The organism is Pseudomonas sp. TH08 (assembly GCF_016651275.1).
GTDB lineage: Bacteria > Pseudomonadota > Gammaproteobacteria > Pseudomonadales > Pseudomonadaceae > Aquipseudomonas.
Genome location: NZ_JAEKEE010000005.1, coordinates 1 through 461,373 on the forward strand (window position 1 = coordinate 1; position 461,373 = coordinate 461,373).

Consider the following 461,373-nt stretch of genomic DNA (forward strand, 5'->3'; position numbering starts at 1 on the left):
TGCCCGCAGGAAAGTTCTTACAGCACTCGTAGACGCCGTCCGGCTGTCACAACCTGCCGACAATGCTAAGGTTCTGCCCTGGCTTTCGTACTTTCCAAGGAATCCTTTATGCCGGACGCCCAGTCCCTCAACGCTGCATTTATGGTGGTCCAGAGCAATAGCCTGGACGAACTGCGCAGCCTTGTGATCAGCATAATGCGGCGCTATCCATTGGCTCCTCTGGAAAACGAAATTGCTCTGGTACAGAGCAACGGCATTGCTCAGTGGCTCAAATTGGCCCTGGCAGAAGACCCCGAGGAAGATGACCTCGGCGGTTGCGGCATTGCCGCAGCAATCGATGTGCAGTTGCCCGGCAGTTTCATGTGGCAGTTGTACCGAATGGTTTTGGGCCGAGATGAAATTCCGCCCAAATCCCTGCTCGATAAAGCGCCATTGACCTGGCGTTTGATGCGCCTGCTCCCGCAGGTCATCGATCGTCCTCACTTTGAGCCGCTGCAACGCTTCCTCACCCACGACACTGACTTGCGCAAGCGCTATCAGCTGTCCGAGCGTCTGGCGGATCTCTTCGACCAATATCAGGTGTATCGGGCAGACTGGCTTGAGGATTGGGCGGAAGGGCGGCATCAGTTACGAAACGTCAGGGGCGAAATAAAACCACTGCCTCCGACCAGTTGCTGGCAAGCCGAATTGTGGCGCGCGCTATTGGGCGACGTGGGCGAAAAAGGCATGGCACAAAGCCGTGCCGGCGTTCATCAGCGATTTATCGAACGCATCAATAACCTGACAGAAGCTCCGGCTGGACTACCCTCGCGAGTCATTGTCTTCGGGATATCTTCATTGCCAGCTCAGGTGCTCGAAGCACTAGCAGGGCTCGCTCGTTTCAGCCAGGTTCTGCTCTGCGTACACAACCCTTGCCGTCACCACTGGGCCGATATCGTCGCGGACAAGGATTTACTGCGTCACCAATACAAGCGGCAATCGCGCAAGAGTGGCATGCCTGTCGCACTTGACCCAGACACACTGCATCAACACGCCCATCCATTATTGGCTGCATGGGGTAAACAGGGTCGCGACTACATCAACCTGCTCGACAGCTATGACGATCCCAACAGCTATCGTGCGGCCTTTCGCGACGGGCGAATTGACCTGTTCAGCGACACTCAGCCGCACAATTTGCTCAATCAATTACAGGACGACATCCTCGAGTTGCGTCCACTCAGTGAAACTCGCGAGCATTGGCCTCCTGTTGATCTGGCAAAGGACGATTCGATCCGTTTCCACATTGCCCACAGTGCTCAACGCGAAGTCGAAATCCTCCATGACCAGCTGTTGGCACGCTTCAGTGCCAACCCGGATCTGCGCCCGCGCGATGTGATCGTCATGGTGCCGGACGTCGACAGTTATGCCCCACACATTCGTGCTGTTTTTGGTCAGATCGATCGACATGATCCGCGCTTCATCCCCTTCACATTGGCGGATCAGGGCCAGCGTGGTCGGGATCCATTGCTGATCGCGGTCGAGCACCTGCTCAAGTTGCCGGACAGTCGTTTCCCGGTCAGCGAGATTCTCGATTTGCTCGACGTACCGGCGCTGCGTGCCCGCTTCGGCGTGGAAGAGCGCGACCTGCCGACGTTGCACCGCTGGATCGAAGGCGCGGGTGTGCGCTGGGGAATGAATGCCGAACAACGCGCCGGGCTTGGACTGCCGCAGGAACTGGAGCAGAACAGTTGGCATTTCGGTATGCGCCGAATGCTGCTGGGCTACGCGGTCGGCAGCGCCGAAGCCTGTGCCGGTATCGAGCCCTATGATGAAATCGGTGGTCTGGATGCTGCACTGATCGGGCCTTTGGTGGCCTTGCTCGATGCCCTGGAACTCGCTCATCAGCAGCTCACACAACCGGCTCAACCCAAAGAGTGGGGGCAGCGCCTGCAAGCGTTGATGCAATTGTTCTTCAAAGCCAGTAATGAGCACGATGATTACTTGCTGACGCAGTTGGAGGAGCTTCGCGAAACCTGGCTGGAGACCTGCGAGGCGGTAGGTCTGGTGGATGAACTGCCGCTGACCGTCGTACGGGAAGCCTGGCTGGCCGGACTGGATCAGGGCCGCCTGTCTCAGCGCTTCCTGGCCGGTGCGGTGAACTTTTGTACGCTGATGCCCATGCGCGCCATTCCCTTCAAACTGGTCTGTTTGCTGGGAATGAACGATGGTGATTACCCTCGCGCGCAGCCACCGCTGGACTTCGATCTGATGGGCAGCGATTACCGCCCGGGTGACCGTTCGCGGCGTGAAGACGATCGTTATCTGTTGCTCGAAGCGCTTCTGTCCGCACGCCATCAGCTCTACATCAGTTGGGTCGGCCGCAGCATTCGGGACAACAGTGAACGGCCTGCTTCGGTGTTGATCGGCCAATTGCGTGATCACCTCGCCAGTGGCTGGCGACTGCTCGACGAAAGCCAGGATCTGTTGAGCGCCATTACCGAAGAGCATCCGCTGCAACCGTTCAGTGCGCGCTATTTCCATGATGGCGATCAGCTGTTCAGCTACGCCAGTGAATGGCAGGTTTTGCATCAGCAACATGAGCCACAAACCGACGCTCAGTTACTCACGCCTTATATCCAGGAGGAACCGTTGAGCCTGGCCTTGTTGCAAGACTTCTTGCGCAACCCGGTCCGGCACTTTTTCACTCAGCGACTCAAAGTCTATTTCGAGGCCGCCGAAGCCCCGCTGGCCGATGAAGAGCCTTTCGTGCTGGACGCGTTGCAGCGTTATACGCTCAGTGACAGCCTGCTCGAAGCCGCGCTGCGACAGCCCGAGAATGTCGAGCAGGCGCTCGAAGCTCAGGCGCGCCGCCTGCAAAACAGCGGATTGTTGCCAATGGCCGGTTTTGGCGAATGCCTGCAACGCGAGTTGATCGAGCCGCTACCGGACTTGCTGCTACGCTATCGGCAACTTCTGACGTTATGGCCAACCCCGCTGACCAGCGCGATGCCGATTCATCTCGAGTTGCAGAATTTACGCCTTGAAGGCTGGCTCTCGGGCCTGCATCAGCGCGCCGATGGCGGTGTCTTGTCGATCACAACCATTCCCAACAGCATCGGCTCGATCAAGAGCCGCAAATGGCATCGACTGACCAAACCGTGGGTCAATCACCTTGTCGCCTGCGCCAGCGGCGTTTCACTGACCACAGCATTGGTGGCCAGTGACGATACCTTGCTGCTTGAGCCTATGGAGCAGGAAAGATCCGTTCGGTTCCTCGGTGACCTTCTCCTCGCCTGGCAGGCAGGCATGCGCCAGCCATTGCCGATTGCAGTGAAAACCGCGTTTGCCTGGCTGTCCCAGACCGATCCGCTCAAGGCCGAAGCTGCTGCCCGTAAAGCCTATGACGGTGATGGGCAGAACAGTGAAGGCGAGCGCCGCGAAAGTCCTGCGCTGACCCGGCAATATGCCGACTTTGATGCGCTGCTCGCGGACGAGACCTTCACCGGTTGGTGCGACGCGTTATACCGTCCTCTGTTTGAAGCACCCTGGCGTTCATTGTCCAGCGAAGGGGCGCGTTCATGAGTACGAAAACACCGCTCGCTCTGGCATTCCCGCTGCGTGGCAGTCAGTTGATCGAGGCCAGTGCCGGTACCGGTAAAACCTTCACCATTTCTGCGCTCTATCTGCGCCTGATCCTGGGGCATGGTGGCGAGTCGAGCGGGTTCCCTCGCGAACTGTTGCCGCCGCAAATCCTTGTAGTGACGTTCACCGATGCGGCAACCAAAGAGCTGCGTGAGCGGATTCGCACACGCCTCGCCGAAGCTGCACGTTACTTCCGTGATGAAATCCCCGCCCCCGACGGTTTGATCGCCGAACTACGCGATCAATTCGATCCTCGGCAATGGTCTGGATGCGCCAACCGGCTCGATATCGCTGCGCAATGGATGGACGAGGCTGCCGTCTCGACCATTCACAGTTGGTGTCAGCGCATGCTGCGCGAGCATGCGTTCGACAGCGGCAGCCTGTTTACCCAATCCCTGGAAACCGATCACAGCGATTTGCTCGGCGAAGTGCTGCGCGATTACTGGCGACTGTTCTGTTATCCGATGCAAGGCGATGCGCTGAACTGGGTTCGCAACAATTGGGGTGGGCCTGCGGCATTGTTGCCTCGGGTGCGCGGGCTGTTCGCCAGTGAGCGCGACAGCGATAACAGCAAGGCTCCGGCAGAGCTGATCGAAGAGTGTCTGCTGGAACGCCGTGCAGCCTTGATCGAATTGAAAATGCCCTGGCGTCAGTGGGCCGACGAGTTGCTCGTCATCTGCCATGAGGGTGTCGCGAATAAAGCCGTCGACGGGCGCAAGATGCAAGCGCGTTACTTCGAACCGTGGTTTGAAAAGCTCAAAGCCTGGGCAGAGGATGAGTCCCTCGAACAACTCGACATCGGCACCGGTTTCAGCCGGTTGACCCCTGATGGAATGGCCGAAGCGTGGAAAGGCCAGGCTCCGAGCCATCCGGGTCTGGACGCCATGCAGGGCCTCAAGTCGAGCCTCGATGCATTGCCAACGCCCGACGCTGCCGTTTTGCAACACGCCGCCAAATGGGTCGGCGCGCGCTTCGAAGAAGAGAAGCGCCGCCGTGCCGAGATGGGTTTCGACGACATGCTCTTGCGCCTGGATGCAGCGCTGCAATCTGACGGTGGCGAACGTCTTGCGACGTTGATCCGGGAGCAGTTCCCGGTGGCGTTGATTGACGAATTCCAGGACACCGACCCGGTGCAGTACCGCATCTTCGAGAGTATCTATCGCATCGAAGACAACAATCCCGATACTGGGCTGTTTCTGATCGGCGACCCCAAGCAGGCGATCTACGCATTCCGCGGTGCAGACATCTACACCTATCTGCGGGCGCGCCAAGCCACCACTGGCCGATTGCATACGCTGGGCACCAACTTCCGTTCCAGCCATGGCATGGTGACGGCAGTCAATCATGTGTTCGAGCGCGCCGAGTCCCGAGAGCAGGGACGCGGCGCGTTTTTGTTCCGCGAGAAAAGCGGCGAGAATCCTGTGCCGTTTCAGCCGGTTGATTCGCAAGGTCGCAAGGAGAAACTGCAGATCGCCGGGCAAGACGTCGCGGCGCTGAATGTCTGGCATTTATCCAGTGATCAACCGCTGTCAGGCGTGGTTTACCGGCAACAAATGGCAGCTGCATGCGCCAGTGAAATCACCGCTCTGCTCAATGGCGGGCAAACCGCTAGCGCCGGATTCACTCGGGACGGTGAAGCGTTCAGAGGCCTGCGCCCTTCGGATATCGCGATTCTCGTCCGGGATGGCAAAGAGGCTCAGGCCGTGCGCGGTCAACTCGCCGCCCGAGGCGTGCGCAGCGTTTACCTCTCCGACAAGGATTCGGTGTTCGCGGCGCAAGAAGCCCACGACCTGCTGTCCTGGCTCAAGGCATGTGCCGAGCCGGACGTCGAGCGTTCATTGAAAGCCGCATTGGCCTGCATCACCCTGAACCTGCCATTGGTTGAGCTGGAGCGGTTGAACCAGGATGAGCTGGTCTGGGAATCCCGGGTCATGCAGTTCCGCGGCTACCGCGAGCTGTGGCGCAAGCAAGGCGTGCTGCCGATGCTGCGGCGCCTGTTGCACGATTTCCATTTGCCGCAGGCGTTGATCGCACGCACTGACGGCGAACGTGTTCTGACCAACCTGTTGCACCTGTCGGAGCTGATGCAACAAGCCGCTGCGGAACTGGACGGCGAGCAAGCGTTGATCCGTCATTTGGCCGAGCTTCTGGCGCTGTCCGGTCAGGCTGGCGAAGAGCAGATCCTGCGTCTGGAAAGTGATGAGCAACTGGTCAAGGTCGTGACCATCCACAAGTCGAAAGGCCTTGAGTACCCTCTGGTATTTCTGCCATTCATTTGCTCGGCGAAACCGGTAGACGGCAGCCGTTTGCCGCTGCATTACCACGATGCTTCAGGCAAGGCTCAAGTCAGTCTCAAGCCGACCGCCGAGTTGATCGCACAAGCTGACGACGAACGTCTGGCTGAAGATCTGCGCCTGCTGTATGTCGCTCTGACCCGCGCGCAGCACGCCTGTTGGCTGGGTGTGACGGATCTCAAGCGAGGCAATAACAATAGTTCGGTATTGCACCTTTCTGCACTTGGCTACTTGCTGGGCGGTGGTGCATCGCTGGGTGAATCCAGCGGACTGAACCGTTGGTTAGAAGATTTGCAACAAGACTGCCCGGCCATCAGCCTGGCAGAAATGCCGCCGCCCACCGAGGAGCATTACCAACCGCCACGCAATGACGCGATCCTCAGTGCCACGCTGTTACCCAAGCGCAAAGCCAGCGAAAACTGGTGGATCGCTTCCTACAGCGCATTGCGCATCAGTGATGTCTTGAGCATGGGCAGCGACGAAGCTCCGGACAGCCCGCAAGCACAGAAACTGTTCGATGACGAACGCCTCGACCCTGATGCGCCGCGAGAGATCATCGCTGGCGGCGCCGATATCCATCGGTTTCCCCGTGGCCCCAATCCGGGCACGTTTCTCCACGGTTTGCTGGAGTGGGCCGGTGACGACGGCTTTGCGGTTACTCGCGAAGCGCTGGAGGATTCGATTGCCCGCCGCTGCAACCTGCGTGGCTGGGAAGGCTGGATCACGACCCTGAGTGACTGGTTACAACACCTGCTCAAATCCCCGCTGTCGATTGGCGGCGGGCAGGCGCCGGTGGTTCTTGAGCAACTGAAGCAATATCGGGTTGAAATGGAATTCTGGTTCGCCAGCCATAAGGTCGACGTGCTCAAACTCGACGAACTCGTGCGTCAGTACACCCATAATGGTCTGGCCCGCGTCGCAGCAGAACCGGTACAACTCAATGGCATGTTCAAGGGCTTTATCGACCTGACCTTTGAGCACGATGGCCGTTATTACGTAGCCGATTACAAATCCAACTGGCTGGGCGTGGATGATCTGGCGTACACCGAGCAGGCGATGGAAAAGTCGATCCTCGACAACCGCTACGACCTGCAATACGTGTTGTACCTGTTGGCGTTGCATCGTCAGCTCAAGGCGCGGCTGCCTGACTACGATTACGACCGGCATGTCGGCGGAGCACTGTATCTGTTCCTGCGCGGCACGCGAGCCGACAGTCGCGGTGTGTACTTTGCGCGACCGCCGCGCGAGTTGATCGAACGACTGGACCGGATGTTCCAGGGTAAACCTGAACCCAAGGCCGAACCCGCATGGGAACAGGGAATCCTGCTATGAACCGTACCTTCGCTGATCTGCTACCAACGCCTTTGACCGCCGACAGCCTGTCAACGCTTTCACCGCTGAGCAAGGCCGATGATCTGTTGCTGTTGCTCAGCCGCTGGGTCGAGCGTGGCTGGCTGCGGGCGCTGGACAAGGCATTCGTCGCGTTTCTTTACGAGCTTGAACCTGATACCGATCCGCTGGTACTGCTCGCCGCGGCCCTGACCAGCCATCAACTCGGCCATGGGCACGTTTGCCTGGACCTGTTCGAAACCCTCAAAGCTCCTGATTTCGCACTGTCATTGCCGCCCGAAGGCGATGTGCAAGGTGGCGTGCTGCTGTTGCCTTCGCAGTTGCTTGAAGCACTCGATGGCGTGCATTGGTGCAAGGCGTTGGCAGGCAGTGATCTGGTCGCGCTGTCGGCCGATGTCCGGGAAACGGCGCAGCAGCGACCGCTGGTGCTCTGCGGAAAACGCCTGTATCTGCGCCGCTACTGGGCGTACGAGCGGCGCATCGACACGGCATTGCGCCAACGTCTCGCCCAAGGCGAAGCGACACCGGATGACCTGCCGCAACGCCTGAACGAACTGTTCGGAGCGGCCAGGGCCGGTGAGGTGATCGACTGGCAGAAGCTCGCCTGCGCACTCGCCACGCGTGGTGCTTTCAGCATCGTCACGGGCGGTCCCGGCACCGGTAAAACCACCACGGTGGTGCGTTTGCTGGCGCTCCTGCAAGCGCCGGCGGTAGAGGCTGGTCAGCCACTGCGGATTCGTTTGGCCGCACCGACCGGCAAGGCCGCTGCGCGATTGACCGAGTCCATCAGTCAGCAAGTGCAATCGTTGAAAGTTGCCGAAAACGTGCGGGCAAAAATCCCTTGCGACGTAACCACGGTGCACCGTTTGCTTGGCAGCCGTCCCGGCACCCGACACTTCCGTCACCATGCTGGCAACCGCTTACCGCTGGACGTGCTCGTGGTCGATGAAGCGTCGATGATCGACCTGGAGATGATGGCCAATCTGCTCGACGCCTTGCCGGCTCACGCCCGACTGGTGTTGTTGGGCGACAAGGATCAACTGGCTTCTGTAGAGGCCGGAGCGGTGCTGGGGGATTTGTGCCGTGATGCCGAGGGCGGTTGGTACAGCCCACAGACTCGCCAGTGGCTGGAGTCGGTCAGTGGCGAATCGCTGCAGGACAGCGGTTTGCATGAAGACGTCGACGGCGCGCACCCGCTGGCACAGCAAGTGGTGATGCTGCGTCATTCGCGGCGCTTCGGCGAGGGCAGCGGCATTGGTCAGCTGGCGCGGCGCGTCAACCAACAGTTGCCGGAAGAGGCACGTGAGTTGCTCTCGGCCGGGCACTATGACGATGTGTTTTCGCTAGCGCTGAAAGGCGAGCACGATCACCATCTGGAGCGATTGCTGCTCGAGGGCCATGGCGACGGCCCACAAGGCTATCGGCACTATTTGAGCGTGCTGCGCAATCAGCGCCCGACGCCGGGCAGACCGCTGGAACACCCTGACTGGATCAATTGGGCGCGGGAGGTTCTGCAGGCGTTCGATACCTTCCAGTTATTGTGTGCCGTGCGCAAAGGGCCATGGGGCGTTGAAGGCTTGAACCTGCGCATCACCGCAGCGCTGCTCAAGGCGCGGCTGATCGAAAACGACCAGCAATGGTACGAAGGTCGCCCAGTGCTGATGACACGCAACGACTACGGTCTGGGCTTGATGAACGGCGATATCGGTATCGCCCTCAAGTTGCCCGAACGCGAAGGGCCGGACGCCGGTAAACCGGTGCTGCGCGTGGCTTTCCCGCGCAACGATGGGCAGGGCGGCGTGCGCTTCGTGTTGCCGAGCCGGCTCAACGACGTCGAAACCGTCTACGCGATGACGGTGCACAAGTCCCAGGGTTCGGAGTTCGCCCACACCGCGCTGATTCTGCCGGACGCCCTGAATCCGGTGCTGACCAAAGAACTGATCTACACCGGCATCACCCGGGCCAAGCACTGGTTTACCTTGGTCGAACCCCGCGCCGGGGTGTTTGAGGAAGCGGTGTTGCGCAAGGTCAAACGCCTGAGCGGGCTGATGCTGGAACTTGAAGAAGGCTTCGAGCCTCAGGGATGAAAACCTGCGTGATCGGCGGCGATTACTGACTAACCGGTCAGTGCTCGCTGCCTCGCTGGCATTTCGCCGCTGTGCTATCGTTGCGGCATCATTTCGGTACGATCCAAGAGAATCCCTGCATGAAGGTGTCTGTCTGGTCGACAGCGCGCGTAGTTGGCTGCAAGCACGCGTGGCTGGTCGGTCTGCTCTGGCTGCTGACGGGCATGGCCGTCGCGCAGCCACAAGCGCCGACAGGCATGGCTGAGCAGCGCGCCCAATCTGTCACGCAAGTCGTACTTGGCATCCTCAGTTACGCCCGTTGGCCGGTCGAGCCCGCGCAATTGCGCCTGTGCATCGTCGGGCCCACCGAATACACCGACGACCTCGTCAAAGGCACCACTCAGGCGACTGGCCGGCCGGTTATCGTGCGTCGATTGCTGGCCGACAATCCGGCCATCGCCAATGAATGCGACGCGGTGTATATCGGCAAACTCACGTCGGAGGAGCGCAGTCGGCTCTTTGCGTCGCTGATCGGCCATCCGGTGTTGAGCATCAGCGAAGGCGGTGATCAGTGCACGGTGGGCAGTCTGTTCTGCCTGCGGGTTGGCGACGATCAGGTGTCTTTCGAAGTCAATCTCGACTCCGTCGCCCGCAGTGGCGTACGTATTCACCCAAGCGTCCTGCAGTTGTCGCGTCGCAAACTGGCGGCGCCATGAAACTGTTCAGCTCGAAAGTTCGCCCCACGCTGGGCTCGGTCATTGGTCGCGGCAACTTGACGGTGGCGCTGCTGGCGGTGGCCATGGCCAGTGTTTCGCTGACACTGCTTGGCGTGTTGGCGCTGCGGGTTTATGCCGATCACAACCTGCACCTGATTGCCCGCTCGATCAGCTATACGGTGGAAGCGGCAGTGGTGTTCAACGACAAGACCGCCGCTACGGAAGCGCTGGAGCTGATCGCGTCCACCGAAGAAGTAGCCGATGCGCAGGTGCTCGATGCGCGGGGCCAGTTGCTCGCGCGTTGGCAACGACCAGAGAACGGGCTGTTCTCCGGGCTGGAAACGCTCATCACCCGCGCCCTTCTGGAAAAGCCCATCAGCCTGCCGATCGTCCATCAGGATCGTGAAATCGGCCGCGTCTTGCTTATTGGGCACGGCGGCAGCCTGATGCGTTTTCTGCTCAGTGGTCTGGCCGGGATCATTCTCTGTACTGCCATCAGCGCTTGCCTGGCGATCTATCTGGCACGTCGGCAGCTGCGCGAAATCATCGGCCCGTTGCGCAGTCTGGCCACGGTGGCCCACGCCGCGCGCAGCGAACGCGCGTTGGACCGACGCGTACCGCCAGCGCAAATCGCCGAGCTGGACAATCTCGGCAACGACTTCAATGCCTTGCTTGATGAGCTCGAGTCCTGGCAGAGCCATCTGCAGAGCGAAAACGAGACACTTGCCCACCAGGCCAGTCACGACAGCCTCACTGGACTACCGAACCGCGCCTTTTTCGAGGGCCGCCTGATTCGCGCCTTGCGCAGTGGTGGCAAGCTCAACGAACGAGTCGCCGTGCTGTTTCTCGACAGTGACCGCTTTAAAGGCATCAACGACAACTTTGGCCATGCCGCCGGCGATGCCGTGTTGGTGGCTATTGCCAATCGCATCCGCGCGCAATTGCGTGAGGAAGACCTGGTGGCGCGACTGGGCGGTGACGAGTTCGCCGTGCTGCTGACGCCGCTGCACAAGATCGAAGATGCCGAGCGTATTGCCGACAAGATCCTCGCCAGCATGGATACGCCTATCGCGCTGCCGGGTGGGACCAGTGTCGTGACCTCGCTCAGTATCGGCATCGCGGTTTTCCCCGATCATGGCGCGACCCCCGGTGCGCTGCTCAACGCCGCCGATGCGGCGATGTATCAGGCCAAGCGTCTGTCGCGTGGCGCCCAATTCACGGCTGGGGCGGAGCACCCGGTCGATCCCGTTCAAACCAGGAGCTGATTCCCGTGTTCACACTGCCCATTCGTTTGTTTTCCGCGCTGCTATTGATGGCGGCACTGACCCTGACCGGTTGCCAGACCGCCCCGCCAAAAGGCCTGACTCCGGCGCAAATTGCCGTGCTCAAACAACAAGGCTTTGAGCTGACTGAAGAGGGCTGGGAGTTTGGCCTGTCGGGCAAAGTGCTGTTTGGCAGCGACGTGGAAAGCCTGAACGCGCAAAGCACCGAGATTGTCGAGCGCATCGGCAAGGCCCTGCTCGGTGTTGGTATCGAGCGCGTGCGAGTCGACGGCCATACCGATGCGTCGGGCAAAGAAACCTACAACCAGCAACTGTCGCTGCGCCGCGCCAAAAGCGTCGCCAACGTGCTCGGCACGGTCGGCATGAAGCCGGAAAATATCCAGTTGCAAGGTCTCGGCAGCAGCGAGCCGGTGGCCCCGAACACCACGGCGGCGGGCCGCACGGAAAACCGTCGGGTGGCGATTGTGGTCAGCGCCGGTTAATCGGCGAACTGCATCTCACGGCTTTCACCCATCAACAGCGGCTGATTGCGCTCGGTCACCTCGCGGATGTAATCCCACAACAGGGTAATCCGCTTGAGCTTCCTCAGGTCCTCGCGGCAGTACATCCAGAACTGCCGGGTGATGTTGATTTCTTCCGGCAGTACCGGCAGCAGGCGTGGGTCCTGCGCGGCGAGGAAACACGGCAGAATCGCCAGTGAACGTCCTTGCTGCGCGGCCACAAATTGCGCGATCACGCTGGTGCTGCGCAGGTTCGCGTGGGCGCCGGGCAGCACGTTCGCCAGGTACAGCAGCTCCGAACTGAACGCCAGATCGTCCACATAACTGATGAATTGATGCTTGCTCAAGTCGGCCGGGCGGCGGATCGGTGGGTGTTGGTCGAGGTAGTCCTGGGTCGCGTAGAGCTGCAAGCGGTAGTCGCAGAGTTTGCAGCAGACGTACGGCCCATGCTCAGGACGCTCCAAGGCGATGACAATATCGGCTTCGCGCTTGGACAGGCTGATGAAGTGCGGCAGCGGCAGGATGTCCACCGAAATCGCCGGGTAGGCATCAACGAAGTGGCTCAATTGCGGGGTGATGAAAAAACTGCCGAAACCTTCGGTGCAGCCCATGCGCACATGCCCGGACAGCGCCACGCCGGAGCCGGAAACCTGCTCGCAGGCCATGTGCAAGGTGCTTTCGATCGACTCGGCATAACCGAGCAAACGCTGGCCTTCGGTGGTCAGCACAAAACCGCTGGTGCGCGACTTCTCGAACAGCAACGTGCCTAACGCCGCTTCCAGCGAACTGATCCGGCGCGACACCGTGGTGTAGTCGACAGCCAGCCGTTTGGCGGCGGTGCTGGCCTTGCGGGTACGGGCGACTTCGAGGAAAAACTTGAGGTCGTCCCAGTTCAGCGAACCTAAAGAGGTGATGTTTTTTTGCATGATGGACGGGCTTATATGTGCGTTCTTATTAGAAGTTTGCACATCTATACTCCAAAAACAGTCCGACAACCAATTCGTGACACACGCCTCATCTCAAGGCGAACCCTTCGCCTTGGCTCCTACGATAAAAACAAGTTTTGGAGACCAGCATGAACGCATCGCTTACGCCCAACGAAACCACGGTTCAGAAGGTCAAACTGCTGATCAACGGTGAATGGGTCGAATCGCAGACCACCGAATGGCACGACATCGTCAATCCGGCGACCCAAGAAGTGCTGGCCAAGGTGCCGTTCGCCACTGCCACTGAAGTGGATGCCGCCATCAGTGCCGCTCACCGCGCCTTCCAGACCTGGAAACTGACCCCGATTGGCGCCCGCATGCGCATCATGCTCAAGCTGCAAGCGCTGATCCGCGAACACTCCAAACGCATCGCCGTGGTGCTTAGCGCCGAGCAGGGCAAAACCATTGCCGACGCCGAGGGGGATATTTTCCGTGGCCTGGAAGTGGTCGAACATGCCTGCTCCATCGGCACCCTGCAAATGGGTGAATTCGCCGAAAACGTTGCCGGCGGCGTCGACACTTACACCTTGCGCCAGCCAATCGGTGTGTGCGCCGGCATCACGCCGTTCAACTTCCCGGCCATGATTCCGCTGTGGATGTTCCCGATGGCTATCGCGTGCGGCAACACCTTCGTCTTGAAACCTTCGGAACAGGATCCGCTGTCGACCATGTTGTTGGTGGAGTTGGCCATCGAGGCCGGCGTTCCGGCTGGTGTGCTCAACGTGGTGCATGGTGGTAAAGATGTGGTCGATGGTCTGTGCACGCACAAGGACATCAAAGCGGTGTCCTTCGTCGGTTCGACGGCGGTCGGCACTCACGTTTATGACTTGGCCGGCAAGCACGGCAAACGCGTGCAATCGATGATGGGCGCGAAGAACCACGCCGTGGTGCTGGCGGACGCCAATCGCGAACAAGCGCTGAATGCGCTGGTCGGCGCCGGTTTCGGTGCGGCCGGGCAACGTTGCATGGCCACCTCGGTGGTAGTGCTGGTTGGCGCTGCGAAACAATGGTTGCCGGATCTGAAAGCGCTGGCGCAGAAACTTACGGTCAATGCCGGTAGCGAGCCGGGCACCGATGTCGGGCCGGTGATCTCGAAGAAAGCCAAGGCACGGATTCTCGAGCTGATCGAAAGCGGTATCAAGGAGGGCGCCAAGCTCGAACTGGATGGCCGCGACATCAAGGTGCCGGGCTACGAGCAAGGCAACTTTGTCGGCCCGACCCTGTTCTCGGGCGTGACCACCGACATGCAGATTTACACCCAGGAAATCTTCGGCCCGGTGCTGGTGGTGCTGGAAGTCGATACCCTTGATCAGGCGATTGCGCTGGTCAACGCCAACCCGTTCGGCAACGGCACGGGTCTGTTCACTCAGAGCGGCGCGGCGGCGCGTAAATTCCAGACTGAAATCGACGTCGGCCAGGTCGGCATCAATATTCCGATTCCAGTGCCGGTGCCATTCTTCAGCTTCACCGGTTCGCGTGGTTCGAAACTCGGCGACCTCGGCCCGTACGGCAAGCAAGTGGTGCAGTTCTACACACAGACCAAAACGGTCACGGCGCGCTGGTTCGATGACGACAGCGTCAACGACGGCGTGAACACCACCATCAACCTGCGCTGAGGAACGGGCCATGAAAATCGCATTTATCGGTCTGGGCAACATGGGCGCGCCAATGGCGCGCAACCTGATCAAGGCTGGCCATTCGCTGAATCTGGTCGACCTGAACAAAACCGTACTGGCGGAACTGGAGCAACTGGGCGGCACCATTCGTTCGTCGGCGCGCGAAGCTGCCGAGGACGCCGAACTGGTGATCACCATGCTCCCGGCAGCCGTGCATGTGCGCAGCGTATGGCTGGGTGAGGACGGCGTGCTCGCCGGCATCGGCAAAGGCGTGCCGGCAGTGGATTGCAGCACCATCGATCCACAGACGGCTCGCGATGTGGCTGCCGCGGCTGCGAAACAAGGTGTGACCGTGGCCGATGCGCCGGTTTCGGGCGGCACTGGCGGCGCGACCGCTGGAACCCTGACATTTATGGTCGGCGCGACCCCGGAACTGTTCGCCACCCTGCAACCGGTGCTGGCGCAGATGGGCCGCAACATCGTGCATTGCGGTGAAGTCGGCACCGGGCAGATTGCCAAGATCTGCAACAACTTGCTGCTGGCGATTTCCATGGTCGGCGTCAGTGAAGCGATGGCCCTGGGCGATGCGCTGGGCATCGACACGTCGGTGTTGGCCGGCATCATCAACAGCTCGACCGGGCGTTGCTGGAGTTCGGAAATGTACAACCCGTGGCCGGGCATCGTCGAAACGGCGCCGGCCTCGCGCGGTTATACCGGCGGGTTTGGGGCGGAGTTGATGCTCAAGGATCTCGGGCTGGCGACGGAAGCGGCGCGTCAGGCGCATCAACCGGTGGTGCTCGGCGCGGTGGCGCAGCAGTTGTATCAGGCGATGAGCCAGCGCGGTGAAGGCGGGAAAGATTTCTCGGCGATCATCAACAGCTATCGCAAGCCGCAGTAACTTTTCAAAGTCTCTGGTGAAAGAGCTTTTTGTGGCGAGGGGATTTATCCCCGCTCGGCTGCGCAGCAGTCGCAAAACCTGAGCCCGCGTTTTGACTGACAAAATGCAGGGGGCCGCTTCGCAGCCCATCGGGGATAAATCCCCTCGCCACAGGTTCTCTATTCCCACAGATATCTCTGGGGTGTGGATATCTCTGGGATGTACTGAAAAAAATTGCAGTAGGTGTTGCCGGGAAATCACGTCGGGTGATTTCCCGGCTTTTTTGCATCAGGCAAACACGAAATATTTGCGCACCGTCTCAACCACTTCCCACGTGCCTTTCATCCCCGGTTCAACCACGAAAATATCGCCGGCGCGCAGGTGAATCGGCGCCATGCCGTCCGGGGTGATCACGCAGTAGCCTTCCTGGAAATGGCAGTACTCCCACTTCACATATTCCACGCGCCACTTGCCCGGTGTGCAGATCCAGGTGCCCATGATCTTGCTGCCGTCTTCGCTGGTGTAGGCGTTGAGGTTGACGGTGTGCGGGTCGCCCTCGAGTTTTTCCCATTTGCAGGCATCGAGTACCGGCAGCGGGTGGGTGTCGCGCAGAACAGTGATAGGGGCGGTCGCGGTCATGGGGGACTCCGGGCAGTGGACTTGAGGAATGAAGTCGCACCCTATAGCGCCCGGGCGCTGCTCAGTTGTCTGTGCTCGACATCGAAGTGCTCAGAAGCGCGCGCACCGCTTAGAGGTTTTTCAGCGGGCAACTGACTCTGGCGTGCTCAAGGGTTGCCTCGAACCCTTCCAGTTGCGCGTATTGCCGGGTGAGCTCGGCCATGCTGTCGTTGATTTCGCGTTTCTTCGCTTCGATGGCCTGTCGTGCCAGCGCCCAAGGCATCGCCTCACCGTGGTGATCAGCGAAGATCGCCTGCAACTCCTTGAGCCGAAAACCCATGTCTTTGGCGCATTTGATGAAGATCAGCAGTTCGACACTTTGTTGATCGTAGAGGCGGTAGTTGCCATGGCGGCGAGGTTTGGGCAGCAGGCCGATCGTCTCGTAGTGACGGATACTTTTGATGGTGGTGCCGGAGCGTTGCGCAGCTTGAGCAGCACCCGATCAAAAAAACCTTTGAGCAGCGCCGGAATACCGCCCCACCAGATCGGGTAAACCAGCGTCAGATGTTCGGCCCAGAGGATGTCGGACTGAGCCCCGCTCAAGTCATCTTCCAGCGCCTGGACCTGTTGATAACCTGCACACAGCACCGGATCGAAATCCAGCGCTCCGAGTCGCAACTGCCGCACCTCATGCCCGGCCTCAAGCGCCGATTGGGCGTAACCCTCGGCAAGCGCGGCGCAGAAACTGCTCGCCGAAGGATGGCCGAGAATCAACAGAATGCGTTTGCCCATGTCACTGTCCCTGCTGGAAAAAGCCAAGGATGAAGTCTGCCCCTTAGGGGAGAGTCAAGGTGTGCAACAACGCTTTGGCGTAGCCCGGCAATGCGCTGAAATCTCTGGCACAGAGCATCAGGGTACGGCGGGCCCAGGGTTCATCAAGGGCAATGCTTTTGAAGGTGCGAGACGCCGCGCGTTCGACAGCGGCCAGTGGCACGATGGCAAGCCCCGCGCCACGGCCGACCATGCGTATCACGCCGTCGAAGCCATCCGCGCGGATGCGCACCTGCATTCGCGAGCCGCTGTGCAGGGCCTGTTCTTCGAGATAGATGGCCAAGGCACTGTCGGCGCTCAGTCCTACAAAGTCGTGGCGCAAGGCGTCGCTGAAACTGACCTCGGCGGCGTCAGACAATGGGTGGTCGAGCGGCAGAATCAGCACCAGTGGATCGTCGCGGAACGCTTGCGTCTGTAAGTCGCTGGTGTCGACCGCGTCAGACACAATCCCCAGATCCGCCGCACCCTGGCGCAACGCGTGAGTGATGCGTGCGCTGGGCAGCTCTTGCAGGTCGATGTCGAGATTGGGGTGGCTGCGCAAGAAGTCCGCGAGCACTTCCGGCAGGTATTCGGTGATCGCGGTGGTGTTGCACAGCAGACGCACCTGACCTTTGACGCCTTGGGCGTAGTCGGCCAGATCCTGCTGCATGCGTTCGGCCTGTTGCAAGAGGATGCGCGCGTGTTGCGCCAAGGCTTTGCCGGCGGGAGTCGGCGTGATGCCACGCCGGCCGCGCTGCAGAAACTCGGTGCCCAAAGATGCTTCCATCGCGCGGATTCTGGCGCTGGCGGCGGCAAGTGACAGATGGCTGCGGGCGGCGCCGGCGGTGATGTTGCCGGTGTCGAGAATGTGCAGGTAGAGGCGCAGGTCTGTGAGGTCGAAGTGCATGATGATGGCCTCTGATTTGGTAGTGACTGGACTGGCCCTTTCGCGAGCAGGCTCGCTCCCACAGGTTTGTGCTCGCCACAGATCCAATGTGGGAGCGAGCCTGCTCGCGAAGGGGCCTGAGGTCTCAAAGAAAATTTCAGCCTCTTGTTATGAAAGAGGCAGCCTCAGTATATGGCAGATTTTCAACCCGGCCCCTCAGGCGCACAGTAGCGTCATGAACACACTCGCTGATTTCTACCAAAACCTCGGGCTGGCCCTGTCACTGCTGGTCATCGCTACCTTCGTCATGGCCGGGCTGGTCAAAGGCGTGATTGGTCTCGGCCTGCCCACGGTCGCCATGGGCCTGCTCGGTCTGGCTATGGCGCCGTCGCAGGCTGCGGCGCTGTTGATTATCCCAGCAACGCTGACCAATCTCTGGCAACTGGCATTCGGCGGGCATTTGAAAGAGCTGATCCAGCGCCTGTGGCCCATGCTGTTGATGATCTTCCTCGGCACCGGTGTCGGCACTGTGTGGATCGGCATGGCGGGCGGGCATTGGGTAGTGCGTGGGCTAGGCGCGGCGCTGTTGCTGTATGCGTTGAGCGGGTTATGCCTGCCGATGCTGCACGTTAAACCTCGCCATGAATCCTGGCTCGGCCCGGTCTGTGGCGTGATCACCGGCCTCATCACTTCCGCCACCGGCGTCTTCGTTATTCCCGCCGTGCCGTACCTGCAAGCGCTGGGTTTGAGCCGTGATGAACTGGTGCAGGCGCTGGGCCTGTCCTTCACTGTTTCGACGCTGGCACTGGCCGGCGGCTTGCTCTGGCGTGGTGCGCTCGGTGGCGGCGAATTAAGCGCCTCGCTGCTGGCACTGATCCCGGCGGTGCTCGGGATGTTGCTCGGCCAATGGCTGCGCCAAAGGATCAGCGCCGTACTGTTCAAGCGGGTGTTCTTCATCGGAATGGGCGCGCTCGGCGCCCACCTGCTGATCAGCGGTTAGCCGACGACTCGCTGAGCATGTCGATCCGGCGGATATCAAAATCGCGCTCCAGATATTCCATGCGTTGCTCGAAGAATTGCTTCATGTGCGGCAGATTCGAATGCACGTCCAGATGCGCCTGGCTTTCCCAGATCTCGTAGAAGATGAACAGCGACGGATCTTCCAGGTCGCGCAGCATGTGGTATTCGATGCAACCCGGTTCGGCGCGGCTCGGTTCGACATAAGCGCGAAACAGCGCCTCGAACGCCTCGGCTTTTTCCGGGCGGGTCTTGGCGTGCAGGATGAAACCGTGGCGTTCACTCATCGATAAAGCTCCTCAAGTTCAGATGGCGGCCAATCCTACGGCAACAATCCGCACTCTATTCGTGCGTTTTACTCAAATGTATTTTGCGCAACCGAGGCTTATTCCGCGCGAGGCGGATGGTTAATCTGCCGCCATTCCATTTTCCCTTCTCCACCCAGCCCGATGGCTGCGCCGAGGCTTTCTCATGAAAAAAGTTTTGTTGCTCAACGGCGGTAAAAAATTCGCCCACTCCGACGGTCGCTACAACAGCACCCTGCACGAAGCCGCGCTGAGCGTGCTGGATCGCGGCGGTGTCGACGTGAAAACCACGTTCATCGACGAGGGCTACGACGTCGCCGAAGAAGTGGCGAAATTCCTCTGGGCTGACGTGATCATTTATCAAATGCCGGGCTGGTGGATGGGCGCGCCCTGGACCGTGAAAAAGTACCTCGACGAAGTCTTCACCGAAGGCCACGGCAGCCTCTACGCCAGCGATGGTCGTACCCGTTCCGACGCGTCGCAGAAGTACGGCAGCGGTGGGCTGATTCAGGGCAAGCAATACATGCTGTCGCTGACCTGGAACGCACCGCAGCAAGCGTTTGATGACCCGACTGATTTCTTCGAAGCCAAAGGCGTGGACGCGGTGTACTTCCCGTTCCACAAGGCCAACGAATTTTTGGGCATGACTGCTTTGCCGACGTTCCTCTGTGTGGATGTGATGAAGCGCCCGAACATCGAGAACGATGTGGCGCGTTACGAGCAGCATCTGAAAGAGGTGTTCGCCCTCAAGGCCTGAAATGATTACCTTTGGCGAGGGGATTTATCTGTGGCGAGGGGATTTATCCCCGATGGGTCGCGCAGCGGCCCCGCTCTTGATCCTGAAAAAAGGGGCCTGCTGCGCAGTCCATCGGGGATAAATCCCCTCGCCACAAAGGTGTTCTCTCTCCACAATGGATTTGTGCCGACGATCAATTAAGGGACACCCGTGAAAGCCAGATCCGATGAGTTGCAGATTTTCGTCTGCGTGATCGAATGCGGTTCAATCTCCGCCGCCGCCGAGCAGGTCGGGCAGACCCCTTCGGCCGTAAGTCGCACGCTGTCGAAGCTGGAAGCCAAGCTCGACACCACATTGATCAACCGCACCACGCGGCGCATGGACCTGACTGAAGAGGGCAAGTATTTCTTCGAGCAGGCCAAGCTGATTCTCGACCAGATGGATCAACTCGAAGAACGCCTGTCCTCCCGCCAGCAAACCCCGTCCGGACGCCTGCGGATCAACGCTGCCTCGCCGTTCATGCTCCACGCCGTCGTCCCTTACATCGACGAGTTCCGCCGTCTCTACCCGGACATCCAGCTCGAACTCAACAGCAATGACCTGATCATTGACCTGCTGGAACAAAGCACCGACATCGCCATCCGCATCGGCACCCTCGCCGATTCGACGCTGCACGCCCGTTCACTCGGTAGCAGTCCGCTGCTGATCGTCGCCAGCCCCGCGTATCTGCAGAAACACGGTGCGCCGTTGCAAGTGGCCGACTTGAGCGACCACACCTTGCTCGGCTTCACCCAGAACGAAGGCCTCAACCAGTGGCCGCTGCGTTACGTGCACGGTGATCGCTGGCCGATCAACCCGGCCATCAGCGCCTCCAGCGGCGAGACCGTGCGCCACCTGGCGCTGGAAGGTCAGGGCATCGCCTGCCTGTCGCACTTCATGACCATCGATGACATCCGCGCCGGACGTTTGAAGGTGCTGCTGGGCGAATTCAACAGCGGTTATCGCCAGCCGATCAACGCGGTGTACTACCGTAACTCGCAACTGGCGCTGCGCATTCAGTGCTTCCTCGACTTTATCCAGAGCAAACTCGCGGCCTACGCCAGCGCTGATTTCAAGGGCTGATTCGTGACCTCTGCGCAAGAGTGAATTGGGTCACGGCGGGTGTTTCCCCGAGCGGCATCGGCCGATACTCGTCCCATCACTTATTCACGCAGGGAGTTTCTCCATGAACGTATTCGTCACCGGCGCTGCCGGTTTTATCGGCGGCTCGATCGCTACCGGTCTGGTCCAGGCCGGCCATAACGTCAGCGGTCTGGTGCGCAGCGCCGAACAGGCTGATGAGCTGAAAGCACTGGGCATCACCCCGGTGATCGGCACCCTCGACAACCAAGCGCTGCTCGCCGAACAGGCGCGCGCCGCCGATGCCGTGATCAACGCTGCCAGCAGCGACCACCGCGGTGCGGTCGAGGCCTTGCTCGACGCCTTGCGCGGTTCCAACAAGGTATTCCTGCACACCAGCGGTTCGAGCATCGTCGGCGATGCGTCGGGCGGTAAATCCAGCGACGTCATCTACTACGAAGACAATCTGCCGGAACCGACCGTCGACAAGGCTGCGCGTGTGGCGATCGATAACCTGATCCTCGCGGCGGCGAAGGATGGCGTGAACTCCGCCGTCATCTGCAACACATTGATCTACGGCCACAGCCTGGGCGTCAATCGCGACAGCGTGCAGTTGCCACGTCTGCTCAAACAGGCGCGCAAAAGCGGCGTCGTGCGCCATGTCGGCACGGGTCAGAACATCTGGTCCAACGTGCACATCGAAGACGTCGTTGCCTTGTATCTGCTGGCGCTGACCAAGAACGTACCGGGTACTTTCTACTTCGTCGAAAGCGGCGAAGCGTCGTTCGTCGACATGACCACCGCCATGGCCCAAGCGCTGAACCTCGGCGAACCGCAAGACTGGCCACTGAAAGACGCCGAAGCCGAATGGGGCTACGAAATGGCCAACTATGGCCTCGGTTCCAACAGCCGCGTGCGCGGCAAACATGCGCGTGAACTGCTGGGCTGGGCGCCGAAACGCACGTCGGTGGTTGAATGGATTCGTAACGAAATGGTGTGATGGGTGTTTAAGCCCTGTAGGGCTTGGCGATCCCCCCTCAAAACGGCTGCCCTCGGGCGGCCGTTTGTATTTCAGGCTTTGCTCTCGTGTCAGACCGGTCTTATGGTGCTCGCAACTATGCCGGTTCAAAGGTGCAAGGATGACTAACCGATATGACGCAGAGGGCGCACAGAGCCGCTTTCAGCCCGGCTCGAATGAGCAAGTACTGAGCAACAAATTGGGCCTCTGCGATCCTGAGGAAATGGAAGACGCAGAACTGGTGCTTTTGGAAAAACTCTACCAGTCCGTGCTTATCGAGGATTTGCCGGATCGGTCAATCACTGTTGAGGATTTGCAGGACTGGCATCGGCAATGGCTGGGGAATATCTATCCATGGGCGGGTGATGTTCGTGCGGTGAACCTTGGCAAGGATGGATTCTTCTTTGCGGCGGCACCGCAGATTCCTCGACTGCTGGATGCGTTCGAAAAGAGCTGCCTGGCGAAATACACGCCATGCAGGCCTGATCTGGACGAAAACCTGATTCACGCCATCGCGGTTACGCACGTGGAGTTCATCCTGATTCATCCGTTCCGTGAAGGTAATGAACGGTTGTCGCGATTATTGGCGGATGTCATGGCCGTGCAAGCGGGCTACGTTGCGCTCGACTACAGCAGTTGGGAACGAAACAAAGAAGCTTATTTTTCTGCGATTCACCAAGGTCTGAATTGCAACTACGAACCGATGGAGTATTGGGTACGACAAGCCTTGTGGGCTTGAACGGCGACGTTACTTGGCCAGGGAGAGGTGCAGGAACTTGCTGTTTTTGACTTTGAGTTTGCGTTCAATTGCTTCAGGGATTCGGTGAACGAATACGATCAAAACTGTGGGAGCGAGCCTGCTCGCGAAAGCGGTGCTTCAGTCGATAGAAATGCTGAATGCGAGACCGTCTTCGCGAGCAGGCTCGCTCCCACATTGGTTTTTCACCTGCCAGGAAACTTATGTAAATCCCGCCCCTCGATTTTCATTAATCGCGACACGACATATCCATTTGCGACACGCCTTACCTCTCCACGAAAATTACTTTCATGCGGTTTGAAAACTCGATCTCGAAATGATTTATGAGTTTCACAACCCATTCGAACGTGACCCTTTCGAGGAGTACCGCATGACGCCTTCTTTCGGCTATTGGCTGCTGGTATATGCCGCCGTCGCCATCATCGCGCTGATCGTATTGATCGCCCGTTACCGGCTCAATCCGTTCATCGTCATCACCCTGATTTCCATTGGTCTGGCGCTGGTGGCCGGGATGCCGCCGTCGGGCGTGGTGGGCGCGTATGAGGCCGGCGTGGGCAAGACGCTGGGGCACATTGCGCTGGTGGTAGCGCTGGGGACGATGCTCGGCAAGATGATGGCCGAGTCCGGTGGCGCCGAGCAGATGGCGCGCACCTTGATCGATAAGTTTGGCGAGAAGAACGCGCACTGGGCGATGGTCTGCATTGCGTTTCTGGTCGGGCTGCCGTTGTTCTTCGAAGTCGGTTTTGTCTTGCTGGTGCCGATTGCCTTCACCGTGGCGCGGCGCGTCGGTGTGTCGATCCTGATGGTCGGTCTGCCGATGGTTGCCGGCCTCTCGGTGGTGCATGCGCTGGTGCCGCCGCACCCGGCGGCAATGCTCGCGGTGCAGGCGTATCAGGCGTCGGTCGGGCAGACCTTGTTGTATGCGATTGCGATCGGCATTCCGACGGCGATCATCGCCGGCCCGCTCTACGCCAAATTCATCGTGCCGCGCATTCAGTTGCCGGCAGATAACCCGCTGGAAAAACAATTTCTCGACCGCGAACCGCGCGACAAGCTGCCGGGTTTCGGCATCACCATGGCGACCATTCTGCTACCAGTGGTGCTGATGCTGATCGGCGGATGGGCCAACCTGATTTCCACGCCGGGCAGCGGTTTCAATCAGTTCCTGTTGTTCATCGGCAACTCGGTGATCGCCCTGTTGCTGGCAACGTTGCTGAGTTTCTGGACGCTGGGCATCGCCCAGGGTTTCAACCGCGAATCGATCCTCAAATTCACCAACGAATGTCTGGCACCGACCGCCAGCATCACCCTGCTGGTCGGGGCTGGCGGCGGTCTGAACCGGATTCTGGTGGATGCCGGCGTGACCGATCAGATCGTCGGCCTCGCGCACGAATTTCACCTGTCGCCGCTGATCATGGGCTGGTTGTTCGCGGCGTTGATGCGCATCGCCACAGGCTCCGCCACCGTGGCCATGACCACCGCGTCCGGGGTGGTCGCGCCGGTGGCCATTGGTCTGGGATATCCACACCCTGAGCTGTTGGTGCTGGCGACCGGTGCTGGCTCGGTTATCTTTTCCCACGTCAACGACGGCGGCTTCTGGTTGATCAAGGAATACTTCAACATGACGGTCGCGCAGACGTTCAAGACCTGGACCGTGCTTGAGACGTTGATCTCGCTGGTCGCTTTCGGTCTGACCGTCGGCCTTTCTTATCTGTTGTAACCGGAGCCCGCCGCCATGGACATCCTCTACCAGATCCGCGCCCGCCAGGATTCCTTCAGCGCCGGCGAGGGCCGCATCGCTCGGCTGATGCTCGACGACGTTGGTTTTGCTGCCTCCGCCAGCCTCGAAGATCTGGCGCAACGCGCCGAGGTCAGCACCGCCACGCTGTCGCGGTTTGCCCGCAGCGTCGGTTGCCGTGACCTGCGTGATCTACGCCTGCAACTGGCTCAGGCCAGCGGCGTCGGCAGCCGTTTTCTCGACCCGGCGGGCACGCCTGAACAGTCGGCGTTCTACGGGCAGATCGTCGGCGATATCGAAACCACGCTGCGCCAGCATCTCGCTGGATTCGACGAGTCGCGCTTCGCCGATGCGGTGAGATTACTTGGCCAGGCACGGATGATTCATGCGTTCGGCATGGGCGGTTGCTCGACGCTGTGCAGTGACGAATTGCAGGTACGGCTGGTGCGCCTCGGCTATCCGATCGCCGTGTGTCACGACGCCGTGATGATGCGCGTCACCGCCGCCAGCCTGAACGCCGAGCAAGTGCTCATCGTCTGTTCGCTGACCGGCATCACCCCGGAATTGCTGGAGACTGTCGAGCTGGCGCGCAATTACGGCGCGCGCATTCTGGCGATCACCCGCGCCGATTCGCCGCTGGCCGAACTGGCCGACATCGTCCTGCCGCTGCAAGGCGCGGAAACCTCGTTCATCTACAAACCGACGGCGGCGCGCTACGGCATGCTGCTTGCGATCGACGTGCTCGCCACCGAACTGGCGCTGGCCAATCCTGAAGACAACCAAGAACGTCTGCGGCGGATCAAACTCGCCCTCGACGAATACCGTGGCGGCGACGATCACCTGCCGCTGGGAGACTGACATGCAGTACGACACGCTGATTCGCAACGCCCTGATCATCGACGGCAGCAACACGCCCGGTTACCACGCCGACGTGGCAATTCGTGATGGTCGCATCGAGCGCATCGGTGACTTGCACGACGCCAGCGCTGCCGAGGAAATCGATGCCGCCGGCCGCGTGCTGGCGCCGGGTTTCATCGACGTGCACACCCACGACGACACGGTGGTCATCCGTCAGCCCGAAATGCTGCCCAAGCTCAGCCAAGGCGTGACCACGGTGATCGTCGGCAACTGCGGGATCAGTGCGTCTCCGGTCAGTCTGAAAGGCAATCCACCGGATCCGATGAATCTGCTCGGCACGGCGGCGGCATTCGTCTATCCACGCTTCAGCGATTACCGCGCAGCGGTCGAAGCGGCCAACACCACGTTGAATGTGGCGGCGCTGGTCGGCCACACAGCGCTGCGCAGCAATCACCTTGATGACTTGTTCCGCACGGCCACGCCTGAGGAAATCGCCGCAATGCGCGAGCAATTGCGTGAAAGCCTTGAGGCTGGCGCGCTCGGCTTATCCACAGGCTTGGCGTACGCCAGCGCCTATAACGCCTCCACCGATGAAGTCATGCAACTGACCGAAGAGCTCACGGCGTTTGGTGCGGTGTACACCACCCATTTGCGCAGTGAATTCGCCCCGGTGCTGGAGGCTATGGATGAGGCCTTTCAGATTGGTCGTCACGCCAAATCCCCGGTGATCATTTCCCACCTGAAATGTGCTGGCGTCGGTAATTGGGGGCGTAGTCCGCAGCTGCTCGCATCGCTGGAAGAAGCGGCAAAAACCCACCCGGTCGGTTGCGATTGCTATCCGTATGCGGCGAGTTCTTCGACGCTGGATCTGAAGCAAGTCACTGATGCGCATCGCATCACCATCACTTGGTCGACGCCGCATCCGGAAGTCAGTGGCCGCGATTTGATCGACATCGCCGCAGAATGGAACGTGCCGTTGATCGACGCGGCCAAACGCCTGCAACCGGCGGGTGCGGTGTACTACGGAATGGACGAGGCGGACGTACGAAGAATCCTCGCGCATCCGTTGTCGATGGTGGGCTCTGACGGACTGCCGGAAGACCCGTTCCCGCATCCACGCCTGTGGGGCGCTTTCCCACGGGTATTGGGCCATTTCAGTCGCGACGTCGGCCTGTTTCCGCTGCACACCGCCGTACACAAGATGACCGGGTTGTCGGCGGCGCGATTTGGTTTGAAGGAACGCGGCGAAATTCGAGAAGGGTATTGGGCGGACCTGGTGTTGTTCGATCCGCTGACCGTGCGCGATGTAGCGGATTTCAATGATCCGCAGCGAGCAGCGCAGGGCATTGATGGCGTGTGGATCAACGGTGTTTTGAGTTACCGCGACGGCCAGGCAAATGACAAACGGGAAGGACGCTTTCTGGCAAGGGAAGGTGATCTACGCAAAGGTTTCAATTGATCACGGAACCCCTGTAGGAGCTGCCGAAGGCTGCGATCTTTTGATCCATGTCTCATGGTGGCACATTGCAATTAAAGAAAGTCCGCAACAAGCCGAAGTGCTGACATCCAGCCCAGCTACACTGTCGGGCCAACCAGTCAGGGAGCACCCCATGAGCTTCGGCAAAACCACCCCGATCCTGCGGATTTTCGATGAAGCCAAAGCCGTAGAGTTCTATGTCGACTTCCTCGGCTTCAAGATCGACTGGCAGCACCGCTTTGAGGCGAACTTCCCGTTGTATCTGCAAGTGTCCCGTGGCGAGTGCGTGCTGCACCTGTCCGAGCACCATGGCGATGCGAGCCCGGGTTCGGCATTGCGCATCGAGACCGATGAACTGGAGGCTTTCCAGCAGCAACTGATCGCCAAGGACTACAAATTCTCGCACCCACAAATCCAGGCCATGCCGTGGGGCAGCCAAGACATGACGATTGCTGATCCGTTCGGCAATCGCCTGGTGTTCACCAACGCGATCAGTGTTTGAAACAGTTTCAAGCCGCATAGAAAAGCCCGCTGCCAAACCCTTACGGTCTGACAGTGGGCTTTTTCGTTACTCGGTCGGCACTAACCGATCAAGCACGCGATTGACCGCCAACTCCGCTAGCATCACCACCTGAGCAATGCCTTGCAGGGTTTTGCGGTGCGTGCCTTCGACCAGCGCTACGTGGTTATGCAGCATGACAATGGCCGAGCCGAGGGTTTCACTGGCATCCACCAGCAGCGACTCGGTATCGGCTTCGGGGTCGGTCATGTACAGCTTGTTGGGTTTGTAGGGCGCGGCCATGATCTCGGCGGTGGGCGGGCTGAGATAGTGGTCGAGGGCGTGTTCGGCGGCTTCGTGGAATTTCTTTGAGTTGGGTGATTCGTAGGGGGATGCCGGATCGGTTTCCGGCGGATTGGGCGTAACTTTGAACATTGGATTGAGACCTTTTAGTAAGGCCGCAACCGATCTCGCTACTAAACGGATGGGTGGCAGCTGTGCGCAAGTTAGTAGACCGGACCCCAATCCAAATCCGGCGCACCCGAGGGCGCCATGCGCACAGCCACCATTAGGTACAAGCATTCGCCTGACTGAGTGGTACTCATGCAGCTATTTAGATTGAGGATGCCGGGCTACTAAACCCGATCACTGGAAATCAGTGACGCGAACCAAGTTACCGACCGCCTCCCAAGCGCACAAGCCGGCGGATTCTGGCTTAGCGGTAGGCAACGGCGCAAGGATTTGTAGGCTCTTGCGCGTAACACTGAGTGTCTTTAAACAGCTGCGGTGTAAGAGGTTTATTGCGCTACAGAGTTTGAGGATTTGCCTGTCGGATTTAGGTGCGGCGACTGACGCCATCGCGAGCAGGCTCACTCCTACAGAGGATTGTGCCGGACACAGAATCTGCGTTCACTGAAGATCAATTGTAGGAGTGAGCCTGCTCGCGATGAGGCCAATCCAGTCACCCCCGATGCATCTGCCGAAACTCCCCGGACGGCATCCCCCGCCGGCTCTTGAACGTGCGATGAAACTGACGCCATCGCGAGCAGGCTCACTCCTACAGAGGATTGTGCCGGACACAGAATCTGCGTTCACTGAAGATCAATTGTAGGAGTGAGCCTGCTCGCGATGGGGCCAATCCAGTCACCCCCGATGCATCTGCCGAAACTCCCCGGACGGCATCCCCCGCCGGCTCTTGAACGTGCGATGAAACTGACGCCATCGCGAGCAGGCTCACTCCTACAGAGGATTGTGCCGGACACAGAATCTGCGTTCACTGAAGATCAACTGTAGGAGTGAGCCTGCTCGCGATGGGGCCAATCCAGTCACCCCCGATGCATCTGCCGAAACTCCCCCGGCGGCATCCCCCGCCGGCTCTTGAACGTGCGATGAAACTGACGCCATCGCGAGCAGGCTCACTCCTACAGGGAATTGTGCCGGACACAGAATCTGCGTTCACTGAAGATCAATTGTAGGAGTGAGCCTGCTCGCGATGAGGCCAATCCAGTCACCCCCGATGCATCTGCCGAAACTCCCCGGACGGCATCCCCCGCCGGCTCTTGAACGTGCGATGAAACTGACGCCATCGCGAGCAGGCTCACTCCTACAGAGGATTGTGCCGGACACAGAATCTGCGTTCACTGAAGATCAACTGTAGGAGTGAGCCTGCTCGCGATGAGGCCAATCCAGTCACCCCCGATGCATCTGCCGAAACTCCCCGGACGGCATCCCCCGCCGGCTCTTGAACGTGCGATGAAACTGACGCCATCGCGAGCAGGCTCACTCCTACAGGGAATTGTGCCGGACACAGAATCTGCGTTCACTGAAGATCAATTGTAGGAGTGAGCCTGCTCGCGATGAGGCCAATCCAGTCACCCCCGATGCATCTGCCGAAACTCCCCGGACGGCATCCCCCGCCGGCTCTTGAACGTGCGATGAAACTGACGCCATCGCGAGCAGGCTCACTCCTACAGGGGATTGTGCCGGACACAGAATCTGCGTTCACTGAAGATCAACTGTAGGAGTGAGCCTGCTCGCGATGGGGCCAATCCAGTCACCCCCGATGCATCTGCCGAAACTCCCCGGACGGCATCCCCCGCCGGCTCTTGAACGTGCGATGAAACTGACGCCATCGCGAGCAGGCTCACTCCTACAGGGAATTGTGCCGGACACAGAATCTGTGTTCACTGAAGATCAACTGTAGGAGTGAGCCTGCTCGCGATGGGGCCAATCCAGTCACCCCCGATGCATCTGCCGAAACTCCCCGGGCGGCATCCCCCGCCGGCTCTTGAACGTGCGATGAAACTGACGTCATCGCGAGCAGGCTCACTCCTACAGGGGATTGTGCCGGACACAGAATCTGCGTTCACTGAAGATCAACTGTAGGAGTGAGCCTGCTCGCGATGGGGCCAATCCAGTCACCCCCGATGCATCTGCCGAAACTCCCCGGACGGCATCCCCCGCCGGCTCTTGAACGTGCGATGAAACTGACGCCATCGCGAGCAGGCTCACTCCTACAGAGGATTGTGCCGGACACAGAATCTGCGTTCACTGAAGATCAATTGTAGGAGTGAGCCTGCTCGCGATGGGGCCAATCCAGTCACCCCCGATGCATCTGCCGAAACTCCCCGGACGGCATCCCCCGCCGGCTCTTGAACGTGCGATGAAACTGACGCCATCGCGAGCAGGCTCACTCCTACAGGGGATTGTGCCGGACACAGAATCTGCGTTCACTGAAGATCAACTGTAGGAGTGAGCCTGCTCGCGATGGGGCCAATCCAGTCACCCCCGATGCATCTGCCGAAACTCCCCGGACGGCATCCCCCGCCGGCTCTTGAACGTGCGATGAAACTGACGCCATCGCGAGCAGGCTCACTCCTACAGGGAATTGTGCCGGACACAGAATCTGCGTTCACTGAAGATCAATTGTAGGAGTGAGCCTGCTCGCGATGAGGCCAATCCAGTCACCCCCGATGCATCTGCCGAAACTCCCCCGGCGGCATCCCCCGCCGGCTCTTGAACGTGCGATGAAACGACCTCGGTTCGGTAAACCCCAGATACTGCGCAATGTCCTGAATCGGCAGCGTACTGTTCAACAGATAATGCTCAGCCAGCTCCTGACGCAAATCATCCAGAATCTGCTGATAAGACGTTCCCGCCTGATGCAACTGCCGCTGCAACGTGCGCACGGAAACAGCGAGATGCTCGGCCACCTGCTCCTTGCGCGGCAAGCCTTCCTTGAGCAACTGACGCAGGATATTTTTCACCTGCTGTGCAAGCGAGGCATCCTCCAGCGTCGCCATCAACCCCAACGCATGTTCTTCCAGGGTGCGCAGCAATTGCGCGTCGGCCTGGCGCAACGGCAACTGCAGATACGGCAGCGGCACAATCAGCGCCGAATACGCCTGATCGAACAACACCGGGCAATCGAAGAACGCCTCGTACTGTGCTGGCGTGGCTTCGGCCGGGCACGAATGCTCCAGCCAGACCGCGGCCGGCGACATCTGCGTATCGGCAATCCAGCGCGCATAGTGCAGCCACGAACCCAGCACGTTTTCCACCAGATGCCGACGGATCCGTGGGCGCTGATATCGGCAGGTCCAGATCAAATGCACGTGGCCATCCAGCACTTCGGCGCGACTCAAGCCCATGTCGCCGACCAGTTTCTCGAAGGGCATGATCCGGCTCATGGCATCGCCCAGCGTCGCGCAGTTCATGGTGATGTAACCGAGCACGCTCCACGAGTTGGGCAGGACAAAGTTCGCCGCGTTGAGCCCGAACAGCGGATCGCCCGAGTGTTCGCAGAAATAATCGAGGAGCTTTTCATGGGCCTCACCCGGCAAGCGCAGGGTGTTGTCGCTCAACTGCTGCGCCTGTAAACCAGCCGCCGCCAATGCCGGCTCAACGGCCATGCCCAATTGCTCGGCATGGCGCAGATATTTAAGCAGCGGCGGAACTGAGGTGAAGCCGAGCGATTGCATGATCGAATTCCCTTGATCAAAGCGTGCATGAGCGGATGAATGCCCTGAAAGGTAATTTGAAACCACGACTAAAGTAAATGGCTGACGCTTGCGCGACGTTTGACTCAATTGGCTACACGAACTGGCCGGATGCGACCGTGACACTTTTCGGCCGCTGGCTAGTATGGGGGCCTGAAATATCGCTGATAAGAACCGAAAAAGGACACACGCATGCGACGCTGGAACGGCTGGGGAGATGCAAACACGGTGGTCGAACTGCCGGCCCAAGGCGCGGAGTTTCTCCATGAGCGGCTGGGCGTGGGTCGAGCGCTGCCCGATGCCACGCTTGAAGCGGCATTGGCCCGCGTACCGGCCTCGCGATTGCAGGCTCATACGCTGTACAGCGTCGATGGCCATGACCGGTTACTGCATGCCCGGGGCCAGAGCCTGCCGGACTGGCTGGCGTTGCGCGAAGGTGCGCTGGGCAACTATCCCGATGCCGTGGCGTTTCCCGAGACTGGCGAGCAGATTCGCCTGCTGCTGGCGCTCGCCCATGAACAGGATTTGTGCCTGATCCCCTATGGCGGCGGCACGTCGGTGGCCGGCCACATCAACCCGACGAATTCCGTGCGGCCGGTGGTGACGGTGTCGCTGGCGCGGATGAACCGGTTGATCGACCTCGACGAGCAGAGCCTGCTGGCAACCTTCGGCCCTGGCGCCACCGGACCGCAGGTGGAAAGCCAACTGCGCGCCCGTGGCTACACCCTCGGGCATTTTCCGCAATCGTGGGAGCTGTCGACCTTGGGCGGTTGGGTCGCCAGTCGTTCCAGTGGCCAACAATCGTTGCGCTATGGGCGCATCGAACAATTGTTCGCTGGCGGGACGCTGGAAACCTTCGCCGGGCCTCTGCAAATTCCGACCTTTCCTGCCTCGGCGGCAGGCCCGGATTTGCGCGAAGTGGTACTGGGCTGCGAAGGTCGATTCGGGATCATTTCCGAAGTCAAAGTGCGAGTAAGCGCACTGCCCGCTGATGAACGCTTCTACGGGGTATTCCTGCCGAGCTGGACCAAAGCGCTGCAAGCGATCCGCCAACTCGCTCAGGCGCGCGTGCCGCTGTCGATGCTGCGCCTGTCCAACGCGGTGGAAACCGAAACACAACTGGCTCTGGCCGGTCATCCGCAGCAAATCGCCTGGCTGGAAAAGTACCTGAGCTTACGCGGGGCAGGCGCGGGCAAGTGCCTGCTGACTTTCGGCGTGACCGGCAATCGTCGGCAAAACGCGCTGTCGCTGAGCCAGGCCCGTCAGCATCTGAAAGCCTTCGGCGGCGTATTTACCGGGACCTTGCTCGGCAACAAATGGGCGCAGAACCGCTTTCGTTTTCCCTATCTGCGCGAAAACCTGTGGAACGCCGGTTACGTGGTCGACACGCTGGAAACAGCCACCGACTGGAGCAACGTCGACAATCTCCTCGGTCTCATCGAAAACAGTCTGCGTGACGCTTTGGCGGCGGAGGGCGAACGGGTGCATGTGTTCACCCACCTGTCCCACGTTTATGGCGAAGGATCGAGCATCTACACCACCTACGTGTTCCGTCCGGCGGCGGATTATCCGGCGACGCTGGCGCGCTGGAAAGCACTCAAGCACGCGGCCAGCCAGACCATCGTCGACAACCATGGCACCATCAGCCATCAGCACGGTGTCGGCAAGGATCACGCGCCGTATCTGCTACGCGAGAAAGGCGCATTGGCGATCGATGCCTTGCAAGCCTTGGGCAGACACTTCGATCCGGCCGGGCGCCTCAATCCCGGCACGCTGTTGCCGGAGTGACGGCCATGAGTCAGGACTGGAACGCCGCATGGCGCCAGCAGACTTTGCCGACGCTGGCGGAGGAAACCTGGGATCTGATCGTGATCGGCGGCGGCATCAGTGGCGCCGGAATCCTGCGTGAAGCCGCGCGTCGTGGCTGGCGCTGTCTGCTGCTGGAGCAGCGTGATTTTGCCTGGGGCACTTCCAGCCGATCATCGAAAATGGTTCATGGCGGCTTGCGCTATATCGCCAAAGGGCAATGGCGCCTGACCCGCGATTCAGTGCGCGAGCGTCAGCGCTTGCTCGACGAAGCGCCGGGGCTGGTCGAACCGATGAGTTTCATGATGCCGCACTATCGCGGCGGTTTTCCCGGGCCGCGGGTGTTGGGTGGTTTGTTAAGCGTTTACGACGCCTTGGCCGGACGGCGCAGTCATCGTTTTCATGATGCGCAGCAACTGCGTTATCTGGCGCCCGGCGTGAAAGAAAACGACTTGCTCGGCGGTACCTGTTTTGCCGATGCGCTGACCGATGATGCGCGGTTAGTGGTGCGTGTGTTGGGCGAGGCGCGCGCGGATGGCGCTGTCGTGGTCAACGGCGTTCGCGTCGAACATTTGCTGCGTGAAAGCGGGCGGGTGTGTGGCGTTCAGATCGAAGATTGCGAGGCCGGCGCGACTCTGCAGTTTCGCTGCGGGGTACTCGCTGTGGCCACTGGCGCCTGGGCTGAGCGTTTGCGGCCAACTGAGGCTCCAAGGCAATTGCGCCCGTTGCGTGGCAGTCATTTATTGCTGCCGGGTTGGCGTTTGCCAGTGGCGCAGGCCTTCACTTTTCTGCATGAGCGCGACCGGCGTCCGGTATTCGTTTTTCCGTGGGAAGGCGCGACCGTGGTCGGCACCACCGATCTCGATCATCGCGAGGATCTGGATCAGAGCGCGAGCATCAGCGGCGAAGAACTCGACTATCTGCTGGCGGCCTGCACACAACAATTCCCCGGCGCTGAAGTCACGGCCAATGACGTGCTGTCGACCTGGTCCGGCGTGCGCCCGGTGGTCGGCGGTGCGACGGGTGATCATCAAGACAAACCATCTAACGAAACCCGCGAGCACGTGCTGTGGCAGGAGCCCGGTTGCGTAACATTGGCCGGCGGCAAACTGACCACGTTTCGCCCGCAAGCCATCGAAGTGCTCAAGGCTTGCGCAGCGATGCTCGGGCGGCCCTTCGTCGATGACGCTGCGCCAGTGTTTGCCGCTGTGCCTGCGCTGCCGATTCCAGAATTGAGCAGTCAGCAGTGGCGACGACTGGCCGGAAGGCATGGCCGAAACCTGCCGAGGCTGGCGCAATTGATCAAAGACGTCGGTCACGAAACGGTCGGCGCTACGGACACGTTGTGGGCGGAATTGGCCTTCGCCTGCGACGCGGAAATGGTCTTGCACCTCGACGATCTGCTGCTGCGCCGCACGCGTCTGGGTCTGCTGTTGCCGCGTGGTGGCGAAGACTGTTTTGCCGCCATCCGCCAGCTCTGCCAGCCACGACTGGGCTGGAGCGACGAACACTGGCAGCAGGAAATACAGCGTTATCGGGCGTTGTGGCAACGCCATCACGGTTTGCCGGATGCCACGCCTTGATGCCCCCTGAAGAGAGCTCCATGGATAACCACCCGAACAAGCGTTACCTGCTGGCCATCGACAACGGCACCCAGAGCGTGCGCGCGCTGCTCTTCGATTTGCAGGGCAATCTGCTGGGCAAAGGCAAGGTCGAATTGCAGGCGTATTACTCGACGCAACCGGGTTGGGCCGAGCAGGATCCGGAGTATTACTGGTCGAAATTGGGCGAGGCGTGTCAGCAGGTGTGGTCGCAAACCGGCATTGATCGCACGCAGATTGCCGGTGTGTCGCTGACTACCCAGCGCGGCACGGTGATCAATGTCGATGCCGAGGGCAAACCGCTGCGCCCGGCCATCCTCTGGCTGGATCAACGTCAGAGCGAAGTCCAAGGCGGGATCAAGGGACCGTGGGGCTGGTTGTTCAAACTGGTCGGCGCGCAGGGCACGGTGGATTACTTTCGTGCCCAGGCTGAGGCCAACTGGATCGCGCAGCATCAGCCAGACGTGTGGGCGGCGACGGACAAGTTTTTGCTGCTCTCGGGGTTTCTCACGCATCGACTGTGCGGACGCTTTGTCGACTCGGTGGGTTGCTGCGTTGGCTACTTGCCGTTCGACTTCAAACGCCTGAAATGGGCCGCGCCGAGTGACTGGAAATGGCAGGCCCTGGCGGTGCGCCCCGAGCAGTTGCCGACGTTGTACAAGCCCGGTGAAACCCTTGGCTACATCACCGCTGAAGCCTGCCGCCACACCGGGATTCCGGAAGGGCTGCCGCTGATTGCGGCAGGCGCAGACAAGGCCTGCGAAGTGCTCGGTTCCGGCGTGGTCGACGCCGATACGGTGTGCCTGTCCTACGGCACCACAGCGACGATCACCAGCACCCGCTCGCGCTATCTGGAAATCGTCCCGCTGATTCCGCCGTACCCCTCGGCGGTGCCGGATCAGTACAACTGCGAGGTGATGATTTATCGCGGTTACTGGATGGTCAGCTGGTTCAAGAACGAGTTCGGCTTGCGCGAGATGCAGCAGGCGAAAGAGCAGGGCATCGAGCCCGAGCAGCTCTTTGATGCGCTGGTCAACGCGGTGCCACCGGGTTCGATGGGGCTGATGTTGCAACCCTATTGGTCGCCGGGGATTCGCGAGCCGGGTGTCGAAGCGAAAGGCGCCATGATCGGTTTCGGCGACGTGCACACCCGTGCGCACATCTACCGGGCGATTCTTGAAGGGTTGGCCTATGCGCTGCGTCAGGGCATGGAGAACATCGAGAAGCGCTCGAAGATCTCGATCAAGCGTTTGCGGGTGGCCGGAGGCGGGTCGCAGAGTGATGCGGCGATGCAGCTCACGGCAAATATTTTCGGCCTGCCGGCGGAGCGTCCGCATGTGTATGAAGCGTCCGGCCTGGGCGCAGCGATCTGCTGCGCAGTGGGGCTCGGATTGCACGCGGATTTCCCCACGGCAATCGCAGCCATGACCCGCGTCGGTGCGGTTTTCACCCCGCAACCTGAAGCGCAGAAAATCTACGAGCAACTGTACAAAGAGGTCTACCTGCGCATGTACCGCCAACTCAAACCGTTGTACCAAAGCATCCGCAAAATCACCGGCTACCCCGCTTAAGAAGACACCACGATCCCATTGTAGGAGTGAGCCTGCTCGCGATAGCGGAGTGTCAGCCAATATCCATTTGAATGACACACCGCTATCGCGAGCAGGCTCACTCCTACAGGGGGCGGCGGTGTTCTGGCAATCGGGTAAATGGCGCCATCGGAGAGCTTTTCTGGTGAGATCGGACAGTGTCAGCAGCGGGGTCGGTTGTTAGGCTCAACCCTCACAGCACATCCAATAAGAACCAAAAGCAATGAAGCTGACATTCCTCCTGCTGCTGCTTTGTGCAACAGCCCCGAGCGCCTGGGGCTGGTCGAACCATACGGTGGGCAGCTACCTGGCGTTGCAGGATCTGCCGGCGTTGCGCGATGCGCCGCCCATCGAAGTCGAGCCGCTGGAATCCTTTCTGGTGGAGCAGTACGAGGCGGTCAGCGCGTTGCTCGAGGAACAGGAAAGCTTCGCCCGCGAGCACTTTGCCCAATACCCGCCACGCCCCGACAGCCTGAAATTACCGGCCACGCCGAGTGACAATCTGCGCCACGATTTCCTCAGCGCATTGCGCATCAATCCCGAGATCCATCTGGCGATGGTCATTCAGCCATTGCCTGGCAAAGACCTGCCCGAACGCGCGCACCTGCAAGCCGATCAGGTCATGGTCGAACAGACCCTTTCACCGTGGAATCGCCAACGTTTCATCGTTGTCGCCGAGCACGAAAAAGTCGCACCACTGGCCGTGCTGGCCAGCGCCGCCGACGAACCCGATTACGGCCACGACATCAACCTGTTCAGCGACAACCCGGGTGAAGTCGGTGCGCGCTACGGCTTCGGCCCGCAACCCTTCGGTGATGCAAGGTTTCAGTACAGCTCACAGGCGCCGTTCCACATGGGTTTTTTCCATGAAAGCGCGGTGGTCTACGCCGCTGCCGGGTTTCTCGAACGCAGTTGGCCGGACTGGCGCGCGTATCAATACATGGGGTTGGCCCGACTGGCGTTTGCCAGTGGCCATCCGTACTGGGGCTACCGTTTTCTCGGCTGGGGCCTGCACCACATTCAGGACCTGACCCAGCCTTATCACGCCAAGCCATTGCCCGGCGTCGATCTTGCCAGTCTTTTGCTGCTGGAAGGCAAAGCCATCGCCGGTTTCGCTGAGGATAAGCAGGCCTCCATCGAACGCGTCGCCACCCGGCACATGGAGGTGGAGAAGTACCAATCGACCTGGTTGCGCCGTTTGCTGCGTGCCGGTCAGCCGCATCCGATGCTCGACGCTTACGCCGACGTTGCCCGAGACGAAACGTATCCACCGTACTCCGTCGACTACCTGCGCGAAGTGGTCAGCGCCGAGTCTGTCGATGCTTCCGCCGCCTTCGACGAGGCCATCGGTCAGTGGCTGGAAACGACTCCGGCGACCAGTGATTTCAGCGGCGGTAATCGACTGCACCGTGAAGATTTCGACCACCCGGTACTCAACCAACAGTTGTTCAGATTGCTCGGTCATTTCGGCTCGCACAGCCGGATTTATGTCAGTGCGGGATTGGTCCCTTAACGATCGCGACGCGACACGAAAAACAACAAAAACAAGGAGGATCAGATGATCAGTACTCGATTGCGCCGGTCTGGCGCGGCGCTTCCCGGTGTTGGTTTGGCAGGGTTGCTGCAACTGTGCGCAGTCGATAGCGCGCAGGCTGTGGAGTTCAGCCTGATGGACAAGCAGGTCACCGGTTCCCTCGACACGACCTTGTCGTACGGGCGCCTGTGGCGGGTGCAGGGTCGCGACAAGACTAACGATGACGTCAACACCAACGACGGCAATCGCAACTTCGACACCGGGCTGGTTTCCGAGGTGTACAAGATCACCTCCGAGCTTGAGGCTAACTATCAGAACTATGGTTTGTTCATGCGCGGCACTGCGTTTTACGACACGCAACTGATGGACAAGCGCAACGACTACTACGACAACAACAACCCGTCGCAACCCAGCCAGAGTTACCCGCAGGACAACCACTTCACCAGCCAGACCCGCGACATCGCCGGCGGCCGCATCGAGATGCTCGACGCCTACGTGCATGGCAGTTGGGACGTTGCGCAGATGCCGGTCACCGCGCGGGTCGGCCGCCAGGTGTTCAACTGGGGCGAAGGGATTTTCTATCGCGGCGGGATCAACACCACCAACCCGGTGGACGCTGCCAAGTACCGCTTGCCCGGCGCCGAGGTCAAGGAAGTGCTGGTGCCGGTGGAGGCGCTGAGCTTCAACATCGGCCTGACCGACAGCCTGACCATGGAGAGTTTCTACCAGACCAACTGGAAGGAAACCCGCATCGATCCGGTCGGCACCTTCTACTCGCAAACTGACCTGTTCGCCGACGGCGGCAACACCGGCTACAACAACTTCAGCGGCACCGCGCTCGATACGCCGGTGCCCGGTTTTGGCAATGTCATCGGCTTGTACAGCGCGTTGGGCAATAACCCGTTGCTGAGCCAGGCCCTGCAAACCACCGGCCTGTACGCCAACGGCGTGACCCCGGCGTATGGCAATACCCTCAAAGTGGCCTCGGTCGGCAAGGACTACAACGCGCGCAACGACGGCCAGTTCGGCTTTGCCTTTCGCTATATCGCCGAGCAACTCAACAGCACCGAGTTCGGCTTGTACATGGTCAATTACCACGCCAAGGAGCCGACCATTGCCGCTGACCTTGGCGGGTACAAAGGCATCGACATGGATGCCCTGACCAACCTGTTGTCCGGTGTCGCCGGCAGTCAGGCCGGGGCACTCGCCAACGGTCTGGCCACCGCTGATGTCATGGGAAACATCCAGGCGCATCGACGTTACGCCGAAGACATTCGCATGTACGGTTTCAGCTTCAACACCACGCTGGGTACGGCATCGGTGTTCGGCGAAATCGCTTATCGACCGAACCTGCCGATTGGCGTCGCGGCCACCAACGATTTGATCGGCGACCTGGCCAACGGTGCCGCCGTGGCGGTGACGGGCAAGTCGATCAATGTCGGCGGGCAGATGGTCAACCTCAACAGTGAGATCAACAACGCCGAGCGTGTGGAAGCCTTCAACACTTCGTTGGGCATTATCTACAACTTCGGTCCGACGGCCTCGTTCGATTCGCTGTTCGGCATCTTCGAACTGGCCTCCGAGCACCTGCGCGGCAGCAGCCTGCAATACACCGCTTATGACGGCAGCACCCGTTACTACGCCGGCACCGGTAATTATTCCTATGTGTCGGGCGGTGATCGTGACGATCAGGTCAACCGTGATTCCTACAGCTACACGGCAATGCTCAATGGCACGTGGAACGACGTGTACGCCGGGGTCAACGTCTCGCCTTATGTCGTCTACAAGGACGACTTCAAAGGCAACAGCTATCAGGCCGGCAACACCATCGAAGGTCGCAAGGCCTACACGCTGGGGATCAAGGCCAATTACCAGAACAAGCTTGAGGCCGAGCTGCAATACACCGAGTTCTACGGCGGCGGGCAAAACAACGGCATTCGCGACCGCGACAACATCGGGTTCAACCTCAAGTATTTCCTGTGAATTCCAGACCACAGGCGCACCCCTTGTAGGAGTGAGCCTGCTCGCGATAGCGAATTGTCAGTCGCTGTAGGTGTTGTCTGATACACCGCTATCGCGAGCAGGCTCACTCCTACAGGGGATCTACGGTGATTTGCAGACCTCACTCCCGTTTTGGAGAAGATCATGTTTCACACTTCACGACTGACAAGAATATCGTTGGCGCTCGTGCTGGGTCTGGCCGCAGGCACCGCCCTGGCCGCCATCACCCCACAGCAAGCCGAACAGCTGAAAACCACCCTGACCCCCATGGGCGCCGAGCGTGCCGGCAACGCGGCGGGCACCATTCCCGCGTGGACTGGCGGCATCACCCAGGCGCCGGCCGGCTACAAACCCGGCCAGCATCACCCCGATCCGTATGCGGCGGACAAACCGCTGTTCACCATCACCAAGGCTAACCTCGATCAGTACAAGGCCCATCTCAGCCCGGGCCAGATCGCGATGTTCAACAGCTACCCCGACACCTTTCAGATGCCGATCTATCCTTCCCGTCGATCAGGTTCGGCACCGCAATGGCTGTACGACAACACTCTGAAAAATGCCACCTCGGCCAAGCTGCTCGAGGGCGGCAGCGGTTTCTCCGATGCCTATGGCGGCGTGCCGTTCCCGGTACCGAAGGACGGCATTGAAGTGTTGTGGAACCACATCACCCGCTATCGCGGTATCTACGTGGTGCGCCGCGCTTCCGAAGCGCCGGTCCAGCGCAACGGCAGCTTTGCCCTGGTGACCTCGCAGCAGGAGGCACTCTTCAACTATTACCGTCCCGGCGGCCAGTTCGCCGACCTGAAAAACATCCTGTTCTACTACCTCGCCTTTGTGAAAAGTCCGGCGCGGCTGGCCGGCGGTGCAGCGTTGGTGCATGAGATGCTCGATCAGCTGAAAGACCCGCGCCAGGCCTGGATCTACGACGCCGGCCAACGCCGCGTGCGCCGCGCACCGAACCTCGCCTATGACACGCCGATTGCATCATCCGATGGCCTGCGCACGGCCGACGACACCGACCTGTTCAACGGCTCGCCGGATCGCTATGAGTGGAAGCTCAAGGGCAAACAGGAAATCTACATTCCGTACAACAACTACAAAGTTGGCAGCCCCGACGTGAAATACGCGCAACTGCTCACGCCGGGCCACCTCAATCCGCAATTCACGCGTTATGAACTGCACCGGGTGTGGGTGGTTGAAGGCAACCTGAAACCGGGCGCGCGACACATCTATTCCAAGCGCGTGCTGTTTCTCGATGAAGACAGCTGGGGCGCGGCGCTGGTCGATCAATACGACGGGCGAGGGGAGTTGTGGCGCGTGTCGATGGCCTACCTGAAAAACTTCTACGACCTGCCAACGACGTGGAGTGCGCTGGACGTTTTCCATGACTTGCAGGCCCGCCGTTACTACGTGCAGAACCTCGATAACGAAGAAGCGGAGACCGTGGATTTTGCGCAACCGGTGCCGGAAGATGCGTATTTTATGCCGTCGGCATTGCGTCAGCGTGGCACGCGGTGAGGTGGGGTGCCGTTCGGAAGATCGCCGGATTTCGGCACGGCAGGATGTGCTAGCCTGCAATCAATGATTTCATTGATTGCAGGGGGGCATCATGGCCAGCATCACAATTCGAAACCTTGATGAGAAGCTGAAAGAACAATTGCGTATTACCGCAGCGCATAACGGACACTCCATGGAGGAGGAGGCTCGCCTCATTTTGGGTAGAGCCTTGGCGACTGTTGATCGCGCCGGTGGACTTGGCAGCCGGATACGCAATCGGTTCAACGCTGTCGGCGGAGTTGACCTCGATTTGCCAGAGCGCTCAGAGACAGCCACTGCGGTGGATTTCTCTGAATGATAGTGCTCGATACCAATGTTCTTTCAGAGTTTATGCGCGTCGAGCCAGAAGCCCGGGTGCTTGTCTGGGTTGATGCGCAACCAGCGATGGATCTGGCAGTCAGTGCGGTGACAGTGGCAGAAATTCTCCACGGCATCGCACGCCTTTCTTCTGGCAAGCGCAAACAAAAACTTGAAGCTCATGCCATGGCCATGTTCGAAGAGGATTTTGCCGGACGCATTTTGCCGTTCGATGCGCACGCCGCCGTTGAGTACGCAACCCTTGTCGCAGATTGCGAAGCGAGGGGGCGCGCTGTATCGATGGCTGATGCGCAAATCGCCGCAATCTGCCGAGCTCATGGCGCAGCCATAGCCACTCGTAACGTGAAGGATTTTGAGTTTTCAGGAGTCGAGGTGATCAATCCCTGGCTGGACTGAAGCACACCCGGATTTTTGCTCGCACTCACGCCCAGCAGGCGTTGCCGAAGGAAGCGCCTGTATAGAGCCGCGGACCATGAGAGTCGCGGCAACGGATTCACCTCTATGGCGAACAGAGCGTTCAAGTTTATGGAAGATATCTGCTTTACAGATATCTGGATGTGCGATAAATTTTGGCGCATGTAGGGACGCCAGAACCGAAAATTTATGAGAGTGATCACAAAAGCGGCGGTTGCGCGGGCCATTGAAACCCATGGCCAGTGGAGAGATGCTCTCACCTTGTGGCTAACCATCTTCGACCGGGCACCGCTGCGCTTTGAGTCGTTTGAGAAGCTACGTCAAGACTGGGCCAGTGCCTCAGGATGGAACGTCGATCGCATCCCTCACTCGAAGCTGAGGCTGACCAGTAAAAAAGGCCCGCTGGATATTTACGTTTTTGATATCAAAAAAAATGAGTGCCGAATCATTACGTGGATCAACACTAAAACCGGCACTGTCTATATCAAGGAAATTCTTCCCCATGCTGGATACGACAAATGGTGGAAGGCTGAAGTTAAGTAGTTGGTCAGAGTGGCCCAAGCTATTTATGTTTAATGAAATCAAGGGTGGGAACATGAAGCGCAAAAAGGTCGAAGCCACCGGACTGGATTCCTTCATAGCCGATATTTCGCCCATGCTTGATGGCTTGGGCGAACAGATAGCTACGTTGTCCAAGCTATTGTCTGCCTGTCATGACCCGATCAAGAACGATGCTGACTTGCAGGTGCGGATGGCGCTGATCGATGAGCTTTACTCGCATGCTGACAATGAAGACCACGCAGCAGCGCGGTTTGCGGAGTTGGTGTCTGATCGAGTGTATGAGTACGAGGCTGAAACTGTTTTGATTCCTTACTCATCCCAATCAGAGGCGCTGGCGTTTCTGATTTCGGAAAGAGGGGTCAAGCAGAAGGATTTGTCTGATATCGCAACTCAGAGTGCTGTTTCAGAGATATTGAATAACAAGCGAAAAATGACGGTTGCTCAAATCAAAGGTTTTGCCGAATTCTTTAAAGTGCCGGTTGAGTTCTTCATGCATGGCGTGGTTTGACTTGATGCGGTGACAGGTCTAACGCAATCGCGGGCAAGCCCGCTCCCACAGGTATCGCGTCGGACACAAACTCTGTGAACGCCGCAAAACCTGTGGGAGCGGGCTTGCCCGCGATTGGATCTAGGCTATGACGCTGACTGAAGGTCAAACGCGGAAGTGGCTGACCATCTGCTGCAACTGACCACCCAAACGCGCCAGCTCAACGCTGGACGCTGCGGTCTCATCACTGGCCGCCGCTGTCTGCTCGGACACGTCGCGCACGTTGATGATGCTGCGGCTGATCTCTTCAGCCACTGCACTTTGCTGTTCAGCCGCCGCAGCGATCTGTTGGTTCATCGACTGAATATTCGACACCGTGCGGGTGATGTTTTCCAGCGACAGGCCAGCCTTGCGGGTCAGGGCGACGCTGCTGTCAGTCAGCGCGCGGCTGTTGCTCATCACTGCCGAGACTTGCTGGGTGCCATTCTGCAAACCGGCGACCAGACCTTCGATTTCTTCGGTGGACTTCTGCGTGCGCTGCGCCAGGCCACGGACTTCGTCGGCGACCACGGCAAAACCACGGCCGGCTTCACCGGCACGCGCCGCCTCGATTGCAGCGTTGAGCGCGAGCAGGTTGGTCTGTTCGGCGACGGCTTTGATCACGTCCATGACGCTGCCGATCTTGTCGCTTTCCTGTTGCAGCACGCTCATGGCTTCGGTGGAACGTACAACTTCGCTGGCCAGACGTTCGATCTGGGCGATGGCTTCGTTGACCACTTTGTCGCCTTCACGGGCTTCGCCGTCAGCAGCGGCAGCCGCTTGCGAGGCCTCTTCAGCGTTGCGCGCGACTTCCTGCACGGTGGCAGTCATCTCGTGCATCGCGGTGGCGACCTGATCGGTCTCGACTTTCTGGCTGTTCACACCGGCGCTGGTCTGCTCGGTGACGGCCGAGAGTTCTTCAGCGGCGCTGGCGATCTGGGTGACGCCGTCGCGGATGCCGCTGATCAAGTCGCGCAGGGTCACGCCCATGCGCGCGATGCCTTGTTGCAGCACACCCAGTTCGTCACGGCGGGTGACGGTGACGTTCTGGGTCAGGTCGCCGCTGGCGATACGCTCGACCACGGCCAGGGTGTCTTGCAGCGGACGGGTGATCTGACGGGTGATGATCACGGCGGCAATCACGCCAACCAGCAGGGCCAGTAGGGTGCTGATCAACTGGAAGGTGCGCGCCTGGGCGCTTTCGATGTCGCGACGGTCGAGCTGAATCTGATACAGCTGCTCGCTCAGGGCGACGATGGTGGTGCCTTGATCAGTCATTTCCTTGCGGGCCTGTACGGCTTCGCTGTTGGCATTTTTAAACGCCATCAAGGCGCTGCGGTAATTGACCAGCGCGGTTTCCAGCTGGCGCAAGGCGTCTTGCTGGCTGTCGGCAAAATGCACCTGCAATTGCTTGAGGCTCGCGATCGCCACGTCCAATTGGCCGACGGCTTTTTGTTCGGTTTCGGCGTTGCTGGAGGCGGTGTAGCCGCGTACTTCGTAGCGCGCGAGGATGAACGCTTCCTTGGCCGTGGTGATGGCCTGGAACTGTTCGAAACGCTGCTCGCTCATGGCCATTTGCTGGACGCGGTTGCTGATCGATTCGATCAGGTTGTAAGCGGTCTCGGCGTTGGTGCTCATGGTGTCGCGGGCGCTGCTACCGGTGCGGTAGGCATTGCGCATTTTGTTCAGCGACGTCTGGTATTCAGCGATGGTTGCTGCCTGTTCCTTGAGCAGTTTGACGTTTTCCGGGCTCTTGAAACTGTTGATCAGCTTCTGTTGTTGCGCGGCGAAACCTTCAAGGGTGGTCTGCACGTTCTGCGCGGCGGTTTCATCGCCATTGGTCAGCATGTATTGCAGGCGCACCACACGCAGTTTGGTCAAACCGGCGTTGAGCTGGGTGATGTCGCTCATCCAGTTGCTGCGGTCGATCAGACCGCCGAGGCTGGTCCAGCCAGTCAGGGCCAGCACGCAGGTAAGGGCCAGCACGAGGCCGAAGCCCAGGCCCAGTTTCATGTTCACACTGATGTTGCCGAACCAGCTATTCATCACAATTCCTCCAGAAACATAGGGTTTCTTGATCGTCAGTTAGGCTGGAAGATTGTTGTTTTTTTCGAGCCAGCAAGGGTGTTAGCAGGTGTTTATCGGCCGAAAATGCTAGAGCTGAAAGGTTTTTGTCGGACAGAATTTGTAACAGACGATCCCAAGACTTTTTTCACATGGGTTTCACCCGCTGCCCACGCGAGCCTCTGTAGTTTCGTCGCATCGAATGACAAGTGATGCTGGCTGGCGAGGCGGTTTTTGTGGAATTGAGACTGAGTCTGTTCGGCGTCAAACGCTCGATCGATCTGAGCGGTTTGGCGCGTTTTCGCAACACCTGGGTGGTGTTGGCCGCGTCCGTGTTGGTGATTCCGCTGACGTTGTGGCTGCTCGCCCCGGCAGCGGTGCCAGACCTGGCCCACGGCAACGTGGCTGGCGCGCAGGCGTTGGCGGCGGGTTGGGCCAAGGGCGACATGATCGTGCTGGTGCGCCACGTCGAGCGTTGTGACCACTCCAAAGCGGCGTGCCTGAGTGGCAATGACGGCATCACGGATCGCTCACGCAGTGTCGCGGTCGCCGTCGGCGCGCAGTTCGAGCAACTCGGGCTGAATAACGCCGACATCTATAACAGCCCGATGGTGCGCACCGTGCAGACCGCCGGTTACATGTTCAACCGCGCTGCCAGCGGCGAAGACTGGTTGATCAGTTGCAAGGGCCGCATGTTGCAGGACGCGCTCGCGCACAAGGTGCCGGGCCGCAATCTGATTCTGGTGACCCACAGCGAATGCATGGGGCAAATTGAAAAAGACCTGAAAGTGCCGGCGTCCGATCCCGGTTATGGGTCTTCGCTGTTTGTCTCCGCTGCCAGCCCGGCGGCCCCCAAAATGCTCGGCTTTATTGAAGCCTCCGACTGGCGCACGGTAACGACTCAATGAATTCACGTTTTTACGCTTACAACTTCGGCATCCCGCTGATCTGTGCGGCGCTGGTGTTTTTCATGTTCGACATGACTCACATCGACATCGCTTTCAGTAATCTGCTGTTTGACCCGCTGACCCACACGTTCCCGCTCGACAAGATTCATTTCTTCGAAAAGCTCACCCACAAATGGGCCCGGATCATTCCGAACTGGACGGCGGAAATCGCTCTGATCGGGGCGATGCTGTCGGTGGTCTGGCCGTTGGTCAATCCGCAGAAGCGTCCGCGGCTTGGGGCATTTCTACAGCGCTGCAAAGTCGCTCCGCTGCTGCGCTTTACCGCCGATCACCGTAGGGATTTTCTGTTTGTGGTGGTGGCTTTCGCGGTGTGCACCGGCGTGATCCACTTTCTCAAAGCGCACACCAGCGTTTATTGCCCGATCGAGACCACGTTATACGGCGGCAAAATGGCTCATATCGAGTGGTACAACAATTTCCAGTTGTTCCATGAGGCGGGTGAGGGGCGTTGCTGGCCGGGTGGGCATGCGTCGGGTGGCTTCACCATGCTCGCGTTGTACTTTGTTGCGCGGCGCTATCAGTGGCGGTTTTCCAGTGCCATTTTGTGGGGCTCGTTGTTGCTGGGTTTCGTTTACGGCACGACGCGGGTTCTGCAAGGGTGGCACTACATGTCCCACACATTCTGGGCAGGGATTTTTGTCTGGCTGGCGTGTTTGCTGACGGCGCTGGCGTTTTATGGCCGGGCGCGGCTGCAGAGACCGGTGTTGCAGACCAGGGACATTGCGCCCTCGGCAGAACTTGAAATGCAACGATAACCTGTGGCGAGGGAGCTTGCTCCCGCTGGACCGCGTAGCAGTCCCCGATTGAAGGGAGCCGCGCCGCGACCCGGCGGGAGCAAGCTCCCTCGCCACAATGTTCAGAGCGTTTCAGTCGCTGACGAAGTAGTACGCCTGCCGTCCGACCATCATGGTTTTCAGCACTTTGAGTGGCGCGGCGGGTTCAGTGTCCGCCGAGATCACCGCCACGTTCGTTGATGCAGCGCTGAGGAAGTCCTGCAACTGCGCCTCTGTATCCAGTCCCTTCAGCACACTCTGCGTATAGAACACGCTGGCGCCACCGACCCGCTCGTTTGCCTGAAACAGCGCGACTTGATGACCGTCGGCTTGCAGCGATTGGATGTGGTCAGTCAATGGCAGGAACGATAGATGCTTATCGGCGTTTGGCAGTGCCCACTGTGCGGCGCCCAGATAGCCAGCAATCACCACCGTCAGTACGGTTGCCGCCAGCGCCTGACGATGACGAGCGATTCTGCCTGGAAAAGAGTTGGCCGATTCGTACGTTTTCAACTTCTCGAGCAACACCCACGCATATTCAGCGGCGATCAGCGCTGCCGCTGGTGTCATCGACATCAGGTACACCGTGCGCTTGCTCGACGCCAGGGTCAGCATGATGAACTGCGCAATTATCCACAGGCTGAAAAACAGTAGATAACGATTGGCCTTCAGTTCTTTACGGAAATGCCACAGCCCCAGGTACACCAGAATGTTCCACGGCAGAAACGCTTCCGGCAGCTTGGCGAGGTAGTAATAGAACGGCTCATAGTGTCCGGCTTCGACGAACGATCCGCTGAAGCGTCCGACGCTGTTGGTCAGTAACACTTCTTCGACCGCTTGCGCGCCGCCATGCTGATAAAGCACGGCAAGCCAGATCAGCAACGGGATCAGCCCGACGGCCGTCAATAAACCAGGGCGCAGCCAGGCGCCGATCTTCAGGCGTTTATCCAGCAGGTTATCGGCCAGCAGGTAAGCAAAAATCACCACACCCGGCATCGCCAGCCCGAGCACGCCTTTACTCAAGGTTGCGATGGCGATCCCGATGACAAACAGCAGCGAATTGCCGAAGCTCGATGCTCTTTGCGCCTGAAAAAAAGCCAGCAATGCCGCTGTCACGCCGAGCGCCAGTAGCGCATCCTCGCCGACCCCGCGCACGTTGCTCCAGTAACTGGCCATGGTTGCCAGCAGCATCCCCGCCGTCCATGCGACGATTTTTGGCCGCCCGAAACGTCGCAACATGCCGTACAGCAGCATCACGCTCAGCAATCCTGCCACCGCCGAAGCCAATCGCACCGCCCACGGCGAAACACCGAACAGGCGCATGGCGCCGGCGTCGAGCCACAAACTCAGCGGTGGTTTTTCCAGAAACGGTTCGCCGAACAGGCGCGGCGTCACCCAATCATTGTCCAGGTGCATCTCCATGGCGATCCCGGCGACGCGGGCCTCGGTGGAGCCTTGTAATTGATGGTTACCCAGCGCAAAGAAAAACAGCAGGGCGGCAAGCAGAAACAGCGAAGTGGCGGCACGCGACATGGCTTTCAGGCAACCGAAAGGGGCGGGAGGCCTGAGCATACTGCGCCAATGCTTAACAAATTGTGAAACTCACGCCAACCGTCGCGACCAGCGCTTGTCCGGTGTTTCGAACGTTGAGTTGACCAATGCCGTCAGCACATGATCCTGCCAGCGCCCGGCGATGTTCAGATACGCCTTGGCGTAGCCTTCACGCTCGAAACCCAAGCGCTCCAGCAGTCGCGCACTGCGGTCGTTACCGGGAATGTAATTGGCCATGATTCGGTGCAGGTTCTGGCTGTCGAACATGTAATCGATGCCCGCTTTCAGGGCTTCTTGCATCAAGCCTTGGCCCTGATGGGCTTCGTCAATGTGATAACCCAGATAACACGCCTGAAATGCCCCGCGAATAATCCCGCTAAAATTACACGCGCCGATCATCTGCTGGCCGTCCGGTGTCAGCAGGGCGAAATGCATCGCCAGTCCGGCCTCGAAGGCGCTGGCCTGGATGTCCAGGCGTCGGCGGATTTGCTCAGTGGAAAAGTAGTCGGTGGTGCGGATTGGTGACCACGGTGCCAGGTGGCGCAGGTTACGCCGGTAGAAATCGCTTTCCAGTTCGGCCTGATCCGGGGCGAGTATGTCGAGCGTCAGGCGCTCGCAGGATAGGGTCAACAGCGACATCGGACGCTCCGGTCAGTGGTATCAAAGGACAGAATTGCCCGCTGCGGCAGAAAATACAAACCGGCTTGCTCAGACAGCTAGCCAGCGCTGGTACTGATCAGAATTCATCCACAGGCCCGCCATTCTTCACGCCACGGCGTGCAGGACACTTATGTGTATCGCTTCGACGGCAAACGGCAGGCAAAAAAAAGCCCGCAGGAGCGCGGGCGAACCGTAGTTTCTTGAATGAGCGAGTGGACTGTACAGGTTTGAATGTGAAGGGGCAGTGAAGAAAAATTCATCTCGATGGACTGCCCGGGCGACGGCGCGGTCTGTGCCGGTGTCGCCGGTTAGTGGCGCACTTCAGGGCCTGATGGGGCAGGCGACCCCTGTTGCACAACCTGGTCCCGTGCCCGACAGACGACAATTTCGGCCAACGCGCTCAGTTGCCTGATCGCCACCGCGATATGGCGTTGGGAACCTTCGCATTCATCGGCAAAGTTTGCGCTGATCTGCGTGAGGGAATCGAGAAGATCACTGGCGTGCGAGAGCAGAGTGATCGTGTCGACATCGTCGCGCACGCTGAACATCTGCTTGAGGGGGATGGTACGGCGGCGATTTCGACCGGTTGCGCTGGCGGGTGATTGCTGGCCGGGCGTTTGCGCGTCGGCGGATGCCGCTCCAACAAGGGAAAGTCGGGTGATCTTTTTCATGACGTAGCTCCGTGGAATGAACAATCTCTGCGGGGGCGGTCTGTCAAACCGTCCGCTGGATGGCAGCGAGTCATGGAGGGTAGCGCCGGAAAAAACTGTTCACCAGTTCATGAAAGTCGACGCGTGTTGAGGGAAATTTCCTAGGACGTGGAATGTAGGAAGCTAATGCTTCTCTCGTTGTTCATGATGTCGCCGGGTATGTCGCCTGTGGCATGGCCGTGTGCACGGTGCCATAGGTTCAAGCCCAGACGCAGCCGGGCCGATTACTCTTCTACTTTCTCTTCGCGCAAAATCCACCCAGCCTCTCCCGCCACCAGTTTGTACTGGATCTGCCGCATCTTCCCCGTCCGACCCGCACCCGCGTCGGCGCTGTCGTACACCGGAAAGCGCTGCACGAGCGTGTTCTCCACCACCGCAAACGAATCCTCGCCCTGATACCCCTCGGCCGCTTTTGGATTTTCGCTGATTGGCGGCAAATAGATTTCGCTCAGGGATTTTTTCCGGTTGGCGGAGTAGGCGATCAGTTCTCCCGGCATACCGCGACCGGGCGAGCGTGTAGCGATATAGACCTCGGGCGAGCCATCGTTATTGAGGTCGGCGACTTCGGCGCGGACGATGCTGCCGTTGAGCGGGTGGGTGATCGGCGAATTGTCGATTTCCAACCCCTTGGGCTCGATGCGCAAAGTGGGTTTGCCATCGACCCGATCCTCTTTCAGGTGAAAGTTGATGCCCTGCAACGCCAGGTTCTGCTCGAATGGCGAGTTGTTATCCGCTGCGTCGCCGTTGGAGAGGATCAGGGTGATCCCGTAGTTCGCGACTTCATTACGCCGTGCAGCATTGCGCATGAGATAAACCTGCACCGTGTACTCACCGTCGGCGGGCAACGAACCGATGAAGTGATTGCCCATGACCGAGCCGTTGAACAGCGCGGAGTCAGAATCCTTGGCGGCGATATTGAAATAGGCGGAGGTGTTGGAGGGCTTGAAGTCCACCGTCAGCACCTGCCCCGCCTTGGCGTTGAGTTTGTACTCCGCGGTTTTATAGCCCTTGATCGACTGTTTGAACTGCACGCTGCCATAACCGCTTTTGTAATTGACCTGCTGAATCCTCGGCGGAATGTCGGCGGTGGCTGCGTGGGCCGAAAGAGAAACGAGGGCAGCCAGTATGGCGCCGAGCCAGATGTTCATGAGCGTCCTTCGGGTAATGGCCTATGTGGTTCGAAGGATAGATCTGTAGCCGTGGGGCCGTCCAACCGTGGGGGTGACTGGAATCCGGCGGCGATCTTCGGAGCAGGATGCCAGCCGAGTTGGTGTTGCGGGACCTGCAGATGCGACAAAGCCCGCACTGGGCGGGCTTTGTCGTTGAGAGTTGGTGGGCCGGGGTAATCTGAATTGGTATTTTATGTGATTGATTATTATAATTAATATTGGTTTTTTATTTTGATTGGAATACCAATTGGAATACCTCACAAATAATGTTCAAGTGACCCCCACTCCTGCTTTAGTCGATCTGGCAACATTGCTTCACATCCATCGTAAGCGGTGGTCTTTTTATAACTGTCGGAACAACAGGTAGCAATCGCGCGTTGCGGCTTGGCTCTAAGTTGCCTTCGTAGAAACTCAACGGCAGAGCGGTGTAGTATCAATTTGCTTTCAAATTTCGTGCCCAACCTATCAACGTGACACGTTGCTTGCGAGGGCACGTGTCGACTAGCCAAGGATGACGGTAAATTTCCACGCTGCCTGCAATTGTTTTTGAGGAGCATTATTCGGTTGGGGTTGTTCAACAGCAGATCCTTCCAGCACAGCGGGTCTCACTGGTCGCCGAAAACTCAATCAATGTGTCGGCGCGAATCAAACAGCCGCTAGACGCTTCGATAACGAGGAGCGGGTGATTGTCACCTCTCGCAAGGATATGCAGCTTCCAGGCTGCGACGGGCTTCGTTGATCTAACGGGCGAGCAGATCCTCGGCATCGCACTCGCAAGTGCGGGCCTGCTTCAATCGTGAGGCTGGTCTGTTGGGGGCGGTAGGTGACGGTTCGATCACTACCCAGATGCTAGGAGAGATGGCCGGTATAGCTTGACTGACTAGGCGTTCAGCACTGTGTCTCGAGCCTCCCTCGCGCTATGATCAGAGCTATCAATTTAACGAGGTGGCAGTGGTATGTCTCGCAAAGCTATTGGCAAAACTGTTGCTCGGACGAGCCGATCTGATGCTAAAGGTGGTGGGCTGCTCACTGAAAAAAATTCCGGTTTCTTGAGTCAGTGCGATTCACAAATCTCACGACGATCATGCTACCTGGCGGGGACAAAGCCACTGACTTTGTAGAGTTCACATTCGCCGACTTTAAAAAATTGCTCAAGCTGCACGAAAAATACAGCGTGGTCAGCAGCGAGCTTTTAGAAGAGCAAAAGGCCTCGTCAAAATATGAGATGAGTAGTGCATTGGAGAAACTGGGTAAGCGCAATCGCGCCCTAAAGAAACATAAGCTGATAGCTGAGCAGCAGGTCGAGAAGGTCGAAGCTCTAGAGCTAGCGCTTGGAGTGAGAGAAAACCGGATCGCGGAACTAGAAGCGCAGGTAGCGGAGGAGATCGAAAACTTTTCTATCCTCAAGCGCAATTACGACGCCCTTCTAAGAAATATTGACGAGGAGGAGGACGGTTCTAGAAGCATGACGCCATCTGCAACTCGCGGATGGGACACAATAACAAGCCGCAGGGCACTGCCAGGTAGCTACGGTACGGGCAAGCGTCGTTGACCTGTGGTGCCTTTAAGCGAAATTTTGTAAGGTGGCGGCATACTGCCATTCACCGCTAGGATCAAGACTCAAGGGATGAGAACGTACCGGTATATTTGTTCTGCGGAGACGTAGGTCACAGAATCAGCGCTCTTAAGTAGGCCTGACAGGCCAGTAGTGCGATCGGCCTGTTAACCCCGTCCGGTGATTGCGACAATTCGTTGAGCATGCGCAGGGTCAAGTCAGGCGCAAATGCCGCATGAGCTAGGCCTATTACTGGTCCTTATCGGACAAAAACAGCCGTCCATCCTTTCGAAATGCTAAGGCTATAAGCTTCGTTGGACGACGATCAGCGATAGTCATAGTTTAGAGAGTCGGGATTCATAACCCTTTCAATGCCACTCTCAACCAATCCTTTCTTCAAGGCCTTTTGTATTAGTAAAAAACTAGGAATTTCGAGCAATGGATTTTTTGAGCAGGTATTTAAGAGTTGTATTCTAGATGCGTTAAAAGGAAAACGATTCGATCTATTATGTCCGTGGCTTATAAGTAGCGTTGAGCGCAACTTTAAAGTTCGATGAATAACTGAGAGGAGCCATCCATCAAGCATCGTTAGCTGAATGACGTCATCGACCAAGGGATAAAAGCTCATCACCCCCTTGAAATATATTCTTTTGGCCCTGCCAGACAAATAATCTTTAATTTGTTTATGGCTGAGGCCTCCATACATATATCTGCGCACCTCCAAAATGGCCGACATCAGATTGACGTCTTTATCATTCGCTGGTATGCGCTGGCCTGCCAGACTTTGCTGCTTGAGAGGCTGAACTAAATTACGATAGAGAATATATGAGATTTGCTTCTGAATTTTTTAAGTGATTTGTCTTTAATCGAGACCTTGTCAACTGAAAGAGCATATCCTAAGAAGTTTAGACGCGTTTTTGCAACTATTTCAGATGGTAAGCCATCTTTCGTTAGTAGTGATATTCCTTCGGACTTAGTGACGTTGATTTTAACGCCCGCTTGTTTGGAGAAATCATTGATATAACCAAATGCGTTACATATTTTTGAGTAGTCTGGAGACCATACAATTGTATCATCGGCATAGCGCGAAAACTTTACACCTTCCCGTTCCAAATCTTGGTCGAATTTCCAACAGGTCAGATTTGCCAAAAAAAGACTAATGGATGTGCCCTGAGGAACGCCAACCTTTCTCTCTCTCAAAAACGAATTAACTATGAATTTTTCTTCTGGACTGATAAAAAATCCATTCTCTAAGAACTGGTCTTTAAGGAATGAATGAGAAATAGATCCGAAAAAGTCCGAAAAATCAAACTCAGCTAAAAATGTTCTTTCGTTTCTTCGAAGGTCAACGGAGATATCTTGTATTGCAAAATGAACATTCCTGTCATTTCGGTAGGCATAAGAAAATGAGCTAAAGCGATGTCGATTTTTAGCCAGAAGTCTATTGAAGAACATCTTTGATATGGCCGCGTCGGGAATTTGGTAGATTGCTACCTTTCTTATACCGCCATCAGGCTTAGGAACAGATTTAATGTATGGACTGTTCGGGGTGTAGGTACGATCTTCTATTTTTTTCGCAATTGATCGAGCAATACTTTTGTGTTTGCTCCTGACATAGAATGGATTGTACTTTTTATTGATATCCCAATAGTCAGGTGTATATATTTTTTTGGTAGGCGCGGCATCCCCGAGACGTCTTGCATTCCTCTTGGCTTCAAGATGCACTCTATTATGGTATTCATGATAGCGAGTAATTAACTTCTCGGCCTCCTCAAGAATTATAACTTCAAGTTGTTTCTCTAACCTCATAATCTCCCTCCCATAAAAACAAAAAAGCCCGAGTTAGACTCAGGCTTTTCCACGGTATAAACCCAAGTAAAAGTAAGTTATCACATGGTTGGGAAGGCTTTGACGCCTCCCCCATCAGTGCGAGTCCTCGCAGCTGAAGACCGGCTATTGCTAACCGGTAGAAGGCAATACCGTTATCCCCATAGGGGAGTCAGAGCATAATAGCGCTTTGCTCGCACCTTTCAAGCTTTTAATTTTCTATACGCTTTTGGCGTTACTGTATAACAATGAGGCGTCGACGGCTTTTCTAACCTCATTTATCAATCGGGCGGTACGTCAGACTACTAAGGATATTTAATGATTAAAACAGGCCCGTTTTTGCCTATCATAGAGGTCGCCCTTGGCCGAAAGGTCAATCGCGATCGGTCAAAAGCTACCCTAAAACTGCAACATCTCGCTGACCGCTAATTTTCATTGGCGACTCACAGCCTCTATATTCTTAGCCAAGCGGGGAGGCGTGTCTTAATAGTTTCAATATGACCAAAGCGTATATAGACTTCTGATCCATCCTGTGAAGCTGTCGGCACGTCGCTTTGTAGAGGCTCAAAGTTGATTTTATGAGTATCTGCGTTTTCTAGGCTAACGGTATCACTCAGCTTCAAAACCCTCATTGCCAGTTCACGAACGTACTTCTGCTTGCTAAGGTCAACGTTGAAAGATGCCTTGTCATGCCGGGTGCCGTCCACGTTCCACGAAACTTGCATATTCTTGGCTGATTTATTCTTAGTCTTGGCTATATGCACATGGCGTAGCTGTGGGATTTTGGGATCAGCTGAATCGACCCGGTACATCCAACCTTTTCCCGCCTCCTTCCAATGACTCTCCAACGAAACCCCGACGCGACTTAGTGCAGTCTCAGTCAGAATTATAGAGATATCGGTAATTTCACCATACGGGCCATCTGGTTCAGAGTCCAGCGGCTTTCTCAAGCTGTCATTAACGCTCATGCTTTTCGATTCCTTTCTTGGGTGGCGACATGTCCGCCTAGTAATGATAATCGCTTTGAAATGTGCAGCCTACGAGATATATTGATTCAGAGTGCAAAACACTGGCGCTATCAGCGCGGGAGACGTATTTCGTCCGGAGTTGAGGCCTGCACAACTCATCTTTACTCACCGTAGGGGCTCCGGAGTGTTGCGGCCCGCCAATGCCCTGCTGGCGGTTCCGAGTGTTAATCGTTTTTAGTTTCATAGACATCTTTGATGTGTCCGCCCGTGGCCTGCTTCCGCCCGTCGCTACCGAGGGCTGCGGAGAGAGTTGGCGATCAGTGAGTCATTGAGATTTTGGATCGGCTGTTAGTTTAAAGCCGACTAACAGCTACCGTATTATAGGTTTGACACCTCAATCAACATCATCTGGTAGGTTAGGTACTTCTAGAATGGAATCCGGTTTAAAGGTGGTTCAGGGGCCGTTTACAGCGACTTGACCGAAATAACTTCCACAAACCTAAATTTTTTCTTGGCTATCCTCGTAGCGTCTTGCTCTGCAACTAGGGAGCTAAGCGTATCGGCCTCATGTACGATCTCTTGCATTTTGCCTTCGAATTCATTCCCAACCCTCAGGGTGACTCTCAATCTGGGAGTAAAGGTATTTGATAATTTCTTTTTCTTCACTACCTTCGTCGGCTCCTCAATCACTAGTTCCGGTGCAGTGTCTTGCGCGTGAGTGTCGATTACCAATGCAGTGGCCTGAGGCTCACCGAATAGCGCCCGGCGCATTTCTTCTTCCGTCAGCTCTGTAGACATAACATTTCTCGAGAGGGTGTCGTGTATAGCGTTACCGATTCTATCACTGTGGACGGCTTCGGAAATAAGAAGGCATTACATGGTACCTGGCTTGTCATAACCACTAAATTCGGATGTGCGTGAGTTTCTGCTTGGAGCGCTTGTTCGAACGCAGCCGTATTGATACTCATGCTTGTGTTGTCGCGGCTTCGCATTTACGCTTTGTTCCGTCGCGGTCAATCCCGTGGCCGGGTGTCAGAACCTGAATTGTTCGAGGCGCATAGCGCCATAGCCGGCGATTAGGTGCTTTCAGAGGCCTAGCTGCTGCTTTTCTATGGCGGTCCGTGCGGGGCAGGCTTCGGCCTGGCCGGTTCCCTCGGACGCCGGTTTCTGACCCCCGTACGGTCCGCCACCCATTTCGTGTCAGAACGGCTGGGTGGACGGCTCCTTAACTGTCCGAGGAGATAAGGAAAATGACCTGTCCCCCTTTTAAGCACGTGCGCCACCCCGGCCAAACGGTTCAAGCTGCAAACTATCTCGGAGGATTCCGCGATGTTTGATCTTTCGCTTCTCATCGGCCTCCCCAAACCTACCAGCATCGATACTTCATCGCTTACCCCTGAAGATGCAGCGATTAGACTGCGGCAGGCTGCCACTCTCCGACTTAACGGAGCCCAGAGTGTTCTGCTTCATTTTCCGCAAGACGTTGAGCTTGCAGTAGAGTTGTTGGATGACGCCGCCGTGTTGTACGACAAGGCATTCCGGAATTTAACTGGCATTCCGGCTCAAAGCGTCCATCAACAGATCCATGAGTATGTCTCTGTCCCGTCCGCTGAAGGGTCTCCCGCGATCCAAACACCGTGGGGTGATGAGTTCGCGCCGGTAATAAAGGAGGGCGTTCGTTGCGCGGAGACTTGGCTTGAAGGCTCATCACTTCCGTTATGGTGGGCGCTGTCTCAGAACCGAAAGCGTCATCGTCCAGGTGATCCACAAGAGGCATTTGAAGCCGGTTTTTTGCTACGGTTGCAGCAGACGCTGATCATGCGACGTGAGTCCGTCACTTCCCAATCAACCCGCTTTGATGCCTGAGTCTGTAATTGACGTTTGAGATTTGCTTTTCCCGCCAAACCCTCCGATCAAGCGATCTTTGATCGCGCCGATCGGAGGGTTCACTCGCTTTTTCTCTAGGCCGCCGCGTTCCACTCTCCAATTTTCATATTTGATTAACGCCACACTTGCTTTCACCCGTCATTAATTCCCCGCGATCCTGTCGTGCGCAACGCTATTCAGTGTATGTGCGAATCTTTTCGTTGGGCATGGATGTAGATGTGGCGACAGCGGCGACGCCGGCGACAACCCACGTGTAACGTGGCCTGGAGCATGGCGACAGAAGTGGCGACAGTCGCCACTTTCTCAGCGCATTGGCTGTGACGCTTGACCGCCTTTTCGAGTGGGTATAAAAATTGGCGCACAGATCGCTGTCATTGGCAGCACCTGCCCAGGTAGCCAGAACCTTTAAGGCTACGCCACTCGCGTGGTGGATCTTCCCCAAGTGCGATTAGCGTCCGGCGGCTCGCACGGTCACTCTCCAAGAGTGATGGATGCCTACTCGACCGATCTGTCCATTGCGGCAGACGACGGGCCTACCTCGCTGCGCTGCAGCAACCTCACCTTTTGGCACACTTCGCTGCGCCAGACCGCGCCCGTCTCTTTCTCCCGGAAAGAGACGGGCGCTCGTACTACTGCTGCAAGCCACGTCGTACAGGGCGTTGCCGCAACTCTCCTCGTGACAATCGGCGTGACAAATACCGAATGCTCACTCGCCACAGCGATGCCGATGACGATGCCGCAGCCCATGAAATGGACTGCCCCTGACTGACAGTCAGGCATGCCTCGATCATCACCTCGCTGCCTTCACCTGACTCAGGATCTCGCGGCACCGGTCTCGTCAGCCAGTGCAGCCTCCACCCGCCCACCGCTATCTGTGTTCAGGAGGCTAGATCATGAGATGCCCAAGCTCCCGGTCGTAAGGAGCCGCCAGTCCCGCGTTAGTGGACAACCCTCACAGGTCGCAGGGGCCTTGATCCCTGATAACACTCAACAACCGTGGCGGGATGAGTGAGGACAACCAGCAATGAACGAGGAAAGGGCCCATGCAGCAGCTAGATCCGAAGCTTGAACTACCGCGACCGCCTCGACCGCTGATTGAGTCGAATCCCGTGACCCAGCCTTATCCGGTGCAGGCACTGGGTGGGATTCTTGGGCCTGCGGTAGAGCGAATGGCCGGGGTCATAGGCGTGCCCCAGGCACTGGCCGCGCAATCAGTGTTGGCTGCCTCGGCGCTGGCCACTCAAGGTCATGCGGGCTTACAGCTCGACGGGAGAAATTATCCACTGTCGCTGTACCTGATCACGGTGGCCGCTTCAGGTGATCGCAAGACCGCCGCAGACCGATGTGCATTGCTGCCGGCACGGCAATGGGAGCGTGAACAGTGGCAGCGCTACCGCGAACAACTCGCCCTGTACCGTGCCGCACAGCGGCAGGCGCAACGTGCCAACCCTGTCGATCCCGCCCCCACAAACGGCGTGCTGCTCGAAGCGGAGCCCTCTGCACCTAGGTTGATCACCACGGACCCGACGATCGAAGCGCTGATCAAGGGGCTCTGCCATGACCTGCCCAGCATGGGACTGTTCTGCGATGAAGGGGGACAGTTCCTCGGCAGCAGCACCATGAGTCGGGATCACCGTTTGAAAGCGGTCACGACCTTGTCGTCACTCTGGGACGGTAGCCCGATTGATCGAGCGCGCTCCATGACAGGCGAAAGCCTACGGGCTTATGACCGGCGCTTGAGCCTGCACCTGATGTTGCAGCCGTATTTGGCCATGCAGTTACTCAGTGACCCGTTGCTACAGGGGCAAGGTATTCTCGGTCGCTGCCTGATGACCTGGCCTACCAGCCTGGCCGGACAGCGCAGTTACCAGGCCGTCGACTTGTCCAAAGACGCCGCCCTGAAGCGCTATCACCACCGTCTTTCGGCCCTGTTTCGTCAGCCGTGGTCACTTAGCCCTGACGGTGCTCTAAAGCTATCACTACTGAACCTCAGTCCATTGGCGCGTCGTCGCTGGATTGATTTACACGATGCCATCGAAGCCCAGCTGGGAGAGTTTGGCGAGCTGGCCAGCGTACGGCCCAGCGGATCAAAGGCAGCCGATAACCTGCTACGCATCGCCGGCGTTCTTGCAGTTGTGGAGGAGAGCAGCGTCGTGGAGGTCGACCATATCCAGCGGGCCTCCGCATTAGTCGGCTACTACCTCACCGAGATCCAGCGCCTGACTGAGCAGGAGCCAGTGTGTCGAGTTAAGGAAGAGGCGGACCGGCTGCTGCGCTGGTTGCAGGTCAAGGATTGGAAGCGCTTCAGTATTCGAGAGCTGAATCGCAACGGTCCCCGCTTTGCCCGCAAGAGCAGTCGTCATGCTTCCAGGCTGTTGGTTGAGTTGCTGAATCATCATTGGCTGATTACCGACGGCCACACCTTCGAGGTGCGCCATGTTCAATCTTGATGAGGCGCTGCGCAACCATCTGGCTCAGCGCCAAAGAAAGCCAAAAGCGCAGTTTGTCGCCGCGAGTGTCGCCACATTGTCGCCACGCTCAAAATCAGGCAGGACAAGGGTTGTCGCCGCTGTCGCCAGTGTCGCCACCACCCATAAAACTATCGCCTCTGCGACAGCCATTATTCAATGGTTGAAAGAGGAGGGTGCGCATCTTTACGTCACCGACAACACGCTGTGTTTTCGCCTGACTGATTGGGCTCAATTCGCGATTGTAAGTGCGCACTGGCGAGCTCTTTTGCATGATCTCGCGGCAGTCGATCAGGAACAGAAAAATGGCTCGGGTCGGTAAGCGAGCGGGGCGCAATTTCGGCTTCGGTCGCCAGCTTAGCTATGCTGGAGCGCAAGCACTGAAAGACCTGTTTGGCGGCGGTCATTTCGCTACCGTCAAAGCTCATAGCGATCGCTGGCAGGCTTTCGTGAATTGGTGTCGATCCGATGACGGACCGAGGGTCAACGACGCGCGTCAGATAGACCGCGAGATCCTCATGCGGTACGCCGTCCACGTGCGGGAGCAGGTTGATCAGGGAAGCGTCGGCATTGCCACCGCGCACAACCGACTGTCCAGCGTGAACCGAACGATGGCCGCGCTGCGCGGTGATCAGTACGTCAAAATCCCCAGTCCGAGTAAGGCGCTAGGCCTACAGCGTTCAATCGTGCGTAGTGAGGCCCCGCAAGGCCAAGACCGTATACAGGTCAGGCTGATTGCGCAAATGCTCTCAGAGCGACACCAAGCGAGGGTGAGTGCCATTGTTCTCTTAGCCCGGGAGACGGGCATGCGCCTGCGTGAAGCGATCTTGGCCGACCTGCCGCGGTTGCAACGAGAGGCTCAACGACTGGGCAAGATCAACATCCAGGATGGCACTAAAGGTGGTCGATCAGGAGCCTCGGCACCGCGCTGGATTACGGTGACGGATCAAGTTCGCGATGCCCTGGATTGGGCCAGCGCGGCCTCACCCAATGGCAGTCGGAATTTGTTGGCGCCCGACGAAAGCTACAAAGACTTTATGCAGGCAGTTGTGCGACCGGCACGGGACTTCCTGCATGAGCAGGGGTTGAAAGGTTTTCATGAGCTACGGGCGGCTTACGCCTGTGAGCGCTATGAGCAACTGACTGGCTTGAATACACCTGTCAATGGCGGTCGTGTTCATCGAGAGGATCGAGAGCTTGATCAGCGTGCACGACAGCAGATCAGCCACGAATTGGGGCACAACCGCATCGATGTGGTGAGTGCCTACATCGGAGGTCGGGGATGAAGTCCGAATTTGATATGGCGTTGTTTCTGAGTCCGGCGCTCAGAGGTGCCTACGCAACGCGCCAGCGGCACATCAGGCAAGCAGAAAGGATGCACGAGGTTATTCTTGAGCGCTGGGGTTGCATGACACCCTGGTCTTGGAGAGACAAACACGTGAGATGGTTTCTGGAGCACTACTTGCGATGTTCAGCTCCGGCTACCGTTTACTACTATGAATTAACAGCAGGGTTGATTCGTAGCCGGCGTGAAAGCCTTAAAGCCGAACATTTGCTCAATTTCAATAAGCGCTGCACCGTTAAGGCGAGACAACCTTGCTCGTAAAGTCCTTGGATGCAATGACGTTCGGTAGATAAGGTCTCCGTGGCTTTTAAGCAGACGCATACACTTGCTGTCTCGCAAGAGGCCTTCTCCTTTCAAGCACTAGAACCTCCAGGCCAATTTACTCGACATTGGAATCTCAGCCATATTGAACGTCCAAGCGCGTGCATCCAGCGAAGTCATTCAGTTCTAGGTTGCTAAGGTTATGCGTAACAGTTCTTATCACGGTGGATACAGTCGTTGGTCTGCGACACGCATCCTTGACGACAAAACCGTTGGGGCAGTCCAAAATCACAGGATACATTGGCTCGCACATAGTAAAATCCGGCCTCACTCACTACTGCTGATGCATCAATGAAATTACTGAATACCTACGACGACCGCGACGAGGCTGAGGCTGCTGCCGAAAAGATCACAGGCGAGAAGCGTCTGGCAAGTGAGCGCGACTCTACCGTGGTCATCTACAACCTTTTCGGCGAACCTTCCTGGGGCAATTTTCATCGCTTGGGTATGTACAACCTAGCTGAGCTAAAAGCTCTCCTGGGCCATCGAGCAAGCTGGCAACCAAATGATGAGCTCCGCCATGCAGAAATCCTTGCCACCCTCAACATTGTGGCGAAGAACTATCAGGTTGAGATTCCTAGTCACTGGCTCTGACAGGCTAAGTCTCGTATGACAAAAAAACGGGGTTAATGAATGCTACACAATCCATTTCGTTAAGGGATAATCACGGATTTGATCGACAATATCACCCGTTTGCTGGGTGACGATCCTAAACAAGCCATCCGGCCAAGGACGTAGCTGAAGATCGGGCCTCGAGCTTTGAGTCGCTCCGAAACAGCCTAAAATTTTAGGGACTAAAGAAGTGAGTGACCAATTTTTCAAGCAGCCTATTCTCAATTCTCCTTATGGCTATCCGTCGCTGCATTGGGAACTCGACGATAAAGGGCATCCCACGCAAGAAATCGTGGAGTCTCGCCGAACTTCCAGCTTCATAAGTCCTATCCCGAAACCACGCCGGTACCATGGCGAGCAAACCACTCTGGCGCTGGATGAGGTTGAGAACCTTGCTGACGATGGGCAGCGCTACCGTCATTCGGAATTGATTAATGCAGTGCGGCGAGAGGTGGATGCGTGGCGGCGGTTGCCACCATCGCAGTGGCGTGTCACGCCCGAGACAGCGCGTTTGCTGGAGCACTGGCGCAACTTTAAGTTCAGCGGTGTGCGCCCATTCTTCTGCCAGGTCGAAGCGGCCGAGACCGCTATCTGGCTGACTGAAGTAGCCCCGCAGCTCGGCAAGAATGGTGAGCGCTACCTCGATCACCTAAAAAAGGTCAGCCAAGATGCCAATCCCGGCCTAATGCGTCTGGCGCTGAAGCTGGCCACCGGTGCTGGCAAGACTACGGTCATGGCGATGCTTATCGCATGGCAGACAGTCAATGCCGTGCGGCATCCGCAGAGCAAGAAATTCACCCGTGGTTTCCTGCTGGTCGCACCCGGCCTGACTATCAAAGATCGTCTTCGCGTGCTGCTACCTAACGATGCGGACAGCTATTACGCCAATCGCGAGATCGTGCCGCGTGACATGCTGATGGATCTGGACAAGGCCAAGATCGTCATTACCAACTACCACTCTTTCAAACTGCGTGAGCGCATGGAGCTGTCCAAGGGGGCGTCGCTTGCTGCAAGGCCGCGTCGGCAGCGAGCTGGACACGCTTGAAACCGAGGGTCAGATGCTCCAACGAGTCATGCCTGAGTTGATGGGACTGAAAAACATCCTAGTTATCAACGATGAGGCGCATCATTGCTACAGAGAAAAGCCGCACGCTACGGAGGACGACGAAGATCTGGATAAAGATAGGAGGGCCGAGGCTGAGGAAAATAATAAAGCCGCACGACTCTGGATTTCTGGCCTGGAAGCAGTGAACAGAAAACTGGGCCTGCAGCGGGTAATGGACCTGTCAGCCACGCCGTTCTTCCTGGCCGGATCCGGGTACGTGGAAGGTACGTTGTTTCCTTGGACGATGAGCGACTTTTCGCTGATGGATGCTATCGAATGTGGCATCGTTAAATTACCGCGTGTGCCAGTGGCCGACAATATCCCTGGTGCGGAAATGCCCATCTACCGCGAACTTTGGAAGCACATTGGGAAAAAGATGCCTAAGAAGGGGCGCGGCAAGAACGCCTTGCTCGACCCATTGGCTATCCCGGTGGAATTGCAAACCGCGCTGGAGGCCTTGTACGGCCACTACCTCAAAACTTACGAAGCCTGGAATCAAGCAGGCATCAAAGTGCCGCCGTGCTTCATAGTGGTGTGCAACAACACCGCCACTTCCAAACTTGTGTTTGATTACATCTCTGGTTTCGAACGCACGAATGAAGATGGGTCCATCACTCCTGTGCCGGGGCGGCTGGAGCTGTTCCGAAATTTCGACGAGCATGGCGAGCCGCTCGCGCGTCCGAACACACTACTTATCGACAGCGAGCAGCTCGAATCTGGTGAGGCTCTGGACGATAACTTTCGGGCTATGGCCGCTGACGAGATCGAACGCTTCAAGCGCGAGATCATCGAACGCACTGGCGACCGCCGCCAGGCGGAGAACCTGAGTGACAGCGAACTGCTACGAGAGGTGATGAACACCGTTGGCAAGCAGGGCCGCTTGGGCGAACAAATCCGCTGCGTGGTGTCGGTGTCCATGCTCACCGAAGGTTGGGACGCCAATACAGTTACCCACATTCTTGGTGTGCGTGCGTTTGGTACGCAGTTACTGTGCGAACAGGTTATCGGTCGTGCCCTACGACGTCAAAACTACGAATTGAACGAAAACACGGGCCTGTTCGACGTGGAATATGCCGACGTATTCGGCATTCCCTTCGACTTCACGGCCAAGCCGGTTTTGGTCACTCCGTCCAAGCCGCGTGAAACCATCATGGTAAATGCTCTGCGACCGGAGCGCGACCATCTGGAAATCCGGTTCCCGCGCGTGCAAGGCTATCGCGTTGAATTACCGGAAGAGCAACTCGAAGCCGAATTCAATGAAGACCATCACCTCACTCTAACGCCGGAGGACGTCGGCGCGACCAAAACTCATAACGCTGGCATCATCGGCGAAACGGTGGAGCTGGATATTAAGCATCTGGAAGACGTGCGCCAGTCCACTCTACTGATGGAGCTGACCAAGCATTTGCTGTTCCAGCATTGGCGTGACCAGGGCCAAGATGCACCGATTGCCCTGTTTGGCCAACTCAAGCGCATTGTGCGCCAGTGGTTGGAAGAGTGCCTAGAATGCAAAGGAGGCACTTGCGCGGCTCAATTGATGTACCGTGAGCTGGCGGACAGAGCCTGCCAATACATCACAAAGGGCATTACGGCGAAAGAACTGAAAAAAGGGCGGCAGGTTAAGGCTATTCTCGATCCGTTCAACCCGACTGGTAGCACCGCGCACGTTCGCTTCAACACCTCGCGCCCCGGCATCGAACGCTGGGAAACCGTTGGGGTGGAAAACCAGCCAAAGAATCAAGTCAACTGGGTGATTTTGGATAGTGGCTGGGAAGCTGAGTTCTGCCGTATTGCTGAATCCCATCCCAAGGTGCTGGCCTATACCAAAAACCACAACCTCGGCCTAGAAGTCCCTTACCGCTTCGGCTCGTCCAATCGCATTTATATCCCGGACTTTATTGTGCAAGTGGATGACGGTCGCGGTAAGAGCGATCCACTGAATTTAATCGTTGAGATAAAGGGCTACCGGCGTGAGGACGCGAAGATAAAGAAATCCACGATGGATACCTATTGGGTCCCTGGCGTGAACCATCTCGGTAATCACGGCCGCTGGGCCTTTGTGGAATTCGGCGACGTGTACGAAATGCAGGAAGATTTTGCCAAGGAGGTCGAGGCGAAGTTTAACCAAATGATTGAAACGGCTGCGCCTGCGGCGGGAAACAAGGAACACTGAGATGGCGACCAAGAGAACGCAGCAGCCCGGCAAGAGCGTTGAACAGCTCACGCACACTGAAGCTAAGCGCAAGAACATCCCGACCGTGGAGCATCAGTCGGTGATGCAACACCACGAGCAGGCACCCATCAAGGTGAGATATACACGCGGTAACAACGGAATGGACGACGAAAAGGTCCAGCGCAACCGCGATCTCGACCCGCAACTAATTTGGCGCGGCAAGGATCAACAGGACTGGTCAGATCTGGTCGTCAATGCGCCGCCGCTTTACATCCAAGAAAAGGTCAAGCCAAAGGTGCTGATCGACGATCTACGTCGCCAGACGGAGGGACGTCGCGAGGCTGCCGAGCCACAAGCTGGCACGCTGGACTTGTTCGGCGACTTCAATGGTTTGCCCGAGGGCGCGGATCGCACGGAGTTCTACCAGCACGAGGGTCATTGGCAGAATCGGATGATCTTGGGAGACAGTCTGCAGGTGATGGCGAGTCTGGCCGAGCGCGAGGGGTTGCGCGGCAAGGTGCAGTGCATCTATTTCGATCCGCCCTACGGGATCAAATTTAATAGCAATTTCCAGTGGTCAACCACGAGCCGCGATGTGAAAGATGGCAACGCTGGACACATCACCCGTGAACCGGAGCAGGTAAAGGCGTTCCGAGATACCTGGCGCGACGGCATACATTCGTATCTGACGTACTTGCGTGACCGAATGATAGTGGCCCGGGATTTACTGACAGAATCCGGCTCTATTTTCTTGCAGATCGGTGATGAGAATGTGCATCGGGTGCGTGTCTTGCTTGACGAAATATTTGGTGAAGACAATTTCATCTCGATGATCCAAGTGCAGAAAACCGGCAGCCAGTCATCAAGTCTTCTAGCGAATACTGTGGACTTTGTACTCTGGTACGCCCGCTCGAAAGAAAAAGTCAAATATCGGCAGCTTTACACACAGCGAACCGCGGGCCATGTTTCTTCAGACCGCTACGATCAAATCGAACTTGAAGACGGCGAAGAGCGTCGGTTGAAGCGTGATGAACTGGAGCGCAAAGTCGAAATTCCTCCGGGAAGGATTTTTCAACAAACAAGTCTGATTTCATCTGGTCAGGCCTCAAGTGAGCAGATTTTTGAGTTTCGGGACAAGCCATATCGTTCAGGCGCGTCGAACCACTGGAAAACTACAATCGCTGGTCTTGGGGTTCTAGCGAAAGCCGGGCGTGTTGTTGCAGGCGCTTCAACCCTACGCTACAAGCGCTATCTCAATGATTTCTCGGTCTTGCCTATTGCGGATCGTTGGGAGTCGCTACAGATCGGCACCGGCTTGATTTACGTCGTGCAAACAGCAACGTCCGTGGTCGAACGATGTTTGTTGATGGCTTCCGATCCCGGTGATCTTGTGCTCGACCCGACCTGCGGCTCCGGCACAACGGCATATGTCGCTGAACAATGGGGACGCCGCTGGATCACCGTCGACACCTCGCGAGTAGCATTGGCATTGGCAAGAGCCCGCATCATGGGCGCGCGGTACCCGTTCTACCTGTTGGCTGATTCTCCGGAGGGCCAGCGGAAGGAAGCCGTAATTATACGAGGCATACCTAGTTCGTCCTCCACCTACGGCAACATTGTGCACGGCTTCGTGTATGAGCGAGTGTCGCGCATTACTTTGAAGTCGATTGCTAACAACGCCGAGATCGAGGTCATATGGGACAAATTCCAGCAAGTGCTGGAACCATTGCGCGTAGCCTTAAACAAGGCGCTCGGCAAACAATGGCGGGAATGGGAAATCCCGCGCGAGATCGGTGCAAAATGGAGCGACGCGGCGAAGAAGCTACACCGCGACTGGTGGCAGCAACGTATTGCCCGGCAAAAGGAAATCGACGCGTCAATCGACGCCAAAGCCGATTCCGAGTTTCTCTATGACAAACCGTACGCGGACAAAAAGCGTGTACGCGTGGCCGGCCCATTCACCGTTGAGTCGCTGTCGCCGCACCGCGTGTTAGGTGTGGACGAGGAAGACAACCTGATTGACCATGTGGCCGAAACGCAAGCCGAATACGGCCAGGACTTCGTCAGTCTGATCCTGTCTAACCTGCGTTCTGCCGGTGTGCAGCAGGCACACAAATCCGACAAGATCGAATTCACCTCATTGAAGCCGTGGCCGGGAGAACTGGTCTGCGCCGAAGGCCACTACCTGGAAAATGGACAAGTGAAGCGTGCAGGCATCTTGGTAGGCCCAGAATTCGGCACCATTAGTCGAGCTGATCTCGTGGATGCTGCACGCGAAGCGGGTGATGCCAACTTTGACGTACTCATCGCGTGTGCCTTCAACTACGACGCACCCGCTAGCGAATTCAGCAAACTGGGCCGCATCAACGTACTCAAAGCGCGCATGAACGCCGACCTTCACATGGCTGAAGACTTAAAGAACACCGGCAAAGGCAATCTGTTTGTGATCTTCGGCGAGCCGGATGTGGACGTGCTGGACACGCAAGGACGCAGCATCCGCTCATACGATGGCAAGCGTGACGTTATCGAGGTGCCTGCTGACGGGCAACTGGTGGTGCGCATCAACGGAGTGGACGTATTTCACCCCAGTACTGGTGAAGTAAGAAGCGACGGTGCGGACGGTATCGCCTGCTGGTTCCTGGACACCGACTACAACGAGGAGTCCTTCTTCGTCCGCCATGCCTACTTCCTCGGCGCGAACGACCCATACAAGGCCCTGAAAACTACTCTCAAGGCTGAAATCGATCCCGACGCTTGGGCGACACTCAACTCCGACACATCGCGCCCTTTCCCGAAACCGAGCAATGGCCGGTTTGCGGTGAAGGTCATCAATCACCTCGGCGATGAGGTGATGAAGGTATTTAAGGTGAACTGATGGAATTCCGCATCGCTGATACGTTTACCACCAGCCTCGCCCGCTTGACCGGCGATGAGCAGAAGGCAACCAAGACCACCGCGTTCGATTTGCAGGTTGATCCGAGTGGCAAAGGCATGAGCTTTCACAAGCTCGAAAGAGCTAAAGACCCGAATTTTTGGTCGGTGCGAGTCAGTCGCGACATACGTGTGATCGTCCATAAGACAACGGGCAGCCTGCTGCTGTGCTACGTCGACCACCACGACAGGGCCTATCAATGGGCCGAGCGACGCAAGCTTGAAGTACATCCGACTACCGGCGCAGCGCAGCTCGTCGAAATCCGTGAGCGTGTTGAAGAAATTCTCGTTCCTAAGTACGTAGAGAACAATACGCCGGCAAAGCCTCATAAGCCGAAGCTATTCGCAAAATATAGCGAGGCTAAATTACTAGCCTATGGAGTCCCGCAGGAATGGCTTGTCGACGTGATGGCTACCGACGAGGATTCGCTGCTGCAACTAGCCGACCATCTGCCCGTAGAAGCGGCCGAAGCGCTACTCGAATTGGCAACAGGTGGCACACCAGCATTGCCGGAAGTGGCGGATAAAGGGGCTGATCCATTCCAACATCCGGATGCACAGCGTCGCTTCCGCGTCATGTCCGATATGGACGAGCTAGCCCGTGCCTTAGAGTACCCGTGGGACAAGTGGACGGTGTTCCTGCACCCGGCACAGCGTCAACTGGTCGATCGAAGTTACAACGGTGCGGCGCGTGTGTCCGGCTCAGCCGGCACCGGCAAGACCGTAGTTGCCTTGCACCGCGCAGTTCATCTCGCCCGTAAGGATGAGGACGCCCGCGTGCTGCTTTCCACGTTCTCGGATACTCTGGCCAACGCGCTGCGAGGCAATTTATACCGGCTGATCTGGAATACTCCCAAGCTCGGCGAACGCATCGACGTGGCTGCGATGGACGCCATCGGAATTCGCTTATATGCGGCGGAGTTCGGTAAGCCTACATTCGCTAGCCGCGATGAAATTTCCTCACTGCTTAAAGCTGCTGCTGCGCAGTTCCCTGGTCTGAAAGCCAATGCTACGTTCTTGCTGTCCGAATGGGATGATGTAGTGGACAGCTTGCAGGCCCATGAATGGGAGGCTTACAGGGACGCCAAGCGGCTTGGCCGAAAGACCCGTTTGCCTGAAGCGCAGCGCGCCTTGTATTGGCAAGCGTTCGCTCAGGTGCAGAAGCAGTTGAAACAAGCCGGCAAGATCACTACCGCAGAAATGTTCGCCAAGCTTGCTGAAGTCATGCCAAACCGTAAGCATCCGGTGTTTGATTGCATCGTGGTAGATGAGGCTCAGGACATCAGCGTGCAGCAACTGCGCTTCCTCGCAGCGATTGCCGGCAACCGCGCCAACGCACTCTTTTTCGCGGGGGACCTAGGCCAACGCATTTTCCAAACCCCGTTCTCGTGGAAATCTGTGGGTGTGGATGTGCGCGGTCGCTCACGTACGCTCAATATCAATTACCGCACCTCACATCAAATTCGCTCGCAGGCTGACCGCCTGCTCGACCCCGAGGTATCCGACGTAGACGGCAATGTCGAAAGCCGTAAGGGTACGATTTCCGTGTTCAATGGGCCGGAGCCAACCATTCGCGGCTATATCGATGCAGATACAGAAAGCCAGGCCGTTGGCGTATGGTTGAGGCAATGCAACGGCTTTGGAGTACTGCCGCAGGAAATTGGCATCTTTGTCCGATCTGAAGACGAACTCTCACGCGCAAAGGCGGCGGTAAAGGCTGCTGGCCTAAAAGGACGTGTGCTTGGCAAGGATATGGCAACGGAAGAAGGATTTGTAAGCATCACCACCATGCATTTGGCCAAAGGTATGGAATTTCGGGTGGTCGCGGTGATGGCTTGCGATGATGAAATCATTCCTTCACAAATGCGCATCGACACTGCTGCCGACGAGGTCGAGCTGACCGAAATCTATAACACCGAACGCCAGTTGCTGTATGTGGCTTGCACCCGTGCCCGCGATCAACTGTATGTTTCGGCTGTCCAGCCGGAGTCGGAGTTTCTGCAGGATTTGATGCAAAAATAGATATTCGGGTATTGGGTTTTACCGGTTCTGCTAGGAGCGCCGCGTTAATTCGCCGCTGATCTCGCTAGACACACCGGAGAGCCTTCCCTAGCGCGCACTCAGGTCCATAATCACTGCCTTATTTTGGCGGTGAGCTTTGGGTGAACAGTGCTATTCACCTAAGTGCACCTTTTTGCGTTTTGGGCCCTCCCCATTCGATTCCAGATCAGCACGATGGTGAGTCGATAGTAAACTTGGCAACATTGGAGTGGTCTTTCAGATACTGAGTCAGAAACCGACGCACATGCTTGTGTTTCCACGTCCACGGATTTTCGCATTGCCATCGCTGCTGAATTGCCGCTTGCATGATTCGGGCTTGACGTAGGTGTCGTTGCTGCGTGACCTTCGAGACAGTCAATACGCCGCTCAGGAATAACGCCATGTTGAAGGGCTTGCTCACGCTCGACCTCCTATGTAGTCCGAAACCACATCGATCCGGTTATGCCCGAGCTCAAGGCTGATCTGTTGGCGCGCCTGCTGATCAAGGTTGCGGTCAATGCGATAGCAGTGGCCACCATTGACCGGTGCGGCGTGGCCAGTGAGCTGTTCGTAACGCTCGCAGGCGTAGGCCGCCTGCAGCTAATGAGGGCCTTCAGGCCCTCTAGATGAAGAGTTGTCGATCGGAACGCACGGTCTGTGGCAAGAACGCCGCATAGCTTTCATCACTGTTTGGCAAAATGCGGCTGCCAGGGGGCGAAGGGAGATTCGATTAACAATTCGTTTGTCTTTTAAATGCGAGCCCCTGCGCATGGGAATGCAGAGCCCTCCCATGCGCAGGGGCTTAGTCGGAGGAGCACAGGCATGCCGCGCGCCATGGCACTCCGGTGAGCCCTCAGCGTATAGGCACGACATTATTGTCTCTAATTTGATTGATCGCAGATGCCGACAGACTGCCCGTTGCCGCCTTCTGAATATGCTCACTCCACCAAGCCATCATCGGGCGTCGGCGTTCGATGTAATCTGTTCGGTTGTAGGCGCTACGAACTTCGTCCTTGTCGACATGCGCCAGCGCGGCTTCGATCAGCTCCGGATCCCACCCATGCTCGTTCAGGATGGTGCTGGTCATGGAGCGCATGCCGTGGCTGACCAAGCGGTCCTGAAAGCCCATGCGTTTCAACGCCATGTTGGCGGTCTGGCTACTAGCGTGGGTACGCGGGTTTCTATCTGCCGGAAACACGTATTCTCTGTGGCCGCTATGGGGCTTTAGTATCTCCAGTAATGCGAGTGCCTGTTCAGTCAGCGGGATGGTATGCGGGCGACGCTTTTTCATGCGCTCCGGTGGGATGGTTCAAATGCGTTTGTCGAAATCGATGTCTGCCCACCGAGTGGTGGCTGCCTCGACAGGGCGGGTCATCGTGTGCAACTGCCATTCGATCAGACAGCGCGTGACTCGCTTGATGATGGCATTCGCGATTTCCATCATGAGCTCCGGAAGCTCGTCAGGTCGTAGCGCGGCCATGTTCTCTTTTCTGGGTTTCTTGAACACCGCCCGAATGGCACTGAGGGGGTTCGCAAAGATAAGTCCTGAATTGACCCCGTAGGTCATGATCTCGTTGAGTCGTTGGCTCAGCCGCTTCACTGTTTCGAGGCTGCCTTTGGCCTCAATCGGGCGAAAGAGCTTGATCACCATAGGAGCACTGACTTCAGAAAGCGGCGTCGATTTCATGCTCGGAAAAACATGCAGCGTAAGTGAACGCCAAATATCCTCGGCATACGCTGGCGTCACTGAGTTTTTCTTCAGTTCGAACCAGGCGGTGGCTATCTTCTCGAAGGTGTGTTCGGTCTCAGCCGGTCTGGCTTGCCTTTGCTCATCGCGCTGGGCTTTGGGATCAATGCGTTGAGCAAGTAGCTCTCGCGCCTCGACTGCTTTCTTCCGAGCATTCGCTAATGAGAGGTCGGGGTATGGGCCGAGCGCCATATTAAGACGGCTTCTGGTCAACGGCTCGCGATAATTGAAATTCCACATCATCGAGCCGCTGGTGCGTACTCGAAGCTGCAAGCCATCGCCGTCGCTGAGGACGAAGTCTTTACCAGTTGCCTTGAGCTGGCGATCAGAGAGGAGGGTTGCGTTAGTAGGCATGGGCGCCACCTCCAGCACCGTTTTGGTATCCTGAAAATAGCATTTGGTAGTTCGGGATACCACTTGGGATACCAAGGCGGCTGGAACTCGCAAAATCCTCCAAGGCCCCCCCAAATCGCTGAACTCCCTGTATCCACTGGATTTCAGGCACAAAAAAAGACGTCCTTGGACGTCTTTTTTTGTTGAGTTGGTGGAGCCGGGGGGATTTGAACCCCCGTCCGCCAGTACTCCGCTGTCGGTACTACATGCGTAGCCGTTTCTATTAAGTTAACCCTCAGCGACCCGAAGGGCAGGGTGCTTTGGGCGAGTTGTGTAAGTTTTAGCCGATTCGTCCACAACGTACTGCACGGCGATTCTGTTCTATATGACAATCACTTTGGGTTTACAGACATCCCCTGGTGATTGCTGGACCCGAAGGTACCAGAAGCTCAGGGCTAAGGCTGCTTACGCAGCGAGAGCGAATTCCTGGCCGTAGTTTTCGTCATTGGCAACTATAAGTAGTTGCAACAGTGGATTTACGACTTCTGTTACCAAGTCGGCATGCACCTAAAGTTTCGCAACCGGCGTCGAATCCTAAACGGCCCCGAACTCATTGCTCAGTACATCTGTTTGAGCAACAAGCCTGCGCAGTGTACGTCAATCGGCCGACAAGGCCAACCCGAAGGTTGGCCAAGGCGCTGATCAATTGTTGGTGCCGGTAGATTTGCGAAGGTCCAGAATGGTTCGCTGGGTTTCTGCAACACAGTCCTCGGTCTTGCCCTGGTCCTTGAGCTCTTGAGCCTTGCTTACGCTGGCCTCCGCCATCTGACTCAATTCAGGCTTCGATGCCAACTGCCCTTTCATATTGTTGATGGTCTGCAAATTGAGATCGCATTGAGTGGCAGGCTCGCCTGCGGCGAACGAAGTGGAAGCCATCATCGAGGCAGTGACGAACAGGCCTAACAGTACAGAACGCTTCATGAGTATCTCCTTGCACTGAGGAATCCACACTTCGCTGACCATGAGGGCCGGTCACCGAAAGAAGGAACGGCCCCGAGTGTTCGGGGCCTGTTCTGTGGACTGCGGTCTCGCTCAAGGGTTCTACTTTTCTTCAGCAGGCCTTTGCCTGAGTCACCCGGTCGACCAGATAGACCAAGCCGTGATAGTCGATCCCGCCATGTTGCGTCAGACCGATTTCGCAAGTGCGGCTGGTGGAAATCCCCTCGCTGCAATGCTGTACCGCGTCCTTGAGTGTGCGCAGTGAATGGCTGTTCAGCTCCGGCGTGGTGAAACCTTTGTCACCGGCAAATCCACAGCAGTGAATACCTTCCGGAATCACAACGGTTTTGCTGCACTTGCGCGCCAGATCGATCAGCGCCTGAGCTTCGCCCAGATGCTGAGTGCTGCACGTCACATGCACGGCAATCGGTGCGTCCTGCGGGGTAAAGTCCAGTCGATCGAGAAGATGCGTACGAATGAATCGCACCGGATCGTACAGATCCAGGCGAACATCTCCGACATCCTGCACCAACCGCAACGTGCATGGGCTAGTGTCGCAATAGATCGGATCGAGCCCGCCGCGACTGGCGTGGAGCAGAGCGCTGATCAGTTCCTGACGCTTGTGTTCCGCTTGCTCTGCATACCCCTTGGACGCGAACGGCTGACCGCAGCAGAGGTTGTCCTGATTGTCCGGGAACACCACTTGGTAACCTGCCTTTTCCAGCAGCCCACGGGTTTTGTCGTACAGCGACATCTGCTCTTTGTCGCCCGCCGCCGGGCCCATAACCCGCGATACGCAAGCCGCCAGATACACCACGCGGGGGCGCTCGTCCGACACGCTCGGGCTGAAGCGAATGGCCTTCTCCGGTTGCGGCATTGCATTGGTCCACAGCGGCACCTGGCCTTTGGACAGGCGCGTCAGCGTTGCCGAAAGCTTCGCCAGACCCGGCGCGCCGAGCATCATCCGCGCACCGTTGGCCACGTGCAGAGTGAAGCGTGCACCTTGCAGCGTTTTGGCGAAGTTTCCTTCAATCCAGTCAGCGGTTTTCTGATGCGTGGCGTGTCGGCCTCGCAGCTTTTTCACCAGCTCGCCGGTGTTGATGCCTACAGGGCAACGTTGCGCGCACAAGCCTGTTGCGGCACAGGTCTCGATGCCTTGGTATTCGTAGGCTTTTTCCAGTTCAGTGGTGTCGACCCCAGCGCGTTTTTTCGCCTGAATATCCCGCCAGATCACGATGCGCTGACGCGGACTCAGGGTCAGCCCTTTCGACGGGCAAACCGGTTCGCAGAAGCCGCACTCGATGCACTTGTCGACAATCTCGTCGGCCGCTGGCAACGGTTTCAGGTGCTTGAGATGGATCTGTGGATCTTCGCTGAGCACTACGTCCGGATTGAGGATGCCGTTCGGGTCGAGCAGGCGTTTGAGCTGCCACATCAGTTGGTAGGCGTCGCTGCCCCATTCCAGCTCCACGAACGGCGCCATGTTACGCCCGGTGCCGTGTTCTGCTTTTAGTGAACCGCCGAACTCCACCGCTACCAATTGCGCGACGTCGTCCATGAACGCCTGATAGCGTGCGACTTCTTCCGGGCTGTTGAAGCCTTGGGTGAAGACGAAGTGCAGATTGCCTTCCAGCGCGTGTCCGAAAAGGATCGCTTCGTCGTAGGAGTGTTTGTCGAACAGTTCGATCAAGCGGTTCACCCCGATGGCCAACTGTTCGACCGGGAAGGTCACATCTTCGATGATCACCGTGGTGCCGGTTTTGCGCACCGCGCCGACGGCGGGGAAGGTGTCCTTGCGGATTGCCCAGAGCTTGGCGTTCTCGGTTGGGTCTTCGGTGAAATCGACCTGTTTTTCAACCGGGAATCCACTGAGCGACGCCATGATCTGCGCCAGTTGTTCCTGCAGCAAAGTGGAAGAAGCTGCGCGGGATTCGATCAGCAGCGCGCAGGAATTATCCGACAGCTGCTGTACGAAAGCGGGCATGCCCGGTTTGTCCTGTACCGAACGCAGGCTGCGTCGATCAAGCAGCTCCAGCGCTGATACCGGTTGGCTTTTCAGCACGGTCACCGCGTTGCAGCAGGTTTCTACATCCGGGAACACGATCAGCGCCGAGGCCTTGTTCGGGTGATCGATGACGGTGTCGTAAGTCACTGCACTGATGAAACCGAGAGTACCTTCTGAACCGACCAGCAAGTGGCTCAAGATATCCACAGGCTCATCAAAATCCACCAAGGCGTTGAGCGACAGGCCGGTGGTATTTTTCAGACGATATTTGTGGCGGATTCGAGCAGCGAGTTCGGCATTGGCGCGGGTCTCGCGACCCAATGTCACCAAGCGCTCGAGCAGTTCGCCGTGGCTTGCGTGGAATGCCGCAACACTGTCAGCGTCTTCAGTGTCCAGTCGCGTGCCGTCAGCCAGTACCAGGCGAATCCCGGCCAGTGTGTGATAGGTATTTTGCGCAGTACCGCAGCACATGCCACTCGCGTTATTGGCGACGATGCCGCCGATTTTGCAGGCGTTGATCGACGCCGGGTCCGGGCCGATCTTGCGCCCGAACGGCGCCAGCCATGCGTTGGCCTGTGCGCCGATCACGCCCGGTTGCAAACGGATTTGCATGCCTTGGCCGCGGATTTCGCGAGCGTTCCAGTTATCCCCAAGCACGATCAACACAGAATCGCTGATTGCCTGCCCGGAAAGACTGGTGCCGGCGGCGCGGAAGGTCACCGGAACGTGATCGCGCTGGGCCAGTTTCAGCAGCGCCACGACTTCATCTTCCGATTCAACGCGGATCACCAGTTTGGGGATCAGCCGATAAAAACTGGCGTCGGTGCCGAAGGCCAGAGTCGACAGCGCATCATCGAAGCGGCGATCCGCTGGAATAAGTTGCTGCGCGTCACGCAGGAAATTAACCGGAAGCGTCATTGGTCCTCCAGGATCAAGACCACGAGATCTTTCGGGCCGTGTGCGCCGTAAGCCAGCACTTGTTCAATGTCAGCAGTTTTCGACGGGCCGGACACCAGCAACGCGTTGGTCGGCATGCCCTGAGCCCAGTTGAATTCCTGTTGCACCTGATAAAAGTTGTCGCGTATTTCGCTGGCCTTGAGCAGGGCGAAATGCACCGGCGGCACCAGGCTCATCAAGCGCGGTTCTTCGCGTGTTGGCCAGAGAATCAGGCTGCCGGTGGCGGCGATGGCGCCAAGCGTGCCGGTGAGGCTGGCCGGGGTGTCGTCGAACAGCTCGGCTTTCCATTCTTCCATCGGGCGGTCGTAGGATTTCAGCGTCGGCAGATCGGGATTGTTGGCCCAGTGCTGAGTGATTTTTTCACCATGTGGCGTAGTGGGTGCGATCAGCAGGCTTGGCAACTGACGGTCATGCAGCAATTGGGCAAGCAGCGCCGGCCACTCAGTACCCGAGGTCATATGGATTTCGGTGTGCACCGCTTCCATCAGTTTGCGCAATTGCGGGATGCGTTGTTCGGCGCTGTAGGTGTAAGGCTGGGTCACCAGATCGACATCGAAGTTGTCAGCGATCGGTGTGGCGCCCGTCAGACTTTTGCGCAGTTTGCCGAGGATATTTTGCTTGGCACTCATCAGCGATCTCCCTGTTTGGCCAGATGCTCGCGGGCCATGTCGTGCAGTGAGCGGGCGGCGGGTTTCGGCGCGCTGTGGTTTTGCGTCCAAGGACCGATTTTGCTCGGGGTCAAGGCACGCAAGCGTGTAGCGAAGAAGCCGAACAATCGATACAGCGTCGGTGAGCTGTTGAGTGTCGCCCAGGCGTTCCAGATCAAACGTTCCTTGCGCGAATATTTGCTGCCCTGGCCGCGCATCACTTGATGGGGGCTGTCCGGTGCTTTGACGTTCTCTTCGCGCAGGCGTCGCAGGATGGCCGGTATAGGAATTTTTACCGGGCACACTTCACCGCAGGCGCCGCACAATGACGAGGCACTCGGGTGGTCGGGGACTTTCGCCAGGCCGACCATGTGCGGTGTGATGATTTTGCCGATCGGCCCCGGATACACCTCGCCATAGGTGTGGCCTCCGACGCGGGTATACACCGGGCAATGATTCATGCACGCGCCGCAGCGGATGCAGTTCAGGGTCTGGCGCAATTCACTGTCGGCAAACGCCTGGCTGCGGCCGTTGTCGAGCAGCACCAGATGCACTTCCTGCGGGCCGTCGAGCTCGTGTTCCTTGCGCGGGCCGGAGATCATGTTGACGTAGGTAGTGATCGGCTGACCGAGCGCCGAACGGGTCAGCAGCGACAATAACGGCACCACGTCGCGCAGGTTTTCCACAACCTTTTCGATACCGGTGACGGCAATGTGCACCGGCGGGACGGTGGTGGTCATGCGGCCGTTGCCTTCGTTTTCCACCAGCAGCAGCGTGCCGGTTTCGGCCACGGCGAAGTTGACGCCGGAGACGCCGATGTCCGCTTCGAAGAATTTCTGCCGCAAAACCTTGCGACCGATTTGAATGAGTTGGTCAACGTCCTTGGTGTATTCCACGCCAAGTTTGTCGTGGAACAAGGACGCGACCTGACCGGCATTCTTGTGGATCGCCGGCATAATGATGTGTGAAGGCTTCTCGTGGTCGAGCTGGACGATGTATTCCCCCATGTCGGACTCAAGACATTCAATGTCCCGAGCCTCGAGGAAATGGTTCATCTCCATCTCTTCGCTGACCATCGATTTGCCCTTGATCACTTGCCGCGCCTCGTGAGCGCGGATGATCGATAAGACGATGCCATTGGCCTCGTCCACCGTTTCCGCCCAGTGCACTGTCACACCGTTGCGGGTCAGGTTCTGTTCAAGTTGCTCAAGCAAGTCGGGCAACCTGGAAAGCGCACGGGCCCTGACCGAGTTGCCCAGGGCACGCAAATGTTCTCTTTCGTGGGCATCGCTGAACGACGCTGCCCGCTTGGTCATCAGTGAATCCATCGCCGTGCGGAAGTTGTTCCGTAGCTGCTGATCACCCAGAGCGTTGTGGGCCCGAGTGCGGAAATCTTCTTCTACGGCGACCGTAGGAATAATCGTCGAGGTGCTCATTTCGCACCTCCGGTTCGCTGCCACAAGAAGCTGGCGAGATGTTGCCCGCGTAGCGCTTCTTTTTGTTTCTCCAATGCGCCGTTGATGTTCATCAAACAGCCGCAGTCGGCACTCAGTACCTTGTGCGCGCCGGATTCCTTCAGCGCCCGGGTCTTGTCAGCCACCATCGCGCCGGAAATGTCTGGCATACGGACGCTGAATGTCCCACCAAAGCCACAGCATTCGCTTTCGTGGTCGTGATTGACCCGCTCAACGTTGCTCAACTGGGCCAACAACTCACGGCCGTGCAGGTGGGTATTCATTTCGCGGCGCGCTGAGCACGAAGTATGCAGCGCGACTTTGACCGGTTCGCCACTGTCCTTGAGCTGCACCTTGCAGACGAACAGCAGAAATTCGGCCAATTCGTAGGTACGGGCCGCGAGGGCCTGAACCTCTTTCAACGTCTGCGGCTCGTCCTTGAACAAGTCGGCGTAATGTTCGCGCAGCATGCCCGCGCAGGAACCCGACGGCACCACCACCGGATAATCCCCGGCAAACAGCGCCAGTTGCGAGCGCGCTACCGTCCGCGCCTGCTCGGTGTAACCCGAGGTGTAGGCCGGTTGCCCGCAGCAGCTTTGCCCTTGCGGGTATTCGACCTGAATCCCTTCGCGCTCCAGCAGGTGGATCGCGTCCATTCCGGCTTCGGGGTAGAACAGGTCGACCACACACGTCCCGAACAGGTAGACCCGCGACGGTTTTTCGCTGGGGTATTGCCGAGGTTCGGGCAGTGGCGGTGCAACGCGAGTCGCGTTCGGCACAGCGTTGTAAAAAAGCTCGCTCATCAGGCGTGTCTCCGGGTGGGCCCGGTTATCCGTCCGTTGAGGCTGCTGAATATAGAGAACGTTGCTTTCAGCAGCCTTACAGACCGGGTTGTGAATTGCTGACGCCGGAATCACGAACCAGCGTCGGTTTTATCCGTGTTGCGTGAAGGTTTAGTGCACCAGCATGCCGGTGAACCAGTAGGCCTGAGCCAAGGTGATCAGGCCGACAATCGTTGCAAAGAATAGGCTGTGCTTGAGGGTGAAGCGGAACAGATCGGATTCCTTGCCGACCAGACCGGTTGCTGCGCAGGCCACAGCGATCGATTGTGGCGAAATCATTTTGCCGGTCACGCCGCCACTGGTATTCGCCGCCACCAGCAGAGTGTCGTTGACGCCAATCTGGTGTGCGGTGGTCGCTTGCAGCGAACTGAACAGGGCGTTGGACGAGGTATCGGAACCGGTGAGGAACACGCCGAGCCAGCCGAGGAATGGCGAGAAGAACGGGAACGCTGCGCCGGTTCCTGCCAGCACCAGTGCCAGGGTTGATGACATGCCGGAATAGTTGGTGACGAAGGCGAAGGCCAATACCATGCCGATCGACAGAATAGGCCAGCGCAGTTCGTAGAAGGTTTCTTTCAAAGTGGTAAGACCAATTTTGAAATTGATCTTCAGCACCAGCATCGAGATCAGCGCGGAGAAGAAAATCGCTGTGCCGGTCGCGGAAATCGGGTCGAGCTTGAACACGGCTGGAATCGCAGTCGGAGCGGCGACGATCGGTGCCGTCTTGATGACCAATTGATCAAGGTGCGGGATCGCGAAGTTGAACACCCAGCTGTACATCGAGCCGCCAGCGGCGAACATTGCCTTGAATGGCTTCAGGGTCCAGAGGGTGACCAGCACGGTGAGGATCAGGAACGGCGACCAGGCTTTGAAAATTTCCCCGACGCTGTAAGGCGAAGCCACGGTGCTGCGCTTCTGGCCGAAACCACCGACGCTGGCGGTGATCGCTGCGCTCGACGTGGCACCTGCGATTTGCGCGCCTGCGGTGCGTTTCGGCTGCCAGATTTTCAGGAACAAGGTCAGCGAAATCAGGCTGGCCAGCGCCGAGGTGATGTCCGGCAGTTCCGGGCCGATGAAGTTCGAGGTGAAGTATTGAGTGATGGCGAAGCTCAGGCCTGCAACCAGTGCAGCCGGCCAGGTTTCACGAACGCCGCGCAGGCCGTCCATCATGAATATCAGCCAGAACGGCACGAACAGCGACAGCAGTGGCAGTTGGCGACCGGTCATGGCGCCGATCTTGAACGCGTCGATGCCGGTGACTTGGCCGGCGACGATGATTGGAATCCCCAAAGCGCCGAACGCCACCGGTGCGGTGTTGGCGATCAGGCACAGGCCGGCGGCGTATAGCGGGTTGAAGCCCAGTCCGACGAGGAGAGCAGCAGTAATTGCCACTGGCGCGCCGAACCCGGCAGCACCTTCCAGGAACGCACCGAAGCAGAAACCGATCAGCAGCACTTGCAGGCGCTGGTCGTCAGTAATCGATAACACCGAACTGCGGATGACCTCGAATTGACCACTTTTGACCGTCAGTTTGTAGAGGAATACCGCTGCGACAATGATCCATGCAATCGGCCACAGACCGTAGGCGAAGCCGTAACCGGCCGCGGCGAAGGCCATGTCTACCGGCATATGGAACGCGAAGATCGCCACGGCAATCGACAGGGCGAGGGTGATGCTGCCGGCCACATGGCCTTTGAGGCGGAACACCGCCAGCGCGAGAAAAAAGAACACGATGGGAATGACGGCCGCGAGTGCGGAGACGCCGAGACTGCCGAGCGGGCTGTAGAGCTGTTGCCAGGTTTGCATATGGGGTGGCCCCTAATTGTTGTTGGTCAGGCACTGTCAGCGTTCTTGGATAATTGGTAATACCAATTTACAATCGCTGTTGGCTAGGGTAAAAGCCTTGATGTCGGTGTGTCAATTTGTCGCTCTGAAACTTTTGTCGAATCAGCGGTGCAGAAGGCAACTGATCCGGTTTTGCGAAGTGGTGTCTGGTAGGTGTCGGCAAGGCGCCGATAGGCCAGAATAGAGAGCCCGGCGAGCGGTCGGGCTCGTGGAGAAATGAGTTATGGGGTTTGATCAGATACGTCAGCGCCGTTTGTCTGACGATATTGTCGAGCGACTCGAGGGGATGATCCTTGAGGGCACGCTGAAGTCCGGTGAGCGGCTTCCGGCGGAGCGCGCGCTGGCCGAGCAGTTCGGCGTATCACGCCCGTCGTTGCGCGAGGCAATTCAGAAACTGGCAGCCAAAGGCTTGCTGGTCAGTCGTCAGGGCGGTGGCAACTACGTGGTGGAAAGCCTGGGCTCGACGTTCAGCGATCCATTGCTGCAATTGCTTGAAAGCAACCCTGAGGCGCAACGGGACTTGCTGGAGTTTCGGCACACCTTGGAGGCATCGTGCGCCTATTACGCGGCATTACGCGCAACCGACGTAGATCGCGAGCGGCTCACCGCCGCGTTCGAAGAGCTGCAGGATTGCTATTCGCGGCATGATGAAGTGAGTCGAGTGGAGGAGGGCGCGGCGGACGCGAAATTCCATCTGGCGATTGCCGAGGCCAGTCATAACGCGGTGTTGCTGCACACCATTCGCGGGCTGTTCGATCTGCTCAAGCGCAATGTCGTGACCAACATCGGTGGCATGTACAAACAGCGCACGGAAACCCGCGACATGCTGATCACACAGCACCGGGAATTGTACCTGGCGATTATCGAGGGGCGCGCTGAGCAGGCAAGGGAAGTCTCCAGCAGACACATTCTGTATGTGCAGGAAGTGCTGGAAGAAGTGCGGCAGGAAGTTCAGCGCATGGCTCGGGCGGAGCGGCGCAAGGGGATGTGAGGTGGCAAATTAATTGTGGCGAGGGAGCTTGCTCCCGCAGAGGCGCGCAGCGGCTCTCGCTTTAATGTAAGCGAGAACCGATGGCGCCTGCTGCGCAGGCGCGCGGGAGCAAGCTCCCTCGCCACAGGCAGAAGAAATTAATCTTCCTTGCCCTTGTTGCGCACAGCGCGTTGCAGCTCACGTCCGGCATCGCGTTCACGCTCGGTGTCACGCTTGTCGTATTCCTTCTTGCCCTTGCCCAGAGCGATCTCGCACTTGACCATGTGCTTGCTCCAGTACCAGGACAAGCAGACGCAGGCGTAACCCTTTTGCTGCACCATCGCTGCAAGCTTTTCCAGCTCGCGGCGGTTGAGCAGCAATTTACGGGTACGCACCGGGTCGGCAATGACGTGGGTGCTTGCGGTCATCAGAGGCGTGATATGGCTACCCAGTAGCCATGCTTCGCCATCCTTGAGCAGTACGTAGCTGTCAACCAGCTGTAGCTTGCTTGCCCGCAGACTTTTTACTTCCCAGCCGGCCAGGACCAGACCAGCCTCGAACTTATGCTCGATGAAGTAATCGTGTCGCGCCTTTTTATTCTGCGCGATGGTCCCTGTTGGGTGTTTCTTCTGTTTAGCCATAGGGGCGGCATTATATGGAGTTGTTCCGCTGTCGGCTACGGTGATGCTGCGTGCTTGAGCAGGTTGAGTGAATCCCGGACAATGCGGCCTCTTTTTCTAACGCTTGGGCGTGATAAACGATGTCGACAGACAAGGTTTCTGTCCACGGCAGTTGGGCTAGCCGCTGGGTTTTCATATTCGCCGCGACCGGTTCGGCCGTGGGGCTGGGTAGTATCTGGAAGTTCCCCTACATGGTCGGGGTCTACGGCGGCGGTGCGTTTGTACTGATGTTTCTGGCGTGTATCGCACTGATCGGCATTCCGGTCATGCTGGCTGAAACCCTGATAGGCCGGCGCGCCCGGCAGAGTCCGGCCAACGCTTTGAAGGTGCTGGCGATCGAGGCGGGGCACTCGGCCAAGTGGTCGTGGGGTGCGTTTGCCGGGATGATCACGGCATTGCTGATTCTGTCTTTCTATAGTGTGGTCGGCGGTTGGTCGCTGGATTACATCATTGATATGGGGCGTGGTGATTTTCAGGGCGTCACGGCCGATCAGGTCGGTGCCTATTTCGGTAATGTCATCTCCAATCCGTGGCGTCTGACACTTTGGCACACGATTTTTATGCTGTTGTCGGCGTTTGTGATCGCCAAAGGCGTGGTTGCCGGCCTTGAACGCAGCCTGCGCATCATGATGCCGTTGCTGTTCGTGATGATTCTGGTGCTGCTGGGTTACAGCATGACCACCGGGCATTTCATGGAAGGCGTGCATTTCATGTTCGACTTCCATCCGGAAAAGGTGCTCGATGGTTTGCTGCCCGCCATGGGGCACGCGTTCTTCTCGCTCAGCGTGGGTGTGGGCTCGATCATGATCTACGGCGCTTACATGCCGAAGAACGCGTCGCTGTCCGGCACGGTTGTCGGTGTGGCGCTGCTGGATACGTTTGTTTCGCTGGTCGCCGGTCTGGCCTTGTTTCCGATTGTTTTCGCTGCCGGCCTGAACCCGAGCGAGGGCCCGGGCCTGATGTTCGTCAGCCTGCCATTTGCCTTTGGTAACGTGGCGTTTGGTCAATTGATGGGCGTTGTATTCTTCGTGCTGGTTGCCGTTGCGGCATGGAGTTCGGCAATTTCCCTGCTTGAGCCGATGGTTGCTTACCTGGTTGAGCGCACCAAAGTCAGTCGCGCCTGGGTGACGTTCTGGTTGGCGTTCACTTGCTGGTTCGTCGGTTTGGGGACCGTGTTTTCCTTCAATATCTGGAAGGAAGCCAAATTTTTCGTGAACGAAGGCGGGATGTTCCACCTCTACCAATGGGGAGCGAAGAGCGGTCTGGACTTCTTTGGCGTGATCGATTTCTTCACTTCGCGGATCATGTTGCCGCTCGGTGGCCTGTGTTTCGTGCTGTTTGCCGGATGGGTGATGGGGCGTGAAGCGGTGCGTGACGAGTTGTCGATTCGTAATCCGGCACTGTTTGCCTTGTCTTTGTTCTTGATGCGCTATGTGGCGCCCATCGGCATTCTTGTAGTGTTTGCCACCCAGCTCTGGAAGTGACGCTTACATGACGACACATATTCAACGATCAGCGCTGCTGCCATATCCGGCGCAATTCCTTTACGACCTGGTCAACGACGTGGCGCGGTACCCGGAGTTTTTGCCGTGGTGCTCCGCCGCTGAGGTTCTGGAGAGCTCACCAGAGCACATGCGCGCCAGTGTTGGCGTGGCCAAGGGCGGTCTGAGTCAGCATTTTGTCACGCGGAATACGCTGGTGCCGGGGCAGTCGATTGAAATGAACCTTGAAGAAGGTCCGTTCAATCAGTTGCACGGCGTATGGGTGTTCAAGGTGTTGAATGAGAAGGCCTGCAAAATCAGCCTGGATCTGTCGTTCGATTACGCCGGCCCGCTGGTGCGCGCCACGCTGGGGCCGTTGTTCAATCAGGCGGCGAATACGCTGGTGGATGCGTTCTGTCAGCGTGCCAAGCAGATGCATGGTTGAGTCGATGATCGAGATAGAGGTCGTGTACGCGGCCGTTGATCGTCAGGTCTTGCGTACTGCCAGTGTGGCGCAGGGAATGACGGTTCGAGCTGCAGTGCTCGCATCGGGTATCGGTGCCGAGTTTCCCGAACTGAATCTGTCTGAGTGCCCGCTGGGTATCTTCGGCAAAGTAGTTGCCGACCCGGACGCTCGAGTCATTCAGCCGGGGGATCGCATTGAGATTTACCGACCATTGCTTGCCGATCCGAAAGAGGTGCGACGCTTGCGTGCGGCCAAGGCTGCCGAGGCTAAAGCAAAAAATCTTTGAGAAGGCCAAACGGCAGGCAATAAAAAACCCGGTATCACCGGGTTTTTTATTGCGTCGCAAATTATTGCGGCGAGGTATCCAGCGGCTCTGGCGTTGGAACCGGAACGGTTTCCACACCATCGACATCCTTCTGGATCTGATCCAGCAAGGAACCTGGCTTGACCGGTTTTTCCGGTTTTGGCTTCTCGGCGTTTTCAGCAGGAGCGGTCACGCTAGTGCCACTGTCCTTACCGAGAATGGCTTCGTCACGGCTTACGCCCGGCATGAAGTCGCCGGACAGGCTGACAAGCTGGTCGTTTGAGTTGAAATTAACGCTTACGCGTTCCTGTTGGCGTTCACCGCCACCCGGTTGCAGGCTGTACAGATAATCCCAGCGATCGGCATGGAACGTGTCGACAAGCAGAGGGTTGCCCATGATAAACCGTACTTGCGGCCGGGTCATTCCCGGGCGTAACTGGTCTATCATGTCCTGCGTGACGACATTGCCCTGCTGGATGTCGATTTTGTAAACCCCGGGGAATGAACAACCGGCGAGTGCGAGCAGTCCCACAAAGGTGAAACTGGTTAGCAAGAGCTTGGTGTTTTGCATCGGTGGGCGACTTCCACTATCTTGGCTGGGACAACGTAAACGCCGATCATACCCGCATTAAGAGAAGCTGCGAAGCAGCATCGCGAGAAAGCTAACCATGGTTGAAAATAGCGAACTACGCAAAGCCGGCCTCAAAGTGACCCTGCCACGGGTCAAGATCCTGCAAATGCTCGACTCTACCGAGCAGCGTCACATGAGTGCCGAGGACGTCTACAAGGCGTTGATGGAAGCTGGTGAGGACGTCGGTCTGGCCACGGTCTACCGTGTTCTGACCCAGTTCGAAGCGGCTGGCCTGGTGGTCCGTCACAACTTCGACGGCGGCCACGCGGTATTCGAACTGGCCGACGGTGGCCACCACGACCATATGGTCAACGTGGAAACCGGTGAAGTCGTCGAATTCGTCAGCATCGAAATCGAAAAACTCCAGAAGGCAATTGCCGAGGAGCACGGTGTCGAGTTGGTAGATCACAACCTGGTGCTGTACGTACGCAAGAAAAAGTAAGCATGTCGCGCGAATTTCAGGTTCGCGAAACGAACGAAGGCGACCCAAGGGTCGCCTTCGTGCTTTCTGTCGCATGTGAATCTTAAACTTTGGCGGTAACGACCATCTTTTTCGCGTGAGCCAAGGATTCCTTGGTCAGATCGATGCCGCCGAGCATCCGCGCCACTTCTTCTATGCGATCGTTCTTGCTCAGTTTGGACACGGCGGTGTGCGTTGCTTGCTCGCCGCGTACCTTGTGTACGAACAAATGCTGGTGACCCTGTGCCGCCACTTGCGGCAAGTGAGTCACGGTCAGTACCTGGCCGCGTTCGCCGAGCCGGCGCAACAATTGGCCGACAATTTCGGCTGTCGGGCCACCAATGCCGACATCCACTTCGTCGAATACCAGAGTCGGTACGCGGGATGTTTGGGCGGTGATGACCTGAATCGCGAGGCTGATCCGTGACAGTTCACCACCCGATGCCACTTTCGCCAGCGCTTTGAGTGGTTGGCCGGGGTTGGCGCTGACCAGCAACTCGACCTGCTCAAGACCGTTGGGCAGCAGTTCGTCACTGCTGTTGGCGCGCAGCTCAATGGTGAAACGACCACCGGGCATGCCCAGGCGCTGGATCTCCTGTTCCACCGCGCTGGCAAGGCTGCCCGCCGCCTGATGGCGCAGATCACTCAGTTCCCGAGCCTTTTCCTGATAGTGACGGGCAAAGGATGCCAGCTCTTCACCCAGCCGCTCGATGGATTCATCGTTGGCATTGAGGGTTTCGATTTCATCCAGCAGTTTCTGCTGCATTTCCCCGACCTCGGTCGGTTGGATCCGGTGTTTGCGCGCCAGCGTGTATATGGCGTCGAGGCGCTCCTCCAGATATTGCAGGCGCGCCGGATCGGCATCGAAGTTGTCGAGGAAGCGATTGAGTTCACCGACGGCTTCCTCTACCTGAATCTGTGCGCTGGTCAGCAAGCTGCTGGCTTCGCCCAGGGCGCCGACGGAGTTGTTTACGCTCGACAGGCGATTAAGACTGGCGGTCAGGGCGTTCAGCACATTGCCTGAGTCGCTTTCGCTGCACTGCTCAACCACTTGCCGACAGATACCCAGCAAGGTTTCGGCGTTGGTCAGGTTTTTGTGTTCCTGCTCCAGTTGTTCGAGCTCGTTATCGCCGAGGCCGAGATTTTCCAGTTCTTCGAGTTGGTAGCTGAGCAACTGATGACGAGCACGTTGCTCATCGCCCGAATTGGAGAGGCGTTCCAGTTCCTGGCGAGTCTGGCGCCAGCGCTGGGCAGCCAGGTGAACCTGGCGGGCCAGATCCGTGGCGCCCGCGTATTCGTCCAGTAAGCGGCGATGGGTATCGGTTTTAAGTAGCGATTGGTGTTCGTGCTGGCTGTGGATATCGATCAGCAATTCGCCGAGGGACTTGAGATCGCCAAGCGGGCAGGGCGTGCCGTTGATATAGCCGCGCGAGCGTCCTTCCGAAGTGATGACCCGGCGCAGGATGCAGGGGCCGTCGATGTCCAGATCGCGCTCGGCTAGCCAGGCGTGGGCTTCGGGAATGTCGACCAGATCGAAGGTCGCCAGAATATCGGCCTTGTCGGCCCCAGGGCGAACCACGCCGCTGTCGGCGCGATCGCCGAGGGTCAGGCCCAGTGCGTCGAGCATGATCGACTTGCCGGCGCCGGTTTCCCCTGTGATCACGCTCATCCCGCGATCGAGTTCAAGATCGAGATGTTCAACGATGGCGTAGTTGTGTACGGACAGGTGCACCAGCATAAAGGCCGCTCCCAGGCTTTAGGTCTGGTTATTTATACAGTGTTTTGTTTCGAGCTGACAATGCCCTCGCTTAGCTCGATTTGCTTGATTGATCTGAATGCTTAGTGCATCGAGGAATGAAAAATCAGCACTTTTTTGTAGGGTTAAATGCGTGAAGGCCCTTGAAGCCTGATTTTGCGGCCCCATATATCGGGGCAGAAGCGTGAGTCGAACTCGCGGACGATATTGAAAGGAGAATTCTATGGCTGACGAACAGACAGTAGATAAGCAAAACCCAGAAGCCAATCAGGCGCCCGAGGGTTCGGGTGACGACCTGGCGACCCGTGTACAAGTGCTCGAAGAGCAATTGGCCGCAGCGCAGGATCAGTCTCTGCGTGTAGCTGCCGATCTGCAGAACGTCCGCCGCCGTGCCGAACAGGACGTCGAAAAGGCGCACAAATTTGCGCTTGAGAAATTCGCCAGCGATCTGTTGCCGATCGTCGACAGCCTGGAGCGCGGCCTCGAGCTGTCGAACCCGGACGACGAAAGCATCCGTCCGATGCGTGAAGGCATCGAGTTGACGCTGAAAATGTTCCACGACACCCTCAAGCGTTATCAGCTTGAAGCGATCGATCCGCATGGCGAACCGTTCAACGCCGTTCACCATCAGGCGATGGCCATGCAGGAAAGCGCCGACGTGGAACCGAACAGCGTTCTGAAGGTGTTTCAGAAGGGCTACCAGCTCAACGGTCGCCTGTTGCGCCCGGCCATGGTTGTGGTCAGCAAGGCGCCAGCGCCAATTTCGCCTTCGATTGACGAGAAGGCTTGAAATTAGTCGCAAGGCCCCCATTTAGAAGTCAAGCGTTTAAGTGCTACCGCAGTCAGCCACCACTGCTGCGGCATCCAAATCCAAAGTTTCGGGAGAGTTAACATGGGCAAAATTATCGGTATCGACCTGGGGACTACCAACTCCTGCGTCTCCGTGCTGGAAAACGGCAAAGCAAAAGTTATTGAAAACGCTGAAGGCGCGCGTACCACGCCGTCGATCATCGCTTACGCCAACGACGGCGAAATCCTGGTAGGTCAGTCGGCCAAGCGTCAGGCTGTAACCAACCCGCACAACACTCTGTACGCAGTAAAGCGTCTGATCGGTCGTCGTTTCGACGAAGAAGTTGTGCAAAAAGACATTCAGATGGTGCCTTACAAGATCGCCAAGGCCGACAACGGCGACGCTTGGGTTGAAGTGAACGGCCAGAAGATGGCACCGCCACAAATCTCGGCCGAAATTCTGAAGAAAATGAAGAAGACCGCCGAAGACTACCTCGGCGAGCCAGTGACCGAAGCGGTGATCACCGTTCCGGCCTACTTCAACGACAGCCAGCGTCAGGCGACCAAAGATGCCGGTCGCATCGCCGGTCTGGACGTAAAACGTATCATCAACGAACCAACCGCAGCCGCTCTGGCTTACGGTATGGACAAGGCCAAGGGCGATCACACCGTGATTGTTTATGACCTGGGTGGCGGTACTTTCGACGTCTCCGTGATCGAGATCGCTGAAGTTGACGGCGAGCACCAGTTCGAAGTGTTGGCCACCAACGGTGACACGTTCCTGGGCGGTGAAGACTTTGACATTCGTCTGATCGACTACCTCGTCGACGAATTCAAGAAAGAAAGCGGCATGAACCTCAAAGGTGACCCGCTGGCCATGCAGCGCCTGAAAGAAGCCGCTGAGAAAGCCAAGATCGAGCTGTCGTCCGCTCAGTCGACCGACGTCAACCTGCCGTACATCACTGCAGATGCGACCGGTCCTAAGCACCTGAACGTGAAGATTTCGCGTGCCAAGCTCGAAGCACTGGTTGAAGACCTGGTTCAGCGCACCATCGAACCTTGCCGCATCGCCATGAAAGACGCGGGTCTGGACGTTGGCGCGATCAACGACGTAATCCTGGTCGGTGGTCAGACGCGTATGCCGCTGGTGCAGAAGCTGGTGACCGATTTCTTCGGTAAAGAAGCGCGTAAGGACGTTAACCCGGACGAAGCTGTTGCCATGGGTGCTGCGATTCAGGGCGCTGTTCTGGCCGGTGACGTGAAAGACGTGCTGCTGCTCGACGTCAGCCCGCTGACCCTGGGTATCGAAACCATGGGTGGCGTGATGACCGCGCTGATCGAGAAAAACACCACGATTCCTACCAAGAAATCGCAAGTGTTCTCGACTGCCGATGACAATCAGGGCGCTGTGACCATTCACGTTCTGCAGGGCGAGCGTAAGCAAGCCACACAGAACAAGTCCCTGGGCAAGTTCGACCTGGCCGACATTCCACCTGCTCCACGTGGTGTGCCACAGATCGAAGTGACTTTCGACATCGACGCCAACGGCATCCTGCACGTTGGTGCGAAGGACAAGGCTACCGGCAAGACTCAGTCGATCGTGATCAAGGCCAACTCCGGCCTGTCCGACGAAGAAATTCAGCAAATGGTTCGTGATGCTGAAGTGAACGCTGAAGAAGACCGCAAGTTCGAAGAACTGGCCGGCGCTCGCAATCAGGGTGACGCACTGGTTCACTCGACTCGCAAGATGATCGCTGATGCTGGCGACAAAGTGACCGCTGAAGAGAAGGTTGCAATCGAAGCTGCCGTGGTTGCCCTGGAAGCCGCTGTCAAAGGCGACGACAAGGCTGCCATCGAAGCCAAGGTTGAAGAGCTGTCGAAAGTCTCTGCTCCGGTTGCTCAGAAGATGTACGCCGAACAGGCTCAGCCTGCTGAAGGCGCGGCACCGCACGACGAGAAAGCTGAAAAGGCTGACGATGTTGTCGATGCCGAGTTCGAAGAAGTTAAAGACCACAAGTAAGTTGTTGGTCGGCCGGTTGACTGCCTTTGGGCGGTGACTGGTAGGATGTCGCCGCGCGGGAGCTAGCTCCCGCGTTGGCGTATCTGGAATACGCGAATTTTTACAGCATGCGACAACGCTCGGATGCTGGTGGTATGGCCGAAAATGCTCCTGCTTTTCGCGCCGCAAGTACCGCATGAATCAAAGACCAGGATCGTTGAATTGACGTGAGTTGGGTCCGGGCCTGTATTGGGGCTCAGCGAGTTTGGCGATCCTCAGGAGGGGTTTGCCCGACGTCCTCAAGAGTGCAGAAGACTTATGGCAAAGCGTGACTATTACGAAGTGTTGGGTGTTGAGCGTGGCTCAAGCGATGCGGACCTGAAAAAGGCCTATCGCCGTCTGGCGATGAAGCACCACCCGGACCGTAATCCCGATGACAAGGCGTCGGAAGAGCTGTTCAAAGAGGCCAACGAGGCCTACGAAGTACTGTCCGATTCCAGCAAGCGTGCGGCCTACGATCAGTACGGTCATGCCGGTGTCGATCCAAGCATGGGTGGCGGCGGTGCCGGTTTCGGCGGTCAGAACTTCTCTGACATTTTTGGCGATGTCTTCAGTGATTTCTTCGGTGGTGGTCGCGGCGGTTCCCGTGGCGGCGCTCAGCGCGGCAGCGATTTGCGCTACACCCTGGAGCTGAACCTGGAAGAAGCGGTGCGCGGTACGTCGGTGAATATCCGCGTTCCGACGCTGGTCAATTGCAAGCCGTGCGATGGTTCTGGCGCGAAGAAAGGCTCGTCGCCATCGACCTGCCCGACTTGCGGCGGTATCGGTCAAGTGCGCATGCAGCAGGGCTTTTTCTCGGTGCAGCAGACCTGCCCGCGTTGCCATGGCCAGGGCAAGATCATTTCCGATCCGTGTGATTCCTGCCACGGTGACGGTCGTGTGGAAGAGTACAAAACCCTGTCGGTCAAAGTGCCGGCCGGCGTCGATACCGGCGACCGCATTCGTCTGTCCGGCGAAGGCGAAGCGGGCACGCAGGGCGGGCCAACGGGTGACCTGTACGTGGTCATCAACGTTCGTGAACACGATATTTTCCAGCGCGATGGCAAACACCTGTTCTGCGAAGTGCCGATCAGCTTCGTCGATGCGGCACTCGGCGGCGAGCTGGAAATTCCGACCCTCGACGGTCGCGTCAAACTGAAAATCCCCGAAGGCACTCAGACCGGTAAGCAATTCCGTGTCCGTGGCAAAGGCGTTGCGCCAGTACGTGGTGGCGGTGCGGGCGATTTGATGTGCCGCGTAGCGGTCGAGACGCCGGTCAATCTGAATCGTCGTCAGCGTGAATTGCTGGAAGAGTTCCGCGGCTCGCTGGCGGATGACAACAGCCACTCGCCGAAAACCACCGGTTGGTTCGACGGTGTGAAGCGTTTCTTCGGCGATCTGTAAGGAGTCGGCATGCGACGTATAGCTGTGATGGGCGCCGCCGGGCGCATGGGCAAAATTCTGGTCGAGGCCGTGCAGCAGCGCGCGCCACTGACCGGTCTGACTGCTGCGATCGTTCGTCCCGGCAGCACGCTGATTGGCGTCGATGCCGGTGAGCTGGCTTCGCTGGGGCGTATCGGCGTGCCGCTGTGCGGTCATGTTGAAGCGGTAGCGGAAGAGTTCGACGTACTGATCGATTTCACCCTTCCGGAAGTGATGCTGAAAAATCTGGCGTTCTGCCGCAAGGCGGGCAAGGCCATGGTCATCGGCACCACTGGGCTGGACGCGGCGCAAAAGCAGCTGCTGGTCGAGGCGGGCAAGGACATTCCTATCGTGTTCGCGGCCAACTTCAGTGTCGGCGTCAACCTTTCGCTGAAGCTGCTGGACATGGCCGCGCGGGTGCTGGGTGACGACGCGGACATTGAAATCATCGAAGCTCATCACCGCCACAAGATCGATGCACCGTCGGGTACGGCGTTGCGCATGGGTGAAGTGATCGCCAATGCGCTGGATCGTGATTTGCAGAAGGTCGCGGTCTACGGTCGTGAAGGTCACACCGGTGCCCGCGAACGTGAAACCATTGGTTTTGCCACCGTGCGTGGTGGTGATGTAGTGGGGGATCACACCGTGCTGTTTGCCTGCGAGGGCGAGCGCCTGGAGATCACTCACAAGGCTTCGAGTCGCATGACGTTCGCCAAGGGAGCGGTGCGTGCCGCGCTGTGGCTGGACGGTCGTGAGCCGGGCCTTTACGACATGCAGGACGTGCTCGACCTGCGTTAAACTGTCGCTTGATCCGGCGCAAACGCCCTGTTTGCGCTGGTTTCTCTCCGCTGAGCGACGTCCTGTCGCATTCTCCGGCCTTTTAGGCTCATTAGCGGTGGACCAAAAAAGCCTTTTTCTGTAAGCTACAGCTTTAGTGTGTCCACTAAAAGCGCGCAGAATAATTCAGTGAAGAAGCGGGGTGACGTGTCCATACGTCACTCCGCTTTTTTACAACCTGCGATCGCCCTTTCATGCGTTATTTACGGGAGGTCTTCTTGACTAAGCCAGCCATACTTGCCCTTGCTGATGGCAGCATTTTTCGCGGCGAAGCCATTGGTGCCGACGGTCAAACCGTTGGTGAGGTGGTGTTCAACACCGCAATGACCGGCTATCAGGAAATCCTTACCGATCCTTCCTACGCCCAACAGATCGTTACCCTGACTTACCCGCACATCGGCAACACCGGTACCACGCCGGAAGACGCCGAGTCCAACCGCGTATGGTCCGCTGGCCTGGTTATTCGTGACCTGCCGCTGGTAGCGAGCAACTGGCGTAACACGATGTCCCTGTCCGATTACCTGAAAGCCAACAACGTTGTGGCCATCGCCGGTATCGACACCCGTCGCCTGACCCGAATCCTGCGTGAAAAAGGCGCACAGAACGGCTGCATCATGGCCGGCGACAACATTTCCGAAGAAGCCGCGATTGCCGCTGCGCAAGGCTTCCCTGGCCTGAAGGGCATGGATCTGGCGAAAGTCGTCAGCACCAAGGCTCAATACGAATGGCGCTCGACTGTCTGGGATCTGAAGACTGACAGCCACGCGACCATCGATGCTTCCGAGCTGCCATACCACGTGGTTGCCTACGACTACGGCGTCAAGGTCAATATCCTGCGCATGCTGGTCGAGCGCGGCTGCCGCGTTACCGTGGTGCCGGCGCAAACCCCGGCTGCCGACGTACTGGCACTGAAGCCGGACGGTGTGTTCCTGTCCAACGGCCCTGGTGATCCGGAGCCATGCGACTACGCGATCAAGGCGATCAAGGAAGTTCTGGAAACCGACATCCCGGTATTCGGCATCTGCCTCGGTCACCAGCTGTTGGCACTGGCCTCCGGCGCCAAGACCCTGAAAATGGGCCACGGTCACCACGGTGCCAACCACCCGGTACAGGATCTGGACACTGGCGTCGTGATGATCACCAGCCAGAACCACGGTTTTGCGGTAGACGAAGAAACCCTGCCTGCCAACGTTCGCGCGATCCACAAATCGCTGTTCGATGGCACCCTGCAAGGCATCGAGCGCACCGACAAGAGCGCGTTCAGCTTCCAGGGTCACCCTGAAGCGAGCCCGGGCCCGAACGATGTTGCGCCACTGTTCGACCGCTTCATCAACGAGATGGCCAAGCAACGCTAAGCGTTCGCCTTGAGACTGTAGAGAGAAGCCCCTCGAGGGTGGCCCCGGCACCGGCGGCCCCTTCGAGGCTTCAGAAATCGATCAAGACGGCTTGCCGACTGACCTGCGGATTTGAGTGACAAACCCATGCCAAAACGTACAGACATTAAAAGCATCCTGATTCTCGGCGCTGGCCCGATCGTTATCGGCCAGGCCTGCGAATTCGACTACTCCGGCGCCCAGGCTTGTAAAGCCCTGCGCGAAGAGGGTTACCGCGTCATCCTGGTGAACTCCAACCCGGCCACCATCATGACCGACCCGTCCATGGCCGACGCAACTTACATCGAGCCGATCAAATGGCAGACCGTTGCCAAGATCATCGAGAAAGAGCGTCCAGATGCGCTGCTGCCAACCATGGGTGGCCAGACTGCTCTGAACTGCGCCCTGGACCTTGAGCGCGAAGGCGTTCTGGAGAAGTTCGGCGTAGAAATGATCGGCGCCAACGCCGACACCATCGACAAGGCTGAAGACCGTTCGCGTTTCGACAAGGCGATGAAATCCATCGGCCTGGCGTGCCCGCGTTCCGGTATCGCCCACAGCATGGAAGAAGCCAACGCCGTCCTCGAGACCCTTGGCTTCCCTTGCATCATCCGTCCGTCCTTCACCATGGGCGGCACCGGTGGCGGTATCGCCTACAACCGTGAAGAGTTCGAAGAAATCTGCGCCCGCGGTCTCGACCTGTCGCCGACCAAAGAGCTGCTGATCGACGAATCGCTGATTGGCTGGAAAGAATATGAAATGGAAGTTGTCCGCGACAAAAAGGACAACTGCATCATCGTCTGCTCGATCGAGAACTTCGATCCGATGGGCGTGCACACCGGTGACTCGATCACTGTTGCCCCGGCTCAGACCCTGACTGACAAGGAATACCAGATCCTGCGTAACGCCTCCCTGGCGGTACTGCGCGAGATCGGCGTGGAGACTGGCGGTTCCAACGTTCAGTTCGGTATCTGCCCGGACACTGGCCGTATGGTCGTGATCGAAATGAACCCGCGTGTATCGCGTTCCTCGGCGCTGGCTTCGAAAGCCACCGGTTTCCCGATCGCCAAAGTCGCCGCCAAACTGGCAGTGGGCTACACCCTCGACGAACTGTCGAACGACATCACCGGCGGCAAGACCCCGGCGTCCTTCGAGCCGTCCATCGACTACGTCGTGACCAAGCTGCCACGTTTCGCCTTCGAGAAATTCGCCAAGGCTGACGCGCGTCTGACCACGCAAATGAAATCCGTCGGTGAAGTCATGGCCATCGGCCGTACCTTCCAGGAATCCCTGCAGAAAGCTCTGCGCGGTCTGGAAGTAGGCGTTTGCGGTCTGGACGAGAAAGTAGACCTGAGCAACCCGGAAAGCATGAGCGTGCTCAAGCGCGAACTGACCGTGCCGGGCGCTGAGCGTATCTGGTACGTGGCGGACGCAATGCGCGCCGGCATGAGCGTTGACGACATCTTCAGCATGACCATGATCGATCGTTGGTTCCTGGTGCAGATGGAAGATCTGATCAAGGACGAAGAGAAGGTCAAGACCCTGGGTCTGACCAGCATCGACCGCGACCTGATGTTCAAGCTCAAGCGCAAAGGCTTCTCCGATCAGCGTCTGGCCAAGCTGCTGGGTGTGACCGAGAAGAGCCTGCGTACGCATCGTCACAAGCTGGAAATTTTCCCGGTCTACAAGCGCGTTGACACCTGCGCGGCCGAGTTCGCCACTGATACCGCTTATCTGTACTCGACGTACGAAGAAGAGTGCGAAGCGGCACCATCGGGTCGCGACAAGATCATGATCCTCGGCGGCGGTCCAAACCGTATCGGCCAGGGCATCGAGTTCGACTACTGCTGCGTACACGCGGCACTGGCGCTGCGCGAAGACGGTTACGAGACCATCATGGTCAACTGCAACCCGGAAACCGTTTCTACCGACTACGACACTTCCGATCGTCTGTACTTCGAACCAGTAACCCTGGAAGACGTGCTGGAAATCGTTCGCGTCGAGAAGCCGAAAGGCGTAATCGTCCAGTACGGCGGCCAAACCCCGCTGAAACTGGCTCGTGCTCTGGAAGCCGCTGGCGTGCCGATCATCGGCACCAGCCCTGACGCCATCGACCGTGCCGAAGACCGTGAGCGTTTCCAGCAAATGGTTCAACGCCTGAACCTGCGTCAGCCGCCAAACGCGACCGTGCGCAGCGAAGACGAAGCCATTCGTGCCGCTGCCAAGATCGGTTACCCGCTGGTGGTGCGTCCGTCCTACGTACTGGGCGGTCGTGCGATGGAAATCGTTTACGAAGAAGAAGAGCTCAAGCGCTACCTGCGTGAAGCGGTTCAAGTGTCCAACGACAGCCCGGTGCTGCTGGATCACTTCCTCAACTGCGCCATCGAAATGGACGTGGATGCGGTCTGCGACGGCAAAGACGTGGTGATCGGCGCGATCATGCAGCACATCGAACAGGCGGGCGTTCACTCCGGTGACTCCGCGTGCTCGCTGCCGCCGTACTCGCTGCCGGCTCACATCCAGGACGAAATGCGTGAGCAGGTCAAGAAAATGGCCCTTGAACTGGGTGTAATCGGCCTGATGAACGTGCAGTTGGCGCTGCAAGGTGACGATATCTACGTCATCGAAGTCAACCCGCGTGCTTCGCGCACCGTACCGTTCGTGTCGAAGTGCATCGGTGTTTCCCTGGCCATGATCGCGGCTCGCGTAATGGCGGGTAAAACCCTGAAAGAAATCGGCTTCACCAAAGAAATCATTCCGAACTTCTACAGCGTGAAAGAGGCGGTGTTCCCATTCGCCAAATTCCCTGGTGTTGACCCGATCCTCGGCCCAGAGATGAAGTCGACCGGTGAAGTGATGGGCGTCGGCGACACCTTCGGTGAAGCGTTCGCCAAAGCCCAGATGGGCGCGAGCGAAGTGCTGCCGACTGGCGGTACTGCGTTCATCAGCGTGCGTGACGACGACAAGCCACTGGTTGCGGGCGTGGCCCGTGATCTGATCAACTTGGGCTTCGAAGTGGTTGCCACTGCCGGTACTGCCAAGCTGATCGAAGCCGCAGGCCTGAAAGTGCGCCGTGTGAACAAGGTGACCGAGGGTCGTCCGCACGTGGTCGACATGATCAAGAATGACGAAGTCACGCTGATCATCAACACCACCGAAGGTCGTCAGTCGATCGCTGACTCTTACTCCATTCGTCGTAATGCCTTGCAGCACAAGATCTACTGCACCACCACCATTGCTGCTGGCGAAGCTATCTGTGAAGCGCTGAAGTTCGGTCCTGAAAAAACCGTGCGTCGCTTGCAGGATCTACACGCAGGATTGAAGGCATGATCAAATACCCAATGACCGTCCAGGGCGCTAAAGCCCTGGAAGAAGAACACACTCACCTGACCAAGGTCGTTCGTCCGAAGCTCAGCCAGGACATCGGTACGGCCCGCGAGTTGGGTGACTTGAAAGAAAACGCTGAATACCATGCCGCGCGCGAACAGCAAGGCATGGTTGAGGCGCGGATTCGTGACATTGAAGGCCGGATTCAGAATCAGGTCATTATCGACGTCACGACGATTCCTCATACCGGCAAGGTGATTTTCGGTACTACGGTCGAAATCGCCAACGTCGAGACTGATGAAAGCGTCACTTACCACATCGTGGGTGAGGATGAGGCTGACTTCAAACTCGGCAAGATTTCGGTCGGCTCGCCTCTGGCTCGCGCTTTGATCGGCAAGGAAGAGGGCGATGTGGTCGCCGTGAAAACGCCAAGCGGCGTTATCGAGTACGAGATTGTCGAAGTCCGTCACATCTGAAAGAAGGCGCCCGCTGCATGCGGGCGCCATGCTTTGGCAGCTGACCCAGATGCTATGGGTCGGCGGTCTCTGGCTGATTCATCTCGGTTTGCAGCCGGTGCTGGTTCAAATTGAACTGGCTCCACTGCTGATCGATGAAATTTCAAGCATGTTTGAAGTGCCGGTGGTGGGATTCGCCGCCGCGTGTGTGATTTTTCAGGCTTTGGTGCTGATTCAGACCGAGGGCCTTGCCAGTCTATGGCGGGATTTTCGCGGGCAAGTGCTGCTGATGGCGTTGTATGCGTGTGCGATGTTCGTCGCAGTGCGTGTCGGCTGGCCGGATGCGCAGCGCTGGCAGGTGTTCAGTTATCTGTTGCTGGGCTTTTCCGGGCTGGTGCTGGTGATGCAACCGGTGCCTGGATGGAGTGGCAGGGTGCGCGAAGCACACCCTTGACCCTTGTCATCACTTGAAGCGATGAACGTTCGACAGCTGCTTGTTGACGCTGAAGTTCTTGCGGTAAACCAGTGCCATCTTGCCGATGACCTGTACCAGGTCCGCTTTGCCGACCTTGCACAGTTCTGCAATGTGCGCCAGGCGCGATTCGCGATCGAGGATGTTGAGCTTGATTTTGATCAGCTCGTGATCCGCCAGTGCGCGTTCAAGTTCGGCTAACACACCTTCAGTCAAACCGTTGTCAGCCACAGTCAAAACTGGTTTCAGATGGTGGCCAATGGATTTGTACTGTTTCTTCTGCTCTTGAGTGAGCGGCATAATCTGACCCTTTCGTCTGGATTCTGTAAAATGGCGGCCATTTTACCCGAGGGTTCGTGGATCCGCCCAATTAATCACGACCCTTATCATCGAGGTGCCCAATGGCGCGTTCCAAGACAAGCCTTGGTTGGCTGAAAAGACATGTCAACGATCCCTATGTGAAGCAGGCGCAGAAGGATGGCTACCGCTCGCGTGCGAGTTACAAGCTTCTGGAAGTCCAGGAGAAATACAAGCTGATCCGTCCCGGCATGAGCGTTGTCGACCTGGGCGCGGCGCCCGGTGGCTGGTCGCAGGTCACCAGTCGTCTGATTGGCGGTCAGGGGCGTTTGATCGCTTCGGACATCCTGGAAATGGACAGCATCCCTGACGTGACCTTCATCCAGGGTGACTTCACCGAGGACGCAGTGCTCGCACAGATCCTTGAAGCCGTGGGTAATTCGCAGGTGGACCTTGTGATTTCCGATATGGCCCCCAATATGAGTGGTACGCCTGAAGTGGACATGCCAAAAGCCATGTTCCTTTGTGAGCTGGCTCTTGATCTGGCAGAGCGGATACTCAAGCCGGGTGGTAATTTTGTGATCAAGATTTTTCAGGGCGAAGGGTTTGATGTTTACCTGAAGGATGCTCGCAAGAAGTTCGACAAGATCCAGATGATCAAGCCGGACTCCTCACGTGGCACCTCCCGCGAGCAATACATGCTGGCTTGGGGCTACCGCGGTCGTAGTGAGTAAAACGAGTTTTTTTGGCGGGGTGATAGGTTTTTAGTATTTCGCCCGGCCAGCATTAACGAATATTGTGTAGAAAGTGTTTCACAAAGGGTTACAGACGGCGCCTGCCAGAGCTGTAGGTAATGTAGTAAGTTAGGCCGGTGAATATCATGCGAAGCGCGCGCCAGTAGCGGAGCTTGCTTCAGAGGGTAGTTAATTGAACGATATGGCAAAGAATCTTATCCTGTGGTTGATCATCGCGGCTGTCCTGGTGACAGTGATGAACAACTTCTCCAGCCCTAACGAGCCGCAGACCCTCAACTATTCCGACTTCATCCAGCAGGTCAAGGATGGCAAGGTCGAGCGCGTAGCCGTTGATGGCTATGTGATTACCGGCAAGCGCAACGACGGCGACAGCTTCAAGACCATTCGTCCGGCGATCCAGGACAATGGCCTGATCGGCGATCTGGTCGACAACCACGTTGTGGTTGAAGGCAAGCAGCCTGAGCAGCAAAGCATCTGGACCCAGCTTCTGGTGGCCAGCTTCCCGATCCTCGTGATCATCGCGGTGTTCATGTTCTTCATGCGCCAGATGCAGGGTGGTGCCGGCGGCAAGGGCGGGCCGATGAGCTTTGGCAAGAGCAAGGCACGCCTGCTGTCTGAAGATCAGGTGAAAACCACCCTGGCCGACGTTGCTGGTTGCGACGAAGCCAAGGAAGAAGTCGGTGAGCTGGTTGAGTTCCTTCGTGATCCGGGCAAGTTCCAGCGCCTGGGCGGTCGTATTCCTCGCGGCGTGCTGATGGTGGGTCCTCCGGGTACCGGTAAAACCTTGCTGGCCAAGGCGATTGCCGGCGAAGCCAAGGTGCCGTTCTTCACCATTTCCGGTTCTGACTTCGTCGAAATGTTCGTTGGTGTAGGCGCCAGCCGCGTTCGTGACATGTTCGAGCAGGCGAAAAAACATGCGCCGTGCATCATCTTCATCGACGAAATCGACGCCGTCGGTCGCCACCGTGGCGCCGGCATGGGTGGCGGTCACGACGAGCGTGAGCAGACCCTCAACCAGTTGCTGGTTGAGATGGACGGCTTCGAGATGAATGACGGCATCATCGTTATCGCTGCCACCAACCGTCCAGACGTACTTGACCCGGCGCTGCTGCGTCCAGGCCGTTTCGACCGTCAGGTGGTTGTTGGTCTGCCGGATATCCGTGGTCGCGAGCAGATTCTCAAGGTGCACATGCGTAAAGTGCCAATGGGTGACGACGTTGCTCCGGCCGTTATCGCTCGTGGTACCCCGGGTTTCTCTGGTGCCGACCTGGCTAACCTGGTCAACGAAGCCTCGCTGTTTGCGGCTCGCGCCGGCAAACGCATCGTCGAGATGAAAGAGTTCGAGCTGGCCAAAGACAAGATCATGATGGGCGCTGAGCGCAAATCGATGGTCATGTCCGAAAAAGAGAAGCAGAACACCGCTTATCACGAAGCAGGTCACGCGATTGTTGGTCGTGTCGTGCCTGAACATGACCCGGTCTACAAGGTGTCCATCATTCCGCGCGGTCGAGCGTTGGGTGTAACCATGTTCCTGCCGGAAGAAGATCGCTACAGCTTGTCCAAGCGTGCACTGATCAGTCAGATCTGCTCGCTGTACGGCGGCCGTATCGCTGAAGAAATGACTTTGGGCTTCGACGGTGTTACCACCGGTGCTTCCAACGACATCATGCGTGCCAGCCAGATCGCACGGAACATGGTGACCAAATGGGGTCTGTCGGAAAAACTGGGTCCGCTGATGTACGCCGAAGAGGAAGGTGAAGTATTCCTCGGTCGCGGCGGCGGTGGTCAAGCTGCCAGCTTCTCTGGTGAGACAGCCAAGCTGATCGACTCCGAAGTACGCAGCATCATTGATCAGTGCTACGGCACAGCCAAGCAGATCCTCACGGATAACCGTGACAAGCTTGATGCCATGGCTGACGCGCTGATGAAGTACGAAACGATTGATGCTGAACAAATCGACGACATCATGGCTGGCCGCACACCTCGTGAGCCGCGCGATTGGACAGGCGGCACTGGTACGCCTCCGCCTCCAGTGGCTCAGGATGAGCGTCCGCAAACACCGATTGGTGGTCCGGCTGCTGACGTTTAAGGCTTGAAATGACTTCTGTACAGTCCCTGACCCGGTTGCCTTGCGGCAACCGGGTTCTTGATTTGGCCCAGACGCATGTCATGGGTATTCTCAATGTCACTCCCGATTCTTTCTCTGATGGTGGCCGATATAGCCAGCTTGACGCGGCCTTGCGCCACGCCGAAGCCATGGTCGCGGCCGGTGCCACGCTGATTGATGTCGGCGGTGAATCGACTCGGCCTGGCGCGCGCGCTGTATCGCCGCTGGAAGAGCTTGAGCGCGTAGCGCCGATCGTCGAGCTGATCAATCGCGAGCTCGACGTCATTATTTCGGTCGACACCTCGACGCCTGCGGTGATGCGCGAGACCGCGCGGCTGGGTGCTGGCTTGATTAACGATGTACGCTCGCTGCGGCGTGATGGGGCACTGGATGCGGCTGCGGCAACGGGCTTGCCGGTTTGCCTCATGCACATGCTGGGTGAGCCGGGCGACATGCAGGATGATCCGCAATATCAGGACGTGACCCGGGAAGTGGGCGAGTTTCTGGCTGAGCGGATGTCGGCATGCGCATTGGCAGGTATCCCCGCCGAGCGGGTCATTCTTGACCCCGGCTTCGGTTTCGCCAAAACCCTGCAGCACAATCTAAGCTTGTTCAAGCATATGCAATCTCTGCATGCATTGGGTCGGCCGTTGCTGGTCGGCGTCTCGCGAAAAAGTATGATCGGCCATGCCTTGAACCGCCCTGTAGGCGAGCGTCTTTTCGGAGGGCTCGCGCTGGCGGCGCTGGCATCCGTCAAGGGTGCGCGTATATTGCGCGTCCATGATGTGGCAGAGACGGTAGATGTGGTGCGAATGATCGCGGCCGTGGAATCAGCCGAATAAGAATGATGGAGCACTTATGAGCAAAAAATACTTTGGTACCGACGGCATTCGTGGTCGTGTTGGTGTCTATCCGATCACTCCCGACTTCATGCTCAAGCTTGGCTGGGCTGCTGGTATGGCCTTTCGCAAGATGGGAGCCTGCAAAGTATTGGTTGGCAAGGACACGCGGATTTCCGGCTATATGTTTGAGTCGGCGCTTGAGGCCGGTCTGACATCGGCGGGTGCCGATGTGATGTTGCTTGGTCCGATGCCAACGCCGGCAATCGCCTATCTGTCGCGCACGTTCCAGGCTGAAGCCGGTATTGTGATCAGCGCATCGCACAACCCTCATGACGATAACGGTATCAAGTTCTTCTCTGGCAAAGGCACCAAGCTGCCGGATGAGCTGGAGTTGATGATTGAAGAGTTGCTTGATGCGCCGATGACGGTGGTCGAGTCGAGCAAAATCGGTAAGGTGTCGCGAATCAACGATGCGTCCGGTCGCTACATCGAGTTCTGTAAGAGCAGTGTGCCGACGGGCACGAGTTTTTCTGGTCTCAAGGTTGTCATCGATTGCGCCCATGGCGCGACCTACAAAGTCGCTCCGAGCGTGTTCCGTGAGTTGGGCGCAGACGTTGTCGTGCTGTCAGCGCAGCCAAATGGGCTGAACATCAATGATAATTGCGGTTCAACTCATATGGGGCAGCTGCAGGCGGCCGTGTTGGCTGAGCACGCGGATCTGGGTATCGCATTTGATGGTGATGGCGACCGGGTCTTGATGGTCGATCACACGGGCGCAATCGTTGATGGCGACGAGTTGTTGTACATCATCGCTCGCGATCTGCATGAGCGTGGAAAGCTGCAGGGTGGCGTGGTTGGTACCTTGATGAGCAATCTTGGTCTGGAGTTGGCCCTCGCAGAGCTTTCGATTCCGTTCATTCGTGCAAATGTCGGTGACCGTTATGTTATCGCCGAGTTGCTGGAGCGCAATTGGCTGGTCGGGGGTGAGAATTCGGGGCATATCGTTTGCTTCAACCACACCACGACCGGTGATGCGATCATTGCGGCGTTGCAAGTGCTGATGGCGCTGAAGGCTCGCAATGAGGGTTTGGCGCAAACGCGTCAGGCTCTGCGTAAATGTCCTCAAGTGTTGATCAACGTGCGTTTTGGTGGTGGCGAAAACCCGCTGGAGCATCCGGCTGTCAAGGAAGCCAGTGCGCGTGTTACCCAGGCAATGGCGGGTCGTGGTCGTGTGCTTTTGCGCAAGTCCGGGACAGAGCCTCTGGTGCGCGTAATGGTCGAAGGCGAGGACGAAGCTCAGGTTCGCAGCTATGCCGAAGAACTGGCAAAACTGGTAACTGAAGTTTCTGCCTGATACGGCTTGCAAGCCATGATTGTGTTGGGTAACATCTGCGCCCACTTTGACCGACGAGGTACAGCATGCGTCGCCCTATGGTAGCTGGTAACTGGAAGATGCACGGTACCCGCGCCAGCGTCGCTGAGCTGATCAACGGCCTTCGTCATCTGGCCTTGCCAAGCGGTGTTGATGTCGCGGTATTCCCGCCTTGCTTGCATATCAATCAAGTGATTGATGGTTTGAAAGGTAAATCGATTTCGGTCGGTGCGCAGAATTCTGCGGTGGAATCCATGCAAGGTGCATTGACCGGTGAAATTGCACCGAGTCAGTTGGTGGATGCAGGTTGTTCCCTGGTGCTTGTTGGGCACTCCGAACGCCGTCAGATTATGAGCGAGCGAGACGGAATGCTGAATCGCAAGTTCGCAGCGGCACAAGCATGTGGCTTGATTCCGGTGTTGTGTGTAGGGGAAACCCTGGAACAGCGCGAAGCCGGGAAAACTCTTGAGGTTGTCGGGCGTCAGCTGGGCAGCATCATCGAGGAGCTGGGTGTAGGTGCTTTTGCCAATGCAGTCATTGCTTACGAGCCTGTCTGGGCCATTGGTACCGGACTGACTGCAACGCCGCAACAGGCTCAGGATGTGCATAAAGCCATTCGCGAGCAGTTGGCGGCAGAGAATTCTGAAGTCGCACGAGGTGTGCGGCTTCTATACGGCGGCAGCGTGAAGGCGGCCAATGCGGTCGAACTGTTCGGCATGCCGGATATCGATGGGGGGCTCATTGGTGGAGCTTCCCTGAATGCAGATGAGTTCGGTGCGATCTGTCGCGCCGCGGGAAACTGAAAAAATGCTGGAAACAGTCGTAGTCGTTTTTCATCTGCTGGGTGCATTGGGCGTAGTTGCTCTGGTTTTGCTGCAGCAGGGTAAGGGTGCGGACGCTGGCGCGTCTTTCGGAGCAGGTGCTTCAAATACTGTGTTCGGAAGCCAAGGTTCCTCTACCTTTCTTAGTAAGTTTACTGCTATACTTGCCGCCGGTTTCTTCATAACCAGCTTAGGGTTAGGTTACTTTGCTAAAGAGAAGGCTCATCAGCTGACTCAAGTAGGTTTGCCAAACCCAGCAGTGTTGGAAGTACCTAAGCAACAACAACCGGCTTCTGATGATGTTCCGGTGCTTCAAGAGCAAAAGTCGGCTACTCCAGCGACTGACGTACCTCCAGCTCAAGAGCAGAAGTAAGAAGAGTTTCAAATGTAGTTTTGCCGAGGTGGTGGAATTGGTAGACACGCAACCTTGAGGTGGTTGTGCCCATAGGGTGTAGGGGTTCGAGTCCCCTTCTCGGTACCAATTAGTCAGGAGAGCCCGCTGTTGCGGGCTTTCTTGCAGGTGGAAGGTTACATTGACCCTATAAGGGATCGGTCGTATACTTCCGCCCCAGCTTTGTCGCGGGGTGGAGCAGTCTGGTAGCTCGTCGGGCTCATAACCCGAAGGTCGTCGGTTCAAATCCGGCCCCCGCAACCAGTTTAAGGAGCCCCTTTTAAGGGGCTTTTTGTTAGCTGGACACTTTCAACGCCGCTGTTCGACGGCGTTTCAAGGATGGGCGTTATGCCCATTTTTTTATTTTGCATAGCATGCACATATCATGCACTAGGGGGTTCAGGTGTCGAGCAAGCTAGAAGAGTTGCAGGCCTTGCTGGCCCCGGTGGTCGTGGCCCTAGGCTATGAATGCTGGGGTATCGAGTTTTCGGCTCAAGGTCGTCACTCGATGTTGCGCGTTTATATCGATAAAGAGGGTGGCGTGCTGGTGGACGATTGCGCCATTGTCAGCCGTCAGATCAGCGGTGTACTGGATGTTGAAGATCCAATCACTGTTGAGTACACCCTCGAAGTTTCCTCGCCTGGCATGGAGCGCCCACTGTTCACTCTTGAGCAGTTCGCCCAATTTGTCGGTGAACAAGTGAAGATCAAGCTGCGCTCGCCTTTTGAAGGTCGGCGCAACTTTCAGGGCCTTCTGCGCGGTGTAGAAGAACAGGATGTCGTGGTGCAGGTAGATGACCATGAGTTCCTGTTGCCGATCGATATGGTCGACAAGGCCAACATTATTCCCAGTTTTGACTGAGACGCGGATCCCGCGGATCCAATGGCTTGCGAAAGGCGAGGCGTACGATGAGCAAAGAAGTACTGCTGGTTGTTGAGTCGGTATCCAATGAAAAGGGCGTACCGGCAAGCGTAATTTTTGAAGCGCTGGAGCTGGCTTTGGCCACTGCTACCAAAAAGCGTTTTGAAGACGAAGTTGACCTGCGTGTGGAAATTAACCGCCACACCGGGGCATACGAAACTTTCCGTCGCTGGACGGTCGTCGAAGAGAATGATCTCGACGATCCGGCCATTGAAACCTGGCCGAGCAAGGTTGCTGAAACGCATCCTGGCGCCAAGGTCGGCGACGTCGTCGAAGAAAAAATCGAATCCATCGAGTTCGGCCGCATTGCTGCACAGACTGCCAAGCAAGTCATCGTGCAGAAAGTGCGTGAAGCCGAGCGTGCTCAAGTGGTCGATGCTTATCGCGAGCGCCTGGGAGAAATCATCTCCGGCACCGTGAAAAAAGTCACCCGCGACAACGTGATTGTCGATCTGGGTAACAACGCTGAAGCGTTGCTGGCCCGTGAAGACATCATCTCTCGCGAAACTTTCCGGGTTGGCGTGCGTTTGCGTGCGCTGCTCAAGGAAATCCGCACCGAGAACCGCGGCCCGCAGCTGATCCTGTCGCGTACCGCGCCGGAAATGCTGATCGAGCTGTTCCGCATCGAAGTGCCGGAAATTGCCGAAGGCCTGATCGAAGTAATGGCTGCGTCCCGCGATCCGGGTTCGCGCGCCAAGATCGCCGTCCGCTCCAAGGACAAACGCATCGACCCGCAGGGCGCTTGCATTGGTATGCGCGGTTCGCGCGTCCAGGCAGTGTCGGGCGAGTTGGGCGGTGAGCGTGTTGACATCGTTCTGTGGGACGACAACCCGGCTCAGTTCGTGATCAACGCCATGTCCCCGGCTGAGGTTGCGGCAATTATCGTTGACGAAGATGCCCACGCAATGGACATCGCCGTTGGCGCAGACAATCTGGCTCAGGCCATCGGTCGCGGTGGTCAGAACGTACGTTTGGCTAGCCAGTTGACTGGCTGGACCCTGAACGTGATGACCGAATCGGACATCCAGGCTAAGCAGCAAGCAGAAACCGGCGACATCCTGCGCAACTTCATCGACGAGCTTGAAGTCGACGAAGATCTGGCACAGGTGCTGGTAGATGAAGGCTTCACCAGCCTGGAAGAGATTGCCTACGTACCGTTGGAAGAAATGCTCAACATCGACGGCTTTGACGAAGATACCGTCAACGAGCTTCGCGCTCGTGCCAAGGATCGTTTGTTGACCAAAGCCATCGCTACTGAGGAAAAGCTGGCAGACGCCCATCCGGCCGAAGACCTGCTCTCGCTTGAGGGTATGGACAAGGATTTGGCGATGGAACTGGCGGTGCGCGGCGTAATTACCCGCGAAGACCTGGCCGAGCAGTCTATTGACGACCTGCTCGACATCGACGGCATTGACGATGATCGTGCCGGCAAGTTGATCATGGCCGCCCGAGCCCACTGGTTCGAGTAATTAGGCGCGGCCTGAGGAGAGAAGTGCATGACGCAAGTCACGGTGAAACAACTGGCCGATGAGGTCAAAACACCGGTAGAGCGCCTGTTGCAGCAGATGCGTGAGGCAGGTCTGCCGCACACCGCCGCCGAAGAAAATGTGACTGACAGTGAGAAGCAGTCTCTGCTGACTCACTTGAAAAGCAGCCACAAGGCGAAAGTGGAAGAACCACGCAAGATCACGCTGCAGCGTAAAACCACCAGCACCCTGCGTGTGGCTGGTAGCAAAAGCATCAGCGTAGAAGTTCGCAAGAAGAAAGTTTTCGTACAGCGTAGCCCGGAAGAAATCGAAGCCGAACGCAAGCGTGAACTGGATGAGCGTCGCGCAGTAGAAAATGCTGCTCGCCAGAAGGCTGAAGAAGAATCCAAGCAGCGCGCCGAAGAAGAAGCGCGTCGCCAGCCTGCTGCTGCGCAAACCGCTTCCAGCGACGCCGTTGCGGCGCCGGCTGCTGCCGAACCTGTTCGCGAAAGCGCGCCGGTGGTTGCCGCTGCGCCAGCACCGTCTGCTGACGTTCGCAACAAGCAGAACGAACAGCGCCGTCCGGACAAGCCACGTGCCGACGATAACAATCGTCGCAGCGGTGGCGGTGATGGCGAGCGCAAAAACGCTCCGCATCGCGCTTCGGTTAAAGAAAAAGCGCCGGCTCCACGTGTGGCGCCACGCACTACCGACGAAGAAAGCGATGGCTTCCGTCGTGGTGGTCGCGGCAAGGCCAAGCTGAAGAAACGCAACGCTCACGGTTTCCAGAGCCCAACCGGCCCTGTCGTGCGTGATGTGCAGATCGGCGAGACCATCACTGTTGGCGATCTCGCCAATCAGATGTCGGTCAAGGCTGCTGAAATCATCAAGTTCATGTTCAAACTGGGTACTCCAGCGACCATCAACCAGGTGCTTGATCAGGAAACTGCTCAGCTGGTAGCCGAAGAACTGGGCCACAAAGTGACCCTGGTCAGCGACACCGCCCTGGAAGATTCCCTGGCCGAGTCCCTGAAGTTTGAAGGTGAGTCGTTCTCCCGTGCTCCAGTCGTGACCGTAATGGGCCACGTTGACCACGGTAAAACTTCCCTGCTCGACTACATCCGTCGTGCCAAGGTTGCTGCTGGCGAAGCCGGTGGTATCACCCAGCACATCGGTGCATACCACGTTGAAACCGAACGCGGCATGGTCACCTTCCTCGACACCCCGGGTCACGCCGCGTTTACCGCAATGCGTGCTCGTGGTGCCAAGGCGACCGACATCGTTATTCTGGTAGTTGCAGCGGACGACGGCGTGATGCCGCAGACCATTGAAGCTGTTCAGCATGCGGTAGCGGCTGGCGTGCCACTGGTTGTTGCAGTGAACAAAATCGACAAGCCGGGCGCTGATCTCGATCGCATCCGTAGCGAACTGTCGGTTCACGGCGTGACTTCCGAAGAGTGGGGCGGTGATACGCCGTTCGTACCGGTGTCGGCGAAAGTCGGTACTGGCGTCGACGAGCTGCTTGAAGCCGTTCTGCTGCAGGCTGAAGTTCTCGAACTGAAAGCGACTCCATCGGCTCCTGGCCGTGGTGTTGTGGTTGAATCGCGTCTCGACAAAGGTCGTGGCCCGGTGGCAACCGTTCTGGTTCAAGACGGTACCCTGCGCCAAGGCGACATGGTCCTGGTCGGTTCGAACTATGGCCGCGTTCGCGCCATGCTCGACGAGAACGGCAAGCCAATCAAGGAAGCCGGTCCTTCCATCCCTGTCGAGATTCTCGGCCTGGACGGTACCCCGGACGCTGGCGACGAGATGAGCGTGGTTGCTGACGAGAAGAAAGCCCGTGAAGTGGCTCTGTTCCGTCAAGGCAAGTTCCGCGAAGTCAAACTGGCTCGTGCTCATGCTGGCAAGCTGGAAAACATCTTCGAAAACATGGGTCAGGCCGAGAAGAAGACGCTCAACATCGTCCTCAAATCCGACGTCCGTGGTTCGCTGGAAGCGTTGAACGGTGCCTTGAATGGCCTGGGCAACGACGAAGTTCAAGTGCGTGTAGTGGGTGGCGGTGTCGGTGGTATCACCGAGTCCGACGCTAACCTGGCACTGGCTTCCAACGCTGTACTGTTCGGCTTCAACGTGCGTGCCGATGCTGGCGCTCGCAAGATCGTCGAGCAGGAAGGTCTGGATATGCGTTACTACAACGTGATCTACGACATCATCGAAGACGTCAAGAAAGCCCTGACCGGCATGCTCGGCAGCGATGTTCGCGAGAACATCCTGGGTATCGCCGAAGTGCGTGACGTGTTCCGTTCGCCGAAGTTTGGCGCGATCGCAGGCTGTATGGTGATCGAAGGTGTTGTGCACCGTAACCGTCCGATCCGTGTACTGCGTGAAGACATCGTTATCTTCGAAGGCGAGCTGGAATCCCTGCGCCGCTTCAAGGATGACGCTTCCGAAGTACGTGCCGGCATGGAATGCGGTATCGGCGTGAAGAGCTACAACGACGTCAAAGTCGGCGACAAGATCGAAGTCTTCGAGAAGGTTCAGGTTGCTCGCAGCCTCTAACTCGCGCACTTCAGGAGCCGTGATGGTCGGCCGCACTCAAGGGTGTGGCGCATCACAAGGACTCTAAACGCAACGCCCGGTCTGGCTTTTGTCAGGCCGGGCGTTTGCCGCTTTCAGACCTTGCGGGTTTCACCGTGGGGCAGTAACAGGTAACAAAATCATGGCAAAAGAATACAGCCGTACCCAACGTATCGGCGATCAGATGCAGCGCGAGCTGGCCCAACTGATCCGTCGCGAAGTCAAAGATCCGCGCGTAGGCCTGGTCACCATTACCGCTGTGGAAGTCAGCCGTGACGTCGGTCACGCGAAGATTTTCATCACCGTGATGGGCCAGGACAACGCTGAAGACATCGCGCAAAGCATCAAGGTGCTGAATGCCGCCGCAGGTTTCCTGCGTATGCAATTGGCTCGCGAGATGAAGCTGCGCAGCGTGCCGCAATTGCACTTCCACTACGACGAATCCGTCGTGCGTGGTGCGCACCTGTCGGCCCTGATCGAGCGCGCCGTGGCTGAAGACAATCAGCACCCGGCGGCTGAACCTGAAGACACCAAGGAGTAATTCGGTGGCTCAGGTCAAACGTATCCGTCGTAACGTCAGTGGCATCATCCTGCTCGACAAGCCGTTGGGTTTCACCTCCAACGCCGCGTTGCAGAAGGTTCGCTGGCTGCTCAATGCCGAAAAAGCCGGGCACACCGGTAGCCTCGACCCATTGGCCACCGGCGTTCTGCCGTTGTGCTTCGGCGAAGCAACCAAGTTCTCGCAATACCTGCTCGATTCCGACAAAGGTTATGAAACCCTGGCGCAACTGGGCAAGACCACCACCACGGCAGACGCCGAAGGTGAGGTTTTGCAGGAGCGTCCGGTGACCGTTGGTCGCGCCGATGTCGAAGCCGCTCTGCCAGGTTTTCGTGGGCAAATCAGTCAGATACCGCCGATGTACTCGGCGCTCAAGCGTGATGGCCAGCCGCTGTACAAGCTGGCCCGTGCAGGCGAAGTAGTGGAGCGTGAACCGCGTTCTGTTACTATTGCGCGCTTGGAATTACTGGCCTTCGAAGGCGATACTGCGCGACTTGCGGTGGATTGCAGCAAGGGCACCTATATTCGCACCCTGGTGGAGGATATCGGTGAGCAGCTCGGTTGTGGTGCGTACGTCGCAGAATTGCGCCGTACCCAGGCCGGGCCTTTCACCTTGGCGCAGACGGTTACCCTCGAAGAGCTGGAAGCGGTACATGCCGAAGGCGGCAACGAAGCGGTCGACCGTTTCCTGATGCCATCGGACAGCGGCCTGCTGGATTGGCCGCTGCTGCACTTCTCCGAAGCAAGCGCGTTCTACTGGCTCAACGGCCAGCCGGTACGTGCTCCGGATGCTCCGAAGTTCGGCATGGTACGGGTACAGGATCACAATGGTCGCTTCATCGGTATCGGTGAAGTGAGCGAAGACGGGCGCATCGCGCCACGTCGCTTGATTCGGTCAGAATGACCGGAACCGGCCTGCATAACAGCAGGTCGGCGAGTGTGGCTGTTAACAGGCACGGTCACGACTCATTTATAGATACAGGGATTTGTCCCTGGCCTGTTGAAGCTGTTTCCCTGAAACAGTTTCCTGATAAAAGGATTGCCTCATGGCTCTCGACGTTCAAGAAAAAGCTCAAATCGTTGCTGACTACCAGCAAGCTGTTGGTGACACTGGTTCGCCAGAAGTGCAAGTTGCACTGCTGACCCACAACATCAACAAACTGCAAGGTCACTTCAAGGCCAACGGTAAAGATCACCACTCCCGTCGTGGTCTGATCCGCATGGTAAACCAGCGCCGCAAGCTGCTGGACTACCTGAAAGGCAAGGATCTGGGTCGTTATCAGACTCTGATCGGTCGCCTGGGTCTGCGTCGCTAATCAGCGATTGCGCTATGAGGTTGGTGGTCTGTCAGGCGTCAGCGGTTTACCGCTGGCGCCTTGCAGGCTCCCAGCCTCAAGTTTTATCTGGATACACGTTTTACCCTGGACAGGCGTTGGGCCGATTCCCGACATTGCCCAAGAATTCGCAAGAAACCAGTTCCCCCAAGAGCCACAAAGAAGGTAGGACACCGTGAACCCGGTAATCAAAAAATTCCAGTTCGGTCAATCGACCGTTACCCTCGAGACTGGCCGTATCGCCCGTCAGGCCTCCGGCGCAGTATTGGTCACCGTTGACGACGACGTCAGCGTATTGGTGACTGTAGTCGGTGCAAAACAAGCCGATCCAGGCAAGGGCTTCTTCCCTCTGTCCGTTCACTACCAGGAAAAGACTTACGCTGCCGGTAAGATCCCTGGCGGTTTCTTCAAGCGTGAAGGCCGTCCTTCCGAGAAAGAAACCCTGACTTCCCGACTGATCGACCGTCCGATCCGTCCGCTGTTCCCAGAAGGCTTCATGAACGAAGTGCAGGTTGTCTGCACCGTCGTTTCCACCAGCAAGAAGACCGATCCGGACATCGCTGCGATGATCGGTACCTCGGCTGCCCTGGCCATCTCGGGTATTCCTTTCGACGGCCCGATCGGCGCCGCTCGTGTAGCTTTCCACGAAAGCACCGGCTACCTGCTGAACCCGACTTACGAGCAGCAAGCTGCTTCGAGCCTGGACATGGTCGTTGCCGGTACTTCGGACGCTGTGCTGATGGTTGAATCGGAAGCCAAAGAGCTGACCGAAGACCAGATGCTGGGCGCGGTACTGTTTGCTCACGACGAATTCCAGGTTGTGATCAACGCGGTTAAAGAACTGGCCGCTGAAGCTGCCAAGCCAACCTGGAACTGGGCTCCGGCTCCAGAAGCCACCGAACTGCTGGGCGCTATCCGTGCCGAGTTCGGCGAAGCGATCTCCCAGGCTTACACCATCACCATCAAGGCCGACCGTTACGCTCGCCTGGGTGAGCTGAAGGATCAGGTTGTTGCCAAGCTGTCCGGTGAAGAAGGTCAGCCTTCGTCCAGCGAAGTCAAAGCTGCTTTCGGCGAAATCGAATACCGCACCGTTCGCGAAAACATCGTAAACGGCAAGCCACGTATCGACGGCCGCGACACCAAGACCGTACGTCCGCTGAACATCGAAGTCGGCGTTCTGCCGAAGACTCACGGTTCGGCGCTGTTCACCCGTGGTGAAACTCAGGCTCTGGTAGTCGCGACTCTGGGTACTGCCCGTGACGCACAACTGCTGGACACCCTGGAAGGCGAGAAAAAAGACCCGTTCATGCTGCACTACAACTTCCCTCCGTTCTCGGTGGGCGAGTGTGGTCGCATGGGTGGTGCTGGTCGTCGTGAAATCGGTCACGGCCGTCTGGCCCGTCGTTCGGTTTCGGCCATGCTGCCAGCCGCTGACGTGTTCCCGTACACCATCCGTGTGGTTTCGGAAATCACCGAATCCAACGGTTCGAGCTCGATGGCTTCCGTTTGCGGCGCTTCCCTGGCCCTGATGGACGCTGGTGTGCCGATGAAGGCACCGGTTGCCGGTATCGCCATGGGTCTGGTTAAGGAAGGCGAGAAATTCGCCGTTCTGACCGACATCCTCGGTGACGAAGACCACCTGGGCGACATGGACTTCAAAGTAGCCGGTACCGCCAAAGGTGTGACCGCGCTGCAGATGGACATCAAGATCAAGGGCATCACCGAAGAGATCATGGAAATCGCTCTGGGCCAAGCCCTGGAAGCGCGCCTGAACATCCTCGGTCAGATGAACCAGATCATCGGCCAGTCGCGTACCGAACTGTCGGCCAACGCTCCGACCATGATCGCGATGAAGATCGACACCGACAAGATCCGTGACGTTATCGGTAAAGGTGGCGCGACCATCCGTGCGATCTGCGAAGAAACCAAAGCTTCGATCGACATCGAAGACGACGGTTCGATCAAGATCTTCGGCGAAACCAAGGAAGCTGCTGAAGCTGCACGTCAGCGCGTTCTGGGTATCACCGCTGAAGCCGAGATCGGCAAGATCTACGTCGGCAAGGTTGAGCGCATCGTCGATTTCGGCGCATTCGTCAACATCCTGCCGGGCAAGGACGGTCTGGTGCACATCTCGATGCTGAGCGACGCTCGCGTAGAGAAAGTGACCGACATCCTGAAAGAAGGTCAGGAAGTGGAAGTGCTGGTACTGGACGTGGACAACCGCGGCCGTATCAAGCTGTCCATCAAAGACGTGGCAGCGGCCAAGGCTTCGGGCGTTTAATCACCCCATCGCTTTAGCGCAATAAAAATGCCCCGCCGTGTACACGGCGGGGCATTTTTTTGTCTGGTAAAAAGCAAAATGTGGTGAGGGGATTTATCCCCGTCCGGCTGCGCAGCAGTCGTAAAACCATACACTGCGGACTGCCTGAAACGCCGAGGTGCTGGATTCACGGCCGCTTCGCAACCGAACGGGGATAAATCCCCTCACCACAATTGGGAGTTTCAAGAGATAACCATCAGGCAACCCACAAATTTGCCGCAGCACACGACCAGTGCTAGGTTTAGCCCACCGCCCGTGTAGCTCAGCCGGTAGAGCAGCGCACTCGTAACGCGAAGGTCGCAGGTTCGATTCCTGTCTCGGGCACCATCCCCTTTATTTCACTTTGCGGCTCAGATCCTCGACAGTACGTTTGAGCTGATCCATCGCCCGATCCTGATCATTGATCTTCTGTTTCAGATTGGAAATCTCGCTGCTGCTCGAGCTTGAGCTCGAACCGCTGTTGCGCTTGAGGTCTTCGACCTGACGACCGAGGGTGTCCAGCTCGCGATCCTGTTCCTTGACCTTGTTCTTCAGGTCATCAATTTCCTTGCCACTGGAGTTTGAACTGGAACCGCTACTGCGTTTGAGGTCTTCGATCTGGCGCGTCTGCTCACTGATCGTGTCACGCATCTTTTTCAGCTCATCGATACTGATGTCGCTTCTGATCACCACCTCTTTGCCGTAATCGTTGTGAATCAGCGGAACCTTGTCGCCGTAGGACGGACTACTGGAACTCAGCTCCACAGCCATCGCGCTGGCAGGAAGCGCCAGAACCGTGATCAGAGCGGTGGCGGACACAACGGTGGAGATCTTCGAAAAGCTGCGCATCACTGGTTTTCCTTGTGAACAGCGGAGATGAGTGCCGAAGTGGCACATCGCTATGACTCGAAAAGCGTATTTATGTTCCGCAGGTCAACTTTTTGTGAGAGAGATGTAAAGAGCCGTGTAATTCGTCATGCAAACGTCCTATATTCGGAGCCTGCATGCGCATCGCCCAGCAGTTTTCAGATGATCCCGAATGGTTCCGAAGGCCGGAAAAATCCGCGTCAGAGAGATCCTTGATGATCCAGATCCATCCTCCATTCTTATGATCAGAGAGAACGCCATGACCGAATTAACTCAAGAGCAACGTCACGAAAAAGCGCTGGAAAAGTACATTCTGGACGTTCCGAAGCTGAAAGAAGAGATCAAGGACCTGAGTCCCGATGATCAGAAAGATCAGATCCAATGGGCCTTCGAAGACGAAGCCGAATCCCAGGGCCTGCAGCCGTGGGAGCTGACGCTCAAGTACACGAGCACGCCGGAAGAGTTCGAAGCGCAGCGCCTTGTGCTGCACAAGGAAGCGGCCGAAGTATTGGGCGTCGACTGGGACGAGTACTGCGAGATGAATAATCTCGTCGTTTGAAACAAAAACGCCAGCCTCAATCGGGCTGGCGTTTTTTATTGCGTGCAGTCTTCAGAGGCTGAGGCGCATCGACAGGTCGACCGCTTTGACATCCTTGGTCATCGCGCCGATCGAGATGTAATCCACGCCAGTCTCGGCGATCGGCAACAGCGTGCTTTCGTTGATCCCGCCGCTGGCCTCCAGTTTCGCTTTGCCACCGTTCAGGAGCACGGCTTCGCGCATGTCATCCAGGCTCAACTCATCAAGCATGATGATGTCTGCGCCGGCCGCTAATGCTTCCTTCAGCTCATTCAGACTTTCGACTTCGATTTCCACCGGTTTGCCCGGGGCGATCTTGTGCGCGGCGGCAATAGCCTGCGCGATGCCACCGCTGGCAGCGATGTGGTTTTCCTTGATCAGGAACGCGTCGTACAGGCCGATGCGGTGGTTATGGCAGCCGCCGCAGGTTACGGCGTATTTCTGCGCCAGGCGCAGGCCCGGCAGAGTCTTGCGGGTGTCGAGCAACTTCACCGGAGTTTCGCTGACGAAATCGGCCAGGTATTGCGCGCGCGTTGCCACGCCCGAGAGCAATTGCAGGAAGTTCAGCGCACTGCGTTCACCCGTCAGCAGCGAACGTGCCGGGCCTTCCAGATGAAACAGCGGCTGATTGGGTTTTACCCGCTCGCCATCGACGACTTGCCAATGCACTGCCACCCGCGGATCGAGCTGACGAAATACCGCATCGACCCAGGCCGTGCCGCAAACAACGGCTGCGTCGCGAGTAATGATGGTGGCTTTGGCCAGACGTTCGGCCGGGATCAGTTGCGCGGTGATGTCGCCGCTGCCGATGTCTTCGAGCAACGCACGGCGCACGTTGGCTTCGATTTCGGCGGTCAAATCGGCGAGACGTAGATTCGGCATAACGGGCTCCACAAACAAAGTGGTTCGATTATAGGGGCATGGCGCGAGCCAACCCAAGGCGAGAACTCGCGCGCTTGACTGCATCCGGTCGAATTTCTTTGAGCAAACCCCGTCCGGTGTTGGTCTGTGCAAGTGTGCGGATATAGGGGAAACCCTGACGGCTATAGCGCCGGGGACAACTTTTGCAAGATAATCCGCCTTGCATTTGACGTCATGGCTTTGACGATTTTGAAGATGCCGCTTTTAAAACTGTGGGAGCGCGCCTGCTCGCGAAGAGGGCATGTCAGCGGCATTTTCTTTTTCTGACCCACCGCTTTCGCGAACAGGCTCGCTCCCACAGGGGGCTTGCGCAGAAAGTGACTGACGAATCACCGTTCCAGGAGGCTTGGATGCACAACGACGGGAAAGTAGTGCCTTTGCACAAGGCCGCTACCGATCAGGCGAATCACTCGCCGCTCGCCCGCCTGCCTGTGATTCTGCTTCAGGTGCGCGACAAGGCTGCGCAGCAACTGCGCCTCGGTTTGCAGGAGCTGTTCGATAACGCCGACGACACGCTGTTTGAAATGGCCGATCGCGCGCGCAACGACGTCGAGCAGAACATCTTTTTTGAAGCCATGCGCGACCTGCGCCTCAAGCGTAAAAACATCGAGCGCGGCTTTCTCGAGCAATTTTTCGAGGCCTTCGTCGGCCTCACTCAATACCACGCCACGCACAACACCTTGCCCCACACGCTGGTGTACGAAGAGTCGGCGCCGCGCACCGATGACATGGAGCGCAGCGTGGCGGTCGAGACCATGGTCGGTCGCGTACTCAAGCGTGACGGCTTCGCCCTCGATCAATTGACCACGCGGCTCAACGCCTTGCTGGGCAATACCCTCGACGATCAACACAATCCGCTCGGCCCGGCGATGCTGTGCGAGTACTTCTTGCAGGCCGGACGCAATCTGGGCGTGGAGATCAAGGTCAAGCTGATCCTGCTCAAACTGTTCGAGCGTTATGTGCTGGCCGACACCGAGCAGCTTTACGCCGAAGCCAATCAACTGCTGCTCGCCACTGGTGTGCTGCCAGGGTTGCAACCAGCGCCGGCGCGTCGCGCAATTGATCGCGTCGCGTCCAGCGTCTACAGCGAAGAAAGTCATGACCCCGCACCGGCTGACGAAGGCGTGCAGGAGGTCTTCGCCGCGTTGCAGGAGTTGCTGTTGCATGTGCGCGGTAGCGTCGCACCGACGCTGGAGCCCAGCGGCACCAGTCAGCCGATTACCACCCGCGACCTGCTGCGCCTGCTCTCGCATTTGCAACAGTACGTGCCGGCGCTGGCGGCGCAGGACGACTTCGATCTGCGCAATCAGCTCGAACAACTGCTGACTCGGGTCAGCGTCAGAAGTGGCAAATCACGGATTGTCGGCGGCGCAGACGAAGACGTGATCAATCTGATTGCCATGGTCTTCGACTGCATCCTCGAAGACCGCAATGTGCCGGACTCGCTCAAAGCGTTGATCGCTCGCCTGCAGATTCCGATGCTTAAGGTCGCGGTGCTCGACAAGAGCTTCTTCAGCCGCAGCAGTCATCCGGCGCGGCGCCTGCTCAACGAAATTGCCGACGCCGCCATGGGCTGGGGTGATTGCGACGGTGAGGCGCGCGACAGTCTGTACTTGCGCATCGAACAAGTGGTGCAACGCCTGCTGAGCGACTTTGTCGATGACCCGGCGATTTTTTCCGAGCTGCTGGCTGACTTCCTCGCGTTTACCAGTGACGAGCGCCGTCGCAGCGAGCTGCTGGAACAGCGATTGCGCGATGCCGAAGAGGGGCGCGCTAAAACCGAAATGGCTCGGCGTCGGGTCGAGCAGGCGCTGAATCAAGCGGTTTTGGGCAAAGTCCTGCCGCCTTCCGTGGTGACCTTCGTACAGGACGCCTGGAGCAAAGTGCTGCTGCTGACGTGCCTCAAGCATGGCGATCAGTCCGCCGAGTGGCAGGCCGATGTGCAGACCATGGAGCAATTGATCTGGAGCGTGCAGCGCCATGACGACGCAGAATCCAGTCTGCGCTTGCTGGCACTGGTGCCAGGTTTGCTCAAGTCGTTGCGTGATGGCTTGACCAGTTCGGCGTTCGATCCGTTCGCGACCAGCGAATTTTTCAGTGAGCTTGAGGCTCTGCATGTGCGCGTGCTGGAGCGCTCCGTCGAGGCGGATCAAACCGCGACGATGATCGAGGTGTCGCAGCAGATCGTTTTGCCTGACGCCGACGACGGCACGCTGGAGCTAACCTCGGTGCGCTTGCCCCACGACGATGCCGGTTTGCGTCAGGTCGACCAGTTACGTCTGGGCAGTTGGGTTGCGTTTGAGGAAGACGAACACAGCTTGCGCTGCAAGCTGGCCGCCATCATCGAGGCCACGGGCAAATACGTATTTGTCGATCGTACCGGGATGAAAGTCCGCGAGCGCAGTCGCACCGGGCTCGCCCTGGAATTCCGTCGCGGCGCAGTGCGTGCGTTGGACGACACCTTGCTGTTTGACCGGGCGCTGGAGTCGGTGCTGGGTAATCTGCGGCGACTCAATCGCGGCAAGTGATCGCGCGCCGGGGGCCGATCACGGCATACTGGGCGCCAACACAGTCGGCGTTGAAGGAATCGGTATGCAGTTGGATCCCGCTAGCGGGTGGTGTCAGGGGGTGCAGGTGTGCCCATCGCCCAACTTCAATGAACGCCCTGCGGGCGAAATTTCCCTGTTGGTGATCCATAACATCAGCTTGCCACCCGCGCAGTTCGCCACCGGCAAGGTGCAGGAGTTTTTCCAGAATCGTCTGGATGTCACTGAGCATCCCTACTTTGCAGGGATTGCCGACTTGCGCGTCTCCGCGCACTTTCTTATTGAACGTGACGGCAAGGTCACCCAGTTTGTCTCCTGTCTTGAACGGGCATGGCACGCGGGGGTGTCGATTTTCGACGGACGCGAAACCTGTAACGATTTCTCCGTGGGCATCGAGCTCGAAGGTACGGATGATCTGCCGTTCACTGATGCGCAGTATCAGGCGTTGACGGCGCTGACCCGCCAGTTGCAAAAAGTATTTCCGGCCATCACCGGCGCCCGCATTTGCGGGCACAGCGACATAGCACCCGGGCGTAAGACCGATCCTGGCCCGGCATTCGACTGGGCGCGTTACCGCGCTGCCCTGGCACAAGAGGAAGGACAATGAGTTTTCTGGTGTTACTGCTGGCGGTCTGGATCGAGAAATTCTCGGCCCTGCGCCATCGGCTTCAACGCGATGGCGGATGGATCCGCGAACTGCACAAACTCGAAAGCAACGAGCGTTTGGCAAAACAGCCATGGCTGGTGCTGACCATTCTGGTATTGCTGCCGGTGGCGTTGCTCGCCTTGTTGTTGCTGGTGCTGGAGCCTGTGGCTTACGGCCTGCTGGCCTTGCCGGTGCATTTGCTGGTGGTGATTTACAGCCTGGGGCGCGGCGATTTGCTCGGCGGTCTCGGGCCGTTCCGCGATGCCTGGCGTCGTGAGGATCTGCAAGCCGCGGCCCACGTGGCCAAGCGTGATCTGGACATCTGCGCCGACAGTGGCGAGCAATTGCTCGATCAGGTGCAGGGGCACTTGTTGTGGCAGGCCTATCAAAGCTTCTTCGCAGTGATCTTCTGGTATTTCCTGCTCGGCCCTGTGGCAGCGCTGGCCTATCGTTTGTTGGCACTGGCCGAAGAAAACGGCAAGAACCCGGCGCTGGTCGAGCGTGCTGCGCAACTGCGTCATGCCTTCGATTGGGTGCCGGTGCGTTTGCTGGCGGCGAGTCTGGCGCTGGTTGGCAACTTTGTTGCGGTGAGCCGGGTGATGCTGCACGAGTTGCTCAACTGGAACATCAGCGCTGCGCAACTGATCAACAAAGTCGGGCTGGCAGCGGGCGAGATTCCGCCGCCTGCGGTCGGCCCGGAAGGCATCAACACCCTCGATTGCCTGTGGGACCTGCTGCTGCGCGCGGCGGTGCTGTGGTATGCCGGGTTTGCCTTGTGGACGGTTCTGGTTCACTGATCTTTTCAGTGAAACTCATTGTGGTGAGGGATTTATCCCCGATGGGCTGCATAGCGGCCCCAAGACCATAATCCACGATTCCACAGATACAACTCTGATTACGATATGGGGGCCGCTGCGCAGCCCATCGGGGATAAATCCCCTCACCACAGGGTTAGTGGTCAACTCAGGTAGTCGTTAACCTTAAGTTACAAAACCTCCCTTCGATTTGAGCTATACAGAGATGGCGCTCGATAGTGGCTATCTGCTGTCGCCTCGCGCCTGCCAATAAAAACAAGAAAAACCAAGGGAGACTTCCAGTGAAGAGCTTGCTCTATCCCGCCGTCTCGCTGATGAACCGTCTGAGCTTCGGCATGAAGTTCAGCCTGATCAGCGTGCTGTTCCTGGTGCCGATGCTGGTGACCAATTTCTATCTGGTGCGCGACTCTTATCGCGAGTTTCAGGGGACTCAGGTGGAGTTGCAAAGCCTCGACCTGCTGGGCAGCAGCCTGACCCTGCGCCGGGATCTGGAGACCCTGAACAATCTGGTGCAGATCAACGTCACCCTCGGTCAGTCCGGCAAGGCCGGTAACATCGAGTCGCAGATCACCACGCTCGAACAAAGTCTGCTTGCCCGGCTGCAAGGCCTGAAAGCGATGACTGATGATTCCGGGCAGATCAAGGTGTTTGAAGGCAAGCGCGATGAAATGATCACCGCGTTCAAGGCTCAGCAAGCGGAAAGCTCCCTGCAAAGTAAAAGCGCTTTGATCGGTAAACTGCTCGGCAATGCGCAGATTTTCAGCCAGATCATCGCCAGTCAGTCCGGTCTGAGCCGCGATAACCAAAGCGATATCCGCCAACTCAGCGAACTGGTCATCAACCTCACCCCGACGGTCAGCCAAACCCTTGGTGAAGGCCGGGCCATGGGTTCGTATTCGTTGGGACAGGGGTTTCTCAACAGTTCGTCGAGCACGCGTTTTGATGAGTTGCTGGCGCAGATCGAAAAGCTTCAGGCCGAGTACAGCTTGAAACTGCAGGATGCCCTCGGCTCAAGCCAGGCTGCGCGCGAAACCCTGACGCTGCAAGCCGACAGCAGCAAGGCCTCGTTGAAACAGGCCAGCGAGTTGTTCGAACAGCAAGTCGTGATGGCCGAAACCCTCGATGCACCGTGGCAGGCGTTCTACGACCAGGTCACCGGGTTGATGGACAAGACCTACCAGCTCAACGAAGCGACGTTGACGTTTCTTGATCGGCAATTGCAGCAGCGCCTGGCGCAAAACCGCACGCACATGGTCTTGCAGGCCGTGGCGTTGTCGGTGGTGTTTGTGCTGATTTTCTATCTCTACGGCGGTTTTTACGCCTCCACACGTACAACGCTGAAACGCCTGGGCGCGATGATGGACAAGGTTGCGGCCGGCGACATGACGGTCAACTTCGTGGCGCACAGCCGCGATGAGCTGGGCGAGTTGGGCGAAGTGTTCAACGGAACGGTGAAGAAAATTCATGACTTGATCGAGCGCGTCGGCCAAACCGTCGGCGAAGTCGAGCGGCAGGCCGGACAGGTGGAGAACGTCTCCGCGCAAAGCAATCAGGCCGTCGCCGGGCAGCGTACACAGATCGAGCAAGTGGCGACGGCAATGAACCAGATGTCGGCGACGTCTCTGGAAGTGGCGCGCAGTGCTGCTGCAGCGGTGAGCAGCGCCCACAGCGTGAATGACGAGACCATCAGTGGTCGTGGTCTGGTCGAGTCCCAGCAGGGCAGCATTGCTGCGCTGGCCAGCGAGATCGATCAATCGGTGCTGGTGATCAACCAACTGGCCAGTGACAGCCAATCGATCAGCCGCGTCCTGGAAGTGATCAAGAGCATCGCCGAACAGACCAACCTGCTGGCGCTCAACGCCGCGATCGAAGCCGCCCGCGCCGGGGAGCAGGGACGCGGTTTTGCGGTGGTCGCAGACGAGGTGCGCACGCTGGCCAAACGTACCCAGCAATCAACCGAAGAAATCGAAAAGATGATCGCCAAACTGCATGGCGGTGTCGGCGCGGCGGTGAAGGCCATGGGCGTCAGCCATCAAATGGCCAATGGCACGGTAGGGCAGTCGGAAAAGGTTCAGCAGGCGTTGGAAAACATCCTCGGCGCGGTGGGCATGATCGTCGACCAGAACCAGCAGATCGCCGCGGCGGTTGAGCAGCAAACAGCGGTAGCCCATGACATCGATCAGAATATCGTCGAGATCAACCGCGCCGGCGAGCGCACGGCACACGGCGCGCACCAGACCGAAGATGCCAGCCGCGCGCTGTCGGCGCAGGTCGTGGAACTCAAACAGCTGATCAGCGCCTTCCGCGTCTGAATTGCGCCCATTCTCCCTGTAAGAGTGAGCCTTTGTGGCGAGGGGATTTATCCCCGATGGGGCGCGAAGCGCCCCAATGCCTGAGTTAGAAATTTATCTAACGTGTCTTCGATTTTTTGGGGCCGCTGCGCAGCCCATCGGGGATAAATCCCCTCGCCACAAAGATTCCCTCCTCAAGGGGCAGGGTGTTATCAGAAACTTTTGTAATACTTTTACACTTTCAGTCGTAGGCCGAATCCTGTTTTTCTCCCGGCACTGGCTTTCCGTCATCAATGAGCCAGTATTCCGGTTCATCTGATCGCGTAGAGGAGACTGCACATGTCTGTTGCAACCCTGGGAGTCCAGGGCCGCTGTGCCCATTGCCAGACCACTCTGGCCCTCAAACCCTGGCAGCTCAATGCTATCTCGATCAACGAGGCGTTCAGTTGCGAGCATTGTCAAAAAGCTCTGGAGCTACGCTGCCCGCAACAGATCAAGCGCTTCAAATCGCTCGATTCACTGGCGTTGTTGCGCTTCACTGCCTCGGTGACAGTGTGTACCGCGCTGCTGGTGGCGTTGGTGATGGAGTGGGTGGGGCTGCTCAGCGTCACCGAACAACTGAATGCTTCACTGATCACGATCTTCGTGTACTTCGTGGTGGTGCGTTATGCGCGCCAACGTCAGCACCTGACTCTGCTTCTCGAAGCCGCCAAGGCTCACGCCGATTGACTACCAGCCAAATACTTCACAACTGTTGGCCGTGCTGGCGGCGGCAAGTTGTTGCGGGGAAAGACTCATCAGCTCGGCCAGCGCCGCGCAAATCGCCGGCAAGTGCGCCGGGCTGTTGCGTTGTCCGGGGAACATGACGGGCGCCATGTCCGGTGAGTCGGTTTCCAGCACAATCGATTCCAGTGGCAACTCCGCCAGCACGCGATGCATGCGCAAGGCTTGCGGCCAGGTCGGTGCGCCGCCAAGCCCCAGTTTGAAACCGAGTTTGATGTATTCACGCGCTTCTTCGCGGCTGCCGGCGAAAGCGTGGATGATCCCTGCGCGTTTGAGCTTGAAGCGTTTAAGCGTGGCAATAACCGCTGCGTGGCTGCGTCGCACATGGATCAGCGCTGGCAATTCAAAGTCCGCTGCCAGTTGCAGTTGTGCCTCGAACAGTGCTTGTTGCCGCTCGCGGTCGAGTGTTTCGATAAAGTAATCCAGACCGATTTCGCCCACTGCACACAACTGCCGATGACCGTGCAGCCGGGTCAGCCAATCACCCAGTGTCGGCAAATCTTCGGGACGATGCTGATCGAGATACACCGGGTGCAGACCGAACGCTGCGTACAGATCCGGGTCGCTCTGCACCAGATCCCACACCCGTTGCCAGTTGCCCTCATAGACCCCGAGCACCACCATCCGCCGCACTCCTAGAGCGCGGCTTTCGGCCAGCAACGCCGAGCGATCGGCGTCGAAGTCGGGGAAGTCGAGGTGGGTGTGGCTGTCGATCAGCTCCACGGCTCAGTCTCGGTGAATGCGCTGCTTGAAGGTACGCGCAATGGCCTGTACACCCGGTTTGTACTCCGACTGCTCAACGGCTGCGAGCGCCAGTTCCAGCGCCTTGTCGGCGATCAACTGGTGTTGCTGGGCCATGGCATTGACTGGCAGCGGCAGGAAGTCGAGCAGTTGCGTATCACCGAAGGTGCCAAGGCGCAGCGGTCGTGACTTGAGCGGGAAGTCATGCAGTGCATCAAACACACCCTGCAACAGCACGTAGGAAGTGGTGATCAGCGCGTCCGGCAAATGCCCCAGACGTTGCAGGAGTTCTTCCATCAGTTGCTGGCCGCATTCTCGGCTGAAGGATTCGGCGTGCTCGACCAGCACTTCGCCTTTGAAGTCGACCAGCGCTTGTTTGAAACCGGCGGCACGTTCCTGACTGATGCTCAACTCCGGGCGAGCACCCAGCAGCACGATTTGCTTGAGTTGTGCATCGAGCAGGCTCTGAGTCAGGTGCAGACTGGCCTCGCGGTCGTCGCTGATCACCGAGCAGAAATGCTCCGGTTCCATGACCCGGTCGATGGCGATGATCGGCAAGCCTTTGGCCTGCAACTGACGATAACTGTCGTCCCCGGCCGGCAGGCAACTGGCGACGATCAGGGCATCGCAGCGACGCGCGCGGAACAGTTGCAGCAATTGCCGTTCGCTTTCGGGTGCATCGTCGGAACTGGCGATCAGCAACTGATAGCCGCGCGCCCGCGCCCCTTGCTCCAGCAGTTTGGCGATCCGCGCGTAACTGGGGTTTTCCAGATCCGGCAGAATAAAACCCAACGTGCGGGTGTGGCGGCTGCGCAACCCGGCCGCTTGTGGGTTTGGCGTAAAGCCATGCAGGTCGACCACTGCGCGCACCCGCTCGACAGTGGCGGTGCTGATGCGTTGCTGTTCGGCCTTGCCGTTGATGACGTAGCTGGCGGTGGTCACGGACACTCCGGCCAACCGCGCGATATCACTGAGTTTCAACCCGGGATTTCCTTGTTTTTGCGAGCTTGCCGCAACATTTTCGCCAATCCTACCCGATAAGGGCAGGCGACTATTGTCGCAACGCATCCGACAAGTTGGACTTCAAGGATGGAACATTATCGAGTAACGTGCCGATCAATCTAGATTAAACGTTTCAGCAAGCGTATTTTCTACGTTTTAGACGCCTTTGGCCGGTTCTGCCGTGAAACCGCCAAAACTGCCGCTGAAAAGCGAAGCGTTAGAGCGCCTAAGCTGCAACCATTCAAAACAATACCTGGCGTCATCCGATGCCAAAAAGGAGATCGCATGCTCGAGCTCACTATAGAGCAGATATCCATGGGCCAATCGGCCGTGGATAAACCCGCCGCCCTGCAATTGCTGGCCAATCATCTGGTGGCCGATGGTCTGGTCGCCGACGGCTACCTTGCCGGATTGCAGGCCCGGGAAGCCCAGGGCTCGACCTTTCTCGGTCAAGGTATCGCCATTCCCCACGGCACCCCGGAAACCCGCGATCAAGTGTTCGCCACTGGCGTGCGCCTGATGCAGTTTCCCGAGGGCGTGGATTGGGGCGATGGCCAGATCGTTTATCTGGCCATCGGCATTGCCGCCAAATCCGACGAACACCTGCGTCTGCTGCAACTGCTGACCCGCGCCCTCGGCGAGACTGATCTGGGCCAGGCCCTGCGTCGCGCCAGTTCGCCCGAAGCGCTGCTGAAACTGCTGCAAGGTGCGCCGCAGGAACTGGCGCTGGACGCGCAGATGATCGGTCTCGGCGTGTCTGCCGACGATTTCGAAGAGCTGGTCTGGCGTGGTGCGCGTCTATTGCGTCAGGCCGATTGTGTGAGCAACGGTTTTTCTGCGGTGCTGCAACAAGTCGAGGCGCTGCCGTTGGGCGATGGCTTGTGGTGGCTGCACAGCGAGCAAACGGTGAAACGCCCCGGCCTGGCCTTCGTGACGCCGGACAAACCGATGCGCTACCTCGGTCAGCCGCTGAGCGGTCTGTTTTGCCTGGCCAGTCTCGGCGAAGCGCATCAGGCCTTGCTTGAGCGCTTGTGCGCGCTGCTCATTGAAGGTCGCGGCCACGAACTCGGTCGGGCCACCAGCAGCCGCAAAGTCCTCGAAGTGCTCGGCGGTGAACTGCCCGCTGACTGGCCGAGTGCACGCATTGCGCTGGCCAACGCCCACGGCTTGCACGCGCGCCCGGCGAAGATCCTCGCGCAATTGGCGAAGAGTTTTAATGGCGAAATCCGTGTGCGCATCGTCGATGGCCAGGACAGCGCCGTGTCGGTGAAGAGCCTGAGCAAACTGCTCAGCCTCGGCGCCCGTCGCGGTCAGGTGCTGGAGTTGATTGCCGAACCGAGCATCGCCGCCGATGCCTTGCCGGCACTGCTCGCCGCCATCGAAGAAGGCCTCGGTGAAGAAGTCGAGCCGCTGCCCGCCATCAGCCAACAGCGCGAAGTCATTGCCGACATCGCCGAAGTGCTGATCGCTCCGGCCTCCGGCAGCCTGCTGCAAGCGATCCCGGCAGCACCGGGCATCGCCATCGGCCCGGCGCACATTCAAGTGCAACAAAGCATCGATTACCCATTGCGTGGCGAGTCCGCCGCCATCGAGCGTGAGCGCCTCAAGCAAGCGCTGGCCGATGTGCGCAACGACATTCAAGGCTTGATCGAACGCAGCAAAGCCAAAGCGATCCGCGAGATTTTCATCACCCATCAGGAGATGCTCGACGACCCGGAACTCACCGACGAAGTCGACACGCGCCTCAAGCAGGGTGAAAGCGCCGAAGCGGCGTGGATGGCGGTGATCGAAGCGGCCGCCAAGCAGCAGGAATCGTTGCAGGATGCCTTGCTCGCCGAACGTGCGGCGGATCTGCGTGACATTGGCCGCCGCGTGCTGGCGCAACTGTGTGGCGTCGCAACCCCGAGCGAGCCTGAGCAACCGTACATTCTGGTGATGGACGAGGTCGGCCCATCCGATGTGGCGCGGCTCGATCCGGCACGAGTGGCGGGGATACTGACTGCTCGCGGCGGGGCCACGGCGCACAGTGCAATCGTCGCCCGTGCTCTCGGCATTCCGGCACTGGTCGGCGCTGGCGCAGCGGTGTTGTTGCTGGCGCCGGGCACGCCGTTGCTGCTCGATGGCCAACGCGGTCGCCTGCACGTCGACGCCGATGCGGCGACCCTGCAACGCGCCGCCGAAGAACGCGACACCCGCGAGCAACGCCTGAAGATTGCCGCCGAACAACGCCACCAACCGGCACACACTACCGACGGTCACGCCGTTGAAGTGTTCGCCAACATCGGTGAAAGCGCCGGTGTGATCAGCGCGGTGGAGCAGGGCGCCGAAGGCATCGGTCTGCTGCGCACCGAGCTGATTTTCATGGCCCATCCGCAAGCGCCGGACGAAGCCACCCAGGAAGCTGAATACCGCCGCGTCCTCGACGGCCTCGCCGGTCGGCCGCTGGTGGTGCGCACGCTGGATGTCGGCGGCGACAAACCGCTGGCGTATTGGCCGATCGCCAAGGAAGAGAATCCGTTCCTCGGTGTGCGCGGTATTCGCCTGACCTTGCAGCGTCCGCAGATCATGGAAGCGCAATTGCGTGCCTTGCTGCGTTCGGCGGACAACCGTCCGCTGCGGATCATGTTCCCGATGGTCGGCAGCGTTGAAGAGTGGCGCCAGGCCCGTGACATGACCGAGCGTCTGCGTCTGGAAATCCCGGTCGCTGACCTGCAACTGGGGATCATGATCGAAGTGCCGTCCGCCGCCTTGCTGGCGCCGGTGCTGGCCAGGGAAGTCGACTTCTTCAGCGTCGGCACCAACGACCTGACCCAGTACACCCTGGCCATCGACCGTGGCCATCCAACGCTGTCGGCGCAGGCGGACGGCTTGCACCCGGCGGTACTGCAATTGATCGACATCACCGTGCGCGCGGCCCATGCCCATGGCAAATGGGTCGGCGTGTGCGGCGAACTGGCCGCAGATCCGTTGGCGGTGCCGGTGCTGGTCGGCCTCGGTGTCGATGAGCTGAGCGTGTCCGGCCGCAGCATTGCCGAAGTGAAAGCGCGCATCCGCGAACTCAGCCTGACCCAGGCGCAAACCCTTGCTCAACACGCCCTGGCCGTGGGCAGCGCCAACGAAGTGCGCGCATTAGTGGAGGCCCTGTAATGGCCAAGATTCTTACCCTGACCCTCAACCCGGCGCTGGATCTGACGGTGGAGTTGCCGGTACTGGCGGCCGGTCAGGTCAATCGCAGTGAAGAGATGCACACCCATGCCGCCGGCAAAGGTGTGAACGTCGCACAGGTGCTGGCCGATCTTGGTCATCAACTGACGGTCAGCGGCTTTCTCGGTGAAGACAATCTGCAAGCGTTCGAAACCCTGTTTGCCAAACGTGGTTTTGTCGACGCGTTTATTCGCGTGCCCGGTGAGACGCGCAGCAACATCAAGGTGGCTGAACAGGATGGTCGCATCACCGACATCAACGGCCCGGGGCCGGTGGTCGATGCCGCCGCGCAACAAGCGTTGCTCGAGCGTCTGGTGCAGATGGCGCCGGGGCATGATGCGGTGGTGGTCGCCGGCAGTTTGCCGCGCGGCGTCACTGCGCAATGGTTGCGTGAACTGATCGAACGGCTCAACCAGCTCGGCCTGAAAGTCGCCCTCGACTCCAGCGGCGAAGCCCTGCGCGAGGCCCTGAAGGCTGGCCCGTGGCTGATCAAACCGAACACCGAAGAACTCGCTGATGCGTTGGGTTGCGAGGTGGTTTCCCATGCGGCCGAAGCCCAAGCAGCGGCGCGCTTGCATGCGCAAGGCATCGAGCACGTGGTGATTTCCCACGGCGCTGACGGCGTGAACTGGTTCAGCGTCGGCTCGGCGCTGCATGCCACGCCGCCGAAAGTCAGTGTCGCCAGCACGGTTGGCGCTGGTGATTCGCTGTTGGCCGGCATGCTTCACGGTCTGCTCAGCGCCGACACGCCGGAGCAAACCCTGCGCACTGCCACGGCGATTGCCGCGATGGCGGTGACGCAGATCGGTTTTGGCATTAACGACGCCGCGCAACTGGCGCAGCTCGAACAGGGCGTGCGCGTGCGCCCCCTGACAGAACAATAAGAGGGTTTGTCATGAAGTTAGCCATTGTTACGGCGTGCCCGAACGGCATGGTCACCAGTGTGCTGTGCGCGCGGTTGCTCGATGCGGCGGCGCAACGTCAGGGCTGGAGCACCAGTGTTGAAGTGGTCGATGCGGCGCACCCGGAACGCGAGTTGTCGGCGGCAACGATCGAGGCGGCGGAGTGGGTTTTGTTGGTCGCGACAGGCGCGGTCGACATGACGCGCTTCGTCGGCAAACGCGTGTTCCAGATTGCTCCGGCACAGGCGCTGCAAGATGTTGAAGTAGTGCTGCGTCGTGGGGCTGAAGAGGCTGAAGTCTACGTTGCCCGCGCGGCTGAACCGGTTGCCGATGCAGCGCGCGCGCCACGCATCGTCGCCATCACGGCGTGCCCGACCGGTGTTGCGCACACCTTCATGGCCGCCGAAGCCTTGCAGCAAACCGCCAAGCGTCTGGGCTATGAATTGCAAGTCGAAACCCAGGGCTCCGTGGGCGCAAAGACCCCGCTGAGCGCCGCGGCGATTGCCGAGGCTGACGTGGTGTTACTGGCGGCGGATATCGAAGTCGCCACCGAGCGTTTCGCCGGCAAGAAAATCTACCGCTGCGGCACCGGCATCGCATTGAAGCAGTCTGAAGCCACGCTGAAAAAGGCCTTGGCCGAAGGTGTTGTGGAAAGCGCGGCGAGTGACGGAAAAGCACCGGCCAGGCAAGAGAAAACCGGTGTGTACAAACACCTGCTGACCGGCGTGTCGTTCATGCTGCCGATGGTCGTTGCGGGCGGTTTGATGATCGCGCTGTCGTTCGTGTTCGGCATCACCGCGTTCAAGGAAGAGGGCACACTGGCGGCGGCGCTGATGCAGATCGGCGGCGAGACCGCGTTCAAATTGATGGTGCCGCTGCTAGCGGGTTACATCGCCTATTCGATTGCCGACCGGCCAGGCCTGGCGCCGGGGATGATCGGTGGATTGCTGGCGAGCACCTTGGGCGCCGGATTCATCGGCGGGATCCTTGCCGGTTTTATCGCCGGTTATGCGGCGAAAGCGATCAGTCGTTATGTCGCGTTACCGCAAAGTCTTGAAGCGCTGAAACCGATTCTGATCATCCCGTTGTTCGCCAGTCTGTTTACCGGATTGGTGATGATCTACGTGGTGGGCAAACCGGTCGCAGGCATGCTCGCGGCGCTCACGCATTTCCTCGACAGCATGGGCACCACCAACGCGATCCTGCTCGGTGTATTGCTCGGCGGCATGATGTGCGTCGACCTCGGCGGCCCGATCAATAAAGCGGCGTATGCGTTCTCGGTGGGGCTGCTGGCGTCGCAGAGTTATGCGCCGATGGCCGCGACCATGGCCGCCGGTATGGTGCCGCCGATTGGCTTGGGCATCGCAACGTTTATAGCGCGGCGCAAGTTCGCCCAGACCGAGCGCGAAGCGGGTAAAGCGGCGCTGGTGCTGGGGCTGTGCTTTATCTCCGAAGGCGCGATTCCGTTTGCCGCAAAAGATCCGCTGCGAGTGATTCCAGCGAGCATCGCTGGCGGCGCGCTGACCGGGGCGTTGTCGATGTACTTCGGCTGCAAACTGATGGCGCCGCACGGTGGCTTGTTTGTGCTGGCCATCCCCAATGCGATCAACCATGCGCTGCTGTATTTGCTGGCGATTGTCGCGGGAAGCCTGCTGACCGCCGTCGTCTATGCAACCGTCAAACGCCCGGAAGCCGTCGAGCTGGCGCTGGAACCCACCAAAGCCTGACTGACAACACAAAACCCTTGTAGGAGCCGAGCTTGCTCGCGAAAGCGGTCTGCCGTTCAACGATGATGTTGACTGACATGGCTCCTTCGCGAGCAAGCTCAGCTCCTACATTGGTTAGTGGTGTCATGGCGAGTTCATACAGGCGTGCTTAAGTTTTCCTTTTTTCAGGGAGAACACCATGAGCGATTTCAATGTGGGTCGTCGGCGTGTCGTACAAGGGATCGGCGCCGGGTTGTTGCTGCCAGGGTTGGCGCCGGCGGTGATTGCGTCGGTGAAGGATCGTCCGCAGCTCACCGACGGCGTGCAGTCCGGCGACCTGCAAGGCGATCGCGCGGTGATCTGGAGTCGCAGCGACCGCGCCGCGCATATGGTGGTCGAGTGGGACGCGCGCAGCCAGTTTCGCAATCCACGCCGGTTGGTCTCGGCGCTCGCCGATGCCCGCAGCGACTTCACCGCCCGTGTTGAACTGACCGGGCTGCCCGCCGATCAGGCAATCTTCTATCGGGTGTATTTCAAGGACGCCCGCACCGGCGTCGCCAGCGAGCCGTGGCTGGGGCACCTGCGCAGTGCTCCGACGGCACGGCGTAACATTCGTTTTGTCTGGAGCGGCGACACTGTCGGCCAAGGCTTCGGCATCAACCCGGACATCGGCGGCATGCGCATCTACGAGGCCATGCGTTTGCGTCTGCCGGACTTCTTTATCCACAGTGGTGACACCATCTACGCCGACGGCCCGGTTCCGGCGCAGCTCACCACTGAAGGCGGTCGCATCTGGCGCAACCTCACCAGCGAAGCCAAGAGCAAGGTCGCGCAGACCCTCGACGACTATCGCGGCAACTACCGCTACAACCTGATGGACGAAAACATCCGTCGTTTCAACGCCGAAGTACCGCAGATCTGGCAGTGGGATGACCATGAAGTGGTGAATAACTGGTCGCCGGGAAAGCAGCTCGACGAGCGTTATCAGGAGAAAGATATCCACAAGCTGGTCGGTCGCGCGCGAAAAGCCTGGCTGGAATATTCGCCGATGCGCTTGCAGGCCGCCGACGCGGGCGGACGGATTTATCGCAAGCTCAGTTACGGGCCGATGCTCGATGTGTTCGTGCTCGATATGCGCAGTTATCGCGGCGCCAATGACGACAACCTCGGCGCGGCGAAACCCTTTCTGGGGCGTGAGCAACTGGACTGGCTCAAGCGCGGACTGAAGAAATCGAAAGCCCAGTGGAAGGTCATTGCCGCCGACATGCCGATCGGCCTTGGCGTGCCGGATGGCGAGGTCAGTCCGGGTGTGGCGCGTTGGGAAGCAGTGGCCAATGGTGACCCCGGTCCGGCGCAAGGACGGGAGCTGGAAGTCGCCGAACTGCTTGGTTACCTGCGTGCGCAGCAGGTGCGCAATTTCGTCTTCCTCACAGCGGATGTGCATTACTGCGCGGCGCATCACTATCACCCGGATCGCGCGGCGTTTCAGGATTTCGAACCGTTCTGGGAGTTTGTTGCGGGGCCTTTGAATGCCGGGAGTTTCGGGCCTAATCCGCTGGATAAAACCTTTGGCCCGGAGGTGGTGTTCGAGAAGGCACCGCCGACGCAAAACGCGTCGCCGTTTGCCGGGTTTCAGTTTTTTGGCGAAGTGAATATTGAAGGGCAGAGCGGGGAGATGAGTGTGGTGTTGCGGGATTTGAATGGGGTGGCGGTATTCGAGAAAAAACTGCAGCCAGTGTGATCCAGATACCCCGTGTAGGAGCTGCCGCAGGCTGCGATCTTTTAGTTTTTTAACAGCAAGATCAAAAGATCGCAGCCTGCGGCAGCTCCTGCACGGGCATGTGTGGGGTCAGTAGACGTCGCGGCGGTAGCGGCCCTGTTCGATCAGGCGCTCGACTTCGGCGGCACCGAGGATGTCGTTGAGCACTTGATCAACGCCCGAAGCCATCCCTTGCAGGCTGCCGCAGATGTAGATCACGGCACCGTCAGCCAACCATTTTTTCAATTCGTCAGCCGATTCGCGCAAGCGATCCTGCACATAAATCTTTTCTGCCTGATCGCGCGAAAACGCCAGATCCAGCCGCGCCAGATCACCGTTGATCAACCACTCTTCCAGCTCTGCGCGGCAGAGGAAATCGTGTTGACGATTGCGCTCGCCAAACAATAACCACTGGCGCTGCTGGCCGTCGGCAATCCGCGCCTTGAGCAAACTGCGCAGCCCGGCCAGTCCGGTGCCGTTGCCCAAAAGAATCATCGGCAGCGGCTCGTTCGGCAAGTGGAAACCACTGTTGCGGCGCACGCGCAAACTGATGCTGCCACCGACTGGCGCATGCTCGGTCAGCCAGCCGGAGCCGATGCCAAGGCTGCCGTCGGCATGCTGCTCCTGACGCACGATGAGCTCCAACACACCGTCGCCGGCAATCGAGGCAATTGAATATTCGCGCATGTTCAGCGGCACCATCGCATCAACCAGCGCCTGCGCATGCAGGCCGACCAGGTGCGCGCGGTGCTCAGGCAATTGACGCGAGGCCAGCGCGACTTCCAGCGGCTCGTCGAGGCCGTTGATTTTCACCGAGGTCTCGCCACGAATGCCGAGGCCGTCGAGGAAGTGCTCGATGACCCACGGGCAGTTGCGCGGCAGCACTTCGACCAGGTCACCGGCCAGCCAGCTGCTGGTATTCGGTGCGCTCAGGCCCAACAGATAAACCGGGGAACCGCTGCTGTCCGGGTTCATCAGTTCGCGGCGCGTCAGTGTCCAGTTGTCGTAGCTCGGCGCTTGCCAGGTATCGACCGGAGCCTGGCCGGTGAGCAGGCCGAGTTGGGTTTGCCAGTGGCGCAGGGCGTAGGGATCGCCACTGTCGACTTCTACCGGCGCGAACAAGGTCTTGCCACCGTGATCGCTCAGCCATTGATGCAGGCGTTTGGCGAAGCCACAGAAGTGCTGATACTGACGATCGCCAAGACCGAGCACCGCGTAGTTCAGGTTGTCGAGTGCTGAAGCTTTGCTCAGCACCTTGCGCTCGAAACCACGCGCACTGTCCGGCGCTTCGCCGTCGCCAAACGTGCTTACCACGAATAGCGCGTTGTTTGATTCACGCAGATCCTGTTCGCTGACATTCGCCAGTGGCTGCACCTTTACCGGCAACCCGGCGGCCTGCAATTGGCCGGCGGTCTGCCACGCCAGTTGCTCGGCAAAACCGCTCTGGCTGGCAAAACCGATCAGCCACCCCGACGCATCGCCGGCCGGTTGGTCGAGACCTTTGCGGGCATCCTTGATCTGCTTTTTCTTGCGCCGACGATCCAGATACAACAGCCATCCAGTGATGAAGAACAGCGGCATGCACACCGCCGCGACGGTAACGATGATCCGCCCGACGAGGCCGAAATAGCTGCCGACGTGCAACGCGTAAATGCTCGTCAGCAATTGCGCCTTGAAGCTTTTGTCGGCGTAGCGGTCGACGCGTTTGACGATGCCGGTGGCCGGGTCGAGAGTGATCTGGTTCAGGGCGCGATCATGGGGTGAGCTGTCGAGCAGATAGAACACGGTCGCCGGTTGGCCGGCCACCGCTGGCATGCGGATGTTGTAGGCAGCAAGGCCCGGGCCGGCGGCGCTGTAGATGCTGCTCCACATCGCCGCGTAGTCGGCAGTTGGTGCCGGGCCTTCTGGAGCCGGGCCGCGACCGCCGCGCACGCGCTCGTTTTGCGGGGCGTCGGAAAGCAGTTTGGTCAGGCCCTTGTTGTACCACTCGTACGACCACGACAACCCGGTCAGCGCCAGCAACAGGTAGACCAACAGGCACCAGGTGCCGGCCACCGAGTGCAGATCCCAGTTGAAGGCGCGGCCCTTTTTCTTCCAGTCGAGGGTCAGCCACACACGCCAGTGGTTCCACTGACGCGGCCAGCGCAGGTAAAGACCAGACAGACAGAAGAACAGCAGGATCAGCGTGCAGGCGCCGGTGATGTTGCGCCCGGTATCGCCCATCGCGAGGAAGCGGTGCAGTTGCAGCATCAGGCCGAAGAAATCCTGGCCGACGGCATCGCCCATGAATTCGCCGGTGTACGGGTCGAAGTAACGCATCTCGCCGCGACGTTCGCCCTTGGGCGGGGTGAAGAACACTTTCGCGGCGTTCCCGCTGTCGGTTTCGACCCAGAGCATCGAGACGGTCTTGCCCGAAGTGGCTTCGATGCGCTCCACCAGTTCGACAGGCGGCAGCACGCCGGCGACTTGTTTTTCCACCTGCAACACGGAGGGGTTCAGCGCCCGCAGGATTTCATCCTGAAACGAATAGGTCGCACCGGTGATGCCCATCAGGGCCAGCACCAGGCCTGCAGTGATGCCAAAAAACCAGTGCAACTGGAACAGGGTTTTCTTCAACACGTCACTCGCCATCCGTTCGAAAATTGTCTTCACGGCGCGCATTATGCCGTGGGTTATCGAGAAGCGTTCTTTATTACGCAGAAAAGCCCCGCTCAATTGAATGAACGGGGCCGAGCCTTGCAGCGCATTCCCTGTAGGAGCGAGCCTGCTCGCGAAGGCGTCGTGTCAGTCAGCTTCTACTTAACTGACCCACCGCTTTCGCGAGCAGGCTCGCTCCCACAGGTTTCCACATCGGTTAGAAGTGGAAATTGGTGCTCAGCAGTGCCGTACGCCCCGCCGCCTGGTTGGCGAAGTGGGTCGAGAAGGCTTTGTCGTAGTAGGTTTCGTTGGTCAGGTTCTGCACGTTGAGTTGCAGGTCGACGTTCTTGGTCAGCTTGTAAGCTGCCATCGCGTCGTAACGTACATACGAATCGACCATGGTGGTGTTGGCCACGCTGCCGAAGACGTCATCAACGTAGAACGCACCGCCACCGATGGTCAGCTTCGGCGTGACCTGGTAAGTGGTCCACAGGCTGGCACTGTTTTTCGGTGTGTTCGGCAGTTCGTTACCGTCGGTGGCGCGGTTGAGCGGGCCGCCATCCACCTGCTCGCTGTCCATGTAGGCGTAACCGGCGAACACTTGCCACTTGTCAGTGATCTTGCCGCTGGCCGACAGTTCGACACCTTGCACGCGGGTCTTGCCGGCGTTTTCGTACGACGTGGTATCGACTTGCACACGAGCGTTTTCTTTCTCGGTGCGGAAGATGTCGGCGGTCAGCGACAGACGATCATTCAACAGATCCCACTTGGTACCGATTTCGTAGTTCTTGGTGGTTTCCGGCTCCATGTCGCTGCTCAGCAGATTGCCGCTGCGATCGGTGGCGCCGCCCAACGGGTTGCCGTCCATGCCTTCACCGAGGGTATTGCCCGGTGGCGTCGCCGAGGTGGCGTAGGAGGCATAGATGCTGCCGTTTTCTGCCGGCTTGTAGACGATGCCGAACTGACCGGTAACGAACTCGCTGGTGTCATCGCCCTTGGCCGTGGTCGCGCCGGCAGCGGTATACGACTTGTAGTCGGTGTCGAAATGGTCGTAGCGCAGACCCATGTTCACCAGCCACTGCTCGTTCAACTCCAGGGTGTCGAACACATACAGCGCGTAGGTGTTGGCCTTGGTGTCGGTGCCGGCGTAGTTACGCGAGATCGCGCCGTTCCACGGATCGTTCGGGTTCGGGTTCGACAGCGAGGTGCAGTTGTAGCCACTCGATGCGCCGATCATCGACGGGGTGCAGTTGGTGGTCGCGGCGCTGGTGCGTGGCGTGGTGTCGGTGTTGACGTTGTACGAGGACTTCTGGCTTTCCTCCCGGGTGTATTCAACGCCAGTGGAGAAGCTGTTCTTGAAGCCGGCGACGTAGAAGTTGCCGAACAGGTCGGTCTGGTTGGTGGTGGTCTCGGTGTTGCTCACCCGAGTATTCGCACGACGCCAGACGCTGCCATTGTTGACGTTGCCCTTGCTGTCGTCCGGCTGAGTGAGGATGTAATCCTGCATGCTGGTGCCGTGACGCAGGGTGTTCTTGATCGTCAGCGAGTCGCTCAGGTCATGCTCGATGGCGAAGGTCGCGGTGTCGGTGCGGCCCTTGCGGAAGTCGCGATCCAGACCGTAGAAGTTGCTGTGGTCGCCACCCGAGTACGGTTTGTCCGGGTTGGACTTGGTGCGCGCCGCCGAGCCACCGGTTGGAATGGTGTACGGGATGCCCGAATCCGGGGTGTCGTTGCTTTCGAGATGGTAGTAATCGAGGTTGACGCGGGTGTCGGTACCCAGGCCAAAGGCCAGGGACGGGGCGATACCCCAACGGTCGTAATCGACCTTGTCGCGACCGGCAACGTTGCTCTCGTGGCTCATCAGGTTGAGACGGCCGGCGGCGGTGTCGCTGAACTGGTAGTTGCCGTCGAGGGTGTAGCGCTGGGTCTGGTCGGAGCCCCAGGTGAACCCACCGTCGAACGAGTTGCCCAGATGGGCTTTCTTGCTGACCAGGTTGATGCTGCCGCCGGCTGCGCCACGACCGCCGATGGCTGAGTTCGGGCCCTTGCTGACTTCAATGTTTTCCACGGCGAAGATCTCGCGGCTCTGCGAACCGGTGTCGCGCACGCCGTCGAGGTAGGTGTCGCCCTGAGCGTCGAAACCACGGATGAACGGGCGGTCGCCCTGCGGGTTGCCGCCTTCACCGGCACCGAAGGTGATGCCTGGCACGGTACGCAGCGCGTCCTGCATGTTCAGGGCGCCGGTGTCTTTCAGAACCTGTTGCGGAATTACCGTTACCGAGCGCGGCGTGTCGACCAGCGGTGCGGTGTACTTGGGCGAGGAGGCTTTCTCGACCTGGTAGGACGTCGGGTCCTGCGTTTCGCCGGTGATGGCGGTAGCGTCCAGGGCGATGGCATTACCAGAGGCTTTGCTGTCGGTTTTTTCGGCAGCGAACACCATGTGGCCTGCAGAGCTGGCGGTAATCGCTACGCCAATTGCAGAGGCGAGCAAACGTGGTGAACTGACTGGTAATTGTGCGTGTTGACGTGCCATTGAAATTCCCCTCCCCAAGGATTTGAGGGGGCGGAATATAGGGTAAACAGGTATTCGTATCAATTGCGAAACATTGCTAACTGCACTGAATTTACATTCTTTACATTTTAACCTTACGGTTTTTGCCAGTTCATTCGTCTCTCGGGTTTTACACGGCCAATAAGAATCAATACCATTGCCGCCTCTTTGCCATCAGGTGACATCGCCATGCTGCTGCACATCCCCGGACTGTTCGCCAAAGACGAGGTGCAGCGCATCCGCGAGGCGCTGGAACAGGCCGATTGGGCCGATGGCAAGATCACTGCCGGCTTCCAGTCGGCCAAGGCCAAGCACAATTTGCAGTTGCCCGAAGGCCATCCGCTGGCCAAGGAAATCGGTGCAGCGATGCTTGAGCGGTTGTGGAAAAATCCACTGTTCATGTCCGCCGCGTTGCCGCACAAAGTATTCCCGCCGTTAGTGAACTGTTACACGGCCGGTGGCAGTTTCGACTTCCACATCGACAACGCGGTGCGCCAACCGAAAGGCAGTATCGAGCGCGTACGCACGGATATCTCGGCGACGCTGTTCTTCAGTGAGCCTGCGGATTACGACGGCGGCGAACTGGAGATCCAGGACACTTACGGCACACAACGGGTGAAGCTACCGGCCGGCGACATGGTCTTGTACCCCGGCACCAGCCTGCACAAGGTCAACGCGGTCACTCGCGGCGCACGCTATGCGTCGTTCTTCTGGACGCAAAGTCTGGTGCGCGAAGACAGCCAGCGTGCGTTGCTGTTCGAGATGGACGGCGCGATCCAGCAGCTCACTCAAGACATGCCTGATCACCCCTCGCTGATCCGCCTTACCGGCACTTATCACAATTTGCTGCGTCGCTGGGTCGAGGTCTGAGTGACAGACTTTCGCTTGCGCCGCGAGGAAGTCCTCGACGGCGCGCAATTCAACGCCATGCTCGCAGAGAGCCCGGCCCGTGCCGCGCAGGCGATTTTGCTGGCGGCGGGGGCCAATGTCCTCGAAGCGCAGGCGCTGCTCGGGCAGATCCTGCTGGATGGCCAAGGCATAGCGCAGGATCAGCCGTTGGCGCTGCGCTGGTTCGGCATCGCTGCCGGACGCGGCCATCTGATGGCGCGCAACATGCTCGGTCGATGCCATGAGCATGGTTGGGGCTGTGCGGCGGATGCTGCGATTGCTGCGCGGCATTACCGAATCGCCGCCGAGGCCGGGCTGGACTGGGCGATGTATAACCTTGCGAATCTGCTGGCGACCGGGCGTGGTGTCGCCGTGGATCATCTGCAGGCGCTGTCGTTGTATCGGCGCGCGGCTGAACTGGGCCATGCGAAATCGATGAATCTGCTGGGACGCTATCTGGAAGAAGGGCAGGTGTGCCCGGCGGATCCGGTCGCGGCTCGTGACTGGTATCGGCGCTCGGCTGAGGGTGGTGATTTTCGCGGGCAGTTCAGTTATGCGGCGGTGTTGGCGGATGAGGGTCGCATCGATGATGCAGTCATGTGGCTTGAGAAGGCATTGGCCGGCGGTAATCTGAATTTCCTGCGGGTGGCCAGTGAAGCTCTGGCCAGTGCGACCGATCCAAGGATTCAGGCGTTGGCAGCCGAGTACGCTCACCGCTACAAATCACTCCTGTAGGAGCTGCCGCAGGCTGCGATCTTTTGATCTTGATCTTCAAAAAGAAAAATCAAAAGATCGCAGCCTTCGGCAGGTCCTACAGTGGAATGTCAGGCACAAAAAAGCCCATGACAGGTCAAGGGCTTTCGTTGAGTTACAGGCTGATCACACGTAGAACGACTTCAGCGGCGGAAAGCCATTGAACTCTACTGCGCTGTAACTGGTGGTGTAAGCACCGGTCGACAACCAGTACAGGCGATCACCAATCGCCAGGTTCAGTGGCAAACCGTACTTGTAGTTCTCGTACATGATGTCGGCGCTGTCGCAGGTCGGACCGGCGATGACGACTTCTTCCATCTCGCCTTTCTTTTCGGTCCAGATCGGGAACTTGATCGCTTCGTCCATGGTTTCGATCAGGCCGGAAAACTTGCCCACATCCGTGTACACCCAGCGCTCGACGGCGGTGCGCGACTTACGCGCAACCAGCACCACTTCGCTGACCAGAATGCCGGCGTTGGCGATCAGCGAACGGCCCGGCTCGAGAATGATTTCCGGCAAGTCATCACCGAAGTCTTCTTTCAGGAAGCGGATGATTTCTTCGGCGTAGGTTTCCAGGCTGTTGGTGCGGGTGATGTAGTTGGCCGGAAAGCCGCCGCCCATGTTGATCAGCTTGAGGTGGATGCCATCTTCTTCTTTCAGGCGTTCAAAGATCACTTTGACCTTGGCGATCGCTGCGTCCCAAACACTGATGTCGCGCTGTTGCGAGCCAACGTGGAACGAGATGCCGTAAGGCACCAGGCCGAGGTCACGGGCGAGGATCAGCAGGTCCATGGCCATGTCGGTCTGGCAGCCGAATTTGCGCGACAGTGGCCAGTCAGCGGTGGTCGAGCCTTCAGTCAGAATACGTACATAGACTTTCGAACCCGGTGCAGCCTTGGCGATGTTGCGCAGGTCGGCCTCGGAGTCGGTGGAGAACAGACGCACGCCTTTCTCATAGAAGTAGCGGATGTCCTTGGATTTCTTGATGGTGTTGCCGTAGCTGATACGGTCGGCGCTGACGCCGCGATCCATCACTTTGTCCAGCTCATAGATCGAGGCGATGTCGAAGCTCGAACCTTTCTCTTTGAGCAGGTCGATGATCTCGACGGCCGGGTTGGCCTTGACTGCGTAATAGACCTTGGCGAATTCGAAACCGGCGCGCAGGTCATCGTAGGCCTGGCTGATCATCGCGGTGTCGATCACCACGAACGGGGTTTCTTGCTTGTCGGCGAACGCCTTCATTTTGTCAAAAGTGGCGCGCGCGAAATAATCTTCGACGTTGATCGACATGCTGGGAGCTCCTATGGGCAAACGTGTAAAAACAATGGGTGCAAATGAACGTCCTCCGTATCCCCACTTTGGTTCGCCTACTTCCCAAGGCATGTCGCCGAAAGCAAAAAGGCCATGGGGCTCTGCCCTTGGCCTTGCTGTCTCGTCGTCAGTACTTGAGCCGGATGGATCGTTTCCAGCATGGACGTTCGGCGCGAACTTTAGGGGGTGAGGGGCCTGAGATCAACTAAAAATGTCGCGTTTCTGCACGCTTCTGACGTGCGTCGCTTTCAGCACTCTTTGTAGCCGACCGAGATGACGGGCAGATGTTCCCCAGGAATTTTAGAGTGTTAAAAATACCTGCACGTTCGCCGCTTTTGTCAGCGAAGTCGTGGGTAAGTGTGATGGCGACAACATCGGCGACGTTGGCGGCGTGAGGACGGTGTGAGGGGGATTTTGGCTGTTTCGCAGACTGTTTAAGGTCGACTGTGCTGTTCTCAAGTGTTGAGATTCTTTTCCGCCTCATGAGTGAAGAAAAAATCACACGAATCCTGTGGGAGCGAGCCTGCTCGCGAAGGCATTTTCCCAGCCGACATCATCGCCGACTGACATTTTGCTTTCGCGAGCAGGCTCGCTCTCACAGGGTGTGTATTTTTTAGGCGACTACCGCTTCAGCCGGCGAGACGATGCTGGTCTTCATCCCGCGCGAACGACCCGAGCTCAGGTAAGCCGCAATCGACTCCTGCGTCACCTCGCCGAGGAACACCCGCTCGGCATCCATCACCGGCAACCAGGCGCGGTTGAACTCATACATGCGTGACAACAGGATGCGCAGATGCTCGTCGTAGGCCGCCGTCGCGTTGAATTCACGCAGGTACTGCGCACAAGTGCCAGTCTGGCGGTGCAGGTCGCGACGACGCACGTAACCCAGCGCCTTGTTCTCGGCACAGGTGACCACGACATAGCGGCGATCGTGCTCGTCCATCAATTCCAGCGCATCGGCCACCGGGGTTTCCGGGCTCACCGACGGCGCGTTGTCGGCCGCGTCTTCGGCCTTCACCAGTAACAGACGCTTCAACGTGCTGTCCTGACCGACGAAATTGCTCACGAAATCGTCCGCCGGATGCGCCAGCAGGGTGTCCGGGTGGTCGATCTGCAGCAGTTTGCCGGCGCGGAAGATCGCGATCTTGTCGCCGAGTTTGATCGCTTCGTCGATGTCGTGGCTGACCATGATCACAGTCTTGTTCAGCGCGCGTTGCATCTCGAAGAACTCGTTCTGGATCATCTCGCGGTTGATCGGGTCGACTGCGCCGAACGGCTCGTCCATCAGCAGCAGCGGCGCATCCGCCGCCAGTGCGCGGATCACGCCGATCCGTTGCTGCTGGCCACCGGACAACTCACGCGGGTAGCGATGCAGATACTGCTTGGGCTCAAGCTTGATCATGCTCATCAGTTCGCGCGCGCGGTCGTGGCATTTCTGTTTGTCCCAGCCGAGCAGCTTCGGCACGACGACGATGTTCTCCTCGATGGTCATGTTGGGGAACAGACCGATCTGCTGGATCACGTAGCCGATGTTGCGGCGCAGGGTTACTTCGTCGAGGTCGGTGGTGTCTTCGCCGTTGATCAGGATCTTGCCCGAGGTGGGTTTGATCAGGCGGTTGATCATCTTCAGCGTGGTGCTTTTGCCGCAACCCGATGGCCCGAGGAACACACAGATTTCGCCTTCATTGACGGTCAGGCTCACCGAGTCCACGGCTTTGACATCTTTGCCGTTGCTTTGGAAAGTTTTGCTGAGGTTTTGAAGTTCGATCATTTGAGGAGTCCTTTTGGAGTCAACGAGCGTTGCAGCCATTGGAGAATCAGGTCAGCGAAGATAGCCAGAAGACTAACCAGCAGCGCGCCGACGATAAGCATCGACATGTCACTGCGGCTGATTGAAGCGAGGATCAACACACCGAGGCCGCCAGCGCCGATGGTCGCGGCGATGGTCATCACGCCGATGTTCATCACCACGGCCGTGCGCACGCCGGCGAGGATGACGGGCACCGCAATAGGCAACTCAACCATGCGCAGGCGCTGGCCGAACGTCATGCCAATGCCACGTGCAGCTTCACGAATGCCCGGTTCAACGCCGGTCAGGGCGAGGTAGGTGTTGCGCATGATCGGCAGCAGCGAATAAAGAAACACGGCGGTAATCGCTGGCATCGGGCCGAGGCCCTGGCCGAACTTGGAATAGAACGGCAGCAGCAAACCGAACAGGGCAATCGACGGCACGGTCAGCAGCACCGTCGCGCTGGCCTGCAACGGGCCGGCAAGGCTCGGGAAACGCGTCATCAGAATGCCCAGCGGCACGCCAACGACAATCGCCAACGTCACGGCGATACCAACGAGGGTGATGTGCTGCCAGGTCAGGTGCATCACCTGCTGCCAGTCGAGATGGGAAAAGGCGTTCAGGAATTCCATGACTTCTCCTCTCTTAATTCAACGGATGTTGGCGCAGGAAATCGGCGGCAACTTTCGATGGGCTTTCGTGATCGACGTCGACCCGCGCGTTGAGCTGACGCATGGTTTCGTCGTCGAAGAGTTCGGCCAACGGTTTGAGTTGCTCGGCGAGTTTCGGGTGGGCGTCGAGGTAGGCCTGACGTACCACCGGCGCGGCGGTGTAGTCGGGGAAGTAATGCTTGTCGTCTTCCAACAGCTTGAGGCCGAAGGCGTTCAAGCGACCGTCGGTGGTGTAGACCAGCCCGGCAAAGACCTGGCCGTTGCGCAGCGCGGTATAGACCAGGCCCGCGTCCATCTGGCGGATGTTCTTGCGGGTCAGGTTCATGTCGTAGAGCTTGACCATGCCGTCGAGGCCGTCGGAACGGTTGGCGAATTCGGTATCGAGCGCCACCAGATGATTGGTCTTGGCTTCGGCGCGCAGCACTTCGTTCAACTGACTGATGTTGTTGATCTGCGGATATTCCTCGGCGACTTTTTTAGGCAGGGCGAGGGCGTAGGTGTTGCTGAATTTCGACGGCGTCAGCCAGATCAGGCCTTTTTTCGCATCGAGTTCTTTCACCCGTGCGTAGGACTCTGCGCTGTCGAGTTTTTCAGTGACATGGTTGTAGGCCACCAGCGACACGCCGGTGTATTCCCAGAGCATGTCGAGTTGCCCGCTTTCGTGGGCGCTGCGAGCGAGATTGCTGCCCAGACCACCCGTGACTTGGGTGTCGTAGCCTTTGCTGCGCAGGTATTGCGAGGTGATTTCGGCCAGCAGTGTCTGTTCCGTGAAGACTCGCGCACCGATGCGAATCACTGGTTTTTCTGCCGCTTGGGCAATGCCTGCGAACAGCAGGGCACTGCTCAGCATCAGGCCTAGAATCAAGCTGAATCGTTTCATAGGTATTCCTTCGCAAAAGCCTTAAGTCGGGCGCAAACCGCGTTCCAGCCAGAGACGGCTGGCGAGGGTGACCACGCCATCGAGCAGCAAGGCCAGCAGCGCGGTACACGCGGCGCCGAGCAGCAGTTGCGGCTGATTGTTCAGGGCGATGCCGGGGAAAATCAGGCTGCCGAGGCTGTTGGCGCCGATCAGGAACGCCAGCGGCGCGGTACCCACATTGATCGCCAGCGCGACACGCACACCACCGATGATGATCGGTACGGCGTTGGGCAGTTCGACTTGCCACAGCACCTGACGCGGGGTCATGCCGATGCCGACAGCGGCTTCTTTCAGCGAACCCTGGACGTTTTTCAGGCCTTCATAGGTGTTGCGCACAATCGGCAGCAACGAGGCGAGGAATAAAGCGAAGATCGCCGGACCACTGCCGATGCCGAGAATCCCCAGGGCAATCGCGAGTACGGCCAACGGCGGCACGGTGTTACCGATATTGAAGATCTGCATGAAGCGTTCAGCGCGGCCGACCATGGTCGGGCGACTGAGAAAGATACCGGCGGGGATGCCCACGACCAGGGCGGCCAGCATTGAAGCGAGGACGAGAATCAGATGAGCTTGCAGGTAAAACAACAAATCGTCGCGGTAGTGTTCGATCGTGTTGATGCCGATCCAGTGGACCAGCAGGGCCAAGAGCGCGATTACAACCGCACCTCCCATCAGCCCTTTGCCATAGCGGATAGCCACAGGCGGACTCCTTTTTTATAGTCGGCGAGCGCAATCCCGTGTGGCATGCCAAACCTTGGCTGCCGGGAAAAACGTTCGCGAGAAGCAGCTCCCTCAGCACCGGCAAAAAGCGGTCTGAAAGCGAGCCATGAGCGCAGCCTCGTCAGGCTAACTTGCTGATTTTTCAGCCCCTGACGAAATGTCGTAACAGGGGATGGACGTCTCCGAGCTTTAAAAGGTTCCCATCTGAGGCAGCATTTGGCCACCCTTAATGTGCTCAACGGTTCGGTTATTGCACTGACTTGGGCTATAATCGCGGCCCTTTTTTGAATCACCGCCAGGCGATTTCCCATGACCAACCAGGCCGCCGAAGTCGCGAAACGCCGCACTTTCGCCATTATTTCCCACCCCGATGCCGGTAAAACCACGATCACCGAAAAGCTCCTGTTGATGGGCAAGGCGATTGCTGTGGCCGGTACGGTGAAATCCCGTAAATCCGATCGCCATGCGACATCCGACTGGATGGAGATGGAGAAACAACGGGGTATTTCCATTACCACGTCGGTCATGCAGTTCCCGTATCGCGAGCACATGATCAACCTGCTCGACACCCCGGGCCACGAAGACTTCTCCGAAGATACCTATCGCACCCTGACGGCGGTGGACTCGGCATTGATGGTTCTCGACGGCGGTAAAGGTGTCGAGCCACGGACCATCGCGCTGATGGACGTCTGCCGTCTGCGTGACACGCCGATTGTCAGCTTCATCAACAAACTCGACCGTGACATCCGCGACCCGATCGAATTGCTCGACGAGATCGAAGCTGTTCTGAAGATCAAGGCTGCGCCGATCACCTGGCCGATCGGTTGCTACCGCGACTTCAAAGGCGTGTATCACCTGGCCGATGACTACATCATTGTCTACACCGCCGGTCATGGTCACGAACGCACCGAAACCAAGATCATCGAGAAACTCGACTCCGACGAAGCTCGTGCGCATCTGGGTGACGAGTACGAGCGTTTCATCGAGCAGCTTGAACTGGTGCAGGGCGCCTGCCACGAGTTCAACCAGCAGGAGTTCCTCGACGGTCAGCTGACGCCGGTGTTCTTCGGTACGGCATTGGGCAACTTCGGTGTCGATCACGTGCTTGATGCTGTGGTTGATTGGGCGCCGCGTCCGTTGGCCCGTGTGGCCAACGAGCGTACCGTCGAGCCGGTCGAAGAGAAGTTCTCGGGCTTCATCTTCAAGATCCAGGCGAACATGGACCCGAAACACCGCGACCGCATCGCCTTCATGCGTATCTGCTCCGGCAAGTACGAGAAAGGCATGAAGATGCGCCACGTGCGCACCGGCAAGGACGTGCGCATCGGCGACGCCCTGACGTTCTTCTCCTCTGAGCGCGAACAGCTGGAAGAAGCTTTTGCCGGTGACATTATCGGTTTGCACAACCACGGCACCATCCAGATCGGCGACACCTTCAGCGAAGGCGAAACCCTGGGCTTTACCGGCATTCCGCACTTCGCCCCGGAATTGTTCCGTCGTGTGCGTTTGCGTGATCCGCTGAAATCCAAGCAGCTGCGTCAGGGCTTGCAACAGCTGGCCGAGGAGGGCGCCACTCAGGTGTTTTTCCCGGAGCGTAGCAACGACATCATTCTTGGTGCTGTGGGTGTGCTGCAGTTCGATGTGGTCGCTAGCCGCTTGAAAGAGGAATACAAGGTTGAGTGCTCGTATGAGCCGATCACTGTGTATTCCGCGCGCTGGATCGAATGCAGCGACAAGAAGAAGCTTGAGGAGTTTTCCAACAAGGCTGTGGAGAACCTGGCTGTCGACGGTGGTGGTCATCTGACCTATCTTGCGCCGACGCGGGTTAATCTGGCGTTGATGGAAGAGCGTTGGCCGGATGTGAAATTCCGTGCGACGCGTGAGCATCACTAAGCTTTTAGCTGGTTTATCTGAAGCCCCCTAGGTGTAGGCCTTGGGGGCTTTTTTGTTGGTTTGGTTTTGTGTGTATATCCGTTTTTTCGGTGATGGCGGCTTAGGGTTTCGCCCTTACGGCGACTCACTTTTTTTACAAACGCCTAAAAAAAGTAAGCAAAAAAACGCTTGCTCCTACGTTCGGCCCGCTCGCTGAGGCTCGGGGTTCCTTCGCTCCGGGATCGATCCGGGGGGCATCGCCTACGGTTTGCTGCGCTGCACCTCCTCTCGATGTGTTTGGCTGCGCCAAACGGTCGCTGCGCTCCCACCCCCGGATCAATCCCTCCACTCAGCCTTCCGACGTCGCCCGTGAATCAAGATCAAGAGCTGCTGCCGAGCTAACGCTCATCCTGTTGAGTGGTGAGGAGCAGGGGTGATGGGTGTTTTGCTGTTGGTTTTTTGTGGGAGCGAGCCTGCTCGCGATGGCGACCCGCCAGCCGCCCCATGTCTTGCAGGCTGCACCCAATCCCTGTGGGAGCCTGGCTTGCCAGCGATGGCGTCCCGCCAGCCACCTCATTCCTTACAGGCTGCACACGATCCAATTGTAGGAGCGAGCCTGCTCGCGAAGGCGCCCGCCCAGCCGCCCCATTCCCTTCAGGCTGCACCCAATCCCTGTGGGAGCCTGGCTTGCCAGCGATAGCGTCCCGCCAGCCGCCCCATTCCCTTCAGGCTGCACCCAATCCCTGTGGGAGCCTGGCTTGCCAGCGAAAGCGACCTCCCAGCCGCCCCATATCTAGCAGATTGCATACGATCCAATTGTAGGAGCGAGCTTGCTCGCGAAGGCGGCCTGCCAGCCGCCCATATCTAGCAGATTGCATACGATCCAATTGTAGGAGCGAGCCTGCTCGCGAAGGCGGCCTGCCAGCCACCCCATGTCTTGCAGACTCCACCCAACCCCTGTGGGAGCCTGGCTTGCCAGCGATGGCGACCTCCCAGCCGCCTCATATCTAGTAGATTGCATACGATCCAATTGTAGGAGCGAGCCTGCTCGCGAAAGCGGCCTGCCAGCCACCCCATGTCTTGCAGACTGCCCAATCCCTGTTGGAGCCTGGCTTGCCAGCGAAAGCGACCTGCCAGCCGCTCATTTTCCAAATGAATGCACTCGATCCAACTCAGCCCGGCGAAGGCTGCGATCTTTTGGTCTTGAAAAGCAAAGTCAAAAGATCGCAGTCTTCAGCAGTTCCTACAGGGGTTGTAGGGTGGTTCCGATTTTGTGGTTTCAGGCGTTCAGAGGCGCGACAACTGGCGTGTTGATCGTTAGTGTTCCGGTTCACTCAGGCGGCTTCAAGAGGTCAATGGAATGACGAGTCGATTGGCTCATATGCTGCGGATCAACGGTTATTTCGGTGTGATGGCCTGGGTGCTCGCCGCGCTTCTGTTCATTAATCGGCTGAGCAGCATGGTCAAGCTGTTCATGGCGCTGTACCTGCGGCAGGAGTTGGGGCTGGCGATTGAAACGGTCGGCTGGCTGTTGTCCGGTTACGGCGCTGGGCTGCTGGTCGGTTCGATGGTTGGTGGTTTGCTCAGTGACCGTTTTCCGACGGCGCGGCTGACGGCGGCGCTGTTTTTTCTGTCGGCGTGGACTCTGCTGTCATTGGGCTTGACCACCGATATACCGTGGCTCGGCGCGTTGCTGCTGTTCAGCGGTGTACTCGACGGGGCGATTCGAACGCTGCATCAGCGCTTGATCATGGAGTATTGCGAGGTTGCGCAACGCGCTCGCGCACAAGCCCTGAGCCGGGTCGCGCGAAACCTTGGCATGGCCGCCGCTGGCGTTGCCGGCGGGGTGCTGGCGCAGGTTGATTTTCGTTGGGTGTTCTTTGCCAGTGCGGCGCTGACGGTGCTGGCCTTGCTCTGGTTTGTCCGTACGACCTGGCGGCGACCGCTGCTGAGCGTCGAGGCAAAAACCGAAGCCGGTTCAGGCTTGCCTTATCGCGACAAACCTTTCCTCTGGCTGCTGGCCGCGACGGTCGTGCTCGGCATGGCGTTCGACACGGTCTACAGCACGCTCGGCAACTATCTGCGTGATTACTATCGGCTGAGCACCGAAGCCATTGGTTGGCAGTTCGGCATCAATGCGCTGCTGGTGGTTACCCTGCAGATTCCGCTGGCCCATTGGGGCGAACGCTGGAGTGCGCGGGCGCAACTGATGGCCGGCAGTGTGTTGCTGGCCAGCGGGCTGGGCATGTTGCCGTTGGGCAGCTCGCTGCTTTACGTCTGTCTGTCGACGGTAATCTGGACATTGGGCGAGGCGCTGTTCATGCCGCCGTTGAATGTGCTGGTCATGCAGCATGCGCAGGGTGGTAAAAGCGGCCAGTATTTTGGCCTGTTTTTCATGAGCTGGAGCGCAAGTGCGCTGCTGTCGCCGGTAGTCAGTGGTCAGCTGTATGGGCACTTCGGCGGCCACAGCGTGTGGATTGCCAGTGCTGCGCTGGCGTTGTTGACCTTGCCGCTGATCTACTTCGCGACGCGCTCATCAAGCAAGGCCAAGGCACTGATCGCTAGAGACGGCACGAACTCGCTTAGTTGATTCGGTTATAGCGGTTATTCACAAGTGTTCTGGCGAACCCGGGCATTTCCGGGGAGACGTTAGCGTCCTATCTGGTGAACCTCGCTGATCGGAACTAGATTTCATTCAGCGCCGGATCGGCACCCCAGGCTACAACCACGAAAGGATGGAAATGGCTATGAGCATTTTTCAACGCATTGTGCTGTTGCTTAAGGTTTTGGTGATGTTGACGCTTGGCACCACGGCGGCCTGGGCGAGTACCGCCACGCCACCACAAGGATTTAATGCGGCCCACGGCCACGCCGGTGTGATCATGCTGGCCAAGTCGGAATCCGAACCGGGCGATCAGGACCAAGGTGGTAGCAAGGACGACGATGATTCGACCACGGACGAGCCGGACACCGACACCGACCCCGACACCGGCGATGACGACAGCCAGTCGTAAATCCCGCGCAATGGAAAACCCCCTCTTCCCCGGCTGATGCGCAATCGAGGGAGAAGGGGGTATTCAACAAAAAAATCACGGTGTAGGATTTTTCTGTACGGCTTTTCCCCTTCGTTTGTAGTTTCACTCTTCTTTTGCGTGACCACGCGTTTTGCTCTCGACGCTGAAGTCACTATCGATTAGTTTCTAATCCATTGACAAACATTGAAAAAGCAAAGAACCGCAGGCTAGAGCCTCTCGCGTTACTTTCATCGATTCTGGCTCCATTGCTTTATGAGCTTGCGCGAGACGACAATCACGCGTCGATAAGCGCAATAATAAATTACTGCTGCGAATTCAAAATTTAAATGTGTAATAACGTTTCTTGACGACGTGGATCAGCGCGTGATATTCAAGCCGGCGTTGAAACGATATGCGCAATGGATAGCTCATTTTCTTCAAGGTCTCGCACGCAATGGATTGTATTAGTGTAAAAAATTTGTCCAAGACTTACCTGATTAAAGAGCGCTCGGAAGGGCCGCTCGGTTGGCTGACAAGTCTGGTATCTCCCAAGAGCTCCGAAAAGACCGCTGTTGACGATATTTCATTTACTGTCAAACAGGGTGAGGTCGTAGGCTTTCTCGGTCCGAATGGCGCAGGTAAAACCACTACATTGAAAATGCTGTCGGGGCTGCTCTATCCGACTGCCGGACAAATATCGGTTCTCGGCTATAAGCCGCAACTGCGCAGCAAGGAATTTCTCAAATCCATCTCGCTGATCATGGGGCAACGTCAACAGTTGATCTGGGATTTGCCGGCCATGGAAACTTTCCGGCTCAATCAGAAGATATTCGAAATTCCCGATGAGCAGTTCAAACAGACCTATGGCTATCTGGATGAGTTGCTTCAAGTGTCGAAGTTGGCCAGAGCGCCGGTGCGAACCCTGTCACTTGGCGAGAAAATGAAGTGTGAGCTGGTAGCATCATTACTTCATGATCCCAAGGTGCTTTTTCTCGACGAGCCGACTATCGGGCTCGATGTCGGGGTGCAAAAAATAGTTCGTTCATTTATTCAAGACTACAGTCGCGAACGCAATGTAAGCGTGCTGCTTACTTCGCATTACATGCAGGATATTGAAGCCCTTTGTGAGCGAGTCGTTGTCGTTTCCGATGGCAAGATCTCCTTCGATGACACCCTGGAGTCGTTGCGTAAACGCATGTCGGATCACCGCATCATCACTGTGGAATTGTCTGAAAGTGTTATGGCTTCAGCGCTTGGTCGATACGGTCTGGTGCGCTCCGCAGACGGCTTTGTGCATGAGTTGCTGGTGCCGGCTGCCGAGGTTGTGGGAGTCTGTTCGCGGGTTCTGGCCGAGCAGCCGGTCATCGACATTTCGATCGGTGATCCACCGATCGAAGAGGCGCTGCTGAAGCTGTTCATGGCCTCGCAGGCCGACGCCGGGCAGAAGGTCAAGGGTGCGCCCGGGGAGTGTGTCGCGTGAGCCGGTTTGCCTTGAAAGTTGCAGGCGTTGCACGCACAGCCATTCGTCGCAAGGTTGCGCACCGCGCAGAGCTGTTTGTATTGGTACTCGCCTCTTTGGTGCCGTTGTTCATGATGGTCATCTGGATGGGCATTGCAAAGGATGCCGCACTGCAAGGGTTTACCCCGGCAAGGTTTGCCGCTTACTTTGCGCTGGTGTTTCTGGTGGGCGAAATCGTTTCCAGTACGGCTGCTGAAGAAGTAGAGAACGACATCCATTCGGGTGATATTGGCAGTTTTCTCTTAAAACCTTTCAATATTGCTCTCTATTACTTTCTAGGCGAAATGGCTTCGGCGATGGTCAGAGTCATCCCGATATTTTTCCTGGTGGCTGGGGTGTTCGTGTTTTCCGAAGCGGGTAAGTATTTGCACTTGAGCTATCTGCTCCCTGCACTGCTTGGCGTAATACTTGGTTTCGCCATCAACTATTTACTTTATTTTATCGGCGGGCTGGCGGCGTTCTGGTCCGATCAGGCAAGTGCCTTCGATTTGGTGTTGACTTACATGCTTACGCTGTTTGGTGGTGTCCTCGCACCGTTGACGCTTTATCCGGGCTGGATGCAGTCGGTACTTGAGTGGTCACCCTTTCCTTATATTATCAGCTTTCCAATCAGAATCATCATGGGCGAGCTGACAAGCGAACAGTTGGTTAGCGGATTGATCTTTCAGTTTGTGCTGGTTGTTGCACTTTCATTGTTGGCTAATTTTATCTGGGCCAAAGGTGTAAAACGTTATTCGGTGTTCGGATAATGAAGACGCTGAGCGCAGTCAAGGCGCTTCTAACAGCAAGGTTGCAGGCGAATATGAAAGATCGCGTTCCGGTCTTTGTCAGTCTGTTGAATACCGCTCTACTGGGGTTGTCTGTTTACGTTGTCATTGAGATTTTCTTTGGGAATGTCGAGACAATTGGTGGTTGGAATAAACAGCAGTCGATTGTCTTGTATGGTGCATTTATTCTTATTCGCTCTTTTGTACAAATGGTGGTGTTGCCCAACTGTGAGGCCGCCTCGAAGTTGATCATCAGCAAGTCAATTGACACTTACTTGTCCAAACCGATTGATGTTCAAACCATTCTGGCCTTTGGGCAGTTGCGCCTGTGGCATATCTTCGGGGTCCTGCTGGGGCTGGGCCTGATGCTGGGTGGCAGCCACGCGCAAGGGCAACTGACCTTGCAAACGCTCGGCGCTTTCGTGGTCTTCATGGTCTTGGCGTGTGCGCTGGTTTATTCGGTCTGGTTCAGCATTGCCAGCCTGGCGTTCTGGACCAAGAAAACCGGCAACATTTCCCACCTGTTGTTTATGTTTCTGACGACCGGACGGTTTCCATCCGGCGCGTACCCGGAGTGGATCCAGGTCGTGATCATGACTGTAGTCCCTGTCTTTTTCATCATGGAGGTGCCCGCGCAATCAGCAATGGGAATGACGACGGGACGGTCTTTGTCGGGCGCTGTACTGGCGACTCTGGCCTTCTTGCTGTTGTCTCGATTGCTTTGGCATTGGGGGGTCAAGAAATACCTTAGAGAAGGTGCCTGACACTCGGAAACACCGAAATTTAGACCATAAGACATGGATGATATGGACAATTTTCTGGATTTATTCGCCGACCAGGTTCGGCGGGCGCCTGGCGCCATTGCAGCTTCGGATGGCTGCGACAGCCTGAGCTATCACGATCTTGACGAGATATCCGACGGCTTCGCCCGGATGCTGAGTGCGGCATCTGTCAGGCCCGGCGACATTGTTGCCATCGGTCTGGAACGGGGTCTTGGATTTCTGGTTTCGATGATTGGCCTGTTCAAGGCCGGGGCCGCTTATCTGCCGCTGGATCGCACACTGCCGCTCGATCGGCGGGCCTACATGCTGGAGCAATGCAATTGCCGTTACCTGATAACGGAGAACAACAGCCAGTTGCTGTTCGACGGTATTGCTCTTCTGGCCATGCCGGACCGGCTCGAAGAACTCAAGGGTGGGGCGCCGTTCAAGCGCTGCGTATTGAAGGACGACAGCCTTGCTTATGTGATCTTCACCTCCGGCTCCACCGGGATGCCCAAGGGGGCAATGGTCCATCATGCGGGAATGCTCAATCACCTGCTGGCCAAGGTCGAAGACCTGGGGATGCACAAGGCCCCGAACGTGGCGCAAACAGCACCACAGAGTTTCGATATCTCCGTCTGGCAATTCCTCGCGCCGCTCATCTGCGCCGGACGTACGGCAATTCTGACCCGTTCGGAGTTTCTGGATCTGGATCGCCTGGGTGCGCGGATCGTGCACGACGAAATCGATATCCTGCAGGTGGTACCGAGCCATCTGCTGGCCATTCTGGATGCGATCAGTGTGGATGCGCAGAATGCGCGCTTCGATCGTCTTGGCTGCCTGGTCGCTACGGGCGAAGTGCTGCCCGTTTCGCTTGCCCGACGCTGGTTGGCGACCAAACCCAATGTGCCATTGGTCAATGCCTATGGGCCGACTGAGTGCAGTGACGATGTGACCCACCACGTCATCACCCGGATGCCTTCTGCCGATCACGCAATTCCTATCGGGCGGGCGGTACGCGGTGTTCGGCTGGTGGTGCGCGACGCTGACCAGGTGGCGCTGCCCGTGGGTGAGGTCGGGGAGCTCTACGTCGAAGGGATCGCGGTGGGGCTGGGCTACATCGGTCGCCCCGACCTGACCGCCAAGGCGTTTGTCATTGCCGACGGTCAGCGAGCCTACAAGACCGGCGACCTCGTCAGTTGTGATGAAGAGGGTGTCTTTCACTATCACGGTCGAACCGATGATCAGGTCAAGGTGCGAGGCCACCGGATCGAGCTGAGTGAGGTCGAATTCGGCATCCTGCGTTTGTCTTACATCAAACAGGCGGCAGTGGTGCTCAACACTTCGCACACTCGAGCCTTTCTGACAGCTTTCCTCGTCGAGCAAGAGGGCATCGCAACCGATCTCGACACGCTGCGTCTCGATTTGCGCGAGCTATTGCCGGAACACATGATTCCATCCGAGTTTCGCGTTCAGTCGTCTCTGCCCGAGACGCCCAATGGCAAGATCGACAAGAAAAAACTCACGGCCATCGCCAATCAGACACCGCCCCCCGACACCTTACAAAACGTTGCGGCAACGGCGTCTGGCGGCGGACAGGAACTGCTCGAGACCTGGCGTGATTTGCTGCGTAACCCGACGTTGCAGCCCACCGACGATGTTTTCAGACAGGGTGCCGATTCGATTCTCGCCTTGCAGTTCATTGCACGGGCAAAGGCCTTGGGACAAGCCTTCACGTTGGGCGATATCTTCCGGAACCCGTCCACGCTCGGGCTGCTCAAGGTGGCGAGGGCCCAGACCGGCAACCCAGTTGCCGGGGGCGTAAAACATCCGGACCCGCAACAGACGCAGGGTGATTCATCATCGTTCAAACCGGTTTCGCCGGCACAGAAGGGTATTTACGTTCAGTCGCTGCGAGCCCGTCATCGCACCACTTACGTTCTGCAGTTTTCGTTCCGTATGGTGCTGCCCGATGGCAGCGCCGCGCTGGAAGAGGGCTGGCGCAAGGCTCATCAACATCATGAACTGTTGCGTAGCGCGTTCGTTCTGGCGCCGTCAGGCCAGCCGGTGCGCGTCGTTGCCGAGGACGCTCCACTGAGATGGTCGCGGACCAGTCTTCTGCACCTCGATCAAGTGCAGCAGCGCCAGTACATGGCAGACTTCCTCATAGAGGACAAACAAAGCGGTTTCGAGCTGGATCAGCCCGCGCTGTATCGATTGCACCTGTTCCATCTGGGGGGCAACAACTATCAGTTTGTCCTCAGTGCGCATCATCTCGTGCTTGATGGTGCTTCGATCTTTTCGCTGATGAGCGAAGTCTTCTCGGATTCGCCGGCGGCGCCGGATGCATTTGCAACCTATATCGACGGTCATGAAAAATTCCACCTGCAACCGCAGGACCAACAGCTCTGGTCGGATCTCCTCAAGCCTTTCGAGGTGCCGGTCTGCGTAGCCGACAAGATTGCCGAGCCTTCCTTGAAACCGGTGGAACATCAACTCTTCGAAAGACGTCTGTCCACGACTCTTGAACAAGCCATCGTGCGTTTGTGTGGCCGGGCCGGGGTCACGATTGCTTCTGTTGCGGCAACGGCCTGGGCCATGGCGCTCAATGCAGTAAACGGCGGGCAGCACCAGTTGTTCGGAATGATCGTCTCGGGGCGCGCCGACACCGGGGTTGGCCTGGATGACATCGGGATGTACGCCAATACCTTGCCGATGCCCTTGGCACTGGCGGCGGCGCAGAGCCCCGAGGTCAGCCTGCAAGCCGTCAGTGGACGCATTGCCGAGTTGCTTCGCTTCGAATCGATTTCCATGAACGATACGTTGTTCAGTACGCGTTCGCGTTTTGCCAATGGCGCTTTTGATACGGTGCTCAACGTCGAGACGCTGGCAAACTGGGCTGCGCTGGAGGCCCCCGGCGTCACGGTCGAACTCGCGCAGGTGACGGACCTCACCGAGTTTGCCTTTGCCGTTGAAGTCCTCAGTACCGACGATGGCATCACTGTCGATTTCATTCGCGATCCCGAGCATGTCTCCAGAGAGCGGGCAGAGGCGCTGTGTGAACATTTCCTCAGTGCACTGACGTATATCTGTGAAGCACAGCGCCCCATGCAGGAGTGGCAGTACTGGCAAGGCGTTCCTGTGGTCGGAGATGACGCAGCGGCTGCGAAAGATCTGCCCCCGGCTTCCTCGCAACACACGCCTTTCGACACACGGGTGTTGGCTGCCACGCGTGCGATCATTGGCAGTGACACGATTACCCTGAAACAGAATTTCTTCTCTTCAGGCGGTGACTCGATCAGCGCGCTGCAACTCATTGCACGTCTGAGAAGCGAGGGGATGACGATTGATCTTGATCGCATCTTTGCCAGTCGATCACTATCTGAAATTGCACAGGCCGTGCGGCCGCTGCACAGTGCGGCCTGCGGGGAAAACCATCCGCCGACCGGCGCAACTGTGCTGGTGCCGGTACAGCGCTGGTTTGCCGAACAGCAACTGGTCAATGCTGCCCATTGGTGTCTCGGCACAGCGATCGAGATTCACCGTCCCGTTGCAGCCGACACCTTGCTAATGGCGACTCGCGAGATACTGGAGCGCTATCCGGTACTGAGTGCGCAGTTCAAAGTCGATCAAGGATACGCCCAGACCATTCCGGTCAGTCCGGGTGATGCGCAGTCGAGTTGCAGGACAGTGCAACTGACTGCACCGATCGATCAATCGCTGGGGCGTGTCCGGGCCGTGCTGGATGAGTCCCTGTCCGGTCTCGACCTCGAACAGGGTGATCTGTTTCGCGCGCTGCTGTTCCGCACCCCGGATCCCGATGCCAGTCTGCTGGTGCTGGTGGCGCATCACCTGGTGGTCGATGCGGTGTCCCTGCGCATTCTCGTCGAGGATTACCTGCACCTCTGTGCAGGCACTGCGGTGCCTGCACAGGTCACCTCGTTTCGTGGTTGGGCGCAGCAGCTGGCGAGTGACGGACAGGCCTTCAAGAGCGATGTTCTGGCGCAGACTGCCTACTGGTCACGGGTCATCGAAAGGATTCCGGCCGCGATACCTTTTGACTTGAACCGGCGAGCGTCAGGTCGCACCGCAATACTGTCCCGGGGCCTGAGCAGTGCAGCGACCAGCGCACTGATCCGGGAGGTGCCTGCTGCTTACAACACCCGCATCAATGACATCCTGATCTCGGCACTGGTCCGGGCGTTTTCCGCCTGGCGTGCGAGTCCGGACATTGCAATCAACCTCGAAGGACATGGTCGCGAAAGCATCCTGGAAGGCGTCGACGTATCTCGCACGGTCGGCTGGTTCACGTCGGTGTTCCCGGTGTGCCTACATGATCCTCAAGAGGGGCTTGGGAGCCTGATTCAGGCAACCAAGCGCACACTCGCGGACATCCCGCAACGAGGTGTGGGGTATGGGTTACTGCGTTATCTGTTTAATGAGTCCCGGGTGATTCCTGCTGCCGAACCCATGGTGCAGTTCAACTACCTCGGGCAGTGGGACAACGTGTCGTTTGACGATCCGGATGTGTCGATGCCATCTGCCCAGGTCTTGAGTCTGGTCGATCAGGTGTCGGTAGATGCGCGTAACGGACGCCAGCATGCACTGGAGATCGAGGCACGGATTGCCCAGGGGCGATTTGAAATCGACTGGTATTTCGACGACGGTATCCTGTCCCCGCAGGAGGCCGAAAATCTTGCGACACACTACGTCGATGCACTGACGGAAATCATTGAGCATTGCACAGCAGGCGCCGTGGTACGCGTGCCCGGCGACTATCCGGATGTCGATCTGACTGATGATGAGTTGCAGTCGCTGATTGCCAGCGCCGGAGCCATACCGGTGGATATCTACCCCTTGTCGCCGACGCAAGAGGGGATCCTGTTCCAGCACCTGATGAGCGATGACGACACCTATACCCTGCAGTACGTCATGGACATCAACGGCGAGGTCGACATAAGCGTGCTGGAAGCGGCTTGGCAATTGCTGGCCGAGCGGCATCCGATCCTGCGCACGGGGTTCTTCTGGGATGCGGTGGCGGGCCCGGTGCAATACGTGGTGCAAGAAGCAACTTGCAGCTGGCAGGTCATTGCACAGGGAGGCGGGGCGACGGAGCATGAGCGCCTGATGCACGACGATCGCTCGCGAATCTTTGATCTGGCGACACCCGCGCTGACCCGCTTCACGTTGCTGTCCCGGGATTCGCAGAACCACAAGTTGATCTGGACCTATCATCACATCCTTCTGGATGGCTGGTGTGTGGCCAAGGTCATCAAGGAGCTGTTTGCCCTCTACGATCAGATGATCTGCGGCGTTCAGCCCGAGCCGGTGTTCAGTCATGTCTATCGCGATTACATCGAGTGGCTGGCCAATCAGCACGAACGGCAGACGCGTCCGTTCTGGCGACGCTATCTGGCGGGCGTCAGCCCCACTCTGTTCTCCAGTCCGGTTGCCTATCAGCCGTCCTCGCCTGCGGATCATAACGTCTACCGCTTCAACCTCGGGCGCGACCTGTCGGGCGGCATCGAGCGTTTCTGCAGCGGGCTGGGTGTGACTGTAGCGGTGCTATTCCAGCGTATCTGGGCGCAGATCCTGGCAGAAAACACGCAAAGTCTCGCGCCGGTTTTCGGCTGGGCGATTTCGGGACGGCCTGCAGATCTTGAGGGCTCGCAAGACATCATCGGACTCATGACCTCAATCGTCCCGTGCAAGGTTGATGTACAGGCGCCGCTCTCTGCCGATGCTCTTCGGCAGTTGCAGCGCAGCAGTGCAGCGCTGCAGGACGAAGGCCATATATCGATGAGTCATTTCCAGAGTGCTGCCGGCCTTGGCCAGGAGGCATTGTTCAATACCGTTCTGGTGGTCGAGAACTTCGAGCTTCAGGACAACCTGCCGGTCGGTGATCGCTACCGGCTCAGCAATCTGCAGTGGGTCGAGAAGTCAGAGTTTCCTTTGGTGCTCGGTCTGGTTCCGGCAGATGATTTTCTGATCGAACTCAACTTCAACCCCGAAAAGTTCTGTGTTGCGCAAATGGCCGATCTTAAACAACGGATTGTTTTCCATGCGCGTCGAATGTCTTCTCTTGGAAATGGATACCTCGAGCATGATGCAAATTTACAGTGCGAATCAGTATCACAAGCTGGATAACTTTATTGGTGATGTACCGGTCTACCTGAAGATAGAAGGGTTGAATCCGGCCGGGTCGATAAAACTCAAGACTGCAATCTCGCTGATTGAGGAGAGTGAGCGCCTGGGGCTGCTTTCGCCCGGGCGAAAAGTTATCGAGTCCAGCTCGGGAAACCTCGGTGTCGCGTTATCGATGATCTGTGCGCAGCGCGGTTATCCGTTTACCTGCATAACCGATCCCAACGTCAATCAGGTCAGTGTCAACCTGATGAAGGCTTATGGGGCCGAAGTCATTGTTTGCGACACCCGCGATCGCAACGGCGGTTTTCTCGGTGCGCGCATTGCTCTGATTCAGGAAATGATCCGTCAGGATCCGAGGTATTTCTGGACCAATCAGTACGCCAACCCGGCCAATCCGCTGGCGCACTACAACAGGACTGCGCCGGAAATCCTGCGGCAGCATCCCAACTGCAAGTGGCTGTTTGTCGGTGCTGGCACCACCGGAACACTTGTCGGCTGCGCACAATATCTGCGTGAACATGCGCCGGACGTAAAGCTGATTGCTGTCGATACCGTAGGGTCGATCAACTTTCAGGAAGTGCCCAAGAAACGCCTGATTCCCGGTTTGGGAACGAGTCGGCGCCCGGAAATTCTCGATCGGGATCTGGTCGGGCATATCGAGTTCGTTGATGAAGTCGAGACGATCCGCATGTGCCGTAGTGTCGCGCTGGATTACGGCCTGCTGGTAGGTGGTTCCACGGGCACCGTTCTGGTCGCGCTCAAACGCCTGTGGAAACAGATTCCAGCGGGCGACGAAGTTGTCGTGATCAGTCCCGATATGGGCGAACGGTATCTCGAAACGATCTATTCGGATAAGTGGTGTGACGCCAACTTTGGCAGCCAGATGTATCAACACGCGATGGTGGGTTGAGTCTCGGCGGTGCGTTGGTTGATGTTTTTTCAGAGCGGAAGGAACCTAGCTTGTCACTACTACAATTTCCCCCAGGCAATATCGCGCAAACCCAGATCTTTCTCGATCAATGGATCCGCGTCAGCCACGATCTCAAGGATGCACCGGCTATAGAAGAGGGTGGTGTTTCTTATACCTACGGCGAAGTGGACGCAGACAGTCAGCGGATCGCTGCCTATCTGGCACACAACGCGATGGGTGCCGGCGCGATAGTTGCCATTGGTTGTCCGCGCGGCAAGGATCTGCTGGTGGCCTTGCTGGGCGTCATGAAGAGTGGCGCAGCCTTCGTCCTCTTGGACCTGGACGCCGCGCCAGCGCGCTTGTCCGTGCAGCTGGACGCTGCCACTGCGAAGCTGGTTCTGGTCCCTGACGGGTACAGGGTCGGCGATAATCGCGCTCTGGCTGCTGAAAAGGTTGTGACGCTCGGTCAGGTCCGCGATGCCGCGCAGTCCCTGCACTTCGAGCAACCGCGGATAACGCCACAAGACCTGGCGTACGTCATCTTCACTTCGGGCTCTACCGGGCAACCGAAAGGGGTACTGGTTTCACACCGGGGCATCCCGAACCTTGCGCGTCATGCTCTACCGTATGGCATCACGCAGGGCAGTCGGGTGTTGATGTTTTCTCCTGTCTGTTTCGACGCGATCATCGCCGAAATCGTCATGACTTTGTCTGCCGGCGGCTGTCTGGTCGCGGCGAGCGACCATGAGCTGCGAGACTTCGACTGCCTGCAAGACCTGCTGTGCAATCGTCGGATCGACGTCGCCACGTTGCCGCCATCATTGGTGTCGCTGCTGCCGGCCGAGCTGCCGATCAGCCTGAGTACATTGATCGTGGCCGGCGAGAGGTGCAGTAAGCAAGTGATTGCAAACTGGGCGGGCAGAATCCGTCTGATCAACGCCTACGGACCTTCCGAAGCAACAGTCGCGACAACGGTCAAGCTGTGCGAGCTCGAGACCTCACCAGCGAATATTGGCCAGGCAATTTCCAACGTCACCGTGCGCTTGCTTGACGAGACGCTGGAAGAAGTACCGGACGGCGAACTCGGCGAGATCTACATCAGCGGGGTGAGTGTTGCCTTGGGCTATCTGGACAATCCGGACTTGAGCGATGCACGGTTTGTCCGTGGCCTGGACGGTGATGACAGCCTGAGCTTTCGCACTGGCGATTTCGCCAGGCGCGATGTGAACGCAGACATCCTGTTCGAGGGCCGCAAGGACGATCTGGTCAAGATCAACGGAAATCGCGTCGAGCTTGCGGAAATCGAGGCCTGCACCATGGCGACGCGGCGAATTCGAAGTTGCCATGCCTGTTGCGTCGATGCTGACACCGTGGGTGTGAAAATCGCGCTTTTTGTGACCCCGGCGGACAAGGTTGACGGCACGCAGCTGGAAGCTGAGCTGAGGGCTAGAATCAGTGCCGAGTTGCCAATTTACTTCATGCCGGCGCGTATCCTCGTTCTGGATGAGCTACCGCGCAATCCGGCCGGCAAAGTCGATCGGGCAGCGTTGATCGCGCGGTTGGGCGAGTTGACCGAGGAAGGTGGAATTGTCGAGGCAATGAGCCCTCAGGAGGAATCCCTGGCGTTGATCTGGGCGCAGATTCTCGGTCGCCCGATCGATAACCGTGAGGCGAACTTCTTTGCATTGGGCGGCAACTCTCTTCTGGCGATGCGTCTCGTCGCTCTGATGAAACGCAGTGGTATTCAGATCAATCTCAAGCGCGTGTTTGGCGCTCCCACGCTGGCGCAAATGGCCTGTCTGATCAAGGAGTAGGAGATGACGGGTAAAGGATTGAATCCTTATCAGCGGTATTACTGGAGCGCATCCAGTGCTTACGATCTTGCGGAAACAGCCTGCGTAAGCATTGGTTTTGTGCTGGATGGGCCGTTGCACATTGCCCAGTTCAGCCGCGCGGTGGATGCGGTGGTCAATCGTCACGAACAGTTACGATCGCACTTCCACGAAACACCCGATGGCGCGCGACGGTTTCCCGGAGTGCAAGTGCGCGATGTACTGAGCGTCGACAGCGAGCCGTTCGAGTTGTCGCGGCTGGAGGACTGCATCGAGGACCTGTGCCGGCGACCGCTTGACCTGAAGGTGGACATACCGTTCAGGGCCTACCTGAAAAAGCTCGGACATGATCGTCATCTGTTTGCGCTGATCATTCATCACATCGTTGTCGACTCATGGTCGCTGGAAGTGATCCTCGACGATCTGGCGACCGCCTACAACGGCGCGATATCCGCCGCCCCGGAGCCGTTGCTGGAGCCACTCGGTTTCGATCATGAAACGCTGGCAATGCCTTTGGAACATGATGAGCATCAGCGCCAGGCGCAGTTCTGGCGTGAGTATCTCAAGGACGCGAACATTCCCTTGATACCGGACTTGCAGACCGGCGAGAGCGCGCAAGGCAAATCGACCTTCGATGTGATGACCCCCGGTGCGGAGGTCCATGGGGCCATCAACCGACTCTGTCATGCGCTGGATGTCACGCCCTTTGTGGTTTACACCGCAGCGGCGTCTATCGCGCTCGGACATTTTTGCGCCTCTGACGATTTGTTGATTCAGACCAATGTGACGCCGCGCTGGACGGAAGGCACGCAAACCGTTGTCGCCTATCTGTCTGCGCGTATTCCGTTACGGGTACGTGTCGATTCGAAACTGTCGTTGCAGGCTCACATTCTCAATGTCGCGGATTCACTCTATGAAACTTTCGACAGCGTCGGTCTTTCGATCGGCGAAATCATGGCTGAATCCGACATCAGCCAGAGCCTGCCAATTCACATCGGTGCCGAGAGCCCGTTCGAAGGTTGGAATCTGGAAGGTATCGCCGTCTCCCAGGTTCAGTTGCCCGACTATCAGCCTTGGCCACTGTTCATGTGGGTGCCAGTCACGGCTGACCATTGCTTTATCAAGCTGCAGTACCAGGCCGACCGAATTTCGCCTGAAAACATGTTGAAACTAAAACACCTGCTGAACGAAACGTTAGATCAATTCTGTCTCCTGGAGTCCGAAGTAAGCGCTCGTGACACAGCGATTCCAAAACACGAAGCCATTCAATGAGACCTCCCATGAAAGACTCCCAACACCTGTCATCCCATGCATTGACCGTCGTTTCCGGTTCGCAGATCGCCAACCTGATGCCGTCGTTGCGCCAGGACATTTTGCGTCTGGTCGAAGAGACTTACCTGCAGCACGACGCTGGCCTGACCAACAACCCCGACAGCTATTTCCTGAAGTTCGAGGAGCGTCAATCGGATCGGATCATTGCCTTGCCTGCTGCGATTGCCAATGACACGCCCATTTCGGGCATCAAATGGATTGCCAGTTACCCGAAGAACATCGAGCGAAATCTGCAGCGCGCCTCAGCCGTTCTGCTGCTCAACGATTATGAAACGGGTTACCCGGTAGCTTGCCTCGAAGCTTCGCAAATCAGTTCGGCCAGAACTGCGGCTTCAGCGGTGGTCGCCGCGAGGACGTTGGCGGCAGATCCGAAGAAAGCACTGAAAATTACATTCGTTGGCGCCGGGGTGATCTCCCGCGCGATCTTTGATTTTTTCATGGCCGATGGCTGGAAGTTCGATCAGGTCACCGTCTGCGATCTGGATGCAGCGTCCGCTACCGAGCTTCGTCACCACGTTGAGGCGGGGACGGGTCAGCCAGCGTTTTTCGTCGAGGACTTGAAGGCTGCGATCAGCGCTGCCGACATTGTTGTTTTCGCCACCAACGCCGGCACGCCTTACGTGTCGGGAGACGATGTCTTCGCCCCCGGTCAGATCATTCTGAATGTCTCACTGCGCGATATCAGCCCGGACATCATCTGGCAGGCGTTCAACGTGTTCGATGATGTGGAACATTGCATGAAGGCCAATACCTCGCCCCATCTGGCAGAACAGAAATACGGCGACCGCTCATTCGTGCATGGCACGCTCGCGCACATTCTCAACAACCCGAGCTTGATTGACCGCTCGCGCCCGCTGATTTTTTCACCATTCGGGCTGGGTGTTCTGGATCTTGTGGTGGGGCAACTGTTCGTCGACAAGTGCCTGGAGGCCGGCGCCTATACCAATATCGCGGACTTCATTCCTGATACGCGACGTTGGGCCGCGTCCCACGGCTGAACCACTCAAGGAGCATAGGCGCGAGCTTTCGCACGTTCCATTCCAGGGAGGAGTGACCCGATGCAAAACAAAAAATGCATGATCATCGGCTTCAATGATTTCTCGTTTGACGACTATTGTCAGATGCTCGATCAACTAGCACCTGAAGCGGCAGCGAAACGTGATTTACGCCTGGCGTTTGTCAATTACGAGGGCTCGCGGTTTCATGCATTGGGCGTGCTGAACAAGACACGTGAGCGGCAAGGGCTGGCAAACCTGAACCTGAACAATGCCGACTTTCTATGGCCGGTGGTGATGGTGCTGGGTACCTACCTCGAAAAGCATGGCATCGCCTTTGACTACGTCAATCTGTTTCAGAACGAGAAGGACGTCCTGGCGCATAAACTCGCGTCCGGCACGATTAACACGGTGGTCATCACCACGACCCTCTATGTGATGCCCCATCCGGTGCAGGAAATCGTGGACTTTGTGCGCTCCTGTGCCCCCGAGGTGCAGATCATCATCGGCGGCCCTTATATCAGTGGTTTGTTCAAGGCGCACGATCGCGAGATGCTCGGTGATTACCTGAATGTTCTTGGCGGTGATATCTATATCAACAGCAATGAAGGTGAAGACACGCTTCGCCAGGTGCTGGAGGCGCTCAACCAAAACCGTTCGGTTATCGGCTTGAGCCGCACGGCAGCGCTGGACGACGATACGTGGGTGTTCGGCGCGGATGAGCCGGAATACAACGAACTGAAGGAAAACTTCGTCAATTACAGGTTGTTCGAACCGCGCGGCATCGGACGTTTTCTGTCCACGCGTACCGCCAAATCCTGTCCGTACGCCTGTGCGTTCTGTGGGTTTCCCCAGCGAGCCGGCAAATACCGTTATTTGTCCACCAGCGATGTAGAACGCGAACTGGACGCGGTGAAGGCGATTGGCACCGTGGATACGCTGACGTTCCTGGATGACACATTCAATGTGCCCAAGCAGCGATTCCGGGAAATCATGCAGATGATGATCGACAACCAGTACAACTTTAAGTGGAACTCCTTCTACCGCTCTGATCAGGGTGATCCGGAAACCATTGCATTGATGGCGCGCGCAGGGTGTGAAGGGGTTTTTCTGGGTATCGAGTCGGCTTCCGACAAGATGCTTGCGCTGATGCGCAAGACGTCACGCCGCAAGAACTATGAACAGGCCATCAGCGCATTCCGCTCGGTTGGCATTGCGACTCACGCCTCGTTCATCATCGGCTTTCCAGGGGAAACTCTCGACACGGTGCAAGAGAGCCTGGATTTCATCGAGACCTTTCGGCCGGACACGTTCCGTGCGCAGGTCTGGTACTGCGATCCGCTGACGCCCATCTGGAATGACCGGGAAAAATACGGCATCACCGGGTCGGGCTTCGACTGGTCGCATGACACGATGAGCAGCGAACTGGCCGCCTCCATCACCGAGCGGTTCTTTCTCACTGCTCAAAACTCTACATGGCTGCCGCAATTCGGCTTTGAACAGTGGAGTCTGTTTTACCTGCATCGCCAGGGAATGGAGCAGGACAATATCCTCGGGTATCTGGACGGTTTCAATGCGGCAGTCAAGCATCAGCTGTTACACGGTGATGACGCTGAGTTGCCCGGCTCGATCATTGACCGCTTCAAGTTCAGTGCCCATCTGCCGGCGCAGAGCCCTGCGGTGCCACAGCCCGGGTTATCGATGGAGTCGGCAGCGCACTTCAAGGCGGCGGAGGGCCGCTTGCAGGCTTGCGCCGCGTGGCTGGACCCGCAGAATCTCGGACCCTTGCCGGTGCACACCGGTGAGCAGACGAAGACAGTGCTGAGCCGGCCCGAGGGCATGGTCAGTGGCTGCGATCAGACAGTCGCCTGGATCGTGGCCTTTTTGAAGCACGCTTGCAGCGTTCTGCAGGGCGAGCGATTTCTGCTGCACTACGTCGTTGAAGGAAGCGCCCGCTTGATGGCGGTCGACGATGTTGGCGGTTGCAGCGAGGCGGTTCTGTACGATCGTGTCGCGACAGCACTTGCCCAGACGCCAGTGCTCGACAGCCACGATAATTATCTGCTGTCGCGCAATTCACGGTTGAGTGCTTGCGGCATTGTTTTGCGTCAGCCGGTTCTGCGCGTGTTCGTTGACGATGTCGTCGCTCCTTCGTTCGACAGCGGACTTTATATGCACCTGCTGCTGCCGAGTACCGGACAGGTTCGGGTGCTGAGCAACTTTGTCCGATGGGCCCCCGAGCTTCACGCCGCGAATGCGCAGATCGCACTTGCCGAGCAGGCCATCTTCGTCAGAGTGCAATAGGCCAGATCAGGGAGGAGAACGCCAGGCGCGCTCCTCCCTGATCTCCTCAGCCTTGCAGCGCTGCTTTCTTGCGCTCCTCGCGGGCGCGGGCAGCCGTCAGCAGCTGTTCGGCGATGCGCATTTGCAGACGCTCCTCAATGAGACGGATGAATAGTGGGTGGCAGGCAATGGCTGCAGCGAGTTCATAACCGCGTCCGTCGGGTTCCCGCATCCAGTAATGGCCGTCAATCAGCGTACGCCGCAGCTCCACCACATCGCTGCGCAGCATGGGGGCGTACTGGGTTTTCCATTGATCCAGCCGCGCGGTCGCGTCCCTCTCGCTGTAGCGTTCGCCGGGGTTGAGCGCGGCACTGATATACAAGAGCATGACCCCCAGCTCTTGACGATTGAGCCGTCCAAGGGTCAATCCGTTTTTGCTGCTCAAGCGCGTCAGTGTCTCGACGAACTGTTCAAAATCCGTTGGAAGTTCCTTGTCCAATGTCTTGCTCCTTGGGTATGAAAGGTTACGGCCGTTTAGCGTGTCTGCCTGGCTTGATTGAGCCAGTATGGCGGCTGTCGTGCAATTTTGCGGGGGCTGCCCGCAAAGAAAACCCCTTCTGCCTCGACTGATGCGCAATCGAGGTGGAAGGGGTTTGGTTAACACTTTAAACCCGGGTAAAACACGATCCCCTGTAGGAGCTGCGGCACGCTGCGATCTTTTGATCCTGATTCTAAAAATCAAAAGATCGCAGCGTGCCGCAGCTCCTACAGGTTTTGTGTTTGTCCGCAGATCTTTTTACGCAGCGCCGTCGAGAAATTGCTCGGCGTAGTGGCAAGCCACCTGCCGATTGTCGAGCGCACGCAGGGCGGGCTCTTCAGTGCTGCAACGCTCGGTCGCATACGGGCAGCGCTTGTGGAACGCGCAGCCTGAAGGCGGGTTCAACGGGTTGGGCAGTTCGCCGACGATCTTGATTTTCGGCTTGTTCGGATCCGGGTGAATGGTTGGGGTCGCCGACAGCAGCGCCTGGGTATACGGGTGCAGTGGGCGCTCGTAGATGGCGTTTTTCGGACCCAGTTCCACCGGGCGACCGAGGTACATCACCATCACGTCGTCGGCCACGTGTTGCACCACCGCCAGGTTGTGCGAGATGAACACGTACGCGGTGTTGAACTCCTGCTGCAGATCCATGAACAGGTTGAGCACCTGCGCCTGAATCGACACGTCCAATGCCGAGGTCGGCTCATCCGCCACCAGCACTTTCGGTTGCAGCATCATCGCCCGAGCCAGAGCGATACGCTGACGCTGACCGCCGGAGAACATGTGCGGATAGCGCTGGTAATGCTCTGGGCGCAAGCCGACCTGCTTCATCATCGCCTGGACTTTCTCGCGACGTTCGGCAGCACTCAGGTTGGTGTTGATCAGCAGCGGTTCGCCGAGCTGGTCACCGACTTTCTGCCGTGGGTTCAACGATGCGTACGGGCTCTGAAAGACCATCTGCACGTCTTTGCGCAGTTGCTTGCGCTGGGCCTTGTCGGCGCCAGCGACTTCTTGCCCGGCGATTTTCAAAGAGCCTGAGGACGGATCTTCGATCAGCGTCAAGGCGCGGGCGAGGGTGGATTTGCCGCAGCCCGATTCGCCGACCACCGCGAGGGTCTTGCCGGCTTCCAGTTCGAACGACACGCCGTTGAGGGCGCGCACGGTCGCGTGGCCCTTGAACAGGCCACGGGAGACTTCGTAGTGACGGGTCAGGTCGCGGGCGGTAAGTACGACGGCCATTACGCCACCTCCTGGTTCAACGGGTAGAAGCAGCGGGCGAGGCTGTGGCTTTTCGGGTCTAGGCCGGGGCGTTGCGCGCGGCAGCTGTCCTGCACGTACGGGCAGCGCGGCGACAGCAGGCAACCCTGCGGACGGTCATAGCGGCCCGGGACGATGCCCGGCAGCGTCGACAGACGTGAGGCGCCGAGGCTGTGCTCGGGAATCGCCTTGAGCAGCGCTTCGCTGTACGGATGCGCGGGGATGTCGAACAGTTGCGGCACCTGACCGACTTCAACGGCTTGACCGGCGTACATCACGCACACGCGCTGGGCAGTTTCAGCGACGACCGCGAGGTCGTGGGTGATCAGCACCAGGCCCATGTTCTGTTCTTTCTGCAACGCCAGCAACAGATCCATGATCTGTGCCTGAATCGTTACGTCGAGCGCCGTGGTCGGTTCGTCAGCGATCAGCAGTTTCGGCTCACCGGCAATCGCCATGGCGATTGCGACGCGCTGGCTCATACCGCCGGACAGTTGGTGCGGGTAGGCGTCCATGCGGCTGGCTGCGCCGGGGATTTCAACTTTTTCCAGCAGTTCGATCGCACGTTTGCGCGCTTGCTTGCTGGACATTTTCAGGTGCAGACGCAGCACTTCTTCGATCTGAAAACCGACGGTGTAGCTCGGATTGAGCGCCGTCATCGGATCCTGGAAGACCATCGCCAGGTCTTTACCGACGATCTGCCGACGCTGGCGATTGCTCAGCTTGAGCATGTTTTTACCGTCGAAGTTGAGGGCGTCGGCAGTGACGATCCCCGGGTGCTCGATCAGTCCCATCAGCGCCATCATGGTCACGGACTTACCCGAACCGGACTCGCCAACGATGGCCAGTACTTCGCCTTTGTCGACTTTCAGGTCGAGACCATCGACCACCGGCACGGCGGTTTTGTCGCCGAAGCGAACATTGAGATTCTTGATTTCTAGCAGTGACATGGGAATCTCCTCAGGCGGCGTTCTTGAGTTTCGGGTCCAGCGCATCGCGCAAGCCGTCGCCCATCAAGTTGATTGCCAGCACGCTGAGCAAAATGGTCAAACCAGGCAGGCTGACGACCCACCAGGCGCGTTCGATATAGTCGCGGGCCGAGGCCAGCATGGTGCCCCACTCAGGGGTTGGCGGTTGAACGCCAAGGCCGAGGAAGCCCAGAGCCGCAGCATCGAGAATTGCCGAGGAGAAGCTCAGGGTTGCCTGAACGATCAGTGGTGCCATGCAGTTCGGCAGCACGGTGATGAACATCAGGCGTGGCAGACCGGCACCGGCCAGACGCGCGGCGGTGACGTAGTCGCGGTTCAGTTCACCCATGACGGCTGCACGGGTCAGACGCACGTAGGACGGCAGCGAAACCACAGCAATCGCGATCACGGTGTTTATCAGGCCAGGGCCGAGGATGGCGACAATCGCCACAGCCAGCAGCAGGGACGGCAGGGCCAGCATGATGTCCATCAGACGCATGATCGATGGGCCGAGGATTTTCGGGAAGAAACCGGCGAACAGACCCAGCAGGATCCCCGGAATCAGCGACATCACTACCGACGACAAGCCGATCAGCAGCGACAGGCGCGAACCCTGGATCAGGCGCGACAGCAGGTCGCGACCCAGTTCATCGGTGCCGAGCAAGAATTGCATCTGCCCGCCTTCAAGCCACGCCGGCGGCGTCAGCAGGAAGTCGCGGTATTGCTCGCTCGGGTTGTGCGGCGCGACCCAAGGGGCGAACAGCGCGCAGAAAATCACCAGCAGCATGAACAGCAGGCCGGCAACCGCGCCCTTGTTCTTCGAGAAGGCTTGCCAGAATTCTTTGTACGGCGATGGGTACAGCAGGCTTTGATCCGCGCTGGAAGCAGCGGTGGCTACTGAGGATGTTGGAGTGCTCATGGTATTGACCTCAGCGCTGATGACGGATGCGTGGGTTGGCAAAGCCGTAGAGGATGTCCACTACGAAGTTGACCAGAATCACCAGGCAGGCGATTAACAGGATGCCGTTTTGTACGACCGGATAGTCGCGGGCGCCGATGGCTTCGATCAGCCATTTACCGATGCCGGGCCACGAGAAGATGGTTTCGGTCAGTACCGCACCGGCCAGCAGCGTGCCGACTTGCAGGCCGACCACGGTGAGTACCGGGATCAGCGCGTTACGCAGACCGTGGACGAACACCACGCGCGACGGCGACAGGCCTTTGGCCTTGGCGGTGCGGATGTAGTCTTCGCGCAGTACTTCGAGCATCGACGAACGGGTCATCCGCGCGATAACTGCCAGCGGAATGGTACCGAGCACGATAGCCGGCAATATCAGGTGATGCAGGGCATCGAAGAACGCCCCGACGTCATCGGCCAGCAGCGTATCGATGAGCATGAAACCGGTGCGCGGCTCGATGTCGTAGAGCAGGTCGATGCGCCCGGAAACCGGTGTCCAGCCGAGGCTCACCGAGAAGAACATGATCAGGATCAGGCCCCACCAGAAGATCGGCATCGAATACCCCGCCAGGGAGATGCCCATCACCCCATGGTCGAACAGGGATCCTCGCTTGAGTGCCGCGATCACCCCGGCCAGAAGCCCGAGAATGCCGGCGAACAGCAGGGCGGCCATGGACAGTTCCAGGGTCGCCGGGAAGAGGGAGGTGAACTCGGTCCATACGCTCTCGCGAGTACGCAGGGATTCGCCGAGATCGCCGTGGGCCAGTTTGCCGATGTAGTCCAGATACTGGGCATACAGCGGCTTGTTCAGACCTAGGCGTTCCATTGCCTGAGCGTGCATTTCGGGGTCGACCCGACGTTCGCCCATCATCACTTCCACGGGGTCGCCAGGGATCATGCGAATCAACGCGAAAGTCAGCAAGGTGATGCCGAAAAACGTGGGGATCAACAACCCCAGTCGGCGGGCAATAAAACTAAACATCTTGTGTGGTACCTCATCAGCCGGTTAGGCGTGCCCGGTTTCCCTGCGGTCAGGGAAACCGGGAGTTTCTTATCTACTTCACCTGAGTGGTGGCGAAGTTATTAGTGGTGAGAGGGCTGATGTGGTAGCCCTCTACGTTGTTGCGCATTGCGGTAAACATCCTGGTATGGGCCATGCTGATCCATGGCTGATCCTGATTAAACAGCACTTGTGCCTGTTCGTAGAGCCTGGCGCGTTCCGCCGGATCTACTTTAGCCCGTGCCTCATCCAGCAGTGTCTGGAATTTCTCGTTGCACCAGCGTGCATAGTTCTCGCCATTCTTGGCCGCTTCACAACTGAGCATAGGCGTCAGGAAGTTATCCGGGTCGCCGTTGTCGCCCGCCCATCCGGCCGAAACCATGTCGTGCTCGCCGGCCTTGGCGCGTTTGAGCATCTCGCCCCATTCCATGACGCGGATGTCGATCTTGATCCCGACTTTCGCCAGGTCAGCCTGCATCATTTGTGCGCCGAGCATCGGGTTCGGGTTGGTCGGGCCGCCGCCGTTACGGGTAAACAGAGTAAACACAGTGCCTTCAGGTACCCCGGCTTCCTTGAGCAGCTTGCGGGCGGCGTCGAGGTCGCGTGGCGGGTTCTTCAGGTCGTGGTTGTAGCCCAGCAGCGTGGGTGGGTACGGGTTGACCGCGACCGTCGCGTTGCCTTTGCCAAACAGCGCGTTGACGTAGGCTTCCTTGTCGAAAGCGATGTCGATGGCTTTGCGCACTCGCACGTCGCTCATGTACTTGTGCTGGGTGTTCATGGCGATGTACGAGACGGTCATTGCGTCGAGTTCTTCGACTTTCAGGTTGCTGTCTTTCTTGATGCTCGGGATGTCATCCGGTTTCGGATACAGGGCGATCTGGCACTCATTGGCCTTGAGCTTCTGCAGGCGCACGTTGTTGTCGGTGGCGATCGCCAGAATCAGCGCATCGGCCGGCGGCTTGCCTCGGAAGTATTCCGGGTTGGCCTTGAAGCGTACCTGGGCATCTTTTGCATAACGCTGGAAGATGAACGGGCCGGTGCCGATCGGCTTGTTATTGAGGTCGCCGGTCTTGTTGGCCTTGAGCAACTGGTCGGCGTATTCAGCGGAGTAGATCGCGGTGAATGGCATGGCCACGTCAGCCAGGAACGGTGCTTCGCGACGGGTCAGGGTGAATTTGACGGTGTTGTCGTCAACCTTTTCCACGTTCTTCAGCAGTTCTTTGAAGCCCATGCTTTCAAAGTACGGGAAGCCCACGCTCGACAGTTTGTGCCACGGGTGATTCGGGTCCAGCTGACGCTGGAAGCTCCAGAGCACGTCGTCGGCGTTCATGTCGCGGGTCGGCTTGAAGTAGTCGGTGGTGTGAAACTTGACGCCTTTGCGCAGGTGGAACGTGTACGTCAGGCCGTCATCGCTGATTTCCCAGGAATCGGCCAGCGCCGGAACCACTTCGGTGGTGCCGGGCTTGAAGTCGACCAGGCGGTTGAAAATGGTTTCGGCCACCGCATCGGCAGTGACTGCAGTTGTGTACTGGACCATGTCGAAGCCTTCCGGACTGGCTTCGGTGCAGACCACCAAGGGTTTGGCCGAGACGCCGATGGCGGCGCTCAACAACGCGGCAGCGACGGCCGCACGTAGGGGAAGCATTTTCATCGATAACCCTCTGCAATCGGTTGAAGACAAAAAACCGAACGGCCGACTCTTCATGAGTCAGCCTTCGGTTGGCGTTTTTTACAGGATGTTGAACGGGATGGTGGTCACGAGACGGAACTCGTTGATGTTGCCGTCAGCCTGGTGCTCGCTGGCGCGGTGCGTGGTGTAAGTTGCACGAATCGCGGTGGCCTTGAGTGGGCCGCTCTGCACTGCGTAAGCCGCGCCGATGCCGTATTCATAGTGGCTTTCGCCGTCCATCAGGCTCAGGTCGCCGCGCTTGGCACCTGGATCGGTGTAAGCCGTGCCGGTGTAGTGAGTACCGTCGATACCCCAGCCACGTGCCTGGTAGATGTTGAACTTCAGGCCCGGTACGCCGTATTCGGCCATGTTGATGCCGTAGGCGATCTGGAAAGATTTTTCGTTCGGGCCGTTGAAGTCCGACAGCAGGGAGTTGGCCAGGTAGATGCCGTTGGTTTCGTGCAGGTAGTCGAAGTATTCGTTACCGTTCACTTGCTGGTACGAGAAGGTCAGGCTGTGGGCCTGGTGAGTCAGGCCGAAGGACAACGAGTAGGTATCGTTGTCGATGTCGCCCATCAGCTTTTTGCCTTCGTCCATGGTCTTGTAGTAGTTCAGACCGGTGGTCAGGCTCAGTACCTGGCTGTCGCCCAGTTCGTGGGTGGCGCCGAAGTAGTACTGGTTCCAGAAGTCTTCGACGTTGGCTACATAGAGGCTGGTTTTCAGACTTTTGAGCGGCTGGTAGTTCACACCGCCGGTGTAGACCTTGTCGGTTTCAACGCCAGTGGCCGAGTATTCGGAACGGAATTTCGACAGGCTCTGCTCGGTACGTGGCGAGACGCGGTCGAAGCCGGCCAGGTCGAACGACAGGTTGTTCAGTTCTTCGCTGTGCAGGCTGATACCTTCGAAGCTCGAAGGCAGCGGACGGTTGCCGATGACGTCAACGATCGGCGTGCTGAAGTTCTGGCGACCGGCAGTCAGAGTGGTGTTCGAGACGCGGAACTTGACGTTGGCCAGACCCAGCTTGCTCCACTGGTCTACTGCGTCACCATCGGAGTGAGCCAGCGTACGGTTGGAACCGCCGGCAATGTCCTTGCGGTCACGGTCCAGAACGATGGCGTTGTAAGCCGCCACTTCAGTGCTAACGCCAACGGTGCCTTGGGTGAAGCCCGAGGTGTAGTTGACGATAGTGCCTTGAACCCAGTTGATTCGACGCGGGGTGGCGGTTTTGACCACTGGCGAGGTGTTCTTGTCGCTGTTTTTCACGTAGCTGAAAGTGTCATCACGACGTTTCAGTTCGTTGGCGTACCAGTTACGCGTGGTGCCGCCCAGGCTTTGTCCATCGATAAAGCCTTTGGCCTCGCTTTGGGCGCTACTACCGGCCAATGTGGTTGGGACAAACTCCTGACTCACATTTTCAGCATAAGCCGTGGCGGTGATGCTGCTGATGGCCAGGGCCAGTATCGCGGTGCTGCTCAGTTTCATGGGTGAAGCTCCTTTACTTTCTTTTTATGCCGGCCTTTTTAGGTTGGCCGGTTATTGGTTTAGAACTCATTCACACATCGCAAACGTTTGCCAAAGGCCGGATTGGCGAATTTCGGCAAAGCGCTTGCGTGAGGGGCTAGACGGCGCCCCTCAGCGTTGCGGCTAATCGGTTGGGTTAATCGATACTGACACCCGAGAACACGTTGCGGCCGAAGGGGCTCACCTTGAACCCTTCAACCCGTGTGCTTAACGGCTGGTTGACCGTCGAGTGGGCTACAGGCGTGATCGGCACTTGCTGTTTAAGCAATTGCTGGGCCTGTTTGTAAAGCACGGTGCGTTGGTCGCGGTCGGTGACGACCTTGGCCTCTTTGATCAGCTTGTCGTAAGCCGGGTCGCACCACATGGAGTAGTTGTTGCCGCCAATGGCGTCGCAGCTGTACAGCGTACCCAGCCAGTTGTCCGGGTCACCGTTGTCACCGGTCCAGCCGATCAGGCTGATGTCGTGCTCACCATTCTTGGTGCGCTTGATGTACTCGCCCCATTCGTAGCTGACGATCTTCACTTTCAGACCAATCTTCGCCCAGTCAGCCTGGAGCATTTCGGCCATCAGTTTGGCGTTGGGGTTGTAGGGGCGCTGCACCGGCATCGCCCACAGGGTGATCTCGGTGCCTTCTTTGACGCCGGCAGCCTTGAGCAGCTCTTTGGCTTTTTCCGGGTTGTAGGCGGCGTCTTTGATCGTGTCGTCGTAGGACCACTGGGTCGGTGGCATGGCGTTGACGGCCAGTTGACCGGCGCCTTGATAAACAGCGTTGAGAATCCCCTGTTTATTCACCGCCATGTCCAGCGCCTGACGCACTTCAAGCTGGTCAAACGGTTTGTGCCGGACGTTGTAGGCGATGTAACCGAGGTTGAAACCCGGCTTGGAGATCAGTTGCAGTTTCGGGTCGGCCTTCAGCGCTTCAACATCGGCAGGGCGGGGATGCAGAGTGATCTGGCACTCGCCGGCCTTGAGTTTCTGCACGCGCACCGAAGCATCGGTGTTGATGGCGAAGATCAGGTTGTCGAGTTTGACCCGGCTCGGATCCCAGTACTGCTTGTTGCCGCTGAAGCGGATGTTCGAGTCTTTCTGATAACTCTTGAACACGAACGGGCCAGTGCCGATCGGCTTCTGATTGATGTCGCTTGGCTTGCCTTCGGCGAGCAGTTTGTCGGCGTATTCGGCGGACAGGATCGAGGCGAAGCTCATGGCGATGTTCTGGATGAACGCGGCGTCGACGCTGTTGAGCGTGAACTCCACGGTCAGCGGCCCGGTCTTTTCGACCTTGGCGATGTTCTTGTTCAGGCTCATCCCGTTGAAGTAAGGAAACTCCGTTGGATAGGCCTTACGGAATGGCTGCTGTGGATCGAGCATGCGATTAAACGTGAACAACACGTCGTCCGCGTTGAAGTCACGGGTCGGCTTGAAGTACGGCGTTGTATGAAATTTCACACCTTCGCGCAGGTGAAAGGTGTACTTGAGACCATCCTCGGAAATGTCCCAATTGGTCGCCAAGCCCGGTACGACATTGGTCGCGCCTTTTTCGAACTCGACCAGACGGTTGTAGATCGGTTCGGCCGCATCGTTATCGGTGGCTGCGGTGTACTGCGCGGTATCAAAACCTGCCGGGCTGCCTTCTGAGCAGAACACCAGACTTTTGCTGGCGGCGAAACTGGCGGACGAGACGGCCAACAGACCGGCGCCCAGCAATGCGGAAAAAACCAAGGTATGGCGCATGACGCTCCCTCTTTTTTAGTGTTATGCAATGCACCGCGTCTCGTCCTGAAACGTTGTGGTCGCATTGCGTTCAATCCAATACGTACAGCAAACCGTTGGCCCACGCAGACACTGGTCAGAACCCGACGGTAGAGGCCGTGGGCCTGGCAGTAAATACGTAAAAGCCTGAAAACCTCGTAGGAAAGGGCGACACATCCCCCACCATTGCAGTCGTCCGCAATGGAATTGGATGTAGGCAAATTCCTAACTTTCCGGCAGATAAAGCAACGGCGACGTCAAAAACGTCGCCGTTGCGTTAACTCAATTGCTGACGCTGACGCCGTAGAAGGAGTTCAAGCCGAATGGGCTGATCTTGAAGTCCTGCACGTTGGCGCGCATGGGTTGATACACCGTCGAGTGAGCGATAGGTGTCATTGGGACTGCATCTTTGAGGACGTGTTGCGCCTCTTTGTACAGTTCGGTGCGCTTACCTTGGTCGGTTGTGCGCTTGGCTTCCTTGACGAGGCCGTCGAACTTCTTGTCGCACCACTTGGAGAAGTTGTTGCCGCTGAGCGAGTCGCAGCCGAACAGCACGTTCAGCCAGTTGTCCGGATCACCATTGTCACCGCTCCAGCCAATGATCATGGCCTGGTTCTCGCCACCTTTGGAGCGCTTGATGTACTCGCCCCACTCGTAGCTGGTGATCTTCACTTTCAAGCCGATCTTGGCCCAGTCGGACTGGAGCATTTCAGCCATCAGCTTGGCGTTCGGGTTGTACGGACGCTGTACCGGCATCGCCCACAGAACGATCTCGGTACCTTCCTTGACGCCGGCTTCCTTGAGCAGCTGTTTGGCTTTCTCAGGGTCGTACTTGGCATCTTTGATAGTGGTGTCGTAAGACCACTGGGTCGGCGGCATGGCGTTAACGGCCAGTTGGCCTGCGCCCTGGTAAACCGAGTCGATGATCTGCGGCTTGTTCACGGCCATGTCCAGTGCCTGACGGACGCGCAGGTCAGCCAGCGGGTTCGGCTCGTTGCTGCCCTTGACCTTGTCCATCACGTTGTAGGCGATGTAGCCCAGGTTGAAGCCAGCCTGGTCAGGCATCTTCAGGGTTTTGTCTTCTTTGAGCGCTTTCAGGTCGGCTGGACGCGGGAACAGGGTGACTTGGCACTCGTTCTTTTTCAGCTTTTGAATACGCACCGACGGGTCGGTGGTGATGGCGAAGATCAGGTTGTCGATCTTCACGTCTTCAGGCTTCCAGTAGTCCTTGTTACCGGTGTAGCGGATGTTCGAGTCTTTCTGGTAGCTCTTGAATACGAACGGGCCGGTGCCGATCGGCTTCTGGTTGATGTCGGCAGGCTTGCCTTCCTTCAGCAGCTGGGCTGCGTACTCGGCGGACTGAACCGAAGCGAAGCTCATGGCCATGTTCTGGATGAACGCGGCATCCACTTCTTTCAAAGTGAACTTGACGGTGTGGTCATCGACTTTATCGATCTTGGTGATGTTGGTGTCCATCCCCATGTCGGTAAAGTACGGGAATTCGGTCGGGTACGCCTTACGGAACGGGTCATCCTTGTTAATCATGCGATTGAAGGTGAACAGCACGTCGTCGGCGTTGAACTCACGAGTCGGCTTGAAATACGGGGTGGTGTGGAACTTGACGCCTTCGCGCAGGTGGAAGGTGTAAGTCAGGCCATCTTCGGAAATGTCCCACTTGGTCGCCAGACCAGGAACCACGGCGGTGCCGCCACGTTCGAACTGGGTCAGACGGTTGAACATGGTTTCAGCTGAGGCGTCGAAGTCGGTTCCGGTGGTGTACTGGCCCGGATCAAAACCGGCCGGGCTGCCTTCGGAGCAGAACACCAGGTTAGTCGCAGCGGATGCGAAAGGTGCGGAGGCTAACAAGCCTGCGCCGACTAAAAACGGAATGACCGCGTGTTTAAGCATGTTGGCCTCATGATTTGTTGTCATTTTTTGATTTGAGGTACGACCTCGTGAGTCGTGCCTGCGGATACTTATGCAGGGGCCATACCCATTGCAAGATGCAGAGCGACTGCCAGCCTCAAACCGTGGCACGAACGTACCTTAATGTCGCATCTGTATAACTTCTGACGCATTTGACCGTTTGCGAGTGGTTTTTACGGTGCAAACGAAGCCCCAAAACGGTGCGACGGTCACGTTGTGCGCGCCGCCTTGGGGCTTGGTGTTACTTATTTATACCCACGCCGTAGAAGGGCGTCAGACCAAACGGACTGATGCGGAAGTCCGTGACCTCCTTGCGCAGCGGCTGGAACACCGTGGAATTGGCAATCGGGGTGATCGGCACCTGCTGTTTAAGGATCAGTTGCGCCTGTTGATACAGTTTTACCCGTTGCGTTTTATCGGTAGAGACCTTGGCCTGTTGCACCAGTTTGTCGTAGGCCGGGTCGCACCATTTGGCGTAGTTGCTGCCTTTCACTGCGGCGCAGCTGTAGAGCACACCGAGCCAGTTGTCGGGGTCACCGTTGTCACCTGTCCAACCATAGATCATCGCGTCGTGTTCGCCATTTTTCGCGCGCTTGATGTACTCGCCCCATTCGTAGCTGACGATGTTGGCCTTGATGCCGATTTTTTCCCAATCCTGCTGGATCATCTGCGCCGACATCCGTGCATTGGGGTTGGATGCGCGTTGCACCGTCATCGCCCAAAGGTTGATGGTAGTACCCGGTGCAACCCCTGCTTCTTTAAGTAGTACCTTGGCTTTCACCGGGTCGTAAGGAGCGTCCTTGATGTTCGGGTCATAAGACCACTGCGCGGGCGGCAAGGCGTTTTGCGCCAGTTGGCCGGCACTTTGGTAGACGGCTTTGATAATCGCCGGTTTGTCGATGGCCATGTCCAGCGCCTGACGTACCTTGAGCTGGTCGAGGGGCGCGTGGGTGGTGTTGTAGGCGAGGAAGCCGAGGTTGAACCCGGCCTGTTTGAGTACGCGCAGGTTCGGGTCTTTCTCCATGACTTCGATGTCGGCCGGGCGTGGGTAGCCGCTGACCTGGCATTCGCCGGCCTTGAGTTTTTGCAGGCGTACGGCGGCGTCGGGGGTGATCGAGAAAATCAGGTTGTCGATTTTGACGTCTTCGGGTTTCCAGTAGGCCTTGTTGGCGGCGTAGCGGATCTGCGAGTCCTTCTGGTAGCGCTTGAACACGAACGGGCCGGTGCCGATCGGCTTCTGGTTGAGGTCGGCGGCTTTGCCTTCCTTCAACAGTTGCGCGGCGTATTCGGCCGACTGCACGGAGGCGAAGCTCATGGCGAGGTTTTGCACGAAGGCCGCGTCGACGTTGTTGAGGTTGAAGCGCACGGTTTGCTCGTCGAGTTTTTCCACCGACTTGATCGTGGTGTTCAGGCCCATGTCGGTGAAGTAGGGGGATTCGGCGGGGTAGGCCTTGCGGAAGGCGTTGTCTGGGTCGAGCAGGCGCTGGAAGGTGAAGAGCACGTCGTCGGCGTTGAAGTCTCGGCTCGGGGTGAAATATTCCGTGGTGTGGAATTTCACGCCTTGGCGCAGGTGGAAGGTGTATTGCAGGCCGTCGCTGGAGACGTCCCATTTTGTCGCCAGGCCGGGTTCGATGTCGGTGCCGCCGCGCTGGAATTGGGTGAGGCGGTTGAAGACGGTTTCGGCTGAGGCGTCGAAGTCGGTGCCGCTGGTGTATTGGCTGGGGTCGAAGCCTGCGGGGCTGGCTTCGGAGCAGTAGACCAGGGTGGTGGCTGCGTGGGCGATCGGGGCGGTTGTGGCCAGGGCCAGGGAGATCAGGAGCGGTTTGAGGGTGGATCTTGGCATGGAGTCCCCGGGGATATTGGAGGTGGTGGTTTTTTGAGGGTAGCGGGGATTTGGGGGTGTCCGGAAATATCGTTTTTCCTGTGGGAGTGTCTATCTCGGTATATGTGGGGGTTTTTGTTGGGGGCATATCCGTTGCTGCGGTAACGGCTGCTTAGGGTTTCGCCCTGACGGCGACTCACTTTTTTGACAAACGCCTCAAAAAAGTAAGCAAAAAAAGGCTTGCTCCTACGTGCGGCCCGCTCGCTGGGGCTCGGGGTTCCTTCGCTCCGGGATCCATCCGGGGGCATCGCCTACGGTTTGCTGCGCTGCACCTCCTCTCGATGTGTTCGACTTCGTCGAACGGTCGCTGCGCTCCCACCCCCGGATGAATCCCTCCACTCAGCCTTCCGATGTCGCCCGTGAATCAAGATCAAGAGCTGCTGCCGAGCTAACGCTCATCCTGTTGAGTGGGGCGGCTGCGCCGCGTGGTGGGTGTACTTGTCTCCCCGGTAGGCGCTGCCGAGGGCTGCGATCTTTTGATCTTGCTGTTGCTTACCTGTGGGAGCTGGCTTGCCAGCGATGGCGGCCTGACAGCCGACCAATCTCTGGCAGATGTACTCGGTCCAAACTGTGGGAGCGAGCCTGCTCGCGAAGAGGCCCACTCGGTCACCCGATTACTTTGGGCTGTTTAAATGTGTATCGAATTGCCGGAACCTTCCCACAAGGTTTTCAGGTTGTCCGTCGGACGTGGGCTCTCTAGGCTTGGGATGTCGCTGAATGTTCAGCGATCGGGTGTGAGAACCCGGTAAAAATTAGTTATTCGGTCTACGTATCCGCATAATCGCCGCCAGCGTACTCGCTGCCTGCAAATGCGTTATGGCGGCTGTGTGCGGGCAGACTTCGGTCTGGCCGGTTTCCTATTTTTCCGGTTTCTCACCCCGCACATAGCTGCCACCCACTTCGCCGCGTGAGAAACGGCAGGTGCTGGCATCCATTTGCAAAATAGGGTTTTCCAATGACTAAGCCTGTACCCGATCCCCCCGAAGAAAAACCAACCCCTCTCGACGAAGCCATACGCGACGAAGACCTCGCCCGAAACCGCGAAGCCATGAAACGCGCCCTCGATTTCTATCTCTGCCCCCAACCCACGAAGTCGCGCCAACCGAGCACGATGTTCATGGTCTGTCCCAATGTCGACACCGAAAGCCTGCTCGCTCACGCCTGTGAATCACTGGCCTCCGCCAGTGCTGCGGCCAGCAACTTCGCCAATGAGCTGAGCGGTCTGCAGCGCAACACAGTGCTGGGGATTCAGCAGATCATCATGCTGGCTGAGTTGGCGGTGAATCGGGCGCTGGATCGGGTTGATCCGCAGACTTGAGACCGCGTTATCGTTCTTCGCGAGCAGGCTCGCTCCCACAGGAGTGCGCATTCCAAATGTGGGAGCGAGCCTGCTCGCGAAGGCGTCGGATCTTCCACCACAAATCCCAGGCATAAAAAAAACCGGCGATCATTGTCTGATCGCCGGTTTTTCATTCAGCCCAAATCAAATCACTGCATCAACACTTCAATCGAACCATCCGCCGTCATGCTGACCTGGCTGGTGCCGGCTTCAACTTCTGGCGTCACTGGCGCTGAATCCATGCCGGCGGCTTTCATCATCATCGGGGCGCGCAGGTACGGTTGTGGGTAGCCGTTGCTGTTGAGGTTCAGGTTGACGATTTTGTAGCCCTTGCCGCCGAGTGCATCGGTGGCCAGTTGGGCGCGGGCCTTGAAGGCGCTGACGGCTTCTTTGAGCAGCGCGTCTTCGCTGGCTTTGCGGGTCGGGTCGGCGATGGCGAAGTCCATGCCGCCCATTTTCAGGTCACCCAGCAGTTCGCCGGTGAGTTTGGAGAGGGCGGCGAAGTCGGAGCTTTCCAGGCGCAGTTCGGCGCGTTCACGCCAGCCGGTGATTTTCTGGCCCTTGGTGTCGTAGATTGGGTAGCTGTTGCGGCTGCCCTGGCGCAGGGTGATGTCTTTGACTTGCTTGGCCTGGGCCAGTGCCTTGTTCATGGTAGTGCTGACGTCGGCGGCGAGTTTGGCCGGGTCGGTGTTTTGCTCTTCGGTGTAGAGCGTCACGATCATCTGGTCGCGAGCGACTTCCTGGCTGACTTCGGCGCGCAGGGAAATCTGGTTGTAGTGCAGCTCATCGGCGGCCAGGGCCGGAAGGCTGGCGACGCTGCCGACGGTCAGGGCGAGAAGGGCGGCGCTGCGGCGAAATGTGTGCATGAAGGCTCCTTGATGAGGGCGCAGGTGATGGTTCGGGGGCCTGCGTGAAACCATCAGACTCTAGCTTCTATGCTCCGGTTCGCCCAGTTACAACTTCTATACACATGGCAAAGGCTGGACTGAGAGAGCCCTTGTGGCGAGGGGATTTAGCGAAACGTCGCACCGCCCCGTTCGGCTGCGCAGCAGTCGCAAATCAGGCTGACGCGGTATGTCTGGTTAAATGAGGTCGCATGATTTGGGGCGGCTCCGCCACCCATCGGGGATGAATCCCCTCGCCACAATTGGACTCAACTCATTGAGGAGTCGGGTTCGGCGTAGACGATTTTTCTGGCCACGCCATGTGGTCGTTTGCCGCACTTTCGCCTCTCGAGGCCGTGGCTTGGTTATACTCCGTGCGATCCGCCTGGAGCGCTCATCAGGAGAGCTCATGCTCGCCCCCGTACAACTGACTTCCGCCACTCGCCAGAACCTCTGGCGGCTGACTTTCATTCGCACTTTGGTGCTCGCCGCGCAAGCCGGTTCCGTGGGCCTGGCCTACTGGCTGCAACTGTTGCCGTTGCCGTGGGTGCAACTGGCGATGACCCTCGGCTGCTCGATTCTGCTGTGTGTGTTCACTGCCGTGCGGCTGCGCACGTCGTGGCCGGTGACCGAACTCGAATACGCACTGCAACTGGCCTGCGATCTGGTTATCCACAGCGCGCTGCTGTATTTCTCCGGCGGGTCGACCAACCCGTTCGTTTCGTATTATCTGGTGCCGCTGACCATTGCCGCCGTGACGCTGCCGTGGCGCTATTCGGTGATCCTGTCGGGCATCGCGCTGGCGCTGTATACGGTGATGCTCACGCGTTTCTATCCACTGGAGACCCTGCCGGTCGCTCGCGAAAACCTGCAGATCTACGGCATGTGGCTGAGCTTTGCGCTGGCCGCTGCGGTGATCACGTTCTTCGCCGCGCGCATGGCCGAAGAGCTGCGCCGTCAGGAAGAATTACGGGCGATCCGCCGTGAAGAAGGCCTGCGCGATCAGCAATTGCTCGCCGTCGCCACGCAAGCTGCCGGTGCCGCGCATGAACTGGGTACGCCGCTGGCGACCATGAGTGTGCTGCTCAAGGAGATGCAGCAGGATCATCCCGACCCGATGTTGCAGGACGATCTGAAGGTGCTGCAGGATCAGGTCAAACTCTGCAAAGAGACCTTGCAGCAACTGGTGCGCGCCGCCGAGGCCAATCGTCGTCTCGCGGTCGAAATGCAGGACGTCACCCAATGGCTCGACGAAGCGCTGAACCGCTGGCACCTGATGCGCCCGGAAGCCAGTTATCGCTTTCATCGCCTGGGCCAAGGCACGGTGCCACGCATGGCGCCGCCGCCGGATCTGACTCAGGCGCTGCTGAATCTGCTGAACAATGCCGCCGACGCCTGCCCGGAAAACCTCAAGGTGACGCTGGACTGGGACGCGGAAAACGTGACCATCAGCATTCGTGACCACGGCGCCGGTGTGCCGCTGGCCATCGCCGAGCAGATCGGCAAACCGTTTTTTACCACCAAGGGCAAAGGTTTCGGCCTGGGCCTGTTTTTGAGCAAGGCCAGCGTGACACGCGCCGGCGGCTCAGTGAAACTCTATAGTCATGAGGAAGGCGGCACGCTCACCGAGCTGCGCCTGCCCCACGGCGCCCGAGGAGACCAACATGAGTGACGAAATCCAAGTCGAAGGCGAAGAACTGCCGCATTTGCTGCTGGTCGACGACGACGCAACCTTTACCCGCGTCATGGCTCGTGCCATGGCCCGCCGTGGTTTTCGCGTCAGCACCGCCGGTTCCGCCGAGGAAGGCCTGACCATCGCCCAGGCTGATCTGCCGGACTACGCCGCGCTCGACCTGAAAATGGACGGCGACTCCGGCCTGGTGCTGCTGCCCAAGCTGCTGGAACTGGACCCGGAAATGCGCGTGGTGATCCTCACCGGTTATTCGAGCATTGCCACGGCGGTCGAAGCGATCAAGCGCGGTGCCTGCAACTATCTGTGCAAACCGGCCGACGCCGACGACGTATTGGCCGCGCTGCTTTCCGAGCACGCCGACCTCGACAGTCTGGTGCCGGAAAACCCGATGTCGGTCGACCGCTTGCAGTGGGAACACATCCAGCGCGTGCTCACCGAGCACGAAGGCAACATCTCCGCCACTGCCCGCGCCCTGGGCATGCATCGTCGCACTCTGCAGCGCAAACTGCAGAAGCGCCCGGTTCGTCGCTGAACCTGCGCTGAACGACTATCGCCAGCCCTCGCGATAAAACGCACCGATCTACTATGATCGGTGCGTGTCTGTTCTTTTCTATATCGAGCCTTATCCATGAATCAGAACGCTGAATATTCCGCGGTCAACGATGCTGTGCGCGGGCAGTTTTTTCGTAAGGTGTGGGCGATCATCACGCCTTATTGGCGCAGTGAAGAGAAGGGCAAGGCCTGGACGTTGCTGATTGCCGTAATCGCGCTCTCGCTGCTCAGCGTGGGCATCTCGGTGTGGTTCAACACCTGGTACAAGGATTTCTATAACGCTCTGCAGAAGAAGGATGAAGCGGCGTTCTGGCGCTTGATTCTGTATTTCTGCGGCATTGCGGCGGTGGCGATTGTCGGGGCGGTGTATCGGCTCTACCTGACCCAGATGCTGACGATTCGCTGGCGGGCCTGGCTCACCGAAAAGCATTTTTCCCGTTGGCTTGCCGACAAGAATTACTACCAGCTGGAGCAGGGCGGTTACACCGACAACCCGGATCAGCGGATTTCCGAAGACCTCAACAACTTCACTTCCAACACCCTTGAACTGGGCATTGGACTGCTACGCAATATCGTCAGTCTGGTGTCGTTCTCGATCATTCTCTGGGGCGTGTCGGGGAGCATTGAAGTCTATGGCATCACCATTCCCGGCTACATGTTCTGGTGCGTGCTGGTTTACGCCGTGGTAGGCAGTTGGCTGACGCATTTGATCGGTCGTCGTTTGATCGGTCTGAACAACCAACAACAACGCTTCGAAGCCGACCTGCGTTTTTCCATGGTGCGGATTCGCGAGAATGCCGAAAGCATCGCGTTGTACAACGGTGAACCGAACGAAAATCGTCGCTTGAGCGCCCGTTTCGGCAATGTCTGGCACAACTTCTGGGACATCATGAAAGTGTCCAAACGCCTGACGTTCTTCACCGCCGGTTATAGCCAGGCCGCTATCATCTTCCCGTTCATTGTGGCCTCGCCGCGTTACCTCGCCGGCAAAATCGAGCTGGGTGAACTGATGCAGATCAGTTCGGCATTCGGCAATGTTCAAGAGAGCTTCAGCTGGTTTATCAGTGCGTATCAGAGCCTCGCTTCCTGGCGCGCCACTTGTGATCGTCTGCTGAGTTTCCGCCAGGCCATGACCGATAATGAAGAGCGCCCACCGGCCATCGATGTGCAAAATCAGGGCAGCGAATTGCAGGTACACGACCTCGGGCTGGATCTGGCTGACGGTCGTCATCTGCTGACCAGTGCCGACATGACCGTTGAGCCCGGTGAGCGGTTGATGCTCAGCGGCCGCTCCGGCAGCGGCAAGTCGACGTTGCTACGGGCGATGGGACATTTGTGGCCGGCGGGGCATGGCAGTATTCGGCTGCCGGCGGCGCGTTATCTGTTCCTGCCGCAAAAGCCGTATTTGCCGATCGGCACGCTGCGCGAGGCGCTGAGTTATCCACAGCCGGGTGACACCTATGCGCCGGAGCGTTACGAACAGGTTCTGCAAACCTGTCGTCTGCCGCATCTGGTCAAGCGCCTGGATGAAGCCAATCACTGGCAACGCATGCTCTCGCCGGGTGAACAGCAACGACTGGCCTTCGCCCGTGCGCTGCTCTATGCACCGCATTGGTTGTATATGGACGAAGCCACGTCGGCGATGGATGAAGAAGACGAAGCGACGCTGTATCAGGCGCTGATCGATCAGTTGCCGGGCCTGAGCATCGTCAGTGTCGGCCACCGCAGCAGTTTGAAACGATTCCACCCACGGCATGTACGCATCGACAACGGCCACCTTGTCGAGCAAACCGTCACTGCCTGATCAGCCCATAACACTTGTAGGAGCAAAGCTTGCTCGCGAAGGCGACATACCAGCCAAATCATGGGCTGACTGACACGGCGCTTTCGCGAGCAAGCCCGGCTCCTGCAAAGGCAACGTGTGACGAGAAGTGATCGTACAACCCGCTTGAGCTATGATGCCTTCAAGCCGAACTTTCGAGACAAGATGCAGACCATGGAAAACCTGATCGACACCCCGCGCCTCCCACGCAAGCGCCGCAGCCTGGCACAGGAATTGGTTACGGTGCTCAGCGAGCAGATCCGCGACGGCTTGCTCAAGCGCGGCGACAAGTTGCCCACCGAGTCGGCGATCATGGAAGCCCATGGCGTCAGCCGTACCGTGGTGCGTGAAGCGATTTCCCGATTGCAAGCTGCCGGCCAGGTGGAAACCCGTCACGGCATCGGCACTTTTGTTCTCGACACGCCAAGCCCGAGTGGTTTCCGCATCGATCCGGCCACCGTCGTCACCCTGCGTGATGTGCTGGCGATTCTCGAACTACGCATCAGTCTTGAAGTGGAATCCGCCGGCCTCGCCGCGCAGCGCCGCAGTCCCGAGCAACTGGCAACCATGCGCGCCGCCCTCGATGCCTTGAACGACAGTGTCGCCCACGCCAGCGATGCTGTGGCCTCGGACTTCGCCTTCCACCTGGAAATTGCGCTGTCCACTGGCAACCGCTATTTCACCGACATCATGACTCACCTCGGCACCAGTATTATTCCGCGCACGCGGCTGAATTCGGCGCGTCTGGCGCATGATGATCAGCAGCACTACATGCACCGCCTGAGCCGTGAGCACGAAGAAATCTACGAAGCGATTGCCCGTCAGGACAGTGATGCCGCCCGCGCGGCCATGCGACTGCATTTGACCAACAGCCGCGAAAGACTGCGCCAGGCCCATGAAGAGGCACAGGCGCAGGGCTGATCATCAACTTTCGATGGTGAGTCTCAGAGGTTCAGAATATGGGTCCATGCTGGACTCATCGACGAATTTGTAGCGCAGTTCGATCTCCTGATGCAGGTACGTTTCGAGTGCGTCCCTGGGGATGCGCAACTCGATGCCATTGAGTTTCAAAGCGTCTTCACTGACGTCGTGCCAAATGCCGGTCGCTTGTTGCCGGCCCTCCCAGTCGGGCTCTTCGGGGTCAGCCCCAAGTATCGGATACACCTCCCAGTTCGCTGGAATGTCGGTTGAGTCCGGCACCTGAATGATCAGGTCGTCGCTCAGCAGGGACATGTTCACGGTGGCCGTTTCTGGCGAATGCGGCAGACATTGCGGGAGTGTTGGCGAGGCAAAAATCATGAGGGGGTCGCTCTCCGTGCGAAGTGGGCCGTGATCCATTCACGGCGGTGCTTCACAGTAAAAGCCTTTCGCAAAGCGTGTTTTAAACCGTTCATTTCCAGCCATTTCAAAGCCCCCTGTAGGAGTTGCCGCAGGCTGCGATCTTTTGACTTTGTTTTTAAAAGCAAGATCAACAGATCGCAGCCTGCGGCAGCTCCTACAGGAGGGGGTGTCAGTGTGGCGGCAGGATTGAGCGATCGACCCTTACGGCGAGGGGGCCGGCGGCGGGTTTGGCATCAAAGACTGCGTAGCCTTGGGCATCCACGGTTGCACGGGCAATCGACTGGCCTTTGAGCAACAGTTCCAGCGGCGCACCCTTCAGCGATTGGCCCGAGGCCAGTTCGAGTTTCAATTTGATCGTCATTGCATCTCTCCTTAATTGACGTTGCCGGTCGGGTGGTAGTCCTTGAGCAGCAGGTAAGTGCTCCAGCCCCACCAGTCGTCGACGGTGGCGCTGTCGTTGAGGTTGTTGACGTCCTTGCGGCGCAGCACCTTGCTGCCCTCGGTGCGGAACAGTGGTGAAAAGTTGTTCGCCGGATTCAACACCGCCGTCAGGTCCGGCAGGCGTTGCAGTGCGGTGAACGCCGAAGGCGCGGGCAGGTTGCCGCTGAGGTAGGCGGCGAATACCTCGTCGGCGGAGGTCTGTACCGCTTGATTGACTTGAGTGCGGTTGTCGGCGTCGGTCGCGTCGAAGTAGCGTTTGTCGCCATAGGCCCGCCATTGATCGCCATGCCCGTTGCGCACCTTGAGACCGAACTTGCTGTCCTCGTCGTGCATGAACCGGGTGATCAGCGAGCCCAGATCACTCGGGGTCACCACCGCAGCGAGTTCCTTGCGCGGCACCCGCAAGTGGCCGGAGGAAAACAGGTCGGTGAGGAAGTGGTCGGCAAACGCGTTCATGGCGTAGGCCCGTTCCAATTGTTGTTCATCGTGATTGGCGCGAGCAGCGATAGCCGTTTGCAGCGCTGCGGTGTGCCCGGCGATGTAGGCAAGCTTCGCCCATTCGCCAAAATGGTCGGCATTGTTGGCCGCCAGTTTCAGGTAACGCCCGAGCGGGAACAGCGCGGAGACGAAACTGCCGCCGCCGGTGATCTTGTTCCACTCTTCGGACAACGTATCTCCCAGCGCATCGTAGGCTTCGTGTGGTTGTTTGCCGTCCTTGATTGCCTGTTTAACCGCGTCGATCTCCTTTTGCATGACCGCGAGAATCTGTGTGGCTTCGGCACGCGCGGCAGGCAGTACCGCAAGGGAGTCGAAGGCTGCGTTGAAGCGTTGCAGGCGATCCACCGGGGTGGCGCCTTCGCTGACCGGGCGATCAGGAATGCCGTAGAAATCACCGCCCAGTGCCAGCACCTGGCCGTAAGTCAGCGACAGGCCATTGGGCAGATGCAATGGCACATTTTGCGCGAGCAGCGGTTGCGCATTTTCGACAAAGCGCAACAGCGTGTTATCGCCGATAGCCGTGTGCTCACCGCCCTCGAAGCGTGCTTGCGGCCTGCCTTTCAAGGCATTGCCGGGGAGGGCAGCGACCGGTTCGACATCGCTGTGAGCGTCGGCGATGTGCAGCACCAGATGCGCATTGTCGGCGCTGAATGCGATGCCGGTTTCAGTAAACAGAGCATCAAAACGGGCGATGACCGGTTTGGGTTTTTCCTGAGGTTTCGGGTGAAGTCCGGACATTTCTTTCTCCTTGATATGTCGTCGGTAGATTCTTATTTGGCTGTATGTATATACAGCTAAATCGAGCCTAGCCGAGAAATTTCCTACGTCAAGAAAGAATCCTGTCCGACAAAAAATCGCCCGCAACGATGAAATGCAGTTGACGGTTATTTTTTAAGTTGTACGATGACCTACAACTTCGGCGAAGGCTGAAACGGTCCAATCACAAAAAACGTTGCTACCAGGGTGTTCGAATAATGAATCCACAAGAACTGAAGTCCATCCTCTCTACCGGCCTGCTGTCTTTCCCGGTAACCGATTTCAACGCGCAGGGCGATTTCCATCGCGCCGGCTACATCAAACGTCTGGAATGGCTGGCGCCGTACGGTGCTTCGGCATTGTTCGCTGCGGGCGGCACCGGTGAGTTCTTCTCCCTCGCTGCCAGCGAATATTCGGAAATCATCAAGACGGCCGTCGACACCTGCGCGACCAGCGTGCCAATTCTCGCCGGCGTTGGCGGTTCGACTCGTCAAGCCATCGAATACGCTCAAGAAGCCGAGCGTCTGGGCGCCAAAGGTCTGTTGCTGCTGCCGCACTACCTGACCGAAGCCAGCCAGGATGGGGTTGCCGCCCACGTTGAAGCCGTGTGCAAATCGGTCAAGATCGGTGTGGTTGTCTACAACCGCAACGTTTGCCGCCTGACCGCGCCGCTGCTGGAACGTCTGGCCGAGCGCTGCCCGAACCTCATCGGTTACAAGGACGGCCTGGGTGATATCGAGTTGATGGTGTCGATCCGTCGCCGCCTCGGTGATCGCTTCACCTACCTCGGTGGTTTGCCGACCGCCGAAGTCTACGCCGCTGCTTACAAGGCACTGGGCGTGCCGGTTTATTCCTCGGCGGTGTTCAACTTCATTCCGAAAACCGCGATGGATTTCTACCACGCGATCGCTCGTGAAGATCACGCCACCGTCGGCAAGATCATCGATGACTTCTTCCTGCCGTACCTGGACATCCGCAACCGCAAGTCCGGTTACGCCGTGAGCATCGTCAAGGCAGGCGCCAAAATCGCCGGCTATGACGCTGGCCCGGTGCGGGCGCCGCTGACCGATCTGACTGGCGAAGAGTACGAAATGCTCGCCGCGCTGATCGACAAGCAAGGTGCGCAGTAACACCCGATAAAACCGAGGCCGCTGAGCAATCAGCGGCTTTTTGCGTAAAGGCTTTTAGTTTTGAGGGCTGCCCAGTGACAAATGCAAAGCGCTACGACAACTACATCAACGGTGAATGGGTTGCCGGTGCCGATTACTCGGCCAACATCAACCCGTCCGAGCTGAGCGATACCATCGGCGACTACGCCAAGGCTGACCTGACTCAGGTTCACGCTGCCATCGATGCTGCTCGCGCCGCATTCCCGGCCTGGTCGACTTCGGGTATTCAGGCCCGTCACGACTCGCTGGATAAAGTCGGTACGGAAATCCTCGCCCGTCGCGAAGAACTCGGCACCTTGCTGGCGCGGGAGGAGGGCAAGACTCTGCCTGAGGCCATCGGCGAAGTGACCCGCGCCGGTAACATCTTCAAGTTCTTCGCCGGTGAATGCCTGCGCCTCTCCGGCGATTACGTGCCGTCAGTGCGCCCGGGCGTCAACGTTGAAGTCACCCGCGAAGCGCTGGGTGTGGTCGGTCTGATCACCCCGTGGAACTTCCCGATTGCCATTCCTGCGTGGAAAATTGCCCCGGCTCTGGCCTACGGCAACTGCGTCGTGCTGAAACCGGCCGATCTGGTCCCGGGCTGCGCCTGGGCGCTGGCTGAAATCATCTCCCGCGCAGGCTTCCCGGCCGGCGTATTCAACCTGGTGATGGGCAGCGGTCGTGTGGTTGGCGACGCGCTTGTTCAGAGCCCGAAAGTCGATGGCATCAGCTTCACCGGCTCGGTCGGCGTTGGTCGGCAGATCGCCGTCAACTGCGTGTCGCGCCAGGCCAAAGTGCAGTTGGAAATGGGCGGCAAGAACCCGCAGATCATTCTCGACGACGCCGACCTCAAGCAAGCGGTCGAGCTGTCGGTACAGAGCGCGTTCTACTCCACTGGCCAGCGTTGCACCGCATCGAGCCGCTTGATCGTTACCGCCGGGATTCACGACAGGTTCGTTGAAGCCATGGCCGAGCGCATGAAGTCGATCAAGGTCGGCCACGCGCTGAAATCCGGCACCGACATCGGTCCGGTGGTCTCGCAAGCGCAGCTTGAGCAGGACATGAAGTACATCGACATCGGCCAGTCCGAAGGTGCGCGTCTGGTCAGCGGTGGCGGTCTGGTGACCTGCGACACCGAAGGTTACTTCCTCGCGCCGACGCTGTTTGCCGACAGCGAAGGGTCGATGCGCATCAGCCGTGAAGAGATCTTCGGCCCGGTCGCCAACATCGTTCGCGTGGCCGATTACGACGCGGCGCTGGCAATGGCCAACGACACCGAGTTCGGTCTGTCGGCGGGTATTGCGACGACTTCGCTGAAGTATGCCAACCACTTCAAGCGCCATTCCCAGGCCGGGATGGTGATGGTCAACCTGCCGACGGCTGGCGTGGATTACCACGTTCCGTTCGGTGGGCGTAAAGGTTCATCCTATGGATCCCGTGAGCAAGGCCGCTATGCGCAAGAGTTCTACACGGTCGTGAAGACCAGTTACATCGGTTCCTGATCCAGCAATACCTGTGGGAGCTGGCTTGCCAGCGATGCGGGCTACTCGGTATGTCAGTCGCACCGCATTGATGCTATCGCTGGCAAGCCAGCTCCCACAAAAGCCAGACCAAAGAAGATTCACCCGCGCATAAAAATAATCAGTGGGAGTACATCTACATGCAATCGTCCAAGCCTACTCACGTCCGCTATTTGATCTTGCTCATGCTGTTCCTGGTGACCACGATCAACTATGCCGACCGCGCGACCATCGCCATTGCCGGGTCCAGCCTGCAAAAAGACCTCGGTATCGACGCGGTCACCCTCGGTTATATCTTCTCCGCATTCGGTTGGGCCTACGTCGCCGGGCAAATTCCCGGTGGCTGGTTGCTCGATCGTTTCGGCTCGAAAAAAGTCTATGCGCTGAGCATTTTCACCTGGTCGCTGTTTACCGTGCTGCAAGGCTTTGTCGGTGAGTTCGGCATGTCCACGGCCATCGTTGCGCTGTTCATGCTGCGCTTTCTGGTGGGGCTGGCTGAAGCGCCATCCTTCCCCGGCAACGCCCGCATCGTCGCGGCCTGGTTTCCGACCGCTGAACGCGGCACCGCCTCGGCGATCTTCAACTCGGCGCAATACTTTGCCACCGTGTTGTTCGCACCGCTGATGGGCTGGATCGTCTACTCCTTCGGTTGGGAGCACGTGTTCATCGTCATGGGCGTGTTCGGCATCGTCTTTTCAGGCATCTGGCTGAAGGTTATCCACAGCCCGCGCCAACACCCGATGGCCAACGAAGCGGAAGTGCAGTTCATTGCCGACAACGGCGGCATGGTCGACATGGACGTCAAGCAAGGCAAAAAGGCTGACGGTCCGAAGTGGGATTACATCCGTCAATTGCTGACCAATCGCATGATGCTCGGCGTTTATCTGGGCCAGTACTGCATCAACGGCATCACTTACTTCTTCTTGACCTGGTTCCCGGTGTATCTGGTGCAAGAGCGTGGCATGACCATTCTCAAGGCCGGTTTCATCGCGTCCTTGCCGGCGATCTGCGGTTTCATCGGCGGCGTGCTGGGCGGAGTGATTTCCGATTACCTGCTGCGCAAGGGCCATTCACTGACCTTTGCCCGCAAAGCGCCGATCATCGCTGGTCTGCTGGTATCGAGCAGTATCGTTGCCTGCAACTATGTTGACGTAGAGTGGATGGTCGTCGGCTTCATGGCTTTGGCCTTCTTCGGCAAAGGCGTTGGCGCATTGGGCTGGGCGGTGGTCTCCGACACCTCGCCGAAACAGATCGCCGGTCTGAGCGGTGGCCTGTTCAACACCTTCGGCAACATCGCGTCGATCACTACGCCAATCGTGATCGGCTACATCATCAGTTCCACCGGTTCGTTCAAATGGGCACTGGTGTTTGTCGGTGCCAACGCACTGGTCGCTGTGTTCAGCTATCTGGTCATCGTTGGCCCGATCAAACGTGTGGTACTCAAAGAGCCGCCAACCAACGGCGGTACTGAAGCCACCGGTAAATTGTCTCAAGCGCATTCCTGAGGAGCGGCGTCATGCAGTTGATTGAACATTCCGACTCGCCGCGCTACATCCGCCTGCACGAGCGGGACAACGTAGTGGTTGTGGTCAATGACCAGGGTGTACCGGCCGGTACTGAATTCCCCGATGGCCTGGTCACGGTGGATTTCGTGCCGCAGAGCCACAAGGTCACTCTGGAAGACATTCCCGAGGGCGGCCAGGTAATTCGCTACGGGCAAATCATTGGCTACGCGTTGCAGCCGATCCCCCGTGGCAGTTGGGTCAAGGAAGATCAACTGCGCATGCCCACCGCGCCGCCGCTGGACAGCTTGCCGCTGTCCACCGAGGTGCCGGACGCGCAAGCACCGCTGGAAGGCTTCACCTTCGAGGGCTATCGCAACGCCGACGGCACCGTCGGCACGCGGAACATTCTCGGGATCACCACCACGGTGCAGTGCGTCACCGGCGTGCTCGATCACGCGGTAAAACGCATCAAGGAAGAGTTGCTGCCGAAGTACCCGCACGTCGATGACGTGGTGGCACTGACCCACAGTTACGGCTGCGGCGTGGCCATTACCGCCACCGACGCCTACATACCGATTCGCACCGTGCGCAATCTGGCGCGCAACCCGAACCTCGGTGGTGAGGCGCTGGTGATCAGTCTGGGCTGCGAGAAATTGCAGGCCGGGCAGGTGATGCATGAGGATGATGCGTCGGTTGATCTCAGCGATCCATGGCTGTATCGCTTGCAGGATTCCAGTCACGGTTTCACCGAGATGATCGAGCAGATCATGCAACTGGCCGAAGTCCGCCTGAAGAAACTCGACCAGCGCCGCCGCGAAACCGTGCCGGCGTCCGAGCTGATCCTCGGCATGCAGTGCGGCGGCAGCGATGCCTTCTCCGGCATCACCGCCAACCCGGCGCTGGGTTATGCCTCGGACCTGTTGTTGCGCGCCGGGGCGACGGTGATGTTTTCCGAAGTCACCGAAGTGCGCGATGCGATTTATCTGCTGACTTCCCGCGCCGAGACCAAGACCGTCGCAGAGGAGCTGGTGCGCGAGATGGACTGGTACGACCGTTACCTGGCCAAGGGAGAAGCGGATCGCAGCGCCAATACCACGCCGGGGAACAAGAAGGGCGGGCTGTCGAACATTGTCGAGAAATCGCTGGGCTCGATCGTCAAATCCGGTAGCAGCGCGATCAATGGTGTGCTTGGCCCGGGGGAGCGCTTCAAGCAGAAAGGTTTGATTTTCTGCGCAACGCCGGCGAGTGATTTTGTTTGCGGCACGTTGCAGTTGGCGGCGGGGATGAACCTGCACGTGTTCACCACCGGGCGTGGCACACCGTATGGGTTGGCGATGGCGCCAGTGGTGAAGGTCTCGACGCGTACGGAGCTGGCGCAGCGTTGGCCGGATCTGATCGATATCGACGCCGGACGGATTGCCACTGGGCGGGCGACCATCGAGGAATTGGGTTGGGAGTTGTTTCACTACTATCTGGATGTTGCCAGCGGCAAACAGCAGACGTGGGCGGAGAAGCACAAGTTGCATAACGACATTACGTTGTTCAACCCAGCGCCGATTACTTGAGACCGCGTTACCGTTCTTCGCGAGCAGGCTCGCTCCCACATTCGACCGCGTTCTGTCTGTGCGAATGCGATCAAATGTGGGAGCGAGCCTGCTCGCGAAGGCGATCCGACAGGCGCCGAAGGATCGAGTGGCTTATCATTGCCCCCTAACGACGCTCACCCAAGGCTCTCCGGCATGCTGGCAATTTTCCTCGAAACCCTGAACATCACCGCGCCGGTGTTTGCCATGCTGTTTCTCGGTGTGCTGCTCAAGCGCATCGACTGGATCAACGACAACTTCATCCACACCGCCTCGTCGCTGGTGTTCAACGTCACGATGCCGGCGCTGCTGTTCCTCGGCATTCTGCACGCCGACCTGCACGCAGCACTGCAACCGGCGCTGCTGATCTACTTTTCCCTCGCCACGCTGGTGAGTTTTGCCCTGGCCTGGGGCTGGGCGATTTTCAAATGCCCGCACGAAGACCGCGGCATCTATACCCAAGGCGCATTTCGCGGCAATAACGGCGTGATCGGTCTGGCACTGGCCGCGAGCATGTACGGCGATTACGGTATTTCCCTCGGGGCGATTCTCGCGGCGCTGGTGATCCTGTTTTACAACACGCTGTCGACCATCGTGCTGGCGGTGTACAGCCCGGTGATCAAGTCTGATCCGTGGAGCATCTGCAAAAGCGTGTTCAGCAACCCGTTGATCATCAGCGTGATTGCGGCGGCGCCGTTTGCTTATTTCAAGATCGGTTTGCCGGGATGGCTGGAAACCTCAGGTCAGTATCTGGCGCAGACCACGCTGCCGCTGGCGCTGATCTGCATCGGCGGCACTCTGTCACTGGCGGCGTTGCGCAAGAGCGGCAGCATGGCGCTGAGTTCGAGTCTGGTGAAGATGATCGGTTTGCCGCTGCTGGCGACGCTCGGCGCCTGGCTGTGGGGCTTTCGCGGGGCGGAGTTGGGGATTCTGTTTCTGTACTTCGGCAGTCCGACGGCGGCGGCAAGTTTCGTCATGGCCCGGGCGGCGCAGGGCAATCATGAGTTGGCGGCGGCGATTATTGTGCTGACCACGCTGATGGCGGCGATTACCACCAATATCGGCATCTTCGTTTTGCAGTGGGGTGGGTGGATCTAGCCTGAAGCTTGGTTGTTCTTTCGGGCCTCTTCGCGAGCAGGCTCGCTCCCACAGTTGAAACGCATTTCAATGTGGGAGCGAGCCTGCTCGCGAAAGCTATTTCAGCCTCTCTGAATTACTCGGGCTTCTGATAGGTGTCGATCACTTCCTGCGCCGCCCGAAACGCATCAATCGCTGCCGGCACACCGGCATACACCGCGCAATGCAGCAGCGCCTCGCGAATCTCGTCCACCGTGCAACCGTTGTTCAGTGCACCGCGCACGTGGCCTTTCAGCTCTTGCGGGCACTTCAACGCAGTGAGCGCCGCGAGGGTGATGAGGCTACGGGTTTTCAACGGCAGACCTTCGCGATTCCACACACCGCCCCAGGCGTGTTCATTGACGAAATCCTGCAGCGGTTGAGTGAACTCGGTGGCGTTGCCCAACGCCCGATCAACAAACGCATCGCCCATTACCTGGCGGCGGACTTCAACCCCGGACTGCTTCGATTCGGTCATGGTTTATCACTCTTGTGGTGTTGGCGGCGCCAGGCGCGGATCGACGTGAACAGCAGAAACGTCAGCAGCGTCGGCAGAACGTAAAACAGCATCAGGCGCTCAAGCTTGCCGGCCAGGGGCATGCCGGTGGTGAACGACACCACGTGCAGCCCGTAAGCCAGATACAAACCCAGCAGCAGCAAACCCTCGGCGCGGGTCACGCGGTAGCCGGAATAGAACACCGGCAGGCACAGCGCGGCGACGCCGAGCATCACCGGCAGGTCAAAATCCAGCGCATTTGGCGATACCGATAGCGGCGTCGGCGCGATCAGTGCGGTGACACCCAGCACGCCGAGCAAGTTGAACAGGTTGGCACCGATCACGTTGCCTACCGCAATGTCCCGTTGCCCGCGCAGTGCGGCGATCAGCGAGGTTGCCAGTTCCGGCAGTGACGTCCCGACGGCGACCACGGTCAGGCCGATCACCCGTTCAGAGAAGCCCAGATCCGTGGCCACCACCACGGCGGCGCCCAGCAGCAGATGCCCGGCGAAGACCAGCATCGCCAGCCCGGCAATGATCATCAGCGAGCTGCCGATCCAGGAGGTCGGCGCGGTTTCAGTCTGTTCCGCATGCGGTCGCGTCGAGTGCCGCGACTGGCGCAGCAGCAAACCGAGGTAGAGGGCCAGCGCGCAAAGCAAAATAACGCCGTCGAGACGGCCGATTTCTTCGTTCCACGCCAACACAAACACCAGCAGGCTGGCGCCGATCATCAACGGAATGTCGAGGCGCACCAGTTGCCGCGACACGCGTAGCGGAATGATCAGCGCCGACAGGCCGAGGGTCACGAGGATATTGAAGATGCTGCTGCCGAGTACGCTGCCGACGGCGATGTCGGGGTTGTGCGCCAGCGCCGCTTGCACGCTGACCGCCATCTGCGGGGCACTGCTGCCGAGGGCAACAATGGTCAGGCCGATGATCAGCGGGCGCACGTGCAAACGTTCAGCCAGACGCACCGCTGCGCGCACCATCAACTCGGCACCGAAGATCAGCAGGCACAGGCCGGCGAGCAGTTCGATCACGCTGATCAGCGGTAAATCGGTCAGTCCGAAAATGGTTGGCGCTCCATCAGTCGTCGAGGGCTTGCACGCGAACCCGCGCGGTACCGCTGCCGAGCATACCGAGTTGTTCGGCGGCTTCGCGTGAAACATCGATCAAGCGCCCACGGGTGTGCGGCCCACGGTCGTTGATGCGCACCACGCAGGACTTATCGTTTTTCAGGTTGGTGACCTTCACCCGCGTACCGAACGGCAGTTGGCGGTGGGCGGCAGTCAGGGAATTCTGGTTGAACGGCTCGCCACTGGCGGTGCGTTTACCGTGGTGTTTGGCTCCGTAGTAGGAGGCGACGCCGCTCTGGTCGTAACCGTGCGGGTCGATGATGTCGGTGCTGGCGCAACCGGCCAGCAAGGAGAGCAGGGCGCAGCTGATGAACAAACGCTTCATTCAAAGGTTTCCCGAAACTAGTGCAGGCGTGAGCTTTTGTGGCGAGGGAATTTATCCCCGTTGGGCAGCGAAGCGGCCCCAGATGCCGAGTACACAAGAATTGGGTCTGCTTCGCAGCCCATCGGGGATAAATCCCCTCACCACAAAACCCCATAAGCCACAGAAAATTGTCCCCACAGGGATCGGAGCCAGTCCTTGAGACTGGCCCCATTTTCATCAGCCTTCGAGCTTGCTTTTCAGCAGTTCGTTCACTTGCTGCGGGTTGGCTTTGCCTTTCGAAGCTTTCATCGCCTGGCCGACGAAGAAGCCGAACATCTTGCCGCGCTTGGCTTCGTCTGCCGCGCGGTATTGTTCAACTTGCTCGGCGTTGGCCGCGAGCATCTCGTCGAGCACCGCCGAGATCGCACCGCTGTCGGTAACCTGCTTCAGGCCGCGCTTTTCGATGATCTCGTCTGCGCTGCCTTCGCCGTTGGCCATCGCTTCGAACACCACTTTGGCAATCTTGCCGGAGATGGTGTTGTCCTTGATGCGCAGCAGCATGCCGCCCAGCAGTTCGGCGGAAACCGGCGACTCGTCGATGTCCAGGCCTTGCTTGTTGAGCAGGCTGCCCAACTCGACCATCACCCAGTTCGCCGCCAGTTTGGCGTCGCCACCGATGGCGGCGACTTTTTCGAAGTAGTCCGCTTGCTCACGGCTGGTGGCCAGCACGTTGGCGTCGTAGACCGACAGGCCGAATTGCTCCTGGAAGCGCTCGCGTTTCTGCGGTGGCAGTTCCGGCAGGGTGGCACGCACCTCACCGAGGAACGATTCTTCGATGACCACTGGCAGCAAGTCCGGATCGGGGAAGTAACGGTAGTCGTTGGCTTCCTCTTTCGAACGCATCGGACGGGTTTCGTCCTTGTTCGGATCGTACAGGCGGGTCTGCTGAATGACCTTGCCGCCGTCTTCGATCAGCTCGATCTGACGCTGGATTTCGGAGTTGATCGCCTTCTCGATGAAACGGAACGAGTTGACGTTCTTGATCTCGCAGCGCGTGCCGAACTCAACCTGGCCTTTCGGACGGATCGATACGTTGCAGTCGCAGCGCAGCGAGCCTTCGGCCATGTTGCCGTCGCAAATGCCCAGATAACGCACCAGCGCGTGGATCGCCTTGACGTAAGCCACGGCTTCCTTGGCGCTGCGCATGTCCGGCTCGGAAACGATTTCCAGCAGCGGCGTGCCGGCACGGTTCAGGTCGATGCCGGTGGCACCGTTGAATTCTTCGTGCAGGCTTTTGCCAGCGTCTTCTTCCAGGTGCGCGCGGGTAATGCCGACGCGTTTGACCGTGCCGTCTTCCAGAGCGATGTCCAGGTGGCCCTTGCCAACAATCGGCAATTCCATCTGGCTGATCTGGTAGCCCTTCGGCAGATCCGGGTAGAAGTAGTTTTTACGGGCGAATACGTTGTGCTGACCGATCTCGGCGTCAATCGCCAGACCGAACATCACCGCCATCCGCACGGCTTCCTGGTTCAGCACCGGCAGAACGCCAGGCATGCCCAGGTCGATCAGGCTGGCCTGGGTGTTCGGCTCGGAGCCGAACGTGGTGGAACTACCGGAAAAGATTTTCGACCGGGTAGTGAGCTGAGTGTGAATCTCCAGCCCGATCACGACTTCCCATTGCATGTGTGTCTCCTAGCCTTTTGCTGGGGATTTTGAAACGTCGCGAGCGAAGGTAAGGCAAGGCGAAAACTGGCGAGTAAGCGGAGTTGACGTTAGTCAATGAGCATTACGAGCCAGTTTTCAACGCAGCATTACCGAGCGCAGCAGTTTCAAAACCCCTGCGGGGTGCGGGTGTGCCAGTCAGTGTTCAACTGATACTGGTGCGCAACATTGAGCAAACGGCCTTCCTGGAAATACGGCGCGAGCAACTGCACGCCAACCGGCAGACCGTCGACAAAACCGGCCGGCATCGACAGGCCCGGCAGGCCCGCGAGGTTGGCGGTGATGGTGTAGACGTCTTCCAGATAGGCGGCGACCGGGTCGCTGTTCTTGGCGCCAAGCTTCCAGGCCGGGTTCGGCGTGGTTGGGCCGAGGATGATGTCGACCTCATTAAAGGCAGCCATGAAGTCGTTCTTCACCAGACGACGAATCTTCTGCGCTTTCAGGTAGTAGGCGTCGTAGTAACCGGCGGACAGCGCGTAGGCACCGACCATGATCCGGCGCTGGACTTCCGGGCCGAAGCCTTCGCCACGCGAGCGCTTGTACAGGTCGATCAGGTTTTGCGGGTTCTCGCAGCGGTGGCCGAAACGCACGCCGTCGAAACGCGACAGGTTGGAAGACGCTTCTGCCGGGGCGATCACGTAATACGCAGGAATCGCGTGCTGCATGTTCGGCAGGCTGATTTCCTTGATCACGGCACCGAGCTTCTGCAGCTCTTTAATGCTGTTCTGGATCAGCTCGGCGATGCGCGGGTCGAGACCGGCGCTGAAATATTCCTTCGGCACGCCGATGCGCAGGCCTTGCAGCGAATCGCCGAGGCTTGCGGAGTAATCCGGAACCGGCTCATCGATGCTGGTGGAGTCGTTCTGATCGAAGCCAGCCATACCCTGCAACATAATTGCGCAGTCTTCGGCAGTGCGCGCCAACGGGCCGCCCTGATCGAGGCTGGAGGCGTAAGCGATCATGCCCCAGCGCGAAACACGACCGTAGGTCGGTTTCAGGCCGGTGAGGTTGGTGAACGCCGCCGGTTGGCGGATCGAACCGCCCGTGTCGGTGGCAGTCGCCGCCGGCAACAGACGAGCGGCAACTGCCGCTGCCGAACCACCGGACGAACCGCCTGGTACGTGTTCCAGGTTCCACGGGTTTTTCACCGCGCCGTACCAGCTCGACTCGTTGGCCGAACCCATGGCGAATTCGTCCATGTTGGTCTTGCCCAGGGTCACGGCACCGGCCGCAGCCAGTTTCGCGACCACGGTGGCGTCGTACGGTGCCTTGAAGTTGTCGAGCATCTTCGAGCCGCAACTGGTGCGGATGCCCTGGGTGCAGAACAGGTCTTTGTGAGCGATCGGCGCACCGAGCAGCGCGCCGCTCTCACCGTTGGCGCGGCGTACGTCGGCAGCTTTCGCCTGCTCGATGGCCAGCTCTTCGGTGAGGCTGATGAAACTGTTGAGCTGTGGATCGAGCTGGGTGATACGCGCCAGCAGGACTTTGGTCAGCTCTTCGGAGGAAAACTTTTTATCGGCGAGACCGCGGGCGATCTCGGCCAGAGTCATTTGATGCATTGCAGGCTCTTTCCCTTTAGTCGATGACTTTCGGAACCAGATACAGGCCGTTTTCGACCGCTGGTGCGATGGACTGATAGGCCTCGCGATGATTGGTCTCGGTCACGATGTCGGCGCGCAGGCGCTGACTGGCTTCCAGCGGGTGGGCCAGAGGCTCGATTCCGTCGGTATTAACAGCCTGCATTTCGTCGACCAGACCGAGAATGCTGTTGAGAGCGGAAGTAATGTGTGGAAGATCGGCATCATTGAGGCCAAGGCAGGCCAGATGAGCGATTTTTTCCACGTCGGAGCGTTCTAGCGCCATCGGGATTCTCCTGTGGAAAACAGAACGGACGGCGTCCGTGTGTTAGATTGTCGGAACACTACCGCACTTCTACGGTCATAAGGCCGCGATTGTGGGGCTTGGTGCACAGAAAAGCGGCCAATTTAACATATTGGCGCCTTGCCCAAAATCCCTGTCGTTGTTAGAGTTTGCCGCACTTTTTTACCCACGCGTTGCCTAGGGTCCCTTTCCCATGTTCAAGAAACTGCGTGGCATGTTTTCCAGCGATCTTTCCATTGACCTGGGCACTGCCAACACCCTTATTTACGTGCGCGAGCGCGGTATCGTCCTGAATGAGCCATCGGTTGTGGCCATTCGGACACACGGTAACCAGAAAAGTGTCGTTGCTGTCGGCACCGAGGCCAAGCGCATGCTCGGCCGTACACCGGGCAACATTGCTGCCATTCGTCCGATGAAGGACGGCGTGATCGCCGACTTCAGCGTCTGCGAAAAGATGCTGCAATACTTTATTAACAAGGTTCACGAAAACAGTTTTCTGCAGCCTAGCCCTCGTGTGCTGATCTGCGTTCCGTGCAAATCCACTCAGGTTGAGCGTCGCGCCATCCGTGAATCGGCCCTTGGTGCCGGTGCGCGTGAAGTGTTCCTGATCGAAGAGCCAATGGCGGCTGCGATCGGTGCCGGCCTGCCGGTAGAAGAAGCGCGCGGCTCGATGGTCGTGGATATCGGTGGTGGTACTACCGAAATCGCGCTGATCTCCCTGAACGGTGTGGTCTATGCCGAATCCGTGCGTGTTGGCGGCGACCGCTTCGACGAAGCGATCATCACTTACGTGCGTCGTAACTACGGCAGCCTGATCGGTGAATCCACCGCTGAGCGCATCAAGCAGGAAATCGGCACGGCCTACCCGGGCGGCGAAGTTCGCGAAGTCGACGTCCGCGGTCGCAACCTGGCCGAAGGCGTTCCACGCGCATTCACCCTGAACTCCAACGAAGTGCTGGAAGCTCTGCAAGAGTCCCTGGCCACTATCGTTCAGGCCGTGAAAAGCGCGCTGGAGCAATCGCCGCCGGAACTGGCTTCCGACATCGCCGAGCGTGGCCTGGTGCTGACTGGTGGTGGCGCGCTGCTGCGTGACCTGGACAAGTTGCTGGCCCAGGAAACCGGTCTGCCGGTGATCGTTGCCGAAGATCCGCTGACCTGTGTTGCTCGCGGCGGTGGCCGTGCATTGGAAATGATGGATAAACACACCATGGACCTGCTCTCCAGCGAATAACTCGTTGGGTGCATAACGTGGGTGAGCGCGCAGGCAGCACTTTGCAGTGCTGCCTGTTGGCGTTTATCTTCTGTCAGTCTTCATCCAGGCCGGTTTGATGCCGTATGAATAAACAGAACATTTGCCTGGGAGGAGCGGCTTATTAAACCGCTTTTCGCCAAAGGCCCTTCGTTGGGTGTGCGCCTGTTGGTGCTGGCCGTGCTGTCGGTCGCGCTGATGGTGGTCGATGCCCGCTTCGACCTGCTCAAACCCGCGCGCAAACAAGCGTCGCTGGTGTTAATGGACGCCTACTGGATCACCGACCTGCCCGGACGGCTGTGGGAAGGGATCGCCAGTCAGTTCGGCAGCCGCACCGAGCTTGTCGCCGAAAACGAAAAACTCAAGACCGAAAACCTGCTGTTGCAGGGTCGCATGCAGAAGCTTGCCGCCCTCACCGAGCAGAACGTTCGGCTGCGCGAGTTGCTCAATTCCTCCGCGCTGGTTAACGAAAAGGTCGAAGTGGCCGAGTTGATCGGCATGGACCCCAACCCTTTCACCCATCGCATCATCATCAATAAAGGTGAGCGCGACGGCGTGGTGCTGGGTCAGCCGGTGCTCGATGCGCGCGGCTTGATGGGGCAGGTGGTCGAGTTGATGCCGTACACCTCGCGTGTATTGTTGCTGACCGACACCACACACAGCATTCCTGTACAGGTGAACCGTAATGGTCTGCGGGCCATTGCCAGCGGTACCGGCAATCCGGAGCGCCTGGAACTGCGTCATGTGGCGGATACCGCCGACATCAAGGAAGGCGATCTGCTCGTCAGCTCGGGCCTCGGTCAGCGTTTTCCGGCCGGTTATCCGGTGGCCACGGTCAAGGAAGTGATCCACGATTCCGGTCAGCCCTTCGCCATCGTCCGTGCCGTGCCGACCGCCGCATTGAACCGCAGCCGTTACCTGCTTCTGGTGTTCAGCGACAACCGCACCGCTGAAGAGCGCGTCAACGATGCCGCGCAAGCACAGGAAAATCTTGATGCCTTTGGCGGCGGCCCGGTGATTCCGGCGACCGTGCCGAAGACAGTGACCCCGCCTCCTGCAGCCGCTGCTGCGACGCCCGCTACTCCCGCGGCTCCTGCCGCTGCCGCCAGTGCCACGCCAGCCAAACCGCCAGCGAGCAAACCGCCCGCTGCGGCCAAGCCTCCAGCGGCCAGTAAACCTCCAGCGGCCCAGCCTGCAGCGCGGCCGGCGGCGAAACCGCCGGTCACTGCGCCTGCCACCACCGGGAGACAAGAATAATGGTTGGAGCGACTGCCTCGCGTAACGGCTGGATGGTCTGGCTGACATTCGCCATTGGCCTGCTGCTCAGCGTTTCGCCGTTGCCGCAATTCATGGAAATCCTGCGTCCGCTGTGGCTGGCGCTGCTCCTGACATTCTGGGCGCTGTACATGCCGCACACGGTTGGCATGGTCACGGCGTTTTGCCTGGGGCTGGCGGAGGACGTGCTGTACGGCACGCTGCTTGGCCAGAACGCCTTGATTCTGACGTTGATCACCTTCCTTGTGCTGTCGTTGCAACAACGTCTGCGGATGTTCCCGATGTGGCAACAGTGTCTGGTGATCCTGGTGATCTTCGGCCTCGCGCAACTTGTGCAATTGTGGCTCAGTGCCCTGACCGGCAACCGTCAGCCGACGCTGGCGCTGGTGCTTCCGGCACTGGTCAGTGCCTTGCTCTGGCCGTGGGTCAGCTTCGCTTTGCGTGGATTGCGCCGACGCTACAAAATCAATTGAGCCGGTGAAGCAAGGCACTGAACAGGGAGATGTTTTGATGAAGCCGCTTTACCTCGCCTCCGGATCGCCGCGTCGACGTGAATTGCTCACGCAGATCGGCGTTCCATTCGCCGCCATCAGCGCGGACATCGATGAAACCCCGTTATCCGCAGAATCGCCCTCGGCCTACGTTGAACGCCTCGCGCGTGGCAAGGCCGAGGCCGGACGGCGCACGGTCGTGTCCGATCAACCATTCTGTGTGCTGGGTGCCGATACCGCTGTGGTGCTCGACGGCAAAATTCTCGGCAAACCAGTGGACGAAGCCGATGCATGCGCCATGCTGATGATGTTGTCCGGCAAGGAACATGAAGTGCTGACCGCCATCGCCGTGCTTGAAGGCGACCGCTGCGAATCACGGGTGGTGCGCAGTCTGGTGCGATTCCGGCCGATCAGCCGTGAAGAAGCAGCAGCCTACTGGGCCAGCGGCGAACCCCGGGACAAGGCCGGCGGCTACGGCATTCAGGGCCTCGGCGCGGTGTTTGTCGCGGGGCTCAATGGCAGCTATTCGGCGGTCGTCGGGCTGCCTGTTTGCGAAACCGCAGAACTGTTGGGCCATTTCGGCATACCCTGTTGGCAAAACCTGAACGCGCAATGAGCGTCGTACGAATCAAGATGCGGCCATTATCGTGAACATGCCTGAACGAGATCCTGCCATGAGTGAAGAGATTCTGATCAACATCACGCCGATGGAATCGCGCGTGGCGGTGGTCGAAAACGGTGTGCTGCAAGAAGTGCACGTCGAGCGCACACAAAAACGCGGGATCGTCGGCAACATCTATAAAGGCAAGATCGTCCGTGTGCTGCCGGGTATGCAGGCGGCGTTCGTTGACATCGGCCTTGACCGCGCTGCGTTCATTCATGCCTCGGAAATCTCCCTGCGTGAAGGCCCGGCGGTGGAAAGCATCAGCGCGCTGGTGCACGAGGGCCAGAGTCTGGTGGTGCAAGTCACCAAAGACCCGATCGGCTCCAAGGGAGCGCGGCTGACCACGCAGTTGTCGATTCCGTCGCGCTATCTGGTGTACATGCCACGCACCGCCCACGTCGGCATTTCCCTGAAAATCGAAGACGAAGCCGAGCGTGAACGACTCAAGCAAGTGGTCAGCGATTGCGTGGCCAAAGAAGGCATCAAAGAGGCTGGCGGCTTTATTCTGCGTACCGCCGCCGAAGGGGCCGGCGCCGATGAAATCCTCATGGACATTCGCTACCTGCGACGTCTGTGGGACCAGATCAACGAACAGATCAAAACCATCGGTGCACCAAGTGTGATCTACGAAGATCTTGGCCTGGCGTTGCGCACATTGCGCGACCTGGTCAGCCCGAAAATTGAAAAAATCCGCATCGACTCGCGGGAAACCTTCCAGAAAACCACGCAGTTCGTCGCCGAACTGATGCCGGAAATTGCCGATCGTCTGGAACATTACCCGGGTGAACGGCCTATTTTCGACCTGTACGGCGTTGAAGACGAAATCCAGAAGGCCCTTGAGCGCAAAGTACCGCTGAAATCCGGTGGTTATCTGGTGGTCGATCCGGCGGAAGCCATGACCACCATCGACGTCAACACGGGCGCTTTCGTCGGTCATCGCAATCTCGAAGAAACCATCTTCAAGACCAATCTCGAAGCGGCCACGGCGATTGCCCGTCAACTGCGCCTGCGTAATCTCGGCGGCATCATCATCATCGACTTCATCGACATGGAAGATGAAGAGCATCAGCGCCAAGTGCTGCGGACCCTGGAAAAACAGCTGGAACGCGATCACGCCAAGACCAACATCATCGGGATCACCGAGTTGGGCCTGGTGCAGATGACCCGCAAACGCACCCGCGAAAGTCTTGAGCAGGTGCTGTGCGAGCCGTGCAGCAGTTGCCAGGGGCGCGGCAAACTGAAAACCCCGGAAACCATCTGTTACGAGATTTTCCGAGAGATTCTCCGCGAAGCCCGCGCCTATCAGGCCGAGGGTTATCGGGTGTTGGCGAACCAGAAAGTAGTCGATCGCTTGCTCGATGAAGAATCCGGTAACGTCGCCGAGCTTGAAGGCTTTATCGGCCGCACCATACGCTTCCAGGTGGAAACCATGTATTCCCAGGAACAATATGACGTGGTGTTGCTCTGATCCCCTGCGTCACACTTTTTCCACCGCGGCTGGCCTCAGCTTTTCGCAGTTTTTTTGCCATGGGAGCCAACTGACATGGAACGTCTGACACGCATTTTGGGCGCACTCACCCGTTGGGGACTGGGCCTGTGCGCGTTGGTTCTGGTGTTGATGGCGTTGTACGTCAGTCTCGGCCGCGAACTGACTCCGCTGGTCGCCGAATACCGCACCGAAATTGAAGACAAGGCCAGTGCTGCCCTCGGTATGCCGTTGCAGATCGGCGAACTGGAAGGCAATTGGAGCGGTTTCGCGCCGATCCTGCTGGCTCATGACGTGATGGTTGGCGACGGCGCGAATGCCTTGCGTCTGGATCACGTGCGGGCAGTGCCGGATCTATGGGCCAGTCTGTTGGCCCGTGAAGTGCGTATTGCCCACCTCGAGCTCAATGGTCTGAAGATCAGCCTCAAGGAAGGCGAAGACGGCAGTTGGTCGCTGGAAGGTCTGCCGGTGCAGAAGGATCAACCGTTCGATCCGGAGCAACTGTTCAATCGCTCGCAAATGATTCAACAGCTGTCGGTGCTCGACAGTCAGGTGACCTTGCAGCCACTGGATCACGCGCCTCTCACGCTGACTTATGTCGGCCTCAATCTGAAGACCGGTGCCAGCCGCCAGCGTCTTGATGCGCGTCTGACCCTGCCCGACGGCCAGCCGGTCGCCTTGACCCTGCGCACACGCATGCGTCCGAGCCAATGGCAGGACAGTGCAGTTGAAGGCTATGCCAGCTTGCCGCAAAGCGATTGGGCGAAATGGCTGCCCGAACGTCTGACCCGGCAGTGGAATTTCTCCGAGATCAAGGCCGGTGGCGAGCTCTGGGTCAACTGGGCCGAGGGCACTCTGCAAAGTGCTGCGGTTCGTGTGAACGCGCCGCAACTGACCGGTGCTTATGCGGATCGCAAGCCGATCCAGATCAACAATCTGGCGCTGAACGCCTACTACCAGAACCGTGCCGAAGGGGCGACCGTCACCCTCGATTCGCTGGCGATGAATTTTGGCGAAAACCGTTGGGAGTCGCATATCCAATTGCAACAGACTCGTGCCACCGACAAGGTTGACGAGCTCTGGCACATGCAGGCCGATCGCCTCGACCTGACCCCGATCACACCACTACTCAATGCGCTGGGGCCGTTGCCGCAAGGTTTCGCCACGGCGGTCGATCATCTGAAAGTCACCGGTGGGCTGCGCAATGTGCTGCTGGATTTCCGCCCCGGCGCCACTGACGGCAGCAAATTCGGCTTCGCTGCCAATCTGGATCAGGTCGGTTTCGACGCTTATCACGGCGCGCCGGCCGCACGAAATGTCAGTGGCAGCCTGAGCGGCAACCTCGACGGCGGCGAATTGCGCATGGACAGCAAGGATTTTGTCCTGCACCTCGACCCGATTTTCGCCAAGCCATGGCAATACCTTCAGGCCAACGCGCGCTTGACCTGGAAGCTCGATAAAGACGGTTTTACCCTGATTGCGCCGTACCTGAAAGTGCTGGGCGAAGAGGGCAAGATTGCCGGCGACTTCCTGATTCGCCTGCATTTCGACCACAGCCAGGAAGACTACATGGACTTGCGGGTCGGCCTGGTCGATGGCGATGGTCGCTACACCGCCAAGTACCTGCCGCAAGTACTGAGCCCGGCGCTCGACGAATGGCTGCGCACGGCGATCCTCAAAGGGGCCGTGGACCAGGGCTTTTTCCAGTATCAGGGTTCGCTGAGCAAGAATGCCGGGGAAGCCGACCGCAGCATCAGCCTGTTCTTCAAAGTGCATGATGCCGAACTGGCGTTCCAGCCAGGTTGGCCGCATGTCAGCAAAGTCAGCGGTGATGTCTTTATCGAAGACAGCGGCGTGCGGATTCTGGCCAGCAAGGGGCAGCTGCTCGACACTCAGGTCAGCGATGTTTTCGTCAATATTCCCCATGTGGCCGCCGGCCAACATACGCATATGTTCCTCGACGGTGCCTTTGCCGGTGGCTTGGGTGATGGGCTGAAGATCCTTCAGGATGCGCCGATTGGTACCGGTGAAACTTTCGCCGGTTGGGAAGGCGCGGGTGACCTGCAGGGCAAGCTGAAGCTCGACATCCCGCTGGACAAGGGCGGTGATCAGCCGAAAATCCTCGTCGATTTCAAAACCGCCAACGCGCGGCTGAAACTGGCTGAGCCGAAGCTCGAACTGACTCAACTGAAGGGTGATTTCCGCTTTGACAGCGCCAAGGGGCTCAGCGGCCAGAACATCACGGCGCGGGCGTTCGACAAGCCGGTCACGGCACAGATTTTTGCCGATGGTAGCCCCGGCAAACTGAAAACCCGGGTTGCTGCGTCGGGTCAGGTCGAGGTCAAGAAACTCTCCGATTGGCTCGGCGTGACTCAACCGTTGCCGGTGTCGGGGACGATTCCTTACCAGCTGCAATTGAATCTGGACGGTGCTGACAGTCAATTGATGGTCAGTTCCAGCTTGAAAGGAGTAGCGGTGGATCTGCCGGCTCCGTTCGGCATGGCAGCAGAGGTCGGTCGCGACACCGTATTCCGCATGACCCTGCAAGGGCAGGAGCGTCGTTACTGGGTCAACTACGACCAGTTGGCCAATTTCACCTTTGCGGCGCCGCCGAGCAACTTTGCCGACGGTCGCGGCGAATTGTTCCTCGGTGCCGGCGAAGCGGTGCTGCCGGGCGCCAAAGGCCTGCGCATTCGCGGTGTGCTGTCGGAGCTGGACGTGGCGCCGTGGCAGGATCTGGTCAACAAGTACGCCGGGCAGGATCCGGGCGGCAGCGCCAACAAATTGCTCAGCAGCGCCGACTTCAAGGTCGGCAAGCTGACCGCGTTCGGCACCACGCTGGATCAGGCTTCGGTTCAGGTCAACCGTAAGCCGGGGGCGTGGGCACTGGCCCTCGACAGTCAGCAGGCCAAAGGTACGGCCAGCCTGCCGGACGCCAAGGGTTTGCCGATTGCGGTCAATCTGCAGTATGTGAAACTGCCGGCGCCGGACCCGACGGTGCAGGCTGACGAGAACGCTCCGGACCCGTTGGCTTCGGTCGATCCGACGAAAATCCCGGCACTGGATATCACCATCAATCAATTGTTTCTCGGCGCGGATCTGGTCGGTGGCTGGTCGCTGAAAGTGCGTCCGACCGCCAAAGGCATCGCCCTGAACAATCTCGACATGGGCCTCAAAGGCATTCTGTTGCAGGGCAACGGCGGTTGGGAAGGTGCGCCGGGTGCCACCAATAGCTGGTTCAAGGGCCGCATCAGCGGCAAAAACCTTGCCGATGTGCTCAAGGGCTGGGGCTTTGCCCCAAGTGTGACCAGCGAAGAATTCCACATGGATGTTGACGGCCGCTGGCCGGGCTCGCCGGCATGGCTGGCGACCAAGCGTTTCTCCGGCACACTTGATGCGTCACTGAACAAGGGCCAGTTTGTCGAAGTGGAGGGCGGTGCACAGGCGTTGCGCGTGTTTGGTCTGCTCAACTTCAACTCGATTGGCCGTCGCCTGCGCCTGGATTTCTCCGACCTGTTCGGCAAGGGCTTGAGCTACGACCGGGTCAAAGGTCTGCTGGTGGCGACCAACGGTGTTTACGATACGAAAGAACCGATTCGCCTGACCGGGCCGTCGAGCAATATTGAACTCAACGGCAAGCTGGATCTGGTGGCTGAACAGGTCGACGCCAAGTTGTTGGTGACGCTGCCGGTGACCAATAACCTGCCGATTGCTGCGTTGCTCGTCGGGGCACCGGCGGTCGGCGGTGCCTTGTTCCTGATCGACAAGCTGATCGGTGATCGCGTGGCGCGCTTTGCCAGTGTCAAATACACCGTCAAAGGCCCATGGAAAGAACCGAAAATCACCTTCGACAAACCTTTTTGAGTAGCATGATCCTATCCCCTATGTAGGAACTGCCGCAGGCTGCGATCTTTTGATGTTGTTTTTAAAACCAGATCAAAAGATCGCAGCCTGCGGCCGCTCATACCGTTATCTGCAGATTCCGAGGAGCGGCCATGTCTTTGGCGGTGATTCAAATGGTCAGCCAGAGTGATGTGCTGGCCAATCTGGCTCAGGCCCGACGCCTGCTCGAACAAGCAGCGGCGGCGGGGGCAAAGCTCGCCGTGCTGCCAGAAAACTTCGCTGCCATGGGCCGCCGTGACATCGCCGACATCGGCCGCGCCGAGGCGCTTGGCGAAGGTCCGATCCTGCCATGGTTGAAACAGACCGCCCGCGACCTCAGGTTATGGATAGTCGGCGGCACATTGCCGCTGCCGCCGGTCGATCAACCCGACGCCAAGTCGCACGCCTGTTCACTGCTGGTCGATGAACACGGCGAATTCGTAGCACGCTATGACAAGTTGCATCTGTTCGATGTCGATGTAGCGGACAATCGCGGTCGTTATCGTGAATCCGATGACTATGCTTATGGCAGTGGCGTGGTGGTGGCGGACACACCGGTTGGCCGAGTCGGTCTGACGGTGTGTTACGACCTGCGCTTTCCGGAGCTGTACAGCGAGTTGCGCGCCGCGGGTGCCGAATTGATTACCGCACCGTCGGCGTTTACCGCGGTGACCGGCGCGGCGCACTGGGATGTGCTGATTCGCGCGCGGGCCATCGAGACTCAGTGTTACGTGTTGGCGGCAGCGCAGGGCGGAACCCACCCGGGCCCGCGGGAAACCTTCGGGCATGCGGCGATTGTCGACCCGTGGGGCCGCGTGCTGGCCAGTCAGGATCAAGGCGAAGCGGTGTTGTTGGCCGAGCGCGATAGTAATGAACAGGCGTCCATCAGGGCGCGGATGCCGGTGACGCGTCATCGGCGGTTTTTCTCGCAGGGCGCACAGCGACCTGCCTCAGAACACGAATTTAAGGCGTAAACCTATGAGCGAGTTGTTGTCCTCAGTCAGTGATCACCTGTTGGCCCCCGGCGGTGTGACGATCGAGAGCCTGCAAGGCGTGCTCGGCGATCTGGCCGGCCCGGGCATCGATGCGGCCGACCTGTATTTCCAGGGACAGATCTCCGAGTCCTGGGCACTGGAAGATGGCATCGTCAAGGAAGGCAGCTTCAACCTCGATCAGGGGGTTGGCGTGCGCGCGCAGTCCGGTGAGAAAACCGGCTTCGCTTACAGCAATGCGATCACCCTCGAAGCCCTCGGCGCTGCGGCCCGCGCCGCACGTTCGATCTCGCGTGCCGGGCAGAACGGCACCGTCCAGGCGTTCACCACACAAGATGTCGCACAACTTTATGGGCCGGACAATCCGCTGGAAGTGCTGAGCCGCGCCGAGAAAGTCGAGCTGCTCAAGCGCATCGACGTTGCCACTCGTGCTCTCGACCCACGTATCCAACAAGTCAGCGTGAGCATGGCCGGGGTCTGGGAACGGATTCTGGTGGCGTCCACCGACGGCGGTCTGGCAGCCGATGTGCGACCGCTGGTGCGTTTCAATGTCAGCGTGATCGTTGAACAGAATGGCCGTCGCGAGCGCGGTGGTCACGGCGGCGGCGGGCGTACCGACTACCGTTATTTCCTCGCTGAAGACCGTGCCATGGGTTATGCCCGTGAAGCGCTGCGTCAGGCGCTGGTGAACCTCGAAGCGATTCCTGCGCCGGCCGGCACTTTGCCGGTGGTGCTGGGTTCGGGCTGGTCTGGCGTGCTGTTGCACGAAGCGGTCGGTCACGGCCTGGAAGGCGACTTCAACCGCAAAGGCAGTTCGGCGTATAGCGGCCGCATGGGCGAGATGGTTGCGTCGAAACTGTGCACCATTGTCGATGACGGCACCTTGAGTGGTCGTCGTGGCTCGCTGAGCGTGGATGATGAAGGCACCCCGACCGAATGCACCACGCTGATCGAAAACGGTGTGCTCAAGGGTTACATGCAGGACAAGCTCAACGCGCGTCTGATGGGCGTGGCCCGCACTGGTAACGGTCGTCGCGAATCCTATGCGCATCTGCCGATGCCACGGATGACCAATACCTACATGCTCGGCGGCGAAAGCGATCCGGCAGAAATCATTGCCTCGGTGAAGAAGGGCATTTACTGCGCCAACCTTGGCGGTGGTCAGGTCGACATCACCAGCGGAAAATTCGTGTTCTCCACCAGCGAAGCGTATCTGATCGAAGACGGCAAGATCACCGCGCCGGTCAAAGGCGCGACGTTGATCGGCAACGGCCCCGAGGCGATGAGCCGGGTGTCGATGGTCGGTAACGATCTGGCGTTGGACAGCGGTGTGGGTACGTGCGGCAAGGATGGGCAATCGGTGCCAGTGGGTGTTGGCCAGCCGACGCTGAAAATCGATGCGATCACCGTGGGTGGCACGGGCGCATAAAGAGAGGTGGAACTGCGGGTGGCGCACAGGGCGACCACCCGGTGACGAATATCAACGCAGGCCGCGTTGAGTCTCGTCCAGCTCACGGATGTATTTGAAGATCTTGCGGCTGGAAGCAGGAGGTTTGTTTTGCGCAACCTCGTGCTGAGCCTGACGGATCAGGGAACGCAATTGTTGGCGATCGGCGTCCGGGTACTCGACGACGAATTTCTCCAGCACGGCATCATCGCCAGCGATCAGGCGGTCACGCCAGCGTTCCAGGTTATGGAAACGCTCGTTGTACTGACGAGTCGAGGCATCGAGTTGATCGAGCAAGGTCAGAATCGCGTCAGTGTCCTGATCGCGCATCAGTTTGCCGATGAACTGCAAGTGCCGTTTACGCGCGATATTCGCGGTGTGCTTGGGCGCATCGGCCAAGGCACGGCGCATCGCGTCGGTCAGTGGCAGTTTTGCCACCAAGTCAGGCTTGAGTGTTGTAAGGCGCTCGCCAAGGTCAACCAGAGCATGCAGCTCGCGTTTGACCTGAGATTTGCTTTTTTCTCCCGTATCGAGGGAGTCGTCGTAAGAATCAACCATGGTGGCAGTCCGCAAAGAAACGCCGCCATGATAACCAGTCGGGGGCCGCTTGTCCGGCCCGGTCGCTCGATGGCCCCAGCCGAAAGCAGAATTTGAGTGGAGATGAGCATGAGTGCAGTTCAAAGCGTCGGCCCGCAGGCATTGCCGGCACTGCAGGAACAGGTCGAGCAGATCATCGCCGAAGCCAAGCGTCAGGGCGCCAGTGCTTGCGAAGTGGCGGTGTCGCTGGAACAAGGGCTGTCGACGTCGGTGCGTCAGCGCGAGGTCGAGACGGTCGAGTTCAACCGCGATCAGGGCTTTGGCATCACGCTGTACGTCGGTCAGCGCAAGGGTTCGGCCAGTACGTCTGCGACTGGGCCGGATGCGATCCGCGAGACTGTCGCCGCCGCACTGGCCATCGCCAAGCATACCTCTGAGGACGAAGCGTCGGGCCTGGCCGATGCGGCGTTGATGGCCAAGGATCTGCAGGATTTTGATCTGTTCCACGAATGGGACATCACCCCGGAGCAGGCCATCGAGAAAGCGCTTATCTGTGAGGCGGCGGCATTTGATGCCGATGCGCGGATCAAGAACGCCGACGGCACCACGCTCAGCACCCATCAAGGCTGCCGCGTTTACGGCAACAGCCACGGTTTCGTCGGTGGTTATGCCTCGACCCGGCACAGCCTGAGCTGCGTGATGATTGCCGAGGCCGATGGCCAGATGCAGCGCGATTACTGGTACGACGTGAGCCGTCAGGGCACCTTGCTGGCGGATCCGGTGAGCATCGGCCAACGTGCGGCGCAACGGGCGGCAAGCCGTCTGGGCGCACGTCCGGTACCCACCTGCGAAGTGCCGGTGCTGTTTTCCGCAGAACTGGCCGGTGGTTTGTTCGGCAGTTTCCTCTCGGCGGTATCCGGCGGCAGTCTGTATCGTAAATCGTCATTCCTCGAAGGCACGTTGGGGCAGAAGCTGTTCCCTGAGTGGCTGACCATCGACGAGCGGCCGCACCTGATGCGCGCAATGGGCAGCGCTTCCTACGATGGCGATGGTTTGGCGACCTACGCTAAACCGTTCGTCGAAAAAGGCGAATTGGTGTCGTACATCCTCGGCACTTACTCCGGTCGCAAACTGGGCATGCCGAGCACGGCGAACGCGGGCGGCGTGCACAACCTGTTTGTCACCCATGGCGACGAAGATCAGGCAGCGCTGTTGAAGCGCATGGGTCGTGGGTTGTTGGTCACTGAGCTGATGGGCCATGGCTTGAACATGGTCACCGGCGATTATTCGCGCGGTGCGGCGGGTTTCTGGGTCGAGAACGGTGAAATTCAGTTCGCGGTGCAGGAAGTGACCATCGCCGGCAACATGCGCGACATGTTCAAACAGATCGTCGCGGTCGGTAACGACCTTGAGCTGCGCAGTAATATCCGCACAGGTTCGGTGTTGATCGAACGGATGACTGTCGCGGGCAGCTAAAACCCCAGCCGTCACACAAAAAGGCGCGCCATCCTCCCGGATGCCGCGCCTTTTTCATGCCTGCAGCCAAGCCCTTGTAGGAGCCGAGCTTGCTCGCGAAAACGTCGTGTCAGCCAATATTGAGGTCGACTGGCACGACGCCTTCGCGAGCAAGCTCGGCTCCTACAAAAACGCGCGCTCTTGTTTTGGTTCTCATTATCATCTAATAATAAATCTCATTATCGGATGAGCCTCGGATCATGAGTTCTGCCTTGCACGAGCAGCCGTACCTCGAAAGCTGGCGCTGGATGAGTCGCCAGATCCGTTGCGCGATGGATTCTGACGAACCGCGCCTGATCGAACATTACCTGGCCGAAGGCCGGTACCTGTCTTGTTGCACCGCGACCTCACCCTGGACGGTCGCCGAAACGTCCTTCCGCTTGCTGCTCGACACCGCCACCGACATCGCGTTGCCGTGGCACTGGCGCAGCCTCTGTCTCGATCAAGCGTGGCGTCCATTGCGTGAAATGGAGCGTCTGTCGCTGTGCAACTGCCGGCTCAAGCGCTGGCAACGCTACACCTGGCAGCTCGCTACCTGCGAGTTGCTTCCCTCGATTCCTCTCATTGAATTAGTCCAAGGATTTACCGATGACCAAGACACGTATTGAGCGCGACAGCATGGGCGAACTGCAGGTGCCAGTGGACGCTCTCTACGGCGCGCAGACCCAGCGCGCAGTGGATAACTTCCCGATCAGCGGCAAACCGATGCCGACGCAATTCATCCGCGCACTGATCCTCGCCAAAGCCGCTGCTGCCCGCGCCAACGTCGAACTCAACCAGATCAGCGCCGCCCAGGGCAAAGCCATCAGCGACGCCGCGCAAGGCTTGCTCGAAGGCGACTTCATGCAGCATTTCCCGGTGGATATCTTCCAGACCGGTTCCGGCACCAGCTCCAACATGAACGCCAACGAAGTGATCGCAACACTCGCAAGCCGCCTGCTCGACGAGCCAGTGAACGCCAACGATCACGTCAACTGCGGCCAGAGCAGCAACGACATCATCCCCACCACCATCCACGTCAGCGCCGCGCTGGCCCTGCACGAACAACTGCTGCCGGCGCTGTTGCACCTGGTGCAAGTGATCGAGCGCAAAGCCGAGCAGGTGCATCACCACGTCAAAACCGGCCGTACCCATTTGATGGACGCCATGCCGGTACGCATGAGTCAGGTGCTCAACGGTTGGGCGCAACAACTCAAGGCCAACATTGGCCATCTGCAGGATCTGCTGCCAAGTCTGCAATCGCTGGCGCAGGGCGGCACAGCGGTCGGCACCGGGATCAACGCACATCCTGAGTTTGCCGCACGTTTCAGCCGTCAACTAAGCCAACTGACCGACGTGCAATTCACCCCGGGCAAGGACCTGTTTGCGCTGATTGGCTCGCAGGACACTGCCGTCGCCGCCTCCGGGCAACTCAAAGCGATCGCCGTGTCGCTGATGAAAATCGCCAATGACCTGCGCTGGATGAACTCCGGGCCGCTCGCGGGCCTCGGCGAAATCGAACTGCAAGCTTTGCAACCGGGTTCGTCAATCATGCCGGGCAAAGTCAATCCGGTGATTCCGGAAGCCACCGCCATGGTCGCCGCGCAAGTGATCGGCAACGATTCGGTGATCACCATCGCCGGGCAGTCGGGCAATTTCGAGTTGAACGTAATGCTGCCGATCATTGCGCAGAACCTGCTGAGCAGCATCGAACTGCTGGCCAACTCCAGCCGCCTGCTCGGTGACAAAGCCATCGCCAGCTTCAAGGTCAACGAATCGCGCTTGAAAGAAGCGTTGTCGCGCAACCCGATTCTGGTCACCGCGCTCAACCCGATCATCGGCTACCAGAAAGCCGCGGAAATCGCCAAGCAGGCCTACAAGGAAGGTCGTGCAGTGATCGACGTTGCCCTGGAACACACCGATCTGTCGCGCAGCCAACTGGAAGAGTTGCTCAATCCCGAGAAACTCACCGCCGGCGGCGTGTAAGCACCGCAACCGCTTTGGAGGCTCACCATGGAGCACTGGAAACGCACGATCGAACGGGCCAATCGCTGCTTCATGCTGGGCGAACTGATCGACGCCCGCGAGGCTTACTTGCAAGCCCTGGCCCTGGCACAAGTGCTGTACGAACGCTGGGCGGATGCCGACGAAGCGGTGGCGGCCTGCGTCATCTCCCACCATAACCTGGCCGACTTGCACCTGCGCCTGAATCAGCCGGAGGAAAGCGCCGAGTACCTCTGTGCCATCCACCAACGGCTGTTGCAGACCATGCAGGACGAGCGCCTGCGCCCGGCACTGCGTGAAGCGGCGCTGCGCCAGAGCAGCAAAACTTACGTCGAACTGCTGAATTTCATCAGCGAGCACGGCGAATACCCGCGCACCCAGCGCCTGTTGCACCCGGATACCGGCAATGCGCGCCGCGCGCCTGCCCCACATCACCATGGAGTCCATTGAAATGGCTTTTACCCTGCCTGCCTTGCCTTACGCCTACGACGCCCTCGAACCGCACATCGATGCGCAGACCATGGAGATCCACTACACCAAGCATCACCAGACCTACATCAATAACCTCAACGCGGCGGTAGAAGGCACTGAGTACGCCGAGTGGCCGGTGGAAAAACTCGTCGCCAGCGTTCAGCAACTGCCGGAAAAACTTCGTGCAGCGGTGATCAATCAGGGCGGTGGTCACGCCAACCATTCGCTGTTCTGGGAAGTCATGGTGCCCAACGGCGGCGGTAAACCGGACGGCGCGCTGGCCAAGGCCATCGACGAACATCTGGGCGGTCTCGAGAGCTTCAAGGAAGCCTTCACCAAAGCCGCACTGACCCGTTTCGGCAGCGGTTGGGCGTGGCTCAGCGTGACCCCGGAGAAAAAACTGATCGTGGAAAGCAGCGGTAATCAGGACAGCCCATTGATGAATGGCAATACGCCGATTCTCGGCCTCGACGTCTGGGAGCACGCCTATTACCTGCGCTACCAGAACCGTCGCCCGGAATACATCAACGCTTTTTACAACGTGATCAATTGGCCTGAAGTGGCTGCGCGCTATCAGGCCGCACTGGTTTAAGTCTCCTATAAAAACAATCCAAGGCTGACTATGGGCACTGAAACACTGGCGATCGGAAGTGGGCGTATGTTTCGTTACGCAGTGGGATCGCTGCTGCTGTTGGCGGGTATGACCTTGCTGGTCGCTCACGGACTACAATGGCTGGATCTGGAGCCGAGACTGTCGCGGGCGTTGCAAGGCGGGGCGATCTGCGCCCTCGGCACGGCGCTCGGCGCTGTGCCGGTGCTGGTCATTCGGCGCATGCCGCAAGCACTCAGCGATACCTTGTTGGGCTTTGGTGCCGGGGTGATGCTGGCAGCGACCGCGTTTTCGCTGATCGTACCGGGTATCGCCGCCGCCGAAAGCCTGGGTCTGACGGCGTGGGGTTCCAGTGGCCTGATCTGCTTCGGCATCATGCTGGGGGCATTCGGTCTCTATCTGGTTGACCGCAAGCTGTCGGGCGCCTCGCCGGAAATGCTTGTCGGTACGCTCGAGCACCCGGTTATTCCGCCGCGGATCTGGTTATTTGTGTTCGCCATCATTGCCCATAACATCCCTGAAGGCATGGCTGTCGGCGTTTCTGCCGGCGGCGGCATGCCCGACGCGGACAGTCTGGCGATGGGCATTGCCCTGCAGGATGTGCCGGAAGGTCTGGTGATTGCGCTGGTGTTGGCCGGGGCGGGAATGTCGCGGGTCAAGGCGTTCCTGATCGGGGCGGCATCAGGCTTGGTCGAGCCGGTGTTTGCGCTGTTGTGTGCATGGCTGGTCAGCCTGGCGCAGGTGTTGTTGCCATTGGGTCTGGCGTTGGCGGCGGGGGCGATGTTGCTGGTGGTGACCCACGAAGTCATCCCGGAGTCGCGACGCAATGGTCATGACAAATTAGCCAGTCTTGGGCTGTTGATCGGGTTTTGTCTGATGATGGTGATGGATACCGCGTTGGGTTGAGTTGAATTGTGGCGAGGGAGCTTGCTCCCGCTGGGCTACGAAGCGGCCCCATTAGCCATCTGCCAGTTGCACCGCATTGACGACTGCTACGCAGCCGAGCGGGAGCAAGCTCCTCGCCACAGGCGATCAGCCGCCTTCGCCAAAATAGTCGTTGATCAGATTCACCAATGCCTGCAAGGCTTCGTCAGCCTGCTCACCTTCAGTGCTCAGATAAATTTTCGTGCCCTTGCCAGCGGCGAGCATCATCATCGCCATGATGCTTTTACCGTCGACCGTGGTCTCCGGCGTACGGCCCACTCTGATTGTGCAATCCGGAAACTGCCCGGCAACGCCAACAAACTTGGCCGACGCGCGGGCATGCAAACCCAGTTTATTGATGATTTCGATTTCCAGAGCAGGCATCGCGGTGTGAATCCTTTAAGTGAGGTCGCGGTGGCGAACCTGGACGTTCTTCAGGGTTTTCTGCAGGGCCTGACCCAAGCGTTCGGTCAGGTAGACGGAGCGGTGGTGCCCGCCGGTGCAGCCAATGGCGATGGTGACGTAAGCACGGTTGCTCGCCGCAAAGCGTGGTAGCCACTTGTGCAGGTAGGTGAAGATGTCCTGGAACATTTCTTCGACCTCCGGCTGCGCCGCCAGATAGTCGGCCACTGGCGCATCAAGCCCCGATTGCGCTCGCAGTTCCGGCTTCCAGTAAGGGTTGGGCAGGCAGCGCACGTCGAACACCAGATCCGCGTCCACCGGCATGCCGCGTTTGAAGCCGAATGACTCGACCAGAAACGCCGTGCCGGGCTCAGGCTGATTCAGCAGCCGCAGCTTGATGGTATCGCGCAACTGGTACAGGTTCAGACTGGTGGTGTTGATCTTCAGATCGGCGAGGTCGGCGATGGGGCCGAGCAGGGCTGTTTCATCTTGAATCGCTTCGGCCAGCGAGCGGTTGGCGTTGCTCAGCGGGTGGCGACGGCGAGTCTCGGAAAAACGCTTGAGCAGGGTTTCTTCATCAGCATCCAGATACAGGACATCGCACTGGATGTGTTTGCTGCGGACATCTTCAAGCAGCTCGGGAAACCGTGTCAGATGGCTTGGCAGGTTGCGCGCATCAATCGACACGGCCACCAGCGGTTGCGCCAGCTCAGTGTGGATCAGGGCACGTTCGGCCAATTCCGGCAGCAAGCCGGCGGGCAGGTTGTCGATGCAGTAATAGCCGTTGTCCTCAAGGACATCCAGGGCGGTACTTTTACCCGAGCCGGAACGGCCGCTGACAATGATCAAGCGCATGATTACTGCCCGTTTTGCTCGTCCAGTACGACCTGGTACAAGGCTTCGTTGCTCGCAGCGCTGCGCAGTTTATCGCGTACGTCCTTGCGATCGAGCATGCTGGCGATCTGACGCAGCAACTCCAGGTGCGCATCGGTGGCGGCTTCCGGGACCAGCAATACGAACAGCAGGTCAACCGGCGCGCCGTCGATGGCGTCGAAATCGATCGGCGCTTCAAGGTGCATCAAGGCGCTGATAGGCGACTGGCAACCCTTGAGGCGGCAGTGAGGAATGGCGATGCCGTTGCCAAAACCGGTGGAACCGAGTTTTTCACGGGCGATCAGGGCCTCGAAGACATCTTGCATCTCCAGATCCGGCACTTCGCGGGCGATCAGGTTGGCAATTTGTTCGAGGGCTTTCTTTTTACTGCCGCCCGGCACGTTCACGAGGGAACGGCCGGGGGTCAGGATACTTTCAAGTCGGATCATGGAGTGGGGGGTTATCGACCGGTGGCGCCCTGGAGCAGGCTCTGGGTCTTTTCCTTATGCTTTTTGAGTTGACGGTCCAGCTTGTCGGTCAGTGAGTCGATCGCCGCGTACATATCGGTATCTTCCGCATTGGCGACCACTTCGCTGCCGGGTATATGCAAGGTGGCTTCGATTTTCTGCTTCAGCTTTTCGACGCACATCGTGACTTGCACGTTGGTGATCTTGTCGAAATGTCGTTCCAGTCGTTGGAGTTTTTCCTCGATGTAGGAACGCAGAGGTTGGGTCACTTCCAGTTGGTGTCCACTGATGTTGACTTGCATACAGCTTCTCCTTCGTTGCCAGTGCATAAAGCGGCAGGCTGGATAGCCTGCCACTGGAACGCTGTAACGTGGCTTACATCAACCGCTTGCGTTCGCTCGAAGGCGCGATCCCTAAGGATTCGCGGTACTTGGCGACGGTGCGGCGAGCCACCTGAATGCCTTGTGCCTCCAGTAAACCAGCGATCTTGCTGTCACTCAACGGCTTTTTCTGATTTTCCGCCGCAACCAGTTTTTTGATGATCGCGCGGATCGCCGTGGACGAGCATTCACCGCCTTCGGAGGTGCTGACGTGGCTGGAGAAAAAGTATTTCAGTTCATAAATACCGCGCGGGGTATGCATGAATTTCTGCGTGGTCACCCGGGAGATCGTCGATTCATGCATGCCCACCGCTTCAGCGATGTCGTGCAGAACCAGCGGCTTCATGGCTTCGTCGCCGTACTCCAGAAAACCGCGCTGATGCTCGACGATCTGGGTGGCTACTTTCATCAGGGTTTCGTTGCGGCTTTGCAGGCTCTTGATGAACCAGCGAGCTTCCTGCAACTGATTGCGCATGAAGGTGTTGTCGGCGCTGGTGTCGGCGCGGCGGACAAAACCGGCGTACTGCGCGTTGACCCGCAGGCGTGGCACCGATTCCTGATTCAGCTCGACCAGCCAGCGCTCGTTGTCCTTGCGCACGATAACGTCAGGGACGACGTACTCGGCTTCGGTGGATTCGATCTGCGAGCCCGGACGCGGATTGAGACTTTGCACCAGTTCGATGACCTGGCGCAGTTCGTCTTCCTTGAGTTTCATGCGGCGCATCAACTGGCTGTAATCGCGGCTGCCCAGCAAGTCGATGTAATCGCTGACCAGGCGTTTGGCTTCCGCCAGCCAAGGAGTCTTGGCCGAGAGTTGGCGCAATTGCAACAACAGGCATTCGCTGAGATTGCGCGCGCCGATGCCGGCCGGTTCGAATTGCTGGATGCGGTGCAGCACGGCTTCGATTTCGTCCAGCTCGATGTCCAGTTCCGGATCGAACGCTTCGAGGATCTCTTCGAGAGTTTCGTCCAGATAGCCCTGATTGTTGATGCAATCGATCAGGGTCACGGCGATCAGGCGATCTGTGTCGGACATCGGTGCGAGGTTCAGTTGCCAGAGCAGATGGCTTTGCAGGCTTTCGCCGGCGGAGGTGCGGGTGGTGAAGTCCCACTCGTCATCGTCGCTGCTGGGCAGGCTGCTGGCGCTGGTCTGGTAGACGTCTTCCCAGGCGGTGTCGACCGGCAGTTCGTTGGGGATGCGCTCGCTCCAGTCGCCGTCCTCAAGGTTGTCCACCGTCGGTGCGGTTTCCTGATAGGAGGGTTCCTGGATCTCAGTGTTGGGCTTCTGTTCGGTGTTGTCGGCCAGAGGATCGGAGTTGTCGAAGTCTTCGCCTTCTTCCTGGCGTTCGAGCATCGGATTGGATTCCAGAGCCTCCTGGATTTCCTGTTGCAGATCCAGGGTCGACAATTGGAGCAGGCGGATGGCCTGTTGCAGCTGCGGTGTCATCGTCAGCTGCTGGCCCATTCTCAAGACTAGCGATGGTTTCATGGCAGGGGCTTAACACCTTATTCGCCGGCGCTATGCGCCATCCACTACAGGGCGCCGAAGCGCCAAACTTAAGCAAATTATATGCCTGAAACTGAAGTGTTTGCCTAGAGCGCTGTAACAATTAAAGCGTATTAAATTGCGCTTGAACCGATACAGCGCCCCGGCGGCGCACCGGGCACTGTCGCGCTTAGAGGCGGAACTCGTGACCCAGATACACTTCCTTGACCAGATCGTTGGCGAGGATGGTCTCGGCGTCACCTTCGGCGATCAGTTGGCCGTCGTTGACGATGTAAGCGGTTTCGCAGATATCCAGTGTCTCGCGCACGTTGTGGTCGGTGATCAGTACACCGATGCCCTTGGCCTTGAGATGGTGGATGATCTGCTTGATGTCGCCGACCGAGATCGGATCGACACCGGCGAACGGTTCGTCGAGCAGGATGAATTTCGGTGCAGTGGCCAGCGCGCGGGCGATTTCCACACGGCGGCGCTCACCACCGGACAGGCTCATGCCGAGGTTGTCGCGGATGTGTGTGATGTGGAATTCCTGCAGCAGGCTTTCCAGTTCCTTGCGACGGCCGGCCTTGTCGAGCTCCTGACGGGTTTCGAGGATGGCCATGATGTTGTCGGCTACCGACAGTTTGCGGAAGATCGACGCTTCTTGCGGCAGATAGCCGATGCCGGCCTTGGCGCGGCCGTGCATTGGCTGGTGGCTGACGTCCAGATCATCGATCAGTACGCGACCCTGATCAGCCTGGACCAGGCCAACGATCATGTAGAAGCAGGTGGTCTTGCCGGCGCCGTTAGGGCCCAGCAGACCGACGATCTGACCGCTGTCGATGGACAGGCTGACATCACGCACGACCTGACGACTTTTATACGCCTTGGCCAGATGCTGAGCTTTCAGAGTTGCCATTACGGGGCCTTTTTCTGGTCGTTTTTCGGCTTCGGCTGAATCACCATGTCAATGCGCGGACGCGCTTCGGTGACTTTGCTGCCGGTAGCGCGGCCAGCGCTGGCCAGTTTTTTCACCGTGTCGTAGACGATTTTCTCGCCTTGGGTCACGTTGTTGTCCTTGTCGACAACTTTGGCCTTGTCGATCAGCACGACGCGGTTTTGCGCGGCATGGTACTGGATGGTGACACCCCAGCCTTGAACCGGTTTGGTATCGCCAGCCGTTTGCAACTGCTCGAAGTAAGCCAGGTTGCCCACCGAGGTCACCACGTCGATATCACCTGCCGGGGTGCGGGTGATGGTCACGGTATTACCGGTCACCTTCATCGAACCCTGAGTGATGATCACGTCACCCTTATAGGTGGCAACGCCATTCTTGTCGTCCAGCTGGGCATCGTCGGCCTGAATGCGGATTGGCTGCTCTTGATCGTTCGGCAGAGCCCAGGCGCTCACGCTTCCCAGTGCTGCGCCCAGACTGAGCAAAATAGGGAGGGTTTTAACGAGCCTCATACTGTCCTCTTACGTTCGATAGCAGGTGTATCCTGCTGTCCTTCAGATACGCTTTCATTCCAACGCCAGTCGATACACCGCCAGCGCCGTCGATTCTAACGGGTTGCTCGGTCTGCGCATATTGCTCCTGTGGGAACACTGTCATGCGCGTAGAGGTCACCAACAGATCACGCTTCTTTTCATCGGTGCGTTTGATACGCACCGAATCGATCAATTCAACCTGAGTGCCGCCCGAGTTCACTTCGCCGCGTTCACTGGTCACGTGCCACGGAAAATCGGTGCCGCGGTACATGTTCAGGTCGGGTTTGGTGACCAGCGTAATGTCGGTCGCCTTGACGTGCTCGGCTTTGTCGGAGGTCATTTCATACTGCACCTTGCCGTCTGGCAGGTATTGCAGGGTGTGCGTGTTGGTTGCATACCAGTCGATCGGGCTTTCGGTCGAAGAGACCGGCGGCTTGTCGAGGAAGCGTTCCGGGCTGATGTTCCAATAGCCGACCGCTGCGAAAATCGCAGCGATGCAACCGAACAGCAGGAAATTGCGAAATTTTTTGCTAAACATGGTTTGGCTCACAAGTACGCGGCATTGGCTGCATCAAGGCAGCCCTGGGCGCGCAGGATCAATTCGCAGAATTCGCGGGCGGCACCTTCGCCACCACGGGCGCGGGTCACGCCGTGAGCGTGTTCGCGGACGAAATCGGCAGCGTTGGCGACCGCCATGCCCAGACCGACGCGGCGGATCACCGGCAGGTCAGGCAGGTCGTCACCGAGGTAGGCGACCTGTTCATAGCTTAGGCCCAGTTGTTCGAGTAGACCGTCGAGAACGACCAATTTGTCTTCGCGTCCCTGAAAAAGATGCGGGATGCCCAGGTTTTTCGCCCGACGCTCAACCACCGGCGTTTTCCGGCCGCTGATAATGGCGGTTTGCACGCCAGCATTCATCAGCATTTTGATGCCTTGGCCGTCGAGCGTGTTGAACGTCTTGAATTCGCTGCCGTCTTCAAGGAAATACAGGCGCCCGTCAGTGAGAACGCCGTCGACGTCGAAGACCGCCAGTTTGATCGCTTTGCCGCGTTGCAGCAGATCGTTGCTCATTACATCACTCCTGCGCGCAGCAGATCGGAAAGGTTGAATGCGCCGATCGGGCGATCCTCCTCGTCGACAACTACCAATGCGTTGATTCGGTGGTCTTCCATGATTTTCAGGGCCTCGGCAGCGAGCATTTCGGGCCGGGCGGTCTTGCCGTGAGCCGTCATCACCTGGTCGATGGTGGCGCTGCGGATATCGATGCTGCGATCCAGGGTGCGACGCAAGTCGCCGTCAGTGAAGATCCCGGCCAGTTTGCCATCGGCTTCAAGGATGGCGGTCATGCCCAGACCCTTGCGGGTCATTTCCATCAGCGCATCCTTGAGCAGGGTGCCGCGTTGTACCTGCGGCAGTTCCTGCCCGGCATGCATGACGTTCTCGACTTTCAGCAACAGGCGACGGCCGAGGGCTCCACCGGGATGGGAAAAGGCGAAGTCTTCTGCGGTAAAGCCGCGTGCTTCGAGCAGCGCGACGGCCAGGGCATCGCCCATGACCAGCGCGGCGGTGGTCGATGAAGTCGGTGCGAGGTTCAGCGGGCAGGCTTCATGTTCGACGTGAACATTGAGATTGACCTCGGCAGCCTTGGCCAGCGGCGACTGCGGGTTGCCAGTGACGCTGATCAACTGGATGCCCAGGCGTTTGATCAGCGGCAGCAGGGTGACGATTTCGTTGGTCGAGCCCGAGTTGGACAGGGCGAGAATCACGTCATCGCGGGTGATCATGCCCATGTCGCCATGACTGGCTTCGGCCGGGTGTACGAAAAATGCCGGGGTGCCGGTGCTGGCCAGGGTGGCGGCAATCTTGTTGCCGACGTGCCCGGACTTGCCCATGCCGACCACGACTACACGGCCTTTGCTGGCCAGAATCATCTCGCAAGCGCGTACGAAATCGGCGTCGATATGGGGCAACAAGCCTTGTACGGCCTCCACTTCGAGTTGGATGGTGCGTTGTGCCGATTGAATCAGGTCGCTGGATTGGCTCATGTCAGAAATCGTATAGCCCGATGAAAAGGCGGCGATTATAGCGGTTATGTTGCAAAGCCTCACGCAAGTTCGTCGTGCTTTGTCATTCCTCGTTACCAAATGCTTCGAAAAGATGTCCAGAGCCTGTCAAATCACTGAATACGGTCCGGCACAAGCCTTGGGCGCGTGGCTGTTGCAGTGATATAGTTCGCCGCCAGTTCGGCCTGCCGTGGATGTATGTGCTTTCCCAGGAAAGCCCGGCGTCCGAGTGAGAGGCTGCATCGCAAGGAGTTTAGATGAGTGCCGATAACGCCTACGCGGTCGAGCTGAAGGGAGTCTCCTTCAAGCGCGGTGCGCGCAGCATTTTCAATAACGTCGATATCCGCATCCCGCGCGGCAAGGTCACCGGCATCATGGGGCCTTCCGGTTGTGGCAAGACCACGCTGCTGCGGTTGATGGGCGCACAGTTGCGCCCAACCAGCGGTGAAGTCTGGGTCAACGGCCAGAACCTGCCGAAGCTCTCGCGCAGCGATCTGTTCGATGCGCGCAAGCACATGGGCGTGCTGTTTCAGAGCGGCGCGCTGTTCACCGATCTCGATGTCTTCGAGAACGTGGCTTTCCCCCTGCGCGTTCATACCGAGCTGCCGGAAGAGATGATCCGCGACATCGTCCTGCTCAAATTGCAGGCAGTCGGTTTGCGAGGCGCCATCGAACTGATGCCCGACGAGCTGTCCGGCGGTATGAAGCGTCGTGTTGCGCTGGCCCGGGCAATTGCCCTCGATCCGCAGATTCTCATGTACGACGAACCGTTCGTCGGCCAGGACCCGATCGCCATGGGCGTACTCGTGCGCCTGATCCGTCTGCTTAATGATGCCTTGGGGATCACCAGTATCGTGGTGTCCCACGACCTGGCCGAAACCGCGAGCATTGCCGACTACATCTATGTAGTGGGTGATGGTCAGGTGCTGGGGCAGGGCACACCGGATGAACTGATGAACTCGGACGAACCGCGTATTCGTCAGTTCATGACCGGCAACCCCGATGGCCCGGTGCCGTATCACTTTCCAGCGACGGATTACCGCGCAGATCTTCTGGGGAAGCGTTGATGCGCAGAATTTCATTATTAGAACGCGTACGCCAGTTCGGCGAGGCCGCGATCGACGCCGTTGCGGTGTTCGGTCGGGCGACGTTGTTCCTGTTTCACGCCTTGCTCGGGCGCGGCGGTATAAGCGGCGGTTTTGGCCTGCTGGTCAAACAGCTGCATTCGGTTGGCGTGATGTCGCTGGTGATCATCGTCGTCTCCGGGATTTTCATCGGCATGGTGCTGGCGCTGCAGGGTTTCAGCATTCTGTCGAGCTATGGTTCGGAGCAGGCGGTGGGGCAGATGGTGGCCCTGACCTTGCTGCGTGAACTGGGGCCGGTGGTGACAGCGCTGCTGTTTGCCGGGCGTGCCGGTTCGGCGCTGACCGCAGAAATCGGCAACATGAAATCCACCGAACAGCTTTCCAGTCTGGAAATGATCGGTGTCGACCCGCTCAAATACATCATTGCCCCACGCCTGTGGGCCGGCTTCATTTCCCTGCCGGTGCTGGCGATGATTTTCAGCGTGGTGGGCATTTGGGGTGGTTCGTGGGTAGCTGTCGACTGGTTGGGCGTGTATGAAGGTTCCTACTGGGCGAACATGCAGAACAGCGTGAACTTCACCAGTGATGTGCTCAACGGTGTCATCAAAAGTATCGTTTTCGCCTTCGTAGTGACCTGGATCGCCGTATTCCAAGGCTATGACTGTGAGCCCACTTCCGAGGGGATCAGTCGTGCCACCACCAAGACCGTGGTGTTTGCCTCGCTGGCAGTGCTCGGCCTGGACTTTATTCTGACCGCTTTGATGTTTGGAGATTTCTGATGCAAAACCGCACCCTGGAAATCGGTGTCGGCCTGTTCCTGCTGGCAGGGATCCTGGCTTTGTTGCTGCTTGCGTTGCGGGTCAGTGGCCTGTCTCCGACGTCGACCACCGACACGTATAAACTTTATGCCTACTTCGACAATATCGCCGGTTTGACGGTCAGAGCCAAAGTGACCATGGCCGGTGTGACCATCGGCAAGGTCACGGCGATCGATCTGGATCGTGACAGCTTCACCGGTCGGGTCACGCTGCAAGTGGATAAAAAGGTCGACAACCTGCCGACCGACTCCACAGCGTCTATCCTGACCGCTGGTCTGCTGGGCGAGAAGTACATCGGTATCAGCGTAGGCGGGGAAGACAAACCGCTGAAGGATGGTGGAACCATTCACGACACGCAGTCGTCACTGGTACTGGAAGACCTGATCGGTAAATTCCTGCTCAATACCGTTAGCAAAGACGCCAAATGAGGAGCTTTTGAATGATCTCTATCTTGCGACGCAGCCTGTTGGTGTTACTGGCGGCTCTGCCGTTGATGGGTAACGCCGTGGCGGCACATTCGGCACATGATCTGGTGCAGGACACGACCAGCCGGTTGCTGGCCGACCTGGCTGCCAACAAAGAGAAATACAAGCAGGATCCGACTGATTTCTACGCGGCGCTCAACAGCATTGTCGGGCCGGTGGTGGATGCCGAAGGCATTTCCAAAAGCATCATGACGGTCAAGTATTCGCGCAAGGCTACGCCGGTGCAGATGCAGACCTTCCAGGAAAACTTCAAGAAAGGCCTGTTCCAGTTCTACGGCAACGCCTTGCTCGAGTACAACAACCAGGGCATCACCGTTGATCCTGCCAAGGATGAGTCGGGCGATCGCACCAGCGTCAACATGACCGTCAAGGGCAGCAACGGCGCGATTTATCCAGTGCAGTACACGCTGGAGAAGATCAACGGCGAGTGGAAGCTGCGCAACGTGATCATCAACGGTATCAACATTGGCAAGCTGTTCCGTGATCAGTTCGCCGACGCGATGCAGCGCAATGGCAACGATCTGGACAAGACCATCAATGGTTGGGCCGGTGAAGTGGCCAAGGCCAAGGAATCCACCGAAAAGAACCCAGCACAATGAGTGAGGCCGCAGTTCGTATGAGTGATGTCGACGAGCTTCTGCTCAGCGGCGTGCTGGATTACCGCACCGGCCCTGGCTTGCGCAAGGAAGGCCAGGCGTTGATCAAGTCCAGCAAAGCGTCTTCGCTGGTGATCGACTGCTCGGCGGTGAAGAAGTCCAGCAGCGTCGGTTTGTCGTTGCTGCTGTGCTTCATGCGCGATGCCGAGGCAGCCGGCAAGGCCGTCAGCATCCGCGCAATGCCTGAAGACATGCGCGAAATCGCTCAGGTCAGTGAACTGACCGAACTGTTGGCGCACCCCTGAACCCACATCTATAAAGAAGCCCCCCGTCAGAGTCCTGCCATGCGGGGTTCGCAGGCGCGGGGCTTTTTTGTATGATGTCCGACCCGTGCGCACAGGGCGCCGATTGAGGTTGAGCATGCAGGCCGTAGAAGTGAAGAGCTTCCTTGAAGGAAAGCTGCCCGGAACGTTGGTAGAAGTTGAGGGCGAAGGCTGCAATTTCCAGCTGAACGTGATTAGCGATGAACTGGCGGCGTTGAGCCCGGTGAAGCGTCAGCAGCAGATCTATGCCCATTTGAACCCATGGATCACCGATGGCAGCATCCATGCGGTCACTATGAAATTTTTCAGCAGCGCGGCCTGGGCCGAGCGCACCTGAGCCTAAGGGCGTCGAGATTCTTATGGATAAATTGATTATTACCGGTGGCGCTCGTCTTGATGGCGAGATCCGCATTTCCGGGGCAAAGAACTCTGCCCTGCCGATCCTGGCTGCCACCCTGCTGTGCGATGGCCCGGTGACCGTTGGCAACCTGCCGCACCTGCACGACATCACCACCATGATCGAGTTGTTCGGTCGCATGGGCATTGAGCCGGTGATCGACGAGAAACTCAGCGTCGAAATCGACCCGCGCACCATCAAGACCCTGATCGCGCCGTACGAACTGGTGAAAACCATGCGTGCGTCGATCCTGGTGCTGGGCCCGATGGTTGCCCGTTTCGGTGAAGCCGAAGTCGCACTGCCTGGCGGTTGCGCCATCGGTTCGCGTCCGGTCGACCTGCACATTCGTGGTCTTGAAGCCATGGGCGCAGTGATCGACGTCGAAGGCGGCTACATCAAGGCCAAGGCGCCTGAAGGTGGCCTGCGCGGTGCAAGCTTCTTCTTCGATACCGTCAGTGTGACCGGTACCGAGAACATCATGATGGCCGCTGCTCTGGCCAAGGGCCGCAGTGTGCTGCAGAACGCTGCCCGTGAGCCTGAAGTGGTTGACCTGGCGAACTTCCTCAACGCCATGGGCGCCAAGGTTTCCGGCGCAGGCACCGACACCATCACCATCGATGGCGTGGAGCGTCTGGGTTCGTGCTTCTACAAAGTCATGCCTGACCGTATCGAAACCGGCACCTACCTGGTGGCCGCTGCGGTCACCGGCGGCCGCGTCAAGGTCAAGGACACCGATCCGACCATCCTTGAAGCGGTACTGGAAAAGCTCCGTGAAGCCGGCGCAGAAATCACCAGCGGTGAAGACTGGATCGAGCTGAACATGCACGGCAAGCGTCCGAAAGCGGTCAACGTGCGCACCGCGCCGTACCCGGCTTTCCCGACGGACATGCAGGCGCAGTTCATCTCGCTCAACGCGATTGCCGAAGGCACTGGCGCAGTGATCGAGACGATCTTCGAAAACCGCTTCATGCACGTGTACGAATTGCACCGCATGGGCGCCAAGATCCAGGTCGAAGGCAACACCGCGATCGTCACCGGCACTGAAGTACTGAAGGGCGCGCCAGTCATGGCCACCGACCTGCGTGCTTCGGCGAGCCTGGTGATCTCGGCACTGGTTGCCGAAGGCGATACCCTGATCGACCGCATCTACCACATCGACCGTGGTTATGAGTGCATCGAAGAAAAACTGCAGATGCTGGGCGCCAAGATCCGTCGCGTTCCGGGCTAATCGCTGCATTGGGACACACGGACGTGTCCACTGAGATTATGAGTCGAGCCGGTTTCCGGCTCGATGTGTGTCCGGCGCCGATTGCGACCGGACATGAGTACCTTGATAAGGACTGACGTTTCCCATGTTGACCATCGCACTGTCCAAGGGCCGCATCCTTGACGACACCCTGCCGCTTCTCGCCGAAGCGGGCATCGTGCCGACCGAGAATCCGGACAAGAGCCGCAAGCTGATCATCCCCACGACCCAGGACGACGTTCGTCTGCTGATCGTGCGCGCCACCGACGTGCCGACGTATGTCGAGCATGGCGCGGCCGACCTCGGCGTGGCCGGTAAAGACGTGCTGATGGAATACACCGGCCAGGGCCTGTACGAGCCACTGGACCTGCAAATCGCTCAGTGCAAACTGATGACCGCCGGCAAGATCGGCGCGCCGGAGCCCAAGGGTCGTCTGCGCGTGGCGACCAAGTTCGTCAACGTTGCCAAGCGTTACTATGCCGAGCAGGGCCGTCAGGTCGACATCATCAAGCTGTACGGCTCGATGGAGCTGGCACCGTTGATCGGTCTGGCTGACAAGATCATCGACGTGGTCGACACCGGCAACACCCTGCGCGCCAACGGCCTGGAACCTCAGGAACTGATCGCCACGATCAGCTCGCGCCTGGTGGTCAACAAGGCTTCGATGAAAATGCAACACGCCCGAATCCAGGCGTTGATCGACACCCTGCGCAATGCAGTGGAGTCTCGACACCGCGGCTGATTTACCTGCGCGACGTTAAGTTGCGCCCGTCTATCCGCCTCATAGCCAGAATCTCAGGTGCCCAAGCGGAAACGACTGCTAAGTTAGGGCGCCTGAGTTTTTGCCATTCCTATGAGGCTCTCGCTATGACCGCAACGACTGCAATTCGCCGACTCAACGCTGCTGACCCGGATTTCGCGCATCATCTGGATCATCTGCTGAGCTGGGAAAGTGTGTCTGACGACTCGGTCAATCAGCGCGTGCTGGACATCATCAAGGCTGTGCGCGAGCGTGGTGACGCGGCGCTGGTCGAGTTCACGCAAAAATTCGATGGCCTTGAAGTCGCTTCGATGGCCGACCTGATTCTGCCGCGCGAGCGCCTGGAACTGGCTCTGACTCGCATCACCGTGGCGCAGCGCGAAGCGCTGGAAAAAGCCGCGTCCCGTGTGCGCAGCTATCACGAAAAACAGAAACAGGATTCCTGGAGCTACACCGAAGCTGACGGCACCGTGCTTGGCCAGAAGGTCACGCCGCTGGATCGCGCCGGCCTGTACGTGCCGGGCGGCAAGGCGTCGTATCCGTCGTCGGTATTAATGAACGCGATTCCGGCCAAGGTGGCCGGCGTGACCGAAGTGGTCATGGTCGTACCGACGCCGCGCGGTGAAATCAACGAACTGGTGCTGGCGGCGGCGTGCATCGCCGGCGTCGATCGTGTGTTCACCATCGGTGGCGCGCAGGCAGTTGCTGCGCTGGCCTACGGGACCGAGAGCGTGCCGAAAGTGGACAAGGTTGTTGGACCGGGCAACATCTATGTCGCCACCGCCAAGCGTCACGTATTCGGTCAGGTCGGTATCGACATGATCGCCGGCCCTTCGGAAATTCTTGTGGTGTGCGACGGCCAGACCGATCCGGACTGGATCGCCATGGACCTGTTCTCCCAGGCCGAGCACGACGAAGACGCCCAGGCGATTCTGGTCAGTCCGGACGCCGAGTTCCTCGACAAAGTCGCCGCGAGCATCGACAAACTGCTGCCGACCATGGACCGCGCGACCATCATCGAAACCTCGATCAATGGCCGTGGTGCACTGATTCACGTGAAGGACATGGCCCAAGCCATCGAAGTCGCCAACCGCATCGCCCCGGAACACTTGGAGTTGTCGGTCGCTGACCCGCAAGCCTGGTTGCCGCAGATCCGCCACGCTGGCGCGATCTTCATGGGCCGTCACACCTCCGAAGCGCTGGGCGATTACTGCGCAGGCCCGAACCACGTGCTGCCGACCTCCGGCACTGCGCGTTTCTCGTCGCCGCTGGGTGTGTACGATTTCCAGAAACGTTCGTCGATCATCTTCTGCTCCGAGGCCGGTGCTTCCGAGCTGGGTAAAACCGCTTCCGTGCTGGCCCGTGGCGAGTCGCTGAGCGCCCACGCGCGCAGCGCCGAATACCGCATCAAAGACGAAGACTTTCTTCAAGGGCAGGGGGAATGAGCATGAGTAAATTCTGGAGCCCGTTCGTCAAGGATCTGGTGCCCTATGTGCCAGGCGAACAGCCAAAGCTGACCAAATTGGTCAAGCTCAACACCAATGAAAACCCGTACGGCCCATCGCCAAAAGCCTTGGCGGCGATGCAGACCGAGCTCAACGACAACCTGCGTCTGTACCCGGATCCGAACAGTGACCTGCTGAAAAACGCGGTCGCCCGGTATTACGGTGTGCAGAGCAATCAGGTGTTCCTCGGCAACGGTTCGGACGAAGTGCTCGCGCATATTTTCCACGGTTTGCTGCAACACGATCAGCCGCTGCTGTTCCCGGACATCAGCTACAGCTTTTATCCGGTTTACTGCGGGTTGTACGGCATCACGTTCGACGCAGTGCCGCTGGATGCGCAATTCCGGATCAACCCGGCGGACTATGCCAAGCCGAACGGCGGAATCATTTTCCCTAACCCGAACGCGCCGACCGGTTGCCTGCTGGCGCTGGATGCGGTTGAGCAAATCCTCAAAGCCAACCCGGATTCGGTGGTGGTTGTGGATGAGGCGTACATCGACTTCGGCGGCGAGACCGCGATCAGTCTGGTGGATCATTATCCGAACTTGCTGGTGACGCAGACCTTGTCCAAGTCGCGCTCGCTGGCGGGCCTGCGGGTGGGTCTGGCGGTGGGGCATGCGGATCTGATCGAAGCGCTGGAGCGGATCAAGAACAGCTTCAACTCTTATCCACTGGATCGTCTGGCGAATGTCGGTGCTGCTGCGGCGTTTGAAGATCGCGAGTATTTCGACAAGACGTGCCGTCTAGTCATCGAGAGCCGTGAGTGGGTGATCGCGCAGTTGCAGGCCAAGGGTTTTGAAGTGCTGCCGTCGGCGGCCAACTTCATCTTCGCCCGGCATCCGCAGCATGATGCGGCGGGGCTGGCGGCTAAATTGCGCGAGCAGGGCGTGATTGTGCGGCACTTCAAGCAGGAGCGGATTGCGCAGTTCCTGCGGATTTCGGTGGGTACGCCTGAGCAGAATCAGGCGCTGATCGACGGCCTCGGCGAGCTCTAAAGCCTCGCTTTCCTTTGTAGGAGTGAGCCTGCTCGCGATAGCGGATGGACATTCAACATTTATGCTGACTGACCCGGCGCCATCGCGAGCAGGCTCACTCCTACAGGGATTTGTGGTGGTTATTCGTGATGCGGCTCGCCGAGGAATGTCAGTGAGGTGAACAGGCCGCGACTGTTGACATCAGGGCTGTCCTTCACCGGCACTTCAACCTGCGCGGCAATTACATTCAAGCCTTCGTTCCTCACCAGCACCTGCGCACGGCCATCCTTATCCGTCTCGGTGCTCAGGGTGTGCGGTGCGCTGCGGTAGTCACCAATCAACTTCACACCCGCCACCGGTTTGCCATCGAGCAACACCCGCACCGGCAATGAATTGCCCGGCCCCACGGTCAGTGGATCAACCTCCGGCACAATCAGCAGTTTGATCTGATCGAGCTTCGGCAACTTCGCCCCCGGCTGGTAAATCGCCAGGCTGTATTTGAACGTCTGCGTCGCCTCGATGGCGCCAGGCACTTTGCTGCGCCCTTCATTGATCCACTTCTTGTCCGCTGTTTGCGACCACATGCCGTTGTTCAGGGCCACGGCCATCACCGCCGGTGTTTTCAGTGGTTTCAGGCGAGCGTGATCTGCCAAGCGTTCAACCGTGACCGGGATCATCTTGCCGCTGGCGTCATAAGCCCAGGCGCCGCTGATCTTCCGGGCCTTGAAGGCATTGTCTTCGGCGCCGTGGCCGTAGATCACTTCGATATTGCCGCGACGTTGTTCAGTCCACAGACCGTGGGCCGAGACCTGGCCGGCGAACAGTGCGGCGATGAGTACAAGGGTTTTGCCGTGTCGCATGGTGACGTCCTTTTACAGGTTGAGGGTCAGGCTGACAGTGAAGTTGCGCGGCTCGCCGGGGTTGACCCAGTAGTTGCTGTAGGAGCGCTCGTAATACTTTTCGTCGAAAAGGTTGTTCAGGTTCAGGCCGACGGTGACGTTGCCGCTGGCCTTGTAATGGGCCAGCAGGTCAACGGTGTGGTAGGCCGGCAATTCAAAATCGCTGCCGGATTCGCCAGAGCGGTCGCCGACATAAGTGAACGCTGCGCCGACGTCCGAGCCCCGCAAAGGGCCATCCTGAAATTCATAAACACCGAGCAGGCTGCCGCTGCGTTTGGCCACGCCAAGAATGCGGCTGCCTTTTGGGATGACCGCGTCGCCCTCGGTCACTTCCGCGTCGATGTACGCGAATGCACCGATCACCCGCACCGCGTCAGTGACTTGTCCGGTCACTTGCAGATCGAAGCCCTGGCTACGCGCTTTGCCCATCGCGCGGCTGGTATCGGTACCGGGGTCGAGGGCGAGGACGTTTTCCTTGTCGATGTGGAAGAAGGCGAGGGTGCTGCTCAGGCGCTCGTCGAACAACTCGTTCTTGATCCCGACTTCATAGCCGACGCCTTCTTCCGGATCGAAGGATTTGCCCGCGGCGTCGAGACCGTTGTTCGGTTTGAACGAGGTCGAGGCGTTGGCGAACAGCCCGGTATTGGGCGTCAGCTGATAGAGCAGACCGACGCGCTGGGTCAGGGCATCGTGGCTCTGGCGACTGTTGGCGTTACGGCTGTGGTCGTCGATACGCTGGTCGAAATGCTCGAAGCGCGCGCCGAACATCCCGCGCAGTTTGTCGCTGAAGACGATTTGATCCTGCAGGTTCAGCGCATGGCTTTCGACGTGTTCGAAAGTATCCGTGCCCGAGCGTGCACCGTTGGGTTTCGGCTGGCCGTAGATCGGGTTGTAGATGTCGATCGCGTAGGGGCCGCCAGCAATCGTGGTGACGCGTTCGTTCTTGCGGAAGTTTTCGTACTCGGTGCCGATCAGCAGTTCGTGTTGCCACGGGCCAAGGTCGAACAGACCCCGCAGTTCCAGCTGCGTGATGCTGTCGTGCCAGTTTGTGTCACGTTCGCGATAGCGGCGATTGACGGTGTGGCCGTCAGCGTTCAACGGGCGAGACTCGGAGGCATCACCCCAGAGTTTGCCTTCCTTGTAATGGCTGGCCAGACGCAGTTTCCAGCTGTCATTGAGGTGATGTTCGAGGGTCGCCTGCAACAGGTTGTTGTGGTTGTCGATGTTGCCGTCGTTGGGTTCGCCGAGGAAGGTCGAGCGTGAGACGCCGCTCCATTTATTGTTCGGCGCAACGATGCCACGGTCGAAAGTGGAGTTGTGGCGGACGATTTCACTTTCAACCAACAGCGACGTGTCCGGATTCAATTGCCAGCTGATTGAAGGTGCGACAAACACATGCTGGCTATCGACGTGATCGCGAAAGCTGTGGTTATCCTCGACCGCAAGGTTGATCCGCGAGAGCACATCGCCCTGATCATCCAGCGGCGTGTTGACGTCCAGTGCAGTGCGATAGCGATCCCAACTGCCGGCGCTGGTTTGCAGGGTGGTGAAGGCGTCGGGCTCTGGTTTCTTGGTGACGATGTTCACCGTACCACCCGGATCGCCTCGACCATACAGGCTGGCCGCCGGGCCTTTGAGCACTTCGATGCGCTCGATGTTGGCGGCGTCGGGCGTGCTTGGATAACCACGATTGGCGCTGAAGCCGTCCTTATAGAACTCCGACGTGGTGAAGCCGCGCACGCTGTACTCGTAGAGGGTCAGGCCGCCAAAATTGTTTTGCTTCGACACACCGCCGGCAAAATCCAGCGCGCGTTCGACGCTGGTGCTGCCCAGATCCTTGAGTACGCTGGCCGGTACAACGCTGATCGCTTGCGGGATATCGCGGATCGCGGTGTCGGTTTTGGTCGCGCTGGAGGAGCGCGTGGCGCGGTAGCCTTTGACCGGTCCGGTCGGCGATTCGTAGTCGGAAGTGACGCTGATGGCGTCGAGTTCGAGGGGCTGCGGTTCTTCGGCGAAGACTGGATCGACCAGTAAACCAAGGCTCAGGCTCAGCAGGGAAGCCTTTGTTCGAGACGACATGTTATGTTGTTCCAATTCCTAGAATTGAAACAATATAACATGCCTTTTGAGAATGTCTTTTATTCGCGCGAACCGCGCGAAAAAAGTTTTACTCTTCTTTTTCCTGCACCGGTGCCGGCGGTGGACGCAGGCCGATTTCAGCGGTGAGCTTCAGTTCTTTGCCATTACGCATCACCTGAATAGTCACTTTGTCGGTCGGTTTGATCCGCGCCACCTGGTTCATCGAACGGCGACCATCACCCGCAGGTTCGCCATCGATGCTCAGAATCACGTCGCCCAATTGCAGGCCAGCCTTCTGCGCCGGGCCATCGCGGAAGATCCCCGCGACGACAATCCCCGGACGCCCGGACAAACCGAACGATTCGGCCAGCTCCTGGGTCAGCGGCTGTACTTCAATGCCCAGCCAGCCACGAATCACCTGACCATGCTCGATGATCGACTTCATCACCTCCATCGCCAGTTTCACCGGGATGGCGAAGCCAATACCCTGCGAACCGCCGGACTTGGAGAAGATCGCCGTGTTGATGCCGGTGAGGTTGCCGTTGGCGTCGACCAGCGCACCGCCGGAGTTGCCCGGATTGATCGCTGCGTCGGTCTGGATGAAATCTTCGTAGTTGTTCAGGCCCAACTGATTACGCCCGGTGGCACTGATAATGCCCATGGTCACGGTCTGACCGACACCGAACGGGTTGCCGATGGCCAGTGCGACATCACCGATGCGGATGTTGTCGGAGCGACCGACGGTAATCGCTGGCAGGGTTTTCAGGTCGATCTTCAGTACCGCGAGGTCGGTTTCCGGGTCGCTGCCAATCACCCGGGCGAGGGTTTCGCGACCGTCCTTCAAGGCCACGACGATCTGATCCGCACCACTGGTAACGTGGTTGTTGGTCAGGATGTAGCCTTCCGGGCTCATGATCACACCCGAACCAAGGCTCGATTCCATGCGTTTCTGCTTCGGCGAGTTATCACCGAAGAAACGCCGGAACTGCGGGTCTTCAAACAGCGGGTGCGCTGGCTTGTTGATGACTTTGGTGGTGTACAGGTTGACCACCGAAGGCGCCGCGATGGTCACCGCATCCGCATAGGACACCGGCCCCTGCTGCACGCTGGTGGTTTGCGGAGCCTGTTGCAGGTTGACGTCGAGGCTCGGCAGCCCGACCCACTGCGGGTAACGCTGAATAATCAACAGAGCGATAAGCACACCGGCCAACAGCGGCCAGCCCATAAAACGCAGCGCCTTGAACATTAAGCACGTCCTGGAAAAGTTGCAGGCGGGGTCAGACCGCCCATAATGTCGCGCATTATACGAGGCCGCGCGTGCCTCTGAACGGGATATTTAGGAGTCTTTCATGGCCGTCGCCCTCAGCACCCTCGTCGAAGAAGCCGACCGTTACCTGGGCAGTGCAAAAATTGCCGATTATTGTCCCAATGGCTTGCAGGTCGAGGGCCGGCCGCAGGTGATGCGCATCGTCAGTGGTGTCACTGCCAGTCAGGCGTTGCTGGACGCTGCCGTCGCAGCCGAGGCCGATCTGGTGCTGGTGCACCACGGTTATTTCTGGAAAGGCGAAAACCCGTGCATCACCGGCATGAAGCAGCGTCGCCTGAAGACCTTGCTCAAGCACGACATCAGTCTGCTCGCCTATCACTTGCCGCTGGATCTGCACCCGGACGTCGGCAATAACGTGCAACTGGCGCGTCAGTTGGACATCACCGTCGAAGGCCCGCTGGATCCCGATAACCTGAAAATCGTCGGCTTGGTCGGCTCGTTGAAGGAGCCGATGACCGCGCGCGACTTTGCCCGCAAGGTGCAGGAAGTCATGGGCCGTGAGCCGCTGTTGATCGAAGGCAGCCCGATGATCCGCCGGGTTGGCTGGTGCACCGGTGGCGGCCAGGGGTATATCGACCATGGCGTTTCGGCGGGTGTCGACCTGTTCCTCAGCGGCGAGGCCTCCGAGCAGACCTTTCACAGCGCCCGCGAAAACGACATCAGCTTCATCGCCGCCGGCCACCACGCCACCGAGCGCTATGGCGTGCAGGCACTGGGCGACTACCTGGCGAAGCGCTTCGCCGTTGAACACATCTTCATCGACTGCCCGAACCCGATCTGAATCCACCACAAATCCCTGTGGGAGCGAGCCTGCTCGCGAAGGCATCAAACCTTCAATACAAAGGTGTCCGGCACACCGCTTTCGCGAGCAGGCTCGCTCCCACAAGGGCACTGCTCGGCAGAACTGGCAGGCATATTCATATGCCCTTTCGTTCTAGCTTGCGTCCTGATTAGAAGAAGGCCGCTGTGCTAGGATTCCCCGCTCGAACACGGCCCGCTGGCCGTTCATAAGAAAGTTTTCGTGAGTAGCCATGGTCGACAAACTGACGCATCTGAAACAGCTGGAGGCGGAAAGCATCCACATCATCCGCGAGGTGGCCGCCGAGTTCGATAACCCGGTGATGCTGTACTCCATCGGTAAAGACTCCGCCGTGATGCTGCATCTGGCACGCAAGGCGTTCTTCCCGGGCAAGCTGCCGTTTCCGGTGATGCACGTCGACACCCGCTGGAAGTTCCAGGAAATGTACAAGTTCCGCGACAAGATGGTCGAAGAACTGGGCCTGGACTTGATCACCCACATCAACCCCGATGGCGTGGCGCAGAACATCAACCCGTTCACCCACGGCAGCGCCAAGCACACCGACATCATGAAAACCGAGGGCCTCAAGCAGGCACTCGATAAGCATGGTTTCGACGCAGCATTCGGCGGTGCCCGTCGCGATGAAGAGAAATCCCGCGCCAAAGAGCGTGTGTACTCGTTCCGCGACAGCAAGCACCGCTGGGATCCGAAACACCAGCGTCCAGAGCTGTGGAACGTCTACAACGGCAAGGTCAACAAGGGCGAATCCATCCGAGTGTTCCCGTTGTCGAACTGGACCGAACTGGACATCTGGCAGTACATCTACCTCGAAGGCATCCCGATTGTGCCGCTGTACTTCGCCGCCGAACGCGAAGTGATCGAGAAGAACGGCACGCTGATCATGATCGACGACGAGCGCATCCTCGAACACCTGTCCGACGAAGACAAAGCGCGCATCGTCAAAAAGAAAGTGCGTTTCCGTACCCTTGGCTGCTACCCGTTGACGGGCGCCGTGGAGTCCGAGGCCGAAAGCCTCACGGACATCATTCAAGAAATGCTCCTGACGCGAACTTCCGAGCGCCAGGGCCGTGTCATCGACCACGATGGCGCCGGCTCGATGGAAGATAAAAAACGTCAAGGCTATTTCTAAGGGGCTGTCATGTCGCATGTATCTGATTTGATCAGCGAGGACATCCTCGCCTACCTGGGCCAGCACGAACGTAAAGAGCTGCTGCGCTTTTTGACCTGCGGTAACGTCGATGACGGCAAGAGCACCCTGATCGGGCGCCTGCTGCACGACTCGAAAATGATCTACGAAGATCACCTCGAAGCGATCACCCGCGATTCGAAGAAAGTCGGCACCACCGGTGACGACATCGACCTGGCATTGCTGGTCGACGGCTTGCAGGCCGAGCGTGAGCAGGGCATCACCATCGATGTCGCTTACCGCTATTTCTCCACCGCCAAACGCAAATTCATCATCGCCGACACCCCCGGCCATGAGCAGTACACCCGCAACATGGCCACCGGTGCATCCACCTGTGACCTGGCGATCATTCTGGTCGATGCGCGTTACGGCGTGCAGACCCAGACCCGTCGCCACAGCTTCATTGCGTCCCTGCTGGGGATCAAACACATCGTCGTCGCCATCAACAAGATGGACTTGAAGGACTTCGATGAAGGTGTGTTCGAGTCGATCAAGGCCGACTACCTGAAGTTTGCCGAAGGCTTGAAGATGAAGCCGACCAGCATGCACTTCGTGCCGATGTCTGCCCTTAAGGGCGACAACGTGGTGAACAAGTCCGAGCGTTCGCCTTGGTACAAAGGCCAGTCGCTGATGGAAATTCTCGAGACCGTGGAAGTCGCGGGCGACCGCAACTTCACCGATCTGCGTTTCCCGGTGCAGTACGTCAACCGTCCGAACCTGAACTTCCGCGGTTTCGCCGGCACGCTGGCCAGCGGCATCGTCAAGAAAGGCGACGAGGTGGTTGTGCTGCCATCGGGCAAGAGCAGCCGCGTGAAATCCATCGTCACCTTCGAAGGTGAACTGGAGCATGCAGGCCCAGGTCAGGCCGTGACGCTGACCATGGAAGATGAAATCGACATCTCCCGTGGCGACCTGTTGGTGCATGCCGACAACGTGCCGCCGGTCACCGACAGCTTCGAAGCGATGCTGGTGTGGATGGCTGAAGAGCCGATGCTGCCGGGCAAGAAATACGACATCAAACGCGCGACCAGTTACGTGCCAGGCTCGATTGCCAGCATCGTCAACAAGGTCGACGTGAATACGTTGGAAGAAGGCCCGGCGAGCGCGTTGCAGCTCAACGAAATCGGCAAGGTGAAAATCGCGCTGGACGCGCCGATCGCCCTCGACGGTTACGAGAGCAACCGCACTACTGGCGCGTTCATCATCATCGACCGTTTGACCAACGGCACAGTTGGCGCCGGCATGATCGTCGCGCAGCCAGTGACGCATGGCACCGCCACGCATCACGGCAAACTGGCGCATGTTGCCACTGAAGAGCGTGCTCAGCGCTTCGGCCAGCAACCGGCCACCGTGCTGTTCAGCGGCCTCTCGGGCGCGGGCAAGAGCACGCTGGCTTATGCGGTCGAGCGTAAGCTGTTCGACATGGGCCGTGCGGTGTTTGTCCTGGATGGCCAGAATCTGCGTCACGACCTCAACAAAGGTCTGCCGCAGGATCGCACTGGTCGCACCGAGAACTGGCGCCGTGCCGCGCACGTGGCGCGTCAGTTCAACGAAGCCGGTCTGCTGACCCTGGCCGCATTCGTGGCACCTAGCGCCGAAGGGCGTGAACAGGCCAAGGAACTGATCGGCAAGGATCGTCTGTTGACGGTCTACGTTCAGGCCTCCCCAGCCGTGTGCGCCGAGCGTGATCCGCAAGGTCTGTATGCCGCCGGTGGCGACAACATCCCGGGTGAATCCTTCCCGTACGACGTGCCGCTGAACGCCGATCTGGTGATCGACACGCAGGCATTGAGTCTGGAAGAAAGCGTCAAGCAAGTGCTGGATCTGCTGCGTAAACGCGGCGCGATCTAAGCAATAAAGCAGCGACAAGCTTCTAGTTTCAAGCTGCAAGAAAAAGCCCGCCGATGAGCAATCATCGGCGGGCTTTTTATTTCGGGCCAACGCGGTCAAAACTGTAGGAGTGAGCCTGCTCGCGATAGCGGTGTGTCATTCAATATTTATGATCTGATTCACCGCCATCGCGAGCAGGCTCACTCCTACAGGGGACTAGCGCTTGTTCGGGTATTCGCGGTGCATCTGCTCCAGCAGCGCATCCTTGTCCAGCCACAGCTGATTGATCCAGCCCTGGAACTGCAGGCGATATTCGCCGTCCTGGTCGTAGTTCTTGCCAATGAATTGCTGCGGGATCTTCAGCTCTTCAAAGTGCACCACCACATCCCGCACATTGCCGCACAACAAGTCCCAGAAGCCTGGGCGGCCGCCCGGATAATGAATCGTCACATTAACGATCGACTCCAACTGCTCGCCCATCGCATCCAGCACAAACGCAATGCCGCCAGCCTTGGGCTTGAGCAAGTATTTGAACGGTGATTGCTGCTGCGCGTGCTTGCCTTCGGTGAAGCGCGTGCCTTCGACGAAGTTGAATATGCCCACCGGGTTGTTGCGAAACTTCGCGCAGGTCTTGCGCGTGGTTTCCAGGTCTTTGCCTTTCTTCTCCGGGTGTTTGGCCAGGTAAGCCTTGGAGTAGCGCTTCATGAACGGAAAGCCCAGTGCCCACCACGCCAGGCCGATCACCGGCACCCAGATCAGCTCTTGCTTGAGGAAGAACTTCAGCGGCTGAATGCGACGGTTGAGCACGTATTGCAGCACCAGAATATCGACCCAGCTCTGATGGTTGCTGGTGATCAGGTACGAGTGCTGGTAGTCGAGCCCTTGCAGGCCGCTGAGGTGCCAGCGCGTGCGGCGCACCAGGTTCATCCAGCCCTTGTTGTTGCTGATCCACGCTTCATGAGTGTGGTACATCAGCCAGCCGGCGATGCGCTGGGTGAAGGCGAACGGCAAGGCCTTGACCAGTGCGACGCAGAACAGAAACGAGCAGAGCAGAATCGTATTGAGCGCCAACAACAGTGAGGCGATCACGCCGCGCAGTGGTGCAGGTAGAAAATCCAGCATTTACACATCCATAGGTCGGTTGGCGGCTTGAATCGCAGTGAGGGCGATGGTGTAGACGATGTCATCGACTTGCGCGCCGCGCGGCAAATCATTCACCGGTTTGCGCAGGCCTTGCAGCATCGGGCCGAGGCTGACGCAATCGGCGCTGCGCTGTACGGCTTTGTGGGTGGTGTTGCCGGTGTTCAGGTCGGGGAACACGAACACGGTGGCGCGACCGGCCACCTGGCTGTTCGGCGCCAGTTGCCGGGCAACGTCCGCGTTGGCGGCAGCGTCGTATTGCAGCGGGCCGTCGATCAGCAGCGAGTGCTGTTGTTCGTGGGCGAGCAGGGTGGCTTCGCGGACTTTCTCGACTTCTTCGCCCGTGGCCGATTCGCCGCTGGAATAGCTGATCATTGCCACGCGCGGAGTGATGCCGAACGCTGCGGCCGAGTCGGCGCTTTGCAGGGCAATCTCTGCCAGTTCGGCGGCGCTTGGGTGTGGGTTCATCACGCAGTCACCGTAAACCAGCACCTCCTCGGGGAACAGCATGAAGAATACGGATGACACCAGCGTGCAGCCCGGCGCCGTTTTAATCAGTTGCAAGGCCGGGCGGATGGTATTGGCGGTGGTGTTGATGACGCCGGAAACCAGGCCGTCGACTTCATCCAGTGCGAGCATCATGGTGCCGATCACCACGGTGTCTTCCAGTTGCTGCTCGGCCATCGGTGCGTTGAGGCTTTTAGTCTTGCGCAGCGCAACCATCGGCTCGACGTAGCGTTCGCGGATCAAGTCCGGATCGAGAATCTCCAGGCCCGGCGGCAGCACGATGCCTTGCGCGCGAGCCACGGCTTCGACGTCTTCCGGTTTGGCCAGCAATACGCAACGGGCAATCCCGCGCTCCTGGCAGATCGCCGCTGCTTGCACGGTGAACGGCTCGCTGCCTTCTGGCAGGACAATGCGCTTGTTCGCCGCTTGCGCGCGTTGGATCAACTGATAGCGGAACACGGCGGGCGACAGGCGCATTTCTCGCGGTGTGCCGCAACGCTGGTGCAGCCAGTTGGCGTCGAGATGGCTGGCGACGAAATCGGTGATGATCTCCGCGCGCTCGCGGTCATCGATCGGGATTTCCTTGTTCAAACCGTTGAGCAGGTTGGCAGTGTCGTAAGAACCGGTGCTCACCGACAACACCGGCAAACCGGCCTGCAAGGCGCCACGGCACAGATCCATGATGCGCGGGTCGGGCAGGGTATCGCTGGTCAATAACAGGCCGGCCAGCGGCACGCCATTGATCGCTGCGAGGCTGACCGCGAGGATGATGTCGTCGCGATCGCCGGGCGTCACCACCAACACGCCGGGCTTGAGCAACTCGACGGTGTTGCGCATGGTGCGCGCGCAAATGATGATTTTGGTCATCCGGCGAGTTTCGTAGTCGCCGGCGTTGAGCACTTGCGCGCCCATCAGGTCGGCAACGTCGCGGGTGCGCGGCGCATTGAGTTCCGGCTGGAACGGGATGCAGCCGAGCAGGCGGAAATCACCGCTGCGCAGGAGCGGTGAATGTTCTTTAAGGCGCGCGGCGAAGGCTTCCATGCTTTCGTCGGTCTTGACCTTGTTGAGGATCACGCCGAGGACTTTCGGGTCTTTCGGGCCGCCAAACAACTGCGCCTGCAATTCGACGCGGCCGGACAATTCGGCGAGCACTTCGTTTTCCGGGGCCGAGACCAGAATGACTTCCGCATCCAGACTTTTGGCCAAATGCAGATTGACCCGCGCGGCATAGCTGGCGCTACGGGTCGGCACCATGCCTTCGACGACCAGCACGTCTTTGCCGACGGCCGCTTGCTGATACAGGGCGATGATTTCTTCGAGCAACTCGTCGAGCTGACCGTCGCCGAGCATCCGCTCAACGTGGGCCAGACCCAGCGGCTGCGGCGGTTTCAGACCGTGAGTACGCGCCACCAGTTCGGTCGAGCGCTCAGGGCCGGTGTCGCCCGGATGCGGCTGGGCAATCGGCTTGAAGAAACCGACTTTCAGCCCGGCGCGCTCCAGCGTGCGTACCAGCCCGAGGCTGATGGAGGTCAGACCCACGCCAAAATCGGTGGGTGCGATAAAAAAAGTTTGCATGCGAATTCTCTAAGGGTGCATGGCAATGGCTGCCGTCTATAGCTGACGATCTGCCGAAATTCAGTCGCCAAGGTTAGCGCTAACCGAGCCTTGTGCGCACCAACCGCAGGCAAAGGGTTGGCCTATTTTTTCAATACGTTGCGCCGGGTCAAGGACCCAGGCGCGCGATTGCCAGGGCGGCTGGTGACGCAGGTGTTGGGTGTGGCCACAGGAAAGCTCGGCCACCCAATGGCCGTCTGCATCCTGATGGAAACCGCTAATCGTCGAAACCCGTTTGTCCGGGTTGTGTTCGCTTTCGAGCGATTGCTTCGCTAAACTTGGCCTTTCTATATTCTTATGCAAAAGGTCTCGCCCCATGCTGATCGCCGCCAATAAGGCTGTCTCCATCGACTATACCCTGACCAACGACGCTGGTGAGGTCATCGACAGCTCCGCCGGCGGCGCTCCGCTGGTCTACCTGCAAGGCGCAGGCAACATCATCCCGGGCCTGGAAAAAGCTCTGGATGGCAAAGCTGTTGGTGACGAGCTGGAAGTCTCCGTTGAACCGGAAGACGCTTACGGCGAATACGCCGCTGAACTGGTCAGCACCCTGAGCCGCAGCATGTTCGAAGGTGTTGACGAGCTGGAAGTCGGCATGCAGTTCCACGCTTCGGCGCCGGACGGCCAGATGCAGATCGTCACCATTCGTGACCTCGACGGCGACGACGTAACTGTCGACGGCAACCACCCACTGGCCGGTCAGCGTCTGAACTTCAAAGTGAAGATCGTTGACATCCGTGACGCCAGCCAGGAAGAAATCGCTCATGGCCACGTCCATGGCGAAGGTGGCCATCACCACTGATTTCTGCGCTAAGCTTTCGAGAACTGGAGAGGCGCCCGCGGGCGCCTTTTTAGTCCGCGGCTGTCCTTGGTGGCCTCGCCAAGTGGCTGTTTCGAGAAGAACATCGGAATCCTGGAGTTCGTCATGAGTGCTTTTCACGACCTTAAGTTGACAGCCCTGGATGGTCAGGAGCTACCGCTGGCGCCTTTCAAGGGCCAAGTCGTGCTGGTGGTCAACGTCGCCTCCAAATGCGGCTTGACGCCTCAGTACGCGGCGCTGGAAAACCTCTATCAGCAGTTCAAAGGCAAAGGTTTCAGTGTGCTGGGCCTGCCGTGCAACCAGTTCGCTGGTCAGGAACCTGGAAGCGAAAAGGAAATTCAGGATTTCTGCAGCCTCAACTATGGCGTGACGTTTCCGTTGTCGAGCAAGCTCGAAGTCAACGGTCACGAACGGCATCAGCTTTACCGTCTGCTGGCGGGCGAGGGCGCGGAGTTTCCCGGTGACATCACCTGGAATTTCGAGAAATTCCTGCTCGGCAAGGACGGCCGCGTGTTGGCGCGGTTTTCGCCGCGTACGGCGCCGGATGATCCGACCATTGTTCATGCGATTGAAAAAGCGCTGAGCTGATAAAGCAAGATCAAAAGATCGCAGCCTTCGGCAGCTCCTACAGGTGACCTCAAAACCCCATGTAGGAGCTGCCGAAGGCTGCGATCTTTTGCTTTGCGTCTTCTAATCCTTAATCACCCAAATCAATAGTGCTGTTCAAGGGATTCTCGAGTCAATATTATCGCCGTCATAAAGTCATTCCCTGTGGAGCCTTCCAATGCCGGTTCAAGCCTTGTTCAAACCGTTCCACCTCGGCGCCCTCGAACTGCCGACCCGTGTGGTCATGGCGCCGATGACTCGCTCTTTCTCCCCGGGTGGCGTGCCTGATTCGAAAGTCATCGAGTACTACCGTCGTCGTGCGGCGGCGGGTGTCGGCCTGATCATCACCGAAGGCACCACCGTCGGCCACATTGCCTCCAATGGCTACCCGAACGTGCCGCAATTCTTTGGTGACGCGCCCTTGGCCGGCTGGAAAAAAGTCGTCGACGCCGTTCATGCTGAAGGCGGCAAGATCGTTCCGCAGCTGTGGCACGTCGGCAGCGTGCGCCGCATCGGCACCGAACCGGACGCCAGCGTGCCGGCTTACGGCCCGACGGAAAAACTCAAGGATGGTCAGGTCGTGGTGCACGGCATGACCAAACAAGACATTCAGGAAGTCATCGCCGCGTTCGCTCAGGCCGCTAAAGATGCGCAAAGCATGGGTATGGATGGCGTGGAAATCCACGGCGCCCACGGTTACCTGGTCGACCAGTTCTTCTGGGAAGGCAGCAACCAGCGCACCGACGAATACGGTGGCAGCCTGGCCAACCGTTCGCGTTTCGCCATCGAACTGATCCAGGCGGTGCGTGCAGCGGTCGGCGAAGGTTTCCCGATCATCTTCCGTTTCTCGCAGTGGAAACAGCAGGATTACACCGCACGCCTGGTGCAAACCCCCGAAGCGCTGGGTGAGTTTCTCAAGCCGTTGTCTGACGCCGGCGTGGATATTTTCCACTGCTCGACGCGCCGCTTCTGGGAGCCTGAGTTCGACGGCTCCGAGCTGAACCTGGCCGGCTGGACGCGCAAGCTCACCGGAAAACCGACCATCACCGTCGGCAGTGTGGGTCTGGACGGCGAGTTTCTGCAGTTCATGGTCAATACCGACAAAGTCGCGCAACCGGCCAGTCTGGAAAACCTGCTGGAGCGTTTGAACAAAGAGGAATTCGATCTGGTGGCGGTGGGGCGTGCGCTGCTGGTCGATCCGGACTGGGCGCTGAAAGTCCGTGAAGGGCGTGAGCAGGACATTTTGCCGTTCAGCCGTGAGGCGTTGATGACGCTGGTTTAACCAGCGCCTTCACTGGCCCCTTCGCGATCAGGCTCGCTCCCACAGGTTTCTCTGGTGTTCACAAAATTTTGTGTTCACTGAAGATCCCCTGTGGGAGCGAGCCTGCTCGCGAAGGCGGTTGTCAGGTCGGCAAAGATTCAGGGCAGTGTCTGGGCCCCTGGCACCACCAACTCCCCCAAACATGCCCCACGCAAATGGCTTTCAAACTGCTCGATAATCGCCGCCCACCCCTGGCGACTCGCATGCTGCCGCGCATTCAGGCGCACACAGCGCAACGTTTCTTCCTCCTCCAACAACCACGCCGCCGCCTCGCAAAACGCCTGTTCATCCCCGGGCATCGCCAGCACACCGTTGTAGCCATGGCGAATATGCTGCGCCGCCGCCGCTTGATCGTAAGCGACCACGCCCAGCCCCGACGCCAACGCTTCCAGCACGACATTGCCAAAGGTTTCGGTCAGGCTTGGAAACACAAAGACATCCCCCGACGCATAGTGCGCGGCCAATGCCTCGCCGCGCTGCGCCCCGCAAAAGATCGCCTCAGGCAATTCCTTTTCCAGCGCAACACGTTGCGGCCCGTCGCCGACCACGATCAGTTTCAGATTGCGCTGTGGATAAGTGCTGCGCAGAGTTTCGAAACTGCGTTTGAGCAGCCCGAGGTTTTTCTCCGGGGCGAGTCGTCCTACGTGGATCACGGCGGTATCGCGTTCGCCGAGCCCCCACTGTTCACGCAAGGCGTTCATTCGTTTGCTTGGATGAAACAACTGGCTGTCGACCCCTCGCGACAACAAAGCCAACCGCTCGAAATGGCGCCGCTCCAGTTCCAGCCGCTGGCTGACACTGGGCACCAAGGTCAGCGCCGAACGATTGTGAAACCAGCGCAGATAATGCGTGAGCATCCGGGTCAGCAAACCCAGGCCGTATTGACTGGTGTATTGCTGAAAATTGGTGTGAAAGCCGCTGACCACCGATATTCCCAACCGTCGCGCCGCTCGCAATGCCGACAACCCCAGCGGACCTTCGGTCGCGATATACAGCACATCCGGGCGCTGGCGTTTCCAGCGCCGCAGCAGTTTGTGCATCGACGACTGCCCCCACTGCAACCCCGGATACCCCGGCAGCGGCCAACCTCGGCACAGCAGCAGCGCATCATCTTCACTGCGCTGCGGATCCCCGGCCTGACGCGGCCGCACCAGTTCCACCTGATGCCCGCGCGCGCGCAGGCCATCGCACAAGCGGCCAAGGGTATTGGCCACGCCGTTGATTTCCGGTGGGAAGGTTTCGCTGATGAGGGTGATATGTAGAGCTGTCGTCATGACCTCAGTGTCGGCTGAGGCCATGTCGTGCTTGTGACGTTCGGATGATGGATTTGTGACGTGCGGTCTGTTGCCGGTTCAGCGCTGAGTCACGAGGTTCTCGGCACCGCGCTCACGCACCCAGAACAGCGTCGCGCCCGCTACAGCGGCGGGCATCATCAGGATGTTGACCACCGGAATCAGCAGCGCCAGATAAACGATGCCGCCAAAACTCATGCTCTGCCAGCGCTTCTGGCGCAGCCAGGCGAGCATTTCGTTCCAGCCCAGTTTGTGGTTGTCCGCCGGGTAGTCGATGTACTGGATCGCCATCATCCACACACCGAACAACAGCCACAGTGGCGCGGCGACGATGTTGACCACCGGAATGAACGAGAGGATGAACAGGCCAAGGGCGCGGGGCAGGAAGTAGCCGAGCTTGCGCATTTCCCGAGCGAACGTACGGGGAACCATCTCGACCAGTTCGCCCCAGCTGAAGGCCGGGAAGTCGTCGGTACCACGCACCACCACTTCGACTTTTTCCGCGAGGAAACCGTTGAAAGGCGCGGCTATCACGTTAGCGAGCATGGTGAAGGTGAAAAACACCATCAGCCCCACCAGCACGACAAACAGCGGCCAAAGGACATAACTGAGGAAGCTCAGCCAGTCGGGCAGCGACGGCATCAGCGTATCGACCCAGAGGCTGAACTGGTGGCCGGCCAGATAAATCAATCCGACGAACAGCACCAGGTTGATCGCCAGCGGCAACAACACGAACAGGCGCAGGCCGGGGCTGAGGACCAGTTTTAGGCCTTCGCGCAGGTATTGCGGGCCGGACAGAACAGGGGCGGGCATAAGGTGCTCCGAGCAAAGGAAAACGCGCCGACCTTACCGACTTTGCAAAGGCTGCGAAAGCGCGCTAAAGCGATCGACATTCACTGTAACAAAGACGTCCATCTCGTCAGTCTGTCGGCATAGAGACGACCTATGAGCTGGATTGTTAAACCGTATTTCCTTAATCTTGCGCCCCTCGATACGCTGCACCCAACTTTTTACAGGACTGTCGAGCTCAAACCTTCCCCAAGGTTTTCCACGGTCCTTTTTTATTCCCGCCGGCAGTCCGGCGATCCGTGCCCGTTTTTCGGCCCGGTCAACAGGAGCAGGTCATGTCTGAAGTCCGTCATTCGCGAGTGATTATTCTCGGTTCCGGCCCTGCCGGTTACAGCGCTGCGGTTTATGCGGCCCGTGCCAACCTCAAGCCACTGCTGATCACCGGCATGCAGGCTGGCGGTCAGCTGACCACCACTACCGAAGTCGACAACTGGCCAGGCGACGTCCATGGCCTGACCGGTCCAGTCCTGATGGAGCGCATGCGCGAGCACGCCGAGCGTTTTGAAACCGAGATCGTTTTCGATCACATCAACGCCGTCGACTTTGCTGCCAAGCCTTACACCCTGACCGGTGACAGCGCGACTTACACCTGCGACGCCCTGATCATCGCCACCGGCGCCAGCGCTCGCTACCTGGGCCTGCCGTCGGAAGAAGCGTTCATGGGCAAAGGCGTTTCGGCCTGCGCAACCTGCGACGGTTTCTTCTACCGCAACAAGCCAGTGGCTGTAGTGGGCGGCGGCAACACCGCGGTTGAAGAGGCGCTGTACCTGGCCAACATCGCCAGCACCGTGACCCTGATCCACCGTCGCGAAACCTTCCGCGCCGAGAAGATCCTGATCGACAAGCTCAACGCTCGCGTGGCTGAAGGCAAGATCATCCTCAAGTTGAACGCCACCCTCGACGAGGTGCTGGGCGACAACATGGGCGTGACCGGTGCGCGCTTGAAGAACAACGACGGCAGCTTCGACGAAATCACTGTCGACGGCGTGTTCATCGCCATCGGCCACACCCCGAACACTTCGTTGTTCGAAGGTCAGTTGACCTTGAAAGACGGTTATCTGGTGGTGCAGGGCGGCCGTGACGGCAACGCTACCGCGACCAGCGTCGAAGGCATCTTCGCTGCCGGCGACGTGGCTGATCACGTTTACCGTCAGGCCATCACCTCGGCTGGCGCCGGCTGCATGGCGGCACTGGACACCGAGCGTTACCTGGACGGTCTGCAGAACGCTTCGTTCTAAGATCGCAGGCATAAAAAAACCGGCCAATTGGCCGGTTTTTTTGTGTCCGTTATTCACAGCCCACACATCGAATGTGGGAGCGAGCCTGCTCGCGAAAGCGGTCTCACATTCAGCACATGAGTCAACGGATAGACCGCATTCGCGAGCAGGCTCGCTCCCACTGGGGATTGTGGTTGGTTCTGTGATCAGCGGCGGGTCAGGGGCTGTGCGGTGAATTTCACACCGGCCAGGCCATGAGCGATCAACGCTCGAATGTTGCCGTGATCACTGCCCTCAGGCGTCGCCACCACCGAGCGGTAATGCTCGCCAAACGCCAGCAGCGCTTCTTCATCGCTCAGACCTTCCAGCAGCGCCAGACCGAGGGTCTTGCACGAGCCTTCGTTCTGCCCAGCCGCGTTATCCACTCCACCGTTGTTGAACGCCTGCGGCTGGTAGTCATACCCGGCGGCGATAAACGCCAGAGTGTCGGCGAAAGCGTGTTCACCGCTCTTGAGGCTGGCGCGCAGGGTGTTCAGGTCACTCATGGGTTTTTCCTTTGGCGAACGCCGCTTGTTGTTCGGCGCTGGCTTCTTGCTGAAATTGGGCTTTCCACTCGGCGTACGGCATGCCGTAAACCACTTCGCGGGCGTCATCGAGGCTGACGTCTATCTGGCGCTCGTCGGCTTCGGCCTTGTACCACTTCGACAGGCAGTTGCGGCAGAACCCGGCGAGGTTCATCAGGTCGATGTTCTGCACGTCCTTGCGGCTGTCCAGGTGGGCGACCAGCCGGCGGAAGGCGGCGGCTTCGAGTTCGAGGCGTTGTTGCTCGGTCATGGAGGTCTCTTCGAGACAGCTTCAAGCGGCGAGCTTCAAGCTGCAAGTTTGGATTGTGGGTGGCTGTAGCTTAACGCTTGCGGCTCGAAGCTTGAAGCTCAGCGGCTCGCCGCGAGCGTTATTGACACCGACTCGGCAAAACGCAGTGCGTGCGGCTTGTCGACTTCGACTTCGGCGTACAGCACCGAACCATTGCTCATTACCAGATCCAGCAATTCCTGAGTCAGGCGTTCGAGCAGCGCAAAGCGGTTGCCCTCGACGTGGGCGATGATCGCCTTGGTGATCGTGCGGTAATTCAGTGCGTGGTCGATGTCGTTATCGCGCACCGCTTCCTGCGCGGCATACAGGATGGTCAGATTGATCAGCACATCCTGCTTGTTGAGGATCTCGTCCTCGTTGATCCCGATAAAGGTGCGCAAGCGCAGATCCTTGACCCGGATGCGCGCCATTCCCGGCTGAAGTTGTGGCATTTACTTGCTCCGTCCAATCAATTGCAGGAACTCCTGGCGGGTGTTGCTCGACTCGCGGAAGGCGCCGAGCATGACCGAGGTGTTCATCGTCGAATTCTGTTTTTCCACGCCGCGCATCATCATGCACATGTGCTGGGCCTCGATGACCACGGCGACGCCGGCGGCATCGGTGACCTGTTGCACCGCATCGGCAATTTGCCGGGTGAGGTTTTCCTGAATCTGCAGGCGCCGCGCGAACATGTCCACCAGCCGCGCGATTTTCGACAGGCCCAACACCTTGCCTGTCGGAATATAAGCCACATGGGCCTTGCCGATGAAGGGCAGCAGGTGATGTTCGCACAACGAGTACAACTCGATGTCAGCGACGATGATCATCTCGTCGCTGTCAGAGGCAAACAACGCGCCATTGACGATCTCGTCAACGCTCTGTTCGTAGCCGTGACACAGGTATTGCATGGCCTTGGCCGCGCGTACCGGGGTGTCGAGCAGACCTTCGCGGTCGGGGTCTTCACCGAGGCCGATAAGGATTTCGCGGTAGTTTTCGGGCAGGGACAGTGGCATGCAAGATCCTCTCGGGGCGGCGTTATTTGACGTGCCGTCCGCCGTTGACGGTCAGGGTCGTACCGGTGACATACGGGTTGTCGAGCAGGTAGCGCAGGCTCTGATAGATCACTTCGCTGCCCGGTTCGATGCCCAGCGCGGATTTGGCCAGGGCTTTGGCGCGGTACGCCGCGTTGTCGTCGGGGTTAAACAATAGCAGGGCCGGCGCGACGGTGTTGACCTTGATGGCCGGCGCATAACGGGCGGCGAAGGACAGGGTCAGGCTGTCGAGCCCGGCTTTGCTGGCGCAATAGCCGATGTGCTTGCTGCTGCCCTTGCGCGTGACGTCGTCGCTGATATGGATGATGTCGGCAGGCGTCGAGCGTTGCAGCAGCTCCGCGCAGTGCAGGTTGATCAGGTACGGCGCAAGCATGTGCAGATTGAACATGCGCGTGAACGCTTCGGCCTCGCTGTCCGGGGTTTCGGCCAGCCATTCTGAGGCGTTGTGGACGATGGCGCGCAGGCTGTCGGTGTGGGTGTTGAGTTCGCCGATGAAGGCAAGGATGCCGGCTTCGCTGGAGAAGTCGGCGAACAGGCCGATGGCACCCAGATCACGCAGTGTTTGTACGCCGGGGCGTTCAGTGCGGTAGGTGAAGATGACGCTGTAGCCATCTTCGAGCAGACGCTGCGCACAATGCAGACCGACACGTTGGCCGGCACCGGTGATGAGGATCGGGGCGGAAGTGGTGGTCATGAACAGCTCGCGTCGCGGGTAGAGCAAAAACTATAACAGCGGCGGGCCATAAAAGATCGCAGCCTTCGGCAGCTTCTACATAGGGAGCGTCCACCCAGCCTGTAGGAGCTGTCGAGTGCAACGAGGCTGCGATCTTTTAGTGGTTTTGCGTTGAAGGCGAGGCAGGCAAAGGCCTTGTTGGAACACTGTTCAACCAATTGGCCAGCAACCGCGTCGACAACGGTATAAAGAAGTAAACCATCAGTGGCGTCAGGCACAAAGTGCTGATAAAAACCCGCGGCAGCAGGCTCATATCGCCGAGCAGCGGGCCGAGCACGAAGTTGAACAGCAGCGAAACCGGAAAGAATGCCAACCAGATGGCCACGGCCTGTTTCCAGCGTGGTGGCCGCTGACCGGCTGCACCGAACCAGCCCTCGATGCCGCTGACCCGATGTTCCTTGGGGTGCAGAAACAGATCGCTGCCGCGATCGAGCCACGCAGTGCGGGAAGCCGAATGCTCCCAGGCATGCAAAGTCTGTTCGTCGACGAAGCGGAAAATGATTTGAAACTCGTTATCGCCAGGCGGCGGAGCCAGCACGCCAGAGCCGAGATAGCCGGGGAAGTCGGTGGCCAGTTGTTCGCCTTCGCGCAGCCAGGCGATCAGATCCTGATAGCGGCCATCGGCGACGCGACGCGCAACCATCAGCGTGACGGGGGAAGTAGACATTGTGTATCTCCGTATTACGAACGCGTTGCTCCGGGTAGGAGTTTCGCCAGACGCAGGCCGGGGTAGTGGCCTGCGTTTTATTACAAGCAAGGATTATTCCTGATTTTCGCGATTTAACCAGCGACTTTCGTCGTAGTTCGTCGCATGAACCTTTATGGAGCATTGCAACTACAATGGGATCCAATTTACTCACATGGACGTCGATAGCCACATGCCTGTCATGACGGACTCAAGCCTTATTTCGCAGGCATCTGTAGCGCTCGAGCGCGAAGACCTGTTCCCGATACGCGAAGTCTCGCGGCTGACCGGTGTCAATCCGGTCACCCTGCGTGCCTGGGAGAGGCGCTATGGTTTGATTGAACCGACGCGCACCGAAAGTGGGCATCGGTTGTATTCGATGACCGATATCGAGCGCGTGCGCAGCATCGTCGAATGGATCGACCGTGGCGTGGCCGTCAGCAAGATCGGCAAGATCCTCGCCAAGACCGAGCCGCTGAAAGTGCTGGCCAACTACATTGCCGAAGATCGGGTGCAGGCCGATTACCTGCAATGGCAGCATCAAGTGCAGCGTGCCGTCAGTGCGTTCGATGATCTTGAGCTGGATCGGGTCTACGGGCAGATCTTTTCTTCGTATTCGTTGCCAGTGGTGTTCCAGGACATTCTGCTGCCACTGTGGCGGCAATTGCTGCAGCGCCAGGACAGTTTCGGGCAAACCAGTGAATGGTTGTTTCTCGATGGCTACCTGCGCACGCGGGTGCTGCAGCGAGTCATTGCGTTACGCACAGCACAGCCGCGCAAGATTATCGTCAGTGCGTTGGCCGGGCAGTGCCGGGAGCTGGAGTTGCTGGTGGCTGCGCTGTTTTTGAGTGGCAGCGACTCGGGAGTGCGGGTGTTGACGGCCGGCCAGCCGTTCGACGAATTGATGTTGGTCTGCGAAAAGATCAAACCCCAGGCGCTGGTGCTGTTTTCCAATCATGCACCGGCTGCGGAGTTATCACGGCGCCTGAATCGATTGGCGCTGAGCCTGGATTGTCAGGTGTTGTTGGCCGGCGATGCCGCCGACCTGGCGCAGGACACTTTGGCCGGGTCTTCGATCGGTTGCCTGGGCAATGAGGGGGCGACGATGCGTCAGCGGCTGACGCAGTTTCTCGCAGGAAAACTCGATACCTGAAACTCAGGTGTGCAGGGCGGGGTGGGTCAGGCGGTGTTGTTGCAGGATGAACTGGCGCAGGCGCTCGGTTTCATCAGCATCGGTCTGGCTCAGTTCGTAGGCATGGAAACCGTGCTCGGTTTCGCGCTCGAAATTGCCACGCAGTGAAATTCGCTCATAACCGGAAGGGCTGAACCACAGCGCAAAGTGCTTGGGTGGCTTGGTCTTGTTGCGCATTTCGAGCAGCACGCCTTTGTGCGAAACCTCATGCACCCACATCGTGCCGGGTTGGCCTTTGGCATTTTCCAACGCCACCGGTTCTTCGAGGGCCAGTCGCCAAGGGCGGACCATCGGGCCATCTTCGTAGATGCTCGGCACACCCAAGCGTAAATGCAGGGCGTGAAACTCGTCTTCCACCAGGTGCAGGGGGAAGGTCATCTGCTGATTTTCGAAGTTGGCCTGAATGGTCACTTGCTCATGAGCGGCCAGGCGCGTGAGCAGATCACGAATTTGCGAACCGCCATTAACCAGCAGACTCGACGTCGCATCCCGCACGTTTAGCTGCGGGTTGTGCTGCATGGTCTGGATAAAATCCAGCTCATCCTGAGTGAGGAGGGCGTCGCGTTGCATGGCTCGCTCGAAAGAAATAGTTACAAAGTCATTGGTGATTGTAGTTAATGACAATTAGTTCGCTGTTTTGTTTGAACCGTTCGTCGATTTCAGTGCGGCCAGCTCTGCCTGCAGGGCTGCAACCTCGGCTTCCAGTTGCGCGACGCGCTGCTGAGCCTTGACCTGAACCGTCACATCCTTTTGCACACCGACGAAGTACGTCATGCCGTCGTCAGCATTTTTTACTGTCGAAAGCGACAGCTCATTCCAGAATGGCGTGCCGTCCTTGCGATAGTTACGCAGGATCTGCCGGCACGATCCATTGTTGCGCAGCACCTCGCGAATCAGCTCAAGCCCTTGCTGGTCGCGGTCTCCGGCCTGCAGAAAGCGGCAGTCCTGATAGAGGATTTCTTCGCTGTTGTAACCCGTCATGCGCTCGAAGGCCGGGTTGACGTAAATCAGGATGTTGTCCTGTTCGCCTTCCTTTTCTGCCACCACGATTCCATCGTTCGAAGCATTGATCACCATTTGCAGCAGATTGGCATTGATCATCTGTGAGTCCATTCAGAATTGCCGAAGGCTCGCATTCTAGAAGAACCGCCGGCGCTGTCTACTGGCCATTAGGGCCAGTTGAGATCCAATCGCAGCTTTGCGGCCCGGGCTGTTACTATCGCCGCTCATTTTTTTCAGTTTCAGGATCAGATTGATGAAAGTCGCCATCCTCTCCGGTTCGGTCTACGGCACCGCCGAAGAAGTCGCCCGCCACGCCCAGAACCTGCTGAAAGCCGCTGGCTTTGAAACCTTCTACAACGCGCGCGCCAGCCTGGCGGACATACAAGCGTTCGCTCCCGAGGCATTCCTCGCGGTGACCTCGACCACCGGCATGGGCGAGTTACCGGACAACCTGCAACCGTTGTACTCGGCTATCCGCGATCAATTGCCCGCCGCCTGGCGCGGTCTGCCGGGCGCGGTCATTGCACTCGGCGACGCCAGTTATGGCGACACCTTCTGCGGTGGTGGCGAGCAGATGCGCGAACTCTTCGCAGAGTTGGGCGTGCGCGAAGTGCAGGACATGCTGCGCATCGACGCCAGCGAAAGCGTGACCCCGGAAACCGACGCCGAGCCTTGGCTGGCGCAGTTGATCGACGTACTCAAGGGCTGATCGGGCGCTCGCGCAAGAGGGCCAGCCACGCCTGCGCGGCATTCGACAGATAGGCGCCCTTACGCCAGATGAACGCGATGTCCCAGCGCAGGTAATCCGGCGCGCGCAAGGTCAGGCGCACCACGCCTGGCCGCACCAGCCCGCGCGCGACGACACTGGGCAGCAGCACCACGCCTTGCCCGGCGGCGACCAGCGCCGCAAGAAAATCCGCCTGACCGCTTCGCCCGCCTTCCTTCGGCGTAAAGCCCATTTGCTGGCACGCTTGCAGCAATCGATCATTGAGCACGAAGCTGCGCTGATAGAGCAGGAATGGCGTATCGGCCAATTCTTCCAGGCCGATTTCACCTCGATCTGCCAGCGGATGATCGATCGGCAGTAGCGCGTCGAGTTTCTCGTCGCAAAACGGCTGACAGTCGAACTGCGGATCTTTCGGCAGCAGACTACCGCCCAATTCCAGTTCACCGTTGAGCACAGCTTGTTCGATGTTGCGGCTGCCGCCCTCCAGCAACTGCACGCTGATGTTCGGGTAGCGCCGGCGATATTCGGCAAACAGCCCGGCGAACAGTGCGTCGCTGCCCAGCAATGGCAAACCGAGGCGTAATTCACCGCGCGCCAGATGACTGAGATCGTCGAGTTCCACCAGCAATTCATTGCGCAAACGCAGCATGCCTTCGGCGCGTTGCAGCACCACGCTGCCGGCGGCGGTCAGGCGCAATTGTGAGCCCAGCCGTTCAAGCAGTGGCGTGCCGAGGCTTTGTTCCAGCTGCGCCACCTGTTTGCTCACCGCCGACTGGCTGATGTGCAGGGTCTTCGCCGCTTGGGTAAACCCGCCCTGATGCATGACTTCGACAAAACTGCGCAGTTGTTTGAATTCCATCGTCCTGATTCCGTTTTGGAATGGCTTTGAGTCTAACAATTCGCTTCAGGGATGGCAGGTCGCTTCGTAAAATAAGCCCCTGTCAGGAGCAAAAACCATGAACGCCGTAACCCTCAAGCATCTTTCCCGTTTAGTCGCTGAACTCGCCGTACTGCTCGGTCTGTACCTGCTCGGCTGCCAACTCGCCGCGTGGCTGGCGTGGCCGATTCCCGGTGGTGTGATCGGCATGGCGCTGCTGTTGCTGGCCTTCGCTCTCGGCTGGGTCAAACCGGCGGCGCTGCAATTGGGCGCGGGACTGTTGATGGCCGAAATGCTGCTGTTCTTTATTCCGGCGCTGATGAGCCTGCTCGACTACGGCACGCTGTTGCGCAATGACGGCTGGCGAATCCTCCTGGTGATTGCCGCCAGCACATTGATGGTGATGCTGGTTACAGCATTCACCGTGGAACTGGCCGTGCGTATGAGGCGTTCCCATGAAGCTTGAATGGATGCCGATGTTCTGGCTCGCCTTCACCTTGCTGGCGTACCTGTTCAGCCGCTGGATTTATCGGCGCACCGGGCGTTATCTGTTGTCGCCGCTGATTCTGGTGCCGGCGCTGCTGCTCGCGCTGGCCGTGCCACTGCATACCGCTTACGCCGAATACTCGAGCAACACCCATTGGCTGATGTTGGTCCTCGGGCCGGTGACCGTGGCCTTCGCCGTACCGATCTGGCAACAGCGCCGTCTGTTGGTGCGGCATTGGTCGGCGTTGATGTTGGGCATGGTGGCCGGCAGCACGGCATCGATCGCGACGTCGTTCGGTCTGGCCAAAGCGCTGGCGCTCGACAGCTCGGTAACAATGTCGCTGGTACCGCGTTCGATCACCACGCCGTTTGCCATGCCGCTCGCGCAGAATCTGGGTGGCGTACCGGAACTGACTGCCGTGTTCGTGATGTTCACCGGGGTGATCGGGGCGATGCTCGGTGGCGTGCTGCTCAAGTGGCTGCCGCTGCGCAGTGCCTTGGCGCGGGGGCGCTGTTCGGGGTCGGCGCGCATGGTGCCGGCGTCAGTCGCGCCCATGAAGTGGGCGGTGAAGAGGGGTCGGTCGCGGGGCTGGTGATGGTACTCACCGGGTTGTTGAATCTGTTCGCTGCACCTTTGTTGGCGTCGTTGCTTTGACATGGATCCAAGGAGTTTGCATGGCTGACTCGGTCAGTCATCAAGCTGGCTGCCAATGCAACTACGCGATTGCCTGCGCCTGACTAGACTGCTCACACGTGCAGAACAATAAGAACGCAGAGGTGCATACAGTGAGCGTAGCCCCCGTCCAATCGTCCCTTAATGTCAAAGACCAGGTCAGTGCTGCGGAATGGCAGACCCGTGTCGATCTCGCCGCTTGTTATCGTCTGGTCGCGCTGCATGGCTGGGACGATCTGATCTTCACGCACATTTCCGCGAAAGTGCCGGGCACCGAAGATTTCCTGATCAACCCGTTCGGTCTGATGTTCCATGAAATCACCGCGTCGAGCCTGGTGAAAGTCGACCAGGCGGGCAACAAACTCATGGACAGCCCGTACGAGATCAATCCCGCCGGTTACACCATCCACAGCGCCGTACACGAAGTGCGGCACGATGTGGTTTGCGTGCTGCATACGCACACCGCCTCCGGTGTCGCGGTGTCGGCGCAAAAGCAGGGCGTACTGCCGATCAGCCAGCAGTCGCTGTTCGTGCTGTCGAGCCTGGCCTATCACGCCTATGAAGGCGTGGCGCTGAACCACGAAGAAAAGGCGCGCTTGCAGGCCGACCTCGGTGAGAACAATTTCCTGATGCTGCACAACCACGGTCTGCTGACTTGTGGCGGCACCATCGCCGACACCTTTCTGATGATGTTCACCTTCCAGCGTGCCTGCGACATTCAGGTCATGGCACAGACCGGTGGTGCTGAACTCATCGCCATCGAACCGCAAATTCTGGCGGGTGCCAAAGCGATGATCGCTGGCGTCACCAAAAGTGCTCAAGGCATGGGTGGCGCGCTGGCCTGGCCAGCGCTGCTGCGCAAACTCGATAAACAAGACCCCGGATATAAACTCTAATGCCTCTTGCCGAGATTCCTCTGTGTGTCTGGCGTAAACGCAGCCAGACGTTTGTCTTTCGTGGCCAGCCCATTCGTTACTGGACGACAGGGCAGGGTGAGCCGTTGTTGCTGATCCATGGCTTCCCGACCGCCAGTTGGGATTGGCATTACCTGTGGCAGCCATTGGCCCAGCGTTATCGGGTGATTGCCTGCGACATGCTCGGTTTCGGCGATTCGGCCAAGCCGCTCAATCACACCTACAGCTTGCTGGAGCAGGCCGATCTGCAGCAGGCGCTGCTCGCGCATCTGCAAATCGAGCAACCGCTGCATATTTTGGCTCATGACTATGGCGACAGCGTCGCGCAGGAATTGCTCGCCCGGCATTACGAAGATCGCATTGATATCGCCAGTTGCGTATTTCTCAACGGCGGGCTGTTCCCCGAAACCCATCGTCCGGTGCTGATGCAAAAACTGCTGTTGAGCCCACTGGGCTGGATGATCGGGCGCGCGTTCACTCGCGATGGTCTGGTGAAAAGCTTTCGACATATCTTCGGCCCACAGACCGCGCCGACCGAAAGCGAACTGGACGATTTCTGGAGCTTGGTCGACAGCAATCACGGCCCGCGAATCATGCACAAGTTGATCGGCTACATTCCGGAACGCCGGGTGCAGCGAGATCGCTGGGTCGCGGCGATGCAGCGTGGCGAAATCCCCTTGCGGGTGATCGACGGCGAAGTCGACCCGATCTCCGGTGCGCACATGGTCGAACGCTATCGCGAACTGATTCCGGACGCGGACACCGTGCTGTTGCCGGGTATCGGTCACTATCCGCAAACCGAAGCGCCGGTGCAGGTGCTCAAGCACTACCTGGCATTTCGTGAGCGTCTGGTGCTGCCGCCACGCAAAGTCGCCTGCTCCTGAAGATCAAATGTTCCCCGTTCCGACATTTGGCCGGGTTAACCGTTGTGGCGAGGGAGCTTGCTCCCGCTGGGGCGCGAAGCGGCCCTTGAATCTGTGATCGAATTTTCAGAGGAAACCTGCAAGTAACGTTTTGCGACTGCTGCGCAGCCGAGCGGGAGCAAGTTCCCTCGCCACAAAAACTCTCATGTGGCCTTCACTATCCCCCAACCTTATCGCACACCATTCAGCCCCAGCCGTGTTCGTTGTGACACCACGCCCCGTGCCTGACACTCGGGGTCAATGTCCCATTGGCCTGCTGGAGTTGCCTCGATGAATGAGTCTGTGCGTTTCGAAGATAAAGTCGTGATCGTCACCGGAGCCGGTGGTGGCCTTGGCCGCGCCCACGCACTGCTGTTCGCCAAACAGGGCGCCAGAGTGCTGGTCAACGACCTCGGCGGCTCGACGCAGGGCGAAGGTGCCAATGCCTCGGCCGCCGACCGCGTGGTCGCAGAAATTCGCGAAGCCGGCGGCATTGCCGAGGCCAACCACGACTCGGTCACCGACGGCGACAAGCTGGTGCAGAACGCTCTCGATGTCTTTGGCCGCGTCGACGTGGTGGTCAACAACGCCGGCATCCTGCGCGACAAGACCTTCCACAAAATGGACGACGCCGACTGGGACCTGGTCTACCGCGTCCACGTCGAAGGCGCCTACAAAGTCACCCGCGCCGCGTGGCCGCATCTGCGCGAGCAAAACTACGGCCGGGTGATCTTCACCGCCTCGACCTCGGGCATCTACGGCAACTTCGGCCAATCCAACTACGGCATGGCCAAGCTCGGCCTTTACGGCCTGACCCGCACCCTGGCCATCGAAGGTCGCAAGAACAACATTCTGGTCAACGCCATCGCGCCTACCGGCGGCACGCGCATGACCGAAGGCCTGATCCCGCCGCAAGTGTTCGAGCAACTGAAGCCGGAACTGGTCAGCCCGTTAGTGGTGTATCTGGCGAGCGAGCAATGCCAGGAGACTTCCGGGTTGTTCGAAGTCGGTGGTGGCTGGATGGGCAAGGTGCGCTGGGAACGTAGTTTGGGTGCCGGGTTTGATCCGCGAGTGGGTTTCTCGCCGGAGGATGTAGCGGCGCACTGGCAGCAGATCTGTGATTTCGAAGGGGCGGCGCACCCGAAGGACAATATTGAAGCGCTGAAGGAAATGATGGCGAATTTGCAGAAGTATTCGCTCTAAGAGTCGTTTGAGCCTCGCCGCGTACTGGATGCAGCGAGGCTTCTTCTATTACTCCTCGTACCTTTTATCAATCATGAATTCCGGAACTCTCCAGTTTGGGCCCGGAATGGCGACAGCCTCATTGCCCTCAGCCAACACGCCTTCATGAAATAACTGCTCGTACGTTTTACACAGTTCTCCTCGCGCGATGACTTCAAATCGATAACGTCCGAACAATGTATCGATGGAGGGAAATGCCAAACCGATGGCCAAAACTGATAGCAAGTCTCTGAGGTTTTCTTGCCTGACAGCTTGTTCCAGTTTTGCAATCGAACTCTTCGATCCGCTGACGCATTCAAATGCTTTCAGTTCCTGCTTTTTCGCAGCGTCAATTGCCTCGGCGGTATAGCGCAATACCTCGTCGTTGCTCAGTTTGAATTCCTCAAGTGTGGCTGCATGGATGTTATTCCAAAGGGACGGATTATTTTTAGGAATGTAGTCGTCAGCGATCCCCAACGCTCTGAACCGCTCCATCATTCGAAGTGCATGCGAGTAGAACCGGCGATCGGTATCAGTCGTCTTAAGCTTGCCTTTCCAGAATGGCGTGAAGGCGTTGAATCATGACGAGGTCGGCAGCAGCGCCTTTTCTTTCGATTTTTGTTACCGCGCCTTCAACAAGATTTTGTTCCAATATTGTTTTACTCACTGCAAGTTATTCGGATTTTACGGAGCGATTAACCTGCATCAGCTTTCGAGCGGACGTATCTGCATCGTTCGTCAGTAATGACCTGCTTGGTTGTATGAATAATCGTGAACGCGATTTTATTGCTTGGGATTAGAAGGTTAAAAAGAGATTTCCTACAGTAACAGGGGGAGTTTTCCGACGATTGCAGGCGAGGAGGGTAAAACGGCGGGCATAAAAAAGGCCGCTGCAAACGCAGCGGCCAAGGTAAGACGTTGGATCAAGGAGCTACAAATCAACGTCAGTGAACACCGGGGCGATAAATCGAACACTTCGATTCATCTGAAATCTGTTGCCAATCGCTTCAGTGACTCAGCGTAGCTGGCATCACGCTTTACGGCGTGTCCCGTGAAAGCCCGCTCAGAATAAGCACTTCGGCCTGTAGGAAAAATAGCGATTCCGGACATGCACTGTTACGGGGCATGCAACAGTCAAGATGGCTCGCTGAGCACCATGCGCTGCACTGATGATCCGCCATCCAGCTGACGCATGGCCCGCGCAAAGCCCCGTCCAGTGCGGGCATTCATCCTTTCGAGCGACAACGCGAATACCTCCTTGGTGCGCTTATCGTCCTGTGTCGGCGGCAGTAGGGTGAGGCCTTCTGTCACTCACCGGGGAAGACGCATGACAACAAAAACAATGCGCGCCATCTTCACACCGCAGGCGCTGACTGCCGCGGTGGCTCTGGGTTGCTGTGCCCAGGCGCACGCGGTTTCGTTCAACATCGGCGAAATCGAAGGCACGTTCGACTCCTCGCTGTCGGTCGGTGCGAGTTGGGGGATGCGCGATGCCGACAAGTCGCTGGTCGGCACGGTCAACGGTGGTACCGGGCAATCCTCGACCGGTGATGACGGGCGCTTGAATTTCAAGAAGGGCGAGACCTTCTCGAAAATCTTCAAAGGCATTCACGACCTTGAGCTGAAGTACGGCGACACCGGGGTGTTCGTGCGTGGCAAGTATTGGTACGACTTCGAACTCAAGGACGAAGACCGCGAGTTCAAGCAGATCAGCGACAGCGGCCGCAAGGAGGGCGCCAAGTCTTCCGGCGCGCAGATTCTCGACGCATTCGTCTATCACAATTACTCCATCGCCGACCTGCCGGGCACCGTGCGTGCCGGTAAACAAGTGGTGAGCTGGGGCGAAAGTACCTTCATCGGCAACTCGATCAACAGCATCAATCCGATCGACGTCTCGGCGTTTCGCCGGCCCGGCGCGGAGATCAAGGAAGGCCTGATTCCGGTGAACATGTTGTTCGGTTCCCAGAGCCTCACCGACAAGCTGTCGGTCGAAGGTTTCTACCAGCTGGAATGGGATCAGACCGTTCTCGACAACTGCGGCACCTTCTTCGGTGTCGACGTGGCGGCAGACGGTTGCAACAACGGCTACACCGTCGGCAACCCGGCGATCGCGCCGTTTGTGCCGCTGACCCAGGCTTTCGGCCAAGGCATTCAGGTGACCCGTGAAGGCGTCGTGGTACCTCGCGGTGGTGACCGCGATGCGCGCGACTCCGGGCAGTGGGGCACGGCGCTGCGCTGGCTCGGCGACGACACCGAATACGGCCTCTATTTCATGAACTACCACAGTCGCACGCCAACCGTGGGCACCACCACTGCCGGGCTTTCGACGCTGGCGGCATTGCCGGGGATGGTCGGCATTGCCAACGGTCTGGCGCCAGGCAGCGGCGCGGGGCTGGCGCAGAGCGTGATGCTCGGGCGCGGCCAGTATTACCTCGAATACCCGGAAGACATTCGCCTGTACGGCGCGAGTTTCTCCACCACGCTGCCCACCGGCACCGCGTGGACTGGCGAGATCAGCTACCGGCCCAATGCTCCGGTGCAGGTCAACACCAACGACCTGACGCTGGCGCTGCTCAACCCGATTGCCGGCGGCGCAGCGTCGCCACTGTCGACCGCGCCGGGTGCGGACAACAAAGGCTATCGCCGTAAAGAAGTGACGCAAGTGCAGAGCACGCTGACGCACTTCTTCGATCAAGTCCTGGGCGCCGAGCGACTGACCGTGGTCGGTGAAGCCGCGGTGGTTCACGTCGGCGGTCTGGAGCCGCGCAGTCAGCTGCGTTATGGCCGTGACTCGGTATACGGCCAGTACGGTTTTGGGGGCGACACCGATGGTTTTGTCACCTCGACGTCCTGGGGCTACCGCGCCCGGGCGATCCTCGATTACGCCAACGTGATTGGCGGGGTCAACTTCAAACCCAACCTGTCGTGGTCGCATGACGTCGCCGGTTACGGGCCCAACGGCCTGTTCAACGAAGGCGCGAAAGCGATCAGCGTTGGCGTCGATGCCGATTACCGCAACACCTATACCGCGAGCCTCAGTTACACCGACTTTTTCGGTGGCGACTACAACGTCCTCGAAGACCGTGACTTCGTCGCTCTGAGCTTCGGCGTGAACTTCTGATCTGCCCGAGAAGGATGAATGCAATGCGCAAAATGATTCTGCAATGCGGTGTGCTGGCCCTGAGTCTGCTGGCGGCCAACGTAATGGCCGCGGTGTCGCCGGATGAGGCAAACAAACTCGGCACCAGCCTTACGCCGCTCGGCGCCGAGAAGGCCGGCAACGCCGATGGCTCGATTCCAGCGTGGACCGGCGGCATCCCGAAAAACGCCGGGGCGGTCGACAGCAAAGGCTTCCTCGCCGATCCGTTCGCCAATGAAAAGCCGCTGTTCACCATCACCGCGGCCAACGTCGACAAGTACAAGGACAAGCTCTCGGAGGGCCAGGTGGCGATGTTCAAGCGCTACCCGGAAACCTACAAGATTCCGGTCTACCCGACTCATCGAACCGTCGCCGTGCCAGCGGAAATCTACGAGTCGGCCAAGCGCAGCGCCCTCAACGTGACCACGATCAACGATGGTAACGGCCTGGCCAATTTCACCGGCAATCGCTACTACGCGTTCCCGATCCCCAAGAATGGCGTTGAAGTGTTGTGGAACCACATCACCCGTTATCACGGCGGTAACGTCAAACGGATCATCACTCAGGTCACACCGCAGACCAACGGCAGCTACACGCCGATCCGCTTCGAAGAAGAGATCGCCGTGCCGCAACTGATGAAGGATCTTGACCCGCAACAGGCTGCCAACGTGCTGACCTTCTTCAAGCAGTCGGTGACCGCGCCAGCACGACTGGCCGGTAACGTGCTGCTGGTTCACGAAACCCTCGACCAGGTGAAGGAACCACGTCTGGCGTGGATCTACAACGCCGGTCAGCGCCGCGTACGTCGGGCACCGCAAGTGGCCTATGACGGCCCGGGCACGGCGGCCGATGGCCTGCGCACCTCGGACAACTTCGACATGTTCTCCGGGGCTCCGGATCGCTACGACTGGAAACTGGTCGGCAAGAAGGAAATGTACATTCCCTACAACAGCTACAAACTCGACTCGCCGAAGCTCAAGTACGACGACATCATCAAGGCCGGGCACATCAATCAGGATCTGACGCGCTACGAACTGCATCGCGTCTGGGAAGTGATCGGCACGGTCAAACCGAGCGAGCGGCACATCTACGCCAAGCGCCACATGTACATCGACGAAGACAGCTGGCAGGTGGCACTGGTCGACCATTACGACGGTCGCGGGCAACTGTGGCGCGTCGCCGAAGGTCACGCGCAGTATTACTACGATCATCAGGCACAGGCCTACACCCTCGAAGCGCTCTACGACATCATTGCCGGTCGCTACATTGCGTTGGGGATGAAGAACGAAGAGAAGCACAGCTTCGAGTTCGGCTTTGAAGCCAAGGCGGCCGACTACACCCCATCGGCCTTGCGCGCCGAGGGCGTGCGGTAACGGTCTGGATTCATTGGCGAAACACAAGGCGACCACCCGGTCGCCTTTTTTATGGGCGTTAATCAGCGTGCTGAATACTCGTCAACAAGGTGCCTGCAGAGGGCTAGGGTGAGTGCACAACGATAAAAAGGCTCACTCGATGACCGCCATGACGCCGTGCCTGGATCGCCGCGGATTTCTCCCCAGGCTTTCTTCCCATCATCAGCCGCGTGCGCGTTTAAGCGAGCCGTTGCTTGAGTCGATGGCGCGGGTCAGGCTGATCTGCGCACCGGCGGGCAGTGGCAAGAGTGCGCTGCTTGCCGAGTGCTTGCTGCAAGCGCCACCACACTGCGAAGTCTGCTGGTTGCCGCTGGCGGGGGCGGCATTGAGTACCAGCGAATTTTGTCTGCGTCTGGCGCAGGCGTTGGGGCTGGCCGAAACAACGGAACCCGCTCTGATCGCGGCGCTGAGTCGCTGGTCTGAGCCGACCTGGTTGTTTATCGACGATTACTGCCGCTTGCCGGATGCGGCGCTGGACGCTCTGCTCGACCGTCTGCTTGCCATCAGCAGTCCGGCACTCACCTGGTGGATCGGTACTCGCCGACGTCCACAATGCAACTGGCCGCGTCTGCTGCTCGATGATGAATTGTATGAATGCGAGAGTGCGACGCTGGCCCTCACCCAAGACGAGATCGCCTGCTCCTTGCAGCATTTGTCGCCGGAGCAGGCTGCCAGTGTCGCTGCGCGCATTGTCCAGCGCACGGGTGGCTGGTGCGCCGGTGTGCGTATGGCGCTTCTGCAAAAGTGCGATTGGTCGCAAGGTCTTCAGCCGCAGCAACGGGTCGACAAGTTGCTGGATTATCTGCAACACGAACTCTTCAGCAGTCTGACGCCGGAGCTGGCCGAGGTCTGGCGGGTGCTCGCACATTTGCCGCGTTTCAACGACGAATTATGTGAGCACTTGTTTGGTGCCGGGGAGGGCGCGCAGCACCTGCGCACGCTGCAAATGCTTGGCTGCTTCATCGAACCGTGGCATGAATCGGCTGAATGGCAGCAGGTGTTTGCGCCACTCTCGCAAGTCATGCGCGACGCGCAGTGGCCGGCGGGGCGCTCCTGGCATCGTCGCGCCTGTCAATTCTTTACGGTCGGCAAAGATTGGCGCTCGGCGTTTGAACAGGCCCTGCTTGCCGAGGAATTCGAAGTGGCGGTCAGTCTGTTGCAACACTTCAGCTTCGAGCAGCTCTTCGAAGACCAGACCGTGGTTCTGTTGCTGCACTTGCATGAGCATCAAGGGGAAGAGTTGACCCTCAGCTCGCCGCAACTGGTCGGGTTGTTTACCGCAGCACTGTTGTTTGCCGGGCGGTTTGCACAGGCGGCGCAGTGCATCGCGCATCTGGCGCGTTTCATGCCACAACCGTCGGCGTCACTTGAGCGGCAACTGATTGCGCGCTGGCAAACGTTGCAGGGTTGGTTATTCCATTTGACGGGGCAGATGGAATGCGCTCACGGACATTTTTCGCAGGCACTGGAGGCACTCGATCCCGATTACTGGACTGCGCGGGTGATGTGTTTGTCCGGAATGACTCAACAAGCGCTGTTACGCGGTGAGCTGGACGCAGCGCGTGGGCATAACCGCCAGGCGCTGTGTCTGGCACGGGCGCAAGGCTCGCTGGCATTCGAAGCGCTGCTTGAACTCGATCACGGGCAATTGCTTGAGCAGCGCGGTGCGGCGCCTCGGGCAGAAAGCCTTTTGGCCGGTGTGCATGATTTACTCGACAGGCAACCGAACAGGCTGACGCCGCTGCTGGGAAGGATCGCTCTGCGGCGCGGGCGCCTTGCGCTGAGTCAGGGGCTTGATGCCTCGGCGGCCGAGTTTTTTCAGGCAGGGCTGGAGGATTGCAAACGCAATCAAGACAAGCGGGTTTTGTATGGCTATCTGGGAATGGCGCAACTCGCTGCCAACAGGGCGGATTATCAAAAGGCGTTCTTATGGCTGCGCGACGCGGAGCGTTTGATGCAGCAGCGGCAAATTCCGGAAACGGTTTATCGGGGTGTGCTGTTACAGGTCAGCAGCCAGTTCTGGTTACAGCAAGGACGTCCCGAACTGGCATGTGAGGCGATGACACGGCTGCTGCGACATTATCAAGGATCCAACGCTTTGCAGGCGCCACCCGCAACACTTGAGTTGATCCCACGGATTGAATACTTGCTGATCCTTGCGCAAGTTGGCTTGCGTACAGCGCACAACCCGCTCGGCCTCCTCCAGCGTTTGCTGGAGGCGGCGCATCAACGCAAGATGCTTTCGCTGGAAGCCGACCTTCAACTGGCGTTGGCCGAGGTTGCCTTTATGCAAGGCGATCAGCCTATGGCGCGGCGTCATTTGCAGCAGGGGCTGGAACTGACCAGTCATCACTGTTTGCATCAAGCGTTGCGTGAACTGAATCTGCGCCAGCCTGGGCTGTTGAAAGCCCTGGATAACGAGCCACTGAAATCGCCCGGTGCCAATATCCTGAGTGGTAGCGGACTGCTCAGTCTCCGTGAGCTGGAAGTTTTAGGCCTGATCGCCAAGGGATATTCCAATCAACAAATTGCCGATCAGCTGTTTATTTCTCTGCATACGGTAAAAACCCACGCCAGACGCATACATGGGAAGTTGGGGGTGGCACGACGAACCCAAGCGGTCGCGAGCGCCAAGTCATTGGGTATGGTGTTCTAGTATTTTTGCATGGAGCGTCTTTCGAAGTGGTTCGTTGGCAGCGTCTTAAATGAACCGCTAACGCGTCGGTTTCAATAACTTCCTGGACTGTTCGTCAAGGCCAATTTTTTGGGATAACTGCTTTGTATAAAGAAAAAAGCCAGTGCTGAATAATTTTTGAACTCGTGTATGAAATATTTAAAGATGACTGGATGTAAGCGTCGGACGCAGGTGGTCATCAGTTTAAGTTGATGGTGGTGTCGGTATGTAAAATAATTGATTCAGACTGTTTGCTTTAATGGTTCAGTCTGGGTGGTGTACAAGATTGGAAAAGTATTCCGAGTATCTTTTCGAGAAGTTCCCGGTTTAGTTTGAGTTAGCGAAACAAATGTCATTCGGATGTTTGTAGGTCAAACTGAAAAGGGATTTTTAAATGGAAGTTCGTAGTCTAGATAACGCTGGATTCGGTAAAGTGGGTGAGGCGCTGGGCGCACTGACGGGTCACTTGAAAGACATGCCTGCATTTGATGTTATTTTACGGGCCTGTTTACGACGTGCACTTGGCGAATTTGTGCCTGGGTTCGATCAACTCGTCATCAATATCAATGTTCGTGGCAATGTCAAACCAAAGCAAATGGAGCCGGTAGGAAGCCTGTTTCAAGTGTTGAGTGACTGTCTTCAGCGTGGCCGGGCGCCGGTGTACGATGCCCAGTATTACGCGATTTACGGCACTCCGTTAACAACCGATCCTCGACATTTACTTACTGCAGTCCCTCTGGTATCAGTTGAAAAGTTACTTACGCACCTGTTCCTAAAATTGTCAGACTACTATGTTGCGGAGCTGCAAGAGTACTGGGCGAAAAAAGCCGAAAGCAAAGGGCGGTTTTCCAATTCGAGAAAAACGACCCTTGGCGGACTTCAATCCAACCTTTTCATGAATGAAATCGAAGTTCTTGCTGATGAGGGTGGTATCAGTCGGGATGAACTTCAACGTATCCGCTATACGCTTCAGCCAGGCTCGCGCGGTACTTGGTATGGCGTATTTATCGGTAGCCGGGGAGACGCTTATAATGTGCAGAACTCAATGTTCGCCATCCCACTCCAAGCGGCTATCCGGGATGAGCTTGTTCCTCGGGCCGATACGGCCATCGTGCTGTACTCCCCGACTCATGGAGTCGAAAGATTTTCCTCCTCTGCTGAGCTGCATCGGACGCTTGAGCAACGCCTGATGTCCGGTGACAGTCGTGAGGTTTTCTTGCAGTCGCTCGCAACCAAAGAGCGAGAAAATTTTCCAGCCGCACCCGAATTCCGATATTTGAAAGTTGAAGCCGATCTGTTTGCACGCATCAGCGATAACGACATTGAAAAATCCTGCAGTGATGTTGTGACGCAGCTGGCTCAATTTACTGATCCTGACTCGAATTATGATGCGGTTGTCGCGTCAGTGACGTCTGCACAGGCGCTACCGGAGATGCTTGGCCAGGCGAAGGCTCGCCAGGCAGCTCTTGTTCGACGGGCGCAAAAAAACAGGTGGCCGATCTGGCTACAGAATGCCGGTTCGACGAATCAGGAGGTTTATGAGGCATTGCAAAAGCGCCTGCTTGAGAGCGAGGTCAAATACCATGAAGTAACAAAGGGATTCGCCTCGCTCAAAGACTTTGCAAAAAAAGAAGTAGAGGAATTCATTTCGCCGGGTAAGGACATTCGGATTGATCCCGATAGCGTCTTCGTCAATGTCCGACATGTAATGAATGTTACGAATGGTCAGAAGATTGAGACCAAGGAGCGCAAAACGCTCACCCAGGCGTTCATGTACGGCGTGCATGATCAACAAGGGCAATTTGAAATGGCTGTGGAAAATCAGCCTTATAATCCTAAGTGGACAGCCTCTGAACTGCCTAAGTCGATCAAAGCGTTGAACGTGCGCGTGCGATATAACGACGAAAGGCAAGCCGTTTACTCGAAACCTGAAGTCTCGCAAGCGCTTCGACAAGTCCAAGGTAACACGATCGCATTGTCGTTGTTTGGCGAGGTTCTGCAAAAGCGCGTGAGCCAGCGTGCCAATGAAATGGTTAATCGCTATAACTTTGGTGATCTTTCTTTTGGGTCCGGATATATCCAGCTCGGTGAGAAATATCAACCGTTCAAAGACTTGAAGTATTTTTCAAAATTGGGTACAGATCCTTTTACCGTGCTTTTTGCGCCGGGTTTTCCAACAGGGCAGGAATGGTTTGAATTTCCCGATACCACAATCATGAGGTATGCGTTATTAAAATGGGTCGAAGACGATGAAATTTGGGAGTATTTGAAGTCTCAGGCAGTGCTGTCTGATGTAAATAAAATGGTGGCTGAAGTTACGGGGGACAGTTGGGCTCCACGCTGGATTGACCCGTATAGCTTTAAATTTCCGATCCGCCGTGAAGATTATCCATTGGAAAATACGGTGGAAAATACCCTTGATTGGGAAGCGAAGCAAATAGAGGCCTATACACCTCAATGGTTCAGGAAAGCCTCGGCGGAGGACCAAGGGTTATCCGTTCGATTGCATACAGAGTTCAAGGCTATTCAAAACGTCGCAAAAGACGATCTGAAAATCGTGCCATTCAAGGAGTTTGCCCGTGAACTGGTGATGAACACATTCGCCCAGTACTGGAGTAACAAAAAACTTAAGGTTCCAGTCTTCGATCCGAATAATGTCATGGTCAAGATTCATAATGTTCCAGAAATGACGCTCACCAATCTGTTCATCCAGTGGCAGATTTGGCACAGTGATATCACGATTTTTGAAAAAATAGTGAGCGTCGTCGTTCCAGGGATATCCATAGCAATACATGAGATAAGAAATTACCTTCGAACTGCCCGGTTCTCCGGTAGTGGTGCAGTGAGCGCATTAAATGCACAGGTCATCAATGATCTTATTGATCTGAAACCCGGTGAACGTTACGACGAGTATCTTAAAAATCAATTCCTCTCGACACCACGTCGTGCTCTGAAGGAGCTGTGTTACCGAGAGCTGAAGCAGAACGAAATGCTCACTGCAGCGCTTGCCCAGAAAATCAGGCGCACGATATCCAATGAAGATTTCAGTTGGCTTAAAACACTTATCGATGGTCTTGACAGCAATATTCGCGGCACCCATCAGTACACAGCAGGCGCTGTAGACGTACCGGACGAGGGCGTTTTTCATTTCACCTTGAGCTACAGGAAAGTTCACGGCGCATATGTCTTCAGTCGCAAATTTAACGGGCGCCTGCAGTCTGTTGTCTATGTGCCGGGTACCCCTGACGGGAATGATTTCTTTCCTGTCGAACAGTTATCGACGCGGCTTAAAGACTACACCTTTAAAAGTCATGTTTTACGAATGGTCAGTCTCCAGGATCAAAAGGCTGTTAAAAAACTCACAGATAATTACAAAGACGGGGGGCACACGCACAGCCCCCCAAATTGCACGGCTCCTATAAGGTAGGCGACGAGTTCAAAAACGAGTACGAGGCCATGATCACGCGTTTCAGGGCTGACGTGGCTTATCAAACCACCAGCACCTGGGAGGCGGTATGGGTCGATGCCAAGATTTTGATTGGCATCGCTCTGGATGTTGTCTCGTTGTTCGTGCCTCCAGTGGGCGCGGTGGTGAGTGTGCTGCGCATCGCGTATACGATCGTTGAGGGTATTTCGGCCTCACTGGACGGTGATAAAGAAGTAGCCAATGCTTATTTTGCCAGCGCCTGGAGGGCGGCCATCCTGTTTTATATCGGCAACATCGCCGGCGTCGGCAGCTCTGCCAGCGCGATCGGGCTGCTGTCTCGGATCAACGATTACGCGAGCCTGCTCTCGTCGGTAACCGGTGTTCCCGTTGGCATCAGCTATGTCACCGCAGTCGCCGTTCCGCCTCACCGAGTGGAAAGCACCACGCGACTGATCGGTTGAGCCAGTAATCGAGGCGCCTGCCTGCACTTTCAGGACGCAGGCGTCTCGAATCCCATCCGCCAGCTCACGGCCCGCGTCGCCGCCAACAAGCGCTGCGCCGCCGGGCCGTTTTCGTCAGCGTGAAACAGTGACGTCGGGCCGACGATGGTGAGTACCGCCGCGACTTGCCCGACCGCATTGAATACCGGCGCCGACAACGCATCGACGCCCGGCATCAGCAAGCCGTGGACATGATGCAGACCGCGCTCGCGGATCTGTTCGCATAGCGTCGCGTAGGCCTTCTCGTCCTTCAGCGGATGATCGCCAACGGTGATTTCCCGCTCGCGCAGATCATCGGTTTCCCGATGCGGCAAATAAGCGCTGAAAACCAGTCCCGTCGATGAGCTGAGCAATGGCAACACCGAGCCCAATTGCGTCACCACCGTCACCGCACGCACCGCAGGCTCAATGTGCACCACGGTCGCGCCTTGATTGCCCCACACCGCGAGGAAACAGGTTTCGTTGAGTTCGTCGCGCAGTTCGGCCAATGGCAGGGCGGCAATTTTCAGCACGTCCATACTGTTGAGTGCGGCCAGGCCTACGCGCAGGGCTTCACGGCCGAGACCGTAATGGTTGGTTGCGGCGTTCTGCTCGGCGAATCCCGAGGCGATCAGCGCCTGCAAGTAGCGATGCACTTTACTGGCTGGCATCTGCACATGTTCGGCCAGGCGCGACAGCGAAGTCGAGGGTGACAACTCGGCCAGGGCCTTGAGGATGTCGGTGCCGACTTCGGCGGAGCGGACTTTCTGTTTGCCGTTACTGTCGCTGGTTTTTTCCATGGTGCGGCCGTGTTCCAAAACGAATGGGCGTCTTTATAGCTTGACGCTGGATAGCGAGCAAATTACGTTATGCGTAATCGAATTACGATAATAACAACCCCGGCGTGCCGAAACCTCTGAGCCAGAGCGATGGGCCACTGCCGACTCCCTGTTCAGGAGGCTCCATGAACCTCGATTCAACCGCTCAGACGCTGGCGTATCAGTCCGGTTTCGGCAACGAATTCAGTACTGAAGCGTTGCCCGGCGCGCTGCCCGTCGGCCAGAACTCCCCGCAAAAGGCCCCCTACGGTCTTTACACCGAATTGTTTTCCGGCACCGCGTTCACCATGACCCGCAGTGAAGCGCGGCGCACCTGGATGTACCGCATTCAGCCGTCGGCCAATCACCCGGCGTTCGTCAAACTCGAGCGACAACTGGCCGGCGGTCCGCTGGGTGAAGTGACGCCCAATCGCCTGCGCTGGAACCCGTTGGACATGCCCGCCGAACCGACCGACTTCGTCGACGGCCTGGTGAGCATGGCGGCCAATTCTGGCGCCGAGAAGCCGGCAGGCATCAGCATCTATAACTACGCCGCCAACCGCTCGATGGAACGCGTGTTCTTCAACGCCGACGGCGAAATGCTGCTGGTGCCGCAACTCGGACGTCTGCGTATCGCCACCGAATTGGGTGTGTTGGAAGTCGCGCCGCTGGAAATCGCCGTGCTGCCACGCGGGCTGAAATTTCGTGTTGAACTGCTCGACCCACAGGCGCGCGGCTATATCGCCGAGAACCATGGCGCGCCACTGCGCCTGCCGGATCTGGGGCCGATCGGCAGCAACGGCCTGGCCAATCCGCGCGACTTCCTGAGCCCGGTCGCCGCTTACGAAAACCTGCAACAACCGACCACTCTGGTACAGAAATTCCTTGGCCAGTTGTGGGCTACCGAGCTCAACCACTCGCCGCTCAACGTGGTCGCGTGGCACGGCAATAACGTCCCGTACAAATACGATCTGCGCCGCTTCAACACCATTGGCACGGTCAGTTTCGATCACCCGGATCCGTCGATCTTCACCGTGCTGACCTCGCCGACCAGCGTGCACGGTCTGGCCAACCTCGACTTCGTGATCTTCCCGCCACGCTGGATGGTCGCCGAAAACACCTTCCGTCCGCCGTGGTTCCACCGCAACCTGATGAACGAGTTCATGGGCTTGATCCAGGGCGAGTACGACGCCAAGGCCGAAGGCTTCGTGCCCGGCGGTGCGTCGCTGCACAGTTGCATGAGCGCCCACGGCCCGGATGGCGAAACCTGCACCAAAGCGATCAACGCCGACCTCAAACCGGCGAAGATCGACAACACCATGGCCTTCATGTTCGAGACCAGCCAAGTGTTGCGCCCAAGCCGCTTCGCCCTCGACTGCCCACAACTGCAACCCCATTACGACGCCTGCTGGGCCACGCTGCCCGCCACGTTCGACCCGACCCGGAGATAACCCATGACGCAGAATTCCATCACCCGCAGTTGGGTCGCTTCGGCCAACGGCCACACCGATTTTCCGCTGCAGAACTTGCCGCTGGGCGTATTCAGCCTCAACGGTTCAGCGCCGCGCGCGGGCGTGGCGATTGGCGAGCACATCTTCGACCTGCAAGTGGCACTTGAAGCTGGTCTGTTTGACGGCGTTGCTCGCAGTGCAGTTGAAGCCATGCACGGCGGCCAATTGAACGCGTTCTTTGACCTCGGTCGCGATGCGCGTGTCGCGCTACGTCAACGTCTGCTCGAATTGTTCAGCGAAGGCAGCACCCAACGCGGCAACATCGAAGCCCAAGGCGCGAAACTGCTGCCGCTGGCCGCCGATTGCCAAATGCATCTGCCAGCTCGCATCAGCGATTACACCGACTTCTACGTCGGCATCGAGCACGCGCAGAACGTCGGCAAATTGTTCCGCCCGGATAACCCGCTGTTGCCGAACTACAAGCATGTGCCGATCGGTTATCACGGTCGCGCTTCCACTGTGCGCGCCTCCGGTACCGACGTGCGTCGGCCGAAAGGTCAGACCTTGCCGGCCGGGCAGACTGAGCCGACCTTCGGCCCCTGCGCGCGTCTGGACTATGAACTGGAACTGGGCATCTGGATCGGTCAAGGCAACGAGATGGGCGACTCGATTGCCATTGCGGACGCCGCCGAGCACATTGCCGGTTTTTGCCTGCTCAACGATTGGTCGGCGCGCGACATCCAGGCCTGGGAATATCAGCCACTGGGTCCGTTCCTGTCCAAGAGCTTCATCACCAGCGTCTCGCCGTGGGTGGTGACTGCCGAAGCGCTTGAGCCGTTCCGCACCGCGCAACCGGCGCGTCCTGAAGGTGATCCGCAACCATTGCCGTATCTGTTCGATAAACGCGATCAGGACGGCGGTGCGTTCGACATCGAACTGGAGGTGTTACTGCTCACCGAGCGTATGCGCGAACAGAATCTGCCGGCCCATCGCCTGACCTTGAGCAACACCCGCTACATGTACTGGACCGTCGCGCAAATGGTCGCGCACCACAGCGTCAACGGTTGCCAATTGCAGCCCGGTGACCTGTTCGGTTCGGGCACCTTGTCCGGCCCTGAAAACGGTCAGTTCGGCAGCCTGCTGGAAATCACCGAAGGCGGTAAAAAGCCGATCGAACTGGCTTCTGGCGAAGTGCGCAAGTTCCTTGAAGACGGCGACGAAATCATCCTGCGCGCCCGTTGCGCCAGCGACGGTTTTGCCTCCATCGGCTTCGGTGAATGCCGCGGCAAAGTGCTGGCGGCGCGCTGACAGGAGCGGATCATGGATCTCTACACGTATTACCGCTCGACCTCGTCGTACCGGGTGCGCATCGCGCTGGCACTCAAGGGCCTCGATTATCAGGCGCTGCCGATCAACCTGATCGCGCCGCCGGGTGGCGAGCATCGGCAAGCGGCGTATCTGGCGATCAATCCACAGGGCCGCGTGCCGGCGCTGCGTACCGATGACGGTGAGCTGCTGATTCAATCGCCGGCCATCATCGAGTACCTGGAGGAACGTTATCCACAGGTGCCGCTGTTACCTGAAGACCTTGCGGCTCGCGCACAGGTGCGTGGCGTGGCGGCAGTGATCGGTTGCGATGTGCATCCGCTGCACAACGTCAGCGTGCTCAATCGACTGCGCCAGTTGGGGCACGACGAACCGCAGGTGGTGGAGTGGATCAACCACTGGATCAGCCAAGGGCTGGCGGCGGTGGAGCAGTTGATCGGTGATAGCGGTTTCTGCTTTGGCGAGAGGCCCTGTGTGGCGGACGTGTATTTGATTCCGCAGTTGTATGCGGCTGAGCGGTTCAACGTCAGTCTTGAGGCTTATCCAAAGATTCGCCGTGTGTCAGCGTTGGCAGCGGAGCACCCGGCGTTTATCAGGGCGCACCCGGCCAATCAGCCAGACACCCCGTAAACCTGTAGGAGTGAGCCTGCTCGCGATGAGGGTGTGTCAGACACTAATCAGACTGACCCATCGCTATCGCGAGCAGGCTCACTCCTACAAAGGATCACCGTCGTAAACATAATCATAAAAACAAAACAGGTACCTTGCGATGCACAACCAGATTGCCAGCTTCCGGGCGGCACTCGACGCCCGTCCTGTGTCCCGTTATCAGTGGTTACTGTTGATCCTGCTCGCCTTACTACTGGTCACCGACGGCTATGACGCTCAGGTACTCGGCTACGTGGTGCCCGCACTGGCGCAGGACTGGGGGCTGGAAAAGTCGGCATTCGGGCCTGTTTTCAGCGCCAACCTGCTCGGTCTCACCATCGGATCTCTGGCGGTCACACCACTGGCCGACCGCTTCGGTGTGCGGCGTATTCTGCTCGCCTGCGTGCTGATCTACGCCAGCCTCACCGTGCTGATGGTGTTCGCCGATTCTCTCAACACGTTGATGATTGCGCGCTTCATCTGCGGCATCGGCATGGGCGGAGCGATGCCCAGTGCAATGGCGTTGATGTCGGAATACTCACCGCCGCGCCTGCGTACATTGATGGTCACGCTGGCCGCGTGCGGCTTCTCGTTCGGTGGTGCGGCCGGTGGATTTGTCGCGGCGGGTTTTATCGACCAGTTTGGCTGGCAAGCGGTGTTTCTCGCCGGCGGCGTCACGCCGTTGCTGTTGTTTCCGTTCCTCTGGTGGATGCTGCCGGAATCACTGCCACGTTTGCTGCGTGATGCGCCACCGTATGCGCGACTGCGCAAGGTGACCGCACGCATGCTACCGGACTGGCAGCCACCTGCTGCAACAGTCGAGCAGAACGAAAGCGAGCAGGGCAGCAAACTGACCGTGGTCGAGTTGTTCCGCAACGGCTATGCACGGCCGACGCTGCTGATATGGGCGACGTTTTTTGTCAGTCTGATTCTGCTGTATTTCATGATCAGCTGGCTGCCGACGCTGTTGCTCGAAAGCGGTTTAACACTCAACGAGGCGAACCTGGTGACCTCGATGTTCCTGTTCGCCGGCACCGTGGGCGCGATCTGCATGGCCTGGTTCGCCGACCGTTTGAAACGCAAGGTGCGGTTGTTGTCCGGGGTATTGGCGGGTGCGGCGCTGTGCACGATTCTGCTTGGACTCAATCACGACAATCCACGTTATCTGGTGGCCTGCGTCTTCGCCGCCGGGTTCTGCATCATCGGCGGACAACTGACGTTGAACGCGTTTGCGAGTAATTTCTACCCGGCGCACGTACGCGCCACAGGCACAGGTTGGGCGTTGGGAGTAGGGCGCTTCGGTTCGATTCTCGGACCGTTGTTTGGCAGCCTGCTGCTGGCGATGCACATTCCGGTTGAGCAGATTTTCTTCTTCTGCGCGATTCCCGCCGTCATCGCCGCGCTGCTGATTATCCAGGTGCGCTCGCCTCTGGATGTCACTGCGGTTACACCGGTTGGGGAATCTATAAAATCCTGAAGATCAAAAGATCGCAGCCTGCGGCAGCTCCTACATTGGGATTCGCGTGAAACCTGTAGGAGCTGCCGCAGGCTGCGATCTTTGCTGTTAATGGACGACAGAGTTAGGCGGCAGGTGACTGAGCCGGTCGGTCAGGCGCAGGCGCTGGATCGGATCATCGCTGAGCAGCAGCGCATGTTCCAGGTCAAAGCGTTCGGCATTCGGGCAATCAAGCCGTTGATACAGACTGGCTCGCGCCATGTAATCGGCGGCAGCGGCGTTGCCCAGTTCGAGTACGCGTTCAGCGTCGATCAGTGCGGCAATGAAGTCATCATGCGTCAGATGCAACTGGCGCAAGTTGCGCGACAGACGCTGCAGCATCTGCACTGGCGAGGCGGTCAGCAGATGCTCGGCGTTGAGCTTCATGTTCGGCCCGTACTGACGCTGCAGCAACTCGCGACAGTCATTGGGATACAGGCGTCGGCCGCCGCAAGGGTCGAGCAAGTGATCGGCGCCGGGCACCCGCAACAGGAAGTGTCCGGGGAAGTTGACGCCGACCAGTGGAATTTCCAGGCCGCGTGCCAGCTCAAGAGCAATCAACGCCAGGGTCAGGGGCTGACCGCGTCGCGTCTGCAAGACTTTGTGCAGCAACGCTGCCTGTGGGCGCAACGGCAGGAAGTCATCCTGGGCAAAACCCAGATCAATCATGCGCCGCAACAACGGTTGTGCCAGTTCACTGACCGGCAGCATCGGCAGGCCATAACTCACGCGCTGTTGCAGCTCTTTGAAATCGTGCAGCAGCGCCATTGGATCGACGTCTTTTTCGTGTTCGGCAGCGATCCACAGCGCGGCTTCAAACAGCGCGGGCGGTGAGCGGTGCAGACACTCGAAAAATCGTTGACGCGGACTCATTGAAATCTCCGGAGAATGCCTCGTTTTAGCCCTGTCCGCGCCATCCGTCCAGTGTCAGGCTTTGCCCTTGAGGGTTTATGCCACAAAGCACTTGTACTCTCGGGCGCTTATTCCGGTGCGCTCCAGCAATTTTCGGGCGCAAGCCTATACTGGCGTTCTACAAGAAGTGATTCGGGAGCCCAACGATGTTTGCTCTCATGCAAAGCACTCGCCTGGAATCGCTGCACCTTAGCGTTGACCCGGTTTCCGGGTTGAAGGCGGTCATTGCCATTCATAACAGTCGCCTCGGGCCAGCCCTGGGCGGGTGCCGTTACCTTGCCTATCCCAACGATGAATCCGCCGTTGAAGATGCCATTCGCCTCGCTCAGGGCATGAGCTACAAAGCCGCGCTGGCGGGCCTGCCTCAGGGCGGTGGTGTTGCGGTGATCGTGCGCCCGATACATGTCGAGAACCGGGGTGCGCTGTTCGAAGCCTTCGGCCGTTGCATCGATCAGCTCGACGGCCGTTACATCACCGCTATCGACAGCGGCACCTCGGTCGCGGACATGGATTGCATTGCCCAGCAGACTCAGCATGTCACCAGCACCACGTCGGCGGGCGACCCGGCGCCACACGCGGCAATGGGCGTGTTCACCGGGATTCGCGCGACCGCCATGGCTCGCTTGGGCAGCGATAACCTCGAAGGCTTGCGCATCGCTATTCAGGGCTTGGGCAATGTCGGTTTTGCACTGGCCGAGCAACTGCACGCGGCGGGCGCCGAGCTGTTGGTCAGTGACATCGACCATGGCAAGGTGCAACTGGCGATGGAGCAGCTCAATGCGCATCCGATTGCCAATGATGCATTGCTCAGTACGCCTTGCGACATTCTCGCGCCCTGCGGCCTGGGCGGTGTACTCAACAGTCACACCGTCACACAACTGCGCTGCTCGGCGGTGGCGGGCTCGGCTAACAATCAACTGACGCATCTGGACGTGGCCGATCAACTGGAGCGGCGCGGGATTCTGTATGCGCCGGATTATGTGATCAATGCCGGTGGGCTGATTTACGTCTCGTTGAAACATCGGGGCGAGGAGCTACAGACCATTACCGCGCATCTGTCGAAAATCAGCTCTCGGCTGACCGAGGTGTTTGCCCATGCGCAGGCGGAGAAGCGTTCACCGGCGCGGGTAGCCGATGAATTGGCGGAAAAAGTGTTGTATCGCTGAAAATCAAAAGATCGCAGCCTTCGGCAGCTCCTGCAGGGCTGCGATCTTTCCGATTTGAACGGTGTTACTTGGCTGCTTTCGCCGCTTTTGCAGGTTTGACTGGCGCTTCAGCCGGTTCTGCCGCATCAGCAACGTCAGCCACAGCCACTACCTCTGCCGGTGCGTTGAGCAGTTCCGACAGGGCGTCAGGCTGGCTCTTGAACGCACGGGCAAACACATCGCGATTCTTCGCCATGTAGATCCCGGCTTCTTCCACTTGCTGTTCAGTCAGCGACGGAACGGCTTTTTGCAACACATCGGCCAGATATTCGGCCAGCTCGAGCATTTTGTCATGACGGTCAGCTTCGGCTTTATCCATGAACAAGCGCTCCAGATCTCGGCTGCTGCGGTATACCACTTCGACGGCCATTCACCACCTCACATGCCTTCACATTAAGTTGTCTTGACGACTACTGTATCCATATACAGCGAAAAGGATAAGCGAATCCCTGCGCCATGGGTAGTGGCTTTTCAATGTAGACCGGATTTGGGGTTTGTCAGGGAGGCAGTGTTGGGCCATCGCGAGCAGGCTCACTCCTGCAGGCGCGGGGCGCGGTGCGACTAAACGCCACGGCGCGGGTTTGGTGGCGGCTCGCCATGATGGCGTGGCCTCTTTTCTGCATGAAACTGCAAACGTGCAGAAAACCGTCACGTCCAACACGCATCATCCGCTCGAATCGGGCTAAGGAACATCATCGTGAAAATAAACTGGGCCGAGAAACTGCGGCAAAACGTGCATCAACTGGCCGAGTCCCTGGGCAACCTGTTCGTCGAAACCTTCCACTACCTGGCGTTGTTCGCCATCGGTGCGGTGACGGCGTGGGCGGCGGTGATGGAGTTTCTCGGGATGCTCGAGGAAGGCCACATCAAGATCGATGACATTCTGTTGCTGTTCATCTATCTGGAACTCGGGGCGATGGTCGGGATTTATTTCAAGACCAACCACATGCCGGTGCGCTTCCTGATCTACGTGGCGATCACTGCGCTGACGCGCCTGCTGATCTCCAACGTTTCGCACCACAACCCGCCGGACATGGGCATCATCTACCTGTGCGGCGGGATTCTGCTGCTGGCGTTCTCGATTCTGGTGGTGCGTTACGCTTCGTCACAATTTCCCTCGGTGAAGATCGAGAAACCGCAGCGCAAGTTAGGTGCGGGTTCTGGTGAACATCCCGAGGTCGAGAAGGGTGAACTCTAAAGCCCGGCGACTTGCCGAGGCTGGTCGAGCGATTGTGGCGGTGGCGGGGTGAGTCCGTCGCCGCTGGTCATCGCTTCGAGGATCGCCATGGCGCTGTGACCCTGTTCGATGGCGATGCCGAATTGAATGCTTTGCACCAGACGCTTGAGGCGTTTGGGGTCGTTGCGCTGTTCGGCGCTAATCATCCGTTTGGCCACGATGCGGCCACTGTTGGACAGGGTCAGCATGATGCTGCCGTCCAGGCCCTGAATGCTCAGGTTGATCTGATAGTCCGGCGCGAAAGCATCGGTAATGATCTGAAAAGGATTGTCCATGATGCGTCACCGCCTGATTGAACGTGCAGTTGTTGACCGGCCGTGATCGGGTTGGTTCGCCATACCAGACCATCGGCCATTCCGTGTCCTGTACTGGTTACTCATGCAGGAGCTGCCGCAGGCTGCGATCTTTTGCTCTTCAATGTTTTGATTTCGGTCATGAAGGTCAAAAGATCGCAGCCTCGTTTCACTCGACAGCTCCTACAGGGGGAGTTTGCAAGGGACATGCCGGGAAATTTGTCGAACAATGAACACGGCGAAAAAAAAGGCGAGCCGCTTGGCTCGCCTTTTTTTATGGCGCGTTTTCAGGGCAGGAATGAATAGATGATCGCTGACAGTGCAATCAGGCCGATCAGCACCACAAACACGTTGGAAGCCTGACCCGAATACTGGCGCAAGGCCGGCACGCGGCGGATCGCGTACATCGGCATCAGGAACAGCAGGCAGGCAATCACCGGCCCGCCGAGGGTTTCGATCATGCCGAGAATGCTCGGGTTGAACGTCGCTACAGCCCAGCAACTGAGGATCATGAACAGCGCAGTCGCGCGGTTCAGCCAGCTCGCCGACATTACCTTGCCACGGCCGCGCAGGCTTTTCACGATCATGCCCTGAAAGCCTTCGCTGGCGCCGATGTAGTGGCCGAGGAAGGATTTGGTGATCGCCACCAGCGCAATCAGCGGCGCTGCATAAGCGATGACCGGGGTCTGGAAGTGGTTGGCCAGGTACGACAGGATCGAAATGTTCTGCGCCTTCGCCGCTGCCAGATCCGCCGGCGACAATGCCAGCACGCAACTGAAGCAGAAGAACATCACCGTCACCACCATCATGCCGTGCGCCATGGCGAGGATGCCGCTGCTCTTGCGTTCGGCCTGATCGCCGTAGCGTTGTTTTTGATCAACCGCGAAGGCCGAGATGATCGGCGAGTGGTTGAACGAGAACACCATCACCGGGATCGCCAGCCACATTGTCTTGAAGAACACCGACATCGGCATTGCTTCTTGCGCACTGGCGAAGAACGCGCCGTTCCAGTTCGGTATCAGGCTGAGCGCGAGTAGCAGCAACGCCGCGACGAACGGATAAACCAGCACGCTCATGGCTTTGACAATCACGTTCTGGCCGCAACGGACGATGGCCATCAGGCCGAGAATCAACGCCAGCGAGAGGATCGCCCGTGGCGGTGGGGCAATGTGCAGTTGGTGTTCGAGGAAGCTGCTCAGGGTGTTGGTCAGCGCCACGCTGTAAACCAGCAGGATCGGAAGATCGCGAAGAAATACAGCAGCGTGATCAGCTTGCCGGCACCGATGCCGAAATGTTCTTCGACCACTTCGGTGATGTCCCCGGAGCGCCCGGACAGGACGAAACGGGTCAGGCCACGGTGGGCGAAGAAGGTCATCGGGAACGCCAGCACGGCGAGAATCAGCAGCGGCCAGAAACCGCCGACACCGGCGTTGATCGGCAGGAACAAAGTGCCGGCACCGATGGCGGTACCGTACAGGCCAAGCATCCAGGTGGTGTCGGATTTGCTCCAGCCCTTGTGGGCCGTTGCGGATTTGCCTGTCAGGTCTACAGCGGGATTTTCGGCAGCAGGTGTACGTACATCGGTCATCGTTATCGCCTCGTTATTATTCTTGCTCGGGCTCACGGTTGGCAGGCCGTCGGGTGTGGCCTGCCGGGGCGATCAGGGAATGCGCCTCAGCACTCCACCCAGTTCACAGCCAGGCCGCCCCGTGAAGTCTCTTTGTATTTGTCATGCATGTCGGCGCCGGTATCGCGCATGGTGCGGATCACCCGGTCGAGGGAAATGAAGTGGTTGCCGTCGCCGCGCAGGGCCATTTGCGTGGCGTTGATCGCCTTCACCGCAGCGATCGCATTGCGCTCGATGCACGGCACTTGCACCAAGCCACCGACGGGGTCGCAGGTCAGGCCAAGGTTGTGCTCAAGGCCGATTTCGGCGGCGTTTTCCAGTTGCTCTGGCGTGGCGCCGAGCACGTCGGCGAGACCGGCAGCGGCCATGGCGCAGGCCGAACCGACTTCGCCCTGACAGCCAACTTCGGCGCCGGAAATCGAGGCATTTTTCTTACACAGAATGCCGACGGCGGCCGCGCCCAAAAAGAACGCGACGACGTCATCGTCAGACGCCTCAGGGTTGAATTTCATGTAGTAGTGCAGAACGGCCGGAATGATCCCGGCTGCGCCGTTGGTCGGCGCGGTGACCATGCGCCCGCCGGCAGCGTTCTCTTCGTTGACCGCGAGGGCGAACAGGTTGACCCACTCCATCGCCGACAGAGTCGAACTGATCACATTCGGCTTGCCGATTTCCAACAGGCTGCGGTGCAGTTTCGCCGCGCGGCGCGGCACATTCAGGCCGCCGGGCAGAATGCCTTCGTGGCGCAGGCCTTGTTCGACGCACTCGCGCATCACCGACCAGATGTGCAGCAGCCCTTGGCGGATTTCGGCGTCAGTGCGCCACGCGCGCTCATTGGCCATCATCAGTTCGGACACGCGCAGGTTGTGCTTCTTGCACAGTGACAGCAGCTCGGCGGCGCTGGAAAAATCATACGGCAACACCACGTCGCCGGCCGGCGCGACACCGGATTCGGCTTCCGCTGCCTCGATAATGAAACCGCCACCCACCGAATAGTACGTCTGCGTGAACAGCTCGGCGCTTTCGCCAAAGGCTGTCAGCGACATGGCGTTGGGGTGGTAGGGCAGGCTCTCGTCGAGCAGCAGGAGATCGCTTTGCCAGTTGAAGGCAATGTCTCTTTGACCCGCGAGAGACAGTGATCCGGTTTCGCGCAGTTGCTGGATGCGTGGATCGATGGTCGACGGATCAATGCTGTCCGGCCATTCGCCCATCAGCCCCATGACTGTGGCACGGTCGGTCGCGTGGCCGACGCCGGTGGCCGACAGCGAACCGTACAGACGGATTTCGACACGGCGCACATCGTTGAGCAAATGCTGGTCGATCAGCGCCTGGGCGAAGGTTGCAGCGGCGCGCATCGGGCCGACGGTGTGGGAGCTGGACGGACCGATGCCGACTTTGAAGAGATCGAAAACACTGATAGCCATGCTAAAGCCTTACAAGGAATGGTAGAGGAATCGCCGCCATTTTTTGTAGGACAAGCGCAATGTCGGCGATACTGCCTACCTCGGTCCGACGTGACTAACGAAACTTCCTAAGTAAGCCTTTAGCAGGACTAAACGATGAGTCGTCAATTGCATGCCCAGACCTACGTCTGGCTGCAGGTGTTTTCCTGTGCCGCGCGGCACCTGTCATTTACCCGTTGCGCAGAAGAACTGCACATCACGCCGGGGGCGGTCAGCCAGCAAATTCGTCAGTTGGAAGAGCGTCTCGGGTTTCGCTTGTTCCACCGGCGCGCGCGCGGCGTGGAGCTGAGTGCGGAAGGGCAACGCCTGGCCATTACCGTCAACGAGGCGTACGGCAGCATTGATGCGGAGCTGCGCCGACTCGACGCCGGGATGATCAGCGGGATTTTACGTCTGCGATCGATTCCGTCGTTCCTCAGCAAATGGCTGACGCCGCGTCTGCCACGCTTGCAACAGCGCTATCCGGACATCCAGTTGCGGCTGGTCGCCGAGGACAGCAGCGTGCCGTTGCATGAGGGCGACTTTGATCTGGCGATTGATCTGAACGACGGCAGTTATCCAGGGTTGTTATCCACAGCCTTGCTCGACGAGCAGATTTTCCCGGTGTGTGCGCCGAGTCTGTTGCGCGGACGTCCGCCGCTGCATGGCCCGGCGGACCTGCTGCATTTCCCGTTACTGCACGACATCACTGCCTGGCGCGGCAGTTACGAATATGCGGAGTGGGAGTTTTATCTGAATGCGATCGGTTTTGAAGGGGCCGACGTACGGCGCGGGCATACCTTCAATCGGAATCATCTGACCATCGAAGCGGCGATTGCCGGTATGGGCGTGGCGATTGCCCGGCGCACGCTGCTCAATGATGAGCTGGAACGAGGGACGTTGATCGTGCCGTTCGGGCTGTCAGTGCCTAACCACAAACGTTACGTATTGCTCTATGCACCGGGGGCGTTGAGCCATCCGGGCGTGCGTGCGGTGCATGATTGGCTGGTCGAAGAGGCGGGGATTTTTCGCAGTTTGCACCCGTTGAATGACGGGCAATTGTGAGCAAATTTTGCAGGGTTGCGAGGCGACCCAACTCCCGACCTTACCAGCGCTTTGCTTGGTTGTCCGGCTTTTTTTGCGAATGAATATTTTTCTTTTTTCAGGGGTTGAAATGTTTGGCAGTCGGGCCGATTGTTGTAACCAAGGGGTCAGGAAATTCAATTCAAGGCCCCTCGCGAGCTAGCTGAAATAAGGGATGAACTATGCAAATCCAAGTCAACAGCGATAACCATATTCAAAGTAGTCAACGACTGGAGGAGTGGGTACGTACAACCATTGAGAGCACGCTCGAACGTTATGAAGAAGACCTGACCCGTGTCGAAGTCCACCTGAGCGACGAGAACGGTGACAAACCTGGTCCCCATGACATGCGCTGCCAACTGGAAGCACGGCCAAAAGGCCATCAACCGATTTCCGTGACCCACAAAGCCGATTCGCTGGAACAGGCGATCGACGGCGCCGCCGAAAAACTCGAGCACGCCCTGGAGCACCTTTTCGGCAAACTGCGAGGTAAACCACGCGCCGCTGTGGTGCCATTCACCGGCAAGGCCAACGACAAGCTGTTGGCGGAAGAGTTTGATGAGAACGAACAGGCAGCGATCAACAGCTGATACGCTGATTTTATAAGCCAACCCAATGAGAACGGGCCTGCGAATGCAGGCCCGTTTTTGTTTGCGGTTTTTAATGTTAGTTAAAGTCAGCTTATAGGCTGGAGCCGAGAGTGAATCGTGTCTTTGTATTGAAACGCATACAGTGTTGTCTTTGATTTATCCTGCGGCGAGACGTTTTAAACAAGAGGGCTGAATATCTGAATTAATAAGTTGTACGGATCAAGGAAGGCTGTAATGGAATATGCTACTGGGAGCTCGCGCAGGCTTTTACTTGCGATGTTTGCCACATCGGTTCTTGGGATGTGCGCAAGTTATGCTCACGGCAACGAAGTCGATGTCAGGGAACTGACTATTTCTGAAATTAATAAAGACTTTGCACAAGGACGTTATACATCCGAGCAACTGACACGAGCCTTTCTGTCTCGTATTGATCAATACAATCCTTACTACAACGCCTTTACCGCGATGAACTCGAAAGCACTGGATGAAGCTCGCGATATTGATCGCAGGCGCCGTGCAGGAGAACAGCTAGAGCCAATGGCGGGCATTCCGGTAGTCGTGAAGGACACCATAGACATGGCCGGGTTTGCCTCTACGGCGGGCTACGCTCCTCTTTCATCAAAGGCTGGAGGTATGGACCTCATACCTGAGCGTGATGCTGCTGTCGTCCAGCGTCTGCGGGCGGCCGGCGCGATCATTTTGGGCAAGACCAACGTGCCGGTTTTTCTGGAAATCCTGCCAACGCCAATGACAGTTGGGCCGGGGTGACTTACAACGCCCTCAATCGTTCCTGGTCGCCGGGTGGCTCGTCTGCTGGCACTGCGACGGCTGTCGCAGCCAACTTTGCCGTGGTGGGGCTGGCAGAGGAAACCGGCGGCTCCATTCAAAATCCCGCCGGTGCGCAGAGCCTGGTTGGTATCAAGCCCACATTTGGTCTCATCCCAAATTCCGGCGTCATTCCACAAGCGGGATCGACACGCGATGTGGTGGGACCGATCGCCCGCAATGTGCGGGATGCGGCAATGACGTTGGACGTCTTGGCGGGCTATACGCTGGACGATCCTAAAACCACGGCGTCGTTTGGCAACATCCCTCAACAAGGTTATTCATCAGGCTTGCAACCGGGAGCCCTCAAGGGCAAACGCATCGGCTTGTTTGGTGCGGGTTGGAGTGGGTCTTTCGCAACGTTGCCAAGGGCGACAAAACAGCAGTATTACAAGGCGGTAAAACAGCTTGAAGCACTGGGCGCTATTTTGGTCGACGACCCTTTCGCCGGTTCCGGGTTAGTTGAAATGGCACCGGCTGATGGTGACTATGACGCTCGCGGCTCCGATGCTCATGCCTATGATCTGGATCTTTACCTGAAGAACCTTGGGGACAGTGCGCAAGTTCATTCACTTGAGCAATTACAGGCCCGGATTGGCGTCAATCTGTTCGAGGCGCAAGGACCGCTTGAATACTATACGACCCAGTTACCGGTGCTCGCCGGCTCTTACAAGACACCGACGGTTGCGCCGGATCTTTCCGGGTTTGCCAATCTTCGCGAAAACTATCTGCGCATTTTCAATCGAGTCATGGATGAAAATAATCTGGACGCGATGGTGTTTCCGCAAATGCTCGAGCCCTTGGGTGATGTGTATGAAGGCTTCATGGACGCGACGACCGCCTCTGTGATCAATATTGCCGGGATTCCGGGCGTGGTTGTTCCCAGTGGCGTTTATCCACAGGGCCAACCGTTCTCGTTGATATTTGTCGGTCGCCTGTGGAGTGAGCGCGATCTGATTGCCTGTGCATACGACTACGAGCAACAGGTCAAAGGCCGATTGATTGCCGAGAATCTGCAATCGACACTTGGGCCAAGTCCAGAGTGAGAGAAGGGCAGTGATGGCAGGTCTGACTGGGCAGGCCTCTTCGCGAGCAAGCCCGCTCCCACAGGTTGGAAGGCATTCCAATGTGGGAGCGGGCAGTTGGCTGGCTGAATCAGAACGCTACCGAGGTTTGCACATAAACCGTGCGCGGTTCCCCCACATATTTACCTTTGTTGTTGTCATCAAACGAGCGCGTGAAGTACTGCGTGTTGAAGATGTTCTTCACGCCCACTGCCACGTTCAAATCCGATAACTGCGGGCCGAAGTCGTAGCCTGCGCGGCTGCTGAACAGCATGTACCCCGGGATTTTGCCGGTGCTGCCATCGGCGCTTTCTTTGGTGGTGTTGGCGTTGTCGGCGAACTGGTCGCTCTGGAAGCTGCTGTCCAGATTGAGCTTCCACGCCCCTTCGGTGTAACCCACGCCAATCGTGCCTTTGTGTTTCGAGGAGAACGGCACGCGATTGCCTTTGTTCGGGCCATCTTCGCGAATGGTCGCGTCAACGAATGCGTACGTGGCGTAGACATCGAAGCCGGCCAGCGCCGGGCTCAAGTCATCCAGCGCGTAGTTGACGCTGGTCTCGATGCCCTGGTGACGGGTTTCGCCACGGGCGATCACCGAGTCATTGGTCTGGTTGCTTTCGTACTGGTTATCGAAGTTGATCAGGAACGCACCGATTTCCGCGCGCAACGCACCGTTGTCGTAGCGAGTACCGAGTTCCCAGGTGCGGGCCTTCTCCGGTTTCACTTCGCCGCTGCTCACACGATTGGGCATCTGGCTGTATTGCACGCTGCCGAACGAGCCTTCGGTGTTGGCGTACAGATTCCAGCTGTCGGTGAGGTGGTAAAGCACGTTCAGTGCCGGCAGCGCGGTGTTGTAGTCACCCTTGTATTTGACGTTGGTCAGGTTGTTGGTCTGTTGCGACTCGATCATCTCGTAGCGCACGCCCGGGGTGATCGTCCATTTGCCGATGTCGATGCGGTCATCGACGAAGAACGCATTGGCCTCGGTGCCGCCGCGCGTATCACGGTCGTTGCGGCTATTGGTGGTCGGGTATTCATTGCTGGCGATCGGTGTGCGATAGCGCAGTTCGTGACCGGCCTCGTTGATGTAACGATAGCCGACGCCGACTTCGTGGCTGGTCGGGCCGAGGTCGAAGCCTTGGGCGAAACGGGTTTCCAGGCCACGTACCCAGTACTCGCGTGGCGACAGCGAGAGGAAGCTGCCCTGATCCAGATAACCACTGCGCAAGGTCTTGGTGAAGAAGGTGTTGGCGGTGAACTCGCGGCGATCTTCCTGATAGCGATAGCCGAAGTTGAACATCGTGCGTCGGCCCCAGAACTGGTCTTTGGGGCGCGTCGACTGATAGGGATCAGCATCGTAGTCGGCGACGTTCAGGCCACCGGGCATATCGGCCTTGCCTTCGTAATATTGGGCCATGGCATTGAAGCTATTGGCTTCGTCGAGCTGGTATTTGCCCTTTAGGATCAGGTCGTCGATTTCGGTGTCGCTGTGTTCACGCCAGTCACCGCCGCGGGTGCCGGAATACAGCAATGCGCCACCCAGACCATTATCGGCGGTGCCACCGGCCAACAGATTGGCGTTGGTCTTGAAGCCGTCATGGCTCGACGATGGGCTGGTTTCAGTCTGCAAGCCACCTTTGACGGTGGGCTCATCGGGAATTGCGCGGGTCACGAAGTTGACCACGCCACCGACGTTCTGCGGGCCGTAGCGCACCGCGCCGCCGCCACGCACGACGTCGACGGCGTCCATGTTGCCCATGCTGATCGGCGCGAACGACAACTGCGGCTGACCGTAAGGTGCGAACGGCACCGGAATACCGTCCATCAGCACGGTAGAGCGTGCCGCCAGGCGTGGGTTCAAACCACGAATGCCGAAGTTCAGCGCCATGTCGTGGCTGCCGGTGCCATTGTTTTCCGGGGCGTTGACGCCGGGGATGCGGTTGAGCACATCGCGTGCTTGAGTCGCGCCCTGACGTTCAAATTCTTCGCGGCGGATCACGTCGCGGGCACCGGGATGTTCGAAGACGTTGATTTGCGCGGCGTCACCGAGCCAGTCGCCGACGACTTTCGAGGTGTCCAGTTCCAGTGCCGCTTCGCTCAAGGGTTGCAGGCTGAAGGCGTTATTGCCTTCGGCGCGCGCTTGCAGGCCGGTGCCTTCAAGCAACGCATTGAGGCCTTGTTCCGGCGTGTAACTGCCTTCCAGACCACGGCTTTGCACACCACGAGTGACTTGCGAGCCAAAGGAAATCAGCACGCCCGCTTCACGGCCAAACTGGTTGAGAGCATTTTCCAGCGACGACGGCGCGATGTGATACGCCTTGGCGTCGGCAGCCAGTGCGGCGGGCAGGGCGCTGAAGCTCAGGCTGGCGCCGAGAACGAGATTGCGCAGGGTGCGCGCCAGTGGCGTGAGGCGGGTGGGGTGCATGATGGGTGATCCTGAGAAGGTTGAATCAAGGGGGCTTTCCTTCTCTGTCACGCCAGATCTGAAAAACGGCTCATTTATTTTTTTGCAGATCAAAAGATCGCAGTCTGCGGCAGCGCTTGCATTGCAAACGCGTCCACCCAGGTAGGCGTTGCCGCAGGTTGCGATCTTTTGATCTTTGCGGGTTAAACCCGTGCCTCGACGGTCACCCAATAACGGGTAAAGCGCTTCACCTTCACCGGCAGACTGATTTCCAGCAGATCAAGAATCCGCTCACTGTCATCCAGTGGATAAGTCCCCGAGATCAGCAAGTCGGCGACGTTCTTGTCGCAATGCAACTGCCCGCGACGATAACGTCCAAGCTCATCAAGGAAGTCGCCCAGACGCATGTGCGCTGCCACCAGCATGCCGTCGGCCCAGGCACCGCTGTTGGCGTCCAACGGTCTGGCTTCGCTGACCGACGTCGAGGTGAAGTTCAGTTGCCGGGCGACGGGCAGCAGCATTGGCGGGCGTCCGCTGGCGGCCAGCTCGACCCGACCTTCAAACACCGCCACCTGCGTGCGATCGGCAAACTGCCGCACATTGAGGCGCGCGCCCTGGGTTTTCAGAATGCCCTGAGCCGTGCGCACTTCGAACGGTTGCCTGGCCGTCAGGAGGATTTCGCCTTCGAGCAAGCGGATCAGCCGCTGCGCTCCATCGACATCCGCCGCACTGGCCGTGTTGAGTTGCAACTGACCGCCCGCATCCAACGCCACCATGCGCCGTTGGCCAATCGGGCTGCGATAGTCGGCGAGCAGCGACGGCAGTGGATTGTGCTCGCGCATGCCCCAGGTCACTGCCGAACCGGCGCCAAGAATCAGCAGCAGTTTCAGTGCCTGGCGGCGGCTGCCGGACTTCGGCGCGTTCAACGCTGCATGCGCCAGCGGCGAAGACACACCACGCAAGCGCTGGTTGACCCGTTGAATGTGTTCCCACGCCCGTCGGTGCTCGCTGTGAGCATCCATCCACTGCTGCCACGCCTGTTGCTGGCGCGGGGTGAATGCACCTTGCTGCATTTCCATCAGCCAGTGCACTGCCTGCTCGGCCACTAGCGAGGAAAAATCCGCAGTGCGGTTCATAGCGCGAAGTAGCAGCGCAGCGCCGCTTTGTTCAGGTGACGTTTGACCGTGGCTACAGATATGTCCAGTTCTGCAGCGATCTGTGGATACGTCAGGCCGTCGACCTGCGCCAGCAAAAACGCGCGTTTGACCTGACGCGGCAAGCCATCAAGCAACTCATCCAGCTCGATCAGGGTTTGCAGGATGATTGCTTTGTGTTCTTCCGACGGCGCGACCATTTCCGGCATCTGCGCCAGCGTGTCGAGATAGGCGCGTTCCAGATCCTGACGGCGGTAATGATTGAACAAAACCCGCTTGGCGAGCGTAGTGAGGAACGCGCGTGGTTCGATGATTACCGGTGGTTCGCGGGCGGTCAGTACCTTGATGAACGTGTCCTGCGCCAGATCTGCTGCGCTGTCCGGGCAGCCGATTTTGCGCCGCAGCCAGCCGGTGAGCCAGCTGTGGTGGGCCTGGTAGAGCGATTCGACAGGATGGGCGGACGACAACGGTATGACTCCGGGCGCTTTCGTGACGCGGTTGAGAGCATGCGTTAGAGAACAAGAACTGTTCGCATTGTAGTGGGCGAAGACCCTGGCCGGCAATCAGATGCTTTTGCGTATGAGAATATTTATCATTAATATTGCTCGCCTGTGGGTTCGGCTTGTCGGCCGGCCATTTTCGTTTCAGGGTCGAAACATGAAAGCCAAACTCGCCACACTTCCCATGTCCTATCGTCTGGCCGTCACCTCGCGGGTGCTGGCGGCGGTGTTTGGTGGTTATCTGGTAGCGGCGCTGGCCAGTGTCACGCTGACGCTGTGGTTGCCGATGAACCGCGCCGAAGCCGTGGTGACCGGCATGACCGTTTCGTTTCTGGTCTATCTGGTGGCTGTGCTCTGGTGCTTCGCCTGCCGCACCGCGTGGTCGGCGTGGGTCGGTTTGCTGGTGCCGAGCGTGATTCTGGCAACTGTCTCTGGCGCGGCGCGCGGCTTGGGTTACGCATGAAAGAGGGTTTTCGTCAGGCGATGGCCTGGTTGCACACCTGGACGGGACTGATCTTCGGCTGGCTGTTGTTCGCGATTTTCCTGACCGGCACCCTGGCCTACTTCAAGGATGAAATCAGTCACTGGATGCAGCCGGAAATTGCGGCGCGATCAGTCAATGCCGAAACCAGCCTGACGTTGGCCGAGGACTATCTGCAACAACATGCGGCCGGCGCCTCACGCTGGCTGATCGATTTGCCCGATGCCCGTGATCCCGGCCTCTCGGTGCGTTGGCAGCAGGCACCGGCAAAAAACGGCGAGCGCGGGCGCTTCGAATCGAAAACCCTCGACGCGCAAACCGGCGCTGAAGTGCAGGGCCGCGAAAGCATGGGCGGCGAGTTCTTTTACCGCTTTCATTTCCAGTTGCAGATGCCTTATCCGTGGGGACGCTGGCTGTCGACCATCGCGGCCATGGTGATGTTTGTCGCACTGATCACCGGGATCATCACCCACAAGAAAATCTTCAAGGACTTCTTCACCTTCCGACCGCGCAAAGGCCAGCGTTCCTGGCTCGACGGGCATAACGCCGTGGGCGTGCTGGTGTTGCCGTTTCACTTGATGATCACCTACAGCAGCCTGGTGATTTTCATGTCGATGGTCATGCCCGCCAGCATCGTGGCGTCCTATGGCAGTGACGTGCGCACGTTCTATGACGAAGTTTTCCCGGCCTCGAAGACGCCGGAACGGGCGAATGTCGCTGCGCCGCTGGCAGCCATGGCGCCGCTGTTGAGCAAAGCCAGCGAGCAATGGTCAGGCGGCCACACTGCTCGGCTTTCGGTGAACAATCCGGGGGATGCCAATGCCACGGTAGTGTTGTCCCGGGCGGGTGATCGCATCGTCCACGATTTCGGCAGTGCCGTGACCTTTAACGGTGTCACTGGCGAAATGCTCGGCAGCACACCTGATCAACCGGCGGCGATGGCGGTGGGTGGGACGTTCTATGGCTTACACATGGGGCACTTCGCCGGTCCGCTGTTGCGTTGGCTGTATTTCATCTGCGGTCTGGCCGGCACGGCGATGATCGGCACCGGCCTGGTGATCTGGCTCGGCAAGCGTCAGCTCAAACACGCCAAGAGCGGCGTCATGCCGTTCGAACTGCGTTTGGTAGAAGTGCTGAACATTGCCAGCATGAGCGGCCTGGTGGCGGCGGTGGCGATGTTTTTCCTCGCCAACCGTCTACTGCCAGTGAGTATGGCCGAGCGTGCGGACTGGGAAGTGAATGCATTTTTCATCACCTGGGGTTTGAGTGTTGTGCATGCCTTGCTGCGTCGGGGGCGCAGGGCTTGGGTTGAGCAACTTGCGTTCGGCGCGCTGCTGTTTATTGCGCTGCCGCTGATCAATGCGCTGACTCCGTGGAATCTCGCGGCCACCTTGGCGCAGGGCGATTGGGCGCTGGCGGGGTTCGACCTGACGTGTCTCGCAACAGGCCTGTTGCTGGTTTGGGCGGCGATGAAAATGCACCGCGCCGGCAACACCGTCAGGGTCAAAAGAACACCGCGCGAAGCCAGTCGGCCGGTCTCGCTTGAGCAAGGGGCAAACTGATGTTGTTGCCGCTATTGCTCACTTACGCCGGGTTCAGCGCACTGTGCCTGTCGATGCCTCGGCACCACGATGAATTGCTCGGCAACAAACCGTCTGTTCGCCGCGCTCAGGCCTTGAAACTGGTTGGCTGGTCGTTGCTGGCATTGTCGCTGTGGGCGGCGGTGGCGGCGGGCGGCTGGAGTTTCGGTCTGGTCGACTGGTTCGCGGTGTTGATGCTCAGCGCCCTCGTGCTGGTGTTGCTGCTGCCTTACCGCCCGCGTCTGGCATTGGCGTTGGCCGCTGCGAGCCTGTTGGCCAGTCCGGTCGTCGCATGGGCGCTGAGCTGAAATGCTGATCGGTCTGCCGCCGGATTCACGCGACGACGAGCCGCGTGGCGCGCGTGCGCATTTTCTTCAGGTGTTCCTGTCCCAGCGTTCGCAAATGGAAGCCTTGGTCAACCGGCGAGTCGGCTGCCGGGCGACGGCGGCGGATCTGGTGCAGGATTTGTTCTTGCGTTTCTGGCGCCGGCCGCTGGTGCAGGTCGAGGAACTCGGCACGTATCTGCTGCGCTGTGCCGGCAATATTGCCATCGACCATTTGCGCAGCGAAGGCACGCGCACGCGCGTCAACGAAGGCTGGCAACCGGACGCGCCGGACAGTCACGGTAGCGAGCCGCAAGCCGCGCTAGAAGCGGGCAATGATCTGCGCCATGTCGAAGCGGCATTGCGCGCGTTGCCCGAGCGCACGCGGCAGATCTTTTTGCTCAATCGCATCCACGGTCGCAAATACGCGGAAATCGCCAAAGCCATGGGCCTGTCCCAAAGTGCCGTGGAAAAACATATGATGCGCGCCCTCGAGGCCTGCAAGGCCAGCCTGCGCGAACCCGCGCCACGCACGCCAGGGAAAGCACCGTGACTCACATCGACCGCGTCAGCCCGACGCCCGCTCAGGAGCAGGCGGCTTTTGCCTGGCTGAGCCTGTTGCATGATCGACCGAGTGCTGGCGATCAACTGATTTTCAGCCAATGGCTGCGTGCAGATCCGGCGCATGCCGAGGCGTACGCCCAGGCCCAGGTCGTGTGGGAATTGAGCGAAGGCCCGGCGCAGATTTTGGCCGCTGAAGACGCCTTGGCGTTGCAGGGTTATCTCAATGCCATGGAGCGTCCGCGTCGTACGCCGCTGCTGCGTTGGTCGGGGGCGCTGGCGATGGCGGCGTGTCTGCTGCTGATGGTCAGCCTCGGTACGGGATGGCAACCGCAACGCTGGGCCGACGATCTGGGCGCTGATTATGTCTCGGCACCCGGCGAGATCCGCACGGTGACCCTGGCGGACCAATCGCAAGTGACCCTCGATGCCGACAGCGCCATCGCCGTGGATTTCAGCAAAGGTGAGCGGCATGTTCAGTTACGTCGCGGTGCCGGTTTTTTCAGCGTCACGCACACGGGTGATCCGTTTGTAGTAGCAGCGGAAAAAGGTGAGGCGCGGGTGCTCGGGACGCAATTTGAAGTGCGTCTGCAGCCGCACGGCGCGCAGGTCACGGTGTTGTCGGGTCGCGTTGGTGTGAAGGCGGATCGTCAAGGCGAACAGCAGATTCTTACAGCGGGGCAGCAAGTCGCCTACGGTCAGGGCGCAGCGCAAAAACTGCATGCGGTGGACAGTGAGGCGCAACTGGCCTGGCGTCAGGGCTGGCTGACTTACTACAAGTCGACGCTGGCGGATGTCGTGGAAGATTTGCGCCGGTATTACCCCGGACGGATCGTGCTGCTCAACGATGAGCTGGCAGCGCGCAAGGTCAGTGGCAGTTTCCCGAGCAAGGATCCGCAGGCTGTGTTGAGTTCCCTGCAAGGGGTGTTGGGGTTTGAGCAGCATCAGGTGTTGGGGCATCTGATTATTTTGCGTTGAGGCCACTGGCCTCTTCGCGAGCAGGCTCGCTCCCACACTGGATCTGTTATCGACACAAAATCCCTGTGGGGGCTAGCCTGCTCGCGAAGGCGTCGGGCCCGACAACACACCTCCAAAAATATTTTCAGATTTGTGGTGAGGTAAACCCGAGTCCCATCCGTGTAGTGACTGAAACTGCGAGTCATTCGCATCCGTTGCGGTTCTACACAGGTCATTGAGCAATGAAGTCCAGGGCAAAATCGGGTTCGGTCAAACAGTGGTTGGGCGTGTCGGCGTTGAGTTTTTCGGCGTTGGCGCTGTTGCCGATGAGCGTCGCTCTCGCGGCTGAAACCGTCAGCAGTCAGGCGCAGAAACAGTTCAATTTCGCACTGGGTGCCAAGCCGTTGCCGCAAGCCCTGAGCGACTTCAGTCGGGTCACCGGGCAAAGCGTGGTCTACACCGATGAAGCGCCTTACGGTCTCACTGCCCCTGCGGTCAATGGTCAGATGAGCGCCGAGCAAGCGCTGCAACGGCTGCTCAGCGGCTCGGGTCTGAGCTTCCGTCGTACCGACAGCCACACTCTGGCGCTGGAGCCAAAACCGACCGAGGGCGCGCTCAACCTCGGCGCCACCACCATCACCTCGATGCGCGATGATTCGATGAGTTATCAGCCGCCGGAAACCAGTTCGGTGATGCGCTCCTCGGCGTCGTTGCAGGAAACCCCGCAGACCGTCAACGTCATCCCGGCGCAGGTCATCCGCGATCAGGCGCCGCGCAACCTCGACGATGCGCTGGCCAACGTCAGCGGTATCACTCAAGGGAATACGTTGGGCAGCACCCAGGATTCGGTGATGACGCGTGGTTTCGGCGACAACCGCAACGGCTCGATCATGCGTGACGGCATGCCGATCGTGCAGGGCCGTGGCATGAACGCCACGGTCGATCGCGTCGAAGTGCTCAAGGGGCCAGCCTCCTTGCTCTACGGGATCCAAGACCCGGGCGGCGTGGTCAACATGGTCAGCAAAAAGCCTCAACTGGCCCAGTACAACGCCTTGACCTTGCGCGGTTCGACCTATGGCGACAGCAAGAACGGCAGCGGCGGCACCTTCGACAGCACTGGCGCACTGGGCGATTCCGGGCTGGCCTATCGCATGGTGCTGGATCACGAAGATGAAGATTACTGGCGCAATTTCGGCACCCACCGTGAAACGTTGATCGCCCCTTCGCTGGCCTGGTTCGGCGAAAACACCCAGCTGACGTTCGGCTACGAACACCGTGAATTTCTCACGCCGTTCGACCGTGGCACGCTGATCGATCCGCGCACCAATCACCCACTGGACATCTCGCGCAACGAGCGCCTCGACGAGCCGTTCAACAACATGGAAGGCCGCTCGGATCTGTACCACTTCGAAGCTGACCATGAACTGAATGACGACTGGAAAGCTCACTTCGGCTACAGCTGGAACCGCGAAACCTACGACGCCAGTCAAGTGCGCGTAACCGCTATCGACACCAAGAAAGGCACGCTGACCCGCAGCATGGACGGCACGCAAAACGCGATCAGCACCGACCGTTTCACCACGGCCAGCCTCGAAGGCAAAGTCAATGTGCTGGGCATGCAGCATGACCTGGTGTTTGGCGTTGACGACGAGTACCGCAAGATCTACCGCGCCGACCTGATCCGCCAGAAAAGCCTGAGCACCTTCAGCTACGTCAATCCGGTCTATGGCCGTGAAGTCGCAGGCACCACGGTCAGTGCCGCCGACAGCGCGCAGACCGATGAACTGCGCAGCGATTCGGTGTTCATGCAGGACTCGATTCACCTCACCGATCAGTGGATTCTGGTCGCGGGCGGGCGCTTTCAGGAGTACGACCAGTACGCCGGCAAAGGCGTGCCGTTCAAGGCCAACACCGACAGCAACGGGCAGAAATGGGTACCTCGTGCGGGTCTGGTCTATCGCTACACCGACGCCTTGTCGTTCTACGGCAGCTACACCGAATCGTTCAAACCCAACTCGACGATCGCGCCGCTGAGTGGCAGCAGCACGGTGCTCGACGGCAGCATTGCGCCGGAAGAAGCCAAGTCGTGGGAGTTGGGCGCGCGACTGGATCTGCCGGGGAGAATCACCGGCAACATCGCGCTGTTCGACATCAAGAAACGCAACGTGCTGGTGGCCAACGCTGAAGGCCCGACGACGATCTACAGCGCCGCCGGCGAAGTGCGTTCGCGTGGTCTTGAACTGGATCTGAGCGGTCAACTGAGTGAGCGCTGGAGCATGATCGGCAGCTACGCCTACACCGATGCCGAAGTCACCGAAGACCCGGATTACAAAGGCAAGCGTTTGCAGAACGTAGCGAAGAACAGCGGCTCATTGTCGGCGGTGTATGACTTCGGCAGTGTGATCGGTGGCGATCAATTGCGCGTCGGCGCCGGGGCGCGTTATGTCGGCGAACGTCCGGGCAACGCGGTGAATGATTTTGATCTGCCGAGCTACACCGTGGCCGATGCGTTTGCCACGTATGACACCAAAGTCGAGGGGCAGAAGGTCAAGTTTCAGCTCAACGTGAAGAACCTGTTTGATCGCACTTATTACACCTCGGCGGCGAGCCGGTTCTTTGTGTCGATGGGGGATTCGCGGCAGATTTCCTTGTCCAGCACCTTGGAGTTCTGAGCCGAAACCGCGTCATCGTTCATCGCTGGCAAGCCAGCTCCCACAGGTTTTTGGTCGAGCACAAATTTCTCCAACGGCCGAGGACTTTGTGGGAACTGGCTTGCCAGCGATGAGGCCCTGACAGACAGCAAGGATTTCGGTTCTAACGCAAAAACGCCTGGCGATATTCGCCAGGCGTCCCACCCAACACCTGCTTGAAGCGATTGGTAAAGTGGCTCGCACTGGCAAACCCACAGGCCAGCGCAATTTCCCCCAACGGCAATGCCGTGCTGCGCAACAACTCCCGCGCTCGACTCAAGCGTCGCGCCAGCACGTACTGATGCGGCGGCAAACCGAAGCTCACGCGAAACATTCGCGCAAAGTGATATTCCGATAACGCACACAAACCGGCGAGTTGCCCAAGGCTGATCGGTTCGGCCAACTGACTGTCGATGAACTCGACCAATTGCCGACGCTGATGCGGTGCGAGGCCGCCCTTCAGCCGCAAGCCCTGACGCGCGCCAACCTGGCTGAGCAATGTGTGGCTGATCAGTTCGTGAGCGAGGCTGCTGGTCAGCAGACGTTCAGCGGGTTCGTCCCAGTTCAGCGTCAGTAACTGCCGAAAGCGTTGAGCCTGCTGCGGGTCTTCGAGAAAGGTCTGCTCGCGCAACTGCATTTCTCGGGGTTCGCGATCAAGCAACGTGACACAACCGAGGGCGAACTGTTCTGCGCTGAAATACAGGTGCGCGAGACGAATGTCGCCATTGATCACCCAACCCGATTGGTGATCGGCCGGCAGAATGCACAATTTGTCCGGCCCACCCTTGAGGCCCGGTTGACCACGACGAAACGTGCCGGTGCCGCCGGCGATGTAGCAGGACAGCGTGTGGTGGCTGGGCGCTTCGTATTCCTGGGCGTCGTGGTGGTTGGTCCACAGCGCTGCAGACAAGCCGTCACCGAGCTCGGCGCTGTGCACAAGGCGAGCGTTCTGCGAGCGGTTAAGGGCTTGAAAGACTTGCAGGCTATCGATTGCGGTCATGATCGGTTCTCTCCAACGCCTTGCATCCTACTCCGTAGGCGTCGCGCTGCCAGCCAGCCGGCCGACAAAAGCGCAAGATTGTGCAAGCGCTCCAACCTTCGGTGCAGCACCCTGATTCTCAATTCAGCGCAAACCTTGTGGTGAGGGAGCTTGTCGCAACGTCCCGCTTGAGTGCGTAGCGCTCACAAGTTTTTGGGGCAGCTTCGCAGCCCTTCGGGGATAAATCCCCTCGCCACAACAGCGCTTGGCATTGCCTTCGGGAGTTCTCGATTATGAATCTGTCGTTGTATCTGTTGACCGTGCTGATCTGGGGCACCACCTGGATTGCCTTGAAATGGCAGTTGGGGGTGGTGGCGATTCCGGTGTCGATCGTTTATCGCTTCGGCCTCGCCGCGTTGATCCTGTTCGTGTTGTTGCTGCTGAGTCGTCGGCTGCAACCGATGAATCGCCGCGGGCATCTGATTTGCGTGGCGCAGGGGCTGTGCCTGTTCTGCGTGAACTTCATGTGCTTCCTGACCGCCAGCCAGTGGATTCCGAGCGGTCTGGTGGCGGTGGTGTTTTCCACGGCAACCTTGTGGAACGCCCTCAATGCGCGGGTGTTCTTCGGTCAACGCATCGCTCGCAACGTGTTGATGGGCGGAGCACTGGGGTTGTTCGGTCTGGGCATGCTGTTCTGGCCAGAGCTGGCCGGGCATCACGCCAGCCCGCAGACCTTGCTGGGCCTGGGTCTGGCACTGTGTGGCACGTTGTGTTTTTCGGCGGGCAACATGCTGTCGAGCCTGCAACAGAAGGCCGGCCTGAAACCGTTGACCACCAATGCCTGGGGCATGGCGTATGGCGCGGCGATGTTGTCGATGTGGTGCCTGGTCAAGGGCATTCCGTTCGACATGGACTGGTCGCCGCGTTACGTCGGTGCACTGCTTTACCTGGTTATTCCCGGTTCGGTGATCGGCTTCACTGCGTACCTGACGCTGGTCGGGCGCATGGGCCCGGAGCGCGCGGCATATTGCACGGTATTGTTCCCGGTGGTCGCCCTTAACGTTTCGGCGTTTGCCGAAGGTTATCAGTGGACTGCGCCGGCGCTGGTCGGGCTGGTGTTGGTGATGCTGGGGAATGTGCTGGTGTTTCGTAAACCGAAGGCGGTGATATCACCGGTGCAGGGAAAGTTGGCTTGAAATGAATGAGCGCTGAACGTCAGCGCTCGACTTTCAGTGTGATGTAAATCATTACCGGGAAAATGAAATCAACGATATGACGTGCCCAGTCCTTGGCATTCCAGGTTTGCGAAGTGTCCATGTCGAACCATTCGACACCGACAGTTTGCAGACATACGTAATAGATGAATATTGCAACCAGTATGCCCATGATCGAGAACTTCTTGGCCTCATGGAATGCTTCGGCTGATTCGTTGATCTTGCGATACAACTGATAGGTGCCTATCAGGCATAACACGGTGTACGTGACCTCCATCGTGATGATGAACCAATAGATTCGGTGATGAATCATCGGTGATTCGATGGCTCGGTACTTGATGCTCTCACTTGCAGTGGTGGTATCCATGCTCAGGATGTGAGACACGTACGTGTAGTTTGAATTATAGTCGGTGAAGTTGTGAATCATCACCAGCAGGCCAAAGAAGCTGATATAAGCCATCAATATAACCTTGCTGTAGCGGATGATTTTTTCGGTTGTCAGTGTGTTCAAGGTTTTTACTCTCCATAACAGGTTATCGTTTATTTTATAAGTATGGAGAGCTTATAGCGCTGAAGTTTGAGTGGGGCTGTTGTTGAATTTCAAGTTGTGTAGTCAGTTGGAACGGGCAAGTGCATGTTTGCACTTGCCCGTTTCTTTATCCGCGCCAGACTTGTGGGTTGACCAGATCCTGCGGGCGTTCGCCGAGCAGGGCGCTGCGCAGGTTGGCGAGGGCACGGTTGGCCATGGCTTCGCGGGTTTCGTTAGTTGCGGAGCCAATGTGCGGCAGGGTCACGGCGTTTTTCAGCTGGAACAGTGGCGATTCGGCCAGCGGTTCTTTTTCGTAGACGTCCAGACCGGCGCCGCGGATGCGGTTGTTTTGCAGGGCTTCGATCAGCGCGTGTTCGTCGACCACCGGGCCACGGGAGATGTTGACGAGGATGGCGCTTGGTTTCATCAGGGCCAGTTCGCGGTGGCTGATGAGGTGGCGGGTTTTGTCACTGAGTGGCACGACCAGACAGACGAAATCGGCTTCGGCGAGCAGTTGGTCGAGGCTGCGAAATTGTGCGCCGAGTTGCTGTTCGAGTTCGGTTTTACGGCTGTTGCCGCTGTAGAGGATCGGCATGTTGAAGCCGAGGTGGCCACGGCGGGCGATGGCGGCGCCGATGTTGCCCATGCCGACAATGCCGAGGGTTTTGCCGTGGACGTCACAGCCGAAGAGGGGAGCGCCGACGCTGGCTTGCCATTGGCCGGCTTTGGTCCAGGCGTCGAGTTCGGCGACGCGGCGGGCGCTGCTCATGATCAGGGCGAAGGCGAGGTCGGCGGTGCTTTCGGTGAGGACGTCGGGGGTGTTGGTGAGCATGATCCCGCGTTGGTTGAAGTAGGCGAGGTCGTAGTTGTCGTAGCCGACGGAGACGCTGGAGACCACTTCGAGTTTTGTCGCGGTTTCGAGTTGGGCCTGGCCGAGTTTGCGGCCGACGCCGATGAGGCCGTGTGCGTGGGGCAGGGCTTCGTTGAATTGGGCGTTGATGTCGCCGGCTTTTGGGTTGGGGACGATGACGTCGAACTCTTGTTGCAGGCGCTCGATCATTGGCGGGGTGATGCGGCTGAAGGCCAGGACAGTCTTTTTCATTGCTGAGGGCTCGACGGGCTTGATTGCAAGCAAGCTAACATTTCTTGGCGGCCTTTGGGCCGACCGTGTTGGTGGTTTTTTGGGTGAATATCCGTTTTTTGGGGGATGGCGGCTTAGGGTTCCGCCCTTACGGCGGGTCACTTTTTCCAGACGCCGAAAAAGTAACCAAAAAGGCTTTACCCTGACGTACGGCCCTCGCTTAGGCTCGGGTTCCTTCGCTGCGGGATCGATCCGGGCGCATCGCCTACGGTTTGCTTCGCTGCACCTCCTCTCGATGCATTTGGCTGCGCCAAACGGTCGCTGCGCTCCCACCCCGGATCAATCCCTCCACTCAGCCTGCCGACGGGCCTTTCAGATCAAGAGCGGTACTTGAGCTAACGCTCATCGTGTTGAGTGGGGCGGCATGCGCCGCGTTTGGGGTGTACTCGTTTTTTTGGTAGCGATGGCGGCTTGGCAGCCGACCAGTCTCTAGCAGAATGCATACGATCCAATTGTAGGAGTGAGCATGCTCGCGATGACGGCCTGACAGCCGACCAGTCTCTGGCGGGTGAATCTGGTTCAAACTGTGGGAGCGGGCTTGCCCTCGATGGCGATGTGTCATTTGGCGATGATGTTGGCTGAGACACCGCTTTCGCGAGCAAGCCCGTTCCCACAGGGATCAGCTGCGTGGCGCTGGTGGTGTCACGTCGACGTTATCCAGCACGCGATTCACCGCCAGCTCTGCCAGCATGATGATTTGCTGGATCGCCAGGATCGTATGCCGCTGCGGCGTATCCACATAAGCGGCAATATCGCTGGTCATGATGCTGGCCGAGGCCAGTGATTCGCAGGCGTGGGCCAGCAGGCTCTCGTTATCCATGTCGCTGACGACCTGGAACATGGTGCTGGGTTTGTGTGAGCGCAACGTTAGTGCGTTGGGTTGGAAGTAGTGGTCGAGGGCGCGCTCGGCGGCTTCGTGGAATTTCTTCGAGCCGGGGAATTCGTAGGGTGTGGTGTTTTCCGCTTCAGGCGGATTAGGGGTGTGTTTGATCATGGTGAAACTCCATTCGGGATGTGGAGTTCGCCAGACACTGCGACCAAGCAGAAAGGTGGCGAACTGTACGCGGGTTGGTCGACCAGGGAATGGAAACCCGGCAGGGCCGAAGCCCTCCCACGCACAACTCGCCATTAAGCAAGCTTAAAAAGTGCGCCATTCTAAACCCGGACGACCAAGTCCGGTCGCTGAATCGTCAGCGACATCCAAACCCTACCCACCGCTCTTCCGACGAGCAACCTGCAAAACACGTCGGAAATATCCGCGAAATCATGCTTGTGTAGGAGCTACCGTAGGCTGCGATCTGTTGATTTTTAAACATCAACATCAAAAGATCGCAGCCTGCGGCAGTGCCTACAGGGACGGTAATGTGTTTAAAAAATCATCTGGCCACGCGAACCCTGTGGGAGCTGGCTTGCCAGCGATGGCTGCCGGACAGCTAGCCAATTTCTCGCAGACTGCCCACCCTGCAAATCACCGAAATCAGTTGGCGACGCGAGCCCCGGCGAGGCTGCCGCTGAGCTCGTAAGCGGCCAGTTCCGCCTGATGCGCCGCCAATATTTCTGGCAGCGACCCGCGCAAATACTCGACCCACGTCTTGATCTTCGCATCCAGATATTGCCGCGACGGGTAGATCGCGTACAGGTTCAGCTCCTGTGAGCGGTAGTTCGGCATCACGCGAACGAGAGTGCCGTTGCGCAACCCTTCAATCGCTGCGTACACCGGCAATACGCCAAGGCCCATGCCGCTGATGATCGCGGTTTTCATCGCGTCGGCGGAGTTCACCAGAAACGGTGAGCTGTTGATGGTGACCATTTCCTGGCCTTCCGGGCCGTCAAAGGCCCATTTCTCCAGCGGGATCACCGGGCTGACCAGACGCAGGCAGGCGTGGTTGAGCAGGTCGCTGGGCTTTTGTGCGCAGCCGTTGGCTTTCACGTAGGCCGGGGAGGCGCAGACGATGCTGTAGGTGATGCCGAGGCGTTGCGAGACGAAGCCTGAGTCCGGCAGTTCGCTGGCGAGCACGATGGAGACGTCGTAGCCCTCGTCGAGCAGATCCGGCACGCGGTTGGCCAGGGTCAGGTCGAAGGTCACGTCCGGGTGGGTTTTGCGGTAGCGGGCGATGGCGTCGATGACGAAGTGCTGGCCGATACCGGTCATGGTGTGCACTTTCAACTGCCCGGCCGGGCGGGCGTGGGCGTCGCTGGCTTCGGCTTCGGCCTCTTCGACGTAGGCGAGGATCTGTTCGCAGCGCAACAGGTAGCGCTTGCCGGCTTCGGTCAGGGCGATGCGCCGGGTCGTGCGGTTGAGCAAGCGGGTTTGCAGGTGGGCTTCCAGATTGGAGACCGCGCGCGAGACGTTGGCGGTGGTGGTGTCGAGTTGCACGGCGGCGGCGGTGAAGCTGCCGGCTTCGGCGACGCAACAGAAGGCGCGCATGTTTTGCAAAGTGTCCATGGGGTGCTCTCAAGGGAGATGGCAAATTGTGACACGAAGTTTCGGGGGCTGAGACCCCCGACCAAGGGATTATCTCGTTAACGGTAACAAAGATTCACAAGAATCCCAGCTTATCGCCATTGAGGGCGCCCCCTAGAATTGCGCCGATCCCTGTAGGAGCTGCCGCAGGCTCGGGCCGCGTTCGGACGATCTTTTGATTTTGGTTTAAGGGAATCTAGATCAAAAGATCGCAGCCTGCGGCAGCTCCTACAGAGGAACCCTCGATGTCCCCTCTTCTCAGGAATTCGCAGCTGTGCCGCGTCGCATCAACAGAGCGCTTTTGCCGCTCAGTGTTCTGGCTTTAATCTTCGGTCTCAGCGGCTGCATTTCAACCCAAGGCATTGCCCCGCAGGGCAAAGCGCTGGAAGCCAATACGCTGGCCACCGACGACGCCATTGCCCACGCCGCCCGCGATGCAAACTGGCCCACCGGGCAATGGTGGCAAGCCTACGGCGACCCGCAACTGAACCGCTGGATCGAGCTCGCCGTACAAGACAGCCCGAGCATGGCCATGGCCGCTGCGCGCGTGCGTCAGGCCAAGGCCATGGCCGGCGTCGCCGAAGCGGCCGAGTCGTTGCAGATCAATGGCGAATCGACGCTCAAGCGCCACAACTGGCCGACCGATCAGTTCTACGGCCCGGGCGAGCTGGCCAACACCACCACTTGGGATAACAACGCCGCGCTCGGTTTCAGCTACGCGCTCGACCTTTGGGGTCGTGAAAGCAACACCAGCGAACGTGCTGTGGACCTGGCGCACATGAGCGCCGCCGAAGCGCGACTGGCCCAGTTGGAATTGCAGAACAACATCGTCCGCGCCTATATCGAACTGTCGCTGCATTACGCCCAGCGCGACATCGTTGCGGCGACGCTCAAGCAGCAACAACAGATTCTCGATCTGGCGCAGAAGCGTCTGGACGGCGGGATCGGCACGCATTTTGAGGTCAGCCAGGCGCAAACGCCGTTGCCGGAAACCCATCGGCAAATCGATGCGCTGGATGAAAACATTGCCCTCAGTCGCAATCAGCTTGCCGCGCTGGCGGGGAAAGGGCCGGGCGAGGGCGCGCAGTTGCAGCGGCCGACCCTGTCGCTGAGTGCTGCGCTGAAATTGCCGTCGGCGTTACCGGCGGAACTGCTCGGCCAGCGTCCGGATGTGGTCGCCAGTCGCTGGCAAGTGGCGGCGCAGGCACGCGGGATCGACGTGGCGCATGCCGGTTTTTATCCCAACGTCGATCTGGTCGGCAGCCTCGGTTACATGGCCACCGGTGGTGGTGCCCTGGAGTTTTTGACCGGCAAGAAACTCAACTACAACGTCGGGCCGGCGATCTCGTTGCCGATCTTTGACGGTGGGCGTTTGCGTGCCGAGTTGGGTGAAGCGTCGGCCGGTTATGACATCGCCGTCGCACATTACAACCAGACGCTGGTGAATGCGCTGAAGAACATCTCTGACCAGTTGATCCGTCGTGAGTCGATGGACAAGCAGCAGGGGTTCGCCGCCGAGTCCGTGGCCACGGCGCAAAAGACTTACGACATCGCGATGATCGCTTATCAGCGTGGCCTCACCGATTACCTCAATGTGCTGAATGCGCAGACGCTGTTGTTCAAGCAGCAGCAAGTGCAGCAGCAGGTGCAAGCGGCGCGCCTCAGTGCCCATGCTGAATTGGTGACGGCGCTGGGTGGCGGCCTCGGCGCCGGCAACGACGTACCGACTGCCGAAAAAACCCAAGCCCCGAAAACCCCGGCGCTGCTGCGGTGAACACACACCTGAGGAGGGTGAGTTCCTGTGGCGAGGGGATTTATCCCCGATGGGCTGCAAAGCAGCCCCAAAACCATCCACCGCATTTTTTCAGGCTCACCGCATTCACTGGTTTCACGACGGCTGCGCCGCCGGTCGGGGATAAATCCCCTCGCCACAGGGGCTGTGTACGCCGTAGCAAATTCTTCAATTCTCGTTCATTGAGCAGGATTTAATGACTCCCTTGCCCGCACCTCTGCGCTGGCTCTACTCCCTGGAATGGCGTCGGGGTTTCTTTGACTGGGCGCGCAGCGATGGCGTGACCTGGGTCTACATCTTCAAAGTATTGGTCGCCGCCTTCCTCACGTTGTGGCTGGCTATGCGGCTGGAGCTGCCGCAACCGCGCACGGCGATGATCACCGTGTTTATCGTCATGCAGCCGCAGAGCGGTCAGGTGTTCGCCAAGAGTTTCTATCGCTTCCTCGGCACGTTGGCCGGTTCGGCGATGATGGTCACGCTGATCGCGCTGTTTGCGCAAAACACCGAACTGTTCCTCGGCTCACTGGCGATCTGGGTCGGCATCTGCTCGGCCGGTGCCGCGCGTTGCCGTAACTTCCGCGCCTACGGTTTTGTCCTCGCCGGCTACACCGCCGCGATGGTCGGACTGCCGGCGCTGGCGCATCCGGACGGCGCGTTCATGGCGGCGGTATGGCGGGTTCTGGAAATCTCCTTGGGGATTCTTTGCTCGACCGTGATCAGCGCGGCGATCCTGCCGCAAACCGCCAGCGCGGCGATGCGCAATGCCTTGTATCAGCGCTTCGGTGTGTTCGCGCTATTTGTCACCGATGGTTTGCGCGGGCGCAGCAAAGCCGAAGCGTTCGAGGCCAGCAACGTACGCTTCATCGCCGAAGCGGTAGGCATTGAAGGTTTGCGCAGCGTGACCGTTTTCGAAGATCCGCACATGCGTCGGCGCAACGGTCGACTCAGCCGTTTGAACAGCGAGTTCATGGGCATCACCACGCGCTTCAACGCCTTGCATCAATTGCTCGAACGCCTGCGCGTCAATGGCGAAGAACATGTTGTCGCGGCGATCAGACCGGGCCTGCAGGATCTCGCCGAAGTGCTCGACGGTTTCAGCGGTCGCGCCCTGACCAGCCCCGATGCGGCGCGTCTGGCGGCAGCGCTGGCGACCTACAAAGAAGGTTTGCCGACACGCGTGCGAACCCTGCGCGGGATCTTTCAGGACACCGACCCGAGCGAAGCCGAACAGCTGGATTTCCACACCGCCTACGAGTTGCTCTACCGCTTCGTCGACGACCTGCACAGTTATGCACAGACCCACGCATCCTTGGCCGATCACCGCCACGAACGCGAGCGCTGGGACGAGCCCTTCACCCCGCAAACCAACTGGTGGGCTGCGGCCGCGTCGGGCATTCGCGCCTCGTTCATTCTTGTTGTGCTGGGCAGTTATTGGGTCGCCACCGCATGGCCAAGCGGCGCGACGATGACCCTGATTGCCGCTGCTACCGTGGGCCTCTCCGCCGCTACGCCGAACCCGAAACGCATGGCATTTCAAATGGCCTGCGGCACTTTCCTCGGTGCGCTGATCGGCTTCGTCGAGATGTTTTTCATCTTCCCGTGGATCGACGGTTTCCCGCTGCTGTGCGTGATGCTCGCGCCGGTGATCGTGCTCGGTTCGTTCCTCACGTCGCGGCCGCAATACGCCGGTGTCGGCCTCGGTTTGCTGATCTTCTTCAGTACCGGTTCGGTGCCGGACAACCTGACTGTCTACAACCCCTACACCTTCATCAACGACTACATCGCTATGGTCATGGGCATGCTGGTCTGCGCTGCCGCGGGGGCGATTATTCTGCCGCCGAACAGCCGCTGGTTGTGGAAACGTCTGGAGCAGGATCTGCGCGGCCAAGTGGTTTACGCGATCAGCGGCAAACTCAAAGGCCTGGCCTCGAGTTTCGAGAGCCGAACCCGCGACTTGTTGCATCAGGCCTACGGTCTCGCGGCCGGGGAACCGAAGGTGCAAAAGAACCTGCTGCGCTGGATGTTCGTGGTGCTGGAAGTCGGCCACGCGATAATCGAGTTGCGCAAAGAACAGGCGATTCTCCCGGTGCACCCGGCCTATGCCGAATCGCAGCCGTGGCGCCAGGCGATCCGCGTGATGGGGCGTGCGCTGGTACGCCTGTTTCTGCAACCGAACGCCAGCAATCTCGAACGCGCACTGGTTGCTGTCGATCATGCTATCAGCCGAGTTGCAGCGACCGATGAGCCGTTCGCGCCGCACTTCGATACCTCCGCGTTGCGCCGGGTGAAGAGCTATCTGCACTTCATCCGCACCTCGTTGCTCGACCCGCAATCACCGCTTGCCGCGCTTGCTCCCGCCAAGCCCGAAGGACTTGCCCATGCCTCGTGAAATCGCCTTCCACGGCGTGTACATGCCGACCATGACCCTGATGTTTTTCATCGCTGCGGCACTGGCCTGGGCGGTGGATCGGTTTTTGTCGGGGTTCGACCTGTATCGCTTTTTCTGGCACCCGGCGCTGCTGCGCCTGAGCCTGTTTACCTGTCTGTTTGGCGCGATGGCGCTGACTGTTTACCGTTGACTTTCTATCTCTGAAGAAGGCCCTGATGAAAAAGTTTTTCAGCCTGCTTGCGACCCTGCTGGTGCTGGCCCTTGCGTTGTGGATCGGCCGCACGTTGTGGGAGCACTACATGAACACGCCGTGGACTCGCGATGGCCGCGTCCGTGCCGACATCATCAACGTCGCCGCCGACGTCACCGGCGAAGTGATCGACGTGCCGGTGCGCGATAACCAACTGGTGAAAAAGGGCGACTTGCTGATGCAGATCGACCCCGAGCATTACCGTATCGCCGTCAAACAGGCGCAGTCGCTGGTCGCTTCACGCAAGTCGACGTGGGAGATGCGCAAGGTCAACGCCCATCGGCGCGCCGACCTCGACAACCTGGTGATCTCCAAGGAAAACCGCGACGACGCCAGCAACATCGCCGACGCCGCACTGGCCGACTATCAACACGCTCAGGCACAACTGGAAGCGGCCGAGCTCAACCTCAAACGCACCGAAGTGCGCGCGGCGGTTGATGGTTACGTGACCAACCTCAATGTGCATCGTGGCGACTATGCACGTATCGGCGAAGCGAAAATGGCCGTGGTCGACATGAACTCGTTCTGGGTTTACGGCTTCTTCGAAGAGACCAAACTGCCGCACGTGAAAGTCGGCGACAAGGCCGACATGCAGTTGATGAGCGGCGAGGTGCTCAAGGGTCATGTGGAAAGCATTTCGCGTGGCATCTACGACCGCGACAACCCGGAAAGCCGCGAGTTGATCGCCGACGTGAACCCGACCTTTAACTGGGTGCGGTTGGCCCAGCGCGTGCCGGTGCGCATTCACATCGATGAAGTGCCGGAGGGTGTTTTGCTGGCGGCGGGGATTACCTGCACGGTGGTGGTGAATCAGGGCGCCAGCGAATAACCGGTATCAACGAAGCTGTTTGTGGCGAGGGAGCCAGCTCCCGCGCCACAGGTTTGTATTCAGTTGTAGAACTTTTTGACCACCAACAGACCGGACTCGATGGTTTCACCGACCGACAACTCTGGATCTTCCATGAGGGAGACGATGCGCGGGTCCTGCGAAATATCCGCGTAGGACTTTTTCAGCTTGGCGGCGCGATCGATCACGATATAGCTCAGCACGTGGCCACGGCTCTTGGTGAAGGGCTGCTTGATCGCCGTGTACATGGTCTGCTTCACGTAGTCGTAACGCTCGGTGGACGACATGCCCTTGAAGGTGTCCGGATACTCCTGATAGATCTCGGCGGAGTAACGGCCGACGTCTTCTTCCCGCGCTTCGGCGTACATGGCTTCCTTGCTGGTGACCTGAGTGGTCAGTTCGCTGTAACGCTTGTCGCCTTCGGCGATCTGCGCAGCGGCCATTTTGCTTTTCAGGGCGTCGGCTGCCGTGGTGTCATCGGCTTTGGCCATGATCTTCGTCCAGGCGTAGGCCGCGACCAGATTGCCTTGTTCCTCGTACTGCTCGATCAGGTCCTTCTGCGCCTCGGGATAACCGTGCAACGACGAACGCTCCAGCCAGCGAGTGGCCAGCGCCGCATCTGCCTTGACCCCGGAGTTGCCGTATTTGTAGTCCTGATACAGGCCGTATTCTGCGCACCAGTCGTTTTGCTTCGCCGCGTAAGCCGTGTAGTTGAAGGCTTGGCGGTTGCGCTGCTCGGTGGTCAGTTGTTCATCCTGAGCGGCAATCATCGACAGGTAGCAAAACGCGCGCGGGTGTTTCGGCGCGGCCATGACCATGCAGGTCTTGGCGTTGTCGAACTCTTGGTCCTCGTACATCTGGAAGCCGATGCCGAACAGAATGTCGCTGTCCATTTGCGCATTGCAGTGTTCATTGGCCGTGACCGTCGGCAGTACGTCCTGCAGGGTCAGTAGCGGCAGGGTGTCATTGAGGGACGTTTCTTTGCTTGCACAGCCAGCCAGCACGGTGAGCAGTGCCAGAGGCAATACGTTGAAAACTTTCACAAGATGTTTCCTGATCTGGATTGGAGCGTAAAGCAGGGCTCGCGTCAGGCAGTTCAACAAAGCAGCGGCCGTTTCCGAGAAGGATCGGTCGGGGGAGGGGGGATATCAGTGTTCAGCAATTCCCTTGCTTCGATGCTTGCGTCAGCGATTCCATGCGCTATCGAGTTCACTTGAAGCGTCGGGCGCTTCAAGTGCGGCGCATTCTACGTGGATCGACTGATTTGGCAATTTCACCGGGGTGAATCAGAGCTGCCCGCGCAAGCCGAAGCGCTTCATCAGCGTTGTCTCCAGCAAACCCTGGGGCAGCAACGCCGCCAGCAACGGCAACGCCCGGCTGCCATTACCGATGCGGATCAGTCGGGGCGGTTTGCTCTGCTGTACGGCTTTCAACAATACGGCGGCAAACTCGCCGGTCGGGGTTGGGTTGTCCTGCGACGCTTTGGCCCGCGCGCGGATCCCTTCACGCAGCGGAAACCATGGCGATTGCTTGTTGATCAACTGCTCGGCCTCGTGCCCGGCATTCTTGGCGAAGCTTGATTGAATGGCCCCCGGTTGCACTTCCATCACCCGAATGCCGAACGGTGCCAGCTCCATGCGTAATGCGTCGCTCAACGCATGCACCGCCGCTTTCGACGCGCAGTAGGCTCCGGCGAACGGCGTGACCAGCACACCGGAAACACTGCCGATATTCACCACCAGCCCTTTGGCTCGGCGCAACACCGGGAACAGCGCTCGGGTGACACCGACAATCGAAAACACATTGGTTTCGAACTGGCGCTGCATGGCCGGTACGCCGCCGTCGAGCAGTGGCCCCATGGCGCCGTAACCAGCGTTGTTGACCAGCACATCGAGGCCGCCGTGATGCTGGTTGATCCGCTCGCCGAGTTGTTGCAGTGCTTTGCCGTCATTGACGTCCAGTTGCACGGCGGTGAACCCCGCCGCACTCAACGTCGCCACATCTTCAGCCTTGCGCGCACTCGCCCAGACTTCGAAACCGGCGGCTTTGAACGCATCGGCGAGGGCGCGGCCGATGCCGCTGGAGCAACCGGTAATCAACGCAACGGGCATGGCGCATTCCTTGTGCAAAAAGTGGGGGAGGGAGATCAGTCGGAAAAACTGCCCTGCAAGCGCTCGGCGCGAAATTCCAGGGTTTGCGGACGATAACCGGGGCGCAGTGGCGGCATTGGCAGACAGTCTTCCCAATTGCCGCCAGCCTGCAATTCACCGGGGCCACGATAGCGTGGGGCGGTGTACTGATTGTCAGCGAGGTTGACCGTGTCACCCGGTGCATAGGCTGCAATGCGCCAGCGCAGTTCGGTCAGCGGCACACTGTTGCCGTTGTTCATCTTCAACTGCAATGGGCGATCAGCCGGGCACTGCTCAGGCGCGTAGGCGATGCGCAGCTCAAGGCGTGCCAGTTGCTTGATCTCGCGGTTGTCCAGCCACACCACCCAAACGGCTACAAGGCCAAGGCCAATCGCCGCCGCCACCGAGACCGGCAAGGCCTTGGCCGGATAGCGCAGCAACAGGATCAGCCAGGTGATGACCAGCAGGATGCCGATGAACATGTTTGTACGCTCCTTGAACACGTGGCCACCATCCTACCGAAGGGCTGCCGGAATGGACATTCGCGTGTCATGCAAATGCACCGCTGGTCGGAACTGTAATTTCTGACAGTTGGCATCCAGGGGTTCGAGCTGTTTGATGTCTTCGCAGGGACCCAATGGGGCTGTCATAGGGAGCGAAACTTATGGGCGCGCATCACAACACACCAACGCTTTTGGCGAGCGACCCGCGTGGGCTGTTGATTCGCACGGTCGACTATTGGCGCGACGATGATAGTTGCCCCGCTCAAACCCGCGTCCACCGTACTTTGCATGACTCGGCCGGGCGTGCCGTCGCGCAGTGGGATCCGCGTTTGTGGGCGCTGCAAAAGACCGATCCACTGACCCCAGCCAATCTGGCCACGGTTTACACGTTGAGCGGCCAGGTGGTGAGTTCGAACAGTTTTGATGCCGGCACGCAAGTCGCGTTGTACGGTATGGGTGCGCAAGTGCTGCTCGATTGGGACAGTCGGGAAACCCTTCGCGAGATTGAGCATGACTCGTTGCTGCGCCCGGTGGCGATGTTCGAAGAGGGCTCATCGACGCCGAAGCGGTGCGTCGAGCGTTTTATGTATGGCCGGCCCGGTGCCGGTGATCCGAGCAAAAATCAGCTCGGCCAGTTGGTCCGTCATGATGATCCTGCGGGCAGTGTGTTGTTCGAAACCTTTGCGATCAGCGGCCAATGCATCGAAAACACCCGACACTTCACCCAGGACCTGGTTTTCCCGGACTGGCCTGAACTGATTGAAGACCGTACACGGTTGCTTGAACCCGGCGAGGGCGCTACAAGCCGTTGGCGCTTCGGGCCACTGGGTCAGGTGCTCGATCAAGTCGATGCGCGGGGCAATCGTCAAGGCAGTGAGTTGACGCTCGATGGGCGTTTGCGGGCTACGCACCTGCAACTGAGGCATCAATCCGAACCCCGAACGCTGTTCAGTGATATCCGTTACAACGCCGACGGACAAGTAACGCAGCAAGTCGCGGACAATGGCGTAGTGACGACACTGACTTATCGAGCCGAAGACGGTCGCTTGCTGACGCGCTGCGCCGCCAGATACGGTGGTGAAGCATTACAGCATTTGCTCTATGACTATGACCCGATGGGCAACGTGCTGAGCATCGAGGACAAGGCCCTGCCGATCCGTTATTTCGGCAATCAACGCATCGATCCGATCAGCCGGTTTATTTACGACAGTCGCTACCAATTGCGAGAGGCGACCGGTTGGGAGGCGGGCACTGCAAGCCAGGGGCCAGCGTCCATTGATCGTGTCGATCCGGCGGCGCTGAGCAACTACCGGCAGATCTACCGCTACGATGAGTCTGGCAATCTGCTGGAGTTGACTCATGTGGGCGCGCGTAATGGCCGCAAGCTGAAAGCTGCTCGATTCAGCAATCGCTGTCTGCCCTACCAAGATGATGTACCGCCCACTGAAGAGGCAATCGCAGCGGCATTCGATCCTAAAGGCAATTTGCGGGCGTTGGAGGCAGGGCGGCCACTGACGTGGAGTCTGCGCAATCAACTGCGGTCGGTGACTCCGGTTGAACGGGGCAGCGGCCGCAATGACGTTGAACAGTATCTCTATGACGGAGCGGGTCTGCGGGTGCGCAAGACTCGCTCGTTGCAGACAAACGCCCGTGGCCTGGTTACCGACGTGCGTTATTTGCCAGGACTGGAACTGCGCAGCGACACCGGCACTGCAGAACAACTGCAAGTGATCATCGCCGATGGCGGGCTCAACAGTGTGCGCGTGCTGCATTGGGAAAGCGCACCGCCGAGCGGTTCCAATGACCGCTATCGGTACAGCTTCACTGATCATTTGGGATCGACCAGTCTGGAGTTGGGCGAAGATGCCCGGATCATCAGTCAGGAAACATTTCACCCGTTCGGTGAGACGGCGTGGAGCAAGGACACCGAAGTCAGTTACAAAACCATTCGTTATTCGGGCAAGGAGCAGGATGCGACGGGGCTGTACTACTACGGTTACCGCTATTACATGCCGTGGTTCCAGCGCTGGCTTAATCCTGACCCGGCGGGGGCAATAGACGGCCTTAATCTGTACCGGATGGTGCGCAATAATCCGCTGACTTACAAGGATGCGGATGGAGCCGAAACCCGAAAAAACAGGCCAACGGTTTATGGACGCCTGTGCTCGCGGTAGGCGCGGATCGAGACATTCCAGGTGCTGTTCCTGTTGATGCAGGTAAAGCGCACAACTCGGTGCCGTTCACCGCCAAAGCGACCAATATTCGCAACGCGCTAACGATTCCACAGTTCAGTCAACAGACCATCAATACCGACTTGTTCATGCCCCAAAAGGCTGGGTACTCCAAGGACATCGCTGCGCAACTCGCGAAGACGCAGGGTGGCGCCAGCTTGATATTTTCCATGCAGCGAATAAGTTACAGCGGCCCTGTACGCGGTGAGTTCAATGCGATCAAGGTTGTCGATATTCCTGGCGGCGAAATACCTGACCAATCCAGCGCCGTGTCAGGTTATTGGGTGGCTCAGGGTGGTTATATCGACATACCGATGCATCCGAAGGGGACCGAGCCCGAATACGTTTTTACGCCCGGGTTCAGTGGTTGCTCGCTGACCGTCGATCAGCTGAATGACAACACTTTGAGGGTCCGGCATGTTGAGGGGAAAAAGAGGCAGACCAGTACAATCGCTTGTCATCAGCCGATCATGGAATGGGTATGAGTGCTGCCATGGAATACATGGATTATGGCTTCGATAATGAAGGTGGCAAGGTCGTAACGGAACTGACCGCTTTCGCTTTCATGAAGTACGAACCCAAAACCAAGACTTGGGATATCCACTACCAGAGCAGTCAGGGGGCGGCAACGATCGGGGTTTATTCCAGAGAACGAAAACTGTTCGGAGGATCGAAGTCCTTTGCCAGTGTGATGGAGAAACCGAAGGTACGGAGGACGATGAGCAAGCAAGCGGTTACCGTCCGGGCACGCCCACACGGTTAAAGCAACTGCCCGAATCGATGTGGCGAGAGTCGCAAAACATAAACATTAGCGCCGCGTAAAAATGTTGAATCGGAGAAAGAGATTTTTGGGCTTATGTCCTCACTCAACTACGGAGGAAAAAACTGTCAGTAAGCGCTACTTCGTATTGATCAATCGGGACGATGTCGAAAAAAGTGGAACACTGTTCAGCTCAGTAACGTTCAAAAAAGCCCCCGCCCAACCCACTGCGGATAGGGGACGCAGTGGGCTGGGCGAGGGCTTTTTGTCTTGCTGAGCGGTTTACTGCGCGATGGTTTTCACCGACACGCCGCGTTCGATCGGGGTGGAGCGACCGTAGATATCTTCGAAACGTTCGATATCGTCTTCACCCAGGTACGAGCCCGATTGCACTTCGATGATTTCCAGCGGGATCTTGCCCGGGTTGCGCAAGCGATGCACCGAGGCGATCGGGATGTAGGTCGACTGGTTTTCGCAGAGCAGGAACACGTTTTCGTCGCAGGTCACTTCGGCAGTACCGCTGACCACGATCCAGTGTTCGGCGCGGTGGTGGTGCATCTGCAGTGACAGGCACGCGCCCGGTTTGACCGAGATGTGCTTGACCTGGAAACGCCCGCCCATGTCCACCGAGTCATACGAACCCCACGGACGATAGACTTCGCAGTGGTTCTGGGTTTCGCTGCGGCCCTGTTCGTTGAGGGTGTTGACCATCTGCTTGACGCCTTGGACCTTGTCCTTGTGGGCGATCATCATGGCGTCCTTGGTTTCGACCACGACAATATTTTCCAGACCGATCACCGACACCAGTTTGCCGTTGCCGTGGATCATGCAGTTCTTGCTGTCCTGGATGACCACATCGCCTTTGGTGACGTTGCCGTTGGCGTCTTTCTCGTTGACTTCCCACAGCGACGACCAGCAACCGACATCGCTCCAGCCTGCGGTCAACGGCACTACGCAAGCGCGCTGGGTTTTTTCCATCACGGAATAGTCGATGGAGTTGTCCGGGCAGCAGGCGAAGGTGGCTTCGTCCAGGGTGACGGTGTCGGTGTCTTGCTCACTGCGCTCCAGGGTCAGCAGGCAGGTGTCGTAGATGTCCGGATCGTGTTTTTTCAGCTCCTCGAGGAAGCGGCTGGCGCGGAACAGGAACATGCCGCTGTTCCAGAAATAACCGCCCGACTGGACATATTCGGTGGCGCGTTTGACGTCGGGTTTTTCGACGAAGTGCGAGACGCGGCTGACGCCTTCGGGCAGCAGCGAATCAGCCGTGGATTTGATGTAGCCGTAACCGGTTTCCGGTTTGGTTGCCGGCACGCCGAACAGCACCATTTCACCGTTTTCGGCAGCGACGGTGGCCAGCGCCAAGGCGCGTTGCAGGGCTTTCTGGTCTTCCAGCACGTGGTCGGCCGGCAGTACCAGCATCAACTCGTCGCGACCTTCATTGACCAGCATCATCGCGGTCAGCGCCACGGCTGGCGCGGTGTTGCGGCCGAACGGCTCCATGAGGATGCGCTGGCATTCCAGATTGCGGTTACTCAACTGCTCGTTGACGATGAAGCGGTGATCCTTGTTGCAGACCACGATCGGGGTGTCCATGCCTTCGAACACCAGGCGCTCGAGGGTCTGCTGGAACAGGGTGTGTTCGCCGGTCAGGGCGAGGAATTGCTTAGGGAACTGCTTACGCGAAAGCGGCCAAAGACGTGAACCGCTACCACCTGACAAGATCACCGGAATCATATTGTTTACTCCATAAAATCGATTGGTTAGAGGCACGAACGCTGTGTCGTTTCACTCTTGTTTTTGTCTCGTATCCGAACGGTCACTGCGATCCCCTGTAGGAGTGAGCCTGCTCGCGATTGCGGTGGGTCAATCAACACATTCGGTGAATGTGAAACCGATATCGCGAGCAGGCTCACTCCTACAAAGGGAGCTGCGTCAGTTCGGGAAATTTGTTAGCGGGTCGACACCGGGCGTTTTACCCAGACTGGCGACAGGCTGCTGCCGCTGCCGGTGACGTACAGCACCGCGGCCTCACCGCGCTCCAGCGCGACCGGCTTCACGTCGCCGACTTTCTTGTCGCCTTCGTACAGCGCCAGGCTGACTTTCACCGGGTTGATTTCACGTTCGCCACGGCCCTTGGCGGCGACGTTCGGCACCACGTCGGTCTTGCCGTCGGCGGTCTTCAGGGTCAGCGGCTTGTCGCTGAGGTTCTGCACACGCACCAGGGATTTCTGCTTGTTCTTGAACGGCGGTTCTTCGATCAGTTGCGGCGCGCCGGAAGCGTTGTTGACCAGGGTGTAGTAATGGTCACCGGCGAGTTTTACCGGCAGGGTCTGGCTGCCGACCTTGGCGCTGTAATCACCGCCCGGCATGAAGCTGAAGTCGCTGCTGGCCAGTGGCGCAACGTCGCTCAGGTTGGTGCTGCCCACGGTGGCGCTGATTTCCGCGTTGCTGGCGTTGTAGACACGGACGAAGGTCGAGCCTTTCGGTGCGGTCGGGCCGTAGAGCGCGGCGTCGCCACCGGCAAAGGCAGGCACGGAAAGCACGCTGAGGCCAGCAACCAGAGCGAAGCTTTTAGCGAGACGACGAGGAGTAGTCGTGAAAGTCATGGTGTTACCTCTCTTTCAGTTTTGCGCCCGATCGGGCGTCTCGGATTTAGTGTTGATTGCTACGTTTTGTTGGCGCGCGCCGGCTTGTTTAAGCTCTGCGACCCACAGCGGGTCGGCGTCGCCGATTTCGTTGTTCACAGGCAGATATCGTTCAGGAAACTCCCAGATCAGCACCTGTGGCGGGCTGTTCTTGAAGTCATCGCTTTTCAGGTAGCTGAGCATCGGCAGGATCGGCCCGTGGCCGTCTTCGGCGTAGCTCACCACGTCGCTGTGCAGCGCTTGTTTCAGTGCACCGACGAAGTTCCAGTTGGGGTTGGCGCTGTAGCTGGTGCCGACCAGTGCCACCGGCACTTCATTGCTGGCGAACATCGCGTCGTCACCGGCAGGCTGATCGCCGGCTGCGACGGTGTTGCGCTTTTGCAGCGGCTCTTGCGCCGGCATCAGGTTTTCGAACAGCGGATCGAGCGGCAGGAACAAGCGCAGATCGCCCTTGTGCGTGACCTTCTCGGCCGGCGTGGTAACGAAGCGCTGCGGCTCGCCGCTGAGCGGGAACTTGTCGGCGATGGTTTTCGCCAGGGTGTTCGCCGCAATCTCGGCGCCTTCCGGCGTCCAGTGCGTGTCGGTACGCAGGAATACTTGCTCACCGTTCTGCTTGGCCTGTTGGAAGGGCTTGAGCAGGTCAGGGGCGAGGATCTTGTCGGCCGCGACGCGGTTATGGAAATCCTGATAAAGGTTGGCGTGAATGCTCGCCGGTTTCACGTCACCGAGATGTTCCGGGTACAGGCGAACCTTGGCCGGCACAATCGCCATCACCAGTTTCACGCCTTTCGCTTTGAGGGTCTGGCGCACGCCTTCGACCAGCGCGTAGTTGCCTTGCAGGTTCAGCTCTTCGTTGACGATCGGGTTGAATTCTTCATCGCTGTACAACCACTGATCGCGACCGAGCACCACGCCCGGACGACCTTCGTTGAACAGTTTGAAATCCAGCGCGGCCCAGAGATTGGTACCCAGGCGCTTGATCGGGAATTCATCGTCGTAGTGAGTTTCCACAGCCTTGGTCCAGCGGCCGTTGAGCACCGTTGCATCAGCGTTGGTGCTGAAGCCGAAGAAGCTGCGTACCGACCACAGACCGAGGACCAACAGGGTCACCAGGAACAGGGCGATGTAGAAGATGCGTAATGAGCGGGTCATGTCAGATCCCTCAGAACTGGAAGTAAAGGAACGGCGAGAAGCTTTGCGCCGAGAGTTTGAGAATCGAGGCGATGAACAGCAGCAGGATCAGCCCGCGCATCACGTAGCGCGACCAGTCCGCGCTCCAGTAGGCCGGTTGCACCTGGGCTTCGACGCCGACGGTGTAGCCAGGCTCATGGATGTTCGCCGGGTTTTCGCCAGGCGCTGCCTTGATCATTCCCGGGGTCGCCGTCGCTGGGCCGTTGGCCTCGACGTTGACTTCAGGTTTGATCTTGGCCGGCGGCTGGTTGGTGTACAGGTCACGCAGACCGAAGAACGCCAGCGTCACGTACGCAACAACCAGAGTTGCCACTTGCAGGCCGGTGAGGCTGGCCTGATTGAGTTCCGACAGCGACCAGTCGCCGAAGCTGAACATCGCGCCGTACATGCGCCCGGCAACGTGCAGGTTCTCGGCACGGAAGATCACCCAGCCCATGACCACGAGCAGGAAAGTCAGCGCCCAGCGGATCGGGTTGAGGCTGCGCGGCGAGGTGTTCAGGCCCAGCGCTTTTTCAATCGCCAGCCACATGCCGTGCCAGGCGCCCCAGACGATGTAAGTGATGTTCGCGCCGTGCCACAGACCGCCAAGCAGCATGGTCAGGAACAGGTTGCGATAGGTCATCAGCGTGCCTTTACGGTTACCGCCGAGGGTGATGTACAGATAGTCACGCAGCCAGGTCGACAGGCTGATGTGCCAGCGGCGCCAGAACTCGGTGATCGACTGGCTGATGTACGGCTGTTTGAAGTTTTCCATGAAGCGGAAACCCATCATCAAGCCCAGACCGATGGCCATGTCGCTGTAACCGGAGAAGTCGAAATACAGCTGCGCGGTGTAGGCCAGCGCGCCGAGCCAGGCGTCGCCCGTGGTCGGGTTTTGCAGGGCGAAGCAATGGTCGGCAACGACGGCGAGGGTGTCGGCGATGAAGACCTTTTTGATGAAACCCTGCATGAACCGCGTGCAGCCCTCGGAGAATTTATCGAGGGTGTGTGTGCGGTTGTTGAACTGATCGGCGAGGTCGCGGAAACGCAGAACCGGGCCGGCAATCAAGTGCGGGAAGATCGCCACGAACGCGGCGAAGTCGATCAGGTTGCGCGTGGCCGGGGTGTCGCCGCGATACACGTCGATGATGTAGCTGATCGATTCGAAGATGTAGAACGAGATACCGATAGGCAGCAGCACGTGGGTGAGGATGAACGGCTCAAGACCGACCGACGTCATCATCGCGTTGATGCTGTCGACGCCGAAGTTGGCGTACTTGAAGTAGCCGAGGATGCACAGATCCACCGCGACGCCGGCCAGCAACCAGCGCTGGGCCGGTTTGGTGCGAACACCGGCGGCACCGACTTTGAGGCCGATCCAGTAGTTCCACAGCGTGACGGCGGCGAACAGCGCGAGGAAGTCCACGCGCCACCAGGCATAGAACACGTAGCTGGCGATCAGCAGCAGCAAGTTGCGATAGCGTTGCCCGCTCAAGTAGTACAAGCCGAGAAAGATCGGCAAGAACAGAAACAGGAACACGTTGGATGAAAATACCATCCCGATCTCTCCATGTTTGAACCAACAGTCAAGGGCCAAAGCCCCCCCAAACCCCCACGTAAAACTGGAGGGCCAACTCACAAATCTAAAACCTGACACTGACCCCCTGTAGGAGTGAGCCTGCTCGCGATGAGGGCGTGTCAGTCGACATCAATGTTGAATGTCAGACCGGATCGCGAGCAGGCTCACTCCTACAGGGTTTTGCCTTACGAACCTTTGTTGCCCTTTTCATGGGACGGGTCGTAGACCTTGGTCAGGTCCCCGCCGAGGCGGAAGGTCTTGAACGGCTGCATGCCGCGCTTTTTCTCGATCACATCCGCCGGGCAGGTGTAGAGCGTGCAGAATGGTTCGAGCCAGGCGAATTTCATGTCCTCTTTCAAGTCGGTCATGTCCTGCTCTTTGCCGTTCTTCTTCTCGAATTCATCCGGGTCTTTCACCCCCGACAACACTCGATCACCCAGGCGTTTCAGCGCGCCGTTGTTTTCCTGACGCAAATCGACACCGTTGACCTGGGCGAAACTGGCGATCATGGCCAGAGGCGGCAGGGCGTAGTTGTGATAGGCGAGGGCGCGTTGCTGGCGCTTGAGTTCGTTTGGCAGGAAGCCGTCGGCATCTACCTGATTGGCGCCGACCTTGTATTCCTTGACCGCCCAATCGAACAGGTCGCGGCGGTTTGTTGCGACGGAAGTCGCCATCACCGACCACGCCGCCCAGTACGAGTGGTTGTTGGTTTTTTCCAGCGGCAGGTTGTCCCAGTCGCTGACGACTTGGTCAGCCATTTTGCTGAACCAGGCTTCGATCACCTGCGCTTCCTGCTGATGCTGCGCCAGCGGATGCGAGTCGGAGAATTTCAGGCGAATGTACGAAGAGGCCATGCTGCCCAGCGCCCATTTGCGCATCGACTTGCCGGTGTGGTTGAAGTCTTTCGACATCAACGCATCAGCCTTGGCCCACGCGGTCAGCCAGTTCAGCGTGCAATCGAGCTGTTCCGGACGACCATCGCGCATGAACTGCATCACGCGTTTGGCGGTGCCGCGTTCCAGCGTGGTGATGTCTTTGGTGGTGTCACGAAAGGCTTTTTCCGACTGCACGTTCAGTGTCGAACGGGCCTTGTCCGAGCCTTCGTATTTGCTACGAAATTGCAACGGGCCGGTGTACGGCGCCGGCATTGCATCGCAGCCTTCGCTTTTGTCACCGGTCTTGAATTTATCCACAGGCGCAAAGTAACCCTGCGGTGGACGCAGTGGCGCGGCGGCCTGAGTCGCTCCGGCGAACATCGCCAGGCTCAACAGGGTGGGGGCCAATAAAGATTTCAATTTCGGATTTCGCATAGCAGACCTCATTGCCCGACCTGAGCGGTTTGTGGCCCAGCGCCCGGGAATACGTTGCGTTTGCAGATTTTCGCTTCGACTTTCTGTGGCGCGGCGCCCGCTTCCGGGCCCTGAACTTCGACCGCCAGCAGGTTTTGCGAGGCCCAGTCTTCGTCCGTGCGCAACTCAAAGGCGAAACGACCGTCGGTGTCGGAGGTTTCCGGTTTCTCGATCTTGATGTCCTCGTGGCGACCGTTCATGTACCAGAGGGTGGCTTGCAGGGTTTTCACCGAAGTGTCGGCGAAGCGGATGTCGACCTGATGGCTGCTGTTCTGCAGGTTCAGGTTCTTGCTGTTGACCAGCAGTTCTTGTTTGCTGCCCGCTTTCAACGTAGTGCTGGCGGACATCTGTGCATCTTTGCCTTCGCAGCCGTTGTCGAGCAGGGACATCATCTGGCGATAGATGGTTTCCTGGTCGAGGCGGTACAGCGGCGAGAATTCCCAGATGAGAATCTTCGGCGGGGTCTTCTGGAATTCGTCGCTGCCGAGGTACTGCAGCATCGAACCTTCCAGACCGCCGCCGGGGAAGGCGACGTTGAGAATGTCGGCGCCGATGGCTTCTTCGAGGAAGCCGGCGAAGTTGTAGTTCTTGCCGCTGTGCGAGGTACCGACCAGGGTGATTTGCGGATTGCCGGAATCACCGAACAGGTCGCCGTCGCCAGCCTCGCCCTTAGGCTCGGTGGTGAACTGGTCCATGTACTGGATCGCGTAGCTGGTGCCGCACAGTTGCCCGGCCATGTTGTGCAAGGTGCCGGTCTTGCCCATGCGGCCTGAGCGCTTGGTCTCGAATTCACGCTTGGGCACGTCGGCGAAGGCCGGGATCTGCTTGACCTTTTCGGCAACGATTTTTGCCGTGCGCTGCGCGCCGTATGGCGTCCAGTGTTGGTCGCCGCGGAAGTAGAAATCGTGGGCGGGCAGGGTGTCCGGCAGCGATTCGTTGGTCAGCGGCGACAGGTCTGGCACCACATAGCCCATCTTGGCGAAACGGCCGAGCATGGTCTTGTAATTGCCCAAAGCCTTCTCGTAATCGAACGCGGCTTTTTCCTGCGGGTTGAGCTTGTTGCGGTTCACCAGGCCACGGGTCGGCTGGTAAACGATCACCAGTTCAACGCCTTTGGCCTTGAACGCATCGTGCAACTGTTGCAGGCGTTTGTAGCCGGCCGGCGTGGTGTTGAACTCGGTGCGCAGGTCTTCCTGGGTGCGGAACAACCAGTCGCCCTGCGCCTGCACCAGCGTGGTGAAGTTCTGCTGATAACGCGTGGTGTAGTTCTTCGCGTCATGCGCAGCCGGGCACAGGTTGCAGCACGGTTCGGCGCTGAACTTTGGCGGCGTGGCAGCGGCACCTTCATCGGCGCGGGCGCCGTTGCTGGCCGCGAGAATGCCCACGGTCAGGGCCGACAGGCTGAGTAATTTGATCAAGTGTGGGTGCATAAAATTATCCTCAGTCCTGCATTTCGGTCTGGCGTTCGACAGGGTCGATCAGCACGGCTTTCTGCTGGCGCACCAGCAGGTCGAGAATTTCATCCTGGCGCTCACCGAGGATGCCGTTGAAGCTGATGCCACTGGATTTGGTCGGCGCCAGCATCGACACGCGATACAGCTCGACGCTCAACGGCGAATCGATCGACAGCGGGCCGCTGCCATTGGCTGCCAGTTCACCGCCAACGACGATCAGCGACACCTGCGCATCGAACGGATCGAGCTTGATGTCACGGTCGGTGTCAGTGAGGTCCTTGATGTGGCCGTAGACGCCGGTCAAACCGTTGGCCATGGCGACGTTTTCGTAGAGGCGGATGTTCACGCTGTTACGAATGCGAATGCCGTGGCGCTTGTTGCTGATGACCTTGTTGCCCCACAGCAGGTTGTCGGCGGACTCGTAGAGCGTGATGCCGTCGGTGTGGTTCTTGTAGATCTCGTTGTAGGCAACGATGTTGTTGACGCTGTTGCGGTCGATCACCAGGCCCGAGAGGTGGTTGTCGAAGCTCTTGTTGTTGAAGATGAAGCTGTCGTTGACCTCACGGGAAATAATGATCCCGTGCTTCTTCTTGGTGCCGTGCACGGTGTTCTCGGCAATGATCAGGCCGTGGGAACGGTCGTGCGGGTCGATGCCGTAGACGATGTTGTCTTTGTAGGTGTTGCCCTTGACCACGAAGTCGCGGGTCTCGTAGCAGTAGAAGCCGTACCACATGTCCGAGAACTCGGAACCGACGATCCAGCCTGTCGGCTCAGGACGCTTGAGCACCTTCGCCATGTTCGGCGTGTACTGGGAAATACTCACGCCGTACGACTTACTGTTGGCGTAGCCGAAACTGGCCATCTTGCTGTTGACGATGTAGGTCTCGGTGCCACCCCAGGCCAGCAGGAACGGACGGAATTCCTTCGGCGAACGGAAGGTGGCCGGGCCGTTTTCCTTCTCGCGCCAGCCGGTGATTTTGGTGTCGCGCACGAACAACTGACCATCGTTGACGAGGAACGAGCCGGCTTCTTGCGACAGGCGCAATTCCTGGGTCTGGCCATCGATTTCGAGGATGCCTTTACGGCCGACGACGATCGGCAACTTCGACAGATACACGCCCGGCGAGGTCTCGCTGAAGTACTGCTTGGGCAGTTTCTGCGCCAGCTCTTTCAGGTTGATGTAACCGTCGTCGACGAAGATCGCTTGCGGGATGCCGTGCTGACGCACTACCCATTCGGCCATCTTGTTGTCGCCGCCGATGAAGTCCTTCAGCGCGTCTTCCTGCATCATCCGGCGCACGCTGATCTTGCCCGGTTTGTTGCGGACGATCTTCGCGGCAGCGGCTTCGGCGGTGTAGCCGGAAATGTCCGGCAGTTTCGGCGCGGCCAGATTCAACGCGTCGGTTGGCGCGCTGCTGACGGTGTAGGTTTTGGCCTGTTGCAGCTCTTTGGCCATGGTCGCCGGCTTGCCCGGTTGCGGTGCGACCGGTTCAACCGTGGCGAAGGCGCCGGCGCTGGCCAGCAGCATCGCGCCGGCCAGCAGGCTGAGTGAGCCTATCCTGGTGCTGATCATGTCGGGCACTCCCTTGGCGGTTTGCATCAGAAGCGCCAGATCACGTCGATGAACGCGCGGTGCATGTACGAATCAACCTGCTTGCCGTAGGCATCGCCCGGCTTGAACACACCGCCACGGAAACGCACGAGGGCAGAAGGCTCGTCGATCGACTGGCTCAACGCCGCCGGCAACAGGCCTTGCTTGAAGTACTTGGTGACGACCAGGTCCATCTCCTGACCGAGATCCTTGTTGCCGTCTTCAAGCGGCAAAGAGGTGCTGGACAGAATCGCGCCGGTCGCATCGTCGGTGTTGTTTTCCACCGCGTTGATGCCGTTGCTGCCCACCGGCTTGTTGCCGTCGACACGCCAGAATTTGTGATAGATCAGGCTGGCGTCGTATTCGTCGTTGACCATCCACGAACCGAACAGCGTCGCGGTCTGCATATTGTTCATTTCGCCACGGAAGGCTTCGCCGAAACGGTGAACCCGCGAGCGAGTACCGGTGTAGTTGGAGCGGTTACTTTCCAGACCGTTCTGCTCGTAATCAGCACTGGCGCGGGCATACGCGCCGCCGACTTGCCATTGCGGATCGAGGCGCAGACGCACACCGATGTCAGTGGCCCAGCCGTTGACGTCTTCGCTGCGTTTGGCTTGGGTTGGAGCGCTGCCGTCGGCGTTCAGCGGGTTGACTGTGTCGCGGTCGCCACTCATGCCGGTGATGCTGCCCCAGTAGTTGACGGTGTTGGTATTGCGCCAGTTGTAGGCGTCGCTGTCGGCGGTCAGGCCGAGCCAGCTGATGTCGCCGTTCTGGGTCTTGTCGAGCGAGTCACGCGGGACTCCCGGCTCGGCGTAATCGAGTTTGCCGTCATCGTGTGTGTGGTGACCGCGAATGCCGACCCATTGCCCCGGCGTCCACTGGTAAGCGGCGTCGGCGTAGGCGTGCAGGCGATCCTTGTCTTTCGGCGCCAGCTCTTTGAGGTCGGTGCGGTATTCGCTGAAGCGTTCGGCAACACCGGCGTTGGCGCGCAACAGGGTGGTGTCGAAGGTCCAGTTCAGCGCTTCGATGTTGGTGTCGCGCCACTGGCCATCGTCATTGCGCAGACGCTGGCGACCGAACTTGAGCATTTCGCCCGGATACGGCGTGAGGCCGCTGTAGCCGACCCAGAACTCGCGCATCGCCAGGTAGTTTTTCTTGGTCTTGCGATCACCGTTGTCGGTGGTCTGCGTGCCGTCGGTGTCGGACTGTTGCAGGGTGTCGGTCTCGATGATGTCAGTCGAGGTCACGGCCTGGCCCATGGCGTAGGCGCTCCACGCGCCGCTTTCGCCGTAGACCCATGGACGCAGGTCGAGGCCCACGCCGTTGACGTCGCCACCGGGTGCGGTGCCGAGGTCACGGTCGTCTTCGGACTGGCCGGTGATTTTCACTTCGAGACCGAAGTTTTTGGTTTCAGTCATCGCGGCCAGTGTCGGGCAAGACCAGATCAGCGCGAAGGTGAGGCCAATACCGGCCTTCACGAATGGATTCAACTTCATAATTTTTCCTCGCCGTCTTCTTCTTGCAGGGCGTGCAGTTGCAGCGTGTTCTGGTTCAGAGCGCCACGGCTGGCTTGCTCCTGTTGCAGCAGACGCTGGGCTTGGGCCAGGCGCTCGGGCGGCAATTGCGCGGCGAGGGTGGTCGCCAGCTCATCGGCTTGCGGGGTGTTTTGTGCCTTGGCCAATTGGCTGAACACGTAGGCATTGACTGGGTCGGGCTGGGTGCCCTTGCCTTGGGAGAACAGCTGGGCGATGGCGAAATCGGCGCTGTTCTGGCCGTTGCGTGCAGCGGTCAGCAGATGGTCGAGGGCTTTTTGCGGATAGACCTTGCCGAGGTAGCCACGGCGGTAGATCTGGCCGAGGTAATAGTCGGCGGCGACTTCGCGGCCGACGGCTTTCTGGAAATGTTCTTCGGCAACTTTGGCGTCGGCCGGAACCATTTTGCCTTCGTAGTAGAGCTTGCCCAGCAACAGCTCGGCGCGTGGCTGGTCGGCGGCGCGGCCGTTGTCGAGGTACTTCATCATCTGGTCGACATCGCCCAGTTCCGGGTAGTCGTAGAGCAATTGCGCGAGGGTCACCCACGACGCCGGGTAGCCCGGAGCAATCGGCTCGAGCAACGACTGCGCGGTTTTCTCGTCAGTCTTGCCCAGGGTCGAATCGGCCAGTACACGGGCCACGGAATCGACGCGCTGCGCGGTGACGGTGCCACGGGCGTGACCGGCCTGCAGCTGCTTGATCAGCTCGGCCTGTTGCTCCGGCTGGGCACGTTTCTGATAGACCGTGGCCAGTTCGACGTAGCAGATGTCGGTGGTGTTGAGCGCGGCTTTGCAGATTTTTTCCACGTCATCCAGGTGCTGATCGTAAGTGCCTTGGGTGCGATACAGCAGCACCTGCGCCAGACCCGCTTCCGGGTAACCGGATTTGCGCCACTGATCGATCTGCTGCTGCGCGTTGATGTTCGGGAAGCTGTGCGGGTATTGCAGGTAAAGCATCGCCAGCGGGATCAACGTATTGCCTTCGCCATTGGCGGCGGCTTTTTTCAGCAGGCTTTCGGCTTCGTGGTGTTCGGCTTCGGTGGAGCCGGGTTTGGCCACCAGCAGGCGACCAAGACGCGCCTGCGCACGCGGCGAAACACTGGCGGCGGCGCGGTAAGTCGCTTCGGCCTGTTTCATTTGCTCGGGGTCGCGGCTATCGACCTGGATATCGGCGAGGCCGACTTGTGCCTCGCTGTAACCGAGATCGGCCAGTTGCTGATAATTCTGCGCAGCGGTAGCGGTGTCGCCACGCTTGAGCGCTTCGTTGGCCAGACGCTGATCGGGCAGGCCGGCGCAACCGGCCAGACTGACCGCCAATGCCAAGGCACACACCGTTCCCATGTAGGAGTGAGCCTGCTCGCGATGCAAGCAACTCGGTGCATCAGGCATACCGCGGCGATCCAATCGCTGGCAAGCCAGCTCCCACAGGGATCGCGGTGTTTTCAGGATGGGTGGAGTAGTCACAGGCATGTCCTCGACTTAAAGACCGGCAGCCATGGCTTTGTCGATCAGCCAGTTCAGGTTCGGTCCACGGTCGCTGTTCACTTCCACCGGGCGACCGGCGAGGCTGCTGTCGAGCGGCTCGTCAGGCTGGATCTGCACGCGGATGTCGGAGGACAGGTCAGCACTTTTCAGGCTGGTGCTGCTGACGATCTTGCCGGTGCGGGTTTTGTCTTCGCCGGCGATCTGGAAGCTCACCGGGGTGCCCGGACGCACGTCGCCGAACTGGCGATAGGAGAAGCGCGCATCAACCGTGGCCTGGGTGTTGCGCGGCACCAGCGAGAAGATCACGTCGCCCTTGCTCGCGTATTGACCGTCGGCCACCAGTTGCTGGGCCACGGTGCAGTCGCAAGGGGAGGTCAGGGTGCCGGTCATTTGCTTGCCGAACAGTTCTTCAACCTTGGCCGGGGCCAGTTGGTCTTCGTCCAGATGGCCCTTGAGCACGTCGAGCATGCTGGTGCTGAAGGTCGCCAGTGGCGCGCCTTTCGCTGCAACGCCGTCAGACTTGACCAGGCTTTGCACGGTGCCGTCGCGCGGCATGGTGATGTTCATCCCCGGCACGCTGACCAGACCGGCTTGCGCATGGCTGACGAAGTACATGCCGTACACCGATTTGAAAATGAAACCCGCCGCGACCAGACCGACTGCGAAAATGCCAGCGCTGAACGTCACGGCTTTCAGTCGGCCCAACGGGGTCATGCCGGAGCCGCCGTCCTTGACCTTGCGTGCCTTGGTGAAGTTGTCGCGCTGCAGAGTCGCCAGCACTTCGCCGATGCTGACGATGTCGCCGGCCAGGTGCGACGTGATCAAGTGGCGCAGGGTGGAAATGTCCTGCTGCTCAAGGTTCTGGAACTGGCAGCCAACACGGCCGGTCTGGCGGTCGTAGGAGCGCACTTGCAGCTCAACGTCCATGGCCAGGCCGAGGTTGTCGATGACGAATTGCAGACGCGCCTTGTACACCTCGCCGATAGTCAGTGGCATTTGCCCGGCGTTGAACGCCAGACCACCGGCAGACAGGTCGATGACCCGCGCTTCAACCGGCGTCCGGTCGGGACCGAAAAAGCGCAGCTTGGCCGGGATTTTCACGCGGGCGTGTTGGCGCTGGGCTTCGGATTCATGCACTACGTTGGCGTTGACGGCGGTATTCATAGGGGCGATTTCCTTGTTAATTCAATAGGGGCGGGTCAGACCATCATCAGCAGCACGGCGACGAAAATGCTGCCGGCGGAGAAGGTCATGGTCCGAGACGACCAGGTGTTGAACCAACGTTGAAAGCTGGCGAGATCACGGGTCAGGGATGTGGGTTGGCGAGTCCAGGACTGTTGGTCGAGGCGGAAGAACACGTAGATCTTCACCAGCGCACCGACGATCTGGTTGTAATAAAGAATCGCTGGATAAGCCGGGCCGATCCGGTGACCGGAGCACGACAACAGCAGGGTCAGGATCAGGCGGGTGATGCCGATCCACAGCAGGTAAACGAGGATGAACGCGGTGCCGTATTTGAAGCTGGCGATGATCGCCACGGTCAGGCCGAGCAGCGACGTCCACATCGATACGCGCTGGTCGAACAACACCACCGACGTGAAGGCGCCGAGGCGTTTCACACCCAGACCCAACGCGCGGGAGTTCTGGCGCAGGTTGTTGCCGTACCAGCGGAACATCAGTTTGCGGCTGGCCTTGATGAAGCTTTTTTCCGGCGGGTGTTCAACGGTGTTGATCGCCGCGTCAGGCACGTAAAAGGTGTCGTAGCCGAGGCGCATCAGGCTGAACCAGCTCGACTTGTCGTCGCCGGTCAAGAACTTGAAACGGCCCAGGCGCCAGTGTTGCAGCGAGTCGCTTTCAACGTCGGCGATGAATTCCGGGTTGGTTACCACTGAAGCTTTGAACACCGACATGCGGCCGGTCATGGTCAGTACGCGTTTGGACAGGGCCATCGAGCACATGTTGATGTGGCGCTGGGCGAAACGCAGCTTGTGCCATTCGCTCATGATGTAGCCGCCGCGCACTTCGCAGAACTCGTTGGTGGTCAGGCCGCCGACGTTGCCGAACAGCTGGAACCACGGCACGGTCTTGCGCACGGTGCCTTCGCCGAGCACGGTGTCGCCATCAATCACGGCAACCACGGCGCGGTCGTCCGGCAGGTGACGGGAGATCGCGCGGAAACCATAGGCCAGGCCATCACGTTTGCCGGTGCCGGGAATGCGCACGAAGTCGAGTTTGACGCGTTCTGGCGGATTCATCCGCGCCCACATTGCTTTCACCAGCAGCTCATCGGACATTTCGACGATCGAGCAGACCACGGTGGTCGGCAGTTCGCAGTCGATGGCTTCGCGGATCACCGAGCTGTAGACCTGCGCAGTCGTCAGCGCGTCAATACGGAAACTGGTGACCATCAGAAACACATGCGACGGATCCGCCGCTTTACCCAGCTTGCGCACTTTGCGGCGCAGGTGCGGGTAAACGATGTAGAGAAAAATCATGCCGCGCACAAAGTGCGTTGCGCCCATCGAGTAGCGCCAGATACCCACGGCGCCAATCAGGAAAATGAAGTCCTTCGACTCGGAGTCGAATGTGGACGTGGGCAGCATCAAGGCCAGGCCCATCAACAAACTTAGGTAGAACAGCCAACCGGCGGCCTGAAGTAGGCCGTGTTTTAGCCTGTGCATAATCTGCATCCGTCTCTATCTCGGGCCGGGCCCGATGGGGTTAAGGCAGGCTTACAAAAACTTGCAAGGACATGCAGGAGCTGCCGAAGGCTGCGATCTTTTGATCTTTCGCTTGGGATTTTGGTGTTCCCGAAAAGATCGCAGCCTCGTTTCACTCGACAGCTCCTACAGGGCTGCCTTACCAGCAGATACCTTCGGTGCGCGTACCGGCGTCGGTGGCCTTGGCCATGAAGCCGACCAGGTCGATGACCTGTTTGCCGTGCGGTGCTTGCTGGGCCAGCGCGCGGAATTTCTCGTCGCGGTTGCCGAGGATGATCACGTCGGAGTTGTCGATTACCGAATCGAAGTCCGCGTTGAGCAGGGACGATACGTGCGGGATTTTCGACTCGATGTAGTCTTTGTTCGCGCCGTGAACACGGGCGTACTCGACGTTGCTGTCGTAGATGCTCAGGTCGTAACCCTTGCCGATCAGCATCTCGGCCAGTTCCACCAGCGGGCTTTCGCGCAGGTCGTCGGTGCCGGCCTTGAAGCTCAAGCCGAGCAGGGCGACTTTGCGTTTGTCGTGGCTTTCAACGATGTCGAAAGCGTTCTGCACTTGCGATTCGTTGCTGCGCATCAGCGAGTTGAGCAGCGGTGCTTCGACGTCCAGGGAACCGGCGCGATAGGTCAGAGCACGCACGTCTTTTGGCAGGCACGAACCACCGAAGGCGAAGCCTGGGCGCATGTAGTACTGGGACAGATTGAGGGTCTTGTCCTGGCAGACCACTTCCATCACTTCACGGCCATCGACGCCGACCGCTTTAGCGATGTTGCCGATCTCGTTGGCGAAGGTCACTTTGGTTGCGTGCCAGACGTTGCAGGTGTACTTGATCATCTCGGCGACGGCGATGTCCTTGCGGATGATCGGCGCGTCGAGTTCTTCGTACAGCGATTGCAGAACGTCGCCCGACGCCTTGTCGAACTCGCCGATGACGGTCATCGGTGGCAGGTCGTAGTCGGCGATGGCGGTGGATTCACGCAGGAACTCAGGGTTGACCGCGACGCCGAAATCAACGCCGGCTTTCTTGCCCGAGCAGTCTTCGAGAATCGGGATCACCACGTTGGCAACAGTGCCCGGCAGTACGGTGCTGCGCACAACGATGGTGTGACGGGTGGTTTTTTCACGCAGGACAAAACCGATCTCGCGGCATACCGCTTCGATGTAGTTCAGTTCCAGGTCGCCGTTCTTCTTGCTCGGCGTACCCACGCAGATCATCGACAGGTCAGTGTCACGAATCGCTTCGGCGAAGTTGGTCGTGCCACGCAGACGACCGGTCTGGATACCCTGTTGCAGAAGTTCGCCCAGGCCCGGTTCAACAATGGGGGATTTGCCAGCGTTGATCATGTCGATCTTGTCTTTGGCAACGTCAACGCCAACCACGTCATGGCCCCGTGCAGACAGGCAACCGGCACACACTGCGCCAACGTAACCCAAACCAAATATGCTGATGCGCATCGCAATTACCTCTGTATATATCAGGCCTTAGAAGGCCGGAGTTAATGGTGTTCAGCGTTCACTAGTGCACTCGAAAGTGCGGCTTACAGGCGCCACAATGCCGTGTGCAGGCATACGAAGTTCCGAGTGTCTAAATAATTGCACTCAAGATGTGCGCAACCAGGCCTTATAGTTATGACGTGCCCTGTTATGCAGCGGATCTTCCTTGTGGAAGACTCTGGTGCAATCGTCTTGCGCGCTCGATGTCAGGCGAAAAGCCCGTGGATCAAGCGGTTTGGTGCTCAGGCGAGCACGTTTATAGGGGCGCGGCCTTGGCCTTGCAGGGGATATTAATGATGCATATCTCCTGTCCATCTAGTTGTTTTCAGACTGGTTAGTCATCTAGTCAAGTTGCTGTGACAACTTGGTTACATGGCTATCTGCCTAACGTAAGTTATCTCGTACAAACTCGGCGAGAATCGTTACCGGTGGTATGAGCTATGCATTTGGACATAGTTCCTGTCCACTCATCGCGAAATCTGAAATTTCTTGAAATATTGTCAAAGATGGCACTGGTCTCAATTTGATAGCACTTTTGCTTTCGCCCTTTATATATAGGCGATTAATCGCAGTAGATAGTTTTGTGCCACTACTGTGAAAAAAATTAGGTGCCACTACTGAAAAAAATGATCAGTGTCGAGTGAAACAAATCTTAGAAAAGACAGGGATGAAAAACTGGCGCCATTAAAATGGCGAAAAACGGCGAGGGATTTTTGACATCGTGCGAGGTGCACGACTCTTTATAGAAAGAGTCGTGCATTGGGCATGCTTTATTCGGGGGCGTGGTCGCGCAAAAAAACCAGATTATCGGGTTTCGATTGCTCGGCGCTGTAGCGATAACCCTGCACATCGAATTGCTTGAGCTGGGCTGGATCGTTGATTTTTTCCTGGATGACGAAGCGGCTCATCAGGCCACGGGCTTTTTTCGCGTAGAAGCTGATGATCTTGTATTGGCCGTTCTTTTGATCCTTGAACTCGGTGTTGATGATCCGTGCGTTCAAGGCTGTACGTTTGACCGCTGAAAAGTATTCGTTGGACGCCAGGTTGAGCAGCACGTCGTCACCCTGATCGGCCAGTGCCTCGTTCAGCCATTCGCTGATGCGCGTGCCCCAGAAGGCGTAGAGGTCTTTGCCACGGGCATTGGCCAGTTTGGTGCCCATTTCCAGGCGATACGGTTGCATCAGGTCCAGCGGGCGCAGCAAGCCATAGAGGCCGGAGAGCATGCGCAGGTGTTTTTGCGCATAGTCGAAATTGGCTTCGCTGAAGGACTGCGCGTCGAGACCGGTATAAACGTCACCCTTGAACGCGAGCAGCGCCTGCTTGGCGTTCTCTGGCGTAAACGCGGGCGTCCAGCTGCCGAAACGCGCGGCGTTGAGCCCGCCGATCTTGTCGGACACGTGCATCAGTTCGCTGATCTGCGCCGGCGTCAGGTCGCGCAGTTGCTGGATCAGTTCCTGGGAATGGTCGAGGTATTGCGGCTGAGTGAAGCGCTGGGTCGCCGGCGGTGTTTCGTAATCGAGGGTCTTGGCGGGGGAAATCACCATCAGCATGAAGTCGTCTCCTTTAATCGTGGGGGCGATTCTAGGGGGTTGGCCGAGTTGACTCCAGCTATGAGCGTGATAGGTGATCGACGGCTTGCCGCGATCCCTGTAGGAGTGAGCCTGCTCGCGATAGCGGTATGACTTTCAGCATTGTGGTGACTGATCTATTGCTATCGCGAGCAGGCTCACTCCTACAGGGTCGGCGTCGTGCCTTATCAGCTATAGTGCCGCGCGGGTTTTGTTATGGAGACGCCCCTTTGCGCATTGTTCTTTTATTCACCGCGTGGCTGTTGAGTTTCGGTGCCGTTGCGGCGCCGGGCGATGTGGCGACGCTGGATCGCAGCACCTGGCCGGAGCAACTGACCAGCCCGACGCTGTTCGACGTCGCCTCGCGGGCGGAAATCCTCATGTTCGCCCGTGGCCTGCTCGGCACCGAATCGATGGACGAGGCCGCCCTGGCCCAGCGTCTGGGCTTGCGTACGGTCAATATCGACGCGATCAACGGCCTGCGCCAACGCCTCTGGCAGCGCTTGTTGGCCAACTACAACTACGCCCAGCAAAGCTGCGATCAGGATGCCTCGTTCTGCTTCCTCGTCGAAGACCTGCCGACCCTGCGCGAGCAAGCCGCCAAATTCGTGGTCAGCGATGACAGCTATTACACCAAGTGGGCCGAACCGAGCCGGATCTTCCATCTGCAGTATCTGGATGAGTTGATGCGCAAGGCCGCGCTGTCGCCGCAGACCAGCAACGAATTCGATCGTTTCGGCGACTACGAGCGCAACGGCGAAGACATGCACGATCGGCTGTTTCTGCTGACCTTCGACAGTGCCGCCAACGTGCAACCGGACAACACCGACTGGCTGACTGAATACCTGCGCAAGTCGAACCTGAGCGGTACGTTCTTTGTTTTGGGCAAGGACATTCAGGCACGCCTGGCCGAGCGTTCTGTGAGCAGCCTGCAAGCGGCGTTCTCGCAACAGTGCGTGGGCGTGCAGGGCTGGGAGTTTCGCTCCCACAGTCATTGGCAGGATTGGCAGGACTCGGTGCGCCGCAGCGCTGATCTGGTCAGGAACAAGCTGCCGGAGAACTACGTGCCGCTGTTCCGCCCCCCGGAGGGCCAGCGCCGCAGCGATGCGCAAGGTTTCTTCAATTCTCAGGGCCTGCAAGTGGCGCTGTGGGACATCGATGCCCAGGACGGCGCCGGCAAACTCAAGGGTGCCCCGAGCGCGCATCGGGTGCTGACGCTGATGTTGTTGTGGCGGCACGGGGTGATCAATTTCAACGTCAAGCAGGACGCGGTGAAGACGTCGATGCCATGGCTGATCACGCAAACGGCGCAAAGTGGGATTGGTTGGGAAGACTGTCAGGACGCGTTTCGCTGAGAAACGGCAAAAGCCCGGAAACATTGGGCTTGAAGTGATTTTTTTGCGGAATTCGATGCAGGCGGACTTCCGACTTTAGCGGGGTCTGGGCAGTCCGCCAAGGGCTTTTCGTCACTCTGCAAAATAAACTTAAAAAAACCGTCAAAGTACTTTTTTATGTCATCGGTTTTGGAGTATTACGAAGACAGACCGCCGAAACCTGCAACACAGGTGGCGTCTTCCAAGACCCGTTTGTTTGCAGTCACTTCAATCTCCGCAGGTGAGATTTCGGCAGTCACTTCGAGGCGCAGCACCGCCCAGGTATTGCGTCTACTGGCTCTGACAAAGGTGACCGAGTATGGATGATCACGGACGTAGCCCTTCTTCCAACCAGCCAATCCTTTATGTACTCGATACCAACGTATTGATTCACGATCCAAACGCCCTGCTTAATTTCGAAGAACACCACGTCGCGATCCCGATGACCGTGCTTGAGGAACTGGACAAGCTCAAGAGCGGGCATCACAGCGTGGCCGCCGAATGCCGTCAGGCCATCCGGCTGATTGACAAGACCTTGGGCGATGCTTCCCCGGAAGACGTCGAACTGGGTGTGCCGATCCAGCGCGGCAAGGGCGGACCGAAGGGCTTGCTGTCAATTCTGATGAGCAAGCAGGCTGAGTCGAACCTGATTCTGCCCGAGCACCTGAACGACAACAAAATCATCAACCAACTGATCGACCTGCACACCCGCGATCCGCAAAAACCTGTGGTGCTGGTAACCAAAGACATCAACATGCGCCTCAAGGCACGCGCCTGCGGAATCGCGGCCGAGGACTACAGCACCGACCAACTGGTCGATGACGTGTCCCTGCTGCCCAACGGCTACCACAACATGACCGGCTCGTTCTGGGACCGCGTGAGCAAGGTCGAAACCCGTCAGGACCATGGCCGCACCTGGCACCAGGTGCAACTGATCGACAACCTGCCGGCGGTGCACATCAACGAGTTCATCATTGATGAGCAGGGCTTCGTTGGCTGGATCAAGGAGATTGAAGAAGACCGCTTGCTGATTCTCGACCTGCATCAGGAACCGTTGCTGCACCAAGAGGCGTGGGGGCTCAAACCACGCGACATCTATCAAAGCCTGGCGCTGTACGCGCTGCTGGATCCGGACATCCACCTGGTCAATCTGTCGGGTGCTGCAGGTTCGGGTAAAACCATTCTGGCGCTGGCCGCTGCGATCGAGCAGACCATGGTCAGCAAACGCTATCGCCGCATCATCGCCACCCGCAGCGTGCAGGGGCTGGATCAGGAAATCGGCTTCCTGCCCGGCACCGAAGCGGAAAAAATGGAGCCTTGGCTGGGCGCCATCACCGACAACCTCGAAGCCTTGCACATGGATGACGAAAACACCCATGGCAGCGTCGACTACATCCTCAGCAAAGTGCCGCTGCAGTTCAAATCGCTCAACTACATTCGCGGTCGTAGCTTCCAGCAAAGCCTGATTCTGATCGACGAATGCCAGAACCTTACGCCGCACCAGATGAAAACCATCATCACCCGTGCCGGCGCCGGTTCCAAAGTGGTATGCCTGGGTAACCTGGCACAGATCGACACCCCTTACCTGTCCGCGACCAGCTCCGGGCTGACCTACCTGACTGAACGCTTCAAGGATTTCCCCAACGGTGTGCACATCACCCTGCAAGGGGTGCCTCGCTCGATCCTGGCTGAATACGCCGAAACCCACCTGTAACTCTCCACACAAAACCGGGCGGCCGCAAAGCCGCCCGGTTTTTTATGGATAAATGCATATCCCCTGTGGGAGCGAGCCTGCTCGCGAATGCGGTGTATCAGTCGACATTTATAGTGAATCTGAATCCGCTTTCGCGAGCAGGCTCGCTCCCACAGGGTACAACGGTGATTTCACAATCAGTGATGCGGAAATCTGACCCGCAGGTTTACAATCCACGCTCCTGATCAGGAGTAATCCCGTGCTGACTCATCTCGATTCCCAAGGTCGCGCCAACATGGTCGACGTCACTGAAAAAGCCGTGACGTTCCGTGAAGCGACGGCTCAAGCGCTGGTGCGCATGCTCCCCGAAACGTTGCAGATGATTGTCAGCGGCGGCCATCCCAAGGGCGATGTGTTCGCCGTGGCGCGCATTGCCGGCATTCAGGCAGCGAAGAAAACCAGCGATCTGATTCCCCTGTGCCACCCGCTGATGCTCACTGGCGTCAAAGTCGAACTCAGTGCTGAAGGCGCAGACGCCGTGCGCATCGTCGCCCGCTGCAAACTGTCCGGGCAGACTGGCGTCGAAATGGAAGCGCTGACCGCCGCCAGCGTCGCCGCGCTGACCATCTACGACATGTGCAAAGCCGTCGATCGCGGCATGATCATCGAAAGTGTGCGCCTGCTGGAGAAGGTCGGCGGCAAGAGTGGGCACTTTCAAGCGGAGCAGCCATGAACCTGACCGTGAAATTTTTTGCCCGTTACCGTGAAGCGCTGGGCGTGGATTCGGTAAAGGTCGAAGGCGATTTCGCCACTGTCGATGACGTGAGGGCACAGTTGGCAAAGCGTGACGGCGCTGAAGTGTTGAGCGAGCAGAACCTGATGTGTGCACGCAACGAAGATCTATGCCAACTCGATGAACCGGTGGTCGATGGCGACGAAGTGGCGTTTTTCCCTACCGTGACCGGAGGCTGAGCCATGGCGATTCGCGTGCAGGCCACGCCGTTCGATCCGGGCGCTGAAGTCAACGCAATGCACGCGGCCAATGTCGGCGTCGGCGCGGTGGTGAGTTTTGTCGGTTACGTGCGCGACTTCAATGATGGGCTGGATGTGGCGGGGATGTTCCTTGAGCACTATCCGGGCATGACCGAAAAAGCCCTCGGTAAAATCGCCATTGAAGCGGAACAGCGCTGGCCGCTGCTGAAGCTGGAAGTGCTGCACCGCATCGGCGCGCTGGAGCCGGGCGAGCCTATCGTCTTCGTCGGCGCCGCCAGCGCCCATCGCCAGGCCGCTTTCGACGCCTGCGCGTTTGTCATGGACTACCTGAAAACCCGTGCACCGTTCTGGAAGAAAGAAAACACCAGCGACGGGCCGCGTTGGGTTGAAGGGCGCGACAGTGATCATGCCGCCGCGGATCGCTGGAACAAGTAAAACCCGCGTTGCCCTCAAGTCAGTCATCGCGAGCAGGCTCACTCCTACAGTTGGAATGCGTTCCCCTGTAGGAGTGAGCCTGCTCGCGATGACGTCATTTGCATCACCAGAAAAACCAGCGGACACGCCTTCATGTGCGATTGACGAAATGTACATGCAAGTCCAATATGGATTTATAAGTACAAAAAATGCTCCGTCCCGCCGCTCGTAGCTAACAGCTCGCAGCTGCTCTTCTTCATCTTGCCAAACCAACAACAACCCGCGAGAGAACGAACATGAAGAAACTCCCCCTCATCACCGGTCTGGCCCTGAGCCTGTTGGCAAGCGCCAGCCTGTTCGCCGCCGAGCAAACCCTGCGCATTGGCATCGAAGCCGCTTACCCACCCTTCGCCTCGAAAACCGACCAAGGCGAAATCGTCGGTTTCGACTACGACATCGGCAATGCCCTGTGCGCGCAGATGAAGGTCAAGTGCGTGTGGGTCGAGGGTGAGTTCGACGGTCTGATTCCGTCGCTGAAGGTGAAGAAAATCGACATGGCGCTGTCGTCGATGACCATCAACGAAGACCGCAAGAAGTCAGTGGATTTCACCCACAAGTACTACTTCACCTCGTCGCGTCTGGTAATGAAGGACGGCGCCACGGTCGATGATCAGTACGCCAGCCTCAAGGGCAAGAACGTCGGCGTGCAGCGCGCGACCACCACCGATCGTTACGCCACCGAGGTGTTCGAGCCGAAGGGCATCAACGTCAAGCGCTACAGCAACAACGAAGAAATCTACATGGACCTGGCGGCGGGGCGTCTCGATGCGATCTTTGCCGACACCATTCCGCTGAATGACTTTCTCTCGATGCCGCGTGGCAAGGGTTATGCGTTTGTCGGGCCTGAGTTGAAGGATCCGAAGTACGTGGGCGAGGGCGCGGGGATTGCAGTGCGCAAGGGCAATACTGAACTGGTCAGCCAGTTGAACGGCGCCATTGATGGCATTCGCGCGAGTGGCGAATACCAGAAGATTTCCGACAAGTACTTCAAGTCCGACATCTACGGCGACTGATAGTCCGCTATCGCGAGCAGGCTCGCTCCCACACTGGATCTCTGGCATTCACAAATCCCCTGTGGGAGCGAGCCTGCTCGCGAAGAGGCCGGAACTATCGATGAAGATCTCTAGCCCTTCATTTCCTTCAAATGCTTGTACACCGTCGCCCGCCCCATGTTCAGCACATTGGCCACATAGTTCGAGGCGCTCTTGCCCTTGAACGCACCCTCGGCGTGTAGCGCCAGCACCAGTTCGCGCTTGTGGTCGCGAGTCAGCAGATTAAGACTCAACTGCCGCTCGCGCAGCCAGGCATGCAGGAACGTGTTGATGCGCTCCTGCCAGTCATCGCGAAACAGTGAATCGGGCTGCGGAATCAGTTTGCTCGGCGACAGGAACAGATCCAGCGCAGCCTTGGCGTTCTCGAACAGCGAAATATTCAGATTGATGCACAGCACTGCCAACGGCAGGCCTTCGCTGTTGCGCAGCACCGTGCTCAGGCTGCGAATCTTCTGTCCGTCCCAATTGAGCTTTTCGTAGGGGCCGATGTTCCTGTCGCTGACATCCTCACTGAGCATGTCTTCCAGCGATGAATCGTCACCGATCTCGCGCTTGGACAGGTTGTTGGCGATGTAGTCGACCTTCTGCGTGCGCAGGTCGTGCAGCACCACTTCGGCGTGGGGAAAGAACAGCGTGGCGATGGCGTCGGCGATGGCGCGGAAGTTATCCAGGGCCGGGTCGAGTTCGGGGGCGGTCATGACAGTGGAGCTCCAGGCAGCGTCAGCGCCCCCGTGATCAGGAGGCGCTGCGAGTGTGCCGCAATCCGTTGGGCGCGTCATCCGAACCGGCGCTCAGGCGAGTCGAGCAGGCGAGAGCATGCTGCTGCTCAGTCCGAACTGGCGCAATTGCTCGGGCAGAGGTTCGCCGCGCACCAGCGCCGCACTGGCCTGGCCCATCGCCGGGGACGTCTGGATACCGTAACCGCCCTGCGCCGCAACCCAGAACAGCCCCGGCACTTGCTGATCGAAACCGCTGAGCAAGTCGCCGTCCGCGACGAAACTGCGCAGACCTGCCCACGTGCGGGTCGGGCGGCGGATGGTCAGCGTGGTAGCTTCCTCGATCTGATAGATGCCCATGGCGATGTCGAGTTCTTCCGGCTGCACGTCGTGGGGTTCGACCGGGTCGGCGTTGGCTGGCGAACCGAGGAACATGCCGGCGTCGGGCTTCATATAGAAGGATTCATCGAGACTGACCAGCATCGGCCAGTGATGAATGTCGACGCCTTCGGGCCCGGCGAAGATGAACGCGGCGCGGCGTTTCGGTTGCAGGCCCAACGATCTGGCCCCGGCCAGTGCGCCGATCTTGTCGGCCCAGGCACCGGCGGCGTTGATGATTACCGGTGCGCTGAAGGTTTGGCCATTGGTCTGCACCTGCCAGAGGCCCTCGGCGTCGCGGCTCAGGCCGAGCACTTCGCAATCGGTATGGACTTCGCCGTTATTGCGGCGGATGCCGCGCAGGTAGCCCTGGTGCAAAGCGTCGGTGTCGATGTCGCTGGCGCTCGGGTCGTAGATTGCGCCATGGACTTTTTCCCGACGCAGGATCGGCAGCCGCGCGCAGGCTTCATCGGCGCTGAGCAACTGCATCTCCGGCACCGTGGCTTTGGCGCTGAGGTATTGGTTGTTCAGTTCGGCGGCGTCGCCCGTGAAATCCACGGTCATTTCGCCGCGTGGGGTCAGCAGCGGGTGTTCGCAGAAACCGGCCGGAGGATGATCGAAAAACTCGCGACTGGCCTGGGTCAGTGCGCGTACCTGCGGGGTACCGTAAGCGGCGGTGTACAGCGCAGCCGAGCGCCCGGTGGAGTGATAGGCCGGGTGGGATTCACGTTCGAGCACGATCACTTTGCCGTGCGGCGACAGCCAGAACCCGGTGGAAGCGCCGGCAATCCCGCCGCCGATGATGATGAAATCTGCCTGGCTCATGAAGGTCTCCAGTTAGTACTCAATATCGAAAAAACGCAGATCTCCTGTAGGAGTGAGCCTGCTCGCGATAGCGGTATATCAGTCAACAATAATGTTGAATGTAAAACCGCTATCGCGAGCAGGCTCACTCCTACAGGGGATTTTGGTGTTAGTGGGTCAGGTGATAAACCGCATTGGCCAGGGCAATGTCTTCCAGACCCAGGCCGATTGAGCGGAAAAATACATGACGGTCGTAATCGGGGCGCTGCACTTTTTCGCTGAGCAGATCCGCCAAATCGCCGATGATTGAATCCTTGCTCCAGCCATGCTGTTCACTGGCAATCAACATCTCACCCGCCGACCCCGGCGTGGTCAGACAATAGTCGCAGAACACCTGCATGTCGTTGAGGCTGTTCGGCGGGACTTCATGTGCACGCGGGGCGTTGGTGCTGATCGAGGTGATCAGTGCCGGTTTGCTCAGGTCGCCGGGGTCGATCACCGGGCCTGCGGATGAAGTGCAAAGCATGATCACGTCGGCCTCGGCGATGGCTGCGTCGCGACTGTCGGCAATCTTCAGGTTCGGTGCGATGGTTTTCAACAGCGCCTGAGTCTCGCGGTCTTCAGTAAGCGATGGCGAATACACGCTGATGCTCTGCCAGTCACGCAGCGATTTCACATAGTGCAGATGCGCTTGGGCAACCTTGCCGCTACCGATGATCGCCAGTCGGGTAGCGTTCAACGGAGCCAAGGCGTCGACCGCCACAGCCGTGGTCGCAGCAGTACGTGCGGTGGTCAGTTCACCGGCATCACAAAGCAGCAACGGCTGACCGGTCTGCATCGACATCAACAACGTCCACGCCGTTACCAGCGGGCCTTGCTCGCGAACGATGTACGGTGAGGTCTTCACCCCATACACACCGTCTTCAGCCAGTACTCCCAGATAATTGATGAAGTCGCCTGCACCCTGCGGGAATTCCACCAGTTGTTGCGCCGGTTGCACGGCGTGTCCGGCGGCCAGGTCGCGGAACAGCTTGCGCAGGATCTGCGGCACGTCGATGCGCGCCAGTAGCTCACGGGCCTGAAGTTGGTCGATCACGTAGGGCGTACTGGACATGTCAGGCTCCGGAGTCTGTATGTAAACTAATTTGTCCATTATGGACATTTAGTTATCTCCCGCAAGCACCTGATGAAACGCCGGGCGAAAAAAAAGCGCAGTCCGTTGCCGGCTGCGCTTTTCTTTTAAACGTCGCTTACTGCGGACGCTTGCGCTCGACCGCGCGCAACAGATGCGTTGGCGGTGTTTCACAGCTGATCTTGCGACCGAGTTTTTCTTCGATGGACGGCAACTGGTAGGAGTCGTCTTCACCGGCGAAGCTGATCGACACGCCATCGGCGCCAGCGCGACCGGTACGGCCGATGCGGTGCACGTAGTCGTCGGGGACTTCCGGCAGGGTGAAGTTGATCACATGGCTGATGCCGTCGATGTGGATCCCGCGACCAGCAACATCGGTGGCCACCAGCACGCGAATCTTGCCTTCGCGGAAACCTTCCAGGGTCTTGATGCGTTTGTGTTGCGGCACGTCGCCAGATAACTGCGCAGCATTCACACCGTCGCGTACCAGACGTTCTTCGATGCGGCGGACTTCGTCCTTGCGGTTGGCGAAGACCATCACCCGTTCCCAGCCATTATCGTTGACCAGGTTGTAGAGCAGTTTGTACTTGTCGGCACCGGCCACGGCGTAGATGTGCTGCTCGACGTTTTCGCTGGCCACGTTGGTGACTTCGATTTCGACGATGGACGGATCGGTCGTCCACTGCTTGGCGAGGTTCATCACGTCTTCGGTGAAGGTCGCGGAGAACAGCAGGGTCTGGCGTTCGCTTTTCGGCGGGGTCTGACGAATGATCTGGCGGACTTGTGGGATGAAACCCATATCGAGCATGCGGTCGGCTTCGTCCAGCACCATCACTTCGACCATGTCCAGGTGCACGTCGCCGCGCTGGTTGAAGTCGAGCAAGCGGCCCGGGGTGGCGACGAGAATGTCGCAATGACGCGCTTCGAGGTGCTTGAGCTGTTTGTCGAAGTCCATGCCGCCGACGAACGTCATGACGTTGAGGCCGGTGTACTTGGTCAGGTCGGCGGCGTCCTTGGCGATCTGCACCACCAGCTCACGGGTCGGCGCGATGATCAGCGCACGGGGTTCACCCATGTAGCGTTCTTTTGGCGGCGGGGTCTGCAGCAGTTGGGTGATGATCGAGATCAGGAACGCGGCGGTTTTGCCGGTACCGGTCTGCGCGCGGCCAATGGCGTCTTTGCCGGCGAGGGTGAAGCCCAGCACCTGCGCCTGAATCGGCGTGCAATAAGGAAAGCCCAGATCCTGGATGGCGTGCATCAGTTCTGGAGAGAGCTTGAAATCGTGGAAGCGGGTTTTGCCTTCTTGTGGCTCGACAACGAAATCTTCGAGTTTCCACGGAATGACCGGTGCCTTTGGCTTCGGTTCGCGACGCGGTTTGGCCGGTTGTGGCGCTTCGCTGCGCACAGGCTCGGCGGCGATTGGCGCGACCGGAGCGGGTGTTGGCTCTTGCTTCGGTGCCGCTACGGGAGCGGGGCGGTCGGCCTGAGGCGCATCGGTGCGATGACCGGGGGCGTGCGACGGCGCACTGGGAACTGGCGCGAGCTGCTCAGCCTCGCTTTTACCGAACATTTTCTTGAGTGCTTCGAGCACGGTCATCTCATCAATTGGTTAAGGAATGTACGCCGGCCAGTGTAATGCAAGAAACGGGCGCGGCGTAGTGTGATGATCAAAGGGCAGGAATTGATCGCAAAGTCAGCGCAGGTGTTCGCTCAACCACACGCCGATATCGCGAATTTCTTCGGGTAACACTTCGTGCTCCATTGGGTATTCCTGCCATGTCACGGTGACACCATGGTGCTTTAAATACTCGTAGGCGCTGCGCCCCATCGAGTTTTGCACAACGTTGTCGAACTGACCGTGCAACGACAGCACCGGAATGCGTTGCTGGCTGGCGGACAATTGCAGTTCATCGCTGAATGTTGGCGCATACGTCGACAGCGCCAGGACGCCCCCCAACGGCCCCTGCCATTTCAGAAACGCGGTGTGCAACACCACGGCGCCACCCTGGGAAAAACCCGCGAGGAAAATTCGCGAAGCGTCTATTCCGCTGGCGCGCTCGTTTTCGATCAATTCGATGATGCGATCGGCGGACGCTTCCAGCTCGTCACGGTCGATTGCCCGGGCCGGGCTCATGGCCTTGATGTCGTACCAGCTCGGCATGGCATATCCGCCATTTATCGTCACCGGACGGGTCGGTGCCTGCGGCAACACGAAGCGCGTGCTGAGCAGGCTTTCCTGCAACGCCTCGGCCACCGGCAGGAAGTCGTAACGGTCGGCGCCGAGGCCGTGCAGCCAGATCACGCAGGCATCTGCGGGCTTAACAGGCTGAAGAATCAAGGGCTCGGTCATGGCTGCTCCAAAAATGTGCGGGCGCTCTCATTAAGTGCGTGATTCGAGTGCGCGTCGGGTTGATCCGTTAAGAAGATGTCGCAAGGGTACAAGTTTTGCTATTGACCTGTCGCTCAAACGCTTCAGCTGCAGGTGTGGTACGGCGTTTGCTATGGAGGTTTCTGTACAAAGCGTCCTTCGCCTGGCGGTAACACTATCAGTGTACGACTCGCGACGGGATAGCAACGAATCCGGTGATGGATGTTCGCCAATGGCCGCTACGGGCTTAGCGAATGTGAAAGGGCTACAGCCCGTTCGGCCGATTTGGTGAGAAGTGAGTTGTCCATGATGTGGATTTTCTCCTACTAGACTCATAGCGAAGGTCTTACGTCGGTTGACCCTAAAAAAAGCCAACACGGGTCAACAACGCCTCAAAAGGGTGCGGCTGGACTCAAGCTCCGACACAACAAGAGCAAAACTGGAGGTTTGAATGAAGATGTTGAAATCCACCCTGGCGATCGTGACTGCAGCAACAGTTCTCGGCGTCAGCGGGTTCGCTCAGGCGGGTGCAACCCTGGATGCCGTGCAGAAGAAAGGTTTCGTGCAATGTGGCGTGAGCGACGGTCTGCCGGGCTTCTCGGTACCGGACGCGACCGGCAAGATCCTCGGGATCGACGCTGACGTCTGCCGCGCTGTGGCTGCTGCTGTTTTCGGCGACGCGACCAAGGTCAAATTCAGCCAGTTGAACGCCAAGGAGCGTTTCACCGCGCTGCAATCCGGCGAGATCGACATCCTGTCGCGCAACACCACCATGACCAGCTCCCGTGACGCGGGCATGGGCCTGAAATTCCCGGGCTTCATCACTTACTACGACGGCGTGGGCTTCCTGGCCAACAACAAGCTGGGCGTGAAAAGTGCCAAGGAACTGGACGGCGCGACCATCTGTATTCAGGCCGGTACCACCACCGAGCTGAACGTGTCCGACTACTTCCGCGCCAACGGCCTGAAGTACACCCCGATCACTTTCGACACCTCCGATGAAAGCGCCAAGTCGCTGGAATCCGGTCGTTGCGACGTACTGACTTCCGACAAATCCCAGCTTTTCGCGCAGCGCAGCAAACTGGCTTCGCCGAAAGACTACGTGGTATTGCCGGAAACCATTTCCAAAGAACCTCTGGGCCCGGTCGTGCGTAATGGCGACGACGAGTGGCTGGCCATCGTGCGTTGGGTCGGCTACGCGCTGCTCAACGCAGAAGAGGCCGGCGTCACTTCGAAAAACGTGCTGGAAGAAGCCAAATCCACCAAGAACCCGGACGTTGCTCGTCTGCTCGGTGGCGACGGTGAATATGGCAAGGATCTGAAACTGCCGAAGGACTGGGTGGTAAAAATTGTTTCCCAGGTAGGTAACTACGGCGAAATCTTCGAGAAAAACCTCGGCAAGAGCACTCCGCTGGAAATCGACCGTGGCCTGAACGCCCTGTGGAACAACGGCGGCATTCAGTACGCACCACCAGTGCGCTAATGGTTCTATCACCCGGCGGGCCAACCGCCGGGTGATGTTCTGTTCCATTTCTTGCGGGGCACTTCATGCAAAATTCAATCGGCGCACCTAAGCAGAGGTTCAGCCTCAGCGATCCACGAGTGCGTGCGTGGCTGTTTCAGATCATCACCGTTGTGGCGGTGGTCGCGATGGGTTGGTATCTGTTCGATAACACCCAGACCAACCTGCAACACCGGGGCATTACATCCGGCTTCGGCTTTCTGGAGCGCAGTGCCGGTTTCGGCATCGCTCAACACCTGATCGACTACACCGAATCGGACAGCTATGCCCGGGTGTTCGTCATCGGCCTGCTCAACACCTTGCTGGTGACGGTTATCGGTGTGGTTCTGGCAACACTGCTGGGTTTCATCATCGGTGTGGCACGGCTGTCGCCGAACTGGATCATCAGCAAACTGGCGACTGTGTATGTGGAAGTGTTCCGCAACATTCCGCCGCTGCTGCAAATCCTCTTTTGGTACTTCGCGGTATTCCTGACCATGCCGGGACCGCGTGCCAGTCATAACTTCGGTGACACTTTCTTCGTCAGCAGCCGTGGCCTGAACATGCCGGCCGCACAGGCAGCTGACGGTTTCTGGGCGTTCGTGATCAGCGTCCTGGTGGCCATCGTCGGCATCGTGCTGATGTGCCGCTGGGCCAACAAGCGCTTCGAAGCAACCGGCGTACCGTTTCACAAGTTCTGGGTAGGCCTGGCCATCCTGGTGGTGATTCCGACACTGTGCGCGCTGATCTTCGGTGCCCCGTTGCACTGGGAAATGCCTCAGCTCAAAGGCTTCAACTTCGTTGGCGGCTGGGTGCTGATCCCGGAACTGCTGGCGCTGACGCTGGCCCTGACCGTGTACACCGCGGCGTTCATCGCCGAGATCGTGCGTTCGGGGATCAAGTCGGTCAGCCATGGCCAGACCGAAGCGGCGCGTTCGCTCGGCCTGCGCAACGGCCCGACCCTGCGCAAAGTGATCATCCCGCAAGCCCTGCGCGTGATCATTCCGCCACTGACCAGCCAATACCTGAACCTGGCGAAGAACTCCTCGCTGGCGGCGGGTATCGGTTACCCGGAAATGGTTTCGCTGTTCGCCGGTACCGTGCTCAACCAGACCGGTCAGGCGATTGAAGTCATTGCCATCACCATGAGCGTGTACCTGGCGATCAGTATCAGCATTTCCCTGCTGATGAACTGGTACAACAAGCGCATTGCGCTGATCGAGCGGTGAGGAAACGCGCATGACTACCCATACTTTCAAACCCGACATGCCCCCACCGAGCAGCAGCATCGGCGTGGTGGCGTGGATGCGCGCGAACATGTTCTCCAGCTGGCTCAACACCTTGCTGACGCTGTTTGCGTTCTACCTGATCTACCTCGTGGTGCCACCGATCCTCAGTTGGGCAATCATCGATGCCAACTGGGTCGGCACCACCCGCGCCGACTGCACCAAGGACGGCGCTTGCTGGGTGTTCATTCAACAGCGTTTCGGCCAGTTCATGTACGGCTATTACCCGCCGGAGCTGCGCTGGCGGGTCGACCTGACCGTGTGGCTGGCGGTCCTCGGCGCGGCGCCATTGTTCATCTCGCGTGTACCGCATAAAGCGATCTACGGGCTGAGCTTCCTGGTGCTGTACCCGATCATTGCGTTCATCCTGCTGCACGGTGGTTTCGGCCTGACCAACGTCGCGACCAGCCAATGGGGCGGTCTGATGCTGACCCTGGTGATCGCTACCGTCGGTATCGCTGGTGCCTTGCCGCTGGGGATTGTGCTGGCGCTGGGGCGACGCTCGAACATGCCGGCGATCCGCGTGGTCTGCGTGACCTTCATTGAGTTCTGGCGCGGCGTGCCGTTGATCACGGTGCTGTTCATGTCCTCGGTGATGCTGCCGCTGTTCCTGCCTGAAGGCATGAACTTCGACAAGTTGCTGCGGGCACTGATCGGCGTGATCCTGTTCCAGTCGGCCTATGTCGCTGAAGTGGTGCGCGGCGGTCTGCAAGCGATCCCCAAAGGTCAGTACGAAGCGGCGGCGGCGATGGGCCTCGGTTACTGGCGTTCGATGGGCCTGGTGATCCTGCCACAAGCCTTGAAACTGGTGATCCCGGGCATCGTCAACACCTTCATTGCGCTGTTCAAGGACACCAGTCTTGTGATCATCATCGGCCTCTTTGACCTGCTCAACAGCGTCAAGCAAGCCGCTGCCGATCCGAAATGGCTGGGCATGGCCACCGAAGGCTACGTGTTCGCCGCCCTGGTGTTCTGGATTTTCTGTTTTGGTATGTCGCGCTATTCCATGCATCTGGAACGCAAGCTCGACACTGGCCACAAGCGTTAGGAGTTCTCTGTAAATGAGCGAAGCAAGCAAAAAGCCAGTGGGCCCTGAAGGCATTATTCAGATGCAGGGCGTCAACAAGTGGTACGGCCAGTTCCACGTGCTGAAAGACATCAATCTCAACGTCAAACAGGGCGAGCGTATCGTTCTGTGCGGCCCGTCGGGTTCCGGCAAGTCGACCACGATTCGCTGCCTCAATCGTCTGGAAGAACACCAGCAGGGCCGCATCGTCGTCGACGGCGTGGAACTGACCAACGACCTCAAGCAGATCGAAGCGATCCGCCGCGAAGTCGGCATGGTGTTCCAGCATTTCAACCTGTTCCCGCACCTGACCATTTTGCAGAACTGCACCCTGGCGCCGATGTGGGTACGCAAGATGCCCAAGCGCAAGGCCGAGGAAATCGCCATGCATTATCTGGAGCGCGTACGCATTCCGGAGCAGGCGCATAAATTCCCGGGGCAACTGTCCGGCGGTCAGCAGCAGCGTGTGGCGATCGCCCGCGCACTGTGCATGAAACCGAAAATCATGCTGTTCGATGAACCGACTTCAGCGCTCGACCCGGAGATGGTGAAGGAAGTGCTCGACACCATGATCGGTCTGGCGGAAGACGGCATGACCATGCTCTGCGTAACCCACGAAATGGGCTTCGCCCGCACCGTGGCCAATCGCGTGATCTTCATGGACAAGGGCGAAATCGTTGAGCAGGCGGCGCCGAATGACTTCTTCGATAACCCGCAGAACGAGCGGACGAAGTTGTTCTTGAGTCAGATTTTGCATTGATGGTGGATGTTTAAAACTAACCCGGCCTTGTGCCGGGTTTTTTATGATTTTCGCGTCATGACACAGAGAGCGTTGCCTGTTCTGCGTGCACTATGTCCTTGAATCCTCTCAAATCTGCTCCTTCGCCCAAAGCGCGCGCATCGGTGAGCAGGTGGGGGTGACGATCAAGCAGCCGCATCAGCACTATCAAGGCCTTAGGTGGGAGTGAGTCGCCGCGCTCGTATCGTGAAAACGCATTGTGTCCGCCACCTGACAACAGCAGCACCGCTTCCTTTTGTGACAGATGCAGCTTGCGGCGGATGCGCTTCATCTCGTTACCAATGATTTGTCGGCCAGCAATGACGAGTTCGTCACTCGCATTCGAGTAGCGTAATGCGCTATCGGGGTCGAATATGACTTCCCCGCATGTCTGACACTCCCATCCAGACAAATCATCCAGACGACGCTCAATGCCTTTTACGCTCATGGTTTCGGCACGACCTTCGAAGTGCCGCATTCCTTCAGGTGCTCCGCAACTGAAGCATTGTTTAGTGTTCATGGTTTTTTCTCCTTGAAGGAGATCACCGGAGGTTCACCGCCTGAGCAATAAGTGACCTTGATGTAGATCTCCAGATCATGCGAAGTGATGTGGTACACGTCTTGCCAAATCCGATAGTCGCCATAAGTCGTCATCGATTTGTACAGCATCCTGTTTTGCAGTTCGAAAACCACGTCCTGCATTTCCTTGAGACTCAGGCCTATGTCTCGACCGCTTTTGCGAGCGGTCCTGGTAAATGCGTTTATCCCGAGCCTTCTGACATCCTCCTTGATCACCGCCAAGTTGTAGTGGGGTGTGTTTTTCTCCATAAAAAATCTTGAACCTTTCCCTAAAATTACCCTTAAAGGGTAATTTTGACCAATCGAAAATGCCGCTCCATGTGTCTCCAATTGACCCTAGGTGGTTGCTGTCCTACACGGGTCTGACTAACATGTCAGAAAATTCATCCTATGATTGGATGAAAGGGCGAATCCTATGTCAGACATTTCTCCACTCATTAAACGATCTCTGGTCGACCAGGCTTTGGATCAACTCCGTCAGCGCATCAACAGCGGTGCGTGGCAGGTCGGCGAGCGTTTGCCGACCGAACCGGAGCTGTGCGCCGAGCTGGGCATCAGCCGCAACACCGTGCGCGAAGCCATGCGCGTGCTGGCTTTTTCCGGGTTGATCGAGATCCGCCAGGGCGACGGCAGTTACCTGCGCGCGCTGGTCGATCCGCTCGATACGCTCAAAGCGCTGTCGCGCTGCTCGCTGGAGCAGGCCCGAGAAACCCGGCACATCCTTGAAGTCGAAGCCATCGGCCTGGCGGCGTTGCGTCGTACTGACGAGGACCTTGCCGCATTACGTGAGGCGCTCGGCACCAGCGGCAGCCATTACCACGGCGATCTCGATACCTACATCGCCTGCGATCTGGTGTTCCATCGCCGTCTGGTCGACGCCGCGCACAACCCGACCCTCAGCGAGCTGTATCGCTATTTCTCCAGCATCGTCGGCGCGCAATTGCGCCAGACCCTGAACATCGTCCCGCGCCGTCAGGAAGTGTTCGACCTGCACATCGAATTGCTCGATGCGGTCGAGCAACGCGACCCGGAACGGGCCAAAGCCTTGTCGAGGCAGTTGATCAATGAACCTTGAAACCGAGAAATCCATGTCCCGCAACGAGATATCCACACCCCCGAAACTTGAAGAGCTGCTGATCGACGCCGAGGCCGATGACGAGCAAGTGCAACAAAGCCATCCGCTGGTTCGGCGGCCGTGGCTGTTGTTGCTGGGCTTGATTCTGGTCGCATTGAACCTGCGTCCGGCGCTGTCGAGCATGGCGCCGTTGCTCAGCGATGTGTCGAAGAGCCTCGGTTTGTCGGCAGCTCAAGCAGGTTTGCTGACCACGCTGCCGGTTCTGTGCCTCGGTTTGTTTGCCCCGCTGGCGCCGATCCTGGCGCGACGTTTCGGTGCCGAGCGGGTGGTGCTGGGGATTCTGCTGACCCTGGCGGGCGGTATTATTCTGCGCAGCAACTTCGGTGAAATCGGCCTGTTCGCCGGCAGCGTGCTGGGCGGCGCGAGCATCGGCATTGTCGGCGTATTACTGCCGGGCATCGTCAAACGCGACTTCGCCAAACACGCCGGCACCATGACCGGCGTCTACACCATGGCGCTGTGCCTGGGCGCGGCGATGGCGGCGGGTTCGAGTGTGCCGTTGAGCGAGCACTTTGGCGGGAGCTGGGCTGTTGGCCTGGGCTTTTGGGTGATCCCGGCGCTGATTGCGGCAGTGTTCTGGCTGCCACAAGTCGGGCAGAAGCATGGCGCACATAATGTTGCCTATCGCGTGCGCGGTTTGCTGCGCGATCCGCTGGCGTGGCAGGTGACGTTGTACATGGGCCTGCAATCGTCGCTGGCTTACATCGTGTTCGGCTGGTTGCCGTCGATCCTCATCGGTCGTGGTTTGACGCCGACGCAAGCGGGGCTGGTGTTGTCCGGTTCGGTGATCATCCAGCTTGCGAGTTCTCTGGCGGCACCGTGGCTGGCGACGCGTGGCAAGGATCAGCGTCTGGCGATCGTGGTGGTGATGGCGTTGACCCTTGGCGGCCTGTTCGGTTGCCTGTACGCGCCGATCGAAGGTCTGTGGGGCTGGGCGATTCTGCTGGGTCTGGGGCAGGGCGGTACGTTCAGTCTGGCACTGACCTTGATCGTGTTGCGTTCGCGGGATTCACATGTCGCGGCGAACCTGTCGAGCATGTCCCAGGGCTTCGGTTATACGCTGGCCTCAATGGGACCGTTCGCAGTCGGCGTGGTGCATGACTGGACCGGTGGCTGGAATGCGGTGGGCTGGATCTTCGGCATTATCGGTACCGGTGCGATCATCGCCGGGCTGGGTGCCGGGCGTGCGCTCTACGTGCAGGTGCAAAGCGAGAAGATTTAAACACCGCTTACCAGTGTGGGAGCGAGCCTGCTCGCGAAGGCAATTGAACATTCAACATCTGTGTTGACTGATCGAGCGCTTTCGCGAGCAGGCTCGCTCCCACATTGGTTTTCGGTGTTGTTGGTATTCGGTGGGCGAATGCCGATAGTGTTTCCGTCCATTGCGGATTATCGTGCTGGCAATCTGTACCTCTTTTGGAGATTGCCCATGAGTGAAGCCCACGCCGCGTTGATCACCCGCTTCTATCAAGCCTTCCAACGTCTCGATGCCGAGGCCATGGCCGCCTGCTACACCGACGATGTAGTGTTCAGCGACCCGGCCTTCGGTGAATTGCGCGGGCGCGATGCCGGCGACATGTGGCGCATGCTCACCACCCGCGCCAAAGACTTTTCGCTGACCTTCGACAACGTTCGCGCCGATGAACGCAGCGGCGGCGCGCATTGGGTCGCGACCTATCTGTTCAGCCAGACTGGCAACATCGTCATCAACGATATTCAGGCCCGTTTCGTTTTCCGTGACGGCAAGATCTGCGAGCACCACGACCACTTCGACCTGTGGCGCTGGTCGCGTCAGGCTCTGGGCTTCAAAGGCCTGCTGCTGGGCTGGACGCCGCTGGTGCGCAACGCTGTGCGCGCACAAGCGCTGAAGGGACTGAAGGCATTTCAGGCCGGTCGCTGATAAGATCGCGGCCTGTTTCCTACACGTCTTGATCCCGAAGTGACCAGCCTTAGCGAAAAATCTGTCGATGTTGCCGAACCGGTGAGCAAGTCCTGGTTCGTCTACCTCGTTCGCGCAGCCAATGGTTCGCTGTACTGCGGAATCAGCGATGACCCGCAGCGCCGTTTCGCCAAGCATCAAAGTGGCAAGGGCGCGCGGTTCTTCCTCTCCAGCCCGGCCATGGCATTGGTGTACACCGAGCTGTGCCGCGATAAAAGCGATGCTCTGCGCCAGGAACGGCTGATCAAAAAACTGCGCAAGAGCGCCAAGGAATGCCTGGTCGCGTCTTATCAATCTGACTGATGGGTTCCCATCAGGCAGATCTGTAGGCTGCTAACAAAATGCACGCTAAGCTGCTGGTTCACTTTCTGAGCGGCGGAGCCGAGCATGTCCGAGTTGATTCTCCATCACTACCCGACCTCCCCATTCGCTGAAAAAGCCCGCCTGCTGCTGGGCTTCAAAGGCTTGTCGTGGCGCTCGGTGCACATTTCGCCAGTGATGCCGAAGCCTGATCTGACAGCACTCACCGGTGGTTATCGCAAGACACCTGTGCTGCAAATCGGCGCCGACATTTACTGCGACACTTCGTTGATCGCCCGCCGTCTGGAGCAGGAGAAAGCCCTGCCAGCGTTCTTCCCTGAAGGTCAGGAAATGACTGCTGCCAGTTTCGCCGCGTGGGCTGACTCGGTGGTGTTCCAGCACGCGGTCAGCCTGGTGTTCCAGCCGGAGTCGGTGGCCGTGCGTTTCGGCAAGCTGCCGCCGGAAGCGATCAAGGCATTTATGGCCGACCGCGCCGGTCTGTTCAGTGGCGGCAGCGCCACGCGTTTGTCCGCTGAACAAGCCAAACATCAATGGCCGACGATCATGGCGCGCCTGGAGCAACAGCTACAGCGCGAGCAGGGCGACTTCCTGTTCGGCGAGCCGTCGATTGCCGACTTCGCCCTGGCGCATCCACTGTGGTTCCTCAAGGCCACGCACGTCACGGCGCCGCTGGTAGATGAGTATCCGGCGGTTGCCGCCTGGTTGGGTCGAGTACTGGGATTTGGCCATGGCGCGGCCAGCGCTATGACTTCTGAAGAGGCGCTTGAAGTGGCGCGCAACGCGACGCCAGCGGCTTTGCCGGATGAACAGTTCGTTGACCCGAACGGCTTCAAGGCTGGCCAGCAGGTGGCAATCTCGGCGACGGATTACGGGGTTGATCCGGTGGTGGGTGAGTTGCTGTTTGCCGGTCGTGAAGAGTTGATCGTGCGTCGCGAGGATGAGCGTGGCGGCGTGGTGCACGTGCACTTCCCGCGTTTCGGTTTCCGCATCGAAGCCCGCTGATCAACAAGTCGCACCTGACTTGGTGGTGAGAGGAGAAATTGTGGCGAGGGGATTTATCCCCGTTGGGGCGCGTAGCGGCCCCAAACCCGTGGCGAAGGTGCAGCAGGCAAACCGCATTCAAAGGGTTTGCGACTGCTTCGCAGCAGAACGGGGATAAATCCCCACGCCACAGGGGAGTGCGTTATTTGAGGGCAGCGAGGATTTCGTCCGGATCGAATCCGCGAATCAACGTGCCATTCACGTCGATCAGCGGAATCCCACGCCCACCCAGCGCCTCATACGCCTTGCGCGCCTCGGCATCCTTCTCGATATCGAACTCCTTGAACGGAATCCCCTTGCTGTCGAGAAAACGTTTGGTCTGCTTGCAGTAGCCACACCAGTCGGTGGTATATAGCACGACGTTGGCCTGCGCCCGCGTCTGCTCAGCAACCATCTGCGACGGATTGAACACTCGCTCGATCTTGCCCCAGTTCTGATACACCACGACCACCAGCAGAACCAGCGCAACCTTCTTCAGCACATTGCCGAGCATCAGTTGCGACGCTTCAGCTGATCGGTGAGCGACGTCGGCAGGCCTTTGATCACCAAGGTGCCAGCCTCTTCGTCGTACTCGATCTTCGAGCCCAGCAGGTGCGCTTCAAAGCTGATCGACAGGCCTTCGGCGCGACCGGTGAAGCGACGAAATTGATTCAGCGTGCGTTTGTCCGCCGGAATCTCTGGCGACAGGCCGTAATCCTTGTTGCGGATGTGATCGTAGAACGCCTTTGGGCGCTCTTCGTCGATCAGCTCGGAGAGTTCTTCCAGGCCCATCGGTTCGCCGAGTTTGGCCTGGCTGCTGGCGTAATCGACCAGGGTCTTGGTTTTTTCTCGGGCGGACTCTTCCGGCAGATCCTCGCTCTCGACGAAATCACTGAACGCCTTCAGCAACGTGCGCGTCTCGCCCGGGCCGTCGACGCCTTCCTGACAGCCGATGAAGTCGCGGAAATACTCCGAAACTTTTTTGCCGTTCTTGCCTTTGATGAACGAGATGTACTGCTTGGACTGCTTGTTGTTCTGCCACTCGGAGACGTTGATCCGCGCCGCCAGGTGCAACTGACCAAGGTCGAGGTGGCGCGACGGGGTCACGTCCAGTTCGTCGGTCACTGCCACGCCTTCGCTGTGGTGCAGCAGGGCGATCGCCAGGTAATCGGTCATGCCTTGCTGATAGTGGGCGAACAGCACGTGGCCGCCGACCGACAGGTTCGACTCTTCCATCAGCTTTTGCAGATGCTCGACCGCGACTTTGCTGAACGCGGTGAAGTCCTTGCCGCCTTCCATGTATTCCTTCAGCCAGCCGCTGAACGGGAACGCGCCGGATTCCGGATGGAACAGACCCCAGGCTTTGCCCTGTTTGGCGTTATAGCTCTCGTTGAGGTCGGCGAGCATGTTCTCGATGGCCGCGGACTCAGCCAGTTCAGTGTCACGGGCGTGCAGAACTGCGGGCGTGCCGTCGGGTTTTTTGTCGATCAGGTGGACGATGCAATGACGGATCGGCATGGGCTTCTCGGCTGGTGGAAGGGAGGAGGGCGGGCTCCCCCGAAAAAGCGCTCAGTGTACCGCAACCACTGGTTTTGGCGGGTGCTGAACGGCAAAACCGGGTCGTGCGGCCGGGCTTATGCAGTTTTTTACCGGTTTAGAGCAATAAAGCTGACCAAATGGGTAGCTAGAGGCGGATATTTCCCCGTCTCTGTGCTAGTTTTGCCCGGTCTTACGCGAAGTCACTGCGTTAAGCGTGCAATCAGCATTTGTCAGGTCGAACCAAACCCTGATTTCGGTATCTATAACCCGACTCGTCGTGGTTATCGCCGAGGGTGCCAGATCCAGAAGATCGGGCTCGATGGCTGACACTGCACTCTGCAATCCATATGAATTTGATAGGGAAGGAACACTACATGGCTCTTACTAAAGACCAACTGATCGCCGACATCGCTGAAGCTATCGACGCGCCGAAAACCACCGCGCGTAACGCTCTGGACCAACTGGGCCAAATCGTTGCCGATCAGCTGGAAAACGGCGGCGAAATCACCTTGCCAGGTATCGGCAAGCTGAAAGTGACCGAGCGTCCTGCCCGCACTGGCCGTAACCCTTCGACTGGCGCTGCCATCGAAATCCCTGCGAAGAAAGTGATCAAGCTGGTTGTGGCCAAAGGCCTGACCGACGCTGTGAACAAGTAAGACGCAGCAATAAAAAACCGTGCACCGGAGTGATCCGGGCACGGTTTTTTTGTGCTTGCGATTTGGCATTTGGCCCTGAACCATTGTGGGAGCGAGCCTGCTCGCGAAAGCGTTGGATCAGTCACCTTCAATATTGACTGACCCACCGCTTTCGCGAGCAGGCTCGCTCCCACATGGGCTGCGCTGCGTTAGCGGGTCCAGCGCTCGCGGCGCCAGATCTGCTGTTCAGACTTGGTCTGGAAGGTCCAGGCGACGAAACGGCTTTGCTTCTGACCTTGCGACATCTCCACGACCTGGCTTTCCAGCACGCCGGCCTTTTTCAGGGCGGTTTCGATGGCTGGCAGGTTCGACGCTTTTGACACCAGCGTGCTGAACCACAATACCTTGTGCTGGAAGTTCGCGCTCTCGGCGATCAGTTGTGTCACGAAGCGTGCTTCGCCACCTTCACACCACAATTCAGCCGACTGGCCACCGAAGTTCAGCACCGGCAGTTTGCGTTTCGGATCGGCGCGGCCCAAGGCTCGCCATTTACGCTCGCTGCCCTTGGTCGCTTCGTCCATCGAAGCGTGGAAGGGCGGGTTGCACATGGTCAGGTCGAAGCGCTCGCCCGGTTCCAGCAAGCCGATGAGGATGTGCTTGCGGTTTTCCTGCTGGCGCAGCTGGATGACCTTGTTCAGGTCGTTGGACTGGACGATGGCTCGGGCGGCAGCCACGGCCGTCGGGTCAATCTCCGAGCCGAGGAAGTGCCAGCGGTATTCGCTGTTACCGATCAGCGGATAAACGCAGTTGGCGCCCATGCCGATGTCCAGCACGTTGACGATTGCTCCACGCGGCACCTTGCCGTCGTTCATGCTGGCCAGCAGGTCAGCGAGGAAATGCACGTAATCGGCACGCCCCGGGACCGGTGGGCAGAGATAATCGGCCGGAATGTCCCAATGCTGGATGCCATAAAACGACTTGAGCAGCGCCCGGTTGAACACGCGCACCGCATCGGGGCTGGCGAAGTCGATGCTTTCCTTGCCGTACGGGTTGGTGATCACGAACTTCGCCAGTTCCGGCGTGGTTTTGATCAGCGCCGGGAAGTCGTAACGACCCTGATGGCGATTGCGCGGATGCAGGCTGGCCTTCTCACGCGGCTCAACGGCTTTGGCCGGGGTCGCGGTGTCAGGCTTCTTGCGCGCAGGTTTGGGTGTGCGGGGGGCGTTCATGGGCGTGGTCGATTCGGGTATGGCTGAAAGTGGCGGGTATTGTCCCACATCTAAGGGCAACGCCGTTGAAACTGTGGGAGCGAGCCTGCTCGCGAAGACGGATTGTCAGTCAAAAAATTAGCTGACTGATCCACCGCTTTCGCGAGCAGGCTCGCTCCCACAGGGGATTTGCGGTGATCTGGAATAAAAAAGGGAGGCCACCAGGGCCTCCCTCTTTCATTGCGGTTTGCCGTTACAGGCTGGAAATCCGCGCGTGTTGCTCGGCCAGCTTGCCCAAGGCTTGTTCTGCCTCGGCCAGTTTGGCGCGCTCCTTCTCGATGACTTCGGCCGGGGCCTTGTCAACGAAACCGGCGTTGGACAGTTTGCCGCCAACACGCTGGACTTCGCCCTGCAGACGCAGGATTTCCTTGTCCAGACGCGCCAGTTCCGCGCCCTTGTCGATCAGACCGGCCATTGGCACCAGCACTTCCATCTCGCCAACCAGCGCAGTCGCGGACAGCGGTGCTTCTTCGCCTGCCGCCAGAACGGTGATCGATTCCAGACGCGCCAGCTTCTTCAGCAGCGCCTCGTTCTCGGTCAAACGACGCTGGTCTTCCGCGCTGACGTTCTTCAGGTAGATCGGCAGTGGTTTGCCCGGGCCGATGTTCATTTCGCCACGGATGTTACGCGTGCCGAGCATCAGTTCCTTGAGCCATTCGATGTCGTTTTCGGCGGCCGGATCGATGCGCTGTTCATTGGCCACTGGCCACGGTTGCAGCATGATCGTCTTGCCCTGAATGCCAGCCAGCGGCGCGATGCGCTGCCAGATTTCTTCAGTGATGAACGGCATGAACGGGTGCGCCAGACGCAGCGCCACTTCCAGTACGCGAACCAGCGTGCGGCGGGTGCCGCGCTGACGCTCAACCGGCGCGTTCTCGTCCCACAGCACTGGCTTGGACAGTTCCAGGTACCAGTCGCAGTACTGGTTCCAGATGAACTCGTACAGCGCTTGGGCGGCGAGGTCGAAACGGAACTGATCGAGTTGACGGGTCACTTCTGCTTCGGTGCGTTGCAGTTGCGAGATGATCCAGCGGTCTGCCAGCGACAGCTCGTAGGCTTCGCCGTTCTGACCGCAGTCTTCGCCCTTGTCCAGAACATAACGCGCGGCGTTCCAGATCTTGTTGCAGAAGTTGCGATAGCCTTCGACGCGACCCATGTCGAACTTGATGTCGCGACCGGTCGAGGCCAGCGAGCAGAAAGTGAAGCGCAGGGCGTCGGTGCCGTAGCTCGCGATGCCGTCGGCGAACTCGTCGCGGGTCTGCTTTTCGATCTTCTTCGCCAGTTTCGGCTGCATCATGCCGGAGGTGCGTTTCTGCACCAGTTCTTCCAGCTCGATACCGTCGATGATGTCCAGCGGGTCAAGGACGTTGCCCTTGGACTTGGACATCTTCTGGCCTTGGCCATCACGCACCAGACCGTGCACATACACGGTCTTGAACGGAACCTGCGGCGTGCCGTCCTCGTTCTTGATCAGGTGCATCGTCAGCATGATCATCCGGGCAACCCAGAAGAAGATGATGTCGAAACCCGTCACCAGCACGTCGGTGGAGTGGAATTTCTTCAGGAATTCGGTTTTTTCCGGCCAGCCGAGGGTAGAGAAGGTCCACAGACCCGAACTGAACCAGGTGTCGAGAACGTCGTTGTCCTGTTGCAGCGCAATGTCCGGGCCGAGGTTGTGCTTGGCGCGCACTTCGGCTTCGTCGCGGCCGACGTAGACCTTGCCCGACTCGTCGTACCAGGCCGGAATCCGGTGGCCCCACCACAGCTGACGGCTGATGCACCAGTCCTGGATGTCGCGCATCCACGAGAAGTACATGTTTTCGTACTGTTTCGGCACGAACTGGATGCGGCCATCTTCAACGGCAGCAATCGCAGGTTCGGCCAGCGGTTTGGTCGACACGTACCACTGGTCAGTCAGCCACGGCTCGATCACGGTGCCGGAGCGATCGCCTTTCGGCACTTTCAGGTTGTGATCGTCAACGCTGACCAACAGGCCGGCGGCGTCGAACGCGGCCACAATCTGCTTACGCGCTTCGAAACGCTCAAGACCTGCGTACTCAGCCGGAATCGCGCCGTCGATGCTGTCGTTCAGCGTACCGTCGAGGTTGAACACCTGAGCAGCCGGCAGCACGTTGGCGTTCTTGTCGAAGATGTTCAGCAGCGGCAAGTTGTGGCGCTTGCCGACTTCGTAGTCGTTGAAATCGTGGGCCGGGGTGATTTTTACGCAACCGGTGCCGAATTCAGGATCGCAGTAATCGTCGGCAATGATCGGGATGCGGCGGCCGACCAGCGGCAGCTCGACAAACTTGCCGATCAGGGCTTTGTAGCGCTCATCGTTCGGGTTAACAGCCACAGCGGAGTCGCCGAGCATAGTTTCCGGACGGGTGGTCGCGACGATCAGGAAATCGTTGCCTTCAGCGGTTTTCGCGCCGTCAGCCAGCGGGTACTTCAGGTTCCACAGGAAACCTTTCTCGTCGTGGTTTTCCACTTCGAGGTCGGAGATCGCTGTGTGCAGTTTGGTATCCCAGTTGACCAGACGCTTGCCGCGATAGATCAGACCGTCTTCGTGCAGGCGCACGAACGCTTCTTTTACCGCTTCCGACAGACCGTCATCCATGGTGAAGCGCTCGCGGCTCCAGTCTACGGACGAGCCGAGGCGGCGAATCTGACGGCTGATGTTGCCGCCGGACTGATCCTTCCATTCCCAGATTTTCTCGAGGAATTTTTCGCGGCCCAGATCATGGCGATTCTGGCCTTGGGCTTCGAGTTGACGCTCGACCAGCATCTGCGTGGCGATACCGGCGTGGTCGGTGCCCGGCTGCCACAGGGTGTTGCGACCCTGCATGCGGCGGAAACGGATCAGGGCGTCCATGATCGCGTTGTTGAAACCGTGCCCCATGTGCAGGCTGCCGGTGACGTTCGGCGGCGGGATCATGATGGTGTAGGAATCGCCCGCGCCTTGCGGTGCGAAATAGTTCTCGGACTCCCAGGTGTTGTACCAGGAAGTTTCAATGGCGTGCGGCTGGTAGGTCTTATCCATGCGCGGCGGGACCCTATTGGCATTTATTCAGGAAAAGCCGGGAAGTATAGCGGGGCATGGGGCGCAGGGCGAGCGGGGCAGGGACTCTAATGTCAGGGTGAGCCTTTGTGGCGAGGGGATTCATCCCCGTTGGGCCGCGCAGCGGCCCCAAGATTTCAATCACGCTGCGCAATTACAGGATTGACGACTGCTGCGCAGCCGAACGGGGATAAATCCCCTCGCCACAGGGGATCCAGCCGGGTTATTCGTATTGGCTGAGCAGGCGTTCCAGGCGCGCGTCGAGGCGGCGTTTGATCTCGGTTTCGATGTGCGGGGCGAAGTCATCGATCACGTCTTGCATGATCAATTGCGCGGCGGCGCGCAGTTCGCTGTCGAGGTGGAGCAGGGCGTCCGGGCCTTTATCCACAGGCGCGGCAGGTTGCGCAGCGGGCTTCGGGGCGGGAGCCGGAGGCGGCTCGACGGCTGGCGGCTCGGAGCCGACCGCGTCGAACAACATCGGAATCTGTTCCTGTTCGCCATCTTCGACCGTATCGGTCAGCAGGGGTGGTTGCAGGTTGTCGTCGCCGAGCAACTGACGGATCGATTCGAGATCGTCCAGCAGGTGTGTCGGCTTTTGCTGCGGTTTCGGAGTGTCCATTGGAGTGCTCAGAGTCGCTGTAAACGGTGATCTTGCAGAGGATAGCCCTGTTCGCGGTAGAAACGGAAACTCTCCCGCGCGGCTGCCCGAATCGTCGGATCTTCGACCACTACTTCCGCTATGCGGGCGAATTTGTTGGCGAAGGCCGGCACTTTAAGGTCGAGGTTGACCAGTAAATCCTGATGCTGACCGCAGTCATCGCCCAACCCCAGAACAATCAAGCCATCCGGTTCACGGTCGGCGGGGCCGTGGGGCACGAAGCTTTCGCCCTTGAATGCCCATAGACGCGCATCAAGATCGTCACGCTGGGCCGCATCGCTGCAATGCAGGTAGATGCGGTGGCCCATGCGCCAGGCTTTTTCGGTGAGCTTGCAGGCGAAGTCCAGGCGTGCCGAAGGATCGGCGCTGGGCAGGATATAGAAGTCGACTTTGGTCATTGCGGTTCCAGAGCGGCAAGCGGCATCACCCGAAAGTGACGCCACCGCCCATCAGCGGGTTCAGGCTTTGGCGCGATCGAGCAGGTACTGGGTCAGCAGCGGAACCGGGCGGCCAGTGGCACCCTTGTCCTTGCCACCGCTGGTCCATGCGGTGCCGGCGATGTCCAGGTGCGCCCAATTAAGGTTCTTGGTGAAGCGAGACAGGAAGCACGCGGCGGTGATGGTGCCGGCTTTCGGCCCACCGATGTTGGCGATGTCGGCGAACGGGCTGTCCAGTTGCTCCTGGTACTCATCGAACAGCGGCAGTTGCCAGGCACGGTCATCGGCAGCCTTGCCGGCGCTGAGCAGTTGGCCGATCAGTTCGTCATTGTTGCCCAGCAGGCCCGAGGTGTGTGCGCCCAGCGCGACGACGCAAGCGCCGGTCAGGGTGGCGATGTCGATCACCGCTTGTGGCTTGAAGCGCTCGGAGTACGTGAGGGCGTCGCACAGCACCAGACGGCCTTCGGCGTCGGTGTTGAGGATTTCCACGGTCTGGCCGCTCATGGTGGTGACGATGTCGCCCGGGCGAGTCGCGTTGCCGCTCGGCATGTTTTCCGCGCAGGCGAGGATGCACACCAGGTTGATCGGCAGTTTCAGCTCAAGCACCGCACGCAGAGTACCGAACACGGAGGCTGCGCCACCCATGTCGTACTTCATCTCGTCCATGCCGGCGCCCGGTTTCAGGCTGATGCCGCCGGTGTCGAAGGTGATGCCTTTACCAACCAGTGCGTATGGCTTCTCGGATTTTTTACCACCGTTGTATTGCATGACGATCAGGCGTGGCGGTTGAGCGCTGCCCTGACCGACGGCGTAGAACGAGCCCATGCCCAAGGATTTGATCTTCTTCTCGTCGAGGACTTCGACTTTCAGATCCTTGAACTCTTTGCCCAGATCCTTGGCTTGTTCGCCGAGGTAGGTCGGGTGGCAGATGTTCGGCGGCAGGTTGCCCAGGGTGCGAGTGAAAGCCATGCCATTGGCGATTGCAGTGGCGTGGGCCACGGCGCGTTGCACTTCGGCTTGCGCGGCCTTGATGGTCAGCAGGGTGATTTTCTTCAGCGCGCGCGGTTCGGCTTTCTGGCTCTTGAACTGGTCGAAGGTGTATTCGCCATCCACCAGGGTTTCCGCCAGCAGACGGGTTTTGCCGTAGCTGTCGCGGTTTTTGACAATAATTTCATCCAGCGCCAGCACAGCGTCGCTGCCGTTCAAGCCTTTCAGGGTATTAAGGATGGCGGCAACGATTTTGCGGAACGGACGGTCGCCCAATTCTTCATCTTTGCCCACGCCGACCAGCAGCACGCGCTCGGCTTTGAGGTTCGGCAGGCTGTGCAGCAGCAGGCTTTGGCCGACCTTGCCGGCCAGATCGCCACGCTTGAGTACGGCGCTGATCGCGCCACCGCTCAGTTCGTCGAGCTGTTTGGCAGCGACGCCGAGCTTGCGGCCTTCGCCGACGGCAACCACCAGGGTGGCGGTTTTCAACGTTTCTGGGCTAACGCTTTTTACAACCAGTTCCATGTCCGGATCCCTGAATGAATGGTCAACACGCAGGCGTTCGACGGTGTTCGCAGTCGCCTGCTTATAGATAGAAGAGGCGCAGGCCAAAGCCTGCGACAAGGGCCGCAGTTTGAACCTCGCTCCCCGCGCCTGACAACCCTCGGTTGGACTAACTTCAACGGTTTGCATACGCAGATGAGTGTGCGCAGTGACAGGCGCCCTCAATCACAGGATAATGCCGCATCTTTTTTCGACGGCTCTGCGTTGCGGGCCGGTCGATGTGTTTGCTTGTTTGGCCGCCTTAGCCTGACAACCCTGGAGTGTCTGGTTTGATCGTCTTCCGTTATCTGTCCCGCGAAGTCCTGTTGACCCTCAGCGCCGTGAGTGCCGTGCTGTTGGTCATCATCATGAGCGGTCGCTTCATCAAATACCTCGCTCAGGCCGCTGCCGGCCAGCTCGATCCGGGCTCGCTGTTCCTGATCATGGGCTATCGCCTGCCGGGTTTCCTGCAACTGATTCTGCCGCTGGGCCTGTTCCTCGGGATCCTGCTGGCTTACGGTCGCCTGTACCTCGAAAGCGAAATGACCGTGCTCTCGGCCACCGGCATGAGCCAGCAGAAACTGTTTCGCATGACCCTGTTTCCAGCGACGCTGGTGGCGTTGGTGGTGGCATGGCTGAGCCTCGGCCTGGCCCCGCAAGGTGCCAACCAGTTCCAGCTGCTGCTGAACAAACAGGACGCGCTGACCGAATTCGACACCCTCGAACCGGGTCGTTTTCAGGCGCTGCGCGACGGTACTCGGGTGACCTACACCGAAACTCTGAGCGACGATCGCATCAACCTTGGCAGCGTATTCATCTCGCAGAAAAACCTCGGTGCCGATCAGAAGGATCGCGGGATTTCCGTGCTGGTGGCCGAGAAGGGTCGTCAGGAAGTGCGCCCGGATGGCAACCGTTACCTGATTCTCGACAACGGCTACCGTTACGACGGCAGCCCCGGCCAGGCTGATTATCGGGCGATTCATTACGAGACGTATGGCGTGCAGTTGCCCAAGCCGGACGTCAGCGAAGAGGTCACAGACCGCGACGCCATGCCTACATCAACCCTGCTGAGCAGCGATGACATTCGCTCCAGAACCGAACTGCAATGGCGTTTGTCCCTGCCGCTGCTGGTCTTTATCGTGACCCTGATGGCGGTGCCGCTGTCGCGCGTGAACCCGCGCCAGGGGCGTTTCCTCAAGCTGCTGCCGGCGATTCTTCTTTATATGGCTTACCTGACCATCCTGATTGCCGCCCGCGGCGCCCTCGAAAAGGGCAAGATCCCGCCGGCCCTCGGCTTGTGGTGGGTGCACGCGATCTTCCTGTTTATCGGTCTCGGCCTGCTGTACTGGGAGCCGCTGCGCTTGAAAATGGCCAGTCGTCGTGCCGCTGCGCTGGAGGTGGCCCGTGGTTAAACTCGACCGCTACATTGGCAGCAGCGTGTTCATGGCGATCATCGCCGTGCTGGCGATCATCCTCGGTCTGGCGACGCTGTTTGCCTTCATCGATGAGATGGGCGACGTCAGCGATACCTACACGCTGGTTGATGTGCTGAGCTTTGTATTACTCACCGCGCCGCGCCGACTCTACGAAATGTTGCCGATGGCGGCGTTGATCGGCTGTCTGATCGGCCTCGGCAGCCTGGCCAGCAGCAGTGAACTGACCGTAATGCGCGCCGCTGGCGTGTCGATCGGTCGTATCGTCTGGGCGGTGATGAAACCGATGCTGGTGCTGATGCTGGCCGGCGTGCTGATCGGCGAATACGTTGCGCCGGCCACCGAAAGCATGGCTCAGGCCAATCGCTCGCTGGCCCAGGGCAGCGGCGACGCACAAAGTGCCAAGCACGGTATGTGGCACCGTCAGGGTGAGGAGTTCATCCACATCAACGCCGTTCAGCCGAACGGTCTGTTGTATGGCGTGACCCGCTATCACTTCGACAAGGAGCGCCATCTGTTGAGTTCGAGTTTCGCCAAAAAGGCTGAATTCGACGGCACCAAATGGCAGCTTACCGACGTCGCCACCACGCTGTTTCATGAGCGCAGCACTGAAGTCGTCAATACCCCGAGCGAGCAGTGGGACGTGGCCTTGAGCCCGCAACTGCTGAGCACCGTGGTCATGGCGCCGGAGTCGCTGTCGATCAGTGGTTTGTGGGGCTACATCCACTATCTGTCGGAGCAGGGCCTGAGCAACGGCCGCTACTGGCTGGCATTTTGGGTCAAGGTGTTGCAGCCGCTGGTCACTGCCGCGTTGGTGTTGATGGCGATTTCTTTCATCTTCGGCCCGCTGCGTTCGGTGACCTTGGGCCAACGCGTATTTACCGGCGTGCTGGTGGGCTTCACCTTCCGCATCGTGCAGGATTTGCTCGGTCCATCGAGCCTGGTGTTCGGTTTCTCGCCCCTGTTCGCAGTGCTGGTGCCGGCGGGAGTCTGTGCGTTGGCGGGTGTCTGGCTGCTCAGACGAGCCGGTTGATGAACAAGCTTTCATCCCTCGTTTAACCCTGAAAACGCCTCGGTCGACAGATCGGGGCGTTTTTGCATGCAATCCGGGTGACAGGCGAACGTGACGCTTGCGCCGTGTATCAGGTACAATTCCCGGCTATTTTTCGGCGGGCTATGCCTGCAGCCTTTTTGAGTGTTGATCCGTGAGTGATTTGAGTCATATCCGCAATTTCTCCATCATCGCCCACATTGACCATGGCAAGTCGACGCTGGCCGATCGCTTCATCCAGATGTGCGGCGGCCTGGCCGAGCGTGAAATGGAAGCCCAGGTACTGGATTCCATGGATCTGGAGCGTGAACGCGGGATCACCATCAAGGCCCACAGCGTCACCCTTTATTACACTGCCAAAGATGGCATCAAGTATCAGCTGAACTTCATTGACACCCCGGGCCACGTCGACTTCACCTACGAAGTCAGCCGTTCCCTGGCCGCGTGTGAAGGTGCTTTGCTGGTGGTCGATGCCGGTCAGGGTGTTGAAGCCCAGTCCGTGGCCAACTGCTACACCGCCATCGAGCAAGGCCTCGAGGTCATGCCGGTACTGAACAAGATCGACCTGCCGCAGGCCGATCCCGATCGCGTCAAGGACGAGATCGAGAAGATCATCGGCATCGACGCCACCGACGCCGTCACTTGCAGCGCCAAAACCGGCCTGGGTGTCGACGAAGTGCTCGAGCGTCTGGTGCACACCATTCCTGCGCCGACCGGCAACATCGAAGATCCGCTGCAAGCGTTGATCATCGATTCCTGGTTCGACAACTACCTGGGCGTTGTCTCTCTGGTGCGCGTGCGTCATGGCCGCGTGAAGAAGGGCGACAAGATCCTCGTCAAGTCCACCGGCAAGATCCACCTGGTCGACAGCGTTGGCGTGTTCAATCCGAAGCACACCGCGACCGCTGACCTCAAGGCCGGCGAAGTGGGCTTCATCATCGCCAGCATCAAGGACATTCACGGTGCACCGGTCGGTGACACCCTGACCCTGAGCTCGACACCGGACGTTGAAGTGCTGCCAGGCTTCAAACGCATCCAGCCACAGGTTTACGCCGGTCTGTTTCCGGTCAGCTCCGACGACTTCGAGGATTTCCGCGAAGCGCTGCAGAAACTGACCCTCAACGACTCGTCGCTGCAATACACCCCGGAAAGCTCCGACGCACTGGGCTTCGGCTTCCGTTGCGGCTTCCTCGGCATGCTGCACATGGAAATCATCCAGGAGCGTCTCGAGCGCGAGTACGATCTGGACCTGATCACCACGGCGCCGACGGTAATCTTCGAGCTGGTGCTGAAAACCGGTGAAACGATTTACGTCGACAACCCGTCGAAGCTTCCAGATGTGTCGTCGATCGAGGACATGCGCGAGCCAATCGTGCGTGCCAATATCCTTGTGCCTCAGGAGCACCTGGGCAACGTCATCACCCTGTGCATCGAGAAGCGCGGCGTTCAAGTCGACATGCTGTTCCTCGGCAATCAGGTGCAGGTCACTTACGACTTGCCGATGAACGAAGTGGTCCTCGATTTCTTCGACCGCCTCAAATCCACCAGCCGTGGCTATGCTTCGCTGGACTACCACTTCGATCGTTACCAATCGGCTAATCTGGTGAAACTGGACGTGCTGATCAACGGCGACAAGGTCGATGCTCTCGCATTGATCGTGCACCGTGACAACTCGCACTACAAAGGTCGCCAGTTGACCGAGAAGATGAAAGAACTGATTCCTCGTCAGATGTTCGACGTGGCTATCCAGGCTGCCATTGGTGGTCAGATCGTTGCACGGACAACCGTCAAGGCACTCAGAAAGAACGTATTGGCCAAATGCTACGGTGGTGACGTCAGCCGTAAGAAGAAACTGCTCGAGAAGCAAAAGGCCGGTAAAAAACGCATGAAGCAAGTCGGCAACGTGGAAATTCCACAAGAAGCCTTCCTTGCAGTGCTCAGGTTGGATAGTTAGGTCCTATGTCACTAAATTTCCCGCTGTTGCTGGTCATCGCCGTGTTCGTCTGCGGCCTGTTGGCGTTGCTCGATCTGTTGTTCCTGGCGCCGCGTCGGCGTGCTGCTATTGCCTCTTATCAAGGCAGTGTCAGCCAACCCGATGTCGTGGTGGTCGAGAAACTGAACAAAGAGCCGCTGCTGGTTGAATACGGCAAGTCGTTCTTTCCGGTGTTGTTCATCGTTCTGGTGCTGCGTTCGTTCCTCGTGGAGCCGTTCCAGATTCCGTCCGGTTCGATGAAGCCGACTCTGGACGTTGGCGACTTCATTCTGGTGAGCAAGTTTTCTTACGGGATCCGCCTGCCGGTGATCGACAAGAAAATCATCGAAGTCGGTGACCCGCAGCGTGGCGATGTCATGGTGTTCCGCTACCCGAGCGACCCCAACGTCAACTACATCAAGCGTGTAGTCGGCCTGCCGGGCGACACCGTGCGTTACACCGCTGACAAGCGTCTGTTCGTCAATGGCGAGTCGATTGCCGAGCAACTGGTCGGCTCCGAGCCGGGCACCCTCGGCAGCGCTGAGCTCTACAAGGAAAAACTCGGCGAAGCCGAGCACCTTATCCGCAAGGAAATGAGCCGCTACCGCGCCACTCCGGACCATACGTGGACCGTACCGGCCGGGCACTATTTCATGATGGGCGACAACCGCGACAACTCGAACGACAGTCGCTACTGGGATGATCCGAACATTCCCAAGGATCTGCTGGGCATGGTTCCCGACCAGAATATCGTCGGCAAGGCCTTCGCGGTCTGGATGAGCTGGCCGGAACCGAAACTCAGTCACCTGCCGAATTTCTCGCGGGTTGGCCTGATCAAGTAATCACACACGGCGCTGTTGAACACAGCGCCGAATGCATTTCTGGAGTCGACACAATCGGCTTCGCGGCGTGCAGCTAACAGCCAGGATTTAATTTTTGAACACAGCGTTAATTGTCCCAGGCCTGCGCCGTATCCCGGCGATGGCAGTGGAATCCAGCCACGAACTCAGCGTGGGTAAACCGTGAGCGTTTCTCTTAGCCGTCTCGAGCGCCAGCTCGGTTACACCTTCAAGGATCAGGAGCTGATGCTGCTGGCCCTCACGCACCGCAGTTTTGCCGGGCGCAACAATGAACGCCTGGAATTCCTTGGCGATGCCATCCTCAACTTCGTCGCTGGCGAGGCGCTGTTCGATCGCTTCCCGCTGGCCCGCGAAGGCCAGCTGTCGCGTTTGCGCGCGCGGCTGGTAAAAGGTGAGACGCTGGCCGTACTGGCTCGCGGTTTTGATCTCGGTGATTACCTGCGTCTGGGTTCCGGTGAGTTGAAGAGCGGCGGCTTCCGTCGCGAATCGATTCTGGCTGACGCCCTCGAAGCATTGATCGGTGCAATCTACCTCGACGCCGGCATGGATATGGCGCGCGAGCGTGTCCTCGCTTGGCTGGCCGGTGAGTTTGAAGGCCTGACGCTGGTCGATACCAACAAGGATCCGAAAACCCGCCTGCAGGAACATCTGCAATCGCGCGGTTGCGATCTGCCACGCTACGAAGTCGTGGATATCCAGGGCGAGCCGCACTGCCGAACTTTCTTCGTCGAGTGCGAAGTTGTCTTACTGAATGAAAAAAGCCGAGGTCAGGGTGTGAGCCGTCGTATTGCCGAACAGGTAGCGGCCGCCGCAGCACTGATTGCCCTGGGCGTGGAGAATGGCAATGACTGATACAAACGCAACTCGCTGTGGCTATGTTGCCATCGTCGGCCGTCCCAACGTCGGCAAGTCGACGTTGTTGAACCACATCCTCGGCCAAAAGCTCGCGATCACTTCGCGCAAGCCGCAGACCACTCGCCACAACATGCTCGGGATCAAGACCGAAGGCGACGTGCAAGCGATCTACGTCGACACCCCTGGCATGCACAAGGGTGGCGAAAAGGCCCTGAACCGTTACATGAACAAGACCGCTTCGGCGGCGTTGAAAGACGTCGACGTGGTGATCTTCGTGGTCGACCGCACCAAGTGGACCGACGAAGACCAGATGGTGCTGGAACGCGTGCAGTACGTCACCGGCCCGCTGATCGTCGCGCTGAACAAGACCGACCGCATCGAAGACAAAGCCGAGCTGATGCCGCACCTGAGCTGGTTGCAGGAACAACTGCCGAACGCGCAGATCATTCCGATTTCCGCGCAGCACGGGCATAACCTCGAAGCGCTGGAAAAGGTCATTGCCGATCATCTGCCGGAGAACGACCACTTCTTCCCGGAAGACCAGATCACCGACCGCAGCAGCCGTTTCCTCGCCGCCGAACTGGTCCGCGAGAAAATCATGCGCCAGATGGGCGCCGAGCTGCCGTACCAGATCACCGTCGAGATCGAAGAATTCAAGCAGCAGGGCAAAACCCTGCACATCCACGCCTTGATCCTCGTTGAACGTGACGGTCAGAAGAAGATCATCATTGGCGACAAGGGCGAGCGCATCAAACGCATTGGCACCGAAGCGCGCAAGGACATGGAGTTGCTGTTCGACTCCAAGATCATGCTCAACCTGTGGGTCAAGGTGAAGGGCGGCTGGTCCGACGACGAGCGCGCGCTGCGTTCGCTGGGCTACGGCGACCTGTAATACACGTTTTCACGGTGTGGGCGGGCTTCTGTGGCGAGGGAGCTTGCTCCCGCTCGGCTGCGAAGCAGTCGTAAAATCAGGCGCCTCGGTATGCCTGATAAATCAAGTCGCTAAACTTGGGGCTGCTTCGCAACCCAGCGGGAGCAAGCTCCCTCGCCACAAATAATGATCTTCAGAGATCTTTCGGCTCATGTCGCAAAACCCGCCTCCCGCCCAACCCGCCTACGTCCTGCACTCGCGCGCTTACCGCGAAACCAGTGCCTTGGTGGATTTCCTCACGCCGCAAGGTCGGCTGCGGGCGGTATTGCGCAGTGCGCGGGGCAAAGCCGGGACACTGGCACGGCCGTTTGTGTCGCTGGAAGTGGAGTTTCGCGGCAAGGGCGAGTTGAAGAATGTCGGGCGCATGGAGAGTTCCGGCACTTCGGCGTGGCTCAACGGTGAGGCGCTGTTCAGTGGCCTGTATCTGAATGAATTGCTGATCCGTTTGCTACCTGCCGAAGATCCGCACCCGGGTGTATTCGATCACTACGCCGCCACTTTGCTGGCCTTGGCTGAAGGCCGCCCGCTGGAGCCGTTGCTGCGTTCTTTCGAGTGGCGGCTGCTGGACGATCTCGGTTACGGCTTTTCCCTGAACACCGATATCCACGGCGAACCCATTGCCGAGGACGGTCTCTATCGTCTGCAAGTGGATGCCGGTCTGGAGCGAGTCTTTCTGCTGCAACCCGGTCTGTTCAACGGCGTCGAACTACTGGCCATGGCCGACGCCGACTGGACCGCCCCCGGCGCGCTGTCTGCCGCCAAGCGCTTGATGCGCCAGGCACTTGCCGTGCACCTCGGCGGTCGTCCCCTCGTCAGTCGCGAACTGTTTCGCAAGCCCTAGCCCCGTGTATGCTGTGCGCCGAATCTTTTTCTTCAGGAGCGCGCATCCGTGACCACCAGCAATCGCATTCTTCTTGGCGTGAACATCGACCACGTCGCCACCCTGCGTCAGGCCCGTGGCACGCGCTATCCGGATCCGGTCAAAGCTGCGCTGGACGCTGAAGAGGCGGGCGCCGACGGCATCACCGTGCACCTGCGCGAAGACCGTCGGCACATTCAGGAGCGCGACGTGCTGCTGCTCAAGGATGTGCTGCAAACCCGCATGAACTTCGAAATGGGCGTCACCGAAGAAATGATGGCGTTCGCCGAGCGCATCCGTCCGGCACACATCTGCCTGGTGCCGGAAACCCGTCAGGAACTGACCACCGAAGGTGGTCTGGATGTCGCGGGGCAGGAAGAGCGCATCAAGGCAGCGGTTGAGCGTCTGTCGAAAATCGGCAGCGAAGTGTCGCTGTTCATTGATGCGGACGAGCGGCAGATTGCCGCGTCGAAGCGCGTGGGTGCGCCGGCCATCGAGCTGCACACCGGGCGTTATGCCGATGCCGAGACGCCGACTGAAGTCGCTGAAGAATTGAAGCGTGTGGCGGACGGTGTGGCGTTTGGTCTGGCCCAGGGCCTGATCGTCAATGCCGGTCATGGCCTGCATTATCACAACGTTGAAGCGGTAGCAGCGATCAAGGGTATCAACGAACTGAACATCGGCCATGCGCTGGTGGCGCATGCGCTGTTCGTGGGCTTCAAGTCGGCTGTATCCGAAATGAAAGCCCTGATTCTGGCGGCTGCGTTGAAAGGTTAAAGGCCGAGGCATAACACCTGTGGGAGCGAGCCTGCTTGCGAAAGCGGTGTATCAGTCAACAATGATGTCGACTGAAACGACGCCTTCGCGAGCAGGCTCGCTCCCACATTTTTTGGGGTGTTTGTTAGAGCGGGGCGGGTTCTTGCGCCGGTTTGGACTTGTCGATGCCGGGCACATGCAGGTTGCCCTCGGCCACCTGATCGCCCTCAAGCTGCGGCTGCGTCACCCACGTCAGGATGTCGTAATAACGGCGAATGTTCGCCACAAAGTGCACCGGCTCGCCGCCTCGGGCATAGCCATAACGCGTCTTGCTGTACCACTGCTTCTGCGACAGGCGCGGCAGGATCTTCTTCACATCCAGCCATTTGTCCGGGTTCAAGCCTTCCTTGGCCGTCAGTTTGCGTGCGTCATCCAGATGGCCGCTGCCGACGTTGTACGCCGCTAGGGCAAACCAGGTGCGGTCCGGTTCCTTGATTGAGTCGTCGAGCTGATCCTTCATGTAGGCCAGGTACTTGGCCCCGCCCATGATGCTTTGCTTGGGATCCAGACGGTTGGATACGCCCATCGCCTGCGCGGTGTTCTGGGTCAGCATCATCAAACCGCGCACGCCGGTCTTGGACGTGACCGCCGGCTGCCACAGCGATTCCTGGTAACCGATGGCGGCCAGCAGGCGCCAGTCGACCTTCTCTTTCTTGGCGTAGTTCTTGAAGTGCTGTTCGTATTTGGGCAAGCGCTGCTGCAGGTGCTGGGCGAAGGTGGTGGCGCCCATGTAGCCAAGGACATCGACGTGGCCGTAGTAGCGGTCCTTCAAGCGTTGCAGGGTGCCGTTTTTCTGCACCTTGTCCAGATAGGCATTGATCTCGTTGAGCAGGCTGTTGTCTTCGCCCTGAGCCACGGCCCAGCTCTGACTGCGGGCGTCGCCGAGGTCGAAGGCCACGCGGATATTAGTGAAGTAGACCTGGTTCATTGCCACTTCGTTGGAGTCGACCAGGGTCAGGTCAATCTGACCTTCATCGACCATACGCAGCAGGTCGACCACTTCAACCGCGTCGGACTCTTCGTACTCGATGCCGGGGTATTTCTTTTTCAGCTCGGCCAGTTGTTCGGCGTGGGTGCTGCCCTTGAGCACCATTATTTTCTTGCCGACCAGATCACCGGCGTCGGTCGGCCGTGACTGGCCGTTGCGGTAGATGATCTGCGGGGTGACTTCGAGATACGAATGGGAGAACCGCACCTGCTTCTTGCGCTCCTCGCTGCTGACCAGACCTGCGGCGGCCAGTACCGGGCCGTTCGGTTTGCCGATCTGATCGAAGAGGTCATCGAGGTTGTCGGCGGTCTCGATCTTCAGTTCCACACCCAAATCGTCGGCGAAACGCTTCACCAGCTCGTATTCGAAGCCGGTTTCACCGCTGCGATCCTGGAAGTAGGTGGCCGGGCTGTTTCGGGTAATCACCCGCAGCACGCCATCCTCCTTTACGCGCTCGAGTGTGTTGGGTTTATCAACACAGCCACCGAGCACCAGGAAGAGTCCGGTTGCGATCAGCCATTTGGCGTACCGCGGACGCAAAGCCGTTGGGAAAAACATTTGCGCAGTATACGCAAACGGCTGCGGGCGCCATATCTCGACAGCGCGGGGCGAGTCTGCTAGCGATCACAAAACCGAGCGAAACCCTGCGGGAATGGGGCTGTGCGGCTTTTTGTTACAGTAAAAATAAGACGTCATTATTGGGTCGATTTACCTGACTCTGAAGGCAGAAACACAGATTGGTGGTCGAGTGCAACCGTGCGTAGCGTTTCGGGTGATGTTGAGGGCGGTTTAGGCTAGAATGCACGGCCTCAAAGCACACCCCTTCCCGAGGCTGTCCCGAAGATGTTGATCCTGCGCGGCGCTCCTGCCCTTTCTGCCTTTCGCCACAGCAAACTCCTTGAGCAACTGAGCCAGAAGGTTCCAGCTGTCAGTGGCCTGTATGCTGAATTCGCTCACTTCGCCGAAGTCACCGGCGTCCTGACCGGCGACGAACAGCAGGTGCTTGCGCGCCTTCTGAAGTACGGTCCAAGCGTTCCGGTTCAAGAGCCGACCGGCCGTCTGTTTCTGGTGTTGCCGCGTTTCGGCACCATCTCGCCATGGTCGAGCAAGGCCAGCGACATTGCCCGCAACTGCGGCCTGAGCAAGATCCAGCGTCTGGAGCGCGGCATCGCGTTTTATGTGGCCGGTCAGTTCAGCGAAGCCGAAGCCCAGCAGATTGCCGACGTCCTGCATGACCGCATGACCCAGATCGTTCTGGCCAACCTCGAACAGGCTGCCGGTCTGTTCAGCCACGCCGAACCGAAGCCGCTGACCGCCATCGACATCCTCGGCGGCGGTCGTGCCGCGCTGGAAAAGGCCAACACCGAACTGGGCCTGGCCCTGGCCGAAGACGAGATCGACTATCTGGTCGACGCCTTCAACGGTTTGAAGCGCAACCCGCACGACATCGAACTGATGATGTTCGCCCAGGCCAACTCCGAACATTGCCGCCACAAGATCTTCAACGCCAGTTGGGATATTGATGGCGAGAACCAGGAAAAAAGCCTGTTCGGCATGATCAAGAACACCTACGTGATGCACAGCGAAGGTGTTCTGTCGGCTTATAAGGACAACGCCTCGGTGATCGTCGGCAACGTTGCCGGCCGTTTCTTCCCGAACCCTGAGACCCGCCAGTACGGCGCGGTGCAGGAGCCGGTGCACATCCTGATGAAGGTTGAGACCCACAACCACCCGACCGCAATCGCTCCGTTCCCGGGTGCATCGACCGGTTCCGGTGGCGAGATTCGTGACGAAGGTGCAACCGGTCGTGGTGCCAAGCCAAAGGCTGGCCTCACCGGTTTCACCGTGTCCAACCTGCAAATCCCGGGCTTCGAACAGCCTTGGGAAGTGCCGTACGGCAAGCCTGAGCGTATCGTTACCGCGTTGGACATTATGATCGAAGGCCCGCTCGGCGGCGCCGCGTTCAACAACGAATTCGGTCGTCCGGCCCTGACTGGCTACTTCCGTACCTTCGAACAGTCGATCACTACCCCGCACGGTGACGAAGTTCGCGGTTACCACAAGCCGATCATGCTGGCCGGCGGCATGGGCAACATCCGCGAAGAACACGTCAAGAAAGGCGAGATCGTCGTTGGCTCCAAACTGATCGTGCTCGGCGGACCGGCGATGCTGATTGGTCTGGGTGGCGGCGCTGCCTCCTCCATGGCCACCGGCACCAGCTCGGCGGATCTCGACTTCGCTTCCGTGCAGCGTGAAAACCCTGAAATGGAGCGTCGCTGCCAGGAAGTCATCGACCGTTGCTGGCAACTGGGCGACAAGAACCCGATCAGCTTCATCCACGACGTCGGCGCGGGCGGTCTGTCCAACGCCTTCCCGGAGCTGGTCAACGACGGCGACCGCGGTGGCCGTTTCGAACTGCGCAACATTCCAAACGACGAGCCGGGCATGGCCCCGCACGAAATCTGGTCCAACGAATCCCAGGAACGTTACGTTCTGGCCGTCGGCCCTGAAGACTTCGAGCGCTTCCAGGCGATCTGCGAACGCGAGCGCTGCCCGTTTGCCGTAGTCGGTGAAGCCACCGCTGAACCGCAGCTTACTGTCACGGATAGCCACTTCGGCAACAACCCGGTGGACATGCCACTGGAAGTGTTGCTGGGCAAAGCCCCGCGCATGCACCGTTCGGTGGTGCGTGAAGCTGAACTGGGCGATGACTTCGATCCGTCGAACCTGGACATCAGCGAATCCATCGAACGCGTTCTGCATCACCCGGCCGTGGCGAGCAAAAGCTTCCTGATCACCATCGGCGACCGCACCATCACCGGCCTCGTGGCCCGTGACCAGATGGTCGGCCCATGGCAGGTGCCAGTAGCAGACGTTGCCGTCACCGCGACCAGTTTCGACGTTTACACCGGTGAAGCGATGGCGATGGGCGAGCGTACTCCGCTGGCACTGCTGGACGCTCCGGCGTCGGGCCGCATGGCCATCGGCGAAACCCTGACCAACATTGCCGCATCGCGCATCAACAAGATCTCCGACATCAAACTGTCGGCGAACTGGATGTCGGCTGCCGGCCACCCGGGCGAAGACGCGCGTCTGTACGACACCGTGAAAGCGGTCGGTATGGAACTGTGCCCTGAGCTGGGCATCACCATTCCGGTGGGCAAGGACTCGATGTCCATGGCCACCCGTTGGAGCGACAACGGCGAAGAAAAAACCGTGACCTCGCCAATGTCCCTGATCGTGACCGGTTTCGCGCCAGTGGCTGACATTCGTCAGACCCTGACCCCGGAACTGCGCATGGACAAAGGCACCACGGACCTGATCCTGATCGACCTCGGTCGCGGTCAGAACCGCATGGGCGCTTCGATCCTTGCACAGACCCACGGCAAGCTCGGCAATCAGGCTCCGGACGTCGATGACGCCGAAGACCTGAAAGCCTTCTTCGCGGTGATCCAGGGCCTCAACGCCGACGGTCACCTGCTGGCTTACCACGACCGTTCCGACGGTGGTCTGCTGACCTCCGTGGTGGAAATGGCCTTCGCCGGTCACTGCGGTCTGAGCCTTAACCTCGACGGTCTGGCAGAAACCACTGCCGACATCGCCGCGATCCTGTTCAACGAAGAACTGGGTGCCGTGATCCAGGTTCGTCAGGACGCCACGCCGGACATCCTCGCGCAGTTCAGCGCTGCCGGTCTGGGCGACTGCGTGTCGGTGATCGGTCAGCCGATCAACAATGGCCAGATCAACATCACCTTCAACGGTGACACCGTGTTCGAAGGCCAGCGTCGTCTGCTGCAACGTCAGTGGGCTGAAACCAGCTACCAGATCCAGCGTCTGCGTGATAACGCCGACTGCGCCGAACAAGAGTTCGACGTGCTGCTGGAAGAAGACAATCCGGGCCTGAGCGTCAAGCTGAGCTACGACGTCAACCAGGACATCGCCGCGCCTTACATCAAGAAAGGCATCCGCCCACAGGTTGCCGTGCTGCGTGAGCAGGGCGTCAACGGTCAGGTGGAAATGGCCGCTGCGTTCGACCGCGCCGGTTTCAACGCGATCGACGTGCACATGAGCGACATTCTCGCTGGCCGTGTCGACCTGAACGAGTTCAAAGGTCTGGTGGCGTGCGGTGGTTTCTCCTACGGCGACGTTCTCGGCGCCGGTGAAGGCTGGGCCAAGTCGGCACTGTTCAACAGCCGCGCCCGCGACGCGTTCCAGGGTTTCTTCGAGCGTAACGACAGCTTCACCCTCGGCGTGTGCAACGGTTGCCAGATGATGTCCAACCTGCACGAACTGATCCCGGGCAGCGAGTTCTGGCCGCACTTCGTGCGCAACCGCTCCGAGCAGTTCGAAGCGCGCGTGGCGATGGTGCAGATCCAGGAATCGAACTCGATCTTCCTGCAGGGCATGGCCGGTTCGCGTATGCCGATCGCCATCGCTCACGGTGAAGGTCACGCCGAGTTCTCCAGCGAAGAAGCCCTGCTGGAAGCGGATCTGTCGGGTTGCGTGGCGATGCGTTTCGTCGACAACCATGGCAAGGTCACCGAGCGTTATCCGGCCAACCCGAACGGTTCGCCGCGCGGGATTACCGGTCTCACCAGCCGTGATGGTCGCGTGACGATCATGATGCCGCACCCGGAGCGTGTGTTCCGTGCGGTGCAGAACTCGTGGCGTTCGGAAGACTGGAACGAGGACGCACCCTGGATGCGTATGTTCCGTAATGCGCGCGTCTGGGTTAACTAAGGCCTGTGTACAAGCTGGCGTTTTTTGTTCCTGACAGTCATGTCGAGGTGGTCAAAGGGGCTGTGTTCGCTGCCGGTGGTGGGCGGATTGGTGACTATGATCACTGTGCTTGGCAGGTGCTTGGTCTGGGCCAGTTTCGACCTTTGGACGGCAGTCAGCCGTTTATTGGCGAAGCGGGGCAGGTTGAGCGGGTTGAGGAGTGGAAGGTTGAGCTGGTGGTGGCGGATGAGTTGATCGTTGCTGTTGTGGCGGCTTTGAAGCTTAGTCATCCCTACGAGACGCCAGCTTATGAGGTGTGGCGGCTGGAAGATTTCTGATCTTTTTGCTGCTGAAACAGGAAACCCGCAGATGAGTGATTGTCTGCGGGTTTTTTGTTGCCTGCGATTTTTCCGGGCGACCTCATTCCACTGTGGGAGCTGGCTTGCCAGCGATGGCGCCCGTTCAGACGATGGATTTCTTTCTGACCGAGTACATATCCATTTCTGCGGTAATGGCTGCTTATGGTTTCGCCCTGACGGCCGACTCCCTTTGGCAAACGCCCCAAAGGAAGCAAAGGTCTGTGCCCCAACGTTCGGCCCACTCGCTAAAGCTCGGGGTTCCTTCGCTCCGGTATCCATCCGGGCGCATCGCCTACGGTTTGCTTCGCTGCACCTCCTCTCGATGTGTTCGACTTCGTCGAACGGCGCTGCGCGCCTACCCCCCGGATGAATCCCTCCACTCAGCCTGCCGACGGGGCCGGTGGATCAAGATCAAGAGCTGCAGCCGAGCTAACGCTCATCCTGTTGAGTGGGGCGGCTTTGCCGCCGGGTGTTCGCAGATCGAAACTGTGGGAGCTGGCCTTAGTGCCGACCAGTTTCTTGCAGATGTACTCAATCCAATTGTAGGAGTGAGCCTGCTCGCGATAGCGACCTCACAGCCAACAAATCACCCGCAGATGTACCCAATCCCTGTGGGAGTCTGGCTTGCCAGCGATGTCGGCTTGGTAGTAACTATTCAGTGGGTTTTGTGTTTTCGCTATCCAGATATTCGTCCAGGCTGAGGCTGTCATCTTTATTCTCATTGAATTCATTCCAGACTGATTCTCTGAGTATCTTGCCGTAGCCCTTGGTTCCTTTGGTGAATTCCTCGATGGTTAAGCTTCCGTCCTGGTTTGCATCGAGTTCTCTGTAGGTTTTTATCAGGTGTTCTCGTTGTTCTGCATCCGTCATTTTCTTTGCCATGTCGCAGTCATCCTTTATGAATTGAGTGCAGGGTCATCGAGGCTACGACTTGAAAACGACCTGATTGCATCAACGTATTAACTTCAGTCCAGGCGGTCAACTGTCAGACCTGACAGTTGACAGTACCGACATTGTGGGGGCGATTGCATTCCTGAATGCACCCGCTCACCTGTAGGAGCTGCCGCAGGCTGCGATCTTTTGATCTTGCTTTTGATGTTGAAAGGACGAAGTCAAAAGATCGCAGCCTGCGGCAGCTCCTACACAGGGTGTATTTCAATTCGGGATGTTTAATTGTGTGTGAAAAGACCAGAACCTTCCCACAAGGTTTTCAGGTTGTCCGTCGGACGCCTGCTCTCTAGTCTTTGCCTGTCGCTGCCAATTCAGCGATCGGGCGTGAGATCCCCGGAAAGCTTGCAACTAGCGCCGACACTACGATAATTGGCGCCAACTCAATCTGCTGCTGTGTTATGGCGGCTGTGCGTGGGCAGACTTCGGTCTGGCCGGTTGCCTACTTATCGGTATTTCCACCCTGCGCATAGCTGCCACCTTTTCGCCCTCGACTTCTATCTTTGCCCGCCACCTTCAAAACCCTACCAGCCCAGCACGATGTTTCTCGTGCAGCCAAACATCGACACCGAAACGTTGCTCGCCCACGCCTGTGAATCCCTGGCCTCGGCTAGCACCGCCGCCAGCAACTTTGCCAACGAGTTGACCGGTGTGCAGCGCAGCACGGCACTGGGCATCCAGCAAATCGTCATGCTTGCCGAACTGGCAGTAAACCGAGCACTGGACCGCGTCGACCCACAAACCTGATTCATCAGGCTCACCGCGTCAACGCCCTTCGCGAGTAAGCCCGCTCTCACGGGGTGATTGCATTTCTGGTGTGGGATTTGGCTTGCCAGCGATGGCGCCTGTTCAGGTAATGATGTTCTGACTGACCGGGTACATATCCATTTCTGCGGTAACGGCCGCTCAGGGTTCCGCCCTTACGGCGGGTCACCTTTTCCAAACGCCGAAAAGGTAACCCAAAAGGCTTTACCCTGACGTACGGCCCTCGCTGGGGCTCGGGTTCCTTCGCTGCGGGATTGATCCGGGCGCATCGCCTACGGTTTGCTGCGCTGCACCTCCTCTCGATGTGTTTGGCTGCGCCAAACGTCGCTTCGCTCCCACCCCCGGATCAATCCCTCCACTCAGCCTTCCGACGGGCTCTGAGATCAAGAGCTACAGCCGAGCTAACGCTCATCCTGTTGAGTGGGGCGGCTTTGCCGCGGGGTGTTCGCAAATCGAAACTTTGGGAGCAGGCCTTACTGCCGACCTGTTTCTTGCAGAGGCACTCAGTCCAACATGTAGGAGTGAGCCTGCTCGCGATAGCGACCTTACAGCCGACCAAAAAATCGCAGAAATACCTCAATCCCTGTGGGAGCTGGCTTGCCAGCGATGGCGGCCTGCCATCTGACCAATCTCTGTCTGAATGCACCCAATCCAACTGTGGGAGCTAGCCCTGCTGGCGATGGGGCCAGTCCAGTCCCCAAGGAAATTGGATCTGTTTAAATCTGTGTCGAATTCGCCGAACCTTCCCACAAGGTTTTCAGGTTGTCCGTCGGACGCCTGCTCTCTAGTCTTTGCCTGTCGCTGCCAATTCAGCGATCGGGCGTGAGATCCCCGGAAAGCTTGCAACTAGCGCCGACACTACGATAATTGGCGCCAACTCAATCTGCTGCTGTGTTATGGCAGCTGTGTGCGGGCAGACTTCGGTCTGGCCGGTTTTCTGCTCACCGGTTTTTCACTCCGCACATAGCTGCCACCCTTTGCCACGTGAGAAATGGTTACGGATGGCTCCAATTGCGAGCAGAGTTTTTATGTCCGATAAAGTTGTTCCAGATCCACCCCACGAAACCACAACCCCACTCGAAGAAATCCTCCGCGCTGAAGAAATGGTCCGAAACCGCGAAGCCATCAAACGCGCCCTCGATTTCTACCTCAGCCCCGAACCCGCCAAACCCCGACAGCCGAGCACCATGTTCCTCGTCGCCCCAGCGTCGACACCGAAAGCCTGCTCGCCCACGCCTGTGAATCGTTGGCCTCAGCAAACGCCATGGCCAGCAACTTCGCAACCGAGCTAGGCGGCTTGCAACGCAGCACGGCACTGGCCATCCAGCAAATCATTGTGCTCGCCGAACTCGCAGTAAACCGCGCACTGGATCGAGTCGATCCACAAACCTGAGCCATCAGCCAGCCACATCGTCGTTCTTCGCGAGCAAGCTCGCTCCCGCAGTTTGAAATTCATTCTCCTGTGGGACAGGTTTGCTGGCGAAGCGCATTTACGAACGTGACAGAAGTGCCGCAGGTAACGGGGCTTTCTACTTGCCCCTCATAGGGGGGCTCTGAATTGCCACCGGTTGTGTATTTGCGACTACTGCACGGGAGTCCTCGCTACCATGCTGGCCGGCTTGCTGTTTCCAGCTCATTAGCCGGGCAGGAAGTTCTTGTAAGGACGGGTTTTGATTGATGGCCGTTGAGTCGGTCATTCACGTGTGCCCGATATTCGATTGGACTAAGGATGGAACAGTGAAAAAACTTCTATGGATGGCAGTCAGCGTTTTAGCGGTGACGTTGACGGGATGTGCGGACGCGGGACGGGGGAATTCCGGCGCCGGAGGCAATGTTCAATTCTATGATTCCGGGCGTTTCAATCTGCCGTTTTCCGATGGTGTGCGTGCAGGCAATGTGTTCTACACCTCGGGGGAAATCGGCGACAAGGCAGGGTCTGACAAAGTGGTCCCTGGCGGCATCGAAGCTGAATCGCGCCAGGCACTGGATAACATCAAGCACACGCTTCAAGTTAATGGTTATGAATTGAAAGACGTGATCAAGTGCACGGTGATGTTGGCTGATATCAAGGAATGGCCAGCGTTCAATGAGGTGTACAAGGACTACTTCAAGAAACCGTACCCCGCGCGCAGTGCATTTGGCGGTAATCAACTGGCCTACGATGCTCGAATGGAAATTGAGTGTATCGCCGCCAAGTAAGCTGAATCCTCTATAGGCGCTGTCGACTGAAACGAGGCTGCGATCTTTTGGTTTGCTTCTAAAGATCAACAGATCGCAGCCTTCGGCAGCTCCTACAGAGGGGGCTCTGATTTAAACCTTGGCGCTGACCTCGTTGCGATTGACCAGAGCATCAATCGCACCACTCAAACTCGCGGCCTTATCCCCCACCAGCAAATGCCAGACCCCGCCATCCAGCTGGCTGACACCGTGACAACCCAGATCCTTCAACTGCGCTTCCGACAACGCCTTGCCATCCGCCAATTGCAGGCGAATCCGCGTCATCGCAATGCAATCCAGTTGCAGCACATTGTCACCGCCGCCCAACGCGTTCAGCCATTGCTGCGCCTCGGAACCGGCAACGGCTACAACTTTCGGCTCATCAATAACAGCGGTTTCAACCAGAACAGCACGCCCCAATGCAGGCATCGCCAGACGAATCTCATCTGCAATGCTGTCCGCCATCGGCCCGACAACCACCTGCAAACTGCCACCTTTACCTGGACGCACAACCGCCATCGCACCCAGCGCTTTCAGATCAGCATCCGAAGCCTTGTTGCGATCGACCATCTCCAGTCGCAGACGCGTAGTGCAAGCGCCCACCGTCAGCAGATTCTCCGCGCCGCCGAGTGCCTTGATGTAAGCGCTGGCACGTTCATTTTCGGTCAGTACGGCTTTTTCACTAACAGCCACATCCTCACGCCCCGGCGTCTTCAGATTGAAACGACGAATGCAGAAATCAAACACGAAATAGTAGATCACCGCATAGGCGAGACCCACCGGAATCACCAGCCAACCATTGGTGGACTTGCCCCAGCCGAGAATCATGTCGATAAAACCACCAGAGAACGTGAATCCCAAATGGATGTTCAACGCATTGGTAATCGCCATCGACAACCCGGTCAGCAGGGCGTGCAGCAGGTACAACAGCGGCGCCAGAAACATAAAAGCGAATTCGATCGGCTCGGTCACCCCGGTCAAAAACGAGGTCAGGGCCATCGACAGAAAAATCCCGCCCATGACCTTGCGCCGTTCCGGCAGAGCATTGCGGTACATCGCCAGGCACGCGGCAGGCAGGCCGAAGATCATCATCGGAAACATGCCGGTCATGAACTGGCCGCCCTTCGGATCGCCGGCGAAGTAGCGCGACAGGTCGCCGGTCACCAGAGCCCCGGTGGTTGGATCGGTGAAATTGCCAAAGACAAACCACGCCATGTTGTTGAGGATGTGGTGCAGGCCGGTGACGATCAGCAGGCGGTTGAATACGCCGAAGACGAAGGCGCCGAGGCTGCCGCTTTCCATCATCAGAGCGCCGAAGCTGTTGATGCCGTGCTGGATCGGCGGCCAGATGTAGCCGAACACCACGCCCAGACCGACTGCGGCGAAACCGGTGACGATCGGCACGAAGCGGCGCCCGCCGAAGAACGCCAGGTACTCCGGCAACTTGATGTCCTTGAAGCGGTTGTACAGCGCGCCCGCCATCAGGCCACTGACGATCCCGGCGAGCATGCCCATGTTGATGCTTGCGTCGAGTACCTTCAGCGTGGAAATCATCACCAGATAACCAATCACCCCGGCAAGGCCCGCCGTGCCGTTGTTGTCCTTGGCGAAACCGACGGCGATGCCGATGGCGAAGATCATTGCCAGGTTGGCGAAGATCACTTGGCCGGCATCGTGGATGATCGCGATGTTCAGCAGGTCGGTGTCACCCAGCCGCAGCAGCAGGCCGGCAATCGGCAGGATCGCGATCGGTAGCATCAGCGCACGGCCGAGGCGTTGCAGGCCTTCGATAAAGAGTTGATACATGGCGTTTGTCCTTTTTGTTTTTGTTAGCGCAGAGGCCAATGTTGGTGACAGGCGTGACGTACCGCCGCGGCGCTGCTCAGTTTGAGCAGGTCGCGAGCGAGGCGTTGGCATTCGGCTTCGTGCAACTGGCGCACGCGATCCTTGATCTCACCAATCTGCACCGGGCTCACCGACAGTTCAGTCACGCCGAGGCCGATCAGCACTGGCGTCGCCAACGGATCGGAGGCGAGGGCGCCGCAGACGCCGACCCAACGTTTGTGCACGGCCGCGCCTTCGCAGGTCATGGCGATCAATCGCAGCAGCGCCGGGTGCAGGGCGTCGACGCGGGCGGCTAAACCGGCGTGATCGCGATCCATGGCCAAGGTGTATTGCGACAAATCGTTGGTGCCGATCGAGAGGAAGTCTGCGTGCTCGGCCAGTTGTTCGGCTTGCAGCGCGGCGGCGGGGACTTCGATCATCACGCCGATTTCCGGGCGCTGGCTCACGCCCAGTTCGATGCACAAGGCGTCGACGCGTTGGCGAATGTGCAGCAGTTCATCGACTTCGGTGACCATCGGCAACAGGATCCGGCAACGCTGCAATGGGCTGACTTGCAGCAGCGCACGCAGTTGCTGGTCGAGGATTTCCGGACGCGCCTGGGCCAGACGAATGCCGCGCAGACCGAGTACCGGATTGGCCTCGGCCGGCAGTGGCAGATAGTCGAGTTGCTTGTCGCCGCCGACGTCGATGGTGCGGATGATGACTGACTTGTCGCCCATGGCATCGATCACGGCTTGGTAAGCGGTGCGTTGTTCTTCGACGTCCGGCGCGGTCTGGCGATCAACGAAGAGAAACTCGGTGCGCAACAGGCCGACACCATCGGCGCCGTTGGCGAATGCGTCAGCTGCCTCGCTGCTTGAGGCAACGTTGGCGACCACTTCGATGTGCACGCCATTCCGGGTTTCGGCCGGCAGATGAGCTTTGGCTTGTTGAGCATCGCGGCGCTGCCGGCGGTCAATTTGCGCTTGCTGAACTTCGGCCAGGCGTTCGGTATTCGGTGCCAGCTCGAGGCGCCCACCATCGGCATCAAGCACCACCGCATGGCCCTGGGGTTGATCGAGTAACACCGAACCCAACGCCACCATGCACGGCAAACCTTTACCGCGCGCCAGAATCGCCACATGCGAAGTTGCGCCACCTTCAGCCATGCACAGACCCGCAACACCTTGCGCGCTCAGTTGCAGCAGATCCGACGGCGTCAGTTCATGAGCGGCGACGATTGCACCGGCCGGCACGTCGTAATGCCAGGCTTCGCCGAGCAGGGCACGCAGTACGCGTTGTTTGAGATCGCGCAAGTCGTTGGCGCGTTCGGCCAGCAGCGCGCTGCCGGTGTGCTGGAGCACTTCGCACTGCACATCGATGGACTGGCTCCACGCGTGCGTCGCCGCAGTGCCTTGATCGATGGACTGTTGCGCAGCGTCGAGCAGCGCCGGGTCTTCCAGCAAGGCCAGATGCGCGGCGAAAATCGCTTCTTCGTCGGCATTCTTGTGCTTCTTGGCTTGGGTAAGGGTGCTGTCGATTTCGCAGCGAACCTGATTCAGTGCGGTGTCGAGGTTTTGCAGTTGCTGTGCCGGGTCATGATCACCTGCGTCCACTGGCAAACTGATCGCGTTCAAGCGGAACAGCGGCCCCCCGACCAGTCCCGGCGCGGCGCAAACGCCGTGCAAAACGCCAGCCTCGGCCGCGCGTTCAAGAGGCGCAACACTTACCGGTGTGGCAGCGTGATGGTCATCCGGCAAGGCAGTCGCCAATGCCGTGAGCAAGGCTTGCAGCGCGGCTTCGGCGTCCGGCCCCTGACTGCTGACCTGCACTTCATCCTGCTCGCCAACCGCCAGCCCCATCAAACCGATCAGGCTGTTGCAAGGCGCCGATTTGCCGGCGAAATGCAGTCGCGACCGACTCTTGAAACCTTGCGCGGTCTGACGAATCAACGCGGCAGGGCGCGCATGCAAACCGCCGCGATGAGCCACCAAGACATGACCGTGAACCTCAGGCCCGTCGACTTCTTCCGCATCCAGCGCCGAACTGTTGCGCGCCACAATGTGCAGCAACGGCTCGCCCACCTTCACCGCTTTGAGCGTGATCGGCCGTACCTGAAAATCCTGGCTGTTGGTCAGGATCAGCAGGCTTACCAGGCTTTTGCATTGGCGCCCGACCTTGTCCAGGTCGTAGCGCAACAGCGGCTGACCCTTGCTGACTCGCGTGCCTTCCTTGACCAGCATCGAGAAGCCCTCGCCGTTCAGTTCAACGGTGTCGAGGCCCAGGTGCAGGAGGATTTCCGCACCGTTGTCGGCACGCACGGTAAGGGCGTGGCCGGTGCGCGCGACGTGAATGATCACCCCGGCGCACGGCGAGTACAGCGTATCGTTGATGGGATCGATGGCAATGCCGTCGCCCATCGCGCCACTGGCGAACACCGCGTCCGGGACTTTGGCGAGCGTGAGCACCGGGCCGCTGAGCGGGGCGCTGAGGGTCAGCTCTTTATTGTTGTTGTGCATGGCTCGGTCTCATCAGGTGTGCAGTCATTCGGGCTTAGTGCGTTCGGGTCACTTTGCTCAGGTGGCGTGGCTGGTCCGGGTCCATGCCACGGGCCACGGCTAGACCTGCGGCCATCACGTAGAAACTCTGAATCGCCAGAATCGGGTCGAGCGCCGGGTGTTCCGCACGGCTCAGGGTCAGGTCGCGTTCGCTGACATCGTCCGGTGCAGCCAGCAATACGCGGGCGCCGCGCTGACGCATTTCCGCTGCCAGGCTCAACAGGCCCGCCTGCTCGGCACCACGTGGTGCGAAGACCAGCAGGGGGTAGTGCTCGTCGATCAGCGCCATCGGACCGTGACGGACCTCGGCGCTGCTGAACGCTTCGGCCTGAATCGCCGAGGTTTCCTTGAATTTCAGCGCCGCTTCCTGAGCGATGGCAAAACCGGCGCCACGGCCGATCACCATCAAACGTTGGCAATCGCGCAGCGCTTCGATGGCCGCGCTCCAGTCCTGTTTGGCCGCTTCACGCAGGCCTTCCGGAAGGGCGTTGTGCGCCTCCAGCAATTCGCTGTCTTCTTTCCAGTGCGCGATCAAACGGGCGCTGGCGCTGAGGGTGGCGATAAAACTCTTGGTCGCGGCGACGCTGCTTTCAGTACCGGCGAGCAGCGGCACGCTGAATTCACACGCCGCTTCCAGCGGCGAATCGGCGGCGTTGACCATCGACACGCTCAACGCGCCGCGTTTGCGCAACAGACGCAGGCTGTTGACCAGATCGGGGCTCTGACCTGATTGCGAGAACGCAAACGCCACCTGACCGCTGACCTTCAACGGCGCCTGCTGCATGGTCACCACCGACATCGGCAACGACGCCACCGGCACACCCAATTGCTGCATGGTCAGGTAGGCGAAGTAGCTCGCCGCATGGTCGGAGCTGCCGCGCGCGACGGTCATCGCCACTTGCGGCGGCTGACGGCGCAGGCGCCCGGCGATCTCGATCAGTTGCGGGTCAAGCTGTTGCAGTTGGGCTTGCACGGCCTCGAACGAGGACAGCGCCTCTTCAAGCATTTTTGAAGTCAATGTCTTCTCCTTCGACCATGACGGCGGTCAGTGTGAGTGAGCGATCCAGCCGCACGCAGTCGGCCCAGGCGCCTGGTGCAAGGCGCCCGCGTTCGGTGATGCCGAGGTAATCGGCGGGGAATTGCGAAAGACGTTGCGAGGCTTCGGCGATCGGCAGACCGATCTTCACCAGGTTGCGCAGCGCCTGATCCATGGTCAGGGTGCTGCCGGCCAGCGTGCCGTCCGGCAGGCGCACGCCGCCCAAACATTTGGTCACGGTGTGGCTGCCGAGCTTGTATTCACCGTCGGGCATGCCGGCGGCGGCGGTCGAATCGGTGACGCAATACAGGCACGGGATCGAGCGCAGGGCCACGCGGATCGCGCCGGGGTGCACGTGCAGCAAGTCCGGGATCAGCTCGGCGAACTTGGCGTGGGCCAGTGCTGCGCCAACGATGCCCGGCTCACGGTGATGCAGCGGGCTCATGGCGTTGTACAAGTGAGTGAAACTGGTGGCGCCGGCGTCGAGTGCGGCGACGCCTTCCTCGTAACTGCCGAGGGTGTGACCGATCTGCATGCGCACGCCACGGCTGCTCAGTTCACGAATCAATGCGTCATGGCCGGCGATTTCCGGGGCGATGGTGATCACCCGGATCGGCGCCAGTGCCAGATATTCTTCGACTTCGGCCATTAACGCGGTGTGGGCGAAATTCGGTTGTGCGCCGAGTTTGCCGGGATTGATGTACGGGCCTTCGAGGTGCACGCCAAGCACTCGGGCGGCGCCTTTCGGGCGCTGCTCACAGAACTCGCCGACATCCTTGAGCACGCTGGAAATCTCGGCACTCGGCGCGGTCATGGTGGTGGCCAGCAGCGAGGTGGTGCCGAAGCGCACGTGGGTTTTGGTGATGGTTTCGAAAGCGCTGGCGCCTTCCATGATGTCTTTGCCGCCACCGCCATGAACGTGCAGATCAATGAAGCCCGGCAGCAGATAAGGCAAGTCATTGTCGGCTGGATCGCAAGGCACGCCTTCGATCGACACGACTTTGCCGTGTTCGTGAATCAGCCGGCCGCGAACCCAGCCGTGGGCGGTGAGGATGTTGTCTTCAGACATTTCGGTTCTCGCTGTTTGACGGCTTCGCCGGATTAACGACGCAGCTCTTTATCTACGCAGCTCTGCAACAAAGTCGTAGTAGTCGTTGCGGCAATAGGTGTCGGTGACTTCGATCGGCGTGTTGTCTTCCAGGTAGCCGACCCGAGTCATCAGCAGCATCGCGGTACCGGGTGCGATGCCGACCAGCGCGGCGAATTCGTCCGAGGCGTTGATCGCCTGAATGTGCTGCAAGGCGCGAACGATCGGTTTGCCGATGCCGTCGAGGTATTCGTAGAGCGAGTCGCCGACCAATTGCGGCTTCGGCATGATCGAAGCGGGCAGGGTGCTCATCTCGATGGCCATCACGGTGTCGTCGGCTTTGCGCAGGCGTTTCATGCGCGCGACCTTGTCGTTCGGCGACAGGCTCAGGCGTATCAGTTCTTCGTGGGTCGGCAGGGTGATTTCCCGCTCCAGCCACTGCGAGCTGGGCACGAAACCCTTGAGGCGGAGCATTTCGCTGAAGCCCGACAGGCGCGACAACGGTTGTTCCAAACGTGGAGTGATGAAGGTGCCGGAACCTTGCAGGCGACGGATCAGACCTTGGTCGAGCAGAACTTCCAGCGCCTTGCGCGCGGTCACGCGGGAGATGCCCAACTGTTCGCTGAGATTGCGCTCCGAAGGCATCGCCTGCTCGGATTTCCACTGCCCGGCATGAATCGCCGCTTCCAGGTTGCGCGCCAGTTGCAGGTACAGCGGCGTCGGCTGGGAGTCGTTGGGGCGTAGGGTCTGGAGATCGTGCATGGCGGTCATTTCCGGCGCGAGTATAGGATTGTTGTGGCTCGCTTGTGGGGCGGAAATTAATACCACTTGAATACCATGTCAACGCAGGTAATTGGCCTTTAGCCTAATGAAATAGCGGCTTCTAGTGGGTGTGGTTTGAAGTGGTATTAAAGGTGGGCTATAAAAGCAAAAGATCGCAGCCTGCGGCAGCTCCTACGGTCGAGAGTGGTATCACCCGTGTAGGAGCTGCCGCAGGCTGCGATCTTTTGATTTATTTTTTAATGCCGACCGGTGGTAAGGGCTGAATCAGCACTCTGTGGCGAGGGGATTTAGCGAAACGTCGCACCGCCCCGATCGGCTGCGCAGCAGTCGCAAACCCTGCCAACTCAGTCTGGCAGTAGGAAAGCGGGGGCGGCTTCGCCACCCATCGGGGCGGTGCGACGTTTCGCTAAATCCCCCGCCACAGGTTAAGGGCGGATTTCGACCATCGTGCCGTCCGGCACCAGGCTCCACACTTCGCGCATATCAACGTTGCGCATGGCGACGCAGCCGTCGGTCCAGTCGAGGGTGTGGAACAGGTCTTCCGGGGTTTCTTCCGAATCCGGGGTGCCGTGGATCATGATCATCCCGCCTGGTTCGACGCCTTCACGTCGGGCGCGTGCAGAATCGCTGATGTTCGGGTAGGAAATATGCATCGACAGGTTGAATTTGTCGCTGGTCTTGCGCCAGTCGATCCAATAGAAACCTTCCGGTGTGCGCTTGTCGCCTTCAATCAGTTTCGGACCTTTTTTCGCGCCTTTGCCCAGCGAGATGCGATAGGTCTTCAGCGGCTTGCCGTCGGCGATCAACTGCAGTTGATGAGCCGATTTGAGTACCAGGACTTTTTCGATGAGCGGGGTATTCGCAGGCGTCACGGTGGTCACGAATGACGCTTGGGAGACGGTAACGAACGACAGGCAGAACAGGGCAAGCAACCAGCGCATTGAAACGATTCCCCAAGAAGTGACGCAAACAGGTTTTATGTAGGAGCTGCCGCAGGCTGCGATCTTTTGATCTTCTAGCCGGTGCCATCACCGAATCAAATAATGACAGGCTGCACCAACGGCGGAATCGATTCCGAACGAACCGGATACTCCTCAACACGCCGATCAGCGAAGAAGCATTCTAAGGTACGCCCCACCGTGCGGAAAGCCAGCTCGTCCCAAGGAATGTCGGCTTCGTCGAATAGTTGCACTTCGAGGCTCTCGGGGCCGGCAGAAAAGTCCAGATCGACCAGCTCGGCGCGAAAGAACACATGCACCTGACTGATGTGCGGCACGTCGATCAATGTGTAGATGCTCAGGTTGCGCACCCGCGCGCAAGCTTCCTCGGCGGTTTCGCGGATGGCGGCCTGTTCGATGGTCTCGCCGTTTTCCATGAAACCTGCGGGCAACGTCCAGTAGCCGAGGCGCGGTTCAATGGCGCGGCGGCACAGCAACACCTTCGTGCCCCAGGTTGCGACACAACCGGCGACGATGTTGGGATTCTGATAGTGAATGGTCTGACAGCTATCACAGACAAATCGCAGCCGCGAATCGCCTTCGGGAATGCGCTGGGTGACCGGGTTACCGCACTGGCTGCAAAATTTCATGCTGGGGTTCCTGAATGCTACGCCTATCTTGGCGTGCAGCGGTGTCGGTCGGCAAGTTGTCGTTTCGCGACACGGCAGGTTTCGGGGGCTTGGGCGCTCGCATTGATTGGTGCATGATGCGGGGTAAGGCACAGATCGAGAACACTCATGCTGGACGAGCTACTGCATCGGGTAAGCAACCACACACCGCGCACGCTGGAGACCGACAAACGTTTCCCCGAGGCCGCCGTTCTGGTGCCGATCACCCGCAGTGACGAGCCGGAGCTGGTATTGACCCTGCGTGCCAGCGGGCTCTCGACCCACGGCGGCGAAGTTGCCTTCCCCGGTGGGCGTCGCGATCCGGAAGACCCGGATTTGATCTTCACCGCTTTGCGTGAGGCCGAAGAGGAAATTGGCCTGCCGCCCGGACTGGTTGAAATCATCGGCCCGCTAAGTCCGCTGATCTCCCTGCATGGCATCAAAGTTACGCCTTATGTCGGCGTGATCCCCGATTTTGTCGAGTACCAGCCCAACGATGCTGAAATCGCCGCGGTATTTAGCGTACCGCTGGAGTTCTTTCGCAAAGACCCGCGCGAACATACCCATCGCATCGATTACCAGGGTCGCAGCTGGTACGTACCCAGTTACCGTTACGGTGAATACAAGATCTGGGGGCTGACGGCGATCATGATCGTCGAGTTGATCAACCTGCTCTATGACGCGAAAATCAGCCTGCACCAGCCGCCGAAAAGCTTTATCAATACCTGAAGCATCAACGGCTGAAGCCATCGTTCGAATGGCCAATCACCGTGAGCCCTGAGGAAAACAAGATGAAATACCGCTTGGGCGACGCCCGTGTCGACACCCATCCACAGAGCTGGGTCGCCCCCAATGCCGTGCTGGTGGGCAAGGTGAAACTGGAAGAGGGCGCCAACGTCTGGTTCAACGCCGTGTTACGCGGTGACAACGAACTGATCCTGATCGGCAAGAACAGCAATGTGCAGGACGGCACAGTGATGCATACCGACATGGGCTATCCGCTGACCATCGGCACCGGCGTGACCATTGGCCACAACGCCATGCTGCATGGCTGCACGGTTGGCGATTACAGCCTGATCGGCATTAATGCGGTGATTTTGAACGGCGCGAAAATTGGCAAGAACTGCATCATCGGCGCCAATTCGCTGATCGGCGAAGGCAAGGAAATCCCTGATGGTTCGCTAGTGATGGGCTCGCCGGGCAAAGTTGTGCGTGAACTGACCGAGCCGCAGAAGAAAATGCTCGAAGCCAGCGCCGCGCACTATGTGCATAACTCCCAGCGTTATGCGCGTGATCTGGTTGAGCAGGAAGAATGACTACACCCGAAAGACCGGTCGCCTCGCCGTGCGTGAATATCTGCGCGCTGGATGAGGAAGATATCTGCACGGGCTGCCAGCGTACGGTCGAAGAGATCACGCGCTGGAGCCGCATGAACAATGACGAGCGCCGGGTGGTGCTGGGGTTGTGTCATGAACGGGCGAAGGCGAGTGGGTTGGTGTGGATGATCCCTGCCAAGCGCTGATGGTTTGGCTGGAGAGTCTTTGTGGCGAGGGAGCTTGCTCCCGCTGGGCTGCGCAGCAGACCTCGCTTTTCAGGATCAAAAGAGGGGCCGCTTCGCGCTCCAGCGGGAGCAAGCTCCCTCGCCCAGGTAAGTCGTCAGGTTTGATAGATGTATACAATTTGTTCGCCGACTTGGCCGAACTCTTCTCCTCAAGTAATCTGTTCGCCAATCTGCCAGGTCACCCCCATGATTTTCCTCATCGCCTACATCAGCAGTGTCGTGCTGATCAACTTCGCCTTCTCCACCGCGCCGCACCTGGACATCATCTGGTCGGCTTGGGGCGGCTTGGTCTTCATACTGCGCGATATGGTGCAAACCCGTTTCGGTCATGGCGCGCTGGTGGCGATGCTGGCGGCGTTGGTGCTGTCCTATGTCACCTCCGATCCCTCCATCGCTTTGGCCAGCGCCACGGCGTTCGCGGTGTCCGAAATCATCGATTGGCTGGTGTTCAGCGTTACCAAACGGCCGTTGCGTGACCGCTTGTGGATCAGTTCGGCGCTGAGCATTCCCCTCGATACCTTCATCTTTTTCGGCATGATCGATCTGATGACGCCGCCAGTCATCATCACCGCGCTGGCCTCGAGATTCGCCGGCGTTACTGCTGTCTGGCTGATCATGGCCTGGCGCGAGCGCAAACAGGCTGTCGCCAGCTGAAGCCAAACCCTCGCGTTCATGTAAAATGCCGCGCTTTCTCCCCATGGAAAGCGCGTCTGGCGTCGCTTTCCTCGATGATCCGCTTCTTTGAGGACCTGAGATGACCCGTATCGGAACTCCATTGTCGCCGACCGCGACCCGCGTATTGCTGTGTGGCTGTGGTGAGTTGGGCAAGGAAGTGGTGATCGAATTGCAACGCCTGGGCGTTGAAGTGATCGCCGTTGACCGCTACGCCAACGCGCCGGCCATGCAGGTTGCCCATCGCAGCCACGTGATCAATATGCTCGACGGCGCTGCCCTGCGTGCAGTCATCGAAGCCGAGAAGCCGCACTTCATCGTGCCGGAAATCGAAGCCATCGCTACCGCCACGCTGGTCGAACTGGAGGCCGAAGGCTTCACCGTGATCCCGACCGCTCGCGCTGCGCAATTGACCATGAACCGTGAGGGTATCCGTCGTCTGGCCGCCGAAGAGCTGGATCTGCCGACTTCGCCGTACCACTTTGCCGACACCTTCGAGGACTACAGCAAAGCGGTTGAGGACCTGGGTTTCCCTTGCGTCGTCAAACCGGTGATGAGCTCGTCGGGCAAAGGCCAGAGCCTGCTGCGCAGCACCGATGACGTGCAAAAAGCCTGGGATTACGCGCAAGAGGGCGGTCGCGCCGGCAAAGGTCGGGTAATCATCGAAGGCTTCATCGATTTTGACTACGAAATCACTCTGCTGACCGTGCGTCACGTTGGTGGCACCACATTCTGCGCGCCGGTCGGTCACCGTCAGGAGAAGGGCGACTACCAGGAATCCTGGCAGCCGCAAGCCATGAGCCCGATTGCTCTGGCGGAATCCGAGCGTGTTGCCAAAGCGGTGACTGAGGCGCTGGGTGGCCGTGGCCTGTTCGGTGTTGAGCTGTTCATCAAAGGTGATCAGGTATGGTTCAGCGAAGTCTCGCCGCGTCCGCATGACACCGGTCTGGTGACGCTGATTTCGCAGGATCTGTCGCAGTTCGCTCTGCACGCCCGCGCCATTCTTGGCCTGCCAGTGCCGCTGATCCGTCAGTTCGGCCCATCGGCTTCGGCGGTGATTCTGGTGGAAGGGCAGTCGACTCAGACGGCATTCGCCAATCTGGGTGCGGCGTTGAGCGAGCCGGACACGGCGTTGCGCCTGTTTGGCAAGCCGGAAGTGAACGGTCAGCGCCGCATGGGCGTGGCGTTGGCGCGGGATGAGTCGATCGAGGCTGCTCGTGCCAAAGCGACCCGTGCTGCTCAGGCTGTTGTCGTAGAACTCTAAATCGGGTCGCGGCATTCGCGAGCAAGCTTTGCTCCTACATAAGGTCGCGTTGCGACGCTGATCTGTAGGAGCAAGGCTTGCCCGCGATGGCGGTCTATCAGGCCACCTGATTCAGATCGTTATCCCGCGTTTCCTTCAAACACAGCACCGCAATCAGACTCAGCACTGCCGCCCCCGACACATACCCGCCGACGTAACTCAAGCCGCCCATCGCCACCAGTTTTTGCGCGAAGAACGGCGCCGCCGAGGCCCCGACAATTCCGCCCAGGTTATACGCCGCCGATGCGCCGGTATAACGCACGTGGGTCGGAAACAGCTCCGGCAACAGCGCCCCCATCGGCGCGAATGTCACGCCCATCAAAAACAGCTCGATGCACAGGAATAGCGCGACGCCCCAGGTTGAACCCTGCGTCAGCAACGGCTCCATGAGAAACCCCGACAGAATCGCCAGCACGCCACCGATGATCAGCACCGGTTTGCGCCCGTAACGGTCACTTGCCCAAGCGGACAACGGCGTGGCGGCAGCCATGAACAGCACGGCAAAACACAGCAGTCCAAGGAAGGTTTCGCGGCTGTAGCCAAGCGTGGACACGCCGTAGCTCAGGGAAAACACCGTCGAGATATAGAACAGCGCATAGCAAACCACCATCGCCGCCGCACCCAGCAGGGTTGGCGCCCAGTATTGGCTGAACAGCTCGACCAGCGGCATTTTTACCCGTTCCTGACGGGCGATGGCATTGGCGAACACCGGGGTTTCGTGCAGTTTCAATCGCACGTACAGACCGACCATCACCAGCACGGCGCTGAGCAGAAACGGAATACGCCAGCCCCAGCTGCGGAATTGCTCATCATCGAGCGTCATGGCCAAGGTCAGAAACAAGCCGTTGGCCGCGAGAAAACCAATCGAAGGGCCGAGCTGCGGGAACATGCCGAACCACGCCCGTTTGCCCTTCGGTGCGTTTTCCGTGGCCAGCAGCGCGGCGCCACCCCATTCACCGCCTAATCCCAAACCCTGACCAAAGCGCAGCACGCACAACAGGATCGGTGCCCAGGCGCCGATGCTGGCGTAACCCGGCAGCACGCCGATCAATGTTGTACAAACACCCATCAGCAGTAACGAGGCGACCAATGTGGACTTGCGCCCGATACGGTCACCGAAATGGCCGAACAACGCCGAGCCCAGAGGTCGCGCGAGGAAGGCAATGCCGAAAGTGAGAAACGCCGAGAGCATCTGTGCGGTGCCGGAGGTCTGCGGAAAGAACACCGGCCCGATCACCAGTGCAGCAGCGGTGGCGTAGACGTAGAAGTCGTAGAACTCGATGGCCGTGCCGATAAAACTCGCCGTGGCCACGCGCGTGGCCGAATTGGTCGGTTGGGCAGGCGCGGTGTCGCTGTAAGCGGTACTGGTCGTCATGCGGTGATCCCTGACAGTCATGAGCTCCGTTGGAGCGAATTATTATGGTCGAACACCCAGGGATGTGGGATGAGGCGCGAGCGCTGTTTCGAGTAGGAACAGTCGTCGGAGTACAGCGGAAATGGCCAAAACCGGTCTAGTGCGGGGTAAGCACGCGGTTCGGCGAAGCTTGGGTAAGCTGATCCGATTATAGGAAGGGGGCTAACGATTGAACAAGAGCAAAAAGATCGCAGCCTGCGGCAGCTCCTACATGGGGACGCATTCCAAATGTAGGAGCTGCCGCAGGCTGCGATCTTTTGATTTTATCTGACAGGCACCAGAGCTGGCACTGAAGAGGTATGCCAGATCAACACCTTGCTCACCCGATTATCCTCAGTCTCGAGAATCTCCAGCCGATACCGCCCAATCTTCAGGCAAACCGCACTGTCCGGGATGGTCTCAAGCGCTTCGGTCACCAGACCATTCAGCGTCTTCGGCCCATCGCTGGGCAAGTGCCAGCCCAGGCACTTGTTCAATTCACGGATCGACGCCGCCCCGTCAATCACCATTCGGCCATCAGCCTGTGGATGAATATGCGGGTTATCGAGGCTGTGCTCGCTTTCAAACTCGCCAACGATTTCTTCGAGAATGTCTTCCAGTGTGACGATGCCGAGCACTTCGCCGTACTCGTCCACCACCATGCCCAGTCGCCGCTGTTGCTTGTGGAAGTTCAACAGTTGCAGTTGCAACGGCGTACTTTCCGGAACGAAATAAGGCTCGTAGCTGGCCGCCAACAGCGCTTCGATAGTCAGATCACCATTGTTCAGCAGATGACGGATCTGCCGGGTATTGAGCACCGCCTCGACCTGATTGATGTCACTGTGAAATACCGGCAGGCGCGTGCGTTTGTTGTGGCGCAGTTGTTCGATGATCTCTTCGATCGAATCGTCGAGATTGATACCGTCGACATCGCTGCGCGGCACCAGGATGTCATTGACGGTGATGTTGTCCAGCGCGTGGATCCCCGAAACCGGATGCGCGTGCACCGGGTGCTCCGGGTCGTCGTAACGGTCGGCAGGCAAGTCATCTTCGCTCTGCTGCACCACTTGTGCCTTGCGTGTAAACGGGCTCATCAGCAAGCCACTGATGCGACTGAACAGCCAGGCAATCGGGTAAATGAGCTTCAGCGGCACGGCCAGGAAAGAGTTGCCGAAAGCCAGTACGGCGTCCGGATAACGCTTAGCGACGGTGCGCGGGAAGTAATCGGCGAACACCAGCAAAATAGCGCCGGCGCCAAGGCATGCTGCCCAAGGGCCGTTTTCTTCGCAGAGGAAAATTGCCAGCAACGTCGCAATCACGACCGCAAGCGCACGGCACAAGGTGTTGCAGAGGATCAGACTGTCGAGCGGGAAGCTCAGCTTCGCCAGCGGTTTATCGCTAGCGCGCGAGGCGGTGCGTTGTGCGAGTAGATGTTGCTGCGCGTTTTCGATGGCGGTAAACAGCCCCGACCACAAAATCAGCAGGACAAATACCGCAAGCATCGGCCCTATGGGCAAACCGTCCATTTATGCCGCCCGTCAGATGTGCAGGATGTATTCACGAACCAGTTTGCTGCCGAAATACGCCAACATCAGCAGACAGAAACCGGCGAGGGTCCAGCGAATCGCCTTGTGGCCGCGCCAGCCGAGACGATTGCGTCCCCACAGCAGCACGCTGAAGACAATCCAGGCCAGGCACGCGAGCAGGGTCTTGTGCACCAGATGCTGGGCAAACAGATTCTCGACGAACAGCCAGCCGGAGATCAGCGACAGCGACAACAGCGTCCAGCCGGCCCAGAGGAAACCGAACAGCAGGCTTTCCATGGTTTGCAGCGGCGGGAAGTTCTTGATTAGCCCGGACGGGTGCTTGTGCTTGAGTTGGTGGTCTTGCACCAGCAGCAGGAGCGCCTGGAACACCGCGATGGTGAACATGCCGTAAGCGAGGATCGACAACAGAATGTGCGCGAGGATGCCCGGCTCTTCATCGATGATCTGCACCGTACCGGCCGGCGCGAACTGCGCCAGCAGCACGGTAATCGCGCCGAGCGGGAACAGCAGCACCAGCAGGTTCTCCACCGGGATCCGCGAGCAGGCAATCAGGGTCAGGGCGATCACCGCCGCCGCAATCAGACTGGAGGCGCTGAAGAAATCCAGGCCCAGACCGATCGGTGTCAGCAAATGCGTGAGCAGGCTGGCACTGTGGGCCAGCACGGCAAGGATGCCGAGCGTAACCAGCAGGCGCTTGTTCGCCTTGGCGCCGGTGGCCAGACGGGTGCTCTGATAAAAGGTCGCAGCGGCGTATAGAAGGGCGGCGGCGAGGGTGGTCAGCAAACTGGGTGACAAGGGGAGCATAAATCCTGTTAGGCAAGCCCGAAAGGGGCTGAGTTTGGCATAGAACCGCCATGACACGAAAGACTCAGGAAGCTGACAGCGAGGTGTCCGCCAGACGCAGTCTTCGCTATAATCCGCGACCTGCCCACGCCGCAGGCTCGCCGAGCACATGTTGATTCCGGTCTGGGCCGCCATTATCCCGGTCTACACAGGGCCTGAAAGGATCGCGCAATGTTTGAAAACTTAACCGACCGTCTCTCGCAGACGCTGCGCCATGTCACCGGCAAGGCGAAGCTGACCGAGGACAATATCAAAGACACCCTGCGTGAAGTGCGCATGGCGTTGCTCGAAGCCGACGTCGCCCTGCCGGTGGTCAAGGACTTCGTCAATTCGGTCAAGGAACGCGCTGTCGGCACCGAGGTGTCGCGCAGCCTGACGCCGGGCCAGGCGTTCGTGAAGATCGTCCAGGCCGAACTCGAAAGCCTGATGGGCGCGGCCAACGAAGATTTGAACCTGAGCGCTGTGCCGCCTGCCGTCATTCTGATGGCGGGTCTGCAGGGTGCCGGTAAAACCACCACCGCCGGTAAACTTGCGCGCTTCCTTAAAGAGCGCAAGAAGAAGTCGGTCATGGTCGTGTCGGCGGACGTTTATCGTCCTGCTGCGATCAAGCAACTGGAAACCCTGGCCAGCGACATCGGCGTGACGTTCTTCCCGTCCGACCTGAGCCAGAAGCCGGTCGACATCGCCACCGCGGCTATTAAAGAAGCCAAGCTGAAATTCATCGACGTGGTCATCGTCGATACCGCCGGTCGTCTGCACATCGACGAAGAGATGATGGGCGAGATCAAGGCGCTGCACGCCGCGATCAACCCGGTCGAGACTCTGTTTGTGGTCGACGCCATGACCGGTCAGGACGCCGCCAACACGGCCAAGGCTTTCGGTGACGCGCTGCCGTTGACCGGTGTGATCCTCACCAAGGTCGACGGCGACGCCCGTGGCGGTGCCGCACTGTCGGTGCGCGCAATCACCGGCAAGCCGATCAAGTTCATCGGTATGGGCGAGAAGAGCGAAGCGCTCGACCCGTTCCACCCTGAGCGTATTGCTTCGCGGATCCTCGGCATGGGCGACGTGCTCAGCCTGATCGAACAGGCTGAAGCGACCCTCGACAAGGACAAGGCCGACAAACTGGCCAAAAAGCTGAAGAAGGGCAAGGGCTTCGACCTCGAAGACTTCCGCGATCAGCTGCAACAAATGAAGAACATGGGCGGCCTCGGCGGCCTCATGGACAAACTGCCGAGCATCGGCGGCGTCAACCTGTCGCAAATGGGCAATGCCCAGAATGCTGCAGAGAAGCAATTCAAGCAGATGGAAGCCATCATCAATTCCATGACCCCGGCCGAGCGCCGCGACCCTGAGCTGATCAGCGGTTCGCGCAAACGCCGGATCGCCATGGGTTCCGGCACTCAGGTGCAGGACATCGGTCGCTTGATCAAGCAGCACAAGCAGATGCAGAAGATGATGAAGAAGTTCACCGCCAAAGGCGGAATGGCGAAAATGATGCGCGGCATGGGCGGTATGTTGCCCGGCGGCGGTATGCCAAAAATGTAAAAAACTGGCCGGTCGTCGCACCGGCGCAGGCCCCGCAAGGACGCGGGATCAACAGCAAACCCGCACTCGGCGGGAGCTGACTGGCCGTTTTCATCGACGGCTCTATATGCAAATCTGCACGGCATGCCATAGGCGCCGGAAAAAGTCATTTGCAAAAGTCCGGATATTCCTTAGAATATGCGGCCTTTCGGGCACCCATGCCCGCTGTGCATTTAGATTTGCAGCACCGACTACAGGAACGATGTTCACATGCTAACAATCCGTCTTGCCCTTGGCGGCTCCAAAAAGCGCCCGTTTTACCACCTGACCGTAACCGACTCGCGTAACCCGCGTGACGGCTCCCACAAAGAACAGGTTGGTTTCTTCAACCCTGTTGCCCGTGGTCAGGAAATCCGTCTGTCCGTGAACCAAGAGCGCGTAGCCTACTGGCTGAGCGTTGGTGCACAGCCTTCTGAGCGTGTTGCTCAGTTGCTGAAGGAATCTGCAAAGGCTGCGGCCTGAGCAATATGAACGCGACGCCTGCTGTTGCCGATGATTTGATCGTTATTGGCAAAATTTATTCTGTTCATGGCGTTCGCGGCGAAGTGAAGGTTTATTCCTTTACTGATCCGACTGAAAACCTGTTGCAGTACAAAACCTGGACGCTCAAGCGTGAAGGCAATGTCAAACAGGTCGAGCTGGTCAGTGGACGCGGGAGCGATAAGTTCCTGGTCGCAAAGCTCAAGGGTCTTGATGATCGTGAAGAAGCTCGTCTTCTGGCCGGTTATGAGATCTGCGTGCCGCGCAACCTGTTCCCTGAATTGACCGACGGCGAGTACTACTGGTACCAGCTGGAAGGTCTGAAGGTTATCGATCAACTGGGGCAAATGCTCGGGAAAGTCGACCATCTTCTGGAAACCGGCGCCAATGATGTAATGGTAGTCAAGCCTTGCGCTGGCAGCCTGGATGATCGCGAACGCTTGTTGCCCTATACGGAGCAATGTGTGTTGGCAGTCGATCTGGCCGCGGGCGAGATGAAGGTGGATTGGGACGCGGACTTCTAAGCGTGGCTAACTTGCGCGTAGAAGTGATCAGTTTGTTTCCCGAGATGTTTTCCGCCATCGGCGACTACGGCATCACCAGTCGAGCGGTCAAACAGGGGCTCTTGCAGCTGACCTGTTGGAACCCGCGGGATTACACGACGGATCGGCATCACACTGTGGACGATCGCCCGTTTGGCGGTGGTCCGGGCATGGTGATGAAGATCAAACCCCTGGAAGATGCTCTGGTTCAGGCCAAGGCAGCAGCCGGGGAGGCGGCGAAGGTTATTTACCTGTCCCCCCAAGGCCGTCAACTGAATCAGTCGGCGGTACGCGAGTTGGCACAATCGGATGCATTGATCCTGATTGCCGGCCGCTATGAAGGCATTGACGAGCGCTTTATTGAGGCTCATGTCGATGAAGAGTGGTCGATTGGCGACTATGTACTGTCTGGCGGCGAGTTGCCGGCCATGGTCCTGATCGATGCGGTTACACGACTGCTGCCTGGAGCTTTAGGGCATGCGGATTCCGCTGAGGAAGATTCCTTTACGGATGGTCTGCTGGATTGCCCGCACTACACCCGACCTGAGGTGTATGCGGATCAGCGTGTTCCCGACGTGTTGCTAAGTGGCAATCACGCGCATATCCGGCGTTGGCGTTTACAGCAGTCCCTTGGTAGGACCTATGAACGACGCGCCGATCTTCTGGAAAGCCGCTCGCTTTCTGGAGAAGAGAAGAAGCTGCTCGAGGAATACATCCGCGAGCGGGACGATAGTTAACAACGTATCGATGGTAGATCAGTTGATTTACCTTAGGAGCACAGCATGACCAACAAAATCATCCTTGCACTCGAAGCAGAGCAGATGACCAAAGAAATACCTACCTTCGCCCCAGGCGACACTATTGTCGTTCAGGTGAAAGTGAAGGAAGGCGATCGTTCCCGTCTGCAAGCGTTCGAAGGCGTTGTAATCGCCAAGCGTAACCGCGGCGTGAACAGTGCGTTCACCGTTCGTAAAATCTCCAACGGTGTTGGCGTAGAACGTACTTTCCAGACCTACTCCCCGCAGATCGACAGCATGGCTGTTAAACGTCGCGGTGACGTACGTAAAGCCAAGCTGTACTACCTGCGCGACCTGTCGGGTAAAGCAGCTCGCATCAAGGAAAAACTGGCTTAAGTCCAGGTTCCGATGCAGAAAAAAGCAGCCTACGGGCTGCTTTTTTGTTGCCTGAATTTAACTGCCCTTATCCTGTAGGAGCTGCCGAAGGCTGCGATCTTTTGATCTTGTTTTCGATTTGCTGTCTGCTCTTTACGAGTCATCTCCCATGTCTACCCGCGACCAGGAAATCGAACGCCGTACCGAACTCTCGGTAACGCGCGTCACCAAAGCCGTCTTCCCGCCGACCACCAACCACCACAACACCCTGTTCGGCGGCACTGCGCTGGCATGGATGGATGAAGTCTCCTTCATCACCGCCACACGCTTCTGCCGTTTGCCGCTGGTGACCGTGTCCACCGATCGCATCGACTTCAACCACGCGATTCCGGCCGGCTCGATCGTCGAGCTGGTAGGCAAAGTGATCAAGGTCGGCAACACCAGCCTCAAGGTCGAGGTGGAAGTGTTTGTTGAAAGCATGAGTTGCGATGGCCGCGAGAAGGCTATCCACGGTCAGTTCAGCTTTGTCGCGATTGACGACGATAAGCGTCCAGTGCCGGTGCTCCCGGGTTTTGCTGCCTGATCTGAATCCGGGCAGCGCCCTTCGCGAGCAGGCTCGCTCCTGCAGTTGGAATGCGTTCCCTTGTAGGAGTGAGCCTGCTCGCGATTCTGTTTAAGAAGCGCTGCTGGCCTCAGGCAGAATCAACGCCAGCAACGTCCACCCCGATCCGGGCTTCAACGTAGTTTCCGGCGTCACCACATGCACCCAGCCACTGTCATCGCGCATGAACAGCAGGGTCGCCCGATTGCCATGCAGCGCGCAGTAGTCTTCCCAACCAAAGCCATCCGTCAGCGTCGTGCTGTATAGCTCGGCCCCTTGGCCCATCTGACTGGCCAGTTTCGCGTAAGTGAACGCCTCGCTGCCCAACTGATTGCCGCGATGCTCAAGACTTGCGCGGTGTTTGTCGCTACGACGGCTTTCCTGACCGCTCGCCAGCCCGAACAGGCGTTGATGACCGAAGTCATGGCGAAAGCGCATCGCCGCCAGTGTATTGAGCTCACCCGACGGCGACAGCGCCAGCAAATGCCCCAGCCCGACCAGATCCAGATGCGCGTCGGCATGTTGCGAAGCCGGGTTGCCGAAATAGGTCGGTAGCCCTTCCATACGCGCCGCACGAATGTTTTCCCAGCTTGAATCGGTCAGCAGCACGCGGCTGCCCAATTGCTGCAGCGACTTGCCGAGCAAGCGTGAAGGTGCGTTGGCTCCGACGATCAGGAAACCGCTTGGCGCAGGTTCGGCAACTTTGAGCAATCGTGCCAGCGGCCGCGCGGTAGCACTTTGCAGCACCACGGTACCGATGATCACCGCAAAGGTCAGCGGCACCAGCAACAGCGCACCTTCATGGCCGGCCTCATCCAGGCGAATGGCAAAAATGGCCGACACCGCGGCCGCAACAATCCCCCGAGGTGCGATCCAGCACAGCAAGGCACGCTCACGCCAACTCAGGCTGGAACCCGCCGTGCTCAGCACCACGTTCAGCGGCCGGGCGATCAATTGAATCACCAACAACAGAATCAACACCAGTGGACCCAGGCCGATCAGCGCGTTCAGATCCAACCGCGCCGCCAACAGAATGAACAGCCCGGAAATCAGCAAGACGCTGAGGTTTTCCTTGAAGTGCAGGATGTGCCGCACATCCACGCCTTTCATGTTGGCCAGCCACATGCCCATCAGCGTCACCGCCAACAATCCGGACTCGTGCATGACCTCATTGGACGCGATGAAAATACCCAGCACCGCCGCCAGCGAGGCGAGGTTATGCAGGTACTCCGGCAGCCACTGACGGCGAATCACCGTGCCGAGCAGCCAGCCGCCGACAATGCCGAACGCGGCGCCACACACGATCACGCCGCCGAAGGTCAGCAGGCTTTGCTTGAGGCCATGGCCTTCAGCGCTGGCAATGATGAAGCTGTAAACCACGACAGCGAGGAGGGCGCCGATCGGGTCGATGACGATGCCTTCCCAGCGCAGAATATTGGCGATCGAGGCCTTCGGTCGCACCACGCGCAGCATGGGCACGATCACTGTCGGCCCGGTGACCAGCGTCAAGCTGCCGAAAAGGATGGCCAACATCCAGTCGAAGCCGAGTAAATAATGCGTGGCGACTGCGATGACGATCCAGGTCGAGATCGCGCCAATGGTCACCAATCGATGAACAACGCTGCCAATCTCCTTCCACTCCGACAGGTGCAGGGTCAGGCTGCCCTCGAACAGAATCAGCGCCACGGCCAGCGATACCAACGGCATCAGCAGTGGCCCGAACATTTCCTGCGGATCGAGCCAGCCCAGTACCGGGCCTGCGAGAATCCCGGTCAGCAACAGAAACAGGATGGCTGGCAGCTTCAAGCGCCAGGCCAACCATTGGCAGCCCAGCGCCGCCACGCCAATGGCGCCAAATGCCAAAAGAATTTGCTGCTCGTTCATTGATGCTCCCTGTTCCTTGAAATAGCGGGCTATGAAAGACTAGCGGCCATTTCTAACGTTCACTTCAAATTTGCGCGCCGTGCTTGTGCCTGCGTGTCTTGAGTCCCCATGCCAGCTATCGACCACCCGCTGATTGACCAATTTCTCGACGCTCTATGGCTGGAGAAAGGCCTGTCCGACAACACTCGCGACGCCTATCGCAGCGATCTGGCCTTGTTCAATGGCTGGTTGCGGGAGAGGGACCTTGAGCTGGTCAACGCCGGTCGCGAGCTGATCCTCGATCACCTGTCATGGCGCCTTGAGCAGAACTACAAACCGCGCTCGACGGCGAGGTTTCTCTCCGGTGTGCGTGGCTTTTATCGTTATCTGCTGCGGGAAAAGATCATCAGCGTCGACCCGACCTTGCGCGTCGACATGCCGCAACTGGGTAGGCCGTTGCCCAAATCTCTGTCGGAAGCCGACGTTGAAGCGCTGTTGAAGGCGCCGGATCTGAGCGACGCCATCGGCCAGCGTGACCGCGCCATGCTCGAAGTGCTTTACGCCTGCGGGCTGCGGGTGACCGAGCTGATCAGCCTGACACTGGAGCAGGTCAACCTGCGTCAGGGTGTATTAAGGGTGATGGGCAAGGGCAGTAAAGAGCGCTTGGTGCCGATGGGCGAGGAGGCGATCGTCTGGATCGAGCGTTACATGCGCGATGGCCGTGGTGAACTGCTTGGCGGCCGTCCCAGCGATGTGCTGTTCCCCAGCCAGCGTGGCGAGCAGATGACCCGCCAAACCTTCTGGCACCGCATCAAGCATCAGGCCAAGGTCGCCGGAATCGGCAAGTCGCTGTCGCCGCATACCTTGCGCCATGCGTTTGCCACGCACCTGCTCAACCATGGCGCCGACCTGCGCGTGGTGCAGATGCTGCTCGGCCACAGCGACCTCTCCACCACCCAGATCTACACCCGCGTCGCCCGCGCCCGCCTGCAAGACCTGCACGCCAAACACAACCCAAGAGGCTGAATACACACAACTCTCCCTGTAGGAGCTGCCGAAGGCTGCGATCTTTTGATCTTGCTTTTGATTCAATGAAAAACAAAGTCAACAGATTGCAGCCTTCGGCAGTTCCTACATGGGGTGGGTGTAATGAGCGACGACAGGCGCATTCGGCCACCGTGACCTTATGTGTTAGGCTTTGCCGGTTTGCACGATGGACGGTTGTGACCCGGTGTTTCGACACGGGCGTTCTGACCGTTTCATTTGTCCGCCTTCAGGAGTTCTCATGCGTCTGACCCAGATTTTCGCCGCCGCAGCCATTGCGTTGGTCAGCACCTTTGCCGTCGCCGATGACGCGGCCGACAAAGCCATTCGTAAAAGCCTGGAAAACCTCCAGCTCGAAGTCCCGGTAGAGACCATCACCGCCAGTCCGCTGCCAGGCATGTACGAAGTCAAACTTAAAGGCAGCCGCGTGCTCTACGCCAGCGCCGATGGCCAGTACATCGTTCAGGGCTACCTGTTCCAGCTCAAGGACGGCAAACCGGTCAACCTGACCGAGAAGACCGAACGCCTGGGCGTCTCCAAACTGGTCAACGCCATTCCGGTCGCCGAAACCGTGGTCTACCCGGCTATCGGCGAGACCAAATCGCACATCACCGTGTTCACCGACACCACATGCCCGTACTGCCACAAGCTGCACGCCGAAGTGCCTGAGCTGAACAAGCGCGGCATCGAAGTGCGTTATGTAGCGTTCCCGCGCCAGGGCCTCGGCTCGCCGGGTGACGAACAACTGCAAGCCGTGTGGTGCTCGAAAGACAAGAAAGCCGCCATGGACAAAATGGTCGATGGCAAGGAAATCAAGGCCGCCAAGTGCGAGAACCCGGTTTCCAAACAGTTCGCCCTCGGTCAGTCGATCGGCGTGAACGGCACACCGGCCATCGTTTTGGCCGACGGACAAGTCATTCCGGGCTACCAGCCTGCGCCACAAGTCGCCAAACTGGCGCTGGGCGCGAAGTAATTCGCATCGTCACGGTCAGCCTTTGACGATCATGGCTCGGCAGCAGCATTGCCGGGCCATTAATAGAGAACCGCGAGCACGCGGTTGTTTTCCGGCCGACCCTGCGTCGGCCGTTTTATGGGGAGTTCACAGTGAATCCGGTCAAAGTAGGCATCTGTGGGTTAGGGACCGTCGGTGGCGGTACCTTCAACGTACTTCAGCGCAACGCCGAGGAAATTGCTCGTCGTGCCGGGCGTGGGATCGAAGTGGCACAAATTGCCATGCGCACGCCAAAGCCTCAGTTCCAGACGACCGGTATTGCGATTACCAACGATGTCTTCGAAGTGGCCACAAACCCTGAGATCGACATCGTCATAGAGCTGATGGGCGGCTACACCGTTGCCCGCGAGCTGGTACTCAAGGCCATCGAGAATGGCAAGCATGTGGTCACCGCGAACAAGGCTCTGATTGCCGTTCACGGTAATGAAATTTTCGCCAAGGCACGCGAGAAAGGCGTGATCGTGGCGTTTGAAGCGGCTGTGGCCGGTGGCATTCCGGTGATCAAGGCGATCCGTGAAGGTCTGTCTGCCAACCGCATCAACTGGGTGGCCGGGATCATCAACGGCACCGGCAACTTCATCCTCACCGAAATGCGCGAGAAGGGCCGTACGTTTGAAGACGTGCTGGCCGAAGCGCAAGCGCTGGGTTACGCCGAAGCCGATCCGACCTTCGACGTTGAAGGCATCGATGCCGCGCACAAACTGACGATTCTGGCGTCCATTGCGTTCGGTATTCCGCTGCAATTCGACAAGGCTTACACCGAAGGCATCACCAAGCTGACCACCGCTGACGTCAACTACGCCGAAGCGCTGGGCTATCGCATCAAGCACCTTGGTGTGGCCCGCAGCACCGCTGCCGGTATCGAGTTGCGCGTACACCCGACGCTGATCCCGGCCGATCGTCTGATCGCCAACGTCAACGGCGTGATGAACGCGGTGATGGTCAACGGTGACGCCGCCGGTTCGACGCTGTTCTACGGCGCCGGCGCTGGCATGGAGCCTACCGCCTCGTCGGTGATCGCCGATCTGGTCGACGTGGTTCGCGCCATGACTTCCGATCCGGAGAACCGTGTGCCGCACCTGGCCTTCCAGCCAGACTCGCTGTCGGCCCATCCGATCCTGCCGATCGAAGCCTGCGAAAGCGCTTACTACCTGCGCATTCAGGCTAAGGACCATCCGGGCGTACTGGCTCAGGTGGCGAGCATCCTCTCGGAGCGCGGCATCAACATCGAGTCGATCATGCAGAAGGAAGTCGAGGAACACGACGGTCTGGTGCCGATGATCCTGCTGACCCACCGTGTGGTCGAGCAGCGCATCAACGATGCAATCACCGCTCTGGAAGCCCTGGCCGGCGTTAACGGTCCGGTTGTGCGGATCCGCGTCGAGCACCTGAACTAAACAGAAGCAGCTGCAAGCTTCGAGCGGTAAGCGGCAAGAGAAAAGCAGTCTGGCTTTTACTTGCAGCTTGTAGCTCGTAGCTTGAAGCTCAAACCGAAGGTTTGAAATCATGCGTTATATCAGTACCCGCGGCCAGGCACCGGCCCTGAATTTCGAAGACGTCCTGCTGGCTGGTCTGGCGACCGACGGCGGTCTGTACGTCCCGGAAAACCTGCCACGTTTCACCCAGGAAGAAATCGCTTCGTGGGCCGGCCTGCCGTATCACGAGCTGGCCTTCCGCGTCATGCGCCCGTTTGTGACCGGCAGCATCCCTGACGCCGATTTCAAAAAGATTCTTGAAGAAACCTACGGCGTGTTCGCCCACAGTGCCGTCGCGCCGCTGCGTCAGTTGAACGGCAATGAATGGGTGCTGGAGCTGTTCCACGGCCCAACCCTGGCGTTCAAGGACTTCGCCCTGCAACTGCTCGGTCGTTTGCTCGACTACGTGCTGGAAAAACGCGGCGAGCGCGTTGTCATCGTCGGCGCCACCTCCGGTGATACCGGTTCGGCCGCCATCGAAGGCTGCAAGCACTGCGAAAACGTCGACATCTTCATTCTGCACCCGCACAACCGTGTGTCCGAAGTGCAGCGTCGCCAGATGACCACGATTTTCGGCGAGAACATCCACAACATCGCCATCGAAGGCAACTTCGATGACTGCCAGGAAATGGTCAAGGCGAGCTTCGCCGACCAAAGCTTCCTCAAAGGCACGCGTCTGGTGGCGGTGAACTCGATCAACTGGGCGCGGATCATGGCCCAGATCGTCTACTACTTCCACGCAGCGCTGCAGTTGGGCGGCCCGGCGCGTTCGGTATCGTTCTCGGTGCCGACCGGCAACTTCGGCGACATCTTCGCCGGTTACCTGGCGCGCAACATGGGCCTGCCGATCAACCAGTTGATCGTCGCCACCAACCGCAACGACATCCTGCACCGCTTCATGAGCGGCAACCAGTACGTCAAGGAAACCCTGCACGCCACGCTGTCGCCGTCGATGGACATCATGGTGTCGTCGAACTTCGAACGTCTGCTGTTCGACCTGCACGGTCGCAACGGTGCGGCGATTGCCGGCCTGATGGACTCGTTCAAGAAGGACGGCAGCTTCAGCGTCGAGCAGGAGCGCTGGACCGAAGCGCGCAAACTGTTCGACTCGCTGGCCGTAGACGATGCGCAAACCTGCGAAACCATCGCCGAAGTCTACGAGCAGACCGGCGAAGTGTTGGACCCGCACACCGCCATCGGCGTTAAAGCTGCACGCGAATGCCGTCGCAGCCTGGACATCCCGATGGTGATCCTTGGTACGGCCCACCCGGTCAAGTTCCCGGACGCGGTGGAAAAAGCCGGTGTAGGAAAAGCTCTCGAACTACCTGCACATCTTTCTGATTTGTTTGAGCGAAATGAGCGTTGCACCGTTCTGCCAAACGAGCTGAAAGCCGTGCAAGCCTTTGTCAGCCAGCATGGCAACCGCGGCAAGCCGCTTTAAGCCAGCAAAAGCTGTCACATTTTGAAGCCCGTCTCCTGACGGGCTTTTTTGTTTCTGCTGCCACACTGCTCGGGTTTTCACCCACGAAGGACGGGTGAGTCGATCACGAAGGAAGTGGCAATGTGGTTTTTTCGAGATGTTAAGCCGGCGCTTGGCTGGCTGTTTGTATTGGCAATGCTGACGGGAATGGGCAGCAGTGTGGCGGCGCAACTGGCGCTGCGTGACGATGCCCGGACACACAATGTTCAGCCTGTCGAACTCGATGAGCATGAGCGTCAATGGATTCGTGATAATCCGCGGGTCATCGTCGCGTCCGTGCAGTATCCGCTGTACCTGTTCCAGGATGAGCATGCGCACTGGAGCGGCTTGAACAACGATGTGCTCCAGCGCATCAGTGTGATGACCGGTTTGCAGTTCGTGCATCAGGAATCGTTTTCCACCGATCACATGCTTGCACGACTGGAGAACGGTGAAGCCGACATGAGCACGACGTTAGCCATGAGTGATGAGCGCAAAGTCTATCTGGACTTCAGCCATGCCTTTGGCGGAGCCGGCTGGGTGTTTGTCGGGCGGGTCGGCGAGCCGCAGGTGCAGTCGCTGGAGCAGTTGGCCAAGCGCGTGTTGGTATTGCCAAGTCGTCACGCACTGGAAGGCATCATCCGGCGCGACTACCCATCGATCGAGATTCGCTCAGTCAAAACCTACGGCGAAGCCCGAGCGTTGGTCGAAAGCGGTGAGGCTTACGCCACCATCGAAAACGAGATCGGCGCGCAGTTGTTCCCCTCAGGATTGCTCAGGGTCGGAGAGCTGCTGGAGGGCAAGTGGGAGGCCGATCACCTGGCTGTGCGCAAAGGTCAGCCGAAGTTGTTGAGCATCCTCAACAAGGCACTCGAGGCATTTCCGGCGCATGAACTGCGTGCGATCCGGCTGAAATGGCTGGACGGTGTTGCGCCGATCCCGACGCCTACGGTGTGGCAGCGGATTGCCGGTTGGGGGTGTTGGGCGATGGCAGTCATGGCCATTTTTGGTTTGTTGTCATTGATCTGGAATCGTCGCTTGAGTGCCCTGATCAAAGAACGCTGTAAAGCCGAAAAAGAACTCGGCGACCAGTTGGCCTTTCAGCATGCATTGATTGAGTCGATGCCCGACCCGATCTTCGTCCGCGACCTGCAAGGGCGGTTGATCATGTGCAACCGTAGCTATGAGGAGGCGCTCTCGATCCGCTTCCACGAAGTACAGGGACGATCACTGATCGAAGCCGACACGCTGCCTGGGGCGACCGCGCGGATGCTGCATGACGAGTTCATGCAGCAAGTACGCACGCGCAAGATGCGCTTCTGCAGGCGTCAATTGCAGTTCAAAAACGGGGCGCGCGAGATCTACCAATGGACGGTGCCGTTTTACAGCGCCGATGGCCAATTGCGCGGTCTGCTCGGCGGCTGGACGGACACTGGCCAGCGGCCGCTGGAAAGTGGCAGCCGATGTCCGCAGTGAAGTTGGGAAAAGTCCTATACGACGTGAGTCCTTTTCCGATGGGAGGCTGAGGACGGCTGCCCTAGAGTGAACGGTACCTGCGGTGAGAGTCCGCGCTTGTCGCTTCAGAGGCCGCCCATGCGTTCACTCAAAGTCCTGATACTTGAACACAACCCGTTCCAGCTGATGGCGCTGCACCAGATGTTCAACGCCGTCGGCATCTATGACGTGCTGACGGCGCCGTCACTGGCGTCGGCGGTGTGTTCACTGGGGCATCGCGGCGCGGTCGATATTGCCATTTGCGATCCGCAACTCAAGGGCGGTGACGGCCTCGCCCTGATCCGGCATCTGGCGCTGCAGCGTGAAGCGCGAGCGCTGATTCTGCTGGGGGCGGTGGCGTCGAGTCTGCTGAACGATCTCGAACCGCTGCTCTGCGAGCATGGGCTGCGATTGCTGGGGTGCCTGCAAACGCCGGTATCGGCCGTGTTGATGCGAGGCTTGCTGGACAACTACCTGAACGCGCTGCAGCAGCCGGACGGAGCCTGAAGCACGGTTATTTTTACTGTCATCTTCGCCGTGCATGCTCCGACAGACCGGTAACGCTCCAGGGAGGGAGCAATCGGCAGGCAGAACTTTCTTCTCGGGCCGGTGGTCATTTACTGTGAACACGCCCCAGGCACTATGTTTTCGGACTATTGAGTGGAGATCGAGATGGAAAGTATCAGTCTATTGCTCGGTGAGGCTCTGAGCCCGTATCAAGTGACGTTGACCCCTCGCGGCAGCCATGGCGAATGCCTGGTCAGCCTGAAGAACAGCAACGGCGCCATTGTGGTCGAACGCGAATTCAACCAGGCGCAGTTGAGCGACAAGCGCTTATTGACCGACGTCGTCGACGGTCTGCATCGCGACGTGCTGATCGCCGAAGGGCGGCTGGAACCCTGTGTGATCGCGGCATTGCGCAACGCAGCTCTGGACAAACGTCCTGCGCTGTAAAGATGAAATATTTTTTGTGGGAACCTTCCTGCATCCCTGTCAGTCAGACTTCATAACAGCAGGATCAAGCATTGTGCTCCGGTGCTTGTCGCTTGCTGCTACGGGTCTTTATGTAGACCACGTTTAACCCCGAGTCGTCTCCCCACTTCTCGGGGTTTCTTTTGTCCGGCGTTTGCCTATTGCGTGGCCTGCTGTTCGAAAAACAGCCGTGCCTCTTCGAGATAGTCCGCTTGGCGCTCGGGATTCAGCCACGCGGCATACAGCTGATTCAAATGCTCGTGGGGCAGGGTGCGCAGCAGTTGATTGATCTCGCTGATGGCCTGACGTCCCAATGTGGTGTCGGAACAAGCGACATATCCCGAGAGATATTTCCCGGTGCCCTTAATGGGATAGAACTCCAGCTCATCCTCGGCGATCTGCGCCTGCTTGGCCTGATAGCGGATTTCCGGCCAATAACCCAGCACCACCTGCAAGCGTCCCAGGCGCTGCATCGACAGTAGATTGGTCAATGCATCGTTGCCGTAATGCGCCGTCAGCGCAGCGCTCGGCGCCTGATGCAGGATACTGTCGAGAAACTCACCGTAGCTGCGTTCGGCGACAACACCGACTTTTCTGTCGCCACCGGCCAGCAGCGCCGAGAGGTCGACTTCGCCATCCACCAAATAGGGTTTGAGCACTGCCCGATCTTGCTGACGGACCACCAGGCCATTGCTCACCGCGCGAATCGCCGGGATCGAATACGCCACCCACTGCGCACGCTCCTTGTTCCACAACAACGCAGGGTCGCAGGCGAACGGGTTTTCGTGGAGCATTTGCAAGCCACGGGCACGATTGACGCGCATCAGCGTGTGTTCGTACTGGGGCATGCCGGCGATCAGCATCGGCATCAATTGATCGATCACCCCCTGACCTTTTTTCGGGCCTTCGAAAATCGTCAGGGGCGGCAGGTCGCGCAGCAGCCATATCAATGTTGGTTTCGCCTGCGCCCAAGCCGGCAGGGCCAGCAAAAGCAACAGGCCGAACAGGCGCCACGGCCACCCGTGGTGGGCGCGGTTGGCGTGCGATGTCGGCCGGCGTTTCAGCTTAAATGGCTCCGTCTTCACGCAACCGGGCGATCTGTTGCTCGTCGTAGCCAAGATCGTTCAGTACCTGCGCATTGTGTTCACCGAGCTGCGGCCCGACCCATTCGGAAGAGCCCGGTGTCTCAGAGAGTTTCGGCACGATGCCCGGCATCTTGAAGTCCTTGCCTCCCGGCAGCTTGGCTGACAGGAACATTTCCCGGGCCAGGTACTGCGGATCGCTGAACATGTCCTCGGCGCTGAAGATTCGGCTGACCGGTACTTCGGCCTGATTAAGCAGGTCGAGCACTGTTTGCAGCGGCTGCGAATTGACCCAGCGATCGATCACGCCGTACAGCTCGTCGCGGCGACTGTCGCGTCCGTCGTTACTGGCCAGCATCGGATCGTTGGCCAGATCATCGCGGCCGATGATCAGCATGAAGCGCTTGAAGATCGCATCGCCATTGGCGCCGATCTGCACATGCTTGCCGTCGGCACTGGTGTGAATAGAGGAGGGCGTGATGCCGGGCATGATGTTGCCGGTGCGCTCGCGGATAAAACCGAACACGTCGAACTCCGGCACCATGCTTTCCATCATCGCGAAGATCGCCTCATACAACGCCACATCAACCACCTGACCGGTGCCGCCGTTGACCTCGCGATGCCGCAGCGCCATCAGCGCACCGATGACGCCCCACAGCGCGGCAATTGAATCGCCGATGGAAATGCCGGTGCGTACCGGTGGCCGGTCCTCGAAACCGGTGATGTAGCGCAGGCCGCCCATGGATTCGCCGACCGCGCCGAAACCCGGCTGATCTTTCATCGGCCCGGTTTGACCGAAACCGGACAAACGCACCATCACCAGTTTCGGGTTCAGGGCGTGCAGGGTTTCCCAACTCAGGCCGAGTTTTTCCAGCACGCCGGGGCGAAAGTTTTCGATGAGGATGTCGGCTTCGCCGAGCAATTTTTTCAGGATCGCCAGACCATCAGGATGCTTGAGGTTGAGCGTCAGCGACTTCTTGTTGCGCGCCTGCACGAACCACCACAACGATGTGCCTTCATACAGTTTGCGCCACTTGCGCAGCGGATCACCGCCGTCCGGCGATTCGATCTTGATCACTTCGGCGCCGAACTCGCCGCAAATGCGTGAGGCAAATGGCCCGGCGATCAACGTACCTAACTCGATGACTTTCACGCCGCTGAGCGGCTTGTTGGAAAACGGCATGCTGAATCCTGTAGGACAAGGCTGAGCGATACAGCGTTTTAACATAGCCGGCTGTCAGGCGCCGCAGGTTGATTGCCATCAATTCGATGATTGCCTACCGCATCGGTTAGACTTGCCGACTTTCCTCGTATCAAGAAGCCCGTTCATGGCCCAGCCTTCGACCACCTACAAGTTTGAACTGAACCTCACCGACCTCGACCGCAGCGTCTACGAGAGCGTCAAGCAGACCATCGCCCGTCACCCTTCGGAGACCGAAGAGCGCATGACCGTGCGGCTGTTGGCCTACGCCCTCTGGTACAACGAGCAGTTGTCGTTTGGTCGTGGTCTGTCAGACGTGGATGAACCTGCGCTGTGGGAAAAGAGCCTGGACGACCGCGTTCTGCACTGGATCGAAGTCGGTCAGCCTGACGCCGATCGCCTGACCTGGTGCTCGCGTCGCACCGAGCGCACCAGCCTGCTCGCCTACGGTAGCCTGCGTGTGTGGGAAACCAAGGTGATCCCGGCGATCAAGAACCTGAAGAACGTCAACATCGCCGCAGTCCCGCAAGAAGTGCTGGAGACTCTGGCCAAGGACATGCCCCGCGTTATCAAGTGGGACGTGATGATCAGCGAAGGGACGATCTTCGTTACCGACGACCGTGGTCAGCACGAAGTCCAGTTGCAATGGCTGCAAGGTGAGCGCGGCTGATCCCGCGCCCTTAACTGATTAATCCCACGTATTAAAGAGAAGTCTCCGTCACCCCATGCGTATCGAACCTCGTCAACTGCCTGCCACTCTGCCCTTTCTGGGTGATATTCCGCCGCTGCTGACCCGCTTGTATGCGGCGCGGGGCGTGCAGTCCGAGGCAGAACTGGACAAGAGCCTGGCGCGGTTGATCCCGTTTCAGCAGCTCAAGGGCATCGACGCGGCGGTGGACTTGCTGGTGACGGCGCTGGAGCAACGCCAGCGCATTCTCATCGTTGGCGACTTCGATGCGGACGGTGCGACGGCCAGCACGGTCGGCATGCTCGGCCTGCGCCTGCTCGGTGCCGCGCACGTTGATTATCTGGTGCCGAACCGCTTCGAATACGGCTATGGCCTGACCCCGGAAATCGTCGAAGTCGCGATGACCCGCGATCCGCAGTTGCTGGTCACCGTCGACAACGGTATCTCCAGCGTCGAAGGCGTGGCCGCCGCCAAGCGTCATGGGCTGAAAGTGCTGATCACCGACCACCACTTGCCCGGCGATGAGCTGCCGCAGGCCGACGCGCTGGTCAACCCGAACCAGCCAGGCTGCGAGTTTCCGAGCAAGGCACTGGCCGGCGTCGGGGTGATTTTTTATGTGTTGATGGCGTTGCGCGCGCGTTTACGCAGCCTCGGCTGGTACGAGAACAAGCCGCAGCCGAACATCGGCGAGCTGCTTGATCTGGTGGCACTGGGCAGCGTCGCCGACGTGGTGCCGCTGGACGCCAACAACCGGATTCTGGTGCATCAGGGGCTGGAGCGGATTCGCGCCGGGCGTGCGCGGCCGGGGATCAAAGCGATCCTTGAAGTCGCCAAGCGTGACGCAACCCGCATCACTTCGACGGATCTGGGTTTCATCGTCGGTCCGCGCCTGAACGCCGCCGGGCGTCTGGATGACATGAGCCTGGGCATCGAATGCCTGCTCACCGCCGACGCCAATCTGGCCCGGGAAATGGCCGCGCAACTGGACGGCATGAACCAGGATCGCAAATCCATCGAGCAAGGCATGCAGCGTGAAGCGCTGGCGCAGCTCAAGGACTTGCCGGTGGAGTCGATGCCGTTTGGTCTGTGCCTGTTTGATGCGGAGTGGCACCAAGGGGTGATCGGCATCCTCGCGTCGCGCATGAAGGAGCGTTATTTCCGTCCGACCATTGCCTTCGCTGATGCTGGCGACGGCTTGCTCAAGGGCTCGGGGCGCTCGGTGCAGGGTTTCCATATTCGCGATGCCTTGAGCGTGGTGGCAGCGCAGCATCCGCACCTGATCGCCAAGTACGGCGGTCATGCGATGGCCGCTGGTCTGACCTTGCCGCAAGAGAATTTTGCGCTTTTCGCCGAGGCCTTTGACGCTGAAGTGCGTAGGCAACTTCGCGAGGAAGACCTGACCGGGCGCCTGTTGACCGATGGCACGCTGGCGGTTGAGGAATTCCACCTCGAACTGGCCCGCGCCCTGCGCCATGCCGGGCCTTGGGGCCAGCACTTCCCGGAGCCGTTGTTTCACGGTGTGTTCCAGTTGGTCGAGCAGCGCGTGGTTGGTGAGCGACATCTGAAGGTGGTGCTGAAGAGCGAGTGTGGCTCGGTAAAACTGGATGGCATCGCGTTTGGTATCGACCGGGATATCTGGCCGAATCCGACGATTCAGTGGGTTGAGCTGGCGTATAAGCTCGACGTTAACGAGTTTCGTGGTAACGAGACTGTTCAACTGATGATTGCCCACATCGAACCACGCTAAATACTGAGTGCTTTTGTGGCGAGGGAGCTTGCTCCCGCTGGGCTGCGAAGCGGCCCCGAACCCTGCAACCACGTTGCTACAGGAAAATCACACCCGCAGATTTTACGGCTGCTGCGCAACCGAGCGGGAGCAAGCTCCCTCGCCACAGGTTCGGTGGCGCACACAGAAAACGTCTTGAACCCTCCCTCATCCCCCGTTGTCGACTAGGCTCTAAGCACTGCTTGATTGGCCTTGTGACGTCTTGTCGAATTTTTTGCCCGCGGGGGCGGGTGCTCCACCTTTTCCTGTCACTCGTCGACTTTTCAAACAGAACCCTGGAGCCTGCCCACTGATTTGAGAGGTGCCCCATGAGTCTGCTGCTTGAACCCTTCACTCTGCGCCAACTGACCCTGCCCAACCGCATCGCCGTATCACCCATGTGCCAATACTCTAGCGTCGACGGCCTAGCCAACGACTGGCACCTGGTGCACCTCGGCAGCCGCGCGGTGGGCGGTGCCGGCCTGATCTTCACTGAGGCCACCGCGGTCACCGCCGATGGCCGGATCACCGCCGAAGACCTCGGCCTGTGGAACGATGCACAGATCGAACCACTGCAACGCATCACCCGATTCATTACCTCCCAAGGCGCGGTTGCCGGCATTCAACTGGCTCACGCAGGGCGCAAGGCCAGCACCCATCGGCCGTGGCTCGGCAAACATGGCAGCGTCAAACCCGATGATGGCGGCTGGACACCGGTCGGGCCGTCGCCGATTGCCTTTGACCCACAACACACACAGCCAAAACAGCTCGATGAAGGCCAGATTGCTGAAGTCATTCAGGCGTTTGTCGATGCCGCGAAACGTGCGCTGACGGCGGGTTTCAGTGTCGTCGAAGTGCATGCTGCCCATGGTTATCTGCTGCATCAGTTTCTGTCGCCGTTGAGCAACCAGCGCCGTGACCAGTACGGCGGCTCGTTCGAAAATCGCATCCGTCTGGTGCTGCAGGTGACTGAAGCGGTCAGGGCGGTTTGGCCGGAGGAGTTGCCGGTGTTTGTTCGCGTCTCGGCCACTGACTGGGTGGAGGATGGCTGGAATCCGGATGAAACCGTGGAGCTGGCGCGACGCCTTCACACGCTTGGCGCGGATCTGATCGATGTGTCGTCGGGCGGCACTGCTGCCAACGCAGAGATCCCGGTCGGGCCGGGTTATCAGACGCGCTTTGCCGAGCGCGTACGCAAAGAGTCAGGCATCGCCACCGGCACTGTGGGAATGATTACCGAGCCGGCGCAGGCCGAGCACATTTTGCGCACCTGCCAGGCCGACATCATCTTCCTCGCCCGCGAGCTGCTGCGTGATCCGTACTGGCCGTTGCATGCCGATGATGATCTGGGTGGACGCAAAGCGGTGTGGCCGGCGCAGTATCAGCGTGCGACGCATCGGGATCAGCCGATTCATGAGTCTGATTTGCGCGATTAAGTCAGTAGCGATGAAGCAAAAAGCCCCGGGCAGTGATGGCCGGGGCTTTGTTTTTTGTCTGCTGAATGTTGTTTTGCCTGGGCCTCCTTCGCGAGCAGGCTCGCTCCCACATTGGTGCAATGCCGGTCATGACTTTTGTGGTCGACCGAGATCAACTGTGGGAGCGAGCCTGCTCGCGAAGAGGCCCGCCCAAACAGCTAGAGAACCCTCAAGGGTATTTGCGCTTATCCGGCGCCGGCGGGAAGTACTGGTACAACCACGTCTCGCTCAACGTACGATCGTTGGTGCGGATAAACAACCGCAGCTCCACCGGCTCAACGCTGTCATTGGTCGGGTACCAGTCAAACAGAATCCGGTAACCCTTGATGTCATCCAGCACCAGCACGCTGAAGTCCTGCACCTTGCCGTTCGAGCAGGTGATCACTGGCTCAATCCCGGTACCCGCTGGCAAGCGGTCGAGGCCTCCACCGGTAAAGTCCACGGCAAAACGACGCGCCCAGACTGGCGGGTAATGCTCGCCCGGTGCCCAGCCTTCAACGAAACCGCCCATGCCGGAACGGGTCGCCTGGACTCGCGCCAACGGCGTGCTCACCGGAGGCAAAGCGCTCCAGTAAAGCTTGTAGCCGTAGTTCAGCGAATCACCGGCAGCGACCGGTTTTTTCGGTGTCCAGAACGCGACGATGTTGTCGAGGGTCTCGCCAGTCGTAGGAATTTCCAGCAGATCGATCGAGCCTTCGCCCCACGCGGTGGTCGGTTCTACCCACAGGCTTGGGCGCTTGCTGTACCAGTCCACGGTGTCCTGATAGTTGGCGAACTCGTGGTCGGTCTGCACCAGGCCGAAACCTTTCGGATCGGTGTCGGCAAACGCGTTGAATTGCAGGGTTGCCGGATTGTTCAGCGGGCGGCAGATCCACTCGCCATTACCGCGCCACATGGCCAGACGATCCGAGTCATGGATTTGCGGGTGAATGGTGTCGCACATGCGGCGTTCGTGGGTGCCGCAGCTGAACATGCTGGTCATCGGCGAGATGCCCAGTTGTTCGATGGCCGTGCGCGCATTGATGTGCGCGTCGATTTCCATCACCACGCGCTCGGCCTGGCAATCGATGTCGAAGCGGTAAGCGCCGGTTGCACTCGGCGAGTCGAGCAAGGCGTAGACCACAAAACGCGTGGCGTTCTGGTCCGGCGTCTCGAACCAGAACTTGGTGAAGTCAGGGAATTCTTCGCGCTTCTTGGCATAAGTGTCGATCGCCAGACCGCGCGCGGAGAGGCCATATTGGCCAGTCGCATCCACCGCGCGGAAATAACTGGCGCCGAGGAACGACACCACGTCATGGCGATCCAGTTCCGGGGCCTTGAACAGTTTGAAACCGGCAAAACCCAGGTCGCCTTTCAACTGTTGAGTGTCGACCGAGGTGTTCTCATAGTTGAAGAGCGCCGGACGGAAATGCACCTCGCGGGCGGTTCGGGTCTTGGGATCGACGCTGTACATGCGCACCGGCTGGCGGAACCCCATGCCGACGTGGAAGAACTGCACGTCGAGCTGACCCTTGTTCTCCTTCCACAACGAATGCTCGCCGTCGTAGCGGATCGCATTGAAGTTTTGCGGGGTCATGGTCGCCAGCGTCGGCGGCAGCACCTGTTTGGTGTCCTGATAAGCACTGCCAGCGAGTTGCTTGGCCTGGCGCTTCAATGCTTCGAAGTCAAACGCCTGTGCCTCACCATCAGCGGCGCCGCCATTGGCAGCCCACGCACGGGTGGCCAGCAGGCCGGTGGCCGAAAGACCGGTGTAAGCCGCAATGGCCATGGACGCTTTGAGCAAATTCCTGCGGTGCATAAATACAACCTGTCGTGTGCAATCCCGCGCCCTTCCTGGCACGTGCTGGATCAGAAATAACGGTTCGGACAAGCCTTCGGCCAAACGCAACGGACTATAAACAGATGCCGGCTAGCTTAAACCGTTCGCTCACAATGCAAAATTCGTTGATTCATTGCGTGAGTGTGTCAATGAAACAAGACATGTCGGTTAAAAATCTGACAGGACGTTCTGATTTACACGGCATATCTGCTTTTCTCGACTAATTACTCTAAAAATCGCTTTTCAGCGCCGAATTAATTTCTATTCTATGAGCATGACCGGCGCGACCCATTTAGCCGGCAGGGCACACGGCGCTGCTGTAAGGGGCAGGACGATGTGGTGTTTAAGCAATTCTTTGCAGTATTAGAGAAGGACATCGTCCATGGCAAAAATACAAGGCATCACCGACATGTTGGGCATCTTTCCCTGCCTCGGCAGCGGCCGCAGAAAACGTCGGCTCAGCTCTGACGAACTGAAACTGGTGGAGCGCTATCGAGAGCTTTCGGAGAGTGACCGGATTGCGATGCGCTATCTGGTGGATGCGATGCGGAGTGTTTCGCGGTTTTAGCGCTGGGGTAGGTACCGTGAAAGCCAATTGGCTTTTACGGTCGCCAAGTCAATCAACTTGCCTGCGTCGGCATCAGCGATGCCGACTTTTATTGCTTCCTGGCGCATGGCTACGCTGATTTGCTTTAGGTAACACTCTGCGAAGAACTCATCGCTTGGGATGACTTCCAGAACGTAGGGCATTTCAACGATTGGCGCTTTCATCTGCAAACAACTCGGTTAGAGGTTTGAAGCGCGGAACCTGTGGCGAGGGAGCAAGCTCCCTCGCCACAGGTTTTTTGCTGGATGGACTTCAGCTACAGGTTCCCAAAACCGGATACGGCTGCTGGCCGTGCATCAACTCCGGCACGTCTCGCCATTTGACCCACGCCTGCTGCTGCCAGTGCAGCAGAGGGACGGTGACCCCAGCCCAGTTCACCGAACTCAGGCTCGGGCAGTTATCCACAGGTACCGCGTTGGTTTCGCGCAACATCGGAATCACTTCATGGCTCAACCATTGGCGCAAGTTGCGGTTTTCCGGCACGAAGTGATGGACGAGCAGGGCATACAGGCCGGACTCGCTGACCGTCGCGCAATCGACGATTTCGCCGTCCTTGCGCATGAGGACGTTGCGACGCTGGTCGGGATCGAGTTTCAGGGTGAGGCGTTCGTTCAGCGGATAACCCATCAGGCGACCGAGATCCTGAACACAGAACCAGGCTTCGTGGTCTTGCATGAACGCGTGGAGAAAGCGGTTGTGGCGGGTGAAGACGGTGGGGGTGAAGAAAGCGGAGCTTTCAGAAGGAATTTGTACGTGGTTAGGCATTTGTCGACTCCAATTTTGAGAATAGAGCCGCCACTCAAATGAGTGCGGTCACGCCGTGTTGATATTTATTCCGGCTCCGACACCGGGCCGCTGATTTCGCTGCCAAGAAAAAGCCTATCGGCAGGTCACGTAAGACGCCAAGTCGGTTCTGTCGATACCTTCTGTAGGAAAGAGGATTTGTTTGCGAAGGCCATATCTGTAGGAAATGCCTGTTTTTGCATTGGCGCCAGCGAGACCAACCCTAACCAGTGATTTTTCCGCTATTTATTTGAATCTTGCGCATCGCTGCAGATGCTCGGCCCGTGGTTTCAGGGCTCAAAGGATTGTTATGAATAAAGGAGAATTCAATGAAGGTGTCTCTCAAGCAGATCAACGGCCCTTGGGATCAGGGCTGGGTGCTGGACAAACACATGGTAAGTAGTACCTTTCTTGGCAACGATGATCGCGGATACCCATGCTTCGATAATCAGCGCACTGAGATTGGCGAGGCTACCTACCAGCTCAAATACCAGAAGGATTGGACTCAGGTCAGCCCACTTGCTCAGGCGTTAGCGACAAATGTGTTCCCAAAACTGAATCAGGTCGGGTTCGTGGTGCCCATGCCCGCTTCAAATATTCGTCAGCGACAACCGGTAACTGAGGTTGCCCTAGCGTTGGGACGAATTATCGGGCGGCCGGTTTACTCGGATCTGCTTCGAAAAGCGACCACGGGAAAGTCGCTGAAGGATTTGCATTCCAAAGCCGACAAGGTTGCGGCGATTGGAGACAGTTTCAGCGTCAATGATGAAATCACCACCGATGTGCGCTGGAATGTTTTGGTTGTAGATGATTTGTTTGATAGCGGGGCGTCGATGGACGCGGCCTGCGCTGTTTTGCGTAAATATCCGAAGGTAGGGAAAATTTACGTCGCAGCGCTAACTTGGAAGTGAACTCAATGACGACTGTATTTATTGCCGGCTCTATCAACATCAAGAACCTTGATCCGAAGGTTAAAGAGCGCATCAATAATATCGTGGAGTCTGAGTTTGAGGTGGTGGTGGGGGATGCAGGGGGTGCCGATACCTCTATTCAGGAGTACCTGCTGAGTCTCGAACGATCCAAAACCACGGTGTTCTGCAGCGGGACGGCACCGAGAAATAACCTAGGGAAATGGCCCGCGAGGACCGTCGATTCCAAACATGCCAAAGGGTCGAGAGCCTTCTTCACCGAGAAAGACGTCGTCATGGCCGAAGCAGCCGACTACGGTTTGATGATCTGGGATGCAAAGAGCACCGGTACGCTCAGCAACGTCATTGAACTGTTGTCGAGGAAGAAAAAGTCGCTTGTTTTCGTCAACAAGGAAAAGGAATTCAAAGTCGTCGGAGACGTCAGTCAGTTGGAAGAGTTGATTGCATTCATGTCCGATCACGCCAAGCAAAAAGCCAACGAAAAAATCAAACTGTTCGACCGTATTTCCTTGCTGAAACACGATCAGGCAGAGCTTTCTTTTTGATGGTTTTTCTCGGCTGCCCTGAATCCCGGCACCTTGTCGGTGCCGGGATCAAACACTCTTAGCGACTCACTTTCCAGGCATCCCCAGCCGGCGCCTTGCCATGGTCATACGGCTTGCCAATCCACATATAAACCAAGCCCAATCCAATCACGATCGCCGTGCTCAACACCATCGCATAGTTCACATACCAAGCCGCATCCGGCGTACGTGGCCAGGCCATATTGATGATTGCGCCAACGCCATACACCAGCGCGCCGATGTTCACCGGCCAGCCCCATGCGCCGAGGGTGAATTTGCCGCTCGGTTTCCAGCCTTTGCTGCGGGCGTACAGCGCGGCCAGGACGATCATCTGGAACGCGAGGTAGATGCCGATGGCGGCGAAGCTGACGATGGTGGCCACGGCGTCTTGCAGGAAGAAGCCGAGGGCGATGATCAGGGCCGGCAGGACGCCAGACACGAACAGTGCGGCAACCGGCACTTGGGTGGTAGGAGAAATCTTTTTCAGCAGTCGGCTACCGATGACCATTTCGTCGCGAGCGTAGGAGTACAGCAGACGGCTCGCCGCTGCTTGTAGGCTGATGACGCAGGAGATGAAGGAAATCATCACCACGCCCATCACCACTTTCGAGCCGACCGGGCCGAAGGCGTTGTTGAGGATGGTGGTGACCGGGTCTTTGTCGGTGCCATTGATCACCGCTTGCATGTCCGGTACGGCGAGGATCAGCGCCAGGCAGGCGAACATTGCCGCGATGCCGCCGATGTAGATGGTCATGCGCATGGCCACCGGGATTTTCGCGCTCGGATTCGGGGTCTCTTCGGCGACGTCGCCGCAAGCCTCGAAGCCGTAGTAGAGGAACATCCCCGCCAGCGATGCGGTGAGGAATGCCGGCAGGTACGAGCCGTCGACGCTGATGTCGAAAGTGTTGAACAGTACGCTCAGCGGTTGATGGCGTTCGAACACCAGCAGGTAAACGCCAACGATCACCGCGCCGACCAGTTCGCAGAGGAAGCCGAACATGGCGATGCGCGCCAGCACTTTGGTGCCGCTGAGGTTGACCAGCGTGGCGAACAAGGTCAGCACCAGAGCGATGACGATGTTGGTGTTGTTGCTCGGCTCAAAACCGAGCATGGCGGCCAAGTATGGACCCGCACCGACGGCGACCGCGGCGATGGTGACGCAGAGGGCGATGGAGTAGATCCAGCCGACCATCCATGCCCATTTTTTACCGACCAATCGACGTGCCCAAGGGTATACACCGCCGGAAATCGGGAACTGCGAAACCACTTCGCCGAAGATCAGGCACACCAGCAACTGGCCGCAACCGACCAATAAATAGGCCCAGAACATCGGTGGCCCGCCAGCGGCAAGGCACAGGCCGAAGAGGGTATAAACCCCTACGACCGGTGACAGATAAGTGAAGCCCAAGGCGAAGTTTTCCCACAGGCTCATGCTGCGGTTGAAGTTCGAGGTGTAGCCCAGTTGGCGCAGTTGTTCGGCATCGCTGTCGGCAACGGCTGTGGCGAGATCGGGTGAGGAACTCATGTGTGTTTGCTCCGTGAAATCGGCAGATTTCGGATGGCCGAGGCCGTGGCGGGGCGATATGGGCGCCGCCCGGTTCGGTAGTTATTGTTAGGTTTTATCCTGGTAGTGCGCAGAGCCGGTTTCTGCCTTGAAGCCGGAGTTGACGCCTTCGCGAGCAAGCTTTGCTCCTACAGAGGTACATCGCACCACTGTAGGAGCAGAGCTTGCTCGCGAAGCTTTTGATCTTTAGTGCTTGAACATCACATGCCGAACCGTGGTGTAGTCCTCCAGCCCGTACATGGACATGTCCTTGCCGTAACCGGACAATTTCTGACCGCCATGGGGCATTTCGCTGACGAGCATGAAGTGCGTGTTCACCCACGTGCAGCCGTACTGCAAGCGTGCGGCCAGGCGATGCGCGCGTCCTACATCCGCTGTCCACACTGAGGAGGCGAGGCCGTAGTCCGAATCGTTGGCCCACTCCAGCGCCTGCGCTTCATCGGTAAATTTTGTCACCGAAACCACCGGCCCGAACACCTCGCGACGGACGATTTCGTCGTCCTGCTGCGCATCGGCCAACACCGTCGGTTCGAAGAAGAAGCCGTTGCCCTCGACAGCCTTGCCGCCAGTGATCAGACGAATGTGCGGCTGAGCCACGGCACGCTCGACAAACCCGGCAACACGGTCGCGATGTTGGGCAGTGATCAACGGCCCGAGCTCGGTCGACGGATCATCCTGCAAACCGTGCTTGATGCTGCTGACCGCCGCGCCGAGTTTCTCGACAAACTTGTCGTAAATGCCTTGCTGCGCGTAGATCCGGCACGCGGCGGTGCAGTCCTGCCCGGCGTTGTAGAAACCGAAGGTACGGATGCCTTCCACCGCCGCATCGATATCGGCGTCGTCGAAGATGATCACCGGCGCCTTACCGCCCAGTTCCATGTGCATACGTTTAACGCTGTCGGCGGTGCTGGAAATGATGTTGGCGCCGGTGGCGATGGAGCCGGTCAGCGAAACCATGCGCACTTTCGGGTGCGTAACCAACGGACTGCCAACGGTAGGACCGCGACCGAATACCAGATTGAGTACACCAGCCGGGAAGATTTCCGACGCCAGTTCGGCCAGACGCAACGCGGTCAGTGGGGTTTGTTCCGACGGCTTGAGCACCACGGTATTACCGGCCGCCAGTGCCGGGGCGATTTTCCAGGCGACCATCATCAGCGGGTAGTTCCACGGCGCGATGGAGGCGATCACGCCAACCGGGTCGCGGCGGATCATCGAGGTGTGACCGGGCAGGTATTCGCCACCCGCCGAACCGCTCATGCAACGGCTGGCGCCGGCAAAAAAACGGAACACGTCGGCAATCGCCGGGATCTCGTCGTTGAGCGCCGCGCTGTAAGGTTTGCCGCAGTTGTCGGATTCGAGTTTGGCCAGTTCTTCGCCGTGGGCTTCGATGGCGTCGGCGAGTTTGAGCAACAACAGGGAGCGGTCTTTCGGCGCGGTTTGCGACCAATCGGCGAAGGCGTTATCGGCGGCACGCACGGCGGCGTCGACCTGAGCCTCGGTGGCTTCGTTGATCTCTACCAGCACTTCGCCACGCGAAGGGTTGAGCACTGGTTGCGCCGGGCCTTCACCGGTGACCAGTTGGCCGTTGATCAAGAGTTGGGTTTGCATGGTTCTGTCCTCTTCGAATCTATTGTTTTTCTGCCGAAACCGGATTGAAACTGTGGGAGCGACGGTGCGACGACTCGACCTGCTCGCGAAAGCGCTGTGTCAGTCGACATCAATGTTGGATGCGCCGGCCTCTTCGCGAGCAGGCTCGCTCCCACAGGGGATTTTGGTGTCTGTCAGATATTTATTTCCCGCCGCTACCGGCGACACTCTCGCCACCGCGCGTCAGGTAATACGCGCCGAGAATCGGCAGCATGGTCACCATCATCACCAGCATCGCGACGACATTGGTCACCGGCACATCCCGTGGCCGGCTCAGTTGGTTGAGCAGCCACAACGGCAACGTGCGTTCATGGCCTGCGGTGAACGTGGTGACGATGATTTCGTCGAACGACAACGCAAACGCCAACATGCCGCCGGCGAGCAACGCCGAGCCGAGGTTCGGCAGGATGATGTAGCGAAAGGTCTGCCAGCCATCGGCGCCGAGGTCCATCGAGGCCTCGATCAAACTGTGCGAAGTGCGGCGCAAACGGGCGATGACGTTGTTGTAGACGATCACCACGCAGAAGGTCGCGTGGCCAACGATGATAGTGAACATCCCCGGCTCGATCCCCAGCGTTTTGAACGTCGCCAGCAGGGCGATCCCGGTGATGATCCCCGGCAACGCGATTGGCAGGATCAGCATCAGTGAAATGCCCTGTTTGCCGAAGAAATCGCGGCGGTACAACGCTGCCGAAGCCAACGTACCGAGCACCATTGCAATCAGTGTGGCGATGGCTGCGATCTGCAATGAAAGCTTGATTGCCTCCAGAACATCAGGCCGCGAAAAAGCGACGCTGAACCAGTGCAGCGTGAAACCCTTCGGGGGAAAGCTGAACGCCGCTTCCTCCGTGTTGAAGGCGTAAAGGAAGATGATCAGGATCGGGAAGTGCAGAAACACCAACCCGCCCCAAGCTGCGATTTTCAGGCCTAGAGAGGCTTTCTCCCCCTGCTTTTCTGAATTAGAGCGCATCGAAGGCTCCCAGTCGTTTGACGATGGACAGGTAAACCGCGATCAACACAATCGGCACCAGCGTGAACGCCGCCGCCATCGGCATGTTGCCGATCGCACCTTGCTGCGCATACACCATGCTGCCAACGAAGTAGCCCGGCGGGCCGACCAGTTGCGGCACGATGAAGTCGCCCAAGGTCAGCGAAAACGTGAAGATCGAACCGGCCGCGATTCCTGGAATCGACAGCGGCAAAATTACCTGCATAAAGGTCTGACGCGGCTTCGCGCCCAAGTCAGCGGAGGCCTGCAACAGCGACGGCGGCAGACGTTCCAGCGACGCTTGAATCGGCAGAATCATGAACGGCAGCCAGATGTAGACAAACACCATGAACCGTCCCAGATGGGAGGTCGACAAGGTGCTGCCGCCGACGCCGGGAATCCCCAGAATGAACTGCAATACCGGCTCCAGCCCCAGGTGCTGCACGAACCACTGCGCCACACCGCCCTTGGCCAACAGCAACGTCCACGCATACGCCTTGACGATGTAACTGGCCCACATCGGCATCATCACCGCGATGTAGAAAAACGCCTTGGTTTTGCCGGTGGTATAGCGCGCCATGTAGTAGGCAATCGGGAACGCGACGATGGCGCTGGCGATCGATACGACGATGGCCATGCTCAGCGTGCGCAGGATGATGTCGAAGTTCGACGGCTGAAACAGCGCGGCAAAATTGGCCAGGGTAAGGTCTGGAGTGACCGCCATGGTGAAGTCGTCGAAGGTGTAGAAACCCTGCCACAACAGCACCAGCAGCGAGCCGAGATAAATCGCGCCGAACCACAGCAGCGGCGGCACCAGCAGCATCGACAGATACAGATTCGGCTTGCGGTAGAGCAGGTTGGAAAACCTGCGCAACGGCGGCGATGCAGTCATCGCGAGCGTGCTCATGTCACACCCCGCTCGTCACGGTGTCGTGCAGAGGAATCATCGCTTCCCGCGCCCACCGTGCGCTCAGGCGCTGGCCGGTCTGATGCTGCGCGCTGCTGTCGATCCACTGATTGTTAGCGTGGCTGATGCTCAGGGTCTGACCGTTTTCCAGCTTCAATTCATAACGGGTGGCGCTGCCCTGGTACTGGATGTCATGGAGCAGACCGCTGACTTCGATTTCATGACTGGCGAGCGGGCCTTCCGCGAAACGCACGTGCTCCGGACGAATCGAAAACGGCTGAGGATGGCCGCTGAGCTGACGCGCCAGATCGCCACGAATCACGTTCGAGGTGCCAACGAATTCAGCCACGAATGTGGTGGTCGGTTTCATGTACAGATTGCGCGGCGTGTCGACTTGCTCGATGCGTCCCTTGTTGAACACGGCCACGCGATCGGACATCGACAGCGCTTCGGTTTGATCGTGGGTGACGAAGATGAAGGTGATGCCGAGTTGGCGTTGCAGCTTCTTCAATTCGCTTTGCATTTGCTCACGCAGTTTCAGATCCAGCGCGCCCAAAGGTTCATCCAGCAACAACACGCGCGGACGGTTGACCAAGGCGCGGGCGAGGGCGACACGCTGGCGTTGGCCGCCAGACAGTTGCACCGGTTTGCGTGCGCCGTAACCGCCGAGGGCGACCATGTCCAAGGCTTCTTCTGCGCGTTTATTCCGTTCGGTTTTGCCGACGCCTTTGACCTTCAACCCGTAGGCGACGTTGTCGAGGACGTTCATGTGCGGGAACAGCGCGTAATCCTGAAACACCGTGTTGACGTCACGTTGGTACGGCGGCAAACCGGCCGCTTCGGCGCCGTGAATGCGGATCGAGCCGGCGCTCGGTTGCTCGAACCCGGCGATCAGGCGCAGGCAGGTGGTTTTGCCCGAGCCGGAAGGGCCGAGCATGGAAAAGAACTCGCCGTCCTGGATATCGATGGAAACCCGGTCAACGGCCTTCACTTCGCCGAACTGCCGGGAAACGTTGGTGAACTGGACTGCAAGCGTCATGGTGCGGTGCTCCAAAAAGGCGCGGGCCGTCGCAGCGGCCCTGCCTGGACTTCTGAAAAATCAGTCTTTCGAATTTCAGTTTTGCTTTTGATAAAGGTCGACGTGGCAAAGTCGTTTCGGGTGCGTAGCGAGCGGCGATTAGCCGTGTCCGGCCAGCGCGCAGCCCCCGGAGCGTACGTTAGTACGTGAGGAGGCGAGCACTGCCCGGGTGCGGCTGGTCGACGCGCAGTAGCTACCGGAATGACTTTTAGCGGCCGCCCATGATCGCGATGTAATCCTGGGTCCAGCGGCTATACGGCACGAACTTGCCGCCCTCAGCCTGCGGGGTTTTCCAGAAGGCGATCTTGTCGAACTGATCAAACCCGTTGGTCTTGCAACCTTCAGCACCGAGCAGTTCGCTCTCCTTGCACGCTACCGGCACCGCCGGCAACGAACCAAACCACGCCGCCACATCGCCCTGGACTTTCGGTTTCAGCGACCAGTCCATCCACTTGTACGCGCAGTTCGGGTGCTTGGCCTCGGCGTGCAACATGGTGGTGTCGGCCCAACCCGTAGCGCCTTCTTTCGGAATGGTCGAAGCAATCGGCTGTTTCTCGTTCATCAGACCGTTGACCTGGTACGGCCATGCGCTGGAAGCGACGACGCCTTCGTTTTTGAAGTCGCTCATCTGCACCGTGGTGTCGTGCCAGTAGCGGTGGATCAGCGGCTGCTGCGCACGCAACAGATCAAGCACGGCTTTGTACTGATCTTCGGTCAGTTGGTACGGATCCTTGATGCCCAATTCAGGCTTGGTCGACTTCAGATACAGCGCCGCGTCGGCGATGTAGATCGGGCCGTCATAAGCTTGCACGCGGCCTTTGTTCGGCTTGCCATCGGGCAGATCCTGCGCGGCGAACACCACGTTCCAGCTGGTCGGCGCGGTCTTGAACACGTTGGTGTTGTACATCAACACGTTCGGGCCCCACTGGTACGGGGCGCCGTAAGTCTGCTTGTTGACCACGTACCACGGCGCGTCTTTGAGGCGCGGGTCGAGGGTATTCCAGTTCGGGATCAACGCGGTGTTGATCGGTTGCACACGCTTGCCGACGATCAACCGCAGCGACGCATCGCCCGACGCGGTCACCAGGTCGTAACCGCCCTTGGCCATCAGGCTGACCATTTCGTCCGAGGTGGCGGCGGTTTTCACATTGACCTTGCAGCCGGTTTCCTGCTCGAAACCGGTCACCCAGTCGTAGGCCTTGTCGCTCTCACCACGTTCGATGTAACCCGGCCAAGCGACGATATCCAGCTGACCTTCGCCAGCGCCGACAGCCTTCAACGGCTCGGCAGCTTGCAGGCTAGCGCTGGCGAGCAGGGCCGTGGTGATTGCACTGAGCAGTGCGGTCTTGTGCACGAACATGGTTGAACCCTCTTCTTTAAATTATGGTCGGGGCAGTTTTGAACGCGGTGAAGCGTGCCGTTTTCGGCTTGTTATTAGCGTAGTCAGAGATGCTGGCCGTGGCGGGCCATGATGTGCCGCACCACGCTGTAGTCCTGCAGCGAATCGCTGGATAAGTCTTTGCCGTAACCGGAGCGTTTCAGCCCGCCGTGGGGCATTTCGCTGACCAGCATGAAATGGCTGTTGATCCACGTGCAGCCGTATTGCAGGCGCGCGGCAACCTGCATCGCCTTGTCCAGATTCTGCGTCCACACCGACGAGGCGAGGCCGTATTCGGAATCGTTGGCCCAGTCGACGGCCTGCGCGAGTTCATCGAAACGGGTCACGGTGACCACCGGCCCGAACACTTCGCGCTGAACGATTTCGTCTGTCTGTTTGCAACCGGCCAGCAGCGTCGGTTGATAGTAGAAACCGGCGCCGGAATGCACCGCCGCACCGGTCACGCGTTCGATGTGCGGCTGACCGAGGGCGCGTTCGACGAAACTGGCCACGCGGTCGCGTTGGCGGGTGCTGATCAGCGGGCCAATCTCGTTGTCGGCATCACGTTTGCCGGCGAAGCGCAGGCTGCTGACGGCGGCGCCGAGTTCGGCGACCAGTTTGTCGTGAATTCCGGCCTGCGCGTAGATCCGGCAGGCGGCGGTGCAGTCCTGCCCGGCGTTGTAATAGCCGTAAGTGCGCACGCCATCGACCACGGCTTGAATGTCGGCGTCGTTGCAGACGATCACCGGGGCTTTGCCGCCGAGTTCGAGGTGCGTGCGTTTCAGGGTTTTCGCGGCGGCCTGGAGGATTTTCTGGCCGGTGACGATATCGCCGGTCAGCGAGACCATGCGCACTTTCGCGTGGCCGACCAAATGGCTGCCGACGCCTTCGCCGCCACCGCAGATGATGTTGATCACCCCGCGCGGGAGGATTTCGGCCAGCGCTGGCGCCAGGGCGAGGATCGACAGCGGCGTGTGTTCGGACGGTTTGAACACCAGCGTGTTGCCGGCGGCGAGGGCCGGGGCGATTTTCCACGCGGCCATCATGATCGGGTAATTCCACGGCGCAATCGAGGCGACCACGCCAATCGGATCGCGACGCACCATGCTGGTGTAGCCCGGCAGGTATTCGCCGCTGAGCTGTCCGGTCTGGCAACGCACAGCGCCGGCGAAGAAACGGAACACATCGACGGTCGCAGTCAAATCGTCCTGACGCGCAAGGTGCAACGGTTTGCCGCAATTCAGTGATTCGAGACGGGCGAGGTGGTCGGCGTGTTTTTCGACGGCGTTGGCGATGTCCAACAACAGATTTGAACGTTGCTGCGGCGTGGTGCGCGACCATTCGGCGAAGGCACGGTGGGCGGCGAGGATCGCGGCTTCGACCTGCTCGGTGCTGGCCTCGGCGATGTGCGTAAGGATTTCACCGGTGGCCGGGTTGAGGATCGGCTCGACAAAGCCTTCGCCAGCGACCAGTTCGCCGTCGATCAACAACGCGGTACACATCGGGGTCTGCGCGCCAGCCATTTTCCGCGATCTCTTTTCTTGTGTGGCCATTGTTGCTCCCTGATATCGGGAGCCGACCGTCTTATAGATGCAGCAAGACTAGTGCGCGGCTCCGAGGTCGACAAATTCTAAATACTGAAGGCAGCATTCGATTAAATAGATGGCTTGCGTCCACCGTGGGGTTGCTCACGGGCGACGGTCAGGAACGGATCGACCAGAGCGGGCCGCGCGGTACCACGGCGCCAGGCCAGACCGACGTCGAGGGTCTGATTGAGGTCGGCGATGGGCCGCGCCTCGATGATGTCGCCTTCCAGTGACCACGGGCGATACGTCATGTCCGGCTGAATCGAAACGCCCAAACCCGCCGCAACAAGGCTTCGCACGGCCTCGGTGGAGGCTGTTCTCAGGGTGATTTTCGGTTGCAGCCCGGCGCCGCGCCATAGGCGTTGGGCATTGCGATCCATTTCATCGACGTTGAGTTGAATCAACGGCTCGCGGGCGACGTCGGCGAGATTGATGCTGTCGTGCTCCAGCAGCGGATGTTGGGCTGGGAGCCACAAACGGTGCGGCGAGTGAGTCAGGACTTCGGTCTGCAACGCGTGACGATCCTCGAGGTTGGAGAGAATTAAAACGCCAACGTCGATCTCGCCGCTGACCAGCAAATGCTCGATGTAGGGGCGCTCGTCTTCCATCACGCGGATCTCGACGTTGGGATAGGCGCGCTGAAAACGGGTGAGTAGATCCGCCAGGTAGTAACCGGCGACGAGACTGGTCACCCCTACGATCAACTGCCCGGCGACCTGATCGGTGCTCTGTTGAAGGCTGCGTTTGGCGTTGTCCACCGTTGCGAGAATCAAGTGCGCCTGACGTAGGAATTGATGACCCTGATGCGTAAGGGTCATGCCCTTGGCGTGACGACTGAAGAGGCTGACACCGATTTCCTCTTCCAGTTGCTGGATCGCCAAAGTCAGGGTCGATTGGGAAATAAACGCGGTTTGCGCAGCAGCGGAGATCGAGCCGGTCTCGGCCACCGCGATGAAGTGACGGATCTGACGCAGGGTCATCATGCGAGGAGTACCCGGTGGGCGGTTTTTATAGATGGGTTGGAGTGTATATCTATTTTTCAGTGGTGCTACGCGCGCCATTAATCGCCACTGTGGCGAGGGAGCTTGCTCCCGCTCGTCTGCGCAGCAGTCGTCAACCTTCGCGGTGGCGTTATCTGGAAATGGGGCCGCTTCGCAGCCCAGCGGGAGCAAGCTCCCTCGCCACAGGGGCAGCAAGCAACATCTGGAAGCACACTCGCTGGCCGGTACCGGGCACTTTCGAACTAGGCTGAGGGCCTTATAGATCCGGATAACCCCTGTTTGGAGGCGGAACATGAATACCCGTGGATTGCTCGATCAACTACTCAAATCCGGCCAGGATCTATTGCAGAACAAGGCTGGCGGGTCGCAGAACAAGTCGTCTGCCGGAGGTCTTGGCGGCTTGCTCGGCGGATCGTCCGGCGGCGGCTTGGGTGGCCTGCTCTCCGGCGCGGGCGGCGGAGCATTGGCGGCTGGCGCCATGGGTCTGCTGCTGGGCAGTAAAAAAGCCCGAAAGGTCGGCGGCAAAGTCGCAGTCTACGGCGGCCTCGCTGCGCTGGGCGTGCTGGCCTATAAGGCGTACGGCAACTACAACGCCCAAAAAGGCACCGCACCACAAAGCGAACCCCAGACTCTGGATCGCCTGCCGCCCGCACAGGTCGAGCAACACAGCCAGGCCATTCTCAAGGCACTCGTTGCCGCCGCCAAAGCTGACGGCCACATTGATGACCGTGAGCGTCAACTGATCGAAGGCGAATTCACCAAACTCGACAACGATCAGGAATTGAAGAACTGGCTACACGCCGAACTCAACAAACCGCTCGACCCTGCGGACGTCGCTCGCGCAGCCAGCACGCCGGAGATGGCGGCTGAGATGTACATCGCCAGTGTGATGCTGGTGGATGAGGAGAGTTTTATGGAGAAGAGCTATCTGGATGAACTGGCGCGGCAGTTGAAGCTGGAGCCGGGGTTGAAGGTGGAGTTGGAGAAGCAGGTGCGTCAGTTGGGCTGAAATAAACTCTTCGTAAGCACATAGCAGAGGCGCTATCCCCTTCATCAGTCGTGATGGAAGGGGGCGCATTGTTCTTTCAATGCAGGCCCGCAGCCTTGCAGGCTTCGACAACGCTAGCGCCTTTCTTGTCAATGGCAGTTTTAACCACTTGGTTGGCCTTCATCAGCGCAGCGCTTGGCTTGGCCCACTGCTCTGAAGGGAGAGGCTCTGACCATTTTTGTACCTGATCCGGCAGGGTAGGACGGCCCATACGGTGACCCCATTCCGCCAACATGTACGGCATTTTCCAGAAGCTCAGCACCCGCCAGATGTACCAACGACGTAATGGCCATAGTGTTCGCTTGGGATGGCCATAATGCTCGCGCTCCTTGTCCGAAAGGTCGGCGCCTTCGTCATTCATCTTGCACATCCAGCGAGCGTCATCGCGCTCGATTTCAAAGGTGTGCAACCCTTCGTAGTGCTTGAGTCTGTCTCCAGTTGGAATCAACCCCAGTGCATCCAGCATCGGATTCGGCGCATCCACTACTTGGCCATCCTCCATGTAGTTGCGGATTGATTTCCACATTCCCAAGGCATGTGCATCACTGGGTTGCGGCAAAAGAAGAAACTGCACTTTTCTTTTGCGTCATCTTCCAGACACATGCCGAAGGTGTATTGGCGGGCGGCGCCATAACTGGTGATGCCTTGAGTGTTTGCGACCCGAGCGACTATTTCTTCCCAAGGTACTACCAGCACTTGATCGGTTTTACTGTCGACGTAGCAAAACTCGCATCGTTGGCGATTGAAGCGAATTGGATATTTTTTTCAGAAAATATCACGCCGGAAAACATACCGTAAAAATAAGCATCTATAAGGATAAGGAGCAGCAGTAAGGCGCTAGTTGTCTTTAGAAAAGTAAGTAAAATGCTCAGAGGGTCGGGAAAGTTTTCAGGGTAAAGAATATGCCGGCAAGGATGATAAGGCTTGGAATTATGAAGGCGGTAACTAATGCCATCCAAATTATTGCAGTCGATATTTTTCCGTGCTCAACCATTCCTCAATTACTACCACCAACTTTGAGGAAGGTATCATTCATGTCGGAAAAATTACGGCTAGATCCTTGATCTTGCCCTGTGTAAACGGGTAGTGGTTGCGTATTTCCCCGCGCAAGATTGCTGACTTCGGATATCCGGTGTTGAAGATGTCTCTAAAGCTGTGTTGCTGCGTATGAAAGAACTCATATATATTGATTGTCGCCATTTTTTATTTGCGAAAATGTTAAAGTCACGTTTGTAAGTGTGGCTGAGGGCCTTTAAATAGCTGAGTCTGCAGGTTAATAACTCGCAGAAGGTTTTCAGTTCTAATAGTGTTTTATTGGTTTTTTAACGTTCGCTTGTTATGAGTTATTAATTTTAAAATAATCCATAAAGTTTTTCCCTTCTGAAAATGCTTTTCGGATCTCAAGGGTCTGATTTAATAGTTCCTCGCTTGGTTTTACATGTTGATCGAGTGGAAGCGGTTTTGACCACTCTAAAACTTCTTTGGAGAAGCTCGCTTTCGGTCGGTTGTTAATCCATGCGGAAATGTAACATGGCAAGGTCCAGCCGCTAAAGAACTGGATTATTAAAAAGCCAAAGAAATACCGTATTGATGAGTGTTCTTCACGGTAGCTTTCACGGCACAGATTAAAGAACTCAACAGACCCTTCCTCAAGTTCGTCAGTATAGTCTTCCGGAAGGCTGTTGATGCCCTCTTCCATATAAGTTCGGACCATCTCCCATTCCGAAACTGCCAAGGCGAAACTACCACATTGTATAATGTTCCATAAAATATCTCCGTTGGAACTGTCGCGCAGACCGATCATCAATTTGTACTCTGGCGTGACGGAGTACTGAGTCACTAATTTTCCAGTGGATACGCATGTAATCACGCTTTCCCATGACACATATCTTGGTTGGTCTCCTTTTTTTGCGATATATACAACCGCTCTGCGTTCGCGGTTGAATCTGAGGGGGGTGTGAGGAAATCTCATTGGCAATTTTTATGAAATAGTAAAGGTAGAGTGCTGCAATCGACAAGATAATAAACCATATGACAGGGTTGAAAAAGAAACTTGCCCAAGCGCTGAAAAAATGTTCCGAGTGTCTCCTTACCCAAGAAGCAAAAGCAGAGAATAGTAAAAGAGAAGTGACAATTAGCATAATCGAACCAATGCCGATTCTAGCCATGAATTCAAAGCTTCCTTGGCCAACTGAAAAATCAAGGAAAGTATTGTTAGCGCTGCGATGTAATTGGCGAGCGCTAAACGGTAGGGAGCCAGTAGGTAGTGGTTTTGGAGATAGATATATTAGCTCTAAATCATTTTCTTTTTCAAAGTCGCCGGCACTTGGTAGACGTTGATATTTGCTGTTAGTCACGTAACTTCTCCGCTGTGATGTCAATCCATTTCAGTGGTGTTTTACTAGGTTTGATTGAGGTTTCGCCTTTGAGCGGTTTATTTGTAACAGAAAAATTTAGGCCGATCGAATAAAATAGAAAACCGTCGTCGGACTTTAGCGGGGCGGTGGCGATGTCTGGCTGTACGCTGAAGCGTAATCTCAGTTGGGAGAGTTCGCTGCACCATTCGTTCGGTACTTCTAGCTTGAAAAGTAGGGGTTGTGACTTTCTACTTTGAAAAGATCGGTTACGGTTAAACCGACATCCTTTTCCTGATTTGCTAGCTGGGATATAAGTTCGGAAGCGATCAACCGTAATTAAACGACTGGAGCACGCCAGTCATCGGAACCCGAAGTACCGGATATTTCGTGGGGCCAGGTGATTTTGCGGTAGGTGAACTGCACTTCTCCAAGTGGGTGAAGTGCGAGTTGCCTGGATCCTGGCAGTTGTACATTTTGTTGTTAATGGCGGCATAGGTAATCATGAACGATGAATATTATCGAAGTCATCGGCTTTCGGAGTTGCATGTATCCCTTTTGCTTCTTGAGCGCGGTAATATGCCTCAATCGTCAACGATGGATCGATACGCGCTTTCACGATGCAGGGTTCTTTTTGCCATGGATATTGCTGCAACTGCTTGGCCAACGACTTCTGGCCGCCTGTGATCCATCCTTTCTCCGACTGTTCTCTCCATCGTCGTGGGTTGCGGCCAGTTTTTGCGTCGTGGGCGACTGTCACGGGATCAAGTTGGCGACTTTGCTCAAGCACAGGCAGGTCAGGCAGCGGCTGCGTGATATCCATGTAGCGTTGTAGACAATCCCAAAAAGCGAGTGCGTTGGCCTGATCCAGCCCCAGCGAGTGAACCTTGGTCGCCAGGCAAATTTTGTTGTCGGTATAGCGATGATGCAGCCACAGCGCGTAGTCGTGGGAGCCGAAGCCATTAGGAAGTAACTGAAGCACCGGGTCGAACTCTTCAAATGGTGCAACGAATAGCTTGCGGAAACGCCTTTTGAACCTGAGCATGCCATCAGTTCGATTAAATTCGCTGCCATCGTGCGTGCTGATTTTGCTATGAAACCACAATAATGCGTCGGTTCCGAGGGAGGCTACGAAATATAGAAAGACGCCTGCCCACAGGGCGATACTCATTGAGCTCGTATTGAATAGTGAACCTTTTAACCAATAGGTAGTAATTGCACCGGCTACAAATCCTAAGACTTGCATGTGGTGAACAAACTTATTGCCCGTCATGAATAACACTAGAGAGGTGAGCATCAAAATGGCAGTGGAAATACCAATGAACGCGCCACCCGCAGTGCCAGGGGCTCCATGTCCTAACTCTATTCCTATGGAACCGAAGACCCCAAGAGTCCAAGGTGCCCAAATGAACGAAAAACTTACGAGCTTAAGTACGAAAAGAAAATGTGGCACTTTGCTGGAGTTTTGAAATTTCCAGTGTTTATTTGTGCAGTAGGTTTCTGTGTCGTGCTCGTCTTTTTTATTCGGGGCGGCGAGTTTGATAACCTCAAATTGTGAACTGACTTCCACCTCCGGCTCTAAATTGGCATAATTACCAAATGCTAGATGAGTGTTAAACATTCCGGTCCGGTTGGCATCCTCCGGCCAGCGAGGTGGTGGTAAAAGCTTTTTGCTATCACTTCGGTATGCTCCACTGGCATAGGTGCTATTTATATCTGTAATCATACTTTAGACTCGATTATTTCAATCTGCCAATAAGGTGGTGCGTCTTCGGGTGAAATATTGTCCGGAGGTGTTTGGCGATCCCTAATAGTGAATGGTATCCATTTCTTAGGGCTAGGTTGAGGCAGTACTAGGCTCTCATCTGTTTCGCTGACGCTGAGTTCAAATTGAGCGCTTATTTTAAGCCCTTCGGTCATTTCGAAGCTGTAGCGTTGCAGTGGAGTGAGATGCATAACTGGAAGGCTAGGTGATAAAATGTATAACACGCTGGTCGCATCTAGTGGCAAAGCAGATATTTTTGGGCTTGCCGCGGGAACGCGATTATATCGTTTGACAGATAATAATCCAGACTTCTCCAGTCTGGTTTGGAATTCTTGCGCGATCAGTCGAAATTTTTTATCATTTTCGAACATTGACAATAACGGCGAGCTGAGAACTACAGCCCAATCGTTGTCATCCAGCATTTGCTTTTCAGGAATCACACATTCCAGTGCTGAGTTAGCCTTCTTCGACCTATTAGTATCTGCGTTTTGTAATGCTAGTCGATGGGCGGTTGGTGCCTTTTTACGCCATTCAGATAAGCGCTCTACGAAAATCTGAGGTCTTCCGATTATCCCAAGAAGCTGCTGGTAAGCTATTTTCTGGTCTTTTAAATGTGTGAAAATATCATGCTTGCCGATGAGGGTGTCTAGCATTCCTGTCTCGGCAAATTGAACGCCAAAGGGACCTTTTTTTACAATTATTTCAGTGTCACTATCAGTAAATATATTTGCAGCAATTGTGCCTCCAATAGTCATCACTACGCCAGCGAGTAAGATGTATGGATTTACAACAAGGCCTAATCCATAAGCGCCCCACAAGCCGCTGCCAACTGCAACAACTCCATACGCTGCTGCTGCATCAGTATCGCCTTGACTGAAGGATCGGTAACTGTCCCAGCCACCAAGCACCGCTCCTCCAAGTGTTGCAATGCCACCTATCGAGCGAAGTAATGGTAACTTAGAGCTACCAGTTTGATTTTTTAAGTTTCGTGCCCAGCTCGTAGAAATTTTCGCTACGTCAAACCGCGGCTTAGTTAGTTTTAGCTCCATCGTCGAGCCGAGTAGTAGCTTGCTGTGACTTCCCAATGCTGCAGATAAATCTAATGTTGCACTGGCTATCCCAGCGCCGCCTCGCAGTGACTCGTTGCTGGCGTTAAGGTCTTTGTACGCTTTTATTTGTGCCCATAGATTATATGTTGCAAACGCTACCATTAATGTTGGCACCGCTTTGTTCTTATCTAAAACTTTTGTTGTTGAACTCATTTGCACGCGGAAGGCGCTGTAGTTTGCCAAGTCTGGGTGGTTTTTTGGTATTGCAATTACAGTTAAGTCACGCAAGCTTGGTTGTGATGAGCGAGTTATTCGTGGACTTGTGCTACCTATAACTTCTCCAGATTGATTATGTAGCGTTGCATAGCGATAACTTTTTCTCGTCAATGCCTGGCGTTCGCTTTCAGTGAGCCCTCTGCGCAACCCCGCTCCCTGTACGCCAATAATTACGTAATCTTGTGCGAGCGCTTGACCCTGTTGCATCAATTTTATAGTTGAGATTTTTGGTAGTAACGCCGAAAGTGTCGAAAAAGTTGGCGTGAATATCCGGTCGAGTTGGATTTTCGAGGCGTCCTGAGACAATCGGCTAATCTGCGCTACTACGCTTGCGCCAAAATTATCGAACAGGTCAGCGAGAAAATAAACGAAGCTTTTCCCCGCGCTTGGCTGGTCCACTGCACCTGTTAACCCAGATGTCAGAATCAGAGTGCTTAACCCGATCAGGGTTGGGTCAGGTAATTGAGCTCTGTCTCGAAGTTTGATCAGTCGTTTGACTGTATCTGGAAGCTGTTCTGAGCTTTTCGCTAATAGTAGTGACCCGAGCGGGTGCTCACCTTTCAATATGGCCTGACAAATGCGATTTGAGGAGGCAGTAAGCTCTTTATATCCTTGACCGGTGTACATTGCATCGCAACGATTCGGAAGTTGATTAAGTGCCTCAATTATTTCGGTCATTAAGCTGTAAGGCTCTAAAAGACCCTCATCATTCCTATGGCACCAGTCGAGAAGCACTGTATGCAATTTACTGTCGGTTGCGTTAATAAGACCAAGCAATCGTGCTGCCAATTTTTCTCGACATTTTTTTCGCTCGCCTTCGAATACGACACTCTCCAATTTGGGCAGATCGACTTTGTCTTTTAAGTCGGCTAACGGCCCGGCAAGCGTGCTGTACAACACTTGGGCATAACGACCGTGTTGCTGATGGGGAACAAGAGCATTCAGGGTCTGTAGATAATCAACGCATTCGCGAATCTGCGCCGTCGCATGGCGCACTTCATATAGCGGATCATCGAGAATCATGCCAATTAGTTGGGGGTAATCACGCAGTGCCTTTTGGGCTAGCAAATCCTCTCCCGCCTCCAAGACTGGGAGAGCCGGCGGTGGCGCAAGTTTAATCTTTTGAGCCAGCTCTTCTTTGCGCTTTTGTAGCTTCAGGATTAGCGCATCGGGTTTGAATGCTGCGAAGTCCGGAGTGAACTCCGCAGGATCTTCCATAGCAGCTTCAATGCTGAAATCGCGTGAACGTAGACCCTTGGTAAGTTTTTTAATCGGCGTCGCGGGGTGAATTGAGGTGGCCTTCCAGATAGTGGTCTCACCTGCTGCGGCTGCCCAGGCGGAGGCCATATTTTGGCTGCGTGCCTTGATGCGGCTTGGGTCTTCTTCCAGCCAAGTGATGTATTCCCATGTCCAGGAAACTTCGCTGAAGGCCATGCTGAATTGTCGACCCACAAATCGGCCCTGAAGAAACATCGGCACTAGAATCAGTTGCTGTTTAACGCCCACCGGCTCGCGTTTATCGGCGTTGCCTTTTTTATCCGCGAGTTTCCGCCAGTGAACCAGGTCAACTTCGGACAGTTGTCCTTTGCCGTCGGTAACGAGTTCACGCCAAACCTTGTTGTTTTGGAATACATAAACGCGGCCCACACGCGGTACGCCGCCTTGCAGGGTTTCATTGAGCTTGTCGTGGCCCGGCAGGCGGGCCAAAGGGGTAATCGCGAGCAAAGTATTTTGCTGGTACTTGTCCAGCTCTTCGGTGGTTTTCGCATCCACCATGATAGGGATTTGCAGCTTGCCGCCATCGATTCGATCAACACTTAGTGCTAATCGTGATTTCTGATCATTATCGTAGTCAGTCTTCTTGCGCGTCCCTTCGGTAATGGACTTGTCCTTGAACTCACTCATGCCTTGTCCTCTGGCCCCAACAATTGCAATTGACTGCCCAAATCCGGGTCTCCCCACACGTCTACGATGAGCGCCTCTTTGCCTTTCTCGCTGGTTTTTCTTGGTGCGGCCGTGTTGACCGGTGCGTTGCCCAGCGTTTGCCCGACCGGTGCGGTATCGGCCGGCTTGGGCGGTACAGGAAGTACCGCAGTAGCGCCAGTACCGCTTCCGGGGCTGCCGCCGGAGTTGATGTTGATCACCGGGCCGCTCATGGTAACGCCAGCGGAGTCGATCTTGATAAAGCTGCCCCCTCCGATCAGCGTCAGCTCAGCTCCCGCTTCCAGCACGACCTTGATGCCGCTATCAAGATGGATTTCCTGCCCGGCATCAATGAACTGCCCAGTACCAATCTTGACGTGCTGATTCACCCCAACCGTCAGGTGGTCACTGGCCTGCGCCTCAACCTTGCGGTCTTCATAAACCGTGTGATGTTCTTCGGCCTTGAATTCCGTGTAGCTGTTCTTCTCAACCGTATCGTGCCGCTCATTGCCGACCCGAATCTTCTGGTCGTGCTCGATGTTTTCATCCCAATCGCGCTGGGCATGCAGATAGATCTGCTCCTGACCCTTCTTGTCCTCGATGCGCAGTTCGTTGTAACCGCCACCGCCCATTGAGCTCAGGGTTTTGAACGTCGTGCGGGTCTTGTTCGCCGGCAGCGCGTACGGGACGGTGTTTTCCTTGTGGTACAGGCAGCCGCTGATCAGCGGTTGATCGGGGTCGCCTTCGAGGAAGGTGACGAGGACTTCCATGCCGATGCGCGGGATGGCGATGCCGCCGTACTGGGCGCCGGCCCAGGCTGAAGACACGCGTAGCCAGCAGCTGGTTTTGTCGTCGGCCTGGCCTTCGCGGTCCCAGTGAAACTGGACTTTGACGCGGCCGTACTGGTCGCAATGGATCTCTTCACCTTTGGGACCGGTCACCACAGCGCTTTGGCTGCCGAGGATGCGCGATTTGGCGTGGCGCAGGGGCGGGCGGTTGGGTACGTCCCACGGCGTGGCCTGGAAGCGGTTGCGGTAGCCCTGGTGGAAATCGTCTTTGAGGGCGGTGGTGTCGCTGGTCACCGATTCTTCGAGCACTTGCGGCTGTTTGCCTTCGTGGTGGACTTCGGTGAGCAGCCAGAGGTCGTTCCACTTGGCTTTCGGGTGCGCAGTGAGCGCGAGGAAATGGCCGCTGACCAGCAACGGTTGATCGCTTTTGCCTTCGGCCAACTGGAAGTCGCTGCGGTGGCGTTCGAGGGCGCGTTTGGCCAGGTGTTTGCCGCGCTCGCGGTCGACGAAGCGGCCGGGGTAATCGTAATCCTCGAGGTCGGGCAGGGCGTCGCCACGGTTTTCGCTTTCGAGGGTGATTCGCGGTTTTTCGAAGTCGTAATCGCGGCGCGTGGTGCGGCTGGTACGGGTTTCCAGGCGCAGGTCGAAGCGCTTGATCACCGGGTCGCTGGCGACCATGCCGGAGTCTTGCTGATAGGCCACGGGTTGGAGTTTCGGGAACACCGTCTGGTCATCGCCGAAAATCAGTTTGTGCGCCGTGGCGCTGTGCTGGAAGTGGTAATGGATACCTTCTTCCTCGCACAGGCGCTGGATGAAATGCAGGTCCGACTCGTCGTACTGCACGCAATAAATGCGCTCGGGGTAGACCGAGCCGGTCTGGAAGGCGTAGGCATTGCTCTGGATGCCGTGTTCTTCGAGGACCATGCCGATGATTTTCGGCACGCTGAGGTTCTGGAAGATGCGCTGGTTGATGCGGTGCGCGAGGTACGCCAGTTGCGGGCGCAGGGTCAGCGAATAACGGGTCAGGCGTTTGCCCGAGTCACCTTGCGCGGCGCGGTAGATCTGGCCGTGGATGCCGCTGCCGTCGGGCGACAGTTGCAGGAAGGCCGGTTTGTGCAGGAGGGTTTCGAGGTCCAGCGACGGTTTTTCACTGACCAGTTCCACCTCGAAAACGAAGGGCTGGCTGATGGCTTCCCGGCCTTGCAGGGTAAACACCTGAAAGTCGGCGGGGAGACCTTCGATGGTCAGGGCAAAGTGGGTTTCATTGGCCGGCGCGAACATCCGTTGTTCCTCGTGCTGTACAGCGGCGCGCGTCGACGGCCGCAAAAGCGGGTCAACGTACGCTAAATTCTGGAGGGGCGTAAACAACATCGACCAGCAGAGCTGGCCGATGTTTGTAACGATCAGCCGTAATTAAACGACTGGAGCACGCCAGTCATCGGAACCCGAAGTACCGGATACTTCGTGGGTCCAGGTGATTTTACGGTAGGTGAACTGCACTTCTTCCAGGTGGGTGAAGTGCGAGTTGCCTGGATCCTGGCAGTTGTGCATTTTGTTGTTGATGGCGACGATGATCGCGTCTTCCAGTTTGGTGGTGTAGTAGTGCTCTTGGGTGCCTTGAGCCGAAGTGCGGTACCACTGGATAACGATTTCGCTCATGCGCTCGCCCGAGGTCAGAGCAGCTTGCAGCAGAGGCGAAGCCTTGTCGTAGACCTTGGTGATCACAACTGGCTTGTGAACGCGCTGACCGGTTGGCTGACCGGATTGTGGGTCACGCGGGATGATCACGTCATGGCTGAAAGCCTGAACCATGACCTGGTCTTCGTGGCCTTCCTGGTAGGTGTTGCCAACGGAGTCGGCGGTGAAGGCGCCTGCAGTGATCAGGCCTTGTTTTTCGCCGGTAACCGACATGTACGCTGGTGTTGCCATGGGGTGCTCTCCTTGCGGATAAATTTAAGGTGCCCGGGAGGCGAAATCGCCCGGTGGGTGCCTGACTGTTATCAAGGACCGTGCCAGCTTTTGTGAAGTGCCCGGCAGCCGGGGGTTAAACCGCTCTGGCCTGTGGGTTTGAGGATTTTTGCCAGGCGAATCAGGGCAAAAGTGCGCAAGAAGTTGCGCAGTACTGCGCAACTTCTTGCGCACTCGTCTACAGGCCACGTGGGACGTGGGTTGTAGAGGCGTTGATAGATGAAAATCGAAAATAAGTGCGCAACTTCTTGCGCACAATGGCTCGTGGCCATCATCGCGAAGAAGCCGTCCGTTCAGAAATGACCGATCCAGCGCCCCTTTCTGCCAATCCGTCACTGGTCAGTTGCACCTCGCTTGCTGGAAAGTCCCTGTCCAGAGCCCGCCCCGGTTTAACCTCGATGGGCGCGAGGGTTAAAAAGCGTCTTATTAATGAAACACCGCCCTCGGCTATACTCCCCGCATTTCGACCCTAGGCACGAGGAATCACTGTGAAGAACTGGACGTTGCGCCAACGCATTTTGGCGAGCTTTGCGGTGATTATCGCCATCATGTTGCTGATGGTGGTGCTGTCGTACTCGCGACTATTGAAGATCGAAGCCAGTGAAAACAGCGTCCGCGACGATGCGATTCCCGGTGTCTATTACAGCTCGATGATTCGTGGTGCCTGGGTCGACAGCTATCTGCAGACTCAGGAGTTGCTCGGCCTCAAGGAAGGCGAAGGCATCAGCAGCGAAGACGCCGCCGAGTTCAAGTCCTTTGAGAGCCGTCTGCTGGAGCAGATGGAGAATTACCGCAAGACCATGGCGACCGATGAGGATCGCACTGAGTTCGCCGCGTTCGAGAAGTACCACGATAACTACATGCAGATTCAGGACGCGGTGCTCGATTTGCACAAACGCAACCTGGAAGCCGATGCGGTGAAATTGTTCAATGAGAAGCTCTCGCCAGCGTGGTACACCGGTCGCACGAAACTCAACGACATCATCGGCGAAAACAAGAAAGTCGCTGATCAGGCCATGGCCAATATCGACGATGCCGTGTCCGCGGCCAAAGTCAGCATGTTCGTTTCCCTGTTGGTCGCGGTATTCGCTGCCGGTCTCTGCGGTTTGCTGTTGATGCGCGCGATCATGGCGCCGATGAACCGCATCGTGAAGATCCTCGAAACCATGCGCACCGGCGACCTCAGTTCGCGCCTGAACCTCGACCGCAAGGACGAGTTCGGCGCCGTTGAAACCGGCTTCAACGACATGATGACCGAGCTGACCTCGCTGGTGTCCCAGGCGCAGCGCTCGTCGGTGCAGGTGACCACCTCGGTGACCGAGATCGCCGCGACGTCCAAGCAACAACAAGCCACCGCCACTGAAACCGCCGCCACCACCACCGAAATCGGCGCGACGTCGCGCGAGATCGCCGCCACTTCGCGCGATCTGGTGCGCACCATGACCGAAGTGTCCACCGCTGCCGATCAGGCCTCGGTGCTCGCCGGTTCCGGTCAGCAAGGCCTGGCGCGTATGGAAGACACCATGCACTCGGTGATGGGCGCGGCGGATCTGGTCAACGCCAAACTGGCAATCCTCAATGAGAAGGCCGGCAACATTAATCAGGTGGTGGTGACCATCGTCAAGGTCGCCGACCAGACCAACCTGCTGTCTCTCAATGCCGCCATCGAAGCCGAGAAGGCCGGTGAATACGGCCGTGGTTTTGCCGTGGTCGCCACCGAAGTGCGACGTCTGGCGGATCAGACCGCCGTCGCCACTTATGACATCGAACAGATGGTTCGCGAGATACAGTCAGCGGTGTCGGCCGGCGTGATGGGCATGGACAAGTTCTCCGAAGAAGTGCGCCGCGGCATGTCCGAAGTGCAGCAGGTCGGCGAGCAGTTGTCGCAGATCATCCATCAAGTGCAGGCGCTGGCGCCGCGGGTGTTGATGGTCAACGAAGGCATGCAGGCGCAGGCCACCGGTGCCGAGCAGATCAACCATGCGCTGGTGCAGTTGGGCGACGCCAGCAGCCAGACCGTCGAGTCGCTGCGCCAGGCCAGTTTCGCCATCGACGAACTGAGCCAGGTGGCCGTCGGGCTGCGCAGCGGCGTTTCGCGATTCAAAGTCTGATGAGCGAAATCATCGCCAAACGCAACGTCGCGCAAGTGGCGAAGCCGGCGTTGTTCCTGCTGTTTCGCATCGGCAGCGAGCGTTACGCCCTGCGCGCCACCGAAATCGCGGAAGTGCTGCCGCGCCTGCCGTTGAAACCGATCGCACGGGCGCCGCAATGGGTTGCCGGGGTGTTCGCTTATCGCGGCGTAGTGGTGCCGGTGATCGACCTTAGTGCGCTGACCTTTGGCCAGCCCGCTGAAGCGCGAACCAGCACGCGGCTGGTGCTGGTGCACTATCGCCCGGACGACGCGCAACCGGCGCAATGGCTGGGGCTGATTCTTGAGCAGGCGACCGATACGCTGCGCTGCCACCCGCAGGATTTTCAGCCCTACGGCCTCGACAATCGTCAGGCACCGTACCTCGGCCCGGTGCGTCAAGACGCACAAGGTCTGGTGCAATGGGTGCGGGTCAATGACTTGCTCGATGATGCCGTGCGCACGCTGCTGTTCCCCCATCCGCCGCTGGACCCGGCGCAGCTTGAGGCGCAGCCATGAGCAGCGATCAGCGTTTTTTCGACTTCCTCAAGGAACGCATCGGCCTCGATGTCACCTCGGTCGGCCCGGCGATCATCGAGCGCGCCGTGCGTCAGCGCACGACCCTTTCGCAGGCTGCCCACGCCGACGAATATTGGCATTTGCTGCAAGGCTCGCGGGATGAACAGCAAGCGTTGATTGAAGCGGTGATCGTCCCCGAGACGTGGTTTTTCCGTTACCCGGAATCCTTTGCCACGTTGGGCAAACTGGCGCGTAAACGCTTGGACGAGCTGAACAATATGCGTGCGCTGCGCATCCTCAGCCTGCCGTGCTCCACCGGCGAAGAGCCTTATTCGATTGCCATGGCTTTGCTCGATGCCGGGCTCAAGCCCCATCAGTTCAAGGTCGATGGCATGGACGTCAGCCCGTTGTCGGTGGAGAAAGCGCGGCGGGCGCTGTACGGCAAGAACTCGTTTCGCGGCCAGGACCTGGACTATCGCGAGCGGCATTTCACGCCTGAGCAGGACGGCCATCGCGTCAACGAAAACGTCCGTGAGCAGGTGCGCTTGCAGGTCGGCAACGTGCTCGATCCAACGCTGTTGACCAGCGAGCCGCCCTTCGATTTCGTGTTCTGCCGCAACCTGCTGATCTACTTCGATCAACCGACCCAGAAGCAGGTGTTCGAAGTGCTCAAGCGCCTGACACATGTCGACGGTGTGCTGTTTATCGGCCCGGCGGAGGGCAGCCTGCTCGGGCGCTTGGGCATGCGTTCGATCGGCATTCCCCAGTCGTTCGCGTTCAGCCGTCATAGCGAGCCGCTGCCTGAGCCGTTGCCGATCCCCAAGCCAGCGCCGTTGCCCGTCAGCCAACCGCTGCGCAGCACGCCGCCAGCGCCCGTGCGCAATCGACCCTTTGCCTCCGTGACGTCGATGCCGGCGACCAGCAAAAGTGCCAATCCCGATGCCGCAACATTGCTGGTGAACATCGCCGCGCTGGCCAATGAAGGCAAAAGTGCCGAGGCCCGTGCTGCGTGTGAGCAATATTTACGCAGCCACGAACCGGTGGCTCAAGTGTTTTACTGGCTCGGCCTGCTCAGCGATGTCGCTGGGCTGACGCTGGAAGCCCAAGGCTTTTACCGCAAGGCCTTGTACCTCGAACCGCAACATCCTGAAGCGCTGATGCACCTGGCCGTGTTGCTCCAGGCCCAGGGTGACAGCGCCGGTGCCAGACGATTGCAGGAGCGCGCCGCCCGCAGCGGCCGCACCGCCGACAGTGAGCGTAAACGATGAACCCGTCCGACACCTTGAACGTCACGCACGAAGACGCCCGGGCCATCGATGATTGCTGGAACCGCATCGGCATCCACGGCGACAAATCCTGTCCGCTGCTGGAAGAACATATTCACTGCCGCAACTGCTCGGTGTATTCCGCCGCCGCCACGCGATTGCTCGACCGCTATGCGTTGCAGCAAGACGAGCGCGATCCGGTGGCGACTGCGGTTGAAAACGATGTGAAAACCCGTTCGCTGCTGATGTTCCGGCTCGGCGAAGAATGGTTGGGGCTGGCGACACGCAGCCTGGTCGAGGTCGCGCCGATGCAGGCGATTCACTCATTGCCGCATCAGCGTTCACGGGCCTTGCTTGGCGTCGCCAACGTGCGCGGTGCGCTGGTCGCTTGCCTGTCGCTGGTGGAATTGCTCGATCTAGACGCGAACGCTGCGCCGGTCAGTGGCGCGCGAGTCATGCCGCGCATGCTGATCATCGCCGCCCATGGCGGGCCGGTGGTGGTGCCGGTGGATGAAGTCGACGGCATCCACGCCATCGATGAGCGCATTCTCGACGCCGCCTCGCAATCCGGCGCGCAAGCCAGTGCCAAATACACCCGTGGCGTCCTGCAATTCAGGGGGCGCAGCCTGCGTTGGCTGGATGAAGAACAGCTGTTGTCCGCCGTGACCCGGAGCCTTACATGACCCCCGAGCAAATGCGCGACGCCTCGCTGCTTGAGCTGTTCAGCCTCGAAGCCGAAGCCCAGACCCAGGTGCTCAGCTCGGGGCTGCTGGCTCTGGAACGCAATCCGACCCAGGCCGATCAGTTGGAATCGTGCATGCGTGCGGCGCACTCGCTCAAGGGCGCGGCGCGGATTGTCGGCATCGATAGCGGCGTCAGCGTTGCCCATGTGATGGAAGACTGTCTGGTCAGCGCGCAGGAAGGCCGCTTGCTGCTGCGCCCGGAACACATCGACGCCTTGTTGCAGGGCACCGATTTGTTGATGCGCATTGCCACTCCGGCGAGTGCGCCGCAGCCGAGCGATATTGAAGCGTACGTCGCGTTGATGGGACAGTTGCTCGATCCGTCGGCACCACCGGCACCGATTGCCGCGCCGGTCATGGCCGAGTTGCAGCTTGAAGCGCCGCGCCTTCAGCCGACGCCGCCAGCACCTGCAATAGAAGCCCTTGCCGAGGTATCTGAACCAGCACCACGCAAGAGCAAACGCACCACCGAAGGTGGCGAACGCGTGTTGCGCGTCACCGCCGAACGCCTGAACAGCCTGCTCGATCTGTCGAGCAAATCGCTGGTGGAAACCCAGCGCCTGAAGCCGCATCTGGCGACCATGCAACGCCTCAAGCGCATGCAGAACAACGGCCTGCGTGCGCTGGAAAACCTTAACGTACACCTCAAGGAACATGCGCTAAGCCTTGAGGCGCTGGAAGCATTGGAAGATGCGCGACGCTTGCTCGCCGAATCCCAGCAACTGCTGAGCGAGAAAAACGCCGAACTCGACGAGTTCGCCTGGCAGGCCAGCCAGCGCGCACAAGTGCTCTACGACACCGCACTGGCCTGTCGTATGCGGCCCTTCGCCGACGTGCTAAGCGGTCAGGTGCGCATGGTCCGTGATCTTGGCCGCAGCCTCGGCAAGCAGGTGCGTCTGGAAATCGAAGGCGAGAAGACTCAGGTCGATCGCGACGTGCTGGAAAAGCTCGAAGCGCCGCTGACCCATTTGCTGCGCAACGCGGTCGATCACGGTATCGAAACCCCGCAGCAACGTTTGCTCCAGGGCAAGCCTGAAGAAGGTCTGATCCGCCTGCGCGCCTCACATCAGGCCGGTCTGCTGGTGCTGGAATTGAGTGATGACGGCAATGGCGTCGATCTGGAAAAGGTCCGCCGCAGCATCGTCGAACGGCAGTTGTCCCCAGCAGAAACCGCCGCGCAGCTGAGCGAAGAAGAACTGCTGACGTTCCTGTTTCTGCCCGGTTTCAGCCTGCGCGATACGGTCACCGAAGTCTCCGGTCGTGGCGTCGGCCTTGATGCGGTGCAGCACATGGTTCGCCAGTTGCGCGGCGCGGTGGTGCTGGAGCAGACGGCGGGCGAGGGCAGCCGCTTTCACCTGGAAGTGCCGCTGACCTTGTCGGTGGTGCGCAGCCTGGTGGTGGAGGTCGGCGAAGAAGCCTACGCGTTCCCACTGGCGCACATCGAACGCATGTACGACCTGGAGCCGGAAGACATCGTGCAGGTCGAAGGTCGTCAGCATTTTTGGCACGAAGGCCAGCATGTCGGCCTGGTCGCCGCCAGCCAGTTACTCAACCGCCCGGCCAGCCAGAGCAGCGGCGCAACCCTCAAGGTCGTGGTGATCCGCGAGCGCGATGCGATTTATGGCGTGGCAGTCGAGCGCTTCATTGGCGAACGCACACTGGTGGTCTTGCCACTGGACGAGCGTCTGGGCAAAGTGCAGGACATCTCCGCCGGGGCCTTGCTTGACGACGGCTCGGTGGTACTGATCGTCGACGTTGAAGACATGTTGCGTTCGGTGGACAAACTGCTCAATACCGGTCGCCTGGAGCGCATCGCTCGCCACGGCAATCAAGCGGTGGAGGCCGCGCGCAAGCGGGTACTGGTGGTCGACGATTCGCTGACCGTGCGCGAGCTGCAACGCAAGCTGCTGCTCAACCGTGGCTACGACGTTGCGGTGGCGGTGGACGGCATGGACGGTTGGAACGCACTGCGTTCGGAGGACTTCGATTTGCTGATCACCGACATCGACATGCCGCGCATGGACGGCATCGAACTGGTCACGTTGCTGCGTCGCGACAATCGTCTGCAATCGCTGCCGGTGATGGTCGTGTCGTATAAGGACCGTGAAGAGGATCGCCGCCGTGGACTGGATGCCGGGGCGGACTATTATTTAGCCAAAGCCAGTTTTCATGACGACGCCCTGCTCGATGCAGTGGTCGAGCTCATCGGAGGAGCGCGGGCATGAAGATCGCAATCGTCAACGACATGCCAATGGCGGTGGAGGCGCTGCGTCGTGCGCTGGCCTTCGAGCCGGCGCATCAGGTGGTCTGGGTCGCCCGCAACGGCGCCGAGGCGGTGCAACTGTGCGCCGAAAACACTCCGGATCTGATCCTGATGGACCTGATCATGCCGGTGATGGACGGCGTCGAAGCGACCCGCCGGATCATGGCCGAAACGCCATGCGCTATCGTCATTGTCACGGTCGACCGCCAGCAGAATGTGCACCGCGTGTTCGAGGCCATGGGCCACGGCGCGCTGGACGTGGTCGACACTCCGGCGATCGGCGCTGGCAATGCGCAGGAAGCCGCAGCGCCATTGCTGCGCAAGATTCTCAACATTGGCTGGCTGATCGGCGACAAAGCGCCGCGCTCGCGGCCACTGCCGACACCGCAACGCAGCTCGGCTTCGTGCAAGCGGCTGGTGGCTATCGGTTCGTCCGCGGGCGGGCCGGCGGCGCTGGAAGTCTTGCTCAAGGGCTTGCCGCGGGACTTTTCGGCGGCGATTGTGCTGGTGCAGCATGTCGATCAGGTGTTCGCTGCCGGCATGGCCGAATGGCTGGCCAGTGCCAGTGGTCTCGATGTGCGTCTGGCCCGCGAAGGCGAGCCGCCGCAAAGCGGGGCGGTGCTGCTGGCCGGTACCAATCACCATATTCGATTATTGAAAAACGGCACGCTGGCCTACACCGCCGAGCCGGTCAACGAGATCTACCGGCCCTCCATCGACGTGTTTTTCGAGAGTGTCGCCAGTTACTGGAATGGTGATGCGGTCGGGGTTTTATTGACCGGGATGGGACGCGACGGGGCGCAAGGGCTTAAGCTCATGCGCCAGCAGGGTTATCTGACCATCGCGCAGGATCAGCAAAGCAGTGCGGTGTACGGCATGCCCAAGGCTGCCGCGGCCATTGATGCCGCCGTTGAAATACGCCCACTGGAAAAGATAGCGCCACGATTGCTGGAGATTTTCCCCAAATGAACAAGTTGATCCGCAATCCTGGCCCCCGCAGTACTCAGGTGACCGCCCATGAATGACTTACAGATCGACGACATTAAAACCGACGAAAACGCCGCCATGGTGTTGTTGGTGGACGATCAGGCGATGATTGGCGAAGCCGTCCGCCGTGGGCTGTCGAACGAAGAAAACATCGACTTCCACTTCTGCTCCGACCCGCACCAGGCTATCGCGCAAGCGGTGCGGATCAAGCCGACGGTGATTCTGCAGGATCTGGTGATGCCCGGCCTCGACGGCCTGAGCCTGGTGCGCGAGTACCGCAATCACCCGGCGACCAAGGACATCCCGATCATCGTCCTGTCGACCAAGGAGGACCCGCTGATCAAGAGCGCGGCGTTCTCGGCCGGGGCTAACGATTATCTGGTGAAACTGCCGGACACCATCGAACTGGTGGCGCGCATCCGCTATCACTCGCGCTCCTACATGACCTTGTTGCAACGGGACGCGGCGTATCGTGCGCTGCGGGTCAGCCAGCAACAATTGCTCGACACCAACCTGGTGCTGCAACGCCTGATGAACTCCGATGGCCTGACCGGGCTGTCCAACCGCCGCCATTTCGACGAATATCTGGAATTGGAATGGCGCCGTTCGCTGCGTGATCAGAGCCAGTTGTCGTTGCTGATGATCGACGTCGATTACTTCAAGTCCTACAACGATAGCTTTGGCCACGTTGAAGGCGACGAGGCGCTGCGCAAGGTCGCCACGGCGATCCGCGACGCCAGTGCGCGACCTTCTGACCTGCCGGCGCGCTACGGCGGTGAAGAGTTCGCCCTGGTGCTGCCGAACACCTCGCCGGGCGGTGCGCGGCTGGTGGCCGAGAAGCTGCGCCAGACAGTGGCCTCGCTGAAAATCCCGCACAACACCCCAGCAGACGGTGCGAGCCTGACCATCAGCATCGGCCTGGCAACCATGGTGCCGCAGGCGGGCAGCGATTGCCGCCTGCTGATCTCGGCGGCGGATCGCGGGTTGTACCTGGCCAAAAACAATGGCCGCAACCAGGTCGGGATCGAATAGATCTCCTGTAGGAGTGAGCCTGCTCGCGATTCGATCTCTCATTCAACATCTTTGGTGTCTGACACACCGTAATCGCGAGCAGGCTCACTCCTACAGTTGAAATACGCAGGATCACTGTCAAGTGATTCGCCCCGACAGCCGCCAGACGGGCTGCCGTGACAGCTTGATTACGTTATACTCGCCGGCTTTCAAAAGTTCGCCAACGAGTGCTGCCCGTCATGGAAATCAATCCGATCCTGAACACCATCAAGGACCTGTCCGAGCGCTCCGAAACTATTCGGGGGTATCTTTGACTACGATCAAAAGCATGAGCGTCTGACCGAAGTCAATCGCGAGCTTGAAGATCCGAGTGTCTGGAACAAACCTGAATACGCCCAGGAACTGGGCCGTGAGCGCTCGGCGCTGGCACAGATCGTCGACACCCTCGACGAACTGAACGCCGGTCTGGCCGATTGCCGCGACCTGCTGGACATGGCCGTCGAAGAAAACGACGAAGGCGCAGTGGGCGATGTCGTCGCCGAGCTGGCCCGTCTCGAGGAAAATCTGGCCAAGCTGGAATTCCGCCGCATGTTCAGCCATGAAATGGACCCGAACAACGCCTACCTGGACATCCAGGCCGGTTCCGGCGGCACCGAAGCCCAGGACTGGGCCAACATCCTGCTGCGCATGTACCTGCGCTGGGCTGACAAACGCGGCTTCGACGCGACCATCATGGAACTGTCGGCCGGTGAAGTCGCCGGGATCAAAGGTGCGACCGTGCACATCAAGGGCGAATACGCCTTTGGCTGGCTGCGCACCGAGATCGGCGTGCACCGTCTGGTGCGCAAGAGCCCGTTCGACTCCGGCAACCGTCGCCACACTTCGTTCTCCGCGGTTTTCGTCTCGCCAGAGATCGATGACAAGGTGGAAATCGAAATCAACCCGGCAGACCTGCGGATCGACACCTATCGTTCCTCCGGTGCCGGTGGTCAGCACGTAAACACCACCGACTCGGCCGTACGTATTACTCACGTACCGACCAACACCGTGGTCAGCTGCCAGAACGAACGTTCCCAGCACGCCAACAAGGACACCGCCATGAAAATGCTGCGGGCCAAGTTGTACGAGCAGGAAATGCAGAAACGCAACGCCGCGTCGCAAGCGCTGGAAGACACCAAGTCCGACATCGGCTGGGGCCACCAGATCCGCTCGTACGTGCTCGATGCGTCGCGGATCAAGGATCTGCGCACCAACATCGAACGCAGCGACTGCGACAAGGTACTCGACGGCGACATCGACGAATACCTGTATGCCAGCCTGAAATCAGGGCTGTAAGGCCTGCTCTGCAGTGGTCGCGGTGACACGCGACCCTGTAGGCGCAAGGCTTGCCCGCGAACCCCGGCGCCACGCCGGGGGTAACGAACCTGTGATGGAATATCTAAAGACATGAGCGACCAACAACTCGACCCGCAAGCCCTGCAACAGGAAGAAAACTCCCTGATCGCCTTGCGCAAGGAAAAGCTGGCTGCCGAGCGCGCCAAGGGCAATGCCTTCCCGAACGACTTCCGCCGCGACAACTACTGCGATGCACTGCAGAAACAGTACGCGGACAAGACCAAGGAAGAGCTGGCAGAGGCTGCAATCCCGGTCAAGGTTGCCGGTCGCATCATGCTCAACCGTGGCTCGTTCATGGTGATTCAGGACATGACCGGTCGCATTCAGGTCTACGTCAACCGTAAAACCCTGTCTGAAGAAACCCTGGCCGCCGTTAAAACCTGGGACATGGGCGATATCATTGCCGCCGAAGGTACCCTGGCGCGTTCCGGCAAGGGCGACCTGTACGTTGAAATGACCAGCGTGCGCCTGCTGACCAAATCGCTGCGTCCGCTGCCAGACAAGCACCACGGCCTGACCGACACCGAACAGCGCTACCGTCAGCGCTACGTTGACCTGATCGTCAACGAAGACGTGCGCCAGACCTTCCGCGTGCGTTCGCAAGTAATCGCGCATATCCGCAGCTTCCTGATGCAGCGCGACTTCCTCGAAGTCGAAACGCCGATGCTGCAGACCATTCCTGGCGGCGCCGCGGCCAAGCCGTTTGAAACCCACCACAACGCGCTGGACATGGAAATGTTCCTGCGTATCGCGCCTGAGCTGTATCTGAAGCGTCTGGTGGTCGGTGGTTTTGAAAAGGTTTTCGAGATCAACCGCAACTTCCGTAACGAAGGCGTTTCGACTCGTCACAACCCTGAGTTCACCATGTTGGAGTTCTACCAGGCGTACGCCGACTACGAAGACAACATGGATCTGACCGAAGAACTGTTCCGTGAACTGGCGCAGCTGGTGCTGGGCAGCACCGACGTGCCGTACGGCGACAAGGTGTTCCACTTCGGCGAACCGTTCGTGCGTCTGTCGGTGTTCGACTCGATCCTCAAGTACAACCCTGAGCTGACCGCCGATGATCTGAACGACATCGACAAGGCTCGCGCCATCGCCAAGAAGGCCGGCGCCAAGGTGCTGGGCTTTGAAGGTCTGGGCAAACTGCAGGTGATGATTTTCGAGGAACTGGTCGAGCACAAGCTGGAGCAGCCGCACTTCATTACACAGTACCCGTTCGAAGTGTCGCCGCTGGCGCGCCGCAACGATGACAACCCGAACGTCACTGACCGTTTCGAGCTGTTCATCGGCGGCCGTGAAATCGCCAACGCCTACTCCGAGTTGAACGACGCGGAAGACCAGGCCGAGCGCTTCATGGCTCAGGTCGCGGACAAGGACGCGGGCGACGACGAAGCCATGCACTACGATGCCGACTTCGTTCGCGCGCTGGAGTACGGCATGCCGCCAACGGCCGGTGAAGGGATCGGCATCGACCGTCTGGTGATGTTGCTGACCAACTCGCCGTCGATCCGCGATGTGATCCTGTTCCCGCACATGCGACCGCAAGCGTAAACGTTTCAGTTAAAAAGCCGCCTAAAACAGGCGGCTTTTTATTGCCTGTCTGGTACAAATGTATCAATTGGTTACTTTTGAATTGCAGAGGAAGTTCTGTCGTGATGGGTGCAATAGCTCAAGAAGGTGCAGCGGGTATCGCCACTGCGGTCGCTGAAAGCGTTCAGTACCAGGGCCGCAAGGCCAGCCGACAGGGCAGTGAGCAGCGTCGACAGGACATTCTCGACGCGGCGATGCGCATTGTCGTGCGTGATGGCGTGCGTGCTGTGCGCCATCGTGCAGTGGCTGCCGAGGCCGGTGTGCCGCTGTCGGCCACCACGTATTACTTCAAGGACATCGATGACCTGCTCACCGATACCTTCGCTCAGTACGTCGAGCGCAGCGCCGAATACATGGCCAAGTTGTGGGTCAACAACGAAGGTCTGCTGCGCGAGATGGTGGTCAGCGGTGACGGCAGCCCCGAGTCGCGCTCTCAGCTGGCTGACGACATTGCGCGGTTGATGGCCGACTATGTTCATCGGCAGTTGATTAACCGTCGCGAGCACTTGATGGCCGAGCAGGCTTTCCGTCAGGAGGCACTGCTCAACCCGCGTCTGGCAATTCTGGTGCGCTCGCACCAGCAGATTCTGTTGCAGGGCACCTGCCAGTTATTTCAGGTGCTGGGCTCGCGCGAACCGCAGCAGGATGCCAAGGTGTTGACGGCGATTATCGGACGGATGGAATATCAGGGCCTGCTCAACGACGCCGAGCCATTGGCCGAGCAAGACATGCTTGGCATTCTGACTCGATACATGCACCTGGTGCTCGCGTCCGTTTGACGCAATGCCCATGTGGGAGTGAGCCTGCTCGCGATTGCGGTGTATCAGACAACTAAAATGTTGAATGCAAATCCGCTATCGCGAGCAGGCTCACTCCTACAGAGAAACGCGATCACCATTAGGGCAAGGTGTGTTCATAGGGAGTATTGAATGAAAGCCTGGCGTGGCGTGCTGATCGCCTTGTCGTTCCTGCTGCTCAGTGGCTGTCTGGTGACTTTCAAGGAGCCGCTGCCCGCCAGTGAGCCGGCGCCCAAAGGCTTGCTCGGCAAATGGTCGAGCACCAATGCCTGGGGCGAACCAATGAACCTTGAGCTGAGCCGGCTTGGCAACGACCGTTATCAGGCCGTCACGTACTTCAAGGCCAAGCCTCAGGAGCGCGAAGCGTATCCTTTCACCGTGTCGCGCCACGGCAGTCGCTGGTATCTGTCGGCGAAAGTCCCGGCGCGCTATGGCGGCCACTTCACCATCGCCGGGTTCGAGCTCACCGATAAACACGAATTGGTGGTCTACAACCTCGATCTGGAACAGATCAATCAAGCGATCAAGCAAAAAGCCCTGGACGGTCAGGCCTTCCAGACTGACGATGGCGACGGCGTTGAGGTCGACAGCCAGCTCGACAAGGTCTTTGCCTACCTCGACGATCCGGCCAATTCCGATGTATTCGTCGAAGCAGCGCGCTACCAGCGTCAGGCCCGCGCCAAATAATTCAGTGCGTCACGTTTTCTACAGGAGTTTCGGGTGGACGATTACCAGCAGACGATACGCATGTTGTCCGACCGCATTGTGCTGGCGCAGACGCCGATCCGTGTGCTCGACGCGGTCAAGTGGGACGAGAACATCCGCAAGGGCTTTCTCAAGGCCAAAGGCAAGGAAATGCCGGCGGTGGATCGCGACTACTATCTCAATCGCCCACTGAGTTTCGATTCAAGCAAGGTCAA

At 58.6% G+C, this 461,373-nt stretch carries 388 protein-coding genes, 3 tRNA genes, 1 other RNA gene and 13 pseudogenes (1 of these 405 only partly in view); 237 read left to right on the forward strand and 168 right to left on the reverse strand.

Annotated elements, in window-relative coordinates:
* Positions 1-108 precede the first annotated feature (108 nt).
* The 6 genes from recC (at position 109) to yfiB (ending at position 11,812) form a co-directional block, all read left to right on the forward strand.
* Entirely contained in the window at positions 109-3,561 is a 3,453-nt protein-coding gene (gene recC, locus JFT91_RS23555) for an exodeoxyribonuclease V subunit gamma (RefSeq protein ID WP_201234044.1), read from the forward strand.
* Positions 3,558-7,247, forward strand: coding sequence for an exodeoxyribonuclease V subunit beta (gene recB, locus JFT91_RS23560; RefSeq protein ID WP_201228076.1), 3,690 nt, complete (start codon positions 3,558-3,560; stop codon positions 7,245-7,247). The genes recC and recB overlap by 4 nt, the downstream gene beginning before the upstream one ends.
* Positions 7,244-9,352, forward strand: coding sequence for an exodeoxyribonuclease V subunit alpha (gene recD, locus JFT91_RS23565; RefSeq protein WP_201234045.1), 2,109 nt, complete (start codon positions 7,244-7,246; stop codon positions 9,350-9,352). Before recB ends, recD begins: the two co-directional genes overlap by 4 nt.
* A gap of 119 nt (positions 9,353-9,471) precedes the next feature.
* On the forward strand, positions 9,472-10,047 hold the full coding sequence (yfiR, locus tag JFT91_RS23570) for a regulatory sequestration protein YfiR (protein WP_201234046.1): 576 nt from the start codon (positions 9,472-9,474) through the stop codon (positions 10,045-10,047).
* Positions 10,044-11,312 (forward strand): diguanylate cyclase DgcN/YfiN, encoded by a 1,269-nt coding sequence (gene dgcN / locus JFT91_RS23575; RefSeq protein WP_201234047.1) that lies wholly within the window; start codon positions 10,044-10,046, stop codon positions 11,310-11,312. The genes yfiR and dgcN overlap by 4 nt, the downstream gene beginning before the upstream one ends.
* A 5-nt stretch (positions 11,313-11,317) precedes the next feature.
* A complete protein-coding gene (gene yfiB / locus JFT91_RS23580; protein ID WP_518524893.1) occupies positions 11,318-11,812 on the forward strand; it encodes an outer membrane lipoprotein YfiB in 495 nt (164 codons plus the stop codon).
* On the opposite strand, the gene JFT91_RS23585 is transcribed toward yfiB, so the two are convergent.
* Positions 11,809-12,756: a LysR family transcriptional regulator gene (locus tag JFT91_RS23585; RefSeq protein ID WP_201234048.1), complete on the reverse strand. Its 948-nt coding sequence runs from the start codon at positions 12,754-12,756 to the stop codon at positions 11,809-11,811. The genes yfiB and JFT91_RS23585 overlap by 4 nt on opposite strands.
* Positions 12,757-12,905: 149 nt before the next feature.
* On the opposite strand from JFT91_RS23585, the gene JFT91_RS23590 reads away from it, so the two are divergent.
* Together JFT91_RS23590 and mmsB are read left to right on the forward strand one after the other, a co-directional pair.
* On the forward strand, positions 12,906-14,432 hold the full coding sequence (locus JFT91_RS23590) for a CoA-acylating methylmalonate-semialdehyde dehydrogenase (protein WP_201234049.1): 1,527 nt from the start codon (positions 12,906-12,908) through the stop codon (positions 14,430-14,432).
* Positions 14,433-14,442: 10 nt separating this feature from the next.
* Positions 14,443-15,330, forward strand: a complete 888-nt coding sequence (gene mmsB / locus JFT91_RS23595) for a 3-hydroxyisobutyrate dehydrogenase (protein ID WP_201234050.1) — start codon at positions 14,443-14,445, stop codon at positions 15,328-15,330.
* A 267-nt stretch (positions 15,331-15,597) separates the two neighbouring features.
* Here the strand turns inward: mmsB and JFT91_RS23600 are convergent, their stop codons facing one another.
* The 4 genes and pseudogenes from JFT91_RS23600 to JFT91_RS23615 all read right to left on the reverse strand — a co-directional run bounded on the left by JFT91_RS23600 (position 15,598) and on the right by JFT91_RS23615 (position 17,644).
* Positions 15,598-15,948 (reverse strand): cupin domain-containing protein, encoded by a 351-nt coding sequence (locus JFT91_RS23600; protein WP_122589396.1) that lies wholly within the window; start codon positions 15,946-15,948, stop codon positions 15,598-15,600.
* A 109-nt stretch (positions 15,949-16,057) separates the two neighbouring features.
* Entirely contained in the window at positions 16,058-16,267 is a 210-nt protein-coding gene (locus JFT91_RS30310; protein WP_201234051.1) for a MerR family DNA-binding protein, read from the reverse strand.
* A gap of 113 nt (positions 16,268-16,380) precedes the next feature.
* Positions 16,381-16,719 (reverse strand): annotated as a pseudogene (locus tag JFT91_RS23610) (NAD(P)H-dependent oxidoreductase); the annotation flags it as partial.
* A 43-nt stretch (positions 16,720-16,762) separates the two neighbouring features.
* Entirely contained in the window at positions 16,763-17,644 is an 882-nt protein-coding gene (locus tag JFT91_RS23615) for a LysR substrate-binding domain-containing protein (protein ID WP_201234053.1), read from the reverse strand.
* 214 nt (positions 17,645-17,858) lie between these two features.
* Between JFT91_RS23615 and JFT91_RS23620 the strand changes: the two genes are divergently transcribed.
* Positions 17,859-18,623, forward strand: a complete 765-nt coding sequence (locus JFT91_RS23620) for a sulfite exporter TauE/SafE family protein (protein WP_201234054.1) — start codon at positions 17,859-17,861, stop codon at positions 18,621-18,623.
* Here JFT91_RS23620 and JFT91_RS23625 read toward each other — a convergent pair.
* Positions 18,613-18,927, reverse strand: a complete 315-nt coding sequence (locus JFT91_RS23625) for a putative quinol monooxygenase (RefSeq protein WP_201234055.1) — start codon at positions 18,925-18,927, stop codon at positions 18,613-18,615. The genes JFT91_RS23620 and JFT91_RS23625 overlap by 11 nt on opposite strands.
* Positions 18,928-19,111: 184 nt before the next feature.
* Here JFT91_RS23625 and mdaB point away from each other — a divergent pair, with 184 nt between their 5' ends.
* From mdaB to JFT91_RS23665, 8 genes are all read left to right on the forward strand, one after another.
* Positions 19,112-19,702 carry an NADPH:quinone oxidoreductase MdaB gene (gene mdaB, locus JFT91_RS23630; protein WP_201234056.1) on the forward strand — a complete coding sequence of 197 codons (591 nt, stop codon included), beginning with the start codon at positions 19,112-19,114 and terminating at the stop codon, positions 19,700-19,702.
* A 189-nt stretch (positions 19,703-19,891) separates the two neighbouring features.
* Positions 19,892-20,803 (forward strand): LysR substrate-binding domain-containing protein, encoded by a 912-nt coding sequence (locus JFT91_RS23635; protein WP_201234057.1) that lies wholly within the window; start codon positions 19,892-19,894, stop codon positions 20,801-20,803.
* A 103-nt stretch (positions 20,804-20,906) separates the two neighbouring features.
* Entirely contained in the window at positions 20,907-21,800 is an 894-nt protein-coding gene (locus JFT91_RS23640; RefSeq protein WP_201234058.1) for an NAD-dependent epimerase/dehydratase family protein, read from the forward strand.
* Between the two features lie 241 nt (positions 21,801-22,041).
* On the forward strand, positions 22,042-22,557 hold the full coding sequence (locus JFT91_RS23645; RefSeq protein ID WP_242489353.1) for a Fic/DOC family protein: 516 nt from the start codon (positions 22,042-22,044) through the stop codon (positions 22,555-22,557).
* A 388-nt stretch (positions 22,558-22,945) separates the two neighbouring features.
* Entirely contained in the window at positions 22,946-24,295 is a 1,350-nt protein-coding gene (locus tag JFT91_RS23650; protein ID WP_166220365.1) for a GntP family permease, read from the forward strand.
* A 15-nt stretch (positions 24,296-24,310) separates the two neighbouring features.
* Positions 24,311-25,171 (forward strand): MurR/RpiR family transcriptional regulator, encoded by an 861-nt coding sequence (locus tag JFT91_RS23655; RefSeq protein ID WP_201228059.1) that lies wholly within the window; start codon positions 24,311-24,313, stop codon positions 25,169-25,171.
* Between the two features lies 1 nt (position 25,172).
* The gene (locus JFT91_RS23660; RefSeq protein ID WP_201234060.1) at positions 25,173-26,630 is read left to right on the forward strand and encodes an N-acyl-D-amino-acid deacylase family protein; all 1,458 of its coding nucleotides are present in this window, start codon (positions 25,173-25,175) and stop codon (positions 26,628-26,630) included.
* A 151-nt stretch (positions 26,631-26,781) separates the two neighbouring features.
* The gene (locus JFT91_RS23665) at positions 26,782-27,150 is read left to right on the forward strand and encodes a glyoxalase superfamily protein (protein ID WP_201234061.1); all 369 of its coding nucleotides are present in this window, start codon (positions 26,782-26,784) and stop codon (positions 27,148-27,150) included.
* 66 nt (positions 27,151-27,216) lie between these two features.
* Here JFT91_RS23665 and JFT91_RS23670 read toward each other — a convergent pair whose 3' ends face one another.
* Positions 27,217-27,582, reverse strand: a complete 366-nt coding sequence (locus JFT91_RS23670) for a DUF6124 family protein (protein ID WP_201234062.1) — start codon at positions 27,580-27,582, stop codon at positions 27,217-27,219.
* A gap of 2,528 nt (positions 27,583-30,110) precedes the next feature.
* Complete coding sequence (gliR, locus tag JFT91_RS23675; protein WP_201234063.1) at positions 30,111-31,127, reverse strand: AraC family transcriptional regulator GliR; 1,017 nt, start codon at positions 31,125-31,127, stop codon at positions 30,111-30,113.
* Between the two features lie 210 nt (positions 31,128-31,337).
* Here gliR and JFT91_RS23680 point away from each other — a divergent pair, with 210 nt between their 5' ends.
* The 10 genes from JFT91_RS23680 to JFT91_RS23725 all read left to right on the forward strand — a co-directional run bounded on the left by JFT91_RS23680 (position 31,338) and on the right by JFT91_RS23725 (position 43,034).
* The gene (locus JFT91_RS23680) at positions 31,338-32,933 is read left to right on the forward strand and encodes an FAD-binding oxidoreductase (RefSeq protein WP_201234064.1); all 1,596 of its coding nucleotides are present in this window, start codon (positions 31,338-31,340) and stop codon (positions 32,931-32,933) included.
* A 5-nt stretch (positions 32,934-32,938) separates the two neighbouring features.
* Positions 32,939-34,534 (forward strand): glycerol-3-phosphate dehydrogenase/oxidase, encoded by a 1,596-nt coding sequence (locus JFT91_RS23685; RefSeq protein WP_201234065.1) that lies wholly within the window; start codon positions 32,939-32,941, stop codon positions 34,532-34,534.
* Between the two features lie 20 nt (positions 34,535-34,554).
* Positions 34,555-36,123 (forward strand): FGGY-family carbohydrate kinase, encoded by a 1,569-nt coding sequence (locus tag JFT91_RS23690; protein WP_201234066.1) that lies wholly within the window; start codon positions 34,555-34,557, stop codon positions 36,121-36,123.
* 241 nt (positions 36,124-36,364) lie between these two features.
* Complete coding sequence (locus JFT91_RS23695) at positions 36,365-37,654, forward strand: phospholipase C/P1 nuclease family protein (protein ID WP_201200394.1); 1,290 nt, start codon at positions 36,365-36,367, stop codon at positions 37,652-37,654.
* 45 nt (positions 37,655-37,699) lie between these two features.
* On the forward strand, positions 37,700-39,658 hold the full coding sequence (locus tag JFT91_RS23700) for a DUF1302 domain-containing protein (protein ID WP_201200395.1): 1,959 nt from the start codon (positions 37,700-37,702) through the stop codon (positions 39,656-39,658).
* A gap of 162 nt (positions 39,659-39,820) precedes the next feature.
* Positions 39,821-41,194, forward strand: a complete 1,374-nt coding sequence (locus tag JFT91_RS23705) for a DUF1329 domain-containing protein (protein ID WP_201200397.1) — start codon at positions 39,821-39,823, stop codon at positions 41,192-41,194.
* Positions 41,195-41,285: 91 nt separating this feature from the next.
* The gene (locus tag JFT91_RS23710) at positions 41,286-41,531 is read left to right on the forward strand and encodes a FitA-like ribbon-helix-helix domain-containing protein (protein ID WP_201234067.1); all 246 of its coding nucleotides are present in this window, start codon (positions 41,286-41,288) and stop codon (positions 41,529-41,531) included.
* Positions 41,528-41,947 (forward strand): type II toxin-antitoxin system VapC family toxin, encoded by a 420-nt coding sequence (locus tag JFT91_RS23715; RefSeq protein WP_201234068.1) that lies wholly within the window; start codon positions 41,528-41,530, stop codon positions 41,945-41,947. Before JFT91_RS23710 ends, JFT91_RS23715 begins: the two co-directional genes overlap by 4 nt.
* A gap of 207 nt (positions 41,948-42,154) precedes the next feature.
* The gene (locus tag JFT91_RS23720; protein ID WP_242489354.1) at positions 42,155-42,508 is read left to right on the forward strand and encodes a type II toxin-antitoxin system HigB family toxin; all 354 of its coding nucleotides are present in this window, start codon (positions 42,155-42,157) and stop codon (positions 42,506-42,508) included.
* Positions 42,509-42,560: 52 nt separating this feature from the next.
* Complete coding sequence (locus tag JFT91_RS23725; RefSeq protein ID WP_201234310.1) at positions 42,561-43,034, forward strand: transcriptional regulator; 474 nt, start codon at positions 42,561-42,563, stop codon at positions 43,032-43,034.
* Positions 43,035-43,178: 144 nt separating this feature from the next.
* Here JFT91_RS23725 and JFT91_RS30315 read toward each other — a convergent pair whose 3' ends face one another.
* Together JFT91_RS30315 and JFT91_RS30320 are read right to left on the reverse strand one after the other, a co-directional pair.
* Positions 43,179-44,042 (reverse strand): methyl-accepting chemotaxis protein, encoded by an 864-nt coding sequence (locus JFT91_RS30315; RefSeq protein ID WP_518524897.1) that lies wholly within the window; start codon positions 44,040-44,042, stop codon positions 43,179-43,181.
* Positions 44,037-45,098: pseudogene (locus JFT91_RS30320) on the reverse strand (methyl-accepting chemotaxis protein); the annotation flags it as partial. The gene JFT91_RS30315 and the pseudogene JFT91_RS30320, both read right to left, overlap by 6 nt.
* A 254-nt stretch (positions 45,099-45,352) precedes the next feature.
* Here JFT91_RS30320 and pmrG point away from each other — a divergent pair.
* Positions 45,353-46,024, forward strand: coding sequence for a lipopolysaccharide core heptose(II)-phosphate phosphatase PmrG (pmrG, locus tag JFT91_RS23735; RefSeq protein WP_201234070.1), 672 nt, complete (start codon positions 45,353-45,355; stop codon positions 46,022-46,024).
* Entirely contained in the window at positions 46,021-46,839 is an 819-nt protein-coding gene (locus tag JFT91_RS23740; RefSeq protein ID WP_201234071.1) for a phosphatase PAP2 family protein, read from the forward strand. Before pmrG ends, JFT91_RS23740 begins: the two co-directional genes overlap by 4 nt.
* A gap of 111 nt (positions 46,840-46,950) precedes the next feature.
* Here the strand turns inward: JFT91_RS23740 and JFT91_RS23745 are convergent, their stop codons facing one another.
* The 4 genes from JFT91_RS23745 to JFT91_RS23760 form a co-directional block, all read right to left on the reverse strand.
* The gene (locus tag JFT91_RS23745) at positions 46,951-48,429 is read right to left on the reverse strand and encodes an ArnT family glycosyltransferase (protein ID WP_242489356.1); all 1,479 of its coding nucleotides are present in this window, start codon (positions 48,427-48,429) and stop codon (positions 46,951-46,953) included.
* 30 nt (positions 48,430-48,459) lie between these two features.
* Positions 48,460-49,047 (reverse strand): ribosomal protein S5-alanine N-acetyltransferase, encoded by a 588-nt coding sequence (rimJ, locus tag JFT91_RS23750; RefSeq protein ID WP_201234072.1) that lies wholly within the window; start codon positions 49,045-49,047, stop codon positions 48,460-48,462.
* A 329-nt stretch (positions 49,048-49,376) separates the two neighbouring features.
* On the reverse strand, positions 49,377-49,739 hold the full coding sequence (locus JFT91_RS23755; protein ID WP_201234073.1) for a DUF6124 family protein: 363 nt from the start codon (positions 49,737-49,739) through the stop codon (positions 49,377-49,379).
* A 263-nt stretch (positions 49,740-50,002) separates the two neighbouring features.
* Positions 50,003-50,926 carry a hypothetical protein gene (locus JFT91_RS23760; RefSeq protein WP_201234074.1) on the reverse strand — a complete coding sequence of 308 codons (924 nt, stop codon included), beginning with the start codon at positions 50,924-50,926 and terminating at the stop codon, positions 50,003-50,005.
* Between the two features lie 1,078 nt (positions 50,927-52,004).
* Between JFT91_RS23760 and JFT91_RS23765 the strand changes: the two genes are divergently transcribed.
* The gene (locus JFT91_RS23765) at positions 52,005-52,499 is read left to right on the forward strand and encodes a hypothetical protein (RefSeq protein ID WP_201234075.1); all 495 of its coding nucleotides are present in this window, start codon (positions 52,005-52,007) and stop codon (positions 52,497-52,499) included.
* An 807-nt stretch (positions 52,500-53,306) separates the two neighbouring features.
* Here the strand turns inward: JFT91_RS23765 and JFT91_RS23770 are convergent.
* The 3 genes from JFT91_RS23770 to JFT91_RS23780 form a co-directional block, all read right to left on the reverse strand.
* Complete coding sequence (locus JFT91_RS23770; protein ID WP_201234076.1) at positions 53,307-54,311, reverse strand: reverse transcriptase domain-containing protein; 1,005 nt, start codon at positions 54,309-54,311, stop codon at positions 53,307-53,309.
* A gap of 470 nt (positions 54,312-54,781) precedes the next feature.
* Positions 54,782-55,297: a DUF6367 family protein gene (locus JFT91_RS23775; protein ID WP_101273063.1), complete on the reverse strand. Its 516-nt coding sequence runs from the start codon at positions 55,295-55,297 to the stop codon at positions 54,782-54,784.
* 465 nt (positions 55,298-55,762) lie between these two features.
* Positions 55,763-56,095, reverse strand: a complete 333-nt coding sequence (locus tag JFT91_RS23780; RefSeq protein WP_101273062.1) for a hypothetical protein — start codon at positions 56,093-56,095, stop codon at positions 55,763-55,765.
* A 531-nt stretch (positions 56,096-56,626) separates the two neighbouring features.
* On the opposite strand from JFT91_RS23780, the gene JFT91_RS23785 reads away from it, so the two are divergent.
* From JFT91_RS23785 to JFT91_RS23820, 10 genes are all read left to right on the forward strand, one after another.
* Positions 56,627-57,163, forward strand: a complete 537-nt coding sequence (locus JFT91_RS23785) for a LasR-specific antiactivator QslA (protein WP_201234077.1) — start codon at positions 56,627-56,629, stop codon at positions 57,161-57,163.
* 1,064 nt (positions 57,164-58,227) lie between these two features.
* A complete protein-coding gene (locus JFT91_RS23790) occupies positions 58,228-59,634 on the forward strand; it encodes a YfjI family protein (protein WP_201234078.1) in 1,407 nt (468 codons plus the stop codon).
* Positions 59,621-59,974, forward strand: a complete 354-nt coding sequence (locus tag JFT91_RS23795; protein ID WP_201234079.1) for a hypothetical protein — start codon at positions 59,621-59,623, stop codon at positions 59,972-59,974. The genes JFT91_RS23790 and JFT91_RS23795 overlap by 14 nt, the downstream gene beginning before the upstream one ends.
* A complete protein-coding gene (locus JFT91_RS23800) occupies positions 59,958-60,938 on the forward strand; it encodes an integrase domain-containing protein (protein WP_201234080.1) in 981 nt (326 codons plus the stop codon). Before JFT91_RS23795 ends, JFT91_RS23800 begins: the two co-directional genes overlap by 17 nt.
* Complete coding sequence (locus tag JFT91_RS29755; RefSeq protein ID WP_101273057.1) at positions 60,935-61,258, forward strand: hypothetical protein; 324 nt, start codon at positions 60,935-60,937, stop codon at positions 61,256-61,258. Before JFT91_RS23800 ends, JFT91_RS29755 begins: the two co-directional genes overlap by 4 nt.
* 351 nt (positions 61,259-61,609) lie before the next feature.
* Positions 61,610-61,912 carry a hypothetical protein gene (locus JFT91_RS23805; RefSeq protein ID WP_101273056.1) on the forward strand — a complete coding sequence of 101 codons (303 nt, stop codon included), beginning with the start codon at positions 61,610-61,612 and terminating at the stop codon, positions 61,910-61,912.
* Between the two features lie 208 nt (positions 61,913-62,120).
* Positions 62,121-62,975, forward strand: a complete 855-nt coding sequence (locus JFT91_RS30025; RefSeq protein WP_347340651.1) for a DEAD/DEAH box helicase family protein — start codon at positions 62,121-62,123, stop codon at positions 62,973-62,975.
* Complete coding sequence (locus tag JFT91_RS23810) at positions 62,935-65,208, forward strand: BPTD_3080 family restriction endonuclease (protein WP_242489357.1); 2,274 nt, start codon at positions 62,935-62,937, stop codon at positions 65,206-65,208. Before JFT91_RS30025 ends, JFT91_RS23810 begins: the two co-directional genes overlap by 41 nt.
* Position 65,209: 1 nt before the next feature.
* A complete protein-coding gene (locus tag JFT91_RS23815; RefSeq protein ID WP_242489358.1) occupies positions 65,210-68,083 on the forward strand; it encodes a site-specific DNA-methyltransferase in 2,874 nt (957 codons plus the stop codon).
* The gene (locus JFT91_RS23820; protein ID WP_201234081.1) at positions 68,083-70,161 is read left to right on the forward strand and encodes a UvrD-helicase domain-containing protein; all 2,079 of its coding nucleotides are present in this window, start codon (positions 68,083-68,085) and stop codon (positions 70,159-70,161) included. Before JFT91_RS23815 ends, JFT91_RS23820 begins: the two co-directional genes overlap by 1 nt.
* A 158-nt stretch (positions 70,162-70,319) precedes the next feature.
* On the opposite strand, the pseudogene JFT91_RS29765 reads toward JFT91_RS23820, so the two are convergent.
* The 10 genes and pseudogenes from JFT91_RS29765 to JFT91_RS23860 all read right to left on the reverse strand — a co-directional run bounded on the left by JFT91_RS29765 (position 70,320) and on the right by JFT91_RS23860 (position 80,969).
* Positions 70,320-70,600: pseudogene (locus JFT91_RS29765) on the reverse strand (hypothetical protein).
* A pseudogene (locus JFT91_RS29770) lies at positions 70,597-70,897 on the reverse strand (integrase domain-containing protein); the annotation flags it as partial. The pseudogenes JFT91_RS29765 and JFT91_RS29770, both read right to left, overlap by 4 nt.
* Before the next feature lie 135 nt (positions 70,898-71,032).
* Positions 71,033-72,280: pseudogene (locus JFT91_RS23825) on the reverse strand (integrase domain-containing protein).
* Between the two features lie 188 nt (positions 72,281-72,468).
* Positions 72,469-72,865, reverse strand: a transfer-messenger RNA (tmRNA) gene (gene ssrA / locus JFT91_RS23830).
* A 96-nt stretch (positions 72,866-72,961) separates the two neighbouring features.
* A complete protein-coding gene (locus JFT91_RS23835) occupies positions 72,962-73,240 on the reverse strand; it encodes a PA2433 domain-containing protein (RefSeq protein ID WP_201234082.1) in 279 nt (92 codons plus the stop codon).
* A gap of 130 nt (positions 73,241-73,370) precedes the next feature.
* The gene (locus JFT91_RS23840) at positions 73,371-76,181 is read right to left on the reverse strand and encodes an FAD-binding and (Fe-S)-binding domain-containing protein (protein ID WP_201234083.1); all 2,811 of its coding nucleotides are present in this window, start codon (positions 76,179-76,181) and stop codon (positions 73,371-73,373) included.
* Positions 76,178-76,849 (reverse strand): LutC/YkgG family protein, encoded by a 672-nt coding sequence (locus JFT91_RS23845; RefSeq protein ID WP_201234084.1) that lies wholly within the window; start codon positions 76,847-76,849, stop codon positions 76,178-76,180. The genes JFT91_RS23840 and JFT91_RS23845 overlap by 4 nt, the downstream gene beginning before the upstream one ends.
* Positions 76,849-78,303, reverse strand: a complete 1,455-nt coding sequence (locus tag JFT91_RS23850) for a LutB/LldF family L-lactate oxidation iron-sulfur protein (RefSeq protein ID WP_201234085.1) — start codon at positions 78,301-78,303, stop codon at positions 76,849-76,851. Before JFT91_RS23850 ends, JFT91_RS23845 begins: the two co-directional genes overlap by 1 nt.
* Entirely contained in the window at positions 78,300-79,124 is an 825-nt protein-coding gene (locus JFT91_RS23855; RefSeq protein ID WP_201234086.1) for a (Fe-S)-binding protein, read from the reverse strand. The genes JFT91_RS23850 and JFT91_RS23855 overlap by 4 nt, the downstream gene beginning before the upstream one ends.
* A gap of 150 nt (positions 79,125-79,274) precedes the next feature.
* Entirely contained in the window at positions 79,275-80,969 is a 1,695-nt protein-coding gene (locus JFT91_RS23860; protein ID WP_201234087.1) for a lactate permease LctP family transporter, read from the reverse strand.
* A gap of 262 nt (positions 80,970-81,231) precedes the next feature.
* Here JFT91_RS23860 and JFT91_RS23865 point away from each other — a divergent pair, with 262 nt between their 5' ends.
* Entirely contained in the window at positions 81,232-81,999 is a 768-nt protein-coding gene (locus JFT91_RS23865; RefSeq protein ID WP_201234088.1) for an FCD domain-containing protein, read from the forward strand.
* A 137-nt stretch (positions 82,000-82,136) separates the two neighbouring features.
* On the opposite strand, the gene smpB is transcribed toward JFT91_RS23865, so the two are convergent.
* Positions 82,137-82,619 carry an SsrA-binding protein SmpB gene (gene smpB / locus JFT91_RS23870; protein WP_008088297.1) on the reverse strand — a complete coding sequence of 161 codons (483 nt, stop codon included), beginning with the start codon at positions 82,617-82,619 and terminating at the stop codon, positions 82,137-82,139.
* 119 nt (positions 82,620-82,738) lie between these two features.
* Here smpB and JFT91_RS23875 point away from each other — a divergent pair, with 119 nt between their 5' ends.
* From JFT91_RS23875 to JFT91_RS23885, 3 genes are read left to right on the forward strand one after another with little or no spacing between them, the layout of a single operon-like run.
* Positions 82,739-84,142: a sodium-dependent transporter gene (locus JFT91_RS23875; protein WP_201228033.1), complete on the forward strand. Its 1,404-nt coding sequence runs from the start codon at positions 82,739-82,741 to the stop codon at positions 84,140-84,142.
* Positions 84,143-84,149: 7 nt separating this feature from the next.
* A complete protein-coding gene (locus JFT91_RS23880; RefSeq protein WP_008088301.1) occupies positions 84,150-84,584 on the forward strand; it encodes a type II toxin-antitoxin system RatA family toxin in 435 nt (144 codons plus the stop codon).
* Complete coding sequence (locus JFT91_RS23885; protein WP_201234089.1) at positions 84,577-84,891, forward strand: RnfH family protein; 315 nt, start codon at positions 84,577-84,579, stop codon at positions 84,889-84,891. Before JFT91_RS23880 ends, JFT91_RS23885 begins: the two co-directional genes overlap by 8 nt.
* Positions 84,892-84,952: 61 nt before the next feature.
* Here the strand turns inward: JFT91_RS23885 and JFT91_RS23890 are convergent, their stop codons facing one another.
* Complete coding sequence (locus JFT91_RS23890; RefSeq protein WP_201147933.1) at positions 84,953-85,480, reverse strand: outer membrane protein assembly factor BamE; 528 nt, start codon at positions 85,478-85,480, stop codon at positions 84,953-84,955.
* 97 nt (positions 85,481-85,577) lie between these two features.
* Here JFT91_RS23890 and fur point away from each other — a divergent pair, with 97 nt between their 5' ends.
* Positions 85,578-85,982: a ferric iron uptake transcriptional regulator gene (gene fur / locus JFT91_RS23895; RefSeq protein ID WP_064119476.1), complete on the forward strand. Its 405-nt coding sequence runs from the start codon at positions 85,578-85,580 to the stop codon at positions 85,980-85,982.
* A gap of 82 nt (positions 85,983-86,064) precedes the next feature.
* Here the strand turns inward: fur and recN are convergent, their stop codons facing one another.
* Positions 86,065-87,738, reverse strand: a complete 1,674-nt coding sequence (gene recN / locus JFT91_RS23900) for a DNA repair protein RecN (RefSeq protein WP_201234090.1) — start codon at positions 87,736-87,738, stop codon at positions 86,065-86,067.
* A 241-nt stretch (positions 87,739-87,979) separates the two neighbouring features.
* Here recN and grpE point away from each other — a divergent pair, with 241 nt between their 5' ends.
* The 8 genes from grpE to JFT91_RS23940 all read left to right on the forward strand — a co-directional run bounded on the left by grpE (position 87,980) and on the right by JFT91_RS23940 (position 98,451).
* Positions 87,980-88,546: a nucleotide exchange factor GrpE gene (grpE, locus tag JFT91_RS23905; RefSeq protein WP_201228030.1), complete on the forward strand. Its 567-nt coding sequence runs from the start codon at positions 87,980-87,982 to the stop codon at positions 88,544-88,546.
* 102 nt (positions 88,547-88,648) lie between these two features.
* Positions 88,649-90,565 carry a molecular chaperone DnaK gene (gene dnaK, locus JFT91_RS23910; protein WP_201147930.1) on the forward strand — a complete coding sequence of 639 codons (1,917 nt, stop codon included), beginning with the start codon at positions 88,649-88,651 and terminating at the stop codon, positions 90,563-90,565.
* Positions 90,566-90,862: 297 nt separating this feature from the next.
* The gene (gene dnaJ / locus JFT91_RS23915) at positions 90,863-91,987 is read left to right on the forward strand and encodes a molecular chaperone DnaJ (RefSeq protein ID WP_201228029.1); all 1,125 of its coding nucleotides are present in this window, start codon (positions 90,863-90,865) and stop codon (positions 91,985-91,987) included.
* A gap of 9 nt (positions 91,988-91,996) precedes the next feature.
* Positions 91,997-92,803, forward strand: coding sequence for a 4-hydroxy-tetrahydrodipicolinate reductase (gene dapB, locus JFT91_RS23920; protein WP_201228028.1), 807 nt, complete (start codon positions 91,997-91,999; stop codon positions 92,801-92,803).
* 257 nt (positions 92,804-93,060) lie between these two features.
* Positions 93,061-94,197 (forward strand): glutamine-hydrolyzing carbamoyl-phosphate synthase small subunit, encoded by a 1,137-nt coding sequence (gene carA / locus JFT91_RS23925; protein ID WP_201147928.1) that lies wholly within the window; start codon positions 93,061-93,063, stop codon positions 94,195-94,197.
* A 126-nt stretch (positions 94,198-94,323) separates the two neighbouring features.
* The gene (carB, locus tag JFT91_RS23930; RefSeq protein WP_201228026.1) at positions 94,324-97,545 is read left to right on the forward strand and encodes a carbamoyl-phosphate synthase large subunit; all 3,222 of its coding nucleotides are present in this window, start codon (positions 94,324-94,326) and stop codon (positions 97,543-97,545) included.
* The gene (greA, locus tag JFT91_RS23935; RefSeq protein ID WP_008088322.1) at positions 97,542-98,018 is read left to right on the forward strand and encodes a transcription elongation factor GreA; all 477 of its coding nucleotides are present in this window, start codon (positions 97,542-97,544) and stop codon (positions 98,016-98,018) included. Before carB ends, greA begins: the two co-directional genes overlap by 4 nt.
* Before the next feature lie 28 nt (positions 98,019-98,046).
* Positions 98,047-98,451, forward strand: a complete 405-nt coding sequence (locus JFT91_RS23940) for an MFS transporter (RefSeq protein ID WP_201228025.1) — start codon at positions 98,047-98,049, stop codon at positions 98,449-98,451.
* Between the two features lie 9 nt (positions 98,452-98,460).
* Here the strand turns inward: JFT91_RS23940 and JFT91_RS23945 are convergent, their stop codons facing one another.
* Positions 98,461-98,769: a YhbY family RNA-binding protein gene (locus JFT91_RS23945; protein ID WP_201228024.1), complete on the reverse strand. Its 309-nt coding sequence runs from the start codon at positions 98,767-98,769 to the stop codon at positions 98,461-98,463.
* Positions 98,770-98,870: 101 nt separating this feature from the next.
* Between JFT91_RS23945 and rlmE the strand changes: the two genes are divergently transcribed.
* From rlmE to JFT91_RS24025, 16 genes are all read left to right on the forward strand, one after another.
* The gene (rlmE, locus tag JFT91_RS23950) at positions 98,871-99,500 is read left to right on the forward strand and encodes a 23S rRNA (uridine(2552)-2'-O)-methyltransferase RlmE (protein WP_201228023.1); all 630 of its coding nucleotides are present in this window, start codon (positions 98,871-98,873) and stop codon (positions 99,498-99,500) included.
* A 202-nt stretch (positions 99,501-99,702) separates the two neighbouring features.
* Positions 99,703-101,610, forward strand: coding sequence for an ATP-dependent zinc metalloprotease FtsH (gene ftsH, locus JFT91_RS23955; RefSeq protein ID WP_201228022.1), 1,908 nt, complete (start codon positions 99,703-99,705; stop codon positions 101,608-101,610).
* Positions 101,611-101,618: 8 nt separating this feature from the next.
* Positions 101,619-102,470, forward strand: coding sequence for a dihydropteroate synthase (gene folP, locus JFT91_RS23960; RefSeq protein WP_201228021.1), 852 nt, complete (start codon positions 101,619-101,621; stop codon positions 102,468-102,470).
* 16 nt (positions 102,471-102,486) lie between these two features.
* Entirely contained in the window at positions 102,487-103,824 is a 1,338-nt protein-coding gene (gene glmM, locus JFT91_RS23965) for a phosphoglucosamine mutase (protein ID WP_201234091.1), read from the forward strand.
* Between the two features lie 65 nt (positions 103,825-103,889).
* A complete protein-coding gene (gene tpiA / locus JFT91_RS23970) occupies positions 103,890-104,645 on the forward strand; it encodes a triose-phosphate isomerase (RefSeq protein ID WP_201234092.1) in 756 nt (251 codons plus the stop codon).
* A 4-nt stretch (positions 104,646-104,649) separates the two neighbouring features.
* On the forward strand, positions 104,650-105,036 hold the full coding sequence (gene secG, locus JFT91_RS23975) for a preprotein translocase subunit SecG (RefSeq protein ID WP_090175639.1): 387 nt from the start codon (positions 104,650-104,652) through the stop codon (positions 105,034-105,036).
* Between the two features lie 22 nt (positions 105,037-105,058).
* A tRNA-Leu gene (locus tag JFT91_RS23980) sits at positions 105,059-105,144 on the forward strand.
* 97 nt (positions 105,145-105,241) lie between these two features.
* Positions 105,242-105,318 (forward strand) — tRNA-Met (locus JFT91_RS23985).
* A 139-nt stretch (positions 105,319-105,457) separates the two neighbouring features.
* Positions 105,458-105,916, forward strand: coding sequence for a ribosome maturation factor RimP (gene rimP / locus JFT91_RS23990; protein WP_201147473.1), 459 nt, complete (start codon positions 105,458-105,460; stop codon positions 105,914-105,916).
* Between the two features lie 47 nt (positions 105,917-105,963).
* Positions 105,964-107,445, forward strand: coding sequence for a transcription termination factor NusA (gene nusA, locus JFT91_RS23995; RefSeq protein ID WP_077571038.1), 1,482 nt, complete (start codon positions 105,964-105,966; stop codon positions 107,443-107,445).
* A gap of 27 nt (positions 107,446-107,472) precedes the next feature.
* Positions 107,473-110,001 (forward strand): translation initiation factor IF-2, encoded by a 2,529-nt coding sequence (infB, locus tag JFT91_RS24000; protein WP_201228019.1) that lies wholly within the window; start codon positions 107,473-107,475, stop codon positions 109,999-110,001.
* A 160-nt stretch (positions 110,002-110,161) separates the two neighbouring features.
* A complete protein-coding gene (rbfA, locus tag JFT91_RS24005) occupies positions 110,162-110,560 on the forward strand; it encodes a 30S ribosome-binding factor RbfA (protein ID WP_201147475.1) in 399 nt (132 codons plus the stop codon).
* Between the two features lie 4 nt (positions 110,561-110,564).
* The gene (gene truB, locus JFT91_RS24010; protein ID WP_201228018.1) at positions 110,565-111,482 is read left to right on the forward strand and encodes a tRNA pseudouridine(55) synthase TruB; all 918 of its coding nucleotides are present in this window, start codon (positions 110,565-110,567) and stop codon (positions 111,480-111,482) included.
* Between the two features lie 142 nt (positions 111,483-111,624).
* Positions 111,625-111,894, forward strand: coding sequence for a 30S ribosomal protein S15 (gene rpsO, locus JFT91_RS24015; RefSeq protein WP_003177875.1), 270 nt, complete (start codon positions 111,625-111,627; stop codon positions 111,892-111,894).
* A 193-nt stretch (positions 111,895-112,087) separates the two neighbouring features.
* Complete coding sequence (gene pnp, locus JFT91_RS24020) at positions 112,088-114,193, forward strand: polyribonucleotide nucleotidyltransferase (RefSeq protein WP_053117036.1); 2,106 nt, start codon at positions 112,088-112,090, stop codon at positions 114,191-114,193.
* A 290-nt stretch (positions 114,194-114,483) separates the two neighbouring features.
* A tRNA-Thr gene (locus JFT91_RS24025) sits at positions 114,484-114,559 on the forward strand.
* A gap of 6 nt (positions 114,560-114,565) precedes the next feature.
* On the opposite strand, the gene JFT91_RS24030 is transcribed toward JFT91_RS24025, so the two are convergent.
* Positions 114,566-115,060 (reverse strand): hypothetical protein, encoded by a 495-nt coding sequence (locus tag JFT91_RS24030; protein ID WP_201234093.1) that lies wholly within the window; start codon positions 115,058-115,060, stop codon positions 114,566-114,568.
* Positions 115,061-115,337: 277 nt separating this feature from the next.
* Here JFT91_RS24030 and JFT91_RS24035 point away from each other — a divergent pair, with 277 nt between their 5' ends.
* Positions 115,338-115,637 (forward strand): DUF6388 family protein, encoded by a 300-nt coding sequence (locus JFT91_RS24035; RefSeq protein ID WP_201234094.1) that lies wholly within the window; start codon positions 115,338-115,340, stop codon positions 115,635-115,637.
* A gap of 51 nt (positions 115,638-115,688) precedes the next feature.
* On the opposite strand, the gene nadC is transcribed toward JFT91_RS24035, so the two are convergent.
* On the reverse strand, positions 115,689-116,537 hold the full coding sequence (gene nadC, locus JFT91_RS24040; protein ID WP_201234095.1) for a carboxylating nicotinate-nucleotide diphosphorylase: 849 nt from the start codon (positions 116,535-116,537) through the stop codon (positions 115,689-115,691).
* Between the two features lie 389 nt (positions 116,538-116,926).
* Here nadC and JFT91_RS24045 point away from each other — a divergent pair, with 389 nt between their 5' ends.
* The 5 genes from JFT91_RS24045 (at position 116,927) to JFT91_RS24065 (ending at position 123,603) form a co-directional block, all read left to right on the forward strand.
* A complete protein-coding gene (locus JFT91_RS24045; protein ID WP_201234096.1) occupies positions 116,927-119,104 on the forward strand; it encodes a DUF1631 domain-containing protein in 2,178 nt (725 codons plus the stop codon).
* 64 nt (positions 119,105-119,168) lie between these two features.
* A complete protein-coding gene (gene ampD, locus JFT91_RS24050; protein ID WP_201228013.1) occupies positions 119,169-119,729 on the forward strand; it encodes a 1,6-anhydro-N-acetylmuramyl-L-alanine amidase AmpD in 561 nt (186 codons plus the stop codon).
* Positions 119,726-120,565, forward strand: coding sequence for a regulatory signaling modulator protein AmpE (ampE, locus tag JFT91_RS24055; protein ID WP_201228012.1), 840 nt, complete (start codon positions 119,726-119,728; stop codon positions 120,563-120,565). Before ampD ends, ampE begins: the two co-directional genes overlap by 4 nt.
* A 299-nt stretch (positions 120,566-120,864) precedes the next feature.
* Positions 120,865-122,895: a methyl-accepting chemotaxis protein gene (locus JFT91_RS24060; RefSeq protein WP_201234097.1), complete on the forward strand. Its 2,031-nt coding sequence runs from the start codon at positions 120,865-120,867 to the stop codon at positions 122,893-122,895.
* 318 nt (positions 122,896-123,213) lie between these two features.
* Positions 123,214-123,603: a hypothetical protein gene (locus JFT91_RS24065; RefSeq protein ID WP_201200491.1), complete on the forward strand. Its 390-nt coding sequence runs from the start codon at positions 123,214-123,216 to the stop codon at positions 123,601-123,603.
* Here JFT91_RS24065 and JFT91_RS24070 read toward each other — a convergent pair whose 3' ends face one another.
* Together JFT91_RS24070 and cra are read right to left on the reverse strand one after the other, a co-directional pair.
* Positions 123,604-124,380, reverse strand: a complete 777-nt coding sequence (locus JFT91_RS24070; RefSeq protein ID WP_201228009.1) for a TatD family hydrolase — start codon at positions 124,378-124,380, stop codon at positions 123,604-123,606.
* 3 nt (positions 124,381-124,383) lie between these two features.
* Positions 124,384-125,379 carry a catabolite repressor/activator gene (cra, locus tag JFT91_RS24075; protein WP_201234098.1) on the reverse strand — a complete coding sequence of 332 codons (996 nt, stop codon included), beginning with the start codon at positions 125,377-125,379 and terminating at the stop codon, positions 124,384-124,386.
* A 306-nt stretch (positions 125,380-125,685) separates the two neighbouring features.
* Between cra and ptsP (JFT91_RS24080) the strand changes: the two genes are divergently transcribed.
* The 4 genes from ptsP (JFT91_RS24080) to JFT91_RS24095 all read left to right on the forward strand — a co-directional run bounded on the left by ptsP (JFT91_RS24080) (position 125,686) and on the right by JFT91_RS24095 (position 132,953).
* Complete coding sequence (gene ptsP / locus JFT91_RS24080) at positions 125,686-128,547, forward strand: phosphoenolpyruvate--protein phosphotransferase (RefSeq protein ID WP_201234099.1); 2,862 nt, start codon at positions 125,686-125,688, stop codon at positions 128,545-128,547.
* Positions 128,547-129,488, forward strand: a complete 942-nt coding sequence (gene pfkB / locus JFT91_RS24085; protein WP_201234100.1) for a 1-phosphofructokinase — start codon at positions 128,547-128,549, stop codon at positions 129,486-129,488. Before ptsP (JFT91_RS24080) ends, pfkB begins: the two co-directional genes overlap by 1 nt.
* A gap of 11 nt (positions 129,489-129,499) precedes the next feature.
* Complete coding sequence (locus JFT91_RS24090) at positions 129,500-131,233, forward strand: PTS fructose-like transporter subunit IIB (protein ID WP_201234101.1); 1,734 nt, start codon at positions 129,500-129,502, stop codon at positions 131,231-131,233.
* A 178-nt stretch (positions 131,234-131,411) separates the two neighbouring features.
* Positions 131,412-132,953: an alkaline phosphatase D family protein gene (locus JFT91_RS24095; protein WP_201234102.1), complete on the forward strand. Its 1,542-nt coding sequence runs from the start codon at positions 131,412-131,414 to the stop codon at positions 132,951-132,953.
* Between the two features lie 108 nt (positions 132,954-133,061).
* Here the strand turns inward: JFT91_RS24095 and JFT91_RS24100 are convergent, their stop codons facing one another.
* Both JFT91_RS24100 and JFT91_RS24105 read right to left on the reverse strand, forming a co-directional pair.
* On the reverse strand, positions 133,062-135,590 hold the full coding sequence (locus JFT91_RS24100; protein ID WP_201234313.1) for a PepSY domain-containing protein: 2,529 nt from the start codon (positions 135,588-135,590) through the stop codon (positions 133,062-133,064).
* 235 nt (positions 135,591-135,825) lie between these two features.
* Positions 135,826-138,141 (reverse strand): TonB-dependent receptor, encoded by a 2,316-nt coding sequence (locus JFT91_RS24105; protein ID WP_201228003.1) that lies wholly within the window; start codon positions 138,139-138,141, stop codon positions 135,826-135,828.
* Between the two features lie 207 nt (positions 138,142-138,348).
* Between JFT91_RS24105 and JFT91_RS24110 the strand changes: the two genes are divergently transcribed.
* Complete coding sequence (locus tag JFT91_RS24110) at positions 138,349-139,029, forward strand: Fe2+-dependent dioxygenase (protein ID WP_201228002.1); 681 nt, start codon at positions 138,349-138,351, stop codon at positions 139,027-139,029.
* Positions 139,030-139,086: 57 nt separating this feature from the next.
* Entirely contained in the window at positions 139,087-139,782 is a 696-nt protein-coding gene (locus JFT91_RS24115) for a tetratricopeptide repeat protein (protein WP_201234314.1), read from the forward strand.
* A 144-nt stretch (positions 139,783-139,926) separates the two neighbouring features.
* On the opposite strand, the gene JFT91_RS24120 is transcribed toward JFT91_RS24115, so the two are convergent.
* From JFT91_RS24120 to JFT91_RS24140, 5 genes are all read right to left on the reverse strand, one after another.
* Positions 139,927-141,090, reverse strand: a complete 1,164-nt coding sequence (locus tag JFT91_RS24120) for a type III PLP-dependent enzyme (RefSeq protein WP_010213203.1) — start codon at positions 141,088-141,090, stop codon at positions 139,927-139,929.
* Between the two features lie 634 nt (positions 141,091-141,724).
* Positions 141,725-142,882, reverse strand: coding sequence for an osmoprotectant ABC transporter ATP-binding protein OsmV (locus JFT91_RS24125; protein WP_166220496.1), 1,158 nt, complete (start codon positions 142,880-142,882; stop codon positions 141,725-141,727).
* Positions 142,879-143,532: an ABC transporter permease gene (locus JFT91_RS24130; protein ID WP_201147488.1), complete on the reverse strand. Its 654-nt coding sequence runs from the start codon at positions 143,530-143,532 to the stop codon at positions 142,879-142,881. The genes JFT91_RS24125 and JFT91_RS24130 overlap by 4 nt, the downstream gene beginning before the upstream one ends.
* A 13-nt stretch (positions 143,533-143,545) precedes the next feature.
* Positions 143,546-144,451 (reverse strand): glycine betaine ABC transporter substrate-binding protein, encoded by a 906-nt coding sequence (locus JFT91_RS24135; RefSeq protein WP_201227999.1) that lies wholly within the window; start codon positions 144,449-144,451, stop codon positions 143,546-143,548.
* Between the two features lie 21 nt (positions 144,452-144,472).
* Entirely contained in the window at positions 144,473-145,162 is a 690-nt protein-coding gene (locus JFT91_RS24140; protein ID WP_201228108.1) for an ABC transporter permease, read from the reverse strand.
* A 357-nt stretch (positions 145,163-145,519) separates the two neighbouring features.
* Here JFT91_RS24140 and JFT91_RS24145 point away from each other — a divergent pair, with 357 nt between their 5' ends.
* The 12 genes from JFT91_RS24145 (at position 145,520) to JFT91_RS24200 (ending at position 166,663) form a co-directional block, all read left to right on the forward strand.
* The gene (locus tag JFT91_RS24145; protein WP_007915312.1) at positions 145,520-147,103 is read left to right on the forward strand and encodes a peptide chain release factor 3; all 1,584 of its coding nucleotides are present in this window, start codon (positions 145,520-145,522) and stop codon (positions 147,101-147,103) included.
* Between the two features lie 1,339 nt (positions 147,104-148,442).
* Complete coding sequence (locus tag JFT91_RS24150) at positions 148,443-149,672, forward strand: MFS transporter (protein WP_201234103.1); 1,230 nt, start codon at positions 148,443-148,445, stop codon at positions 149,670-149,672.
* A gap of 157 nt (positions 149,673-149,829) precedes the next feature.
* The gene (locus tag JFT91_RS24155; RefSeq protein WP_201234104.1) at positions 149,830-150,096 is read left to right on the forward strand and encodes a hypothetical protein; all 267 of its coding nucleotides are present in this window, start codon (positions 149,830-149,832) and stop codon (positions 150,094-150,096) included.
* A 478-nt stretch (positions 150,097-150,574) separates the two neighbouring features.
* Positions 150,575-151,576, forward strand: coding sequence for an ABC transporter ATP-binding protein (locus JFT91_RS24160; protein WP_242489359.1), 1,002 nt, complete (start codon positions 150,575-150,577; stop codon positions 151,574-151,576).
* A complete protein-coding gene (locus JFT91_RS24165) occupies positions 151,573-152,364 on the forward strand; it encodes an ABC-2 family transporter protein (protein ID WP_201234106.1) in 792 nt (263 codons plus the stop codon). The genes JFT91_RS24160 and JFT91_RS24165 overlap by 4 nt, the downstream gene beginning before the upstream one ends.
* The gene (locus tag JFT91_RS24170; RefSeq protein WP_201234107.1) at positions 152,364-153,146 is read left to right on the forward strand and encodes an ABC transporter permease; all 783 of its coding nucleotides are present in this window, start codon (positions 152,364-152,366) and stop codon (positions 153,144-153,146) included. The genes JFT91_RS24165 and JFT91_RS24170 overlap by 1 nt, the downstream gene beginning before the upstream one ends.
* 33 nt (positions 153,147-153,179) lie before the next feature.
* The gene (locus JFT91_RS24175) at positions 153,180-159,290 is read left to right on the forward strand and encodes a non-ribosomal peptide synthetase (protein ID WP_201234108.1); all 6,111 of its coding nucleotides are present in this window, start codon (positions 153,180-153,182) and stop codon (positions 159,288-159,290) included.
* The gene (gene sbnA / locus JFT91_RS24180) at positions 159,205-160,200 is read left to right on the forward strand and encodes a 2,3-diaminopropionate biosynthesis protein SbnA (protein ID WP_242489360.1); all 996 of its coding nucleotides are present in this window, start codon (positions 159,205-159,207) and stop codon (positions 160,198-160,200) included. The genes JFT91_RS24175 and sbnA overlap by 86 nt, the downstream gene beginning before the upstream one ends.
* Positions 160,197-162,014 (forward strand): non-ribosomal peptide synthetase, encoded by a 1,818-nt coding sequence (locus JFT91_RS24185; RefSeq protein ID WP_201234109.1) that lies wholly within the window; start codon positions 160,197-160,199, stop codon positions 162,012-162,014. Before sbnA ends, JFT91_RS24185 begins: the two co-directional genes overlap by 4 nt.
* Before the next feature lie 3 nt (positions 162,015-162,017).
* A complete protein-coding gene (locus JFT91_RS24190; RefSeq protein WP_201234110.1) occupies positions 162,018-163,304 on the forward strand; it encodes a condensation domain-containing protein in 1,287 nt (428 codons plus the stop codon).
* An 8-nt stretch (positions 163,305-163,312) separates the two neighbouring features.
* On the forward strand, positions 163,313-164,362 hold the full coding sequence (gene sbnB, locus JFT91_RS24195) for a 2,3-diaminopropionate biosynthesis protein SbnB (protein ID WP_201234111.1): 1,050 nt from the start codon (positions 163,313-163,315) through the stop codon (positions 164,360-164,362).
* Between the two features lie 60 nt (positions 164,363-164,422).
* Positions 164,423-166,663 carry a PhpK family radical SAM P-methyltransferase gene (locus JFT91_RS24200; protein ID WP_201234112.1) on the forward strand — a complete coding sequence of 747 codons (2,241 nt, stop codon included), beginning with the start codon at positions 164,423-164,425 and terminating at the stop codon, positions 166,661-166,663.
* 46 nt (positions 166,664-166,709) lie between these two features.
* Here JFT91_RS24200 and JFT91_RS24205 read toward each other — a convergent pair whose 3' ends face one another.
* The 10 genes from JFT91_RS24205 to JFT91_RS24250 form a co-directional block, all read right to left on the reverse strand.
* On the reverse strand, positions 166,710-167,141 hold the full coding sequence (locus JFT91_RS24205; RefSeq protein WP_201234113.1) for a DUF2087 domain-containing protein: 432 nt from the start codon (positions 167,139-167,141) through the stop codon (positions 166,710-166,712).
* A 297-nt stretch (positions 167,142-167,438) separates the two neighbouring features.
* Positions 167,439-168,419: a peptide ABC transporter ATP-binding protein gene (locus JFT91_RS24210; protein ID WP_201227998.1), complete on the reverse strand. Its 981-nt coding sequence runs from the start codon at positions 168,417-168,419 to the stop codon at positions 167,439-167,441.
* Complete coding sequence (locus JFT91_RS24215) at positions 168,419-169,387, reverse strand: ABC transporter ATP-binding protein (protein ID WP_201227997.1); 969 nt, start codon at positions 169,385-169,387, stop codon at positions 168,419-168,421. The genes JFT91_RS24210 and JFT91_RS24215 overlap by 1 nt, the downstream gene beginning before the upstream one ends.
* A gap of 10 nt (positions 169,388-169,397) precedes the next feature.
* Positions 169,398-170,324 (reverse strand): ABC transporter permease subunit, encoded by a 927-nt coding sequence (locus JFT91_RS24220; protein ID WP_201227996.1) that lies wholly within the window; start codon positions 170,322-170,324, stop codon positions 169,398-169,400.
* Between the two features lie 10 nt (positions 170,325-170,334).
* The gene (locus JFT91_RS24225) at positions 170,335-171,345 is read right to left on the reverse strand and encodes an ABC transporter permease subunit (protein WP_008085273.1); all 1,011 of its coding nucleotides are present in this window, start codon (positions 171,343-171,345) and stop codon (positions 170,335-170,337) included.
* Positions 171,346-171,418: 73 nt separating this feature from the next.
* Positions 171,419-173,014, reverse strand: a complete 1,596-nt coding sequence (locus JFT91_RS24230) for an ABC transporter substrate-binding protein (protein ID WP_201227995.1) — start codon at positions 173,012-173,014, stop codon at positions 171,419-171,421.
* A 78-nt stretch (positions 173,015-173,092) separates the two neighbouring features.
* Complete coding sequence (locus JFT91_RS24235; protein WP_201227994.1) at positions 173,093-174,514, reverse strand: OprD family porin; 1,422 nt, start codon at positions 174,512-174,514, stop codon at positions 173,093-173,095.
* A gap of 175 nt (positions 174,515-174,689) precedes the next feature.
* On the reverse strand, positions 174,690-176,288 hold the full coding sequence (locus JFT91_RS24240) for an ABC transporter substrate-binding protein (RefSeq protein WP_201234114.1): 1,599 nt from the start codon (positions 176,286-176,288) through the stop codon (positions 174,690-174,692).
* Positions 176,289-176,588: 300 nt separating this feature from the next.
* Positions 176,589-178,214, reverse strand: a complete 1,626-nt coding sequence (locus tag JFT91_RS24245; RefSeq protein WP_201227992.1) for an ABC transporter substrate-binding protein — start codon at positions 178,212-178,214, stop codon at positions 176,589-176,591.
* A gap of 259 nt (positions 178,215-178,473) precedes the next feature.
* The gene (locus tag JFT91_RS24250) at positions 178,474-180,075 is read right to left on the reverse strand and encodes an ABC transporter substrate-binding protein (RefSeq protein WP_201234115.1); all 1,602 of its coding nucleotides are present in this window, start codon (positions 180,073-180,075) and stop codon (positions 178,474-178,476) included.
* A 994-nt stretch (positions 180,076-181,069) separates the two neighbouring features.
* Here JFT91_RS24250 and JFT91_RS24255 point away from each other — a divergent pair.
* Positions 181,070-181,432: a DUF6124 family protein gene (locus JFT91_RS24255; protein ID WP_201234116.1), complete on the forward strand. Its 363-nt coding sequence runs from the start codon at positions 181,070-181,072 to the stop codon at positions 181,430-181,432.
* A gap of 170 nt (positions 181,433-181,602) precedes the next feature.
* On the opposite strand, the gene JFT91_RS24260 is transcribed toward JFT91_RS24255, so the two are convergent.
* Positions 181,603-182,319 (reverse strand): SIMPL domain-containing protein, encoded by a 717-nt coding sequence (locus JFT91_RS24260; protein WP_201227989.1) that lies wholly within the window; start codon positions 182,317-182,319, stop codon positions 181,603-181,605.
* Positions 182,320-182,746: 427 nt separating this feature from the next.
* Here JFT91_RS24260 and JFT91_RS24265 point away from each other — a divergent pair, with 427 nt between their 5' ends.
* From JFT91_RS24265 to JFT91_RS24280, 4 genes are all read left to right on the forward strand, one after another.
* Positions 182,747-184,009, forward strand: coding sequence for an ATP-binding protein (locus tag JFT91_RS24265; RefSeq protein ID WP_201227988.1), 1,263 nt, complete (start codon positions 182,747-182,749; stop codon positions 184,007-184,009).
* Positions 184,002-184,562 (forward strand): response regulator transcription factor, encoded by a 561-nt coding sequence (locus tag JFT91_RS24270; protein WP_003221630.1) that lies wholly within the window; start codon positions 184,002-184,004, stop codon positions 184,560-184,562. The genes JFT91_RS24265 and JFT91_RS24270 overlap by 8 nt, the downstream gene beginning before the upstream one ends.
* A gap of 96 nt (positions 184,563-184,658) precedes the next feature.
* A complete protein-coding gene (locus JFT91_RS24275) occupies positions 184,659-186,386 on the forward strand; it encodes an ABC transporter ATP-binding protein/permease (protein WP_201234117.1) in 1,728 nt (575 codons plus the stop codon).
* A 192-nt stretch (positions 186,387-186,578) separates the two neighbouring features.
* Positions 186,579-187,325, forward strand: coding sequence for a FadR/GntR family transcriptional regulator (locus JFT91_RS24280; protein WP_201234118.1), 747 nt, complete (start codon positions 186,579-186,581; stop codon positions 187,323-187,325).
* Between the two features lie 3 nt (positions 187,326-187,328).
* On the opposite strand, the gene JFT91_RS24285 is transcribed toward JFT91_RS24280, so the two are convergent.
* From JFT91_RS24285 to JFT91_RS24295, 3 genes are all read right to left on the reverse strand, one after another.
* Complete coding sequence (locus JFT91_RS24285; protein WP_201234119.1) at positions 187,329-187,703, reverse strand: hypothetical protein; 375 nt, start codon at positions 187,701-187,703, stop codon at positions 187,329-187,331.
* Between the two features lie 211 nt (positions 187,704-187,914).
* Positions 187,915-188,106, reverse strand: coding sequence for a hypothetical protein (locus JFT91_RS24290; RefSeq protein WP_201234120.1), 192 nt, complete (start codon positions 188,104-188,106; stop codon positions 187,915-187,917).
* 11 nt (positions 188,107-188,117) lie between these two features.
* Positions 188,118-189,422, reverse strand: a complete 1,305-nt coding sequence (locus tag JFT91_RS24295; RefSeq protein WP_201234121.1) for a phospholipase — start codon at positions 189,420-189,422, stop codon at positions 188,118-188,120.
* Between the two features lie 236 nt (positions 189,423-189,658).
* Here JFT91_RS24295 and kdgD point away from each other — a divergent pair, with 236 nt between their 5' ends.
* From kdgD to JFT91_RS24320, 5 genes and pseudogenes are all read left to right on the forward strand, one after another.
* Entirely contained in the window at positions 189,659-190,570 is a 912-nt protein-coding gene (gene kdgD, locus JFT91_RS24300) for a 5-dehydro-4-deoxyglucarate dehydratase (protein WP_201227985.1), read from the forward strand.
* Positions 190,571-190,644: 74 nt separating this feature from the next.
* Entirely contained in the window at positions 190,645-192,090 is a 1,446-nt protein-coding gene (locus JFT91_RS24305; RefSeq protein WP_201234122.1) for an aldehyde dehydrogenase family protein, read from the forward strand.
* Between the two features lie 125 nt (positions 192,091-192,215).
* Positions 192,216-193,613, forward strand: a pseudogene (locus JFT91_RS24310) (MFS transporter); the annotation flags it as partial.
* Between the two features lie 11 nt (positions 193,614-193,624).
* Entirely contained in the window at positions 193,625-195,178 is a 1,554-nt protein-coding gene (gene garD, locus JFT91_RS24315; RefSeq protein ID WP_201234123.1) for a galactarate dehydratase, read from the forward strand.
* Between the two features lie 174 nt (positions 195,179-195,352).
* Positions 195,353-196,294: an AEC family transporter gene (locus tag JFT91_RS24320; protein WP_201234124.1), complete on the forward strand. Its 942-nt coding sequence runs from the start codon at positions 195,353-195,355 to the stop codon at positions 196,292-196,294.
* Between the two features lie 115 nt (positions 196,295-196,409).
* On the opposite strand, the gene JFT91_RS24325 is transcribed toward JFT91_RS24320, so the two are convergent.
* The 6 genes from JFT91_RS24325 to gatC form a co-directional block, all read right to left on the reverse strand.
* Positions 196,410-196,790 carry a carboxymuconolactone decarboxylase family protein gene (locus JFT91_RS24325; RefSeq protein WP_064119346.1) on the reverse strand — a complete coding sequence of 127 codons (381 nt, stop codon included), beginning with the start codon at positions 196,788-196,790 and terminating at the stop codon, positions 196,410-196,412.
* Positions 196,787-197,848: a calcium/sodium antiporter gene (locus JFT91_RS24330; protein WP_201234125.1), complete on the reverse strand. Its 1,062-nt coding sequence runs from the start codon at positions 197,846-197,848 to the stop codon at positions 196,787-196,789. The genes JFT91_RS24325 and JFT91_RS24330 overlap by 4 nt, the downstream gene beginning before the upstream one ends.
* Positions 197,849-197,894: 46 nt before the next feature.
* Positions 197,895-198,269, reverse strand: coding sequence for a septal ring lytic transglycosylase RlpA family protein (locus JFT91_RS24335; RefSeq protein WP_201227979.1), 375 nt, complete (start codon positions 198,267-198,269; stop codon positions 197,895-197,897).
* Positions 198,270-198,485: 216 nt separating this feature from the next.
* Entirely contained in the window at positions 198,486-199,931 is a 1,446-nt protein-coding gene (gatB, locus tag JFT91_RS24340; RefSeq protein ID WP_201227978.1) for an Asp-tRNA(Asn)/Glu-tRNA(Gln) amidotransferase subunit GatB, read from the reverse strand.
* A gap of 146 nt (positions 199,932-200,077) precedes the next feature.
* Positions 200,078-201,529, reverse strand: coding sequence for an Asp-tRNA(Asn)/Glu-tRNA(Gln) amidotransferase subunit GatA (gene gatA, locus JFT91_RS24345; RefSeq protein WP_201234126.1), 1,452 nt, complete (start codon positions 201,527-201,529; stop codon positions 200,078-200,080).
* Positions 201,530-201,545: 16 nt separating this feature from the next.
* Positions 201,546-201,833 (reverse strand): Asp-tRNA(Asn)/Glu-tRNA(Gln) amidotransferase subunit GatC, encoded by a 288-nt coding sequence (gene gatC, locus JFT91_RS24350; RefSeq protein ID WP_150769385.1) that lies wholly within the window; start codon positions 201,831-201,833, stop codon positions 201,546-201,548.
* 211 nt (positions 201,834-202,044) lie between these two features.
* Here gatC and mreB point away from each other — a divergent pair, with 211 nt between their 5' ends.
* The 8 genes from mreB to tldD all read left to right on the forward strand — a co-directional run bounded on the left by mreB (position 202,045) and on the right by tldD (position 213,319).
* Complete coding sequence (mreB, locus tag JFT91_RS24355) at positions 202,045-203,082, forward strand: rod shape-determining protein MreB (RefSeq protein ID WP_002555108.1); 1,038 nt, start codon at positions 202,045-202,047, stop codon at positions 203,080-203,082.
* 141 nt (positions 203,083-203,223) lie between these two features.
* Complete coding sequence (gene mreC / locus JFT91_RS24360; RefSeq protein WP_201228107.1) at positions 203,224-204,357, forward strand: rod shape-determining protein MreC; 1,134 nt, start codon at positions 203,224-203,226, stop codon at positions 204,355-204,357.
* Positions 204,357-204,848: a rod shape-determining protein MreD gene (gene mreD, locus JFT91_RS24365; RefSeq protein WP_008085408.1), complete on the forward strand. Its 492-nt coding sequence runs from the start codon at positions 204,357-204,359 to the stop codon at positions 204,846-204,848. The genes mreC and mreD overlap by 1 nt, the downstream gene beginning before the upstream one ends.
* 37 nt (positions 204,849-204,885) lie before the next feature.
* A complete protein-coding gene (locus JFT91_RS24370; RefSeq protein WP_201234127.1) occupies positions 204,886-205,482 on the forward strand; it encodes a Maf family protein in 597 nt (198 codons plus the stop codon).
* 58 nt (positions 205,483-205,540) lie between these two features.
* Positions 205,541-206,998, forward strand: coding sequence for a ribonuclease G (rng, locus tag JFT91_RS24375; protein WP_201227975.1), 1,458 nt, complete (start codon positions 205,541-205,543; stop codon positions 206,996-206,998).
* 75 nt (positions 206,999-207,073) lie between these two features.
* A complete protein-coding gene (locus JFT91_RS24380) occupies positions 207,074-210,880 on the forward strand; it encodes a YhdP family protein (protein ID WP_201234128.1) in 3,807 nt (1,268 codons plus the stop codon).
* 131 nt (positions 210,881-211,011) lie between these two features.
* Positions 211,012-211,872 carry a carbon-nitrogen hydrolase family protein gene (locus JFT91_RS24385; RefSeq protein ID WP_201234129.1) on the forward strand — a complete coding sequence of 287 codons (861 nt, stop codon included), beginning with the start codon at positions 211,012-211,014 and terminating at the stop codon, positions 211,870-211,872.
* 4 nt (positions 211,873-211,876) lie between these two features.
* Complete coding sequence (gene tldD / locus JFT91_RS24390) at positions 211,877-213,319, forward strand: metalloprotease TldD (protein ID WP_122606067.1); 1,443 nt, start codon at positions 211,877-211,879, stop codon at positions 213,317-213,319.
* A 51-nt stretch (positions 213,320-213,370) separates the two neighbouring features.
* On the opposite strand, the gene yjgA is transcribed toward tldD, so the two are convergent.
* On the reverse strand, positions 213,371-213,895 hold the full coding sequence (gene yjgA, locus JFT91_RS24395; protein ID WP_008085091.1) for a ribosome biogenesis factor YjgA: 525 nt from the start codon (positions 213,893-213,895) through the stop codon (positions 213,371-213,373).
* Positions 213,896-214,003: 108 nt separating this feature from the next.
* Here yjgA and pmbA point away from each other — a divergent pair, with 108 nt between their 5' ends.
* From pmbA to JFT91_RS24425, 6 genes are all read left to right on the forward strand, one after another.
* Positions 214,004-215,350: a metalloprotease PmbA gene (pmbA, locus tag JFT91_RS24400; RefSeq protein WP_518524894.1), complete on the forward strand. Its 1,347-nt coding sequence runs from the start codon at positions 214,004-214,006 to the stop codon at positions 215,348-215,350.
* Between the two features lie 239 nt (positions 215,351-215,589).
* Positions 215,590-215,997: a FagA protein gene (locus tag JFT91_RS24405; RefSeq protein ID WP_201149527.1), complete on the forward strand. Its 408-nt coding sequence runs from the start codon at positions 215,590-215,592 to the stop codon at positions 215,995-215,997.
* A complete protein-coding gene (locus JFT91_RS24410) occupies positions 215,978-217,354 on the forward strand; it encodes a class II fumarate hydratase (protein WP_201234131.1) in 1,377 nt (458 codons plus the stop codon). Before JFT91_RS24405 ends, JFT91_RS24410 begins: the two co-directional genes overlap by 20 nt.
* A 27-nt stretch (positions 217,355-217,381) precedes the next feature.
* On the forward strand, positions 217,382-217,822 hold the full coding sequence (locus JFT91_RS24415; protein WP_008085084.1) for a DUF2753 family protein: 441 nt from the start codon (positions 217,382-217,384) through the stop codon (positions 217,820-217,822).
* 1 nt (position 217,823) lies between these two features.
* Positions 217,824-218,435 carry a superoxide dismutase gene (locus JFT91_RS24420; RefSeq protein ID WP_201234132.1) on the forward strand — a complete coding sequence of 204 codons (612 nt, stop codon included), beginning with the start codon at positions 217,824-217,826 and terminating at the stop codon, positions 218,433-218,435.
* A gap of 30 nt (positions 218,436-218,465) precedes the next feature.
* Positions 218,466-219,359 carry a ZIP family metal transporter gene (locus JFT91_RS24425; protein ID WP_201234133.1) on the forward strand — a complete coding sequence of 298 codons (894 nt, stop codon included), beginning with the start codon at positions 218,466-218,468 and terminating at the stop codon, positions 219,357-219,359.
* A 126-nt stretch (positions 219,360-219,485) separates the two neighbouring features.
* On the opposite strand, the gene JFT91_RS24430 is transcribed toward JFT91_RS24425, so the two are convergent.
* The 10 genes from JFT91_RS24430 to JFT91_RS24475 form a co-directional block, all read right to left on the reverse strand.
* A complete protein-coding gene (locus JFT91_RS24430; RefSeq protein WP_201234134.1) occupies positions 219,486-219,761 on the reverse strand; it encodes an HPr family phosphocarrier protein in 276 nt (91 codons plus the stop codon).
* A 15-nt stretch (positions 219,762-219,776) separates the two neighbouring features.
* The gene (gene rapZ, locus JFT91_RS24435; protein WP_201149533.1) at positions 219,777-220,634 is read right to left on the reverse strand and encodes an RNase adapter RapZ; all 858 of its coding nucleotides are present in this window, start codon (positions 220,632-220,634) and stop codon (positions 219,777-219,779) included.
* Positions 220,635-220,636: 2 nt separating this feature from the next.
* Positions 220,637-221,101 carry a PTS IIA-like nitrogen regulatory protein PtsN gene (gene ptsN / locus JFT91_RS24440; protein ID WP_201234135.1) on the reverse strand — a complete coding sequence of 155 codons (465 nt, stop codon included), beginning with the start codon at positions 221,099-221,101 and terminating at the stop codon, positions 220,637-220,639.
* Positions 221,102-221,112: 11 nt separating this feature from the next.
* Positions 221,113-221,421 (reverse strand): ribosome hibernation-promoting factor, HPF/YfiA family, encoded by a 309-nt coding sequence (hpf, locus tag JFT91_RS24445; protein ID WP_007912419.1) that lies wholly within the window; start codon positions 221,419-221,421, stop codon positions 221,113-221,115.
* A gap of 73 nt (positions 221,422-221,494) precedes the next feature.
* Entirely contained in the window at positions 221,495-222,988 is a 1,494-nt protein-coding gene (locus JFT91_RS24450) for an RNA polymerase factor sigma-54 (RefSeq protein ID WP_201227966.1), read from the reverse strand.
* 187 nt (positions 222,989-223,175) lie between these two features.
* A complete protein-coding gene (gene lptB, locus JFT91_RS24455) occupies positions 223,176-223,901 on the reverse strand; it encodes an LPS export ABC transporter ATP-binding protein (RefSeq protein ID WP_201227965.1) in 726 nt (241 codons plus the stop codon).
* Positions 223,901-224,449 (reverse strand): lipopolysaccharide transport periplasmic protein LptA, encoded by a 549-nt coding sequence (lptA, locus tag JFT91_RS24460; protein ID WP_201227964.1) that lies wholly within the window; start codon positions 224,447-224,449, stop codon positions 223,901-223,903. The genes lptB and lptA overlap by 1 nt, the downstream gene beginning before the upstream one ends.
* On the reverse strand, positions 224,436-225,008 hold the full coding sequence (lptC, locus tag JFT91_RS24465; protein ID WP_201227963.1) for an LPS export ABC transporter periplasmic protein LptC: 573 nt from the start codon (positions 225,006-225,008) through the stop codon (positions 224,436-224,438). The genes lptA and lptC overlap by 14 nt, the downstream gene beginning before the upstream one ends.
* 8 nt (positions 225,009-225,016) lie before the next feature.
* A complete protein-coding gene (locus tag JFT91_RS24470) occupies positions 225,017-225,541 on the reverse strand; it encodes a KdsC family phosphatase (RefSeq protein ID WP_201227962.1) in 525 nt (174 codons plus the stop codon).
* Positions 225,541-226,515: a KpsF/GutQ family sugar-phosphate isomerase gene (locus tag JFT91_RS24475; RefSeq protein ID WP_201227961.1), complete on the reverse strand. Its 975-nt coding sequence runs from the start codon at positions 226,513-226,515 to the stop codon at positions 225,541-225,543. The genes JFT91_RS24470 and JFT91_RS24475 overlap by 1 nt, the downstream gene beginning before the upstream one ends.
* A gap of 275 nt (positions 226,516-226,790) precedes the next feature.
* Between JFT91_RS24475 and JFT91_RS24480 the strand changes: the two genes are divergently transcribed.
* The 10 genes from JFT91_RS24480 (at position 226,791) to hisC (ending at position 234,743) form a co-directional block, all read left to right on the forward strand.
* A complete protein-coding gene (locus JFT91_RS24480; RefSeq protein WP_122595143.1) occupies positions 226,791-227,600 on the forward strand; it encodes an ATP-binding cassette domain-containing protein in 810 nt (269 codons plus the stop codon).
* Positions 227,600-228,397 carry a lipid asymmetry maintenance ABC transporter permease subunit MlaE gene (mlaE, locus tag JFT91_RS24485; protein WP_201234136.1) on the forward strand — a complete coding sequence of 266 codons (798 nt, stop codon included), beginning with the start codon at positions 227,600-227,602 and terminating at the stop codon, positions 228,395-228,397. The genes JFT91_RS24480 and mlaE overlap by 1 nt, the downstream gene beginning before the upstream one ends.
* Positions 228,397-228,864: an outer membrane lipid asymmetry maintenance protein MlaD gene (gene mlaD, locus JFT91_RS24490; protein ID WP_007912400.1), complete on the forward strand. Its 468-nt coding sequence runs from the start codon at positions 228,397-228,399 to the stop codon at positions 228,862-228,864. The genes mlaE and mlaD overlap by 1 nt, the downstream gene beginning before the upstream one ends.
* A gap of 11 nt (positions 228,865-228,875) precedes the next feature.
* Positions 228,876-229,520, forward strand: coding sequence for an MlaC/ttg2D family ABC transporter substrate-binding protein (locus JFT91_RS24495; RefSeq protein ID WP_201234137.1), 645 nt, complete (start codon positions 228,876-228,878; stop codon positions 229,518-229,520).
* Complete coding sequence (locus JFT91_RS24500) at positions 229,517-229,822, forward strand: STAS domain-containing protein (protein ID WP_201227958.1); 306 nt, start codon at positions 229,517-229,519, stop codon at positions 229,820-229,822. The genes JFT91_RS24495 and JFT91_RS24500 overlap by 4 nt, the downstream gene beginning before the upstream one ends.
* 115 nt (positions 229,823-229,937) lie before the next feature.
* Entirely contained in the window at positions 229,938-230,177 is a 240-nt protein-coding gene (locus JFT91_RS24505) for a BolA family protein (RefSeq protein WP_007912386.1), read from the forward strand.
* Positions 230,178-230,199: 22 nt separating this feature from the next.
* Positions 230,200-231,465 carry a UDP-N-acetylglucosamine 1-carboxyvinyltransferase gene (gene murA / locus JFT91_RS24510; protein ID WP_201227957.1) on the forward strand — a complete coding sequence of 422 codons (1,266 nt, stop codon included), beginning with the start codon at positions 230,200-230,202 and terminating at the stop codon, positions 231,463-231,465.
* 124 nt (positions 231,466-231,589) lie between these two features.
* The gene (gene hisG, locus JFT91_RS24515; RefSeq protein WP_007912384.1) at positions 231,590-232,225 is read left to right on the forward strand and encodes an ATP phosphoribosyltransferase; all 636 of its coding nucleotides are present in this window, start codon (positions 231,590-231,592) and stop codon (positions 232,223-232,225) included.
* A gap of 125 nt (positions 232,226-232,350) precedes the next feature.
* Positions 232,351-233,688 carry a histidinol dehydrogenase gene (gene hisD / locus JFT91_RS24520; protein WP_201227956.1) on the forward strand — a complete coding sequence of 446 codons (1,338 nt, stop codon included), beginning with the start codon at positions 232,351-232,353 and terminating at the stop codon, positions 233,686-233,688.
* Positions 233,689-233,690: 2 nt separating this feature from the next.
* Positions 233,691-234,743, forward strand: a complete 1,053-nt coding sequence (hisC, locus tag JFT91_RS24525; protein ID WP_201234138.1) for a histidinol-phosphate transaminase — start codon at positions 233,691-233,693, stop codon at positions 234,741-234,743.
* Between the two features lie 119 nt (positions 234,744-234,862).
* Here hisC and JFT91_RS24530 read toward each other — a convergent pair whose 3' ends face one another.
* The 3 genes from JFT91_RS24530 to algW form a co-directional block, all read right to left on the reverse strand.
* Positions 234,863-235,582 (reverse strand): DUF4198 domain-containing protein, encoded by a 720-nt coding sequence (locus JFT91_RS24530; RefSeq protein WP_201200602.1) that lies wholly within the window; start codon positions 235,580-235,582, stop codon positions 234,863-234,865.
* Between the two features lie 12 nt (positions 235,583-235,594).
* Positions 235,595-237,700, reverse strand: coding sequence for a TonB-dependent siderophore receptor (locus JFT91_RS24535; RefSeq protein ID WP_201200603.1), 2,106 nt, complete (start codon positions 237,698-237,700; stop codon positions 235,595-235,597).
* Between the two features lie 88 nt (positions 237,701-237,788).
* Complete coding sequence (gene algW, locus JFT91_RS24540; protein WP_064119375.1) at positions 237,789-238,946, reverse strand: Do family serine endopeptidase AlgW; 1,158 nt, start codon at positions 238,944-238,946, stop codon at positions 237,789-237,791.
* Between the two features lie 103 nt (positions 238,947-239,049).
* Between algW and JFT91_RS24545 the strand changes: the two genes are divergently transcribed.
* The 3 genes from JFT91_RS24545 (at position 239,050) to cysN (ending at position 242,884) form a co-directional block, all read left to right on the forward strand.
* Positions 239,050-239,808, forward strand: coding sequence for a Nif3-like dinuclear metal center hexameric protein (locus JFT91_RS24545; RefSeq protein WP_201234139.1), 759 nt, complete (start codon positions 239,050-239,052; stop codon positions 239,806-239,808).
* Between the two features lie 250 nt (positions 239,809-240,058).
* Positions 240,059-240,976, forward strand: coding sequence for a sulfate adenylyltransferase subunit CysD (gene cysD, locus JFT91_RS24550; RefSeq protein ID WP_201234140.1), 918 nt, complete (start codon positions 240,059-240,061; stop codon positions 240,974-240,976).
* 9 nt (positions 240,977-240,985) lie between these two features.
* A complete protein-coding gene (gene cysN, locus JFT91_RS24555; protein ID WP_201234141.1) occupies positions 240,986-242,884 on the forward strand; it encodes a sulfate adenylyltransferase subunit CysN in 1,899 nt (632 codons plus the stop codon).
* Between the two features lie 195 nt (positions 242,885-243,079).
* Here cysN and yihG read toward each other — a convergent pair whose 3' ends face one another.
* Genes yihG through JFT91_RS24570 form a run of 3 tightly spaced genes read right to left on the reverse strand, consistent with a single transcriptional unit; the run spans position 243,080 to position 246,472 of the window.
* Positions 243,080-243,985, reverse strand: a complete 906-nt coding sequence (yihG, locus tag JFT91_RS24560; RefSeq protein WP_201234142.1) for a 1-acylglycerol-3-phosphate O-acyltransferase, YihG family — start codon at positions 243,983-243,985, stop codon at positions 243,080-243,082.
* Positions 243,986-246,085, reverse strand: a complete 2,100-nt coding sequence (gene pta / locus JFT91_RS24565; protein WP_201234143.1) for a phosphate acetyltransferase — start codon at positions 246,083-246,085, stop codon at positions 243,986-243,988.
* A gap of 60 nt (positions 246,086-246,145) precedes the next feature.
* Complete coding sequence (locus JFT91_RS24570) at positions 246,146-246,472, reverse strand: DUF3565 domain-containing protein (protein WP_201227948.1); 327 nt, start codon at positions 246,470-246,472, stop codon at positions 246,146-246,148.
* Here JFT91_RS24570 and JFT91_RS24575 point away from each other — a divergent pair.
* The 3 genes from JFT91_RS24575 to JFT91_RS24585 all read left to right on the forward strand — a co-directional run bounded on the left by JFT91_RS24575 (position 246,441) and on the right by JFT91_RS24585 (position 248,832).
* Positions 246,441-246,926: an FKBP-type peptidyl-prolyl cis-trans isomerase gene (locus JFT91_RS24575; RefSeq protein ID WP_008085027.1), complete on the forward strand. Its 486-nt coding sequence runs from the start codon at positions 246,441-246,443 to the stop codon at positions 246,924-246,926. The genes JFT91_RS24570 and JFT91_RS24575 overlap by 32 nt on opposite strands.
* A gap of 123 nt (positions 246,927-247,049) precedes the next feature.
* Positions 247,050-247,532 carry a glutathione peroxidase gene (locus JFT91_RS24580; RefSeq protein WP_064387988.1) on the forward strand — a complete coding sequence of 161 codons (483 nt, stop codon included), beginning with the start codon at positions 247,050-247,052 and terminating at the stop codon, positions 247,530-247,532.
* 196 nt (positions 247,533-247,728) lie between these two features.
* Complete coding sequence (locus JFT91_RS24585; protein WP_201234144.1) at positions 247,729-248,832, forward strand: NADH:flavin oxidoreductase; 1,104 nt, start codon at positions 247,729-247,731, stop codon at positions 248,830-248,832.
* 137 nt (positions 248,833-248,969) lie between these two features.
* Here JFT91_RS24585 and JFT91_RS24590 read toward each other — a convergent pair whose 3' ends face one another.
* Both JFT91_RS24590 and cysZ read right to left on the reverse strand, forming a co-directional pair.
* Positions 248,970-250,169, reverse strand: coding sequence for a glycosyltransferase family 4 protein (locus JFT91_RS24590; protein WP_201234145.1), 1,200 nt, complete (start codon positions 250,167-250,169; stop codon positions 248,970-248,972).
* A gap of 54 nt (positions 250,170-250,223) precedes the next feature.
* Entirely contained in the window at positions 250,224-250,976 is a 753-nt protein-coding gene (gene cysZ, locus JFT91_RS24595; RefSeq protein ID WP_201227945.1) for a sulfate transporter CysZ, read from the reverse strand.
* A gap of 311 nt (positions 250,977-251,287) precedes the next feature.
* Between cysZ and trxB the strand changes: the two genes are divergently transcribed.
* A complete protein-coding gene (gene trxB, locus JFT91_RS24600; RefSeq protein WP_129389238.1) occupies positions 251,288-252,250 on the forward strand; it encodes a thioredoxin-disulfide reductase in 963 nt (320 codons plus the stop codon).
* A 185-nt stretch (positions 252,251-252,435) separates the two neighbouring features.
* On the opposite strand, the gene JFT91_RS24605 is transcribed toward trxB, so the two are convergent.
* From JFT91_RS24605 to JFT91_RS24630, 6 genes are all read right to left on the reverse strand, one after another.
* On the reverse strand, positions 252,436-252,774 hold the full coding sequence (locus JFT91_RS24605) for a HopJ type III effector protein (RefSeq protein WP_201227931.1): 339 nt from the start codon (positions 252,772-252,774) through the stop codon (positions 252,436-252,438).
* Positions 252,767-253,063, reverse strand: coding sequence for a DUF1244 domain-containing protein (locus JFT91_RS24610; RefSeq protein ID WP_201146955.1), 297 nt, complete (start codon positions 253,061-253,063; stop codon positions 252,767-252,769). The genes JFT91_RS24605 and JFT91_RS24610 overlap by 8 nt, the downstream gene beginning before the upstream one ends.
* Positions 253,064-253,161: 98 nt before the next feature.
* Positions 253,162-253,533: a dihydroneopterin triphosphate 2'-epimerase gene (gene folX / locus JFT91_RS24615; protein WP_007914273.1), complete on the reverse strand. Its 372-nt coding sequence runs from the start codon at positions 253,531-253,533 to the stop codon at positions 253,162-253,164.
* Complete coding sequence (folE, locus tag JFT91_RS24620; protein WP_201234146.1) at positions 253,534-254,094, reverse strand: GTP cyclohydrolase I FolE; 561 nt, start codon at positions 254,092-254,094, stop codon at positions 253,534-253,536.
* Between the two features lie 22 nt (positions 254,095-254,116).
* Entirely contained in the window at positions 254,117-254,827 is a 711-nt protein-coding gene (gene folM / locus JFT91_RS24625; RefSeq protein ID WP_201227929.1) for a dihydromonapterin reductase, read from the reverse strand.
* A 136-nt stretch (positions 254,828-254,963) separates the two neighbouring features.
* Positions 254,964-255,533, reverse strand: a complete 570-nt coding sequence (locus JFT91_RS24630; RefSeq protein ID WP_201234147.1) for an antibiotic biosynthesis monooxygenase — start codon at positions 255,531-255,533, stop codon at positions 254,964-254,966.
* 211 nt (positions 255,534-255,744) lie between these two features.
* On the opposite strand from JFT91_RS24630, the gene JFT91_RS24635 reads away from it, so the two are divergent.
* Entirely contained in the window at positions 255,745-256,704 is a 960-nt protein-coding gene (locus JFT91_RS24635; RefSeq protein WP_201234148.1) for a MerR family transcriptional regulator, read from the forward strand.
* A gap of 3 nt (positions 256,705-256,707) precedes the next feature.
* On the opposite strand, the gene JFT91_RS24640 is transcribed toward JFT91_RS24635, so the two are convergent.
* Positions 256,708-257,313 carry a hypothetical protein gene (locus tag JFT91_RS24640; RefSeq protein ID WP_201227926.1) on the reverse strand — a complete coding sequence of 202 codons (606 nt, stop codon included), beginning with the start codon at positions 257,311-257,313 and terminating at the stop codon, positions 256,708-256,710.
* Positions 257,314-257,367: 54 nt separating this feature from the next.
* Positions 257,368-257,844 carry a PAS domain-containing protein gene (locus JFT91_RS24645; RefSeq protein WP_201234149.1) on the reverse strand — a complete coding sequence of 159 codons (477 nt, stop codon included), beginning with the start codon at positions 257,842-257,844 and terminating at the stop codon, positions 257,368-257,370.
* 154 nt (positions 257,845-257,998) lie between these two features.
* Between JFT91_RS24645 and JFT91_RS24650 the strand changes: the two genes are divergently transcribed.
* Positions 257,999-258,454 carry a flavodoxin gene (locus JFT91_RS24650; RefSeq protein ID WP_201234150.1) on the forward strand — a complete coding sequence of 152 codons (456 nt, stop codon included), beginning with the start codon at positions 257,999-258,001 and terminating at the stop codon, positions 258,452-258,454.
* Here the strand turns inward: JFT91_RS24650 and JFT91_RS24655 are convergent.
* Positions 258,444-259,331 (reverse strand): LysR family transcriptional regulator, encoded by an 888-nt coding sequence (locus tag JFT91_RS24655; protein ID WP_201234151.1) that lies wholly within the window; start codon positions 259,329-259,331, stop codon positions 258,444-258,446. The two genes, JFT91_RS24650 and JFT91_RS24655, sit on opposite strands and share 11 nt — an antisense overlap.
* 97 nt (positions 259,332-259,428) lie before the next feature.
* On the opposite strand from JFT91_RS24655, the gene JFT91_RS24660 reads away from it, so the two are divergent.
* The 5 genes and pseudogenes from JFT91_RS24660 (at position 259,429) to JFT91_RS24680 (ending at position 263,527) form a co-directional block, all read left to right on the forward strand.
* Positions 259,429-259,815, forward strand: a complete 387-nt coding sequence (locus tag JFT91_RS24660; RefSeq protein ID WP_201227922.1) for a CidA/LrgA family protein — start codon at positions 259,429-259,431, stop codon at positions 259,813-259,815.
* A pseudogene (locus JFT91_RS24665) lies at positions 259,805-260,490 on the forward strand (LrgB family protein). Before JFT91_RS24660 ends, JFT91_RS24665 begins: the two are co-directional and overlap by 11 nt.
* Positions 260,491-260,621: 131 nt before the next feature.
* Positions 260,622-261,404, forward strand: a complete 783-nt coding sequence (locus tag JFT91_RS24670) for a class II aldolase/adducin family protein (RefSeq protein ID WP_077571168.1) — start codon at positions 260,622-260,624, stop codon at positions 261,402-261,404.
* The gene (locus tag JFT91_RS24675; RefSeq protein WP_201234152.1) at positions 261,404-262,306 is read left to right on the forward strand and encodes an alpha/beta fold hydrolase; all 903 of its coding nucleotides are present in this window, start codon (positions 261,404-261,406) and stop codon (positions 262,304-262,306) included. Before JFT91_RS24670 ends, JFT91_RS24675 begins: the two co-directional genes overlap by 1 nt.
* A 309-nt stretch (positions 262,307-262,615) precedes the next feature.
* Complete coding sequence (locus JFT91_RS24680; RefSeq protein WP_201227918.1) at positions 262,616-263,527, forward strand: SDR family oxidoreductase; 912 nt, start codon at positions 262,616-262,618, stop codon at positions 263,525-263,527.
* Between the two features lie 48 nt (positions 263,528-263,575).
* Here the strand turns inward: JFT91_RS24680 and JFT91_RS29775 are convergent, their stop codons facing one another.
* Complete coding sequence (locus JFT91_RS29775) at positions 263,576-264,043, reverse strand: hypothetical protein (RefSeq protein WP_242489361.1); 468 nt, start codon at positions 264,041-264,043, stop codon at positions 263,576-263,578.
* Positions 264,044-264,872: 829 nt separating this feature from the next.
* On the opposite strand from JFT91_RS29775, the gene JFT91_RS24690 reads away from it, so the two are divergent.
* The 5 genes from JFT91_RS24690 (at position 264,873) to JFT91_RS24710 (ending at position 274,658) form a co-directional block, all read left to right on the forward strand.
* Positions 264,873-266,666, forward strand: a complete 1,794-nt coding sequence (locus JFT91_RS24690) for a DUF1302 domain-containing protein (RefSeq protein ID WP_201234153.1) — start codon at positions 264,873-264,875, stop codon at positions 266,664-266,666.
* Between the two features lie 23 nt (positions 266,667-266,689).
* On the forward strand, positions 266,690-268,057 hold the full coding sequence (locus JFT91_RS24695) for a DUF1329 domain-containing protein (RefSeq protein WP_201200671.1): 1,368 nt from the start codon (positions 266,690-266,692) through the stop codon (positions 268,055-268,057).
* 139 nt (positions 268,058-268,196) lie between these two features.
* Positions 268,197-270,752 (forward strand): LuxR C-terminal-related transcriptional regulator, encoded by a 2,556-nt coding sequence (locus tag JFT91_RS24700; RefSeq protein WP_201234317.1) that lies wholly within the window; start codon positions 268,197-268,199, stop codon positions 270,750-270,752.
* Positions 270,753-271,164: 412 nt separating this feature from the next.
* Positions 271,165-274,197, forward strand: coding sequence for a dermonecrotic toxin domain-containing protein (locus JFT91_RS24705; RefSeq protein WP_201234154.1), 3,033 nt, complete (start codon positions 271,165-271,167; stop codon positions 274,195-274,197).
* A gap of 29 nt (positions 274,198-274,226) precedes the next feature.
* Positions 274,227-274,658 (forward strand): hypothetical protein, encoded by a 432-nt coding sequence (locus JFT91_RS24710; RefSeq protein WP_201234155.1) that lies wholly within the window; start codon positions 274,227-274,229, stop codon positions 274,656-274,658.
* Between the two features lie 29 nt (positions 274,659-274,687).
* On the opposite strand, the gene JFT91_RS24715 is transcribed toward JFT91_RS24710, so the two are convergent.
* Positions 274,688-275,476, reverse strand: a complete 789-nt coding sequence (locus tag JFT91_RS24715; protein ID WP_201234156.1) for an IclR family transcriptional regulator — start codon at positions 275,474-275,476, stop codon at positions 274,688-274,690.
* Between the two features lie 164 nt (positions 275,477-275,640).
* Between JFT91_RS24715 and hmgA the strand changes: the two genes are divergently transcribed.
* From hmgA to JFT91_RS24735, 4 genes are all read left to right on the forward strand, one after another.
* On the forward strand, positions 275,641-276,945 hold the full coding sequence (gene hmgA, locus JFT91_RS24720; protein ID WP_201234157.1) for a homogentisate 1,2-dioxygenase: 1,305 nt from the start codon (positions 275,641-275,643) through the stop codon (positions 276,943-276,945).
* 3 nt (positions 276,946-276,948) lie between these two features.
* Positions 276,949-278,253 (forward strand): fumarylacetoacetase, encoded by a 1,305-nt coding sequence (gene fahA, locus JFT91_RS24725; protein WP_201234158.1) that lies wholly within the window; start codon positions 276,949-276,951, stop codon positions 278,251-278,253.
* 12 nt (positions 278,254-278,265) lie between these two features.
* Complete coding sequence (gene maiA / locus JFT91_RS24730) at positions 278,266-278,901, forward strand: maleylacetoacetate isomerase (RefSeq protein ID WP_201227911.1); 636 nt, start codon at positions 278,266-278,268, stop codon at positions 278,899-278,901.
* Between the two features lie 139 nt (positions 278,902-279,040).
* On the forward strand, positions 279,041-280,396 hold the full coding sequence (locus JFT91_RS24735) for an MFS transporter (protein ID WP_201234159.1): 1,356 nt from the start codon (positions 279,041-279,043) through the stop codon (positions 280,394-280,396).
* An 87-nt stretch (positions 280,397-280,483) separates the two neighbouring features.
* On the opposite strand, the gene JFT91_RS24740 is transcribed toward JFT91_RS24735, so the two are convergent.
* Positions 280,484-281,287 (reverse strand): SirB1 family protein, encoded by an 804-nt coding sequence (locus tag JFT91_RS24740; RefSeq protein ID WP_201227909.1) that lies wholly within the window; start codon positions 281,285-281,287, stop codon positions 280,484-280,486.
* Between the two features lie 185 nt (positions 281,288-281,472).
* Here JFT91_RS24740 and JFT91_RS24745 point away from each other — a divergent pair, with 185 nt between their 5' ends.
* The gene (locus JFT91_RS24745; protein ID WP_201234160.1) at positions 281,473-282,492 is read left to right on the forward strand and encodes a Leu/Phe/Val dehydrogenase; all 1,020 of its coding nucleotides are present in this window, start codon (positions 281,473-281,475) and stop codon (positions 282,490-282,492) included.
* Between the two features lie 154 nt (positions 282,493-282,646).
* Here the strand turns inward: JFT91_RS24745 and JFT91_RS24750 are convergent.
* Positions 282,647-282,901 (reverse strand): annotated as a pseudogene (locus JFT91_RS24750) (YebG family protein); the annotation flags it as partial.
* A gap of 327 nt (positions 282,902-283,228) precedes the next feature.
* Between JFT91_RS24750 and JFT91_RS24755 the strand changes: the two are divergent.
* The gene (locus JFT91_RS24755; protein ID WP_095188769.1) at positions 283,229-283,729 is read left to right on the forward strand and encodes a phosphate-starvation-inducible protein PsiE; all 501 of its coding nucleotides are present in this window, start codon (positions 283,229-283,231) and stop codon (positions 283,727-283,729) included.
* On the opposite strand, the gene JFT91_RS24760 is transcribed toward JFT91_RS24755, so the two are convergent.
* The 3 genes and pseudogenes from JFT91_RS24760 to JFT91_RS24770 form a co-directional block, all read right to left on the reverse strand.
* Positions 283,726-284,043: a DUF3509 domain-containing protein gene (locus JFT91_RS24760; protein ID WP_201146941.1), complete on the reverse strand. Its 318-nt coding sequence runs from the start codon at positions 284,041-284,043 to the stop codon at positions 283,726-283,728. The two genes, JFT91_RS24755 and JFT91_RS24760, sit on opposite strands and share 4 nt — an antisense overlap.
* Before the next feature lie 305 nt (positions 284,044-284,348).
* A pseudogene (locus tag JFT91_RS24765) lies at positions 284,349-285,649 on the reverse strand (serine/threonine transporter).
* A gap of 86 nt (positions 285,650-285,735) precedes the next feature.
* Positions 285,736-287,112 carry an L-serine ammonia-lyase gene (locus JFT91_RS24770; protein WP_201227904.1) on the reverse strand — a complete coding sequence of 459 codons (1,377 nt, stop codon included), beginning with the start codon at positions 287,110-287,112 and terminating at the stop codon, positions 285,736-285,738.
* Positions 287,113-287,247: 135 nt separating this feature from the next.
* Here JFT91_RS24770 and JFT91_RS24775 point away from each other — a divergent pair, with 135 nt between their 5' ends.
* From JFT91_RS24775 to JFT91_RS24790, 4 genes are all read left to right on the forward strand, one after another.
* Positions 287,248-288,195 (forward strand): LysR substrate-binding domain-containing protein, encoded by a 948-nt coding sequence (locus JFT91_RS24775; RefSeq protein ID WP_201146939.1) that lies wholly within the window; start codon positions 287,248-287,250, stop codon positions 288,193-288,195.
* A gap of 200 nt (positions 288,196-288,395) precedes the next feature.
* A complete protein-coding gene (locus tag JFT91_RS24780; RefSeq protein WP_201234162.1) occupies positions 288,396-288,803 on the forward strand; it encodes an HPF/RaiA family ribosome-associated protein in 408 nt (135 codons plus the stop codon).
* Between the two features lie 234 nt (positions 288,804-289,037).
* Positions 289,038-289,571, forward strand: a complete 534-nt coding sequence (locus JFT91_RS29890; RefSeq protein ID WP_201234163.1) for an amidase family protein — start codon at positions 289,038-289,040, stop codon at positions 289,569-289,571.
* On the forward strand, positions 289,568-290,674 hold the full coding sequence (locus JFT91_RS24790) for an amidase family protein (RefSeq protein ID WP_201234164.1): 1,107 nt from the start codon (positions 289,568-289,570) through the stop codon (positions 290,672-290,674). Before JFT91_RS29890 ends, JFT91_RS24790 begins: the two co-directional genes overlap by 4 nt.
* 109 nt (positions 290,675-290,783) lie before the next feature.
* Here JFT91_RS24790 and fecA read toward each other — a convergent pair whose 3' ends face one another.
* The 3 genes from fecA to JFT91_RS24805 form a co-directional block, all read right to left on the reverse strand.
* Positions 290,784-293,117, reverse strand: a complete 2,334-nt coding sequence (fecA, locus tag JFT91_RS24795; RefSeq protein WP_201200701.1) for a TonB-dependent Fe(3+) dicitrate receptor FecA — start codon at positions 293,115-293,117, stop codon at positions 290,784-290,786.
* Between the two features lie 182 nt (positions 293,118-293,299).
* Positions 293,300-294,232 (reverse strand): DUF4880 domain-containing protein, encoded by a 933-nt coding sequence (locus JFT91_RS24800; RefSeq protein WP_201200710.1) that lies wholly within the window; start codon positions 294,230-294,232, stop codon positions 293,300-293,302.
* A complete protein-coding gene (locus tag JFT91_RS24805) occupies positions 294,229-294,717 on the reverse strand; it encodes a sigma-70 family RNA polymerase sigma factor (protein WP_201200711.1) in 489 nt (162 codons plus the stop codon). Before JFT91_RS24805 ends, JFT91_RS24800 begins: the two co-directional genes overlap by 4 nt.
* A gap of 190 nt (positions 294,718-294,907) precedes the next feature.
* Between JFT91_RS24805 and JFT91_RS24810 the strand changes: the two genes are divergently transcribed.
* The 6 genes from JFT91_RS24810 (at position 294,908) to JFT91_RS24835 (ending at position 301,324) form a co-directional block, all read left to right on the forward strand.
* Complete coding sequence (locus JFT91_RS24810; RefSeq protein ID WP_201200712.1) at positions 294,908-295,213, forward strand: DUF3649 domain-containing protein; 306 nt, start codon at positions 294,908-294,910, stop codon at positions 295,211-295,213.
* Positions 295,210-296,793 (forward strand): PepSY-associated TM helix domain-containing protein, encoded by a 1,584-nt coding sequence (locus tag JFT91_RS24815; protein WP_201200715.1) that lies wholly within the window; start codon positions 295,210-295,212, stop codon positions 296,791-296,793. Before JFT91_RS24810 ends, JFT91_RS24815 begins: the two co-directional genes overlap by 4 nt.
* Positions 296,793-297,119 carry a DUF3325 domain-containing protein gene (locus JFT91_RS24820; protein ID WP_201200716.1) on the forward strand — a complete coding sequence of 109 codons (327 nt, stop codon included), beginning with the start codon at positions 296,793-296,795 and terminating at the stop codon, positions 297,117-297,119. Before JFT91_RS24815 ends, JFT91_RS24820 begins: the two co-directional genes overlap by 1 nt.
* 1 nt (position 297,120) lies before the next feature.
* A complete protein-coding gene (locus JFT91_RS24825) occupies positions 297,121-297,687 on the forward strand; it encodes an RNA polymerase sigma factor (protein ID WP_201227896.1) in 567 nt (188 codons plus the stop codon).
* Entirely contained in the window at positions 297,684-298,673 is a 990-nt protein-coding gene (locus tag JFT91_RS24830) for a FecR domain-containing protein (RefSeq protein WP_201234165.1), read from the forward strand. The genes JFT91_RS24825 and JFT91_RS24830 overlap by 4 nt, the downstream gene beginning before the upstream one ends.
* Before the next feature lie 221 nt (positions 298,674-298,894).
* Entirely contained in the window at positions 298,895-301,324 is a 2,430-nt protein-coding gene (locus tag JFT91_RS24835) for a TonB-dependent siderophore receptor (RefSeq protein ID WP_201234166.1), read from the forward strand.
* 142 nt (positions 301,325-301,466) lie between these two features.
* Here JFT91_RS24835 and JFT91_RS24840 read toward each other — a convergent pair whose 3' ends face one another.
* On the reverse strand, positions 301,467-302,342 hold the full coding sequence (locus JFT91_RS24840; protein WP_201146934.1) for a helix-turn-helix domain-containing protein: 876 nt from the start codon (positions 302,340-302,342) through the stop codon (positions 301,467-301,469).
* 272 nt (positions 302,343-302,614) lie between these two features.
* Between JFT91_RS24840 and JFT91_RS24845 the strand changes: the two genes are divergently transcribed.
* Positions 302,615-303,517 (forward strand): DMT family transporter, encoded by a 903-nt coding sequence (locus JFT91_RS24845; protein ID WP_201234167.1) that lies wholly within the window; start codon positions 302,615-302,617, stop codon positions 303,515-303,517.
* A 19-nt stretch (positions 303,518-303,536) separates the two neighbouring features.
* On the opposite strand, the gene JFT91_RS24850 is transcribed toward JFT91_RS24845, so the two are convergent.
* From JFT91_RS24850 to JFT91_RS24865, 4 genes are all read right to left on the reverse strand, one after another.
* On the reverse strand, positions 303,537-304,046 hold the full coding sequence (locus JFT91_RS24850; RefSeq protein ID WP_201234168.1) for a DUF2165 family protein: 510 nt from the start codon (positions 304,044-304,046) through the stop codon (positions 303,537-303,539).
* A 145-nt stretch (positions 304,047-304,191) separates the two neighbouring features.
* Positions 304,192-305,166: a 2-hydroxyacid dehydrogenase gene (locus JFT91_RS24855; RefSeq protein WP_201234169.1), complete on the reverse strand. Its 975-nt coding sequence runs from the start codon at positions 305,164-305,166 to the stop codon at positions 304,192-304,194.
* Between the two features lie 658 nt (positions 305,167-305,824).
* Positions 305,825-306,199, reverse strand: a complete 375-nt coding sequence (locus tag JFT91_RS24860; RefSeq protein WP_201234170.1) for a DUF6124 family protein — start codon at positions 306,197-306,199, stop codon at positions 305,825-305,827.
* Between the two features lie 483 nt (positions 306,200-306,682).
* Positions 306,683-307,651 (reverse strand): LysR family transcriptional regulator, encoded by a 969-nt coding sequence (locus JFT91_RS24865; protein ID WP_201227889.1) that lies wholly within the window; start codon positions 307,649-307,651, stop codon positions 306,683-306,685.
* A gap of 292 nt (positions 307,652-307,943) precedes the next feature.
* Here JFT91_RS24865 and JFT91_RS24870 point away from each other — a divergent pair, with 292 nt between their 5' ends.
* The 4 genes from JFT91_RS24870 to JFT91_RS24885 all read left to right on the forward strand — a co-directional run bounded on the left by JFT91_RS24870 (position 307,944) and on the right by JFT91_RS24885 (position 312,929).
* Entirely contained in the window at positions 307,944-309,443 is a 1,500-nt protein-coding gene (locus JFT91_RS24870) for an efflux transporter outer membrane subunit (protein ID WP_201234171.1), read from the forward strand.
* A gap of 214 nt (positions 309,444-309,657) precedes the next feature.
* Positions 309,658-311,850, forward strand: a complete 2,193-nt coding sequence (locus tag JFT91_RS24875; protein ID WP_201234172.1) for an FUSC family protein — start codon at positions 309,658-309,660, stop codon at positions 311,848-311,850.
* Complete coding sequence (locus tag JFT91_RS24880) at positions 311,840-312,040, forward strand: DUF1656 domain-containing protein (protein WP_007914106.1); 201 nt, start codon at positions 311,840-311,842, stop codon at positions 312,038-312,040. Before JFT91_RS24875 ends, JFT91_RS24880 begins: the two co-directional genes overlap by 11 nt.
* A gap of 25 nt (positions 312,041-312,065) precedes the next feature.
* Entirely contained in the window at positions 312,066-312,929 is an 864-nt protein-coding gene (locus JFT91_RS24885) for an efflux RND transporter periplasmic adaptor subunit (protein ID WP_201234173.1), read from the forward strand.
* A 59-nt stretch (positions 312,930-312,988) separates the two neighbouring features.
* Here JFT91_RS24885 and JFT91_RS24890 read toward each other — a convergent pair whose 3' ends face one another.
* The 3 genes from JFT91_RS24890 to JFT91_RS24900 all read right to left on the reverse strand — a co-directional run bounded on the left by JFT91_RS24890 (position 312,989) and on the right by JFT91_RS24900 (position 315,558).
* The gene (locus JFT91_RS24890; protein ID WP_201234174.1) at positions 312,989-313,990 is read right to left on the reverse strand and encodes an SEL1-like repeat protein; all 1,002 of its coding nucleotides are present in this window, start codon (positions 313,988-313,990) and stop codon (positions 312,989-312,991) included.
* A gap of 243 nt (positions 313,991-314,233) precedes the next feature.
* Positions 314,234-315,058, reverse strand: a complete 825-nt coding sequence (locus tag JFT91_RS24895) for an SDR family oxidoreductase (protein WP_201234175.1) — start codon at positions 315,056-315,058, stop codon at positions 314,234-314,236.
* Positions 315,059-315,093: 35 nt separating this feature from the next.
* Entirely contained in the window at positions 315,094-315,558 is a 465-nt protein-coding gene (locus JFT91_RS24900; protein ID WP_201146624.1) for a multidrug transporter, read from the reverse strand.
* 182 nt (positions 315,559-315,740) lie between these two features.
* On the opposite strand from JFT91_RS24900, the pseudogene JFT91_RS24905 reads away from it, so the two are divergent.
* The 3 genes and pseudogenes from JFT91_RS24905 to JFT91_RS24915 all read left to right on the forward strand — a co-directional run.
* Positions 315,741-317,705: pseudogene (locus tag JFT91_RS24905) on the forward strand (RHS repeat domain-containing protein); the annotation flags it as partial.
* Positions 317,706-317,740: 35 nt separating this feature from the next.
* Positions 317,741-318,295: a hypothetical protein gene (locus tag JFT91_RS24910; protein ID WP_201234177.1), complete on the forward strand. Its 555-nt coding sequence runs from the start codon at positions 317,741-317,743 to the stop codon at positions 318,293-318,295.
* Positions 318,292-318,573: a hypothetical protein gene (locus tag JFT91_RS24915; protein WP_201234178.1), complete on the forward strand. Its 282-nt coding sequence runs from the start codon at positions 318,292-318,294 to the stop codon at positions 318,571-318,573. Before JFT91_RS24910 ends, JFT91_RS24915 begins: the two co-directional genes overlap by 4 nt.
* Positions 318,574-318,852: 279 nt before the next feature.
* On the opposite strand, the gene JFT91_RS24920 is transcribed toward JFT91_RS24915, so the two are convergent.
* From JFT91_RS24920 to yaaA, 13 genes are all read right to left on the reverse strand, one after another.
* Positions 318,853-320,304, reverse strand: coding sequence for a mannose-1-phosphate guanylyltransferase/mannose-6-phosphate isomerase (locus JFT91_RS24920; RefSeq protein WP_201234179.1), 1,452 nt, complete (start codon positions 320,302-320,304; stop codon positions 318,853-318,855).
* Positions 320,305-320,519: 215 nt separating this feature from the next.
* The gene (locus tag JFT91_RS24925; protein ID WP_201227879.1) at positions 320,520-321,176 is read right to left on the reverse strand and encodes an alginate O-acetyltransferase AlgF; all 657 of its coding nucleotides are present in this window, start codon (positions 321,174-321,176) and stop codon (positions 320,520-320,522) included.
* A 15-nt stretch (positions 321,177-321,191) separates the two neighbouring features.
* Positions 321,192-322,367, reverse strand: coding sequence for an alginate O-acetyltransferase (locus JFT91_RS24930; protein WP_201234180.1), 1,176 nt, complete (start codon positions 322,365-322,367; stop codon positions 321,192-321,194).
* Between the two features lie 10 nt (positions 322,368-322,377).
* Positions 322,378-323,943, reverse strand: coding sequence for an MBOAT family O-acyltransferase (locus tag JFT91_RS24935; RefSeq protein ID WP_201234181.1), 1,566 nt, complete (start codon positions 323,941-323,943; stop codon positions 322,378-322,380).
* A gap of 206 nt (positions 323,944-324,149) precedes the next feature.
* Complete coding sequence (locus JFT91_RS24940) at positions 324,150-325,274, reverse strand: mannuronate-specific alginate lyase (RefSeq protein ID WP_201234182.1); 1,125 nt, start codon at positions 325,272-325,274, stop codon at positions 324,150-324,152.
* 8 nt (positions 325,275-325,282) lie between these two features.
* Positions 325,283-326,743 (reverse strand): alginate O-acetyltransferase, encoded by a 1,461-nt coding sequence (locus JFT91_RS24945; RefSeq protein ID WP_201234183.1) that lies wholly within the window; start codon positions 326,741-326,743, stop codon positions 325,283-325,285.
* A 10-nt stretch (positions 326,744-326,753) separates the two neighbouring features.
* A complete protein-coding gene (gene algG / locus JFT91_RS24950; RefSeq protein ID WP_201234184.1) occupies positions 326,754-328,340 on the reverse strand; it encodes a mannuronan 5-epimerase AlgG in 1,587 nt (528 codons plus the stop codon).
* Between the two features lie 26 nt (positions 328,341-328,366).
* Complete coding sequence (locus tag JFT91_RS24955) at positions 328,367-329,854, reverse strand: alginate export family protein (RefSeq protein ID WP_201234185.1); 1,488 nt, start codon at positions 329,852-329,854, stop codon at positions 328,367-328,369.
* Positions 329,851-331,359 (reverse strand): alginate biosynthesis TPR repeat lipoprotein AlgK, encoded by a 1,509-nt coding sequence (algK, locus tag JFT91_RS24960; protein WP_207197009.1) that lies wholly within the window; start codon positions 331,357-331,359, stop codon positions 329,851-329,853. The genes JFT91_RS24955 and algK overlap by 4 nt, the downstream gene beginning before the upstream one ends.
* A gap of 9 nt (positions 331,360-331,368) precedes the next feature.
* Positions 331,369-332,538, reverse strand: a complete 1,170-nt coding sequence (locus JFT91_RS24965; protein ID WP_201234187.1) for an alginate biosynthesis protein Alg44 — start codon at positions 332,536-332,538, stop codon at positions 331,369-331,371.
* A gap of 35 nt (positions 332,539-332,573) precedes the next feature.
* Positions 332,574-334,055 carry a glycosyltransferase family 2 protein gene (alg8, locus tag JFT91_RS24970; protein WP_207197010.1) on the reverse strand — a complete coding sequence of 494 codons (1,482 nt, stop codon included), beginning with the start codon at positions 334,053-334,055 and terminating at the stop codon, positions 332,574-332,576.
* Positions 334,056-334,233: 178 nt separating this feature from the next.
* Positions 334,234-335,550 (reverse strand): nucleotide sugar dehydrogenase, encoded by a 1,317-nt coding sequence (locus JFT91_RS24975; RefSeq protein ID WP_008087506.1) that lies wholly within the window; start codon positions 335,548-335,550, stop codon positions 334,234-334,236.
* A gap of 809 nt (positions 335,551-336,359) precedes the next feature.
* Complete coding sequence (gene yaaA, locus JFT91_RS24980) at positions 336,360-337,139, reverse strand: peroxide stress protein YaaA (protein ID WP_053117306.1); 780 nt, start codon at positions 337,137-337,139, stop codon at positions 336,360-336,362.
* 248 nt (positions 337,140-337,387) lie between these two features.
* Here yaaA and JFT91_RS24985 point away from each other — a divergent pair, with 248 nt between their 5' ends.
* The 6 genes from JFT91_RS24985 (at position 337,388) to aotJ (ending at position 342,703) form a co-directional block, all read left to right on the forward strand.
* On the forward strand, positions 337,388-338,512 hold the full coding sequence (locus tag JFT91_RS24985; protein WP_201234188.1) for a polysaccharide deacetylase family protein: 1,125 nt from the start codon (positions 337,388-337,390) through the stop codon (positions 338,510-338,512).
* A gap of 337 nt (positions 338,513-338,849) precedes the next feature.
* The gene (locus tag JFT91_RS24990; protein ID WP_201147663.1) at positions 338,850-340,244 is read left to right on the forward strand and encodes a PhoH family protein; all 1,395 of its coding nucleotides are present in this window, start codon (positions 338,850-338,852) and stop codon (positions 340,242-340,244) included.
* Between the two features lie 238 nt (positions 340,245-340,482).
* Entirely contained in the window at positions 340,483-340,956 is a 474-nt protein-coding gene (gene moaC / locus JFT91_RS24995) for a cyclic pyranopterin monophosphate synthase MoaC (RefSeq protein WP_201147664.1), read from the forward strand.
* On the forward strand, positions 340,953-341,195 hold the full coding sequence (gene moaD / locus JFT91_RS25000; protein WP_201234189.1) for a molybdopterin converting factor subunit 1: 243 nt from the start codon (positions 340,953-340,955) through the stop codon (positions 341,193-341,195). The genes moaC and moaD overlap by 4 nt, the downstream gene beginning before the upstream one ends.
* 3 nt (positions 341,196-341,198) lie before the next feature.
* Complete coding sequence (gene moaE, locus JFT91_RS25005; protein ID WP_008080204.1) at positions 341,199-341,651, forward strand: molybdopterin synthase catalytic subunit MoaE; 453 nt, start codon at positions 341,199-341,201, stop codon at positions 341,649-341,651.
* Between the two features lie 275 nt (positions 341,652-341,926).
* On the forward strand, positions 341,927-342,703 hold the full coding sequence (gene aotJ / locus JFT91_RS25010) for an L-arginine-binding protein AotJ (protein ID WP_201234190.1): 777 nt from the start codon (positions 341,927-341,929) through the stop codon (positions 342,701-342,703).
* Positions 342,704-342,813: 110 nt separating this feature from the next.
* On the opposite strand, the gene JFT91_RS25015 is transcribed toward aotJ, so the two are convergent.
* The 5 genes from JFT91_RS25015 to JFT91_RS25035 all read right to left on the reverse strand — a co-directional run bounded on the left by JFT91_RS25015 (position 342,814) and on the right by JFT91_RS25035 (position 348,122).
* A complete protein-coding gene (locus JFT91_RS25015) occupies positions 342,814-343,440 on the reverse strand; it encodes a helix-turn-helix transcriptional regulator (RefSeq protein WP_201227869.1) in 627 nt (208 codons plus the stop codon).
* 93 nt (positions 343,441-343,533) lie between these two features.
* Positions 343,534-344,661, reverse strand: coding sequence for an NAD(P)/FAD-dependent oxidoreductase (locus tag JFT91_RS25020; RefSeq protein ID WP_201227868.1), 1,128 nt, complete (start codon positions 344,659-344,661; stop codon positions 343,534-343,536).
* 148 nt (positions 344,662-344,809) lie between these two features.
* Positions 344,810-345,754, reverse strand: a complete 945-nt coding sequence (locus JFT91_RS25025) for an ornithine cyclodeaminase family protein (protein WP_201234191.1) — start codon at positions 345,752-345,754, stop codon at positions 344,810-344,812.
* Positions 345,755-345,890: 136 nt separating this feature from the next.
* The gene (gene rhlB / locus JFT91_RS25030; RefSeq protein ID WP_201234192.1) at positions 345,891-347,369 is read right to left on the reverse strand and encodes an ATP-dependent RNA helicase RhlB; all 1,479 of its coding nucleotides are present in this window, start codon (positions 347,367-347,369) and stop codon (positions 345,891-345,893) included.
* A 96-nt stretch (positions 347,370-347,465) separates the two neighbouring features.
* On the reverse strand, positions 347,466-348,122 hold the full coding sequence (locus JFT91_RS25035) for an alpha/beta hydrolase (RefSeq protein ID WP_201234193.1): 657 nt from the start codon (positions 348,120-348,122) through the stop codon (positions 347,466-347,468).
* A gap of 469 nt (positions 348,123-348,591) precedes the next feature.
* On the opposite strand from JFT91_RS25035, the gene JFT91_RS25040 reads away from it, so the two are divergent.
* The 4 genes from JFT91_RS25040 to JFT91_RS25055 all read left to right on the forward strand — a co-directional run bounded on the left by JFT91_RS25040 (position 348,592) and on the right by JFT91_RS25055 (position 352,753).
* Positions 348,592-349,623, forward strand: coding sequence for an amino acid ABC transporter substrate-binding protein (locus JFT91_RS25040; protein ID WP_201227864.1), 1,032 nt, complete (start codon positions 348,592-348,594; stop codon positions 349,621-349,623).
* A gap of 65 nt (positions 349,624-349,688) precedes the next feature.
* Positions 349,689-350,870, forward strand: coding sequence for an amino acid ABC transporter permease (locus JFT91_RS25045; RefSeq protein WP_201147557.1), 1,182 nt, complete (start codon positions 349,689-349,691; stop codon positions 350,868-350,870).
* A gap of 10 nt (positions 350,871-350,880) precedes the next feature.
* A complete protein-coding gene (locus JFT91_RS25050; protein ID WP_201227863.1) occupies positions 350,881-351,975 on the forward strand; it encodes an amino acid ABC transporter permease in 1,095 nt (364 codons plus the stop codon).
* A gap of 13 nt (positions 351,976-351,988) precedes the next feature.
* Complete coding sequence (locus JFT91_RS25055; RefSeq protein ID WP_103305210.1) at positions 351,989-352,753, forward strand: amino acid ABC transporter ATP-binding protein; 765 nt, start codon at positions 351,989-351,991, stop codon at positions 352,751-352,753.
* A gap of 55 nt (positions 352,754-352,808) precedes the next feature.
* Here the strand turns inward: JFT91_RS25055 and JFT91_RS25060 are convergent, their stop codons facing one another.
* Both JFT91_RS25060 and JFT91_RS25065 read right to left on the reverse strand, forming a co-directional pair.
* Positions 352,809-353,291 (reverse strand): type II toxin-antitoxin system MqsA family antitoxin, encoded by a 483-nt coding sequence (locus JFT91_RS25060; RefSeq protein WP_201200821.1) that lies wholly within the window; start codon positions 353,289-353,291, stop codon positions 352,809-352,811.
* Positions 353,288-353,599 carry a type II toxin-antitoxin system MqsR family toxin gene (locus JFT91_RS25065; protein ID WP_201234194.1) on the reverse strand — a complete coding sequence of 104 codons (312 nt, stop codon included), beginning with the start codon at positions 353,597-353,599 and terminating at the stop codon, positions 353,288-353,290. The genes JFT91_RS25060 and JFT91_RS25065 overlap by 4 nt, the downstream gene beginning before the upstream one ends.
* Positions 353,600-353,765: 166 nt before the next feature.
* Here JFT91_RS25065 and JFT91_RS25070 point away from each other — a divergent pair, with 166 nt between their 5' ends.
* The 5 genes from JFT91_RS25070 (at position 353,766) to JFT91_RS25090 (ending at position 357,747) form a co-directional block, all read left to right on the forward strand.
* The gene (locus JFT91_RS25070; RefSeq protein ID WP_053117351.1) at positions 353,766-354,425 is read left to right on the forward strand and encodes a FadR/GntR family transcriptional regulator; all 660 of its coding nucleotides are present in this window, start codon (positions 353,766-353,768) and stop codon (positions 354,423-354,425) included.
* Entirely contained in the window at positions 354,415-355,707 is a 1,293-nt protein-coding gene (locus tag JFT91_RS25075) for a CynX/NimT family MFS transporter (protein WP_201227860.1), read from the forward strand. The genes JFT91_RS25070 and JFT91_RS25075 overlap by 11 nt, the downstream gene beginning before the upstream one ends.
* A gap of 207 nt (positions 355,708-355,914) precedes the next feature.
* On the forward strand, positions 355,915-356,385 hold the full coding sequence (locus tag JFT91_RS25080) for a nuclear transport factor 2 family protein (protein WP_077571232.1): 471 nt from the start codon (positions 355,915-355,917) through the stop codon (positions 356,383-356,385).
* A gap of 39 nt (positions 356,386-356,424) precedes the next feature.
* A complete protein-coding gene (locus JFT91_RS25085) occupies positions 356,425-356,727 on the forward strand; it encodes a GIY-YIG nuclease family protein (protein WP_201234195.1) in 303 nt (100 codons plus the stop codon).
* An 84-nt stretch (positions 356,728-356,811) separates the two neighbouring features.
* Complete coding sequence (locus JFT91_RS25090; RefSeq protein WP_201234196.1) at positions 356,812-357,747, forward strand: glutathione S-transferase family protein; 936 nt, start codon at positions 356,812-356,814, stop codon at positions 357,745-357,747.
* 181 nt (positions 357,748-357,928) lie between these two features.
* Here JFT91_RS25090 and JFT91_RS25095 read toward each other — a convergent pair whose 3' ends face one another.
* Together JFT91_RS25095 and yejK are read right to left on the reverse strand one after the other, a co-directional pair.
* Positions 357,929-358,279: a glutaredoxin family protein gene (locus JFT91_RS25095; RefSeq protein ID WP_201234197.1), complete on the reverse strand. Its 351-nt coding sequence runs from the start codon at positions 358,277-358,279 to the stop codon at positions 357,929-357,931.
* Positions 358,279-359,283, reverse strand: a complete 1,005-nt coding sequence (gene yejK / locus JFT91_RS25100; protein ID WP_007909053.1) for a nucleoid-associated protein YejK — start codon at positions 359,281-359,283, stop codon at positions 358,279-358,281. Before yejK ends, JFT91_RS25095 begins: the two co-directional genes overlap by 1 nt.
* A 395-nt stretch (positions 359,284-359,678) precedes the next feature.
* Here yejK and JFT91_RS25105 point away from each other — a divergent pair, with 395 nt between their 5' ends.
* Positions 359,679-359,960, forward strand: a complete 282-nt coding sequence (locus tag JFT91_RS25105; RefSeq protein ID WP_003221909.1) for an HU family DNA-binding protein — start codon at positions 359,679-359,681, stop codon at positions 359,958-359,960.
* A gap of 188 nt (positions 359,961-360,148) precedes the next feature.
* On the opposite strand, the gene rlmF is transcribed toward JFT91_RS25105, so the two are convergent.
* From rlmF to JFT91_RS25130, 5 genes are all read right to left on the reverse strand, one after another.
* Complete coding sequence (gene rlmF, locus JFT91_RS25110) at positions 360,149-361,168, reverse strand: 23S rRNA (adenine(1618)-N(6))-methyltransferase RlmF (RefSeq protein ID WP_201227857.1); 1,020 nt, start codon at positions 361,166-361,168, stop codon at positions 360,149-360,151.
* A gap of 232 nt (positions 361,169-361,400) precedes the next feature.
* Positions 361,401-364,247, reverse strand: coding sequence for a valine--tRNA ligase (locus JFT91_RS25115; protein WP_201234198.1), 2,847 nt, complete (start codon positions 364,245-364,247; stop codon positions 361,401-361,403).
* Between the two features lie 241 nt (positions 364,248-364,488).
* Positions 364,489-364,884, reverse strand: coding sequence for a DNA polymerase III subunit chi (locus tag JFT91_RS25120; protein WP_201227855.1), 396 nt, complete (start codon positions 364,882-364,884; stop codon positions 364,489-364,491).
* Between the two features lie 8 nt (positions 364,885-364,892).
* Complete coding sequence (locus JFT91_RS25125; RefSeq protein ID WP_201234199.1) at positions 364,893-365,321, reverse strand: DNA polymerase III subunit chi; 429 nt, start codon at positions 365,319-365,321, stop codon at positions 364,893-364,895.
* 60 nt (positions 365,322-365,381) lie between these two features.
* On the reverse strand, positions 365,382-366,872 hold the full coding sequence (locus JFT91_RS25130; RefSeq protein ID WP_201227853.1) for a leucyl aminopeptidase: 1,491 nt from the start codon (positions 366,870-366,872) through the stop codon (positions 365,382-365,384).
* Positions 366,873-367,180: 308 nt separating this feature from the next.
* On the opposite strand from JFT91_RS25130, the gene lptF reads away from it, so the two are divergent.
* The 8 genes from lptF (at position 367,181) to pdxJ (ending at position 375,628) form a co-directional block, all read left to right on the forward strand.
* Positions 367,181-368,302: an LPS export ABC transporter permease LptF gene (gene lptF, locus JFT91_RS25135; RefSeq protein WP_201227852.1), complete on the forward strand. Its 1,122-nt coding sequence runs from the start codon at positions 367,181-367,183 to the stop codon at positions 368,300-368,302.
* Positions 368,295-369,356, forward strand: coding sequence for an LPS export ABC transporter permease LptG (lptG, locus tag JFT91_RS25140; protein ID WP_034154799.1), 1,062 nt, complete (start codon positions 368,295-368,297; stop codon positions 369,354-369,356). The genes lptF and lptG overlap by 8 nt, the downstream gene beginning before the upstream one ends.
* A 172-nt stretch (positions 369,357-369,528) precedes the next feature.
* On the forward strand, positions 369,529-371,328 hold the full coding sequence (gene lepA, locus JFT91_RS25145; protein ID WP_016986097.1) for a translation elongation factor 4: 1,800 nt from the start codon (positions 369,529-369,531) through the stop codon (positions 371,326-371,328).
* Positions 371,329-371,333: 5 nt separating this feature from the next.
* The gene (gene lepB / locus JFT91_RS25150; protein WP_201227851.1) at positions 371,334-372,188 is read left to right on the forward strand and encodes a signal peptidase I; all 855 of its coding nucleotides are present in this window, start codon (positions 371,334-371,336) and stop codon (positions 372,186-372,188) included.
* Between the two features lie 180 nt (positions 372,189-372,368).
* Positions 372,369-373,058, forward strand: coding sequence for a ribonuclease III (gene rnc / locus JFT91_RS25155; protein ID WP_016986099.1), 690 nt, complete (start codon positions 372,369-372,371; stop codon positions 373,056-373,058).
* Positions 373,051-373,953 (forward strand): GTPase Era, encoded by a 903-nt coding sequence (gene era / locus JFT91_RS25160; RefSeq protein WP_016771562.1) that lies wholly within the window; start codon positions 373,051-373,053, stop codon positions 373,951-373,953. The genes rnc and era overlap by 8 nt, the downstream gene beginning before the upstream one ends.
* Before the next feature lie 190 nt (positions 373,954-374,143).
* Positions 374,144-374,833: a DNA repair protein RecO gene (recO, locus tag JFT91_RS25165; protein ID WP_201234200.1), complete on the forward strand. Its 690-nt coding sequence runs from the start codon at positions 374,144-374,146 to the stop codon at positions 374,831-374,833.
* Between the two features lie 48 nt (positions 374,834-374,881).
* Positions 374,882-375,628, forward strand: a complete 747-nt coding sequence (gene pdxJ, locus JFT91_RS25170; protein ID WP_047292711.1) for a pyridoxine 5'-phosphate synthase — start codon at positions 374,882-374,884, stop codon at positions 375,626-375,628.
* A gap of 124 nt (positions 375,629-375,752) precedes the next feature.
* Here pdxJ and mltF read toward each other — a convergent pair whose 3' ends face one another.
* Positions 375,753-377,213 carry a membrane-bound lytic murein transglycosylase MltF gene (gene mltF, locus JFT91_RS25175; protein WP_201227849.1) on the reverse strand — a complete coding sequence of 487 codons (1,461 nt, stop codon included), beginning with the start codon at positions 377,211-377,213 and terminating at the stop codon, positions 375,753-375,755.
* Positions 377,214-377,498: 285 nt separating this feature from the next.
* Between mltF and purL the strand changes: the two genes are divergently transcribed.
* Together purL and JFT91_RS25185 are read left to right on the forward strand one after the other, a co-directional pair.
* The gene (gene purL, locus JFT91_RS25180; protein ID WP_201234201.1) at positions 377,499-381,395 is read left to right on the forward strand and encodes a phosphoribosylformylglycinamidine synthase; all 3,897 of its coding nucleotides are present in this window, start codon (positions 377,499-377,501) and stop codon (positions 381,393-381,395) included.
* A 5-nt stretch (positions 381,396-381,400) separates the two neighbouring features.
* Complete coding sequence (locus JFT91_RS25185; protein ID WP_042607740.1) at positions 381,401-381,712, forward strand: YqfO family protein; 312 nt, start codon at positions 381,401-381,403, stop codon at positions 381,710-381,712.
* Between the two features lie 672 nt (positions 381,713-382,384).
* On the opposite strand, the gene JFT91_RS25190 is transcribed toward JFT91_RS25185, so the two are convergent.
* Positions 382,385-382,615 carry an EF-hand domain-containing protein gene (locus JFT91_RS25190; RefSeq protein ID WP_201234202.1) on the reverse strand — a complete coding sequence of 77 codons (231 nt, stop codon included), beginning with the start codon at positions 382,613-382,615 and terminating at the stop codon, positions 382,385-382,387.
* A 552-nt stretch (positions 382,616-383,167) separates the two neighbouring features.
* On the opposite strand from JFT91_RS25190, the pseudogene JFT91_RS25195 reads away from it, so the two are divergent.
* From JFT91_RS25195 to JFT91_RS25205, 3 genes and pseudogenes are all read left to right on the forward strand, one after another.
* Positions 383,168-383,428 (forward strand): annotated as a pseudogene (locus JFT91_RS25195) (DUF6124 family protein); the annotation flags it as partial.
* Between the two features lie 1,046 nt (positions 383,429-384,474).
* A pseudogene (locus JFT91_RS25200) lies at positions 384,475-384,839 on the forward strand (DUF6124 family protein).
* 344 nt (positions 384,840-385,183) lie between these two features.
* Positions 385,184-385,645: a Rid family hydrolase gene (locus tag JFT91_RS25205; RefSeq protein WP_201234203.1), complete on the forward strand. Its 462-nt coding sequence runs from the start codon at positions 385,184-385,186 to the stop codon at positions 385,643-385,645.
* Positions 385,646-385,756: 111 nt separating this feature from the next.
* On the opposite strand, the gene nagE is transcribed toward JFT91_RS25205, so the two are convergent.
* From nagE to JFT91_RS25240, 7 genes are all read right to left on the reverse strand, one after another.
* Entirely contained in the window at positions 385,757-387,469 is a 1,713-nt protein-coding gene (gene nagE, locus JFT91_RS25210; RefSeq protein WP_201234204.1) for an N-acetylglucosamine-specific PTS transporter subunit IIBC, read from the reverse strand.
* Between the two features lie 23 nt (positions 387,470-387,492).
* Entirely contained in the window at positions 387,493-390,006 is a 2,514-nt protein-coding gene (ptsP, locus tag JFT91_RS25215) for a phosphoenolpyruvate--protein phosphotransferase (protein ID WP_201234205.1), read from the reverse strand.
* 34 nt (positions 390,007-390,040) lie between these two features.
* The gene (locus JFT91_RS25220) at positions 390,041-391,063 is read right to left on the reverse strand and encodes an SIS domain-containing protein (protein ID WP_201234206.1); all 1,023 of its coding nucleotides are present in this window, start codon (positions 391,061-391,063) and stop codon (positions 390,041-390,043) included.
* Positions 391,044-392,150: an N-acetylglucosamine-6-phosphate deacetylase gene (gene nagA, locus JFT91_RS25225; RefSeq protein WP_201234207.1), complete on the reverse strand. Its 1,107-nt coding sequence runs from the start codon at positions 392,148-392,150 to the stop codon at positions 391,044-391,046. Before nagA ends, JFT91_RS25220 begins: the two co-directional genes overlap by 20 nt.
* Positions 392,151-392,198: 48 nt before the next feature.
* On the reverse strand, positions 392,199-392,939 hold the full coding sequence (locus JFT91_RS25230) for a GntR family transcriptional regulator (RefSeq protein ID WP_518524895.1): 741 nt from the start codon (positions 392,937-392,939) through the stop codon (positions 392,199-392,201).
* Between the two features lie 437 nt (positions 392,940-393,376).
* Positions 393,377-393,892, reverse strand: a complete 516-nt coding sequence (locus tag JFT91_RS25235; RefSeq protein WP_160056083.1) for a L,D-transpeptidase family protein — start codon at positions 393,890-393,892, stop codon at positions 393,377-393,379.
* A 95-nt stretch (positions 393,893-393,987) separates the two neighbouring features.
* Positions 393,988-394,539 carry an NUDIX hydrolase gene (locus JFT91_RS25240; RefSeq protein ID WP_201148423.1) on the reverse strand — a complete coding sequence of 184 codons (552 nt, stop codon included), beginning with the start codon at positions 394,537-394,539 and terminating at the stop codon, positions 393,988-393,990.
* Between the two features lie 147 nt (positions 394,540-394,686).
* On the opposite strand from JFT91_RS25240, the gene JFT91_RS25245 reads away from it, so the two are divergent.
* The 5 genes from JFT91_RS25245 to purT all read left to right on the forward strand — a co-directional run bounded on the left by JFT91_RS25245 (position 394,687) and on the right by purT (position 398,054).
* Positions 394,687-395,286 carry a CoA pyrophosphatase gene (locus tag JFT91_RS25245; protein WP_201148424.1) on the forward strand — a complete coding sequence of 200 codons (600 nt, stop codon included), beginning with the start codon at positions 394,687-394,689 and terminating at the stop codon, positions 395,284-395,286.
* A gap of 62 nt (positions 395,287-395,348) precedes the next feature.
* Complete coding sequence (locus tag JFT91_RS25250) at positions 395,349-395,873, forward strand: gamma carbonic anhydrase family protein (protein WP_003221962.1); 525 nt, start codon at positions 395,349-395,351, stop codon at positions 395,871-395,873.
* Complete coding sequence (locus JFT91_RS25255) at positions 395,870-396,079, forward strand: DUF1289 domain-containing protein (RefSeq protein WP_201234208.1); 210 nt, start codon at positions 395,870-395,872, stop codon at positions 396,077-396,079. The genes JFT91_RS25250 and JFT91_RS25255 overlap by 4 nt, the downstream gene beginning before the upstream one ends.
* 225 nt (positions 396,080-396,304) lie before the next feature.
* Positions 396,305-396,772 carry a VUT family protein gene (locus tag JFT91_RS25260; protein ID WP_201234209.1) on the forward strand — a complete coding sequence of 156 codons (468 nt, stop codon included), beginning with the start codon at positions 396,305-396,307 and terminating at the stop codon, positions 396,770-396,772.
* Between the two features lie 100 nt (positions 396,773-396,872).
* Positions 396,873-398,054: a formate-dependent phosphoribosylglycinamide formyltransferase gene (gene purT, locus JFT91_RS25265; RefSeq protein WP_201227839.1), complete on the forward strand. Its 1,182-nt coding sequence runs from the start codon at positions 396,873-396,875 to the stop codon at positions 398,052-398,054.
* Positions 398,055-398,151: 97 nt separating this feature from the next.
* Here the strand turns inward: purT and JFT91_RS25270 are convergent, their stop codons facing one another.
* The 3 genes from JFT91_RS25270 to JFT91_RS25280 all read right to left on the reverse strand — a co-directional run bounded on the left by JFT91_RS25270 (position 398,152) and on the right by JFT91_RS25280 (position 401,837).
* The gene (locus JFT91_RS25270; RefSeq protein WP_201227838.1) at positions 398,152-399,468 is read right to left on the reverse strand and encodes an MFS transporter; all 1,317 of its coding nucleotides are present in this window, start codon (positions 399,466-399,468) and stop codon (positions 398,152-398,154) included.
* Positions 399,469-399,770: 302 nt separating this feature from the next.
* Entirely contained in the window at positions 399,771-401,012 is a 1,242-nt protein-coding gene (locus JFT91_RS25275; RefSeq protein ID WP_201234210.1) for a transporter associated domain-containing protein, read from the reverse strand.
* 12 nt (positions 401,013-401,024) lie between these two features.
* Positions 401,025-401,837 carry a cytochrome C assembly family protein gene (locus JFT91_RS25280; protein WP_201227836.1) on the reverse strand — a complete coding sequence of 271 codons (813 nt, stop codon included), beginning with the start codon at positions 401,835-401,837 and terminating at the stop codon, positions 401,025-401,027.
* A 210-nt stretch (positions 401,838-402,047) separates the two neighbouring features.
* Here JFT91_RS25280 and ffh point away from each other — a divergent pair, with 210 nt between their 5' ends.
* The 6 genes from ffh (at position 402,048) to JFT91_RS25310 (ending at position 406,180) form a co-directional block, all read left to right on the forward strand.
* Positions 402,048-403,424 carry a signal recognition particle protein gene (ffh, locus tag JFT91_RS25285; protein WP_201148431.1) on the forward strand — a complete coding sequence of 459 codons (1,377 nt, stop codon included), beginning with the start codon at positions 402,048-402,050 and terminating at the stop codon, positions 403,422-403,424.
* A gap of 249 nt (positions 403,425-403,673) precedes the next feature.
* Complete coding sequence (gene rpsP, locus JFT91_RS25290) at positions 403,674-403,925, forward strand: 30S ribosomal protein S16 (RefSeq protein ID WP_003185073.1); 252 nt, start codon at positions 403,674-403,676, stop codon at positions 403,923-403,925.
* 5 nt (positions 403,926-403,930) lie between these two features.
* Positions 403,931-404,467, forward strand: coding sequence for a ribosome maturation factor RimM (rimM, locus tag JFT91_RS25295; protein WP_201234211.1), 537 nt, complete (start codon positions 403,931-403,933; stop codon positions 404,465-404,467).
* 2 nt (positions 404,468-404,469) lie between these two features.
* A complete protein-coding gene (gene trmD, locus JFT91_RS25300) occupies positions 404,470-405,222 on the forward strand; it encodes a tRNA (guanosine(37)-N1)-methyltransferase TrmD (protein ID WP_201234212.1) in 753 nt (250 codons plus the stop codon).
* A gap of 45 nt (positions 405,223-405,267) precedes the next feature.
* Positions 405,268-405,618: a 50S ribosomal protein L19 gene (rplS, locus tag JFT91_RS25305; RefSeq protein ID WP_003175895.1), complete on the forward strand. Its 351-nt coding sequence runs from the start codon at positions 405,268-405,270 to the stop codon at positions 405,616-405,618.
* 148 nt (positions 405,619-405,766) lie between these two features.
* Entirely contained in the window at positions 405,767-406,180 is a 414-nt protein-coding gene (locus tag JFT91_RS25310) for an acyl-CoA thioesterase (protein ID WP_122598059.1), read from the forward strand.
* A 90-nt stretch (positions 406,181-406,270) separates the two neighbouring features.
* On the opposite strand, the gene JFT91_RS25315 is transcribed toward JFT91_RS25310, so the two are convergent.
* Positions 406,271-408,082: a cation:proton antiporter gene (locus JFT91_RS25315; protein WP_201234213.1), complete on the reverse strand. Its 1,812-nt coding sequence runs from the start codon at positions 408,080-408,082 to the stop codon at positions 406,271-406,273.
* Between the two features lie 108 nt (positions 408,083-408,190).
* Here JFT91_RS25315 and xerD point away from each other — a divergent pair, with 108 nt between their 5' ends.
* From xerD to JFT91_RS25350, 7 genes are all read left to right on the forward strand, one after another.
* Positions 408,191-409,087: a site-specific tyrosine recombinase XerD gene (xerD, locus tag JFT91_RS25320; RefSeq protein ID WP_201234214.1), complete on the forward strand. Its 897-nt coding sequence runs from the start codon at positions 408,191-408,193 to the stop codon at positions 409,085-409,087.
* Between the two features lie 259 nt (positions 409,088-409,346).
* Complete coding sequence (gene dsbC, locus JFT91_RS25325; RefSeq protein WP_201146512.1) at positions 409,347-410,078, forward strand: bifunctional protein-disulfide isomerase/oxidoreductase DsbC; 732 nt, start codon at positions 409,347-409,349, stop codon at positions 410,076-410,078.
* A 131-nt stretch (positions 410,079-410,209) separates the two neighbouring features.
* Positions 410,210-411,514, forward strand: a complete 1,305-nt coding sequence (locus tag JFT91_RS25330) for a homoserine dehydrogenase (protein ID WP_064586124.1) — start codon at positions 410,210-410,212, stop codon at positions 411,512-411,514.
* A gap of 109 nt (positions 411,515-411,623) precedes the next feature.
* Positions 411,624-413,033: a threonine synthase gene (thrC, locus tag JFT91_RS25335; RefSeq protein WP_201227831.1), complete on the forward strand. Its 1,410-nt coding sequence runs from the start codon at positions 411,624-411,626 to the stop codon at positions 413,031-413,033.
* 120 nt (positions 413,034-413,153) lie between these two features.
* Positions 413,154-414,527 (forward strand): transporter substrate-binding domain-containing protein, encoded by a 1,374-nt coding sequence (locus tag JFT91_RS25340; RefSeq protein ID WP_201234215.1) that lies wholly within the window; start codon positions 413,154-413,156, stop codon positions 414,525-414,527.
* Positions 414,528-414,644: 117 nt separating this feature from the next.
* Positions 414,645-415,052, forward strand: a complete 408-nt coding sequence (locus JFT91_RS25345) for a response regulator (protein WP_201234216.1) — start codon at positions 414,645-414,647, stop codon at positions 415,050-415,052.
* A gap of 165 nt (positions 415,053-415,217) precedes the next feature.
* On the forward strand, positions 415,218-415,499 hold the full coding sequence (locus JFT91_RS25350; protein WP_201227828.1) for a DUF3509 domain-containing protein: 282 nt from the start codon (positions 415,218-415,220) through the stop codon (positions 415,497-415,499).
* 176 nt (positions 415,500-415,675) lie between these two features.
* Here the strand turns inward: JFT91_RS25350 and JFT91_RS25355 are convergent, their stop codons facing one another.
* Both JFT91_RS25355 and JFT91_RS25360 read right to left on the reverse strand, forming a co-directional pair.
* Entirely contained in the window at positions 415,676-416,602 is a 927-nt protein-coding gene (locus JFT91_RS25355; RefSeq protein ID WP_201234217.1) for a TIGR02285 family protein, read from the reverse strand.
* Complete coding sequence (locus JFT91_RS25360; RefSeq protein WP_201227826.1) at positions 416,583-417,782, reverse strand: CaiB/BaiF CoA transferase family protein; 1,200 nt, start codon at positions 417,780-417,782, stop codon at positions 416,583-416,585. Before JFT91_RS25360 ends, JFT91_RS25355 begins: the two co-directional genes overlap by 20 nt.
* A gap of 145 nt (positions 417,783-417,927) precedes the next feature.
* Between JFT91_RS25360 and JFT91_RS25365 the strand changes: the two genes are divergently transcribed.
* The 3 genes from JFT91_RS25365 (at position 417,928) to JFT91_RS25375 (ending at position 421,689) form a co-directional block, all read left to right on the forward strand.
* Entirely contained in the window at positions 417,928-418,470 is a 543-nt protein-coding gene (locus JFT91_RS25365) for a YaeQ family protein (RefSeq protein WP_007908961.1), read from the forward strand.
* Positions 418,471-418,525: 55 nt separating this feature from the next.
* Complete coding sequence (gene recJ, locus JFT91_RS25370; protein WP_201227825.1) at positions 418,526-420,235, forward strand: single-stranded-DNA-specific exonuclease RecJ; 1,710 nt, start codon at positions 418,526-418,528, stop codon at positions 420,233-420,235.
* A gap of 347 nt (positions 420,236-420,582) precedes the next feature.
* Positions 420,583-421,689 (forward strand): NADH:flavin oxidoreductase/NADH oxidase, encoded by a 1,107-nt coding sequence (locus JFT91_RS25375; protein ID WP_201227824.1) that lies wholly within the window; start codon positions 420,583-420,585, stop codon positions 421,687-421,689.
* 208 nt (positions 421,690-421,897) lie between these two features.
* On the opposite strand, the gene JFT91_RS25380 is transcribed toward JFT91_RS25375, so the two are convergent.
* Entirely contained in the window at positions 421,898-423,526 is a 1,629-nt protein-coding gene (locus JFT91_RS25380) for a glucan biosynthesis protein D (RefSeq protein ID WP_201227823.1), read from the reverse strand.
* A 403-nt stretch (positions 423,527-423,929) separates the two neighbouring features.
* Here JFT91_RS25380 and JFT91_RS25385 point away from each other — a divergent pair, with 403 nt between their 5' ends.
* Complete coding sequence (locus JFT91_RS25385) at positions 423,930-424,115, forward strand: hypothetical protein (protein ID WP_201200936.1); 186 nt, start codon at positions 423,930-423,932, stop codon at positions 424,113-424,115.
* Here the strand turns inward: JFT91_RS25385 and JFT91_RS25390 are convergent.
* Together JFT91_RS25390 and JFT91_RS25395 are read right to left on the reverse strand one after the other, a co-directional pair.
* A complete protein-coding gene (locus JFT91_RS25390) occupies positions 424,112-424,318 on the reverse strand; it encodes a hypothetical protein (RefSeq protein WP_201234218.1) in 207 nt (68 codons plus the stop codon). The two genes, JFT91_RS25385 and JFT91_RS25390, sit on opposite strands and share 4 nt — an antisense overlap.
* A gap of 88 nt (positions 424,319-424,406) precedes the next feature.
* Positions 424,407-424,919 (reverse strand): BRO-N domain-containing protein, encoded by a 513-nt coding sequence (locus JFT91_RS25395; RefSeq protein WP_201234219.1) that lies wholly within the window; start codon positions 424,917-424,919, stop codon positions 424,407-424,409.
* Between the two features lie 347 nt (positions 424,920-425,266).
* Between JFT91_RS25395 and JFT91_RS25400 the strand changes: the two genes are divergently transcribed.
* Both JFT91_RS25400 and JFT91_RS25405 read left to right on the forward strand, forming a co-directional pair.
* Positions 425,267-425,848, forward strand: a complete 582-nt coding sequence (locus tag JFT91_RS25400) for a ComF family protein (RefSeq protein WP_201200937.1) — start codon at positions 425,267-425,269, stop codon at positions 425,846-425,848.
* A gap of 5 nt (positions 425,849-425,853) precedes the next feature.
* Positions 425,854-426,411 carry a hypothetical protein gene (locus tag JFT91_RS25405; protein ID WP_201200938.1) on the forward strand — a complete coding sequence of 186 codons (558 nt, stop codon included), beginning with the start codon at positions 425,854-425,856 and terminating at the stop codon, positions 426,409-426,411.
* Between the two features lie 58 nt (positions 426,412-426,469).
* On the opposite strand, the gene JFT91_RS25410 is transcribed toward JFT91_RS25405, so the two are convergent.
* The 8 genes from JFT91_RS25410 to JFT91_RS25445 form a co-directional block, all read right to left on the reverse strand.
* Positions 426,470-427,954 carry an APC family permease gene (locus JFT91_RS25410; protein WP_201227821.1) on the reverse strand — a complete coding sequence of 495 codons (1,485 nt, stop codon included), beginning with the start codon at positions 427,952-427,954 and terminating at the stop codon, positions 426,470-426,472.
* A 225-nt stretch (positions 427,955-428,179) separates the two neighbouring features.
* Entirely contained in the window at positions 428,180-429,604 is a 1,425-nt protein-coding gene (locus JFT91_RS25415) for a gamma-aminobutyraldehyde dehydrogenase (RefSeq protein ID WP_201234220.1), read from the reverse strand.
* A gap of 181 nt (positions 429,605-429,785) precedes the next feature.
* The gene (locus JFT91_RS25420) at positions 429,786-430,613 is read right to left on the reverse strand and encodes an ABC transporter permease (protein WP_127650803.1); all 828 of its coding nucleotides are present in this window, start codon (positions 430,611-430,613) and stop codon (positions 429,786-429,788) included.
* A complete protein-coding gene (locus JFT91_RS25425) occupies positions 430,603-431,523 on the reverse strand; it encodes an ABC transporter permease (protein ID WP_007908947.1) in 921 nt (306 codons plus the stop codon). Before JFT91_RS25425 ends, JFT91_RS25420 begins: the two co-directional genes overlap by 11 nt.
* 16 nt (positions 431,524-431,539) lie before the next feature.
* Positions 431,540-432,577, reverse strand: a complete 1,038-nt coding sequence (locus JFT91_RS25430) for an ABC transporter ATP-binding protein (RefSeq protein WP_201234221.1) — start codon at positions 432,575-432,577, stop codon at positions 431,540-431,542.
* 247 nt (positions 432,578-432,824) lie between these two features.
* A complete protein-coding gene (gene ydcS / locus JFT91_RS25435) occupies positions 432,825-433,976 on the reverse strand; it encodes a putative ABC transporter substrate-binding protein YdcS (protein ID WP_201234222.1) in 1,152 nt (383 codons plus the stop codon).
* An 83-nt stretch (positions 433,977-434,059) separates the two neighbouring features.
* Complete coding sequence (locus tag JFT91_RS25440) at positions 434,060-435,517, reverse strand: gamma-aminobutyraldehyde dehydrogenase (RefSeq protein WP_201234318.1); 1,458 nt, start codon at positions 435,515-435,517, stop codon at positions 434,060-434,062.
* 131 nt (positions 435,518-435,648) lie between these two features.
* Positions 435,649-436,563 carry a LysR family transcriptional regulator gene (locus tag JFT91_RS25445; protein WP_007967749.1) on the reverse strand — a complete coding sequence of 305 codons (915 nt, stop codon included), beginning with the start codon at positions 436,561-436,563 and terminating at the stop codon, positions 435,649-435,651.
* Positions 436,564-436,873: 310 nt separating this feature from the next.
* Here JFT91_RS25445 and JFT91_RS25450 point away from each other — a divergent pair, with 310 nt between their 5' ends.
* Positions 436,874-437,590 (forward strand): tellurite resistance TerB family protein, encoded by a 717-nt coding sequence (locus JFT91_RS25450; protein ID WP_201234223.1) that lies wholly within the window; start codon positions 436,874-436,876, stop codon positions 437,588-437,590.
* Between the two features lie 76 nt (positions 437,591-437,666).
* Here the strand turns inward: JFT91_RS25450 and JFT91_RS25455 are convergent, their stop codons facing one another.
* Positions 437,667-438,113 carry a hypothetical protein gene (locus JFT91_RS25455; RefSeq protein ID WP_201234224.1) on the reverse strand — a complete coding sequence of 149 codons (447 nt, stop codon included), beginning with the start codon at positions 438,111-438,113 and terminating at the stop codon, positions 437,667-437,669.
* Positions 438,114-438,142: 29 nt separating this feature from the next.
* On the opposite strand from JFT91_RS25455, the gene JFT91_RS25460 reads away from it, so the two are divergent.
* Positions 438,143-438,427: a hypothetical protein gene (locus JFT91_RS25460; RefSeq protein WP_201234225.1), complete on the forward strand. Its 285-nt coding sequence runs from the start codon at positions 438,143-438,145 to the stop codon at positions 438,425-438,427.
* Positions 438,428-438,965: 538 nt separating this feature from the next.
* On the opposite strand, the gene JFT91_RS25465 is transcribed toward JFT91_RS25460, so the two are convergent.
* The 6 genes and pseudogenes from JFT91_RS25465 to JFT91_RS25490 all read right to left on the reverse strand — a co-directional run bounded on the left by JFT91_RS25465 (position 438,966) and on the right by JFT91_RS25490 (position 447,713).
* A complete protein-coding gene (locus JFT91_RS25465) occupies positions 438,966-439,469 on the reverse strand; it encodes a hypothetical protein (RefSeq protein ID WP_347340652.1) in 504 nt (167 codons plus the stop codon).
* 853 nt (positions 439,470-440,322) lie between these two features.
* Positions 440,323-440,471 (reverse strand): annotated as a pseudogene (locus tag JFT91_RS25470) (Hcp family type VI secretion system effector); the annotation flags it as partial.
* Between the two features lie 14 nt (positions 440,472-440,485).
* Entirely contained in the window at positions 440,486-441,154 is a 669-nt protein-coding gene (locus tag JFT91_RS25475; RefSeq protein ID WP_201234320.1) for a hypothetical protein, read from the reverse strand.
* A 551-nt stretch (positions 441,155-441,705) separates the two neighbouring features.
* Positions 441,706-444,978 (reverse strand): hypothetical protein, encoded by a 3,273-nt coding sequence (locus JFT91_RS25480; protein WP_201234226.1) that lies wholly within the window; start codon positions 444,976-444,978, stop codon positions 441,706-441,708.
* Positions 444,975-447,065, reverse strand: coding sequence for a type VI secretion system Vgr family protein (locus tag JFT91_RS25485; RefSeq protein ID WP_201234227.1), 2,091 nt, complete (start codon positions 447,063-447,065; stop codon positions 444,975-444,977). Before JFT91_RS25485 ends, JFT91_RS25480 begins: the two co-directional genes overlap by 4 nt.
* Before the next feature lie 132 nt (positions 447,066-447,197).
* Positions 447,198-447,713: an Hcp family type VI secretion system effector gene (locus JFT91_RS25490; RefSeq protein ID WP_047601845.1), complete on the reverse strand. Its 516-nt coding sequence runs from the start codon at positions 447,711-447,713 to the stop codon at positions 447,198-447,200.
* A 527-nt stretch (positions 447,714-448,240) separates the two neighbouring features.
* Here JFT91_RS25490 and JFT91_RS25495 point away from each other — a divergent pair.
* The 12 genes from JFT91_RS25495 to JFT91_RS25550 all read left to right on the forward strand — a co-directional run.
* Complete coding sequence (locus JFT91_RS25495; protein WP_201234228.1) at positions 448,241-449,863, forward strand: methyl-accepting chemotaxis protein; 1,623 nt, start codon at positions 448,241-448,243, stop codon at positions 449,861-449,863.
* Positions 449,863-450,399: a chemotaxis protein CheW gene (locus tag JFT91_RS25500; protein ID WP_201234229.1), complete on the forward strand. Its 537-nt coding sequence runs from the start codon at positions 449,863-449,865 to the stop codon at positions 450,397-450,399. The genes JFT91_RS25495 and JFT91_RS25500 overlap by 1 nt, the downstream gene beginning before the upstream one ends.
* Positions 450,396-451,667: a CheR family methyltransferase gene (locus tag JFT91_RS25505; RefSeq protein ID WP_201234230.1), complete on the forward strand. Its 1,272-nt coding sequence runs from the start codon at positions 450,396-450,398 to the stop codon at positions 451,665-451,667. Before JFT91_RS25500 ends, JFT91_RS25505 begins: the two co-directional genes overlap by 4 nt.
* Entirely contained in the window at positions 451,664-452,347 is a 684-nt protein-coding gene (locus tag JFT91_RS25510; RefSeq protein WP_201234231.1) for a chemotaxis protein CheW, read from the forward strand. Before JFT91_RS25505 ends, JFT91_RS25510 begins: the two co-directional genes overlap by 4 nt.
* Complete coding sequence (locus tag JFT91_RS25515; protein ID WP_201234232.1) at positions 452,344-454,632, forward strand: hybrid sensor histidine kinase/response regulator; 2,289 nt, start codon at positions 452,344-452,346, stop codon at positions 454,630-454,632. The genes JFT91_RS25510 and JFT91_RS25515 overlap by 4 nt, the downstream gene beginning before the upstream one ends.
* Complete coding sequence (locus tag JFT91_RS25520; protein WP_201227803.1) at positions 454,629-455,639, forward strand: chemotaxis response regulator protein-glutamate methylesterase; 1,011 nt, start codon at positions 454,629-454,631, stop codon at positions 455,637-455,639. Before JFT91_RS25515 ends, JFT91_RS25520 begins: the two co-directional genes overlap by 4 nt.
* 48 nt (positions 455,640-455,687) lie before the next feature.
* A complete protein-coding gene (locus JFT91_RS25525; RefSeq protein WP_201227802.1) occupies positions 455,688-456,689 on the forward strand; it encodes a response regulator in 1,002 nt (333 codons plus the stop codon).
* A 218-nt stretch (positions 456,690-456,907) separates the two neighbouring features.
* A protein-coding gene (prfB, locus tag JFT91_RS25530) for a peptide chain release factor 2 (protein ID WP_102358477.1) occupies positions 456,908-458,003 on the forward strand; the annotation gives its coding sequence in 2 pieces (ribosomal slippage) (positions 456,908-456,979 and positions 456,981-458,003; 1,095 coding nt in all).
* Positions 458,004-458,114: 111 nt separating this feature from the next.
* Positions 458,115-459,617: a lysine--tRNA ligase gene (gene lysS, locus JFT91_RS25535; RefSeq protein WP_201227801.1), complete on the forward strand. Its 1,503-nt coding sequence runs from the start codon at positions 458,115-458,117 to the stop codon at positions 459,615-459,617.
* A gap of 104 nt (positions 459,618-459,721) precedes the next feature.
* Entirely contained in the window at positions 459,722-460,435 is a 714-nt protein-coding gene (locus JFT91_RS25540) for a TetR/AcrR family transcriptional regulator (RefSeq protein ID WP_201227800.1), read from the forward strand.
* Between the two features lie 150 nt (positions 460,436-460,585).
* The gene (locus JFT91_RS25545; RefSeq protein WP_201227799.1) at positions 460,586-461,140 is read left to right on the forward strand and encodes a hypothetical protein; all 555 of its coding nucleotides are present in this window, start codon (positions 460,586-460,588) and stop codon (positions 461,138-461,140) included.
* A gap of 60 nt (positions 461,141-461,200) precedes the next feature.
* Positions 461,201-461,373: the start of a flavohemoglobin expression-modulating QEGLA motif protein gene (locus JFT91_RS25550; protein WP_201228097.1), read on the forward strand. Its footprint extends 1,078 nt past the window's final position; the window shows 173 of its 1,251 coding nt (coding positions 1-173); its start codon is at positions 461,201-461,203; its stop codon lies beyond the right edge, outside the window.

Bases quoted from the DNA above. Each gene is read 5' to 3' on its own strand.
- JFT91_RS23670 (WP_201234062.1), bottom strand. From the start codon at position 27,582: ATGTTCAAAGTTACGCCCAATCCGCCGGAAACCGATCCGGCATCCCCC.
- JFT91_RS24265 (WP_201227988.1), top strand. From the start codon at position 182,747: ATGCTCGCCCCCGTACAACTGACTTCCGCCACTCGCCAGAACCTCTGG.
- yfiR (WP_201234046.1), top strand. From the start codon at position 9,472: ATGAAGGTGTCTGTCTGGTCGACAGCGCGCGTAGTTGGCTGCAAGCAC.
- mreB (WP_002555108.1), top strand. From the start codon at position 202,045: ATGTTCAAGAAACTGCGTGGCATGTTTTCCAGCGATCTTTCCATTGAC.
- JFT91_RS24150 (WP_201234103.1), top strand. From the start codon at position 148,443: ATGACGAGTCGATTGGCTCATATGCTGCGGATCAACGGTTATTTCGGT.
- JFT91_RS24120 (WP_010213203.1), bottom strand. From the start codon at position 141,090: ATGTCGATCAACGTCGAAGATTATTTCGCGCGCGCCACTTTTGACAAA.
- JFT91_RS23625 (WP_201234055.1), bottom strand. From the start codon at position 18,927: ATGAGTGAACGCCACGGTTTCATCCTGCACGCCAAGACCCGCCCGGAA.
- JFT91_RS23820 (WP_201234081.1), top strand. From the start codon at position 68,083: ATGGAATTCCGCATCGCTGATACGTTTACCACCAGCCTCGCCCGCTTG.
- JFT91_RS24810 (WP_201200712.1), top strand. From the start codon at position 294,908: ATGAAAGCCAAACTCGCCACACTTCCCATGTCCTATCGTCTGGCCGTC.
- JFT91_RS25115 (WP_201234198.1), bottom strand. From the start codon at position 364,247: ATGGATAAGACCTACCAGCCGCACGCCATTGAAACTTCCTGGTACAAC.
- JFT91_RS23780 (WP_101273062.1), bottom strand. From the start codon at position 56,095: ATGTCTACAGAGCTGACGGAAGAAGAAATGCGCCGGGCGCTATTCGGT.
- JFT91_RS25475 (WP_201234320.1), bottom strand. From the start codon at position 441,154: ATGAGTATCGCCCTGTGGGCAGGCGTCTTTCTATATTTCGTAGCCTCC.
- JFT91_RS25485 (WP_201234227.1), bottom strand. From the start codon at position 447,065: ATGTTCGCGCCGGCCAATGAAACCCACTTTGCCCTGACCATCGAAGGT.
- dnaJ (WP_201228029.1), top strand. From the start codon at position 90,863: ATGGCAAAGCGTGACTATTACGAAGTGTTGGGTGTTGAGCGTGGCTCA.
- JFT91_RS24425 (WP_201234133.1), top strand. From the start codon at position 218,466: ATGGGCACTGAAACACTGGCGATCGGAAGTGGGCGTATGTTTCGTTAC.
- JFT91_RS23855 (WP_201234086.1), bottom strand. From the start codon at position 79,124: ATGAGCGAGCTTTTTTACAACGCTGTGCCGAACGCGACTCGCGTTGCA.
- JFT91_RS23845 (WP_201234084.1), bottom strand. From the start codon at position 76,849: ATGAGTGCCAAGCAAAATATCCTCGGCAAACTGCGCAAAAGTCTGACG.
- fur (WP_064119476.1), top strand. From the start codon at position 85,578: ATGGTTGAAAATAGCGAACTACGCAAAGCCGGCCTCAAAGTGACCCTG.
- JFT91_RS25255 (WP_201234208.1), top strand. From the start codon at position 395,870: ATGACTACACCCGAAAGACCGGTCGCCTCGCCGTGCGTGAATATCTGC.
- JFT91_RS24090 (WP_201234101.1), top strand. From the start codon at position 129,500: ATGAAGTTAGCCATTGTTACGGCGTGCCCGAACGGCATGGTCACCAGT.
- aotJ (WP_201234190.1), top strand. From the start codon at position 341,927: ATGAAGAAACTCCCCCTCATCACCGGTCTGGCCCTGAGCCTGTTGGCA.
- mlaE (WP_201234136.1), top strand. From the start codon at position 227,600: ATGCGCAGAATTTCATTATTAGAACGCGTACGCCAGTTCGGCGAGGCC.
- folE (WP_201234146.1), bottom strand. From the start codon at position 254,094: ATGCCACTGTCCCTGCCCGAAAACTACCGCGAAATCCTTATCGGCCTC.
- rimJ (WP_201234072.1), bottom strand. From the start codon at position 49,047: ATGTCGCTGTTGACCCTATCCTGCGAGCGCCTGACGCTCGACATACTC.
- JFT91_RS25090 (WP_201234196.1), top strand. From the start codon at position 356,812: ATGTCCGAGTTGATTCTCCATCACTACCCGACCTCCCCATTCGCTGAA.
- JFT91_RS24290 (WP_201234120.1), bottom strand. From the start codon at position 188,106: ATGACGATCAAATTGAAACTCGAACTGGCCTCGGGCCAATCGCTGAAG.
- infB (WP_201228019.1), top strand. From the start codon at position 107,473: ATGACGCAAGTCACGGTGAAACAACTGGCCGATGAGGTCAAAACACCG.
- JFT91_RS23790 (WP_201234078.1), top strand. From the start codon at position 58,228: ATGCAGCAGCTAGATCCGAAGCTTGAACTACCGCGACCGCCTCGACCG.
- JFT91_RS23885 (WP_201234089.1), top strand. From the start codon at position 84,577: ATGGTTGAGTCGATGATCGAGATAGAGGTCGTGTACGCGGCCGTTGAT.
- JFT91_RS23585 (WP_201234048.1), bottom strand. From the start codon at position 12,756: ATGCAAAAAAACATCACCTCTTTAGGTTCGCTGAACTGGGACGACCTC.
- JFT91_RS25080 (WP_077571232.1), top strand. From the start codon at position 355,915: ATGAGTGAAGCCCACGCCGCGTTGATCACCCGCTTCTATCAAGCCTTC.
- cysD (WP_201234140.1), top strand. From the start codon at position 240,059: ATGGTCGACAAACTGACGCATCTGAAACAGCTGGAGGCGGAAAGCATC.
- recD (WP_201234045.1), top strand. From the start codon at position 7,244: ATGAACCGTACCTTCGCTGATCTGCTACCAACGCCTTTGACCGCCGAC.
- pfkB (WP_201234100.1), top strand. From the start codon at position 128,547: ATGGCCAAGATTCTTACCCTGACCCTCAACCCGGCGCTGGATCTGACG.
- sbnA (WP_242489360.1), top strand. From the start codon at position 159,205: ATGCGCGTCGAATGTCTTCTCTTGGAAATGGATACCTCGAGCATGATG.
- nusA (WP_077571038.1), top strand. From the start codon at position 105,964: ATGAGCAAAGAAGTACTGCTGGTTGTTGAGTCGGTATCCAATGAAAAG.
- JFT91_RS25365 (WP_007908961.1), top strand. From the start codon at position 417,928: ATGGCCCAGCCTTCGACCACCTACAAGTTTGAACTGAACCTCACCGAC.
- trxB (WP_129389238.1), top strand. From the start codon at position 251,288: ATGTCTGAAGTCCGTCATTCGCGAGTGATTATTCTCGGTTCCGGCCCT.
- JFT91_RS23705 (WP_201200397.1), top strand. From the start codon at position 39,821: ATGTTTCACACTTCACGACTGACAAGAATATCGTTGGCGCTCGTGCTG.
- dapB (WP_201228028.1), top strand. From the start codon at position 91,997: ATGCGACGTATAGCTGTGATGGGCGCCGCCGGGCGCATGGGCAAAATT.
- greA (WP_008088322.1), top strand. From the start codon at position 97,542: ATGATCAAATACCCAATGACCGTCCAGGGCGCTAAAGCCCTGGAAGAA.
- JFT91_RS24415 (WP_008085084.1), top strand. From the start codon at position 217,382: ATGGAGCACTGGAAACGCACGATCGAACGGGCCAATCGCTGCTTCATG.
- JFT91_RS24410 (WP_201234131.1), top strand. From the start codon at position 215,978: ATGACCAAGACACGTATTGAGCGCGACAGCATGGGCGAACTGCAGGTG.
- JFT91_RS23880 (WP_008088301.1), top strand. From the start codon at position 84,150: ATGACGACACATATTCAACGATCAGCGCTGCTGCCATATCCGGCGCAA.
- rapZ (WP_201149533.1), bottom strand. From the start codon at position 220,634: ATGCGCTTGATCATTGTCAGCGGCCGTTCCGGCTCGGGTAAAAGTACC.
- recC (WP_201234044.1), top strand. From the start codon at position 109: ATGCCGGACGCCCAGTCCCTCAACGCTGCATTTATGGTGGTCCAGAGC.
- JFT91_RS29775 (WP_242489361.1), bottom strand. From the start codon at position 264,043: ATGATGGAGCGGTTCAGAGCGTTGGGGATCGCTGACGACTACATTCCT.
- JFT91_RS23755 (WP_201234073.1), bottom strand. From the start codon at position 49,739: ATGAAAAAGATCACCCGACTTTCCCTTGTTGGAGCGGCATCCGCCGAC.
- JFT91_RS25520 (WP_201227803.1), top strand. From the start codon at position 454,629: ATGAAGATCGCAATCGTCAACGACATGCCAATGGCGGTGGAGGCGCTG.
- JFT91_RS25490 (WP_047601845.1), bottom strand. From the start codon at position 447,713: ATGGCAACACCAGCGTACATGTCGGTTACCGGCGAAAAACAAGGCCTG.
- JFT91_RS23640 (WP_201234058.1), top strand. From the start codon at position 20,907: ATGAACGTATTCGTCACCGGCGCTGCCGGTTTTATCGGCGGCTCGATC.
- xerD (WP_201234214.1), top strand. From the start codon at position 408,191: ATGCCAGCTATCGACCACCCGCTGATTGACCAATTTCTCGACGCTCTA.
- ptsP (WP_201234205.1), bottom strand. From the start codon at position 390,006: ATGCACAACAACAATAAAGAGCTGACCCTCAGCGCCCCGCTCAGCGGC.
- era (WP_016771562.1), top strand. From the start codon at position 373,051: ATGACTGATACAAACGCAACTCGCTGTGGCTATGTTGCCATCGTCGGC.
- cysN (WP_201234141.1), top strand. From the start codon at position 240,986: ATGTCGCATGTATCTGATTTGATCAGCGAGGACATCCTCGCCTACCTG.
- rhlB (WP_201234192.1), bottom strand. From the start codon at position 347,369: ATGACCGTGCTCGAAGCACTCAAGAAAATGTTCGGTAAAAGCGAGGCT.
- folP (WP_201228021.1), top strand. From the start codon at position 101,619: ATGACTTCTGTACAGTCCCTGACCCGGTTGCCTTGCGGCAACCGGGTT.
- JFT91_RS24745 (WP_201234160.1), top strand. From the start codon at position 281,473: ATGTTTGCTCTCATGCAAAGCACTCGCCTGGAATCGCTGCACCTTAGC.
- JFT91_RS23940 (WP_201228025.1), top strand. From the start codon at position 98,047: ATGCTTTGGCAGCTGACCCAGATGCTATGGGTCGGCGGTCTCTGGCTG.
- JFT91_RS24495 (WP_201234137.1), top strand. From the start codon at position 228,876: ATGATCTCTATCTTGCGACGCAGCCTGTTGGTGTTACTGGCGGCTCTG.
- JFT91_RS24865 (WP_201227889.1), bottom strand. From the start codon at position 307,651: ATGGACACTTTGCAAAACATGCGCGCCTTCTGTTGCGTCGCCGAAGCC.
- JFT91_RS24860 (WP_201234170.1), bottom strand. From the start codon at position 306,199: ATGATCAAACACACCCCTAATCCGCCTGAAGCGGAAAACACCACACCC.
- JFT91_RS24175 (WP_201234108.1), top strand. From the start codon at position 153,180: ATGGATGATATGGACAATTTTCTGGATTTATTCGCCGACCAGGTTCGG.
- JFT91_RS24030 (WP_201234093.1), bottom strand. From the start codon at position 115,060: ATGCGCAGCTTTTCGAAGATCTCCACCGTTGTGTCCGCCACCGCTCTG.
- gliR (WP_201234063.1), bottom strand. From the start codon at position 31,127: ATGCAATCGCTCGGCTTCACCTCAGTTCCGCCGCTGCTTAAATATCTG.
- JFT91_RS29890 (WP_201234163.1), top strand. From the start codon at position 289,038: ATGGAATATGCTACTGGGAGCTCGCGCAGGCTTTTACTTGCGATGTTT.
- JFT91_RS24570 (WP_201227948.1), bottom strand. From the start codon at position 246,472: ATGGAGACAGCCTTATTGGCGGCGATCAGCATGGGGCGAGACCTTTTG.
- JFT91_RS23690 (WP_201234066.1), top strand. From the start codon at position 34,555: ATGGATAACCACCCGAACAAGCGTTACCTGCTGGCCATCGACAACGGC.
- JFT91_RS25025 (WP_201234191.1), bottom strand. From the start codon at position 345,754: ATGTCCAGTACGCCCTACGTGATCGACCAACTTCAGGCCCGTGAGCTA.
- grpE (WP_201228030.1), top strand. From the start codon at position 87,980: ATGGCTGACGAACAGACAGTAGATAAGCAAAACCCAGAAGCCAATCAG.
- JFT91_RS24285 (WP_201234119.1), bottom strand. From the start codon at position 187,703: ATGATTTTTGCCTCGCCAACACTCCCGCAATGTCTGCCGCATTCGCCA.
- JFT91_RS24715 (WP_201234156.1), bottom strand. From the start codon at position 275,476: ATGGAAAAAACCAGCGACAGTAACGGCAAACAGAAAGTCCGCTCCGCC.
- JFT91_RS24900 (WP_201146624.1), bottom strand. From the start codon at position 315,558: ATGTTCATCGGCATCCTGCTGGTCATCACCTGGCTGATCCTGTTGCTG.
- mdaB (WP_201234056.1), top strand. From the start codon at position 19,112: ATGAAAAAAGTTTTGTTGCTCAACGGCGGTAAAAAATTCGCCCACTCC.
- JFT91_RS24705 (WP_201234154.1), top strand. From the start codon at position 271,165: ATGGAAGTTCGTAGTCTAGATAACGCTGGATTCGGTAAAGTGGGTGAG.
- JFT91_RS23680 (WP_201234064.1), top strand. From the start codon at position 31,338: ATGCGACGCTGGAACGGCTGGGGAGATGCAAACACGGTGGTCGAACTG.
- JFT91_RS25525 (WP_201227802.1), top strand. From the start codon at position 455,688: ATGAATGACTTACAGATCGACGACATTAAAACCGACGAAAACGCCGCC.
- JFT91_RS24140 (WP_201228108.1), bottom strand. From the start codon at position 145,162: ATGGGAGGTGCGGTTGTAATCGCGCTCTTGGCCCTGCTGGTCCACTGG.
- JFT91_RS23665 (WP_201234061.1), top strand. From the start codon at position 26,782: ATGAGCTTCGGCAAAACCACCCCGATCCTGCGGATTTTCGATGAAGCC.
- JFT91_RS24840 (WP_201146934.1), bottom strand. From the start codon at position 302,342: ATGACCGCAATCGATAGCCTGCAAGTCTTTCAAGCCCTTAACCGCTCG.
- JFT91_RS23620 (WP_201234054.1), top strand. From the start codon at position 17,859: ATGAACACACTCGCTGATTTCTACCAAAACCTCGGGCTGGCCCTGTCA.
- JFT91_RS25480 (WP_201234226.1), bottom strand. From the start codon at position 444,978: ATGAGTGAGTTCAAGGACAAGTCCATTACCGAAGGGACGCGCAAGAAG.
- JFT91_RS23850 (WP_201234085.1), bottom strand. From the start codon at position 78,303: ATGAGCACCTCGACGATTATTCCTACGGTCGCCGTAGAAGAAGATTTC.
- JFT91_RS24650 (WP_201234150.1), top strand. From the start codon at position 257,999: ATGAAAGTCGCCATCCTCTCCGGTTCGGTCTACGGCACCGCCGAAGAA.
- JFT91_RS25120 (WP_201227855.1), bottom strand. From the start codon at position 364,884: ATGGACACTCCGAAACCGCAGCAAAAGCCGACACACCTGCTGGACGAT.
- JFT91_RS24135 (WP_201227999.1), bottom strand. From the start codon at position 144,451: ATGAAACGATTCAGCTTGATTCTAGGCCTGATGCTGAGCAGTGCCCTG.
- JFT91_RS24235 (WP_201227994.1), bottom strand. From the start codon at position 174,514: ATGAAACTGAGCAGCACCGCGATACTGGCCCTGGCCATCAGCAGCATC.
- JFT91_RS24065 (WP_201200491.1), top strand. From the start codon at position 123,214: ATGTCTGTTGCAACCCTGGGAGTCCAGGGCCGCTGTGCCCATTGCCAG.
- JFT91_RS30315 (WP_518524897.1), bottom strand. From the start codon at position 44,042: ATGGGCGTGACCCTGCGCGACTTGATCAGCGGCATCCGCGACGGCGTC.
- purT (WP_201227839.1), top strand. From the start codon at position 396,873: ATGACCCGTATCGGAACTCCATTGTCGCCGACCGCGACCCGCGTATTG.
- JFT91_RS24125 (WP_166220496.1), bottom strand. From the start codon at position 142,882: ATGATCGAACTTCAAAACCTCAGCAAAACTTTCCAAAGCAACGGCAAA.
- mltF (WP_201227849.1), bottom strand. From the start codon at position 377,213: ATGTTTTTCCCAACGGCTTTGCGTCCGCGGTACGCCAAATGGCTGATC.
- JFT91_RS25075 (WP_201227860.1), top strand. From the start codon at position 354,415: ATGAACCTTGAAACCGAGAAATCCATGTCCCGCAACGAGATATCCACA.
- JFT91_RS24645 (WP_201234149.1), bottom strand. From the start codon at position 257,844: ATGATCAATGCCAATCTGCTGCAAATGGTGATCAATGCTTCGAACGAT.
- JFT91_RS23715 (WP_201234068.1), top strand. From the start codon at position 41,528: ATGATAGTGCTCGATACCAATGTTCTTTCAGAGTTTATGCGCGTCGAG.
- JFT91_RS24695 (WP_201200671.1), top strand. From the start codon at position 266,690: ATGCGCAAAATGATTCTGCAATGCGGTGTGCTGGCCCTGAGTCTGCTG.
- recN (WP_201234090.1), bottom strand. From the start codon at position 87,738: ATGCTGGTGCACCTGTCCGTACACAACTACGCCATCGTTGAACATCTC.
- ampD (WP_201228013.1), top strand. From the start codon at position 119,169: ATGCAGTTGGATCCCGCTAGCGGGTGGTGTCAGGGGGTGCAGGTGTGC.
- JFT91_RS24845 (WP_201234167.1), top strand. From the start codon at position 302,615: ATGAATCTGTCGTTGTATCTGTTGACCGTGCTGATCTGGGGCACCACC.
- JFT91_RS30310 (WP_201234051.1), bottom strand. From the start codon at position 16,267: ATGGGTTTTCGGCTCAAGGAGTTGCAGGCGATCTTCGCTGATCACCAC.
- JFT91_RS25105 (WP_003221909.1), top strand. From the start codon at position 359,679: ATGGCTCTTACTAAAGACCAACTGATCGCCGACATCGCTGAAGCTATC.
- JFT91_RS23655 (WP_201228059.1), top strand. From the start codon at position 24,311: ATGGACATCCTCTACCAGATCCGCGCCCGCCAGGATTCCTTCAGCGCC.
- hmgA (WP_201234157.1), top strand. From the start codon at position 275,641: ATGAACCTCGATTCAACCGCTCAGACGCTGGCGTATCAGTCCGGTTTC.
- JFT91_RS24660 (WP_201227922.1), top strand. From the start codon at position 259,429: ATGAACGCCGTAACCCTCAAGCATCTTTCCCGTTTAGTCGCTGAACTC.
- ydcS (WP_201234222.1), bottom strand. From the start codon at position 433,976: ATGTTCGTGCACAAGACCGCACTGCTCAGTGCAATCACCACGGCCCTG.
- JFT91_RS24605 (WP_201227931.1), bottom strand. From the start codon at position 252,774: ATGAGTGACCTGAACACCCTGCGCGCCAGCCTCAAGAGCGGTGAACAC.
- JFT91_RS24530 (WP_201200602.1), bottom strand. From the start codon at position 235,582: ATGCGACACGGCAAAACCCTTGTACTCATCGCCGCACTGTTCGCCGGC.
- JFT91_RS24115 (WP_201234314.1), top strand. From the start codon at position 139,087: ATGCTCGCAGAGAGCCCGGCCCGTGCCGCGCAGGCGATTTTGCTGGCG.
- purL (WP_201234201.1), top strand. From the start codon at position 377,499: ATGTTGATCCTGCGCGGCGCTCCTGCCCTTTCTGCCTTTCGCCACAGC.
- JFT91_RS29755 (WP_101273057.1), top strand. From the start codon at position 60,935: ATGAAGTCCGAATTTGATATGGCGTTGTTTCTGAGTCCGGCGCTCAGA.
- algG (WP_201234184.1), bottom strand. From the start codon at position 328,340: ATGATCAGCACCAGGATAGGCTCACTCAGCCTGCTGGCCGGCGCGATG.
- JFT91_RS24710 (WP_201234155.1), top strand. From the start codon at position 274,227: ATGATCACGCGTTTCAGGGCTGACGTGGCTTATCAAACCACCAGCACC.
- JFT91_RS24110 (WP_201228002.1), top strand. From the start codon at position 138,349: ATGCTGCTGCACATCCCCGGACTGTTCGCCAAAGACGAGGTGCAGCGC.
- JFT91_RS24545 (WP_201234139.1), top strand. From the start codon at position 239,050: ATGGCCGTCGCCCTCAGCACCCTCGTCGAAGAAGCCGACCGTTACCTG.
- JFT91_RS24820 (WP_201200716.1), top strand. From the start codon at position 296,793: ATGTTGTTGCCGCTATTGCTCACTTACGCCGGGTTCAGCGCACTGTGC.
- JFT91_RS24475 (WP_201227961.1), bottom strand. From the start codon at position 226,515: ATGAGCCAATCCAGCGACCTGATTCAATCGGCACAACGCACCATCCAA.
- JFT91_RS25045 (WP_201147557.1), top strand. From the start codon at position 349,689: ATGCAAAATTCAATCGGCGCACCTAAGCAGAGGTTCAGCCTCAGCGAT.
- JFT91_RS24155 (WP_201234104.1), top strand. From the start codon at position 149,830: ATGAGCATTTTTCAACGCATTGTGCTGTTGCTTAAGGTTTTGGTGATG.
- JFT91_RS24405 (WP_201149527.1), top strand. From the start codon at position 215,590: ATGAGTTCTGCCTTGCACGAGCAGCCGTACCTCGAAAGCTGGCGCTGG.
- fahA (WP_201234158.1), top strand. From the start codon at position 276,949: ATGACGCAGAATTCCATCACCCGCAGTTGGGTCGCTTCGGCCAACGGC.
- JFT91_RS24335 (WP_201227979.1), bottom strand. From the start codon at position 198,269: ATGAAGCGTTTGTTCATCAGCTGCGCCCTGCTCTCCTTGCTGGCCGGT.
- JFT91_RS24145 (WP_007915312.1), top strand. From the start codon at position 145,520: ATGACCAACCAGGCCGCCGAAGTCGCGAAACGCCGCACTTTCGCCATT.
- JFT91_RS25345 (WP_201234216.1), top strand. From the start codon at position 414,645: ATGCGTTCACTCAAAGTCCTGATACTTGAACACAACCCGTTCCAGCTG.
- recB (WP_201228076.1), top strand. From the start codon at position 3,558: ATGAGTACGAAAACACCGCTCGCTCTGGCATTCCCGCTGCGTGGCAGT.
- JFT91_RS24420 (WP_201234132.1), top strand. From the start codon at position 217,824: ATGGCTTTTACCCTGCCTGCCTTGCCTTACGCCTACGACGCCCTCGAA.
- JFT91_RS24930 (WP_201234180.1), bottom strand. From the start codon at position 322,367: ATGACCCGCTCATTACGCATCTTCTACATCGCCCTGTTCCTGGTGACC.
- JFT91_RS25190 (WP_201234202.1), bottom strand. From the start codon at position 382,615: ATGGCAAAGAAAATGACGGATGCAGAACAACGAGAACACCTGATAAAA.
- JFT91_RS23945 (WP_201228024.1), bottom strand. From the start codon at position 98,769: ATGCCGCTCACTCAAGAGCAGAAGAAACAGTACAAATCCATTGGCCAC.
- JFT91_RS23775 (WP_101273063.1), bottom strand. From the start codon at position 55,297: ATGAGCGTTAATGACAGCTTGAGAAAGCCGCTGGACTCTGAACCAGAT.
- rpsO (WP_003177875.1), top strand. From the start codon at position 111,625: ATGGCTCTCGACGTTCAAGAAAAAGCTCAAATCGTTGCTGACTACCAG.
- JFT91_RS24450 (WP_201227966.1), bottom strand. From the start codon at position 222,988: ATGAAACCATCGCTAGTCTTGAGAATGGGCCAGCAGCTGACGATGACA.
- ptsP (WP_201234099.1), top strand. From the start codon at position 125,686: ATGCTCGAGCTCACTATAGAGCAGATATCCATGGGCCAATCGGCCGTG.
- JFT91_RS24470 (WP_201227962.1), bottom strand. From the start codon at position 225,541: ATGAGCAACGATCTGCTGCAACGCGGCAAAGCGATCAAACTGGCGGTC.
- JFT91_RS25385 (WP_201200936.1), top strand. From the start codon at position 423,930: ATGGCAAAAATACAAGGCATCACCGACATGTTGGGCATCTTTCCCTGC.
- yjgA (WP_008085091.1), bottom strand. From the start codon at position 213,895: ATGGTTGATTCTTACGACGACTCCCTCGATACGGGAGAAAAAAGCAAA.
- lptC (WP_201227963.1), bottom strand. From the start codon at position 225,008: ATGTTTAGCAAAAAATTTCGCAATTTCCTGCTGTTCGGTTGCATCGCT.
- fecA (WP_201200701.1), bottom strand. From the start codon at position 293,117: ATGCACCCCACCCGCCTCACGCCACTGGCGCGCACCCTGCGCAATCTC.
- JFT91_RS24915 (WP_201234178.1), top strand. From the start codon at position 318,292: ATGAGTGCTGCCATGGAATACATGGATTATGGCTTCGATAATGAAGGT.
- rbfA (WP_201147475.1), top strand. From the start codon at position 110,162: ATGGCAAAAGAATACAGCCGTACCCAACGTATCGGCGATCAGATGCAG.
- folM (WP_201227929.1), bottom strand. From the start codon at position 254,827: ATGACCACCACTTCCGCCCCGATCCTCATCACCGGTGCCGGCCAACGT.
- JFT91_RS24215 (WP_201227997.1), bottom strand. From the start codon at position 169,387: ATGTCACTGCTAGAAATCAAGAATCTCAATGTTCGCTTCGGCGACAAA.
- JFT91_RS24675 (WP_201234152.1), top strand. From the start codon at position 261,404: ATGCCTCTTGCCGAGATTCCTCTGTGTGTCTGGCGTAAACGCAGCCAG.
- JFT91_RS25400 (WP_201200937.1), top strand. From the start codon at position 425,267: ATGAAGGTGTCTCTCAAGCAGATCAACGGCCCTTGGGATCAGGGCTGG.
- JFT91_RS25415 (WP_201234220.1), bottom strand. From the start codon at position 429,604: ATGCAAACCCAACTCTTGATCAACGGCCAACTGGTCACCGGTGAAGGC.
- JFT91_RS25280 (WP_201227836.1), bottom strand. From the start codon at position 401,837: ATGCTCCCCTTGTCACCCAGTTTGCTGACCACCCTCGCCGCCGCCCTT.
- yaaA (WP_053117306.1), bottom strand. From the start codon at position 337,139: ATGCTGATGGTGATTTCCCCCGCCAAGACCCTCGATTACGAAACACCG.
- JFT91_RS24240 (WP_201234114.1), bottom strand. From the start codon at position 176,288: ATGCGCCATACCTTGGTTTTTTCCGCATTGCTGGGCGCCGGTCTGTTG.
- lepB (WP_201227851.1), top strand. From the start codon at position 371,334: ATGTCACTAAATTTCCCGCTGTTGCTGGTCATCGCCGTGTTCGTCTGC.
- lptB (WP_201227965.1), bottom strand. From the start codon at position 223,901: ATGGCAACTCTGAAAGCTCAGCATCTGGCCAAGGCGTATAAAAGTCGT.
- JFT91_RS25130 (WP_201227853.1), bottom strand. From the start codon at position 366,872: ATGGAACTGGTTGTAAAAAGCGTTAGCCCAGAAACGTTGAAAACCGCC.
- glmM (WP_201234091.1), top strand. From the start codon at position 102,487: ATGAGCAAAAAATACTTTGGTACCGACGGCATTCGTGGTCGTGTTGGT.
- smpB (WP_008088297.1), bottom strand. From the start codon at position 82,619: ATGGCTAAACAGAAGAAACACCCAACAGGGACCATCGCGCAGAATAAA.
- JFT91_RS23795 (WP_201234079.1), top strand. From the start codon at position 59,621: ATGTTCAATCTTGATGAGGCGCTGCGCAACCATCTGGCTCAGCGCCAA.
- JFT91_RS24385 (WP_201234129.1), top strand. From the start codon at position 211,012: ATGTCTTTGGCGGTGATTCAAATGGTCAGCCAGAGTGATGTGCTGGCC.
- ampE (WP_201228012.1), top strand. From the start codon at position 119,726: ATGAGTTTTCTGGTGTTACTGCTGGCGGTCTGGATCGAGAAATTCTCG.
- JFT91_RS24640 (WP_201227926.1), bottom strand. From the start codon at position 257,313: ATGCAACGCGACGCCCTCCTCACTCAGGATGAGCTGGATTTTATCCAG.
- JFT91_RS25040 (WP_201227864.1), top strand. From the start codon at position 348,592: ATGAAGATGTTGAAATCCACCCTGGCGATCGTGACTGCAGCAACAGTT.
- JFT91_RS24325 (WP_064119346.1), bottom strand. From the start codon at position 196,790: ATGACCGAATCGAAGCAGTCCGGGGTTGAAGTCCGCCGCCAGGTAATG.
- JFT91_RS25055 (WP_103305210.1), top strand. From the start codon at position 351,989: ATGAGCGAAGCAAGCAAAAAGCCAGTGGGCCCTGAAGGCATTATTCAG.
- JFT91_RS23815 (WP_242489358.1), top strand. From the start codon at position 65,210: ATGGCGACCAAGAGAACGCAGCAGCCCGGCAAGAGCGTTGAACAGCTC.
- JFT91_RS24170 (WP_201234107.1), top strand. From the start codon at position 152,364: ATGAAGACGCTGAGCGCAGTCAAGGCGCTTCTAACAGCAAGGTTGCAG.
- nadC (WP_201234095.1), bottom strand. From the start codon at position 116,537: ATGCCGAATCTACGTCTCGCCGATTTGACCGCCGAAATCGAAGCCAAC.
- JFT91_RS24505 (WP_007912386.1), top strand. From the start codon at position 229,938: ATGCAGGCCGTAGAAGTGAAGAGCTTCCTTGAAGGAAAGCTGCCCGGA.
- JFT91_RS25095 (WP_201234197.1), bottom strand. From the start codon at position 358,279: ATGCTCGGCAATGTGCTGAAGAAGGTTGCGCTGGTTCTGCTGGTGGTC.
- JFT91_RS25015 (WP_201227869.1), bottom strand. From the start codon at position 343,440: ATGACCGCCCCCGAACTCGACCCGGCCCTGGATAACTTCCGCGCCATC.
- dsbC (WP_201146512.1), top strand. From the start codon at position 409,347: ATGCGTCTGACCCAGATTTTCGCCGCCGCAGCCATTGCGTTGGTCAGC.
- JFT91_RS25510 (WP_201234231.1), top strand. From the start codon at position 451,664: ATGAACCCGTCCGACACCTTGAACGTCACGCACGAAGACGCCCGGGCC.
- algW (WP_064119375.1), bottom strand. From the start codon at position 238,946: ATGTTCAAGGCGCTGCGTTTTATGGGCTGGCCGCTGTTGGCCGGTGTG.
- JFT91_RS24875 (WP_201234172.1), top strand. From the start codon at position 309,658: ATGACTCCCTTGCCCGCACCTCTGCGCTGGCTCTACTCCCTGGAATGG.
- JFT91_RS24370 (WP_201234127.1), top strand. From the start codon at position 204,886: ATGAAGCCGCTTTACCTCGCCTCCGGATCGCCGCGTCGACGTGAATTG.
- JFT91_RS23700 (WP_201200395.1), top strand. From the start codon at position 37,700: ATGATCAGTACTCGATTGCGCCGGTCTGGCGCGGCGCTTCCCGGTGTT.
- JFT91_RS24955 (WP_201234185.1), bottom strand. From the start codon at position 329,854: ATGAAGTTGAATCCATTCGTGAAGGCCGGTATTGGCCTCACCTTCGCG.
- JFT91_RS24200 (WP_201234112.1), top strand. From the start codon at position 164,423: ATGCAAAACAAAAAATGCATGATCATCGGCTTCAATGATTTCTCGTTT.
- JFT91_RS24255 (WP_201234116.1), top strand. From the start codon at position 181,070: ATGACTAAGCCTGTACCCGATCCCCCCGAAGAAAAACCAACCCCTCTC.
- JFT91_RS24610 (WP_201146955.1), bottom strand. From the start codon at position 253,063: ATGACCGAGCAACAACGCCTCGAACTCGAAGCCGCCGCCTTCCGCCGG.
- JFT91_RS23875 (WP_201228033.1), top strand. From the start codon at position 82,739: ATGTCGACAGACAAGGTTTCTGTCCACGGCAGTTGGGCTAGCCGCTGG.
- JFT91_RS24835 (WP_201234166.1), top strand. From the start codon at position 298,895: ATGAAGTCCAGGGCAAAATCGGGTTCGGTCAAACAGTGGTTGGGCGTG.
- JFT91_RS24680 (WP_201227918.1), top strand. From the start codon at position 262,616: ATGAATGAGTCTGTGCGTTTCGAAGATAAAGTCGTGATCGTCACCGGA.
- JFT91_RS23760 (WP_201234074.1), bottom strand. From the start codon at position 50,926: ATGAACATCTGGCTCGGCGCCATACTGGCTGCCCTCGTTTCTCTTTCG.
- JFT91_RS25275 (WP_201234210.1), bottom strand. From the start codon at position 401,012: ATGGACGGTTTGCCCATAGGGCCGATGCTTGCGGTATTTGTCCTGCTG.
- alg8 (WP_207197010.1), bottom strand. From the start codon at position 334,055: ATGCACAGGCTAAAACACGGCCTACTTCAGGCCGCCGGTTGGCTGTTC.
- kdgD (WP_201227985.1), top strand. From the start codon at position 189,659: ATGAATCCACAAGAACTGAAGTCCATCCTCTCTACCGGCCTGCTGTCT.
- JFT91_RS24575 (WP_008085027.1), top strand. From the start codon at position 246,441: ATGCTGATCGCCGCCAATAAGGCTGTCTCCATCGACTATACCCTGACC.
- JFT91_RS24220 (WP_201227996.1), bottom strand. From the start codon at position 170,324: ATGAGCACTCCAACATCCTCAGTAGCCACCGCTGCTTCCAGCGCGGAT.
- yejK (WP_007909053.1), bottom strand. From the start codon at position 359,283: ATGCCGATCCGTCATTGCATCGTCCACCTGATCGACAAAAAACCCGAC.
- gatA (WP_201234126.1), bottom strand. From the start codon at position 201,529: ATGCATCAAATGACTCTGGCCGAGATCGCCCGCGGTCTCGCCGATAAA.
- hisC (WP_201234138.1), top strand. From the start codon at position 233,691: ATGAGTAAATTCTGGAGCCCGTTCGTCAAGGATCTGGTGCCCTATGTG.
- JFT91_RS24295 (WP_201234121.1), bottom strand. From the start codon at position 189,422: ATGTCCGGACTTCACCCGAAACCTCAGGAAAAACCCAAACCGGTCATC.
- JFT91_RS24975 (WP_008087506.1), bottom strand. From the start codon at position 335,550: ATGCGCATCAGCATATTTGGTTTGGGTTACGTTGGCGCAGTGTGTGCC.
- ffh (WP_201148431.1), top strand. From the start codon at position 402,048: ATGTTTGAAAACTTAACCGACCGTCTCTCGCAGACGCTGCGCCATGTC.
- JFT91_RS24855 (WP_201234169.1), bottom strand. From the start codon at position 305,166: ATGAAAAAGACTGTCCTGGCCTTCAGCCGCATCACCCCGCCAATGATC.
- rpsP (WP_003185073.1), top strand. From the start codon at position 403,674: ATGCTAACAATCCGTCTTGCCCTTGGCGGCTCCAAAAAGCGCCCGTTT.
- JFT91_RS24280 (WP_201234118.1), top strand. From the start codon at position 186,579: ATGGAAAACCTGATCGACACCCCGCGCCTCCCACGCAAGCGCCGCAGC.
- JFT91_RS24225 (WP_008085273.1), bottom strand. From the start codon at position 171,345: ATGTTTAGTTTTATTGCCCGCCGACTGGGGTTGTTGATCCCCACGTTT.
- hisD (WP_201227956.1), top strand. From the start codon at position 232,351: ATGACCGCAACGACTGCAATTCGCCGACTCAACGCTGCTGACCCGGAT.
- JFT91_RS23865 (WP_201234088.1), top strand. From the start codon at position 81,232: ATGGGGTTTGATCAGATACGTCAGCGCCGTTTGTCTGACGATATTGTC.
- JFT91_RS24925 (WP_201227879.1), bottom strand. From the start codon at position 321,176: ATGACTTTCACGACTACTCCTCGTCGTCTCGCTAAAAGCTTCGCTCTG.
- pta (WP_201234143.1), bottom strand. From the start codon at position 246,085: ATGCAAACTTTTTTTATCGCACCCACCGATTTTGGCGTGGGTCTGACC.
- JFT91_RS25070 (WP_053117351.1), top strand. From the start codon at position 353,766: ATGTCAGACATTTCTCCACTCATTAAACGATCTCTGGTCGACCAGGCT.
- JFT91_RS23710 (WP_201234067.1), top strand. From the start codon at position 41,286: ATGGCCAGCATCACAATTCGAAACCTTGATGAGAAGCTGAAAGAACAA.
- JFT91_RS24580 (WP_064387988.1), top strand. From the start codon at position 247,050: ATGAGTGCTTTTCACGACCTTAAGTTGACAGCCCTGGATGGTCAGGAG.
- dgcN (WP_201234047.1), top strand. From the start codon at position 10,044: ATGAAACTGTTCAGCTCGAAAGTTCGCCCCACGCTGGGCTCGGTCATT.
- JFT91_RS25410 (WP_201227821.1), bottom strand. From the start codon at position 427,954: ATGAGTTCCTCACCCGATCTCGCCACAGCCGTTGCCGACAGCGATGCC.
- JFT91_RS24500 (WP_201227958.1), top strand. From the start codon at position 229,517: ATGAGTGAGGCCGCAGTTCGTATGAGTGATGTCGACGAGCTTCTGCTC.
- JFT91_RS24940 (WP_201234182.1), bottom strand. From the start codon at position 325,274: ATGCGAAATCCGAAATTGAAATCTTTATTGGCCCCCACCCTGTTGAGC.
- JFT91_RS25260 (WP_201234209.1), top strand. From the start codon at position 396,305: ATGATTTTCCTCATCGCCTACATCAGCAGTGTCGTGCTGATCAACTTC.
- JFT91_RS25240 (WP_201148423.1), bottom strand. From the start codon at position 394,539: ATGAAATTTTGCAGCCAGTGCGGTAACCCGGTCACCCAGCGCATTCCC.
- JFT91_RS24230 (WP_201227995.1), bottom strand. From the start codon at position 173,014: ATGAAAATGCTTCCCCTACGTGCGGCCGTCGCTGCCGCGTTGTTGAGC.
- JFT91_RS24990 (WP_201147663.1), top strand. From the start codon at position 338,850: ATGGATGATCACGGACGTAGCCCTTCTTCCAACCAGCCAATCCTTTAT.
- JFT91_RS23720 (WP_242489354.1), top strand. From the start codon at position 42,155: ATGAGAGTGATCACAAAAGCGGCGGTTGCGCGGGCCATTGAAACCCAT.
- ftsH (WP_201228022.1), top strand. From the start codon at position 99,703: ATGGCAAAGAATCTTATCCTGTGGTTGATCATCGCGGCTGTCCTGGTG.
- JFT91_RS24800 (WP_201200710.1), bottom strand. From the start codon at position 294,232: ATGAACCGCACTGCGGATTTTTCCTCGCTAGTGGCCGAGCAGGCAGTG.
- yihG (WP_201234142.1), bottom strand. From the start codon at position 243,985: ATGCTGGATTTTCTACCTGCACCACTGCGCGGCGTGATCGCCTCACTG.
- JFT91_RS24250 (WP_201234115.1), bottom strand. From the start codon at position 180,075: ATGCCAAGATCCACCCTCAAACCGCTCCTGATCTCCCTGGCCCTGGCC.
- JFT91_RS23860 (WP_201234087.1), bottom strand. From the start codon at position 80,969: ATGCAAACCTGGCAACAGCTCTACAGCCCGCTCGGCAGTCTCGGCGTC.
- JFT91_RS24690 (WP_201234153.1), top strand. From the start codon at position 264,873: ATGACAACAAAAACAATGCGCGCCATCTTCACACCGCAGGCGCTGACT.
- JFT91_RS24105 (WP_201228003.1), bottom strand. From the start codon at position 138,141: ATGGCACGTCAACACGCACAATTACCAGTCAGTTCACCACGTTTGCTC.
- JFT91_RS24885 (WP_201234173.1), top strand. From the start codon at position 312,066: ATGAAAAAGTTTTTCAGCCTGCTTGCGACCCTGCTGGTGCTGGCCCTT.
- garD (WP_201234123.1), top strand. From the start codon at position 193,625: ATGCAGTTGATTGAACATTCCGACTCGCCGCGCTACATCCGCCTGCAC.
- JFT91_RS23740 (WP_201234071.1), top strand. From the start codon at position 46,021: ATGAATTCACGTTTTTACGCTTACAACTTCGGCATCCCGCTGATCTGT.
- JFT91_RS25500 (WP_201234229.1), top strand. From the start codon at position 449,863: ATGAGCGAAATCATCGCCAAACGCAACGTCGCGCAAGTGGCGAAGCCG.
- dnaK (WP_201147930.1), top strand. From the start codon at position 88,649: ATGGGCAAAATTATCGGTATCGACCTGGGGACTACCAACTCCTGCGTC.
- JFT91_RS24190 (WP_201234110.1), top strand. From the start codon at position 162,018: ATGACGGGTAAAGGATTGAATCCTTATCAGCGGTATTACTGGAGCGCA.
- JFT91_RS24760 (WP_201146941.1), bottom strand. From the start codon at position 284,043: ATGGACAATCCTTTTCAGATCATTACCGATGCTTTCGCGCCGGACTAT.
- mlaD (WP_007912400.1), top strand. From the start codon at position 228,397: ATGCAAAACCGCACCCTGGAAATCGGTGTCGGCCTGTTCCTGCTGGCA.
- JFT91_RS24380 (WP_201234128.1), top strand. From the start codon at position 207,074: ATGGAACGTCTGACACGCATTTTGGGCGCACTCACCCGTTGGGGACTG.
- rlmE (WP_201228023.1), top strand. From the start codon at position 98,871: ATGGCGCGTTCCAAGACAAGCCTTGGTTGGCTGAAAAGACATGTCAAC.
- JFT91_RS24320 (WP_201234124.1), top strand. From the start codon at position 195,353: ATGCTGGCAATTTTCCTCGAAACCCTGAACATCACCGCGCCGGTGTTT.
- carB (WP_201228026.1), top strand. From the start codon at position 94,324: ATGCCAAAACGTACAGACATTAAAAGCATCCTGATTCTCGGCGCTGGC.
- JFT91_RS23590 (WP_201234049.1), top strand. From the start codon at position 12,906: ATGAACGCATCGCTTACGCCCAACGAAACCACGGTTCAGAAGGTCAAA.
- JFT91_RS24245 (WP_201227992.1), bottom strand. From the start codon at position 178,214: ATGCTTAAACACGCGGTCATTCCGTTTTTAGTCGGCGCAGGCTTGTTA.
- gatB (WP_201227978.1), bottom strand. From the start codon at position 199,931: ATGCAATGGGAAGTCGTGATCGGGCTGGAGATTCACACTCAGCTCACT.
- JFT91_RS24585 (WP_201234144.1), top strand. From the start codon at position 247,729: ATGCCGGTTCAAGCCTTGTTCAAACCGTTCCACCTCGGCGCCCTCGAA.
- JFT91_RS25440 (WP_201234318.1), bottom strand. From the start codon at position 435,517: ATGGCTGGCGCGCAGACCCCGATGTGTACCGCGTTGTTGATCGACGGC.
- JFT91_RS25060 (WP_201200821.1), bottom strand. From the start codon at position 353,291: ATGAACACTAAACAATGCTTCAGTTGCGGAGCACCTGAAGGAATGCGG.
- recO (WP_201234200.1), top strand. From the start codon at position 374,144: ATGTCGCAAAACCCGCCTCCCGCCCAACCCGCCTACGTCCTGCACTCG.
- lptA (WP_201227964.1), bottom strand. From the start codon at position 224,449: ATGAGGCTCGTTAAAACCCTCCCTATTTTGCTCAGTCTGGGCGCAGCA.
- JFT91_RS23800 (WP_201234080.1), top strand. From the start codon at position 59,958: ATGGCTCGGGTCGGTAAGCGAGCGGGGCGCAATTTCGGCTTCGGTCGC.
- JFT91_RS25340 (WP_201234215.1), top strand. From the start codon at position 413,154: ATGTGGTTTTTTCGAGATGTTAAGCCGGCGCTTGGCTGGCTGTTTGTA.
- rng (WP_201227975.1), top strand. From the start codon at position 205,541: ATGAGTGAAGAGATTCTGATCAACATCACGCCGATGGAATCGCGCGTG.
- JFT91_RS24825 (WP_201227896.1), top strand. From the start codon at position 297,121: ATGCTGATCGGTCTGCCGCCGGATTCACGCGACGACGAGCCGCGTGGC.
- JFT91_RS25360 (WP_201227826.1), bottom strand. From the start codon at position 417,782: ATGCCGTTTTCCAACAAGCCGCTCAGCGGCGTGAAAGTCATCGAGTTA.
- JFT91_RS24945 (WP_201234183.1), bottom strand. From the start codon at position 326,743: ATGCACCCACACTTGATCAAATTACTCAGCCTGTCGGCCCTGACCGTG.
- rlmF (WP_201227857.1), bottom strand. From the start codon at position 361,168: ATGAACGCCCCCCGCACACCCAAACCTGCGCGCAAGAAGCCTGACACC.
- JFT91_RS24260 (WP_201227989.1), bottom strand. From the start codon at position 182,319: ATGCACACATTTCGCCGCAGCGCCGCCCTTCTCGCCCTGACCGTCGGC.
- JFT91_RS24655 (WP_201234151.1), bottom strand. From the start codon at position 259,331: ATGGAATTCAAACAACTGCGCAGTTTTGTCGAAGTCATGCATCAGGGC.
- thrC (WP_201227831.1), top strand. From the start codon at position 411,624: ATGCGTTATATCAGTACCCGCGGCCAGGCACCGGCCCTGAATTTCGAA.
- JFT91_RS23660 (WP_201234060.1), top strand. From the start codon at position 25,173: ATGCAGTACGACACGCTGATTCGCAACGCCCTGATCATCGACGGCAGC.
- JFT91_RS25350 (WP_201227828.1), top strand. From the start codon at position 415,218: ATGGAAAGTATCAGTCTATTGCTCGGTGAGGCTCTGAGCCCGTATCAA.
- mmsB (WP_201234050.1), top strand. From the start codon at position 14,443: ATGAAAATCGCATTTATCGGTCTGGGCAACATGGGCGCGCCAATGGCG.
- JFT91_RS23615 (WP_201234053.1), bottom strand. From the start codon at position 17,644: ATGCACTTCGACCTCACAGACCTGCGCCTCTACCTGCACATTCTCGAC.
- JFT91_RS25230 (WP_518524895.1), bottom strand. From the start codon at position 392,939: ATGACCGCCATGCACGATCTCCAGACCCTACGCCCCAACGACTCCCAG.
- JFT91_RS23840 (WP_201234083.1), bottom strand. From the start codon at position 76,181: ATGACGCTTCCGGTTAATTTCCTGCGTGACGCGCAGCAACTTATTCCA.
- JFT91_RS24740 (WP_201227909.1), bottom strand. From the start codon at position 281,287: ATGAGTCCGCGTCAACGATTTTTCGAGTGTCTGCACCGCTCACCGCCC.
- recJ (WP_201227825.1), top strand. From the start codon at position 418,526: ATGCGTATCGAACCTCGTCAACTGCCTGCCACTCTGCCCTTTCTGGGT.
- JFT91_RS25420 (WP_127650803.1), bottom strand. From the start codon at position 430,613: ATGCGCTCTAATTCAGAAAAGCAGGGGGAGAAAGCCTCTCTAGGCCTG.
- JFT91_RS23770 (WP_201234076.1), bottom strand. From the start codon at position 54,311: ATGAGGTTAGAGAAACAACTTGAAGTTATAATTCTTGAGGAGGCCGAG.
- JFT91_RS25540 (WP_201227800.1), top strand. From the start codon at position 459,722: ATGGGTGCAATAGCTCAAGAAGGTGCAGCGGGTATCGCCACTGCGGTC.
- murA (WP_201227957.1), top strand. From the start codon at position 230,200: ATGGATAAATTGATTATTACCGGTGGCGCTCGTCTTGATGGCGAGATC.
- JFT91_RS25545 (WP_201227799.1), top strand. From the start codon at position 460,586: ATGAAAGCCTGGCGTGGCGTGCTGATCGCCTTGTCGTTCCTGCTGCTC.
- JFT91_RS23685 (WP_201234065.1), top strand. From the start codon at position 32,939: ATGAGTCAGGACTGGAACGCCGCATGGCGCCAGCAGACTTTGCCGACG.
- secG (WP_090175639.1), top strand. From the start codon at position 104,650: ATGCTGGAAACAGTCGTAGTCGTTTTTCATCTGCTGGGTGCATTGGGC.
- JFT91_RS24630 (WP_201234147.1), bottom strand. From the start codon at position 255,533: ATGTCTACTTCCCCCGTCACGCTGATGGTTGCGCGTCGCGTCGCCGAT.
- JFT91_RS24590 (WP_201234145.1), bottom strand. From the start codon at position 250,169: ATGGCCTCAGCCGACACTGAGGTCATGACGACAGCTCTACATATCACC.
- JFT91_RS25245 (WP_201148424.1), top strand. From the start codon at position 394,687: ATGCTGGACGAGCTACTGCATCGGGTAAGCAACCACACACCGCGCACG.
- sbnB (WP_201234111.1), top strand. From the start codon at position 163,313: ATGAAAGACTCCCAACACCTGTCATCCCATGCATTGACCGTCGTTTCC.
- JFT91_RS23835 (WP_201234082.1), bottom strand. From the start codon at position 73,240: ATGAAGCGTTCTGTACTGTTAGGCCTGTTCGTCACTGCCTCGATGATG.
- JFT91_RS24965 (WP_201234187.1), bottom strand. From the start codon at position 332,538: ATGAATACCGCCGTCAACGCCAACGTAGTGCATGAATCCGAAGCCCAG.
- hisG (WP_007912384.1), top strand. From the start codon at position 231,590: ATGTTGACCATCGCACTGTCCAAGGGCCGCATCCTTGACGACACCCTG.
- JFT91_RS24130 (WP_201147488.1), bottom strand. From the start codon at position 143,532: ATGGAATTCCTGAACGCCTTTTCCCATCTCGACTGGCAGCAGGTGATG.
- JFT91_RS24880 (WP_007914106.1), top strand. From the start codon at position 311,840: ATGCCTCGTGAAATCGCCTTCCACGGCGTGTACATGCCGACCATGACC.
- JFT91_RS25050 (WP_201227863.1), top strand. From the start codon at position 350,881: ATGACTACCCATACTTTCAAACCCGACATGCCCCCACCGAGCAGCAGC.
- moaE (WP_008080204.1), top strand. From the start codon at position 341,199: ATGGCGATTCGCGTGCAGGCCACGCCGTTCGATCCGGGCGCTGAAGTC.
- ptsN (WP_201234135.1), bottom strand. From the start codon at position 221,101: ATGATCCGACTTGAAAGTATCCTGACCCCCGGCCGTTCCCTCGTGAAC.
- JFT91_RS24780 (WP_201234162.1), top strand. From the start codon at position 288,396: ATGCAAATCCAAGTCAACAGCGATAACCATATTCAAAGTAGTCAACGA.
- JFT91_RS25395 (WP_201234219.1), bottom strand. From the start codon at position 424,919: ATGCCTAACCACGTACAAATTCCTTCTGAAAGCTCCGCTTTCTTCACC.
- nagE (WP_201234204.1), bottom strand. From the start codon at position 387,469: ATGTATCAACTCTTTATCGAAGGCCTGCAACGCCTCGGCCGTGCGCTG.
- JFT91_RS24430 (WP_201234134.1), bottom strand. From the start codon at position 219,761: ATGCCTGCTCTGGAAATCGAAATCATCAATAAACTGGGTTTGCATGCC.
- tpiA (WP_201234092.1), top strand. From the start codon at position 103,890: ATGCGTCGCCCTATGGTAGCTGGTAACTGGAAGATGCACGGTACCCGC.
- JFT91_RS25505 (WP_201234230.1), top strand. From the start codon at position 450,396: ATGAGCAGCGATCAGCGTTTTTTCGACTTCCTCAAGGAACGCATCGGC.
- JFT91_RS24035 (WP_201234094.1), top strand. From the start codon at position 115,338: ATGACCGAATTAACTCAAGAGCAACGTCACGAAAAAGCGCTGGAAAAG.
- JFT91_RS25450 (WP_201234223.1), top strand. From the start codon at position 436,874: ATGAATACCCGTGGATTGCTCGATCAACTACTCAAATCCGGCCAGGAT.
- maiA (WP_201227911.1), top strand. From the start codon at position 278,266: ATGGATCTCTACACGTATTACCGCTCGACCTCGTCGTACCGGGTGCGC.
- cysZ (WP_201227945.1), bottom strand. From the start codon at position 250,976: ATGCCCGCCCCTGTTCTGTCCGGCCCGCAATACCTGCGCGAAGGCCTA.
- JFT91_RS23725 (WP_201234310.1), top strand. From the start codon at position 42,561: ATGAAGCGCAAAAAGGTCGAAGCCACCGGACTGGATTCCTTCATAGCC.
- JFT91_RS24535 (WP_201200603.1), bottom strand. From the start codon at position 237,700: ATGTCGTCTCGAACAAAGGCTTCCCTGCTGAGCCTGAGCCTTGGTTTA.
- rimM (WP_201234211.1), top strand. From the start codon at position 403,931: ATGAACGCGACGCCTGCTGTTGCCGATGATTTGATCGTTATTGGCAAA.
- JFT91_RS23805 (WP_101273056.1), top strand. From the start codon at position 61,610: ATGAAATTACTGAATACCTACGACGACCGCGACGAGGCTGAGGCTGCT.
- JFT91_RS24895 (WP_201234175.1), bottom strand. From the start codon at position 315,058: ATGCCCGTTGCGTTGATTACCGGTTGCTCCAGCGGCATCGGCCGCGCC.
- tldD (WP_122606067.1), top strand. From the start codon at position 211,877: ATGAGCGAGTTGTTGTCCTCAGTCAGTGATCACCTGTTGGCCCCCGGC.
- JFT91_RS25310 (WP_122598059.1), top strand. From the start codon at position 405,767: ATGTCTACCCGCGACCAGGAAATCGAACGCCGTACCGAACTCTCGGTA.
- JFT91_RS25235 (WP_160056083.1), bottom strand. From the start codon at position 393,892: ATGCGCTGGTTGCTTGCCCTGTTCTGCCTGTCGTTCGTTACCGTCTCC.
- gatC (WP_150769385.1), bottom strand. From the start codon at position 201,833: ATGGCGCTAGAACGCTCCGACGTGGAAAAAATCGCTCATCTGGCCTGC.
- JFT91_RS25035 (WP_201234193.1), bottom strand. From the start codon at position 348,122: ATGACCGAGCCCTTGATTCTTCAGCCTGTTAAGCCCGCAGATGCCTGC.
- JFT91_RS24775 (WP_201146939.1), top strand. From the start codon at position 287,248: ATGAGTCGTCAATTGCATGCCCAGACCTACGTCTGGCTGCAGGTGTTT.
- JFT91_RS24210 (WP_201227998.1), bottom strand. From the start codon at position 168,419: ATGGCCGTCGTACTTACCGCCCGCGACCTGACCCGTCACTACGAAGTC.
- folX (WP_007914273.1), bottom strand. From the start codon at position 253,533: ATGCCACAACTTCAGCCGGGAATGGCGCGCATCCGGGTCAAGGATCTG.
- JFT91_RS24700 (WP_201234317.1), top strand. From the start codon at position 268,197: ATGACCGCCATGACGCCGTGCCTGGATCGCCGCGGATTTCTCCCCAGG.
- JFT91_RS23745 (WP_242489356.1), bottom strand. From the start codon at position 48,429: ATGCTCAGGCCTCCCGCCCCTTTCGGTTGCCTGAAAGCCATGTCGCGT.
- JFT91_RS24735 (WP_201234159.1), top strand. From the start codon at position 279,041: ATGCACAACCAGATTGCCAGCTTCCGGGCGGCACTCGACGCCCGTCCT.
- JFT91_RS25065 (WP_201234194.1), bottom strand. From the start codon at position 353,599: ATGGAGAAAAACACACCCCACTACAACTTGGCGGTGATCAAGGAGGAT.
- JFT91_RS24815 (WP_201200715.1), top strand. From the start codon at position 295,210: ATGAAAGAGGGTTTTCGTCAGGCGATGGCCTGGTTGCACACCTGGACG.
- nagA (WP_201234207.1), bottom strand. From the start codon at position 392,150: ATGTCTGAAGACAACATCCTCACCGCCCACGGCTGGGTTCGCGGCCGG.
- rplS (WP_003175895.1), top strand. From the start codon at position 405,268: ATGACCAACAAAATCATCCTTGCACTCGAAGCAGAGCAGATGACCAAA.
- JFT91_RS25445 (WP_007967749.1), bottom strand. From the start codon at position 436,563: ATGATGACCCTGCGTCAGATCCGTCACTTCATCGCGGTGGCCGAGACC.
- JFT91_RS25250 (WP_003221962.1), top strand. From the start codon at position 395,349: ATGAAATACCGCTTGGGCGACGCCCGTGTCGACACCCATCCACAGAGC.
- hpf (WP_007912419.1), bottom strand. From the start codon at position 221,421: ATGCAAGTCAACATCAGTGGACACCAACTGGAAGTGACCCAACCTCTG.
- JFT91_RS25315 (WP_201234213.1), bottom strand. From the start codon at position 408,082: ATGAACGAGCAGCAAATTCTTTTGGCATTTGGCGCCATTGGCGTGGCG.
- mreD (WP_008085408.1), top strand. From the start codon at position 204,357: ATGGTTGGAGCGACTGCCTCGCGTAACGGCTGGATGGTCTGGCTGACA.
- JFT91_RS24770 (WP_201227904.1), bottom strand. From the start codon at position 287,112: ATGGCTATCAGTGTTTTCGATCTCTTCAAAGTCGGCATCGGTCCGTCC.
- JFT91_RS23890 (WP_201147933.1), bottom strand. From the start codon at position 85,480: ATGCAAAACACCAAGCTCTTGCTAACCAGTTTCACCTTTGTGGGACTG.
- JFT91_RS23645 (WP_242489353.1), top strand. From the start codon at position 22,042: ATGGAAGACGCAGAACTGGTGCTTTTGGAAAAACTCTACCAGTCCGTG.
- JFT91_RS24095 (WP_201234102.1), top strand. From the start codon at position 131,412: ATGAGCGATTTCAATGTGGGTCGTCGGCGTGTCGTACAAGGGATCGGC.
- JFT91_RS25390 (WP_201234218.1), bottom strand. From the start codon at position 424,318: ATGAAAGCGCCAATCGTTGAAATGCCCTACGTTCTGGAAGTCATCCCA.
- JFT91_RS25405 (WP_201200938.1), top strand. From the start codon at position 425,854: ATGACGACTGTATTTATTGCCGGCTCTATCAACATCAAGAACCTTGAT.
- JFT91_RS24045 (WP_201234096.1), top strand. From the start codon at position 116,927: ATGCACAACGACGGGAAAGTAGTGCCTTTGCACAAGGCCGCTACCGAT.
- JFT91_RS25430 (WP_201234221.1), bottom strand. From the start codon at position 432,577: ATGACGCTTGCAGTCCAGTTCACCAACGTTTCCCGGCAGTTCGGCGAA.
- JFT91_RS24920 (WP_201234179.1), bottom strand. From the start codon at position 320,304: ATGATTCCGGTGATCTTGTCAGGTGGTAGCGGTTCACGTCTTTGGCCG.
- JFT91_RS24480 (WP_122595143.1), top strand. From the start codon at position 226,791: ATGAGTGCCGATAACGCCTACGCGGTCGAGCTGAAGGGAGTCTCCTTC.
- JFT91_RS23785 (WP_201234077.1), top strand. From the start codon at position 56,627: ATGTTTGATCTTTCGCTTCTCATCGGCCTCCCCAAACCTACCAGCATC.
- JFT91_RS24270 (WP_003221630.1), top strand. From the start codon at position 184,002: ATGAGTGACGAAATCCAAGTCGAAGGCGAAGAACTGCCGCATTTGCTG.
- JFT91_RS24635 (WP_201234148.1), top strand. From the start codon at position 255,745: ATGCCTGTCATGACGGACTCAAGCCTTATTTCGCAGGCATCTGTAGCG.
- JFT91_RS25425 (WP_007908947.1), bottom strand. From the start codon at position 431,523: ATGACTGCATCGCCGCCGTTGCGCAGGTTTTCCAACCTGCTCTACCGC.
- JFT91_RS25020 (WP_201227868.1), bottom strand. From the start codon at position 344,661: ATGAGCCAGGCAGATTTCATCATCATCGGCGGCGGGATTGCCGGCGCT.
- pmbA (WP_518524894.1), top strand. From the start codon at position 214,004: ATGAGTGCAGTTCAAAGCGTCGGCCCGCAGGCATTGCCGGCACTGCAG.
- moaD (WP_201234189.1), top strand. From the start codon at position 340,953: ATGAACCTGACCGTGAAATTTTTTGCCCGTTACCGTGAAGCGCTGGGC.
- JFT91_RS23695 (WP_201200394.1), top strand. From the start codon at position 36,365: ATGAAGCTGACATTCCTCCTGCTGCTGCTTTGTGCAACAGCCCCGAGC.
- JFT91_RS23600 (WP_122589396.1), bottom strand. From the start codon at position 15,948: ATGACCGCGACCGCCCCTATCACTGTTCTGCGCGACACCCACCCGCTG.
- JFT91_RS25125 (WP_201234199.1), bottom strand. From the start codon at position 365,321: ATGACCAAAGTCGACTTCTATATCCTGCCCAGCGCCGATCCTTCGGCA.
- JFT91_RS24935 (WP_201234181.1), bottom strand. From the start codon at position 323,943: ATGGTATTTTCATCCAACGTGTTCCTGTTTCTGTTCTTGCCGATCTTT.
- algK (WP_207197009.1), bottom strand. From the start codon at position 331,359: ATGCCTGTGACTACTCCACCCATCCTGAAAACACCGCGATCCCTGTGG.
- JFT91_RS25380 (WP_201227823.1), bottom strand. From the start codon at position 423,526: ATGCACCGCAGGAATTTGCTCAAAGCGTCCATGGCCATTGCGGCTTAC.
- JFT91_RS24275 (WP_201234117.1), top strand. From the start codon at position 184,659: ATGAATCAGAACGCTGAATATTCCGCGGTCAACGATGCTGTGCGCGGG.
- JFT91_RS23650 (WP_166220365.1), top strand. From the start codon at position 22,946: ATGACGCCTTCTTTCGGCTATTGGCTGCTGGTATATGCCGCCGTCGCC.
- JFT91_RS25270 (WP_201227838.1), bottom strand. From the start codon at position 399,468: ATGACGACCAGTACCGCTTACAGCGACACCGCGCCTGCCCAACCGACC.
- JFT91_RS25515 (WP_201234232.1), top strand. From the start codon at position 452,344: ATGACCCCCGAGCAAATGCGCGACGCCTCGCTGCTTGAGCTGTTCAGC.
- JFT91_RS25375 (WP_201227824.1), top strand. From the start codon at position 420,583: ATGAGTCTGCTGCTTGAACCCTTCACTCTGCGCCAACTGACCCTGCCC.
- lysS (WP_201227801.1), top strand. From the start codon at position 458,115: ATGAGCGACCAACAACTCGACCCGCAAGCCCTGCAACAGGAAGAAAAC.